The following is a 461,373-nucleotide window of genomic DNA, read 5'->3' on the forward strand; positions in this document are numbered from 1 at the left end:
TGCCGCTGATGGGCGTGATGGTGCTGACGGCCTGAAACGACCTGCAGAAGGCTCGTCGGCGTTGCGGTGATCTTGTCCTGAGTTCGGGCAACGAGCAGGATGAAAGTGGGACTGGGCCGGCTGGAGGGGAACCATGGCTGATCACTGGGTGAGGCTCGAACTCGATGTCGCCGCCTTTGATGCGCAGCAATTAGAGAAGTATGTGACGAGGTGTCGGGTCGAGGGTATTCGCCTCACCACTCTTGCCGAGTTGGGGGACACGCCGGAACATCGTCGCGCGTTGTACGAGCTGAACAAGGAGTGCTCTGCCGACATCCCGGAACGGGGGGAGTTCTACTGCTTCGACGAGTATGCGGAGCGGCGCTTTGCAGTCGCTTCCTACGATCCTCGCGGGGTTGTGATCGCATTGGATGGCGAGGCCTGGATCGGTATGGCGGCAACGTCGAATCACGGGGACTTCGTATTCAACGAGATGACCGGAGTACGAGCCGGTCACCGAGGCCGTGGCATTTCGATCGCCATGAAGACGTTCGGGATGGGATTCGCCAAGGAGTGTGGAGCGAGCAAGGTCCAGACGTTCCTTCACCCGGCGAACGCGAGCGCCATAGCCATGAACCGGAGGATGGGATTCGTTGATGCGACCTTATGAGGCGAGTCCCATTCAGCTCACCCAAGGCAGCAGGACATGGGGGCGAGATGAAGCATCACTTCGTTGGTATCGGAGAGTTGACGGAGACCCCCCGAGTGTTGGATTCGTGACATGGCATCCGGTTACGCACTCCTCACTCCCACACTCGACATCACCCCCGTACGCCACATTCGCTCGCATGCCAGACACCATCACCGCGCGAGGCTGGCGCCCCTCGCGCACCATGAGAACCGTCGATGAGATATTCGAACCGCCGGTGCAGGCCGGCCTCGAGCAGCAGGTTCCGATCCGCTGCCCGCACTAAGTACGGGCATGCCACCGCGCCGCTCGCGCCCAGTACGTCGTTGCCGGGGCCGTCGGCGGCGCGACTGAGCTCGTCGACCAAACCGTTGAATTGGCACACCCGCCCAGGGCAGGCGGCGGCTCATCCGCGCAGTCGGGATCGGCGCTCCGCTCCCAGCCGGGCGTAGTGGTCGATCGCGTCGGGGGCGTCCACCGCGCCGGGGTTGACTACCTCCTCCACCGGCGCGCCCTGGAGCAGGCGTTTCACGGGGACCTCCAGCTTCTTGCCGGTGCGGGTGTGCGGGATCGCGGGGACTTCGAGGATTTCGTCGGGGACGTGGCGAGGTGAGGCGCCCTCGCGGACGGCCGTGCGGATCCGGTCCCGGAGGGCGTCGTCGAGGGTGGCTCCGGGCGCGGGGACGACGAACAGGGGCATCCAGTAGCCGCCGTCCGGCTCCTCCGCTCCGATGACCAACGCCTCGGCGACCTCCGGGAGTTGTTCGACGATGTCGTGGATGTCGGCGCTGCCGAAGCGGACTCCGTTGCGGTTGAGGGTGGAGTCGGAGCGGCCGTGGACGATCACGGATCCGTGGGCGGTGAGGGTGATCCAGTCGCCGTGCCGCCACACTCCCGGATACGCGGCGAAGTAGGCGTCGTGGAACCGGCTGCCGTCCGGGTCGTTCCAGAAGGAGAGCGGCATGGACGGCATCGGCCGGGTGACGACCAGTTCACCGACCTCGTCGACGACAGGGCTCCCTTCGGTGTCGTACGCGGCGAGGGCCACACCCAGGTGGGGCGCGGAGAGTTCCCCGGCCCACACGGGTGTCGTCGGTGCGCCGCCCGCGAAACCGGAGACCACGTCGGTCCCTCCGCTGCTGGAGGCGAGTTGGATGTGCGCGCCCACGTGGTCGCGCACCCAGGGGTAGGCGGAGGCGGGCAGGGTGGAACCGGTGCAGCCGATGCTGCGGACGGCCGACAGGTCGTACGTGTTCGGCTTGATGCCGAACTTGGCCATGCCGAGCAGGTATTGGGGGCTCGTGCCGAAGACCGTGACGCCGTGCCGGGCGGCGAGGTCCCACAGGATGTCGGGGCGTGCGTGCGGTGCGGGACTGCCGTCGTACGTGCAGGTCGTGGCCCCGGTCAGGAGGGTGGAGGCGACGAGGTTCCACATCATCCAGTGGGTCGTCGTGTACCAGAGGAGGCGCTGGCCAGGGCCGAGGTCGCTCTGGAGGCCGAGGGTCTTGAGGTGCTCCAGGAGGACGCCGCCGTGGCCGTGGACGATGCCCTTGGGCAGGCCGGTGGTACCGGAGGAGAACACGATCCACAGCGGATGGTCGAACGGTACGTCGGTGCAGGTGAGTTGCTCGGTGCGGCCGGTCGCATCCGGCCAGGGAAGCACGGGGCCGGGTTGCTGGTCGGCGTCCCAGGGAAGCCCGATGTGGTTCACGAGGACGGTGGCTTTCAACGTCGGCAGCGCTCGGGCCAGCTCGGCGGTGGCCGCGCGGCGGTCGTGCGCGGTGCCGTTGAAGTGGTAGCCGTCAGCGGCGATCAGGACGGTGGGCTCGAGCTGGGAGAAGCGGTCGGCGGCGGCCTTCGGGGCGTAGTCCTGGCCGCAGACCGACCAGACGGCGCCGAGGCTCGCGGTGGCGAGGAAGGCGACGATGGCGTGCGGGGTGTTGGGGAGGTAGCCGACGACCCGGTCGCCTTCCTGGACCCCGATGTCACGCAGCGCGGCGGCCAACGAGGCTACTTGGAACCGGAGTTGTCCGCCCGTCACCTCATGGCTCGCACCCGTCTCGTCGAGGGCGACGATCGCCGGCGTGTCCGGCCGCAGGTGGCGCAGGGCGTGGTGGGCGTAGTTGAGGGTGGCGCCGGGGAACCAGCGGGCGCCGGGCATCTTCTCCTCGGCCAGCACCCGCTCGTAGGGCGTGGCCGCGTCGATGGCGAAGTAGTCCCAGACCGCGCCCCAGAACCCTTCGAGGTCCGTGACCGACCAGCGGTGCAGGGCCGCGTAGTCGGCGGGGTCGATGCCGTTGCGGCGGGCGAAGTCGGCGATGCGGCTGTCCTCGGCGCTGTGCGGGTCGGGGAGCCAGAACGGGGCGGTGGTGGTCATCGGGCGCTGCTCCTCAGTACGGGGTCGGCGGGGCGGGCGGTGCACAGCAGGGGTGCCCAGGCCGTCCGGCCGGGGAAGTCTGTCCCGCCTGCGGGGACGGCGTCGAGGACGACACGGTCGGGGCGCAGCAGGACCGCGTCCGCGTGGCCGCGCCGGAGCCAGGCGGCGACGGTGCCGCCGTCGCCGATGGTCCGCGCGTCGACGAGCGGGGCGCCGATGCCTTCGGCGAGGGCCCGCAGGGTCGGGGTGGGGGGTGCGGCCGTCACGACGGCGAAGGAGTCGCCGAGGGTGGCGTCGAGCCGGGCGCGGGTGCCGTCGGTGTTCGTCCAGGGCTGGGGGCACGGGGTGCCGCCGAGCCGGCTGCGGTGCACGAGCGGACCGGCGGGCAGGGCGCGGGTGAAGTTGCGGCCTGCCAGGGTCGTTGCTCCGGGGATGCGGAACAGGGCGGAGACGGCTGTCCGGCGCAGTGCGGCGGCGCGGTCCTGGCCTCCGGTCATGGCCCAGCCGGTGGCGACCGCGAGGCGGATGACATGGCGTGCGTGCGGTTTGCGCTCCCGCTCGTATGTACCCAACAACCGTTCGTCGGCGCCTTGTTGGAGGACGCGGGCGAGTTTCCAGGTCAGGTTGTGGGCGTCGCGCAACCCTGTGCACAGCCCCTGCCCGACGAAGGGCGGGGTCAGGTGAGCCGCGTCGCCGAGCAAAAAGATCCGCCCGCGGGACCAGCGGTCGGCGACGGCGGCGCGGAACGTGTACTGCGCCTGCCGGATCACCTCGAAGTCCACCGCGTTCGCGAGGTCCACCCATGGGGCGACCAGCGCGAGCAGCCGCGCGCGATCCAGGTGCCTGCCTTGGCCGACTTGGCCGACTTGACCGTCCGGGCCGTCCGGGGCGTCCGGGGCGTCCGGCAGCCGGAACTCCCATCGGTAGCGGTCCTCGCCGACCCTCATGAAGGTGGCGGGCCACTGCGGGTCGCAGACCTGGTCGACGCCCTCCCAGCAGCGGACAGCCGCCTTGGTCCGTACGTCGATGACGGTCCAGCGCTCCTCGAAGTCCAGGTCCTCCCATCTCGCGCCGATGGCGTCGCGCGTCAGGCCGCCCGCGCCGTCGCATCCGAGAACGGCGTCGGCGTGCAGGACATGGTCACCCTCGTCATCGCGGTAGGTCACCCGGACCGAGGCGTCACCGTCCTGCTCTACGGCGGTCACCTCCGCGCCCCCGATCAGTTCGGACTCGGGACGCTCGGCCAGTGCGGCGCGCAACACCCGCTCCAGTTCCGGCTGGTCGAACATGCTCGTCTCCGGGAAACCGTGATGGCCTTCCGGAGAGCGCCGGAACTCGGCGATACGCCGATGCCGGGCGTCGAGGAGGCGCAGCCCCCGGCCCGGACGGGCGAGGCCAGCGAAGGCGTCGGCGACTCCTGCGGCCTGGAGGATGCGGCGTACCTCGTCGTCCATGGCCACGGCACGAGGCAGCGGGTAGACGTCCCGGTGCCGCTCCAGAATGACGCTGCGCACGCCGCGCCGGGCGAGCAGCAGCGCGGCGGTGACGCCCACCGGACCGGCACCGACGATCACGACCGGGATGTGGGCCGGCGCGGCCTGTTCCGCTGTCATGCGACTTCCCTCCCCTGTCATCAGTGGGCGTACGCGACCGGGGTGCGCTGTTCACCGAGGTCGATGCGCCCGTCGGGCGTGGCGATCGTGGCGGTGACGAGGTCGCCCTCGTGCAGGTAGTGCGGGTTCTTGGCCTGCCCCTTGAAGAACGCCTGCCACTTCACGGCGGGCGGGAGCAGCGCCGCGATCTTCTTGACGGCCTTCGGCGGCGCCTTGAGGGCCGTGCCGCCGGGCGTACCGGTCAGCAGCAGGTCACCGGGGGCGAGCTCCTGGAAGCGGGCCAGGAGGGTCAGCGCCTGCGCGGGGTGGACGATCACGTCGGCGAGGGTGCGGTCCTGGCGCAGCTCGCCGTTGACGGAGAGCCGCAGCCGCAGGTCAAGGAAGTGGGCGAAGTCCTCCGGCTCCAGGAGCACGAGGTGGGGGCCTGTGGGCGTGAAGGTGGGGTAGGACTTGCTCTCGTAGAACTGGGTCCGGGTCAGCTGGATGTCGCGGGCGCTGACGTCATTGGTGAGCACGAGTCCGGCCACGTACGTCGGCAGGTCCCGTTCCTCGACGACGGTGCCGACGGGCAGCGGCGCGCCCATGACCAGGCCGAGTTCGACCTCGTAGTCGAGGAGTTTCACGTGGGCGGGACGGACGATGGTGTCCCGCGGACCGCTGACGGAGCCGGACGCCTTGCGGAAGAAGGCGGGCGGGAACTCTCCGGTGAACCCCGAATCGCGTGCGTGGCTGCGGTAGTTGACCATCTGGGCGACCACCCGGCAGGGCGTGGTGACCGGGGAGACCGGGTCCAGTTCCGCGACCGGTGTACCGGCATCCTCGGAGGCGGCGGCCTCGTGCACGGCGGCGCGGTCGGCGAGGAGGTCGGCGGTGGTGTCCGCCTTGGTCTCGATGCGGACGGCACCTGCGTCGCGGACCACCCACCAGCCGTCGGCGGTGCGCAGGATGTTCGTACTCATGTCAGTGCCTCTGTCGATAAGGGGGACGGGGTCAGGAGTTGGTGGCCTTGAGCAGGCCGAGCAGGCGGGCGGGGGCGAGTTCGTTGTCACCGCGCAAGGCGCGCACGACCTCCCGGACCCGGGACGGGGACGGGCTCGCGCCGAGGAAGTCGCGGGTGGCGGGCGGGCCCCACTGGGCGAGGCCACTCGTCGACATCGGCGCCCAGCCGGGTTCGAGGTCGCGGGCGAACAGGTCGCCGTCGGCGAAGTGCTCCAGCATGAAACGGTCGGGGTCGCGCCAGTAGTCGAAGATCTGGCTGCCCTGAATGTGTCGCCCGATGCCCCAACTGCGCTGGTATCCGCGCTCGTTGAGGTATACGCCGCCGGCCGCGAGCGCGTCGAGGTCGGTGACCTGGTAGGCGGAGTGGACGTAGCCGCACGCCGGGCCGAGGTGCATCGCCAGGGTGTGGTGGTCGACCGGGACCGTGCCCTGGTCGCAGCGGATGAAGGCCATGGTGGGGCCGCGCTCGCGCTGCCCGTCGAGGAACAGGAAGTCGGACACGATCATGCCGAGCGTGTCCAGGTACCAGTCCAGGGCCCGCGCGAACACATTGGTCTCCAGGACGACATGTCCCAGGCGCTGGATGCGGGACGGCTCGCGGGGCGGGCGCTGCGGGGCGTTCACACGCGGGCGGTCGGTGCCGAAGTTGAGGAGCTGCGGCTGCTGGCCGGGCAGTTCGGCCAGTTCCTCGCCGCAGTGCACGACACGGACCCGGAACCCGGACGGGTCGAGCAGGTCGACCGTCCTGCCGCCGCCGGGGACATCCGCCTCGCGCACCGCCGCACCGGTCACCCGCGCGAGCCGGTCGACGTCGGCCGACTCGGCGGCACGGAAGGCGGGGCCGATGAAGCGCGAGGCGCGACCACGCCGGATCACCATGCACGGCGATCCCGCGAACGTGCCGCGCAGCCACAGCTCGCGCTCGGTGCGGGCGGCGACACCGAAGCCGAAGTCGCGGGCGAAGACCTCGGCGGGGTCGAGATCCGGCTTCTCGAACTCCAGCCAGGCCAGGTCCGCCACCTTGATCACGGGGTTCCGGGACCGGCCCGGATGCTCGCCCCGCAGGGCTCCCGCCGCACTGTGAAGGTCCTGATGGGCGGTCGCGACGTCGGGGGCCAAGGCCCCTTGGACGCGGGTTTCGGACATGGTGTCCTCCAACGCAACGTCGTTGTTTTGATGAAATCATCAGCTCTGATCGGATGCCCGTCAAGACACTGGACCTCTCGGATCGCACCTATCTGATGAATCCATCAGATCTGTGGCGCGGCTTTGACCGGGCTAGAATTGCTCCCATGCCCACGTCAACCCCGCCCCGCAACCGCTTCGAACGGCGACGCGCCGAGACGCGCGGCGCCCTCGTCCGCGCGGCCCGGCAGATCCTCGCCGAGTCCGGGGACACCAGCCCCAGCATCCAGGCGATCGCGGAGCGCGCCGACGTCGGCTTCGGCTCGTTCTACAACCACTTCGCGTCGAAGACGGAGCTGTTCGACGCGGCGGTGGTGGACGCCCTGGAGGAGTTCGGCCGGTCCTTCGACGAATCTCTGGCCGCGATCGACGATCCCGCCGAGCTCGTCGCGGCGGGCTTCCGGCTCAGCGCCCGCATGGCCGACTCGCACCCCGAGCTGATGCAGGTCCTGCGCCGCCGCGGCCTCGAGCATCTGCACTCCGACCGGGGACTCACCCCACGAGCCCTGCGCGACCTGGAGGTCGGCATGGCGTCCGGCCGCTTCACGGTCGTCGACCCGACGATCGCCCTGTCCGCACTGGGCGGGAGCCTGCTCGCCCTGGTCGAACTGCGCTTCACCCGGCCCGAGTTGGACGGCGACGAAGCGGCGTCCAACCTCGCCGGGATGGTCCTGCGCATGCTGGGCGTTCCCGCGTCCGACGCCCACGACGTCGCCCGGCGCCCCCTGCCGACCCTGCCGTGACCTGGCTGTCCGGCTGAACTGCCGCTCCCGGGGCGCGCCACGGGTTGTTCGTGCAGCGCAAGGTCGGGGGCGACGCCCTGGACCTGGTCGCGACGTGGGTCGCGTCAGCGCGCGGGGCGGCCCACGGCGGCCAACTCGCGGTGCGGGTAGGGCCCGTCCGGCAAGGCGCCGTTCAACCAGTCGGTGAGCCACTCGGCCAGCGACTGCCCGAGCGGGGCCGGGGCATGTTCCGCGCAACACAGGTTAGGGTCCCAGTCCCCCATTTGGCCGTCGGCCGTCCTGAAGTCGACCAGCGCCCACATCGCGCATCGCCGGTCCATCAACGGGACGATCCCTGGGGGAGCGGCCTCTCGGGATCACCGAAATCCCTGTACGCCTCCGTCACGTCCGCGCAATCGCTGAACCAGTCGCCGGTATCTGTCAGCGACACGACATCCCACGGCCCGAAGCCCCCCGTTGGCGACTTCGAGATAGAGCCGCCGCAGCAGCGCGGGCATCGGGTGGCCCACCATCCGCTCCACCGCCCGGACATCCTCCTCGGCGGCAGGCTCCGGCAGTTCCCGGTCAGCCACCGCCTCACGCACAGCCAGGATGAGATCGTCATCAGTCACGTGCAGATCTTCGCCGACACCGGGCCGCACCCGACAGAGCCGCTCACTCACGTGATCGCCGGCGCCGTGCCTGTACTGCGTTCCCCCCGCCCCCAGAACCGCACGGACCATGCCATGACGGATCGTCACCAACAAATCCGGTGAATCCACTTCGCGCAATGACCCTGCCGCCATCGCCGACGGCAAAGGCGCACGGAATCACGCCCTCACTACAGGAGAGTTACGCCCAAATCACTTCTGGTGCAGGGGCGTTGGCCTCTTGACGAGGCACTTCCGCCGCAGTCTAATGCTGTGATCTACGGGGAGGTCACGCGTGGGGGAGTTCCAGTTCGCCGCCCCGACGCGGCAGGGCCCCCTTCTGAGCGCGGCTGCGCTGTGAGCTTCTTTCGCGCGGGCGATGACGTCCGCGCTCCTTCGAGGGCGCCGACCGTCCTGCGGCTTCGATGCCGGAAGGACAGACCCGCCAGCCGGCCCGTTCGTCGCGTGGGCCGGTGGCCCGGCTGTCTTCCCAGGCCCGTCCAGGGCCATCGCGCTCAGGAGCCGATTCCCGATTCCAAGTCCACGGAACGGCACATCACCTTTCCTTGACCGGCGCGTGCACATCACTGGGCCGGGACGCAACAGGCCACTCCGGTCCGTCAGATGTCGACCCATCAGAAAGGAACCATAGATGAGCATGAGGTCAACGAATCGGCGGCAGTTCCTTCAGCGACTGGGAGGCACCCTTGCTGTCGGAGCAGGAGTCGCGTTCACTCCCGCTGGGTTCGCCTCGGCATCGCCCAAGACCCCTGGCTATACGGGCGGCGGGGCGGCGTACTCGCAAGGCTGCGCGCAGTGTTCGTACCCGGGAGACCCCGGCTTTGTCGCCACGAGACCGGAGGAACTGGATGCCGCCAAAGCCAGTTGGGAAACGCCGGAATATGGATACTACACCGGCCATATCCCCGCCACTTCTGGCACAGAGATCAATTCTCCATGGCAGCTTGTCGCGGTGAACGCGTCCACCGCCTACGCCCTCGGGTACTGCGGGCGCGGCGTCGCGCTGGGCATGATGGATTCCGGCTACAGAGTCACCCACGAAGCGTTCCAGACCGAGCGGATCGTTCCGGTGCGAGCGGAGGGCGTCTACGGCACGTCCGGCTTCGGATATCGGAACACGGCTACCCCGGCGAACCCGTTCACCGCGGGCGAGCCGTTCATCGTGGACGGCGATCAGGCGAGAACAAGTGACTACGGGCACGGCACCGGCATGCTCGGGGTGACCTCCGGCATACGTGACGGTAAGGGCCAGCACGGCATCGCCTCCGGGGCGACGATGTACGCCGCCAAGACCGGCGGTTCCGACACCCAGTCCCACGGCCCTTTCCACGATTACGTGTACTGGTACACGGCCAATAAGGCCCTGGTGGACGCGGGCGCCCAGGTCATCAACAGCAGTTGGGGCTCCTACGTCCAGACTCTCAACAGAACCCGCTTTGACGGCTTGGGCAACGACCTCGGACCCGACGGGAACCTCGCCAAGGCCTACCAACTTCCCGGCAAGGACAGCGCCAGCGCCACGGCGATGGCGACGATCGTCCCCAACGAGGACCTGAAGGACCTGGAGTACCAGTACTTCTTCTTCAAGAAGAGCTACTCGGAAGACGGCATTCAATACAATCCGGACCACCCCGGACGTTCCTTCATGGAAGCCATCTGGGACGCCATCAAGGACAGCGGCACCGTCAACGTGAGGTCGGCCGGCAACAACGACTGGAGCAACCCGTATTATCGCCCGGCATATCCCTTCTTCAACCCCCAGGCGGAGCAGCAGTGGGTAGCCGTCGGCGGAGTGCAGCCGCCCACTGAGGCCAATCCCGAATACACAAAGCAGTACGGGTACAACGAGGCGGGGCTCGCCAAATGGTGGACCGTGTCGGCCCCTTCGAACAACGTCCGGACCGCGAACAGCGGCGGTGACACCATCTATTCGAACTCGAGCGGCACGTCACCGGCGACGCCCGTTGCGACTTCGGTGATGGGGGTCCTGCTCTCCCGCTATCCGAACATGAACGCCAAGCAAGTGCGTGAGCTGATGCTGACCACGACGAACAATAAAATGTCCGACGGCGTGAAATTCCTCGGGACCGGACAAAACTCCCCCTCGGGCAAATCCATCGCCTGGACCGCGCCCGACGGCCTCCCGGACGAACGCTGGGGCTGGGGGATACCCGATCTGGCCAAGGGCATGTACGGCCCCGGCCAGTTCCTGAGCCCCATGACCTACAACATGGACAAGGCACCCCTGGACGTCTGGTCGAACGACATAAGCCAGATCGCGATAAAGGAAAGAGAAAAGGAAGATCTGGCGTGGCTGGCGCGCTACAAGAAGGAAGGCATCGCCTACGCCGGTGAATTCAGCCCCAACGTGCTGAACCCGGATGGCACGCTCGACGAGCAGGCCTTCATGCTTCAGGGCATTCTGGCTGATCCTCAAGTCCAAGCCATCACTGACGGCCACCCCGAGTTGTACGACAAGATATCCCAAAAGGACGCCGTCAAGTGGCGCAAGGAATGGATGGACAAGCGCGCGGCCCACATTCAGAAAAAGATCGACAAGAACCTCTACACGGCCTCTCTGACCAAGCAGGGCTCCGGGACGCTGATCACGACGGGCGACAACACCTACGAGGGCGGCACAACGATTGAAGGCGGCAAGCTTTCGATCACCGGCTCACACGCAAGCTCGATCGACGTCAAGGGCGGCAAGCTCGGCGGCACCGGCTTCGTGGCAGGCAGCGTCGACGTCGACTGCGGGGCGCTCCAGCCCGGTCTGTCGGCCGGCGAAGCGGCGTCCGCGCTGCGCATCACCCTCACCGAGATCGCTCCCGGCAACGTCCTGAACGTCGGTGGCGACGTGACCATCCGCAGAGCGGGCCGCCTCGCCATCACGATCTCCGGCAACCACGACTGCACGAGCGTGCGGGCTGCGGGTGACCTGGTCCTTGAAGGCAGACTCACCCTGGACGTTCGCGCAGCCCTCGCTCGGGGCGCGGAACTGAAGATAATGAGCGGCGACTCGATCAAGGGCAACTTCCTCTCCCTGCCGGAAAAGCAGACCCTGAAGGCCGGCGGTCACACGTTCAGGGTGTCCTACCGGCACGGCGATGTGACGCTGACCGTCGTGCGATAGCAGAAGCGCTATCCCGGCCCGGGGCGAGGGCTCCCGGACATGCTCCCGAACGCGCGTCAGGGGTCAGCCGAAGGCAGCCCCCTGACGCGCGAAAACAACGTCGGGGTGGCGCCTGAGTGGAAGTCCAAGAAACTACGTGCCCGATGTGACCCGGCCGTCCAGAACTTTCGCGCGGTCTGCCGTCAGGGGGCGGAGCGGGACATGGTCGCGTCGACGGCCCGCATCGCGGCACCCTTCGGGTGGTAGGCCGGGGCGGCGAAGCTCAGCGGTGTCGCGGGGAAGGTGAACCCGCTCACCCACGGGTCGGCGGAGCAGATGTCGTGGCCGCGGGTCACCCGTGAGGCGCGGACGAGGTCGGCGTCGGCGCGGTGGGCGGCCTCGGCCGTGACGGCCGCGAGGCGCCGTGCCACCTGCCGGGCGCGCCTCAACTGGTCCGCGTCCAGCGGCAGTCGGTCCCGGCACCAGCCCGTGGCCGGCAGCACGGTCGCGTAATCGACAAAGCCGAGCCTCGCCGGGGCGCGCGACGGTGCACCTGCTGGGCGATGCGGTCCAACTGGCCGGGCAGGCGATCAAGGCGGTCGTCCACCTCGGTCCGCGGCGTCGCGGAGCACACCATCGGCCGCCAGTACAGCGGCACCCGGTCGCGGGCGTTGCCGCAGGACCAGGCGACCAGGTTGCCGAGGTAGGAGACATCGTTGCCGCCGATGGTGACCGTGACCAGGCGCGTGGTCGATCGCACGGCGTCCACCTGGGCCGGCTGGAAGAACTGACCGCCGTCGAGGACGTCGTGCGTGGTGGCGCCGGAGCACGTCACATCGGTCAGACTCATCTCCCTTGAGTGGGCTACGGGTTGGGCATAGTTGGCGTCGGATCGGGCGCACAGGGCGGGGCTGTTAGCGGCGCGCTGCCCCACGCCAGGGCCCGCGGCGAACGAGCTGCCCAGCGCCACGTACTCCCCCGTCCCGCCCGGCGGCCGCGTGCCCTGCCGGTACAGCACGGCCACACCGGCCCCGGCGGCCACGAGGACGAGGACCACGCAGACGCTCAGCGCGGTCAGGCATCGGCCGACCATGCGCCGGGCGCGGGACTGGGCCGCCCGCCGGTCGCGGCGGCGCCGCCACCACGAGGGGGCGCGCTCCTCGGCAGCCGGTTCGGACGTACTCACAGGGGCGCTCCTCGATGTCTCAAGTCCTTGGATCGGGACGGTCCGGACGGTCGGGCCGTCAGACCGTCAGATGCAGTCCGTCCGAGCCCAGCGTGATGTCGCCGTGGAAGTGGTCGTCCATCCTGGCGACGAACAACCGCCGCGCGATGCCAGGCCCCGGTGATGGCCCGTAGACGGCGTCGAACGCTTCGGCCACGCCCGCCGAGATCGTGCGGCACATGCCCGCGCCCTCGATGCCCGACGTGCTCACTGACGGTGCCGGGTCAGTCGTCGGGGATACCGGCCCCGCTCAGCGCGGGAACCGTCGCCTCCGGGTGGAGGAGTGAGCGCGCGCCGGCCCGGAACTGGTCGAGCTTGTCGGTGATGGTCTGGCCGACCGGGGTGTGGCCCCAGATGCTGATGCCCTGGTGGGTGGTGGGCTGCCAGGTCGTCTCGTCGATCGTGATCGGGTTCCAGCCGACCTCCCACTCGAAGCCCCGCCGGTCGGGTCCGCTATGAGCCGGCGGATCGGTTCTGGTTCGCAGCCCTGTCGGGGCTGATACCCCGGCGGCGCTGGCGCGAGGTCTTCCCTGTCACCCCAGGCACCCTGCTCGCCTGGCATCGCAGATTCATCTCCGCGAAGTGGGATTTCACCGCACGCCGACGCACCGGACGCCCACCCAGCCGAGAGGCGATCAAGACGCTCGTTCTGCGGCTGGCCCGGGAGAATCCGAGGTGGGGCATCGAGGAATCCAGGGGGAGTTGGCTGGACTCGGGCACCGGATCGCCGCATCGACGGTGTGGGAGATCCTGAACGCAGCAGGTGTCGACCCAGCGCCTCGCCGTTCCGGCCCGACCTGGCGCGAGTTCCTCACCACCCAGGCCGAGGGTCTCATCGCGGCAGACTTTTTCCACATCGACACCGCGCTCGGCAGGAGGCTGTACGCGCTGGCGTTCCTCGAACACGGCACCCGGCGCCTGCACATCACCGGAGTCACCGCCCACCCCACCCGAGATTGGGCCGTGCAACAGGCCAGGAATCTCTCCGCCGATTTGGGCATCCGTTTCGAGTCCCTGCGCTTCCTGCTACGCGACCGCGACGACAAGTACTCCCCCGCCTTCGACGCCGTCTTCCAGTCCGAGGATGTGCAGATCCTCAAGAGCGCCCCGCAGACGCCGCGGATGAACGCCCACTGCGAACGGGTCATCGGCAGCCTCCGACGCGAAGTCCTCGACCACATCCTGGTCCTGAACGAATCCCACGCCCAGCGTGTACTTGCCGCCTACCAGCGGCACTGCAACGAGCACAGACCCCACCAAGCACGAGACCAGCTACCTCCCGACGCTCACGACCGCCCCGCTGCCGTGCACGAACTCGACGCCCGCCGAATCCTGCGCACGCCCATACTCAGGGGAAACATCAACGAATATCGCTACGCAGCCTGACGTGCAGCGATGACTTTTCGAGCGGCACAGGCCTACTTCCGCAGCGGCAAGGGCACCGGCTCGCTCCAGAACGCGGTCCCGTTCGTCTACGACGACCAGGGCCTGGCCCAGTGGCAGGAATCCGGCCGCGACCAGGGCCACAGCATCATGGGCATCGGCCTGATGGGCGCGATCTGCGAGATGGCCTGGAACCAGGGCGTCGACCTCTACGCCGCGGACGGCAACCGGTTCATGAAGGCCGCCCAGTACGTGGCCAAGTACAACCTCGGCGAAGACGTCCCCTACACCACGTACGACAACTGCGACAACGTGAATCAGACCGTCATAGCCTCCGGGGGCCGCGGCCAGCTCGGCTTCGGCACCCTGCTGTACGCGAAGTAGGCCCACTGCCGGTCACGCCTGGGGGGCGTCTCCGAAGTCCGGTACTGCCAGCCGCTCGCCGTCCTTGAGGGCGGACTGGTGCGCGATGATGCCGGGCAGCGTGTAGCGTGCGGCGACCCAGGCGTTGACCGGGGGCAGGGTCTTGGTGGCGACGGCCCGCACGAAGTCGTCACTGAGGAAGTGGTGGCTGCCTTCGTGGCCGTTGGAGACGTGGGCGAACTCCTCAGGCAGCCGGGACCGGTCGTGCACCGGGGCCGAACCCGAGGTGAAGGCGTCCCTGAGGGCCGGAGCGACATGCTGGAGCGAGGGATCGTCGGGCGGCAGGGTGGGCTTGGGCTGGAGGTGGTCGGTGATGTCGGTGACACCGCTCTTGTCCTGCCACAGGCTGACGTTGGCCAGCTGCTCGAGACTCCCCTCCGTACCGAAGAACCGGAACCGCGACTCGCGGATGTACGAGGGGTAGCCGACCCGCCGGAACTCGTTCGTCCGGAAGCATCCCCCGCCCGCGACCTCGAACAGCGCGGTGGCGTTGGAGAAGTCGTTGCCGAACTGGCTGACCGACTTGTCGAACACTCCGTCCCCGCGATCGTCGACGACCCCGATGGCGGACACGCTGGTCGCATACGTCTACCAGGCGCCGAGCACTCCGCCGATCGCGTGGGTGGGGTAGAGCAGCGGCGGGTAGCTGGCAGTGGCCTTCCAGTTCTCGCCGCCGCTGTACTGGTAGGCGTCGTAGAAGCCGAGGTCCATGTCGTGCACGTAGTCGCCCTCTGCGTAGAACAGCCGTCCGAAACTGTCGGCGGCGATCTGGTTGCGGGCGTGCACGGTGGCCGGGTTGTAGTGGCTGGTCTCGCCCATCATGTAGATCAGCCCGGTCTCCTGGACCGCCGTGATGATGGCTTCGATCTCCTCCTCGGCCACCGCCATCGGCACCGCCGAATACACATGCTTGCCGGCCCGCAGTGCCTGGACGGCCAGCGGCCCGTGGGTCCAGCGCTGGGTGAAGATCGCTACCGCGTCGACGTCCGAGTCGAGCAGGGCCTCGAAGGATGGCAGGGTCCCGGCAAGGTCGTACTCGGCTGCCAGCCGGGCGGCCCGGTCCGGGATCAGGTCGGTGACCCAGATGTCGCCCTACCTCACCAGGCACCGCCTCGCGGAGGCCCGCCGACTGCTGATCACCACCGATCTCCCGATCAATGACATCGCATCCGCAGTCGGCTTCGGTTCGGTCAGCCGGTTCTACGCCGTGTTCACCTCTCTCTGTGGCGCACCCCCGGCAAAGTTCCGACGCGAGCATCCGTAGTCCGTCGAACCAGCCGATAACAAGGCTTGACGCCTGCTCAGGAAGCTCGTGGAGCAGTACGAAGAGCCCGCGATCCCGGGAGGGGCCATGACTGAGCGCCGACCTTGCCGGCCCGCCCCGGAGCCGGGATTCACGCCGGGTCGCCGTAGATGACTCCGCGTCCGTTGGTCCCGAAGTAGACGCGACCGTAGACCCGGGGGTCTCCGGTCATGGTGTTGCCGGTCCAGGCGTACTGGTGGCGGTCGTCGTTGATGCGGACCCAGGTCCGGCCCGCGTCGTCGGACCGGAAGATGCCGCGCACGCCGCGGATCTTGGAGCTGGTGTACACGGCGGGGTACGTGGCGCCGGACGCGGCCTTGCCGAATCCGACGACGTCGCCCTCGTCCACCGCCGTGAACCTGGTGAAGGACGTTCCGGAGTCGGTCGACCGCCACAGCCCGTACGGCGTGGGGGTGGTGGCCTTGGTAGTGCCGCCGGCCAGCCAGATGTCGCCCTCGTGGCCCGGTACCGGCTTGAACCGGACGTTTCCCGCAGTGGGCAGACCGGTCGCCGCCGTGGCCTTGAAGCTCTTGCCGCCGTCCGTGCTGAGGTAGAAGACACCGGCGTTGTAGGCGTAGAACTTCGCCGGGTTCACCCGGTCGGAACGTACGGAGGCCGCGGCGGGCAGCCCTTCCGAGGCCGTCCAGGTCGCTCCGTGGTCGTCGGACCAGCTGACCGGCGCACCGGCCGGTGACCAGACGATCCGCCTGCCGTCGGCGCTGATGGCGACGGCCTGGTCGTCGACTCCGGGCCCGGTGACACCGGACGGCTCACTGCCCGACGGCTTCCATGTGTCGCCGCTGTCGGTGGAGATGGCGAAGTGCTGGGTCCAGCCGCTGGTGGGGTTGCCGACCCGCACGATGGTGTGGGGCGCCAGCTCCGCGTAGTCCAGGGCAGGGGTTGCGCCGAAGGTCGGGCTGTCGTACATCTTCGGCGCCTTGTGGAGATCCGTGTGCCGGAAGCCGCCGACGTCGCCCACGCCGGAGAAGAGGTGTGCGCGCCCGGCGGGAGGGCTGATCACGCAACCGACCGAGGTCTCCTCCAGGCCCTGGGCCCGCACGGAGATGTGCACCGTGCCGTCGCTGTCCCAGTCGGTCAGGTTGTCGGCCCCGTAGATCGTCGCGCCGGTTCCGTGCATGAAGTGGCCGGAGTCGAAGGGGTCGATCTGGACGGACTCCATCATCCAGCCCAGCTTCGGTGCGATCTCCGGCAGCGACGGCGAGGCGTTCCAGGTCAGCCAGGGGGAGTCGGAGATGTCGATGTCGTAGCGCAGGGTGCGCTCGGAATTCGTGCCCAGGTCCCACGCGCGGGTCCAGCTCGCACCGCCGTCCGTGGAGCGGAAGAGGAGGCAGTCCGGGTACCACTTGACCTGGGTGGACACCATCAGGGTGTCCGGGTTCTGCCGGTCGATGGTCAGGCCGCTGTAACCGTACTGGTTGTCGTCGCTGGTGGACGGGACCGGGCTGATCCGGGTCCAGGTGTCGGTGGCGGTGTCCAGCTTCCACACGTCGCCCTTGGAGCCGTCGTAGGGGCCGGCGGTGTCGCTGGTCGCCAGGTACAGGTAGCCGCCGACGTGGTCGAAGACCGCGTGGTGCGGGATGAATCCGGTGGGCTGCCCGGGCACGCGCTGCCAGGTGGCTCCCGCGTCGGTGGACCGGTACAGGATGTTGTCCTTGTCGGCGACGGTGACGTAGAGGGTCCGGGTGGCCCTGCCCGCTCTGCCGGTGCGCTTGTCGAAGACGACTTGCAGCACGCCCAGGTTGTCGCCGTTGTAGCCGTCGGGGTCGGTGGGGTCGGGGACGAAGTCGCCCGCGTTGGGGAAGCTGGTCACCTTCGCGAAGGTCTTGCCGTGGTCGGTGCTGTGCCACAGCCCGTGGCCCCCGCGCGCTCCCAGGTAGAGGATGCTGTTGCGGTTGGGGTCGATCACCAGCCGCTCGCCGATGCCCCGGCCGGGCATGTTGCCGCCCAGCCGGAACGGCAGGGGGGTGGTCTTCCAGGTGCGGCCGCGGTCGGTCGAGCGCAGGATCGCCGCCATGTCCGGGTCCCAGTCGGGGAGGGTGTAGGTGCCCGCCGCCAGGTAGACGCGGTCGGGGTCGACCTCGTCGGTGGCGATGCTGATGATGCCGGTGTGTCCGTACTCGTCCCAGCCGATCCAGTCGGTGAGCGGGATCCACCGCCGGGACGCCGTGTCGAGGCGGTAGGCGCCGCCGATGTCGGTCCGGGCGTACACCAGTCCGGGTTCACGCTGGTTGAAGATGATGCCGGTGACGAAGCCGCCGCCGACTATCTCGGCGTTGCGGAAGCGGTACGGCGCTCCGCCCCTTTCGGAAGCAGCTGCGGGTGCGCCGGCGGACGCGGCGGAGGGGGAGAACAACGGGAGCGCGGCCGCTGTCGCGCCGGCGGCCAGAAGTCCGCGTCTCGAGAGGTGCGAGGTCCTGGGCATGGAGAGTCCTGCCTGTCTGGTGGGTGTCCTGGGGGTCTGAACTGGTTGGCGTTCGAACGAGGAGTGGGCGTCCGGGGCGACGTCAGGAGAGCCGCGCCGCCATGTCGGTCCCTTCCCGTACGAAGATCGGGATGCGTTCCAGGGGGGCTTCGGCATCGAGCGTCGTTCCGCCCTTCAGCACGGCTCCGGTGGCAGGGTCCAGCCAGTCGGCTCCGGATGGCAGATACACCCGGCGGGTCCGGGCGCCCGCCTCGTACACGGGCGCCACCAGCACATCGGGGCCCAGCAGGAACTGGTCGTCCACGTCCCAGGCGCGGTTGTCGTCGGGGAAGTCGAAGAACAGCGGGCGCATCGGCGGGGCGCCCGTGCGGTGGGCCTCCTCGGAGAGCTGTGTCAGATACGGGCGCAGGCGCTCGCGCAGGAGCAGGTGATCGCGGAGGATGCCGTACGCCTCATCCCCGTACGACCAGACCTCGTTCGGTCCGCCAGTCATGTCGGTGGAGAAGGCGGGGTGGTTCGGGGCGCGGTCGCCGTGCAGTCGCATGACGGGGCTGAAGGTTCCGTACTGGAACCAGCGGATGAGCAGTTCGCGGTAGGCGGGATCGTCGGAGTCGCCGCCGGCGAAGCCGCCGATGTCGGTGTTCCACCAGGGGATGCCGCTCATCGCGACGTTCAGGCCGGCCCGGATCTGGCGGGCGAGGGAGTCGAAGGTGGTGGGGATGTCGCCGGACCACAGCAGGGCACCGTAGCGCTGGCTGCCCGCCCACGCGGAGCGGATCAGCGACAGCGGGCGGTCGTCGCCCGCCGCGCGCAGGCCGTCGGCGACCGTGCGGGCGTGCTGCAGCGGGTAGAGGTTGGCGACCGCGGAGGCGGGCCCGGCCGCGTACTCGGCGCGCTCGGCGAACGCCGGGGGCAGGTCGGGTTCGCAGGCGTCCAGCCAGAAGCAACCGACACCCATGGCACGGTAGTTGTCGTTCAGTCGCTGCCACAGTGCCGCGCGGGCGCCGGAGTGCGTGGCGTCGTAGTACGCCATCGGGCGGATCAGCGAGTCGCCGCCGTGGCGGGATGGCCAGGGGAAGGTGAGCAGGCCGCCGTCCGCGTCCCTGACGAGGTGTCCGGCCGCGCGCAGTTCGTCGTAGGTGTCGCTGCCGGGTTCGACGGTCGGCCACACCGAGACCGCAAGGCGCACCCCGAGGTCCCCCAACTCCTGGACCATGGCGGCCGGTTCGGGCCACTCGCTCTCCTCGAACCGCCAGTCGCCCATGCGCTGCCAGTGGAAGAAGTCGCAGACGATGACGGACAGCGGCAGGCCGCGCTCCTTGTATTGCCGTGCCACGGAAAGGAGTTCGTCCTGCGTCCGGTAACGCAGCTTCGACTGCCAGAAGCCGGACGCCCATTCCGGCAGGAGGGGCGGCCGACCGGTCGCCTGTGTGTAGGCGTCGAGGATCTGGGCCGGGGTGTCGCCCGCGGTGATCCAGTAGTCGATGCGCCCGCCGGCGTCGGCGGTCCACCTGGTGCCGTCCGCGCCCAGTTCGACCCGGCCGGTGGCGGGGTTGTTCCACAGCAGTCCGTAGCCGCGTGAGGAGTGCAGGAAGGGGACGGCTGCCACGGTGTTGCTCTGGACGAGGTCGATCACGCAGCCCTTCTGGTCGAGGCGTCCGTGCAGATGCTGCCCAAGACCGTGCAACCGTTCGCCGTCGTAGGCGTCGAAGGACTGCTGCGTACGGCCGCCCGCCCCGTGGACGCGGGGGCCGCTGTGATGGGAGCGCGGGTCACGCTCGGCGAGGAGTACGCGGCCCGAGGCGGCGTGACGGAAGGTCAGCCGGCCGTCCGCAGAAGCCTCCACGGCCAGCCGGCCGTTGACCAGTCGGGCGCAGCCTTCCTCCGACGCGGACGGGGAGACGGGGGTGGTGGGCGCCGGGTCCTCCAGAGCTCCGGGGGCGGTGGGGTCGAGGTTCCCGGCCGAGGCCCGTACTCGGATGGCGTCCGGGCCCCAGGGCTCGATGCGGAGCATCTCCCCCTCGGTGTGGCGTTCCAGACCTCCCGCGCGAATGCTGTAGGACAAGGTGTCTCCCATGTTCGTCTCGGATGCGGCTAGCGGGTCCGGCTACAAGGGGGTGCCCGAGTGACCGCAGGCACCGCACAGGGTTGTCTCGCGCTGATGGGCGACGCGAACGCTCAGCTGCCTGCCTGGGCAGAGTGGAAGCGGAACGCGGAAAGCCGGAAGGGTCCGTGCAGGACCAGAGTCAGGTCGTGTGGGCCTGGTTCGACGCCGGACAGCTCGACTGCGACGGTGGTCCACGTGTACCGGTCGCCGGTGACCGGTACCGTGATCACACCCAGGCTCCGCTCGCCCGCCCGCACCTCCACGCTCGCTTCGCCCCCGGCTACGCCCTGGCGGGCGACCTCGGCCTCGAATCGGACCGCGCCGGTCAGGTCGGCCGAGCGGAACAGCAGAGTCGTGGGGCGGGACGGATCGGCGGGGGCGACCGCGTCGCCCGCGGCCCGCGTGGCGTCGACAAGGACGGCGTGCGTGTGGTCGTCGAAGTCGCGGGCGTACGTGCGGTGGCCGACGACCGGCCGGGGGATGGGCGGTGGGCCGGTCACATGGAGCCGCGCGCTGCCGACGACGTTCCCGGCGGAGCGCGCCGCCAGTACCTCGTAGTCGCCGGGGTCGACGGTGAAGCTTCCGGTCGCCACGTCCCAGTGGGCGAGCTGTTCGGCCGGGATCCGGAAGTCGAGCCGCCTGGTCTCGCCCGGTTCGAGCCGGACCTTGCGGAAGTCGGCGAGGCGCAGCCGGGGCGCCTGGTAGCGAGCGTTACGGGGACGGACGTAGAGCTGGACGACTTCGCTGCCGGGCCGGGAGCCGGAGTTGGCCAGCGTCAGCGTGACGTCCACCTGGCCGTCCTGGGCCATGGTGTCCGTGGAGAGCCGCAGGTCGCGATAGGTGAATTCGGCGTACGACAGACCGTGCCCGAACGAGTACAGCGGCGCAGAGTGGTGGTACTGGTAGGTCCAGCCGGCCTTGATGACGTCGTAGTCGAGCGGGTCCGGCAGTTCGTCGTCGCCGCGGTACCAGGTCTGCGGCAGCCGTCCGGCGGGGTCGGCCTCGCCGAGCAGTACATCGGCCAGCGCGTGGCCGGTCTCCTGGCCGCCGTGCGAGGTCCACAGAACCGCCGGCAGATGTGTGTCGGCCCAGTCGACGGCGTAGGGGTAGCTGCTCATGACGATGAGCGCGGTCTCGGGGCGGACTGCGGCGACCGCGCGCAGCAGCGCCTCCTGGGCCCCGGGCAGAGCGATTCCCGAACGGTCCTCGGTCTCGCGGCCGTTGATCATCGGGTGGTTGCCGAGGACGACGATCGCCGCGTCGGCCGACTCGGCGGCGGCTCGCGCCTCGGCCGTGCCGTCGTGCAGGAGTTCCCGCTGCCAGCGCTCGGCCGCCGCGAGGCTCTGGGCGGTGACGCGCACGCTGCCGTCGCCGGCATCGAGGGCGGCATAACGGCCGGTGAGCACATGCCGGAGCACGAAGGTGTCGTCCTCGTCGTCCGGGGCGGGCTCCAGGCGGAACGTCTCGTCGACGAACCAGCTCTTGAGCAACGTCCGTTCGGCGGCGAGTGAGCCGTCGTCGGAAGGAGAGAGATAGCGGCCGGTCCCGGCCTCACACAGGGTGAGAACGCCGTCGCCCCACTCCTGAACGTCGAAGGCGGTCTTGCCCAGGGGCTCGCCGGTGGTACGGGAGCGCAGTGCGATACGGTCGGTGCCCGGCACGCACACCACCTCACCTCCCAGGGGCGTGAGCGCCGAGCGCATACCGGTCGCGATGCCGATCTCGTACGGCAGGGTGCCGCTGTACCAGTCCTCGTACAACGCGTCCGCGTGCGGGCCGATGACCGCGATCCGCCGGGCACGGGCCGGGTCGAGCGGCAGCAGGCCGTCGTTCTTGAGCAGCACGATCGACTCTGCCGCCGCGCGGCGGGCGAGGGAGCGGTGCTCGGGGCAGTCGACCACCTCGGGCCCGAGGCTTGAGTACGGGTCCAGGTCCGGGTCGAACTCGCCAAGGCGGAAGCGGAGTTGCAACTGGCGGCGGACGGCGCGGTTCACGTCCCCTTCGTCGATCAGGCCGTGCTCCAGAGCCTCGCGCAGTCGGCCGACCACGGTCGCGCTGTCCTCGCGGAGGTCGGTGAAGCTGTCGATGCCCGCCTTCAGGGCAGCGGCGTGGCCCTCGGCGTGGCTGTCGAAGTAGTGCACCGGTGCGACGAGGTTGGTCGGTGCGCCCTCGTCGCTGACCACGAACAGCTCATGACCCGTGGGCCGGGCCCAGGATCGCAGTTCCCGCTCGATCAGCGGACTGACGTGGCAGGGACGGCCGTTGACGAGGTTGTACGCGGCCATGGCACCGGTGGCCGCGCCGGAGGCGATGACCGGGCGGAAGGCGGCCAGGTCGCACTCGTGCAGCACGCGCGGGCGCAGGCCGGAGGAGGTGACGCTGCGGCCCTTCTCGTTGTTGTTGGCGAGGAAGTGCTTGAGTACGGGAGCGGTCCGCAGGTAGGTGGGGTGATCGCCGGCCAGCCCCCGGCAGTACGCGGTGGCGACGCGCGCGGTGTGCAGCGGGTCCTCCGAGTAGCCCTCCTCGTTGCGGCCCCATCTCGGATCGCGCAGCAGGTTCACCACGGGCGACCAGACCTGCAGCCCGTTGGGGCCGGGTCCGGTCGGGACAGGCCTGTGCTGGTGCAACGCTCGCAATTCGGCTGACACGGCCTCTCCGACTGCGCGCACCAGCGCCTCGTCCCAGGTGGCGCCCAGTCCCACGGCCTGGGGGAACACGGTCGCCTGCCCGAGGCCGACGACACCGTGCAGCGCCTCTGTTCCGGTGCGGAACGCGGCGATGCCCAGGCGGGGGACGGCGGGGACGTACTGGTGCAGCATGGCGAGCCGCTCGTCGAGCGTAAGCCGTTCCAACAGGTCTTCGACACGCTCGTGCAATGCGAGTGCAGGGTCGCGAAAGGGTGGTGCGGTCGCGGGTGAGCAGACAGGAGCCACGTGGAAAATCCCTCGGCAGGCGGGAGGTGAGTAACGGCGGAGGGGCGTTGTCGAAGCGCATCAACGCTGACATTGGCGCTCGATGGATGTCAATGAACCCGACAGTGGAACTTTTCCTTGGGCGTCCACCCCAACTCGCCCCTTGTTCCATGGAATTGACTCGATTAGCGTCCTAGACAAAGTGAAGCGCTTCGATGCCCGGACTTCCGCCACTTGGCATCCCCGCGGAACAACATGGAAAGGGACACCGAGAACATCATGGACAAAGAACAGCGGTCGTTTCGCTGGGGTCACCGAGCCCTGCAACTCGAGTTCACCCTCGGCGGCGACGACAGCGTTCGCCTGGCCCGCCTCGGACTTCCCGGCGACGTGAGCGGCGATCCCGGCGCGTCCCTGCCGCTCGTGGAAGTGACGGCCGCAGGTCATGGCCGAGGCTGGTCGGGCAGCCGCCTGATCGGGACCCGTCTCGGTGCACGGCTGCGCCATCGCGAGCACCACGAGGGCCGGGACGGTGACTGGCACACCCTGACCGTGGTACTTCACGACCCGGAGACCGGTCTCACCGCAGAGGTGACCTACCGGTCGCCGGATGGCGTCCCCGTACTCCGCAGCGACGTACTCCTGCGCAACGAGGGGTCCGTCACGCTGCATCTGGAATCGGTCAGTTCGCTCGTCGCGGGCTGTCTCACCTCGCGGGACGCGGCGGCGATCGACGCGTCCGACGTGCTGTGGGCGGACAACGACTGGCTCTCCGAGTGCCGCTGGCAGCGTCAGCCGCTGCGCCACACCACGCCCCCCGTCAGCGGGCGGGTGCCGTACGGGCACGGTAAGGCAGGCTTCGACCTGAACGGCCACGGCGTCTGGTCCAGCTGCGGGCACCTGCCGATGGGCGGCTTGACAGACCGTCACACCGGCCGTACGGGGGTGTGGCAGATCGAGCACAACGGTGGCGGCTGGCGCTGGGAGTGTCAGGAGCACGACGGGGCGGCGTACGTGGCGCTGTTCGGCCCGACCGACACCCACCACGGCTGGCGGCATCCCCTGGAACCGGGCGCCGCCTTTCGCACCGTCCCCGCGGCCCTGTCGTTCAGCGCCGACGGTGGCCCCGACGACGCGTTCGCCGCGCTGACCCGCTACCGGCGCGCCCAGCGCCGCCTGCACGCCGACCACTTGAGTCTGCCCGTCATCTTCAACGACTACATGAACTGCCTGATGGGCGACCCCACCACCGAGAAGCTGCTGCCGCTGATCGACGCGGCGGCCGACGCGGGCGCCGAGTACTTCGTCATCGACGCCGGCTGGTACGACGACAGCGACGGCTGGTGGACCAGCGTCGGTGCCTGGGAGCCGTCCGTCTCCCGGTTCCCGGGCGGGCGCGGCATCCACGAAGTCCTCGACCGCATCCGCGCCCGCGGTATGACGCCCGGGCTGTGGCTGGAGCCGGAAGTCATCGGTGTGGACAGCCCCGTGGCCAAGTCCCTGCCGGAAGAGGCATTCTTCCGCCGTGACGGCGTCCGGATCACCGAATCCGGCCGGCACCATCTGGACCTGCGCCACCCGGCCGCCCGCGCCCACCTCGACCAGGTCGTGGACCGCCTGGCCGGCGCGTGGGGTGTCGGCTACCTCAAGCTCGACCACAACATCGACCCCGGCTCCGGCACCAGCGCCCACCCCGGCGAGAGCCCGGGCGCCGGCCTGCTCGGCCACAACCGGGCCCACCTCGACTGGCTCGACGGCATCCTGGACCGCCACCCGCATCTGGTGGTGGAGAACTGCGCCTCCGGCGGCATGCGCTGGGACCACGCGTTGCTGTCCCGGCTGCAACTGCAGTCCACCAGCGACCAGCAGAACCTCTCCCACTACGCGCCCATCGCGGCCTCCGCGCCCACCGCCGTCACCCCCGAGCAGGGCGCCGTGTGGGCGTACCCGCAGCCCGAGGACTCCCTCGACGAGGTCGCCTTCACCATGACGAGCGCTCTCCTGGGCCGAATCCACCTCTCCGGCGGCCTGCCGGACCTGGGGCCCGAGTCCCGCGCGCTGGTCCACGAGGCGATCGCCGTGTACCGGACCATCCGCGCCGATCTGCCGCGGGCGGTACCGTCCTGGCCGCTCGGGCTTCCCGTCTGGGACGCCCCGTGGACCGCCCTCGCGCTCCACACCCCCGATACCACCTACCTCACCGTCTGGCGCCGCCCGGGCGGACAGGACACGGTGACCGTCCGCCTGCCGCAGAGGCCGGGCGAGACCCGCGCCGACGTGCTGTACCCCGCCGCACGCGGAGCGAACGCCGTCTGGCACCCTGCCACCGGCGAGCTCACGGTGACCCTGCCCGCCGCACCCTCGGCGGTACTGCTCCGCATCGCGCATGCGACGCCGGACGTCCCCTGAGCGCCACTGCGCCTGCCTGCCGAACTGCCCAGGGGTGGCTCCCTGGGCGCATCCGATGTGGTGTTCACCGGCCGTCGTCAGCAGCACCCGGCCTGCCGGGCGCGCGCCCTGATCGACCCGTCCGAGGGACGAGGCGGCTTCACCGGCCGGGTCCTGGGCATGTACGCCGCCAGGGGCGCGGTCCACTTCGACTGGTTCGACCATGAGCCCCTCGACGGCCCGGCGCGCGTTCCGCGTGATGTGACGCCCTGTCAACCGTGACACCCCCCTGAGAGCGCGGTGCGCGGCGGGCCGTTTCGCGAGCCTGTTTCTCGGGTGTCAGCCCTTGATGGCTCCGGTGAGCATTCCCTTCTTGAAGTGTTTTGCCTCCCCGCCCGCCCTGATGACGCTGTCCCAGGAGATCACCGTGGCTACCGGGCGATTCGCCGCCCGGCATCTGGGCTCCCTGACCACATATCTGCCCTTCGAGCTGGTGGACGCCGTCCTGCACGAGCACCGGGCAGTCCAGCGGCGGCTGCGGGATCTACGCCGCCGAGTGGGCTGCGCACCCATGCGGGCCTTGTTCAAGGCGGTGGCCGGAGCGTTGGCCCGGCCACACGCGCCCGGAGTAGGTTTCGGTACCTACCGTACGGTCCCCTTCGAGGGCTGCGGCTCGATCAAGGTGCCCGACAGTGAGCGCAACCAACGGTGGCTGGGCGCTGTTCGCACGGCGGTTACCTCCAGATCGAGCTGATGACGCTGGTCGGGACCGGCACCCGGGCCGTGATCGGCGCGGTCTTCGGCCCCACCGCCGAGGGCGAGACCGCCTACGCCCCCCGACTGCTGCACCACCTCGACTCCCCCATGCTGGTCCTGTGGGACCGCCGCTTCGACGGCAACGGCTTCATGGCCTCCTTGCACGCCACCGGCCCCCTTACGGCCCTGGGCCGTCCAGCCCCGCAAGGGCGGCCGCACGCACGTCACGCGGGCTCGCGCCGAGTTCACGGTGGCAGGCCTTGTTGAATGCCTGGAGATCGGCGATACCCACGGACGCGGCGATGGCGGTGATGGACAGGGTGGAGGACAACAGGAGGTGGCGGGCGCGCTGCAGGCGGCGATGCCGGATGTACGAAACGACTGTGAGGCCGGTTTCGGCACGGAACACGCGCGTCAGGTGCGTGTGGGAGATTCCGACGGCCCGAGAGACGTCCGGCACGGACAACGGCCCGGCCAGGTGTTCCTCGACGTAGGCCTGGGCGGCTGCCACGAAGGGGTGGCGGCGCCCGGCTCCATCACCCTGCGGCAACTCGGCGATGCGCCACAGAGCGGTCCAGACCTCGGCCGAGGCTCGCGAGGGCGAAGTCGGCATGGCCGTCACGGCATGTCGGAGCAGATCGGACAGGCGCGTGCCCTCGGCCACGGCGTCCTGCATCACCGGAACCACCCGCGCGGTTCCGCCGTCGTGCAGCCGCAGATGGACGTAGAAATGCTCCGACCTGCCCTGGTAGTGAAAGTGCACCTCCGTGTTCGGCGGCACCAGGCTGACGTGGCCGGGGCGTATGGAATGGACCGACTCCCCGACGGACAGAGCACCCTCGTAGTTGTAGAGGTGCAGCTGCCACAGGTCCGGCAGCCGGAAGACGTCGTGGGCGATGGAGACGCCATGCACCCCGATGCCTGCATCGACCACGGTCGGCGCCTCGTCGAGCCGTAGCGTTACGTGTCTCACGAGGATGAAAAATTACCAGCACTGGACGATTTCAACCCACGACCGATCCGGACACGACACGTACCTTCGTCGTCATGTCAACCAGCAAACAACTTCTGACATCGGTTCAGGTGGCGCGCTTCGTCGCGCAGGGATTCCTGCGCCTAGACGGGGTGGTCCCGCAGGAGATCAATGAACGGGCCATCGCGGCCTTGACCGAGAACCTGCCGGAAGTGTCCTACGGCACGCCACTGGACCGGGCGTTCGCACAAGACACCTTCGTCCACGAGCTGCTCACCCTGCCAGTCATCGCAGGCTCCGTCGAGAGCCTGGTCGGCCCCGAACCGACCGTCGACCACCATGCGGTGCACGTGCGCGAGCCGCACCAGGGACATGCGCAGCCGCTCCACGGAGACGCGATCATCGATGTGCGGCCGGATGCGTTCGACATCCAGCTCATGTACTACCCGCACGAGGTGACGGCCGAAATGGGCGGCACCCTCAGCGTGCCCGGAAGCCATCTGCGCAGGATCAACGAGACGGACATCGGCCGCGTCCAGAACCTCAGAGGGCAGACCCGTCTGACCTGCCCGGCAGGCACGGTCGTTCTCGTGCACCACGGCATCTGGCACAGTGGCCGCCGCAACGACACCGCGGGTAGCCGCTACATGTACAAGATCCGCCTCAACCCGACCGTGCCGCAGGTGCGTCTGTGGGACGTCTCCGACCTGCACGACCCTGCTGTGGCCGCGGAACTCAATACATATCTCCCCTGGTACGAGCAGGCCACGGCCCGACTGGAGATCTACAACCGGGTCCTCCTGTGGCGGGCCCTGACCGGCGACGACTCGTTCGATGTCGACTACTGGGTCACCCGCGTGAGCAATCGACCGGCCTTGAGGAGTCCCGCATGAGACAGCAGGTGCTGGTCCTCTATCTCGCGACGTCGACGCTGGACTCCGATGTCGTGGGCTGGTCCCGATACGACGGGACCGGCCGGACCTGTCCGACGACCGGCGACAGCGACGAGCCTCCCTATCCCACAGGGCTTGCCGCGCTGCTCGACGGGTGGCGCCTGTTCCAGGCCTCCCAACTGCTGCCGCCTCAGGCCGGGCACGAGTACGAGATCTCCTTCCTCAAACACGAGTTCTTCTTCGAGAAGGTGGAGGACAGCCCTCACTCCTGACCCGGTGCTGGGACTGGCCGTCGGGTCCGTCCGCACCGCGGCCGGGGAAGACAGGCAGGCGCGCATCCAGCGATGCGCGCTTCGCCGACGGCCTCCGAGGTGACGTCTGGTGCGGCTCTTCACGCGTACCTCCGGGTGCCTGATGTGGAGGGGAGAGGCCCCGCACGCCCTTGCGGGGGCGCGCGGGAGGGGATGTTCTTGTACGCCTGCTCGCTGCTGGTGCCGCCGTCGGCCTGCCAGATGTCCACCACCTGCCCGTTCTTGACCAACGGGGTGAACCGCTCCTACAGCCCGTACACCGACTCCCCTACGCCCAGGGAGAGTTGCCGGAGCATGAAGTGCCGGCCGGCGGCGTCGGTGACGAAGCCGGTGCCGCGCTCGCCCACAGAGGTCAGCACCTGCCCGCCGGCGGTGAACTCCAGATGCCACGGCTTGGAGGTGTCCACCCGCAGCGACAGCTCACCGGCACTGAGCTCGACCACCTCGCCGTACCGGTGTGGTGGGTGGCGCGTACCCCGATCACACCCTCAGCCGGCGACCAACATTCGACGGTCAGCAGAAGGCTGTTGAGCGTGGCGCCGCGGCTGAGTACGTGCTTCACCGGTGCGTAGAGGGTCATGCGGTGCTCGTCGGCCCGGACGTCCGCGACCTCGGTGGCGTAGCGCGCGGTGACGCCCGGGTGCATCAGCCAGTAGCCGTCGGTGAACTTCATTCGATGGATTCCTCCGTCCGCGCACGGTGCGCGGCGATCAGGCCCTGGTACCAGTGGTAGCTGTCCTTGGGCGTTCGGGTCAGGGTGTCGTAGTCGACGTGGACGAGGCCGAAGCGCTGGCCGTACCCGCGCGCCCACTCAAAGTTGTCCAGCAGCGACCAGACGTAGTAGCCGCGCACGTCGACCCCGGCGGCGACCGCTTCGGCGACGGCGGCGAGATGGTCCGTGAGGTAGTCGATCCGCGCGGTGTCGTGGACCCGGCCGTCGGGGGCGACGGTGTCGGCCTCGGCGGAGCCGTTCTCGGTGATCCAGACCGGTGGAAGCCGCGGGTAGCGGGCGTTCAGTCCGCAGAGCAGCTCGGTGAACGCCTCCGGGACGACGGGCCAGCCCACGTTGGTGTGCCGGGTGTTGTACGGGTCCAGCTCGGTGACGCCGATGTCCACGGCGGAGCGTGCTTCGGGGTCGGTCACGCGGTGAGGGGCGTTGGCGACCGTCACGGGGCGGTAGAAGTTGACGCCGAGGAAGTCCGGCGGGGCGCCGATCAGCTCCAGGTCGCCGGGCAACCGCCAGGAGTCCAGGCCCTTGGCGTTGACCGGCCCGGTGCCCTGCGGCAGCAGGCGGGACCAGGCGATCGAAAAGCGGTAGCTGTCGACGCCGAGGGCGCGCAGCAGGGCGGTGTCCTCACGGTAGCGGTGGTAGTGGTCGCAGGCGGTGTCGCCGGTGGCACCGCCGAGGGTGCGGCCGGGGGCGTGGCTGAAGGTGTCCCAGATGGACGGGCCGCGGCCGTCCTGGTCGTGGGCGCCCTCGATCTGGTAGGCGGCGGTCGCGGCTCCGAAGCGGAACCCGGCGGGCAGTTCGGGGGAACGGGCACACGGTGGGCCCGGATGCGAAGGACACGACGGTCACAGCTCCGGCGCCAGGCCGCGCCGGTGCAGCCAGGCCAGTTGGGTGGGCGGGTTGGAGCCGCAGCCGCCGCCGTGGTCGGCGAACGGCCACACCGTCATGGTGCGGTCCTGGCCCGCGTAGTGGTTGAAGGCGGCGTAGACCGTGGATGGCGGGCAGACCGGGTCCATCAGGCCGACGCTGAACAGCGCCGGAGCGGTGGCCCGTTGGGCGAAGTGGACGCCGTCGAAGTAGTCGAGGGTGGCCAAGGTCGGCTCCACCCGGTGGCGGCTGTGCCACCGCAGGTACTTGACGATCTCCGGGTACGGGCCCTCGCCGCTGATCTGCACGGCGCGGCGGAAGTGACACAGGAACGGGACGTCCGGCATCACCGCCGATACGCGGTCCCCGGTGAGGCCGGCGACGGCGAGTGCCAGGCCGCCGCCCTGGCTGCCGCCGGCCAGCACGATCCGGCGGGTGTCGAGTCCGGGCAACTGCGCGACCGCGTCCACGGCCCGCACGCAGTCGGTCATCAGCCGCCGGTAGTAGTAGTTGCCGGGTGAATCGATGCCGCGGGTCATGAAGCCCTCGGACCACTGGGTGCCTTCGCCCTCGCCCCGGTCCGGGGTGTCGTGGCCCTGGCCGCGGCTGTCGACCACGAGCTGGGCGTAGCCGGCCGAGGGCCAGAACAGGTGGTCGGTGGGCAGCCCGCGTCCGCCGGAGTAGCCGATGTAGGTGACGACGACCGGCAGCGGTCCGGCCGCGTCGCGCGGGCGCAGCAGCCAGGCGGCCACCGGCTCGCCCCGCCAGCCGGGGAAGCGCACGTCGTCGACTTCGACGGTGCGCAGGAGGTGCGCGGAGGTGACCCGCTCGGACTTGGCCGCCCCGTCGTACGAGCGGGCTTCGGCGAGGGTCCGCTGCCAGAAGAAGTCGAAGTCTTTCGGGGCGGGCGACTCGGGCCGGTAGCTGTCGAGTTCGTCGGGGCCGAAGTCTGTGAGCGGCATGTGTTCCTCCGGGTGAGGCGATGACAGGGTGGTGGTGCGGTGCCGCGCCGGTCGGGCCGCCGGTCGCGCGGGTGCGGGGCTCAGTCGGACGTGACGAAGCGGAAGGCGGCCAGCCGGAAGCCGCCGTGCAGCGTCATCCTGAGGTCGTGGACGCCGTCGAGCGGGGCGGCGAGCTCGGCCGCGATGGTCGTCCAGGTGGGGCGGTCGCCGGTGCCGGGCACTCCGATCTGGGCCAGCAGCTGGTCACCGGCCTGCAGTTCCAGCCGTGCCGCGCCGGCCTCCGCGTCCTCGAGGGCGGTCTCGGCCTCCACCCGGACGGCGCCGGTGAGGTCGACTCCGCGGAAGAGCAGCGTCGCGGGCCGGGCCGGGTCGGTCGCTCTGAACGGGCCCACCCCCAGGGTCTGGTCGACAGTGTTCAGAACGTCGGTCACGGTCTTCATCGAGATCCTCCGGAAACGTAGTCGAACCATTCGAAACGAACCGTGCCGGCCGTCGCGTACATGCCGATCACCCGGCCGGTGAAGCCGCCCGCCACTTCGGTGGACAGGTATCGGCCGTCGAGGGTGGCCAAGTCCGTGGCGGCGCCGCCCGGCTCGGCCACGCCGAACGACACGGTGTCCGGTCCGCCACGCGCGTCCCGCGGCTGCTCCTCCGCGATGCGGACGGTGAGTTCGACCGGACCCGCCGGCACCGGCCGGGACGCCACGACTGTGCGCAGCGGGCCGATGCGAGCCACCACCCGCACCTCGCCGTCAGCGACTTCGATCCCGTAGTGGTGGTGCTCGTCGAGCCGGACCGCCAGGCCGCCTTCGCCCTCCGCCGCGTCGATCAGGGCGCCGGCAGAGCACGACAGGTGCTGCTGGCGGCGGCCGACGAAGACGACGTCGTCAGCGTCCAGCGACTTCCCTCTCGCCCGCAGGGTCAACCAGCCAGGCCGGTCCTGCGTGGTGACGAGTTCCTCGGGCCGGCCCCGCAGCGAGATCCACTGCGGCCGCAGCGTGCTGCCGTCGAAGTCATCGCGGACCGGCTCGGCCACCGGATCTTGGAGCGGCCACGGAATTTCCGACAGATCTGTGACGACCTCGCCGACGACCGGCCAGCCGTTGAGCCACTCGACGGGGGCGAGGAACGTTTCCCGGCCCAGGACGTGCCATCCGGGCGTGCCGCCGCCGGGCCGGGTCCCGAGGAACACCAGCCACCACGAGTCGTCAGGGCCCTGCACCAGATCCGCATGGCCGGTGTTCTGCACCGGATGCTCAACGCCGCGGTGGGTGAGGATCGGGTTGGCCGGGTTCGGCTCGAACGGTCCGCTCGGCGACGGTCCGCGCGCGATCGACACGGCGTGCCCGCGCTCGGTGCCGCCCTCGGCGATCACCAGGTACCAGTACTCGCCGATCCGGTACAGGTGCGGAGCCTCCGGCGCCTTGGCACCGCGCGTTCCCGACCACACCTGCGCAGACTCACCGAGGGCTCCGCCGGTCTCAAGGTCCAGACGCACCTGCCCCACACCGGCCACGGTGCACCAGCAGATGCCCTCCTCATCCCACGCCAGGTCCGGGTCGATGCCGGGCACCCCGGGCAGCATCACCGGCTCGGACCAGGGGCCGGCTGGATCGGTGGCGGTGACCAACAGGTTCCCGCCCTCGCTGACATTCGTGGTGATCAGCCAGAACCGGCCGTCGTGATGCCGAAGCGTCGGGGCGTAGATCCCGCCGGACGACGAGGCCCGCGACAACCGCAGCTGGCTCGGGCGATCCAGCACGTTACCGATCTGCCGCCAGTTCACCAGGTCGCGGCTGTGGAAGATCGGCACCCCGGGGAAGTACTCGAAGCTGGAGCACGCGAGGTAGTAGTCCTCCCCTACCCGGCAGATGCTCGGGTCGGGATGGAACCCCGGAACGATCGGGTTCGAAGCGATGTTGCCCACGATCAAGCCCTTCGTTGAGAAGTGGAAAGCGCTGAAAGTCTCGTCAGTCGTCGGTCACAGGCGTGAGGGTCAGCGTGAACTCGGCCGCGCGCGTGGTCAGCCGGTGCTGTGGAAGCACGCCCGGCCCCACGGCCGCGCTGCCCCTGGACCGCGTGGTCCGTGTGCAGGTGGATCACGGGTTCGGGAATGAGGTCGGGCTGGTGGCGGGCCTCGGCGAGGTGCTGGTCGCTGTACCGGCGGACCGAGAGGTTGAGCACGGGATCGCCCTCGATACGCACACCGGTGCCGGCCGGCGCGGGCCCGCTGCGCACCGAGGTGGCGTCCCGGCCGGTGGCCGAGGGGCTCGTGGTTCTCGGCGTCGACGTGTCCCCGTGACCGCGCCGCGCGACCCGCGCTCGGGCCCCGACACCCTCACGTTCGGCGTCGAGGAGGCGGACGGTTCGTTCGGCGCGCTCGCCTCGCTCGACGGCCGCTGTCTGTCGACGGAGGTGGCCGGCGGGTTCACCGGACGCGTCATCGGGATGTACGCCGCGTCCGGGACCGTCGCCTTCGACTGGTTCCGTCACACACCGGTCGAGGACTGACCCGCCGACTCCGCCGCCGCTACAACTCCTTCACCTCGTACGGGCGTTGTGTGCCGGAAGCCTCGACGGACACGCTCCCGCCGTCGCGCCGCACCCGGTACGTGGCGGCGGCGCTGCCGTCGAGGCCCGGCACCGTCACGCTCACGTCGTCCGCGCCGGGGGCGACGAGCAGGGTGAGGTCGTCGAGCCAGTCGCCGTCGGGGCGCTGGTCGTCCGCGCCGAGCGGCAGCACCGCGCCTTCGCGCACGTACAGGGGGAGGCTGTCGAAGCCGTGGCGCTCGCTGCGCCAGGCCGGGCCCCGCACCTGCTCGCCCGTGAGGAGATGCGTCCAGGTGCCCTCCGGAAGGTAGTACTCGACGTCGCCGTCGGCCGTGAAGACCGGGGCGACGAGGAGGTCGGGGCCGAGCATGTACTGCCGGTCGAGCGTGCGGCAGGTCGGGTCGTCGGGGAAGTCGAGGAGCATCGGGCGCATCACCGGGACGCCGGTGCGGTGGGCCTCGACCGCGGCCCCGTACAGGTACGGCATCAGCCGGTGCTTGAGCAGCGTGAACTGCCGCGCCACGTCGACGGCTTCCTCGCCGAACTCCCACGGCACGCGGTACGAGACGTTGCCGTGCAGGCGGCTGTGCGAGGAGAGCAGGCCGAAGGCGAGCCAGCGCTTGAAGACCGCCGGGTCGGGAGTGCCCTCGAAGCCGCCGATGTCGTGCGACCAGAACCCGAATCCGGACAGGGACAGGGACAGGCCGCCGCGCAGCGACTCGGCCATCGCCGTGAACGAGGCGAAGCAGTCGCCGCCCCAGTGCACGGGGAACTGCTGGCCGCCCGCGGTCGCAGAGCGCGCGAAGACGACGGCTTCGCCGCTGCCGCGCTCCTTCTCCAGGAGTTCGAAGACGGTGCGGTTGTAGAGGTGCGTGTAGTAGTTGTGCATGCGCTCGGGGTCGGAGCCGTCGTGCCAGTCGACGTCGGTGGGCACCCGCTCCCCGAAGTCCGTCTTGAAGCTGTCGACGCCCATGTCGAGCAGGACGCGCAGTTTGCCCGCGTACCACTCGCGGGCGGCCGGGTCGGTGAAGTCGACCAGGGCCATCCCGGGCTGCCACAGGTCCCACTGCCAGATGTCGCCGTTCGGCCGCCGTACCAGGTAGCCTGCCGCGGCGGCCTCGTCGAAGAGGGCCGACTTCTGGGCGATGTACGGGTTGATCCACAAACTGATGCGCAGGCCGCGCGCCTTGAGGCGGCGGAGCATCCCCTCCGGGTCGGGGAAGACGTCCGGGTCCCAGGCGAAGTCCGACCACTGGTACTCGCGCATCCAGAAGCAGTCGAAGTGGAACACGGAGAGCGGGATGGCGCGTTCGGCCATGCCGTCGACGAAGGCGGTGACCGTTGCCTCGTCGTACTCGGTGCAGAAGGACGTCGTCAGCCACAGCCCGAACGACCAGGCCGGCGGGAGCGCCGGGCGGCCGGTGAGGGCGGTGTAGCGGCGCAGCACGTCCTTCGGGGTCGGGCCCGCGACGACGTAGAACTCGACCGACTGGTCCTCGACGCTGAACTGGAGCTGCCCGACGGCCTCCGAGCCGATCTCGTACGACACCTTGCCCGGGTGGTTGACGAAGACGCCGTAGCCGCGCGAGGAGAGGTGGAACGGGACGTTCTTGTAGGCGTGTTCGCTGCTGGTGCCGCCGTCGGCCTGCCAGATGTCCACGGTCTGGCCGTTCTTGACGAACGGGGTGAAGCGTTCGCCGAGACCGTAGATGTGCTCGCCGATGTCGAGGGCGAGCTGGGCGACCATGTGGTGGGAGCCGTCGGGCATGGTGGCGAAGGCGGTGCCCTTGCGGTCAACTGCCGTGAGGCGGCGGCCCGTTGCGGTGTCGTGGAACTCCAGACCCCACTCGCCCTCGGTGTCCAGGCGCACGCTCAGCGGCCCGGCCGTCAGCTCGGTGACCGTGCCCTCGCGGGTGACGCGGGCGCCGCTGCCGCCCTCCGTGGGCTGCAGTTCGAGGTCGGGTCCGCGGCGTCGGCGGCCCGCGTGGTGCGTGAACCGGACACCGATGACGCCCTCGGCGGGCGAGAAGCAGTCGACCGTGATCAGCGGTTCGTTGAGGGTGTCGCCCCGGTCACGGACGTGCCGTACGGCGGCGTACGCGGTGAACCGGTCGTCGGCGGCGCGGATGTCGCGCACATCGGTGGCGTACGAGGCCCGCACACCGTCGCGCATGAGCCAGAAGCCGTTGGTGAACTTCATACGGTGGTCCCCCGGGGGATGAAGGTGAGCCGGTCGAGACGGATCGCCCCGTCGAGGCGTACGCGCAGGTCGCGTACGCCCGTGGCGGCGAAGTCGGCGCTCAGCGTGACGTAGTCGTACGGGCCGTCGGTCGCGGGAAGGGTGAGCGGGCCTGCCTCACCGATCTCCAGGGTGCCCTCACCCGCGACCTGAACGCGTACGCCGCTCACGCCGTCGGCCCCGAAGTCGCAGTCGCGGAAGAAGAGTTCGCCGCGGGCGCCCGGCACGGGCGTGACCGCGTCGCCGTGCGTCTTGCTGCGGTCGACGATCTCGGTGCCGCTCTGCTCGTCGTAGGACGCGGCGTCCAGGCCGCGCCCGAGAACGGGACGCGGCGCGGGCGTGTCGCCTTCGACCGTGAGCCGGGCGGTGAGCCGGATGTCCTCGCTGGAGGCTCCGACGGCGAGTTCGTAGCTGCCCGTGGTGACACTCCACCGGTCGTGGGCGACGTCCCAGTGGCCGAGCTCCTCGACCGGCACGCTCAGCGTGAGCCGTTCGGCGGCGCCCGGCGCGAGCGTGACGCGGCGGTGCGCGAGCAGTTGGCGGCGCGGCCGGGGCACCGCCGCGTCGAGCGCGCTGACGTACAGCTGCGGCACCTCGTCGGCGGCACGGGAGCCGGTGTTGGTCACGGTGAAGGTGATGTCGAGCCGCAGGCCGTCGCGTCGGACGAAGAGCCCTTCGTACCCGAAGGAGCTGTAGGACAGGCCGTGTCCGAACGGGTAGAGCGGGTCGCCCTGGAAGTACAGATACGTCTGCCGCGAGCCGATCACGTCGTAGTCGAGCAGGTCGGGCAGGTCGGCGTCACTGCGGTACCAGGTCTGCGGCAGCCGTCCGGCCGGGCTGACGTCACCGGCGAGGACCCGGGCCAGGGCGCGGCCGGCCGCCTGGCCGCCGTGCGCGGTCCACAGCAGCGCGGGCAGCGCGGCATCGGCGTCGGGGACGGCGTACGGATAGGCGGAGACCAGGCACAGCGCCGTGCGCGGGTTGGCGGCGAGCGCGGCCCGCCACAGCCCGTCCTGGTGGGCGGGGAGCGCGAGGGTCGTGCGGTCCTCCGTCTCGCGGCCGTTGATGTGCGGGTCGTTGCCCGCGACGACGATCACCGCGTCGGCGTCGGCGGCGGCGCGCGCCACGGCGTCCGCGCCACGCTCCACGTACTGGATCCGCCACACCGTGCCGTCGTCGGTGACCTTCACGCCGTCCGCGGCGACGGTGACGTAGCGGCCCGTGCCCCGGTGCTTGAGGAGGTGTCCTGCGCCGTGCGCCTCAAGGCTGAAGATCTCCTGGACGACCCAGCCACCGGGCTCGTCCGCGGACGCCCGCACGTATCCGTCGTCGGCGACGGACAGGTACCGGCCGTCGGGCGCGCGGAAGGTCAGGGCGTCGTCCCCCCAGTCGACGAGGGCGAGTTCGGTGCCCTCGGCGGGGGTGGCGGTGAGCGGCGGGAGGTCGGTGCGTCCCGCGAGGAGGGCCGGGTCGAGGGTGCCCTCGGCGCCGCGCACCTCGGTGTCGGCGGCGGCTTCGGGGACGGTCAGCCATCCCGCGTCGCTGCTCAGCCTGACCCGGTCCACGCCCTCGGTGAAGGTGACCCGGTCCGCTCCGAACCGTTCGCGCAGGCCGTCTAGGGGGGTGGAGCGGTGGATGAGGGTGCCGCTGTACCAGTCGGTCTTGCACTCGTCGGCGAGCAGTCCGACGACGGCGATCCGCGTCCCGCCGTCGGCCGCGAGGGGCAGCAGACCGTCGTTCTTGAGCAGGACGGCGGCCTGTTCGGCACTCTCCTGCGCGAGCGCGCGGTGGGCCTCGGTGTCGAAGTACCGCACGTCCTCGAAGGGGTCGGTGTCCTCGAACTCGCCGAGGCGCGCCCGTACATCGAGCTGTCGGCGCACGGCCGCGTCGATGTCGTCGGTGCTGACAAGGCCCTGCTCCAGGGCGCCCCGCACGCGGCTGATGATGATCGACGAGTCCGTGCCGTGGTCGGTGAAGCTGTCGACGCCCGCGATCAGCGTGGCGGCGGTGGCCTCCTCGTGGGTGTCGAAGTAGTGCTCGGAGTCGACGAGGTTGCTGGGCGCGGTCGCGTCGGAGCAGACCAGGAGTTCCTGGTCCGTCCAGGTCCTCAAGTGCTCGCGCAGATACGGGGATACGTGGTTGGGGCGGCCGTTGACGAGGTTGTAGGCGGGCATGACGCCGGCGACGGCGCCCTCCTCGACGGGACGCTTGAAGGCCTTCATGTCGTACTCGTGGAGCACGCGCGGGCGCACGGAGGACGAGGTGGTGTCCCGGCGGGTCTCGTTGTTGTGGGCCAGCCAGTGCTTGAGGACGGGGGCGGTGCGCCAGTAGGTGGGGTGGGTGCCGCGCAGGCCGCGGGTGTACGCGGTGGCGATGGCGGCGGTGAGGTACGGGTCCTCGGAGTACCCCTCCTCGTTCCTGCCCCACAGTGGGTGGCGCAGCAGATTCACCGTCGGCGCCCACACGTTGAGGCCGACCCTGTCGTCGCGCTCGCGCATGGCACGTGCCTCGGCGGAGACGGCGTCGCCGACCCTGCGCACCAGGTCCTCGTTCCAGGTGGCGCCGAGCCCGACCGCCTGGGGGAAGACCGTGGCCCGCCCCATCCACGCGACTCCGTGCAGCGCCTCCTGCCCGGTGCGGAACGGGGCGAGGCCCAGGCGCTCGACACCCGGCGTCGACTGGTGCAGGAAGGCGATACGTTCTTCGAGCGTGAGTCCGGCAAGGAGGTCGTCGACGCGCTTGTCCACGTGCGGTGCGGCACCGGCGTCGGTCGGGAGTCTTTCGATCACGGGCGAGCCCCTTGGAGAGATGGAGCGGTCGTAACGGCGACCGGCGAGATGATGTTTCGAAGCGCTTCGATGCTCCGTACGGACGATGTCCGGTGTCAAGTGCGGCGCGAATAAAGTCTGTTCAGGAATCTTCTGCACGAGCCTTGTGACGCCGAGAGCGCGCCTTTAACCTCGCTGCAACATCGAAGCGCTTCGACAGTGGCGCGCCGTGAAGTTCCCGAAGGGTTACCGCAATGACGCCTAACTCATCCTCCGCTTCCGCCCCCAGCCGCAGAAGCTTCCTCGCCTCGTCCGCCGTGGCCGCCGCGGCCGTGGCCGGGGGGATGCCGCTGCTCGCTGCGTGCGGCGGATCGGAGAACACGAACCGGGAGGGTGCGACCTCCGGCAAGAACGCGCAGAAGCTGCTGCCGACGTTCACTGCCAGCAAGCTCGCCCAGCCCGACATCCCCGCGAAGAACGGCGCGCCCGCCGGCTACACGCAGAAGGTGGACCTGTCGGCTCTTGAGACCTCGGTGCCGGAGAAGTTGGGAACCGGCACCCCCTTCAAGGTCATGTCCCCGTTCTGGGGTTCCCCGCCCAAGCCGGGCTGTGCCTACTACACCCAGCTCGACAAGATCGCCGGAACCCACATCACCTGGCAGAACCAGGACGGCATGAAGTACGGCGACAAGCTCGGCGCGGTCCTCGCCTCCAGCTCCATACCCGACATGGTCGTCGTGCCGAGCTGGGAGCTGACCGGCAAGATTCCCAGCGCGGTCTCGGCCAAGTTCATGGACCTCGGCCCCTACCTGGCCGGGGACAAGGTGAAGAAGTACCCGAACCTGGCGGCGATCCCCTCCGACGCCTGGCGCATGGGCATTTTCGGCGGCGCGCTGCGGGGCATCCCGATGCCCGGCGCGATCGCCCCCGGCAACGCGCCCTTCTACCGCAAGGACATCTTCGACAAGAAGGGCTGGCAGCCACCCACGTCCCCCGACGAGTTCCTGAGCTGGGCCAAGGAAGCCACCAGCCCCAAGGCGAAGGTGTACGCCTGCAGCGACATGTGGTGGATCGCGCAGAGCATCTTCGGCCTCCAGCCGGCGGGAACGCTCGGCTGGAACATCGGGGACGACGGCAAGCTGACGTTCCGCATCGAGCACCCCGAGTACCTCGAGGCCCTGGAGTGGATGCGCAAGGTGTTCGACGCCGGCGTCGTCCACCCCGACGACAAGGCACGCTCGGGCGACCCGAGCCAGCGGTTCACCGCGGGCCAGATCCTCGTCTACCAGGGCAACCTCGACGACTGGTACCGCAAGACCGCCGAACAGGCCAAGTCCAACCCGGACTTCAAGATCGAGGCCTTCGACATCTTCGGCGCCGACGGCGGCAAGCCGGTGATCTATGCCGGGCAGCCCGCCAGCATCTGGTCGTTCATCCGCAAGGGCGCCTCCAAGAACGTCATCGAGAACGCGCTCGCGGCCGCGAACTTCGCGGCCGCGCCCTACGGCACCAAGGAGCGGATGCTCGTCGACTACGGCATCGAGGGCACCCACTACACCGTCAAGGACGGTGTCCCGGTCAAGAACGACCGTGGCAACTCCGAGGTCCTCAACGCCTGGGCGATGCTGGCGCAGCCCGCCCCGTTCACCGCGCACCCCGATTTCCCCGAGGTCGCCCGCAAGCAGGTCGAGTGGCGGCAGCGGCAGGGCGCCAACCTGAAGAAGACCTCCACGTTCGGCATGAACATCATCGAACCGTCCCGGTTCGCCAACCTGAGCACCCCGTTCGAGCAGCTGGAGCTCGACTACGCACGCGGCCACAAGTCGCTGTCCGACGTGCAGCAGGCCATCTCCACCTGGAAGTCGTCGGGGGGCGACAAGCTGCGCGACTGGTACAAGAAGCTCCTCGACGAGAACGGCAGCGGCAACTGATGTCCATCACGGCCGGGAGCCGGCCCGACGGCATGCGCCCCGCGGCGGCCGTCGAGGAGCCGGCCGCCGCACTCGCCGCGTCGAGGACCACCCCCGGGAAGCGGGCGCGCACCCACGTGCCCTGGCGCAAGCGATGGCACCGCGACAGGACGCTGATCCTGATGACGCTGCCCGCCATCGTCCTGGTCCTCGTCTTCAACTACATACCGCTGCTCGGCAACGTCGTGGCCCTCCAGGACTACGACCCCTACGTCTCCAGCAACGGAGTCACCGCGATCCTGCACAGCCCGTGGGTGGGCATGGAGCAGTTCAGCCGCATGGTGAGCGACGCGTTGTTCTGGGACGCGGTCAAGAACACGCTCGTGCTCTTCGTGCTCCAACTCGTCCTGTTCTTCCCGATTCCCATCGCCCTCGCGATCCTCATCAACAGTGTGATCCGGCCCCGGGTGCGGGCCGTGGCGCAGGCGATCATGTATCTGCCCCACTTCTTCTCGTGGGTGCTCGTCGTCACCGTCTTCCAGCAGATCTTCGGCGGGGCGGGCATCATCGCCCAGACGCTCCAGGACCACGGCTGGGGCAGCTTCGACCTGATGACCAACAGCAGCCTCTTCAAGTTCCTGGTGACCGCGCAGGCCGTGTGGAAGGACGCCGGCTGGGGGATCATCGTGTTCCTCGCCGCCCTGGCCGCCGTCCCCACGGATCTGTACGAGGCCGCCGCCATGGACGGCGCGGGCCGCTGGCGCCGCATGTGGCACGTGACCCTCCCGGCGCTGCGCCCGGTGATCGCGCTGCTCCTCGTGCTGCGGGTCGGCGACGCGCTGTCCGTCGGGTTCGAGCAGTTCCTTCTCCAGCGTGACGCGGTGGGGACGGGCGCCAGTGAGGTCCTCGACACGTACGTGTGGAGCATGGGTCTGCAGAACGGGGACTTCAGCTACGCGGCCGCGGTCGGCCTCGCCAAGGGCGCCATCGGCGTCTGTCTCGTGCTCGCGGCGAACAAGTTCGCGCATCTGCTCGGCGAGCAGGGGGTGTACCAGAAGTGAGTCTGAACACGCAGTTGATCCGTAGCCTCCAGGCGCCGCCGCGGCCCGTGTGGGAGGAGCCCCCGACCAGGACCGGTCTCACCCTGAAGGGCGGCTTCCTCGCCCTGTGCTGTCTCGGCGTGCTCGGCCCGCTGTGGATCGTGATCGTCACCAGCCTCTCCCCGAAGCCGGTGATCGACCGGGTCGGCGGTCTGGTGGTGATCCCGCAGGGCATCACCTTCGTCAACTACAAGGAGCTGCTCAGCGGCGGTCAGGTCAGCCGGGCCATCATGGTCTCGGTCGGCGTGACCCTGTTCGGCACGCTGTTCTCGATGGCCGTGTCGGTGCTCGCGGCCTACGGCCTCTCCCGGCGCGGCAGCCTCGGCCACCGGTTCTTCCTGATGACGATGATGGCGACGATGTTCTTCGGCGCCGGCCTCATCCCGACGTATCTGCTGGTGCAGTCGCTCGGGCTCACCGACACCTATCTGGCGCTGATCCTGCCGAGTGCGGTGAGCGTCTTCAACATCCTGGTGCTGCGGGCCTTCTTCATGGGCATCTCGCCCGAACTCACCGAGTCGGCCCGCATCGACGGGGCCGGGGACCTGCGGATCCTGCTGACGATCATCATGCCGCTCTCCCGCGCGGTGCTCGCCGTCATCTCCCTCTTCTACGCGGTCGGGTACTGGAGCGCCTGGTTCAACGCCTCCATCTACCTCAGCGACCAGCGGATGCTGCCTCTGCAGAACGTCCTCATCCAGCTCGTGATGCGGCACACCGAGGCGCCGACCGGGCTCCAGGAAGCGGTCCGCACGGGTGAACTCTCCCCCCTCGGGATCCAGATGGCCGTCATGATCCTCGCCCTGATCCCCGTCGCCGTGGCCTCGCCCTTCGTCCAGCGCCACTTCAAGAAGGGCATGCTCACCGGTGCCGTCAAGGGCTGACGGCACCCCCACTCGCGCCGCGCCCGGTGCCGCTCCCCCGGACCGGGCGCGCGCAGCACTCCACGACCCTCTCAGCTCACGGAGCCAGACATCATGATCGCCCCTGACGGCCGCCTCCTCTACGGCGGCGACTACAACCCCGAGCAATGGCCCGAGGAGGTGTGGCTCGACGACGTGCGCCTGATGAAGGAGGCCGGGGTCACGTCCGTGACACTCGGTGTGTTCTCCTGGGCGAAGCTCGAACCCCGGCCCGGTGACCGGGAGTTCGGCTGGCTGGACCGGCTGATGGACCTGATGGACGCGCACGGCATCGGGGTGGTGCTCGCGACGCCGACCGCGTCGCCGCCACCGTGGCTCGGGCGGCTGCACCCGGAGACGCTGCCGCGCGACGAGAACGGGCAGATCGTGTGGTGGGGCTCGCGGCAGCAGTTCTCGCACTCCTCCAGCACGTACCGCCGCTACGCCGCCGCGATCACCGAGGACCTGGCGAAGCGGTACGGACATCATCCGGCGCTGCGCATGTGGCACATCAACAACGAGTACTGCACGTTCGACTACGGCGACGAGGCGGCACGCGCCTTCCGTACGTGGCTGCGCGCGCGGTACGGCACGCTCGCTGCCCTCAACGAGTCCTGGGGCACCGCCTTTTGGAGCCAGCACGTCGAGACGTGGGAGGACGTGATCCCGCCGCGCCGCGCCCAGTACATGCGCAACCCGACGCAGGTGCTCGACTTCCGCCGCTTCACCTCGGACGCGCTCCTGGAGTGCTACGTCGCCGAGCGCGACCTGGTGCGCCGCCACTCCCGCGCCGGCATCCCGGTGACGACCAACTTCATGCCGTTCTGGGTCGGCCAGGACGGCTGGACGTGGGCCGAGCAGGAGGACGTCGTCTCGGTCGACATGTACCCGGATCCGCGGGACCCGCTGGGCGGGCAGCACAACGCGATGATCGCCGACATGACCCGCGGTCAGGCGCACGGCCCCTGGATGGTGATGGAGCAGGCCGCGGGGCCGGTGAACTGGCGCGGCGTGAACCATCCGAAGCCGGCCGGGCTCAACCGCCTGTGGTCGCTGCAGTCCGTGGCGCGCGGGGCGGACGCCGTCTGCTACTTCCAGTGGCGGCAGTCCCGGCAGGGCGCGGAGAAGTTCCACTCCGGGATGCTCGCCCACGCGGGCGAAGAGGGGCGGGGGTTCGCCGAGGTCAAGCGCATCGGTGCCGAACTCGCACTCCTGGGAAAGGAAGTGACGGGGACTCAGGTACCGGCGGATGTCGCCGTGCTGCACGACTGGAACTCCTGGTGGGCCGGATCCCAGGAGGGGCGGCCCTCGTCGCGCGTCGCGTACGAGGACGTCGTACGGGCCTGGCACCGCGCCCTGTGGGAGGCACACCTCACCGTCGACTTCGCGCATCCCGCGCATGATCTCAGCGGCTACAAGGTGGTCGTCGTACCGCAGTTGTACCTGCTCGACGACGCGGCGATCGACAGCCTCGGGGCGTATGTGCGCGGCGGCGGGACGCTGGTGTCCGGGTTCTTCACGGGCGTCGCCGACACCGACGACCGGGTGCGGGCCGGGGGCATGGACGCGCGGCTGCGCGAGCTGTTCGGCATCCGCACCGTGCACGAGTGGTGGCCGCTGGAAGCCGAAGAGCGCGTCGACTGCGGGGAGTTCGGCGGGACGCTGTGGTCGGAGGAGCTGACGGCCGCCGACGGCACCGACGTGGTGGCCGCCTACCGGGGCGGCGAACTCGACGGGCTGCCCGCCGTGCTGCGCCGCGGCCGCGCCTGGTACGTGTCCACGCTCCCCGATCCCCCGGCCCTGCGCTCGCTGCTCGCGGGCGCGGCCGCCGAAGCGGGCGTACGGCCTGCACTGTCCGGCCTCCCCGCAGGGGTGGAGGCCGTACGCCGTGGCGATCTGCTGTTCCTGCTGCACCACGGGCGCGGCGAGGTGAAGGTCGACCTGCCGGACGACGGCCCCTACCGGGACGTGCTGACGGACGAGGACCACTCCGGGTCCGTGCGGCTCGGCCGGTACGGCGTGGCCGTGCTCACCCGACAGACGCGAGGCCGCGGTGCTGCCTGAGCATCCGCACGGCACCTGGGAGACGACCCCGGCCGCCCGCTGGGAGGACGCCTTCCTGAGCGGGAACGGCCGGCACGGCGCTCTTGTGTTCGGCGACCCGTACGACGACCGGGTGGCCGTCACCCATCACTGTCTGGTCCGCCCCGAAGGAGGCCCGCAGCCGCGGCCGCCCGCGCTCGCCGCCCTGCTCCCCGCGCTCCAGGACCGCTTGCTCGCGGGCGAGACGGACGCGGCCGAGTCGTTCACGGACGGGCGGCCGCTGCGCTGGGTGCAGGCGTTCCAACCGGCGTTCCAGGTGCGGTTCGTGCGCGAGGGCGCGGTGTGGCGGGGCTACCGGCGCGCCGTCGACTTCGCGACGGGGGTGGCCGAGGCGTGGTGCGGCGGGTGGCGCGGGCGGGTGTTCGTGTCGCGGGCGGACGACGTCGTGGTGCAGTACGTCACCGGTCCGGGCCTGGCAGGCGAGGTGTTCCTCGACCCGCGGCTGACCGGGGTGCCGGACGGGCTCGGTGTCGGCCGGGGGGTCGTACTCACGCCGTACGGGGCCCAGTTGACGCTGCGCTGCCACTACCCGGACAGCGATCTCGCGTACACGGGGACGACCCTGGCCGTCGTGCGGGGCGGGCGCACCTCGGTCGGCGCCCAGGGGCTGCGGGTCGAGGGCGCGGACGGGCTGCTCCTGCTCACCCGGGTGCACCGGCACCGCGGGGAGCTCGACACGGCCGCCGAGGCCGCCGCGCTCGCGGAGCTCACCGGCGGGGACGACCCGGCCGAGGAGACGTACGCGCGGCTCCTCGACCGGCACGAGGCCCTGCACCGCCCCGCGTACGAGCGGGTCACGCTCACCCTCGACGCGCCGCGTGGTGAACGCGGCCTGCCCGGCGCGGAGTTGCTGGCGCGGACCGAGAGCCCCGCCCTGCTCGAGCGGCTCTTCGCGGCGGGCCGCTACCATCTGCTGAGCGCGTCGGGCGCGCTGCCGCCGCGGCTCACGGGGCTGTGGACCGGCGAGTGGGACACGGCCTGGTCCGCCGCGTTCACCACGGACGCCAACCTCAACCTCCAGACGGCGTCGGCTCCGGCCTGCGCACCGCCAGAGGTCACCGACGCCCTCGGGGCGTTGATCCAGGGCCAGTTGAGCCACTGGCGGGACAACGCGCGGAGCATCTTCGGGACGCGGGGCGTCGTCGCGCCCGCGCACACCGACGGCGAGTCAGGACATGCGTACCACTTCCAGCGGCAGTGGCCGATGCACCTGTGGACCGCGGGCGCCGACTGGCTGCTCACGCCGCTCGTGGAGCAGGCCGAGACGGCCGGGGAGCGGCCCGCGTGGCTGGCCGCCGCGCTCGCCGAAGTCGCCCTGTTCTACGAGGACTTCCTCACCCGGACCGGTCCCGACGGGCGTGTGGTGATCGTGCCGTCGTACTCGCCGGAGAACCGGCCGGCGAACGCGAGTTGGGGCACCCTCAACGCGACGATGGACATCGCAGCGGCCCGGCACGCGCTGCGTACCGCCGCCGCCTGGCACCCCGGCCCGGATGCGGAGCGCTGGACGGCGCTCGCCGAGCGGCTGCCCGACTACCGGATCAACGCGGACGGGGCCCTCGCCGAGTGGGCGTGGCCGGGCCTCGACGACGCCTACGACCACCGGCACCTCAGCCACCTCTACCCGGTGTGGCCGCACCACGACATCACCCCTTATGACACACCGGAGTTGGCGAAGGCCGCGCACCGGGCGCTGGAACTGCGCGGCGCCGAGAACCACTCCGCGCACGGCCATCTGCACCACGCCCTGGTCGCGGCGCGGCTGCGCGACGCGCCCCGGGTGGCCGAGGCGCTGCGGCACGTCCTGACCGGTGACTACTTCCACCGCTCCCTGATGAGCACGCACTACCCCGCCCGGGACGTCTACAACGCCGACGCGGCGCACACGCTGCCCGCCGTGCTCACCGAGGCGCTGCTCCAGTCGACGCCCGAGCGCCTCGTACTGCTGCCCGCGCTGCCCGTCGGCTGGCGGCGCGGCGAGGTGCGCGGGCTGCGCACCCGGTTCGGCGCACGCGTCGACCTCACCTGGTCCGGGGCCACCTGCGCGGCCCTGGTCCGGCCCGGCCGCGACGCGCACATCGAGCTCAGGACTCCGGACGGCGACGACGGGCGACTGCGCCTGGCCGCCGGCGTCGAGCACGAACCCACGCTGAGGACACGGTAGTTCGTGGACGGGCGCGGCTCAGACTCCGGCGGGAGCCTGGGCTGCGCTCTCCCGCAGGGTCAACTCCGGCGCGAGCAGGACGACTTCCTCGTCCGACCCGCGTCCCTCGATCCGCGCGATGACCTGTTCGACGGCCCGCCGGCCCATCTCCTGTGCGGGCACCGCGACCGACGTGAGCGGCACCGATGCGTGCGCCGCGACCTGGTCGGGGCAGACCGCGACGACCGAGACGTCCTCGGGGACCGCGCGCCCGGACTGGCGCAGGAGGGCGAGCAGCGGGTCGGTCGCCGCCTCGTTCTGGACGACGAAGGCGGTGGTGCCGGGGCGCTCGTCGAAGATCCGCGACAACGTTGCCGCGACGGAGGCGTACGAGCCTTCGCAGGGGCGGTGCAGCAGGCGAAGGCCCAGTTCGGTGCTGCGCTCGCGCAGGCCCGTCAGGGTGCGCTCGGCGAATCCGGTGTGCCGCTCGTACACGGCGGCGGCCTCGCCGATCACGGCGATCTCACGGTGCCCGAGGTCGGCGAGGTGCTGGGCGCACAGGGCGCCGGCGGCGGCGAAGTCGAGGTCCACGCAGGTGAGTCCGGCGGTGACGGCGGGCAGCCCGATCAGCACGGCGGGCCGGCCCGCGGAGCGCAGCAGCGGCAGCCGCTCGTCGTCCAGCTCGACGTCCATCACGATCATGGCGTCGGCGAGCGCGCTGCCCTCGATGCGGCGCACGGCCTGGGCGCCCTCCTCGCCGGTGAGGAGCAGGATGTCGTAGCCGTGGGTGCGGGCGGCGGTGGCGACGGCCATCGCGATCTCCATCATCACCGGCATATACATGTCGGTACGGAGCGGCACCATCAGCGCGATGATGTTCGACTTGCTGCTGGCCAGGGCACGCGCGCCCGCGTTCGGGTGGTAGCCGAGCTGGCGGACGCTGTACTCGACGCGCTCACGGGTGGCCGCGGAGATGGACCGCTTGCCGCTGAGGACATAACTCACGGTGCTGGCGGAGACTCCCGCGTGCCGGGCGACCTCTGCGAGCGTGACCATGTCGTTCTCCTGAGCCGGGACGTGGGGGCGCCGAAGCGATTCGACACCAACGGGTTACCTGTGAACGTTCGACATCCCGACCCTATGGGGGTCGGCAGTGGCCTGTCCAGGAGTCTATCGAAGCGCTTCGACAAGGGGAGGCGGTGCGTCGCCCCCAGAGGTTACCGAGAGAAAGCCGCCCGCGTACCGGGTCCTCGTCATCCGACCCGCGGGGGCCCGCGCGTCGCCCCGTCGGGCATTTCGTTGCACGGGCCACATACTCAGGTTACTCGTGTCATTCTGGATGCTGTACGGCGGCCACCACACCCACCCGCCTGACCGCCCCGGAGGAACACACCGCATGACCGACGCCACCACCACCGCCCCCGTGCGCACCACGAAGGACTCGTCCGCGGGCTCACCGAGGGGCCGCTCAGCGTCTTTCGCGGCATTCTGTACGCCGGGCCCCCGTGGGGCCGCTGCACTTGGCGGCGCCCGCGCCGGCGCTGCCGTGGGACGGGGTGCGGGACGCTTTCGCGTTCGGGCCGCCGCCTCCGCAGTCGCTGACCATGGGGATCCCGCTCTCCCCGGCGCCCGAGAGCGAGGAGTGGCTGACGGTCAACGTGTGGTCGCCGCAGCCCGGCGCGGCCCGGCTGCCGGCCCTCGTCTACCTCTACGGGGGCGCCTATCTCATCGGGTCCGCGGACGGGCCGCCGTACGACGGCGCGGCGCTCGCCGAGCGCGGTGTGGTGGTCGTGACGTGCAACTACCGTGTCGGCGCTGAGGGGTTCGCGGTGTTCGAGGGCGCGCCCGCCAACCGCGGGCTGCTCGACCAGGCGGCGGCGCTGCGCTGGGTGCGGGAGAACGTCGGGGCATGCGGTGGGGACCCGGACCGCGTGACGGTGTTCGGCGAGTCGGCGGGCGCGGGGTCGGTGGCGGCGCTGCTCGCGATGCCGTCGGCGGCGGGCCTGGTGCGCGGGGCGATCGCGCAGAGCGTCCCCGGCACGTTCCTCACCGCAGCTGCGAGGGCTCCTATCTGTGCACCGGCAAGGAGGGCTACGACGGGCCGACCGGCCTCGGCACGCCCAACGGCATCGGCGCGTTCTCGGCCGGCCCGCACGCCACAGTGAGCGGCAAGGTAGTGGACGCCGGCGACGGCACACCGCTCGCGGGCGCGCAAGTGACGGCGGGCGACTTCCGCGCCACCACCGACGCGCAAGGACGCTACGCACTGTCGGTGCCGCCGGACACGTACGCGGTGAAGATCACCAAGTTCGGCTACGCCGCCAAGACGCTGGCCGAGGCCACCTTCACCGACGGACAGTCCGTCACCGACGACGCCGCACTGACCGCGAAAGCGCGGGTGGCCGTCAGCGGCACGGTGAAGGACGACTCCGGACACGACTGGCCGCTGTACGCGAGCGTCTCCGTCAAGGGCGAGCCGACCTCCGCGGTCCACACCGACCCGGTCACCGGCCGCTACACCATCCAGCTCCCCGAGAACGACACCTACACCCTGCAGGTCGACGCGTCCTACCCCGGCTACCGGCGGGTCACCGAGGACGTCACCGTCGCCGGGTCAGGCCTGACGCGGAACGTCGGCGTGAAGGTCGACGAGGCCGGCTGCAGCGCCGCCGGATACGGCTACACATACCACGGCGCCAAGCAGGACTTCGAGGGCTCGGACGGCACCACACCGCCCGAGGGCTGGACCGTCGTCGACGACGCCGGCGAGGGGCAGGCCTGGAGGTTCGACAGCACGCGGTTCGGCAACCACACCGGCGGCACGGGCAAGTTCGCCATGATCGACAGCGACGTCTACGGCCCCGCCGGCCGGCAGGACACGTCCCTGGTCAGCCCGGTCTGGGACTTCAGCGACCGCACCCACCCGATCCTGGAGTTCGGCAACGACTACCACTCGTACACGAACGGAAGCGCCGACGTCGACCTGAGCACCGACGGCGGCACCACTTGGCAGACCCTGTCGCACTGGACCAGCACCTCGCACACCGGACCCGTCACCGAGACGCTCGACCTGTCGGCTGCGGCCGGCAAGTCGCAGGTACAGGTGAGGTTCCGTTACACCGCCAGGTTCGCGTACTGGTGGGCCGTCGACGACGTCTTCGCCGGTGACCGCACCTGCGACCCCAAGGCGTCCGGGCTCGTCGTCGGCCAGGTGACCGACCGCAACACCGAGTCCGGTGTCGCCGGCGCCTCGGTGACCAGTGACGACAAGCCCGCCGATGGCACGGTCAGCGTCACCACGCCCGACGACACAGCACTCGGCGACGGCTTCTACTGGTTCGTCTCGTCCCTGACCGGCACACACCCGCTCACCGCACACGGAGCGGGTTATGCGCCGAAGAAGTCCCAGACCGCCATCGGCGCGGACGCGGCGACCGCCGCCGACTTCGCGCTGGCCGCGGGCCGTCTGCAGATCACCGCCTCTTCCATCGACAAGACCGTGGCCTGGAAGGGATCGAAGACGGCCACCGCCACCGTGAAGAACACCGGCACCGCCGACGCCACGGTGAAACTCACCGAACGCACCGGCCGGTTCGACATGCAGAAGACGGGTTCCGGCGCACCGACCCAGATCATCAAGGGCAGTTACTCCCCCGGGTTCATCCGTCCGGGCAGCGCGCAGTCCAAGGCGAACGCGCAGGCCCAGCCGTACGCCGCGCCGTGGACCACGATCACCGACTACAAGCTCCCCATCATGGACAACGCCGTCGCCACCGGCGACGACGGCACGGTGTACTCGGTGGGTGGCACCAGCGGCAACGCCATCGCCTCCAACACCTACGTCTACGATCCGGCCACCACCGCATGGAGCCTGACCACCGACAGCGGGCAGCGACGCGACGCGGCCCAAACCGCTTTTCTGAACGGCATGTTGTACGTGACTGGAGGATGGTCGGAGGGGGGTGACACCCTGAGCCGCACCCAGGCCTACGACCCGCAGACCGACAGCTGGTCGAACATGGCGGACGTCCCCAAGGGGTACGCGGGCGCGGCATCGGCCACCTTGGACGGCATGTGGTACGTCGTCGGCGGCTGCGGCACCAACAGCTGCGGCGCCAGGGACGTCCACGCTTACAACCCCGACACCGACGACTGGAAGACTCTCGCGCCGTACCCGGAGCCGACGTCATGGCTCGGCTGCGGTGGCATCAACGGCCAGCTCTACTGCGCCGGCGGCACCACCGACAACGGCAGCTCCCGGCGCGCCTATGTCTACGACCCCACCACCGACGCCTGGTCGCCGATTGCGGACCTGCCGCTCGACCTGTGGGGCGGCGGCTACACCGCGGTCGGTGGGCAGCTCCTGATGTCCGGCGGCACCACCGGCCAGAACACGACCGTCACCAACCAGGGCGTCGCGTACGACCCGCGCACCGACGCCTGGTCCGATGTCGCCAACTCCAACAACGCTCTGTACCGCGGCGGCAGTTCCTGCGGCTTCTACAAGGTGGGCGGCTCGGCGGGCGGGTTCAGCCCGACCCATCTGGTCGAGCAGCTGCCGGGCCTCGGCACCTGCAACGACGCCACCGAGGTGGACTGGCTCTCCCTGGACACCAAGGAACTCACCCTCGCGCCCGGGGAGTCGAAGACCGCCACGGTGACCGTGGACGCCGGGGCCGCCAGTGTGTCCCAACCGGGCGTCTACAGGGCCACGCTGGCAATCGCCGAGAACACGCCGTACGCGTACCAGCCCATCGGCGTCACCATGACCGTCAACCCGCCCGCGACCTGGGGCAAGATCACCGGAACGGTCAAGGGCGCCGACTGCTCGGCGGACCCGGCCGCGCTGAAGGGAGCGACCGTACGGATCAAGAGCGCGTCGGGGAGCTACACGCTCAAGACCGACAGGGACGGCATGTACGCCCTGTGGCTCGACGCCCGCAACAGCCCGCTCGAGGTGATCGCGGTCAAGGACGGCTGGACGCCCGACTCGCGCAACGTCAGGATCAAGCGAGGGGACACCACCACGGCGGACTTCACGCTCCAGCTCGACCACAGCTGCAGCTGACGCACCGCTGAGCGGGCTTCCCGGCGTCATCCGCGCCGGGAAGACCGCTCCTCGTCACAGCCAGCCGCGCTGGGCCACCCGCACCCCGGCCTGGAACCGTCCGGTCGAGCCGAGACGGTCCTGCAGCTCCCTGACGCGCCGGCGCAGCGTCCGGTCGGACACGCCCAGATGGCGGGCGATCACCTCGTCGGTCAGGCCCGAGCCGAGCAGCTCCACCAGCTCCTGCTCGGCGGCGGTCAGGCCCTCCTCGCGGGCCAGGCGCCGGTCGGGCAGCTGCCCGCGCGCCCGCAACGGCGAGGCCTGCCGCCACACCACCTCGAACAGCTCCTGCAGCGCGTCCGTGAGCGTGGAACCGTGCACCACCACCGAGCGGTGCCGCTGACGGGTCTCGCTCCCGGTCAGCGGGATCAGCGCCATCCTGCCGTCGACCAGCAGCAGTTTCAGTGGCGCCGACGCCACCACCCTGACCTGCTCACCGGCGGCCACCGCGGCCATCGCCCGGGTGAACCTCCCCGCGTCGGCGAGCACCCGGGCGTCGTACAGCACCCGGGACCGGATGCCCCGGGCGCGCAGCCCGTCGTCGACGGCGCGCCCGCGCTCGTGCGGGGACACATACGGCGGGGCGTCGATGACGCAGACCTCCGCCTCCGCGTCGGCGAGCAGCGCACCGATCTGCGCGGACGTCTCTTCGGCGCCCTCCACGACCTCCAGGATCCGGTCGGGCCTGGCCCGCAGCCGCCCGTGCTCGTACGTGTCGGCGAGCTGCTCGGTGAGCGCGCCGGCCGCTTCCGCCAGCCGGTCCACCTCCTCCTGGTGGCGGCGGACCACGGCGCGCACCGCGAGCTGCGGATCGACCGGTTCGAGGCGTGAGCGCTGCCGCGCCGTGCGGTGCAGCAGGCCGAGCTCCAGCAGCCGGTCGGCGGCACGCCGCACCCGTGACACCGGAGCGCCGAGCCCGACCGCCCATCCCGCCACGCCCCCGTGCGGGTGCCGCAGCGCCTCCAGATAGACCTCCCGGTCGAAGGGGCGCACCCCGAGTGCCTCCCATCGCGCGTTCACCGACCCCTCGTGGTCCTCGGCGTACACCATCGCGAACCCCCCGACCGGTCCCGAAGGACCTGCCCCTCACAAGTGCGTGGCCCCGGCACCTCCAGACGGAGGTGCCGGGGCCGAGACAGCGGATCGGACTACTTCACGCCGAAGGCGTTGGTGATGGTCTGGGTGACCGTGTCACCGGCGGTGTTGGCCGCCTCCAGACGCATCGAGACCTTGCCGTCCTTGACCGCGTCCGCCTTGGGCAGCTGCACGGTGACGGACCAGGTGCCGTCCGCGCGCCGACTGACCGACGCGTCCTTCCAGGAGGTGCCGCCGTCGTACGAGAACGACACCTTCGCCGACTTCGGGTTGGTGCCCGTGGCCAGGGTGAGGGTCATCGAGTGGTCCCCGCGGACCTTTCCGTAGCCGTCAGTCGGGATGTCGTAGCGCGGTGCCGGAAGGTTCGGGGCCGCCTGCCGCTGCGCGGTGCGGAACGACCAAGATGTGGAGACGTGCGTGGAGTAGCCCCAGCCTGGCTGGTTCTCCCGCTTGGCGTCGACGTCGAGGCGGTAGTCCGCGGGATCGGCCTCGACCGGCAGGCCCAGGCGCTCGAAGTCCGGGGCAGAGCCGACCAGTTCACCGTTGCGGTACCAGGAAGTGCTGACGACGTCGGCGCCGCTCTCGAGGAACTTTCCGTGGATGCCGCTGCTGTCGCCCCACGTGCGGGCGTTGATGCGCAACCTGGTGGCGTCGTACCAGGAGACCACGCCGTTGCCGACGTAGGGGGCGATCCCGGGCTTCAGCCAGTCCTCATGCCGGGTGCTGCCCGGCGTGAAGACGCCGCCCGGAGTGGTGAAGGCGGGGGCCAGTGACGGCAGGGAGCCCGTGTCGCGGGGGTACAGCGAGCGGCTCCAGGAAACATTCGGGTCGGGCGTGTAGTACTCGGTGCGCTTGTGCGGCAGCATGACCGGTTCGACGTGGGCCAGACCGTCCAGGACAGCGCCCCAGGTGGCCGTCCGATAGACCCCGACGAGTGTGCTGGCGCCGTTCGGGGAGTGGTAGTCGGCATCGACACGGGCCAGCTTGGCGTCGTCGGCCTTCACCGAGACCGGGTCGGTGCCGGTGTCCGTGCCTCCGGTGACCAGGTCGTACATGTACGGGCTGTCCGGGTCGTAGTCGATGTCCACCTCGGTACGGGGCTTGCGCAGCCGGTCGGCCGTGGTCTTGGTGATCGTGTACGCGGGGAGCACTGACAGGAAGTTGGGGTCGGCGAAGAGTTCCCCGTTCGGTCCGGCGAGCAGCGCGGCTGCGGCGCCGGCGGCCTTCAGATCCGTCGTCTGCCGCGAGTAGCTGGTGCCGGGGACATGGTCGACGAGGGCAATGGCACCGTCGAGGTCCTTGCCCGCCAGTTCCGCTGCGGTGGCCTTGCCGACGGGGACGACGCGGTAGTGGTGCTCACCACGGGCCGCGGTCGTACCCGCGCGTCCGACGGGCACGGCGTCGATGACGGCGCCGTTGACCACGCGGGCGTCGACGTCCTCGTGGTAGGAGACGGCGCGGTGGCTCCACTGGAACGCGCCGCCGTTCGCCTTCATCGCTCCGACGTAGAAGTCCTCGTGACACTTGTCGGGTATCAGCTGGCGGGTGTCGATGTAGCGGAAGCCGGGCGGGGTGTCCGCCTGCCGCTGCCAGCCGAACTCGCGGTAGCGCACCTCGGCCGGCTTCTCGCCGCGCAACTCGGACTTGCGGGCCTTGGAGCCGTCGAGCGGGAAGGTCATTGTGTCACCGGTCACCGCTACACCCGTACTACCGAGGAAGTAGCGCTCGATGATGGTCCCGGCCGAGTTGGTACGGGTCAGCCGGCCTACGATCGTGTATTTGCCCGACGGAACCGAGATCTCGGAGGTCTGGCCGGGGGTGACGCTGATGGTGGTGGGGAGGTTCGGCGCTCCCTTGTCCTCGCCCCAGAGGACGATCTGCCCGCCGATGGCATGGCTGCTGCCGTCGTGTGCGGTGAGCGGTAGCGAGATCTTGGTCCGCGGAAGGTCCTTGCTGACGGAGGCCGGAGTGCGGACGGTGCTCCCGCCGTCGGCGGTGGCGGTGACCAAGCCGCCGTAGGTGCCGGTCTCGACCTTAGCCGGGTCGACGACCAGGGTCGCGGCGGCGCTGCCGCCTGCTGGGACGGTAATCGAGGTGTCGGTGAAGGTGAACGCACCCTCCGGCGCCGGGGTCCCGGAGCGGCTGAAGTCGGCCTTCAGGTTCACGGTGACCGGGTTGTCCGCGGTGTTGGTGTACGTGATCTCGTGGGTGGCCTTCTCCGTTCCGGAGGGGGGCACGAAGTGGAAGTTGAGATTCGCGGGCTCGGCGAGCACCTTCGCCTCGGCGGCCCGGCTGACGCGGATCTCGCCGCTGCCGTCGGTGAACCCGTCCTCCTGGCCGGGTTCCGCGCTCCCGACGAGGGCGGCCTTGATCTGCTGGCCGGTCCAGTCGGGGTGGGCCTGGGCGACGATGGCGGCGGCGCCGGCGACGTGCGGGGTCGCCATGGAGGTGCCGCTGGCCTTGGTGTACAGGTCGTCCACGGGTGTGCCCATGGCGGTACCCGCAGCGCGCGCCGAGATGATGTCGACGCCCGGCGCTGTGACATCCGGCTTGACGGCGCCATTGTTGATGAGCGGGCCGCGGCTGGAGAAGCGCGCGATCTTGCCGGCGGAGTCGACGGCGCCGATGGTCAGGGCGTCGGCCGCGGCGCCGGGAGCGGCGACGGTGCTCGTACCCTTGTCGCCCGTATTGCCCGCGGCGATTACGAAGAGCGTGCCGGTCTCTTCCGACAGCTGGTTGACTGTTTGGCTGAGCACGTCGGTGCCGTCGGAGGCGAATTGGCCGCCGAGGGACATGCTGACGATCTTCGCACCGGAGTGCGCGGCCCAGTCCATGCCGGCCAGGACCTGGGAGTCAACGCCCGTTCCGTCGGCGCCGAGGACCTTTCCGATGTGCAGCTCGGCGCCGGGGGCGACGCCCTTGTGCGCACCGTCGCTCGCGCCGCCGCTGCCGGCGATGGTCGCGGCCACGTGCGTGCCGTGGCCATTGTGGTCCACCCCGTCGGCCTCGGAGGTGAAATTCTTGGTTTCCTTGATCCGTCCGGCGAGGTCGGGGTGGGTGGAGTCCACGCCCGTGTCCAGTACGGCGACGGGTACGTCCTTGCCGTCAAGTCCCTTGCCCCAGGCGTCGGGAGCCTCGATCTGCGAGAGGTTCCAGTCGACGTCGGCGACCTTGGCCGGAGCGTCCAGCCAGAGCTTTGTCATGCCGTCGGCCAGCGTGGCGCCGGTGCCCTGGACGTCTTCCCAGACGTCGTCAGCCTTGGACTTCTGCGTGCTGAAGGTGGTGGTGTGCAGGCCGCTGAGCGTGCGTACCTTCTGCACACCCTTGGGGGCGATCAGACTCTTGGTCTTCTTGTTGTAGGTGGCGATCAGCGGGATGTGATCCGTCTTGCTGTCGTCGTAGCCGTACTTGAGCAGCTTGGTGACGTCGAACAGGTCCGGGTCGAGGCGGCCCGCCGCGATCAGCGGCACCGCGCTCTCCGGGGTGACATGGAGGTCGCCGTCCGTGGTCCGGGTGACGTCCAACGTCGGTTCGGGCTGCCCGGGCTGTGGCAGCTCGACAGCGTTCAACTCGCCCTTGGTGTTGGTGGTGACCTGCAGTTTGTCGCCAGTGACCAGCGTCAGCGTGCGGGCCGTTGCGGGGGCCTTGGCGCCCTTCACGATGGGTAGGGGCTTCGGGCCGTCCTCGGCGCCGGCGTTCGGGGCGAGGGTGAGGCCTGCGCCCACCACGCCCACGACCACCAGGCACGCCAGTTGGCGCCGGGAGCGGCCGACGGGGGTCGCCCGTCTGCCCGCTCTGTCGGTTTGAGACACGAGCTCTCCTTACAGATAGTGCTGTTGCTTGGGCCCGGTCACCCGGCGGGCCGGTGGGCCACCCATGACATCTGCAGCGACCGTGCCCAGGGGTTGAGTGATATGTCACGAGTCGGAAGATGTGCCGGCGTCGCTGTGAACTTAGCGAAACGCCAAATCGTCCTGCCGTGCAACTCCCTTTCGTTGGCGGCTTGTTGCCATGGCGCAGAGCCGCCGTCGAGGCGCATTGAAACCTGTGTCGGAATCGGCCCAGACTTGCCCCCGCTTCGCCGAGTGCCCGGAAATCCCCGGTCGTCTCGGCGAGTGATGGTTCCGGACGGTCACGAGCCGTCACCAACTCATGGGAGAACTCAGCGATGTTGCGACGTATCACCCAGCGCGCTGCAGTGGTCGGCGCCACCCTGGCCGCCGTGGCTGCGCTCACCGGCGGCACCGCGAGCGCGGCCGACACCTGGTACTACGCGGACAGCTGCCCGGGCGTCATCATCCCCGGAAGTCCCGGCTCGGTCTGCCTTACGCTCGCCGACAACCCGGACCAGGTGATTGTGATCCAGGAGGGCGAGTCGGCCACCTTCGATCCGGCCATCAGTATCACCGGTGCGGCCAACAGCACCGTCGGCACGAGCTACTGCTTCAGCGGCGACGGCTCCATCGGCCCGTCGCAGGTGGACGACTTCTGGCCGCCCGTCACGGTGACCGGCGCATACCCGTGCTGACATCGGGCGCGTGGCCCGTACAGCCGTGACACCCGGCGGGCGCCGTACCTCGAAGTGGCGGCGCCCGCAGGCGTGCCGGGGCCGACCGACCCGATGGGCCGGTCGGCCACCCTGAACAGCCGCGTCACCGCAACTGCGTCACCCACCTCAAGGGCTGGGCTGGGTCACCCCACCCCGAAGGAATCGATGACGGTCTGAAGCGGCTGCCGTCGATGACGTCGCCCAAGGTGCTGTTGTGTACGGTGCCCGAACTGCGCCTCCGTACCGCTCCCGCGCCTGGGGTGCTCGGGTCGTCGCCGGACCCCGACCGGCGCAGTTCAGACGGCAGTGGCGAGCGCGCCGGGAACGTACCCATCGACAAGGAGCACGAAGTCCGTGACAGCACACCGCCCCGCAGCCGTTCCCGGCGCAAGGGGCTCCACCCTCACCAGTGGCAGACGCGGCAGAGGGCTTGTCGCCCTGGCCCTGGCCACGGGTCTCGCACTCGCCGGCACACCGGCGCTCGCCCAGACGGCACCCGACGGCGGCGTACACACCTACGAAGCCAAGGCCAAGGGCAAGCTCGCGCGCGTGCTCGACCGGGCCAAATCCGATCAGCGCACCACGTTCTGGGTGAAGTTGGACTCACGCGCCGACGACACGGCAGCCCGCAAGGCGAAGGGCAAGACGGCCAAGGGCCGATCGGTCTACGACAGCCGCCGCGCGCATGCCAAGAAGTCCCAGGCGGGCCTCGTCGACCTGCTCAAGGACAACGGCGCGCACTACAGGTCCTTCTGGATCAGCAACGCCGTCAAGGTCACCGCCGACAAGTCCCTCGCCGACAAGATCGCGGCGCGGGACGACGTGGCCGCGCTGTACGCCGACGATCCGATCCCGCTGCCGAAGACCATGACGGGCAAAGCCGTCCGCAGCACCGATCCCACCGAGTGGAACGTCGACCAGATCCGCGCACCCAAGGTCTGGGACGAACTCGGCGTGCGCGGCGGCGGAATCGTCGTCGGCTCCATCGACACCGGCGTCCAGTACACCCACCCCGCGCTCGCCGCCTCCTACCGCGGCACGAAGGCGGACGGGTCGTACGACCACGCGTACAACTTCTACGACCCGTACGGCGTGTGCCCCGGTGACGCGCCCTGCGACGACCAGGGGCACGGCACCCACACGATGGGCACCATGGTCGGTGACGGCGGCACCGGCAACCGTATCGGGGTCGCCCCCGGCGCCAGGTGGATCGCCGCCAAGGGGTGCCTGGCCGACGGATGCGACGTGGCGGCGCTGCTCATGGCGGGCCAGTGGATGATCGCCCCGACCGACCCCCAGGGCAACAACCCGCGTCCGGACCTCGCCCCCGACATCATCAACAACTCCTGGGGCGGCCCCACCATCGACCCGTTCTACGAGGACATGGTGAACGCCTGGCGCGACGCGGGCATCTTCCCGTCGTTCTCGAACGGCAACACCGGGCCCGGCTGCAACACCACCGGATCGCCCAGCGGTTACGTCTCCTCGTACGCCACCGGCGCCTACGACAACACAGGCGCCATCGCCTGGTTCTCCTCGCGTGGCACCGGCCGCGCCGACGGCGTCAAGCCCAACATCTCCGCACCCGGTGTCAACGTCCGTTCGTCCATGAACGACGGCGGCTACGCCGTCGAGTCCGGCACTTCCATGGCCGCCCCGCACACCTCGGCCACGGTCGCCCTGATGTGGAGCGCGTCGCCCGCGCTGCGCGGCAACGTCGCCGAGACCGAGCGCATCCTGAACGAGACGGCCGTCGACACCGACGACACGTCGTGCGGGGGCAGCCCCGGCAACAACAACGTGTACGGCGAGGGCAAGTTGGACGCCTACGCCGCCGTGTCGGCTGCGCCGCGCGGAGCGGTCGGCGAGCTCACCGGAAAGGTCACGTCCGCGGGCGCACCGCTCGCGGACGCCACCGTCGCCCTGGACGGGCCGCTCAAGATGACGGTGACCACGGGCGATGACGGCACGTACCGGCTGCCCAGGGTCGCGGCTGGGGAGTACAAGGCCACCGTCTCCAAGTACGGATACGGCACCGCCGAGGACACCCTGACGATCGCCGGTGACGCGACGCTCACCCGTGACTTCGCCCTGGACGAGGCGCCGAGCGCAACGATCACCGGCACCGTGCGCAGCGCCGGCGGCGCCGAGGCCGGAGCCACGGTGGCCGCGCAGGACACCCCGCGCTCGGTCACGACGGGCGAGGACGGCACCTTCCGCCTGACCCTGCCCAAGGGTCAGTACGCGCTCACCGTCACCCCCGCGCAGCGCTGCGCCGCCGCCGGCAGTGTCACCGTGCACCTCACCGGCGACACGACCAGGGACGTGGAACTGACCGGCCTCACCGACGGCGCCGGCACCACCTGCACCGCCACGCACGACAGCGACTTCCCGCGCGGCGAGAAGAAGCTGAGCTTCGCGAACCAGTACCAGGACAAGGCGAGCATCGACCTGCCGTTCCCGGTGGCGCTGTACGGAAAGACGTACCGCAAGGCCGACGTCACCAACGAGGGGTACATCGACTTCGACGGCGGCCAGGTCTTCGGCGGCAACACGAACCTGCCCAGCATCTGGGTGAGCGGCGCCGTGATGCCCTTCTGGACGGACCTCCAGCCGGGAACGAGCGCGGACGCGGGCGTGTACTGGACGGTGCGCGGAAGCGCCCCGCACCGCTCGCTGCTCGTCGAGTGGCGTGACGTGACCATCGGCTATGGCAGCGACACCATCACGTTCTCCGCCGAGATCGGCGAGGACGGCTCGATTGTCTACCGATACGCGAGCGTCCCGGACTCCCCTGCCGAGAAGGGATCCGTCGCGACGATCGGCCTGGCGAACGCCGACGGCACCGACGCCTTCGAGTACGCCTACCGCAAGCAGACCGTCGACAAGGACCTGAAGATCACCTTCCGGGCGGCCCGCAGCGCGGCCGTCGCGGGCCTGGCCACCGACGCCAACGACGGCGATCCCGTGTCCGGCGCGGACGTGTCGCTGCTGAGGGACGGCCAGGTCGTCGCCACCGACACCACCAAGGCGGACGGCGGCTACCTGTTCCAGGTCCCGGCGGACGACGAGCAGTCCTACACCGTCTCCCTCAAGGCCTCGCACTACGAGGACGGCGAGCTCGCCGCCACGGCGAAGCCCGGCGCGATCACGTACGGCAAGACCGCCCTGCGCACCGGCGAGGTCACGGCGTCGACCGACAGGATCACCCTGGCGATCCCGAAGGACGAGAGCCGCGAGCGCACCTACCGGCTCACCAACTCCGGCTCTGCGACGGCCTACTCGGTCAAGGAGAAGGACGGCGCCGACTGGCTGCGTGTGACCGACGGCGACGGCACCCTCACATCCGGGGCCACCCGGGACGTGAAGGTCACCTACCGCAGCAAGGGAGCCGCACCCGGCACCGTGCTGCGCGGCACGCTCCAGATCGTCTCGGACAGCGGGCGCACCCCGGTCCTGGAGATCCCGGTCACCGTGGCCGTGCCGCTGTACCAGGCCGCCCTGGACTCGGGCGGCAAGACCGGCGGCCGTGACAGCCGCGGCGACGCGTTCAGCGCCGACCAGGCCTACCGGAGCGGTGGGTTCGGCTACGTCGACGGCTCCGCGCTCAGCACGACGAAGGACGTCGCGGGCACCGGCGACGGTGCACTGCTGCGCACCGCGCGCCAGGGCGTCCTGGAGTACCGCTTCGACGACGTGCCCGACGGCGTCTACCGTGTCGACCTCGACTTCGCCGAGATCGGCGGCAAGACCGCGGGCAAGCGCGTCTTCTCGGTGCTCGCCGAGGGCGGCCAGAAGGTGTCGTACCTCGATCTCGCCCTGGAGGACGGCCAGTTCACCGCGGACCGGCGCTCCTTCGACGTGAAGGTCACCGACGGGACGCTCAACCTGCGGTTCGTCGCCACCACGGGCAAGAGCCTCGTCAACGCCGTGCGGGTCACCGAGCGCCCGGACCTGTCCGGCTGACCTCGGCGGCCCCGGAAGCGTGTGGCCCGCCCGCGACAGGGGAGCGGGCGGGCCACACGCGATCCGACTCAGGCCGGCGGCCCGTCCCCGGTCTCCTCGGGGACGGGCCGCCGCGCGCTGCCCTCGGCGGCCGCGGGTCCGTCGATGGCCGTGCACATCCGCTCGAGCAGGGCGATGAACCGCTCGTCGAGATCGCGTACGCCGATCCCGAACTCCTTGGCGAGTCGTGACCGCCCCAGGATGTAGCCGTAGTTCACGGACTTCAGGAAGGTGTGCAGCGCGACGGGGTCCACGTCATCGGCGACGTAGCCGTGGTCGATGTCGGCCCGCAGTCGCTCCTGCGTGGTGTCCCGGAAGGGCATGACCTTCAGCTTCGGGTCGCCGTCGAGCATCAGGAGCAGCACGAGCCTGATCGACGACACATGGCGCACACAGCCGCGCACCGCGCGCACCACGCGGTCGGCGAAACGCGAGGGTGCCTCCTGCACGAGCAGCTGGGCGCGCCGCTCGACGGCGGTTCGGGCGAGCGCCGCGCGCAGCAGGTCCCGCCGGGAGCCGTAGTAGTGGTACACCAGTCCGCGGTTGACCCCGGCGCGGTCGGCCACCTCGCGCAGGTTCAGTCCCGCGAGGACCCCGTCCCGCTCGATGAGTTCCAGGGCGGCGCGCTCGAGCATCTGCCCGGTGATCTCGCTGTCCATGGCGGCCTTCGTGGGAGGCTTCGTCGCGGCCTGCGCGGCCTCGCCCCCGTCAGCCCTGCCGTCCTTGCTGTGTGCCAAGTCCGCCTCCCGCGACCACCCTCACCCCACTGACCAGGGGATCACCGTACGCGACGCGGGCCGGACCGCGCTCTCAGGCCCGCAGACCGGGATGGACGCCACCCTCCAGGCGGAGGTGGGGCGCATCCTCGGGCTCCTGGTGCGGAGTGCCGGGACATCGCTGGGAAGCAAGGATCACGCGGGGCGCTGCTGGTTCTCGATGTACGGGCGCACGACGGTCGGGGGTGCTCCGCCGCGGCTCCCGGCGAAGTGCGAGCCGGACCAGAAACGGCCGCGCCGCACGTGCGCGTGGTACTCCTGGGGTGGTAGCCGGGCGGAGACGCCCTTGAGGGAGTTGACCAGCTGGGAGAGCTGGACCTTGGGCGGGTGGTGCACCAGCAGGTGCACATGGTCGTCCTCGCCGTTGAACTACTTCAGTAACGGGGGGAGGGACCCCATCGAGGACGCTCCGCCGCCCTGCGATCGCACGCACCAGGCGGCGCTCGCTGATCCGCGCTCTCTTGCCCCCAGGCCGTAAGGGGCCCTCGGCCGTGGCGAGTTACTGCCCTGGCGGAAGCTCGCCGCCGTAGCTCCTGGTCAACCGGGGTGCGGGTGCAGGACATTCGTCAGCTGACGATTCGCCCGGCCTGCGCCACCCTGCCCGCGGGCCCGCACGGAGCCCGCGGGCGCGAGGTGCGCCGGCCCTGTGGAAAGGGTCGACGCGGGAGGCGGCAGCGCCGAGGAACTCGCCGCGGCCGATGTGCGCGGCAAGGCGGCGCTGGTGCGCTGGCAGGTCGGTTCCGAGCCGACCGCCCAGGTCGCCGCGGCGCGTGAAGCAGGAGCCGCTGTCGTGCTGTTGTGGGACAAAGACGGCCACGGCTGCATGTGCAGCGGCGCCACCACCCCGCAGCCCGGCATCACGGGCCTGTGGCTGAGCACCCCGGACGGCGCTGTCCTCGCGGCACGGACCGCGGACGGCCCAGCGACGGTCACCCTCGAGGGCCACCCCGCCCCGGCCTACGCCTACGACCTGGTGCGCGAGCTGAAGGGACACGTCCCCGGATCGGTGACCGTGGCTCCATCGGAGCGTGAACTGGCCCGAGTGGAACAGAAGTTCAAGGTGCAGAGCGCCGGTGAGATCCCCCGTGACGCGCGTGCCGTGTTCGTGGACGGCTGGCCGGGCACGGGCACGCTCGGCCAGGGTGTCACCGTGCCGGGCACCCGCACGGACTGGGTCACCCCCGGTGTGGGCTGGCTGCACACCGTCAGCACACCCGGGCGCCTGGACTTCAGTGACCCGGAGCCCAAGCAGTACCCGGCCGGGGAGGAGAGCTCCGAGACGTGGGGCGGCCACCCGTACCACTCGGCGCTGCCCGATAACGGCGGTTACTACGCGGTGCGCACCGAGGACACCTTCGAGCTGTCCTTCGGCGTCTGGCAGGACAGCAACGGCCACATCGCGCCGCCGTTCTGGTTCGACACCGCGAGCTACCGCTTCCTGCGCGACGGAGAGCCGGTCAAGTCCGGTAACGGCACCGGCCTGCGCTTCCCGGTGACCAAGGACCCGGCCACGTACACCTACGAGATCACCGTCAACGGCTACCGCAACCGCCCGCTGTCCACCCGCTCCACGACGGCGTGGACGTTCCGCTCCCAGCGCCCCACGGACGGTCCCGTGCCGGTGCAGCTGCTCCAGATCACCTACGACCTGGCCCTCGACGGGCGCAACAGCGCGGCGGCCGGGGAGACGGTCGGCGCGCACATCCGGTTCACACCGGGCCCTGACCGTGAGATCGTCGCGGACTCCGTCACCGTCGAGGCCTCGTACGACGACGGGCAGACGTGGACGCGGCAGCACGTCGGCAAGGGCGAGGGCGGCACGTGGGACGTGGGACGTGACGATCGCGCCCCCGCCGGCCGACGGCGGCAACGGCTTCGTCGCTCTGCGGACCGCCGCGCAGGACACGGAGGGCGGCGCCGTCAGCCAGACGGTGACCCGCGCCTACGCCCTGCACTGACCGGTCGAGGCCGTCCCCTGAACCACGATGGCCCGCCCCTCCCGCACATGCGACGGCCCGCCCTCATCAGGAGGGCGGGCCGTCGGCGCGTCAGCGGGGCGGGGTCAGGACCCGGACGTCCGGACCTTCAACGTCGCCGTGAGCTTCGGCGCGGTGAAGGGGGTGTCGGTGGTGAGGTACACCGTCGCCCCGTACGTGCCCGCGACCGGCGCCGCGGAACCGGTGGAGAAGCGGGCCTTCACCTTGACCTGCTCACCCGGCTCCAGCGTGAGCGTCTCACGGTCCAGCGTGAGCCACCCGGCCGTGGTGTCGGAGCGGTCGTACCCCGGCAGCAGCAGGGTGGCGGCCAGCGGCCGGGTCGCCGACATGCTGCCGCCCACCGTGTACAGGCCGGTCGTCGCTCCGTAACGGTACGACGCCTGGGGCGAGTTGGGCAGCGCGGTCCAGTGGTCGGACTCCGGGTCGTAGGCCCAGCCCTGGTTGGTGACGGCGCCGCGCATGACACCGTTCTGGACCAGCAGCCTGCCGCCGCCCGTCGCATAGGCCGAACCCCACACCGCGCCCGGCAGGTCGGCCACCGGCGTCCACGTGTCGGCCTTCGCGTCGTAGCGGTAGGCGTGCGCGGTGGCGCCGCCGGGCCCGGTGCCGCCCGCGCAGTACACGGATCCGGACAGCGTCCCGCAGGACTCCCAGGCGATCGGCTCCGGGTAGTCGGCCGCCTTGTGCCACTCGCCGGAGGACGGCTCGTAGGTCCAGGTGTCCTTCTTGCCGCACCCCGTCTCGTCACAGCCGCCGATGACGTACAGCTTGCCGCCGAGCACCGCACTGCCGGAACCGCCGTACGGAGCGGGCGATGCGGCCGCGGTCGTCCAGGTGTCGGTGTCCGGGTCGTACACCTCGGTCTTCGGGTCGCCCTTGCTGCTGCCGATGCCCCAGCCGCCGGTGACGTACAGCTTGCCGTCGACGAAGCCGTGCGCCGCCGACTCGCGTGCGTCCTGAGGGAACTCGCGTTCCTGCCAGGTGTCCTTGGCCGGGTCGTACGCGTAGAACGCGTTGGTGTCGAGCGTGACCGGGCCGGTGTAGCCGAGGCCCGCGTACAGGATGCCCTCGTGCGAGTCGACGATGTTGCCCGACACCTTGGTCGGGTAGTCGGCGACAGGCGTCCAGCCGCCCGCGGCGGTACCCGCGTCCTCCTCCGTGGCCCGCTGCGCGTCCTCGCGCTCCTCCTTGGACATCTTCAGGGCCTCGGCCGCCTGCGGGCCGGTGGTGACATCGGCATCGACGTGCCGGGGCGCGGTCTCGTCCGGGGTGACGGCGGGCGGTGTGTAGCCGTCGGAGTCCACGCCCAGGCGCACCGTCGCGGGCGCGGTGCCGGTGTTCTTCACCGTCATGTACGAGGTGTCGCTGTCACCCGGATCCAGCGTGGCGTCGAGCTTCTTGCCGTCCACCTCGATCCGCCCGGACCTCAGGGAGATGTCCTTGCGGGTCACACCGCCGGACGCGAGGTCGAGGGCGGCGTCGGTGTCGGTGTGGCGGTATGCGGTCGCGGTGAGGTGCTGGTCACCGGTCTCCTTCGAGAACAGCCAGTAGAACGCGCCGTCCGCGGCCGGATCGGGCAGCGCCGCCGAGGTGCCGGAGGCGTCGGCGACGCCCTTGACGCCCACCGTGGCGCCGGGCAGTGCCTCGTGCGTGGTGGCGTCGGTGACCTCGCCGACCACCAGAGCGCCCTTGCGCTCGTCGCAGGTGGTGGAGCCGAGCTGCACGTCGTCGATCTCCCACCACTGCGACCATGCGCCGGTGTAGTGGAACCGGGCCCGCACGTCCGACTCGCCCTTCGCCTGCGGCAGGTCGACGGTGATGTGCTGACCGCTGACGGTGCCCGAAGCCTTCTCCCACACGGTCGTCCAGGTCTGCCCGCCGTCCACGCTCACGTCGGCGGCCGCCTTCGAACTGGGCAGACCGACGTAGTAGGTGTCGAAGGACAGCTGCGGTGCCTCGATGCCCGTCATGTCGACGGCCGGCGAGGTGAGATAGGTGTCCTGCGTCTTGCCGGGGCCCAGCTTGGAGCTGTCGACGATCGCGAACTTGCCGCTGTCGCCGGTGACGTTGAGCCGCGTGCTGGTGAAGTCCCAGCCACCGCCGGTGGCGTTGGCGGTGGTGACCGACCAGCCGTCGGGCGTCGCGCCGGACTCGAAACCCTCGCGCATCCCGTGGTCGGTCGGCCCGTACCCGGGCGCGAAGCACTTGGCGGCGTCGACCTTCAGGTCCAGATCGGTGTCCACGTCACGGCTGCCGACAGTGACCTTCTGCTCGGCCGCCTGGTAGCCGGGGTAGACCGGGTCGGCGCGCAGCGTGTAGTCGGCGCCCTCGGGCAGGTCGATGCGGAACCGGCCCGTCCCGGCGTCGGAGTACACCGGGCCGCCGGGCACCCCGTCGACGGTGATCTTCGCATAGAGCGGCCAGTCGTGGCCGGAGCCGTCCTTGACGGTGCCCTCGACGGTCTGCCGCGGCACCGCCTTCAGACGGGCGTCGCGCGTCACCGTCGCGTCCTCGGCCACCTTCACGGACTCGGGATTCGAGGTGGGGAAGCCGTAGGCGGCGACCGACACGTCGTACGTCCCCGGCGGCACGACCAGGCTGTAGCCGCCCTTCACGTCGGTGGTCGCCTTGTAGTCACCTGCGCGGACCTCGGCGGAGACGACGGGACGGCCGCGGCCGTCGACGACCGTGCCGGCGATCTCCCCGTGCGGTCCGGCGCGGAAGGCGTCCGGGCCCTTGGGCGTGCCGAGACCGGTCGGTCCGTCGTATCCCTCGGCCCCCCGGCACAGATATGCCGGGGAGGATCCGCAGCTGCCGTTGGCGCCCTCGGTCACGTCGTTGAGGGCGCCGGACTTCGCGTACGGGTAGGAGTTGGGGTGGGTGCCCGCGAGCGGCTTGCCCGCGTTCGCGTACACACCGGTGATGATCGGCGCGGAGGCGCTGGTGCCGCCGAACACGCTCCAGCCGTCCGCCTTGAACGAGTCGTAGACGGCCACTCCGGTCGCCGGGTCGGCGACCGCGGCGACATCGGCCACCGTGCGCTTGGCGCAGTTGGTGTCCTTCTGGAAGGCGGGCTTGGGCGAGAACAGTGAGCAGCCCGAGCCGCTGCCGGCCCACACCTTCTCGCTCCAGCCGCGCGCACTGTCGTCCTTGACCAGCGAGGTGCCGCCGACGGCGGTCACGTACGGCGAGGACGCCGGGTAGGACACCCCGAATCCGCTGTCTCCCGACGAGGCGACGACGGTGACGCCGGGGTGGTCGAAGTAGGCGTCCATGGTGGACTGCGCCGGATCCTCACCACTGCCCGCAGTCGAAGAGTAGCCGCTGCCGTAGGAGTTGGAGACGAACTGCGCGCCCTGCGCGACCGCCTGGTTCACCGCCGCGCCCAGGTCGTCGAAGCCCGGCGTCGCCGCCTCGACGAGGACGATGTGCGCCTTGGGCGCCACGGCCGAGACCATCTGCAGGTCGAGGGAGATCTCCGCGGCCCAGCCGGCCCGTGCCACCGGATAGCCCTGGCCGCCGCTCTGGTCGACCTTGGTGAAGCAGCCGCCCGCCGTCGTGCACTCCGGCAGGCCGAACTGCCTGCGATAGACGGCCATGTCGGCCTCGGCGTTCGGGTTGTCCTGCGCGGCGACCACGGCGATCGTGGCACCCTTGCCGCCGTCGTCGGGCAGCCCGTACGCACTGCGCAGCTCGGCGGGGGACAGGCCGTCGGGATCCGCCGACCGCAGCAGTCCCTTCGCGGACTTCACGTCGGTGCGGCGCATCGCGAAGCAGGCGAACTGGCCCGGCTGCGGGGCTTCGCAGGCACGCTCGACGGAGGTGTCCGCGGCGTGGGCGGGCGTCGCGAAGGCCACGGGGCAGAGGAGGGCGGCACTCGCCCCCAAGGTGGCGGCAGCGGCCGCCAGGCGGCTGCGGGCGCTCACGCCGTCATGGCGCAGCGCACGTCGTATGTGCATGGTTGGTGACTCCTGGGGGTGAGAGGGTGGCGGCCCTCGCCCGGCGGCCTGCGCCGAGGCACGCGGCGTCGGCGGGGAAGCTGAACGGCGGGCCACCGGTGGCTCACCCTCGCAGAGACGTCGCCCGTATGGAGATGATGTGTCCGACGGATGGCCGCCATGGCTGAACCCCGCCACCGGACAGATAGTCAGTAACCACTAAACAAGGGGGCAAAAGTAATGTTGCATGCGATAGGACTGGACAATTCCCAGGAGCGCGCCTATCGGGCCCTGCTCACGCGCGGAGCGAGTGACGGCCCGGCGCTGGCCGACCGGCTCTCGATGTCCGAACGCACCCTCGCCCGCGCCCTGCACCGGCTCGAACAGCTCGGCCTGATCAAGGCATCCGGAGAGCAGTGCAGCGAGTGGGCGGCGCTGCCGCCGCGTGTCGCGATCGGCGCGCTGCTCGCCCGGCACCGTCTCGACCTGGAGAAGGTGGAGCTGGAGGCGGGCCGACTTGGGGAGGAGTTCCAGGCCTTCGCGGTCGAGCCCACCCTGCAGGAGGCGGTCGAACTGGTCGTCGGAGTGGAGGCGGTGGCCGAGCGGTTCCGGCATCTGCAGCTCGGCGCCCGCAGCGAGGTGTACGCCCTGGTCACCGACGAGCCCATGGCCGTCTCGGCCGAGGACAACCGCGCCGAGGAGGAGTCGACCGCGCGCGGCGTGCGCTACCGCGTGGTGGTGGAGCGGCAGGCGCTGACGCGGCCCGGCACACTTGCCCAGCTGCGCCTGGCACTGGACCGGGGCGAGGAGGTCCGGGCCGTGGGCCGACTGCCCACGAAGCTCCTGATCGCCGACGGTGCGGTGGCCATGACCCCCTTCGACCCCCGTGAGCGGCTGCCCGCGGCGTTCGTCGTGCACACCGGAGGCCTGCTCGACGCGCTCACCAGCCTGTTCGCAGCGGTGTGGCAGCAGGCCCTGCCACTGTGTCTCGACGACGACGGCGCGGCGGTCACGGCCGGGCGACCCGAACCTGACGGCGTCGACCGGGCGATCCTCTCCCTGCTGCTCGCCGGACACAGCGACACCGGCGTCGCCAAGCTGCTCGACATCGGACTGCGCACCCTGCAGCGGAGGGTGAGCCGCATGATGGATCTGACCGGTGCCACCACCCGGTTGCAACTGGGCTGGCACGTCTCGGAGCGGGGCTGGGTGACACGCGAAGCCGGCACGGAAACGATTGCACATCATTAGCGTAACGCTAAGGCGACGGCTGTCCGTTATTAGCAAATCGCTAAGAATGGTGGCGGGTTCGGGTCATGGCGAACAGCCGCCACCCGGCGCGCCCCAAAGTGGCGAGGCCTATGCCAGGGTGTCGCCACATCCACTGGCTCACTCACGGCAGACGCCGCTCGTCCGCGATCTGTCATGACGTCACGCAGGAGAGACATGCACCCGAAATCGCGTACAGCGCTGCGCGCCACCGCCATCGCCGTCGTGCTGGCCGCCACCGCGGTCGCACCGGCATCGGCGGGCGGCGCGGGCGTCGCCGAGCGGCCTGTCGTCGGGAGCGGGGCCGGGGCCGGCCGTGGCGCCCAGCACATCGTCACCCTGATCACCGGCGACCGGGTGCTCGTCACCGACGCCGGCAGCGGCCCGGCCGCCGTCGCGCCGCTGCCCGACGCCGACGGCACCATCCCGCTCGTGGAGGTGCGCAGTGTCGGCGACGACGTGTACGCCTACCCGGCCCTCGCCGCGCGGGCCCTGGCCGACGGCACCGTCGACGAGGAACTGTTCAACGTCACGGGCCTGGTCAAGCAGGGCTACGACGACGCCCACGCCGGGCGGTTGCCGCTCATCGCCACCTACGACTCCTCCGTGGACGTGGCCCGCTCGCTGCCGCCGCTGCCGCGCGGCGCCGAGCGCGGCACCGCACTGACCGCGATCGACTCAGTCGCGCTCAAGGCCGACAAGGGCCATGCGGCCGCGTTCTTCACCGACGCAACGGACCAGCGCTCGCGCGCCGGCGGCACGTTGAAGAAGCTCTGGCTGGACAGAAAGGTCGAGACGACCCTCGACCGGTCGACGCGCCAGGTGCACGCCGACGCGGCCTGGGCCGCCGGGTACAGCGGCGAGGGCACCAAGGTCGCCGTCCTCGACACCGGCGCCGACCAGGACCACCCCGACCTCAAGGGCCGCGTGTCCGCCGCGAAGGACTTCACCGACTCGCCCTCCGGCACCGGCGACGTGGACGGACACGGCACGCACACCGCGTCCACCGTCGGCGGCTCGGGCGCGGCGAGCGACGGCGCCAAGAAGGGCGTCGCACCCAAGACCGACCTGCTCATCGGCAAGGTGCTCGGCGACAGCGGCGAAGGCAGCGAGTCCGGGGTGATCGCCGGCATGCAGTGGGCCGTCGACCAGCAGGCCGACGCGGTCTCCATGAGCCTCGGCACGCCCGACCCCAGCGACTGCTCCGACCCGATGTCGCTGGCCGCCGACCAGCTGGCCAAGAACACCAAGACGATCTTCGTGGTCGCGGCGGGCAACCTCGGGCCGCTGCCCAACTCCGTGTCGTCGCCCGGCTGCGCCCCCGGCGTCCTGACCGTCGGGGCCGTCGACCGCGAGGACGCCACCGCGTCCTTCTCCAGCCGCGGCCCGGTCCAGGGCACCCACACGCTCAAGCCGGAGATCGCCGCGCCCGGCGTCGACATCTCGGCGGCGAAGGCGGGCACCGACGGCTATGTGAGCATGTCCGGCACGTCGATGGCGACCCCGCACGTCGCGGGGGCCGCCGCCATCGTCCGCCAGAAGCATCCGAGTTGGACCGCCCAGCAGGTCAAGGCCGCGCTCGTGGGGGCCGCCGACGCGGGTGTGCCCGGCGATGTCAAGGAGGTCGGCGGCGGCCGCCTCGACGTCGAGGCCGCACTGAACGGGCCTGTCCTGTCGGCGCCGGCCGTGCAGGCGGGCGCGTACGACTGGCCGCACACGGCGGAGCACCGGCACACCGTCGACGTCCCCTACACCAACACCTCGGACCAGGACGTGACCCTGCACCTGGCCGTCGACAAGCTCACCGGCCACAACGGCAAGTCCCTTCCCGCTGCGTTCGCCACGCTCGACGACACGACGGTCACGGTGAAGGCCGGCGAGAGTGTGACCGTGCCGCTGACCATCGACCCCGGTGTCCAGCTGGACTACGGCAGCTACGGCGACATCACCGGCCGGATCAGCGCCACCGGCGAGGGCGGGGTCCACGTCTCCACGCCGTTCGCCCTCTACCTGCAGCCCAAGTCGGTCAAGCTCACCGTCAAGGTCGTCGACCGCCAGGGCAAACCCGCGTCCGGCTCCTCGTCGCTCGACGTCATCGGCACCGACTCCGACACCGGTGAGCGCCGCTACAACGCGGGCAAGGACGCCCAGACATACACCCTGACCGCAGGCAAGTACCTGCTCTCCAGTTTTGTCACCACCCCGACGTCGGACGGTCAACTCACCGACTCCGTCAGCTACTTGGCGCGACCGGAGATCACGCTCACCGAGGACACCACGGTCGTCCTGGACGCCCGCGACGCCCACCGCCTCAGCGTGCGCACCGACCGGCCCACCGAGTCGGCCGGCACCACGCTCGCGTTCTCCCGCACCTGGGACGGCCTGCAGCACGCCGGCTCGATGACCGCGGGCGTCGCGGCGAGCGGCGTCTACGCCGACGTCGAGGGCCGCGCCACCGACGGCACCTTCGAGTTCGGCGACTACTGGCGCCGCTCCGCCCCCGTCGCGCAGCGCTTCGACGTGGTGCGGCCCGGCCCGGACCTGGAACTGCACCCGCGGTCGCTCACGGCGTTCAGCTTCGGCAACCTCGACGGATCGGGCACCGGGCGCGTCGTCGACGCGGGCACCGGCACCGCCGACGAGCTGGCCGCGGCCGACGTCAAGGACGCCTTCGTGCTGATCCGGGCCACCGACACCGCCACCGACATCACCGCGCAGGCCAAGGCCGCGCGCACCGCAGGCGCAAAGGCCGTCCTCGCCTACCGCGCCGCGGATGGCACCTGGCTGCCGGGCAACGGGGCGGGACTGCCCGCCTACGTCCTCACCGCGCCCGAGGCGGACCGCCTGAAGGCCGCACTCGACGGGCAGGCGGGGAAAGTGAACTGGACCATCACGCCGAAGGTCCCGTACACCTACACCCTCGCCTTCCCCACGTCCGAGCCGATCACCGATGACCGGCGCCACACCGTCTCCGACGACGACCTGTCCCGCACCGACACCACATATCAGGCGATGGGCGTCGCCACGGACTACAGCGACGCGGAGGTCGTGACGCGCCCCAGCGGGCAGGCACTCACCATCGGCGCGGTCGGCGTGATCCCGTCGCCCGCCCGACGCGCCGAGTACACCACCACTGGCGGTGGCACCGCCATCGAGCACCGCGTGGCGAGCTCCCGGCTGTGGGGCGAGACCATGCTGAGCACACCGCGCGTCCCCGTGCGCGCGGAGCGCCGCGAGGAGACGTGGTACGGCGACGTCGTCGGCACGGCGCCGGGGCGTGAGGCCGACGGCTCCCCCGTCCTGACCGGCGAGCGTCAGGGCGACACCATCGGCTACGCGACCGGCGGGTTCTGGGCCGACGGCGACCACTGGGGCGTCGCGGGCAGCAGCGACGTCGGCAACCTCACGCTGCTGCGGGACGGCGAGGAGATCGGCAGAAGCGGGCTTCCGTACGGCTCCTGGACCGTGCCGGCGGAGAAGGGCACGTACGAGCTGCGCCAGTCGCTGACCAAGTTCGGCCCGGGCACGGCCGTGTGGCTGCGCAGCACGCAGGTCGACACGGCCTGGGCGTTCACGTCGCAGCGCGACGACGGCGTCATCTCCCAGAGCCTGCCCCTCCTGTACCCCCATGTCTCGCTCGGCTCCGCCCAGGACGGCCTCAAGACAGTGCCCGCCAGGAGCGGACTGCGTCTGGGAGTCAGCGCGAGCGGCCACGCCGGATACCGGGCCGGGGCACTCACAGCGGTCGATGTCGCGTACTCGTACGACGGCGGCGAGACCTGGACCGAGGCCAGAACCCGCAAGCAGAAGGGAAGTTGGTCCGCCCTCGTCGACCACACCGGCAAGGCGGGCCGCCAGGTCACGCTACGGGTGCGGCTCACCGACGCCAACGGGGCACGGGTGACCCAGACGATCGCCCGCGCCTACGACGTCCGCTGACCCGCACCCTCCGATCCGGCCCGCCGGGTTGCCCTCTGTGGGGTGGGACATCCGGCGGGCCTCCGACATACTCGCCCCCGTCGGCGAGGACCGGGTCGTGGTCCTCGCCGACGTGTGACGGTCAACCCTTGCCGTGCGAGTGACCACCCTGCTCCGAGCAACCCTGCTGCTCGAACCCCGCCTTGGTGGTGTACGCGCCCTTGGGCAGGTACGGGCCCATGACGTTCGCCTCGTCGTCCCCGGTGCGGGTGAACTGCGGGGCCTGCTTGAAGTCCTTGGCGGGCATCATGTTGCGCAGGAGCAGCAGAGCGTCGTCGAGATGTCCGGCGCCGTCACCCTTCTCGGGCCAGGCGATCCAGTTGACGCCGCACTCGGACCGGGCGTTGCGCGGCCGGTCGCCGGGACGGGAGACGATCACGGTGAAGTCGCCGTCCCGATCGGGCTTCAACTGCTGGTCATACACGCAGGACTGGGCACCGTCGACCTTGGTGGACCAGGTCTCGTACGAGCACAGCGACCAGTAGCGCAGCTGGGCGGACGCCATCCGCTTGTCACCATCGTAGGTGCGCGGCGTCGTCGGGACCTTGCCCTTCAGGACGAGGACGGGGCCGAGTCCGCGGTTGATCCAGGCAGCGACGTAGGCGTTGTCGAGGTTCGAGTACTGGCCGACGCCGCGTGGCGGCGCAGGCGTGCACTTGCCGTGGTAGACGCAGTCGATGCTCCACTGCTGGGTGTACGAGGCGTGCCAGGCGACCGGGCTCGTGGCCGGGAAGGTGACCGGCTTGCCCGGCTGCTCGCGCCGGGCCAGGTATTCGTTGAGGGGGGACACTCGGGGGCCCATCGCGTTCGTGGGGTGCACGGTGTCGCACAGCGCCTGCCCGGTGAGCTGCTTGCCGTCGGCGAGCGTGAGGACGGGCTCGGGCAGTCCGACTCCGCCGGTCATGTCGCGGCCGCGGTCGGGTACGTAGACGCGGTAGATGAGTGCCTGGGCGTTGCTGCCGGGCTGGGCCGCGTACAGCGTGTTCGGCTGCTGCTGCGCCGGGTCCTTCGGTGGGGCCTTGGGCTCGACGTCGACGGTCCACGACCGCTTGGGGAAGGTCCGCTTGGCCCCCGGAAGGTACGGGTTGCGGGAGCCCTTGTCCGGCTGGATCTGCTGGTCGTTGAGGGCGGTCAAGGGGACGGCGGACGTCGCCTCGTACGAGTTCAGGGACTGATATCGGGCGTGCGCGTAGGCGCCCTTGAGGGTGAGTCGCGAGCCCTCGGGAATCGTGTACTGGGTCGACCAGTACAGGGCTTTCGCGTCCAGGTAGGCGTAGTTGAACTTGTCCTGGTCCGGCGTGAAAGGGCCCGTCCAGAAGCATGAGCTCGCGGCGGAGGCGTGGCGGGCCGCGGCGGGCGGCTCGTCGGCGGAGGCACCGAGCGAGGTGGCGAGGCCGGCGACGAGCACGGCGGCGGAGGCGACCGCCAGGTGACGGGCACCTCGGCGCTGGGGTGCGATGGGCATGGCGCTCTCGATTCTGCGCGGGATGGGCGGGGCGGCGTCCCCGGACCCGAGTGCGTGGGTACCGGTCCGGGCCGATCGGCCGTGGCGCGAATGTAAGTAACTGTTTAGCGTTTCGTCAATGAGTGCGACACGCACGCGTCGCGGCACCACCTGACACTCGATCACTCCCCGAGTCATTGACAGAACGCTAAACATCTGAAGAGTCACACCGTCCCCCATATCGGCCTGATCACGCTCGCGACCAAGCTGCCCCCACCGCAGGGTCCGCGCGTGCGGCGCTCACGGCCGAGCGCCGCCCGCGCGTACCGTCGGCATGGTCAGCCTCGTTCACCACGCATGTCACCCGGCAACGAACAGTTCCCGAGCACCACCCTCACCGCGCCCCGCACCCTGGCCCTGACGGCCTCCCGGCTGTGGCACGCCGCCCTCTTCACCGCCGTCGCCGTAGCACTGGTCACCCAGATCGTGCTGGTGTGCACGGGCGGCGCCGACGCCAACTCCGGCCGGGCCGGGACAGACGCGGACACCGCGACTCGTTTGGTGCAGCTCTTCAGCTACTTCACCGTGCAGAGCAACATCTTGGTGCTCGCCTCGTGCCTGTCCCTGGTCCTGGCCCCACAGCGGGACGGGCGGCTCTGGCGCGTCCTGCGCTTCGACACGCTCCTGGGCATCGGGATCACCGGCCTCGTCTTCGTCGTGGTCCTGGCCCCGCAGATCCATCTCACCGGCGTCGCCCTCTGGGTCACGATCGGCTTCCACTACGTCTCGCCACCGGCCACGATCGCCGGCTGGCTCCTGTTCGGACCGCGGGAGCGCATCGATGCGACCACTGTCATGCGAGCCTTCGCATGGCCCGTGGCGTGGATCGGCTACACGCTGTGGCGCGGCGCTATCACCGACTGGTATCCGTATCCGTTCCTCGACGTCGCCGAGCGCGGATACGGCACCGCCCTGCGCAACATCCTTCTGGTCCTGATCATCGCGGCTCTGGCCGCGTGCCTGCTGGTCTGGGTCGACCGGGCGCTGACCCGCCTGGCGGACCGCCCCCGCTGACCGCGGCGGGCTTCCCGGCCCGGTCCCTGGCCACGGAGTCACTCGTTGGCAAAGCGGTCGGGCCGATGCTGGCCGACTGGTACCGGCGTGCCCAGCAGGTGCGCCCCACCTCAGACACGGGCATGCCCGAAGAATCTACTCAAGCACTTCGCGAGGGCACCACCATGAACCACAACAGGCATACTCTCGGCCGCATTTACCGACGATGCGGCTGCCGCGGCGAAGGCGGCAAGCAGCTCGGCCCACGCTGCCCCCGGCTGACCGCCGACCCGCACTACGGGAGCTGGGCTCTGGCCATCGACGTACCCCACACCATCGACGGACGCCGGCGCACCCTGCGCCGAAGCGGCTTCACAACTCACAGCGAAGCCGAGATCGCGCTGACACGCATGCGCGAGAACCTGGCCGCCGGACTGCGCCCCGACCCCACCGAAACCCTCGCCGCCTACCTGCTCAACTGGCTGCAAACAGTCGCGCCCCGGCTGCGCCCGGCCACCCTGGCCCGTTACCGCGCCTACACCCTCAACGACCTCATCCCCGCCCTCGGCCCCATCCCGCTCGACAGCCTCACCCGCACCAACATCACTGCATTCACCGAGGCCCAACAGGCCGCCGGACGCGGCACGGTCACCCTGCACCGCTGCCTTCGCACACTGTCCAGCGCTCTCTCCCACGCCGTCCGCACCGGTCGCCTCCCCCACAACCCTGCACTTCCGGCAATCATCCCGGCCCCGACGGCCGCACCAGTGGATCCCTGGAGCGCCACGGAGACCGCCGCGTTCCTCGCCCACGCCCGACGCACCACCCCCTACCTCTACGACCTGTGCACCGTGCTGGTCACCACCGGACTGCGCCGCGGCGAAGCCCTCGGCCTCTCCTTCGAGGACATCGACTTCACCGCACGGCGCCTGTTCGTTCGCCACTCCCTGACCACCATCGACAACAACCACCTCGTGCTGGGGGCACCCAAGACAGTTGCCAGCGCCAACTGGATCGCGCTCTCCTCCCGCGCCCTGGCCGCCCTGCGCCGACGACAGCGAGCCACAGGGCGCACCACCGGCCTGGTCTTCGCCCAGCCCGACGGCACCCCACCCCGCCCGCAACAGGTCCTCAACGACTTCCGCGCCGCCGCCCGCAACGCCGGCCTGCGCCCCATCGCCCTCAAAGACCTACGCCACGGCACCGCCACCATCATGATCACCGCAGGCATCCCGCTGGTCCTGGTCTCGAAACTGCTCCGGCACACCCAGCTCGCCACGACCGCCGACCTCTACGCCCACCTCACCGGCCCCGCCGCGGCCCGCGCCGCCCGCACCCTTGACACCGCCCTCACCCGAGCCATCCGCAACCTGCGCTGGCGCCGGCTCCTGGACAAGCTGCGACCATCACGCGACCACCACCCCAGCAGGGGCGTCGTCTTGACCGGCCGAAACACCGACCGCGGTATGAGGTCAGCACTCACCCTGCGACCATCACCACACCCGTAACGCGAAAGGCCATCTCCTCGAATACGAGGAGATGGCCTTTGAACTGCGAAAACAATCCGACATCTCTGTCGGGACGACAGGATTTGAACCTGCGACCCCTTGACCCCCAGCGGTGCGGTCGCTCCCTGCACGAGCCCTCGAAGACTGAAGCACACCGTTGAACAACTGCCAGCAGCAGCGCTACGCGATTTGGGGAACTACACCCCTGAAGTGGGTAGTTCATTCCCCCTTGAGAGACGTTCATGTCCACTACCGCCTGTACGCGCACGTCGCACGCCCACCGTGCCTCCCATCGTCGAGACGGAGCTGCTCAATCCGCTGACATCCTCGACGCCCGCTGTGAGTCACTACGGCACGTACACCGCCCGAAAAGATTGTCGGCATCAGTACGACGCCCCCGTGCCGAGAAGGCGCGCCCTCAACTCTCGTACACGCCCCCCGAAGTTTTGGGCTCGTATGAGTTGGCCAGGGCGGCATGTGGATGGTGAGAAAGAGTTGATCGTGCCACGACGCGACGACCTCTGCGAGCCGACGCCCTACCAGGCTCTCAGTACTCATGCCGACCTGCCCGCCCTGCGGGAATCTTGAACGGAACTTTGCTGTCGCTTGACGCCGATCTCAGCTGCGAACCCTGCAAGCCGTTTAGGGTCTTTGGGCTGGTGAGTCGACGGAGGGGACGAGGCGCAGAACCATGGGTGACCAGGGCAGTGGCGGCGACGGCGAGATACTCGACATCAAGATCGCCGACTTGAAGGCAACGGCCCCGCATTTCCACACGCACAGCACTGACCTCGCGAAGGCACTGACGAAGCTCAAGACGGGCCTGGCGGCAGCTGGTTCACCGTGGGGGGACGACAAGCAGGGCAAGCAGTTCCACGGGCACTACGGCCCGAGCGTAAAGAAGATGAAGCACGCCGCCGAGATCCTGGCCCTCGGCCTGGCCAGCATCCACGACGCCATGAAGGACATGTCGGACGGCCACATCGACAACGAAGAGCTCGTCCGCTCGATGTTCAGCAAGATCAAGGCCACGCCGCACGACCGCCACGGAACCGACCAGTGAGCGTGGCCGACAAGGCGAAGAAGATCGTCCAGGACATGACCGGCATGTGGTGGCCGGATGCCGACGAGGACGGTCTACGACACGCCGCCAAGGTGTGGCGGGACTTCGCCGACGACCTCGAAGACGTCACGGCCGCCGCGAACAAGTCGGCCCGCGGCATCATCGAGCACAACAAGGGCGAGGCGATATCCGCCTTCGACGACCCATACTGGCGCCGCTACTACTACCAGAAGCACGGCTGGCTCCAGGACATGATCGACGGCGCCCGCGACATGGCGAAGTCGCTCGATCAGTACGCCGATGCCGTCCACCACGCCGTCAAGCGTCTCGAACACGAGCTGGAGATCGTCGGCGCAACCATCGCCGCCGGAACCCTGCTGGCCGTCTTCACCGCCGGCATCTCCGAAGCCGCCGCGGCCGCGGCCACCGCGACAATCGTCGACCTGGCCGCCACCCTCGGCGTGGCCGTCTCAACTGAGATCGCCACCATCGCGGGCACCACCCTGGCCACCGCGGCCATGGCGGGCATCGAATCGATCACCGTCGACCTGGCCGTCACCCAGCCCGCCGCAATGGCCACCGGAGAGAGCAAGGGCCTCAACCTCGACGAGGCCCATCAGGCCCTGCTCTACGGCGCCCTCACCGGCGGAGCTCTCGGCGGCGCGGGCGCCACGTACCGCGCCGCGCAGAACGCGGGCGGAATGACCGAACTGCTCGGCGGCATACGCGTGCCTGGCTTCGAACCGGACCTCGCGCTGCCTGGGGGCGGATCGACGAGCCTGGAGGACCTCGGCCTTCTTATCAAAGGGGACGGCGAGCCCAACGCCTGGCCTCGCAGCAAGCGCAAGGGCGCGTACAGGCCGAAGTACGGAGCGGATCTGGCAGGCGACGAAGGCAAAGGGACAGCCACGAGCCACGCCCACACGCTGGAGCGACATGTCGAGGTCAGCACGCAGGACCTCCGGGCCCGCCTTCGCGGGGATGCGAACCTGGACGATGCCTCACGCTATGTCGACCATGCCTCTGCCCAGAAGCACACCCACGCCGTTGTTCTCAAGCACCAGAAGGAAATCGAGGAGTGGCTGAACAACGGGAAGCCCGCAGGCAAGAAGGACTTCACCGTCGACCTCGGCGAACCCACGGGGCTGAGCTTGTCGCGTAGCAACTTCAAAAACGGCCTGCCCCCAGAATGGGTCACCGGCGCAACCGTGGTTCTGAAGAAGGATCCGACCGCTGCGCTGGGCTACCGAGTCCTGACCTCCTACCCCACCACCCCATGAACACCACACCGGACAGGCAGCCCATGACGCCGACGCCCAACGACCGTTTCCGCGAACTGCGCGACCTGCTGCGCGCATACGAATCGACCGGGCACACCTTCGACGACACCCTGGAGACACCCGGCACCGCGCTGAGTTCCTATTTGCGTACTGCAGCGTTCGCACCCGAGCGAGCGGAAGCCGCGGCGCGAGAGATCGACGACCTCCTCGCCACCGGTCTGTTCAGCGACGAGATCGCCGACGACGTTGACCTCCTGCCTCACATCGAGCCCTCCAAGGGCGTCGGCGTTGAGGAGTGTCTGCGTGCCGTACGGCACCATCTGAGCATCTTCCTGGCGAAGCGCCCCGCGCCCAAGGCCGGCTTCCGCCCGCAGACTTCGTGGGAATGGCGGCACCGCTTTCCAGCTCTCTCACACCTGTTGACGTCCTACTTCCATCAGGACTTCTCGCTTGAGTACCAGTCCCGGGGGGAGGCGATCGACGACTACCTCTCAATCGAGGCACGGGAAGACCATGAGGCCGTTGATCAGGAAGTTGTCGGATTCCTCGCTGTCAACACGAGCGACGACGACCTGCAGGAAGCCACTCGCGTTCTCGGCCTGCGGATCACTCCGCCCGATGATGTGACGTTGCGTCAATGGCTCCTCGACATTCAAGGCATCCTCCGTCACCACGGGCGCCAGTAGCCCAAGAAGCCGCGCGAGCGTGTGGGGTTCCAGAACCCGGCCTGGCCCGGTGACCAGCCGCGGATGGGTAGAGCGACACGCGCCGGGAAGGATCTCGGACTGTGTCGCTACGTCTGCACTAGCTGGTCTTCACCCGACTGCTCGGCTGGCTGGCGCTTCTCTGCCGCTCCTCAGCGTCCAAGGACATCGAGCTGCTGGTGCTGCGGCACGAGGTCGCGGTGCTGCGCCGCACGAACCCCAAACCACGCTTCGACTGGGCCGACCGCGCCTACCTCGCCGTGCTGATCCGACAGCTACCCCGGCAACTGCGACGACACCATCTCATCACGCCCGACATCTGCGGTGGCACCGCCGGCTGGTGACGAAAAAGTGGACGTTGTGCGTGCCGGAAATTACATCCGCGCAGGCCAGCCAACGTAGTCAGGACGTGACCGTCTGCCGTCCGGCATGATCACTGCTCATGCTCGTCCGCCTCGCCTACCTCGCCATAACCCAGGCCTTCGCTGCACTTCGATTACTGCCGATGACCGACCACGAGCAGGACGCCGAAATCCTGGCCCTCCGCCACCAACTCGGCCTCCTGCAGCGACAACTCGACGGCAAGCGTCTCCGTCTCCACGCCACGGACCGCGCATTCCTCGCCGCGCTTCTCACTCCGCTCCCCCGCGCGACACTGCGCCGGCTCCGGCTCCTGGTCAGCCCGGACACCGTCCTACGCTGGCACCGCGACCTGCTCAAACACCGCCACGCCCGCGCAAGTACCAGGCGACGCCCCGGCCGCCCCCGTACTCACAACTCGATTCGCCGCCTGGTAATCCGCCTCGCCGCCGAGAACCCCGCCTGGGGATACCGCCGCATCCACGGCGAACTCGCTCTCCTCGGCATCCCGGTCGCACCTTCCACCGTCTGGGAGATCCTCAAAACTGAAGGCATCGACCCAGCCCCGCAGCGCACCATCGTCACCTGGGCCAGCTTCCTGCGCTCCCAAGCTGAGGCCATCCTCGCGATGGACTTCATCGAGACCGTCACCCTCACCGGATATCGCCAGTACGTCCTCGTCGCCATCCACCACGCCGGCAGAAGGGTCCGCGTCCTGGGCAACACCGCCCACCCCACGCACGCCTGGGTGACCCAGGCCATACGAAACCTGGTCATGGACCTGGAGGACGTCGGACAACTCCCCGCGATCAAATACCTCGTCCGCGACCGAGACGCCAAGTACCCACAGGTGATCGACGACATCCTCGATCAGGCCGGCATCACCACCACCCTCACCGGCATCCGAATCCCCCGCATGAACTCGATCATGGAGCGCTGGGTACGAACGCTGCGCCGCGAACTCCTCGACCGCACCCTGATATGGAACGAACGCCACCTGCGCCACGCACTGAATGAATACGAGGAGCACTACAACAAGCACCGCACGCACCGAACACTCCAGGCCGCCGCCCCACTCCACGCCCCGCCCGAACCCCTCGATCCGGAACAAATCGACCGCCTAAGCATTCGCCGACACGACCGCCTCAGCGGCGTAATCCACGAGTACCGGCACGCCTGCTGACGTGCACGGACGTATTTTTCGGCACGCACAGCCTTGCGATGCACCGCGTCTGACGCCGCACGCTGATCCACCAGGGATTACGGGACAGCCCTTACCTATCGCTTCACGTCGAGACGCACGAGCGCGCTAATCTCCACGAGTTGGTCCGGCAGTGCCAGGTCGGAAATGCCCATGACCGTGCTGGCGGGCCTGTGCTCCCCGAAGTACTCGGCGTGGAGGCGTGCTGTCGTGTCGAAGTTCTCCCGCAGGTTCCTTACCAGCACCGTGGTCTCCGCTATCTGGCTACGCTCGGCCCCGAACTGCCTCAGCACCAGGTCCAGATTCTCCAGCGTGGTTCGGACCTGCAGTTCGAAGTCGCCTGCACCCACGAAGTTGCCGTGCCGGTCATGGGACAGCTGCCCTGACACGTAAACCGTGTCACCGACCTGGGTGGCTTGACTGTACCCGTACAACGACTCCCACGGCATACCAAAACCGAATGCCTTCGCCTGGGAACTCATGACTCACTTCCTTGAAACTGTGGGCGGGACCCGTCAGTTGCAGACAGGACCTTGCACTCAGAAGTTACAGGTTCGTAAAAGCGATGCTTGTCTGGCAGCGCAGTCGAAGTTTTCTCTGAGCGCACAAAATTGGTTGCAGTGAGCTCTGTCAAAGCGGCGGGCGTGAATGTGCGACTGAAGTCCTGGAACGTCTCCCGCAGAGCCCGCTGCAGTCCCAACCGCATGACCGTCATCGCCGCAGCAGTCCTCACCCTGGAGCGTCAACGCTGAAAGAGCTCAGTGGCTCGACCGTCGCCCACAACGCATCGTCCACGATCCACGGTTTGTTGCTCACGCCCTCACGAACAGCCGAATCGTCACACCGGACACGCCCAGCGCTAAACCAAAAGATCGCGTTACGAGCTCTATGGGCTGCCGCCACTGGTCACTTTTCCGTCGGTGCACCGTCGGTGTTCCCGCAGTGTGCTCCGGGTCGACCCTGGTGTTGCCATTCACGGGGCGTCGTACCGTAGGCCGCGCGAAAGAGCCGGCTGAAATGACTGGGACTCACAAAACCCCAGCGCTGGGCGATTGCCGCCACCCCCACCTCCCTGGCCATGGGCCGGAGGAGTTCCCGGCGGCACCGTTCAAGTCGCTGCGTCCGGATCCAGCCGCCCACGGTCGTGCCTTCGAGCTGAAACAGCTTGTGCAGGTAGCGGACCGACATGTAGTGCGCTTCGGCAATCCTGGACGGTGACAGGTCTGGATCACCGAGGTTGCGCATGACGTGGTCCTTCACGCGCTCAAGAGAGGCGGCGGCGACATGCGGGCCCTCGGAAGTAGAGCGTCCGCGGCGCTCGTCGATGAGAAGCACCATCAGATCGAGCGCGGTGGCGGCGACCCGGCGGCCGACACCATCGTCGAACCCCTCAGCTTCGCGTGCCATGCGCGCAAGAAAGGTCGCGACGAGTGCGGCGCTGCCCTCCGCGCTGGTGAAGGCGGTGGCAGTCAATGCCTGCAGATCCTCGTCCCGCACGTCAAGTTCTTCGCGAGGGAAATGGAAGGAGGTGAAAGCGAATTCTCCTTCGAGTTTAATCCTGAACAGGCGGGACGAGTCACTGATGGAGAATTCACCCGGCCTTATCACGGATTCCCGCCCGTCCTGCTCCTTTGTCGCGGTGCCCTGCTGCTGGAGGCTGACGATCAGTGACTTACGGTCGTCCCGGGAGATGTGGCGCTTGTTGCGCTTCACTACCTGTGGTCCCGCCTGAACACGGGAGATGTGCAGGGTGCCGAGCCGGCTGCTGACGATCGTTCCGGGCGACGGCTCCTTCTCCAGCAGATCCACATCCATCGGCATAAAGGTGCCGGAAACCACTTCATGCCAGCGCTCCGCCCGGTCAGCAGCTGACAGCGGCTCGGTGCAGACAACATTGGGCACGGACTTGCTCCTTGGACGTCGTGGGCGCTCGATTGAAGATCCCCGCGGACTTCTGCACTCCGCGGTTCTTGATCAGTCTGAGGAAACGACGACGTCGGCACATCGCATGAATCGTCCATTGCCACGACGCCCACGTGGGATATGAAGCAACTACTCTCCGCTGTCACGATGCTTCACCAGCCGGGTCAGCTCGGCGCGCGAGGTGACGTCCAGCTTGGTGAAGGCCCGGCGCAGGTGCGAGCTCACCGTGTGCGGTGAGAGGGAGAGGTGCTCGGCCACCTGCTGGTTGGTCAGCCCTCGGGCCACGAGCCGTACCACCCGTAGCTCCGCGGCCGTCAGCTCGGGCCATGCATCGGAGAGTCCGGACGTCGAGGGCCGGCGGCGGACGCCGGCGGCCCGCAGGCGCCGACGGACGCGTGCGACGTCCCGTTCGGCACCCGCTCGCGCGTATAGCGCGAGGGCCCTCTCGACGTACGGCACCGCCTCGGACTTACGGGTGGCCGCGAGCTTGCGTCCGGCGTCCTCCAGCGCCGACGCCCGGGCCAGTACCCGAGGACAGTCCTCGTACAGCCGGACGGCGCGTACGAGGGAGGCGAGGTCGTTGTCGAGGAGCCCCCGGGCGTGCGCGGCGGTGGCGGCGAGGAACGTGAGCTCGGGGTTGAGGACGGCTCGCTTCTCGGCCAGGGCAACCGCCTGCGCAGCCCGTTCCTGCCTGCCTGCGCGCAGCGCCAGACGGACGAGCACCGGGGCGTCGGCGGGGTCGATCAAGCCGGCGTAGGCGGGCCGGTCCGCGGCGGGTGACGTCATCACCTCGTCGAGTTCGGCCATGGCACGGTCGGGCCGGCCTTCGAAGTCGGCCATCAGCACCAGCATCCAGGTGCCGAAGTGCCGGACGACGGGTGCGCCGTCGCTCCGCATGCGCCTCGCCTCCGCCGCGTACGCTCGTGCGGTCTGCCGGTCACCGGTGTGGAGGGCGACGCGCAGCATCACGTACCGGAGTGTGACGTCCGCCAGGTTGCCCGGGCCGGGATCGTCGGTCCCCGCGGACGCGGCTTCGGCGTCGGCCCGGGCATCCGTCAGCCGTCCGGTTTCCAGATGGATGCGGGAGCGGGTCATGAGCCACATGCGGGTGGCGGCCGTCCGGCCCTGCTCCCTGGTGATCCGGATGCCCTCCTCCGCGACGGCGAGCGCCTCCGCGGTGCGTCCGGTGGTGTTCGACAGGAGAGCGTGCCACAAGGCCTCCGGAACCCACAGCGAGGTGCTGACGCCCAGGGCGTCGGCCAGCGCGGCGGACCGCTCGGCCTGCCGGAACGCCTCGGTCAGGTCCATGCGGTGGAAACTGACCGCCGAGCGGACCGTCGTCAGCGTGGCCTCGGCGGTGCGGTCCCCCGCTGCCGCCGCGGTCTCCCACGCCTCTGCGGCGACCTGCTCGGCCGCCGCGTGCTCGCCCGACATCGACAGGCCGACGGCGAGCATGGCGAGCAGTCGTCCCCTCGCGGTCACGGATATCCCGGGCAGTTCCGCCCCGGCGCGGGCCTGCCGGACGGCCTCAGAGAAGTCGAACGGTACTGCGAGGCGTGCCATGGCGAGGCGTATGAGTGCCTCGTCCTCAGGTCCGAGACCGCCGGCCGCCAGGGCGACGGCTCCCAGCTCACGTGCCTGGGCGGCCCGGCCCGTCTGCCAGAGCAGCGGGATCGTCTCGGCGATGATCCGCGGACGCTCAGGCGCGTCCGCAGTGGTGAGCTTCAGGGCCTTGAGGCTGCGCTCCGCGGCGGGTCCGGGAGCGGTGGCCGCGAGTTCCGCCGCTTCGGTGCGCAGCCGGTCGGCCTCCGTGGCGTCTCCCGGCCCCGCTGTTCCCTCCGACGGCCCGGGACGGTCGACGGGGGAGGCGACACTTCCCGGCGGCAGTCCAACGGTCTGCCGGCGAAGGGCCTGGCGCAGGGGCAGGGGCAGGCCGGCTTCGACCGCCTCGCGGATCAGGTCCTGACGGAAGGCGAGGCGATCGCCGCTCTCGGCGAGCAGATCGGCGTCGAGGGATTCCTGGACCGCCGTGATGAGTGCCGCGGAGGACCTGCCGAGCAGTTCGGCGAGTTGTGCGACGGTGACCGGGCCGCCCATGGCAGCCACCGTCCGCACCAACTCCCGGGCCTCGTCCGACAGCTGGTCGAGGCGGCGCACGACGGAGGGAAGTACCCGTGGGGCCGGGGGTCCGGCGGACAGCCTGGCCATGCCGTTCGCGATCGTCACCGTCGCGTCCTCCCGCAGCGAGCCGATCAGCTCGACCAGCAGCTGCGGCACCCCTTCGGCGCGACGGGCGACGCGGAGGACGTCCGGGTCGGGAGGGGCGCCCAGGACGTCCTCGGTGATCTGCGCGGTCGCCCGGTCCCCCAGCGCTCCAAGGGTCAGCTCGTGTGCACCTGCCTGCCGGATCCTGTCCAGGGTGGTGCGCACTCCCGACGGCACGCTGCCGCTGCGCACGGCGACCAGCCAGAGGATGGCGTGCGACGAGAGTCCGGCCGCGAGGGTGTGGAAGGTGAGGAGGGTCAGATCGTCGCACCACTGAAGGTCGTCGAGGACGACGAGCAGGGGTCCCTTTCGAACCGTCTCCCGCAGGCGGTCCCCCAGCTCCTGGAGCAGCCAGAACCGCTGGCCGGGTGTCGTGGCGAGGTCCCGGACACGGACGGCGCCCGACAGCGGCCCCTTGTCGGCGAGCACACCGTCGAGGAGCGGGCCGAGCGGCACGAACTGTTCGTCCGGGTCCGCCGCTCCCTCGAACACCCTCGTCCCGCGCCGCCTCGCGGCTGCCGTGGCCTCCGCGAGGATCCTGGACCTGCCGATGCCGGCGGGGCCTTCGACGCGGATGATCCCGCCTTCGCCTCGGTCGAGCGCGTCGAGCCGGGCCTTGATGAACGCCAGTTCGGCGTCCCTGCCGCGGAGGGGCGTCCGTACACCGTCGAATTCCTCGGGCACGGTCCTTGTCGTCATACTGTTCACGCTCATACGGCGGAACAGTATGAACCATATGAACCACCCCGCCGTCGCCCGGCCCACGGGCCCGTCTCAGTCGAAGCGCAAGTCGGCGAGTTGCCGTTCGAGGACGGTGACGTCGTCCTCGGGCTCTTCGCTGACCGGGCGCGCCGCCATGAGTGAGGCGAGCTCGACGCCCGCGCGACGGACGCGACCGGGCAGGCCGTCGGTGTACTCGTCTCCGCCCGAGCCCCAGTCCTCGGAGGCCGCGAACACGGCAGTGGGGACGACGACGGCGCGGAGATAGGCGAAGAGCGGGCGCACGGCGTGCTCAAGGACCAGGGAGTGACGGGCGGTACCGCCCGTCGCCGCGATCAGGACCGGCTTCCCGGAGAGGGCGTCCGGATCGATCACGTCGAAGAAGGACTTGAAGAGACCGCTGTAGGAGGCCGCGAACACCGGAGTCACGACGATCAGGCCGTCGGCCGCCGTCACCGCGTCGATCGCGGCGCTCAGTCGCGGCGGCGGAAAGCCGGTCACGAGGTGGTTGGCGATGTCGCCGGCCAGTTCGCGCAGCTCCACGACCTCGGTCGACGGCGCCTGCCCCCGGACGGCGAGTTCGTCGCGGGCCGATTCGGCCAGCCGGTCCGCGAGCAGGCGGGTGGAGGAGGGGGTACTCAGCCCCGCGGAGACGACGATCAGCTTCATGCGGCGGACACTTCCCGGACGGCTCGGAGGGACGCGTGCGTGGGGGCCTCCGGCACGTCGGCCGGACGTCCCTTGGCGAATTCCCTCCGCAGCACGGGCATGACCTCTTCGCCAAGGATGTCGAGCTGTTCGAGCACGGTCTTCAGGGGCAGGCCCGCGTGGTCCATCAGGAACAGCTGGCGCTGGTAGTCGCCGACGGTCTCCCGGAACGACAGGGTCCGGTCGATGACCTGCTGAGGAGAGCCCACTGTCAGCGGGGTCTGCTCGGTGAAGTCCTCGAGCGACGGGCCGTGGCCGTACACCGGAGCGTTGTCGAAGTACGGGCGGAACTCCCGTACGGCGTCCTGGGAGTTCTTGCGCATGAAGACCTGTCCGCCCAGGCCGACGATCGCGTCCTCCGGACGGCCGTGACCGTGGTGCGCGAACCGGCGTCGGTACAGCTGAACCATGCGCCTTGTGTGGTCCGTCGGCCAGAAGATGTTGTTGTGGAAGAAACCGTCGCCGTAGAAGGCAGCCTGCTCCGCGACCTCGGGGGACCTGATGGAGCCGTGCCAGACGAAGGGCGGGACGCCGTCCAGGGGCCGCGGTGTCGAGGTGAAGGCCTGGAGCGGCGTACGGAACGTGCCCTCCCAGTCCACGACGTCCTCGCGCCACAGCCGGCGCAGCAGCGCGTAGTTCTCCTTGGCGAGGTTGATGCCCTGGCGGATGTCCTGTCCGAACCACGGGTACACCGGACCGGTGTTGCCGCGGCCCATCATCAGGTCGACCCGGCCGTCGGCCAGGTGCTGGAGCATCGCGTAGTCCTCGGCGATCTTCACCGGGTCGTTGGTGGTGATCAGCGTCGTGGACGTGGACAGGATCAGTTTCTCGGTGCGGGCGGCGATGTAGCCGAGCATGGTGGTCGGTGACGATGGTACGAACGGCGGATTGTGGTGCTCGCCGGTCGCGAAGACGTCCAGGCCGACCTCCTCGGCCTTGAGCGCGATGGCGACCATCGCCTTGATGCGCTCGCGTTCGGTCGGAGTGCGACCGTCGGTGGGGTCGGGGGTCACGTCCCCGACGGTGAAGATGCCGAACTGCATGGTGTCTGCTCTCCTGAGCTCGTCCGGTTCCCGCGCCGGGGAACCGGGGGCCGGATGACGCCGGGGGCTCCGGCGTCACCCGGCGGGTCAACGGTGCGGCGTCACTTCGCCAGGAAGGCGAGGAGGGCGGTGTTGACCTCCTCGGCGTGGGTCCACAGCAGACCGTGCGGGGCGCCCTCGATCTCGACGTAATCGGCCGACGGAAGCGCCTTGTGGAAGGGGCGCGCGGTGCCCTCGGCCGGCAGGATGCGGTCGGCGGTGCCGTGCAGGATCAGGGCCGGCACGTCGACGGCGGGGATGTCGGTGCGGAAGTCGGTGTACCAGGTCGCCGGAGCGGCGGACGCGGCGAAGGAGCCGCCGCGGGCCGCGGTGTTCCAGCTGTGGCGGACGGCCTCCTCGCTGATGCGGGTGCCCAGGTTCTCGTCGAGGTTGTAGAAGTCGTTGAAGAAGGCCGTGTAGTAGGCGTACCGGTCGGCCTTGACGGCGGCGACGACGCCGTCGAAGAACTCCTTCGGGGCGACGCCGTCCGGGTTGTCGTCGCTCTTGAGCAGGCAGGGCTCCAGGGAGGCCAGGAAGGCGACCTTGGCGACGCGGCCGGAGCCGTACGTGGACACGTAACGGGCGACCTCGCCGGTGCCCATGGAGAAGCCGACCAGGACGACGTCGTTCAGGTCGAGAGCCTCCATCACGGTGTTCAGGTCGGCCGCGAAGGTGTCGTAGTCGTAGCCGGTGGTCGGCTGCGAGGACTGCCCGAAACCGCGGCGGTCGTACGTGATCACGCGGTAGCCGGCGTCGAGCAGCGCGGCGCTCTGGCGCTCCCAGGAGTGGCCGTCGAGCGGGAAGCCGTGGATGAGGACGACGGGCTGCCCGGCGCCATGGTCCTCGAAGTACAGCTCGATGGGGTTGGTGTTCTCCTGGCCCACGGTGATGTACGGCATGGGGTTGCTTCCTCGATTCGGGATGGCTGGTCCGCGCGTCGGAGCGGCGCGGTATGCCCGTCACGCTAGGACCGGTCCCGCACCTGCTGTTGCCGTCCCGCGCACCACACCTTGCACGGGGGCGCAGAGATCGCTCAGTCGCCGGTGGCTGTTCCGGCGTCGTCCTCCGCGAGGGTGATCCGGGCCAGGTGGACCCTCGAGCGCACCGCGAGCTTGCGAAAGATCGACGCCAGATGGGTGTTGACCGTGTGCGGGGAGACGACGAGGGCCTCCGCGGCCGACCGGTTGGTGTGGCCTGCGGCGATCAGCCGGGCCACCTTGCGTTCCGAGGCCGTGAGCGCGTCCCAGCCCTGGTCGGGGCGCGGCCGGGGGCCTCTCGTGCGCCGGCCGGCGCGTCTTGTGGCTTGCTCCAGGTCGTCCCGGACCCGGTCGGCCTCGGCGTCGGCCCCCGCCTGGGCGTAGATGTCGTGGGCCCTGGTCAGGGCGGGTGTCGCGGCGGGGTCGCCTGCCGTGCCGAGAGCGCGCCCGAGGTCGGCGGATGCTGCGGCGAGGGGCAGTGGCCGGGGGCCGGTGAGGAGGATGCGGACCGACCGCTCCAGGAGTCCGTGATCGGCGTTCACCAGGCCGGCCGCGTGGGCGGCCGTCCCCTGGGCGGTCGGCACCGAGGGGTTGCGCGTGGCGTGCTCTGCCGCCTGGGCCGCGAGGTCCTCGGCCAGATCCCGGTCCCCGCCGCGCAGGGCGATCCCCACGGCCTGGACGACATGGGGGCGCAGGAGCCGCCACCGGAGGAAGGGGTGGTCCCGCTGCGCGGACCGGACCAGTTCGGCCGCTGCCGCGTGGTCGCCGTCGGCGTCGGCGACGACGGCCTCGAAGTACCGGTGCGTGGCGTGGTTGCCGGTGTTCGGCCGGTCGGCCACGGTCGCCCGCACGACGTCCAGGTGTTCCCGCGCGGCTTCGCGGTCGCCGCGCAGCATCGCGAGGAGGCCGCGGTTGACGCGGATGTTGACCAGGTTGCCGGGCACGTGGAGGTCCGCTTCGAGCCGCTCGGCGGTGACGAGGTCGGCGTCCGCGTCGTCGAGCCGGCCGAGCCCCATGTTCAGGGTTCCCTGGGCCCAGATCAGCATCGCGGGGCGCAGGGGAGGGGCGCCCGCCGTCCGGAGCAGTCGCCGTACGGTGTCGAAGTCGTCCATGTGGATTCGGGCGACGGCCTCCTCCGGCAGGAAGGCCGTGTCGAACACGCTCAGCACCGTGTGGTGTTCGACGGCGGCGGCGCAGTCGCCCGCGTTGAGGGCGATCTCGCCGAGGCCCCACAGCGCGAGGACGCGGGCTTCCCGGTCACCGGCCCGCTCCGCCTCGGCGAGCGCCCGTTCGCCGGTCTCGCGAGCGGCCCCGAGGTCGCTCCCGCGGGACCGGGCCAGGGCCAGCCGGGCGGTCAGCCGGGCGCGGATCGCCGGGTCGGTGACGGCTGCCAGCGCCGCCGTCAGGCGGCGGGTCAGCTCGTGGACGTCGTCGAAGTGCCACAGCGTGTCACCGAGTACGGACTGCAGACGGGCGAAGACGTCCAGGGGAGGCTGCCGGGCGAGCAGCGCGTCGCCGGCGTCCCGTGCCTGCGTGTAGCGGCCCGCGCGGGTCAGCGCGACGATGGCCCGTTCTCCCACGTCGTACGCCATAGGCGCACGGGGCGGTACGAGTTCCAGGGCGCGTACGGCCAGGTCGGCGGCGAGGTCGGGCATCACGGCGATCACGTCCGTGGCGGCCGTGCCGAGCAGTCCGATCGCCTCCATGTCGCCGGGTTCGGCGCTCTTCAGCAGATGCGGGACCGCGTCGACGGAGCTCCGGCCCGCCGCGACGAGCCGGCTCGCGGCCTCCCGGTGCAGCGCCCGGCGTACGGAGGGGGCGAGGTCGGCGTACACCGCCTGGCGGAGCAGGTCGTGGCGGAACAGGAGGCGTTCGCCGTCGTCGTGGAGGAGGGCTGCGTCGATCGCCTCGTTCACTTCGGCTCTGAGTCCGGAGGCGGGCCGGCCGCACAAGGCGGCGGCGTCCGCGAGCGAGAACGCGCGGCCGAGGACCGAGCCGATCCGCAGGAAGTGGAGGGTGTCCGGCCGGAGGTCGGCCAGCCGGTTGCGTACGCCGAGGACCAGCCGCTCGGGCGGTTCCGTCCCGTCCGCGCCCGATGCCGCGATGCCCGCGAGCATCTCGGTCGCGAGGAAGGGGTTGCCGCCGGCCCCGTCGAGGAGCTCCGCGACCTGCTTCAGCGCGTCCCCTCCGAGGGTGTCGCGTGCCAGCTCGGTCAGGGCCGTGTCGGGCAGCGGCCGCAGTGGGAGGGTCGTCGTCCGCGGCTCCTGCCCGTACAGTTCCGGGTCCTCCCTGCCCGTGAGCAGCCAGAGGACCGGGGAGCTGAGCAGCCGTGCGGGCATGACGCTCAGGGCGAACCGGCTCAGCGGGTCGGCCCATTGGACGTCGTCGACCGCGATCAGTACGGGCGTGCCCGCCGAGCGCTCCTCGATCAGCTGGGCCAGCCGTTCGACGAGCCAGATGCGCTGGTCGTGGTGGTCGGCGAGGTCCGCGAAGTCCGTGCTGGACAGCAGCGGCGGGTCACCGTGCAAGAGTCCCGAGGCCAGTGAGGCGAGCGGTGCCAGCTCGTGCAGTTCCTCGGCTCGTCCATGGCTGACGACGAATCCGTGGGTCCGTGCGATCGAGATGGTCTCCTGCAGCAGTACGGTCTTCCCGATGCCGGGCTCGCCCAGGAGCAGCACGATCGCTCCGCCCTCGCCGTCGCGTACCGCCTCGACCAAGGCGCGCAGCCGCTCCAGCTCGGCTTCGCGGCCCCGCAGCCCGGGCCGGCTCAGCCCTGTCGCCACGTCTTGCTCCTCGGGCCGGTCGGGGCTCATCCCTTGACCGATCCGGCGAGCAGTCCCCGTGCGAAGTGCCGCCGGAGGGAGAAGAAGACGAGCAGCGGGACGAAGGCGGCCACGAAGGCTCCCGCGGTGAGCCGCTGCCACTCGTTGCCGTACGTCCCGGCCAGGCTCGCCAGTCTGACCGTCATCGGCGCGGTCTCGGCCGTTCCGCCCGACAGCGTCAGTGCCACGAGGAGGTCGTTCCACACCCAGATGAACTGGATGATGGCGAAGGAGACCAGGGCCGGGCGGGCCAGGGGCAGCACGATCCGGAGCAGCAGCGTCCCGTGCGACGCGCCGTCGACGCGGGCGGCCTCGATCAGGTCCCGGGGCAGCCCTGCCAGGAAGTTGTGCAGGAGGAACACCGCGAACGGCAGCGCGAAGACCGTGTGGGCGAACCAGACCTGGCCGAACCGCGCGGGACCGGTGACGTTCCACGCGGGCAGGAACAGCCAGCCCTGGGAGAACAGCTTCAGGAGGGGGACGAGCGCCATCTGGAGCGGCACGACCTGGAGCGCGAAGATGCCGACGACGAGCGCGTCCCGCCCCCTGAACTCGATCCACGCCAGGGCGTACGCCGCGAAGAAGGCCAGGACGAGCGGGAACAGCACCGAGGGAACGGTGATGACAACGGAGTTGACGAAGTACTCAGCGAGCCGCCCCGAACCGTTCCCGCCGCCGGACAGGACCTCGCCGTAGTTGTCAAGCGTGAGGTGTGGCGTACCGAACACGGTCCACCAGCCCGTCGTCTTGATCTCGTCCTCGGGGCGGAACGAGGAGAGCAGCAGACCGAGGGTCGGTGTCGTCCAGAGGGCCGCGAGCACCGCGGCGATCATCGTGAAGGCGCGGGAGGCCAGACGCTCCCGGTCGCCGCTCACCCCGCCCTCCGCTGTATCCGCACCTGGTGGGCGACGAAGGGGATGACGAGGAGGAAGAGGAGCACGGCGAGCGCCGCGCCGCGGCCCGTCTCGCCGTAGCGGAAGGCCTGGTCGTACATCTCGTGGGCGATGACGCCCGTGTCGAACTGTCCGCCGGTCATGGTCTTGACGATGTCGAAGGCCTTGAAGGTGCCGATCGCCTGGGCGAGGACCACGACGAGCAGCGTGGGCCTGATCGACGGCATGGTGATCCGCCGGAAGATCTGCCGCGGGGACGCACCGTCGAGTCGGGCCGCCTCGGTCAGCTCGTCGGGTACGGCCCTGATCGCGCCGGCCAGCAGGACGGCCGCGAAGCCCGCCTGTGTCCACACCATCGCCATGATGAGGAACAGGACGTTCCAGGGAGAGTCCACGAGCCATTGCCTCGGTTCGCCGCCGAACGCGACGACGAGTTGGTTCAGCAGCCCGATCTGCCCGGCTTCCGCGGGACGGTAGGCGTAGACGAACTTCCAGACGACACCCGCGCCAACGAATGACATCGCCATCGGCGTCAGGATGAGGGACAGCGCGAACGCTCTGAACCGCGACCGTACGACGGCCGCCGCGTAGAGCAGACCGACCGAGGTCGCCAGCAACGGCACGAGCACCACCCACGCCAGGGTGTTGCGCAGCGCCACCAGCGCCCGGGGGTCGGTGAACATCCACACGTAGTTGTCGAACCCGGCCCCCGCGTCTCCCCCGCCGTCGGTGAACGACAGGACCAGGGTACGCAGACCGGGCAGGAGAAGACCGACTGTGAGCAGCAGCAGCGCCGGGGCCAGCAGGATCAGGGCCGCGGCCCTCCTCCGTACCGGCCCCCGGTGCAGCGCGAGCAGGACCAGGGCGACCACCGCCGCGAAGGCGGCGATGCCCTGGAGCAGGTACATCAGCTTGGGCTGCTGGGCGACGGCGTCGAACGACATCAGTTTCTCGGCCAGGACCGTTCGATGGAGTCGGCGACCTGCCGGGTGCTCGCGCCGCCGATCCAGTCGACGGCTCCCTTCCAGAACGTCCCGGCGCCGACCGACGCCGGCATCAGGTCCGAACCGTCGAACCTGAACTGTGTCCGGGGATCCTGGAGCAGCTGGATCGAGAGCTTGTCGACCGGGGTCGCGGCGTTCGCCGGGTCCACGCCCCTGTTCGCCGAGACGAACGGGCCCTTCTTCATCCGCGCGTTCGCGAAGTCCGCGGAGGCCAGGTACTCCTGGAACGCCCGCACCTCGGGACGGTCGGCGAACGCCGCGGTGAACACTCCACCGCCCAGCACGGGGCGGCTCGCCGGATCGGCCCCCGGGAGGAGGAAGGTGTAGACGTCCTTGTCCGGTCCGATCTCGGTGCCCTTCGGCCACATGTCGGCGTAGAACGAGGCCTGGCGGTGCATCGCGCAGTCGCCGGAGAGAATCGGTGTGCCGGCCTCCTGGAAGGAGATCGACGCCATCGACCGGGCCGGACCGAAACCGCCGTTGGCGTACCGGTCGTTCTTGAGGACGGACCCCACGGTGTCCATGGCCTTGATCACACGCGGGTCGTTGAACGGGATCTTGTGGGCGACCCACTGGTCGTAGACATCCGTGCCCTGCTGACGCAGCAGGACGTCCTCGATCCAGTCCGTCACAGGCCAGCCGGTCGCCTCGGCGGACTCGACGCCCGCGCACCACGGCTTGACGCCCGACGCCGCGACCTTCTCCGTCACGGCCATCAGCTCGGACCACGTGCGGGGAACGCTCAGTCCCCTGTCGCGGAAGAACTTAGGCGAGTACCAGACGAACGACTTCACGTTCGCGACCAGCGGCGTGCCGTAGAGGGTGCCGTTCACGGTCGCGTAGCTGTTCCAGTCAGCCGACCAGCCCTGCTTCGCGAGGGCCACGACCCCGGCGCTCGCGGGCTTGAGTTTCCCTGCCCGAGCGAAGCGTTCCAGGAGCCCGGGCTGAGGGAAGAACGCCACATCCGGCGCAGTCCCACCGTCGACCCGGAGCTGGATCTGGGCCTCGAACTCCCCGTCCCCCTCGTACTGGACGTCGATTCCCGTGCAGTCCGCGAAGTCCGCCCAGGTCTCTTCGAACAGGTCGGCCTCCCGGTCCCGGTTCTCCGCGTAGACGGTGACCTTGGTGCCAGGGTGTTCGCCGTACTGGGCGTACCGTCCGCAGTCCGCGGTGGTGTGCGCCCGCGAACCGCTGCCCTGCGGGGTGCCGCAGGCGGTGGCGGTGGCGGTGACGGCGAGGGTGATGACCGCGAGAGCGAGCCTCGCGCCGAACCTCATGGGTGTATCTCCTCCGATCGCCCGCCGAAAGGTTCTCGTGGGCGATCAGAAGCTACCAGCGCTCGAACAACATCGACTAATCGTTCGATCTTGGGCGATCGGGTCAGTGGGCGGTGGCCCGGACCGCGTCCTGGATCAGCTCCGCCACGGCCTTGGGCTGGGCAAGCATGACCAGGTGGGAGGAGTCGACCTCGATGGTCGTCATGCTGGCGCGCTCGTACCCGTAGCGCTCCACATCGGGGTTGATCGTGCGGTCGGAGGAGGTGACCAGGCCCCACGAGGGCTTGGTCTTCCACGCCGCGACAGGCGCCGCCTCCGAGAAGGCACGTGCGGCCAGGGGGCGCTGGGAGACGGCGAGCACCGCGGCGAGGTCGGGGTCGACGTCCGCCGCGAAGAGGGTGGGGAACTTCTCGATCTCCACCGAGACGTCGGTGCCGGTCTCGGTGGAGCCCGCCACCGGGAACGGGGTGTAGACGAGCGCGTCGGCGAGGCCGGAGTCGGGGAAGCGGCCCTGCAGTTCGCCCAGGCTCTCGCCCTCCTCCAGCGCGTATCCCGCGAGGTACACCAGTGCGCGGACGTTGTCCTCCGTGCCGGCGAGGGTGATGACCGCGCCGCCGTACGAGTGCCCCACCAGGATCACGAGGCCCTCGACGGCACGGACCACCGAGGCGATGTACGCGGCGTCGTCGACAAGGCTGCGGTTGGGCACCGCCGGAGCCACCACGTCCATGCCGACGGCAGTCAGTTCGGGGATGACACGGGCGAAGCTGGAGGCGTCGGCGAAGGCGCCGTGGACCAGAACGACGGTGGGGCGGGCGTGCCGGGGCATGGGGGAACTCCTCGGTGAGTGGATGAGGATGAAGGTGGTGGGTGGTTCACAGGCCGAAGCGGGCGCGGCGCGCCTCCGGCATCAGGTCGGTGTACTCGGGGTGCTTGCCGATCCAGCCCCGAATGAAGGGGCAGTACGGCAGGACGCGCAGCCCACGGGCCCGGACGTCGTCGAGGGCGCCGCGGGCGAGCAGCCCGCCCAGGCCCCGGCCGCCGAAGCGGGGATCGATCTCGGTGTGGGTGAAGGCGATCTCGCCCTCCGAGAGGTGGTACTCGGCGAAGCCCGCGGTCTCGGTGCCGTCGTCGCCGGCGAGGATCTCGTACCGGGACTTCTCGGGCCGGTCCGTCACCTGCGGTTCCATGGGTGCTCCTGTCCGGTCGTGGTGTGACGAGGTGGATGGGTGTGGTCAGAGCGTGCGGCGCACGCCCGCCTGGCGTTCCAGGTTGCGGAGCTGGACCCCGAGGTCGCCCTCGACAGCGGCGTGGGCCGGGCCACCGCGGCCGATGGGAAGCACCTCCTCGCTGTGCATGTCCTCCAGCATCAGGGCGAACGCCGTGTACATCGCGACCAGCGCCACCACGAGGCCGAGCGCGCCCGACGTGCGCGTCAGCCATTCGGCCCCGGTGATGCCCGCGAGGCCGGTGGCCGCCCAGCGGGGCAGGGAGACCGCGATCACGAGCCACAGCGCCCGCTTGGGCCGGGTCACGGCGGACATCAGCGCCCCGAAGCACAGGAGCGCCAGGTTGAAGACGCCGAGGACCTTCAGGCCGTCGGCCGCGCCGCTGATCATGATGAGCGAGTACGGCAGCCAGCTGCCGGCGAACACTGCCATCAGGGTCGCCGCGATCACGTCACGGGCGCCGAAGGCCAGGAAACTGACCAGGAGCTGGAGCACGAAGGCCGGCAGCACCGTGAAGGCGACGGCGGTGCGGGCCTCCTCGCCGAAGATCCCGAGCTGGAGGCAGCCCGTCATCACGGACGCGATGGCGATCGTGAAGAAGCCGAGCGGCATGGGTGAGGCGATGGGGCGCAGGTTGATCCGTGTCATCGACCGGAGGTCCGGTTCGAAGCGGCGTCCCGGCAGGGCGGCCGGGTCTTCGCTGCCGTCGGTGGCGGGGGTGGCTGTACTCATCGTGTGGTCTCTTTTTCAGTGTTCGAAGCAGGGGTCGACGAAGGACGGTGTCGTCCCGGGAACGGATCCGCGCGCGACGCGCCACCGGCGGTGCTGCTCGGACTCGGCGACGGCCTCGGCCACGGCCGACGCCTGGAGGGCGCCGCTCTGGTAGCCGCCGAAGCAGGCGACGGGGCTCCACTCGGGGGTCACCGGCGGGATGGCCTCGTCGAGTCCCTCGTACTCGGCGGTCGCGTAGACGATGCGGCCGCCGACGACGGTGAGGACGGACTCGATGTCGGGAATGACGTCCTCGGGCACGGTGAGGAAGTCGTCGGACAGGATCGCGAGGTCGCCGTAGCAGCCCTCTCGCAGGCTTCCCTTGACGTCCTGCTCGCCGGTGAGTTGTGCTCCGCCCCGGGTGTAGAGGCCGAGGGCGGTCTCCCGGTCGATCAGGTTCCCGGCCGGGTAGAGGGCCGTGCCGCCGACGGTCTGGCCGGTCACCAGCCAGTGGAGGGCGACCCAGGGGTTGTACGAGGAGACGCGGGTGGCGTCGGTTCCGGCGGCGACGGTCAGGCCTCGGTCGAGCATGGCCCGGACCGGCGGGGTGTGGGCGGCGGTCTCGGCGCCGTAGCGGTCGAGGAACGCGGCGCCCTGGAAGGACATCCGGTTCTGTACGGAGACGGCGCCGCCCAGGGCTGCGATCCGGTCGAGGCTCTGGGTGGAGACGGTCTCCGCGTGGTCGAAGAGCCAGCGGTTGCCGCCGGGGAAGAGCCCCTCGGCCGCGAGCTTCTCGAAGACGGCCAGGTCGCGGCGGATCGTCTCGTCGTAGGTCGCATGGAGCCGGAAGCCCCAGCCGTTCTCGAGTAGGAGCCGTACGGCGCTCTCGAATTCAGTCTCGTAGCCCGCGGCGAGCTCGGGCCGGGGTTCGGAGAAGTTCTCGAAGTCGGCGGCGGCCCAAGTCAGGTTCTCTCCCGCGCCGTTCAGCCGGAGCCACTCGTCCCCGTCCCCGGGCTTCACCATCTCGGTCCAGCGCTTCAGATCGGCGAGCTCCTGCCCGGCCGTCTGCGGGAACAGGTGGTAGGCGATCCGAAGGGTCAGCTCCCCCGACCTGGCCAGGTCGACGACCGTGGCGTAGTTGTCGGGGAAGTTCTGGAACCCTCCGGCGGCGTCGACCGCCGAGGTGAGTCCGAAGCGGTTGAGCTCGCGCAGGAAGTGCCGGGTCGACGTCCGCTTGTCGGCCTCGTCGAGGGCCGGCGCCTTGGCCAGGGTCGAGTACAGGATGAGGGCACCCGGAGCGGCGAGGAGAACCCCGTTGGGTTCGCCGTCCCGGCCGCGGACGATCTGCCCGCCGCGCGGGGCGGGGGTCTCCCGAGTGAATCCGACGGCCTTGACGGCGGCACGGTTCATCAGCGCCGACTGGTAGAGGTGCAGGACGAACACCGGGGTGTCGGGGGCAGCGGCGTTCAGTTCCGCGACGGTCGGCATCCTGCGCTCGACGAACTGTTCGGCGGTCCAGCCGCCCACGACGCGGATCCACTGCCCCTTGGGGGTGCGGCCGGCCTGCTCGCGCAGCATCGCGAGGGCGTGTCGGAGGCTGCGTACGCCGTCCCAGCGCAGCTCCAGGACGTAGTTCAGGCCGCCTCGGATGACGTGCAGGTGCGAGTCGTTGAGACCGGGGATCACCCGGCGGCCGAGAGCGTCGACAACCTTCGTTCCCGGCCCGACGAGGTGGGCGAGGTCGTGGTCGTCGCCGAGGGCCGCGACCCGGCCGTCGCGGATCGCGACGGCGCGGGCCTCGGGGCGGTCGGAGTCACCCGTAAACACCTTGGCGTTGCGGACGAGGAGATCGGCGTGCTCGTGCTCCCGGCGCGGGGCGGGAACGAGGCCCGCCACCGGCATGCTCGTCGACGGCCCGGTCATGCGAGGGCCTTGCGGAGAGTGTCGGTGGCAAGACCGATGGCGAATTCCGCAGCCTGCGTCTCGCGCAGCGCGTTCAGCATCACGAAGTCGTGGATGACCCCCTGTACACGCAGGGCGGTGACAGGGACGCCGGCGGCGCGGAGCTTCGCCGCATACGCCTCGCCCTCGTCGCGCAGGACGTCGGCCTCGGCGGTGATGACCAACGCGGGCGGCAGGCCGGTGAGCTGCTCGGTGGTGGCGCGCAGCGGCGAGGCGGTGATCTGCGCGCGCTCGGCCTCCTCCGTCGTGTATTGGTCCCAGAACCACTTCATGGCGTCGCGGCGCAGGAAGTAGCCCTCGGCGAACTGCTGGTACGACTCGGTGTCGAAGCTCGCGTCCGTGACCGGGTAGAAGAGGACCTGCTGGACGAGGGCCACGTCGCCGCGCTGCTTGGCCATGAGGGTGAGGGCGGCGCTCATGTTGCCGCCGACCGAGTCGCCAGCGACGGCGATCCGGGTGCCGTCGAGGTCCTTGTGGTGGCCCTCGCGGGCGACCCACTGGGCGACGCTGTAGTTCTGCTCGATCGCGACGGGGTAGCGCGCCTCGGGCGAGAGGTCGTACTCGGGGAACACCACGGCCGCCCGGGTGCCGACGGCGAGTTCGCGGACGAGCCGGTCGTGGGTGTGGGCGTTGCCGAAGACCCAGCCCGCACCATGGATGTAGAGGATGACGGGCAGCGGGCCGGTAGCGCCGCGGGGGCGGACGATCCGGGCGCGCACGTCGCCGGTCGGGCCGCCGTGGACGGTGATCCACTCCTCGTCGACCTCGGGCAGGGGAACACCCTCGCCGCTCTGGACGCCGTCCACGGCCTTACGGCCTTCGGCAACAGGGATCTGGTAGAGGTACGGCGGCTGGTCGGTGGCGTCGGCAAAGGCCTGGGTGGCGGGTTCAAGGACCGGACGGTTCTTCATGAGGGGTTCTCCTTCTGGGGATGTGCGGGAGGGGGCGGGTCGGGGGCTCAGCGGGTCGCCCGCGCGGCGGCGAGGATCACGTGGGTGACCACGGCCGGACGGGAGACGGCCACGGCGTGCGACGCGTCCACTTCGGTGATGTGCGAGCCGGCGCGCTGGGCCATCCACCATTGGGCGGCCGGCGGGATGTTCTTGTCGGCGGTGCCGATCAGCGCCCAGGACGGGATCGTCTTCCAGGCCGCCTCGCCGGACTTCTCCTCCAGCGCGGTGGTGGCGACCGGGCGCTGGGTCGCGGCCATGACAGCGGCGTCGGCGGTGGGGACGTCGGCGGCGAACTGCTGGTGGAACTTGGCTCGTTCGATGACGAGCTCGGTGCCGGTGCCACCGCCGGGCAGCGGGTACGGCCGCGGGTTCACGGTGTCGCCGAGAGTGGAGCCGGGGAACTTGGCGGCGAGCTCGGCCGCGCTCTCGCCCTTGTCCGGGGTGAACGCGGCGATGTAAACGAGGGCCTTCACACGGCTGTCGCCCATCGCGGCGCCACTGATGACGGCGCCGCCGTAGGAGTGGCCGACCAGGACGACGGGTCCGTCGACGGCGGCCAGCACGCTGCGCAGGTAGGCGGTGTCCGCGGCGAGACCGCGCAGCGGGTTGGCGGGGGCCAGGACGGGGTAGCCGACGTGCTGCAGCCGCCTGATCGTGCCGCTCCAACTGGAGGCGTCCGCGAACGCTCCGTGGACCAGGACGATCGTGGGCTTGGGATCGTGCCGGTCGGTGCCGGCGGCGACCGGGTCGCTCGCAGGTCGGGCGGGTGCGGCACCCAGCAAGGAGGCCATCGCGGCCGGCAGGGCAAGGGCGAGGGTGAGGGTGCGCCTCGTGGGATGCATGGGGGTTTCCTTGTCGGATGGTGAAGTGTTCGGGTGTACTCGGCCGGGCCGGAGGGGGTGCGTCGGTCGGGCGGGCGGGTACGCCGATTGGGGCGGGCGGGTGCGCCGGTCGGCGGGGCCTCACCTCAGAGGCCGTACGCCTCCAGTAGCCGGAGCCAGACCTCGCTCACCGTCGGGAAGGCGGGCACGGCGTGCCAGAGGCGCTCCAGGGGGACCTCGCCCACGATGGCCACCGTGGCCGTGTGGATGAGTTCGGTCGCCATGGGGCCGGTGAGCGTGCAGCCGACGACGACTCCTCGGGTCTCGTCGACGACGAGCTTGGCGAGGCCGCGGTAGTCGTCCGCGTGGAGCGCGGCGCCGGCGACGTCGTCGATGCGGTACTCCACCGTGCGCACCGCGAGACCCGCTTCGCGTGCCGCGCGTTCCGTGAGGCCGACGCTCGCGACCTCGGGACGGGTGAAGACGGCCTGCGGGACGGCGAAATGGTCGGCTTCCGCGCTCCACGGCTGCCGGCCGCCGGTGACGGTCGGGCGCCCCGCGGCTCGCTCGGCGATCGCCGCCGCGCCGGCGCGCGCCTGGTACTTGGCCATGTGAGTCAGCGGCGCACGGTGGTTCACGTCGCCGACGGCATAGAGCCATTCGCCCTCGACCGCGGTGACCCGGCACGTGTCGTCGACCGGGAGCCAGTCGCTTGTCGGCAGGCCGACGGAGTCCAGGCCGAGGTCCGCGGTCCGCGGGCGCCTGCCGACGGCGGCCAGGACCTCGTCGCAGACGAGGGCGGTGCCGTCGTCGGTGTCCACGGTCACCGTGCGGGTGCCCTCGTCACGGGCGACCCGGACGGCCGACACCCCGAAGCGGATCGTGACGCCCAGATCACTCAGCCCCCGGGTGACCTCTTCGCCCGCGCAGGGCTCCCAGCCGGTCAGCAAGGCCTGGTCGCGGACCAGCAGAGTGACGGAGGAGCCGAGCGAGCGCCACGCGGTGGCCGTCTCGCAGGCCACCACTCCCCCGCCGATGACGACGAGCCGCTCGGGCACCGCGTCGGCCGTGGTGGCCTGCCTGTTGGTCCACACACCGATCCGGTCGAGCCCTTCGACCGGCGGAAGGGCGGGTTCCGTGCCGGTGCAGATCACGACCGCACGCCGGGCCCGCAGCGTACTGACCGTGCCGTCGGCCCCAGTCACCTCCACCCGGCGCTCACCGGCAAGCCGCCCGTGCCCCCGTACGAGCGCGATGCCCGCACCGTCGAGCCACTCGGCCTGGCCGGTGTCGTCGCCGCGCCCGGTGAAGCGGTCACGGCGGGCCAGGGCGTGCGCCGGGTCGAGGGGCGCGGTGACCGCCTGCCGAGCCCCGTCGACGGCGCGGGCCGCGGCCAAGGCGGCGCCGGGTCGCAGCAGGGCCTTGCTCGGAACGCACGCGCGGTAGGAGCACTCGCCGCCGACCGCCTCGGCCTCAACGACGACGGCGGTGAGCCCGGACCGGACGGCGCGGTCGGCGACGACCTCGCCGCCCGGCCCGCCGCCGACCACGACGACGTCGTACGTGTCCATCAGCCGTGCACCAGGGGGGTGTCGACGAGGTGCTCGGCCAGGAACCACACCTGCGCCTCGCCGGTACGGATCACCTCGGAGACGAGCAGGTCGGCGCCGCCCTCGTCGCCCTCGTGGGAGAGCCGGGCGGCGGCATCGCGGGCGTCGATCAGGATCCGCTCGTGCGCGTCGAGGAGCCGCGACAGCATGACGGGCACCGGCTCGACACCGTCCGGCGGCCGGGGGATCGACGTCAGCTCCGCGACGTGGCGCGGGTCCCCGACGGCGACGCCGCCAAGGCTCTGGACCCGCTCGGCCAGCGCGTCCACGATGGCGAGCTGGGCGTCCGCGTGCTTGTCCAGCATCAAGTGGAGCGAGTAGAAGGTCGCCCCGCGCATGAGCCAGTGGTGCTTCTTGTAGAGGGAGTAGAGGATCTGCGTGTCGGCGAGGACGCGGTTCAGCCGCTGACAGGCATACAGGCGGGTGTCGTGGCCCAGGCCGATCGGCAGCTGCTTGAGCGTGCCGAACGTCTGGGTCTCGGCGCCCTTCTGGTGCAGCAGCGGCTGGCCGCCGCCGTGCGGGGTCGTGAGGATGTCCATCGGGTGCTCCTGTACAGGGAGAAGTGGGTGAGTGGGTGGGCCCGGCCGCCCGGTCGGGGGTACACGGGCGGCCGGACCCGGTCTGCGTTGCTCGCGCTCAGCGCTCGGCGATCGCCGGGGCGGCGGGGGTCCGGTGCAGGACGAGCCGGGTGAGGAGTCCGCTACCGAGCCCGGCCACGAGCACGAGAGCGGCCCACCACAGCGGGTAAGACATAAGCCCAAGGACCGCATCAAGGGACCAGGCGCCGGGGCCGGTGGCGGCGAGGGCGGCGGCGGTGCCGATGAGGACGAGCGGGTACTCGTATCCGTCGTTCTGCACCCAGAGCCCGTGGCGCCACTTCACGGTGAGCGCGACCGTCATGACCCCGATGGTGCCCGTCGCGGCGAGCGGGGTCAGGAGGCCGGCGGCGAGCAGCAGGCCCGATCCGATCTGACCACCGCCCGCCGCCAGGGCGGTGAGGGCACCGCCGCGGAAGCCGTCGCCACGGAACTCCTCGGTACCGCCCTCAAGTCCCTTGCCGCCCAGGTGCCGGCTGACCTTCTGCACACCGTGGCCGGCGACGAGCAGTCCCACCAGCAGACGCAGGATCAGAATGCCGGTGTCCACAGGGGTCAGCCGGCCGCGTGCGCGCCGATGACCGACTGCGCGTACACGACACCCAGGCCGTACGCGCCCGCGTGGGCCTTGACGATCTCCATGACGGCGCCGTACGTCTCCTGGCGCGCCCAGTCGCGCTGGAGCTCCAGGAGGACCTGGACCCAGGTCACCGGGACGGCGCCGGCGGCGATCATCCGCTGCAGCGCGTGCTCGTGGGCGGCCGGGCTGACGCCACCGGAGGCGTCGGTCACGACGTACACCTCGTACCCCTGCTCCAGCGCCGAGAGCGCGGGCAGGACCAGGCAGACCTCGGTCCACAGACCCGACAGGATGATCTTCTTGCGCTCGGTCGCCTTGACCGCCGCGACGAGCGCCTCGTCCTCCCAGGCGTTCATGGTGGTGCGGTCGATGATCTCGTTCTTAGGGAACACCTCGGCGAGCTGCGGCAGCAGGGGCCCGGAGAACGACTCGGCGGCAACCGTGGTCAGGACGGCCGGAACATCGAACGCCTTGGCCGCCTTGGCGAGACCGACGGTGCTGTTGATGATCGCGGCACGGTCGCCGCTGCCAGTGCCGAAGAACATCTGCGGCTGGTGGTCCACGAAGAGCATGACCGAGTTGTCGGGCGTGAGCAGATCCTTACTCGGGGCGGCCTGCACCTTGTTGATGTCGAACATGAGGGGTCCTCTCGAAGCAATCGGTAGCGCGCCCACCGCCTCCGCGGCTCGGCACACCTTGAAGCTACGACCGATCCGACCGACCGATTTTGCTCCCTGTGCCCAGGAGTTGGCACGACAGCGCACTACCGGTCGAGTGCTGTGTCAGGAGGACCCGTCCCGCCCGCCGGGCAGGCCTTCGCTGGTGACGAAGTAGAAGACCGGGAGGAGGACGAACACCGCGATCGCCAGCAACGGTGCGACGAACAACCCGAGAAGCCCGGCGACGGTGTAGGCGAAGGCTCCGGTCCACGAGCGAAGCCGTCCGTGCCGTACGTACGTGTCCTCCACGTCAGGGGCCAGCAGCTCGGGTCGCCGGGCGATCTGTTGGTAGAAGGCCACCCAGCTCAGGCACATCGCTGCGGCGAGGCCGGCGTAGAGAGCCACGGCCACCCGCGCATCGGAGTCCATGAGGTCGTTCTGCAGTGCGTCCGCGACCACCGCCGTGGGGAAGGAGAGTGCCGCCGTGGTGAGCAGGAGAAACAGGTTGGCGGCATGCAGTCCGCGGTCCATGGCCCTGATGCGGACGAAAGCCTGGTGGTGGTTGAGCCAGATCACCGCAACATAGCCGAAGGAAGCCAGGTAGCCGAGGTAGGCAGGCCACTGAGTCAGCAAAGCCCGGCCAAGGCCGCCCGGATTGTGCGGCGGATCAGCGAGATTGAGGACCAGAAGCGTGACGGCAATGGCGAACACCCCGTCACTGAAAGCCTCAGCCCGTGTGGTCTCGGAACGAGAGAACTTGCGAGGATAGGTACGGGACAAGCTGGCTCCTGACGTACTTGACTCATGTCGGATTGGGGCGATTTCCGTCGCGGCGCATCCTCGAAGGCCCGGTGCGTCCGAGAGTTCTTGGGCCGACGCCGGTGTGCTCCGTCGGTCTGACCGTGGGCCCGCTGGCGGGTCCGACCCTTCTCTGACCTCTGAGTTGCACCAGCCGCCTGCAGCGGTGACGGGTCAAAAGTACCGGTGCCGCCTTCTTCCTCAGGTCCGCCGAGAAGAGCGCTGTGCGCTACCGGACAAGAAGAGGGCGCGGGTGGAATAGTCGGCCCCTCCGTTCGCAGGACGACGCGACGGGGCGACGCAAACTCCCCACCTGGAAATCTGCCGCATCGGTGCTGCTCACCGATGCGGCGAGGGTAGTTTTTCTGGGAGGCTGTGTGCTGCTGCTCGACCTCCACACTGTGGCACCTCGTGAGCGAGTGGAGGCATTCCATCACGCGTTGACGGATTCGTTGGTGCCCAACGACGTTGCCCACGAGGAGCCGGAGACCGTGTAGGGCTCGTAAAGTCATCGCTGCAGGTGGGAGGCTACGTGCCAGGCCCTCCGCAGTGGCTGGGATGCTGCGCGTGTGATCATCTCGATGCTGTACCGGGCCACCCGGGCGCTGCTGTCCATACCCGCGGTCCTGCTGCGCCGGGACACAGCCAAGGACGCCGAACTGCTGGTGCTGCAGCACGAAAACTCGGTGTTGCGACGACAACTCAACGGTCCGGTCCGCTACGAGCCTGCGGACCGGTTCTGGCTGGCCGCGCTGTCGTCGCTGATACCGCGCCGCTGCTGGAGCAGCGTCTTCGCGGTCACGCCGGGGACGCTACTGGCCTGGCACCGCAGGCTGATCGCCAAGAGGTGGGACTACTCCGACCGACGCCGACGCACCGGGCGTCCACCCACGGCGGCCGCGCTCAAGAAGCTGGTGCTGCGCCTGGCGCAGGAGAATCCGCGGTGGGGCCACCGGCGGATCCAGGGCGAACTGGCCCGACTGGGGCACCCGATCGCGCCGTCCACGGTCTGGGAGATCCTGCACAAGGCCGGCATCGACCCCGCCCCGCGCCGCACCGGCCCGAGCTGGCGCGGGTTCCTCACCGCGCAGGCCGAGGGGATCATCGCGGCGGACTTCTTCCACGTCGACACGATCACCGGCAGCCGGCTGTACGCGCTGGCGTTCCTCGAACACGGCTCCCGCAGACTCCACATCACCGGCGTCACCGCCCACCCCACCGCACAGTGGGCGACCCAGCAGGCTCGCAATCTCGCCGATGACCTGGGCAGCCGCGTCGAGTCGCTGCGCTTCGTGCTCCGCGACCGCGACAGCAAGTACACCAGCTCCTTCGACGCCGTCTTCGAAGCCGAAGGCATGGACGTGCTGCTCAGCGCACCCCAGGCACCGCGCATGAACGCCCACTGCGAGCGCGTGATCGGCACGATCCGCCGCGAGGCACTCGACCACGTTCTGCTCCTGAACGAGGCCCACGCCCGGCAGGTCCTCGCCGAGTACCAGGACCACTACAACAGACATCGGCCGCACCGATCCCGCGATCAACGACCGCCCGAGGCCCAGGAACAGCCAGCAGTCCTGGATGGTTTCGAGCCCCGCAAGCTCTTGCGCACCCGGATCCTCAGCGGAGCAATCAACGAGTACCGACATGCCGCTTGAACTGCAGCGATGACTTTTCGAGCCCCACAGTCTCAAAACGGACACGAATGTGAACACATGGGCAAGAAATCGAATATGTGGACAGCGGCCCGAGTGGGAGCAATCCGTTAAGGGGACTGGGAGCGAGCGCGCTCCCTCCCATCGCTCCCAGGGAGCGGGCCCGGAAACAGAAAAAGGGCCGTTATGAAAACGGCCCTTCACCTGCGACGTTCGATACGTTCGAACTGTCGGGACGACAGGATTTGAACCTGCGACCCCTTGACCCCCAGTCAAGTGCGCTACCAAGCTGCGCCACGTCCCGGTGCTCGTCTGACCTGGGCTTTCCCCCTGGCCGAACGCGCACGGAAACCATACCGCACTCGGAGCGGTGGTCGCGCACTCCTTTCTTCCGCGGCCACTGCGCGACAGGTCGCTCTTGACCTCAAGTTGACTTGAGGTTGCATGCTCCTGTCATGACAACGACAGCGGCACGTACAACGGCGGGCTCCTACGGCTACACAGACCTTCCGGCCCTCATGGGGCGCATGACCGGCGACGAGAAGCACGGCCCCGCGGCGACCTCCACCCTCGATGTCCTCTGGGTGCTCTACGACCGGGTGCTGCGGGTGACACCCGAGGGCATGCGGGATCCGGAACGTGACCGGTTCCTGCTGTCGAAGGGCCACGGCCCCATGGCGTACTACGCGGTGCTCGCGGCGAAGGGCTTCGTGCCTCAGGAGTGGCTGCCCGGCTTCGGGTCATACGACTCCCCGCTCGGGCACCACCCGGACCGGGTACTCGTCCCTGGCGTGGAGATCGCGAGCGGGTCCCTGGGGCACGGGCTGCCGATCGCCGTCGGGACCGCGCTCGGGCTCCGCGCGCAGGGCCTTACGGGACCGGCCGTCTGGACGCTGATCGGGGACGCCGAGCTGGACGAGGGCAGCAATCACGAGGCCATCGCCTTCGCCGGGCCGGCCGCCCTCGACCGGCTGCACACCGTCGTCGTCGACAATTCTTCGGCCAGCCACGCCCGGCCCGGTGGTATCGCCGCCCGTTTCGAGGCGGCCGGCTGGTCCGCCGCGACCGTCGACGGGCGCGATCACGAGGAACTGTACGAGGCCTTCACCGCGCCGCACCCGGGAAGGCCTCGCGTGGTCGTCGCCCGCGTGGAGCCCAAGAGCGCCTGAGCCGCGCGCCACCCCCTCTCTCTCCTGTTCTCTTTTCTCTTCCCCGGAAGGACACCCGCGCCATGGACACCATGCGTGATCGATTCGCCCCTGTCGTCTCCCGGCTGCTCGACGAGGACCCCCGGGTCGCCGTCGTCCTCGCGGAGATCGGCCGGGACCGCTTCGTGGAGGCGGAGCGCAGGCACCCGGACCGGGTGATCAACGTGGGCATCAGGGAGCAGCTGCTCATCGGAACGGGTGCGGGGCTCGCGCTGACCGGACTGCGGCCCGTCATGCACACCTTCGCGAGCTTCCTGGTGGAGCGCCCCTTCGAGCAGGTGAAGCTCGACCTCGGGCATCAGGACGTGGGCGGGGTCCTGGTGAGCGCCGCCGCCTCCTTCGACTGGCCGTCCGGCGGCTTCACCCACATGGCGCCGGGCGACGTGGCGCTGCTCGACACCCTCGACGGCTGGACCGTGAATGTGCCGGGCCACCCGGACGAGGCCGAGACTCTGCTGCGGCACGCGGTCGGCGCCGGTGACGACCGGGTGTACGTCCGCCTCTCGGTGCAGTCGAACAGGGAGGCACTCGCCGTCGACGGGGAGCGATTCCTGACCGTCCGCGAAGGCCGGGGCGGTGTCGTGGTCGCGGTCGGGCCGATGCTCGACGCGGTCCTCGCCGCGACGGAGGGCCTCGACCTGACCGTGCTCTACGCGACGACAGTGCGGCCCTTCGACGCCGGGGCGCTGCGGCGTGCCGCGGGCGCGGCCGACGTCGCCGATGTGGTGATCGTCGAGCCGTATCTGGCGGGTACGTCGACGGCGGCCGCCAACGACGCGCTCGCCGACCTGCCGCACCGGGTGCTGGGGCTCGGTGTGGGCCGCCGTGAGCTGCGCCGGTACGGACAGATCGAGGAGCATGTGGCCGCGCACGGCCTCGACCCCGCGTCGCTGCGGGAGCGGATCAGCGGCTTCCTCGGCGGGCGGGCTCGCGGCTAGCGGGCGCCTTGCGCGGGCTTCCGCCGGGCACGGTGCTGTCGACCCGTATCAGGCCTCTGATCGCGGGGACGGAGAGCAGGGCCGCCGCCACGAGGACGGTCGTCACGCCACCGGCGAGCAGTACGGGGCGGGTGCCGAAGACTCCGGCGGCGGGTCCCGCGAGGGCCTGGCCGACCGGTGTCATCGCGAGGGAGCCCGCGACGTCGTAGGCGTGGATGCGGTTGAGGACGTCGCGCGGGACCTGGGTCTGGATGCTGGTCGCCCACATGACGCCCCAGAACGACATCCCCGCGCCCGCGACGACCGCGCCCGCCGCCATCCACTCCACGCCGAGCCCGGCGCCCACCGTCGCCGGGAACAGGCTGAACCCGAACAGGGCGACGGCCCCGGCGCGCAGCATCCGGCGGGGGCGCAGCCGCAGGGCGAACACGCCGCCGATGACGGTGCCGAGGCCGAGCGCCGAGTTGACCAGGCCATAGACGCGCGGGCCGTGATCCTGGACGACCTGGGTGGCGATGAGCGGGACGGCCGGGCCCCAGGCGGCGATCATCAGCACGCACCAGATGGCTATGACGCCCCAGAGCCAGGTGCGCGATCTGAACTCCCGCCAGCCCTCGACGAGATCGGCCCGGAACCCGCTGCCGCGAATCGCCTCGGTGCCGGGCCGGGCCGCGGGCAGCCGGAGCAGCAGCAGGCACAGTGCACTGAGCCCGTACGTGCCCGCGTGGGCCGCGAAGACGACGCCCGGCGAGGCGAACGCGACGAGCAGGCCGGCGACGGCCGGGCCGGCGAGCTGCGCCACGGACTCGGCAACGCGTATCGCGCCGTTCGCCGCCTGTACGTCGGCGGCGAGGCGCGGGACGGTGCTGGCGACGCCGGGCTGGAAGAGGGCGGACGCCGCGCCGTTCACCGCGCCGATCACACAGATCTCCCAGAGCACCACATGCCCGGAGAAGAACATGACCGCGGCGAGGGACTGGGCGACGAGGCGCGTGACGTCGGCGCCGATCATCAGCAGTCGCGTGCTGAACCGGTCCGCGAAGACACCGCCGAAGATGACGAGCCCCGCGAAGCACGCCACGGAGGCGGCCATCGCGAGGCCGACGGCGCCCGCGCCGTACCCGTGCTGGAGCAAGCCTGCGGCGAGCGCGACCGGGAGCATGGTGTCCCCCAGCTTGGCCACGGCACGCGCCGAGAAGAACAGTCCGAAGTCCCGCGACCAGATCCCGCCGCGCGGCCGCCTTGATTCACCGCGACCAGGAATCGACCCCCCGGCCGAATCCCCCCGCCGCCTCGGCTGACCAGGACCAGGATTCCACCCCCCAGTCGATTCCCCGGCCGGCTCCCGCTCCTCCCCCGACTCCCGTGGCCCTTCCTTCGACAACCCGCCCATGCCTGCCCGCACCCTCCCCGGGGGCGCGGCTGCCCCAGCGGCCCCGCGTCCCCCACCCCTGCCGGATCATGCCACGCAGCACTGACATCGTCCCGGAAATATCAGTCCGTCGGCTCCGGAGGGCCCAACTCCGGGTGGGCTTCCAGGAGTCGGCCGGGGGCCGCCTGGCGCCAGGAGTCGGTGAGGATGTCGCGCAGCTCGTCGCTGTCGTCGAGCGCGGCGAGCCTCACCCGCACCCACGCGAAGCCTGCCTCGTGGTCCGCGATCCAGAATTTCTTGGGCTCCGCGAGGACAAGTTCGTCGCGCTCCATCTTGGGGCAGCGCACAGCGATGGAGGTCTCCTCCTCGGGCATCGTGGCGAACATCTTCCCCGCGACCCGGAAGGTCGGCATGCTCCAGGCGATCTTCTCCGTCACCTCAGGCAGGGCGAGTGCGATGGAACGTACGTCGTCGGCGTCTTGCATGGAAGAAACCGTAGCCAAGGCCACTGACAGCCGCCGGTCGGAGCGCATACGCGGGGCAGTCGGCCCACTGGTTGGGGCGTGACGGGCGCCGGGCCCCGTCTCTGCGAACAACGCACATCCAACCCACCGATTCAGGCGCCACCGGCACCGGGCCCCGGCGAACGATGACCGGCCGACCACCCGCTCAAGCCCCCGGCACCGGGCCCCCGTCCCCGCGAACGAGCCCCCACCCGCTTCACCGGCTCGACGGCGGCAGCCACCCGCTCCACCGTTTCAACGGCGACCGTGACCCGGGCTCCCGCGAGGTTAACCGCCCCCGGTCCCCGGCGATCACTGCGCCCCGTCCGCATCCCCAGGCCGTTCCGAATCCCCCGCCTCGTTCCGAATCCCCGGCCCGTTCCGACCCATTGACCCCTCTCCGCCCGGAACCTACGCTGAACGACGCCATCGGGAAAGCGCTTTCTAAGCTTCGGCTTCCAGGCGCTCCGGCATTCCCGCAGCACTCACCGCACGCCCGAGTCGGCCCACCGGCCAACAGCCCAGGGAGCGCCATGAGTTCTACGAGTTCCGCCACACCCGCACCGTCCGGGAGACACGGTCCTCCCGCGCCCAGCACCTCCGCCGCCCGAATCCCGCACGGTCCGCGGCGCCCGCGCAGGTGCTCGCCCTGGACCGTGCTCCTCGCGCTGATCGCCCTCGTCGTCGGCCTCGGTCTGGCGGCCCCGCCGCGCGCCGAGGCCGCCGCCTCGTATCGCGTACTCGTCTTCTCCAAGGTCACGAACTACGCGCACGACTCGATCCCGGCGGGCATCGACGCGATCAAGAAGCTCGGCAGTGAGAACGGCTTCGACGTCGAGGCGACCGACGACGCCGCCGCGTTCACCGACGAGAACCTCGCCCGCTTCAAGGCGATCGTCTTCAACAACACCAACTCGACGCCGGAGAAGGGCGACCTGCTCGACGCCGCCCAGCGCGCGGCCCTCCAGAAGTACGTCCGCGGGGGCGGCGGCTGGGTCGGGCTGCACGCCGCGTCCGCCAGCGAGCGGGACTGGGGCTGGTACGAGGGGCTCGTCGGGGCCATCTTCGACCAGCATCCCGCCGTACAGACGGGCCGGATCAAGGTCCTCGACCACGCGCACCCGTCCACGAAGGGGCTTCCGGAGCTCTGGGAGCGCACGGAGGAGTGGTACAACTGGCGCACCAATCCCACCGGGAAGGTGCACACGCTCGCGCAGATCAAGGTGCGTGACGGGGTCACCGGCCTCGACGAGGGCGTCGACCACCCGTGGTCGTGGTGCCAGAACTACGACGGCGGCCGCTCCTGGTTCACCGCGGGCGGACACGACAAGTCGGCTTTCCAGGAAGCCGGTTTCCTCCAGCACGTCCTCGGCGGCATCCAGTGGGCAGCCGGTGACAAGCCGGGTGACTGCTCGGCGACCAGGACCGGCAGCTTCCAGCGGACCCCGCTCGCGACGGCCGATCTCGCCGACCCCTTCGAGCTGGCCGTCGCCCCGGACCGGCGCGTGTTCTTCATCCAGCGGACCGGCAAGCTGAAGATCATCGACCAGGAGTCGCTGAAGGTCACCACGGCGCTGGACCTCGCCTACACGCCCGAGATGACGAGTCAGTCGGACGGTCTGCTGGGGCTCGCGCTCGATCCGAAGTTCCGGGACAACCACTGGCTCTATCTGCTGAACTCCGACAAGACCGAGAAACGGATCAATCTCTCGCGGTTCACGGAGTCGGGCGGCAAGGTCGACCCCGCGTCGGAGAAGCGCCTGCTCACCCTGCCGACCTGGCGGGGCGAGGGGCGCGCCAACTCCCATATGGCGGGCTCCATCGCCTTCGACAACAAGGGTGACCTCTACATCGCGACGGGCGACAACACCGACCCCTTCGCCTCGGACGGGTTCAACCCGATCGACGAGCGCGAGGGCCGACGCGCCTGGGACGCGCAGGGCACCGCGGGCAACACGAACGACCTGCGCGGCAAGGTGCTGCGGATCACTCCGAAGGCCGACGGTACGTACGGCGTCCCCGAGGGGAACCTGTTCGCGCCCGGCACCGACAAGACGCGCCCGGAGATCTACGCGATGGGCCTGCGCAACCCGTTCCGGATCACGACCGATCCGGTCAGCGGCGCGCTGCTGGTGGGTGACTACGGTCCCGACGCGCGCAACGCGGTGGCCGGCCGCGGTCCCGAAGGCACTGTCGAGTTCAACCGCATCACCAAGGCGGGGAACTACGGCTGGCCGTACTGCATCGGCGACAACACCCCGTTCAACGACTACGACTTCGAGTCGAAGAAGTCCGGGGCGAAGTTCGACTGCGGTCACCTCGTGAACGACTCTCCGAACAACACCGGCCTGCGTGACCTGCCGCCCGCGCACGCGGCGTCGGTCTGGTACGCGTACTCCGCGTCGGAGCAGTTCCCGGAGCTCGGTACCGGCGGCGGTGGCCCGATGAGCGGTCCCGTGTACGCATACGACCCGGCCAATCCGAACAAGACCAAGTTCCCTGAGTACTTCGACGGGAAGTGGTTCAACTTCGAGCTCACGCGGCAGTGGTTCAAGACCTTCTCGATCCAGGAGAAGGACCAGACGTTCACGGATCCGCGGTTCGCGCCTGCCAAGGCCGGCGATCTGCAGTCCATCAACTCCGTGTTCGGCGACATGAAGTGGAACCAGCCCTTCGACGCGGACTTCGGTCCCGACGGGGCGCTGTACGTCATCGACTTCGGGCTGGGCAGCGGTACGGGCCGGGGCGGCAGCAACGAGGGCTCCGGCATCTACCGGATCGACTATGTCGCCGACAGCCGGCTACCGGACGCACGGGTCGCGGCGGCGCCGGACAGCGGCTCGGCTCCGCTCGCCGTCACGTTCTCCAGCGAGGGCTCGGGCCTGCCGGACGGCAAACCGGTCACGTACGCCTGGGACTTCGACGGGGACGGCACCACCGACTCGACCGACGCGAACCCGAAGCACACGTACACGAAGAACGGCGTGTTCACGGCGCGGCTGACGGTGACCGGCCCGACGGGGCTCACCGGACTCGCCGTTCAGGACATCACCGTGGGGAACACGCGGCCAGAGGTGACGATCCAACAGCCGCCGGACGGCGGGACGTTCAGCTTCGGCGACACGATCCCGTTCAAGATCAAGGTGACGGACCGGGAGGACGGGCGTGCGATCGACTGTTCGCGCGTCGTCGTCCAGTCGCAGCTCGGCCACGACTCCCACCTGCATCCGCTGGACAACTACACGGGGTGCGCCGGGGAGATCGTGACGGACGCGGGGGACAGCCACGGTCCCGGCCAGAATCTCTACTACGGCATCAGCGCCCAGTACGAGGACAAGGGCGGGTCGGGCGGTGTGCCCGCGCTGACGGGGTCGGCGTCCCTCTCGCTGCGTACGTCGTTCCGTGAGGCCGAGCACTACACGAAGACGGGCGGCGCGCACGACGGCGTCGTGGTCGCGAGCCGCGCGGACGCGTCGGGCGGCAAGCGGCTCACCGAGATCGAGAACGGGGACTGGATCTCCTTCGACCCCGTGCATCTGAAGGGCGTCGACTCGGTGACCTTGGGCGCCGCGTCGGGCGGCATCGGCGGCGACGTCGAGTTCCGCGCGGGCTCCCCGACAGGCGAGCTGCTCGGCAAGGTGTCCGTACCGAACACGGGAGGCTGGGGCAACGTGGTCTCCCCCACCACCCAACTCGCCGATTACGACGGCACGTTCCCGCTGTACGCCGTCTTCACCAACCCGCAGTGGAGCGCCGACAAGCCCGACCTGTTCGCCGTCGACTGGCTGCACTTCAACGGGCCCGGGGTGGAGAAGCACGCCGGTGCCAAGGTGACGGTGACCGCGACACCGCAGAGCGGAGCCCCGCCGCTCACCGTCGCGCTCAAGGGCACGGTGAAGCTCCCGGAGGGCCGTACCGCGGCCTCGTACCACTGGGACTTCGGGGACAACGTCAAGCCGGACGGTACGGAGGGTGCCGACGCCCAGCACGCGTACGCGCGCGCGGGTGCGTACACGGCGCATCTGACCGTCACCGACGACAAGGGCGACACGACCACCGGCTCGGTCCGGATCACGGTGAAGTGAGAGGTGAGGAGTGGCATGAGAAGCAGTAGAAGGGCCTTTCTCGGTACGACGTTGGGGCTCGCGGCGGCGGTCGGTACGGCGCTGCCCGCGTCGGCCGGGCAGCGGCGGCGCATCCCGCGCGGCGGCATCGGCATGCACCTCTACACGATGCGTGACGTCCTCGCGAAGGACTTCGCCGGCACCGTGGAACAGCTCGCGGAGATCGGGTACGCGACAGTCGGTGTGAGCGGGCGGCACGGGTACGGGGCGGCGGACATCCGGCGGATGCTCGACACCGCCGGCCTGCGCGCGGTCCTGGAGCATGTCGCGTATACGACGCTGACCGGCAGCGGCCTGCCGCGGGCGCTGGAGGATCTGCACACCCTGGGCGCCAAGTGGCCGGTGGTGCCCAGTCTGCCCGGTTCGATGCACAGCCCGGCCGGATACCGGGAAGCGGCAAGGGAGTTCAACCGGATCGGGGCCGCGTCACGCGAGGCGGGTCTCGGCCCGGTCCTGTTCCACAACCACGACGGCGACCACGACGTGGTGGGCGGGGAGAACCTGTACGACATCCTCGTCCGAGAGACCGATCCGCATCTGGTCGCCTTCGAGCTGGACGTGTACTGGGCGACGAAGGGCGGCGCCCATCCCGCCGCGTACTTCGTGCGGTACCCACACCGCTTCCCCGCCCTGCACGTGAAGGACATGGCGCCCGACGGGAGCTTCGCCGACGTGGGGTCGGGGACGCTGGACTTCGCCGCCATGTTCCAGGACGCGGACACGGGTGGTGTCCGGCAGTGGCTGGTGGAGCACGACATCCCGAAGGACCCGTTCGCGACGGCCCGTAACAGCTACGAGTATCTGGCGGCGCTGCGGTACTGACGCGGTACGTGGGTGGGACCCCGTACCCCGAGCGTCGTCTCGGGGTACGGGGTCCCTGTCATGGGCGCGGGCGGTCAGTCGTGCGCCGAGACCGCCCCCAGGAGCTCGCGGATCCGGCCCGTCGCCGTGCGGAACTCGGGGGTCGCGAGCGTCCGTGCGTAGTCCCGCTCGGCCGGCAGGCCGACGTCGATGATCTCGGTGACGGTGCCGGGGCGCGGGCTCATGACGACGACGCGGTCCGCGAGGTAGACGGCCTCCGGGATGGAGTGGGTCACCAGGAGCACGGTCGTACGCGTCTGGCGCCAGATGCGGTTCATCTCGACGTTCATCTGCTCGCGCGTGAGCGCGTCGAGCGCGCCGAACGGCTCGTCCATGAGGAGGACGGGCGGCTCGTGCAGCAGGGCCCGGCACAGGGCGACCCGCTGCTGCATCCCGCCCGACAGCTCGTGCGGATACGCGTCCTCGAAGCCGGTGAGCCCCGTCATCCGGATCAGTTCGTCGGCACGCGCGCGTGCCAGTTCGGTGGGCATGCCGCGCATCTCCGCCTGGAGGAGGATGTTGCGGCGCGCCGAGCGCCACTCCAGGAGGGCCGCGCGCTGGAACACGTACCCGATGTCCTTGCGCGGGCCGCGCACCAGCTCGTCGTGCAGACGGACTTCGCCCGACGACGGTGTGAGGAGGCCCGCGACGAGCTTGAGGAGTGTGGACTTGCCGCAGCCGGACGGTCCGACGATGGCGACGAACTCGCCGGCCGCGACGTCGAGCGAGACGCCGGTGAGGGCGGTGACGTCCTTCTTCTTCGTACGGAAGCGGACGTCGACGTCCGCGGCGCGCACGGCGGCCCCGACGTGTCCGCTCACTCCGTCGGCCTTCTTCAGTGTGGCGTCCTTCGGCATGGTGCAGCTCTCCTTGTGGGCTGTACGGGACGGGTGTTCAGCCCTTGATCCCGTTGGCCGAATCCCAGTAGTCCGCCACCGGCTTCGGGCTCTTGACCATGCCCGCCTGGGCGAAGACGTCGATGGTCTGCTGCCAGTCGGCCTCGGTGTTGGCGCCGGGTGCCTTGCCCTGCGTCGCGTCCGTGTGCAGGAGGGTCAGGGTCGTCTTGAACTGCTCGGACAGCACGGTCTCCGGCGGGAGTTGCTCGGATGCGCCCTTCATCGATGCGACGGCGGGCTCGGGGCTCTTCTCCGCGGCGGCCCAGGACTCGCTGACGGCCTCGACCATGCGCTTGGCCAGGTCACCCTTGCCCTGAAGGGTCTTGGGGCCGGCGATGAGCCCGTTCGAGTAGAAGTTCAGGCCGTGCTCGGAGAAGCGGAGGTACGAGACGTCCTTCTTGGCCTTGTCCTGCATGGTGGGGCCCTGGTCGCTCGCGTAGCCGAGGAGGGCGTCGGTCTTGCCCGAGATGACGGCGGCGATCTTGCCGGCGGGGTCGGTGTTCTGGACCTTGACGTCCGACTCGGCCAGGCCGTTCTTCTTGAGGAAGATGGGGAACGTCTTGGAGAGCGCGTCGCCCGCCGTCCCCGCGATGGTCTTGCCCTTGAGGTCCGCCGGGGACTTGATGTTCTGGCTCGCGAAGGACTGTACGGAGGCGGGCGTCGTCTGGAGGAACACGCCGAGGCTCTTCACGTTGACACCCTGGTCGACGCCCGCGAGCACGGCGGGGGTGTCGGCCCAGCCGAAGTCGGTCTGGCCCGCGCCGGTGGCCTGCACGGTCTTCTGCGAGCCCTGGCCCGCGCGGATCTCCAGGTCGATGCCGTGCTTCTCGAAGATCTTCTGCTTCTTGCCGTAGTAGAAGGGCGCGTGCTCGCCGTACGGGTACCAGTTGAGCGTCAGCGTGACCTTGTCGAGCTTCTTGCCGGAGTCGTTGGTCGACGTGGCGTCGGAGTCGCCGCCGCAGGCCGTCACCGTGAGGGCGACGAGTGTCAGGGGGACGAGTCCGGTCAGGAGTCTGCGCGCGTGCATGGAGCGGCCCTTCTCGCGACGGTCGGTGAGTGGTCCGGGGAGGTTCCCGGGGTGCCGGTGTTCAGTACGCCGTGGTCGCCGCGACGTCGCGGCGGCTCGCGTGCCACGGCAGGAGCAGCTTCTCGGCGATCTCGACGAGGACGAACAGCACGACACCGATCAAGGACATGACGAGCAGTCCCGCGAAGAGCATCGGGGTGTCGAGGTTGCCGTTGGCCTGGAGGATGACGTAGCCCAACCCCTCGTTGGCGCCCACGAATTCACCGACGACGGCGCCGGTGACGGCGAGCGTGACGGCCACCTTGAGGCCGGAGAACAGGTGCGGCAGGGAGGCCGGGAAGCGGATCTTGCGGAAGGTCTGCCAGGGGCTCGCGCCCATCGTCGCGGAGAGCTGGAGCATCTCCGGGTCGACGGCCTTGAGTCCGGTCACCATCGAGATGACGACCGGGAAGAACGCGATGAGTACGGCGATGAGGATCTTCGGCGCGATGCCGAAGCCGAGCCAGACCACGAACAGCGGCGCGATCGCGATCTTCGGGACGACCTGGGCGAAGAGCAGGATCGGATAGAGCGTCTTCTCGACGGTCGACGAGTAGACCATGATCACGGCGGAGAAGATGCCGACGCCCACGGCTATGACGAAGCCGAGCAGCGTCTCGTACGTGGTCACCCAGGTGTGCTGCCAGAGGTAGTCCGGCTTGTCGAGGATGACGTCGAGGGTCCGGCCGGGCGACGGCACCAGATACGGCTCGACCAGCTCCGCCGCGGCGATCACCCACCAGGCGACGAAGCAGACGACGAGCAGCGCGACCGGGCGCCAGCTCCGCTCGGCCACGTCCGCGGCACGCCGGCCGAGACCGGGCGCCTGCCGGTCGGCAACTCCCGCTGTTTCGGCGGGAGTTGCAGGCAGTGTGCTCTGACTCACGATGAACTCCTACGGAATCGGGAGGCAGTTGAGGGGAGCCGGGACAACGAGGTAACAGAACAACAGGTGGGACGGTAACGAAGAGGAGAAATCGCTTTCAGAAAGCGCTTTCTGGTACGATGTCAGCCACGCTAATGACTCGTGGAGCACAGGGTCAATAGGCCGTTCCGAAGTTTCCTGCGACCGGTGCCGCGACCGGAATCCGAGGGGGCAGAGTGAGCGAACCGCACGGGCACCCGCGAGAACAGCACGTGACTCTCGACGCGGTGGCCCGCACGGCGGGGGTCTCCCCCGCGACGGCGTCCCGCGCCCTGAACGGAACCACCCGCGTCCGCGACGACCTGTTACGCCGGGTCCGCGCCGCGGCCGACGAACTCGGCTACATCCCGAACGCCCACGCGCAGGCCCTCGCCAGCGCCTCCAACAACACGGTCGGCGTCATCTGCCACGACGTGGGCGACCCGTACTTCGCCGCGATCGCCAGCGGCATCATGGCGCGGGCCGCCGAGCGCGGGCTCCTTGTGATGCTGTCCAGCACGTTCCGCGCGCCCGAGCGCGAGATCGCGTACATCTCCATGCTGCGGGCGCAGCGGGCCCGCGCGATTCTGCTCATCGGCTCCGGCTTCCAGGATCCCGCGTGGGAGCGTTCGCTGGAGTCCGAGATCGCTCCCTATCTGCGCGGCGGGGGCCGGGTCGCGGTCGTGAGCCGGCACCGCAGTCTGCGCGTCGACACCGTGCTGCCGGAGAACCGGGCGGGGGCGACGGCGCTCGCCCGCGCGCTGCTCGGCCTCGGGCACCGGGAGTTCGGGGTGCTGGCCGGGCCCGTGCGGCTGACGACCGTCGCGGACCGGCTGGCCGGATTCCGGCAGGGTCTCGCCGAGGCGGGGGTACGCCTTGCGGACGAGTGCGTGGTCGAGGGCGCCTTCACGCGCGACGGCGGATACGCGGCGGCGAGCGAACTGCTGCGCCGGGGCCCGCGGCCCACGTGCGTCTTCGCCGTCACGGATGTGATGGCCGTGGGGGCGCTCGCCGCGTTCCGCGAACACGGTCTGCGTGTCCCCGGGGACATCTCGCTTGCAGGCTTCGACGACATCCCACTGGTCCGCGAACTGACCCCGCCCCTCACGACGGTGGCCCTCCCCCTGACGGGCATGGGCCGCGCCGCCCTCGACCTCGCGCTGCGCGAACCGAGGGGGCCGCGCTCGCGGGTGGAGCGGATCGTGGGTGAGGTGCGGATACGGGCGAGCACGGGGTCCCGGGACGACCCGAAGGCCGCCGGCCCGGCTATTCGGCCGCTTCCCCCAGCGCTTCCAGGACCGGCCTGATCAGGGGGTGCTCCTCCGCTCCGCAGCGGACCGCCGCGAAGACCCTGCGGGTCGGCGCCACCCCGTCGACCGGGCGGACGACCGCGTCGGACAGGTCCATGCCGCGCAGTGCCGAGCGCGGGACCAGGGCGACGCCCGCGCCCGCCGAGGCGAGGGCGACGACGGCGCGGAAGTCGTCCGAGGAGTGTTCGACGCGCGGCTGGAAACCGGCGTGCTCACAGGCCAGGACCACCACGTCGTGGCACGGGTTGCCGGGGAACGGGCCGATCCAGGTGTCCTTGGCCAGCTCGGCGAGCGGCACCCGGTCGGACGCCGCGAGCCGGTGCGCGGCGGGAAGCACGGCGTCGAACGGCTCCGCGTACAGCGGTACGCGCGTGAGGCGGGCGTCGTCCGCGCCCGGTGCGCCCCGGTACTCGACGGCGACCGCCACGTCGACCTGCCGGTCGAGCACCATCGGCAGGCTCGCGTCGCCCTCGGCGTCCTGGACGCGGATCCGGATGCCGGGCGCCGTCCGGGCGAGGCGGGCCAGGGCCGGGCCGACGACCAGGCCGATCCCGGTGGCGAACGCGGCGACGGTGACCGTGCCGGCCGACCCCGAGCTGTACGCGGCGAGCTCGGCCTCCGCCCGCTCCAGCTGGGCGAGGACCGCGTTCGTGTGCGTGAGCAGGATCTCGCCCGCCGGGGTGAGCCGGACGCCTCTCGCGCCCCGCTCGACGAGCCGGTGGCCGGTCTCCTGCTCCAGGGCGGTCAGCTGCTGGGAGACCGCCGACGGGGTCAGATAGAGCGCGGCGGCAGCCGCCGTCACGGTGCGGTGGTCGGCCACCGCACGGAGGATGTGCAGCCGCCGCGCTTCGATCATGCGACCGATTCTCCCAAATGTGCCGCCGATGTCCGAACCAGGGGCCGGTGGCCCCAGGTCAGCTCGCGGCCCCGGCGGACTCCGCGTCGAGCTCCGCGCGCGCCGCTACGAAGGCGTCCACGGCCCGGTTCACGTCCTCGGTGGAGTGCGCCGCGGAGAGCTGGACGCGGATCCGGGCCTTGCCCTGCGGGACGACGGGGTACGAGAAGCCGATCACGTACACGCCACGCTCCAGGAGCAGCTCCGCCATGCGGCCCGCGACGGACGCGTCGCCGATCATGACGGGCGCGATGGCGTGGTCGCCGGGCAGGATGTCGAAGCCTTCCTGGCCCATGCGGGTGCGGAAGAGCGCGGTGTTCGCGGCGAGCCGCTCACGCAGCTCGCCCGCCGACTCCAGAAGGTCGAGGACCTTGAGGGAGGCGGCCGCGATCACCGGGGCGAGGCTGTTGGAGAAGAGGTACGGGCGCGAGCGCTGGCGCAGCAGCGCGACGATCTCGGCGCGGGCGGCGACGTAGCCGCCGGAGGCGCCGCCGAGCGCCTTGCCGAGGGTGCCGGTGATGATGTCGACGCGGTCCATGACGCCGTGCAGTTCGGGGGTGCCGCGGCCGCCGGGGCCGACGAAGCCGACGGCGTGCGAGTCGTCGACCATGACCATGGCGTCGTAGCGCTCGGCGAGGTCGCAGATCTCGTCGAGGGGGGCGACGTAGCCGTCCATCGAGAAGACGCCGTCGGTGACGATCAGCTTGCGGCGGGCGTCACCCGCGGCCTTGAGCTGGGTCTCCAGGTCAGCCATGTCGCGGTTGGCGTAGCGGAAGCGCTTCGCCTTCGACAGGCGGATGCCGTCGATGATCGAGGCGTGGTTCAGGGCGTCGGAGATGACGGCGTCCTCCTCGCCGAGGAGCGTCTCGAACACACCGCCGTTGGCGTCGAAGCAGGAGGAGTAGAGGATCGTGTCCTCCTGGCCGAGGAACGCGGACAGGCGCGCCTCGAGCTCCTTGTGGACCTCCTGGGTGCCGCAGATGAAGCGGACGGAGGCCATGCCGTAGCCCCAGCGGTCGAGCGCCTCGTGGCCGGCGGCGATGACCTCGGGGTGGTCGGCGAGGCCGAGGTAGTTGTTCGCGCAGAAGTTGAGGACCTCGCCGGGACGGCCGCCCGCGGTGACGGCGACCGTCGCGGACTGCGGGGTGCCGATGACGCGCTCGGGCTTGTGCAGGCCCGCGGCGGCGATCTCGTCGAGGGTGGCCTGCAGATCGTCGCGTACGGAGTCGAACATGGTGACTTCCTTTAAAGAAGAGGTCGGTCAGGAGGTCGGGGCTTGGCGGGCTGTGCTCAGACGGTCCAGTCGAGGATGACCTTGCCGCCGCGGCCGCTGGCCGCGTCGTCGAAGGCCGCCTCGAAGTCGCGGTGGCTGTAGCGGCCGGTGATCACGGGGGCGAGGTCGAGGCCGCCCTCCAGGAGGACCGACATCGCGTACCAGGTCTCGAACATCTCGCGGCCGTAGATGCCCTTGATCGTGATCATCGAGGTGACGATCCTGGACCAGTCGACGGCGAACTCTTCTGCGGGCAGGCCGAGCATGGCGATCTTGCCGCCGTGGGTCATGTTGGCGAGCATGTCGCGCATGGCGACGGGGTTGCCCGACATCTCCAGGCCGACGTCGAAGCCCTCGCGCAGGCCGAGGGAGCGCTGGCCCTCGGCGATGCTCGACTCGGCGACGTTCAGGGCGAGGCTGACGCCGATCTTGCGGGCCAGGTCGAGCCGCTCCTCGCTGACGTCGGTGACGACGACGTTGCGGGCGCCGGCGTGCCGGGCGACGGCGGCGGCCATCAGGCCGATGGGCCCGGCGCCGGTGATCAGGACGTCCTCGCCGACCAGCGGGAAGGACAGGGCGGTGTGCACGGCGTTGCCGAACGGGTCGAAGATCGCGGCCACGTCGAGGTCGACCGGCACGCGGTGGACCCACACGTTGGAGGCGGGCAGGGCGACGTACTCGGCGAACGCGCCGTCGCGTCCGACGCCGAGGCCGACCGTGGAGCGGCACAGGTGGCGCCGCCCGGCGAGGCAGTTGCGGCACTTGCCGCAGACGAGGTGGCCCTCGCCGCTGACGCGGTCGCCGACGGAGATGTCGGCGACGTCACGGCCGGTCTCGACGACCTCGCCGACGAACTCGTGGCCGACGATCAGCGGCGCGCTGATCGCCTGCTGCGCCCAGCCGTCCCAGTTGCGGATGTGGAGGTCGGTGCCGCAGATCCCGGTTCTGAGGACCTTGATCAGCACATCTCCGTGGCCGATGCCCGGCTCGGGCACGTCCGTCAGCCACAGTCCCGGCTCGGACTTCTCCTTGACCAGCGCCTTCAACGCACGGCTCCCGTCGTCGCACCCCGCGTCCCGGCATGCCGGGACCGGCCGCCGTGCGAGGGGAAGAGTGAAATGACAGCACGGGCGGGCGCCTTGGTGCGGCTGCGGCGCGCCCTGCTGCCGACGGGAGCAAATCTGCCGTACGGCGGCGCTCTTGGTCCATCGAGGATTTCTTAAGCGCCGCCGCAGGTTTCCTTCAGGCCTCCGCTCGTGGGGGCTACGGGTGGACCAGTACGTGGGCGAGTGCCACGCGTCCCGTTCCCGTGAGCTTGATCCGTACGTAGCGGGCCTCGGTGCCCTTGCCGGTGTCCAGGACGGTGGGCCGCAGGGCCTTGCCCGGGACGTGGAGGGTGGTGGCGTCGGCGAAGTCCGCGGTGCGGGCCAGCTGGACGTCGAAGCCGGTCGTGGTCATCGACGTGTTGTTCCAGACCTCGACCTGCGCGACGTCCTGTACGGAGCCGAGGTCGACCTGCCACCAGGCGCCCGGCTCGGACAGGGTGCGGGTGTCGGTGGAGGTGTCGCCGTCGGTCGCGGCGGCCGCGGTGGCGGTCCCGTCCGTGGAGGACTGCGAGGCGGTGCCGGTGCGGGCGAGGTCGGGGCGCAGCTGTTCGACGCGGCCGTGGCCCTGCGCGCCCGCCGCGGCGGCGACCTTCAGCGCGTCGGCGGGGAGCCGGTCGAGCTTGGTGTGGTTGTCGGTCATGGCGGAGCCGGTGCCGGCGAGTGCGGGTGCGTCGGTGTCGGTCCAGTTGCCGGTGGCGTGGTTGTCGATGCCGTAGTCGGCCCAGTTGGAGACCCACTTGTAGCCGAGGCGGGTGAGGACGTTGCCCTCGACGCGGATGTGGCTGGACTGTTCGTCGAGGTAGATGCCGTTGCCGTCGCGCTCGGTGTTGCCGAAGGCGCTGCGGTTGATGTAGTTGCCGGAGATGACGGTGCCGGGCTGGGCGCCCTGCGTGTAGACGGCGCCGCCGTCGTGCTGGTCGTGCTCGACGCGCATGACGTTCGTGATCCGGTTGTTCGTGATCCGGTTGTCGCGCAGGACGGACTTCCGCGCCTCGGGCTGGTTCCAGCCCCAGCCGACGGAGATGCCCGAGTAGGGCAGGTCGTCGAGGGTGTTGTGGTCGATGACGGTGGCGGCCTCGTAGCCGGCCCAGATGCCGACGGCGTCGGTGAACTCCACTCCGGTGCGACGGATGGTGTTGTACGCCACCGTGTTTCGCGCACCCACGAGTTCAGGCGCCGGCATGGGTTCCGTGTCCCCTATGTAGGCGGCTCCGGAGGACAGGTCGGTGAAGCGGGACCGGATGAGCTTCGAGTCCTGCGTACCGGCTTCGAACACCACTCCGGCGCCGCCGAGCCGGCTGAACTCCACCTGGTTCACGGTCACATTCCTGCCGCCGCGCACGGTGAGGGCGGCGGAGGGCTTGGTGTAGTAGCGGCCCGCGTGGTCGACGGGTCCGGTGGCGCCGGTGAGCACGAGTCCCGCCTGCATACCGGCGTAGCCCTCGTCGGTGGAGGGCTGGTGCCAGGCCGCGTACTGGAGCGCGAGGCCTTCGACGCGTACGTCGTGGGTGCCGTCGAGGACGAGGAGCCGCTCGGCGGCCGGGGTGACGGCCTTGGCGCGGCGCATGTCCTCGCCCTTGCGCGGCAGGTAGGTGAGGGTGCGGGCGTCCGAGTTCCAGACGAACTCGCCCGGCTGGTCCAGGAGTTCGGGGGCGTTCTCGAAGTAGGCGACCTTCGCGTAGCGCGACGAGTCGACCGTGGTGGAGTCCCAGGCCGGGCCCGTGCGGTCGGTGCCGGATGCGGAGTTGGTCCAGCAGGGCTGGGCGAACGTCATGACGTCGCCGGTGACCGAGTCGATGCGGCAGTGATAGTTGCGCCAGCGGACGCTGATGACGGCCTCGGCGTCGGTGGGGCGGGCCCAGGCAGCGATGCCGGTGGCCTTCGCGCCGGTCATGCCGGTCTTGGTGGCGTCGCACACGGAGGCGGCGCACGAGGCGCCGCGTGCGCGCACGGCCCGTACCCCGTCGACGAAGAGCTGGCGGGGCGTGACGCCGTCGGGGACGTGCGTGGTCCAGGTCCCGTCGGTGTTGCTGTCCCAGCCCTTCAGGGTCCTGCCGCCGGAGAGGACGGGGTGTGCGCCTCGCGCGGCGGTCCAGGTGACGGTGTGCCCGTCGCGCCCGGAGTCGGCCGCGCCGAGCTCCAGAGGTCTGCTCAACGCGTAGGTACCGTCGGCGAGTTCGACGCGTACGTCGCGTCCCTCGACGGTGCGGGCGATGTCGCGGGCGCCGTCCAGGGAACAGGGGCGTCCTTGCGTACAGGCGGTGCCGGAGCCGTCGGGGGCGGCGTGCAGGACGCGGGCGGACGGCTCGGCGTGCGCGGCGGGGGCGGTGGACAGCAGGGCGGCGGTCGCGGCGAACGCGACCGCGATGCGGGTGCCGTTCATGGTCGGCGTCAGCTCCAGTCGGGGTGGCCGGGCATGGGCGGGTTGTCCTTGCTGAACAGCCAGTCCTCCAGGAAGGGCCGCAGCGACGGGTCGTGCGTGACCCGTACCGCGTTGTCGATGAAGTCCTGGGAGTCGGCGTTGGCGTGCCGGTGCTTCGTGAGCCAGGACTTCATGATCGCGTCGTACTCGTCCTGGCCCACCTGCTGGTTGAGGGCGTACAGCACGACGGCGGCCCCGTCGTAGATGTTGAACCCGCCCAGCGCGGTGGGCAGTCCGGGCGGCCCGTCGGTCTTGCGTACGGCGTCGAGCTTCCCGTACGCCGTCTTCATCTTGTCCTCCATGGAGGCGGTGCCCTGCTGGTCGGCCCAGAGAGCCGCGTAGTACACGGCGGGCCCCTCGTTCAGCCAGGCGCTCTGCCAGGTGGTGGGCGTGACGGAGTCGCCGAACCACTGGTGCGTCATCTCGTGGACCATGACGTTCGTGTACGTCGTCGACGTGGACGCGTTCTTGAACCAGCCCGGCCCGAACAGTGACAGGGTTTGGTTTTCCAACGCGTCGCTGTAGCCGTCGCGGACGATCTGCATGCCATAGGTGTCGAACGGGAAGCGCACGCCGAGGGTCTTCTCCAGCCACGCGATCTGACCGCCGGTCTGTTCGACGATCGGCCGGTACGTGGCGATCTGGTCGTCGGGGACGTAGTGGCGCAGCTTCACACCGTGCGGGCCCTCACCGGTCAGGAGGGTCTGCTTCTCCACGGAGATGCCGAGGAGTTCGGACGCCATGGGGGTGTTGAGGCGGAAGTCGGAGGTGGTCTTCCCCTCCCCCGCCGGGCGGGTGCCGGTCGCGGTGCCGTTGGCGCCGGGCGTCCAGCCGTCGGGGGCCGTGAGGTGAAACGTCCAGGTCGCCTTGTCCCTCGTGGTGTCGTTGACGGGGGTGAAGGTGTCGGCGCGGGACGACTGCGCGGCGGAGACGAATCCGCCGTCGCTCATGTAACGCCAGCCGGGGGCTCCGATCGGCTTGGTCTTGCCGTTGCCGTGGTAGGTGACGGCGACCTCGAAGGGCGTGTTGTCGTGCAGGCCGCCGGCCGGGGTGACCGTCAGTTCCTGGCCGCTCTTGCCGGGCGAGACGGCGAAGGCCGCGTCCTCGCCGTTCACCGACACCTTCTCGATGGCGAGCGAGTCGATGTCGAGGTTGAAGGAGGACAGGTCCTGGGTGGCCTTCGCGCTGATCTTCATGGTGCCGGTGAAGTCGTACGTCACGGGCGTGAAGTCGAAGGACAGGTCGTAGTGGCGTACGTCGTAGCCGCCGTTGCCGAGCGTCGGGAAGAGCGGGTCACCGACGCCGTCCGCGCCGGGCTTCGGGTCGAACGGGTCGGCCTGCGCGGGCGCGGCCAGGGCGACGACCGTCAGGGCGGCGGCGGTGGCGATGGCGGCGCGTACGGTACGGGTCACTTGCCGGTTCCCTTCTGGGCGGCTTCCTCGAATTCGGAACGGCACTGCTCCCCGCCCTTGGCGAGGTAGTCCTTGACCAGGGCGTCGTAGTCCTTCATGGACTTGCGGCCGGAGATGATGTCCTTGAGCCCGTCCCCCTTGAGGGTGCCGAGGCTGCCGTAGCCCTTCGAGTCCCAGGTCGGGGACGTGTAGTCCAGGAATTCGGACTTCACAAGCTTCGGAACGAGCTGGGTGTACGCCTCGTGCGCGTGCGTCACCGCGTCCTTCGACGTCGGCGAGAAGAGGGCCGGGATGCCGGAGGCGAGCTTGCCCCAGGGGACGCCGATGTCCTGGCTTCCGGCAGGAGTGAGCACCGGAATGCCCTTGGCGTCGCGCTTGAAGTCGGTGCCCTCCACCCCGAAGTTGATCAGGGTGTACTCCTCGGTACCGAAGGGCGCCGCGATGAAGTCGAGGAGTCGCAGGATCTGCTCGACGCGCGCCTTAGGGGCCTTCTTCACGAAGGACTCGCTGAGGGTCGCGTTGTCGGTCCAGGTGACCGCCTTCGACCCGACCGGCACGAAGGGCCGCACGTCGTAGCTCTTGTCGATGGCGGCCATCGCGTCGACGTAACCGCTGGAGGGCTGAAGGTAGGCGGGCATGCCGTCGTAGACGTACGCGCCCTTGCCGTTCTTGAAGAGGTCCGTGTACTGGGCCTTCTGCGCGCCGGTCATGGCGAGGGTGCCGGGGTAGTAGCAGCCCGCCTTGTAGAGCTTGGCCGCCATCTCCACGGCGGAGCGGTACTCATCGGTCTCGAGGTCGGCGGTGAACTTGCCGGTCTTCTCGTCCATGGACCAGAAGTAGGGCGCGCCTGCCGACATGGCGAGCATGCTGGTGGCGCCCGCGATGATCGCGTACTGCTTCTTCTTCGGCTGCGTCAGCTCCTTGCAGACCTCGAAGAAGCGGTCCAGGTCCGTGATCTGGTCGAGGCTGTCGACCCCGACCGTCTTGAACAGGTCGTGCCGGTAGAAGCCGGCGCCCGAGGTGCCGTAACGGGTGACCGGGACGCCGTAGAGCTTGTCTCCGTAGAGGGCCTGCTGCCACGCGCTCGCCGGGATCGCCGCGAGGTTCGGGTACGCCTTGACCTTGTCGCCGGAGAGGAACGGCGTGAGGTCGGCGCACTCGGCGGCGAGGAAGGCCGCCTTGTGGTCGACGCCGCCGGACTCCGGGTACATGAAGACATCGGCGAGTTCGCCGCCCGCGACCATCGTCGAGAACTTCGCCGGGTAGTCGTCGGCGGCCACGGCGGTGATGTCGACCGTGCCGCCGAGCCGCTTCTCGATCGCCTGCCAGGCGGCGTTCCTGCCGCGGGCCGGGGCGGGCGGCGCGTAGGTCTCGGTGAACGCCTTGACGGTCTTGGCGCCCTTGAGGGGAGCGCCCTGGACGGAGCGTGCCGGGTTCTTCGGGTAGCTGTAGAAGGCGTTGGGCACACCGGCGGCCGTGCCGGGGAGGTCGGCCGTGACGGTGTTGGCCGTGACGGTGGACGGCAGCACCTTGCGGCTCTTCGCGGCGGACTTCTCGGCGGCGCCGCCGTCACCGCAAGCGGTCAGCAGCGGGGCCGCGGCGAGTCCGAGGCCCAGGCCGAGGGATGTCCTCAGCAGGGTTCTGCGATTGATGGGGGTGGAGCGCGGCACGGTGAACTCCTCGGTGACGGAGGGGACATGGGCGCGGGGGGTGTGAATGCGGACTGTGCGGCGTCAGCCCTTGATGGCGCCGGTGAGGACGCCCTTGGTGAAGTAGCGCTGGAGGAAGGGGTAGACGCACAGGATCGGCACGACGGCGATCACCAGGACGGCCATCTGCACGGCCTGCTGGGGCGCGAGGGCCTCACCGGCCGAGGCGCCTTCGAGGGACTGGCCCTGGAGGACGAAGGTGCGCAGGACCATGGAAAGCGGCCACTTGTCGTTGTCGCTCAGGTAGAGCATCGCGTTGAAGAAGGCGTTCCAGTACGTCACCGCGTAGAACAGGCTGATCACGGCGATGACGGCCTTCGACAGCGGCAGCACGATGCGCACCAGGGTGCGCAGGTCGCCCGCGCCGTCCACCTTCGCGGCGTCGTACAGCTCCTCGGGCAGGTTCATGAAGAAGGAGCGCAGGACGACCAGGTTGAACGCGCTGACCATGGTGGGCAGCACGAGTGAGGCCAGGGTGTTGTACAGGCCGAGTTCCTTGATCGTGAGGAACTTGGGGATGATGCCCGGGTCGAAGAGCATCGTGAAGAGGGCCGTCATGAGGATGAAGCGGGATCCGGTGACCTCGCGGCGCGAGAGGCCGTACGCCATCCCGATGGTGACGAGGACGCTGGTCGCGGTGCCCACGAGGGTCACGCCGACGGAGATGAGCAGCGCGTGCGTGACGACCCCGCCGCTGAAGACCGTGCGGTACGCCTCCGGCGTCGGGTGGTCGGGCCACAGGACCAGGCCGGGGCTGCGGATGATGTCGGACTGCGAGGCGAAGCTCGTGCCGATCACGCCGAGCAGCGGGTAGGCGACGGCCGCGACCACCAGGACCAGCGCAAGCCCTTTGAGGAACAGGCCGGTTCGGGTGGGCTTCTCCATCCAGGGCGGGCGGCCGTCGGTCACCCTGATGCCGGTTTCGGCCGGGGCGGCCGGCTTGCGTGTGCGGCGGCCGGCGGCCGCCGTCTGCGTCTCAGCGGTCAGCACCGCGGTACACCCCTTCGTGGCCGAGCCGGTGGGCGAACTTGTTGGCGCCGAGTACGAGGACGGTGCCGATGACCGCCTTGACCAGTCCCACGGCCGCCGACGTGCCCCAGTCGTTGTTCTTGATCCCGTGGAAGTACACGTAGGTGTCGAGGACTTCACCGGCGGCGGGGCCGACCGCGTCGCGCTGGAGCAGGATCTGCTCGAAGCCGACGGAGAGGATCTGCCCCAGGTTGAGGATCAGGAGCAGGATGATCACCGGGGAGATGCCGGGCAGCGTGACGTGCCACAGGCGCCGGGCCCGCCCCGCCCCGTCGATCGCCGAGGCCTCGTACAGGCCCCGGTCGATGTTGAGCAGCGCGGCGAGCATGATGATCGTGCCCCAGCCCGCGTCCTTCCAGGCCACCTGGAGGGTGAGCAGCCAGGGGAAGGCGGCCGGATCGGTCGTCATGTCGTAACGCGGCAGGCCGAGTTGGGCGAGCAGGTCGGGCAGGACGCCGGCACCGCCGAGGATCTGCTGGAAGATCGAGACGATGATGACCCAGCCGATGAAGTGCGGCAGATAGACGACGCTCTGCACGAACCGGCGGACCTTGTCGCTGACGATGCTGTTGAGCAGCAGCGCGAGGGCGATGGGGACCGGGAAGAAGAACACCAGCTGGACGAGCGCGATCTTCAGCGTGTTGCCGGTCGCCGACCAGAACGCCGGGTCGGCGAAGGCGGACGTGAAGTTCGAGACGCCCGACCAGGCACTGTGCATGTAGCCCAGGTAGGGCTGGTAGTCCTGGAACGCCACCACGTAGCCGAGGAGCGGCACGTAGTGGAACACGAAGAAATAGAGCAGGCCCGGCAAGGTCAGCAGCAGCATGACCTTGTCCCGCTTGAGCCGCTGCCCCAGCGAGAGGCGATGAACGGCCTGCGGCGGGGAGGGCGTTGTATCAGCCATGGGGCGGCAAGTTAGTAATCGGTTACCCCTCGCGTCAATAGGTCCGGGTAACACCTGGGGCAATCGCGTTTTTCAGCTGCCGATCCCTGACGGGCATTTGGCGCTATCTCATGGAATGGCGGGTGTGGGTCAGGGTCGGCATGCTTGACGCTCCCCCCTCGTGATCCCTAGCGTGCGGTGACTTCATAGAACACGTTTACTGTCCGGAGGCAGGGTGCGTACCACTGACGAGTCGCCGGCCCAGGCCGACTCCGCCGGCTCCACACGGCCCCCACGCAGACCCCGTACCGTCCTGGCCATGGACGCGAGGCTGCTCGACGACGTCTTTCCGCCCGCTGTACGGCTCCGGCTCGAGGAGTCCGCGGACATCCGGCCACCGCAGGTGGTGGGCGAGTTCGCGAGTCCCGAGGCCGTGGCCGCCCTCGCCGAGTGCGAGGTCCTGCTGACCGGCTGGGGCTGCCCGCCCATCGACACGGACGTGCTCGACCGGGCGCCTCGGCTGCGCGCGGTGATCCACTCGGCGGGCACGGTCAAGACGTTCCTGACCCCCGAGGCGTACGGGCGCGGCATCGCGGTGTCGTCCGCAGCGGCCGCCAATGCCGTACCCGTCGCGGAGTTCACCCTCGCGGCGGTCATCATGGGCGCCAAGCGGGCCTTCCCGCTGGCCCACCTCTTCCGCTCCCGCCGCTCCCACCGCACGGCGGCCGACCTCGACCGCCACCACTGGCTCGGCACCCACGGCATCACCGTCGGCGTGGTCGGCGCGTCACGCACCGGCCGCAGGGTCATCCAGCTGCTGCGCTCCATCGACGCCGACATACTGCTCCACGACCCGTACGTGAGCGCCGCCGAGGCGGAGCTGCTCGGCGTCACCCGCACCGACCTCGACACCCTCGTCGCCACCAGCGACGTCGTGACCCTGCACGCGCCGTCCACCCCCCTGACGCACCACCTGCTCGACGAGCGGCGCATCGCGCTGATGCGCCCCGGCGCCCTGCTGATCAACACCGCGCGCGGCCCTCTCGTCGACACCGAGGCCCTGACCGCACACCTGGTCAGCGGCCGGATCGACGCCGTGCTCGACGTCACGGACCCCGAACCGCTGCCCGCCGACCACCCCCTGTGGGACCTGCCCAACGTCTTCATCACCCCGCACCTGGCGGGGGCGCAGGGCAATGAGGTGGGACGGCTCGGCGCCCTCGCGGTCGACGAACTCGCCCGCTACGCGCGCGGGGTGCCGCTCAACCATCCGGTGCTCCTGGAGGAACTGGAGCGGATCGCGTGAGCGCGGGGTCCGCCGACGCCATAGGCTCTGAGCACGGCAGGGTCCCGCGACCCGGCGCGCAGACCGACGACCAGGATGACCAGGGGGAGGACCCGATGCCCCGGCAGGGCCCGACGGCGAACGGACGGCGCGCGACCGTCGTGGACGTGGCACGTCTCGCGGGCGTGTCGACCGCGACCGTGTCCCGCGTGATGAACCGCAACTACCCGGTCGCGGCCGCCACCCGCGAGCGCGTCGAGGAGGCCATGCGCGAGCTGGGTTATGTGGTCAACGCCCATGCCCGCGCCCTGGCCGGTGTCTCGGGACGCACGGTCGGGATCATCATCAGCGACGTGGTCGACCCCTTCTACGCGTACATCGCGCGCGGAGTGGAACGCGAGGCGACGGCCGGCGGCCGGCTCTGCCTGGTCTGCAGCACCCAGGGCGACCCGCAGCGCGAGCTGGCCTTCATCGAGCTGATGCACGAGCGCCGCGCCGACGCGGTGATCCTCGTCGGCGGCAGCGTCGCCGACCGGGGCTACCGCACGGAACTCGCCCGCCGCGCCCGCGAACTGGACGCCGGCGGGTCGAAGCTCGTGCTGTGCGGCCGGCCCTCGCTCGGCAAGGACGCACCCACGGTCGGGGTGGAGTACGACAACGAGGGCGGCGCCTTCGCGATCACCGACCACCTCCTGAGCGAGGGCCACGAGCGGATCCTGTACCTGGGCGGGCCGCCGGGGCTCTCCACCACCAAGGAACGGATCGCCGGGCACCGTCGAGCCCTGGAGCAGCGCGGGCGTCCGCGCGACCCGGCGCTCGTGCAGCCCGGGGCGTTCAGCCGCCAGTTCGGCCACCACCGGATGGCGGAACTACTGCGCGACGGACCGGAGTTCACAGCCGTCTTCGCGGCCAACGACATCGTGGCGGCGGGCGCGGCCCAGGCCCTGGAGGAGGCCGGGATGCGGGTGCCGCACGACGTCTCCCTGGTCGGCTACGACGACGTGCCCGTGGCCCAGGAGCTGCGGCCACGCCTCACCACCGTGCACATCCCGCTCGAGGAGATGGGCCGGCAAGCTGTCCGCGTCGCCCTCTCCGGCGGGGACGAGGACGACTGGCGCGCCCCGACGACAGGCACGCTGCGTCTGGGTACGCACCTGGTCGTACGGGGCTCTGTAGCGCCGCCGCGCCGCAGCAGGACGGGAAAGTCGTAGTAACAGGCAGAAACATGACCAGACCTCTTGCGGCGGCATAGCAAACGCTTACATGCTGGCGCGCAGCCCGCTCAACACTCCGATGTTGTTGATCCCCATGGGAGTCTCTGGATGCGCCCTGCCCGTATGCCCCTCGCCGCCTCGGCCGACGCCGTCGCCCCCGCCACTGCCACCGCCGCCCCCGCCTCGGCCTTCTCCCGTCGTGCGGTGCTCGCGACGCTGGCCGGCGCGGGAGCCACCGCCCTGCTCGGGACCGGCACCGGCACCGCGCACGCCGAGAGTGGCGTTACCGTCGAGCTCACCGCCCGTCCCTCCGCCGAGGCCGAGCGCCTCAGACTCGGACAGGCCCTGCGCGCCACCGAGTTCCAGCCGACGGGACAGTACATCCCGGCCGGGACCGCGCTGCGCTTCGACGTCCTGCCCTACGACGACGTGGTGCCCACACTCTGGATCGGGCAGTGGGACTACTACGGCACGGTGAAGGAGCCTCGCAGCTATCCGCTGAAGCCCGGCGCCAACAGTGTCACCGACCCGCACGGCGGCCCCGTCTACTTCTCCCTCGAAGGCTCAGGCGAGCGCGCCTCCGTGAAGTTCAAGTCGGGGGCCACCGCGATGCCCGTCTTCGAACTCGGCCGTACCTCCGAGGCCGACTACCAGCGGCAGTTGGACACCCTCACCGCCGTACCGGTGGTCGAGCTGCACGCGCCGCGCACCATCATGACGCTGACGCGCGACGGCGCTCTCCTGTACCGCGACCAGGACCACGCGGCCCTGCTCCGGCTCGTCGAGCAGATCATCGACGCCGAGTCCGACATCAGCGGGCTCGACGGCTCGAAGCCGGTGCACCGGCCCAAGGCGGGCGGGTACCACTTCACCGAGGTGTCAGTCGTCCCGTCCGGGGTCGGCGCCTTCGCCACGCACGGCTACAACGGCTTCCCGCGCGCGTATCTCGACCGCGCGACCACCGTCGACCTGCTGCGCACCCGTGGCTGGGGGCTGTACCACGAACTCGGCCACCTGCACCAGCAGATGGCGTACAAGCCGACGGGTCTGACCGAGGTCACGGTGAACATCTACTCTCTCGCCGTGCAGCGGGCGCTTGGCCAGCCGTCCAATCTCCTGACCGTCGACCCGAAGACCGGCCTCAACCCCTTCCAGTCCGCGCGCGCCAAGTTCGGCACGGACGGGCTGACTTACGAGAAGTCCTTCGGCAGCTACGAGAAGCTCGTGCCGCTGCGTCAGCTGGAGCTGGCCTTCGGTGACGACTTCTGGCCGCGCATGCACCGGCTCGTGCGCGAGGAGAACCCGCAGTCCGACTACACGGAGACCGCCAAGAGGTACCGCGCCCTGGCCACTTACGCCAGCCGTGTCTCGGGCCGCGACCTCACGGACTTCTTCAGCCGCGACTGGGCCTTCCCCATCGACGCCACGGGTCTGGCCGAGATCGCCGCGCTCCAGCTGCCGAAGCCGACCGTCGAACCAGCCACGCTGACCGACTGACTTGACTGACCTGGCTGACCCGGAGGGGACCCACCGATCATGGAACTCACTCGCAGACAGACCCTGGCCCTCGCGGGCGCGACCGCCGCGACGGCGCTCCCTCTGACGGCGGGCGTCGCGGCGGCGGCGGACGCCCCTGCCGCCGACGCCTTCGACGTACTGCTGGCGCGCGCCGAGGAGCAGCTCATCGGCGGCGCGTTCGACACCGCTGACCCGGACTTCGCCGCCGCCGTCAAAGCCCTCGACACACAGGCGTCCGCCTGGTGGAAGGACCTCGACCGGAGCGCGGGCAGGACGGCGCTGTGGGCCGACCTCTCCCCCGCGTCGGCCCCCGGGAACTTCGGGCAGAGCTATACCCGGCTGCGCACGCTTGCCACTGCCTGGGCCACCCCCGGCACCTCGCTGACCGGCAGCGCCGACGTCGCCGACACCCTCGTCGCGGCGCTGAGCTTCCTGGGCGCCACCGGCTATGACCCGGCCCGCGGCGAGTCCGGAAACTGGTGGTTCTGGGAGATCGGCGCGCCCCGGGCCCTGATGGACACCTGCGTACTCCTGCGGTCGAAGCTGCCGGCCGCGGACCTGGCCAAGTACATCGCGACCGTCGCGAAGTTCTGCCCGAACCCCGACCGCCGCACCAACTCCCCCTCCCTGTCCGAGACCGGCGCGAACCGCGCCGACAAGGCCGTCATCGTGGCCCTGCGCGGGCTGCTCGCCCGGGACGCGGCCACGGTCGCGCTGGCCCGCGACGGCCTCTCGGACGTCCGGGACAACGGGCGCCGCAGCCTCTTCACCTACGTCACCTCGGGCGACGGCTTCTACGAGGACGGGTCGTTCGTCCAGCACGACAGCGTCGCCTACACGGGGACGTACGGCAGTGTGCTGCTCGGCAGCGCGGGGCAGCTGATCGCGCTGCTCGCCGGGTCGGACTGGGCCGTGAACGACCCGAAGGTGTCGGTGCTGTACGAGGCGGTGGAGCGCTCTTTCTCGCCCGTCGTGTTCGACGGGCTGATGATGGACGCGCTGCGCGGGCGGGCGATCTCGCGCGAGCGGGCCCGCGACTACAACGACGGTGCCGTGACGCTCACTTACATCCTCCAGCTCGCCGCGGGCGCCCCGGCCCCGTACGCCGAGCGCTGGCGCGGGCTCGCCAAGGGGTGGATCAGCCGCAACAAGGCCGATCCGTACACGGGCCTCGTCGGCATCCCCGCCCTGGCCCGCGCGAAGGCTGTCCTCGACGACAACGCGATCCCGGCGACGGAGCGTCTCACCGGGCACTTCTCGTTCGCCGACATGGACCGCGTGGTGCATCGGCGCCCAGGATGGGCGCTCGCCCTGTCGCTCTCCTCGAAGCGCATCGCGGCGTACGAGGCGGGCAACGGCGAGAACCTGCACGGCTGGTACACCGGCGACGGCATGACGTACCTGTACGACGGTGACGACCTCGGCCAGTTCGGCGACGCGTTCTGGCCGACCGTCGACCCGTACCGGCTGCCGGGCACGACGGTGGACACGCGCGCGCGTGCGGACCTCGGCACGGGCGCCGGCACCGGCACGTACCGCCCGAAGAACGCCGTGGCGGGCGGCGCCGTCCTCCATGACCAGTACGGCGCGGCTGCGATGGAACTCATCGCCGACGGCAGCACGTTGAAGGCGCGGAAGGCGTGGTTCTGCCTGGACAACGCGGTCGTCGCGCTCGGCTCGGGCATCACCGCGAGCGACGGCCGCACGGTCGAGACCGTCGTCGAGAACCGCAATCTCCGCACCGGCGGGGCGCAGCGCCTCCTGGTGGACGGGCTGCGGCAGCCCGGCGAGCAGGGCTGGTCCGCCTCGCTGTCCGGCGCCGGCTGGGCGCACCTGGAGGGCACCGGCGGCTACGTCTTTCCCGACCATCCGGGAAGCGCGCCCGGTGGCGCCCCGCTGCGCGCGCTGCGCGAGGAACGCACCGGCACGTGGGGCGCCCTCAACTCCGGCGCGGACACCGGCGGCGACGCCGACCCGGTCACCCGCCGCTACGTCACCCTGTGGTTCGACCATGGCTCCTCCCCCGCCGACTCCTCGTACGCCTATGTGCTCCTGCCGGGTGCGAGCGCCGCGGCGACCGGGGCGTGGGCCAAGTCCCGGCCCGTGCGGATCGTGGCCAACGACTCCACGGTGCAGGCCGTCGAGGCGCGCCGCCCCGGGCTCCTGGCCGCGCACTTCTGGGGTCCCGGCAGCGCCGCCGGACTCACGTCGTCCGGTCCGGCCACCGTCCTGGTGCGGCGGCACGGCGACGGCATCGCGGTCGCCGTGGCCGACCCCGGCCGCACCGGGACGACGCTTTCGGTCGAACTCCCCTTCCCCGTACGCAAGATGACGCGCGCCGACGACACGATCACGCTCACACCGGGCCGCCGCCCCGTTCTCACGGTCGATGTCGCGGGTTCACGCGGACACAGCCATACGGCCGAGCTGGCATGAGTACCTGTCCGACGGTTCCGACCGTCGACGTGCGCCCCAGGCGCGCACAGGGTCACCCCGGCCCGCCACTTCCGATCAAGGAGCGACACGCCCCCATGCCCGCACCGCACCTCTCGCTGCCGCCCACCGACCGTGTCCTGTCCCCGCTCACGGGCTGGACCCGCGCGCACTGGGAGGCACTCGCCGACCGGCAGTTGGAGGCGCTCGTCCCGTACGCGACCCCTGGGTTCGCGCAGTACCGGCTGCCGGGTCGGGCCAGCTGGTCGGGGGTCGTGTCGGACGGGCTGGAGGGATTCGCGCGGTCATTCCTGCTGGCCTCCTTCCGCATAGCGGGCGCGGGCGGGGACGTGGATCCCCGACTCGTGGAACGCTACGCGGAGGGTCTGACAACCGGCACGGACCGCGGACGCGGCACGGGCCTCGACGGCGAGGCGTGGCCGGAACTGACCGACTGCTCACAGCAGATGGTGGAGGCGGCGTCCATCGCGATCGGGCTGCACGAGACCCGCCCCTGGATCTGGGACAAGCTGGACTCCCGGGTGCGGGAGCGGATCGTGGACTGGTTCTCCGGCTTCGTCGGCGGCCGCACGTGGGACAACAACTGGCGTCTGTTCCAGGTGGTCTCGGAGCAGTTCCTGGCCTCGGTCGGGGCCCCGTACAGCCAGGACGACATAGACGGCGGCCTGGACCGTATCGAGGACTGGTACGTCGGCGACGGGTGGTACACCGACGGGGACGGCCGCAACTTCGACTACTACATCGGCTGGGCCATGCATCTGTACCCGCTGCTGTGGGCGCGGATGGCGGGCCCGGACGGCGACGGGGGCCGCGCGAAGGTCTACCGGGAACGCCTGTCGCAGTTCCTCACCACCTACCCGCACTTCTTCGGCGGGGACGGCGCGCCCGTGCACCAGGGCCGCTCACTGACGTACCGTTTCGCCGCCACCGCGCCCGTGTGGATGGGCGCGCTCGCGGACTGCACCCCGCTGGAGCCGGGGCTCACGCGGCGCCTCGCGTCGGGCACGGCGCGGCACTTCGTGGAGCGCGGCGTCCCCGACGAGCGGGGCCTGCTGCCGCTCGGCTGGTACGGGACGTTCCTGCCGACGACGCAAGCGTACTCGGGCCCCGCTTCGCCGTACTGGGCGAGCAAGGGGTTCCTCGGACTGCTGCTGCCCGCCGACCATCCGGTGTGGACCGAGCGCGAGGCGCAGCTGCCCGTCGAGAAGGCCGAGCGAACCATCCAGTACACCGCGCTGCCCGCGCCCGGCTGGCTCCTGCACGGCACCCCCCACGACGGGATCGTGCGGCTGATCAACCACGGCAGCGATCACAACCCGCTCGCCGGTCCCGCCACGGACGATCCGCACTACGCGAAGCTCGCCTACTCCACGGCGACTGCGCCCGAGGCGGCCCCGCACGCCTGGCAGCGGACCGTCGACAACCACGTGGCGCTCCTCGCGCCGGACGGCACCCCGTCGCGCCGCCGCCGGATCCACCCGATCTCCTGCGAGGGGCGCGTCGCCTCGTCCCGCCATGACGCCCGACTGCCCGGATCCGACGAGGAGTTCCCGATCGAGTCGACGACCGTGCTGCACGGACCGTGGGAGATCCGCGTGCACCGGGTGCAGGCTCCCGCGGGCGTGACGGTGCGCGAGGGCGGCTACGCGGTCGCCGACGAGACCAGCGTCCACGCCGAGCGGGGCCCGGGCTGGGCGCTGACGCGCACGGAGTCCGGGGTGACGAGCGCGGTGGTGGCGCTGCACGGCTGGGACGAGGAGTCCGGCATCGCACGGGAGGTCGAGGCCAACGCCTGCGGCCCGCACTCGGCGACACCCTACCTCCGCTCGGCCGGCCACCCCGGAGGATCCAGCGTGCACGTCACGCTCACTGTCCTGACGCGCGACGTCGTGCACCCGCAGGCCCTGCGCGAGTCGATCTCATGCGTGGCGGACCCCGGGGACGGCGGACAGGTGCGGATCACGTTCCCCGACGGCGGGACGGTCACCGTCTGACGCCGTCAGGTGTGGGCCCCGTACGTCGTCTGGGCGGGGGCGTGGGCCAAGAGGTGCCTGACGAGGGTGAGGAGGGTCTGGATGCCCGAGCTGGAGATCCGCGCGTCGCACCGTACGACGGGCACCTGCGGGTCGAGGTCGATGGCGGCCCGCACCTCGTCGGGGTCGTAACGGTAGGCGCCGTCGAACTCGTTGACGGCCACGATGAACCCCATGCCGCGCTCCTCGAAGAAGTCGACGGCGGCGAAGCAGTCCTCGAGACGGCGGGTGTCCGCGAGGATCACCGCGCCGAGCGCCCCCTCGGAGAGCTCGTCCCACATGAACCAGAAGCGTTCCTGCCCGGGCGTGCCGAACAGATAGAGCACGTGTTCCGGGTCCAGGGTGATCCGCCCGAAGTCCATCGCGACCGTCGTCTCGACCTTGTTCTCGATGCCTTCGAGGTCGTCGGTCTCGGCGCTGACCGTGGTGAGCAGCTCCTCCGTGCTCAGCGGGGCGATCTCGCTGACCGCGCCGACGAAGGTCGTCTTGCCGACACCGAAGCCACCCGCGACCAGGATCTTCAGCGCGGTGGGGAAGGCGTCAGAGCTGTCGTCGTAGTCCATCGAGCACTGCCTCCAGTAGGGACCGGTCAGTGGGGTTGTCGTGGAACGTGGGGGGCTTGGTGGTGATCGCCCCGCCGTCGACGAGGTCGGACAGCAGGACCTTCGTGACGGCGGCGGGGAGTTTCAGATGGGCCGCGATCTCCGCGACCGATGTGGGATGGGCACACAGTTTGAGCGCCTCACTGTGTTCGGGCCCCAGGTAGCCGAGAGGGGTGGCCCCGGTCGCCATCACCAGCGACAGGAGATCCAGCGAAGTGGTCGGCTGCGTCCGCCCGTTGCTCACCGTGTACGGGCGGACGAGACGGCCGGCCGCGTCGTCGAGCCACGGCCCGTCCTGCGGGGCCGTCATGCTCAGTTCCTCATCGCCGTGGGTTCGGCCGCGTGCTGGCGGGGTGCGGTCATCAGGTACGGGCGCACGCTCTTGACCAGCATGGCCATCTCGTAGCCGAGTACCGCGGCGTCGGCCTCGCGCCCGGCGAGGACCGCGAGGCACGTGCCGGAGCCCGCCGTGGAGACGAACAGCAGGGTGGAGTCCAGCTCGACGACGACCTGCCGGACCTCACCCCCGTCCCCGAAACGGACGCCTGCGCTGCGGCCGAGGGAGTAGAGCCCCGACGCCAGGGCCGCCATGTGGTCGGCGCTGTCGGCGTCGAGGCCGTGGACGGACTTGACCAGCCCGTCGGACGAGAGGAGGACGGCGCTGCGGGTGTGCGGCACACGCTGGACGAGGCCGCTCATCAGCCAGTCGAGATCGGACACATGACCCGTCGGCACATCGCTCGCCATGGGGGATCGACTCCTTGGTGGACTGCTGGGGGTGCGTTGACTGTGGGAAGTGCGGGACTGGTGGCGGCATGTGGCGGGTGCACAGCAGGCCGGCGCTCAGGGGGCGGGCGCTCAGGCGGCGGGCGAACGTCATCCGGCGGTGTCGCTCCCGTCGTGCCGTGCGTCCGGTTCGCGGGCGGCGAGGGACCCGGTGGCGGGCCCGCCGGCCGGTTCGGGACCGGCCTGAGACAGGCCGCGCACGCCGAGAGTCAGGTCCCGCGCCTCGGCCGCCTCCGCGAGCCCGATGCCGCGCTGGAACGCCGCCATCAGACCCGGGTCGTGCAGTACGGGCGCCTCGTCCTCGGGACGCTCCTGCCGCTGCGCCGGGCCACCCCTCAGCTGCGGCGCGAGGTGTTCCTGGACGCGCCGCCTGGGGAGTTGGGGCCGCCCCATGGTGCCGCGCACGGCGCCGTTGACCGGGGTCGGCGGGACGGGCGTGTGCTCCCCGGCGGCCTGCCGGTCCTCGGCGCGGATGCCGGGCAGCGCGTCGGCGGGTGTGCGTCGCTCGTCCCTGGCGGTACGCAGCGGGAGGGGCGGCGCGATCCCGTTCGCGCCGGGACGCCCTCTGTCGGAGGCGCCGCCCTGAGGCTGCCGCGGGACGACGGCCACGCCTGCGTGCGGGGTCTCGCGGGGCGGAGGGGGTTGATGCGGTGCCTCGTATGGCTGGGGGTCGGGCTGAGGAGGACGGCGGAGCTGGCTCTGTGGCTGGGGCTGGGGCTGCGGTTGCGGGCGGTGGGGTTGCGGTTGCGGTTGGGGTTGGGGTTGGGGTTGGGGTTGAGGCTGGGGCTGGGGCTGAGGTTGAGGCTGGGGCGGCTGTTCGAGCTGGTGCTGCCGTCCCTGCTGGCTCTGGTGTTGCGAGAGTCGCCGTTCATGCGCCTGGTGCCGCTGGTGCATGGTCTGCGCGCTGTCGTCCGTCGCGTCCGAGGCGCTCCGTGGCTGCGGCACGGGCTCGTTCTCGTCGCCCCCGAGCAGGCTCTGCGGCACGACGAGGACCGCCTGCACACCACCGTAGATATTGCTCTGGAGCCGGACCGTGATGCCGTGTCGGCGGGCGAGCTGCGAGACGACGAAGAGGCCGATACGCCCGTCCTGGAGGAGGCTCGCGACGTTGACCTGGTCCGGGTCGGCGAGCAGCGTGTTCATCTTGTTCTGCTCGGTGACGGGCATGCCGAGGCCGCGGTCCTCGACCTCGATGGCGAGACCGGACGTGACGGTGTTGGCGCGCAGCAGGACTTGGGTGTGCGGGGCCGAGAACACGGTGGCGTTCTCGACGAGTTCGGCGAGCAGGTGGATGCAGTCGGCGACGGCGTGCCCGCGCAGGGTGCCGTCGACCGGCGGGACGAGCTTGACCCGTGAGTACTGCTCGACCTCCGCTACGGCCGACCGCATCACCTCGGTCATGGAGACCGGGCGGCTCCACTGGCGGCGGGACACGGCGCCGCCGAGCACGGCCAGGTTCTCGGCGTGCCTGCGGATCCGGGTGGCGAGGTGGTCGACGTGGAACAGGCCCTTGAGCAGGTCGGGGTCCTCGACGTCGTTCTCGAGTTCGTCGAGGATCGAGATCTCGCGGTGCACGAGTGACTGCAGACGCCGGGCCAGATTGACGAAGACCTCGACCTTCTGTTCGCTGCCCGCGTGGCTGGAGAGCTGGGAGGCCTGGACGACGGCGGTGACGGCCACGTCCTGGGCCCGCGTGATGTCCGCGGCCAGCGCGTCGAACTCGTCGCCGTCCGGGGCGACCACGGGGGGCTGCCTGCGGGGCGGCGGCCCTTCCCCCTTACGCAACTGCTCTACGAGACCGCGCAGTTCACCCTGCCCGCGCGCGGTCGCACGGCGCAGGACGCCGACCCGTTCGCGTACGGTCCTGGCGGCGCGATCGGCGGCCACCGCGGCGATCACGATGCCGGCCAGGGTGACGAGGCACGCTCCGGCGAGGACGCCCCAGAGGGCGAGCGCGGGCCGGGCGCCCGTGGAGCGGATGGTGAAGAGAACGGCCGCGCTGGCGCTCAGGGCGACGGCGAGCGGGGGCAGTACGGCAAGGCGCAGAAGCTGGGGCCGTATGTGGGTCTCGGGCTGCGGGGGGACGGACCGGCCGCCAGGCCTGCCGTGCCGACCGCCCTCTCGGCGGTCTGCGCGGGGGGCCGGCGGGCGAAGGTGAGACATTCGGCGTCCTCGTACGTGGGGGCTCCTGCGGGTGGGCGCGAGGCGGGCAGGCGGCATCGCGCTCCCGGCCGGGAGCGGGTGGGAATGCCGCCGCTGCGTCGCTCAGCGAGCACACACGGTAGTCGGGTACGGCTCACATGCGGTGGGCAGTTGCCAAAGTCCGGCGGCCGAGATCCCGCTCTGGTATGAGGCTTCGTACGACAGACCGATAACAGGGCCGGACGCCCGAAGGGTCATGGGTACACGTGTTCCCTCAACCGAAAATGCGTCCTGTTCCGGCGCGTGCGGCACGCCGGACGTCCGGGAAGTCGGGCCACGGCAGCCCGCCCAGATCCGGCCTCTTACGCGCGGAGGTCCGGGCTCTCACAGGATGCTTGCCTGAGAGCCCGGACCTCATCGACGTGCTCAGACCGCCGGTACGGCCTCCTGCTCGCCGGAGTCGGCCCCGGTACCTGCTGCGGTCCCGGCCGCCGCGCCGGTGCCCGGCCGGTCCGCCAGCTCCGACTCGGGCCATCCTTCCGCCGGCTGCGTGGCGACGCCGCGCCACCACGGCTGGACGGGGAGCGACTCGGCCGTGGGTTCGAAGGGCTCGCCCGGGCACGGGAGCGCGACCTTGGCCCCGGCCCGCCGTCCCGCCGCGAGCGTGCCCTCGCCGGGCTCGGACCACGGGTGCGGCGCCAGGTTGAACGTGCCCCAGTGGATCGGCAGCATGGGCCCGCCGCCGGACCCTCCCTGAAGGTCGAGGTGGGCGCGCATGCCCTCCTCGGGACGCATGTGGATGTCGGGCCAGAAGTCGCTGTACGCGCCGATCTGGATCATCGTCGCGTCGAACGGCCCGTGCTCCTCGCCGATGTCCTTGAAGCCGGGGAAATAGCCGGTGTCACCGCTGTGGTAAACGCGGTGCTCGGGACCGGCGACGACCCAGGACGCCCACAGGGTGTGCTGCTCGTTGCGCAGGCCGCGGCCGCAGAAGTGGCGCGCGGGCGTGGCCGTCAGGGTCAGCCCCGCCACCTTCGTCGACTCGTTCCAGTCGAGCTCCCTCAGGCGGTCCGCGGGGACGCCCCAGTGCTCCAGGTGCGCGCCGACGCCGAGCGGCACCGCGAACACCGCGTCCGTGTCGGCCAGCGCCCGGATCGTGGGCAGGTCGAGGTGGTCGTAGTGGTCATGGGAGATCACCACGACGTCCACCGGGCCGAGCGCGGCGAGCGGCAGCGGTACGGGGTGCAGTCGCTTGGGGCCCGCGAAGTTGAACGGCGAGCAGCGCTCGCCCCAGACGGGGTCGAACAGCACGCGGCTGCCGTCGATCTCTGCGAGGACGCTGGAGTGCCCCATCCAGGTGAGCCGCAGGCCGCTCGCCGGGGGCTTCGCGAGGTCGGCGAGCGTCGTGGAGTGCACGGGGACGGTGCCCGCGGGCGCCCGGCGGACGCGCCCCTCCTTGGCGAAGAAGACCTTCGCGAACTCGATCATGGAACCCGCGGGCCGGGTGCGTGCGCCCACCGGGTTCTGGAAGCTGCCGTCCGCGAAGTTCGGCGACCTCCGGATCCGCTCGAGTCGCTCTCCCGCCGGGTCCGCGCCGAAAGCGGCGGGCCGCAGCGGGCGGAGCCCGGAGCTCAGGGAACGTGACACAGCGCCTCCCGGTGGGTCGATCAGGGATTCCATTATGGGCGGCCCCGCCGACAGTGCCCGATCCGGGACCCGGACGCACAAGGAATTCCAAGGCACGCCCCGGTTGCGTGGCGCCGACGTCACTCGGCGTCACGGCCGGCAACCGGCTCGCGTCCCGCTCGGACCTCGCCGCGCGCCGAGCGGGCGGAAGCCTCTTCACAGAGCGCCAGAAAACTGATCCATCATTCAGTAGCCGTTGCGTTGACACCGGTCTTCACGTCCTCGGATACTGACTGACGATTCAGTAATCGGGTCAGTGATCCACGCCGGTCGTGACCCCCTCGTCGGTATCCGTCAGTTTCTGGAGGCACCGTGTCAGAGCTCCCCATCGAGCTGGTCCCCCTCACCCCGGAGCAGCGGGACATCGTGGACCTCACGAGGACGTTCGCGCGCGAGGAGATCCGCCCGCGCGGGCGCGCCGTGGACGAGGCGGACGTGGAGACGCCCTGGGATCTGTGGCGCGCGGCCGCGAAGGTCGGCATCACCGGATTCATGCTGCCCGAGGAGTACGGGGGCGGCGGGTTCACCGACGTGTTCACGCAGGTCCTCGTCCAGGAAGAGCTGTGCGTCGGTGACCTGGGCATCGGCAACCTCCTGTGCTCGAACGGCTTCTTCGCCGACCCGGTCATGGAGCTGGGCACCGAGGCGCAGAAGCGCGCGTGGCTGACGCCACTGGCCGGTGCCGACACCCCGATGACCTCGCTGGCGACGACCGAGCCGGGCTCCGGGTCCGACGCCGCGTCGATCGTGACGACCGCGACGCGCACGGCGGGCGGCTACCTCCTGAACGGCCAGAAGGCGTGGATCTCGAACGCGGGCGAGGCCGAGCAGTACGTCGTCTTCGCCAAGACCGACCCGTCGCAGCGCTCGCGCGGTGTCACGGCGTTCCTGCTGCGCAAGGGCGCCGAGGGGCTCACCTTCGGTGAGCCGATGCGCAAGATGGGCCAGCGGGCGATCGTGTGCCGCGAGGTGTTCTTCTCCGACGTGTTCGTGCCCGACGCCGACCGTCTCGGCGACGAGGGGCAGGGCTTCGCCGGTCTTATGCGGACGTTCGACATCTCGCGCGCCGTTCTGGGCGCGGCGGCCACGGGTGTGGCGCGGGCCGCGTACGAGTACGCCCGTGACTATGCGCGCACGCGCGTGCAGTTCGGCAAGCCGATCATCGAGCACCAGGCCGTGGCGTTCCGCCTCGCGGACATGCGGACGCGGATCGAGCAGTCGCGTCTGATGACGTGGCGTGCCGCGCGGCGCCTGGACGCCGGACTCGACGCGACCGCCGAGGCCGCCATGGCCAAGCTGACCGCTTCGGAGACGGCGGCGTACTGCACCTGGGCGGCCGTGCAGACGCTCGGCGGCTGGGGCTACTCACGGGAGTTCCCGGTCGAGCAGTGGATGCGGGACGCCAAGCTCGAGGAGATCGAGGAAGGCACCTCCGACATCATGCGCCTGGTCATTTCGAGGTCGCTGTGACGGAGGAGACGGGGACTGAGGCGACGGGGACCGAGGTGGCGGTGGCTGAGGCGACGGTGACTGAGCAGATGCGGACGTCGACCGGCGGCGAGGCGCTCGTCAGGGCACTCGCCGCCCATGGGGTCTCCACCGCGTTCGGCATTCCCGGGACCCACAACCTGGAGATCTACCGGCACTTGGCGGCGTACGGCATCACGCATGTCGCGCCGCGTCACGAGCAGGGCGCCGGGTACGCAGCCGACGCCTACGCGCGCGTGACGGGTGACGCCGGGGTGGCGATCACGACGACGGGGCCCGCTCTCCTGAACATCGCGGCCGCGGTCGGGCAGGCGTACTCGGACAGCGTGCCGCTTCTCGTGGTGTCGCCGGGCATGCCGCTTCGCCATCCGCGCCAGTCGACGGGCCTGTTGCACGAGATGCGCAGCCAGACGGAGGCGATGCGGAACGTGGCGGCGTTCAGCCATCGGGTGTCCTCGGTGGAGGAGATCGGGGCGGCGGTGGCGCGCGCGTTCAGCCTGTTCCGTACGGAGAGGCCGCGGCCCGCGCACATCGAGGTGCCGCTCGACCTCCTGGAGGCGACGGAGCCCGCCGGGCCGGTACGGCGCGCTCCCTTGCTGACACCCCGTGCGGCCGACAGTGCGTCGCTCGACGCGGCGTCCGCGCTGCTCGCCGGCGCGGTGCGGCCCGGCCTGGTCCTCGGCGGTGGCGCACGGGGTGCGGCCGAGCAATGCCGGGCGCTGGCCGAGCGGTTGGGCGCTCGGGTGGCGACCACGGCCAACGGCAAGGGCATCGTCGACGAACGCCATCCGCTCGCCCTCGGCGTGTCCCTGCACAGCGCCTCCGTTCAGAAGTGGCTGGCCGACTGCGACGTCGTGCTCGCCGTCGGGACGGAGCTCGCCGAGTCGGACCTGTGGTCGGCGCCGCCGGCGCTCGGCGGCCGGCTGATCCGCGTGGACGTCGATCCGGCGCAGATGTACGCGGGTGTGCCCGCGGACGTGGCTCTGGTGGGCGACGCGCAGGCCACGGTGCAGGCCCTCAAGGAGCGGCTCGCCAAGGTGCCGGGACCGGCGTCCACGGACGCGGCCTCGCGGACCACGGCCGCCGTGCTCGCCTCCCGCAATGACGAGACACGCGCGCGTGACACCCGTTGGGTGCCGTATCTCGAAGCGATCCGGAGCGTCCTCGCTCCCGATGCCGTGGTGACCTCCGACAGCGCGCAGTGCTGCTACTACGGCGCGCTCCCGCACCTCCCCGTCGGCCCTGAGGGGCGCTATCTGCACCCCACCGGGTTCGGCACGCTCGGCTACGCGCTGCCCGCCGCGATCGGCGCGAAGACCGCCTGCCCCGACCGGCAGGTGGTCGCGATCAGCGGGGACGGCGGGCTCCAGTTCTCCGTGCAGGAACTGGCCACGGCCGCGCAGCTCCAACTGCCTCTGCCCGTCGTCGTGTTCGACAACGGCGGCTACGGCGAGATCCGCGACGAGATGGCCGCGCGCGGCGACGCACCGGCCGCGGTCGATCACGCGCGCGTGGACCTGGCCGGCCTCGCGCGGGCCTTCGGGGGCAGGGGTGCTTCCGCGCACTCCCCCGGCGAACTCGCCGCGCTCCTGACCCGGGCCCTGGCCACCCCCGGACCCACCCTGATCACCGTCCCCGAGGAGACCGCATGACCGCGCCCGCCACCCCCCTGATGTCGCTCACCTGGACCGACCACGTCACCGGCAGGCACGGCTACCTCGTCGTCGACCGGCTGGTGCGCGGCGTGTCCAGCGGCGGGCTCCGGATGCGTCAGGGCTGCACCCTCGACGAGGTCGCGGGCCTCGCGCGCGGGATGACGATGAAGGAGGCCCTGCACTACAACCCGCAGGGCCGCTACATCCCCCTGGGCGGCGCCAAGGGCGGCATCGACTGCGACCCGCAGGACCCGGAGGCGTACGGCGTCCTCGTGCGCTATCTGCGCGCCATGCGGCCCTGCATCGAGTCCTTCTGGACCACGGGCGAGGACCTGGGCCTCACCCAGGATCTCGTCGACAGGGCGGCCGAGGAGGCCGGGCTCGTCTCGTCCATCCAGGCCGTCTACCCGCTGCTCGACGACGAGGCGGCCGCACGCCGGCGCCTCGCCGACGCCTTCGCGGTCGACGTCGACGGCATCGGCCTCGACGAGCTCGTCGGCGGCTGCGGGGTCGCCGAGTCGGTGCTCGCGGCCCTGGACCGCGCGGGCGTCCCCTACGAGGGCACCCGGGTGTCCGTGCAGGGCCTGGGCACCATGGGCGGGGCGACCGCCCGGTTCCTGGCGCGGGCGGGTCTGCGGGTGGTGGCCGTCGCGGACGTGAAGGGCACCGTCGCCAACCCCGAAGGCCTGGACGTGGAGGCGCTCCTCGCCGCCCGTGACGCCTACGGGACGGTGGACCGCTCCGCGCTGCGCGAGGGCGACCGCGAACTGCCGGGCGACGCCTGGCTGTCGGCCGACGCCGAGGTCCTCGTGCCCGCCGCCGTGTCGTACGCGGTGGACGCGGCGAACCAGGAACTGATCTCGGCGCGCTGGATCGTCGAGGCCGCCAACATGCCCGTACTGCCCGAGGCGGAGCAGCTGCTCGCGCGGCGCGGCATCACCGTCCTGCCCGACGTCGTCGTCAACTCCGGTACGAACGCCTGGTGGTGGTGGACCCTGTTCGGGGACATCGAGGCCAACGCGGACGAGGCGTTCGCGTACACACGGCGCTCCATGCGCGCGCTGATCGACCAGATGCTGGCGCGTGCCGAGACGGACGGGACGACGCCGCGTGCCGCCGCGCACGCGATCGTCGCGGACCGGCTGCCGGTGATCGCGGAGCGGTTCGGGTGGTACAGGTGACTCCTCCCCCGCCGGACGCCGGTGTGCACGCGCGCGTGGACCTCGACGCGCTCTTCGATCCCCGGTCGGTCGCCGTCGTCGGGGCGTCCGACAACCCGGAGAAGTGGGGCTACTGGCTGGCGTCGGGGGCCCTGTCGGGCCGCGACCGCCGGTCCGTCCACCTCGTCAACCACCGTGGCGGCACCCTGGACGGTGAACCGTTCCTGCCGGACCTCACGTCACTGCCCGGACCGCCCGAGCACGTCGTCGTCGCCGTGCCGCCCCGCCACGTGCGGCCGGTGGTCACGGACGGGCTCGCGGCGGGCGCCCGGTGTTTCACCGTGATCACGTCGGGCGGCGCCACCGCCGAGGAGGAGCGGGCGCTCGCCGAGCTCGTCACGGCCCGGGGAGCGCGACTGCTCGGCCCGAACTGCATGGGCGTGGTGGACACGACGAGCGAACTGCGGCTCAGCTGGGGCGAGTTCCCCTCGGGCGGACTCGGTCTCGTGTCGCAGAGCGGCAACCTCGCCCTGGAGATCGGCCGACTCCTCGCGCGTGCCGGGCAGGGCTTCTCCCGGTTCGTCTCGCTGGGCAACCAGCGGGACATCGACGCGGCGGACGCCCTGGAGTCGCTGATCGCGCACGGCCCCACGAGAGCGATCGCCGCGTACATCGAGGACTTCCGCGACGGCCGGCGTCTCGCGCGGGTCCTGGCGGCCGCGCACGCCGCCGGGAAGCCCGTCCTGCTCCTGACCGTGGGGCGCAGCGCCGCGTCCGGGCGCGCCGCCGCGTCCCACACCGGCGCCCTGGTGAGCGCCCGCGCCACGGTGGAGGCGGTGTGCCGCGACGCCGGCGCCCTGCTGCTCGACACGGCTGGCGAACTGGTGGACACGGCGGTGTTCTTGCTGGCACAGGGCGTACGCCACCGGAGTGCGGGTCACGTGGCGGCCGGTGCGCCGCCCCAGCTGCGCAGCGTCGCCGTGGTCGGGGACAGCGGCGGCCAAGGCGCACTCGCCGCCGACGCGTTCGCCGCCCGAGGTCTCGACGTGCCGGCCCTCGCGGAGGGCACACGCGATGCGGTGTCCGAGCAGCTGCCGAGTGGAGCCGGGTGCGGCAACCCGGTCGACCTGGCGGGCGCAGGTGAGGCCGATCTCGGCAACTACGCGCGCGTGGCGGGCACCCTGCTGCACTCGGGGGACACCGACGCCGTCGTCCTCACGGGCTACTTCGGCGACTACGCGACCGCCAACCCGGCCCAGGCGGACCGCGAGTGCGAGGTCGCACACGCCCTCGCGGACGCCGCCGTCGCGTCCGGGCGCGCCCTCGTGGTGCACACGATGGCCCGTGACACCCCCGCCCTGACGGTTCTGCGGCAGCGCGGTGTGCCCGTCTACGAGCGCATCGAGCAGGCCGCGACCGCCGTCGCGGCGGCGGCCCGCCTGACGGATCCTCCGTTCGCCGGCGAGGAGCCGCCGGCCCCGGCGGCGTACAGGCTGGCGGACGGCGGTTACGAGAGCGTGCGGGAGCTGCTCGCCTCTTATCAACTCGCCTTTCCTGCGGCTGAGTTCGTGACCGACGCGGACGGAGCCGTGGAGGCGGCGGAGCACCGGACGGGGTATCCGCTCGTCCTCAAGGCGATGGGACTCGCGCACAAGACCGAGGCGGGCGGGGTCGCCCTGTCGATCGCCGACGCCGACGCCTTGCGGGCCGCGTTCGCCCGTATGAAGGCGACGACAGGCGCGGACCGCTACGCCGTGGAGGCGATGGCCTCACCGCCGTACGGACACGAACTGATCGTCGGTGTGCGGCGCGACCCCTCGTTCGGGCCCGTCGTCATGGTCGGCACCGGAGGGGTCACCGCCGAACTGCTCGCCGACACGGCGCTGGCCCTCGCGCCTCTGACGCCGGCACGCGCGCGTGCCCTGCTCCTGAGGCTGCGGCACGCGCCGTTGCTGACGGGCTGGCGCGGCGCGCCCGGAGCGCATCTGGACGCGGCTGCCGCCGCCGTGTGCGCGGTCGCGCGGGCCGCCGTCGACCATCCGGAGCTGGCCGAACTGGAGGTCAATCCGCTGCTCGTGCACCCGGGCGGCGCGATCGCCCTGGACGCGCACGGGGTGCTCGACCAGGCCGGCACCTCACCGGCGCCCGTCCATGGCGTCGGCGAGGAGGGCGGCGGTCTCCTGGTCGAGCGGTAGGAACGCCTCCAGTTTCAGCTCGGCGAGCGTGACGTCGACCGCCGTCCCGAAGTGGGTGAGCGTGCTCAGGAGGCGCAGCTCGCCGCGCTCTGTACGCAGCCGCAGCGGGACGGCGAAGCCGAGGTAGTCCGGGCCGGCCTGTCGAGGCCGGTCCGGCACCATGTCCTCCAGTTCGGCGACCAGCTCCGTGAGAGCTCGGCTGGAATTCCGGACGGACTCGTCGTGCAGTCCGTCGATGACGTGCCAGGCCCACTCCTCCAGGTTCGCGATCCGCGGCGCGAGGCCGCGCGGATGCAGGAGCACGCGCGCGCTGTTCACGGGCGACGCGAACAGCTCGGGATCGACCCCTTCGGTGAGCGCGTCGAAGGCCTCGTTGCACGAGACGAGATCCCCGCGCCGGTCGATGATGACCGCCGGATACGGCAGATGCGCCTCCATGATGCGCTCCAGGGCCGTACGGACCGCGGACAGCTGCGGGCCCCCGAAGCGCGACTCCTGGTACGCGGGTGCGTAACCCGCCGCAAGGAGAGGGGCGTTGCGCTCCCGCAGCGGCACCTTCAGCGCCTCCGCCAGGCGTACGACCATGGCGCGACCCGGCACCGAACGGCCGCTCTCGACGAAACTGACGTGCCGCTGCGTGGTCCCCGCCCGCGTGGCCAGCTCCAGCTGGCTGACGCGCCGCCGCACACGCCACTCGCGCAGCGCGTCACCGAGCCCGCCCCGCGCCGCCCCCTCCGAGGGCCCTGCCCCCGCCTCAGCCGTTCCCACCCGCGTCGTCACGGGACCGTGTCTACCCGACGGTGGCGCCAACGGGCCATTCCCTGCGGGGAATTGTCGCGCCGCACCCGGCCGCGCACAGTTCGTCGGGATCCGACACGCCGGAGGGCCCTCCCCGCCACGGGGAAGGCCCTCCCTTGCGCGCGAGCGCGCTACTCGCCCACGCGCCGGCGCGTCCTCGCCCCCATCGCGTAGAAGACGAGCCCGATGCCGACGAAGAGCAGCAGGGGCAGCACCTGACTCAGTGTGTACTGGGCGCGCTCACCGGCGAACGACTCAGGCAGCGAGTCCGCCGCACTGCCCGCCGAGCCGAACCAGCCGACCCCGAAGCCCGGCCAGATCAGCACGATCACGGTGAACGCCACGAACCCGGTGGCGAGGACGCTCACGACCCACGCGCCCACGCGTCCGCCCGGGACGGCGTACGGGCGTGGCGTGTCCGGGTACTTGCGGCGCAGCACGGCGAGGCTGGGGAACGTGATGACGTACGAGATGAAGGTGGTGCAGATCGTCAGGCCGAGGCCGGCCGCGAAGTACTTCTCGCCGTTACCGCCCGTGAGGTTGAGGGCGACCACGAAGAGGATCGAGCCGAGCACCGCGGAGAGCAGGTTCACCCGCACCGGCGTCCCGTGCTTCTCGGAGATGCGGCCGAGCCACGCCGGACCCGCGCCGTCCGCGCAGGCGACGGCCTGCGCGCGGTGGGCGCCCATGGCCCAGGTGACGCCCGAGGTGAGCAGCCCGATGATCAGGCCCGCCGCAGCGACCCCGCCGAACACGGAGCCGAGACCCGTGAGCGTGACCGTGCCGTCGGCCGCGATCGAACCGCCGTAGACCGTGAACACGGCCTTGCAGGCGTCGATGAAACCGCCGAGGCTGCCGATCTCCTGGCTGGGCAGCACAAAGAGGATGCCGAGGATCGGGCCGCCGTAGAGCAGGACGGCCGCGAAGCCGGAGCGCAGGATCGACAGGGGGATGTCGCGCCGCGGGTTCGTCATCTCCTCGGCCGCGGAGCTGGGCAGTTCGAATCCGACGTAGTTGAAGATCAGGACCGGGACCAGCGCCACGAAACCGGCGTACGTCGGGACGAACTCCCCCGCGGGCAGCGCGTGCACCCCGTGCTGGACGGCGAACACCACCACGGAGACCAGGAAGAACCCGAGGAGCACGATCCGGGCGACGGCGCCCGCGATGGGCACCCACTTGCCGATCCGCACGGACTGTACGACGGCCAGGGCGCCGCCCCAGATGAAGACGAGGCCGGCCGCGTACTTCCACAATCCCGGCAACGGGGTGAAGAACTCCTCCCACGTGGTGAGCGCGATGATGCACAGACTGCCGCCCACCCAGACGGGGTTGGAGATCCAGTACAGGAGCTGGTTCACACCGGCGACGAGCCGCCCGAACGCCAGCCGCGTCCACACGTAGGGGCCGCCCTGCACGGGAAAGGCCGAGCCGAGTTCGGCCACGAGCAGCCCGTAGGGGAGGAAGAACACGAGGGCGAGGATCGCCATCCAGGTCAGGCCCTGAGGCCCCTGCGCGGCCACGGAGCCGATCGTGTCGAGGCCGACCAGGGTGCAGATCAGGAAGAACAGCACGTCCAGCCTGCGCAGGTCCTTCTTGAGCCTGGAGCGCTGTTCACCCCACCCCTCCGACAGGTCAGGCAGGTCAGGCAGGTCGGGCGCGCCCGTGGCGGACGGCTCGGTCGGTGGTATCGGCGGCGCTTGGGTCACGGGGAAACTCCTGCTGCACGGCTGGGCACGGGCGTGACAGTTGTTCTTGAGACGGCCTATTGACTGAACGGCCAGTCAGTAAGCGAGACTGTGACGGGCACCACTGGGCACTGTCAAGAGTCGTGCACGAGGCGTTCGCACCGGGTTCGCCGCCCGGCACCCGACGCCGGTGGCCGTGTGTAGGGTTACCGCGTGGCAAGAGTGCGGTTGAGCGTGGCCGAGCGGCGCGAAGAGTTGCTGCGGGCCGCCATCGAGCAGATCGAGGCGCGGGGCGTGGCAGCCGTGCGCATCGCCGACGTCGCCGCAGCGCTCGGGGTGAGCAACGCGCTGGTTCTGTACCACTTCTCGACGAAGGAAAAGCTCGTCGCGGCCGCGTTCGCGCACGCCGCGGAGGGTGACCTGGCGCATCTGCGCAAGCTGCTCGGCAAGCGCACGACGGCGCTGCGCCGGCTGCGCTCGGCCGTGCGCTGGTATGCGCCGACCGGGCAGGCCAAGGGGTGGCGGCTGTGGATCGAGGGCTGGTCCGCGGCGCTGCGCGAGCCCGCGCTGCGGGAGGTCACCCGCGACCTGGACAGGCAGTGGAAGGCGGCGCTCACCGAGGTCGTCACGCAGGGCGTGGCGGCGGGCGAGTTCCGCTGCCCGGATCCGGCGGGCGCCGCGCTGCGCCTGACGGCGCTCCTCGACGGGCTCGCGGTGCAGATGACCGCGTACACGGGGACGGTCTCGCGGGCCCGCATGCAGGAGTGGGTCGACGACGCGCTGGCCCGGGAACTGGGACTTGAGCGGGCGGACCTGACGGCGACGGCTACGGCTACGACGTCGGGCTGACGGCGGCGCGACGTCGGGCTCCCCAGGGAGCCCGGGGTGGCCCCCGGAGAAATGGCGTGGGGGAGCCGCCCTCAAGGGCAAGCTCCCCCATGACGCGCGCCGTTCCCGTCAGAGCGGCAGCAAGTCCGGCCGCTTCGCCGCCACATGATCCCCGGACGACTCGCCCCGCAGCCGTCGGCCGATCCACGGCACCAGGAACTCCCGCGCCCAGTGGATGTCGTCGCGCCGGACCTCCAGCGTGCCGCGCGGCGGCTGCGCCGGCCACGGCTGGTCCGGGTCCGCCGGCACCTCGACGCCGAGCGCCTGCCCCGCCCGCAGCGCGACCCGCGTATGACCCTCGGGCGAGAGGTGCAGCCGGTCGTCGTCCCAGGCACGGCGGTCCTGGACGGTCTTGAGGGACCACAGGTCGAGCACCGGGCAGCCGTAGCGGTCGGCGACCGCGCGCACATGCCCGTTGTACGTCGCTATCTTGCCGCGCAGATGCTTGAGGACCGGGACGTCCCGGGTGTCGAAGCCGGTGGTCACCATGACCGTGCCGACGGCGGAGGTCAGCCGGGCCACGGCCTTCTCGAAGCGCTCCGCGACGTCGTCGGGGTCGGTGCCGGGACGGATGATGTCGTTGCCGCCGGCGGCGAAGGTCACCAGGTCCGGGGCGAGTTCGACGGCTCGCGGGAGCTGGTCCTCCACGATCTGGTCGAGGAGCTTGCCGCGCACGGCGAGGTTCGCGTACCGGAAGGAGTGCTCGGGGGTCCGGTCGTCCAGGAGGACGGCGAGACGGTCGGCCCAGCCCACGAAGGCCCCGTCGGGACCGGGGTCCCCGACGCCTTCGGTGAAGCTGTCCCCCACCGCCGCGTAGGACCGAATCGTGCCGCCGCTGAGTGATCTCGATTCGTTTGCCACGACCACACATCTTTCACCCTGCGATGTGACCTACGCGACCGTAGGAAGGGGTTGACGGGTGGTGATATAGCCCACCCGGTCAGTTTCGCGATTTCAGGAATACGACGGGACGCGGCGGAGGATACGACGAAGGGGCGGGCCCGGAACCGGACCCGCCCCTTCACGTCACACCGTCAGGGACAGAGCGACGTCACGCCATCGAGGTCAGAGAGAGACCCCGTGCGCACGGAGGTACGCGACCGGGTCCATGTCCGAGCCGTAGCTCGGGGTGCTGCGGATCTCGAAGTGCAGGTGCGGACCCGTGACATTGCCGGTCGCGCCGGAGAGGCCTATCTGCTGGCCCTCGGTCACGGTCTGCCCGGACGAGACGGAGAGGGACGACATGTGGGCGTACTGCGAGTACTTGCCGTCGGCGTGCTGGATGACGACCTCATTGCCGTACGCGCCGTCGAGGCCGGCCGACACGACCGTGCCCGCGGCGATGGCCTTGAGCGGGGTGCCCGTCGGGATCACGAAGTCGACACCGGTGTGGTAACCGCTGGACCACATGGCGCCCGCGGTCTTGTACGCCGTGCCGATGGAGGCGCCCTGGACGGGCAGCACGTAGCCGGAACCCGTGGTGGTCGCCGCCGCGGCCTTGGGCGCGGCGGCCTGGGTGGCGGGGGCCGCGGCCTTCTGGCCGATCGTCAGCTTCAGGCCCGGGCGGATCACGGACGGGTCGCCACCGATGACCGAGCGGTTGCCGGAGTAGAGCTTCTTCCAGCCGCCGCTGACGTTCTGCTCGTCGGCGATCTTCGAAAGGGTGTCCCCGGCCTTCACGACGTAGGTCTTGGCCGCGGCGGGAGCGGCGACGGCCTGCGCGACCGAGTGGGCGGCCGCGGGGGTCGCGGGGTGGGCGTCGGCGGCACCCATCAGCGGCAGCGCGAGCGCGACGCCGCCCGTTGCGGCGACGGCGATCGAGCGCGCGAAGCGCTGGGACTTGGGACGGCGGTGCTTACCCTTCGCGGGCATGGGGGGTTCCTCTCCGTCGCCTGCGAGGTGAGCTGTCGGGTTCGGGCTGGAGCTGCCCGGCCGCACCCCTTTCGGGCACGGCTTCACCCCGAGCCGTGGCCGGTGTGCCGGACACGGCGGTCTACCTGGGTCCCCCGCTCCTGCCGAGCACGGATCGATGTGCGGATTCCGGGCGGCGGCAGGATGAGGCGGTCCGTCCGGATTGCGCTGAACGTAAGCGAGCGGGGAGCGCGGGGACAAGGCGCGAATCCCCCCGGGCATTCCGGTTCTTGATCCTTAAATGGCCCTTTCCGGAAAAAGCCGTCACGCTCCGTCTATTTACGATCTTTGCGACTGCGATACCTACTGGAAACTCATTCGGCCCGGCCGCCACGTACGGTCACGGCTATGACCCTGCTCACGCATTGGTCACCATATAGGCGCATTGCGGGGCCAGTTATTTCGTAGAACGCAATTAGTTAGGTATCGCCTCATTTCGGGCATCTGGCATGCAATCACCTGCCGCCTCTCACATGGTTGCCCCTGGCAGCCGTGTCGTATCGTCAAAGGCGCCCGCAGGCGAGCAGCGCCGCGGCCGACCGGGAGGAGCCCCCGTGACGCAGCAGGTCCCGTCCACCGAGCCCGAGTTGGCCGGAGTGCGCAACTTCCGCGACGTGGGTGGTCTCCCGACCGTGGACGGCCGTCGAGTCAAGCAGGGCGTGCTGTTCCGCAGCGGTCACCTCGCGCACGCCACGGACGAGGACGCCGCGTTCCTCTCCTCGCTCGGGCTGCACACGATCTTCGACTTCCGCAACGCCGCCGACCAGCGCCTCGAAGGCCCTGACGTCACGCTGCCCGGCGTGCGGAACGTGAACCTGCCGCTGACCGACCCCGCGGACGGCGCCGAGTTCTGGCAGATGGTGCGCGACGGCAATCTCGACGAGCTGCGCGCCGCCCTCTCCGAGGGCCAGGCCGCGGACCGCATGATCACGTCGTACCGGGCGATCATCGCGGAGCGCACCGCCGAGCACAGCCAGGTGCTGCACTCCCTCGCCGAGGACAGCGTGCCCGCGCTCATGCACTGCGCGGCCGGCAAGGACCGCGCGGGCCTCTCGATAGCGGTCACCCTCCTGGCCGTGGGTGTGGAGCGCGACGCCATCGAGGCGGACTACCTGGAGTCGAACGCGGTGCACCGCCGCTACAAGGTGCACCGCGGCAGCGCCTCGAAGGACGCGATGTCCCCCGAGGTCATGGAGCTGCTGAGCCCTCTGTTCGACGCCCGCGCCACCTACCTGGCCGCCGCCTTCGAGACGGTCGCGCAGACGTGGGGTTCCACCGACCGCTACCTGGAGGAGGGCCTCAAGCTGTCCCCCGCCCAGCGCGAGCGGCTGCGCGAGCGCCTTCTCGACTGAGACCGGGACCGACAGACCGGGTGAGGGGCGTCACCCGCGTGACGCCCCCAGCGTGAACAGCAGATAGATGAAGCCCGCGACGAGGTGCCCGGCGAAGATGTAGACCAGCAGGCGCACCCAGATGCCGCGCGGGAGCTTGTCCTCGATGTCACGCCGGGCGGGCTGCGGCTCGGGCTCGGTCATGTCGTTCGGCTGTGCACTCATTGAGGGCCTCCCTGGGGCCGTTCGCCGCCGCCCGCCACCGGGCCGAGGCACAGCGCGGCGGACGGGCTCTGCAGCAGGGTGTGTACGAAGAGGAGCTCGGCGCCGTCGCGGTCGGCGGCGGCGATCCGGTGCGGGGTGAGCGAGTCGAAGTGCGCGCTGTCCCCCGGCGCGAGCGCGTACGCGGCGTCCCCGAGCCGCAGCCGCAGCCGCCCTTCGAGGACGTACAGCCACTCCTCACCGGGGTGGACGCGCACGATGTCGCCCTGGGCGCCGAACGGCACGTGGACGCGCAGCGCCTGCATGCCGCGTCCGGAGGCGCCCGCCTGCCGGTAGATCCAGCCGCCCGCCTCGGTGGCCTCCATGTCCCCGGAGCGCACGACCGCGTCCCGGTCGGCGGGCGTCTCGCCCAGGAGTTCGGAGACCGTCGTACCGTAGGTGCGGGCGAGGGCGAGCAGCATCGGGAGCGAGGGCTGACGGCGGCCCGTCTCCAGGCGGGAGAGGTGCGCGGGCGAGAGCCCGGCGGCACGGGCCGCGGCCTCCAGGGTCAGGGCGGCGCGGCGCCGTAGTTCGCGCAGCTGCGGGGCGACGGCGGGCAGCTCCGTGGGTTCCGGAGCCGGCTCCGGAGGGGCAGGGCTCATACCGTCGATTGAGCCAGAGCCGTGCCTCTGGGGCAAATTTATTGCCCCAGAGGCAAACACAGCCCTCTTCCAGAGGCACCCCTTCGAATCCGAGAGGTGCCCCTACGAAGCGGTCAGCGGTTGGCCACCGCCTGCTTCACCAGCGTCTTGCCGAAGTCCCACATCAGCCCGCCGCCCGAGTGCGCGTCGTCCATGACGGCCGTGAACGCCTCGACGAAGCGGTCCACCTCGTGCTCCCCGATGATCAGCGGCGGGATCAGCTTGATGACCTCCAGATGGTCGCCGGACACCTGCGTGAGGATCCGGTGCTTCTGGAGCAGCGGCACGACGACCATCTGCGCGAAGAGGCCCTTGCGCGCGGCCTGGAGCATCGTCCAGCGGCTGCGCAGCTTCAGCGACTTCGGCCGCCCGAACTCGATGCCGATCATCAGGCCGCGGCCGCGTACGTCGCTCAGCAGCTCGTAGCGGTCGACCAGGGCGGCGAGCCGGGACTTCAGCAGCTCACCGGTCGCCCGGGCGTTCGCGACGACCTCCTCGTTCTCCATCACGGAGAGCACGGCAAGGCCCGCGGCCATGGCCTGCGCGTTCGAGCCGAAGCTGGCCGAGTGCACCAGGACCCGGTCCATGGACGAGTAGACCTTCTTGAAGATCCAGTCCTTGCCGAGCGTCGCGCCGACGGGCACATAGCCGCCGGAGAGCGCCTTCGCCACGCATACGAGGTCGGGTTCGACGCCCTCGTCGTGCTGGTACGCGTAGAAGTCGCCCGTCCTGCCGAGGCCGCTCTGCACCTCGTCCGCGATGAGCAGGGCCTTGTGCTGGTGGAGCAGCTCCTGAGCGGCGCGCAGATAGCCGGGGGGCGCCTCGTGGACGCCCTTGCCCTGGATGGGCTCGACGATCAGCCCGGCGACGTCGCCCTTCGCGAGCTCCGCGCGCAGGGCGTCGAGGTCGCCGAGCGGCACGGCGGTGTCCGGCAGGAGCGGCGCGAAGCCGTCCCGGAATCCGGACTCGCCGTTCACGGACAGAGACCCGGTGGTCAGCCCGTGGAAGGCGTGACCGCAGTACAGGACCCTTGGCCTGCCCGTCGCGTACCGGGCGAACTTCAGCGCCGTCTCGACGGCCTCCGTGCCGCTGTTGCCGAAGAAGACCCGGTCCAGGTGCGGGCTGTGCGCGAGGAGCCGCTCGGCGAGCAGGCCCGGCAGCGGCTGGCAGTCGAAGCGGGTGAGGTCGGCGAGCGAGGCGTCGAGGACGTCGTGCAGCGCCTTGCGGACGACGGGGTGGTGACGGCCGAGGCCCATCACGCCGAACCCGGCGAGCATGTCCAGGTAGTCGTTGCCGTCCTCGTCCCAGAAGTAGGCGCCTTCCGCCCGCTCGTAGACCTTGTCGAAGCCGATGGTGTGCAGCATGCGCGGGAGCTGGTGGTTGAGGTACTTGGCGTGCAGCTCGTAGCGCTCGGCGCCGCGGTCGGCCAGGAGTCGTGCGAGATCGAACTCCTTGCTCATACGTCGTCGCTCTCCTTGCCGGCCACGAGGGCCGCCGTCTCGGCCCTGCGGGCCATGCTGGTGCCGATCCGCCCGGCGATCTCGACGGGCGTGAGCCCGATGTCCGCGAGCACTTCACCGCGCTTGGCGTGCGCGAGGAACTGGTCGGGGATCCCGAACCGCCGTACGGGTACGTCGACTTCGGCCTCGCCGAGCGCGAGCGCCACGGCGGAGCCGACGCCGGCCGCCTTGCTGTTGTCCTCGACGACGGCGACGAGCCGGTGCCGTGCGGCGAGCGGCGCGAGGTCCGGGTCGACGGGTTTGACCCAGCGCGGGTCCACGACCGTGCAGTTGATGCCGCGCGCTGCCAGGAGTTCCGCGACCTGGAGGCACACCGGCGCCATCACGCCGACGGAGACGAGGAGTACGTCGGGGTCGTCGGCCCGGTGCAGTACGTCGAGGCCGCCGATCCGGTCGACCGCCGGGATCTCGGGGCCGACGGACTCCTTCGGGAAGCGGATCAGTGTCGGGGCGTCGTCCACGGTGACCGCTTCGCGGAGCTGGGCCCGCAGTTGCTCGGCGTCGCGGGGTGCGGCGATGCGCAGGCCCGGTACGACCTGGAGGACGGACATGTCCCACATGCCGTTGTGCGAGGCGCCGTCGACGCCGGTCACGCCCGCCCGGTCGAGGACGAAGGTCACGCCGCAGTTGTGCAGCGCCACATCCATGAGGAGCTGGTCGAAGGCGCGGTTGAGGAAGGTGGCGTAGACGGCGACGACCGGGTGGAGGCCACCCGTCGCGAGTCCGGCCGCCGAGACCGCCGCGTGCTGCTCGGCGATCCCCACGTCCCACACCCGGCCGGGGAACTCCTCGGCGAACTTGGTGAGTCCGACCGGGTGCAGCATCGCCGCGGTGATCGCCACGACGTCGTCGCGCTCCCGTCCGATGCGGGCGATCTCGTCGCCGAACACCGAGGTCCAGGAAGGGCCGTTGGACGGCGCGAGCGGCTCGCAGGTGAGCGGGTCCATCACGCCGACGGTGTGGAACCGGTCGGCCTCGTCCGCGAGGGCGGGCTCGTAGCCGCGGCCCTTCTCGGTGAGGCAGTGCACGAGCACGGGCCCGTGGAACCGTTTCGCACGCCGCAGCGCGGACTCGACCGCGCCGAGGTCGTGCCCGTCGATGGGCCCCACGTACTTGAGCCCCAGGTCCTCGAACATGCCCTGGGGCGCGAAGGCGTCCTTGAACCCCTTCTTGGCGCCGTGCAGGGACTCGTACACGGTGTGTCCGATGACCGGGGTGCGCAGGAGGACGTCCTTGCCCCAGGCCAGGACCTTCTCGTAGCTGTCGGTGGTGCGCAGGGCCGCCAGGTGGTTGGCGAGTCCGCCGATGGTCGGGGCGTAGGACCGTTCGTTGTCGTTGACGACGATGATCAGCGGGCGGTCCTTGGCGGCCGCGATGTTGTTGAGCGCCTCCCAGGCCATGCCGCCGGTGAGCGCCCCGTCTCCTATGACGGCGACGACGTGGCCCCGCTCGCCCAGGACCTGGTTGGCCTTGGCGAGGCCGTCCGCCCAGCCGAGCGCGGTGGACGCGTGGCTGTTCTCGATGACGTCGTGCTCGGACTCCTCGCGCGAGGGGTAGCCGGACAGGCCCCCCTTCCCGCGCAGTTTCGAGAAGTCCTGACGCCCCGTCAGCATCTTGTGTACGTAGCTCTGGTGGCCGGTGTCCCACAGGATCCGGTCGACCGGCGACTCGAAGACCCGGTGCAGGGCCATCGAGAGCTCCACCACCCCGAGGTTGGGTCCCAGGTGACCGCCGGTCCTCGCGACCGCGTGGATCAGGAACTCCCTGATCTCCGCGGCCAGTTCGCCGAGCTGTTCCTCGCTCAGCGCCTTCAGATCGCGCGGCCCCCGGATGCTTTCCAGAATTGTCACGCTCGGGCCCCCTCTCCGGTTGTCCTCAGCTCACGGTGACGTCGGGAGCGCCCGAGGCCGCCCCGGCGTCCGTCATCTGCTCGGCGATCTTCATCGCCTCTTCGATGAGGGTCTCGACGATCTTCGACTCTGGGACGGTCTTGATGACCTCGCCCTTCACGAAGATCTGGCCCTTGCCGTTGCCCGACGCGACGCCGAGATCCGCCTCGCGCGCCTCGCCGGGACCGTTCACCACACACCCCATGACGGCGACCCGAAGGGGCACCTCCATCCCGTCGAGGCCCGCGGAGACCTCGTCGGCCAGCTTGTAGACGTCGACCTGCGCCCGCCCGCACGACGGGCACGACACGATCTCCAGGCGCCGCTCGCGCAGCCCCAGCGACTCCAGGATCTGGATGCCGACCTTGATCTCCTCGACCGGCGGCGCGGACAGCGAGACGCGGATCGTGTCGCCGATCCCCTCACTCAGCAGCGCGCCGAAGGCGACGGCGGACTTGATGGTGCCCTGGAACGCCGGGCCCGCCTCGGTCACGCCGAGATGCAGCGGATAGTCACTGGCAGCGGCGAGCTGCCGGTAGGCGTTCACCATCACCACAGGGTCGTTGTGCTTGACCGAGATCTTGATGTCGCTGAACCCGTGCTCCTCGAAGAGGGACGCCTCCCACAGCGCCGACTCGACGAGCGCCTCGGGCGTCGCCTTTCCGTACTTCTTCAGCAGCCGGGCGTCCAGGGAACCGGCGTTGACCCCGATACGGATGGGGGTGCCGTGGTCCTTGGCCGCCTGCGCGATCTCCTTGACCTTGTCGTCGAACTGCTTGATGTTGCCCGGGTTCACCCGGACCGCCGCGCAGCCCGCCTCGATGGCGGCGAAGACGTACTTCGGCTGGAAGTGGATGTCCGCGATGACCGGGATCTGCGACTTCCTCGCGATCGTCGCGAGCGCGTCCGCGTCGTCCTGCGTGGGGCACGCCACCCGCACGATCTGGCAGCCGGACGCCGTCAGTTCGGCGATCTGCTGCAGCGTGGCCCCGATGTCCGAGGTCCGTGTCGTTGTCATCGACTGCACGGACACCGGCGCTCCGCCCCCCACTGCCACCGGTCCGACGTGGATCTGCCGACTCGTTCTGCGGTCGGCGATCGGTCGGACCGGCAGCGAAGGGAGCCCAAGTGAGACGGGCTCTCCGGAGTTCATGGGGTATCAGCCCCGATTCCCTGAGACGGTCTCGCGGGCGGCGCGGATGGACTCCTTGAGCGAGCCCATCGTGGCGAGGACGGCCGTCGGCTCGTAACCGCAGTGCGCCATGCAGTTGTTGCAGCGCTCGTCCTTGCCGCGCCCGTAGGCGTCCCAGTCGGTCTTCTCGATGAGGTCCTTGTACGTGGTGACGTACCCGTCCGCCATCAGGTAGCAGGGCTTCTGCCAGCCGAAGAGCGAGTAGTTCGGGATCGCCCACGCCGTGCACGGGAAGTCGACCTTGCCCTCGAGGAAGTCGAGGAACAGCGGCGAGTGGTTGAGACGCCAGCGGCGCCTGTTGCCGCCCGCGAAGGCCTTCTTGAAGAGCTCGCGGGTCTGCTCCACGCCCAGGAAGTGCTCCTGGTCGGGCGCCTTCTCGTAGGCGTAGGCGGGCGAGAGCATCATCTCGTCCACCTCGAGGTCGTCGTTGAGGTAGTTCAGGACCTCGATGATGTTCTGCGGGGTGTCCGTGTTGAAGAAGGTGGAGTTCGTGGTGACACGGAAGCCCCGCTTCTTGGCCTCCTTGATCGCCTCCACCGCCTCGTCGAAGACGCCTTCCTTGGCGACGGACTCGTCGTGACGCTCGCGCATCCCGTCGATGTGCACCGTGAAGGCGAAGTACGGCGAGGGCGTGAACTTGTCCATCTTCTTGCGCATGAGCAACGCGTTCGTGCAGAGGAAGACGTACTTCTTCTTCGCCACCAGCTGCCGGACGATCTCGTCGACGTGCGGATGCATGAGCGGCTCGCCGCCGGCGATGGACACCATCGGCGCGCCGGACTCCAGGACGGCGCCCACGGCCTGCGCCACGGGCATCCTCTGCTTCAGCACTCCGGCGGGATGCTGGATCTTTCCGCAGCCCTCGCACTTGAGATTGCAGGCGTACAGCGGCTCCAGTTCGACAATGAGCGGGAACTTGTCGCGCTTGCGAACCTTCTGTTCAAAGAGGTACGTCGCGACCTTGATGGACTGGCGAAGCGGCATGGCCATCTGGCTCACCTCCGGGGGAGCAGCAAAGAACGGTGCCATTCGAAAAATGCGGGAAGCACGGCACGGAGAACGCGGAAAGCTGATATTCCACCGCGCACCGTGCCGATACGGACGAGTTCATGTTCTGGAGCGTCCACGACCACCCGTACGGCCGCAACCGGACGCGGGCCCAGCGCGGCCGCCGTGCGCAGCGTGGCCGCGGACTCCATGTCCACGGCGATCGCGCCCGTGGCGAGCAGGTCGCCGCGCTCGTGTCCGCGCACGACATGGTCGGAGCCGGTGAGCGGACCGGTGTGCACGGTCCGTCCCGGTACCGCCCTGACCAGCTCCTTGACGAGGAGTTCCGTTCCGGTGCACGGCGTGGAGCCGTCCGTGTCGCGGGTCTCCTCGGCGACGACCAGGTCGCCCGGGTGCATGCCGGGGGCGAGACCGGCACAGAAGCCGGTCGCGACGACGGCCGCCTCGTGCAGGGCGGGAGCCTCGAGGGCCTCGGCCACGGACCGCTCGGCCGCCTTGGGCCCCATGCCCGTGCGCAGCACGGTGACGTGGGCCGGTGCTCCGGTGCGGGCGCCGGTGCGCAGGGCGAGGTACTCGATGCCGAGCGCGCAGGCGACCAGCAGCGGGGCGGCGTCCGGCGGGCGCGGGGCCGCCGGTGATCCGGTCATCAGCTCCCCTTGCCCGTCAAGGCCGCCTGATCGGCGAACGGCTCCCCGTGGACGTACCGGCCCAGTGCCGTGAGCGGGAAGACGTGGCGGTAGAGGTGATAGTTGATCGAGAAGTCCCACGGGAAGCCGGTGCCGGTGAAGTACGGCTCGTCCCAGGTGCCGTCCTCCAGCTGGGTCTCGGTCAGCCAGGCGACTCCTCGCTCGACGGCCTTGGAGTCCCGCTCCCCCGCCGACAGGAGTGCCATCAGCGCCCAGCCGGTCTGTGAGGCGGTCGAGGCGCCGTGGCCCTTCCAGTCCTCGTAGCGGTAGGAGCGCAGGTCCTCGCCCCAGCCGCCGTCGTCGTTCTGGACGGATGCGAGCCAGGCGACGGCGCGGCGGACGGCGGGGTGCGAGGCGGGCAGCCCGGCGGCGGTCAGGGCGGGCAGCACCGACCCTGTTCCGTATACGTAGTTGACGCCCCAGCGGCCGAACCAGGCGCCGTTCGGCTCCTGTTCGGCGAGCAGCCACTCGATGCCGCGCCGGGTGCGCGGGTCGTGCGACATGCCCTCGACGGCGAGCATCTCCACCACGTGTCCGGTGACGTCCGCGGACGGGGGGTCGATGACCTCGCCGAAGTCGCAGAACGGCAGCCGGTTCGGGAACGGGCTGGTGTTGTCGACGTCGAAGGCGGCCCAGGCGCCGTTCTTCGACTGCATGCCGAGGTTCCAGCGCACGCCCCGCTCGATGGCCTTCTCCATGCGCGGCCTGTCCGGGTGCCGGACGCGGCGCAGCGCGAGGACGACCTCGGCGGTGTCGTCGATGTCGGGGTAGTTGTCGTTGTGGAACTCGAACGCCCAGCCGCCGGACGCGAGTTGGGGCCTGCGGACGGACCAGTCGCCGGGCCGGTCGATCTGCTCCTGGAGCATCCAGTCGGCGGCCTTGACGAGCCGGGGGTGGTCGGCGGGCAGGCCGGCGTCGGCGAGGGCGATGACAGCGAGGCAGGTGTCCCATACGGGCGACTGGCAGGCCTCGATCATCCGGGCCCCGTCCTCGCGCCACACGGCGAACCGGTCGAGGGACTCCAGCCCCGCCTTCATCACCGGGTGTTCGAGGTCGTAGCCGAGCAGGTGGAGGGCGATGACGGAGTACACCGCCGGGGGCTGGATGCCGCCCCAGCAGCCGTCGTTCTCCTGGCGCTCGATGATCCAGCGGGCGGCCGAGTTCATGGCCGTCTTGCGCAGCCTGCGCGGCGCGACCTTGCGGTACAGGTGCATCGCCTTGTCGAGCCGCTCGAAGACGCCGTCCCAACTCGCCACGGGGGAAAGGGGCTTGGCCGGGTTGGGGTTGTGCGCGTCGGTGTGGAGTTCGTCGAGCGGGAAGGGCGCGGGCCGCACCGGGCGCTTCGCGGAGACGACCGTGAGCGGCACGATGGTCTGGCGGGCCCAGCAGCCGAAGTCGTAGATGTTGAGCGGCATCCACTTCGGGAAGTAGATGAGTTCCGGGGGCAGTTCGGGCAGGTCGTCCCACTTCCACCAGCCGAACAGGGCCAGCCAGATGCGGGTGAAGACGCGGCTCGCGGCGATCCCGCCCCGCTCCCGGATCCAGGCGGAGGCCTTCGCCATGTGCGGCTCGTCGGGGGCGTCCCCGGCCAGGCGCAGGGCTACGTACGCCTCGATGGTGGTGGAGAGTTCGCCCGGGCCGCCGTGGAACGTGGCCCAGGTGCCGTCGTCGCGCTGTTCACCGCGGATGAAGAGCCCGGCGGCGCGGGTGGTCGCCTCGTCCCCGATCCCGAGGAACTGGCGCAGCAGCAGGTCCTCGGCGTCCATCGTGACGTTCGTGTCGAGGTCCCCCTTCCACCAGCCCTGTGCGTCCTGCCGGGCGAGCAGGAAGTCCGTGGCGCGCTGGACGGAACGGGTGGCGGCGTCGTGCGTCCCGGCCGCCCCCGGGCTCGTGTCGGTCAATCGGGCAGTGGTGGCCGAGGTCGCGCCGGGAGCTGCCGCTCCGCTGCTTCCGTCGGTCGTCGCTGTCATGGCTTCCCCTTCGTGCAGTGCTCGATCTCTGCTGGGTCCGCCGTCGGCCGATGCCCTGGATGGGCACCGGCCGGCGACTGCGAGTCATATACGGCCGATAGTGATCATCTCTTTCGTACGACGACGAAGTCCGCGAGCGCGACGAACTGCGCCCGCACGTGGTCCTGCATCTGGACGGAGTCCAGGGCCTCGATGGCGACGGCGTACTGCCGACGCGCCTCCTCGGCGGTCCAGTCGCGGCCGCCGGCCTCCTCGATGAGGGCGGCGCGGGCCGCGAACTCCTCCTCGGAGAAGGTGTCGAAGTCGGTGCTCTTCGCGTCGGCGGCGAGGAGTTCACCGAGCCGCTCGGACGCGGGGCCGCCCGCGGCGAGCGCGGCGACGACGGGCAGTGACTTCTTGCGCTGTCGCAGATCGCTCCAGGTCTGCTTGCCGGTGGCCTCCGGGTCGCCCCAGATGCCGAGCAGGTCGTCGACGGCCTGGAAGGCGAGACCGAGGTGGTAGCCGTACTTCTCCAGCTGGTCCGCGGTCCGGTCGTCGGCGCCGCCGAGCACGGCGCCGATGGAGGAGGCGCAGGCCAGCAGGGCGCCGGTCTTGTTGCCCTCCATCTCCAGGCACTCCTCGACGGTGACCCGCTCGCGGTGCTCGTAGCTGATGTCCTGCGCCTGTCCGTCGATGAGGGCGCGCGAGGCGGAGGTCAGGCGGCGCGTGGCGCGGCCGGCCTCGACGGTGCCGAGTTCGAGGAGCACCTCGTTGGCGAGGGCGAAGAGGGCGTCGCCGACGAGGATGGCCTGCGCCGGGCCGTGCACCTTCCAGACGGTGTCCCGGTGGCGGCGCTGTTCGTCGCCGTCCATCAGGTCGTCGTGCAGGAGCGAGAAGTTGTGCACCAGCTCGACGGCGACCGCGCCGGGCACGCCCACCTCGGGTGCCGCGCCCGGGACCTGGGCGGACAGCACGGCGAGCGCGGGGCGCACGGCCTTGCCGCCGTCGCCGTCGGCCGGGTTGCCCTGCGCGTCGATCCAGCCGAAGTGATAGGCGGCGACGGTGTTCATCGGGTGTGCGAGGCGGTCCACGGCGGCCCGCAGCACCGGGGTGGCCAGGGTCCGGCCGCGCTCGAGCAGCGCGGTCACGTCCACCGCGTCGGCAGCCGGTTCGGCCGAGGGCACAGCGGGCACAGGGTCTCCTTTTGTTGCGTCGCCGGGGGCCGGCTGGTCCGCCCCCTGGAGATCGAGCTTCATGCCGCCTCCCGGAACAGATGACCGCGTGGGCGGTCGAGTGCGGCGAGAGCGGCATCGGCGGCGCTGACACCGCTGCGTACCGCGCTTTCCATGGTCGCGGGCCACCCGGTGGCGGTCCACGCGCCGGCCAGGTACAGGCCGGGGGCGTTGGTGCGGGCCGTGGGCCGCAGCGCGCCGACGCCGGGGGCCGGCGCGAAGGTCGCCGTGCGCTCCCGGGTGACGAAGAAGTCGAGTACCTTGGCGCCCCGCGCGGCGGGCAGCAGCCGCTCGAACTCGGGCAGGTAGCGCTCGCGGAGCACGGCGACGGGCTCGTCGATGTCGTCCTGCGCGGCGGACTGCGACACCGCGAGGTACTGCCCCTCGGTGAGTCCGGAGGCCTCCGTGCGGTCGAAGACCCACTGCACGGGCGAGCCGAGCGCGGTGAAGAAGGGCCGCTTGAGGACCTTGCGGTCGTAGACGACGTGCAGGTTGAGGATCGGCGCGGTCCCGATGGCGAGCAGCCGCCCGGCGTCGTCGAGCGCGCCGTCGGGCAGCAGGTCGTACGTCTCGCGCTGGGGCACGGCGAGGACGACGGTGTCCGCCGCGATCCGCTCCCCGGGAACCTCCACGCTCCAACGCCCGTTCTCGGTACGGGAGATGGAGGTGACGCGTGTGCGGAGTTCGGTGCGTACGCCCGCGGAGTCGAGCGCCTTGCGGGCGAGGGTGTCGTGGAGTTCACCGAGGGGGACGCGCGCCCAGCCGATGTCGGCCGCGCCCGGTTCGGACAGCAGCCCCGTCTTGAACACCATGGCGGCGAGCCCGAGCGAGGACTCGCCGGCGACGGCGTTCAGGGTGGCGACGCCCACCAGGTCCCAGAGGGCCTCGACGGCGCGCCGCGACTGGCCGTGCTCGGCCAGCCAGCTGCCGAAGTCCCGTTCGTCCAGGGCCGGATCGCCCAGGTCGAGCCCCTTGAGGGCCAGCGCGGCACGCCCTACGTTGGCGCGCTCGGCGAGCGAGAGATGCGGATACGTGGCGAGGCTCGCGGCCAGATGCAGCGGCACGGGCAGCGCGGTGCGGCGCAGTCTGCCGAGCCGGTTCCTGTCGGCGTCGAGTACGGGTACGTCGAGACGTTCCTGCAGGGGCGACAGGGCCGTGCCGTCGATGCGGTCGAGGAACCAGCGGTAGGCGGTGCAGCAGCGCAGGTACACGTGCTGGCCGTTGTCGACGGTGAGGTCACCGCGCTTGAAGGAGAACGCGAGGCCGCCCAGTCTCGGGCGTCCTTCGAGCAGGGTGACATCGAGGCCCGCGTCGGCGAGCGCGAGCGCGGCCGTGGTCCCGGCGAGACCTCCGCCGACCACGACCGCGGTCTGCCGTCCGGCGCCGCCGGCGGTGTTCGCGCCCGGCCCGTCGGGCCGCATGTTCCCGTCGCTCATGCGCCCTCCCCTTCGGCCGTTCCGTCAGTGTGCGCGCGATGGTTGAAAGACGCACGGCAGGCCGCTGAAGTCATGGACGCAGCGTCGGCGTGGAGGGTTGCCCGCCCTTTCCCGTCGGTGCGGACCGCTCTGTCGGACGTACTCATCAGACACGCCTCCTGAGGGACTGTCGGGAGACGCTGCGGGCGTCGAGTCCGGACAGGCCGCGCACGGCGACGTAGGCCTTCTCGCGCCCGGGCAGCGAGACGCGGCCGCGCAGGACGGCCTCGGGCTCGCGCTCGATGCGGTCGAGCAGGCGCCGGTAGATGCCGGCCATGGCGGCGACGCAGGCGCCGCTGCGCCGGTCGAGCAGCGGAAGCAGCCGGTATCCCTCGGCGAACAGGGCGCGGGCGCGGCGCACCTCGAAGTGCACGAGACCCGCGAAGTCCGAGCCCGCCGGCGGTGTCGGGGCGTCGAACCCGGCCGAGCAGCCGAACTTGGCGAGGTCGTCGGCCGGCAGGTAGGTGCGGCCGTCCGCCGCGTCCTCCCGCACGTCGCGCAGGATGTTCGTGAGCTGGAGCGCGAGCCCGAGCGTGTCCGCGTACTCGGAGGCGCGCTCGGCGCCGCGCGCGCCCGGCTCGGTGCCGAAGATGCCGAGCGAGACCCGGCCGATGGCGCCGGCGACGCAGCGGCAGTAGACCTTGAGGTCGTCCCAGGTCTCGTACGTCTCGCCGCGCAGGTCCATCAGGACACCGTCGATGAGTTCGTCGAGGCCGCCGAGCGGGATCGGGAACCGGTGCGCGGCATGCGCGAGGGCAACGCCCACCGGGTCGGTGTCGTCCTCCGCCACATCGCCGTCACGGACCCGGGCGAGCAGTGCCCGGGTCTCGTCGAGCCGGTCGGCCTTGACGTCCGGCGGCAGCCCTCCGTCGCCGATGTCGTCGACGCGGCGCGAGAACGCGTACACCGCCGACATGGCCCGCCGCTTGGCCGTCGGCAGCAGCCTGATGCCGTAGGCGAAGTTGCGCGCCTGCTGTCCGGTCACGGTCTCGCAGTAGCTGTATGCGGCGAGTACCGCTGCCGACACGTGCTGGTCTGACTCCACGGTCCGGCTCACCCCTCTCCTCGCAGAGTCGCTCCCACCTCACGCAGCAACCGGAGCTTGGTGGGCTTGGGCGGTCCAGGAAGTACGTCGTACGAAACGGCGGCGATCGCGGTGACCGCCGCCTTCCCCCCTGCCACGAACCCGGCAAGCAGCAGCTTCAGCCTGCCGTGGACGCTACCCACGAGGGGGGTGCCTTCATTCAGGAGACCGAGGGCGCGTTCGGCCTCGAACGCGACCAGGGCGCGCACCGATGCGCCCGCCGTGGGTTCGGCGAGATCGGACTCCTGGACGTGGAACTGTTTCATGTCCTCGGCGGGCAGATAGATCCGCCCCTGCCGTAGGTCCTCGCCGACGTCCTGAAGGTGTTCGACGATCTGCAGGCCTGTGCACACGGAATCCGAGAGGCGGATCCGCTCGGGAGTCGCGGTGCCGGTGATCGCGAGGACGAGGCGGCCGACCGGGTTGGCGGAGAGCTCGCAGTAAGCCAGCAGGTCGTCGTACGTCTCGTAGCGCGTGACCAGCTGGTCCTGGCGATTGGCCTGGATGAGACCGAGGAAGGGTTCGGGGGTGAGGCCGCGGCGGTGCACGGTGGGCTGCAGGGCGCGCAGGAGGGGGTGACGGGGGGTGGACTCGAACACCCGGTGAAGGTCGGCCTCGAAGGAGTCGAGCAAAGCCAGTCGGTCGTCATCGGCCCGTTCGGGTGACACGCCCAGGAGGCGGGCGTCGGCGCCGCCGGGAGCGAGGTCGCCGTCACCGATGTCGTCGACGAGGCGGGCGAAGCCGTAGACGGCCATGAGGTCGTCGCGCCAGTCCCGGGGCAGGAAAAAGGGGGCCACCGGAAAATTCTCGTCGGCGGCCTTGTCGAGTGTCGCCCCGGCCGGGGACCCGGCGGGCGCTCCCGATGATCCCGTCACCACGCGCTGCCCGGTACTAGGACGGCGAAAGCATCGTGGAGCTGGAGAGTTTCCATAGCCATTGCCGTCACATCTCCCGTTCTACACTGCTGACCCAAAACATCCTATTTCGGACACGCCGCCCCGCCTTACGCGCGGCAGACCGGCCCCCCGAGTCAGGGTGTCGCGCATTATCGCCCCTTTGCCGCGAATCGGCACCGGTACAGCTTACGTTGTACAACCGGCGCCGCCCCGACGGGGTTTCCCGCAGATCACAACAACACACCGATTGGCTCCAAGATTCCCTGCACGTAAGGAAGTTGACCTTCACTTGACCTCGGCGGGAATTAATTGCCCCCTACACGCGTCTCAAGGCCCCGCCAAGATATCCCGGCGGGGCCTTGAGACGCGGAAACGGGTGCGGAGGGTTGCCCGGGGGCGCCCGGACTACTTACCCGTGAACTTCTCGTACTCCTTGAGTACCTCAGCTGTCGGTCCGTCCATACGCAGTTCCCCGCGCTCGAGCCAGAGCACGCGGTCGCAGGTGTCGCGGATCGACTTGTTGTTGTGACTGACGAGGAAGACCGTGCCGGCCTCCTTGCGCAGCTCCCGGATGCGAGCCTCGGAGCGCTTCTGGAACTTGCGGTCACCCGTGGCCAGGGCCTCGTCGATCATGAGGACGTCGTGGTCCTTCGCGGCCGCGATGGAGAAGCGCAGCCGCGCCGCCATACCGGAGGAGTAGGTGCGCATCGGGAGCGTGATGAAGTCGCCCTTCTCGTTGATGCCCGAGAAGTCGACGATCTCCTGGTAGCGCTCCCGGATCTGCTCGCGGGACATGCCCATCGCGAGCCCGCCGAGTATGACGTTCCGCTCGCCCGTCAGGTCGTTCATGAGCGCCGCGTTCACACCGAGGAGCGAGGGCTGGCCGTCGGTGAAGACCTTGCCCTTCTCCGCCGGCAGGAGCCCGGCGATGGCGCGCAGCAGGGTCGACTTGCCGGACCCGTTCGAGCCGATCAGGCCGATGGCCTCGCCGCGGTACGCGGTGAAGGTGACGCCCTTGACGGCGTGCACCTTGCGGACGCCGCGCTCCTCGCCGCGCTTGACGATGCGGCTCAACGCGGAGGTCGCGCTGCCCTTGCCCGTCTTGGCGCCGTTGACGCGGTACACGATGTGCAGGCCGTCCGCGATGACGGTCGGGATGTGTCCCTTGCCCGCGTTCCTGCCCAGGATGTCTTCGTCAGCCACGGCCGTACCGCTCCTCGGACTTCCAGAAGTAGACGAAGCCGCCGGCGGCGACCAGTACCGACCAGCCGACCGCGACCGCCCACACGTGCGGCGGCAGGTTACCGGAGCCATATCCGTCGATGAGCGCGAAGCGCATCAGGTCCATGTAGATGGCGGCCGGGTTCCACTGCAGGATGTCGGCGACCCACGCGGGCTTGTCGGCCAGCATGATCGGGATGGAGAACATCACGCCGGACGCGTACATCCACGTACGCATCACGAACGGCATGAGCTGTGCCAGGTCCGGGGTCTTCGAGCCCAGCCTCGCCATGATCAGCGCGAGTCCGGTGTTGAAGAGGAACTGGAGCGCGAGCACCGGGATGATCAGCAGCCAGGACAGACCCGGGTAGCTGCCGAAGCCGACCGCGACGATGAACAGGACGATCATCGAGAACAGCAGCTGCTGGAGCTGCTGGAGCGCGAACGAAATCGGCAGCGAGGCCCGTGGGAAGTGCAGGGCGCGCACCAGGCCCAGATTGCCCGAGATCGCCCGGACGCCCGCCATCACCGAGCTCTGCGTGAAGGTGAAGACGAAGACGCCCGTGACCAGGAACGGGATGTACACGTCCATCGACATGCCCCGGCTGGCGTGCAGGATGAGGCCGAAGATGAGGTAGTACACGGCCGCGTTCAGGAGCGGCGTCGCCACCTGCCAGAGCTGGCCGAGCTTGGCCTGGCTGTACTGGGCGGTGAGCTTCGCCTGTGAGAAGGCGAGGATGAAGTGACGCCGGCCCCACAGCTGGCTGACGTACTCGAACAGGCCGGGCCTGGCGCCACTGACGGTCAGACCGTACTTGGCGGCCAGGTCGGCCGGGGAGAGCCCCTCATCGGGCGACGGACGCGCGGTCACCGCGACACCGCCGTCATGCGTTGTCTCACTCACTAGTGGAAACTTTCGTCTTCAAAGTGCGCAGCCGGTCGGGCATAGGCAGGAGCCAGGGACCGGGGTACGGGCCGAATGCTCTCAGACACGAGCTTGTCAGATGATGGGAGGTCGGCCCAGTCGGGTCAGACGCCACACCGTACGCCACTTCATGGGACGCCTGGGGCCGCACGGGCTCGTCCAGCCTTCCTTGAACCCGCCGAACCAGGCCTTCAGCGCAGGTCCGGAGGGCCGGCGGGCAAGCGTGAGGAGCAGCCAGACGCCGAGGTAGACGGGGACGATGAGCGCGGGCAGATTGCGGCGCGCGAGCCAGACCCGGTTCCTGGCGACCATGCGGTGGTAGACCGCGTGCCGGGACGGGGCCGTCGTCGGGTGGTGCAGCACCATGTCCGCGCGGTAGTCGATCATCCAGCCCGCGTCGAGGGCACGCCAGGCGAGGTCGGTCTCCTCGTGGGCGTAGAAGAACTCGTCGGGCAGGCCGCCGACCTCCGCGATCACGCGGGTGCGCACCGCGTTGGCGCCGCCGAGGAACGTGGTGACGCGCGAGGAGCGCATCGGGTCGGCGGCGCGCAGGCGCGGGACGTGACGGCGCTGGGTGACGCCGGTCTCCGGGTCGGCGATCCGGAAGCTGACGATGCCCAGCTTCGGGTCGGACTCGAAGGCCTCGCGGCACAGCTGAGCGGTGTCCGTCTTCGGCAGGAGGCCGTCGTCGTCGAGGAAGAGCAGCACGTCCACGTCGGAGCCCGAGGGCCCGAAGGCCTCGATGCCGACGTTGCGGCCGCCCGGGATGCCGAGGTTCTCGGGCAGTTCGACGGTGCGCACACCGGCGGGGACGTCCGGGACCGGGGAGCCGTTGCCGACCACGACCACGTCGACCCGGTCGCCGTCCTGCTTGGCGACGGAGTCGAGGAGGGCGCGCAGCTCCTCGGGGCGGTTGCCCATGGTGATGATCACCGCGCCGACCTTCATCGCCGTACTCATTTCAGCCTGCTCGACGCCAGGATGGACACCAGGTGCAGCACAGTCTGGAGCAGCGCGATGCCGGCCAGGACCGCGACACCCAGGCGCGTGAAGAACAGGTCGCCCCGGATCTGGTCGACGATCGCGAGGACCAGGATCAGCAGCGACGCCTCGATGCCGAGGATGAGGCGGTGGAACTTCAGCGCGGACGCCGCCTTGCGGGCGAGCGCCATGCCGGAGGCCTTGATCTCGGAGGCGGACTCCTTGACCTGCTCCCGGCCGTTCTGTGCGCGGGCCACGCCGACCAGGTCCGTCTCGGCCTTGATCAGGATGGCGCCGAGCGCGGCGAGCGTGCCGAGGAAGGCCCACAGCCAGTCGATCCGGCCGCTGCCCCACAGGTCGGCGGCGCGCAGTCCGAAGCCGACGAGGACCGCGGCGTCGGTCAGGTACGCGCCGACGCGGTCCATCCAGACGCCGGCGAGCGAGTACTGCTTGCGCCACCGGGCGATCTCGCCGTCGACGCAGTCGAGCAGCAGGTACAGCTGGACCGCGACGACGCCGAGAACGGCGCCCCAGATACCCGGGACCAGCAGCGCGGGCGCCGCGAGGACGCCGCACACGGTCATCAGGTAGGTCAGCTGATTGGGGCTGACCTTGGTGTTCACGAGGTGGCGGTCGATGCGCAGCGAGATCTCGCGCATGTAGAGCCGGCCGCCCCAGTGCTCGCCGCTCCGCCGGTCCTTCACCCCCGCGGGGTGAACGACCGGGCGGAGCTCAGCTACCGATGGCTTTTGCATAGTCGGCGTAGGCGTCCCTGATCTGGTCGGTGGACAGATTGAGGTGCTCGAGGATCGTGTACCGGCCCGGACGGGTCTGCGGCGCGAACTCCACGACCTGGACGAACTCGTCCATGGTGAAGCCGATCTCCTCGGGGGTCACGGGCAGGCCGTGCCTGCGCAGGACCTCGACCATGTACAGCGACTCCTCGCGCGCTCCACGGAGGAACATCGCGAAGGCCGCGCCCAGGCCGCACTGCTCGCCGTGGCTCGCGGCGCGCTTGGGGAAGAGGAGGTCGAAGGCGTGGTTGATCTCGTGGCAGGCGCCGGAGGCCGGACGGGAGTCGCCCGACACCGACATCGCGATACCGGTGAGGACCAGCCCCTCGGCCAGGACCTGGAGGAACGAGTCGTCCCCCACGCCGCCGGGGTGGCGCAGCACGGCCTCGCCGGCCTGGCGGGCCATGGCGGCGGCCAGGCCGTCGATGTCCTCGCCGCGCTCGCGGGCGGCCAGCTCCCAGTCCGCGATCGCGGAGATGTTGGACAGGGCGTCGCCGATGCCGGAGCGCACGAAGCGGACCGGGGCCTCACGGATGATGTCGAGGTCGATGACGACGGCGATCGGGTTCGGCACACCGTACGAGCCGCGGCCCGCGTCGTTGTCGAGCGTCGCGACCGGCGAGCACAGACCGTCGTGCGACAGGTTCGTCGCGACGGCGACCAGCGGCAGGCCGACGCGCGCCGCGGCGAACTTGGCGCAGTCGATGATCTTGCCGCCGCCGAGGCCCACGACCGCGTCGTAGCGGCCCTTCTTGATCGCGTCGGCGAGCTTGATCGCGTCGTCGAGCGTGCCGCCGCCGACCTCGAACCACTCCGCACGGGGCAGCTGCGGCTCGAGGCGCTTGCGCAGGACCGCGCCCGAGCCACCGCTGATCGCGATGGCCAGGCGTCCGGTGGACGAAGAGATCCGCTGGTCGGCGAGCACGGTCGCCAGGTCGTCGATCGCCCCCGCCCGGATGTCGACGACGACCGGCGAGGGGATGAGCCTCGTCAGTACTGGCACGCGATAACACGTCCCTTGGCGAGGTCGTCGTGGTTGTCGATCTCGACCCACTTGACGTCGCCGATCGGGGCTACGTCGATCCTGAAGCCGCGGTTCACGAGCTCCTGGTAGCCGTGCTCGTAGAACTGCTGCGGGTCCGTCTCGAAGACGGTCTTGAGCGCGTCCGCGAGCTCGTCGGCCGCCTCGCCCTCGATGAGGGTGACGCCGATGTACTCACCGGTCGCCTCGGCCGGGTCCATCAGCTTGGTGATCTTCGTCATGCCGCCTTCGGGGCCGACGACGACCTTCATCTCCTCGTCGGCGAGAGACTTCACCGTGTCGAGGGCCAGGATGATCTTCTTGCCGTCGCCGCGGGCGGCGAGCAGCGTCTTCTCGACGGAGACCGGGTGCACGGTGTCGCCGTTGGCGAGGATCACGGAGTGCTTGATCGCGTCACGGCCGCACCACAGGGAGTAGGCGTTGTTCCACTCCTCGGCCTTGTCGTTGTCGATCAGGGTGATCTTGACGCCGTACTTCTGCTCGAGCGCCTCGCGACGCTCGTAGACGGCCTCCTTGCGGTACCCGACGATGATCGCGACCTCGGTCAGACCGATCTCGGCGAAGTTGCCGAGGGTCAGGTCCAGGACCGTGAGGCTCTCCTCGTCACCCTCGGGGCCGACCGGCACCAGGGCCTTGGGCAGGGTGTCGGTGTAGGGACGCAGACGCCGTCCGGCGCCGGCAGCCAGCACGAGGCCGATCATGCGGGTTCTCCTTCATCGTGTACGGCGGGTGCGCCGCGCCTGTGGGCGGTCACCCAGTAGCGGATGCTCTCGACGAGCACCACCAGTGCCACGGCCACGGCGCATACCGTGAGCGCGACAGTGAAATCTGTGTTGGTGAGCAGCGCGGCGATCACCGTGGCCACCAGCGTCCTGCCCTCGTGCCCGCCGATCGCCCGGACCAGCCAGCGCGGGGGCGCGCCGGTGCCACCGCGGATGCGGTACACCGTGTCGTAGTGATGGTAGGCGACCGCGGCCACCAGCCCGAAAGCCGCCGGCAACGCTCCGTTTACGTCCGCTTTCGCTGCGATCAGCAGGATCGTGCCGTATTCGGCGGCCCGGAAGACGGGCGGGACGAGCCAGTCGAGGGGGCCCTTGAGGGGGCACGAGACGGCCGCGGCGGAGGTCAGCGCGTAGACGGCGGCGCCGAGGACGGGCCACCAGCTGCCGTAGTCCGACAGCGCTGTGGCGAGTACGAGGACCAAGGCGCCGAGCGCGGCGATCGCCGGGGCCGTGTGACGAGGCACACCGCGCACCGCGCGCTGGAGGAGTTCGCTCAGCGGGCCGCTGTCGGAGAGCTCCGCGAGGGCCTGCGCGGCCCGGTCCGTGCGGGTGGCCCGGCGGGTCAGCGAGCGCAGGACGCGGCCGGCCGTGGTGTACGCCGCCGCGAGGGCGCAGCCGATCAGCAGGACGATGAACGTCACGCGCGGCGTCGTCAGCGCGGTGAGTACCGCGATCAGGGCCCAGCGTTCGCCGATCGGCAGCACTATCATCCGGCGCACCCAGACCGTCCACCCGACGCTGTCGAGCTTGTCCGAGAGGGCCGCGGTGGGACTGGTGTTCGCCGTCGCGTCGTGGTTCGCCTCGTTGAAGGAGAAGTCCACGACATGGCGGCAGGTCTGCAGGACCATCGCGCCGAGCGCGAGCGCCCACACGTCGTCACCTCCCCCACTGCCGCTCGCGGCCGATGCACCGAGCGCGAGGCCCGCGTAGTAGGCGTACTCCTTGGCCCGGTCGAAGGTCGCGTCGAGCCAGGCGCCGAGCGTCGAGTACTGCAGGGAGTAGCGGGCGAGCTGCCCGTCCGTGCAGTCCAGGACGAAAGAGAAGAGGAGCAGCAGGCCCGCGGCGACGAAGCCGGGGCGGGTGCCGGTGGCCGCGCAGCCCGCCGCGATCAGCGCGGTGAACAGCGAGGCGGTCGTCACCTGGTTCGGGGTGAGACCGCGCCGGGCGCACCAGCGGGCGATGTAGCGGGAGTACGGGCTGATGCAGTAGGTCGTGAAGAAGCCGTCGCGCGCCTTGACCGCCGTACGCAGCCGGATCGCCTCGTCGTCGACGGCGGCGACCGCCTGGCGGGCCTCGTTGCGGGCCTGCGGGTCGGCGGGCACGGCGGCGACGAGCTCACCGAGCTCGGGCCGGTGCACGTCGGTGCCGTACGCCGCTGCCAGGCGCTCGGCGACGCGGTCGGCGAGCACACCGGCCAGGGTGCCGGCCCGCGTGCCGGAGTCCGCCGCGAACGGACCTTCGGCGGTGTCGCGCAGGGCGCCGGTCAGCGCCTCGCGGGCCGCGGGCTGCACGGAGACGGCTCCGGGGACGGCCGAGGCGGCGAAGCGGGGGTCGGTGAGGCCGAGGCGCAGGGCGTGGGTGTGGCCCACGAAGCCCGCGTCGACGAGCGCGACCCGCTGTCCTGCCGGGACCGCGGCGAGCGCCGTCCCTGCCTGTGCGGCGTCCGGGGCGAGCCGCACGTCGAAGCCGAGTGCCCGCAGCTCGCCCTCGAGCGACGACCCGGGTACCGGCTGGCCGGTGACGATGGCGGTCGACAGACGAACTCACTCCTTGGATTGCCTGCACGCCGGCGCAGCGGGCACAGGCGTGATGGGGGCGCCCCGGGCCGAGTGCGGCCGGGCGGCACGTCGGCAGAGGCTATCGGATGATGAGAAGCGGACGTTCACCGCCCGTTCATGGCCCGATAAGAGCGGTCTGCGTGTGCGCGACCGCCCCGTCATCATTGTCGATCAAGGCCCCGCCCCACAAACCGCCGCTCGTGCGAGGGCCCGGTGGGCACATGGGGACACGGCCTAGGGTGGTCGACCATGACATGGCTGATCACAGGTGGAGCGGGTTATATCGGGGCACATGTGGCGCGGGCTATGGCCGCCGCCGGCGAGGACGTGGTCGTCCTCGACGACGTCTCGACCGGGGTGACCGAACGGCTGCCGTCGGACATCGAGCTGGTCAGGGGCTCTGCCCTGGACCCCGAGCTGGTGAAGCGGGTGTGCGCCGAGCACTCCGTGACGGGTGTGGTGCATCTCGCGGCCCGCAAACAGGTCGGCGAGTCCGTGGAGCGGCCCGAGCTCTACTACCGCGACAACGTGGGCGGCCTGGCGGTGCTCCTGGACGCGGTCGCCGAAGCCGGCGTGCGGCGCTTCGTCTTCTCCTCGTCCGCCGCCGTGTACGGCAACCCGGATGTGGACCTCATCACGGAGTCCACCCCCTGCGCGCCGATGAGCCCCTACGGCGAGACGAAGCTGGCGGGCGAGTGGCTGGTGCGGGCGGCCGGCCGGGCGCACGGCATGGCCACCGTGTGCCTGCGCTACTTCAACGTGGCGGGCGCCGCCGCCCCCGAGCTCGCGGACACCGGCGTCTTCAACGTGATCCCGATGATCTTCGACCGGCTGAGCCGCGGCGAGGCCCCCCGGATCTTCGGTGACGACTACGACACACCGGACGGCACCTGTGTACGTGACTATCTGCACGTGGCCGATCTCGCCGAGGCCCATCTCGCGGCCGCGCGCCGGCTGGCCGAGCCCGGCGCGACGGGCGACCTGACGGTGAACATCGGCTCCGGCGAGGGCGTCTCCGTGCGCGAACTGGTCGACCTGATCTCCGAGGTCAGCGGCGACCCGCGGGCGGCAGTGGTCGAGCCGCGCCGCGCGGGCGACTCCCCGCGTGCGGTGGCCTCCGCGGAACTCGCGGCGAAGGAACTCGGCTGGGCGACGAGCCGTGGGGTGCGCGAGATGGTCGAGTCGGCGTGGGCGGGCTGGCGGCTGCGGCATCCGGAGAGCACCTCCAACTGACCCGGGCGGCATCCTGACCTGCGGCCATTTCCGCAGGTCAGGACACATGACAACGGTGTTCAGTGCAGTGTTTGCAGATACCCCCTACCCGTAGTTCACTGTGATCGCGGGGGCGGCCGGCCAGGCGCGCCGAGGAGCGGACGGAGGGCGGTTTCCATGGGGGCCGGACACGATCACGGGCACAGCCACGCGCCCACGGGCACGGCCTCGGCCGCGCATCTGGGCCGCCTGCGCATCGCGCTCGGCATCACGCTGACCGTGATGGTGGTCGAGATCGTCGGCGGACTCCTCGCCGACTCGCTCGCCCTGGTCGCGGACGCCGCCCATATGGCGACCGACGCGCTCGGCCTCGGCATGGCGCTGCTCGCCATCCACTTCGCCAACCGCCCCGCGAGTGAACAGCGCACGTTCGGCTTCGCCCGCGCCGAGATCCTGGCCGCGCTCGCCAACTGCCTGCTGCTGCTCGGCGTCGGCGGCTATGTGCTGGTCGAGGCGATCCAGCGGTTCCTTGAGCCCGCCGAGACCGAGGGCGGGCTGACGATCGTCTTCGGTGCGATCGGTCTCGTCGCGAACATGATCTCGCTGTCGATCCTGGTGCGCGGCCAGAAGGACAGCCTCAATGTGCGCGGCGCCTTCCTCGAGGTGGCCGCCGACGCACTGGGCTCGGTCGCCGTGATCATCTCGGCGACGGTCATCCTGGCCACCGGCTGGCAGGCCGCCGACCCGATCGCGTCGATCGCGATCGGCCTCATGATCGTCCCGCGGACCGTGAAACTGCTGCGGGAGACGCTGAACGTGCTGCTCGAAGCGGCACCGAAGGGCGTCGACATGGCGGAGGTGCGGGCCCACATCACGGAGCTCCCCGGCGTCCTGGACATCCACGACCTGCACGCCTGGACGATCACCTCGGGCATGCCCGTTCTGTCCGCACACGTGGTCGTGAGCTCGGAGGCCCTCAACGCCATCGGGCACGAGAAGATGCTGCACGAGCTCCAGGGCTGCCTCGGCGTCCACTTCGACGTCGAGCACTGCACGTTCCAGCTGGAGCCGGTCGGGCACGCGGAGCACGAGGCGAAGCTCTGCCACTGACTGCCCGCATTCTCAAGGCGGGCGTACACACTGCGTGCTACGTTGGCCATGGATCTTCAGGAGGTGGGTTGATGACTGTCGTCGCGGTGAGCGCTGCCCCGCGCAGCGACAGGTGCATCCCCATCATCCGGGCCCACGCCTGACCCTTCCCGCTGCCCCAGCTGGAGTGTGCGTCGGCGGGCCCTCTCACCCAAGGGTTCAACCGTTGACCGACAACGTCGTACGTGACGCCTTCTTCGCCCTGCACCACGGACTTCCCCGGCAGGGCCCCGGCTCCGACTCCACCACCCTGCGGCTCCTCTCCTTCGTGGGGCCGCTGCCCGAGCGCCCGCGCGTGCTCGACCTCGGCTGCGGCCCCGGCCGCTCCGCGCTGCTCCTGGCCGCCGAGACCGGCGGCGAGGTCACCGCGGTCGACCTCCACGAGCCGTTCCTCGACGAGCTGCGCGCCGCCGCGAAGGCGCGGGGCCTCGCCGGCCGAATCCACCCCGTCAATGCCGACATGGGCGAACTCCCCTATCAGGATGCTTCGTTCGATCTGATCTGGGCCGAGAGCTCGGCGTACTCCATCGGCTTCGACAACGCGCTGCGGCGGTGGAAACGGCTGCTCGCCCCGGGCGGCTCGCTCGTGCTCACCGAGTGCGAGTGGACCGTCGCCGACCCGTCCACCGAGGCGCGGGCCTTCTGGGAGCCGCACTACGCGCTGCGGACGACCGAGGAGAACGTCCGGGCCTGCACCGGCGCCGGGTACTCCGTGCTCGGCGTCCACCGGCAGCCCGAGTCCGACTGGGACGAGTACTACGGCCCGCTCGCCGAGCGCGCCGACGCCACGGACCCGCAGGCACCCGGCATGGCCGAGGCCCTCGCGGGCGCGCGCGCCGAGCTGGCGATGCGGCGCGACCACGGCGGGGACTACGGCTACACCGGCTACGCGCTGCGTCCCGCGGCGTCGTGGCCCACGCGGCCGGAGTCGGCCGCCGACATCGCGGCCGTCCACGCCGTGCACGCCGCCGCCTTCCCGACGGAGGCGGAGGCCGACCTGGTGGACGCCCTGCGTGCGGACGACGGCGCGTGGCTGACGGGCCTGTCGTACGTCGCCGAGGCGCCGGACGGCACCGTGGCGGCGCACGCGCTGATCACCCGCTGCCTGGTCGGCGGGGCCCCGGCGGCGGCACTGGCACCCGTCGCGGTCCTGCCGCCGTACCAGCGCACGGGCGCCGGTTCGGCCGTCGTCAACGCCGTGCTCGACGCGGCACGCGCGCGTGGGGAGCGGCTCGTCCTCGTGCTCGGGCAGCCGGAGTACTACCCGAGGTTCGCCGGGGGTCCGGGGGTGTCCCCCGGATGGCACTGCGCGTCCGCCTCCGGGTACGGCATCCGGCCCGGGTTCGAGGTGCCTGACGAGGCGATGATGGCGCTCGTCCTGGGCGCGGCGGACGATTCCTGGCAGGTGCCGCAGGGCACGATCACCTACCCGGCCGCTTTCGGCGTCTGACCCTGTGCATGTCCCGCCCGGTCCCCGGGCGGGACATGCTGGCGCTGCCAAGTGCCGGGACTGTCTGTCCCGTACGGCAGACTTGGGGTTCGAGGACCGAAGCGAAGGATGGGTATGCCGACCACACCTGCCACCGCGGCGAACAGTTCGTCGAACGGCACCGGAGAAGCGATCTTGCTGGAACTCGTGGACGAGGACGGCAGGACGATCGGCACGGCGGAGAAGCTCTCCGCGCATCAGGCGCCCGGACAGCTGCACAGAGCGTTCTCCGTGTTCCTCTTCGACGAACAGGGCCGGCTGCTGCTCCAGCAGCGCGCGCTCGGCAAGTACCACTCCCCCGGCGTGTGGTCGAACACGTGCTGCGGGCACCCGTATCCGGGCGAGGCGCCGTTCGCCGCGGCCGCCCGCAGGACGTTCGAGGAGCTGGGGGTCTCGCCCTCGCTGCTCGCGGAGGCGGGGACGGTGCGCTACAACCACCCGGACCCGGACTCGGGCCTGGTGGAGCAGGAGTTCAACCACCTGTTCGTGGGGATGGTCCAGGCGCCGCTGCGGCCGGATCCCTCCGAGGTGGGCGAGACCGCGTACGTGACGGCGGAGGAGTTGGCCGTGCGGCACGCCCAGGGGCCGTTCTCGGCATGGTTCATGACGGTGCTGGACGCTGCGCGGCCGGCGATCCGGGAGCTGACGGGGCCGTCAGCCGGCTGGTGAGTCCGCCGCTCAGGCGCCGGCGGGCTTGAGGGGCAGGGCGGCCCAGATCACCTTGCCCCCGCTCGCCGTGTGCTCGACGTCGCACACCCCGCCCGCCTCGCGGGTGACCTCGCGTACGAGGAGGAGGCCGCGCCCGCCCGTCTGCCCGTCGGTGGCCTCCAGGGCGGTAGGGCGGTAGGGGTGCTCGTCCTCCACGGAGACGCGCACCCACTCGGCGCCGACGGCGACCTCCACCGCGAGGACGGGTGAGAGCAGGGCCGCGTGCCGCACGGCGTTCGTGACCAGCTCGGAGACGATGAGCAGCAGTCCCTGGACGAGGTCGTCGGAGGCGGGTACGCCCTGACGGACCAGCAGGTCACGGACGGCGTGCCGGGCCTGCGGCACGGACGCGTCGACGGCCTGCGCCGTGAAGCGCCAGACACCCTCGTACGGCAGCGGACTTCCCGGTTGCCGGTCGGGGGGCGCTCCCCCAGTGTCTTGAGGACTCGGGCGGGACCCCCACCCCTGGTCGCTCATCGTCCGGTCGCCGCCCTTGCGCTCGATTGTCACCACACATCGAGTGTTGGGAGTCCACTGGTCCGTACCGGATGACTGACCAGAAGTCAGCGAGTATCGACGTAATTTGACCGTTGGCGTATGACAGCGTCAGGTGTACGACTGATCCTGCCGTTCTAGTTCTCTCTTCCCTGGCTATTCAGGTTGTACGTGTTTGGACTCGTCATCGGCCGCCATGAGGCCCCTTCATGGTGGGACCGTGTGTCTGTGTGGTGGGACCGTGCCATGACGCCTCCTCGCCGGTCACCCCTTCTTGATCGTACGTTCGAGGCATGCGGATAGCATCCGGCGCATGTCGCACACACCGCCGCAGCTCACGCACTCGGTCACCGACGGCATCGCCACCGTCGTCATCGACCACGCCGCCAAACGGAACGCCATGACCGACGGCATGTGGCGCTCGGTGCCGCCGCTGCTCGCTTCCCTCGACGCCGATCCCGCGGTGCGGGTGCTGGTGCTGACCGGGGCCGGCGGGACGTTCTGCGCGGGCGCCGACATCTCCACGCTCGGCGGCTCGGGGTCGCGGGCGCAGGAGCTCGCGGTCGCGGCCGAGGAGGCGCTCGCGGCCTTCGCCAAGCCGACGCTCGCCGCCGTGCGCGGGTACTGCGTGGGAGGCGGCTGCCAGCTGGCGGCGGCCTGTGACCTGCGGTTCGCGGCCGAGGACGCGCTGTTCGGGGTCACGCCGTCGAAGCTGGGGATCGTGTACCCGGCGGGCTCGACGCGCCGCCTCGCCTCTCTGGTGGGCCCCGCGACGGCCAAGTACCTGCTGTTCTCCGGCGAGTTGATCGGTACGGAGCGCGCCCTGCGGACCGGGCTCGTGGACGAGGTGCTCTCCGGGGACGAACTGGACAAGCGGGTCGGCGAGTTCGCTCGGATTCTCGGTGAGCGCTCGCAGCTGACGCAGGCCGCGGCGAAGGAGTTCGCCGACGGCCGCGTGGAGCGGTCCGCGCACTGGGCCGGGCAGGCGCGCGGGAGCGGCGACACCGCGGAGGGCGTCGCCGCGTTCCTGGAGCGCAGGAAGCCACGCTTCACATGGACCACGTCGGGATGAAACGGGGCATCTCAACTGTGTCAGGACGAAACGGCCGTCCTGGCCTCGGTATGGGAGAGGCGGCTCTCCGCACTACGCCCGGAGAAAGCGGCTCTCCGCGCGGAACTTCTCCACGAGGTGCGCGGGGGCCTTCCCGGGCGAACCCGCGTCGTAGGGCGGCTGCGGGTCGTACTCGGTGAGCAGCTGTACGGCCTGCGCGTGCTCGTCGCCCGCGATCGTGCCCACGAGCGTCAGGCCCATGTCGATGCCGGAGGAGACCCCGGCGGCGGTGACGTACTTGCCGTCGACGACGACCCTTTCGCCCGTGGGCTCGGCGCCGAACTCCTTCAGGGCGTCGAGCGCCAGCCAGTGCGACGTCGCGCGCCGGCCGTCGAGCAGGCCGGCGGCGGCGAGGAGCAGCGACCCGGTGCACACGGAGGTCGTCCAGGTGCTGGTGGCGTCGGCGGCGCGCAGCCAGTCGAGCAGGACTTCGTTCTCCATCTGCGCGCTCTGGCCCGGCCCGCCGGGGACGATGACGATGTCCGGGTCGGCCAGCTCCGACAGCGTCTTGTCGGCAGTGAGGGCGAGCCGTCCCGTGTCCGACCGCACGGGCCCGGTCCGCTCGGCGACGAAGGTGAGTTCCGCGTCGGGGAGCCTGCCGAGCGTCTCGTAGGGGCCGACGGCGTCGAGCGCGGTGAAGCGGTCGAAAAGGATGATGGCGATCTTCATCGGGTGCCTTTCGGTCAAAAACGGGTGGACTCGGACGGGCGCCGGCCCGTGGTGCGGGTTCCGGGTGCGCAGAAGCGGCGGCGGTACTCGGCCGGGGACGCGCCGAGCGCTTTGGTGAAGGCGCGGCGCATCGCCTCGGGGGTGCCGTAGCCGCAGGTGCGGGAGATCTCCTCGACGCCGTCGGAGGTGTCCTCCAGGAGGCGGCGCGCCTGTTCGAGGCGGACCAGGTCGACGTACCGGCCCGGGGTCATGCCGGTCTCGGCCTGGAAGGCGCGGGTGAAGTGGCGCGGCGAGAGGCGGGCGCGGGAGGCGAGCGACTCGACGCAGAGGTCGTCGTCGGGGTGCTCGGTGATCCAGTGCTGGACCTCGCGCAGCGGCTCGCGCCGCGCGGTCTGGGCACAGAGCTGGGCACTGAACTGGGCCTGGTTTCCCGGGCGTCGCAGGAACACGACGAGGTGGCGGGCGACCGTCAGCGCGGTGTCGCGGCCGTGGTCCTCCTCGACGAGCGCGAGGGCGAGGTCGATGCCCGCGGTGACGCCGGCCGAGGTCGCCACGTTCCCGTCGCGAACGTAGATGGGGTCGGGGTCGACCTCGACGGCCGGGTGGTCGCGGGCGAGACGGTCGCAGTACGCCCAGTGCGTGGTCACCCGGCGGCCGTCGAGCAGGCCCGCCTCGGCGAGCAGGATGGCGCCCGTGCAGACGGAGACGAGGCGCCGCGCGCGCGGGCCGTGCTCCCGCAGCCAGGCCGTCAGTCGCGGATCCGGGTGGCGCGTGCCCCGGCCGCCGGGGACCAGGAGCGTGTGCGGGGCGGGCGCGTCGGCGAGTGCGTGGTCGGGGACGAGCCTGAGCCCGCTGGAGGTGCGGACGGGCCCGCCGTCGAGGGAGGCCGTGCGGATGCGGTACGTGTCCCCGGGGCGCGGGCCCCGGCAGAGGGCGGCTCCGGCGAAGACCTCTGCCGGGCCGGTCACGTCCAGGCTCTGGACGTCGTCGAACAACAGGATGAGCACGGTGCGGGCGGCCATACGGCCAGTCTTCGGGCACGGCGGGACGGCCGCAATGACGAGTACCCCACCTTTCCTGCCATCGCGCGCCTGACGTGGTGGGAGCGGTCCGGCGAACGTTTCGGCGAATGGTGCGCGCCTCGCACGTTCCGCCCGTACCAACCAGTCGGTAACGTACTCGCATGACGACCTCCCCGGACGCCCGCGCCGCCCGCCGCTGCCACAACATGCTCAACCCGTTCCACTCGACGCACTACTTCTCGCCCGACCTGGGCCAGGAGCTGGGCGCCATCGGGATCACCCATCGGAGCGCGGCGTACTTCGCGGCCCGCGCGGCGGCGATGGGGGCCGTCAGTGCCGGAACCGTGACCGCGACGTTCTACAACTTCAAGCACGAGCTCGTCGCCGAACACGTGCCCGCGGTGTGGGAAACGGCCTCCCCGGAGACGGTCCTCGCGGCACGCGCGCGTGCCGTCGACTCGACGCTGCGCAGGCTCCTGGGCGACGAGATCGTGGCCTCCCCGGAGATGGCCGAGGCCGCCGCTCTCGCACTGCGGGCCACGGAGGCCTGCACCCGCCACGCCCGGCCGCTGTACGCCGCCCACGCCGACCTGCCGGTGCCCGAGGAGCCGCACCTCGCGTACTGGCACGCCGCCACGCTGCTGCGCGAGCACCGCGGCGACGGGCATCTGGCCGCGCTGCTCGCCGCCGGCCTCGACCCCGTCGAGGCGCTGGTGAGCCATGTCGCGACCGGCAAGGGCATGGCACCGAAGTGGCTGCTCGCCACGCGCGGCTGGACCCGCGAGGAGTTCGACGCGGCCGCCGACCGGCTGCGGGAGCGCAAGGTGCTCGACGCGCAGGGCGAGTTGACCGAACTCGGGGCGGCTCTGCGCCACGACCTGGAGGCGCAGACCGACCGGCTCGACCGGGAGCCGTACGCGCACCTGGGCGAGGCGGGCGTGGCCCGGCTCACGGAGCTGGCGGGCGGTTTCATGGGCACCGCCCTCGGCGCGGGCGCGTTCCCGGCCGACCTGATCGGCAAGGCCGCCTGAAAGGCCACCAGGCGCCGGCAGACCGGTGGGCTGCCCCCCGTTGTCGGAGCCACCTGCCACAATTGCCGCGCACCCTCAGTTGAGAAGGCGGTACGGCATCGTGGCAACACCCAGCGCAGGTCCCATCACGGGGTCCATCGAAGGCAGGATTGCCGAGGAGCTCGGCGTACGGGAGCGGCAGGTGAAGGCCGCCGTCGAGCTGCTCGACGGCGGTTCGACGGTCCCGTTCATCGCGCGCTACCGCAAGGAAGCGACCGAGATGCTCGACGACGCGCAGCTGCGCACGCTCGAGGAGCGGCTGCGCTATCTGCGGGAGCTGGAGGAGCGGCGTGCGGCGGTCCTCGACTCGGTCAGGGAACAGGGCAAGCTGACCGACGAGTTGGCGGCGCAGATCGCCACCGCCGAGACCAAGGCGCGCCTCGAGGACATCTATCTGCCGTTCAAGCCGAAGCGCCGCACCAAGGCGCAGATCGCGCGCGAGGCGGGTCTCGAGCCGCTGGCGGACGGGCTGCTCGGGGACCCCACGGTGGAACCGGCCGCCGCGGCTGCCGCGTTCGTCGACGCCGGCAAGGGCGTCGCGGACGCGCAGGCCGCGCTCGACGGCGCCCGCGCCATCCTCACCGAGCGCTTCTCCGAGGACGCCGACCTGATCGGCGAGCTGCGTGAGCGCATGTGGGGCCGGGGTCAGCTGGCCGCCAAGGTCCGCGAGGGCAAGGAGGAGGCGGGCGCCAAGTTCGCCGACTACTTCGACTTCTCGGAGCCGTTCACCGCGCTGCCCTCCCACCGGATCCTCGCGATGCTCCGCGGCGAGAAGGAGGACATCCTCGACCTGGCCCTGGAGCCGGAGGAGCCGGGTGACGTCGCCGGTGGCCCGTCCTCGTACGAGCCGATCATCGCGGACCGGTTCGGGATCCGGAACCAGGGGCGGCCCGGGGACAAGTGGCTGTCCGACACGGTGCGCTGGGCCTGGCGGACCCGCATCCTGGTGCACCTCGGCCTCGATCTGCGGCTGCGGCTGCGCACGGCCGCGGAGGACGAGGCCGTGCAGGTCTTCGCGGCGAACCTGCGGGACCTGCTGCTCGCCGCCCCGGCGGGCACGCGCGCGACGCTGGGCCTCGACCCCGGCTTCCGTACGGGCGTGAAGGTCGCGGTCGTCGACGCGACGGGCAAGGTCGTGGCGACGGACGTCATCCACCCGCACGTGCCGGCGAACCGGTGGGACGAGGCGCTGGCCAAACTGGCCCGCCTCGCCAAGGAGCACACGGTCGACCTGATCGCGATCGGGAACGGCACGGCGTCGCGCGAGACCGACAAGCTCGCCGGTGAACTCATCACCAGGCACCCGGAGTTGAACCTCACCAAGGTGATGGTGTCGGAGGCCGGCGCGTCGGTGTACTCGGCGTCGGCCTTCGCCTCGCAGGAGCTGCCGGACATGGACGTGTCGCTGCGCGGCGCCGTGTCGATCGCCCGCCGCCTCCAGGACCCGCTGGCCGAGCTGGTGAAGATCGACCCGAAGTCGATCGGTGTCGGCCAGTACCAGCACGACCTGTCCGAGGTGAAGCTGTCGCGCTCCCTGGACGCGGTCGTCGAGGACTGTGTGAACGGCGTGGGCGTGGACGTGAACACGGCGTCCGCTCCCCTCCTCGCCCGCGTGTCCGGCATCGGCTCGGGCCTCGCGGAGAACATCGTGGCGCACCGCGACGCGAACGGTCCGTTCACGTCGCGCAAGGGCCTCAAGGACGTGGCCAGGCTGGGCCCGAAGGCGTACGAGCAGTGCGCGGGCTTCCTGCGGATCCGCGGCGGCGACGACCCGCTCGACGCGTCGTCCGTGCACCCGGAGGCGTACCCCGTGGTCCGGCGCATGGTGAAGACGACGGGCGGCGAGGTCGCGTCCCTGATCGGGAACGCGGCGGCGCTGCGCGGACTGCGGCCGGCCGAGTTCGTGGACGACAAGTTCGGTCTGCCGACGGTCTCGGACATCCTGAAGGAGCTGGAGAAGCCGGGGCGCGACCCGCGTCCCGCCTTCAAGACGGCGACCTTCAAGGACGGTGTCGAGAAGATCTCCGACCTGGCCTCCGGGATGGTGCTCGAGGGCGTCGTGACGAATGTGGCGGCGTTCGGCGCGTTCGTGGACGTCGGTGTGCACCAGGACGGGCTCGTGCATGTGTCCGCGATGTCGAAGACGTTCGTGAAGGACCCGCGGGACGTCGTGAAGCCGGGTGACATCGTCAAGGTGAAGGTCCTCGACGTGGACATCCCGCGCAAGCGGATCTCGCTGACGCTGCGTCTCGACGACGAGGCGGCGACCGGCGAGCCGGGCGCCGGCGGCGGGGCGGGTGCCGGTGCCGGCGGCGGCCGCCGGGAGCGCGGCGGACGCCCGCCGCAGCAGCGAGGGCAGCAGCGCCAGGGACAGGCCGGGCAGGCACAGGGCGGCCAGGGTCAGGGCGGCCAGGGCCAGGGCGGCCAGGGCCGACGCCAGGGCCAGGGCCAGCGGCAGCAGTCCCAGGGGCAGCGGCGCGGTGGCGCGTCCGCGCCGGCGCCCGCGAACAGTGAGATGGCCGAGGCGCTGCGCCGCGCGGGCCTGCTCGACCCGAAGGGGCGCTGACACGCCCGGGGCCGGTCACCCCGCAGGTGACCGGCCCCGGGCAGCACCGCCGAACGCGGGCGGCTCATGTCAGCCCCGCGCACCCCGGCGGCCCGGGCACTGTGCAGGCCTACGCAGCACACGCCGCAGACCGTCAGACCGACAGCTCCGTCACCTTGCCGTCGGCGACCTCGAGACGCCGCTGCGTCCTGACGGCGTCCAGCATCCGGCGGTCATGGGTGACGAGCAGGAGCGTGCCCTCGTACGAGTCGAGCGCCGACTCCAGCTGCTCGATGGCGGGCAGGTCGAGGTGGTTGGTCGGCTCGTCCAGGACGAGCAGGTTGACACCCCGGCCCTGGAGCAGCGCCAGCGCGGCGCGGGTGCGCTCGCCCGGCGACAGCGTGGCCGCCGACCGCAGGACGTGATCGGCCTTCAGGCCGAACTTCGCGAGCAGGGTGCGCACGTCGGCCGGCTCGGTGTCCGGCACGGCCGCGCAGAACGCGTCGAGCAGCGACTCCGAGCCGTGGAACAGGGCCCGCGCCTGGTCGACCTCGCCGACGACGACACCTGAGCCGAGCGTCGCGTGCCCCGCGTCCAGCGGCACCCGGCCGAGGAGCGCGCCGAGCAGCGTCGACTTCCCCGCGCCGTTCGCCCCCGTGATCGCGATGCGGTCGGCCCAGTCGATCTGGAGCGAGACCGGACCGAGCGTGAAGTCGCCGCGCCGCACCTCCGCGTCGCGCAGCGTGGCGACGACGGCGCCGGATCGCGGCGCCGCCGCGATCTCCATGCGCAGCTCCCACTCCTTGCGCGGCTCGTCCACGACGTCGAGGCGTTCGATCATGCGCTGCGTCTGCCGGGCCTTGGCCGCCTGCTTCTCGCTGGCCTCGCTGCGGAACTTGCGGCCGATCTTGTCGTTGTCCGTGGCCTTGCGGCGGGCGTTCTTGACGCCCTTGTCCATCCAGCCGCGCTGCATCTGGGCGCGGCCTTCGAGCGCGGCCTTCTTGTCGGCGTACTCGTCGAACTCGTCGCGCGCGTGCCGGCGGGCGACCTCGCGCTCCTCCAGGTAGGCCTCGTATCCGCCGCCGTAGAGGTTGATCTCCTGCTGGGCGAGGTCGAGCTCCAGGACCTTGGTGACGGTGCGGGTCAGGAACTCCCGGTCGTGGCTGACGACGACCGTGCCCGCGCGCAGCCCGCGCACGAAGGACTCCAGGCGCTCCAGGCCGTCCAGGTCGAGGTCGTTGGTCGGCTCGTCGAGCAGGAACACGTCGTAGCGCGACAGCAGCAGCGAGGCGAGGCCCGCGCGCGCGGCCTGGCCGCCGGAGAGCGAGATCATCTCCTGGTCGAGCCCGACGCCGAGGCCGAGGGAGCCGGTGATCTCCTCGGCGCGCTCGTCGAGGTCGGCGCCGCCGAGGTCGAGCCAGCGCTCCAGGCTCACGGAGTACGCGTCGTCGGCCCCCGGGGCCCCGTCGACGAGGGCCTGGGTGGCCTCGTCCATGGCGCGCTGCGCGGCGTCGACGCCGGTGCGCCGGGCGAGGAACTCGCGCACGGTCTCGCCGGGGCGGCGCTCCGGCTCCTGGGGCAGGTGCCCCACGGTCGCGCCGGGCGGCGAGAGCCGCAGCTCGCCCTGCTCGGGGGTGTCGAGGCCGGCGAGGAGCTTGAGGAGCGTGGACTTCCCGGCGCCGTTGGCGCCGACGAGCCCGATCACGTCCCCGGGTGCGACCACGAGGTCGAGCCCGGAGAACAGGGACCGGTCGCCGTGCCCGGCGGCGAGGTTCTTGGCTACGAGAGTGGCAGTCATCAGACCGCCGATTTTAGCGATCGGACGGACCGCCCACGCCCGCCGCTCCCCGGCTGCGGAAGACCCCCCTCACCGGGCCATCGGCGCCACCAGCACGCTGCCCATGCTGCGGGCCACGACGAACGACTCGCCCCGGGTCGCCTTCGGGTCGAGGGCGATGCGGTGGCGGCCCGGTTCGAGTACGGCGTCGAAGACGTCCTGGGCGTGGCTGCGGTACAGCCGGTCGAGGCGGTACGCGGTGAGGCGGACCCGGCAGGCGGAGGTGACCTCCAGGCCCGCCTCCCCGTCGGCGGCGACGAGACGGGTGAGGCGGCGCTGCGGGACCGCGCGGCGGTCCAGGGCGCTCTCGATCTGGGCGACGAGGAGCGGGACGATCGGGGCGAGCCCGTCCACGTAGGCGGCCTCGGCGCCCGCCCGCTCGAACTGTTCGCGCACCGCGGCCCGGTCGGACGCGCTGACGGCGCGGCCGAAGGCGACCGCGCCGTAGGTGCGCAGTTCGTCGGGCGGCACACCGGCCGCGTCCTGGGTGATGTCGGCGCCGATGCCGATGGTGCGCAGCGCGGCGGCGAGCTTGGCGAGGACGGCGACGCGGGCCCCGATGAGCAGGACGCGGCGGGCCGGGGCGGGCTCCGCGCCGCTGTCGAGCAGCGGCCGCAGTGCCTCGCGGTACGCGGCGCCGTGGAAGCGGAAGGGGCCTATGCCGCGGTAGCCGTTGAGCTCCAGGTCGGCTCGTTCCTCGGTCTGCCAGGCGAAGTCCCGCCAGATGACGTCGGGCCCGTCCGCCTCGATGACCGCGGTGACGGCCCCGCATTCGAGGCCCTCGCACTCGGGGCACCCGTAGATGACGTAACGGCCGCCGGGGAGCGGAGCGTCCGCTTCGAGGAGCAGGCTGCGGACGTGGGCCGTGAAGATCGCCGGCGGGATGTCGGAGGCGAGCGGGGAGACGGCGTCGAGGTCGGAGAGCTGGAACAGCAGCGGCGAGCCGTTCACGATGAAGTCCAGGAACTCCCGGTGGACTTGGTAGTCCCCGTTCGTGAGAACTCCACCGGCGCGCATGGCCGGTGCCAGGCCGAAGGTCGCGTACTCGGCAGACATGCCCTGAGTATTCCCACCCATGACCTGATGTGAGCACGGCATGACCGATTCCGCTACGGTCCGCTCGTGGACAGTGACGCGAGCAGCGATGCGATCGTGGTCGGCGGCGGGGTCATCGGCCTGACGACGGCTCTTGAACTCGTAAGGATGGGGCGGCGCGTGCGGGTCTGGACGCGGGATCCCACCGCTCTGACGACGTCGGCGGTCGCGGGCGCGCTGTGGTGGCCGTACAGGATCGACCCGGTGGAACGGGTGAGTGACTGGTCGCTGCGGTCCCTGCGCGTGTACGAGGAACTGGCGGCGCGGCCCGGTCCTGCGGGCGTGCGCATGACGGAGGGCGTGCAGGCCGACACCCTCCTTGAGGGCCTGGGACCGTGGGCGGACGGGGTGGCGGGGCTTCGTCCGGCGACCCCGGCGGAGTACGGGGGCGGCACGGGCCTGTGGGCGCGGCTTCCGCTGGTGGACATGCCGGTGCACCTGGAGTGGCTGAAGGAGCGCTTCCTGGCGGCGGGCGGGTGCGTGGAGACGCGGGAGGTCACGGACCTCGCGGAGGCGGGCGCGGTGGCGCCGGTCGTCGTGAACTGCACGGGCATCGGCGCCCGGGCGCTCGTACCGGACGATGCGGTACGTCCCCTGCGCGGCCAGCTCGTCCTCGTGGAGAACCCGGGTGTGGACACGTGGTTCGCCGGCGGCGGCGACTCCCCCGACACCTCGACGTACTTCTTTCCGCAGCCCGGCAGGCTGATCCTGGGCGGGACGGCGCAGGACGGCGACTGGTCGCTCGAACCCGACCCCGCCGTGGCGGAGGCGATCGTGGCGCGGTGTGCGCAGGTGCGGCCCGAGATCGCGGGGGCACGGGTCATCGGGCACCGGGTGGGGCTGCGGCCGACGCGGCCCGAGGTGCGGGTCGAGCGGGAACGGGCGCCGTGGGGCGGGGTGTTGGTGCACAACTACGGGCACGGCGGGGCCGGGGTGACGGTCGCGTGGGGCTGCGCCCAGGAGGCGGCAGGGCTCGCCGTCTCCTGAGCGGGTCGACCGCGCGACGACAGGTCAGCCGACCGGATCGCCCTCACGCTCCGTGCCCTGGCCCGGCCCGATCCGGATCTCGAAGTCTCCGTCGTAGTGCTCGTGGCCGGCGATGACCGCCGCCTCGACGGCCTCGTCGCCCCTGTCGCTGCGCACGATCAGCGGGTCGTGGCGCAGGTCCCGCATGAGGGCCACGCACATCCCGATCATGACGAGGGTGAACGGCGCGGCGACGAGGATCGTCAGGTTCTGCAGTCCCGTCAGCGCGTTGCCCGAGCCGTTGCCGATGAGGAGCATCACGGCGGCGACGGCTCCGGTGACGACGCCCCAGAAGATGACCACGAAGCGGCCGGGTTCCAGGGCACCGTTCTGCGAGAGCGTGCCCATCACGATGGAGGCCGCGTCGGCGCCGGACACGAAGAAGATCCCGACGAGGATCATCACGAGCAGGCTGGTCACGGTGGCGATGGGGAACTCGTCGAGCACCCCGAAGAGTTGGGCCTCGGGAGTGGACGCCGCACGGAGGGCTCCATGCTCCTTCAGGTCCATCGCCGTGCCGCCGAAGACCGCGAACCAGACGAGGCTGACGGTGCTGGGGACGAGGATGACGCCGCCGACGAACTGGCGGATCGTGCGGCCCTTGCTGATACGGGCGATGAACATGCCGACGAACGGCGTCCAGGAGATCCACCACGCCCAGTAGAAGACCGTCCAGCTGCCCAGCCAGGCCGCGACGCCCTTGCCGCTGGACGCCTCGGTCCTGCCGATGAGCTGCGGCAGGTCACCGAGGTACGCGCCCAGCGAGGTGGGCAGCAGGTCGAGGACCAGGATCGTCGGCCCGGCGATGAACACGAACACGACCAGGATCAGCGCGAGGACCATGTTGATGTTGGACAGCCACTGGATGCCCTTCTCGACCCCGGACACCGCCGAGGCGACAAAGGCCACGGTGAGGACCGCGATGATGGTGACGAGGAGGCCTGTGCTCGCCTTGTCCATCCAGTTGAGCACCTCGAATCCGCTGCCGATCTGCAGGGCGCCGAGGCCGAGGGACGCGGCGGAGCCGAAGAGGGTGGCGAAGATCGCGATGATGTCGATGACGCGGCCCCAGGCGCCGTGCGCGTGCCGCTCGCCGATCAGCGGTACGAAGACGGAGCTGATGGTCTGCCGGCGGCGGCGCCTGAACGTGCTGTAGGCGATGGCCAGTCCGACGACGGCGTAGATCGCCCACGGGTGCAGCGTCCAGTGGAACAGGGTCGTGGCCATGGAGGTCTCCATGGCCTGGGCCGAGTCGACGGGCTGGGTGCCCGGCGGGTGCGTGGTGTAGTGGGCGAGTGGCTCGCTGACTCCGTAGAACATCAGGCCGATGCCCATGCCGGCGCTGAACATCATGGCGACCCAGGAGACGGTCCTGAACTCGGGAGTCTCGCCCTCGTCGCCCAGCGTGATCTTCCCGTACCGGCTGATCGCCAGCCAGAGCGCGAAGACGACGAAGCCGGACGCGGCCAGCATGAACGCCCAACCGCCGTTGTGGATCAGCCCGTTGAGGAGGCGCGTCGAGACGTCCTCAAGGGAGCCGGTGGCGACGGAGCCCCAGATGACGAACGCCACGGTGAGTGCGGCTGTCACGCCGAACACCACCCGGTCGGTCGCCGGACTCCGTCGCCCCGTCGCCTCCGCGGCAGGTTTGATTTCGGGATTATTCACCCCTCAGGACCTACCACAAACGACGCGAACGCCCCGGTTTCAGCACGTGGTGTCGGGCTCCCCCTCGATGAGGTGGTACGGAGCACGCGCGTCGAGGAGCAGCGTCACGAGCGCCCGTTCGGACTGGCGCAGCGGCACGAACACCCCTTCCCCTGTCCGGTCCTTGCGCACGGTGATCCCGTGCAGCGCCAACTTGTCCTTGACGGACGCGTACTGCGACGGGTCGAGGCGGTAGCCGCACGGCGGGTTCTGGATGATCTCCGCGGGCTCCGCCGGGTCGTTGTCCGCGCCGCCGACGTAGACGGGTCCGCGGTCGCGGTATCCGGCCACGCGGGCGGCGCCGGTGGCCGCCTCTATCCGGCCGCGATGCCGGTCGGTGAAGGTGAACAGGCCGCCGAGCGCGGAGAGTTGGCTCTTCACCCGGCGCCGGTTGTTGAGTGCCGGGTCGGCCTTCTCCGCGTCCGTCTGGGGGTCGACGCGGCTCTCGATGAGCAGCCCGACCGCGTGCTTCACGCCGGAGACGTTGCGCAGGATGCGCTCCTGCCCGTCCCCCGCGGTCTGCTTGACGGGCTCGCCGGTCACCGGGTCGGTCCAGATGCCGTACGTGCCGGTCGAGTATCCGCCCGCGTTGGCCGCAGGACGGACGTACGCCGTGGAGAGGGTCTCCGCCTCGTCGTGGACCTGGGTGTCGGTGTTGAGGTTGCGCGGCCAGAGGTCGAAGAGGTCCTTGTCGTAGTACTTGGGTGTGGCCCCGTACTCGTGGAGGTCGTAGATCACGTCGGGCTTGCGGTCGCGGATGACGGCGGCCATGGCCCGCGCCTCGGCGGTCTCCAGGGCGATGTGGTCGCGGTTGATGTCGATGCCGTCGGAGTTGCCGCGGGTGTTCGCGGCGCGCCCGTCGGGGTTGGCGGTGGGGACGACGAGCAGGGTGGTGCGGGACAGGAAGGCCTGCGTCTTCTGGTCCTTGGCGTAGGCGAGGTCGCGGATCGTGGTGAGACACGCCTCGCGGCCGGACGGTTCGTTGCCGTGCTGGCTGCAGATGAGCAGCACGGTGTTCGCGGTCCGGTGCTCGCCGATCTGGACGAGCTGGACGGGCCTGCCCTGCTTGGTGGTACCGGCCTTCTCGACGGATACGCGGTCGCTCGCCTTGTCGACCGCCGCGAGGAAGTCCTGCTCCTCGGGCTGACTGGTCCAGCGGGCGCCGTCGCTCTGCTCAAAACCGGTCCGCGGCGGCGCGGAGGTGGCCTGGGCCGGGGCCGTGAGCAGGGGCGCGGCGAGGGCGGCCGCCGTCGCGGCCAGGGCGAGGGTACGGATACGGGGTGCCATCGAGTGCGGTGTCATCGAGTGCTGCCTCCCGGGACGGGGCGGAACGGGCGGGGGTCGGACAGACGCTCGGGTGCCGATGTGCGCGGCGCGGCGGTGTGGGTGCCGGCCGTGGCGGACGCGAACGCGTGGGCTCCGCCGACGAGCGGGACGCGCGCGGACGTCCTGGACAGGTCGAGAGTGAGCGTGGGCTTGGTGGACGGCGGGTCGATGAGGTCCTTGTCGGTGCCCGCGACGATCAGCGCGAGGCGGTGGCCCGCTGGGACGACGTGGTCGCTGGGGGCCAGGTCGAGGGTGATCGTGTAGGGCTTGCCCGGGGTGAGCGGCTTGCCCGTGCGCTCCGAGGCGTAGGTGCCGAGGTCGGCCCAGCCGCGGCTGAAGACGGTCCGGTCGACGTCGGCGGTCTTGGCCTCGGTCCGCAGGAAGCAGGAGCTGTCGCCGGCCGTGCTCGCGCCCCAGCAGGTGCGGTCGGTGAGCGTGGTGATGCCCTCGCCGCCGTCGGCGTAGTCGCGGATGGTGGCCGGGCCGAGGTCGACGAGTACGGCCGAGAGGTGGGCGGTCGTGGTCGACGGGGTGGCGGTGACGGTGACCTTCGACGAGCCGGACAGGCGCAGGTCCTTGCCGAGCGGCTCGGTGATGAACCCGGCCTTGTCGGGCGTCGACTTGTCGATCTGCGCGGCCCAGTCGGTCTCGCTCAGCTTCGGGTCGTCGGTGAACACCTCGGTGCCCGAGCCGTGCTCGAGGCCGAGCGTGCCCACGCCGGCCGCGCTGCCCTTGCCAGGGCTCAGGCGCACGGAACCGGTGGTGCGGGGCGGCCAGACGCGGTCGGTGGTCCAGTGGTCGGGGGTGCGCTCGATGTCGGCCATCGGCTCGCGGTCCACGCCGTTGTCGTAGCCGAGGAGTTCATGGTCGAACCAGCGGTGGAGGGTGTCGACCCAGGCGCTGCGGCGGGAGTCGAAGGGGTCGACGTGGCCGGTCTGCGCGAGCCAGATCTTGCGGTCGACGCCCGCCTTCGCGAGGGCGTCCCACCACTGGCCGAAGTGCTTGGCGCGGACGTTGAGGTCCTGCATGCCGTGCACGACGAAGACGCTGGCCTTGACCTTGCCGGCGTCGGGCACATAGTTCCGCTCGTCCCACAGGCCGGTCCAGTCACCGGTTCTGGGCGCTTCATCGACAAGTCGCTTCTGCACGGCGGCGCAGCGCGCGCGGGCCTCGGGGCTCTCGACGTAGTCGGACAGCCACTCGGGTCCACTGTCGTACAGGGGCGCGCCCTGCTGGAAGTAGTAGTCGTACCAGGAGGAGATGCCGCCGATCGGGACGATCGTCTTCAGGCCCTCGACTCCGGTCGCGGCGACGCCGTTGGCGATGGTGGCGTCGTAGCTCTTGCCGATCATGCCGGTTCTGCCGTTGGTCCAGCCGGCCTTGGCGCGTTCGGTGCCGGTGCGGCTGGTGTAGCCCTTGCCGCGGCCGTTCAGCCAGTCGACGACGGCCTTGCCGGACTGGATGTCGGAGCGGCCGCCGACGTCGACGCAGCCGTCGGAGCGGTTGGTTCCGGCGAGGTCGACGGCGACGAAGGCGTAGCCGCGCGGCACGAAGTAGTTGTCGTAGAACAGCGGGAACTGGACGACGTTCCCGTGCTCGTCGTACGTCTTCTTCTGGCTCTCGTTGCCGCGGCCGCAGCAGGAGTAGTACGGGCTCGCGTCCATGATCACGGGGATTTTGCGGCCCTGCTGTGCGGGTTCGCGCGGCCGGACGACGTCGACGGCGACCCGGTCGGTCTTCCCGTCACCGTCGCCGTCGAGCCGGGTGTCGACCCAGACGGACTCGCGGATGGCCTTGTCGTACGAGTAGACGGGCTTCGACTCGCGGGGCGCGGCGCTCTGGGCGGCCCCGGGAGAGACGAGGACGGCAAGGAGTGCGGCGGTGGCCGCTGTCGCGAGCGTCCTCCACAGGGGGCGCGTGCGTCTCTCAGGTATCGGCATGGGGCGGAAGCTACCCCGGTGAACTCCCTTGCAAAAGAGGGCAGCCCCTGGCAGCGAAAGGCGCGATGAAAGGTCCATGGGACGGATTGGCGCATGTCGGCCGAATGGCGATCGTGTGACACGTGGGGCCATGGACATGACCGGGGCGGGAGGGGCTGAATAGGGTCGGCAACAACGTTCACGGCCCTACGACTTGGAGCTTTCGTGTACCGCAGACTCATCGCCCCGGGCGCACTGGCGGCCGCTCTCATGCTGGCGATCCCGGCATCGGCGGCGGACTTCGAACCTGGGGCTCCGGGCATCGGCGACCCCTATTACCCGGACTACGGGAACGGCGGCTACGACGTCTCCCACTACGACCTGCGCCTCAAGTACCAGCCGAAGACGGACCTCCTGGAGGGCACGGCGACGCTCCTCGCCGCGTCCACGCAGGATCTCTCACGCTTCAACCTCGACTTCGGCCTCAAGGTCAGCGAGGTCCTCGTCAACGGCAAGAAGGCCAAGTTCGCCACGTCGGGCGTGGAGGAGCTCGAGGTCACTCCGCCGGCGGGACTGCCCAAGGGATCGTCGTTCAGCGTCGTCGTCCGCTACGCCGGCAAGCCGTCCGACGTGAAGCTGTACGGCTTCACGTCCCCGCAGCGCACGCCGGACGGCGCCGTCTTCGCCAACGAGCCGGAGTCCGCGGCCTGGTGGTTCCCCTCGAACGACCACCCGCTCGACAAGGCCACGTACGACGTGTCGGTGGCCGTGCCCGACGGGACGCAGGCCGTCTCCAACGGCGTGCTCCAGTCGCAGTCGTCGAAGCTCGGCTGGACGCGCTTCAACTGGCGCTCCAACAAGCCGCAGGCGACGTATCTGGCCACGCTCGCGGTCGGCAGGTTCGACATCACGACGGACAAGACGGCTGACGGCCTGCCGGTCGTGAACGCGTACAGCAAGGACCTGGGCGACAACTACGGCGCGGCGCGTGCGAGCGTCGAGCGGACCACCGAGGTCGCCGAGTGGCTGGAGACGAAGTTCGGGAAGTACCCGTTCGACGCGCTCGGCGGGTACGTCCCGAACGTGCCGTCGCACTTCGCGCTCGAGACGCAGACGCGGCCCTTCTACTCCCCCGCGCAGTTCGCGAACGGCTCCAACGTGTCGGTGATCGTGCACGAGCTGGCGCACCAGTGGTACGGAGACAGCGTCTCCGTCGACGGCTGGAAGGACATCTGGATCAACGAGGGCTTCGCCCGCTACAGCCAGTGGCTGTGGTCGGAGAAGGAGGGCGAGGGCACGGCGCAGGAACTGGCGGACTACGTGTACGCGCAGCACCCGGCCGACGACGCGTTCTGGCAGGTCAAGCCCGGTGATCCGGGCGCGGAGAACCAGTTCGACATCGCCGTGTACGACCGGGGGGCGCTGGCCGTCCAGGCGCTGCGCAACGAGGTCGGCGAGAAGAAGTTCGCCGCGATCCTCAAGGGGTGGCCGCAGGAGCACGCTTACGGGAACGCGAAGGTCGGCGACTTCGTGAAGTTCGCCGAGAAGGTCTCGGGCAAGCCGCTCGCGGCGCTCTTCGACACGTGGCTCTACCAGCCGTCGAAGCCCGGCACGGCCGCGGCGCAGCGGGACCGGGTCGCGCGGGCCGGGGTGGCGCCGGCGAAGCCGAAGTCGTGGAAGCAGATCGCGGCGACGAACTCGGTGCACGACCACTGACGCACGGAGTGCCTGTCAGCGGGCGCGGGCCGTTTCGGCGGCTCGCGCCCGTCGCGCCATCGGCAGATAGCGCAGGCGCTCCGGCAGGAGCGGCACCACCCGCCGGACGACCGCGCCGAACCGTCGCAGTCTGCGCTCCTGGACCAAGGTCCACGGCAGGCCGATGGCCTCCCGCGCGTCGGGCGGCATCAGTCCGATCGTGAGGAAGCGGCGGAAGCGGGCGAGCGGGGGCAGCAGCAGCGGCCACAGCGCGCGCAGCGCGAGCCTGACCGGCAGCGGCCCGCGGTCGGGCGGCGGGACCAGTGCGTCGACGGCTACGAGTTCGCGTACGACGGTCGTCAGCTCGATCTCGTCGGCCAGGACCTTGCGGTAGTAGGGCCAGAACGCGTCGACGGTCTGCGGCATGTCGCGGTCGTGCAGGCCGAGGATCCGGCCGACCTGGAGCCACTCCGCGTAGAGCCGGCGTTCCTGCGCCTCGGTGAAGGGGCGGCGGCCGAGGTAGCGCTGGGCCTGCCGGTACACGGGGAAGCCGGTGGCGTGGACCCAGGCGTAGTACGCGGGAGTGAGCGCGTGGTAGCTGCGGCCCCGGGTGTCGGTGCCGCGGATGGTCCGGTGGAGCCGTCGCAGGCGGCGCCCCTCCTGTACGGCGTCCTCACCGCCGTAGACCCACAGCATCACCGAGCGCAGGGAACGCTCGCCGCGGCCCCAGGGGTCCGTGCGGAACACGGAGTGCTCGTCGACGCCCGCGCCGACGGCCGGGTGGGCGACCTGAAGGGTGAGTGCCGCGGGGAGGGCGAGCAGGGAGCGCACCTCACCGGCGATGTCCCACAGGATGCCGCCGGGCTCAGGGGGCTCGGGATCGAGGTCGTGCTGCTTCATACGGCTCCCCAGCGGTTCCCGGGTGATACGTGATCCAGTATGCGGCCCCGGGGTTCCTGTGGTGCGGCTCAGGGGTGTGCCATACCGCCGCCCTGCGACTCACTGCCCAAGCGGGAAGCCAGGTCGGACGCCAGCTCCGAGACACAGGTGCGCAGGTCCGTCTCGGCGGCGGCGACCGGGCCGCGCGGCACGCCGGCGAGGTCCGCCCGGGGCCGGACGGGAGCGCGCCGGCAGGGCTGAGGCAGTTGCTCGCTGCCCGGGGCGGCCGGCTCCTGATCCCCGGCCCACCGCCGCGCCCGGCCGAGGACCCCCGCCGCGAACAGGGCGACGGATGTGCCGAGTTGACCCACCTTGAGGTGGAATTCCAGGGGCAGGGATACGAGGGCCATGCCATGGACCTACCCGACCACCCGCCACTCGCAACGTGCGGCTCCGTCCCCGTGGCCGTACACCGTCACCGCGATGCTCAACGACCAGGTGGCGCCACCCCGGAGATACGTGATCTCCGACGTGACGCCACCGTAGGTGCTGCCACTGACAGTGGGGGGCAGGCGTTATTCGCCGCTGGTCAGTTTGGTCAGTTCCTCGGTCGACTCACGCTGGATGCGGCGGCGGGCGGCGAACCAGCCGGCGACGAGCATGACCGCGATGACCGGGATCAGCATCAGGGTCTTGCGGCCCGTCTCCGGGTCGTTCCACATGAGGCCGAGCACGAGCAGCAGGAAGACGATCGTGACGATCTCGGTGACCGGCGACCAGGGCAGGCGGAACGACGGCCGCTTGATCAGGCCCTGCTTGGCCCGCCGGACGAACGCCAGGTGGGCGACCATGATCATGACCCAGGTGCCGATGATGCCGATCGAGGAGACCTCGATGACGATCTCGAAGGCGTCGTGCGGGAGGAGGTAGTTGAGGCCGACGCCCAGGACGCCGACACCCGCGGTGAGCAGGATGCCGCCGTACGGCACCTGGCTGCGGTTCATGCGGGCGGTGAACTTGGGCGCGGAGCCCGACATCGCCATCGAGCGCAGGATGCGGCCGGTGGAGTAGAGGCCCGAGTTGAGGCTGGACATGGCCGCGGTGAGCACGACCAGGTTCATGATGTCACCGATGCCGCCGACGCCCAGCTTGCTGAACAGGGTGACGAACGGGCTCTCGTTCGACGAGTACACCGAGGACGGCAGCAGCAGCGCGAGCAGCACCACCGAGCCGCAGTAGAACAGGCCGACGCGCCACATGATCGAGTTCACCGCGCGCGGGACGACCTTCTGCGGCTCGGCGGTCTCGCCCGCCGCGACACCCACCAGCTCCAGGGCGGCGTACGCGAAGACGACACCCTGCATGACGAGGATCACCGACATCGTGCCGCTCGGCATGAATCCGCCGTGGTCCGTGATCATGCTCAGGCCCGGGGTCTGGCCGTCGATCGGGTGCTGCGTGGCGATGAGGAAGACGCCCACGAACAGGAAGGCGACGAGCGTGGCCACCTTGATGATCGCGAACCAGAACTCCATCTCGCCGAAGTACTTCACCGAGATCAGGTTCACGCCGAGCACGACCGCGAGGGCGATCAGCGCGAGGACCCACTGCGGAATGGTCGTGAAGGCACTCCAGTACTGGGTGTAGAGGGCGATCGCGGTGATGTCCGCGATGCCCGTCATCGACCAGTTGAGGAAGTACATCCAGCCGGCGACGTAGGCGCCCTTCTCACCGAGGAACTCGCGCGCGTACGACACGAAGGAACCCGAGGACGGCCGGTACACGACCATCTCGCCGAGGGCGCGCACGACCAGGTACGCGAAGACTCCGCAGACGAGGTACGCGACGGCGAGTGCGGGGCCCGCCGAATGGAGGCGGCCGCCCGCTCCGAGGAACAGTCCGGTACCGATCGCGCCACCGATCGCGATCATGTTGACGTGGCGGGCCTTGAGGTCCTTGCTGTAGCCGGCGTCACCCGCGTCGGCGGGCGCCTGGGACGCATCTGTGCGGGATGCGTCCAGAGCCGTGTTGGCGGCTTCCTTGCTCACGTGGGGGGATCCCTCTGTGGTGCCCGGATCGCTCCGGGGTCCGGATGTGCTGCGGCCCGCGACATTCCTGACATGGCGCGGACCGACTGTGCACCTTCCCCCACCAGGCAGGGAGCACGCGGTGGCGGAGATCACATAGCGGCACTTCTCACATGATGATCAGCCTCTGTACAGCGGGTTCCGCGAGGCGTATAAGCGCTCGCTCACGCCCCAACAGCCCCTTCACACCCGCCCTTTCCACCCCGTGGCGCTTTCACAACTTTGGTGTCTCAGCAATACTGTTGGACCTGCCCGGCGTGCGGAACCGGAGCACGCAGGACGCGGGACCCGAGAAGCGAGGCGCAGCATGACGACGGACACCGGGGAGCCGACGCTCACGGTCGACGAACTGGCCGCGCGTGCGGGCGTCACCGTCCGTACGATCCGCTTCTACAGCACGAAGGGCCTGCTCCCGCCGCCCGTGATCGGGCCGCGCCGCGTCGGGCACTACGGCCGTGACCACCTCTCCCGGCTCGCGCTCATCGAGGAGCTCCAGCACCAGGGCATGACGCTCTCCGCGATCGAGCGGTATCTGGAGCAGCTGCCGACGGACCTGAGCGCGGACGACCTGGCGATCCATCGCGCGCTGGTGGCGAGCTGGGCCCCGGACTCGGCGGAGGACGTCACGCGGGCGGAGCTGGAGCGCCGGGCCGGGCGGGCCCTGTCCGGGGAGGATCTGGACCGGCTGGCCGCGATGGGCGTCGTCGCGTACCTGGAGGACACCGACAGCCTCCGCGTGGACCCCGGTCTGCTGCGGCTCGGGGTGGAGCTGCTCGGGGTGCCGATCGCGCACGAGACGATCCTCGCGGCGCGCACCGTCCTCATGGAGCACACGAGGGACGCCGCCCAGGAGCTGACGCGGCTGTTCCGCGACGAGGTGTGGGGGCCCTACCGGGAGCGCGAGCCGAACCCCGAGGATCCCGCGCACGTGGCGGCGATGAAGTCCCTGTCGGCCCATATGCAGCCGATGGTGGTGCAGGCCCTGGTGACCGCGTTCCAGCGGTCGCTGAAGGAGCAGCTGCGGGAGGCGTTCCGCGCCGAGGGCTGACCCCCGGCGCGGAACCCCGTGACCGTCAGGCGTCGGTGAAGGTCTCGCCCTTCTCGGCCTTCTCGACGAGCAGCGCGGTCGGCTGGAAGCGCTCGCCGTAACGCTCGGCGAGCTCGCGCGCGCGGGCCACGAAGCCGGGCAGGCCGGCATCCTCCCCGGCGTAGCCGTCGTAGCCGTTGATGTACTGGAGCACGCCGCCGGTCCAGCCGGGGAAGCCGATACCGAAAATGGAGCCGATGTTGGCGTCCGCGACCGAGGTCAGGACGCCCTCCTCCAGGAGGCGCACGGTGTCGAGCGCCTCGGAGAAGAGCATGCGCTCCTGCATGTCCTTGAACGGGATCTCGTACCCGGGCTTGGTGAAGTGCTCGCGCAGGCCCGGCCACAGACCGGCACGCTTGCCGTCCACGTACTCGTAGAAGCCCGCGCCGCCGCTGCGTCCGGGACGGTCGAACTCCTCGACCATGCGGTCGATGACGACGTCCGACGGGTGGCCCGCCCAGGTGCCGCCCGCTTCCTCGACGGCCCGCTTGGTCTCGTTACGGATCTTGCGGGGCAGCGTCAGCGTCAGCTCGTCCATCAGGGACAGGACCTTGGCCGGGTAGCCCGCCTGGGCGGCGGCCTGCTCGACGGAGGCGGGCTCGATGCCCTCGGCGACCATCGCGACGCCCTCGTTGATGAAGTGACCGATGACGCGCGAGGTGAAGAAGCCGCGCGAGTCGTTCACGACGATCGGCGTCTTGTTGATCTGGCGGACCAGGTCGAAGGCGCGGGCGAGCGCCTCGTCACCGCTGCGCTCGCCCTTGATGATCTCGACGAGCGGCATCTTGTCGACCGGCGAGAAGAAGTGCAGTCCGATGAAGTCCTCGGGGCGCTCGACGCCCTCGGCGAGGAGGGTGATCGGCAGCGTCGAGGTGTTGGAGCACAGCAGCGCGTCGGGCTCGATGACGTGCTGGATCTCCTTGAACACCTTGTGCTTGAGCGCCGGGTCCTCGAAGACGGCCTCGATCACGGCGTCGCAGCCCGCGAGGTCCTGCGGCTCGGCGGTGGGTGTGATCCTGGCGAGGAGCGCGTCCGCCTTCTCCTGGGTGGTGCGGCCGCGGGAGACGGCCTTCGCGCAGAGCTTCTCGGAGTAGCCCTTGCCCCGGGCGGCGGCGTCGGCGGTCACGTCCTTGAGGACGACCTCGATGCCGGCGCGGGCGCACGAGTAGGCGATGCCCGCGCCCATCATGCCGGCGCCGAGGACGGCGACCTTGCGGACGGGGCGCTTCTCGATGCCCTTCGGCCGGTTCGCGCCGGAGTTGACGGCCTGGAGGTCGAAGAAGAACGCCTGGATCATGTTCTTCGCGGTCTGGCCGGTCACCAGCTCGGTGAAGTAGCGCGCCTCGATGGTCAGGGCCGTCTCGAAGTCGACCTGGGAGCCCTCGACGGCCGCGGCGAGGATGTTGCGCGGGGCCGGGTAGGGGGCGCCGTTCGTCTGCTTCTTGAGGTTGGCCGGGAAGGCGGGCAGGTTCGCCGCGAACTTCGGGTTGGCCGGGGTGCCGCCCGGGATGCGGTAGCCGGGCTTGTCCCAGGGCTGCTGCGACTCGGGGTTGGCGTCGATGAAGGCGCGCGCCTGGGCGAGCATCTCCTCGGGGGTGGCCGCCACTTCGTGGACGAGGCCGTTCTCCAGGGCGCGCTTCGGGGTGTACTGGGTGCCCTGGAGGAGCACCTTCAGCAGAGCGTCGGCGATGCCCATGAGGCGGACGGTGCGGGTGACGCCGCCGCCCGCGGGGAGCAGGCCGAGCGTGACCTCCGGGAGGCCGATCTTGGAGCCCGGGGCGTCGAGGGCGATGCGGTGGTGGGAGGCGAGAGCGATCTCGTAACCGCCGCCCAGGGCCGCGCCGTTGATCGCCGCGACGACCGGCTTGCCGAGCGTCTCGATGCGGCGCAGGGAGTTCTTGATGCCGGTGCCGGTCTCGAACGCCTGCTGGGCGTTCTCGGGGCCGACCTTCATCATGTCCTTCAGGTCACCGCCCGCGAAGAACGTCTTCTTGGCGGAGGTGTAGATGATGCCGCGGATTCGCTCGCGCTCGGCTTCGGCTCGGTCGGCGATCGCGGCGATGGAGTCCTTGAACGCCTGGTTCATCGTGTTCGCGGACTGGTTGGGGTCGTCGAGAACGAGCGTGACGATGCCGGTCTCGTCCTCTTCCCAGCGGATTGTTGTGCTCTCGGTCATGTGTGTCTCCGTGAAGTCTTGTGCGGGGAGGGCGGTGAGGCGGGGGTGGGCTGGGGTTGCGTCTCTGGGTGGGAAATGCCGCCCGGAGGGCGTGCATTTCAGGGGCGCGGGGCTGTATCGCTTTGCGGCGCCGCCGCGTGGGCGCGACCAGCCACAGACGACCCGCACCCGGCAACGACGAGGCAGCCCGACGGCGCTTAGCCGGAAACCCGTTCCACGATCGTGGCGATGCCCATCCCCCCGCCGACGCACAACGTCGCGAGCCCGTACCGGAGGTCCCGCCGCTCCAGTTCGTCGATCAGCGTGCCCAGGATCATCGCGCCGGTCGCCCCCAGCGGGTGCCCCAGAGCGATCGCGCCGCCATTGACGTTCACCTTGTCCAAGGACAGCCCCATGTCCCGCACGAAGCGGAGCACCACCGCCGCGAACGCCTCGTTGATCTCGACGAGGTCGATGTCGTCGATGGTCAGGCCCGCCTTGGCGAGGGCCTTTCGGGTGGCCGGCGCGGGTCCGGTGAGCATGATGGTGGGCTCGGAGCCGGAGACCGCCGCGGAGACGATCCGCGCGCGCGGAGTCAGGCCGTGGCGCTCGCCGACCTCCTTGGTGCCGATGGCGACGAGGGACGCGCCGTCGACGATGCCGGAGGAGTTGCCCGCGTGGTGGACGTGGTCGATCTTCTCGACCCAGTGGTACTTCTGCAGCGCGACGGCGTCGAAGCCGCCGAGGTCACCGATGTCCGCGAACGACGGCTTCAGCTTGGCGAGCGAGTCGGCGGTCGTGCCGGGGCGCAGGAACTCGTCGTGGTCGAGGACCGTCAGGCCGCTGCGGTCCGTGACGGGCACGACGGAGCGGGCGAAGCGGCCGTCCTTCACGGCGGAGGCCGCGCGCTCCTGCGAGAGCGCCGCGTACTCGTCGACGTCGCGCCGGGAGAAGCCCTCGATGGTGGCGATCAGGTCGGCGCCGATGCCCTGCGGGACGAAGCCCGTCTCGTAGTTGGTCATCGGGTCGGCGAACCAGGCGCCGCCGTCCGAGGCCATCGGGACCCTCGACATCGACTCGACGCCGCCGGCGAGGACCAGGTCCTCCCAGCCCGAACGGACCTTCATCGCCGCCAGGTTGACCGCTTCGAGACCCGAGGCACAGAAGCGGTTCTCCTGCACACCGGCCACCGTGTCGGGGAGCCCGGCCGCGATGGCCGCGATCCGCGCGATGTCGGAGCCCTGGTCGCCGACCGGGCCGACGACGCCGAGCACGATGTCGTCGATGGCGGCGGGGTCGAGGTCCGGGAAGCGCCGCCGGACCTCGTGGATCAGTCCGACGACGAGGTCGATCGGCTTGGTGCCGTGCAGGGCGCCGTTCGCCTTGCCGCGTCCGCGCGGGGTGCGGATCGCGTCGTACACGTACGCTTCGGTGCTCACTCGCTTGCCTTTCGATGAGGGTGGGCCGGGCAATGAGGTGGGCCGGGCCGGGAGGGCGGTGGGGAATCAGCCGAGCAGGGAGCGCCCGATGATCTCCTTCATGATCTCGGTCGTGCCGCCGTAGATCGTCTGGATGCGTCCGTCGGTGAAGGCCTTGGCGACGCGGTACTCCGTCATGTAGCCGTAGCCGCCGTGGAGCTGCAGGCAGCGGTCCGCGACGCGCTTCTGGAGCTCGGTGGCCCACCATTTGGCCATCGAGGCATGGACCGCGTCGAGTTCGCCGTTGGAGTGGTCGACGATGCAGCGGTCCAGGAAGGTCCGGGTGACGGCGCACTCGGTGGCCATCTCGGCTATCTCGAACCGGATGTGCTGGAGCTTGGCGAGCGGGCGGCCGAAGGCCTCGCGCTCCTTGACGTACGTCGTGGTGATCTCCAGGAGGTACTCGGCGGCGGCGATCCCGGCGACGGCGATGCCCATGCGCTCCTGCGCGAGGTTCGTCATCAGGTGGACGAAGGCGCCGTTGAGCTCGCCGAGGAGATTCTCCTTCGGGACGCGGACGTCGTTGAAGAAGAGCTCGGCCGTGTCCTGCGCCTTCTGGCCGATCTTGTCGAGGTTGCGGCCGCGCTCGAAGCCCTCCGTGCCGCGCTCGACGACCAGGAGGGACAGGCCGTGGGCGCCGCCGTCGGGCGTCGTCTTCGCGACGACGATCACGAGGTCGGCGAGGATCCCGTTCGAGATGAACGTCTTGGAGCCGTTCAGCACCCAGTGGTCGCCGCGGTCCTCGGCCGTGGTGCGGATGCCCTGGAGGTCGGATCCGGCGCCCGGCTCGGTCATCGCGATGGCCGTGATCAGGGAGCCGTCGCAGAAGCCGGGCAGCCAGCGGCGCTTCTGCTCGTCCGTGGCGAGCGACGTCAGATACGGCCCGATGATGTCGTTGTGGAGCCCGATCGCGAGGCCGGCGGCTCCCGCGCGGGTGAACTCCTCGGCGAGTACGGCGCTGTAGCGGAAGTCGGCGTTCCCGCCGCCCCCGAACTCCTCGGGCACGGCGAGCCCGAGCAGGCCCTGCCGGCCGGCCGCGAGCCAGGCCTCGCGCGAGACGATGCCGTCCTTCTCCCACTGCTCGTAGTGCGGGGTGACCTCCTTGGCGAGGAAGGTGCGCACGGTCTCGCGGAACGCGTCGTGCTCCTCGGTGAAGATCTGCCGTTCCATTGCCATCGTGGTGCCCTCCCCTACAGCCAGTTCCTGACGGTCTCGACCAGCCGGGCGGGCTCGGGCCCGACCGGGATGACGTTCAGCATGGTGACGCCGGCGGCGCGGAAGGCCTCGACACGCTCGCGCACGTAGCTCTCGGGCCCGCACAGGCTCATGAGCTCGCAGAACTCGTCCGGGACGGCGGCCTCGGCCTCCTTCTTCTTCCCCGAGAGATAGAGCTCCTGGATGAGCTTGGCCTCCTTCTCGTAGCCGTAGGCCACGGCGAGGTCGTTGTAGAAGTTCTTGCCGACCGCTCCCATGCCGCCCACGTAGAGGGCGATGTTGGGGCGGGCGAGGTCGCGAGCGGCTGCCGCGTCCTCGCCGATGGCGAGCAGTCCGCCGGCCACGACCTGGAGCGGCCCGAGCTCGGGCGCGCGCTTGGCGGCGCCCTCGGCGAGCGGGGTGCCCCACACCTGGTGGGCCTTCTCGGGAATGAAGAGCGTGGGAAGCCAGCCGTCGGCGGTCTCGGCGGTCATCCGCACGTTCGCCGGGCCCAACGAGGCGACGTACAACGGCACTTCGGGGCGTACCGGCTTGGAGAGGATCTTCAGGGGCTTGCCGAGCCTGCCGCCCTTCTCCGGGGGCAGCGGCATGTCCGTGATGCCGTGGTGGTCGATGACCTCGCGGCGCAGGATGCGGCGGGTCAGCTCGATGGTCTCGCGGGTGCGGCCGAGCGGCTTGTCGTACGCCTTGCCGTGCCAGCCCTCGACGACCTGCGGGCCCGACGCGCCCAGGCCGATGATGGCGCGGCCTCCGGAGACGGCGTCGAGTCCGGCGGCGGTCTGGGCGATGAGGGCGGGGGTGCGCGAGTAGACGTTGAGGATCGCGGCGCCGATCTTCATGCGCTCGGTACGGGCGGCGAGATAGCCCATGATCGTGGGCGAGTCGAAGCCGTAGGCCTCCGCGACCCAGACGGCGTCGAGGCCCGCCGACTCGAGCGCGGCGGCGTCGTCGGCCGCCTGCCGGGGGTCGGCTGCGTAGGCGAGGGGTGCGGACAGCTCCATCAGTTCTCTTCCTTCGTCAGGCTCGGTACGTCCCAGTCACGGGCCACCCCGGCGGTGTCGGCGCCCGGCTGCGCGGGGCCGCTGCGGACGGAGGTGGGGGTCGCGGAGAAGCGGGGTGCGGGGGCGGGCTGGGTGATGCCGCCGTGGTCGGTGAAGGTGCCCCGCGCCGCCAGGTGGGGGTGGCCGGGCGCCTCGCGCAGGGACAGGACCGGCGCCACGCACGCGTCGGACTCCTCGAAGACGGCGGTCCACTCCTCGCGGGTACGGGTCTTGAAGCGGGCGGCGACGGCGTCGCGCAGCTCGCCCCAGCGGGCGAGGTCCTTGCGGGCGGGGGCCGTGTCCCCGATGCCGAGGAGTGCGATGAACTCGTCGTAGAACTGCTGCTCAAGGGCGCCGACCGCCATGTACTGGCCGTCGGAGGTCTCGTACGTCCCGTAGAACGGGCAGCCGCCGTCGAGGAGGTTGCTGCCGCGCCGGTCCTGCCAGCCGCCGGCCGCGAGCATGCCGTGGATCATCGCGGCGAGGTGCGAGGCGCCGTCGACGATCGCGGCGTCCACGACCTGGCCCGCGCCGGTGTCGCGCGCGTGGTGGAGGGCGGCGAGGATGCCGACAACGAGGTAGAGCGAGCCGCCCGCGAAGTCCCCGACGAGGTTCGCGGGGACGGTCGGCGGCTCGTCCGGCTTGCCGATCATCCCGAGGGTGCCGGTGAGGGCGATGTACGCGATGTCGTGCCCGGCGCGCTCGGCGAGGGGGCCGTCCTGGCCCCAGCCGGTCATGCGTCCGTAGACGAGGCGCGGGTTGCGGGCGTGACAGGCGTCGGGGCCGACGCCGAGGCGCTCGGCGACGCCCGGACGGTAGCCCTCGATGAGGACGTCCGCCCTGGTGACGAGGTCGAGGACACGCGAGGCGCCGTCGTCCGCCTTGAGGTCGATGATCACGGAGCGTTTGTTGCGGTTGGTGATGTCGTACTCGGGGTCGATCGCGAGCCCGGCGCCTCCGGGGCGGTCCACGCGCACGACATCGGCGCCCAGGTCGGCGAGGAGCATCGCGGCGAACGGGCCCGGGCCGATGCCCGCCAGTTCGACCACGCGCACCCCGGCGAGCGGGCCGCCGTCCGTCATCCCTGCCACTGCCATCGAGCCCCCAGCACTGTGACACAACTGATGTAACACCAGCGATGCTAAGAACGTGTTCCACTCAGCACAACCCCTGACGAGCAAGCGCTTAGTAATTTACGACGCACTGCCGCGGTGTTGCCAGGAGGCACGTATGGATTCGGGGTAACTCGCCTGAAACGGGATGCCGTCACGTCCGGCCGGGGCGGCGCTCATCGCGCGTCCAGCTCGGCGACGAGCTTCTTCGTGGCCACCGTCCGGTAGCTCTCCTCCACCCAGTCGCAGAGCAGCGCCGCGCCCGGTGCGTCCTTCACGTCCAGCGGGATCTGTACCCAGCCCGCCTTGCCGAGGCCGTATCCGGCCAGCTGGGCGCCCGGGGTCGTGAGCGCGTGCGCGTGGGCCTCCTCGTCCTTGAGCTTGACCGTGAGCCCCATCGGACAGCTCCCGTCGTCGACGCCGAGGAACACGAACACCTTCTTGTTCACCTTCGCGACCGTCTCGCCCCACGGGAAGTCCTCTGTGGCACCCGGCATCCCGAGCGCGAACTCCCGTACGCGCGCCCATGTCTTGAGCGCCCGCTGCGACGGGTTCTTCGGCCCGGCCACGACGACCTCCCGCTCCAGGCGGGGCCCCTGCACCTCCGCTCACCCCTCACGCTAGCCTCGGCCACCGACAACGGCGCGGGGCGCAGGGCTGAGGGGTGTCATGACCAGGCAGGACAGCGGGCACGGCAAGGACCGGGACATGCGGGACAGGCCCGGCAGAGCCGACGGGGCGGGCCGCGAGTACGACATCGTGCTCTTCGGGGCGACCGGGTTCGCCGGCGCGCTCACCGCCGAGTATCTGGCGGCGCACGCGCCCGAGGGGCTGCGGTGGGCCGTCGCGGGGCGTGACACGGGGAAGCTGGAGCGGTTGCGCGAGCGCCTCACCGCGATCGACCCCGCCTGCGCCGTGCTGCCCCTGGTCCGCGCGGACGTCGCCGACCCGGCGTCCCTGCGCGCCCTCGCGGCACGCACGCGCGTGGTGGCCACGACCGTCGGCCCGTACGTCACGTACGGCCAGGACCTGGTGGCGGCGTGCGCCGAGGAGGGCACCGACTACACGGACCTGTGCGGCGAGCCCGAGTTCGTCGACGTCACATACGTCCGGCACGACGCCCGCGCGCGGGAGACCGGGGCGCGCCTCGTCCACGCGTGCGGCTTCGACTCGATCCCGCACGACCTGGGCGTGCTCTTCACGGTGGGTCAGCTCCCCGAGGGCGTGCCGCTGCGCATCGACGGGTTCGTGCGGTCGAACGCGACGTTCTCGGGCGGCACGTTCGCGTCCGCGCTGACGCAGTTCTCGCGGGGCCGGCAGATGCTGGCCGCGCAGCAGGACCGGCGGCGGCACCAGCCACGCCTCGTCGGCCGCAGGGCGTACGCGCCGACGGGCGCGCCCCGCTACGCCAAGGAGGTCGACGCGTGGGCGCTGCCGCTCCCGACGATCGACCCGCAGATCGTGCAGCGGTCCGCGCGGGCCCTGGAGCGCTACGGTCCCGACTTCCGCTACCGGCACTACGCGGCGGTGCGGCACCTGCCCGTCGCGTTCGGCGGCGTCGCGGCCACGGGCGCGCTGTTCGCCGCCGCCCAACTGCCGCCCGCGCGCAGGTGGTTGTCCGATCGGCTCAAGCCGGGTGACGGCCCGGACGAGGCGCGGCGCGCGGCCAGCTGGTTCTCGGTGCGCTTCGTCGGCGAGGGCGGCGGCCGCCGCGTGTACACGGAGGTCTCGGGCGGGGACCCCGGCTACGACGAGACGGCGAAGATGCTCGGCGAGTCGGCCATGTGCCTGGCCCTGGACGACCTGCCCGAAACCTCGGGCCAGGTCACCACGGCCGTCGCGATGGGCGAGGCCCTGACGGCCCGCCTGCGGGACGCGGGGATCACGTTCCGGGTGGCGGCCACGCGGTAGGGGAGGGTGCGCGCTGGGGACGCGGCACGTCGCTACGCGCGCGTGGCGCCCTCCTGGGCCTCCGCCAGTGCTCGCCTGCACAGGGCGTCCGCTCTGCGGGTCGTCTCGGGCTGGCGGTAGTCCGGCGTGAGGCTCAGGGTGTGGGCGCACGCGGTGTCGAGGCTCGTGCGGTGGCCGACCGAGACGTAGACGGGCTTGACGCCGTCGCGGGTGCGCAGTGCCCGGCCGACCTCCTCGTCACCGTCCAGCAGGGGCGCCGTGCTGCCGCGCGGCGCCGCCGGCTCCTCGTGCGTGAAGGTGAACGGGTTCTTCGCGACGCCGATCGTGGGCAGCCCCGTCAGGACGCCGAGGTGGCTGGCGAGGCCGAAGCGGCGCGGGTGGGCGAGGCCGTACCCGTCGCAGACGACGAGGCCGGGGCCGGACTCGAGGCCCTCCAGGGCGGCGATGACGGTCGGGATCTCGCGGAAGGCCAGCAGGCCCGGCACGTACGGGAAGGAGATCCGGCCGACGGCCGTGGACTCCTCGACGACGTCGAGGGTCGCCGCGTCGAGCACGACGGCCGCCGCCGCGACGAGGTCGCGCTCGTCGTCGTACGCCACGTCGACACCGGTCACGAGTCCGGTGCCGGGCGGGGGCCCCGGCTCGTCGAGGACGACGCGGGCGCGCAGTTCGTCCTGGACCGCGCGGGCGGCGCGCTCGTCGGCGGGCCAGTCGGCGAGGATCTGTTGGTGGCTCATGATGGCGACCACCATAGGGCCGGGGCGCCGGCGCGCCACGGGTAGCCTGGCGATCATGTTTGTACTCGAACTGACCTACACGGCCCCGGTCGAGCGCGTCGACCCGCTGCTCGAAGCGCACGTCGCCTGGCTCGACGAGCAGTACGAAGCCGGCGTCTTCATCGCTTCCGGCCGCAAGAACCCCCGCGACGGCGGGATCATCCTCGCCGTCGGGGACGACCGCACGCGGATCGAGAAGATCACGGCGGCCGATCCCTTCGTCACCGGCGACGTGTGCACGTACCGCGTCACGGAGTTCATCGCGACGAAGACGGCACCCGAGATGGAGCGATTCCGGCAGCAGTTGGCCGGCTAGCGGGCCCACCGCAGGTCACCGTTCGAGCCGGGCGACGCGTCCCTTCTCGCCCGAGGCCCAGCACGCGCCGTCGTGCGTGCAGTCCGCCGTGTCGTACGAGCCCGTGCCGACGGTGCGCCAGGTGCGGCCCGCGTCGAGGGTGAGGTCGGTCCCTGTCGGGCCGACCGCGAGGGCGCTCGTCCGGCTGTGCGGGAGCCAGGTGACGCCCGAGCGGTAGGCGGGGACGGCCGCGGCCGACGGCGTCCAGGTGCGGCCGCCGTCGCGCGTCGTGGCCGAGGCCCGGGGCGACGCCTGGTCCGCGCGGTAGTCGCCGCCGACCGCGAGGCCGTGCGTACGGTCACGGAACGCGAGCCCGAAGACGCCGCGCGCGGGGTCGCCCCCCGGGATCGGGGCGTCGGTCGCCCGCCAGGTCAGGCCACGGTCCGACGAGTGCAGGACCCGTGCGCGTGCGGCCCCGCCCGTGGCCAGCCACACATCGCGCGGACCGGAGCTGACCAGGCACTGGCCGCTCGCCGCGAACCCGGCCTCGCCCTCCTGCGCCGCGGGCATTCCGTCGCTGGGCAGGACGTTCCAGGTGCGTCCTGCGTCGCGCGTGGACAGGATCCGGTACTTGCCGTCGACGGGGTCGCTCATCGCGAGGCCGTGGCGGGCGTCGAAGAACGTCAGGCAGTCGTAGAACGCCTTCGGGTCGGGGTTGCGGAACGACTCGGTCCAGGTGGCCCCGCCGTCGTCCGTGCGGAACACCCGCGAGGCGTCTCCCTCGCCGATCGCGAGGACGACCGCGCGCCTGCTGTCGGAGGCCTCGATGTCGCGGAACTCCAGCTCGCCCGCGCCGGGCGGCGACACGTTCCGCCAGTGGGCGCCCCCGTCCGCGGTGCGAAGGACCGTGCCCTTGGTCCCGGCCACCCAGGCGGCGTCGCGGTTCACGGCGGCAAGTCCCCGGAACCGCGCGTCGGTGCCGGATTCCTTCAGCGCCCAGTGCGGGTTCGCCCGCGCCTGCCCTCCGTCGGCCCGCGCACCGGCGGCCTGCGCCGGACCCGCCGGAGCGAACGCGAGGGCGAGTGCCGCCCCGGCCAGCCCCATGGACACCATGCGTCGCGACTTCCCCATGCCCCTCATGGCGGGCGAAGCTAGCCCACTCCCCCGGCCCCGTCCAGACGGCCCGCGCCGCAGGGAGCGGAGACCGGTGACAGAGGTCACTCACCTTTCCTCTGCCGTTCGGTGCACGGATTCCCTCGTTCCGCCGTCTCTTCAAGTGGCGGGGAGTCCCACCCGTCGTCCGACTTGCCGACCGACCCGCCGTCCGAGCCGTTGCCCGAACCGCCGTCCGTTCAGCCGTCACAAGGGAGCAGGCGTTGTCCACCGTCATCGAGCAAGCCGTAGAGGCCCGTCTCGTCGCCGCCGCGCCGCGGATGTCGACCATTCCCGCGACGTTGCGCTACGACATGCGGGACCCCTTCGCCGTGCGCATGTCGTTCCCCGCGCCAGCCACGCTCGAGGGCGTCGACGTGAGCTGGACGTTCGCCCGCGAGCTGCTCTCGGCCGGGGTGCGGGAGCAGGCCGGTGCGGGCGACGTCCGGGTCCGGCCGTACGGCTACGACCGCACGGTCCTGGAGTTCCACGCCCACGAGGGCACCGCGATCGTGCACATCCGGACCGGCGAGCTGCGCCGCTTCCTCAGCAGTACGGCGGCGATGGTGCCGGTGGGCGACGAGCATCTGCACGTGGACCTGGACGGCGATCTGGCGGAGCTGATGCGGGACGCGTACTGACCAGAGCTCCCTCCACCGGGCTCAACTCCCGTCACCGAGCAGGGCGTTGAGCTCTCCGTACTCGAGCCCGCCGGTCAGACTCTCGTACGTTCCCTGGTTGAGCAGCTCCCGGGCCGCCCTGCGGACGAGGGCGTGCGCGGCCTGCGCGATGCCCGCGCCGACGCTGATCCGGGCGACCCCGAGCGCGGCGAACTCGGCCACGGACGGCGCCCCGGGCCCGGCCATCACGTTGAGCGGCCCCTCGACACCGGCGACGAGCGCCTTCACGGTCACCGGGTCGACGGCCCCGGGCACGAAGATCCCGTCAGCACCCGCCGCGAGGTAGGCCGCGGCCCGCTCCAGCGTCGCCGCGAGCCACTCCTGCGGCTCCCCCGGACCCATCAGATACGTGTCGATACGCGCGTTCACGAACAGCGCCACGCCCTCCGCGTCCGCCGCGGCACGGGCCACCGCGATCCGCTCCGCCTGCGCCTCGACGGGCCGCAGCGGCGCGCTCCCGCCGTGCCAGGCGTCCTCGATGTTGACGCCGACCGCTCCGGCGTCGAGCACGGCGCGCACGGTGAGGGCGACGTCCTGGGCCGCGTCGGCGTATCCGCTCTCGATGTCCGCCGTCACCGGCACGTCCACGGCGGCGGCGATCCGCGCGACGGCGTCGAGCGCCTCGTCCCTGCCGAGCCGGTCCCCGTCCGCCGCGCCGAGGTCCCAGGACAGTCCGGCGCTGGTGGTGGCGACGGCGACGGCTCCGGCGTCCGCGACGATGCGGGCACTCGCGACGTCCCAGGCGTTGGGCAGGACGAGCGGGCGGCCGGCGACATGCCACGAACGGAAGGCCAGGGCCTGGTCATTGAGGTGCGTACGGTTCGTCATGCCGTACAGCCAAGCATCCGGCCCCCGCGTGCAGCTGGCAGGAATCCGACACGTACGTGTGACCCACGCTCAACCCCGCGCACCCGCTGTTCAGCCCCCGCCGCCCCCGCCCGCCGAGGCCCGCGACGCCTCCGCCGCCTTGACGGCCTCCGCGAGCGCGGCACGGATGTCGCGCAGGCTCTGCCGCAGTTCGGGGGAGATGCCGCCGGCGCGAGCGGTGAGGTGGTCGAGGCGGTCCTTGTGTGTGCGCCTGGCCTTGCCGGGGATCAGCCGGCTCAGCTTGCCCGTGGCGGCGAGCACCGCGAGTACCGCGTCGTCCTCGTCCACCCGGCCGACCGGCTCGGCCCCCTCCAGCGCGCCGAGCACCTCGGCCCGCAGCACCTCGACGTAGCCGGCGCGCTCCAGGCCGTAGCGGGTCACGGGGAAGATCCCGAGGACGCGCTTGCGCTCGGCCGACAGATAGCCCTCGGAGGCGAGTTGGCGGCGCAGGGTGTCAAGGGTGGCGCGGGCGCGGTAGCCGATCCAGGCGCGCCAGGTGCGCGGCCTCGACTCCTCGGCCAGCTCCATCAGTTCGTCGAGAACGGGGTCGCCGGTACGAGCGTCGAACACCGGGGTGACGACGCCGTCCACGTCGCTGATGATGCGACGCCGGGCCAGTTCGACGAGGGCTGCGGCGCGGACGGCGAGCTCGATGTCGGGGGCGCCGGAGACCCTGCCTTTCTCCGTGTCGAAACCCAGCAGCAGGAGCCGGGCGGGCAGCGAGAGCGAGCCGTGGGGCACGGGGGTCTCCTCCTGCGGGGTAGGGGCGAGGGCGTGAGGGCTCACGATATTTCGTTGACGGCCCACAGCCACCTTCGTACGGTGGACAGCGTTCCCGTTGATCCTGTTGTCGTCGATCGGAGTAGGACGTTGCTCTTCTGAGGTTCTCGGACACCGCGTCACGCGGCCGCACCCCACCGGTGCGCCACGTGTCCTGCGTGTGCGACCTCGGATGACCGAGCCGTCCTCCCGCCTGAATCCGGCACAGGACTGTCCTTCGCACCCTGTGCGCTCTCGCTGCTTCCGGCTGTGGTCGTCCGCGGTGTCCCCATGCGCTGCCCACCGTTCCCACCGAGCGACCGCGAGGCCGTATGTCTACCTCACCCACCTCCATCACCTGCACCTCCCTCACCTACGCCTGGCCCGACGGCACCCGGGTCTTCGACGGTCTCCAGGCCGCGTTCGGACCCGGCAGGACCGGGCTCATCGGCCTCAACGGCGCGGGAAAATCAACGCTGTTGAAGCTGATCTCCGGAGAACTCACCCCGGCGGACGGCGCCGTGAAGGTGGCGGGCGAGATCGGCTGTCTGCCGCAGAACGTCACCCTCGAAACCTCGCTGCGCGTCGACGAGGCCCTCGGCATCGCCGGTGCCCGCGCCGCGCTGCACGCCATCGAGGCGGGCGACGTGCGCGACGAGCACTTCGCCGCGGTCGGCGACGACTGGGACGTCGAGGAGCGCGCCCTCGCGACCCTCGACGGGCTCGGTCTCGGCCGCATCGGTCTCGACCGCACCGTCGGCGAACTCTCGGGAGGCGAGTCCGTACTGATCCGCCTCGCCGCGCTGCTCCTGCGCCGCCCCGACGTCCTGCTGCTCGACGAGCCGACGAACAACCTCGATCTGGCCGCCCGCAGACACCTGTACGCGGCCGTCGAGGCGTGGCCGGGCGTCATGGTCGTGGTCAGCCACGACCGTGAACTCCTCGAACGGGTCGACCAGATCGCCGATCTGCGTGCGGGTGGCCTCGTTCGCTTCGGCGGGAATCTCTCGGCGTACGAGGAGGCGCTCGCGACCGAGCAGGAGGCGGCGGAGCGGATGCTGCGGGTCGCCGACGCCGACCTGAAGAAGCAGAGGCGCGAACTGGCGGACGCCCAGGTCAAGTTGGCCCGGCGCAAGCGCTACGGACAGAAGATGTGGGACACCAAGCGCGAGCCGAAGGCGATCATGGCCCAGCGCAAGCGGCAGGCCCAGGTCTCGGCGGGCAAGCACCGCCAACTGCACGAGGGCCGGCTCGCCGAGGCGAAGGAGCGGCTCGACGAGGCGGTGGAGGCCGTGCGCGACGACGACGAGATCCGCGTCGATCTGCCGCACACGGCGGTGCCGCCCGGCCGTTCCGTGTTCACTCTGTGCGGGCTGAGGATGGCCTACGGGGCGCGTGTGGAGGGCGAGTTCGAGGTGCGCGGACCTGAGCGGATCGCGCTCGTGGGGCGCAACGGTTCGGGCAAGACCACGCTCCTGCGCACGATCGCCGGGGATCTCGAACCCGTCGCGGGCGAGGTGGTCGCGCATGTTCCGCTGCGGTTCCTGCCGCAGCGGCTCGACGTGCTCGACGAGGACCTGACCGTCGCCGAGAACGTGGCGCGGCTCGCTCCCGGAGTGACGAACAACCGCGTCAGGGCACGGCTCGCCCACTTCCTGTTCAAGGGGGCACGGGCCGATCAGCCGGCGGCGACCCTCTCGGGCGGCGAGCGGTTCAGGGCGACCCTCGCGGCGCTGATGCTCGCCGAGCCGGCACCCCAGCTGCTGATGCTCGACGAACCGACGAACAACCTCGACCTGGCGAGCGTCCGGCAGCTGACCACGGCGCTGGAGTCCTACGAGGGCGCGCTGCTCGTGGCCAGCCACGACCTGCCGTTCCTGAAGTCCATCGGGGTCACGCGGACTCTGCTCATGGAGGGAGGCCGGCTGCGGGACGTCACGAAGGGGGAGGCCGGATACGGCGGGTAGCTGCCGCGTCGGGCGGGCGGGCCGAAACGGGGCGCGGGGATTCCGTCACCGGCGCCGGGCTGTGCATGATGTGCGCGCCGGACCATGAACCCGCCCACGAGCCGTCCAGTCCCGAGGAGAGCCGCCCGTGCCCAGCCAGAAGGCCTTGATCCGCCGCCCCGGACCCCGCCTCGCGGACGGGCTCGTCACACACGTCGAGCGCACGCCCGTCGATCCGGAGCTGGCGCTCACGCAGTGGGAGGCCTACGTCGCGGCGCTCGGGGAGCACGGCTGGGAGACGGTCGAGGTCGGAGCCGCCGACGAGTGCCCCGACGCGGTCTTCGTCGAGGACGCGGTCGTCATGTACCGCAACGTCGCGCTGATCGCCCGGCCCGGCGCCGCGTCCCGGCGTGCGGAGACGGCCGGCGTCGAGGAGGCCGTGGCCCGGCTCGGCTGCTCCGTGAACCGGGTGCGGGAACCCGGCACCCTCGACGGCGGCGACGTCCTCAAGGTCGGCGACACGATCTACGTGGGCCGTGGCGGGCGCACGAACGCGGACGGCGTGCGGCAGCTGCGGGCCGTGTTCGAGCCGCTCGGGGCGCAGGTCGTCGCCGTACCGGTCAGCAAGGTGCTGCATCTGAAGTCGGCGGTGACGGCCCTGCCCGACGGCACGGTCGTCGGGCACGAGCCGATGGTGGACGTGCCGTCCCTCTTCCCGCGCTTCCTGCCCGTCCCGGAAGAGGCCGGCGCCCATGTGGTGCTCCTCGGCGGCGGGAAGCTCCTGATGGCGGCGAGCGCGCCGAGGACGGCGGAGCTGTACGCGGATCTCGGCCTGGAGCCGGTTCTGGTGGACATCGGCGAGTTCGAAAAGCTCGAGGGCTGTGTGACGTGCCTCTCAGTCAGGCTCCGGGAGCTGCACTCCTGAGGCGCAATGAAGCCATAGAGGCCCCTGCGACCGGAGGGGCCGGTTCCAGGGGGCCCTTTACAGAGGGTTTAACCTACGGCAACGTAACCTACGACACCGTAGGTACAACCGCTCGTGCCTGCGATTCGACTCCTCGCACTACTCCCGTCCCCCCTGGAGCCCTCGTGACCATCACCTCTCCCCACCTCGGCAGCTCGTCCTCCACCTGGACGGACGCCCAGCTGCTGTACGCGTTGGAGGAAGTGGTCGAGAAGGAACTGAACCGGCACCTCAAGGTGGCCAAGGACTGGATGCCGCACGAGTACGTGCCGTGGGCCGACGCCCGTAACTTCCCCGGCTTCTTCGAGGACGGCGAGGCCTGGGCGAAGGACCAGTCCAAGGTCACCGAGATCGGCCGGATCGCGCTCGTCGTCAACCTGCTGACCGAGGACAACCTCCCCAGCTACCACCACGAGATCGCCTCCCTCTTCGGCCGCGACGGCGCCTGGGGCACCTGGGTGCACCGCTGGACCGCCGAGGAGGGCCGCCACGGCATCGTGATGCGCGACTACCTGCTGGCCTCGCGCGCCGTCGACCCGGACCAGCTCGAGCAGTTCCGCATGGCGCACATGGCCGAGGGCTTCGAGTCGGACAACCGGCACTCGATGCTGCACTCGGTCGCGTACGTCGCCTTCCAGGAGCTCGCGACCCGCGTCTCGCACCGCAACACCGGCCACCAGTCGGGCGACCCGGTCTGCGACCGCATGCTGGCACGCATCGCCACCGACGAGAACCTGCACATGGTCTTCTACCGGAACCTGCTCGGCGCGGCCTTCGAGCTCGCCCCCGACCTCACGATGCAGGCCGTGCGCGACGTCGTCGTCAACTTCCGGATGCCCGGACACGGCATGCCCGGCTTCGAGCGCGCCGCCGCCCAGATGGCCATCGGCGAGATCTACAACATGCGCATCCACCACGACGACGTGATCCAGCCCGTGCTGCGCTTCCTGAAGGTCCTGGACATCGACGGGCTCGGCCCGGAGGGTCTCAAGGCCCAGGAGGAGCTCGGTCTGTACATGGGCGGCCTGGACAGCGAGGCCTCCAAGTTCGACGAGAAGCTCGCCGCCCGCAAGGCCCGCATGGCGGCCCGCGCCGCGGGCTGAGCCCCGCGCGGCAGGCCCCGCACACCGAGCGCCGCGGCTGGTTCAGCCGCGGCGCAGCTGGTGGCGCTCCTTCTCGGAGAGACCTCCCCAGACGCCGAAGCGCTCGTCGTTGGCGAGCGCGTACTCCAGGCAGGCGGAGCGCATCTCGCACCGGCCGCAGATGCTCTTCGCCTCGCGTACCGAGCTGCCGGGCTCGGGAAAGAAGAAGTCGGCGCCCGTCTGGGCACACAGCGCCGCGTCCTGCCAGGAGGGGACGGACACTGCCGCGCCCTGCGGGTTCATGGCCTGCCGCGCGGAGGCGGGGGCCCCGGGAGCGCTCGTGACGGGGCGCAGCGTGTGGTTCGAGTACATGCCACTGATCGTGCCGCGTGGCGAAAAACAGACGATCAACGACTGATCAACGCGGCGCGCCGGGCGGATTCGGCCTGAGCCCGCCCGGCCCCCGCGGGCCATGCCCGGACCCGGCTCAGGTCTGGTTCGGGTCTCCCTTGATCACCGCGAAGCGGGCGCCCTGCCGGTCGGTGAGCTTGGCGATGCGGCCGACGCCCGGCAGGTTCGTGGGCGCGAGGCGCACCTTACCGCCGAGCTCCTGCGCCCGGGCGGCGATCGCGTCGACGTCCGGCACATGGAAGTACGGCGACCAGTGCGCCCCGATGTCGGACTCCGCCGGGTCGTCGCCCAGCGTGACCATCCCGCCGAACATGTCGTCCTCGCCCGTCCCCGCCGGATTCACCGTCACATAGATGCCTCCGGGGAACGGCACGTCGAACGTGCCCCAGCCGAGCACCGAGCCGTAGAAGTCCTTCGCCACCGCGACATCCGGGGTGTACAGCTCGATCCAGTTGAGCGAGCCGTCCTCCGTGGCGAGACCCAGGCCCTTGTTCCGACCGGGCTGCCACAGGCCGAACGTCGCCCCGGCGGGATCGGCGATGATCGCCATGCGGCCCAGGTCCGTCACGTCCATGGGCCGGAAGGGCGCGGATCCGCCGGCCTGCTCGGCGGCCTTCACCGTCGCATCCGCGTCCTGCGTCTGGAAATAGACGGTCCAGGACGGCGGCGCCTGGTCGGGCGTGACGGTCATGCCGCCGGCGACGGTCTTGCCGTCCAGCTGGAACAGGCCGTAACCGCCGACCTCGGGGCCGCCCGACTGGAACTGCCAGTCGAAGAGCCCGCTGTAGAAGGAAACGGCGGCGTCGAGATCCGGGGTTCCGAGATCCAGCCAGTTCGGCGAGCCGTCGACGAAACGGGTGGTGAGCATGGTGCCCTCCTCGTTGAGGGTGCCCCCCTTGCAGGGGTCCCGTTGTCTGCCTCACCGAGTCTGGCACCGCGCACTGACAATGGCCGTTCCACGCGCCGTCACCACGCACCGTCGCCGCTCCGGACCGGCGCCGAGCCGCCGATGAGCCGCCGATGAGCCGCCCACCAGCCTCGACCGTGCCGCCACACAGCCGGCGCCCGGCATCACCAGGCCATCGCCAAGAGTTGAACGGTCCACAGAAATGGGAGCGCTCCCCGTCACAAGTCTTGACCCGTCGCGCCGCACTCGCAACAGTGGGGCTCCCCCACATCTCAGGAGTCCTCCGTGATATCGCGCAGACTGTTCCTGACCGGCGCCGCCACGGCCGCCACCGCACTCACCTACCCGGTCTGGGGCAGCGCCCTCAGCCCGGACGCCAAGGCAGCACCCGCCACCTGCGAACTCGCCCTGCAGAACAAGTCGTTGCCCGGCACCGTGCGTGCCTACGTCACGGGCCACGAGCAGGGCACCGACCGCTGGGTGCTGCTCAAGCCCGACGGCGGGGTCTATCACCCCGACTCGCCGTCAGCCCCGCAGACTCCGCTGCCCGTCGACTGCGCCATCCCGCTGGGCGCGGCGGGTTCGGCGCCGAAGATCCTGACGCTCCCTCAGATGTACGGCGCCCGCGTCTACTTCGTACGCGACACCACGCTCGACTTCTTCCTCAACCCGGGTCCCGCACTCGTCGAGCCGGCCTTCGCGACCTCAACCGACGCGAACTACGGGAAGACCTGGTCGTTCTGTGAATTCACCTTCAACTCGGACCAGTTGTACGCGAACATCAGCTACGTCGACCTGGTGACGGCCCTTCCCATCGGCCTGACCCTGGAGGGCGACGCCACGCACACCGTCGCGCCCCTCCCGGACGGCGCGGTGGACAGGATCGCCGCGGATCTCGCGGCCCAGACCGCCAAGGACGGGCAGCCCTGGGACAAGCTCGTCATCCGCGGAGGCGACGGCAAGGTCCTGCGCGTCATCTCGCCGCAGAACCTGATGGCCCCGTACTTCGACCGCCCCGACGAGATGCCGTTCCGGGACGTCTGGGACAGCTATGCCGACCAGGTCTGGGAGAAGTACCGCACGACGGACCTGAAGATCGACCTCCAGGGCGGCCGGGGCGTGTTCACCGGTCGCGTCAGCGGCGACACCCTCACCTTCAACGGGGGGCACAGCTTCCCCAAGCCCGCCTCGAAGGACATCTTCACCTGCAACCACGGCCCGTTCGCCAACAACCCCGGCGACCCCGACGACAAGAAGGGCCTCCTCGCCCGTCTCGCCGCCGGGTTCAACCGCAGCATCATGCTGACCCACCCGGAGCAGCCGAACGGCACCACGACGGCCGACTACTACCAGGGTGACGTCACCAACCACTGGTCACGGGTCGTGCACGCCAACTCGCCCATCGGGTACGCCTTCCCGTACGACGACGTGCGCCCCGACGGGCAGCCGGACGTGTCCGGCGCGGCGCACGACGGCAACCCGCGGCGCTTCACGGTCAGCGTCGGATCGTAGGTCCCGGACGGCTCACGCCCCGGCGTCCTCGCGGATGAGCTCTGCCGCCTTCTCCGCGAGGGCGACGGTCGGGGCGTGGGTGTGACCGCGGGTGATGCGCGGCATCACCGAGGCGTCGACGACGCGCAGGGCCTCCACTCCCCTGACCCGCAGGCGCGGGTCGGTCACCGAGCCCTCGTCGGCGCCCATGCGGCAGGTGCCGACCGGGTGGTAGAGAGTCTCGGCACCCGAGCGGATCACCTGCGCCAGCTCCTCGTCGCCGACGGCCCCCGGGTAGGGAGCGAGGGGCCCGTCGGTGTACGGGGCGAGCGGCTCGGCCGCGAGGAGTTCCTCGGCGCGGCGCACTCCGGCCATCAGCGTGCGCAGGTCCTCGTCACGGGCGAGATAGCCGGGGTCGATCAGCGGCCGCGCCGAGGGGTCCGCCCCGCCCGGGGTGATGCGGCCCTCGCTCGCGGGCTGGAGCAGGACGACGCCGATCGTGATGCCGTGCTCGACGGGCGGGGTGAGCCCATGGTTGACGAACGGCACGGGAGCATAGATCAACTCGATGTCGGGGGAGGCCAGTTCGGGGCGGGTCCTGATGAAGGCGACCGCCTCGCCGACGTTCGACGTGAGCGGTCCGCGCCCGGCGAGGAGGAAGCGGCCCACATTGGTGAGGGAGTCCGCGCCGGTGAGGGTGACGGGCCGGGGGCAGCGCATCGTGACGGCGAAGGAGAGATGGTCCTGGAGGTGACGGCCCACGTCGGGGGACGCGACGCGGACGTCGATCCCCGCCTCGGCGAGCTGCCCGGGGTCACCGACGCCCGCCTGCTGGAGCAGCTGCGGTGAACCGATGGCGCCCGCACTGAGGATCACCTCGCGGCGGGCGCGCAGGATGCCGGGGACCCCCTCGGCGACGACGCCGGCCACGCGGGTCCCGTCGAAGTCGAGGCGCGTGACCCGGGCGTCGGTGTGGATGTGCAGGTTGGGCCGGCGCGCGGCCGGTTTCAGATAGCCGTCGGCCGCGCTCCACCGTCGGCCGCGGCGCTGGTTGAGCGGGGTGAGCGCGAAGCCGCCGTGGTCCTCGTGGTTCAGCTCCGTCAGCTCACGCAGACCGGCGGCGCGGCAGGCGTCGAGGAACGCCGACGTCGTCACGTTCGGGTCACGCGGCGGGGAGATCCAGAGCGGGCCCAGGGTGCCGTGCGGCGAGTCGGCCCGCCGGGTGCCCGCCCAGCGTTCGGCGCGCTGGAAGTAGCGCGCGAACTGCTCGTACGACCACCCCTCGCCGGCCGCCTCGCCCCACGCGTCGTAGTCGTCCCGGTGGCCGCGCACCCACATCATGGCGTTCATCGAGGAGGAGCCGCCGAGCGTGTGGCCGCGCGGCCAGTACAGCTCGCGGCCGTCGAGCGCGGACTGCTTCGACGTCGAGTAGTCCCAGTCGTACGGCGTCCGGAACAGCTTCGGGAACGCCGCCGGGATACGGATCTCGGGTTTGCGGTCGCGCGGGCCCGACTCGACGAGCGCGACGCGCACGGCCGGATCCTCCGACAGCCGCGCGGCCAGCACACAGCCGGCCGACCCGGCCCCGACGATGACGTAGTCGTACTCACTGTCCTTGCTCAACTCGGCTCCAGGTGTGGGTGGTTGGGGCTACGCAGTGATCCCCGCCGTCCCTGGAGGTGTACACCCGCGATGTACTCCTCGGTAGGCCCTTCGCACTACCCCCTCACCACCCCCAACGCCGGCAGGACCGTCTCGGCCACCCGGTACGCCTCCTCCAGGAGCGGGTTACCCGACAGGATGAACGTGTCGACGCCCAGGTCCTGGTACTCCTTGAGGCGTTCGACGACTTGGGCCGCCGATCCGACGACCGCCGTGCCGGGTCCCGGACGGAACAGGCTCATGCCGGGCCAGAGGTTCGGATGGGTCTCCAGCTCGCGCGCCCTGGCCGGGACACGGCCGCCGTGCTGGCGGAACTGCCGCTGCCAGCCGACCCCGTCCTCGCCCGCGCGCTCGCCGAGCTGCCGCCGGTACGTGGCCTCGGAGGTCACGTCGAGGAGCCGGTCGGCGGCGGCCCATGCCCCGTCCTCCGTGTCGCGGACGATGAGGTGGAGACGCAGGCCGATGCGCAGGGTGCGGCCGTGGGCGGCGGCGCGCTCGCGGACGCGGTCGAGCTTCTCCTTGAGCAGGTGGGGAGGTTCGCCCCAGGTGAGGTAGACGTCGACGTGTTCGGCGGCCATCTCGATGCCCGGCGCGGACGAGCCGCCGAACCACAGCGGGACGTGCGGGTCCTGGACGGGCTTCAGGTCACGGAAGGAGGCGCCGGCGTCCTTGAGGTCGTAGAAGCGGCCCTTGTGGTCGAAGATCTCGCCGGCGGTGAGGCGCTTCACGATCGACCAGTACTCGGCGCTCAGTTCGTAGCGCTCGTCGTGCTCGACGTGGAGGCCGTACTCCTGGAGGGACTTCGTGGAGCCGTTGACGACGTTGAAGCGCAGACGGCCGCCGAAGAGCGTGTCGAAGCTCAGTGCCATCTTCGCGAGGAGCGTCGGCGAGATCAGGCCGGGGTGGACCGCGAGGAGCGGTTTGAACGCGGTGCTTGTCGAGGCCGCGAGCGCGCTGCCCAGGGGCCAGACGTCGTACAGGTCCGTGGCCAGCAACGCGCCGGAGAAGCCGAGGCGTTCGACGGTTCCTGCGAGCCCGCTGAGGTAGCCGAGGTCGACCTGCCTGCGGCCTTCCGGCTCCCAGGGGTAGGCGCCCTCGCGCGGGATGATGTACCAGAGGACTTCGGGTGCGGCGGCCATGGCGTTCAGGCCGCCTTTCGCGCCACGGCGTGGGCGACCGTGACGGGGCGCTCGATGAAGCCGGTGCGGTGGAAGATGTCCGCGCCCTGCTGCTGCTCGGCGAGGAACTCGTCCGTGACCGCCTCGATGCGCCACGGCAGCGCGCGCAGTGCGGTCTCCCAGTCGTCGGCGGTGCCGCCCTGGTGCTCGGCGGCGATCTCGGCGGCCTCGCGCGGGTTCTCCTTCGCCCAGTCGTCGGCGCGCTGAAGTGCGCGGGTCAGGGCGTCGATCACCTCGGGGCGCTGCTCGGCCAGGTCGCGGCGGGTGAAGAAGACGGAACGGTCGGAGATGACCTCGCCGGTGCGGACGACGACACGGACACCTCCGGTGCGCAGGGCGGCGGCGAGCTGGGCGCCTTGCGCGACCCAGGCGGTGATCTCGCCTGAGCGCAGCAGCTCCCCGCTGTTCTCGCCGCCGCGGACCGGGGTGATGTCGGAGGCGTACGAGAGTCCCGCGTCGTCCAGGGCCTTGGCTATGAGGTGGGTCTGCCACGAGCCGATGGCGAGGTGGACGGTGCCGCCCTTGAGGTCGGCGACCGTGCGGACCGGGCTGTCCTCCCGGACGAGGAGCGCGCCGTGGTCGGGGCGAGGCGCCGAGACGGCCGTGTAGACGATGTCGTGGCCGGCGGCCTGGGCCGTGACGGGCGGGGTCGACCCGGTGCCGCCGAAGTCGATGACGCCCTGGGTCAGCAGTTCGCCGGTGCGGACGCCGTTGACGTAGGAGTGGAAGACGGCGCTCTCGCCGACGGCGGCCAGCTCCTGCTGCGCGAAGTCCAGGCGCGAGAGGTAGTAGAGCGACGGATTGCTGTTGTGGACACCGATGATGACGGTCATTCAGATCACTCCGGATTCTGCGGGGGTGCGGCTGTGGACGCCGAGATCGGCGAGGAGGCGCCTGCGGAGGGCGGCGAAGGCGGGGTCCCCGGGTTCGCGGGGGTGGTCGACGCCGACGGGTTCGTCGGTGACGAGGCGCCCGTCGCGCAGGACGCAGACGCGGTCCGCGAGGCGTACGGCCTCGTCGACGTCGTGGGTGACGAGGAGGACGGCCGGCCGGTGCGCGCGGCAGAGCTCGCCGACCAGGTCCTGCATCCTGAGGCGGGTCAGGGCGTCGAGTGCGGCGAACGGCTCGTCCAGGAGGAGGAGTTCGGGTTCGCGCACGAGGGCCCGGGCGAGCGCGACGCGCTGGGCCTCGCCGCCGGAGAGCGTGGCGGGCCAGGCGTCCGCGTGGCTTTCGAGGCCGACCTCCGACAGGGCCTTGAGTCCGCGCGCGGACTGCCCGCGCGGCAGCGCGACCGTCACGTTGGCGAGGACCTTCTTGGACGGTACGAGGCGTGGTTCCTGGAAGACGATCGTGCGGGCCTCCGGGACGAGGACTTCTCCCCCGTCGGCCCCGTCGAGCGCGCCGAGGATGCGCAGGAGTGTCGTCTTGCCGCTGCCGCTGGCACCGAGCAGGGCGACGAACTCGCCCCGGCCGATGGTGAGATCGAGCCCGTCGAGGACGGCGCGGTCACCGAAGGCGCGGCGCAGGCCGGTGATGCTGACCGCTGTGCTCATCGGGCGGCCCCCTGTACGGCGCGGCGCCACGGCATGAGTCCGCGTTCGAGGAGCCGTACGACCCCGTCGGCGATCAGGCCGAGCAGGCCGTAGACGAGGATGCAGACGGCCAGGATGTCGGTGCGCGCGTAGCTCTGCGCCTGGGACATGAGGTAGCCGATGCCGGCCGTGGCGTTGATCTCCTCGGCGGCGATGAGCGCGATGACGCTGAGGGTCATCGACAGGCGCAGGCCCGCGAGCAGCGACGGCAGGGCGCCGGGCAGGACGACCTCCCTGACGATGCCGAGCCTGCTCATGCCGAAGCTGCGCATGGCCTCGACGAGCTTGCGGTCGGTGTTGCGGACGCCGCTGGACGTGGAGACGTACATGGGGAAGGTGGTGGCGACGGCGATGAGGAGGATCTTCGCGGTCTCGTTGATGCCGAACCAGACCATGAACAGCGGCACGAGGGACAGGAACGGGATGGTGCGCAGGGTCTGCAGGGAGGAGTCGAGGAGCTCGTCCCCCAGCCGCGTGAAGCCGGTCGTGATGCCGAGGGTGAGGCCGGTGACGAGCCCGAGGGCGAGGCCGAGTCCGGAGCGGGTGAGGGAGGTCGTGAGCGCGTCGGGCAGCTGGCCGTTGCCCCACAACTCGCCGACCGCATCGACGACTTGGGGTGGTGAGGCTAGGACGTCGGGAGTCAGCAGGCCCGTCGCGGACGCCACCCACCACAAAACGAGGAGGACGACAGGCCCGAGGGCCCTGACGGTGACGGAGTAGGCGCGGGGACGGGGCCGGCCGGACGGCGGGCGCGGGGTGACGAGACCGTGCGGCGCCGCCTGTTCCGTGCCCCGCGCCCGCCGGTCGGTGAGCGTCACGACAGCTTCTCCACATCGATGAGGTGCGCCGCGACATCGACCTTCGTCTTGGTCACCTTCTGATCGGCGTAGAACCGGGCGACCTCCTCGAAGCGCTTGATGTCGGCGTCGGTGATCGGCTCGACGGTGCCGCCCTCGGCGGTGAACCCGGTCTGGATGCGCCGGGACTCACCGGTGACGGCCTGCGGGCCGGCGTCGGTGTTCACGTTCAGATAGGCGGCCGGATCCTTCTTCTCCTTGACGCTGCCCTCGTGGAGGTAGGCGTAGAGCGCCTTCACGACCTCGGGGTGCTCGTCGGCGAAGCCCGTACGGACGGCGTTCAGGCTGTAGTTGTCGGAGCCGATCTCCTTGCCGTCGGCGATGAACTCCGCCTTCCCGCTGCCGAGTTCGGCCACCGCGTACGTCGACCAGACCGCCCAGGCGTCGACCTTGCCGGTGTTGAAGACAGCGGCGGTCTGGTCGGGGCGGAGGTAGACGCGCTCGACCTTGCCGGCCGGGATGTGGTGGTCGGCCAGGGCCTTGAGGAGCAGGTACTCGCCGGTGCCGCCCTGGTTGACGGCGACCCTCTTGCCGACGAGGTCCTCGATGTTCTCGATCCCGGAGCCCTTCTTGGCGAGGATGCCCTCGCCGACCGGGTCGGGGGCCGTCGCGGTGAAGAACTTGAAGCCGGGGGTCTGGGCGAGCGAGGTGATGCCTGAGGTGATCGAGCCGGTCGCGATGTCGAGCTGGTTCGCGTTCATCGCCTGGGCCGCGGGAGCGAACGGGCCGGCGCTGCCCGTCCATTCGACCTTGGCGTGCACCGTGGCGAGCGCCTTGGCGAGAGAGCCGTCCTTCTTGCCGAGGGCGAGGACTCCGGAGTTCCCGGGGTCGGGGATGCGGACGGTGACCTCGGCCGCGGCACCGGAACCGGAGTCCGCCTCGGACGTACCGCAGCCGGCGACGGCCGTGAGCGCGGCGAGTGCGGCAAGTGCGGTCAGGGTCTTCGGGATACGCATGACGGGATCCTTAGAGGGCGGGCCGGTGGGAGGCGGCCGGGGTGGGGCGGAGGAGGCGGGCACGGTGCAGCGGAGCGGGGTCGGCCCAGTCCCGCACGTCGACGGGCTCGGGCAGGAAGCCGTGGGCGTGCAGGGCCGCCGACTGCTGGGCGAGCAGGGCGAGGCGGTCCTCGGAGAGGTCGGGGTGCAGGGTGCGGTGGGTGTCGGAGCGATAGGCGCCGGCAACGCCCTCGGCGCCCGCGCCGGTCTCGGCACCGAGGATGCGGGCCACGTCGTCGGGCCGGTCCGCGGCCCAGTCGGCGGCGCGCAGGAGCACGGCGAGGAAGCGGTCGACGAGGTCCGGGTGGTCGTCGAGGAGACGGCGGTGGACGGTGATGGGCCGCGGTGTGCCGTTGTTCACGCGGTGCGTGCGGTCGGGCAACTCGTCCAGTTCCAGGGCGATTTCGGCTCCGATGCGGCGGGCCGCCTCGACGGAGAGCGCGCCCTTGACGTAGACGGCGTCGACGTCGCCACGCTGGAGGGCGGCGAGCTCCGCGGCCCACTGTCCGGTGTGCCCCTCGGCGGGTACGTCCACGAGGGTGGCGTCGTCGAGGCCGAGCCCCGCCGAGGCGAGCGCGCCCTCGAAGCCGCGCAGGGCCATCGCCCGCCAGAAGTCGATGGCGATGCGGTGGCGGGGCGCGGCGAGGCGCAGGCCCCGCAGCGCGGCGGCGCCCCTGATGCCCGAGCCGGGCGCGACCAGGATCGTCTGGCGCTCCTCGATCCAGGTGAGGCCGACGAGCCGCGTCTCCTCGCCGCGCGAACGGGCCCACAGGGCCGGGACGTTGCCGCCCTCGCGGAAGAGGCCGGGCAGCGCGTGCGTGTAGTGCGTGCGGCGGTCGACATCCCGGTCGGCGTCCTGAAGGGACCGTACGGCGATGCCGTCCGGCGCGAACTCGGCGGTGAGCCATTGCTGGTCGGCGGCGATACCGGTCGCGGTGGGCACGGGACAGCGGGTGAACCAGAGGGTGTCCGGGACGGCGGTCGTGGCGGTCGTCGTCCGGGCGTGGGCATGCGTCATGGCGGGTTCCCGGGGTGGAGAGGCATGGGGGCGGCGGGGAGTGCGAGCGCGGGCCGCGGCAGCATGCGGGTGCCGCGCGGGGAGGCAGGCTCGCGGTCCTGCCGGTGAGGGTCTGTGGTGTCAGCGACAGGCGGCGCTGGAGACGCGCGCCAGGTCGATGTGCCGGCGCAGCGTGAACAGGGACGCGACCAGGGGCGGGGCGAGCGCGGCGGCGCGGCGAAGGCGACCGGTCATGGCGCTGCTCCCCTCTGCGTTCGTGCGGTCCGCGCTCGTGGCGCGGTGGTGACGGGTGCACAGTGGCACGCCGCCGGCCGGACCGGCAAGCTGCTTCCCATCATGTGGGAACGAGCGTGAACGCAGTGTTTCAGATGGTCATTTGGGTTCGTCCCAGCCGCCATTCAGGCCCGTCGATGCTGCCGTAATGTGGGAATCCAGAGCCCGATCACCTGCCCGTACGACCCGTAGGGAGCCCCCACCGTGACCGCCCCCACCGCGCCCCGCACCCCCGGCGGCGCGCAGGCAGTGCAGCGCGCTCTCGACGTCCTGCACTGCTTCCACGACAACGGGCCCGACCTCAGCGCATCCGACCTGGCGCGCCGCCTCACCCTGCCCGTCTCCACCGCGCACCGTCTCGCCCGCACCCTCCTGGGCGCGGGCTTCCTCGAGCAGGACTTCCGCACGTCGCGCTACCGGCTCGGCCCGGCCGTGACGGAGCTCGGGCGGCTTTCCTACCACCAGCGCGGGCTGCACCTCGCCGCTCCGGAACTGGCCGATCTGGCCGAGCGCACCGGCGCGACCGCGGATCTGGCGTTGCGCAGCGGTCCGCACGCCGTGATCGTGGCGGGCGGCTCGGTCACGCCGAAGGTCGGCCTGCGCCGGCCGCTGCACTCCACGGCGCTGGGCAAGGTGCTGCTCGCCTGGGGGCGGCCCGGGGAGTCGGACCTCGCCTCGCTGCCACCGCTGCGCGCCTTCACGGACCGCACGATCGTCGAACCGGCGGCGCTGACGGATGAGTTGGAGCGCGTGCGGCGGGACGCGTACGCGCTCAACGACGGCGAGTCGGCGCACGGCGTGCGCACCCTGGCCGTGCCGGTTCTCGACCGTGCGGGGCACGCCCGGTTCGCCCTCGCGGTCCGGGCGACGCCCGAGCTGATCACGGACGGGCGCACCGAGTGGTTCCTCGACCGGGCACGGACCTGCGCCCGCGCCCTGGAGGTGCTGCTGCTGCCGCCCGGGGAGCGCCGCCAGGACCCGTAGGCACGGCGCGCTGTGCCTACCTAGTGGTGCGGCTCGTAGCCCGGGATCGTGCCGTCCTCCTTCTTGACCAGGAAGAGCCCCACCATCCCCATGTCGGAGTGACTCTGGACATGGCAGTGGTACATCCAGGCGCCCGCCCCGACCCCCTCTCCCGCGATGATCTGGAAGCCGAACGAGTCCGCGGGGCCGACGATCTTGTTGTCGACGACCTGGCTCGGGTCGTCCGGGCCGGTCAGCATGCCCGTGCGGTTGTCCGCCCAGCGATGACCGTGCATGTGGAAGGTGTGGTAGTACTCGCCGTGCGTGATCATGACGATCTCGACGCGATCGCCCACCGTGGCTTCGAAGTCGGGGCCTTCGTGCGCCGGCTTGTTGTTGATGGTCATGTCGTTGAAGACGATCGTGAACGTGGTGTCCGGCAGGACGTCGCCCTTGCGCCGGACGACGACCGGCCCGTACAGGCCCTTGCGGATGCCGCCGGTGCCGTGTTCCGTGCCGACGACGTGGTCGTGGTAGTGCCAGTACCCCGCGCTGCCCGCGCGCCACGTGCCGTCCTTGCGCCGGCCGGGGACGTGCGTGCGCCAGGTGTAGGTGCGCTTGCCGCCGGGTTCGACGTCGCTCTTGTTGAGTTTGGTGCCGTCGCTGGAGACCTCGTAGTCGAGGCCGTGGACGTGCAGGCTGGCCGCCACGTCCATCGTGTTCTCGAACTCGATGTGCAGGGTGTCGCCCTCGTTGAGCTCGATCAGAGGACCGGGTACGGACGCCTTGCCCTTCTCGAACCCGTAGCCCATCTGCCCGTCCGCGAGCTTCTCGGCGTACATCTTGATGTGCTTGACCTCACCGCCGGCCGGGGCCGTGCGCACCGGGCCGTCCGCGGGGGCTGCATCCGTCGCCGCGATGAGTGACAACGATGTCGCCGTCGTCGCGGCGGCGGCCCCGCCCATCAGCACCCGCCGGTTGAAGCTGCGTCTGTCCATGCCGAACTCCCCACTTTCGTACGGGACTTATGCGGACGTGCCACCAGGGCCTCGCGTGACGACCAGAGAGACGGTAACCGGGTGATCTTCGTTTATCCACACTCAGGACAAAGTTCGCGCCACTGCGGCCATACCTATTGGCGAGCCGCGAAAAGAGGTCTAGCTTCATCCGCGCCGTACCTGTGACCGACGAGGGGTGGGTGAACTCATGCGGTCCACGCCGCATCAAAAACCCTTGGACGTAAGAGGGTTGGACAGAGACAGACGCAGACGACGCCGCGCCGTCGCCGCGGTCCTGGCGTCCGGGGCGGTCGCCGCCGGACTCCTCACCGGGCCCGCCGCCAGCGCGCGCCCGGGGCCCGAACCATCCGTGACAACGATGTCCTTGCCGTCGCCTCCCGGCGGGGCGAACGTGCGCGTCCTGGTGTACTACGGCTCCGCCGCGGGCGGCGACGAGTCACCGGTGGTGAACGCGGGAATCGCGGCCATCGAGAAGATCGGCCAGAGCGGCCCCGCCGCCCAGCGCTTCAAGATCACGGCGACGGACGACGCGTCCGTGTTCACCGACGCCACCAAGCTGGGCCGTTTCAACGCGGTCGTCTTCCTGACCGGCGGCGGCGATGTGCTCGACCCGGACCAGGAGGCGGGGCTCGAGTCGTTCATGGAGGCCGGCGGCGGGTTCGTCGGCATCCACGACGCGGCCCGCGCCGAGCCGTACTCGGACTGGTTCACCGGCCTGATCGGCGCGCGTCCGGCCGACTCCAGCCCGGCGAACGTCCAGCGGGCCACTGTCGAGGTCGGTGACCGCCAGCATCCGGCCACCAAGGACCTTCCCGTGCAGTGGAAGCGGCCCGACCAGTGGCTGAACTGGGTGAAGAACCCGTCCGGCTCGGTGCACACCGTGGCCCGGGTCCGCGAGTCGACGTACCAGCCGGGCGCGAGCGCCAACGGCGCGGACCACCCGGTGTCCTGGTGCCGCGACTACGACGGCGGTCGCTCCTTCTACACGGGCATGGGCGGCACGGTCTCCAGCTACGACGAGGTGGACTTCCAGTCGCATCTGCGCGGCGCCCTGCTGTGGACGAGCCGCATCGTGCGCGCCGACTGCAAGGCCGCGATCGACTCCAACTACAAGGCGGAGCGCCTCACCCAGCCCAACCAGGCGGGCCAGAACGACCAGATCGGCGAGCCGCACGGCCTGGTCACCGCGCCCGACGGGCGCGTCCTCTACATCGGCCGCGGCGGCGCCGACTCCTCGCAGCCGGTGATCACCGACTGGAACAACCCCGACGTCGGCAAGGGCAAGGGCGAGATCCACGTCTACGACCCGAAGACCAAGAAGGTCACCCAGGCCGGGGCACTGACCGTCTTCGGCAACAAGGGCGGCGGCGACGAACTCGTCAAGGTCGAGGAGGGTCTGCTCGGCATCGAGCTCGACCCGAAGTTCGAGCAGAACGGCTGGGTGTACCTGCACTACACGCCGCACTCGCAGATCGACCGCGACAAGCAGATGGCCGAGCGCCGGGTCTCGCGCTTCACGCTCGACCTGGCGACGAACAAGCTGGACATGGGCAGCGAGAAGGTGCTGCTCAAGTGGCCGGTGCAGATCCACAGTTGCTGCCACGCGGGCGGCGGGATGGCCTGGGACTCCAAGGGCAATCTGTACATCGCGACCGGTGACAACAACTCCAGCCGGTTCAGCGACGGTTACTCGGGCAACAACCCCGAGCCCAACTACAAGGGCGTCTCGTTCGCCGACGCGCGCCGCACCGCCGGCAACACCAACAACCTCAACGGCAAGATCCTGCGCATCCACCCGGAGGCCGACGGCACGTACACCCTGCCGGAGGGGAACCTCTTCACCGGCAAGGAGACGGCCGAGGGCGGCGGGAAGACGCGCGGCGAGATCTATGTGATGGGCGTCCGCAACCCCGCGCGCATCTCCGTCGACAAGAAGACCGACACGCTGTACGCGGGCTGGGTCGGCCCGGACGCCGGTGAACCGTCGACGACCTGGGGTCCGGCGAAGTACGACACGTTCGCCGTCATCACCAAGGCGTCCAACCGCGGCTGGCCGTACTGCATGGGCAACAAGCAGCCCTACCGTGACCGCAATCTGCCGGACCCGACGAAGCCGCTCGGCTGGTACGACTGCGACCACCCGAAGAACGAGTCGCCGAACAACGACGGCCTGGTCAACATCCCGCCGGTCACCGGCAACAACATCTGGTACTCGCCGCAGGGCGGGGCGCCCGACTACCCGCGCGACGCAGGCGGCATCCCCTCGTACAAGAAGGAGGAGGCCAAGTACCTCCTGCCGTGGCTGAAGGGTGGCGGCCAGGCCGCGATGGACGGTCCGGTGTACCGCTACGACGCCTCCATCCCGAACGCCGACAAATGGCCGAGCTACTGGGACGGCAAGTGGTTCGTCGGTGACTTCTACGACGCCACGCAGCCGCGGCACGCGGTGATCACCGACCCGAAGACGGCCGGCGACGGCGGGCTCCCGGTGCACGCCGACAACCTGAAGAAGATCGTGCCGGTCGGCAACGACGGCATCAAAAACCTCATGGACTGGAAGTTCGGCCCCGACGGCGCGCTCTACGTCCTCGACTACGGCCGCGGCTTCTTCACCTCGGACGCCAAGTCGGCCCTGTGGAAGGTGACGTACACGGGCGGCGAGGCGACTCCGGCGGCCGACGACCTGGCCAGGAAAGGTTGATCCATGCACGGCAGACGAAGACTGCGGACGGCGCTGTTCGCCGCCCTGCTCATGATGCTCGGGCTCGGCTCCCCAGTCGCGTTCGGGCAGGAGGCGCCCGTGGCCGCGCAGCAGGTCCTCACCTGGACCGGCAGCGACGACATCACCAAGTACGCCTCGGCGCCGACGACGGCGGTCGCGGGCCCGACGACGATCGTCTTCGAGAACAGCGCGGCGACCGGCAACACGATGGGCATGCCGCACACGCTGACGTTCGACGTGTCGGACCCCGAGTACAACAACGACGTGCCGCTGAACATCCTGGCCAACCCGAACGACGACCAGGGCGGCCGGCACACGGCGGAGGTCACCCTGACCCCCGGCCGCTACCTCTACCACTGCACGATCCCCGGCCACGGGGCCATGCAGGGCATCCTCGTCGTGACCGAGGGCGGCGGCGCGGACACGACCGCTCCGGAGACCTCGGCGAAGGTCGACGGGCAGAAGAACGCCCAGGGCGAGTACGTCGGTTCGGCGTCGGTCAGCGTGAGCGCGACGGACGCGGGCTCGGGCGTCGACAAGGTCGAGTACGCGGTGGGCGCGGACGGCGCGTGGCAGCCGTACACGACCGCGGTGGTCGTCGACCAGGTCGGCACGCACAAGATCCGCTACCGGGCGTCCGACAAGGCGGGGAACGTGGCGGCCGAGAAGTCCGTGGACTTCACGGTGGTCGCCCCGCCGACCGACGACAAGACGCCACCGGAGACCTCGGCGACGGTGAGCGGCGAGAAGAACGCCCAGGGCGAGTACGTGTCGATGGCGACGGTCACGGTGACGGCATCCGACACCGGTTCCGGCGTCAACACCATTGAATACGCGGTGGGTTCGGACGGCGCGTGGCAGCCGTACACCTCGCCGGTGATGGTGCACGAGGCGGGCGCGCACACCGTGCGCTACCGGGCCGCGGACAAGGCGGGGAACCAGGCCGCCGAGAAGTCGGTCACCTTCACGGTGGTCGCGCCGCCGGCGGAGGACAAGACGCCGCCCGAGGTGTCGGCGAAGGTCGACGGCGACAAGGACTCCAACGGCGCGTACATCAAGAGCGCCAAGGTGACGGTCACCGCGACGGACGCCGGATCGGGCGTCGACAAGGTCGAGTACTCGCTCGACGCGGGCCCCTACCTCGCCTACACCGCGCCGGTCCTTGTGGACCGGACGGGCGCGCACACGGTCGCGTACCGGGCGAGCGACAAGGCCGGCAACACGTCGGCGGCGAAGACGGTGTCGTTCACGGTCGTGGAGGGTGGTGGCGTCCCGGCGCCCGACTGCCCCGAATTCGACGAGCGATTGACGGTAAGCGTGGGCACGGTCGACACGGGCATCCCGAACCGGGTGACCAACAACCGGTGCCGGATCAACGAGCTGATCGAGGACGAGCGGGAGTGGACCTCGCAGGCCCTCTTCCTCAAGCACGTCAAGACCGTCACCGACAAGCTCCTCACGGAAGGCGTGATCGACCAGCGCGAGTACAACAAGATCAACCGCGCCGCCAAGCAGTCGGGGATCGGCAAGCCCGGCCAGACCGAGGGCTACCGCAAGATCTTCGACGGCACGCAGGACTCGCTCGCCAAGTGGGAGCAGGTCGGCGGCGGCAAGTTCGGCCTGAACGAGGACGGCTCGATCACCTCCAGCACCACGGTGGCGGGCATGGGCATGCTGTGGTTCCCGCAGCGCAAGTACGGCGACTTCTCGCTGAAGCTCCAGTGGCGGGACGACGCGCCGGGCACGGGCAACGCCAACGGCGGTGTCTTCGTGCGCTTCCCATGGGTCCACGACAACCCGGAGGAGTCGAGGCCGGAGTGGGTCGCCATCAAGTACGGGCACGAGGTGCAGGTGCTCGACAAGCCTGACGGCGACATGTACAAGACCGGTTCGATCTACGGCTTCGACCGCGTGGGTCTCGCGGGTGCGGGCGTCACCCAGAAGGGCACGTGGAACGACTACGAGATCCGTGTGGTCGGCCAGCACTTCTCCGTCCTGCGCAACGGCGTCCTGATCAACGAGTTCGACAACACCGGCGGGCAGGTCTTCGAGCCGCCGCGCTCGGACGACCCGGGCACGGACGGCCGGCGGTTCTCCTCCGGCTATGTCGGGCTCCAGGTCCACAGCACGACGGACGTCATCTCGTACCGCGACATCCGGATCAAGGAGCTGTAACCAGCAGTAGCCGTAACACGCCTCACCTGTAAGGGAGTCGAGCCGGGTCAGTCCTCGTGTCTGGCCCGGCTCGGCTGTACCCGCTTGGGCTCGCCCGGCATCTTCGGGTACTCGGGCGGGTACGGCATGTCGCCCAGGCCGCGGTCCCGTTCGTCCCGGTCGGCGAGTTCGAGGAGCGCGTCGAGCCGGAAGGCGTGCTCGTCCATGTCCTCGTGGACGTCGCCGACTTCGGCGTAGCGGGCCGGCATCGACCCGATGTCGAAGTCGGCCGGGCGCGCGTCGTCGACCTCGTCCCAGCGCAGCGGCGCGGAGACGGGGGCGTTCGGCCGTGGCCGTACCGAGTAGGCGGAGGCGATGGTGCGGTCGCGTGCGGTCTGGTTGAAGTCGACGAAGATGCGCTCGCCGCGCTCCTCCTTCCACCAGGCCGTGGTGGCGCGGTCGGGCATACGGCGCTCCAGCTCGCGGCCGCACGCGATGGCCGCGCGGCGCACCTCGACGAACGTCCAGTGCGGGGCGATCGGCACGAAGACGTGCATGCCGCGGCCGCCGGACGTCTTGGGCCAGCCGCGCAGACCGCCGAAGTCATGGAGGACGGAGCGCAGCTCGTGGGCGGCGCGCACGGCGTCGGTGTAGTCGGTGCCCGGCTGCGGGTCGAGGTCGATGCGCAGCTCGTCGGGGTGGTCGGGGTGCGCGCGCCGGACGGGCCAGGGGTGAAAGGTGAGGGTGCCGTACTGGGCCGCCCAGATCACGGCGGCGATCTCGGTGGGGCACATCTCGTCCGCGTGGCGCCCGCTGGGGAAGGTGATGGTGCCGGTGGGGATCCAGTCGGGCAGGTTCTTGGCGGCGCGCTTCTGGTAGAAGGACTCGCCGTCCAGGCCCTCGGGATAGCGCTGGAGGGTGGTGGGGCGGTCGCGCAGGGCGCGCAGGATGCCGGGGCCGACGGAGAGGAAGTAGCGGGCGAGGTCGAGCTTGGTGTAGCCGGGCTCGGGGAACATGACCCGGTCCGGGCTGGACAGGCGTACCGTCCGCTCCCCCGCCTCCAGCTCCACGGCCGCACCGTTCGACTTGCCCATGCGGGCCACGCTAGGCGCATCGGCCTCCGTGCGCATACCGGGCGGGTGACGGCGTATCGCGTCAGAATCGGCTCATGGTCATGGATCTGCCGGTGATGCCGCCCGTGAAGCCGATGCTCGCCAAGTCCGTCGCGAAGATCCCTGCGGGAATGCAGTACGAGGCGAAATGGGACGGTTTCCGGGCGATCGTCTTCCGGGACGGCGCCGACCTGGAGATCGGCAGCCGCACGGGCAAGCCCCTGACCCGCTACTTCCCTGAGCTGGTCGCCGCCCTCCTCGACCGGCTGCCGGAGCGCTGCGTCCTGGACGGCGAGATCGTGATCGCCCGGGACGGCCGGCTCGACTTCGACGCGCTCACCGAACGCATCCACCCGGCCGCGTCCCGGGTGAAGACGCTGGCGGAGCGGACCCCGGCGTCGTTCGTGGCGTTCGACGTACTGGCCCTCGGCGACGAGTCGCTGATGGACACGCCCATGGCGGACCGCAGGGCCCGCCTGGCCGAGGCGCTGTCCGGCGCGACGCCGCCCGTCCACCTGGCCCCCTCGACGACCGACGCCGAGCTGGCGCAGACGTGGTTCGAGCAGTACGAGGGCGCGGGCCTCGACGGGGTGATCGCCAAGCCGTTCGACCTGCGCTACCGCGAGAACGAACGCCTGATGTTCAAGATCAAGCATGAGCGGACCGCGGACTGTGTCGTGGCCGGCTACCGCTTCCACAAGAGCGGCCCGGTCGTCGGCTCCCTGCTGCTCGGCCTGTACGACGACGAGGGCGTTCTCCAGCACGTGGGCGTGTGCGCGGCGTTCACGATGAAGCGGCGCACGGAGCTGATCGCGGAGCTGGAGCCGCTGCGCCTGGAGTCGGCGCAGGACCATCCGTGGGCCGCGTGGACCGAGGAGTCGGCGCACGAGAAGGCCCGCCTGCCCGGGGCGACGAGCCGCTGGACCGGCAAGAAGGACCTGTCGTGGGTGCCCCTCGAACCGCGGCTCGTCGCCGAGGTGGCGTACGAGCACATGGAGAACGGCGCGCGTTTTCGCCACACGGCCCGCTTCCGCCGCTGGCGCCCGGACCGGACGCCCGAGAGCTGCACGTACGCGCAGCTGGACGAGCCGGTGCGGTACGACTTGGCGGATGTCCTGCGCTAGGGAGTGTCCGGCGGATCATGGCCGGACACTCCCTGGCCGGTATGAGCGTCGGCTCACGTGAGCTCCGCCAAGTATGTCGAACACGTTCCACCGGAACTGATCGGTCCGCTGCCGGGCGGGTATCACCCACACGTGCGAATACGACGGGTTCGGGTGACGCGCGTGCGGCGGGCCGCGGTCGTCGCGGCGGTCCTGGCCGCCACGGCCGCCGGGTGCACGGTCGGCGACGGACATCCGCCGGACGGCCACTCCGCGAGCCCCACCGGCGGGGGAAGCCGTGGCGCCGTTCTCGCCGTGAAGATCGACAACGTGGGCCCCGCCCGCCCGCAGACCGGCATCGGCCGGGCCGACATCATCTACGCGGAGCAGGTCGAGAGCGGTCTGAGCCGGCTGATGGCCGTGTACGCGACCCGGCTGCCGCCCGTGGTCGGCCCGGTGCGCAGCGCCCGCGAGACCGATCTCGAACTGCTGCGGCAGTTCGACCGCCCCACGCTGGCGTTCTCCGGCGCTCAGTCGAAACTGCTGCCGCTGATCGCCGAGGCCCCGCTCGACGCGCTCCCGCCCGGCAAGGCCCCGGCGGCCGCCTACTTCCGCGGCAGCGACAGGCCCGCGCCGCACAACCTCTACCTCCGCCCCGGCAAGCTGGGCGTGACGCCGCAGGCGGGCGCGCTGGCGGCGGCCGGGGTCACGTTCGGGGCGCGCCCGGCGGGCGGGCAGGCGAAGAACGCCCTCACCGTGCGCTTCCCGGCGGCGCGCTTCACCTTCAACTGGTCGGCCCAGAGCGGTAGTTGGCAGGTATCGATGGACGGCACCCGGGCCCGCACCACGGACGGCGGGACGTTGAACGCGTCGACCGTCGTCGTCCAGTACGTCGATGTCCGCAGCTCGCGGTTCCACGACCGGTCGGGGAACACGTCACCGTTCTCCGACACCGTGGGTTCGGGCAAGGCGACGGTACTGCGGGACGGGCGGGCGTACGACGTCCGGTGGGAGCGGCGCTCGGCGGGCGACGGCACACAGTTCACGACGGCGGGCAGCGGCAAGCGCATGACGTTCGCGCCCGGGCAGGTGTGGGTCCTCTTCGCCGAGCGGTGAGAGCCCCGGCTCGCACCGGGACACCGTCGTCAGGCCTTCGCGAGCGGCTCCGTCGGATGGCGAAGCCCCTCCGCCGCGTCCGAGACGCGCTGGATCAGGTCGAAGAAGACGGCCTGCTCGTCGGCGGACAGCGGCGCGAGGAAGATCTGGTTCATCCGGGCCGTGCGCACGGTCAGCTTGCGGTGGACGCGCGTCCCGTCGCCGGTGAGACGCAGCAGGGAGCGGCGGCCGTCCTGCGGGTCGCGCACCTTGTCGATCAGTCCGCGGCGGCTGAGGCGGCTGATGACCTCGGCGATGGTCGAGCGGTCGAGGCCGACGCGCTCGCCCACGGTGCGCTGGTCGAGGCCGGGCTCGGCGACGAGCGCGTTCAGGACGGCGAACTGCGGTGAGGTGATCTCCTCGGAGACCATCGTGTTCCACAGCAGGTAGTGCGCCTGCTGGAGGCGCCGGGCCAGGTGCCCCGGGTGGGTGGTCAGATCCACCGCGGCCATCGCGGACCTCCGGTCTTTTCGGGTGTGTACTGACCAATACTCGACCATGGGGCAGCCCGTGTCGAGTCGACTCCCCTGCCTCCCACCGCCGTCAACCTGGGCTATTGACGGTACGGGCATGCGATGGCACCGTAAGCGCCAGTCACATAAATGCTCAGTGCGCTGAGTATTTCAGGTTCGTGGAGAGGCTGGCTCGGATGGACAAGGTGGTGGGGACGGCCGCGGAAGCGGTCGCCGACGTGGGGGACGGGGCGTCCCTCGCAGTCGGCGGGTTCGGCCTGGTCGGCGTCCCGAACGTGCTCATCGCCGCGCTCCACGAGCGCGGCACCACGGGCCTGAGCGTGGTCTCCAACAACTGCGGGGCGATGGACTCGGGCCTGGCCGTGCTGCTCGCGGCCGGGCGGATCGCCCGGGTCACCGGGTCGTACATCGGCGCCAACAAGGAGTTCGCCCGCCAGTACCTGTCCGGCGAGGTCGAGGTCGAGATGATCCCGCAGGGCACGCTCGCCGAGCGCCTGCGGGCCGGCGGCGCCGGCATCCCCGCGTTCTACACGCCCGCCGGCGTCGGCACCCAGGTCGCCGAGGGCGGACTCCCCTGGCGCTACGACGGCCAGGGCGGCGTCGCGCTGGCGTCCCCGCCCAAGGAGGTCCGCGCCTTCGACGGCACGGACTACGTCCTCGAGCACGGCATCCGCACCGACTTCGCCCTCGTGCGTGCCGCGAAGGGCGACCGCCACGGGAACCTCGTGTTCAACAAGTCCACCCGCAACTTCAACCCCCTCGCCGCGATGGCCGGACGCGTCACCGTCGCCGAGGTGGAGGAACTCGTCGAACCCGGCGACATCGACCCCGACGCCGTGCACGTGCCCGGCATCTTCGTCCAGCGCGTCGTGCCCCTGACACCCGAGCAGGCCACGGACAAGCAGATCGAACGGCGCACGGTCTCCGCGCCTGAGGCACGAGGAACGGTGAGCAGCTGATGGCCTGGACCCGCGAAGAGATGGCCGCGCGCGCCGCCCGCGAGCTGCGCGACGGCCAGTACGTCAACCTCGGCATCGGCCTGCCGACGCTCATCCCGAACCACCTGCCGCCCGGCGTCGAGGTCGTCCTCGAATCCGAGAACGGCATCCTGGGCGTCGGCCCCTACCCGGCCGACGACGAGGTCGACCCCGATCTCATCAACGCCGGCAAGGAGACCGTCACCGTCCTGCCCGGCGCCTCCTACTTCGACTCGGCACTCTCCTTCGGCATGATCCGCGGCGGTCACATCGACGTCGCCGTCCTCGGCGCGATGCAGGTCTCCGCCCGCGGCGACCTCGCCAACTGGGCCGTCCCCGGCAAGATGATCACCGGGATCGGCGGGGCCATGGACCTCGTCCACGGCGCCCGCACCGTGCTGGTCACCATGACCCACACCGCCAAGGACGGCACACCCAAGATCGTCGAGGACTGCACGCTGCCGCTGACCGGCAAGGCCTGCGTCCACCGCGTCATCACCGACCTCTGCGTCCTCGACGTCACCGCCGACGGTCTCGAACTCGTCGAGCTGGCCCCCGGCGTCACCGCCGACGACGTCACCGCGAGGACCGCCGCCAAGGTCCGCATCCCGGAGGAAGCCCGATGAAGGACGTCTACGTCGTCGATGCCGTCCGCACGCCGGTCGGCAGGTACAACGGCTCCCTCGCCTCCGTCCGCCCGGACGACCTCGGCGCGCACGTCATCCGTGAACTTCTCGCGCGTACACCGGAGTTGGACCCGGCGCTGATCGGCGACGTGTACTTCGGCAACGCGAACGGCGCGGGCGAGGAGAACCGCAACGTCGGCCGCATGGCGGGGCTGCTCGCCGGGCTGCCGACCTCCGTGCCCGGCGTCACCGTCAACCGGCTGTGCGCCTCCGGCCTCGAAGCCGTCATCCAGGCCGCGCGGGCCATCGCGCTCGGCGACGTCTCCATCGCCCTGGCCGGCGGCGTCGAGTCGATGACCCGCGCTCCCTACGTGCTCCCCAAGAGCGACCGGCCGTTCCCCGCGGGCAACACGGAGCTGTACTCCACGACCCTGGGCTGGCGCATGGTCAACCCGCGGATGGAGCCGCAGTGGACCGTGCCGCTCGGCGAGTCGGCCGAGCTGATCGCCGACAAGCACGGGATCACGCGTGAGCAGCAGGACGCGTACGCGCTCGCCTCGCACGAGAAGGCGTCCGCCGCGCAGAAGAACGGCCTGTTCGACGCCGAGATCGTGCCGGTGGCCGTGCCGCAGCGCAAGGGCGACCCGCTCGTCGTCGCGCGGGACGAGTGTGTGCGCGAGAGCGCGTCGATCGAGGCCATGGCCAAGCTGAAGCCGTCGTTCCGCACCGGGACCGGGACGGTGACGGCGGGCAACGCGTCGCCGCTCAACGACGGCGCCGCCGCGCTGCTCCTCGTCGACGAGGAGGGACTCAAGGCCACCGGACGCGAGCCGCTCGCCCGGGTGACGGCCTCCGGGGTCGCCGCGATCGACCCGCACTACTTCGGGCTCGGCCCCGTCGAGGCGGTCAACCGCGCGCTCGCCAGGGCAGGCAAGGGGTTCGACGACCTGACCACCCTCGAACTGAACGAGGCGTTCGCCGCTCAGGTCCTCGGCTGTGTCGCCGAGTGGCCCGAGTTCGACCCCGCGGTCCTCAACCCGCGCGGCGGCGCCATCGCGATCGGCCACCCGCTCGGCGCGTCCGGCGCGCGGCTCGCCGGATCCGTCGCGCACCAGCTCAAGGCCGCCGGTTCCGGCACCGGCGTCGCCACCCTCTGCATCGGCGTCGGACAGGGCCTCGCCCTCGTCCTCGAACGCTAAGGACTCAGGAACCCACCATGGCACTCACCCAGTCGGACATCGACGTCGAGGTCGCGGACCTCCAGAGCGCGTACGACAAGGCGCGCGCGGGCGGCGCGCCCGCCCGGCACCACCCGGCGCGCGACTACGCGCCGTACCGCAGCTCGCTCCTGCGCCACCCGAAGCAGCCGCTCGTCGCCGTGAACGGCGGCGACCCGGAGACCGTAGAGCTGTCCGGGCCCGTCTTCGGCGCCACGGACATCACCGACATCGACCAGGACCTGACGCGTCAGCACGCGGGCGAGCCGCTCGGCGAGCGCATCACGGTCTCCGGACGACTGCTCGACAGCGACGGCCGCCCCGTGCGCGGCCAGCTCGTGGAGATCTGGCAGGCCAACGCGTCGGGCCGGTACGCGCATCTGCGTGACCAGCACCCGGCTCCGCTCGACCCCAACTTCACCGGAGTGGGGCGGACGCTGACGGACGATCAGGGACGCTACTCCTTCACCACCGTGAAGCCGGGCGCGTACCCGTGGCGCAACCACACCAACGCGTGGCGCCCCGCGCACATCCATTTCTCCCTGTTCGGGGACGCGTTCACGCAGCGGCTCGTGACGCAGATGTACTTCCCGAACGACCCGCTGTTCCGCTACGACCCGATCCTGCGGTCGGTGACGGACGACGCGGCGCGCGACCGCCTGGTCGCGGCGTACAACCACGACCTGTCCCAGCCCGAGTTCTCCCTCGGCTACGAGTGGGACATCGTCCTCGACGGTCCCTCCGCCACCTGGATCGAGGAAGGCCGATGACCTCCGTGCCCGAGAAGCTCCTGCCCACGCCGTCGCACACCGTCGGCCCGTTCTACGGCTACGCCCTGCCGTTCCCCGAGGGCGAGCAGGTCGCGCCGAAGGGGCACCCCGACACGATCGCCCTGCACGGCCGCGTCCTCGACGGCGAGGGCGCCCCGGTGCCGGACGCCATCCTGGAGTTCTGGCAGGCCGGACCCGACGGCTCGCTCGACGGGGCGCCCGGCTCGCTGCGCCGCGACCCCACGACCGGCGGTCATCTCGGCCGCAACGGCACCGACTTCACCGGATTCGGCCGGGTCGCCACGGACGCCGACGGGCACTACGCGCTCTTCACACTGCCGCCGGGCAACGCGGGAGTGCCGTACATCAGCGTGTGCGTGTTCGCGCGCGGTCTGCTGCACCACCTGTTCACCCGCGCCTACCTCTCCGACGGCGCGGACCCGCTGCTCGACGCCCTGCCCGCGGAGCGGCGCGCGACGCTGCTCGCGCAGCCGCAGGAAGACGCGCACCGCACGTACCGTTTCGACATCCGCCTTCAGGGCGAAGGCGAAACGGTCTTCCTGGAGTTCCAGTGACACACGTCGATCCCGGCGCCGAGCCCGACGCCGGACTGCTCGCCCCCGGCCGCGCGGGTTCCCCCGCGGAGTCGGCCACCTCGGACGCGGCGGTCCTGCGCGCCCTGCTCGACGCGGAGGCGGGGCTGACCCGGGCGCAGGCCGCCCTGGGCCTTTCGCCCGTGGCCGCGGCGGACGCGGTGACGCGCGCCGCCGCGGACGAGGATCGCTTCGACGCCCGTGACCTCGCGCTGCGCGCCCGCTCCGGGGGCAACCCGGTGATCCCGCTGGTCGCCGACCTGACGGCCGCGGTGGCCGGGGAGCACGCCCCGTACGTCCACCGGGGCGCCACCAGCCAGGACATCCTGGACACGGCGCTCATGCTGCTCGCGGCCCGGACGCTGGACGGGCTGCTCGGCGACCTGGCGCGCACGGAGAGCGCGCTCGGCCGGCTCGCCGCCGCGCACCGGGACACCGTCATGCCGGGCCGTACGCTCACGCAGCACGCCGTGCCGACGACGTTCGGCCTGAAGGCGGCGGGCTGGCGCTCGCTCGTCCTCGACGCACGCGACCGACTGGCCACCGTGCGCGCTTCGCTTCCTGTCCAACTGGGCGGCGCAGCTGGCACGTTGGCCGCCTTCGGTGTGTTCGGTTCCACGAACGCCGGTGAGCTGACCGAGGCGTACGCGGCCGAACTCGGCCTGTCCGCACCCGTGTTGCCCTGGCACACCCTGCGCACCCCGGTCGCCGACCTCGCGGGCGCGCTCGCCTTCACGGCCGGGGCCCTCGCCAAGCCGGCGGCGGACGTGCTCACGCTGTCCCGTACGGAGATCGGCGAGCTGTCGGAGGGGGCGGGCGGCGGTTCCTCCGCGATGCCGCACAAGGCGAACCCGGTCAGGGCGACGCTAGTCGCGGCGGCCGCCCGCCGCGCACCCGCGCTCGCCGCGACGCTGTACGCGTCGATGGCTGCCGAGGACGAGCGCCCCGCCGGTGCCTGGCACGCGGAGTGGGAGCCGCTGCGCGACCTCCTGCGGCTCGTGGGCGGAGCGGCGCGCGACGCGGCCGAGCTCGCCGAGGGGCTTCAGGTCCACGCGGACGTGATGCGTGAACACCTCTTCGCCACCCATGGGCTGATCGTCTCGGAGCGCCTGGCCGCCGAGCTGGCACCCCTGCTCGGTCGCGCCCGCGCGAAGTCCCTGCTGACCGAGGCGGCGCGGCGCACCCGCGCCGAGGACAGGCCCCTGGCCGAGATCCTGGCCGACGAGCCCGACCTCAAGGGCACCGACGTGGCCGACCTCACCGACCCCGCCCGTTACACCGGCTCCGCCGGAGCCCTCACCGACCGTGCCCTGGAGCGACGTTGAGCACTGCATCCCCCGACCGCGGCACCCTTCTTCACCACCGCGCCGAAGGCCCCGCCACCGCTCCCCCGCTCCTCCTGGGCCCCTCGCTCGGCACCTCCACCGCCCTGTGGGACGCGGTCGCGCCCGAACTGTCCGTCACCCACCGTGTGGTGCGCTGGGACCTGCCGGGACACGGAAAGTCCCCGGCAGGCCTGATCGGCCCTGGTGCGACCGTCGCCGATCTGGCCGGGCTCGTCCTGGACCTCGCCGACTCCCTCGGCATCGAGCGCTTCGCCTACGCGGGGGTGTCGCTCGGCGGCGCGGTGGGCCTGCACCTCGCGGTCCACCACCCGGAGCGGGTGACGAGCCTCGCGGTGATCTGTTCGTCCGCGCACTTCGGCGGCTCGAAGCCCTGGGAGGAACGGGCCGCGCTCGTACGCAGCGAGGGGCTCGGCCCGGTCGCCGAGACCGCCGACCGGCGCTGGTTCACGCCCGGATTCACCGTGCCCGCCCTCGTCGAGGACCACCGCACCGCCGAGTCGGAGGCGTACGCGGCCTGTTGTGACGCGCTCGCCGCGTTCGACATCCGCGAGGAGCTCGCCTCGATCACGGCTCCCACGCTGCTGATCGCGGGCCGCGAGGACCCGGCGACGCCGCCCGCGCATCTGCGGGAGATCGCCGACGCCGTGCCCGGCTCGTCGCTCGTCGAGATCGCGGGTGCCTCGCACCTCGCCCCCGCCCAGTGCCCCGAACCCGTGATCACGGCGCTGCGCGCCCAGCTCGGCGGGGGTGCCGGACGTGGCATGGAGGTGCGCAGGCAGGTGCTCGGCGACGCGCACGTCGACCGCGCGCAGGCCGGGCAGAGCCCGTTCACGGCCCGCTTCCAGGACTTCATCTCGCGCTACGCGTGGGGCGAGATCTGGACCGACCCGACGCTGACGCGCCGCGAACGCTCCGTGATCACGATGACGGCGCTGGTGGCCCACGGCCACTACGACGAGCTGGCGATGCATGTGCGCGCCGCGCTGCGCAACGGCCTGACGCCCGACGAGATCGGCGCCGTGCTGCTGCAGTCCGCGGTGTACTGCGGTGTCCCCGCGGCGAATTCGGCGTTCGCGGTGGCTCAGCGGGTCCTCTCCGAGGAGAGCGGCGAGGGTCCGGCGGCAGGCTGAGCCCTCGCGCACGCCGCCGGTCAGCGCAGGCCGCGTCCCGTGTCCAGGACCTCGCGGGCGCGGGCGGCCAGGCCGTCGGCGCCGCACGACTTGGCCAGGGTGAGGCCTCGGGTGAGTTCCGCGACCGAGCGGGCGGCGATGCCGTACTCGACGCGGGCCACCGCGTGTTCGTATGCGCAGGGCGACGCTTCGAGGTACGTGACCGACTTCGCGTAGAGCGTCAGGGAGCGCTGGCCGGTCTCCAGGGCGGCTTCGCAGCGCAAGGCCTCCCCGATCGCCGTGTCCGTGCCGAAGCGCTCGGCCTGGAGCCGGGCGTCGGCGGCCAGTTCCCTGGCGCGCTTCGGGTCCTCGGTGGCGAGCGCGCGGGCCAGGTCGCAGGCCCACGGCGCCATGATCGTGTTGTGTCCGCCGCGGGCGGTGGCCGCCTTGGCCGCCGCCTCCAGCTCGTCGACGCCCTCCTCGGTGCGGCCCGCGGCGATCAGCAGGCGTCCGCGGACGGAGTGCGCGTCGGGCAGGACGATCGTGGAGGGGTAGGGCGGGCCGAAGGAGTAGCGCTCCGCGATCTCCATCGCCTCGCCGATCCGGCCGCGGGCCACGAGCGTGTCGATGAGCATGCACGCGGCGTCCCAGTGCATGGGCAGGCCGCGGCCGACGCGGTCGGCCAGGCGCAGGCTCTCGCGCAGGACGGCCTCGGCGTCGGTGAGGCGGCCGCGCCTGCGGTGGACGTAACCGACGAAGGCGTGCGCGAGCGCCAGATGGCCGCCACTCCAGCCCGCGGTCTCGTAGGCGCGTACGGCCTCGGCGAACAGGCTCTCCGCGCGGTCGAGCCGGTCGGCGAAGAGATAGGCGCTGCCGAGCATGGCGAGGAGTTCGAAGCCCCACTCGGGGTCGGTCCAGCCGAGGCCCGGCGCGAGGCGTTCGTTGACGAGGGAGCGGTCGCAGAGTTCGACCACCTCCTCCGCGTTCTCGCCGCGCGTCATCGCGTCGAAGGCGCGCAGGACGAGCAGGACCCGCTCGGGGTTGTCCCGGCCGGTGAGGGAGCCCGCGAGCGCGGCGAGATTGCGGGAGCGGCCCGGGGAGTCCTCCTCGCCCGCGTGGATGCCCTCCCACATGTAGCGCATGGCCTGGAGGCGGAGGCGGGCCGGACCCGGGTCGAGCCGCGCGGCCTCGGCGTCGATCTCGCGCAGCGCCTCTTCCAGCTGGTTGTTGTGGACGAGGGCCTGGGACAGCCGGCACACCGCGTCCACGCGCGCGTCCCCGTCGAGGCCCGGGTCGGTGTCGAGAGCCTGGCGCAGGTAGCCGATGGTGACGGCGGGCGAGGTGAGGAGGGTGGCGCAGCCCAGCTCGTAGAGCAGTTCGGACCGTACGTCGGGCAGTGGCGGTTCCTGGAGGGCGCGCTCCAGACAGCGGCGGGCGGCCTCCGGGGCGCCGACCGCGAGGTGTTCGCCGGCCGCCGCACGCAGCTGCTCGACGAGTTCGGGGTCGTCGTCCGGGTGGACCTGGAGCAGATGCCGGGAGGCGGCCGCGGCGCCGTGGCCCGAGGCGGTGACGGCCCAGGCGGCCTGCCCGTGCATGGCGGTGCGGGTGGCCGGCGGGATGGAGCGGTACACGGCGCTGGCGATCAGCGGGTGCACGAACTCCAGCCCCATGCCGCCGCTTTCGTACGTCGCGTCGGTGAGGATGCGGGCGCCCCGCAGCCGCTCGGCGCAGCGGCCGGCCTCGCCCGGGGTCATCCCCGCGAGCCGCGCCGCGAGCTCGGGGGCGATCCGGGTGCCGAGGATGGCGGCGGCCCAGGCGAAGCGCGTCGCGTCGGTGCCGAGCCCTTCGAGGCGGTCGACGAGGCCGCGGCCGCGCGCCGACTTGTTCAGGGCGCGCAGTTCGCCGGCCGAGCCCTCCGCGGGTTCGAGTCCGCTGTCCTGGACCTTGGCCAGGAGCTCGACCGTCTCGTACGGGTTGCCGCCGGTGACGGCCCACACCTCGCGGCAGAAGGGGGCGTCGGCGTGCGCGCCGAGAGTGGCGCGGGTGAGTCCGGCGGTGGCGTCGGGGGTGAGGGCGTACAGGGTGGTGCGGGGCCGGGCGGCGGCGCCGACGGCTTCGAGGTGTCCGGTGGAGGCGGCGGTCGCCTCGCCGTCGCGGTGGGCGACGACCACGAGGACCGGGAGGTCGTCGAGGCGTTCGGCGAACGCGGCGAGCCAGTGGAGGGTCTCCTCGTCGGCCCATTGCGCGTCGTCGACGAGCAGGACGAGCGGCCAGTGCAGCCGGGCGAGCCGGGACACGGCCGCGACGAGTCCGTCGCGCACACCCTGCGGGTCGGCCTGGCGGCCGCCCGGTTCGGCTATGCCTAGGGCGGGGCCGGCGATCTCGTACCAGTCGCCGAAGTACTCGCGGGCCTCCTCCTGCGAGAGCGCGAGGAGGGCGGGCTGCAGCAACTGGCGTACGACGTTGAAGGGGACGGAGGTGACGGTCTCACCGCCGCGGGCCGACCAGACCGTGGCCCGTCCCGCCGCGACGCGGCGCACCTCTTCGAGGAGGGCGGTCTTGCCGATGCCCGCTTCGCCCCTGAACACGACGAGGCTGCCCGACGACGCCGCGTCCCCGCAGAGTTCGGCGAGCGCCCGCTCGACGTGCGCGATCTCCTTGTCCCGCTCCCACAGGGCGGCCGAGGCGGCTCCTTCAGGCCGACTCTGCGTCATCCCGCACCCTCCCGAAGTCGCTCAATCGACGTACAGATGTCGAGAGTAGCCGGAGCCGGGGGGTTGTGGGTGGGGGTCTGCGCAGGTCTTCGCCGTAAGTGGGAAGGTGCCCTTCCGGAACCGGACCCGCCCCCTCTCATGCCTCTTTCACGCACGCCTCATACTGTGGCGCCCATGACCCAGGTGACTCCCCCCGGCTGGTACCCCGATCCCGGCCAGAAGCCCGAAGGCCCCCGCACCGAACGCTGGTGGGACGGCAGTGCGTGGACGGAGCAGACGCGTGCCGCCGAGGCAGGCGCCGCGCCCGCCCCGCCCGCGTACGCGCCGGCGGCTCCCGGCGCGCATCCGCAGGCGTACGGCTATCCGCAGACCACCCCGCCGCAGGGGCAGTTCGGCCACCCCGGATACCCGGGCTACCCCGCGTACCCGGAGCCGAAGCCGAGGCGCGGCCTCAAGATAGCCATCGCCGCCGGTGTCGCCGTAGTGGTGCTCGGCGGCATCGTCGGCGGGGTGTACGCGCTGACGTCCGGGGACGGCGACGGCAAGAGCGACCGGGCCGGCTCCTCGTCAAGTCCCCCTGCTTCTCCGGGACTTCCTCAGGGGCCGGGGGACGGGTCGGGTGGCAGCGGAGGCAGTGACGGGCCCGGTGGCTCCGGTGGCGAAAGCGGCGCTCCGCAGGCGCCGGGTTCCGGCGACGGCTTCGCCGCCGACCTGGTCAACGGGGTGTCGATACCCGTGCTCGACGGCTGGACCGGCGGCACGACGAAGGGCGGCAACGCGGGGGTGACGACCGGCCCGTACGCCTGCCCCGGCGACACGAAGCAGCAGTGTGTGCGCGGCGGCGCGTTCTCGGCGTCGGCCGAGGCGCTGAAGCTCAAGGCGACCGGCGCCAAGGCCGCGGCCAAGGAGGACATCTCCAAGAACGCGCAGGAGTCGTACGGCGGCGCGATCTACGGGAAGATCACCTCGCACAAGGAACTGGCCTCCGAGGCCGTCACCGTGGCGGGCCGGCAGGGCTATCTGGTGCGCTGGCAGGTCGTCACGGCCAAGGGCGACGACGGCTACGTCGAGTCGCTGGTCTTCCCCGCGCCGGCCAACCCCAAGTCGCTGGTCGTCGTCCGCTTCGGCATCGACGTGAACGACAAGGCGCCGGACGTGACCTCGATGGACAAGATCACCAAGGGCATCAAGAAGTCCGCGATCGCCGAGGGCGGTGGCAACGGGCAGGACGTGTAGGGCCCGCACCGCGCGTGTAGGACCCCGTAACAACCCGCCGGGCGCCACAGGGGGAAAGCCCAGGGGCCGGGCGGGTCCCCCCTCCGCTCAAGGAGGGACCCGCCCGGCCCGGGGGTGCGCGCCGCGCCCGTCCCCACGGTGCGGCGCGGGCAGACCGCCGTCCGGTCATCCCGACAGACGGCGGCCTCCCGTTCAGGTGGCTTCGCTCAGGCCGAGTGCGGGCAGCACCACGGCGTCGACGAAGCGGGTGAGGTAGTCCGCGTCCGCGTACCGGCCCTCCAGGACCGGGCGGATGCGCTGCACCCCGAGCAGCTGGGCGGCCAGGAACTCGACGGCCGGATGGTCCGCGGCGATCTCGCCGCGTGCCACGGCCCTGTCGACCATCGCCCCGAGCGCGGCCAGCTCAGGCTCGACCAGGGCCTCGCGCAGCGCCCCCTGGAGTTCCTCGTCGCTGAGGACCGCGTGACCGAGGGCCTGGACGAGCTGGGTGTCGCGTCCGGCCTGCTGCGCCGCCGCGCGAGCGGCCGAGCGCAGGTCCCCGGCGAACGTACCCGTGTCGACACTGGCGAACTTCACGCAGCGTCCCGCCCGCAGTGCGGCGGCCACGAGCTGCGGCTTCGTCTTCCACTGCCGGTAGAGCGTGGACTTGCTGCAGCACGCCTGGGCCGCGACGCCCTCCATGGTGAGCGCCTCGTAGCCGTTCTCGCGGAGCTGGTCGAGGACCGCGTCGTAGAACTCCCGCTCGCGCTCCGGAGTGATCTTGGAGCGGCGCGAAGTGGTCACTGATGTGCCTGCCTGCTCCTGGGACTCCATGGCTCTTCTCCTCGAGGTCTTCGCTATCGATACGCCAGTGTACCGGTACGCCAGCGTTTCGGTACACTGGCGTATCGATGAGCGCGGTTCACGCCGTGCTCACCTCCGCATCACCGCACCACCCAGTCGTCATGAAAAGGGGCCGGGGGATGAATTCCCTTACCGAGCCTGCCGAACCGGAGCCGGACACAGCCGGCCGCGAGACGGACGCCGTCGGCCACCAGCCGGATGTCGTCGCCCGCCCGCCCCTGGTCCGGGAGCTCCTGCTGGTCGTCGGACTGTTCCTCGTCTACAAGTTCGGCAGGCAACTGGCCAATGGCCACACCGGCGAGGCGTTCCACAACGCGCACCGCGTGTGGGACCTCGAACGCGCCGTCCGTCTGCCGGGCGAGGGCGCCGTGCAGCATGCCCTGCTGCACAGCGACGGCCTCGTCCACATCGCGAACACGTACTACGCGACGGTGCACTTCCCGGCGACGGCCGCCTTCCTGATCTGGCTGTATCTGCGCAGGCCCCGGCACTACATATGGACGCGCCGGGTACTGGCCGCCCTCACCGCGGCGGCCCTTGTGCTGCATCTCACCTTCCCGCTGGCCCCGCCGCGGATGCTGGCCGCCGCGCACCTCGTGGACACCGGGCAGGTGTACGGGCCGACCGTCTACGGCGCGACGCCGCAGACCGACTCGATGGCGAACCAGTTCGCCGCGATGCCGTCCCTGCACTTCGGCTGGGCCCTGATGGTCGCCGTCGGCCTGATCGCCGCGACCCGCTCCCGACTGCGCTGGCTGTGGCTGCTGCACCCGGCGCTCACCCTGTTCGTCGTCGTCGGCACGGCGAACCACTACTGGCTGGACGCGATCGTGGCGACGGCTCTCCTGGGCATCGCGCTCGCGGTGATCCGGCTGCCCGGCACCGGCCAGGCCGCGAAGCCCGGTCGTTCCACCGGCCGGCGCCTGGTGCCCGCCCCGCGCGCCGCGGCCTCGTTCTCGGCGACCGCGCCGACCATGGGCGCGGCGATCCCCGCCCCCTGGACCCCGGGGCATCAGCGCGGCGGCTCCCTCTCCGCGTCCGAAGTGCTCGCGCGCATCCCGGTGTCGGTGACGGCGGGCTCCGCGTCCGCCGTCGACGCGCCGGTCGCGTCGGTCACCTCGGGAGCGGCACGTGAGGGGCGCACGGTCCTCACGGCGTCAGGAGCACACCGGTGAACGCCACCCTCCTCGCCGTCGCACTCTCCCTCGTCTCGGCCGTCGCCTACGCCGCTGCCGCCGTCGCCCAGGAACGCCTCGCGTCACGCACCGAGGGGTCCGACTCGGGCGTCCTCGGCCTGCTCGGCACCGGCGCCTGGTGGGGGTCGGTCCTGCTCAACGCGTCCGCCGCGCTCCTGCATGTGGCGGCCCTCAAGTACGGCCCCCTCACCCTCGTTCAGCCCCTCGGCGCGCTGACGCTCGTCGCGGCCGTGCCGCTCGGGGCGCGGCTGGCCGGGCGGCGCGTCCTGTCCGTCGAATGGCGCGGCACCGCGCTCACGCTCGCCGGGCTCGGCGCGCTCCTGCTCACGGCCTCGGGCCCGGCCCCCGACGACACGCTCAGCCTCGGTGAGGCGCTCGCCGTCGCCGGCGCGACGGCCGCCCTGATCGGTCTCCTGTCGCGGCGCGGCGCGAAGCCGGGGCTGCGGCACGCGACGGCCTCCGGTCTCGCCTCGGGCATCGCCTCGGCGCTCGCCCAGACCGTGACCGTCGCGGTCACCGACCGGACGGGGCCGCTGCTCAGCGTCAAGGTGTTCGTCGTGGCGCTGCTGATCGCGGCGTTCGCGGCGGGCGGCCTGCTCCTGTCCCAGGTCGCCTACCGCGGTGGCCTCGGCGCCCCGCTCGCGATGGTCACCCTCTCCAACCCGGTGGCCGCGGCGATCATCGGCGTCACGCTGCTCGGCGAGCGGCTCCAGGGCGGGATCACGGGGATTCTGCTCACCGCGGCGGGGGCGACGCTCGCGGCCCGCGGCGTCCTGCTCCTCACGCGCACGTCACCGGAGACACCGGAGATCCAGGAGACTCCGCAGGCTCGGCCGCAGCCGTCGCTCACGGCGGCGGAACCGCTGCCCGAGCTGCCGCCCCGCGCGACGGAGCCGGGTCCGGTCGCGAGCCTGCCCGGGCTGCCGGGCCTGCAGAGCCTTCCGCCGATGCCCGTACTGCCGGGCACGGTGGTCATCCTGCCGTCGATCCCGCCCCAGCCGGAACCGGGCGCACTCCAGGCGTCCTGAGGGCGACCCCTTCACGGCCTCCCCATGACGCGATCCGCTTTACGGGTCCCGCGTCACGCCTTGCGAGGCGCGGGACGCGTCCTCATCCCGTCGAGCGTGATGCCGAAGACCCGGTCGCGCTGCTCGGTGTCCACGTAGGCCGCGCCGGTGACGCCGGAGATCAGGCGGAGCAGGTCGTCGAAGGACATGTCCTCGCGGACCTCCCCGGCGGCCTGCGCGCGCAGCAGCAGCGGTTCGCCGGCGTCGATCATGGCGCGGCGGCAGGAGAGGAAGATGTCCGACTCACCGCTGAGGGCGTCCCTGATGGCGCGCTTGGTGACGGTGTAGTCCACGAACCGGCGCAGCCACGTGACGAGCCCGTCCCACGGCGGGGCGTCCGCGAGTTCGTCGGCGAGCCGGCACAGGGCGTCGACCTCTTCCGCGTAGACCGTCTCGAAAAGGTGCCTGCGCGTGGGGAAGTTGCGGTACAGCGTGCCGATGCCGACGCCGGCCTTGCGGGCGATGTCCTCGAGCGACGCCTCCGCGCCCTTCTCGGCGAACGCGTCGCGGGCCGCGGCGAGGAGCGCGTCGAAGTTGCGGCGCGCGTCCGCGCGGCGCGGGCGCTGGGCCGCGACGATCCCGCCGACGAGTTCCCTGTCCGTCATGCGTGCCACTCCCGGGGTGAGGCAGCGCGGGCTGCCGAGGTTGTACCGGAGGCAACCCTCCGCTATCGTTGTCCAAGTCGAGGGGTGCCTCCACTTTAGCAGTCGGCGCACCCCGCGCCCCGCGGCACAGTGCTGCGGTCAGACCGGCCGAAACGGCCGGATCCCACCATCCTCCCAGCTCGCGCCCGCCGGCGGACCGCGGCCCTTGCCGCAGGTCACGCCGGTGTGCCCGGCCACCTTCCGTTCAGAGAGACACCGCCTTGAACCGGAATCGCACGACGTCCCCTCGCACGGCCCGGAATCCCATGTCCCGGGATCCCGAGGCGCCGAGCCCGGCGCCCAGAAGCTCCAACCGCCTCACCTTCGCGGTCCTCGCGACGGGTGCCGGCGTGTTCTCGATGATGCAGTCGCTGGTCGCCCCGGCCCTGCCCACCGTCCAGCACGCGCTGCACACCAGCCAGGCCACCTCGACCTGGGTCATGACCGCCTATCTGCTGTCCGCCTCGGTCTTCACGCCCATACTCGGCCGGGTCGGCGACCTCGTCGGCAAGAAGCGCACCATGGTCGCCGCGCTCGTCGCGCTGACCGTGGGCTGTGTGCTCGCGGCCCTCGCCCCGAGCATCACCGTGCTCATCGTCGCCCGCGTCGTCCAGGGCATCGGCGGCGCGCTCTTCCCTCTGTCGTTCGGCATCATCCGCGACGAGTTCCCCGGCCACCGGGTCAGCCCCAGCATCAGCAACCTGTCCGCCGTCATCGCGGCGGGCGGCGGTGTGGGCATGGTCGCGGCCGGGCCGATCGTGGGCGCGCTCGACTACCGCTGGCTGTTCTGGCTGCCCGCGGCCGTCGTCGCGGTGACGGCGCTGATCGCGTACCGCTACGTTCCCGAGTCGCCGACCCGCGGCACGGGACGCGTGAACTGGCTCGGCTCCGTGCTGCTCTCCGGCTGGCTCGTCGCCCTGCTGCTGCCCATCAGCCAGGCCACGTCCTGGGGCTGGGCATCGATCAAGGTCGTCGGTCTGCTGGCCGCCGCCGTGGTCCTCTTCGCCGCATGGGTCCTCGCCGAGGCGCGCTCCGCGAGCCCGCTGATCGACCTGCGCGTCATGCGGCTGCCCGCCGTGTGGACGACGAACACGGCCGCGCTGCTCTTCGGCGCGGGGATGTACGCGGTGTGGTCGTTCCTGCCCGGGTTCGCCCAGACGCCGTCGTCCGCCGGGTACGGCTTCGGGGCGAGCGTGACGGGCGCGGGGCTGTTGATGCTCCCCATGCTCGTGGCGATGTTCCTCGCCGGGGTGCTCAGCGGCCGGCTCGAACCCGCCGTAGGGGCGAAGGCGCTGCTCACCACCGGCGCCGCGCTGGGTGCGGTCTCCTGCGCGATGCTCGCCGCCTGGCACTCCGAGCAGTGGCAAGTCGCCCTTGCGGCAGGCGTGTTCGGGCTCGGCATCGGGCTCGCGTTCGCCTCCATGGCGAACCTGATCGTGCAGAGCGTCCCGGCGGCGCAGACCGGCGCGGCCACCGGCATGAACGCCAACATCCGCACCATCGGCGGCTCGATCGGCGCCGCCGTGATGAGCAGCCTGGTCACGGGGCATCTCCAGGCGTCGGGACTCCCCTACGCCTCCGGGTACACCCACGGCTTCACGCTGCTCGCGGCGCTGTGCCTCGCCGCCGCGCTCGCGGCGCTGCTGGTCCCGGCCGCGCGCCGGGCGGGCGGACCGCGGGTCCCGGCCGCGCACGGGACGACGGCCGGGGCGGACGAGCAGGCGGGCCTGGAGCAGCCCGCGTCGCGGTGAACCGGCACCCGCCGGGCGCCGGCCCGGTCAGCCGAAGCCGCGCGCGTCCTGCTTGAGGGCGGTGTCCACCGTGAGGGCGGTCGCCACGACGAGGCTCAGGAGCGGCTCGGGCAGCTGGTAGTGGATCTGGAGGACGTAGTTGTCCGCAGTCGTGAACATCGTCTTGGCGAGTCCCTCCCACGTCTTCGTGATGCGGGCGACCTCGTTGTCGGCGTGGTCGACGATCGAGAAGTTCCAGGCCCGCCAGTTCTCGGCCTTGATGGCGCCGATCTGCTGACCGTTCACGTTGATCCCGAAGTTGATCTTGCCGATCATGTTCTGCTGGACGATCTCACCGACCGGCGAGCCGTCCGGGCGCTCCACGACGACACGCGACTTCATGAACTTCGCGGGCCGCGTCATGACGAGCTGCGGCTGCCCGTACGCGTCGCGGATCTCCAGCTTGTGGGTCATGAACTGGTCGAGGCTGGAGACGAAGCGCGCGACCTTCTTGAGGGTGCTCTGGCCGACCTGGACGACGGAGCCGATCTGCGCGCCGTTCTGATCCATGACGGTGTACTCGTTCGTCAGCTCGATCAGCTTGGCCTTCTGGTTCACCACCAGGACCGGCTCGGTGAAGAGGCTGCCGCCGCCCTGCGCGGTGGGCGCGACACCGGCCTGGTGCTGCACCTGGCGCTGCACCTTGGCGGGGTCGACGTACTGCTGTTGTTGCTGCTGCGGGACCTGCTGCCCGTACGGGCCGGCCGCGTTCTGCTGCTGCGCGAACTGGCCCTGGACCGGCTGCTGCACGTGCTGCTGTTGAGGCTGCCGCTGCGCCTGCTGCGGGACCTGCTGGCCCGCGGGCTGCTGCACCGGGCTGGTGTGCTCGGTCCACTGCGCGCCGTCCCACCACCGCAGGGTCTGGGGCGCGCCCTGGGGGTCGGGGTACCAGCCTGCCGGGGTGTTCGAATGCGTCGTCACCCGGGCACACTATCGCGCCATGCTGTGATGGCATCCAGGCCGGACAGATGTGACGTACGCCGCCGCCCGAACCGGCACGGAACGGGCGGCGGCGCGATTTTCGAGCGCTTCGAGGTCTTCGAGGTCGAAGCCGCTATGGGGTCACACCGTGAGGATCCCGGGATCGCTCACGCCGGCCTGTCCGTTCTCGACATGGCCGGCGAGGCGGCGCAGGTACGTGCTGTCGCTGTCGGCGGTCACCTTCAGGTCGTACCAGCGCTGGGTCGCGCGCAGGTCGACGGTCTGCGTGACGGTGGCACCGGCCCGCACCGTGTACGTCTGCGGCTGTCCGCCGTAGGCGTTGGTCACGGTGAGGTGGACGTCGGCGCCGGTGGGGTTCGTCAGCGTGAGCGTGAGGTTGCCCGTGCTCGCGTCGTGGCGGGCGGTGAGCCCGGGCTCGGCGACCGTGTTGGTGCCCTTGAAGGCGCGCAGGAACCCGTTCGGGCCGTGCACCGTGAGGTCGTACTTCCCGGCGGAGTAGGCCGAGTTCCAGGCGTCCGAGATCGACTTGCCGGCCTCGGTGGAGTACGTCCAGGGGCCGTCGGTCCGGTTCTGCGACCTCACCTGGAACGCCGCGCCCGCGGAGGGCCCGCCGCTGAACGTGAGCTGGAACTTGCCGGTCGACGGCGTGGAGACCCCGTCGACGTAGGGCGCGTACGGCAGCGGGCGCGCGGGCCGGGAGCCCGACTCCTGCTTGGGCAGCACGGGGCTGGCCGGCGGCTTCGGCACGTAGCTGCTGTGCCGGTCGTGGTCCGGCGGCAGGTACCCGGCGGTGCTGGGCAGTTGCGCCGGAGTCGTGTTCGTGAGGGAGAAGTCGAATGCGGTGGAGAGGTCGCCGCAGATCGCGCGGCGCCACGGCGAGATGTTGGTCTCCTTGACGCCGAAGCGCTTCTCCATGAACCGCAGGATCGAGGTGTGGTCGAGCGTCTCGGAGCAGACGTAGCCGCCCGTGGACCACGGCGAGACGACGATCATGGGGACGCGCTGCCCGAGGCCGTAGGGGCCCGCCGAGTAGCTCGCGTTGCCCTTGAAGTAGTCGAGGGTGGTGTCGGCGGTGGACAGGCCCTGGTTCGCGGAGGCCGGGGCGTACGGCGGCACCACGTGGTCGAAGTAGCCGTCGTTCTCGTCGTACGTGATGAACAGCGCCGTCCTGCTCCACACGTCCGGGTTGGACGTGAGCGCGTCGAGGACCTGCGAGATGTACCAAGCACCGTAGTTCGCAGGCCAGTTGGGGTGTTCGGAGAACGCCTCGGGCGCCGCGATCCAGGAGATCTTGGGGAGCTTCCCGGCCTTGACGTCGGCCTTCAGGACGTCGAAGTAGCCGTCGCCCGCCTTGGCGTTCGTGCCGGTGCGGGCCTTGTCGTAGAGGGGGTCGCCCGGCTTGGCGTTGCGGTAGTTGTTGAAGTAGAGGAGCGAGTTGTCGCCGTAGTTGCCGCGGTAGGCGTCGTCGATCCAGCCCCAGCTGCCCGCGGCGTCGAGGCCGTCGCCGATGTCCTGGTAGACCTTCCAGGAGACCCCGGCCTTCTCCAGGCGCTCGGCGTACGTGGTCCAGCCGTAGCCGGCCTCCTGGTTGCCGAGGACGGGTCCGCCGCCGGTGCCGTCGTTGCCGACGTGGCCCGACAGCATGTAGTAGCGGTTGGGGTCGGTGGCCCCCATGAACGAGCAGTGGTAGTCGTCGCACACCGTGAATTTGTCGGCGAGCGCGTAGTGGAACGGGATGTCCTGGCGCGTCAGATACGCCATCGTGCCCGTGCCCTTGGCGGCGATCCAGTTGTCGTACTTGCCGTTGTTGAACGCGCTGTGGCCGCCGGCCCAGTCGTGGTCGAGGCCCGCGATGAACTGCATGCCCAGGTCCGCCGCGTCGGGGTGGTAGGGCAGGATCTCCTTGGCACCGCTCGCCTGGTTCCACACGGGCTTGCCGCTGGGGAGCGTCACCGGCCGCGGGTCGCCGAAGCCGCGGACGCCCTTCATTGTGCCGAAGTAGTGGTCGAAGGACCGGTTCTCCTGCATCAGGACGACGATGTGCTCGATGTCCTGGACGGTTCCCTTGACGCGGGCGGCCGGAATGGCGGCGGCGCGGTCGATGCTGTTCGACAGGGCGGTGAAGCCCGCGGTCGCGCCCGCTATCTGCAGGAAACGCCGCCGGTTGAGTTCAGGCATGGGTGTGGGGCCTCTTGGGTGTGTGGGGACAGAAGCGAGCAGAGTGTTCCAAGAGGACCGGTCAGAGGGGAAGGGGTGATGACTCTTGCATGAAAATTCGCTGTATGCGTCAGAAACAATCATGGAGCCGGGATCGGTGGGGAAGCTCAACCGGCCTTCCCCACCGACGGCTTCAGCCCCGGCCGCCCACCGCGAGCCGCAGCGTCACGATCTGGAACGGCCGCAGCGCCACCCGCACCGCGTCACCGCCGTCCGCCGGCATCCGCACCTGTTCCGGCTGCTGCGCGAGCGGCCGCTCCAGGAGATCGGTGACCTGGACGCCGCCGAGCGGGAAGCCCGTGCGCAGGGTGCCCGCCGCCCGGCCGCCGAGGGACTCGTAGAGCCGTACGACGACATCGCCCGAGCCGTCGTCGGCGAGCTTCACCGCCTCCACCGTCAGGCCGACCCCGTCCACCGACACCACCGGCTCCGGCGCACCGCCCGAACCGGCCACCCGTAGCGGCAGGTTGAGGGCGTACCCCTCGGCGACCGCGTCGGCGATGCTCGCGCCGGGCAGCAGGGAGTAGGTGAAGCGGTGCGCGCCCTGGTCGGCCTCCGGGTCGGGGACTCGCGGGGCCCGCACCAGTGAGAGGCGGACGGTGGTGGTCGTGCCGCCGTCGTCGCGGGTCGTGCGCGAGACGTCATGGCCGTACGTGGAGTCGTTGAGGACCGCGACGCCGTAGCCGGGTTCGCCGATGTGGACCCAGCGGTGGCCGTACACCTCGAAGCGGGCCGCCTCCCAGCTGGTGTTGGTGTGCGTGGGGCGCTTGACGTGGCCGAACTGGATCTCGGCGCTGGAGTGGTCGGCGCGGACGTCGACCGGGAACGCGGCCTTGAGGATCTTCTCGGTCTCGTGCCAGTCGATCTCGGTCTCGACGTCGACGCGCTTGCTGCCCGCGCGCAGGGTGACGGTCTGCGTGATGCGGGAGCCCTTGCCGAAGGCGCGCTCCACACGGACGGCGGCACGCAGCGGCCCGTCCTCCGTCACCGTCACGGACTCGGCGTCGAGGAGGTCGCGGTAGTGGTTCTTGTAGTGCTTGTCGATGTCCCAGGCGTCCCAGTAGTTGGGCAGGTCGCTGTGGAGGCGGAGCAGGTTGCCGGGGCCGGCGAGGACCTCGCGTTCCGCGGTCAGGTCGTACACGGAGGCCAGCGTCCCGTCGGGGCCGATGACGACGCGCACGAGCCCGTTGTCGAGCGTGCGGCCGTCCGTGACGGTGACGGGGTGGTCGGGGGCGGCGGGGGCCACAGGCGCCGACCCGCCTGCGGGCACATGGGTGCGGGCCAGGTCCCCGGCCGGGGTGCGGATCACTTCGGTACGGGCGTACGGGCTGGTGTTGAACACGTGCGGCCCACCCTCGCCACCCCCCAGCGCACCGACCGCCTCCGCCGTGATCGCTTCGAGTTCGGCCGCCACGCGCGCGTACTCCGCCTCGGCCTCGCGGTGCACCCAGGCGATGGACGACCCGGGCAGGATGTCGTGGAACTGGTGCAGGAGCACCGTCTTCCACAGCCGGTCGAGCTTCTCGTACGGGTACGCGTACCCCGGCGCGCGCAGAGCCGCGGCCGTGGCCCACAACTCGGCCTCGCGCAGGAGGTGTTCGCTGCGGCGGTTGCCCTGCTTGGTACGGGCCTGCGAGGTGTAGGTGGCGCGGTGCAGCTCCAGATAGAGCTCGCCCGACCACACCTGGTCCTCGGGGATCTCCTTGCTCGCCTCGGCGAAGAAGGCGTCCGGGTGCTCGACCCTGACCTTCGCGGAGCCCTCCAGGTCGGCCAGGCGGCGGGCGCGCTCCAGCATCTCGCGGGTGGGTCCGCCGCCACCGTCGCCGTGCCCGAAGGGCGCGAGGGAGCGGGTGCCCCGCCCCTTGTCCTGGTAGTTGCGGACGGCGTGCGCCATCTCCCTGCCGGAGAACTCGACGTTGTAGGTGTCGACCGGCGGGAAGTGGGTGAAGATCCGCGTGCCGTCGATGCCTTCCCACCAGAAGGAGTGGTGGGGCAGCTTGTTGGTCTGGTTCCAGGACAGCTTCTGCGTGAGGAACCACTCGTTCCCGGCGAGCGTGGCGAGCTGCGGGTAGGCGGCGTTGTAACCGAACGAGTCGGGCAGCCACACGCCCTTCGTCTCGACGCCGAAGTGCTCGATGAAGAAGCGCTTGCCGTGGACGAGCTGGCGGGCGATGGCCTCGCCGCCGGGCAGGTTGCCGTCGGACTCGACCCACATCCCGCCGACGGGCGCCCACTGGCCCTTGGCGACGGCCTCCTTGATGCGGTCCCACACGTGCGGGTAGTTGTCCTTGACCCACTCGTACTGCTGGGCCTGCGAGCAGGCGAAGACGAACTCGTCGTACTCGTCCGCGAGCGCCGTCACGTTCGAGAAGGTGCGGGACGTCTTGCGCTTGGTCTCGCGGACCGGCCACAGCCAGGCCGAGTCGATGTGCGCGTGGCCGACGGAGGAGAGGGTGTGCGCGCCCGCGTGCGCCGGCTTCGCGAGGGCGGGGGCGAGGACGGCGCGGGCGGCGGCGGCCGTGCCGGAGACGTCGTCGAGGTCGAGGGTGTCGAGCGCCGCTTCGAGCGTGTGCGCGATCTCGTGGCGGCGCGGCTCGTGTTCGCTCAGCTCCAGCATCAGCTCGCGCAGGACCTGGAGGTCCAGCGAGAGGTGGAAGACGTCCTCTTCGAGGATCGCGAGGTCGGCGCTCCTGAAGGTGTAGAGGGGCTGGTCGCCCGCCGTGCGCGGGTCGCCGAGCGGGGTGGGGCGGGCGAAGCGGTCGGCGAGGATGTCCGGGTTGGAGGCGGCCTCGATGAGGTAGTCGACCTCTTCGCCGCCCTGCGCGGGGCGGGCCACGGGCACGTACTGGTTCTGCGGGTTGACGGCCTTGAGGGGGCGGCCGTCGGGGAGGTGGACGAGGGCCTCCGCCTGGTTGCCGGGCCAGTCGTTGACGAAGCCCAGGTCGAAGACGGCCTCGACGCGGCGGCCCGCCCACTCGGCGGGGACCGTTCCCTGCGCCGAGAACCAGGTGGTGCCCCAGGGCGGCCCCCACGGGGTGCCGACACCGAACGGCTTGTACGCGGCCGACTTCGCCTCGGCGAAGGGGACGGGCTCGCCGGGCGCGTGCCAGGCCTGGAGGGCGAGCGGGACCCGGGCGCCGTGGACGGCCGGCTTGACGCGCTGGTCGTGGACGCGGGCGACGCGCTGCTCGATGCGGCGGAGTTCGTCGTGCATACGGGCTCCTCTACTCGGGGGTGTCCGGCGGATCACGGATGGGGTCGCGACGCCTGACACGGCACCTCGCCGCGACCTACCCGGCCCTGATCCGCCGGACACGCCCTAGCGGGTCAGGTAGGCGAGGCCGGGGTGGGCCGCCGTGTATCCCTCCAGGAGGCGGCGGGCCACGGTCACGGAGTCGACGAGGGGGTGCAGGGCGAAGGCCTTGACGGCGGCGGCGCGCGAGCCGCTCCCGGCCGCTTCGAGCACCTCGCGCTCGACGGCCTTGACCGAGGAGACGAGGCCCGTGGCGTGGCCGGGCAGCGGCGCCACGCTGACGGGGTGCGCGCCGTTGGCGTCGACCAGGCAGGGGATCTCGACCACGGCGTCGTCGTCGAGGGACGGCAGGGCGCCGCGTCCGCGCACGTTGAGGATCAGCGTCGCGCGCTCGTCGCGGGCGATGGCGCGCATCAGGGCGAGCGCCACCTTCTCGTAGCCGCCCGACTCCTCCAGGTCGGCCGCGTCCCGCTCGCCCGCGCCGGACGCCTCGCGGTTGTGCGCCATGTACGTGGCCTCGCGCTCGGCGCGGGTGCGGTCCCAACTGGCGTACGACGGGTCGGCGTAGAAGGCGGCCTGCTGGTCGAGCAGGAACGCGCCGCGGGTGCGGTCGGCCTCCTGGTAGGCGCGGACGGTCTCGCGATTGAAGTAGTAGTAGTGCAGGTACTCGTTGGGGATCGCGCCGAGGGAGCGGAGCCAGTCCGTGCCGAAGAGGCGGCCTTCCTCGAAGGAGCCGAGCAGCTTCTCGTCGGCGAGCAGGCGCGGGAGCTCGTCGCGGCCGTTCACCTCGAGTCCGCGCAGCCAGCCGAGGTGGTTGAGGCCGACGTAGTCGATCCAGGCCTCGCCCGGGTCGGCGCCGAGGACGCGCGCCACGCGGCGGCCGAGTCCGACGGGCGAGTCGCAGATGCCGATGACGCGGTCGCCGAGGTGCCGTGACATGGCCTCGGTGACCAGGCCCGCCGGGTTGGTGAAGTTGATGACCCAGGCGTCGGGCGCGAGTTGCCTGACGCGGCGCGCGATGTCGACGGCGACGGGCACGGTCCGCAGGCCGTACGCGATGCCGCCGGCGCCGACGGTCTCCTGGCCGAGCACTCCCTCGGCGAGGGCGACCCGCTCGTCCGCGGCGCGGCCCGCGAGGCCGCCGACGCGGATCGCGGAGAACACGAAGTCGGCGCCGCGCAGCGCCTCGTCGAGGTCGGTGGTGGCGTGCACGGCGGGCGCGTCGGGGACGCCGGTGGCTTGTTCCGCCAGTACGCCGGTGACGGCCCGCAGCCGGTCCGGGTCGGTGTCGTGCAGCGTGACCTCGGTGACGCGGCCCGGCGCGTGGTCGCCGAGCAGCGCTCCGTACACCAAGGGCACCCGAAATCCGCCACCGCCGAGAATCGTCAGCCTCATGCGCCGATCGTAGGGCAGCCTGGTCCGCGACCCGATCTTCGACCGGCGGAGGCCGCGATGAAACCCCCCACGCAACGACGGACGAGACGCCAACTCCTCACTCTGGCCGCGACCCTGGGCGCCCTCGCGCTCGGCGCGGGCACGGCGGTGGCCGCGCCCACCTGGACCGAGACCGGTACCGCGCGGGTGAGTTCACTCACCGGCGGCCAGGGCCTGGCGAGCCACGCCGACGGCTCGCTGGTGTACCGGGGCCTCGCTTCCGTACCGCTCGATCTGCGCACGGCGGGCTGGTCGCACATAGGCGACCCGGACGTGGCGCAGGGCTACACGTTCGACGCGTACCAGGGCGGCGACGGCGCGACGAAGAAGATGTTCGCGGTGACAGCCCCCGACGGACAGCGCACGACGTACGAACACGCCCTGGATCAGGGTGAGTTGCTCAACAACTCGTTCGCGTCCGTGTCGCCCGGCGGGCAGTGGCTGGTGGCCGGCGAGTGGGGCACCATGAACCGGCTCCAGGTCTTCCCGGCACCCGTGCTCAACCCGTCGGCGCCCGCGCCCGGCGCGAATCTCCCGCAGGCCGGGCAGATCACTCTCGACAAGCCGGTCGACAACATCCAGGGCTGCGACTTCACCGACGCCACACATCTGGTGTGTTCGTCCGACGGCTCGACGAAGGAGGTCCTGGAGGTCGCCCTGGACCGCCCGCTGGACGGCTCGCCGGTCACCGGGCACGTCACGGCCGCGTTCGCGATCCCGCAACGCAGCATCTGCTCGGGCACGTTCGAGGCCGAGGGCGTCGACTACGACACGGCAAGCGGCACGCTGCGGGTGGAGATGGTGCCGCCCTCGCCGTGTCTGGTGACGACGACGGTGATCTCGTACCGCAAGGGCTGACCGTGACCTCGGGCCGCAAGACCTGAGGTGTGGGACGGCGGGGTTCGGGGGATGGTCGCGATCATGACAGATCGCCCGTCCCCCTCCCCTTCGGTCCCGTCCGGCCCCTCCGACCCTTCGGATCCGGCGGCCGGGCCCCTGAACACCGCTCCCCCGCGCCGCCCGCTGCGCCAGCTCCTCGCCGCCTCCGTCGGCAACGCCGTCGAGTGGTACGACTGGTACGCCTACACCTTCCTGGCCACGTACATCGCGGGCCAGGTGTTCCCCAAGGGCTCGGGCAACTCTCTCGTACCGCTGCTCTCCACGTTCGCGGTGTTCGCCGTCGGGTTCTTCATGCGGCCGGTCGGCGGGCTCCTCATGGGAGCGGTCGCCGACCGGCACGGCCGCCGGGCCGCGCTGACCGTGACCATCCTGCTGATGGGCGGCAGCAGCCTGCTCGTCGGACTCACCCCGACCTACGCGGCCGCGGGCGTCCTCGCGCCCGTGGTGCTCGTCCTCGCGCGGCTGCTCCAAGGCCTCTCCGTCGGGGGCGAGTTCGCGGCCTCGACCACCTTCCTCGTGGAGTCGGCGGGCCCGGGGCGGCGCGGACTGTTCTCGTCCTTCCAGTACGTGTCGACGTCCGCCGGACAGCTCGCGGCGTCCGGTGTCGCGGCGGCGCTGGTGGGCACGCTCGGCGACGGGCAGATGGACGGCTGGGGCTGGCGCGTGCCGTTCGTCCTCGGAGCGCTCCTCAGCCTGGTCGGCTTCTGGATCCGGCGCGGCGCGTACGAGACGCGCAGTGCCGAGCGGCGCGCGGCCGAGCGGCCCGGACTCTTCGACGCGCTGCGCCATCACCCGCGCGAGTCGCTCCTGATCTGCGGCATCACCGCGGGCGGCACGCTCGCCTACTACACGTGGACGTCCTATCTGCCCACGTACGCGGAGCTGAACGCGGGCATCGACAAGGCGGACGCCCTCGTCGCGGGGACCGTCGCACTGGCCTTCTTCGCCCTGCTCCAGCCGGTCGGCGGAATGCTCTCGGACCGGTTCGGGCGCAAGCCGCTGCTCCTCTTCTTCGGCCTGGGCTTCGCGCTGCTCAGCGTGCCGCTGCTGCGCTCGCTCGGCAGCTCGTTCGCCTCGCTGCTCCTGGTGCAGTGCGCGGGGATGGTGCTGCTCACCGGCTTCACGTCGATCTCGGCCGCCGTCAACGCCGAGGTGTTCCCCGCGCGGGTGCGCGCGGCGGGCATCGGGTTCCCGTACTCGCTCACCGTCGCCGTCTTCGGCGGGACGGCTCCCTATGTCGGCACGCTGTTCAAGGAGACGGGGCACGCCGGGCTCTTCCCCTGGTACGTGGCCGTGCTCTGCCTCGTGTCGTCCGTGGTGTACCTGCGGCTGCCGGAGAGCGCGCACAAGGAGCTCGACCGCTGAGGCGCGTTGCACAGAGTGCAACCGTAGTTGCGTCTCTTGCCAGTTGAAGGGGCACGCACCAGGGTAGGAGCCACGTCACTCTGACCCCGGAGGTACCAGGAATGAGCAGCAGCACCGGCCGCCGCCGCTTCCTCGGCGGGATCGCGGCCGTCGCGGCCGGCGGTGCCGTCACGGCGGCGGCGGGTCCCGTGCAGGCGCGCCCGCCGCGCGCGGGACGGCCCCTGTACCTCGGTACGTACACCTCCCAGGACGGCGGTGGCAGCGGCATCGGGCTCGCCACGTACGACGCGGGCACGGGCCGCATCACCGGGACCGGCACGATCGACGGAGTGGCCGACCCCTCGTATCTGGCGGTGCATCCGCGCGGCCACACCCTGTACGCCGTCGACGAGGCGCAGGACGGCGGTGTGACGGCGGTCCGGCTCGGGGACCGGCGTGTGCTCGGCCGGCAGAGCACGGGCGGCGCGGGCCCCTGCCATCTGTCGGTGCACCCGGGCGGCCGGTGGCTGCTGAGCGCCAACTACCTTTCGGGCAGCGTCGCCGTGCACCCCGTCGCCGACTCCGGCGCACTCGGTGAACGCACCGCTCTCGTCACCCACTCGACTCCCGCGCCCGGCCCCGGCCAGGAGGGCCCGCACGCGCACCAGATCATCACGTCCCCGGACGGGCGGCACGTGCTCGCCGTCGACCTGGGCAACGACACCGTCTACACGTACCGCCTCGACACGACGGCCGGGACGCTCACGCAGGTGTCGTACGCGTCCCTGCGCCCGGGCGCGGGCCCCCGCCACCTCACGTTCCACCCGGGCGGCCGCTTCGCGTACCTCGCCAACGAGGTGGACAACACCGTGGTCGTCTGCGCGTACGACCCGGGGACGGGACGCCTCACGCCCGGCGAACCCCGGTCCACCGGCACCGGTCCAGGCACCAGCTACCCGGCGCAGATCCTGGTCACGGCCGAGGGCGGCTTCGCCTACCTCGCCAACCGCGGGCACAACAGCCTGACCCGGTACGCGATCGAGGCGGACGGCGCGCGGCTGCGCCTGCTCGACACGGTGCCCGTCGGCGGCGACTTCCCGCGCCAGATCGCCTTCTCGCCGGACGAGCGGCTCCTGTTCGCCGCGAACCAGAAGTCGGGATCCGTGACCGTCTTCCACGTCGACCACTGCGGCGGCGGGCTCACCCAGGCGGCGGGTCCCGCGTTCGCCGCACCGATCGCCGTCTGCGCGCTGCCGCTGTAGCACGCGGGGTCCCGAAGCCGCGGGGCGGGCGGATTCCGGGGCCCGCGGACCGGCCGCCGTCAGGTCACCGCATGATCCCGGTGAGCGCGTCCCCTTCCTTCGCGCACTCCCACGCGCCGTCGCAACACGCCTGCCAGGACCGGGCGTCGGGCCCGAGCAGCACGACCCGCTGACCGGCGGACGGAGGCGTCAGCAGCGACAGGCGCAGTCCCGCGGTCTCGACGACCAGGCCGGTGGCGGTCCGGCCCGCCCCCGCCGCCGGGCCGTCCGGCAGCCGCGTGGCCTCGGGCAGGGCCTCGGCGACCTCGGCCGCCGGGTAGCCGAAGAGGTCTATGTCCTCCCAGGCGACCGGCGTCGCGGGGGCGGGGACCGTGGTGGTGACGTCGATCCGTGACAGCCGGTCCGCAGCGCCGGGGCCGCCGCCCCTGAAGCCGAGCGTGACGCCGTCGAACTCCGCCTCGAAGGCCCAGTCCGGTTCGTGGAGGAGCCCGCTGAGCCAGGCGTCGTGCGCGTGCCGCAGCTCCGGGTACTGCTCGCGCGTCAGTGTCATGCACTGCCGCCTGCGCGTGATCGCGCCCCCGGTGAGCCGGGAGAGCACCTCGTCGGGCGTCATCCCGAACCGCACCGCCCCCGCACCGCCGGGCAGCGTCACGCCTGTGTCCTGCGACAACTCGAGCATCGCCCCATTGTTCACGCCGAGGCCCGGGAGACAACCCCCCTGCACTCCCGCGCACCCCTCCAGCAAACCTGCACACCGAATGCGCAGTCCGGTCACGGTGTGCTGTGAATGCGCACAACCCTCAAATGTGGGCCCGGCCAAAAATGCGGGAGTGTCCATTTTGCAGAAATTCATGGAGCCCGCTCGGAAATTCGGACCTGTGGATCCTGTGAAGGGTCTGCTCCCACGACGTGAACACTCCTGCACGCGGCGGTAATTACGTGCCCACACAGCCTCTGACCGGGGACCTTCCGATTGGATGTGCGAGGCGTCCGCGTGCTTTGATCCTCCGCACTGCGGGAGTTACGCAAGTGATTCACGCATTCTGGTAATTACCAATGAGAAGGGCAGCTCACCATGAACTCCACCCCCCAGGTTCAGACCCTTGAGATCTCCGACGCCGACCTCGACAACGTGTCGGGCGGCCTCGTGGGCGGCCTCGCCGCCAACCTGACCGGCACGGCCGACTCGATCGCCCCGGTCTCCGGCACCGTCGCCGGCCTGACGGGCACCGTCGAGGGCCTGACCGGCGTCAACACCGCCGCCGTCACCGGTCTCGCCTCCGGCCTGACCGCTGGTCTCTGAGCCACGGCTCTGCCAGGGCCCCGGAACCTCCCCCCGGTTCCGGGGCCCTTGGGCACTCCCGGCACCTCGCCGGACAGGAAGACAGGTAAGGGAAGTACGTCGTGCAGTTCCGTCAACAGGCCCTGTCCAAACTGCAGTCGCCCGAGGAACTCGACCTTCCCGTGCGGCTCGCCAGGCCCCAGGGCGTACTCGCGCTGGCCGTGACCCTCGTCGTGATGGCGGCCGCGTCCGTGTGGGCGGTGACCGGGTCGCTCTCCTCGACGCTGCGGGTCCCCGGCGTCCTCACCCACGCGCAGGGCAGTTACGTCCTCCAGAGCCCCGTCACCGGCCAGGTCACGGGCGTGCTCGCCAAGGAGGGGCAGCGCCTCGCCGCGAACTCCCCGCTCCTCAAGGTCAGTACACCGCAGGGCGACCGCTATGTGCGGACCGTCGACGCGGGCCGCGTCACCACGCTCGTCGCCCGGATCGGCGCGGTCGTCACCACCGGCTCCGACGTGGCGACCGTCGAGAAGACCGGCGCCAAGGACCCCCTCCTCGCGATGCTGTACGTCCCCGCGGACCGCGCGGGCACCGTGCCCGTCGGAGCGGACGTCGACCTCACCGTCCAGTCGGCGCCGTCCCAGCAGTACGGCATGCTGCGCGGCCGGGTGCAGGCGGTCGGGCGCGGCGCGCAGAGCAGTCAGCGGGTCGAGGCGTTCCTCGGTGACAAGGAACTGGCCACGCAGTTCACGAAGGGCGGCCCTGCGGTCGCGGTCCTCGTGAAGCTCGTCGCGTCGCCCTCCACCAAGTCGGGTTACGCGTGGTCGTCCAAGGGCGGACCCCCGTACGCGCTCGACTCGATGACCCCCGCCTCCGGCGCCGTGCACCTCGCCGAGCAGCGCCCGATCGATTGGCTGCTCCCGTGAGCCCCTCCCCCGCAGTCCAGCAGCAGCTGCCCCCGGCCGGACACGGCCGCCGCCGCGCGCGCCCCGCGCCGAAGCCGCCGCGGCGCCGCCACCGCACCGTCCGCACGCCCACCGTCCTCCAGATGGAGGCCGTCGAGTGCGGCGCCGCGTCCCTCGCGATGGTCCTGGCGCACCACGGCCGCCACGTCCCGCTGGAGGAACTGCGCATCGCGTGCGGCGTCTCGCGCGACGGCTCGCGGGCCAGCAACCTCCTGAAGGCGGCCCGCAGTTACGGGATGACCGCGCGCGGCATGCAGATGGAGCCGGCCGCGCTCGCGGAGGTCGAGGCGCCCGCCATCCTGTTCTGGGAGTTCAACCACTACGTCGTCTACGACGGCATGGGCCGGCGCTTCGGGCGGCGCGGCGTGCACATCAACGACCCGGACAAGGGCCGCAGGTTCGTGCCCTCCGAGGACTTCGACACCAGTTTCACGGGCGTCGTCCTCGTCCTCGAACCCGGCGACGACTTCCGCCCGGGCGGGCGCAGGCCCGGCGTCCTGCGGGCGCTGCCCGCGCGCCTTCGCGGTACGACGGGCACGATGCTCGCGGCGCTGCTCGCCAGCCTCCTGCTCGTCGCCGTCGGCGCGGCGCTGCCCGCGCTGAGCCGCACGTACATCGACATGTTCCTGATCGGTGAGCAGACCTCGCTCCTCGGCGCGCTGTTCACGTCGATGGGCGCGATGGTGGCGCTCACGGCCGTGCTCACCTGGCTCCAGCAGGCCAACCTGCTGCGCGGGCGCGTCATCGCGTCGACGCTGAGCAGCGCCCGGTTCTTCGGCCATCTGCTGCGGCTGCCGGTGACGTTCTTCGCGCAGCGCAGTCCGGCCGATCTGGTGCAGCGCCTCCAGTCGAACGACGCGGTCTCCGAAACGCTCGCGCGTGACCTGACCGCGGCCGGCGTCGACGGCGTCGTGGTCCTCCTGTACGCGGCGCTGCTGTGGACGTACGACCCGCAGCTCACGCTCGTCGGGGTGGGCATCGCGCTCGGGAACGTCGTCGCGATGCGGATCGTGATCCGGCTGCGGGCCACCCGCACGCAGAAGCTGCGCGCGGACACGGCGCGGCTCACCAACACCTCGTACACCGGTCTGCAGCTCATCGAGACGATGAAGGCGACGGGCGGCGAGAACGGGTACTTCCGGCGCTGGGCGGGGCAGCACGCGACCACGCTGGAGGAGCAGCAGCGGCTCGGGGTGCCGAGCGCGTGGCTCGGCATGGTGGCGCCGACCCTGGCGACGCTCAACAGCGCCCTGATCCTGTGGATCGGCGGCCTGCGCGCGGTCGAGGGGCATCTGTCGGTGGGTCTGCTCGTGGCGTTCCAGGCGCTCGTCACTCGGTTCACCGCGCCGATCACCCGCCTCAACGGTGTCGCGGGACGCATCCAGGACTTCGCCGCCGACGTGGCGCGCCTCAAGGACGTGGAGAGCTTCCCGGCGGACGCCCTGTACACGCGGCCCGACGCGGCGGCGAGCACGCGCCGCCTCAAGGGACACGTCACCCTCGACGACATCACGTTCGGCTACAGCCCGCTGGACAAGCCGCTCCTGACGGGCTTCTCGCTGGCGGTCGGACCCGGTCAGCAGGTGGCGCTCGTCGGCGGCTCGGGCAGCGGCAAGTCGACGGTGTCGCGGCTGATCTCCGGGCTCTACAGCCCGTGGGAGGGCACGATCCGCATCGACGGGCAGCGTCTGGAGGACATTCCGCGGGGCGCCCTGTCGGCGTCGGTGTCCTTCGTCGACCAGGACGTGTTCCTCTTCGAGGGCACGGTCCGTGACAACGTCGCCCTGTGGGACCCGTCGATCCCGGACGAGGCCGTCGTCGACGCCCTCAAGGACGCGGCGCTCTACGACGTCATCGCACGCAGGCCCGGCGGCATCCAGGGCCGGGTCGAGCAGGACGGGCGGAACTTCTCCGGCGGTCAGCGCCAGCGCCTGGAGATCGCGCGGGCCCTGGTGCGCCGGCCGAGCATCCTCGTGCTCGACGAGGTGACCAGCGCCCTCGACGCCGAGACGGAACAGCTCATCATCGACAATCTGCGGCGCCGCGGCTGCGCCTGCGTGGTGATCGCGCACCGCCTCAGCACGGTGCGCGACAGCGACGAGATCGTCGTCCTCGACCACGGCCAGATCGTCGAGCGCGGCCGGCACGAGGCGCTCGTCGCCGCCGGCGGGCCGTACGCCGAGCTGGTCAAGGAGCACTGACGTGACGTACGCAGATCAGGAGTACGCGGCCGGCGACCAGGTGACCGCCGCGTTCGGCTCCCTGGGCATGCCGGTGGACTGCGCCGGCATGCGCAGCCTGAACCTCGAAGGGCCGCAGGTCCTGTGGCTGGTCGTCCAGGGCGCGCTCGACCTGTTCGCGGTCGACGCGGCCGCCCAGGGCCACTGGCACTTCCTGGGCCGGCTCGAAGCGGGGACCCTGCTGCTCGGCCCGGTCGAGGGACCCCAGCACACGCTGGTGGGCCGCCCGTTGCAGGGCTGCCTGCTGCGCCGTATCGGCCTGCGCGAACTCCAGCGCCCGGACTACGGCGACGCCTCGTGGTCGTACGACCAGCAGTACCTCAGCCAGTACGACACCCAGGACGCGGCCCTCAGCCTCCTCGAGCACGCCTTCGCACTGGGGGTGGGCCGCAGCCAGCGCGTCCTGTTCGAGGCACCCCTCGACGGCCGGACGGCCGGCGACGACTCCGTGGGCGACGACGACATCCTGTGGCTGCCGATCCTGCCGGGCAGCGTGCAGTACGGCGCGTCGTACAGCGCGGACACCGTGGGCGAGCTGCTCGTCGACGGCTCGATGTGGCAGCGCATGGTCAACCAGCAGTTCCGGCTCCTGTCCGCGCTCGACCGGTGGATCGAACGCCTGGAGAGCGCGCACGAGACCCGGACGGCGGCGGGCATCAAGGCGGGCGAGACCGTCCGCGAGGAGGCCGACCGGACACTCCTCGCGTCCATCGGCCGCCAGGGCAAGGGCAGTTCACGTCGCGGTTCCTCCCCCGGGAACGGCGACGACGCGACGTACGCGGCGTGCGAGCTGGTCGCGGGCGCGGCCGGGATCAAGCTCACCGCGCCCGAGCGCAGCGGCGCCGTCAGCGACCGTGTCGATCCGGTCGAGCAGGTCGCCGTCGCCTCACGGATCCGCACCCGCGCGGTCCGCCTCGACGGGCGCTGGTGGCGGGAGAACGCGGGCCCCCTGGTGGGGCACCGGGCGTCCGGCACCCCGGTCGCGCTGCTGTGGCGGCGCGGTGGGTACGAGGCCGTGCATCCGTCGAGCGGGCGGCGGACCCGGATCGACGAGGACAACGCGCAGGAGTTCGAGCAGCGGGCGGTCATGCTGTACCGGCCGCTGCCCGACCGGGCGCTGAGCCCGCTGCGGCTGCTGCGGTTCAGCGCGCGCGGCACGCGGGCCGACGTGCGCAACCTGCTGCTCGCCGGGCTCGTGACGGTCGCGATCGGGGCCCTGGTGCCGGTCGCCACCGGGCGGGTGCTCGGCGTGTACGTGCCGAACGCCGAGACGGACCTCATCGTGCAGGTCTCCCTCGCGGTCATGGTGACGAGCATCGTGTCGGCCGCGTTCATGCTGCTGCAGAATCTGACGATCCTGCGTATGGAGGGCCGGATAGAGAGCGCGCTCCAACCCGCCGTGTGGGACCGCCTGCTGAGGCTCCCGACGCGGTTCTTCGCGTCGCGTTCCACGGGTGAGCTGGCGAGCGCCGCCATGGGCATCAGCTCGATCCGCCGCCTCATGTCCGGCGTGGGCCCGGTGGTGGTGCAGTCCGGCACGATCGGCGCGATGAACCTCGTCCTGCTGCTCCTCTACAGCGTGCCCCTGGCGCTGACCGCGCTCGCCATGCTCGCGGTGATCGCGGGCGTGTTCCTCACCCTCGGGCTGTGGGAACTGCGCTGGCAGCGCCGCCTCGTCGTGCTCGGCAACAAGCTCAACAACCAGGCGTTCCAGACGCTGCGCGGCCTTCCGAAGCTGCGGGTCGCGGGCGCGGAGAGCTTCGCGTACGCCTCGTGGGCCGGGGAGTTCGCGCGCAGCCGCGAGCTCCAGCGGCGCGCGGGCCGCATCAAGAACCTGACGACGGTCCTCAACGCGGTCTATCTGCCGCTGTGTTCGCTCGCCATGTTCATGCTGCTCGCGGGCCCCGCGCGGGGCACCCTCTCCGCGGGCGACTTCCTCACGTTCAGCACCGCGGTGACGATGCTGCTGTCCTCGGTCACGCAGCTCACGGGCGCCCTGATCTCGGCGGCGGCCGTCCTGCCGATGTTCGAGCAGATCAAGCCCGTCCTCGACGAGGCACCCGAGGTGCGGGTCGCCAGCACCCAGCCGGGCGAGCTGACCGGCGAGATCGAGGCGCGCGGTGTGTCCTTCCGCTACACGGACGACGGGCCGCTCGTCCTCGACGACGTGAACCTGTCCATCAGGCCGGGCGAGTTCGTCGCGGTCGTCGGTCCGAGCGGCTGCGGCAAGTCCACGCTCCTGCGCCTCCTCATCGGCTTCGACAAGCCGGTCTCGGGCGGTGTCCTGTACGACGGCCAGGACCTCGGCGCGCTCGACCAGGCCGCTGTGCGCCGGCAGTGCGGCGTCGTCCTGCAGAACGCCCAGCCGCTGACCGGTTCGATCCTGGACTGCATCTGCGGCGCCGAGGTGTTCACGCAGGAGGAGGCGTGGGAGGCGGCGGCGATGGCGGGGCTCGCCGAGGACATCAAGCGGATGCCGATGGGCCTGCACACGATGATCGCCGGTGGCGGCGCCATCTCGGGCGGCCAGCGCCAGCGCCTGATGATCGCGCAGGCGCTGATCCGCAGGCCGCGCATCCTGTTCTTCGACGAGGCCACGAGCGCGCTGGACAACGAGACCCAGCGCACCGTCATCGACAGCACCCGCGCCCTGAACGCCACGCGCGTCGTCATCGCGCACCGCCTGTCCACGGTGATGGACGCGGACCGGGTGATCGTCATGGCGGACGGCCGCGTCGTCCAGCAGGGACCGCCGGCCCAGCTGCTCGCCGACACGAACGGACGGCTGCACGAGCTGGTGCGGCGTCAGATGGCATAGCCCGGGCCACAACCGAGCCGCCGCCCGCGCAAGGGAACACAGCCGGCCCGCGCGAGGACATTGACAGAACCCCTCAACCCTGTGAACCTTCGTGCTCGAAGTTGCTCGAAACGACAACAGTTCAAGCACTGGTAAACATCGACCGGCCGGGCTCCATGAGTCACTCGGGTTGAGCGGAGATGCACCTTGCACGGATTGCGAAGACTGCGGCAACGGCGGCCGAGACGGCAACGACCGTCTCGCGGGGGCACGTTGGCGGTGATCGGCACCGCGGCGCTCCTCGGCGCGACCCTCCTCGGGACCCCCGCCCAGCAGGCCAAGGCGGCGACTCCGGGCAGCGGGGTGCTCGACGACGCCCACAAGAGCGTGACGTGGCAGAGCCCGGTGTACGCCGCGGGGACCGTGGGCGATCCCGGCAAGTGCCCGGCCGCGGCGGACGACCCCGACAACAAGGTGTGCGACCGCTTCGACCTCAAGGTGTCGGTCCCTGACGGCTACTGGGACGACAACCCCGAGGGCGGCGTCCCCGTCTCGATCGAGTGGGCGAAGCAGCCCACCGACGACTTCGACATGTACGTCTTCGACGACGCGGGCAAGCAGGTGGCCGCCAGCGCGGGCACGGCCGACCCCGAGGCCACGATCATCCCCAAGGCCGACGGCACGTACCACGTCGTGGTCGTCCCCTACGACGTGCACGACAACTCCTTCGTCGGCAAGGCGTATCTGCCCGAGACCACCGACGCGGGCGACCTGACCTCCTTCACGGGCAAGGACGGCAGCTACACCATCGGAGCCGGCGCCCTTAAGGCGAAGGCAGACTTCCTGACAGATGGTCAACTGCGGCTTCAGGCAGACCCTTCCGGCACGTTCAGCGACCCGGCGGGATCGCAGATCGTGCGCAAGCAGCCCGCGCTCGACCAGCACACTTCGTCGTTCGACGCGGGCGCGTACTACGGCATCCGCTCCGCCGGCGCCGTCCTGCGCGTCTACAAGAAGCCCCTGCGCTTCGGCCTCTACAAGGCCGACAACAGGACGCGGATCTGGCAGGAGGACAAGCCCCTGCGCTGGTCCACCGGCGGCATGCGGCAGAGCCTGGAGCGCGGCAAGGATGAGCAGTTCTTCGGTGGCGGCGAACAGAACGGCTCGTTCTCACACCGCGACAAGACGGTCTACGTCGCGAACAACACCAACTGGAACGAGGGCGGTTACAACAACTCGCAGCCGTTCTACCTCTCTACGGCGGGCTACGGCGTCTACCGCAACACCTTCGCCCCCGGCGTCTACGACTTCGGCCCCTCGGTCCACACGGGCCAGCAGGAGCGCCGCCTCGACGCCTACTACTTCCTCGGTGACGCGAAGAAGGTGATCGGCGGCTACACGTCGCTGGTCGGCAAGCCGTTCATGCCGCCGGTGTACGGCCTCGAACCCGGCGACGCCGACTGCTACCTCCACAACGCCAACCAGGGCGAGCGCCACACCCTCGACTCCCTCAAGGTCGCCGACGGGTACGTCGAGAACCAGATGCCGCTCGGCTGGATGCTGGTCAACGACGGCTACGGCTGCGGCTACGAGAACCTCGCCGAGACCGCGAAGGGCCTCCAGGAGCGGGGCACCGAGATGGGGCTGTGGACCCAGGACGGCATCGACAAGCTCGCCGACCAGGTGAAGGCCGGGCAGCGCGTCGCGAAGCTCGACGTCGCCTGGGTCGGCAACGGCTACGGCATGTCGCTGGACGCCTGCGACAAGGCGAAGGCCGGCATCGAGGACAACAGCGACGCGCGCGGATTCGTCTGGATGCCCGTCTCGTGGGCGGGCGCGCAGCGCTGCGGCGTGCTGTGGAGCGGTGACCAGAAGCTGTCGTGGGACTTCGTGCGCTGGCAGATCCCGACGTACGCGGGCGCCACGATGTCGGGGATCGCGTACAACACCGGTGACGTGGGCAGCATTTACCGCCACGACGCCAAGATGTACGCGCGTGACCTCCAGGCCAAGACGTTCCTGCCCGCCATCATGACGATGGACGGCTGGGCCAGGGACATCACCACCGGCGAGAAGATCAACCAACAGCCGTGGGTGGACGGCGAGCCCTACAGGTCCATCAACCGCAAGTACCTCCAGCTGCGCGAACGCCTGCTGCCGTACCTGTACACGCTGTCCGCCGAGGCGGCGAAGACCGGTGTCGGCGGGGTGCGCCCGCTCTACCTGGAGTACCCGGACGACCCCGCGACGCTCGGCGCGAACGCCAAGTACGAGTACCTGGCGGGCGACGACTTCCTGGTCGCCCCGGTCTACAAGGACTCGGACACCCGCGACGGCATCTACCTGCCCAAGGGCACGTGGACGGACTACTGGTCGGGCAAGACCTACAAGGGTCCGACCACGGTCGACGGCTACCACGCGCCCATCGACACGCTCCCCCTCTTCGTCAAGTCCGGTGCGGTCGTGCCGATGTGGCCGAAGGGGACGACGTCGTACAAGTCCCGTGACGTCCACGAGCTGGACTGGGACGTGTACCCGCAGGGCCGCTCCTCCTACACGCTGTACGAGGACGACGGGGTGACCCGCGACTTCGCCGAGGGCGCGTCGGCGACGCAGCGCGTCACGGTCGACCAGGGCGAGCACGCGACCGAGGTCAACGTCGGTGCGAGCAAGGGCAGTTACAAGAACAAGCCCGACGCCCGCGCGTACCGGTTCACCGTCCACGGCGAGGGCGCGCCGCGCCAGGTGTCGGCCCAGGGGCACACGCTGCCCCGCGTCGGCTCTGCGGACGCGCTCGCGGCGGCCGGGTCGGGCTGGTACTACGACGCGGACACGGGGGTGACGACGGTGAAGACCGCGCGCCAGTCCCTGGACCGCGGCTTCACGGTGACGCTGCGGCGCTGATCCGCAGGCAGGAGCAGGGCGGGGCGGGTCCGGTGGTACGGGCCCGCCCTCTCTCCGTTGCCGCGGACTGCCGTAACCCGGGCGCAGGCCTCCGGACGCGGCCCCGACCCCGCGCCGCACCAGGCGGTTTGCTGGTGCGACGCGGGCTGCTCGTACGATGTCCGCGAGTACGTTCGGGGTAGCGCACGGAGGAGGGGTGAGGGTGTCGGCTCCAGCCGATTCGCGAGGTCGTGTCCGCGTCGCGCCCGCCCAGTTCCTTCCGCCGGCACCCCGTACACCACGCCGACCAGCACGTCTTCGGCCCGATGATAGGTTCAAACGCGTGATATCGACGGGGTCACTGAGCCGTACGGCGCTGAGCGGAGTCGCCTCGGCGGGTGAGCGCAGACGCGTCGAACCCGTGGTGCCGTCCCGCGCGCCGCTCGGCGTCTTCGGTGTGTACGGGCGTCTGCTCGGCACCTTCGCGCAGGGGCTCGGGGAATGACGCAGAGCGACTGGCAGGACAACGTACTGCGGGACCTGCTCCGGCAGACCCAGGCACAACTGGGCGGGGAGGGCGGCGGGATGACCACGTCGGATTTGTCCAGTTCCGAGGTAGTGGGGCGAGGCGCCGGGGGCGAGGGAGAGGCGGAGCCCTCAGTGACGCCTGCGCCCGCCCCCGGGCGCGCACCGCTTCCGCGCCGGCGCCCCAATACGTCTCCGTCACCGGACGCGGGGCCCGGCCCCTCGCCCTCACCGCCGCTCGACCCGGACGACGACGCTGCGGGTGAGCCGATTTCCCCCACGGATACCCCGGCGCCGCGCCGGACGGCGTCGCTGGCGGCACGCCTCGCCGCGGGCCGAGCGGACCGGCCGACTCCGCCGACCGACGCGGACGCGGTACCGGTTCCGGCGGCATCGACCGACGCCCCCGCCGACGCACCGCCGACCCCCAAGCCCCCGGCGCCAGAGCCCGGACCCGGCAGCACAGGCACGTCACCCCTACAGAACGTGTCCATCGAGATCGACAAGAAGGCCGCCCCAACACCCGCGCCTCCGCCCGACATCACGGACGCCGTGCCCGTCCTGGTGGCAGCCACCCCCTCCCCGGCCCCGGACTCCCCGCCCCCCGTCCCCCCAGCCGGCATCAGGGACGCCGCACCCACGCCCGACGCGCCCGCCCCGCCCCCGAACCCCCCGGCCTCCCACCTCCCCTCCGCCCCGCCTCCCTCAGGACTCCCCGCCCCCTACACCCCCGCACCCGCACCCGCACCCGCACCCGCACCCGCACCCGCACCCGCACCCGCACCGACCCTCCAGCCGCACGCCTCCGCTCCCCACCCCCCGGTCGCCCCCAACCCCCCATCGCGAAACCCCCGGCTCCCCGCCTTCACCCCCGAATCCGTCCCCACCGTCGACCCGCGGCTGGCCGGTGCGCTCGGGCGGGCTCAGCACGGGGACACCGTGGCCAGGCGCACGGGGCATTCGCTGCGCAGGCTCGCCTCGTCCGCCGCGCCGGGAGTGTCCGAAGAGACGCGTCTGGCGCGGGAGGTGCAGCAGCCGGTGGCCAACGGCCGGGTGGTCGCCGTGACATCCATCCGCGGCGGCGTGGGCAAGACCACTGTGTCCGCCCTCCTCGCCCGCACCCTCAACCACTACCGGCACGACCCGGTGCTCGCGCTGGAGGCGGACGCCGCACTCGGCACGCTGCCCGTGCGACTGGGCGCCGAGTCGGTGCGCTGGTCGTGCCCCGACCTGGCGCAGATCCTCAAACCGTCGATGCGGCTCACCGACGTCACCGGCTACCTCGTGCCGGTCACCGACGGCGGCTGGCTGCTGCCGGCGAGCCAGGGCCGCGTCGGCGCCCCGCTGGACATACGTACGTACCGGACGGTGTCGCTCGCGCTGCGGCGCTACTTCGCGGTGACGGTCGTGGACTGCGAGACGCTGCCGGGCGAGGTGGCGCGTACGGCGATGGACACGGCGCACGCGCGCGTGGTGGTCGCCCCGATGACGGTGGAGGGTGTGGGCGGCACGCGCGTGGTGCTCGACTGGCTGGCGCAGCTCCCGAAGGCGGCCCTGGCCAGCACCGTCGTCGCGCTCACGTCGAGCGCGCCCGACATGACGCTCGACCTGAAGGCGGCGACCGCGCATCTGCGCGAGACGGGGGTCTCGGTGGTGCACCTGCCGTACGACCGTCATCTGGCGGCGGGAGGCCCGATCCGCACGGCGCTCCTGTCGGAGGCGACACGCCGCGCGGCCACGGGTCTGGCGGCCGAGGCGGTACAGAGGGCGGCGAGGTAGCGGTAGCGCACCGCCCGGCCCCGCTCATCCCCGGGACACGAGCCGGCCTAGGTGATCAGGGCGATGAACAGGGCGACCGGAGGGACGACGAGGCCTGCGGCCATCAGCCAGCCCGTCCTCTCCGTCGTCTTTTCGCCGACCTTGATACACAGCGGTGCCACCAGGGCGAGATAGAAGAACAGCGGCACGACGATGATGCCAAGGCCCATGATGTGTCCCTTCGATCGGGCGTCCGGTGCTGCTCGGCACGCCGGGCGGCCCGTCAGATGAACCGGCCGCCCGCCACCTCCAGGACGCAGCCCGTCGTGTACGACGACAGGTCGGAGGCGAGGAACACAACCGTGCCGGCGACCTCCTCGGGTTCACCGGCGCGGCGCATCGGTACTTCGGCGAGCTTGGCGTTCCAGATGTCCTCGCGCAAGGACTCCGTCATCTCGGTGCGGATCAGGCCGGGCTGGACGGCGTTGACCCGCACGCCCCGGTGGGCGAGTTCCTTCGCGGCGGCCTTGGTGAGGCCGACGAGACCGGCCTTGGCCGCGCTGTAGTTGGTCTGTCCGACCATGCCGACCTTGCCGGAGATCGACGAGATGTTGACGATCGAGCCGCTCCCCTGCTCTCTCATGACCTCGGCGGCCGCTCGGATGCCCAGCCAGGCCCCCTTGAGGTGGACGTCGACGACCGCGTCGAAGTCGGCCTCGGACATCTTGCGCAGGGTGGCATCCCGTGTGATGCCCGCGTTGTTGACCATCACGTCGAGGGAACCGAACCGCTCGGCACAGCCGCGTACCGCGGCCTTCACCGCGTCGGCGTCGGTGACGTCGCAGGTAACGGCGGCCACCTGGGTGCCGGTGGAGTCGAGGGCGCGGGCGCTCACCTCGGCCGCGGGGCCGTCGATGTCGGCGATGACGACGCGTGCGCCGTTCTTGTGGAAGGCCGTGGCGACGGCGAGGCCGATCCCCTTGGCCGCCCCGGTGACCAGGGCGCTCCTGCCGTGCAGCATGGGTCGAATCTCCTTGTCGGACGTGTCAGTCGAGGGTTTCGGCGGTGCCGAGCAGCGCGGTGACCTGGCTGGAGAGCACGCCTCCGTTGCCGTGGGCGAGGGCGACGCGGGCCCCGTCGACCTGGCGTTCGTCGCAGTCGCCTCGCAGTTGGCGTACGGCCTCGATGACGGTGAAGATGCCGTACATGCCCGGGTGGCCGTACGAGAGGCCGCCGCCGTTGGTGTTGACGGGGAGCCGGCCGCCGGGCGCGATGCCGCCGTCGGCGACGAAGGGACCGCCCTCTCCCTTGGTGCAGAACCCGAGGTCCTCCAGGAACAGGACGGGGTTGATGGTGAACGCGTCGTACAGCTCGACGACGTCGACGTCGCCCGGGGTGAGCCCCGCCATGTCGAAGGCGCGGCGTCCGGACTCGGTCGCCGCCGTCACGGTGAGGTCCGGCATGCGCGAGATGTTGCGGTGCCAGGTGGCCTCGCCCCCGCCGAGCAGATAGGCGGGCGTGGCGGCCAGGTCACAGGCCCGCTCGGCCGAGGTGACGACGAGGGCGCCGCCGCCGTCGGTGACGAGGCAGCAGTCGCGTACGGTCAGCGGGTCGCTGATCATGCGGGAGCCGAGGACGTCCTCGCGGGTGAGCGGCTTGCGTTCGAAGGCGGCCGGGTTGAGCTGCGCCCACGCCCGCGCCGCGACCGCCACATCGGCCAGCTGTTCCCGCGTCGTCCCGTACTCGTACATGTGCCGCGAGGTCGCGAGCGCGTACATGCTCAGCGGGTAGCGGGGGCCGTACGGCTCCTCGTACGGGTCCGGCCTGGTCGGGGAGACGAGGCGGCCGCCGTCGGAGCGCTGCGTGCTGCCGTACACGATCAGCGCGGTGGTGCACAGGCCCTGCTCGATCGCGGCGGCCGCGTGCAGGAGGTGGGAGACGAAGGAACTGCCGCCGATGTTGGTGCCGTCGAGGTGGCGGGGGCGGATGCCGAGGTACTCGGCGGTGTCCATGGCGGCCATCGGCAGGTACGACGAGGCGGTGAACAGTCCGTCGACCTCGGACTTGGCGATGCCCGCGTCGGCGAGAGCGCGGGCGGTGGCCTGGCCGACGAGGTCGAGGTGGGTGAGGCCGGGGGCGACCTCGCCGAGGTCGGACTCGGCCACGCCGACGACGGCGGCCCTGCCGCGCAGCGACTGTGTCATCGAGTGTCCTCCTTCGGCTCGAAGACGGCGGTGTCGCCGTCCGCTGTCGTACGGAACCGGACGCGGTCGCCGATCGCGACGTCCTGCGGAGCGGGCCCCTCGACTCGCGACATCATGCGGAAGCCGTCGTCGAGGTCGACGAGCACGACGTTGTGCGCGCCGTCGCGGCCGCGCACCACGGTGGTCGCGTACACGGTGCCGTCACCGGTGCTGCGTTCCCAGCTCAGCTTCTGCGTACCGCAGTCGGGGCAGAGGGTGCGGGGCGGGAAGACAGCGGACGCGCAGTGCGCGCAGCGCTGGTAGCGCAGTTCGCCGCGGCTGAGGCCGGCGCGATGGGCGAGGGCCGGGGACCGGTGTTCCGGTGACTCCAGGGGTTCCGGTGAGTTCATCGTGCGTCCTGTTCCGAAGGGGTACTCAGCAGGGCGAGGCAGTCCACGGCGACGGCGCCGTCGCCGGCCGCGCCGCACAGCAGCGGGTTCACGTCGAGTTCGAGGAGGTCGTCGGCGAGGTCGGTGGCGAGCCAGGACAGGCGGACGAGCGCGTCCGCCACGGCGTCGACGTCGCGCGCGGGCGCGCCGCGCACCCCGTCGAGGACCCGCGCCGCGCGCAGCGAGCGCAGCATGCGCACCGCCCCCGCGTGGTCGACGGGGGCCACGGCGACCTGGCTGTCGTCGAGTACGTCGACGAGGACACCGCCGAACCCGGCGACCACGACGGGCCCGAACGCGGCGTCACGCTGGATGCCGAGGATCAGCTCGGTGCGGTCGCCGCCCGCCATGCGCTGCACGAGGAGCCGCGCGTCGCCGACGTCCGCGCGGGCCGCAGCGGCGAGGATGTCCCGCGCGGCGTCACGCACGCCGTCCGGTGTGGTCAGGCCGAGCCGTACGCCGCCCATGTCGCTCTTGTGGGAGACGTCGGCCGACAGCAGCTTGACGGCCAGGGGCCCTTCGAGGTCCGCCGCCGCCCGTACGGCTTCCTCGGGGTCGCGCGCGGTGCGGGCTTGCGCGCAGCGCAGTCCGTAGGCGGCGATGAGCCGGGCGGACTCGTACTCGTCGAGCCTGGTGCGCCCCTGGGCGCGGGCCTCGTCGACGATCGCGCGGGCGGCCTGCGGGTCGGTGCCCGTGGGGCGTGCGCCCGTCGGAAGGGGCGGGCGGAGGCTGAAGTCGGCGAGGTGCCCGAGGGCCGCGGCGGCCCGGCCCGGGTCGCTGTAGCAGGGCACGCCCAGCTCGCGGAGCCGCTGCCGCGCCCTGCCGTTGCCGCCGGTCCAGACGACGACGAGCGGCTGGTCGGTGGAGCCGTGCGCCTTCGCGATGGCGTCGGTCAGCTCGTCGATGTCGCCGTCGGCGTTGCCGAGCAGCACGCCGATCATGTCGGTTCCGGGGTGTTCGAGGGCGACGTCGAGGGCGCGGCGCAGCATGTCGGGTTCGCTGACAAGGGCGGCGGTCAGGTCGACGGGGTTGCGGGGCGAGCCGAACGGGGGGATGACGCCTGCCATGCGTCGCTGCCACTGTTCGTCCCAGGTGTCGACGGCGATGCCGTGCGTGGCGGCCTCGTCGGCCATGAGGACTCCGGCGCCGCCCGACAGGGAGAGGGTGGTGAGGCGGCGGCCCCTGGTGCGGCGGCCGGTGGCGAAGATCTGGGCGGCGTCCAGCATGGGTTCGACGCCGCTCACGCGGGTGAGGCCGAACTGGCGTGCCGCGCCGTCGAAGACGCGGTCCTCGCCCGCCAGTGACGCAGTGTGCGACTGGGCGGCGCGGGCACCGGCGGCGGAGCGGCCCACCTTGACGGCGATGACGGGCTTGTCGGCCGCGTGCGCGGCGCGGGCCGCGTCGAGGAGCCCGGGGCCGTCGCTGACGCCTTCGAGGTAGGCGAGGAGGACCTTCGACTCGTCGGTCGCGGCGAACGCGCCGAGGAGTTCGGACACCGAGATGTCGACCTCGTTGCCGGTGTTGACGTAGTGGGCGAGGCCGATGCCGTACTGGCGGGCCTCGCTGAAGATGAACGAGCCGAAGGCGCCGCTCTGGCTGACGAACGCAACGGGGCCGGGGCGCAGTTCGATGTTCTCGTCGAGCGCCGACGTGAAGGTGGGCACCGCCCGGTCGTGGACGCTGATGAGGCCGAGGCAGTTGGGCCCGAGGACCCGGACGCCGCTCTCCTCCGCGGCGGCCTTCAACTCCCCTTGGAGCAGGGCACCTTGTTCGCCGGTCTCGGCGTAGCCGGCGGCCGCGACGATCGCCGCCTTGATGCCGCGCCGGCCGCACGCCCGGATGCCGTCGGCCGCGTGGGCGGCGTCGAGCATGACCATCGCGAGGTCGATGTCGCCGTCGATCGCGTCGAGGGTCGGGTGGGCGGGCAGGCCCTGGACGGTGGCGCGGCGGGAGTTCACGGGCAGGATGCGGCCCGCGTATCCGAAGCGCTTGAGGTAGTCGATGGGGCGTCCCGACAGCTTTCGTGCGTTGTCGGAGGCGCCGAGTACGGCGATCGAGCGGGGGTGGAGCAGGGTGTCGACGAGGTCCGTGCGGGACGGTCGCGCGCTCATGCCCTGGCCTCCCGCAGCAGCCCCTTGCCGATGATGAGTTTCTGGATCTCGCTGGTGCCCTCGTAGATGCGGAAGAGGCGCGCGTCACGGTAGAGGCGCTCGACGGTCGAGTCGCTCATGTAGCCGCTGCCGCCGTGCACCTGGACGGCGCGGTCGACGACCCGGCACACCATCTCGCTGCAGAACAGCTTGGCGCTGGAGGGCCCCATGCGGGTGTCGGTGCCCGCGTCGAACGCCTCGGCGGCGGCAAGCACCAGGGAGCGGCCCGCGAGGAGTTCGGCGTGCGACTCGGCGAGGAGCTCCTGGACGAGCTGGAAGCGGCCGATGGACTCGCCGCCCTGCTCGGCGGTGGCGGCGTAGCGCACGGCCTCGTCGAGTGCGCGGGCCGCGAGGCCGACGCACAGGGCCGCGATGTGCAGGCGGCCGCGCGTGAGGGAGGCCATCGCGGCGCGGAATCCGGTGCCGGGCTCGCCGCCCAGTACGGCGTCGGCGGGGACCCGCGCGTCGTCGAAGGAGACGGGTGCGGTGTGGGCGCCGCGCTGGCCCATCTTGCGGTCCGGCGGCCCGACCCGTACGCCCGGAGCCGTGCTCTCCACGAGGAAGGCGGAGATCCCGCGGTGGGCCTCGGCGTCGGGGTCGGTCCGCGCGAAGACGACGAACAGGTCGGCGTGGTCGGCGTTGGTGATGAACCGCTTGGCGCCGGACAGGACCCAGCTGTCGCCCTCGCGGACGGCCCGGGTGCGTACGCCGCTGGGGTCCGATCCCGCGCCGTCCTCGGTGAGGGCGAACGAGGCGACGGCGGAACCGGCAGCGAGCGCGGGCAGCCAGCGCTTCTGCTGCTCGGGCGTGCCGAAGTTCACCAGAGCTTTGCCCGCGATGCCGTTGTTGGTGCCGAGCATGGAGCGGAACGCCGGTGTGGTCCAGCCGAGTTCGATGGCCAGGCGCACGTCCTGGCGCATGTCGAGACCGAGCCCGCCGTACTCCTCGGGCAGCGCCCAGCCGAACAGGCCCATGTCGGCGGCGCCGCGCCGCAGCCGCTCGGGTATGGCGTCGCTCTGCTCGATCTCCTCCTCCAGCGGCACGACTTCACCGCGGACGAAGTCCTTCACGGTGCGCAGGATGTCCTCGAAGACATCGGAGTCCATGCTGTCTCCCTTGTGTCGGGGTGTGCGTTTCACTACTTGACTGATCGTCAGAGCGCGGCCGGCTGTTGCGTCGCGTCCGTCGCCGTGGTGTCCCGCTCCTCGGCGGCCGCGGTACGCGCGAGAAGGGCGCGGGCGCCGTAGAGCGAGAGCAGCACCATCAGGACGGCGAAGGCCACGACGGGGACGATCGACCCCGTGGCGGTGAGCAGTGCCTGCCCGATGAGGGGCGTGCCGCCGCCGAAGAGCATCCCGGCCGCGGAGTACGACACCGAGATGCCGGTGTAACGGACTCGGGCGGGGAACGCCTGGGCGAGCATGCCGGCGAGGAGGGCGTAGAACATGACGTGCGGCAGCGTCGCGATGACCATGCCGAGCAGGGTGAGGCCGAAGCTGCGGGTCGAGATCAGCCAGAACAGCACGGGCATGGCCGGGATCTCGAGGATCAGCAGGACGGTGACGACCTTGCGGGGGTTCCAGCGGCTGCCGAGGACGGCGCCGAAGGGCTGGGCGACGAACTGCGCGACCGTGGCAAGCAGGATGATCGTGAGCATGCTGTCGCGGGACATGCCGAGGTCGTTGGTGGCCCAGGACAGGGCGAAGGTGTTCTTGAGGTACGAGGCGACGTACGCGATGACGGAGGCGGCGAGCCCGAGCGCGACCGTCATCTTGTGGGTGCGCAGGAGCTCGACGAGGGGCAGCCGTGCGACCTGTTCCGTCTGCTTGAGCCGCAGCAGTTCGGGGGATTCCTGGATGCGCATGCGCACGATCAGACCGACGATCACGAGCAGCGCGGAGGCGAGGAAGGGCAGGCGCCAGCCCCATGTCACGAAGGTGGCGTCGGGGAGCTGCGAGACGGCGGTGAAGGCGAGGACGGCGAGGATCTGGCCGGTGGGCGAGCCCTGCTGGGCGAAGGCGCCGAAGAGGAACCCGCGGCGCCGCTCGGTGTGTTCGGTCGCGATGAGGACGGCTCCGCCCCATTCGCCGCCCACGGCGACGCCCTGCACGACGCGCAGCAGGACGAGCAGGACCGGGGCCAGGACGCCGACGGTGTCGTACGTGGGCAGCAGGCCCATGCCCGCGGTGGCGACGCCCATGAGGAGAAGGGTCGCGATGAGCGTGTTCTTACGGCCGATGCGGTCGCCCAGGTGCCCGAAGACAATGCTGCCGAGGGGGCGGGCGACGAAGCCGATCCAGAACGTCGCGAAGGAAGCGAGGACGCCGACGGCGGGTGACGCCTCGGGGAAGAAGAGTTTCCCGAGAACAATCGCCGAAGCGGTCCCGAATATGTAGAAGTCGTACCACTCGATGGTAGTTCCGATGAATGCGGCAATTCCCGCTCGCCGCCCCATCTTCTCGTCTGCGACGAGTTTGCGTATCACCCTTGCCACACTCCTTCGGGAGGCAATTCGGATTCATCGAAAGCCCGTCTCACGTGGGTAGTTGGGCTACTGACGCGCTTATTGAATTCCGGCTCAGTGTGGCCGTTCCCGCGTCTGGTGACATTTACCGTACCACTGGGTGTGTGATGCAACTAACACATTGTTGGCCATCGATTTATTCGCCGGGGCGACATAATCTCGACACGCCGGAACGAAACGGCTTCCGGCGGAGGTGGAGGGTGGAAGGGCATGGAACTGCGCCGTCTGCAGGCTTTCGTCGCGGTCGCCGAGGAGCTCAGCTTCAGCCGGGCCGCGGCCCGGCTGCACATGTCGCAGCCGCCGCTCTCGCAGCAGATCAAGCGTCTTGAGCAGGACGTCGGCGTCGAGCTGCTGCACCGCACCACCCGCAGCGTCGAACTCACGGCCGCCGGGGCGGCGTTTCTCACCGGGGTACGGTCCGCGCTCGACTCCCTGGAGGCGGCGAAGCTCGCGGCGCACCGCGCGGCGGAGGGCGTCACCGGGGTGGTGCGGCTGGCGTTCAGCGGCCCCACGTCGTACCGCGAACTCCTCGCCATTGCCCGCGAGTTCAGGCGTCGGCATCCCACTGTCAGGCTCGACATCGTCGGCCCCTACTACGGTGGCGAGCTGGCCGAGCGCCTGCACCTGCGGGAGGCGGACGCGGGTCTGGTGCGGCTCCCGCTGCCGGACACCCGGCTGCGCGTGCGGGAGCTGCTGCGGCACCCGCTGGTCGCGGCCGTTCCCTCCGAACACCCGCTCGCCGCACGGGAGTCGCTGACCCTCGCCGATCTGCGGGACATGCCCTTCGTCAGCTATCCCGCCGGCCGGGGCTCGATCGTGCGGGACCTGGTGCTGTCGGCGTTCCTGGCGCAGGGCACGACCCCGCGCATCGTCCAGGAAGCGCCCGACACGCACACCCTTCTCTCCCTGGTGGGGGCGAGCGTCGGCATCGGGCTCACTCCGGACTCCGCCGGGCATCTGGCGGTGCCGGGGGTGACACTGGTCCCGGTCCTCGACGCGCCGGCTCTCCCGCTCGGCCTCGCCTGGCGGGCGGACGACACCGATCCGGCGTTGGCGGCGCTCGTCGACCTGGTCGACGGGTTCGCCGACGGGCTCCGGGAACTGCCGGCGACGTGACATCGCCGGGCGTCCCCTGATCCTCCGCCCTACACCGTCTCGCCCGCAGGGCCGGTGGTGAGCTCCGCCCCGAGCAGCCGCCGCGCCCGCTCCCGCACCGGCCTGTCGACCATCACGCCGTCCACGGCCGACACCGCGTCGCCCGCGGCGAGCACCTTCCTGGCCCAGGCCAGCTCCTCGTCCGAGGGCGCGAACCCCTCGGCCACCGCCGGGATTTGCCTCGGATGGATGCACAGTTTGCCTCCGAAGCCGAGCCGTCGGGCGTGGTGGACGTCCTGCGCGAGGGCGTCGGCGTCGTCGAGCGCGGTGGTGACGCCGTCCAACGGGGGCGCGACACCGGCGGCGGCGCTCGCCATGACCAGCCGGGACCGCGCGTACGCCAGCGCCAGGGTGTCGTCGTGGCGCACGCCCAGCTCGGTGGCGAGGTCGACGCTGCCGAAGGCCGCGCGGACGACGCCGGGCGCGCGGCACACGTCGAGGGCGCGCTCGATTCCGGCCGCCGTCTCGACGAGCGGGATCACGGCGCAGATCTCCGCGATCCGTGCGATCACGTCGGGGTCCTCGGCCTTGGGCAGCATCACCGGACAGCCGAACGCGGTGACAAGGTCCAGGTCGGCGTCCCACCAGGGAGTGCCCGGCGCGTTGATCCGCACCACCGCGTCCCCGCCCCGTGCGAGCCAGTAGGCGGCGTGCCGACGGGCCGCGCCCTTGCCGTCGGGCGCGACGGCGTCCTCCAGGTCGATGATCACGGCGTCGGCCCCGGCCGCTGCGGCTTTCTCGAACCGGTCCGGACGGTGCCCCGGGACGAAGAACAGGGTGCGGGCGGCGGCGAGGCGGGTGCGGGCCCGGCCGGGGCGTGCGCGGCCGGCGAGTTCGGGACGCGCAGGTTCGGCGCCCGCAGGTTCGGCGCCCGCAGCGTCGGCACTCAAGGGCTCGGCGCTCACTTGAAAGTCACCTCCGCCGTCGCATGCCGCTCGTCGCGGCGCGTGGCGATCCGCAGCCCGGCCGATCCTCCGTCGTCCGCCACGTCGCCGAGCGCACACACCTGCTCGCCCGCGAACACGGGCTTGCGGAGCCGGTAGGAGAGCGTACGGATCTCACGCTCCGGGGCCTCGCGGCGGGCGAGTTCCAGCATCAGCTGGACGAGGAGCGGCCCGTGGACGACGAGCCCCGGGTAGCCCTCGACGTCGCGTACGTACGGCTCGTCGTAGTGAATCCGGTGGGCGTTCGCGGTCAGCGCGCTGTAGCGGAACAGCAGGGTCGGCGAGGGGCGCAGGATCAACTGCCAGCCGGCGTCGGACGGCCCGGCCTCACCGAGGTCGAGGCCGAAGCCCTCGCTCCGCCGCTCGTCCTCTCCGACGCGGTAGACGAGGTCCTGCTCCTCGGTGACCCTGATCTTCCCTTCCTGCACGAATTCGTGACGGACCGTCACGAAGGCCATCTCGCCGGTGCGGCCACGCTTGATCTCGACCTTGGCGAGGGAACTCGTACGCTGGGCGGGCACGCCCACGCGCAGCGGCGCGGTGAACTCGGCGCGGCCGCCGGCGAACATGCGCCTGCGGTCCGGCAGGGGCGGCAGGAAGTGGCCGTGCGCGGGGTGACCGTCGGCCCCCAGCTCCCGCTGTGCGGGCCATTCGAGGAAGTGCAGCCAGTGCCACAGCGGCGGCAGCGGCTCCCTCTCGCCAGCCACGGCCGCCTCCTGGTCGAGGACCTGACTCAGCGCGGCCACGGGCGCGGCGGCGACGGGATCGTCGAGGCTCACGGGCGCCGGGGACCAGGCGTCCAGATGACGCGCGAGCGCGAACTCGCCCTGGGGTGCGTCTGATGGGGGCATCGCGCTCATCGGGTTCCTCCATGGATGCTCCGCCCTTCAGGGCGGAGAGGAAACGGACTCCTTCGGGGCAGTGCAGGGGGCTGTGATGCGCCGCCGGGGCGGATCGCAGCGCTGTGACCCGCAGATTTGGCTTTAAACCACAGCCGCATTAGCTTCTGAGAGTGACCGCGACGTGCGTGAAGCGGGCGTTCAAGTACCGCTTCTGTCCGACCGATGCGCAGGCGGCCGAGCTGTCGCGCACGTTCGGCTGCGTGCGCAAGGTCTACAACCTCGCGCTGGTCGCCCGCACCGAAGCGTGGACGCGGCAGGAGCGGGTCAACTACAACGCCACCTCGGCGATGCTGACCGCGTGGAAGAGGACCGAGGAACTGGCGTTCCTCAACGACGTGTCGTCGGTGCCGTTGCAGCAGACGTTGCGGCACTTGCAGACGGCGTTCACCGACTTCTTCGCCAAGCGGGCCAAGTATCCACGCTTCAAGTCGCGCAAGAAGTCCCGCAAGTCCGCCGAGTACACCACCAGCGGGTTCCGCTTCCGTGACGGCCGCCTGACACTGGCGAAGATGAGTGAACCGCTCGACATCGTGTGGTCGCGCCCGCTCCCCCCGGGAGCGAAGCCGTCCACGGTGACCGTTTCGCAGGACGCGGCGGGACGCTGGTTCGTCTCCCTGCTGTGCGAGGACCCCTCCGTGTCGCCGCTGCCGGCATCCGATCAGGCAGTCGGCATCGACGTGGGCCTCGACCATCTCCTGACCTTGTCCACCGGCGAGAAGATCGCCAACCCCCGGCACGAACGCAAGGACCGCGCCCGCCTGGCCAAGGTCCAGCAAAGCCTTTCCCGAAAGGCCAAGGGTGACGGCGCCAACCGGGTCAAGGCCAGGCGAAAGGTCTCCAGGATCCACGCCCGCATCGCCGACCGGCGCCGCGACCACCTGCACAAACTGACCACTCGGCTCGTGCGTGAAAACCAAACGCTCGTGATCGAGGACCTGACCGTACGCAACATGGTCAAGAACCGGAGCCTTGCCCGCGCCATCAGCGACGCCGGGTGGTCGGACTTCCGGAGCCTGCTGGAGTACAAGGCCGCCTGGTACGGGCGGGAAGTGATCGCTGTCGACCGCTTCTTCCCCTCCTCCAAGCTGTGCTCCCACTGCGGCACCCTCGCAAAGAAGATGCCGCTGCACGTTCGAACCTGGACCTGTGACACCTGCGGAACGACCCACGACCGGGACACGAACGCAGCGAACAACCTGCTGGCCGCCGGACTGGCGGTGACAGCCTGTGGAGCTGGTGTAAGACCTCAACGGAGAACTCCGAGCGGGCAGTCGGCGAAGAAGCAGGAAACCCCACGGCGCGAGCCGTAGGAACCCCCCTCGTTCACGAGGGGGAGGAAGTCAATCTCCGATGCGTTGCGTTTCGTTCGTCGTCGTACGCGAGCGTGTTCAGGTCGCGAAACATGGCACCGACGGTGAGCGACACCCTCCGGTGCAGGGCGCCATTCCGGACGCCGCTCAGCACGGCGAGCTGGGAATGCGCGTCTCCCATGCGGAACCTCCGGGGAGCCGGCAGCAGGGCCGGGGGATCGATGGCATTGATGCGGCCACCTCAATGGCAGGTTGCGCCGTACAAACTTCGACCCAGCGTCCGCGTCGAACGGCGCCCAGTCAACCCCTGGGGAAGAAGCCCCAGGCAAAAGCCCTGAATCGCCCTTCCGTGGTGCCATTGACGCCCTCAGCATTTGGCCGTACAAAGTAACCACGTAGTGCAGGACAGGTACGAAGGGAAGCCATGCCGGCCATCGCGGAATCGCTCGCCGAGTGGGCGTACGGATACGAACCCGACGCCGAGGACCTGGCGCTCGCCCGCCGCTCCCTCCTGGACACGGTCGCGGTCACGCTCGCCGCGCGCGACCACCCGGTGAGCGCCCTGGCCGCCGAGCTGCCGGACGCGGCGCGCTGGGCCGCGGTCGGGCACGTCCTGGACTTCGACGACCTGCACATCGAGTCCACGACGCACATCAGCGTGGTGATCGTCCCCGCGGTCCTCGCGGCGGGCGGCGACGCGCGCGCCTACCTGGCCGGGGCCGGCGTGATGGCCCGGCTCGGCACGCTGCTCGGCTGGTCCCACTACGCAGCGGGCTGGCACGCCACGTGTACGGCGGGCGCCCCCGCGGCCGCCGTCGCGGCGGGCGTCGCCCGGGGCCTCAGGCCCGAGCGGCTGGCGACGGCCATGGCGCTCGCGGTGCCCGGCGCGAGCGGGGTCCAGGCAGCGTTCGGCACGCACAGCAAGTCGCTCCAGGTCGGCTTCGCGGCGGAAGCGGGGGTGCGGGCGGCGCGCCTCGCCCGGGCAGGCGCCACGGCCGACCCGCGGGCGGTCGACGCGTGGCTGAAGCTGGTGGGCGCTCAGGGGGCGGACGGCACCGAGGGAGGGGCGCCCTGGACCGGCGGCCCCGCCGTTCCCGGTGGCCTCGCCATCAAGATGTTCCCTTGCTGCTACGCGATGCAGCGCCCGATCGCCGCGCTGCGCGACCTGCGCGCCGGGTGCGGCCCCGACGACGTCACGGCCGTGCGCGTCACCACTCCGGGTGCCACGATCCACCCCCTCATCCACGACCGTCCGAAGACAGGTCTCGAAGGCAAGTTCAGCCTCCCGTACGCGGTGGCGACGGCCCTGCTCGACGGGTTCCCCGGCTTCGGCGCCTTCACGGACGAGGCCGTGGGCCGGCCCGAGGCCCGGCGCCTGATGGCCACGGTCGGGACGGAGCGTACGGAGGGCGGTGCCGGGCTCCTCGACGGCGACGTCGACCTCGCGGTGACGCTCACCGACGGCCGGGTCCTGCGGTCCGCCCTCGCCCATCCCCCGGGTTCTCCCCAACGCCCGCCCACAGATGGGGAGCTGGCGGAGAAGTTCGCCGCGTGCGGCAGCGACGTACCGGCTCTCCTCAAGGACACGACCTGGGAGTCGGCCCGCGCCCTGCTCCTGACCGAACTTCCCGGGAAGGCCCTCGCATGACCGATCCGCTCCCCCTCGAAGGCATCACGGTCGTCAGCCTGGAACAGGCCGTCGCCGCGCCCTTCGCCACCCGCCAGCTCGCCGACCTCGGCGCCCGCGTCATCAAGGTCGAGCGCCCCGGCGGAGGCGACTTCGCCCGCCGCTACGACACCACCGTGCACGGACAGGCCAGCTACTTCGTGTGGCTCAACCGCTCCAAGGAGTCCCTCACCCTGGACCTCAAGTCGCAGGAGGGCCGGGACATCCTGGAGGAACTCCTCGCGGACGCCGACGTGTTCGTCCAGAATCTCGCCCCGGGCGCCGCCGACCGGATGGACCTCGGCCCCGCCGCGCTCCAGGCCCGACACCCCCGCCTGATCCCCTGCACCATCAGCGGGTACGGCACCAGCGGATCCTGGTCGCAGCGCAAGGCGTACGACCTGCTCGTGCAGTGCCAGACGGGACTGCTCTCCATCACGGGCTCGCCCGACGAGCCCGCCCGCGTGGGCATCTCCGTCGCCGACATCTCGGCGGGCATGTACGCGTACAGCGGCGTACTCACCGCCCTCTACACGCGGGCCACCACCGGACGCGCGCCCGCCGTCGAGGTCTCCCTCTTCGAGGCGCTCGCCGAGTGGATGAGCCAGCCCGCCTACTACACGCGCTACGGCGGTACGCAGCCGCCGCGCATCGGCGCCCAGCACGCCACGATCGCGCCCTACGGCCCGTTCACCGCCTCCGACGGGAAGGAGGTGCTGCTCTCCATCCAGAACGAGCGCGAGTGGCAGGCACTGTGCTCCACGGTCCTCGGCCGTCCCGAACTCACCGACGACCCCCGCATGGCCACCGGAGCCGACCGCGTCGCCCACCGCGACGAGGTCAACGCGGCCGTCTCCGCGCGCTTCGCCGAGCTCGGCAGCGAGGACGCCATGGCGCTCCTCGACAAGGCCGGTATCGCCAACGCTGGTGTGAACTCCATCGCCGAGTTCCTCGCCCACCCGGCCCTCGCCGAGCGAGACCGGTGGCGCGACATCGCGGTGCCGGGCGCGCAGGGACCCGTACAGGCACTGCTTCCCCCGGCGGACCTCTCCGGCGTCACCCCCCGGATGGACCCCGTCCCCGCCGCGGGAGAGCACACCGAACAGATCCTCGGCGGCCTCGGCCGCAGCGCCGCCGACATCGAGCGGCTGCGCGCGCAGGGTGTCATCGACACCCCGCACGACCACGATCAAGGAGCGTCCGCGAAGTGAGCACCCTCGACACCCTCTCCTCCGACGAACAGCTGATCGTCGAGACCGTGCGGAACTTCGTGGACCGCGAAGTCAAGCCGGTCGTAAGGGAGTTGGAGCACACCAACACCTACCCTGAGGCGCTCATCGAGCAGATGAAGGACCTCGGCATCTTCGGCCTCGCGATCCCCGAGGAGTACGGCGGCACGCCCGTCTCCACGCCCTGCTACGTACTGATCACGGAGGAGCTGGCGCGCGGCTGGATGAGCCTCGCGGGCGCCATGGGCGGCCACACCGTCGTCTCCAAGCTGCTGCTGCACTTCGGCACCGACGAGCAGAAGAACCGCTACCTGCCGAAGATGGCGACCGGCGAGATCCGCTCGACGATGGCCCTCACCGAGCCGGGCGGCGGCTCCGACCTCCAGGCGATGCGCACGGTCGCGCGGCGCGACGGGGACGCGTACGTCGTCAACGGCGGCAAGACCTGGATCACCAACTCCCGCCGCTCGCAGCTGATCGCGCTGCTGTGCAAGACGGACCCGGCGGCCGAGCCGAAGCACCGCGGCATCTCCATCCTGCTCGCCGAGCACGGCCCGGGGCTCACCGTCTCGCGCGACCTGCCGAAGCTCGGCTACAAGGGCGTCGAGAGCTGCGAGCTGACCTTCGAGGACTACCGCGTCCCGGCCGGCGCGCTGCTCGGCGGCGTCGAGGGCAAGGGCTTCGGGCAGATGATGAAGGGCCTGGAGACGGGTCGCCTCCAGGTCGCCTCGCGCGCGCTCGGGGTCGGCAGGGCCGCGTTCGAGGACGCGCTGCGCTACGCGCAGGAGCGCGAGACGTTCGGCGAGCCCATCTACAAGCACCAGTCGATCGGCAACTACCTTGCCGACATGGCGACTTCGCTCACCGCGGCACGCCAGCTCACCCTGTACGCCGCCCGCGAGGCGGACGCGGGCCGCCGCGTCGACATGGAGGCGGGCATGGCCAAACTCTTCGCGTCGGAGACGGCCATGGAGATCGCCCTGAACGCGGTCCGCATCCACGGCGGCTACGGCTACTCGACCGAGTTCGACGTCGAGCGCTACTTCCGCGACGCGCCCCTGATGATCGTCGGCGAGGGCACCAACGAGATCCAGCGGGGCGTCATCGTGCGCCAGCTGGTCTCCCGGGGCGGCCTGGACGTCTGACCTGCGCACCGTCTTGTACGGCCATTAGACTCACGGCACAGGCAGGGCGGTGAACGGCAGACATGACGCGTACGACACGCACAGAGCGGACGAGGGGGACACGGATGGCGGCCCCCGGGCGTGACAGCGCCTATGTACGCCTCGCGCGCGAGCTGCGCGAGGCGATCCTGCGGCACGACTACCCCGAGGGGGTGCGGCTGCCCACCGAGGCGGAGCTCGCCGCCTCGCACGGGATCAGCCGGCAGACCGTGCGGCGCGCCTTCCAGGACCTGGTCACCGAGGGCCTGGTGCACCGGGTCCCGGGGCGCGGCACGTTCGCGGCGCCCCGCGAGGAGCAGTATCTGCGGCAGTTCGGCTCGGTCGAGGACCTCATGGCGCTGTCCCTCGACACGACGATGCGCCTCGTGTCGCCGCTGCGCCGCCGGGTCGACGTCGACGCGGCGGGCAGGCTGCGCGTGGCCTCCGACCGCGTGGACCACCTCTCGTTCCTGCGGCTGCACGAGGACACCCCGTTCTGCCTGACGACGGTGCATCTGCCGCCGGACGTGGGCGCGCTCGTCGCGGACCGCCCGGAGCTGACGGAGGCGGGCACGGACAGCCGCGTCACCGTCATCGGCCTCCTCGACGGCCGGCTGCCCGAGCCGATCGCGGAGGCGGAGCAGTCCGTCACGGTCGCCCTCGCCTCGGCCGAGGTGGCGGCGCACCTGGACTGCCCGCCGCAGCATCCGCTGCTCCGCATCGACCGCCTCTACCTGTCGGCGTCGGGCCGCCCGGTCGAGCTGGCCGTGAGCCACTTCCTTCCGGAGCACTACTCGTACCGGGTGCGGCTGCGCCGCCATCCGCGCTGAGCTCCCGCCGGGGTCCAGGCGTTTCTCAGAGCGACGACGCCACCGTCAGCCCCTCCAGCACCGCTTCCTCCACGGTCCGCGGTGACACGCAGTCCCCCGCCATCAAGACCTCGCCCACCCGTCCTCGCGCCAGACCCGCGAGCTCGCCCACGGGGTCGTGCCCCTGGGCGAGGACGAGGGCCGCGACCCCTTCGATGATCACCGGCTCCTCGGTGAGGGTGTGCTGGAAGTACGCCGTATCGGCGTCGGCGCCGTACGGGCGCACCGTCGGCACGGTCTCGACCCCGGCCCGCGCGGCCTCCGCGAGCATGGACGCGCGTACGTACTGCTGAAGATGCTCACCGGCACCGAAGCCGGTCGTACACAGCGTCACTTTCCGTCCCTGGCCCGCGAGTTGGACGGCCACGCCGATACCGATCCAGTCGCCGCGCCAGTCCGCGACGACGATCCGGCCCTTGGGTACGTCGGCGGTGCCGCGGACGACGTCCCAGGCGTCCAGGACGACGGGGTCGTCGAGGAGTTCGAGCGCGGGCCGGCGCGGGACCGCTCCGGTCGCGACGATGAGCGCGTCCGCCTGTTCACGGTCGAGGAGTTCGGCGTCGACGCGGGACCCGGTGACGATCCTCGCCCCGGCCCGCCGCGCCTCGCCCTCCAGGTTCGTGATCGCGCCACCGAACTCCGCGCGGCCCGGCAGGAGTTGGGCGAGCAGCACCTGTCCGCCGACGCGCCGTCCCGCCTCGTGCAGGGTGACGTCGTGCCCACGGGACGCGGCCACGGCGGCGGCCTTCAGCCCGGCGGGACCGCCACCGGCGATGAGGACCTTCCGGCGCCTGGTGGGCAGGGGCAGCCCCGCGAAGCGGCGCTCCCTGCCGGTCTCGGGGTGCTGGATGCAGGAGATCGGACAGCCGCGCTGGAAGTGGCCGATGCAGGCCTGGTTGCAGCCGATGCAGGCCCGGATCTCCTCCGTCCGGCCGTCGCTCGCCTTGCCCGGCATGTCGGGGTCGCAGATCAGGGCGCGGGTCATGGCGCAGGCGTCGGCCTGGCCCTCCTTGATGATCTGCTCGGCCTCCTGGGGCTGGTTGACGCGCCCGGCGACCATGACCGGCACGGCGACCGCAGCCCGCACGCGCGCCGCGAGCGGGGCGGTGTATCCGGCGGGCTGGGTCATCGGCGGCGCGATGTGCACGGCGCCGGAGATCGTCGCCGACGACCCGGCGCAGACGCTCACGTAGTCGACGAGACCCTCGCGGTCCAGCCGCCCGGCAGTCTCGACGGCGAGCTCGGCGGTGAGGCCGTCATGGCTCAACTCGTCGCCGGAGATGCGCAGTCCGGCCACGAACCCGGGCCCGGTGTGCGCCCGTACCGACGCGAGGGCCTCGCGCAGGAACCGCAGCCGGCCGTCCGCGTCACCCCCGTACCCGTCCGTGCGCATGTTGACCTGCGGGTTGAGGAACTGGGCCGGGAGGTAGCCGTGGCTGGCGACGACCTCCACGCCGTCGAGCCCGGCGGCGCGCAGCCGGCGCGCGGCCTCTCCGTACCCGTCGACGACGTCACGTATCTCGCTCTCGGTCATGGCGCGCGGCATCACGTGGAAGCGCTCGCTGGGCGTCGCCGACGCCGACCAGGCGACCGGTGCGGAGCCGTCACGCGACTCGAGGATCTCGCGCCCGGGGTGGAAGAGCTGCCCGAAGACTTTGGCGCCGTGCCGGTGCGCGGCCTCGGCGAGCCGCCGGTACCCCTCGACACACGAGTCGTCCGTGGCCATCAGCACATGCGTCGTGTACCGCGCCGTTTCGTGAACTCCCGCCACCTGCACGACGATGAGCCCGACGCCGCCCTCTGCCCGCGCCTCGTGGTAGGCGACCAGTTCGTCGGTGACCTGCCCGCCCTCGACGAGGACCGTGTCATGGCCGGAGGACAGGACGCGGTTCTTCAGGGTCACGCCGCCGATGGCGAGCGGGCTGAACAGGTGCGGGAATGCGGTCGACGTCATGGCGCGGGTGCCTCCTGTGAACTATGGCTCATATCAGGTGAGTTGAGAGGAAGAGGAACAGCTCAGTCACGTACGCCGAGGACCGAGCCGGCGGTGGCGAGGATGACGGCGGCGTAGCCCTCCGCCCCCATGCCGCTGCCCGACGCCACGGCCATGTCGCAGCCGTCGACGGCGGCCAGCACGGACCGCACGGCGACGTCGGTGGGCACCAGGGGCGCGAACTTCCCTGCCTCGACGCCGGATTCGACGATGCCGAGGACGAGCTCGCGCCAGTCCTCGTGGGCGCGGCGCACCCCGTCACGCAGCTCGGGCCTGCGGGCGGCGCTCGCGCAGAACTCGGTCCAGGTCGCGCACCGGCGCTGGAGGTCGGGGTCGTCGGCCAGTTCGCGGACGAGGAGTTCGAAGCGGCGCCACGGGTCGGGCTCGGCGGACGCGCCCTTGCGCCAGCGGGCGATGAGTTCGCCGATCGACCACTCGAAGGCCTCGCGGAACAGCAGGTCGCGGGTGTCGAAGTAGTGCTGGAGCAGCCCGATGGACACGCCGGCGCCGCGCGCCACGTCCCTCATACGCGCCGCGTCGAAGCCGCGTTCGGCCATCACCAGGGCGGCCGATCGCAGGATCCGCTCGCGCTGCGCCTCGCCCGCGTCGCCACCGTTCCGCTTCTCCCCCATGCCCGCCCCTCGCTCCGTGTCGGTCACTCCGGAGCCGGTCGCCCCGACCCCCTGGAATTGGCCACTGCCGAACCTCTGTCCCGGCCAACAATAACGAATTATTGTGACCGCCGACACACCCCGGCGGCACCCACTTCTCGCCGCTCGGAACCTTCTCCCGTCAGTCCCCCGACCGAGACAGGTGGCCCCCTTGAGCCAACAGCTGCGCAAGTCCCTGACCTGGCGCGACGGCCTCGCCATCGCCATGGTGATCCCCAACGGCCTGCTCCTGACGGTGGGTTACACCGTGGGCGCGATCGGAGGCTGGACGGCGATCACCATCTGGTGCGTCGGGGCGCTCGTCGCGTTCGCGCAGAACATGCTGTTCGCCGAGACCGCCGCGATGTTCCCCGGCATGTCCGGCGGCATCAGCAGGTACGCCACCGAGGGCTGGAAGCGCTACTTCGCCCCGCTGGGCGCCGTGGCGTCGTACGGCTACTGGATCGGCTGGTCGTTCAGCATCGCGGTCAACGGCGCGGCGATCGGCCACCTCATCACCGCCCAGTGGTTCCCGCACGCACCGTCGCTCCCGTTCCCCGGCCACCGCATCGGTCTTCCGGAAGCGCTCGCGGTCCTTGCGATCGCCGGCGGCTGGGCCTGCAACTACTTCGGCGCGCGGCTGGCGGCGAGCGTCTCCAAGGCCGTCGCGGCCCTGGTGATGTGCGGCCTCGCGGTGATCGTCATAGCCCCGTTCCTGCGCCCGGGCAGCTGGGACGCGTCACGTCTGACCTGGTACCACGGCGGCAGTTGGATGACGCTGATCGTGTGGTTCTACGTCACGGCCTGGACGACGTACGGCACGGAGATCTGCGCGTCGTTCGCCCCCGAGTACCGCGACACGGCGCGCGACACGGCGAAGGCGCTGCGGCTGACGTCCCTCATCTCGCTCGGCGTCTTCTTCGTCGTCCCGCTCGCCACGGTCGGCAGTGTCGGCGAGGAGACGCTGCGCTCGGACCCGGTCGGCGCGTTCGCCACCGCGTTCACCCAGGCGCTCGGCGGCTTCTCCGACGTCGGCGTCCTCATCCTGATCATCTCGATGTTCTTCGGCATGGTGTCGTGCACGGCCGACGGGGGCCGGGCGCTGTACGGCCTGGCGCGCGAGGGCATGACCGTACGGCAGCTCGACAAGGTGAACCGCTGGGGTGTGCCGGGCCGCGCCCTCACCCTGGACGCGCTCGTCAACGCGGCGATCGTGGTCCTGCTCGGCGAGCCGCTGAGCATCCTCATCGCCAGCAACTTCGGCTATCTGGTGGCCATGACGCTCGCCGTCGCCGGCTTCCTGCTCCTGCGCAAGGACCGCCCCGACTGGCCCCGCCCGATCCGCCGCGCCCGCGCCTGGATCCCGATGGCCTGTGTCCTCGTGGTGTTCAACGTCGTGATCGTCTCGGTGGGTGTCACCCACCCGTCCCTCGCGGGCTACGGCGGCGCCACGGAGTCCTTCCTCGCGGTCGGCATCCTGCTGATCTCGGTGGTGCTGTACGCGTACCGAAGGGTGGTCCAGGACGGGCAGCGCATCGCCTGGCGCATCGAACCGCCCCTGATGCCGCAGGACGAAGCGGCCCCTCAGCCCCCGAACTCGGCGACCGCCCGCCCCACGATCCGCTCCAACCGGTCGTGATGGGCACCCCGCCAGTACACGCGCTCACACGCGCCGCACTGGGCGAACACGTCGTACGTCCCGCGCGTCCCGCCCTCAAGGAGGTCGGCGACGTCTTCCTTACGGGCTTCCTTCAGCAGGCCGTTGCAGGCGGTGCACCGCGTCCAGGGGCGCAGCTCGGGCGTGAACCGGCCGAGCACGTCGCGTAGTTGCTCGTCGGGCCGGTCGCTGTAGACGTACGCGCCGGCCCACAGCTCACGCCGCCGCAGCAGTCCCCGGTCCCGGCTGAGCATGACGCGCCGCTCGGCGGCGGAGCGGGCCGCGAGCGCGGCGTCGCCGATGTCCGTGGACTCGTAAGCGGAGTCGACCCCGAGCAGCCTCAACCGCCGTGCCAGCGTGCCGAGATGGACGTCCAGCAGGAACCGCAGCGGCGCGCCCTCGACGCGCTGCGGCCGGACCACGGCCCGCACGTCGACCCGCTCCCCCGCCACCGGAATGTGCCCGACGGCCACCTCGCGCCCGTCCACGACCAGCGCCCCGACCTCGGTGAGCGGCACGCCGAGCGACTCGATCACGTGCCCCAGCGTGGACACACCGTCGGTGACGAGCGGGACGGCCGCGCCCCCGCGCCGCGCATGAGGAACGAAAAGCCCCAGCTCATCCGCAACAACGACGAAGATCTCCGGTCCGTTCATCGGGCCAGGATGCCATGCGGGCGGGGGCGGGGAGCTGAGGTTTTCGGGTGAGCGGAGGACGACTGGGGCCGTGTCAGCAGCCACGCCCCCGCGGCTCGAACTTCACGCGCGCGTGCTCGGCCTTGCCGTGCACCTCGCTGTACGTCGCGGGGCTGACGCGGAACCAGCGGTCGTCCTTCCGGGGCTTCCCGTTCACGTCGTCGAGCCGTACGCACCACCGCTCGGGCCGCACGACGCGGGTGTACCTCTCACTGCCCTTGCGGACCTTGTGGCACTGGTTGTAGCGCTCGGTGGTGTACCAGGTGCGGGTCCTCTTGCGCTTGCCACTGCCGCTGCGCGAGGTGTGCTTGACCTTCCGTGTCGCCGGGTCGCACTCCTTGACCATGTGCGCGCGGGTGCCCTTGACGGTCTTGCGCGGGAGATGCCGGACGGCGTCGTAGAGACCGCGCACCTGATCGGAGTGCTGCCGCGAGTACTCACCGCCCTGCCCCTTCCCCCCGGCGTGCCCGTCCCCCTTGCCCGCACCGCCCCCACACGCGCTCAGAACGGCCACGAGCACCAATGTCAGGCCGGAGAGTACCGGGCGCTGCTTCACGGACATGTCTCCTCTTCACGGGCCGGCACACCAGAGGTGTACACGTCATACATCGCGCCGCAGCGTATCCGATCAGGCGTCCGGGACCGGCAGGCGGGCGACGAACACCGCCCAGGCCGCCGGGGAGACAGCGACTCGCGGCCCCTCGTTGTCCTTGGAGTCCCGCACATGGACGTCGGCACCGTCGCTCGCCCCACGCCCATACGCGACCTCCACGCAGCTGTCGCCCTGAGAACCGCTGTAGCTGCTCTTGAACCAGTTCAGCCTGCCGCTGTCGCCACTCATAGCGCTCCTCGCATCCGCGTCAACAGGTCCGCCGAGTCCGCGGGGGACAGGGCCTGTGAGCGCATCTTGGCATAGCGCATCTGCATCAAGCTGACGTCTTTCGGGCCAGAGATCAGCTGCCCCGTCTGCTGCCCTTCCGCGTACCCCAACCACCGATTGTCCGGCGTCTCCAGCAGCTGCATCGGTCCATCAGCTCCCGCGTGGTGTGGCTGCCGCAAAGGCATGATCTGCACCTCGACGTTCCACAACTCCCCACAGGCGATGAGGTGTTCAAGTAGTTCACGTGTGACGTCCTCCCCGCCCGTGTCCCGGAGCAGCACCGCCTCCTCGACGATGAAACTGAACGCGACGGGCGGTGTGCGGGTGAGCAGCTTCTGCCGCTCCAGGCGGGCGGCGATCCGCTCGCCGACCTGCTCGGGCGTGGGCGGCGGCGGAACGCTCAGCATGACCGATCGGGCGTAGGCCTCGGTCTGTAACAGCCCCGGCACCACGCGGCACTCGTACGTGCACAGCCCGACGGATGTCGCCTCCAACTGCGCCCACAGCCGGAACCAGGCTGCCAGGCCGGGCTGCCGCGCGACATGCCGTGCCGCCGCCTTCAGCACGCCGAACGCGTCGAGCGCCTCCTCGGCGCGTTCCACGAAGTCGGTCGGCGGCAGGCGGCGCCCCTGCTCGATCGAGCCCACGAAGTGGGGCGAGTATCTGACCATCGGGGCCAGTTGCTCCTGGGTGAGCGCGGCACGCTCACGGAAGACCTTCAGGATCGCGCCGAAGGCCTTCAGACTGTCGGACGGTTCGGGTTCGGTGCTGTTGTTCGCCATGGGCGACCCCCTTGTCGCGCGTCTCACGCCTGCCGCACCCGACTCGGGCACGCAACGCGACCATGCTCACGGTCGGTTACGCGTACTGTCCAGAGCGTGAGCTCGTACGCTGCGCTCCGTACGAGCTGCTTATGTAGCGTGACCTGCGCGAACTCGCCACCGTGGACGCATGACAACTCCCCCGGCGCCCCCGGCACCGACTACCGTACGTGTGTTCTCGCAGCGCCTCAGCTCCACCAGACGCGGCGCCCGCCTGGCTCGGCTGCTCTCGGTCGAGCAGCTCTGCACGTGGGGCATCGCCTACGACAGCGAGCTGTCGGCGTCCGCCGCGCTGGTCGTCGCGGAACTCGCCACGAACGCCATCACCCATGGACGCGTTCCGGGCCGGGACTTCGAGCTGCGGCTGACGCTGGAAGGTGACGTACTGACGGTCGCGATCTCGGACGCCCGAGGCGAGCGACTACCGCGCCCCGCAGAGACGCCACACGACGAGGCGATCACGGGACGTGGCCTGCGCCTGGTCGAGGCGCTGGCCACACGCTGGGGCACGGCACCTCGCGTACAGGCAGGCAAGACGGTGTGGGCGGAGCTGGTGCGGCCCGCATGCGCTGCCGAGTCAGCAGGCAGAACATAGGGGAAGAGGCCGCGACACGAGCGCTACCCACAAGCCGACGGACCTGCGCGCCATGCGACTTCAGACACGTGGCCGTCTGAACCTGCGCGGCGCCCGCATACCCGGCCAGCTCAACCTCGCGTATGCGGATCCGGCCCACCCCGAGGGGATGGCTCTGCGAGCCAGCAACGCGACGATCGGCGAGCTGTGGTTGCGCAGCGCCCACCCCGTCCGGGGAGCGGTCAACCTCCGCGGCGCCCGACTCGATGCTTGACCTACGGCACCCTCACCCCGCACGAAAAGCGCCTTCTCCCCCACGGGCTGGCACCAGGCCCTTTCCTCCATCTTGATCACCACCGGCCGGATCCTCGCCACGACGGTCGCCGCGGGCATCACCCGCATGGTAAGCCGCCAGTAGCCGGCAGGACTCGAACCTTCAGCCATGCGGGCTGTCCGGCCGTCCGACAGAGCCTCGACAGCACTCTCGCGACGCGTTGAATTCGCCACAATTTGCCCACTTCAGAGCGAATAGCTGCATAAATGGTCCTTCAGGGCTCGTTACACCTCTCCGGTAACCAGCTCCAGGGATTCAACGACCAGTGGCAAGGGAGAAGCGTTTGATCACGGCACGTAAGCGACGCACCGCTCTGGTGGCTCCGGCCGGCGTACTCGGCGGCGTACTCGCACTCACGGCCCTCGGCGGCACCAGCAACGCTGCCACCAGCGGAAACGACCATGGGAACCACTCGCAAGCGCGGGCGGGGGGAGATCACACCGGCGCCCAGGACGCTTCCGACGCCCGAATAAAGATCACCCCTGGGCAAGGTGTCCACAACGTCGGGATCAACGACCCCGTCAAGGTCACCGTCAGTCACGGCAAGCTCACCAAGGTGGTGATGACCGCCGTCGCGAGCGGTACCGAGGTTCAGGGCACCCTGTCCCCGGACGGCACGTCCTGGCAACCGGACGCACCTCTGGTGCGGGCCACCAAGTATCAGGTCGCCGCGGAGGCCGACGACGCCAAGGGGCGCTCCGCCACCGAGAACGCCACGATCACCACGGCCTCCCCTGCCAACGACTTCATCGGGCACCTCTCCCCCGAGAGCGGCTCGACCGTCGGCGTGGGCATGCCGGTGACGGTCAGCTTCGACAAGGCGATCAGCGACAAGGCCGCCATGGCGTCGAAGATCCAGGTGAGCTCAAGCAGCGGCCAGCACGTCGTCGGCCACTGGCTCAACAACAGCCGCCTCGACTTCCGCCCACAGAACTACTGGCAGGCCGGCTCCACCGTCACCGTCAAGCTCACCTCCCACGGCGTCCAGGAGACGGTCACGTTCAAGGTCGGCCGGAGCCAGATCAGCACGGTCGACGCCAAGACGAAGCAGATGACCGTCGTACGGGACGGCAAGACGATCAGGACCATCCCGATCTCGTCCGGCAGCGCCGAGCACCCGACGTACAACGGCCAGATGGTCATCTCCGAGAAGTACCGGAAGATCCACATGAACGGTACGAGCGTCGGCTTCACGGAGAAGGACGGCAAGCCCTCGTACGACATCAAGGCCGTCCCGCACGCCATGCGCCTGACCGACTCGGGCACGTTCATCCACGGCAACTACTGGGGTGCCGACTCGGTCTTCGGCAAGGTCAACACCAGCCACGGCTGTGTGGGCCTGAAGGACTCCAGGGACGGCGGTGACGGTACGCAGCCCGCCGCGTGGTTCTTCGACCACTCGATGACCGGTGACGTCGTGATCATCAAGAACTCGGCGGACAAGACCAAGCTGGCACCGGACAACGGCCTCAGCGACTGGAACATGTCGTGGAGCGAGTGGGTCGCGGGGAGCGCGACCAGCTGACACCACGTCACTCTGCACGCATCTGAACCTGAATCCCTCCCGCCGGGCGGCGGCCGACACCACGTCGGCCGCCGCCTGCGGCGTCAGGGCTCTCGAACAGCCCTCGCCCCAGGGAGTCCTTGCACATCGTCAATGCTCCGCTTGCCCGCCTGCCGTCTCACGGGGGGGTCCGTAGGTCTCCAGCAATGGCGGCAGCCCAGGCCGCCGCACCCACGCCGATCCCTTGAACGCCACCGGAGCGAAGTCACCCAACCCGCACTGGGCCGACACACTCAGCACAGTGCGGGAGAGCGAGAATCTGGCCCCGCTGCCGGACGCGTTCATCATCGAGCGGGGGGACGCCGGCCTCATGACCTCGCCGAGTTCCCTAGCACGGCGTCGACCAGCATCCAGTCGATGGAGCGCTCGACGAGTCACAGGCGGTCCGCGCATGGGTCTCGCTCCTTGACGAGCTCGGCGCGAGCGGCTGTGGTTCCCACCCTTCCGGCAGGACGGCCAGCCACACCCGAGCCCGAGCTGCCTCCCGCAGCACCACAGTCCTGGAAAGCAAAAAACCCCTGATGATCAGGGGTCTCAGCTGGTGTCCGAGGGGGGACTTGAACCCCCACGCCCGATAAAGGGCACTAGCACCTCAAGCTAGCGCGTCTGCCATTCCGCCACCCGGACTAGGTGTTTGCCGCCCGGCCGGGGTGTTCCCCCGCGGCGACATGGATAACAATACCAAAGCCTCGGAGCGCCTTTCACCTGCGTTTCCGTCCCTTCGGCGGCACCTGCGGGAGGTCGGGAGCGGGGCCGCCTACAGTCTCACCATGAGTAGTCAGTCCGTCACCGGGACGACCTATCGACGGGTGCGACGGCCGCGGGCCTTGTCGCCGCTGCGGGAGCATCTTCGGGACACCTTCTGGTTCGCGCCGACCGGGGCCATGGTCGGGATCGTCGTCGTGTGGTTCCTGGCCAGTGAGCTGGACACCGCCATCGTCGACGCCCTCCGCAAGGCCGGCGAGTACGACGGCATCTCCCAGCTCCAGAGCATCGCCGACGACGCCCAGACCGTCGTGAGCACCATCAGCGCCGCGATGATGACCTTCATCGGTGTCGTCTTCAGCATCTCGCTCGTGGCGCTCCAGATGGCGAGCGGGCAGCTCAGCCCCCGCGTGGTGCGGATCTTCATCCGGAGCCGGATCACGAAGGTCACGTTCGCCGTCTTCCTCGCGACGTTCCTGCTGTCGCTGCTGGTGCTGACCTCGTACGAGAGCGAGCCGGACCCGAAGCTCGTCACGTCCGTGCCCGTCGTGCAGTCCGTGCTCACCCTCTTCATGGTCGGGCTCAGCCTGCTGCTATTCGTGATGTACGTGAACACGACGCTGCGGATGATGCGCGTGGGCTACGTGATCGACCGGGTGACGGCGGAGGCATTCAAGGTCGTGGCCCGGATGCCGGTGGACGTCAGGGGTGCCGGCGCTGTGGACGAGCTGGGGCCCGAGACCGGGCGCGTCGTTCACCAGGGGCGGGCCGGTGTGCTGCGTGACGTCAATATCGCCCGGCTCGTCCGCGCCGCCCGGCACCGGCCCGGCGTCACCCTGCGGCTCCTCTCCCGCACCGGCGACTTCGTGGTGCCCGGCACGCCCGTCCTGGCCGTGCACGGCGGGCCCCCGCCGGCCCTGCGGGCGCTGCGTTACACCGTCCACGTCGGCGTCGAGCGCGCCTTCCACCAGGATCTCGGGTTCGGGCTGCGGCAGCTCGCCGACATCGCGCTGCGCGCTCTCTCCCCCGCCGTGAACGATCCGACGACCGCCGTGCAGGCCCTCGACCGGATCGTTCAGTTCCTCGCCGCCGTGGCGAACCGGCCGCTCGACTCGTTGCGGTACCCGGACCGGCGCGGCACGGTGCGGCTGGTGCAGCCGCTTCCCGGGTGGCAGGAGCTTGTCGATCTCGGGTTCTCGGAGATCCGGGGGTGTGCGGCCGGCAGTCCTCAGGTGTCGCGGCGCATGCTGGCCGGGCTCGACGATCTGCTGCTGCTCGCGCCCGAGGAGCGACGCGAGCCTCTGCTGCGGCACCGGGAGCTGCTGACCGCGGCCGTGGAGCGGGCCGTGCCCGAGTCCGCCGACCGCGCTTTCGCGCTCCGGCCCGACCGGGCGGGAATCGGATAGGCATCGGGCAGGGACCGGGGCAATGGCACCGCGCCGGCAGCGCAGCCCACCCCCGTCGCCCGGCCCCACCCGATGCCACTCACCCCGGCCCCGGCCCCGGCCCCGGCCCCGGCCCCCGAAGGGCTACGGCATCAAGTGGTAGTCCGGGAAGTTGCCCGGCAGTCGTTCCCCCTCCGGGCCCCTCGTCACCGCTCGCACCAGCAGTTCGCCGCCCACGAACGCTCCGCGCCACGATGCTCCGAAGCCGCCGAACAGTTCGTCCCTGTCGCCGCGCGAGCGCGGCTTGCCGCGGCCTGTTTTGAAGGCGCGGATCTGTGGGGCGAGGCGGTCGTACGTCGCGTCGTCGTCCGTGGAGAGGGTGGCGACCAGCGCGCCGTTGGAGGCGTTCATCGCGGCGAGCAGTTCCGCCTCGGTGTCGACCAGGACGATCGTGTCGACGGGGCCGAACGGTTCGGCGTGGTGGAGAGGGGAGGAGGGGGGTGGGCTCAGGAGCGTGACCGGGTGGACGTACGCGCTCGTGTCCTGGCCGGGGAGGAAGCGGGCGGGGTCCGGGGCGCCGCGGTGCAGGGGCACGGCGCCTCGGTCGATGGCCTCGGCGACCTGGTCGGTGAGCTCCTTCGCCTTCGCCGCGTTGACCAGCGGGCCGAAGTCGAGCTGGGGGTAGGGGTCTTGAGGGTTCGCCACTGCCAGGGGGTGGCCGATGCGCAGGGTGCGCACGGCCGGGAGGTACGCGGCGAGGAAGTCGTCGAAGAGGCTGCGCTGGACGACGAAGCGCGGGTATGCGGTGCAGCGCTGTTTGCCGTAGTCGAAGAGTTTGGGGATCACCGCGGAGAGCTTGTCCCAGTCGGAGTAGTTCCAGATGCCCCAGGTGTTGAGGCCCTCCTGTTCGAGGATGTGGCGCTTGCCGAGGTCGGCGACGGCCGTGGCGACGGCCGCGCCGGTGTCGCGGCCTCCGACGAACGAGACGCAGCCGATCTCCGGTGCGCGCACCAGCGCTTCGGAGAGTTCGCCTCCGCTGCCGCTGACGAGGGTGACGGGGATGCCCTCGCGTGCGGCGAGCGCGCAGGCCAGGGTGAGGCAGGCGACGCCGCCGTCGGTGGGGGCCTTGGCGATGACCGCGTTGCCGGCGAGTGCCTGGATCAGGACGGCGTGCACGAGGACGCTCATCGGGTAGTTCCAGCTGGCGATGTTCGAGACGGGGCCGTCGAGCGGGGCGCGGCCCTCGACCATGGGCTCGATGCCGTCGACGTACCAGCGCACCCCGTCGATGGCGCGGTCGACGTCGGCCTGGGCGAGGCGCCAGGGCTTGCCGATCTCCCAGACGAGCAGGAGTGCGAGAAGTTCGCGGTGCTGGGTGAGGGCGTCGAGGGTGGCGCCGACACGGGCGCGGCGCTCGTCGAGCGGGATGTGCCGCCAGGCGCGGTGCTGGTCGAGGGAGGCGCGCACCGCCTGGTGGGCGGTGGCGGCGTCGAGGCGGGGCGGCCCGGCGATGGGACTGCCGTCGACGGGCGTACTGGCGGGCAGCGCGCGGCCGTCGGCCTGCCAGGTGCCGTTCCACAGATTGAGTACGCGGTCGTCGCGGAACGCCTCGGGGGCGACGGCGAGGCAGCGCTGCCAGGCGTCGTTCCAGGAGGTGCCGGCCTTGAGGGTGGTCGCCACGGGGGCGGCGGGGGTGTGGGGCGCGGGGTTGCTGGGGTTGCTTGCCATTTCGGGTTCTCCGCTCACGGTGCACAGTCGGGGCGGGGGGTGCATGGCTGGTGCGGGAGGAGTGGGGAGGTTGCCCGGTGGGCTCGCTCCCCACTCTCCGCTGTACGCGTCAGTCCGCCAAGCGGTCGAGTACCAGGCGGGCCGTCTCCGTCGGGGTGGAGCCGACACGGACCCCGGCCGCCTCCAGGGCCTCCTTCTTGGCCTGCGCCGTTCCGGAGGAGCCGGAGACGATCGCGCCGGCGTGCCCCATGGTCTTGCCCTCGGGGGCGGTGAACCCGGCGATGTAGGCGACGACGGGCTTGGTGACGTGGTCGCGTACGTAGGCCGCGGCGCGCTCCTCCGCGTCGCCGCCGATCTCCCCGATGAGGACGATCAGGTCGGTGTCCGGGTCGTCCTGGAACGCGGCGAGACAGTCGATGTGTGTCGTGCCGATGACGGGGTCGCCGCCGATGCCGACGCAGGTGGAGAAGCCGATGTCGCGCAGTTCGTACATGAGCTGGTAGGTGAGGGTGCCGGACTTGGAGACGAGGCCGACGCGGCCCGCCTTGGTGATGTCGGCGGGGATGATGCCGGCGTTGGACTGGCCGGGGGTGATCAGGCCGGGGCAGTTGGGGCCGATGATGCGGGTGCCCTTCGCGGCGGCGTACGCGTGGAAGGTCACGGCGTCGTGGACGGGGATGCCCTCCGTGATGACGACGGCGAGGGGGATGCCCGCGTCGGCGGCCTCCGTGACGGCCGCCTTGGCGAAGACGGGCGGCACGAAGACGACGGTGACGTCGGCGCCGGTGGCCGCGATGCCCTCGGCGACCGAGCCGAACACGGGGACGCTGGGGGCACCTCCCAGGTCCTTGAGACTCTGGGGGACGTCGAAGTCGACGCTGCGGCCCGCCTTGCGCGGATTGACGCCGCCCACGACGTTCGTGCCGGCGGCGAGCATGCGCCGGGTGTGCTTCATGCCCTCGGCGCCGGTCATGCCCTGGACGAGGACCTTGCTCTCCTTGGTCAGGTAGATCGCCATGTCCCGCTCTCCTTGGTGAGATGGATCGCCATGTCCCGGCTCCTTAGCCCGCGTTGGCGAGTTCGGCGGCCCGGCGCGCGGCGCCGTCCATGGTGGTGGCCTGTTCGACGAGGGGGTGGGCGCGGCCGTCGAGGATGGCGCGGCCCGCTGCGGCGCTGTTCCCGTCGAGTCGGACGACGAGCGGTTTGGTCAGCCGTACGGACTCGAGCGCCTGGACGATGCCGTCGGCGACGGCGTCGCAGGCGGTGATGCCGCCGAAGACGTTCACGAAGACGGACTTCACTGCCGGGTCGGACAGGATGACGGAGAGGCCGTCGGCCATGATCTGCGCGGAGGCGCCGCCGCCGATGTCGAGGAAGTTGGCGGGGCGGGCGCCGCAGCCCGCGACCACGTCGAGCGTCGACATGACGAGCCCGGCGCCGTTGCCGATGATGCCGACCTCGCCGTCCAGCCTCACGTAGTTGAGGCCCTTGGCCGCGGCGGCAGCTTCGAGGGCGTCGTCGTGCGCGGACTCCTGGGTGCCCCAACGTTCCTGGCGGAAACGGGCGTTGTCGTCGAGCGTGACCTTCCCGTCGAGGGCGAGGATCTGGCCGCCGCTGGTACGCACGAGGGGGTTCACCTCGACGAGTACGGCGTCCTCGCGGGTGAGGACGTCCCAGAGGCGGACCAGTACGTCGACGGTCCGGTCGGGGAGCCCGGCGGCCTGGGCGATCTCGGCGGCCTTCGCCGTGGTGACGCCCTCCGCCGGGTCGACCTGGATGCGGGCGACGGCCTCGGGCCTGGTCGCCGCGACCTCCTCGATGTCCATGCCGCCCTCGGCGGAGGCGATGGCGAGGAAGCGCCCGGCGGCCCGGTCGAGGACGTAGGAGACGTAGAACTCGCTCTCTATGTCGACGGGTTGGGCCAGCATCACCTTGCTGACGGTGTGGCCCTTGATGTCCATGCCGAGGATCTGGCGTGCCGTCAGTTCGGCGGCGGGCGGATCGGCGGCGAGTTTGACGCCGCCCGCCTTGCCGCGGCCCCCGGTCTTCACCTGTGCCTTGACGACGACGCGGCCGCCCAGCCTGCGCGCGATCTCGCGGGCCTCCTTGGGAGAGTCCGTGACCTCGGCCTTCGGCACCAAGATGCCGTGTTCTTCGAAGAGTTCCCTTGCCTGGTGCTCGTACAGGTCCATCTCGGCTCCTGCCGTAAAAGTGCCGCACGCCCCCTGGACACCACCCACCGGATGCGGGATAACAAGCTTCATACAGTATTCGTCGACTGTATGCAATGTACCGAGACAGCGCACGACTCCCCTACGAAGGGACAGGACTTCCTCATGCCCGACGACAGCCAGGAACTCATCTCCGGTGGTCATCTGGTCGCCAAGGCGCTCAAGGCAGAAGGTGTGGAGGTCATCTACACCCTGTGCGGCGGCCACATCATCGACATCTACGACGGCTGCGTCGACGAAGGCATTGAAGTCGTCGACGTCCGTCACGAGCAGGTCGCCGCCCACGCGGCGGACGGGTACGCGCGCATCACCGGCAAGCCCGGCTGCGCCGTCGTCACCGCGGGCCCGGGCACCACCGACGCCGTCACCGGCGTCGCGAACGCGTTCCGCGCGGAGTCACCCATGCTCCTCATCGGCGGCCAGGGCGCGCACACCCAGCACAAGATGGGCTCGCTCCAGGACCTGCCGCACGTCGACATGATGACGCCCATCACCAAGTTCGCCGCGACGGTGCCGGACACCGCGCGCGCCGCCGACATGGTGTCGATGGCGTTCCGCGAGTGCTACCACGGCGCCCCCGGCCCCTCGTTCCTGGAGATCCCGCGCGATGTCCTCGACGCCAAGGTGCCGGTGGACAAGGCCCGCGTGCCCCAGGCCGGCCAGTACCGGGCCTCGACCCGCTCGGCCGGTGACCCCGAGGCGATCGAGAAGCTCGCCGACCTCCTCGTGCACGCCGAGAAGCCGGCGATCCTGCTCGGCAGCCAGGTGTGGACGACCCGCGCGACCGAGGACGCCATCGAGCTCGTCCGCGCCCTCAATGTGCCCGCGTACATGAACGGCGCGGGCCGCGGCACCCTGCCGCCCGGCGACCCGCACCACTTCCAGCTCTCGCGCCGCTACGCCTTCTCGAACGCCGACCTCATCATCATCGTCGGCACGCCCTTCGACTTCCGCATGGGCTACGGCAAGCGCCTCTCCCCCGACGCGACGGTCGTGCAGATCGACCTCGACTACCGCACGGTCGGCAAGAACCGCGACATCGACCTCGGCATCGTCGGCGACGCGGGCCTCGTCCTGAAGTCGGTCACCGAGGCCGCCTCCGGCCGGCTGAACGGCGGGGGCGCCAAGCGCAAGGAGTGGCTCGACGAGCTGCGGGCCGCCGAGCAGACCGCCATCGACAAGCGCCTGCCGAGCCTTCGCTCCGACGCCTCTCCCATCCACCCGTACCGCCTGGTCAGCGAGATCAACGACTTCCTCACCGAGGACTCGATCTACATCGGGGACGGCGGCGACATCGTCACCTTCTCCGGGCAGGTCGTGCAGCCCAAGTCGCCCGGCCACTGGATGGACCCGGGGCCGCTGGGCACCCTCGGCGTCGGCATCCCCTTCGTCCTCGCCGCCAAGCAGGCGCGCCCCGACAAGGAGGTCGTCGCACTCTTCGGCGACGGCGCGTTCTCGCTGACGGGCTGGGACTTCGAGACCCTCGTCCGCTACAACCTGCCCTTCGTCGGGATCGTCGGCAACAACTCGTCGATGAACCAGATCCGTTACGGCCAGAAGGCCAAGTACGGCGACGAGCGCGAACGCGTCGGCAACACCCTCGGCGACGTCCACTACGACAAGTTCGCCCAGATGCTGGGGGGTTACGGCGAAGAGGTCCGCGACCCCGCCGACATCGCGCCCGCGCTCCGAAGGGCCCGCGAGTCCGGCAAGCCCTCGCTGATCAACGTGTGGGTCGACCCGGACGCGTACGCCCCCGGAACCATGAACCAGACCATGTACAAGTGAGGAGCCCTGCCATGACCACCAAGGCTCTTGAGGGCGTCCGTGTCCTCGACATGACCCATGTGCAGTCCGGGCCCTCCGCGACCCAGCTCCTCGCCTGGCTCGGCGCGGACGTGGTGAAGCTGGAGGCGCCGACCGGGGACATCACGCGCAAGCAGCTGCGTGACCTGCCGGACGTCGACTCGCTCTACTTCACGATGCTCAACTGCAACAAGCGGAGCATCACCCTCAACACGAAGACCGAACGCGGCAAGGAGCTCCTCACCGAGCTGATCCGGCGCTCCGACGTCATGGTCGAGAACTTCGGCCCGGGCGCCGTCGACCGGATGGGCTTCACCTGGGAGCGCATCCAGGAGATCAACCCCCGCATCGTCTACGCCTCCATCAAGGGCTTCGGCGACGGCCCGTACACCAACTTCAAGGCGTACGAGGTCGTGGCGCAGGCCATGGGCGGCTCGATGGCGACGACCGGGTTCGAGGACGGTCCGCCGCTGGCCACCGGCGCGCAGATCGGCGACTCCGGCACCGGCATCCACGCCGTCGCCGGCATCCTCGCGGCGCTGTTCCAGCGCGAGAACACCGGGCGCGGCCAGCGCGTGAACGTCGCCATGCAGCACGCGGTGCTCAATCTGTGCCGGGTGAAGCTGCGCGACCAACAGCGCCTCACACACGGCCCGTTGGCCGAGTATCCGAACGAGGACTTCGGGGACGAGGTGCCGCGCTCGGGCAACGCGTCCGGCGGCGGGCAGCCCGGCTGGGCGGTCAAGTGCGCGCCGGGCGGCCCGAACGACTACGTGTACGTCATCGTGCAGCCCGTCGGCTGGCAGCCGCTCAGCGAGCTGATCGGGCGGCCCGAGCTGGCCGGCGACCCCGAGTGGGCGACGCCCGAGGCGCGCCTGCCCAAGCTCAACAAGATGTTCCAGCTCATCGAGGAGTGGTCCTCGACCCTGCCCAAGTGGGAGGTGCTCGAGCGGCTCAACGCGCACAACATCCCGTGCGGGCCGATCCTCTCCACCAAGGAGATCATCGAGGACGCCTCGCTCGTCGCGAACGAGATGGTCGTCGAGGTGGCCCACCCGGAGCGCGGCACGTTCACCACGGTCGGCTCCCCCCTCAAGCTCTCCGACTCCCCTGTGGAAGTGGTCAGTTCACCCCTGCTCGGCGAGCACAACGCCGAGGTGTTCGTCGGGGAACTGGGGCTCGGGGACGAGGAACTGCGCCTGCTCAAGTCGAACGGAGTGATCTGATTGATGGCCGAGGACCGTGAGCTCACGGTACGGGCGCTGCTCGCATCCGTGCGCGCGGAGGGCCGCAGCGCTCTCACCGCCCCCGAGGGCAAGGTGATCGCCGACGCGTACGGGATCTCCGTGCCCGGCGAGGAGCTGGCGACGGACGTGGACGAGGCGGTCGCGTACGCGGCACGCTTCGGCGGACCCGTCGTGATGAAGATCGTCTCCCCCGACATCCTGCACAAGACGGACGCGGGCGGCGTGATCGTGGGAGTGGAGGGCGCGGCCGACGTGCGGGCCGCCTTCTGCAAGATCGTGGAGAACGCGCGGGCCTACGCGCCGGACGCCCGGATCGAGGGCGTGCAGGTGCAGGAGCTGCTGCCGACCGGGCCCTCCTCGCAGGAGGTCATCGTCGGGGCCGTCACCGATCCGACGTTCGGGAAGGTCGTCGCGTTCGGGCTCGGCGGTGTGCTGGTCGAGGTGCTCAAGGACGTGACGTTCCGGCTCGCGCCGGTCGGCGCGGACGAGGCCGTGTCCATGCTGGACTCGATCCGGGCGGCCGAGGTGCTGCGCGGGGTGCGCGGCGCGCAGCCGGTGGACCGGTGGGCGCTCGCCGAGCAGATCCGGCGGGTGTCCCAACTGGTCACCGACTTCCCGGAGATCGCCGAGGTCGACCTCAACCCGGTGATCGCGACGCCGGAAGGCGCGGTCGCCGCCGACATCCGGGTGATCCTCGCCGACGGGGCGCCGAAGCAGCGGCGCACGTACGCGCGCGAGGAGATCCTCCGGTCGATGCGCCGGCTGATGCAGCCGCGCTCGGTCGCGGTGATCGGCGCGTCCAACGAGCAGGGCAAGATCGGAAATTCGGTCATGCGCAACCTGATCGACGGGGGTTTCTCCGGGGAGATCCATCCGGTGAACCCCAAGGCCGATGACATCCTGGGCCGCAAGGCGTACAAGAGTGTCACGGACGTCCCGGGTGAGGTGGATGTGGCGGTCTTCGCGATCCCCGCCAAGTTCGTGGCCTCGGCCCTCGAAGAGGTGGGACGCAAGGGGATCCCGAACGCGGTGCTGATCCCCTCCGGGTTCGCCGAGACCGGTGAACAGGCCCTCCAGGACGAGATCGTGGCGATCGGCGAGCGGTACGGGGTACGGCTGCTCGGGCCGAACATCTACGGCTACTACTCGACGTGGCAGGACCTGTGCGCCACGTTCTGCACCCCGTACGACGTGAAGGGCGGCGTGGCGCTGACCTCTCAGTCCGGGGGCATCGGCATGGCGATCCTCGGCTTCGCGCGCACGACGAAGACGGGTGTCTCCGCGATCGTCGGGCTCGGCAACAAGTCGGACCTGGACGAGGACGACCTGCTCACCTGGTTCGGCGAGGACCCCAACACCCAGTGCATCGCCATGCACTTGGAGGACCTGAAAGACGGCCGGGCCTTCGTGGAGGCCGCGCGGGCGACGGTGCCGAAGAAGCCCGTCGTCGTCCTCAAGGCGGGGCGCACCAGCGCGGGCGCGAAGGCGGCCGGTTCGCACACGGGAGCCCTCGCGGGCGACGACGCGGTGTACGACGACATCCTCCGGCAGGCGGGCGTCATCAGGGCGCCGGGGCTGAACGAGATGCTCGAGTACGCGCGGGCGCTGCCCGTGCTTCCGACGCCGAAGGGCGACAACGTCGTCATCATCACCGGCGCGGGCGGCTCGGGTGTGCTGCTCTCGGACGCCATCGTCGACAACGGCCTGTCCCTGATGGAGATCCCGGAGGATCTGGACGCCGCGTTCAAGGCCTTCATCCCGCCCTTCGGCGCCGCGGGCAACCCGATCGACATCACGGGCGGTGAGCCGCCGTCGACGTACGAGGCGACCATCAGGCTCGGCCTGGAGGACCCGCGGATCCACTCGCTCGTCCTCGGCTACTGGCACACGATCGTCACCCCGCCGATGGTCTTCGCGGAGCTGACGGCACGGGTGGTCGAGGAGTTCCGCGCCCGGGGCATCGAGAAGCCCGTGGTGGCGTCGCTCGCGGGCGACGTCGAGGTCGAGGAGGCCTGCCAGTACCTCTACGAGCGCGGGGTCGTGGCGTACCCGTACACGACCGAGAAGCCGGTGGCCGCACTCGGTGCGAAGTACCGGTGGGCTCGTGCGGCGGGGCTGTTGGGGGGCGGTTCATGAGGTGACCGGACTGGGGGCCGGCCGGCGGTGCGCGCGGGCCGGCCCCGGGACCCATGCGCACGAGAAGGAATTTGGACAGGGGGCGCTGGCCAGATCTTTCGACGCAAGGGGTGCGACCGTCATGAAAACCACCGACGATCTATCGAGTCCCGTCCCCTACAGGGAGGTGACGGACCACAACGGCCGCCTGTACCGCATCGGTGAGACCGATCGGGACATCATGGGGCGACCACGCTGGACCATGGTGCTCTTCCCATGGATGGGCATGCTCGGCATCAGCTCGTCCGAGTACGCCTTCACGTCCGCCGAGGACACTCTGCACGAGGCCCATCTGTGGAACAGCGGGCACATCTTCTGGCTGATGGGCGTCTGGGTGTTCTTCCAGGCCGCGGTCGCCTTCCCCGCTGGGCAGCTGCGCGAGAGCGGCAGGCTGCCCGCGCGTTACGCGATGTTCCTCGGCGCCCTCGGCACGATCCTCGGCTATCTCTCGCTCGCGTACGCGCCGCACGTGATCGTCGCGTACATCGGGTTCGGCATGTTCAGCGGCATCGGCGCCGGCCTCGTCTACGCGACCTGCGTGAACATGGTCGGCAAGTGGTATCCGGAGCGCAAGGGCGGCAAGACCGGCATGGTCAACGGCGGCTTCGCCTATGGCTCGGTGCCCTTCGTGTTCCTGTTCACCTCGTACATGAACCTCGGCAACTACGAGGGCGTCCTGGTGATGGTCGGCCTCATCTGCTGCGCCGTCGTCGCGTTCGCGGGCTGGTTCTTCAAGGATCCGCCGAAGGGCTGGTGGCCCCCGCACGTGGACCCGCTGAAGGTGTCGGACGACCCGAAGATCCGCCGGGCGCTCGCGAAGAACCCGCCGGCCGTCAAGCAGTACACCCCCAAGGAGGCCGCCCGTACACCCGTCCTGTGGATGATGTGGTTCTGTCTGCTCTGCACCGCGGGGATCAACATCTTCGGCATCGCCTTCCAGGTGCCGTTCGGCAAGGACATGGGATTCGCCGGCGGCATCGTGGCCACGGCGATGTCACTCAAGGCGATCGTCAACGGAACCGGCCGCGGCGTGATCGGCTGGATCTCCGACCGCTTCGGCCGCCGCAACACACTCATCATCGTCTGCCTCGTCCTCGGGTCCGCCCAGTTCGGCGTTCTCGTCTCCGGGTCGATGGGCAGCATGCCGTTCTTCCTGTTCTGCTCGATGGTCTCCGGGTTCGGCGGCGGCGCGATCTTCCCGCTGTTCGCGGCCATGACGGCGGACTACTTCGGTGAGAACAACAACGCCTCCAACTACGGAATGGTCTACAGCTCGAAGCTGATCTCGGGCCTCGTGGGCTCCGGAATGGGCGCCGTCGTGGTCGGGGCGTGGGACTACGAAGGCGCCTTCGTCATCGCGGGCTCCATCGGGCTCGCCTCCGCGGTCCTCGCACTGTTCCTCAAGGCGCCGGGCAGGCCGAAACCCCAGCGCCGCATCGTTCCCAACCCGCAACCGCTCGGTGAGGAGATGGCTTGATATGACGGCGGAGCCCATCGCCGCAGGCAACTCAGCGACGACCACTGGCAGCACGTACCGAGAGATCACCGACGAGAACGGCCGCGTCTATCGCCTGGGCGAGACGGACCGCGACATCCTCGGCCATTCCCGTAAGTTCATGGTGTATCTGCCATGGGTCGCGATGATGGCCATCAGCGTTTCCGAGTACGCGTACGGTTCGGCGGAGGACACCCTGTCCAGCGCACATGGCTGGACGCAGTCGAACACCTTCTGGATCCTGAGCGTCTGGGTGTTCTTCCAGGCGGGCATCGCCTTCCCTGCGGGATGGATGCGGGAGAAGGGCATCCTGTCCGCGAAGCGGGCCATGATGACCGGCTCGTTCCTGTGCATGCTCGGCTTTCTCGCACTGTCCCATCTGAGCAATGTGTGGCTGGCGATCCTCGGCTTCGGCGTCATCGGCGGCCTGGGCTCCGGCCTCGTCTACTCGACCTGCATCAACATGGTCGGCAAATGGTTCCCGGAGCGAAAAGGCGGCAGGACCGGCTTCGTCAACGGCGGATTCGCCTACGGGTCCCTGCCGTTCATCTTCATCTTCAACTACGCCTTCGACACGTCCAACTACCACCGGGTGCTCGACATGATCGGCGCCTACGTCCTGGTCGTGGTGCTGGTCTGCGCGTTCTACTTCAGGGACCCGCCGAAGAACTGGTGGCCGCACGACATCGACCCTCTCGCCACCTCCGGCACGGGCAAGGGCGCGAGGTCCCTTGCCAAGAACCCGCCCGCGGTGCGCCAGTACACGCCCAAGGAGGCCATCAGGACCGGCATGCTGCCGATCATGTGGTTCAGCCTCGTGCTGACGGCCGGTGTGTCGATCTTCGGCATCTCGTTCCAGGTGGACTTCGCCAAGGAGGTCGGCTTCGGGCCGCTGGTCGCGGCGTCGTCGATGGGCGTCATGGCCGTCATCAACGGAGTCGGCCGTGCCGTCGTGGGCTGGATGTCCGACGTCTGGGGCCGAAAGCTCAGCCTCGTGCTCGTGATCGTCGTGCTCGGGCTCGCCCAGTTCGGCGTGATCTGGGCGGGCGACATCAAGAGTGAGTGGCTGTTCCTGGTGTTCGCCTTCCTGTCGGGCTTCGGCGGCGGCGCGTTCTACCCGATGTTCGCGGCGCTGACCCCGGACTACTTCGGGGAGAACTACAACGCCACCAACTACGGGCTCGTCTACAGCGGCAAGCTCATCAGTGGCCTGTTCGGCGGCGGCCTCGGCTCGATGGTGGTCGCCGCGTGGGGCTACAACGGTGCGTACGCGCTGGCCGGCGGGATATCGATGGTGGCGGCGGCCTTCGCGCTGCTGCTGCGGCAGCCGGGCCGGGAGAAGGCGGCCACTACCCCGAAGCAAGCCATCGGCGCATAAAGGAAGTTCACCTGCTGAGTGGGGCCCGGCCAGAAGGCCGGGCCCCACTCAGTTCTGCCGCGTCGGCGTCAGTGGTGCTACTTGCGCAGCGCCGCCAGGTTGTCGTAGCCGACCCTCGCGTACTTCAGGGACTGGCCGAGGTCGGTGGAGCTGGGCGCGTTGTCCTGCTCGACCATCGGGTTGTGGTAGTTCTTCGCGCCGACGCGGGAGAAGAAGGTGCGGTAGTCGATGACTCCCTCGCCGAACGGCACCATGTCGTAGCCCATGCCGTTGGTCGTGTTGACCGTGCCGTCCTTGGCGTGGAACAGCGGGTAGCGCTTGTTGTTGCGGCTCACGAGCGCCGCCGGGTCGAAGACGTTCTCCCGCTGGGAGCCGTCGTGGGCGGTGTAGGTGTGGAACTTGTACTGGGCCACGTGTGCCCAGAAGATGTCCATCTCCAGCCAGACCGTCTTCGGGTCGGTCACCTCGAGGAAGTACTCCAGCTTGCGGATGCCGGAGCTGCGGGTCGGCCGGCCCTGCGCGTCGAGGGGACCGCCGTCGAGCAGGAAGCCGTACGCCGCGTCGTGGTTGTGCGTGTACAGCTTGAGGCCCGCGCTGTGGGCGATGCCGCCGAGGGCGTTCCACTTGTCGGCGGCGGTGTCCCAGTCGGCCCGGTAGGCGCTGCCGGTGGGGTCGCCGCCGGTGCCCATGTGGTCCATGCCGAGGATGTTGGCTATCTCCAGGTGCTTCTTGAACGTGTCGAGGTCGGGCTGGCTGAGCGGCCACGAACCCGGGATGAAGCCGTGGTTGCCCTGGGCGCGCAGGCCGTACTCGTCGAGCCAGGAGCGCAGCAGTTTGGCGCCCTCGACGGATTCGAGGCTGGCGCCGCCGGGCGCGTTGGCGTGCTGGCCGTAACCGGCGAACTCGACCTGCTTGTAGCCGTAGCGGGCCAGCTCCTTGAACACCTCGCGGAAGCCGGAGGGCAGGTCGGTGGCGAGCGGGTCTCTGCCGGTGGCGTCGCGCACCGTGTAGAGAATGATGCCGCGCCTGTCCGCCGGGACGAGCGCCTGGCCGGCGCCCGTGGCGGCCGCGGGCGCGGTCTGGGCGAGGGCGGGCGACGCTCCGAAGACGGGTGCCGCGACGGCGGCGGCCCCCGCGGCAGTGCAGGTGCTCAGAAAACGGCGGCGGCTGACGCCGAGGGTGCGGCGCAGGGCGTCGCCGGTTCCGGATTCATCGTTGAACGCGGTCACGGTGTCTCTCTTTCTCAGAGGTGGCCTCATGCGAGACCGGCCAGGTCGAGCAACAGCGATTTCACGTCGGTGGCCGCGACACGGCCGGTGACGGCGCGGGGGGTGGAACAGAGGATGAGCGGACCGTCGGGACTGTCGTCGCTCAAGGGGAGGCGGCCGTGGCTGCCGCGGATGGGTGAGGGATCGAGGGGCACGACCGCCATGCGGTAGCGCATGCCGAGCTTCTTGCGGGCCAGGGCGCCGGCGGCCTTCACCTTGACGTAGGGGTCCTGGGGGTCCATGAACAGCTCGACGGGGTCGTAGCCGGGCTTGCGGTGGATCTCGACGAGCTGCGCGAAGTCGGGCGCGCGGTCGTCGTCGAGCCAGTAGTAGTACGTGAACCAGGCGTCGGGTTCGGCGACGGCGACGAGTTCGCCGGAGCGGGGGTGGTCGAGGTGGTGGGCCTTCTTCCCCTCGTCGTCGAGGAGCTGCTCGATGCCGGGCACGTCCTTCAGCGCCTCGCGGACCATGTCGAGGTCCTCGGGGCGGCGCACGTAGATGTGGGCGATCTGGTGGTCGGCGACCGCGAACGCCCGGGACGTCATCGGGTCGAGGTACTCCATGCCGTCCTGCGTGTGCACTTCGAGGAGTCCGGCGCGGCGCAGGGCGCGGTTGATGTCGACGGGCCGCTCGACGCGGGTGATGCCGTACTCGGACAGGGCGACGACCGTGCGGCCCTCGGCCTTCGCGTCGTCGAGCAGCGGCGCGAGGGTGGCGTCGAGTTCGGCGGCGGCCCGGTGCGAGCGCGGGTCGTCGGGGCCGAAGCGCTGGAGGTCGTAGTCGAGGTGGGGGACGTAGGCCAGTGCCAGGTCGGGATGGCGGGTGGCCATGATGTGACGGGTCGCGTCGACGATCCACCGGCTGGAGACGAGGTCGGCGCCCGGGCCCCAGAAGTGGAAGAGGGGGAACGTGCCGAGTTTCTCGGTGAGTTCGTCGTGCAGGGCCGGCGGCCTGGTGTAGCAGTCGGGTTCCTTGCGGCCGTCGGCGTAGTACACGGGCCGGGGCGTGACGGTGATGTCGGTGTCGGCGCCCATGGCGTACCACCAGCAGATGTTGGCGACCGTGTACCCGGGGTGGCTGCGGCGGGCCGCGTCCCAGAGCTTGTCGCCGGCCACGAGTCCGTTGTGCTGGCGCCACAGGAGCACGTCGCCCAGCTCGCGGAAGTACCAGCCGTTGGCGACGATGCCGTGCTCGGACGGCATGGTGCCGGTGAGGAACGTCGACTGGGCGGCGCAGGTGACGGCGGGCAGGACCGTGCCGAGGTGGGCCTGCGACCCCGTCCGGCCGAGGGCCTTGAGGTGGGGCATGTGGTCGAGGAGGCGCGGGGTGAGACCCACGACGTCCAGGACGAGCAGCGGGTTCGGGCTCGCGTCCGGTCGCTCGACTGTGGTGTCGGCAGGGGCAGTTGTCATGGGAGTTCCTTCAGGCCGAGGTCCGTCAGCAGGTCGCGGGCCAGGGTGAGCTCGGCGGCGATGCCGTCGGCGAGCTGGGTGCGGGCGCGGGGGCGCAGCTCGGGCGGGAGGGCCTGCCAGGTGTACGTCTCGACCTCCAGGTGACGGGTGAGCGGATGCGCGCCGCCGACCAGGCGGGTGAGCGTCTCCTTGAGCACCGGGAGGGTGGAGGTGAGGGGGGCCGCGGGCGCCGCGTGCAGCGGTACGTGGAAGTGGGCGCGCCAGGGCGCGGTGTCGGGGAGCGCGCCGCCGGCGAGTGCCTCGCCCAGGTCGTCTGTGCCGCGCAGCCCTTCGGGGGTGAGGGTGCGGGTCTGGTGCAGGAAGCGGGGTTCGTCGAACGCGGCGAGCGCCTCGCGGACCTCGGCCCGTTCGGGGTGCTCGGCGTGCAGGGCCGCGGAGAGCTGGGACTTGACGACGGGGATGCCGGCGGCGGCGAGGGCGTCGAGTGCCGTGGCCGGGTCCTCGAAGGAGGTGGCGAGATGGCAGGTGTCGACGCAGACGCCGATGCGGTCGCGGGCCACGGCGGTGAGCGGGGCGATGGCGTCGCCGGTCGTCTCGACGGTGCAGCCCGGCTCGGGTTCGAGGCCGACGCGGATGGAACGGCCGGTCAGCTCCTCCAGGGCGTCGAGCCGCTCGGCGAGCGTGGTGAGCGATGCGTACGCGATGTCCCTGCGCGCCGGGTCGTAGCCGGTGCGCCAGGCGAGGGGCAGCGTGGAGACGGTGCCCTCGGTGATGTCGGAGGGAAGCAGCGCGGCGAGGAGACGGGCCAGGTCGGCGGTGTGCGCGAGGCGCTCCGGGTCGGCCCAGTCGGGCTTGTACACGCGGTACTTGACCTCTTCTGCGCCGAACCCTTCGTACGGGAAGCCGTTGAGGGTGACGACCTCGAGGCCGCGGCGGTCGAGTTCGGTGCGCAGGCCGCGCAGGGCGACGGGGTCGGTGGTGAGGGCGCGCGCGGCGTCCTTGGCGAGCCACAGGCCGATGCCGAGCCGGTCGCGGCCGAGGCGCTTGCGGACGGGTTCGCAGTGGTCGCGCAGCTGGGCCAGCACGCCGTCCAGGGTCTCGGCGGGGTGGACATTGGTGCAGTACGCGAGGTGGACGGTGGACCCGTCGGGGTGGCGGAAGCGCATCGCTCACGCCCCGCCGCGCAGGATGGAGTTGCCCTCGTGGGTGGCGCCGGTCCCGGCGACGTCGAGGTCGAGCCGGCCGCTGAGGCCGTAGAACGCGACGGGGTTGCGCCACAGGACGCGGTCGGCGTCGTCCTCGGTGAAGCCGGCCTTCAGCATCGCGTCGGCGACCTTGCGGGTCTTGAGGGGGTCGCTCTTGCCCCAGTCCGCGGCCGAGTTGACGAGAACCTGCTCGGGTCCGTACTCGGTGAGGATCGCGACCATCCGCTCCTCGTCCATCTTGGTGTCGGGATAGACGGAGAACCCGAGCCAGCAGCCCGCGTCCTTGGCCTCCTTCACCGTGGTCTCGTTCAGGTGGTCGATCAGGACCCGGTCGAGCGGCAGGTCCGACTCGCGTACGACGTCCAGGGTGCGGCGCAGTCCGGCGAGCTTGTCGCGGTGCGGGGTGTGCACGAGCGCGGGGAGTTCGTGGTCCGCGGCGAGCTGGAGCTGCGCGGCGAGCGCGGTGTCCTCGGCGGGGGTCATGGAGTCGTAGCCGATCTCGCCCACGGCGACGACGTTGTCCTTGACGAGGTAGCGGGGCAGCGCGTCGAGGACGGGCGTGCAGCGCGGGTCGTTCGCCTCCTTGGGGTTGAGGGCGAGCGTGCAGTGGTGGGCGATCCCGTACTGCGCGGCACGGAACGGCTCCCAGCCGAGGAGCGCGTCGAAGTAGTCGAAGAACGAGGCGGGCGAGGTGCGGGGCTGGCCGAGCCAGAAGGACGGCTCGACGATCGCCCGTACGCCCGCGGCGTACATGGCCTCGTAGTCGTCGGTGGTGCGCGACGTCATGTGGATGTGGGGGTCGAAGATGCGCATCAGGACTCCTCGGCCTTGGGGGGAGGGGGCACGACCAGGGGGGTCAGGGCCAGTACGCGGTGCAGGTCGTCGGGGACGGGGCGGCCCGCGGCGGTGCGTTCGCGCGCGTAGTCGCCGAGCATGCGGGCGAGTTCGGCGTCTCCGCGCGCCCGTTCGGCGAGCCCGGCGACGGCGGACACCGGCACGCCGGTGAAGAGGCACTTCAGGACGGCGTGCCGCCAGTGGTGCGCGGTGAGGTGCTCGGCGGCGTAGGGGCCGACGGCGGCGGCGACGAGCCGGGTGTCGTTCGTGCGCAGCGCGTCCTCGACGAGGGACAGCGCTTCGGGCCCTGGTACGAGGTGGGGCAGGGCCGCGAGGACGGCGCGGCGTTCGGCGGCGGCGCCCTGTTCGTAGAGGCGGGTGAGGGTGGCGGTGTCGGCGCGGGCCGCGTGCAGGAGGACGATGCGGGCGTTGTCGGCGTGCTCGGCGCCACAGCGGCGTCCCGCTTCGGCGAACCTCAACTCCCAAGCGGCTGGCGTCTGTTGGTTACCCGGGTCTTCGGCGGCAGCCACCGCCGTGGCCTGGTCGAGCCAGGTGCGGGCGGCTTCGCCGAGGGAGGCGTCGATGCGGGCGCGGAGGGCCGCGATGCCGGGAGGTGTGCCGGTCATGGGGTGCCTCCTTCGGTGGCGGATCGCAGGAACCGCAGGGATTCCTCGGCGAGTCGGGGCCCCGCGTGGGAGTGGCGGGGCAGTTCCACGACCGTCAGTCCCTGGTAGCCGGTGGCTTCGAGGGCTTCGAGCACCGGCGGGAAGTCGATCTCGCCTTCGCCGAACGGAAGGTGTTCGTGGACACCGCGCCGCATGTCCTCGATCTGTACGTGCTTCAGCCAGGGGGCGGCCTCACGCACGCAGTCGGCGGGCGGCAGCGGCTCCAGGCACTGGCAGTGGCCGATGTCCAGGGTCAGGCCGAGCGCTTGCGGGCCGCCGAACTCCTCGCGGAGGTAGTGGAAGTCGGCGAGTGAGCCCAGGAGGTGGCCGGGCTCGGGCTCGATGGCGAGCGGGACGCCGGCGTCGTCGGCCGCGTCGAGGACGGGGGCGAGCGCGTCGGCGAACCGCTTCCAGGCGGTGCCGTCGTCCGTGCCGTCCGGGGTGATGCCGCTGAAGCAGTGCACGGCGTGGGCGTCGAGGTCGGCGGCCACCTGCACGGCCCTGATGAGGAGCCGGGTGCGGGCGGCCCTGGCGTCCGGGTCGGGGTCGAGGAGCGAGGGGCCGTGCTTGCGGCGCGGGTCGAGGACGTAGCGGGCGCCGGTCTCGACGGTGACGGTCAGGCCGTGCCGGTCGAGGGCGCGGGCCACCTGCCGGGTGCGGGTGGGGAGGTCCGGGACCAGGGGGTCCAGGTGCATGTGGTCGAGGGTGAGGCCGACGCCGTCGTATCCCAGGTCGGCGAGGACGGCGAGGGCGTCCTCCAGGCGCAGGTCGGTGAGGCCGTTCGTGCCGTATCCCCAGCGGAGGGTCATGTGACGCTCACCTTCGGTGCGATGCGCCGCGCGAGCGGCGCGAGGGCGGCGGTGATCAGGGCGGTCCTGGGGGCGCCGGCCCTGGCCGTGAGGGCGGCCTGGAGGGGGATCATGGCGCGGATGCCGCCGCCCACCGCCCGCTGGGTCAGGGGCGGCGAGGGGTTGAGGACGGCGTGGAAGTAGGGGCGGGCCGCGGTGGCCGCGTAGGCGGCGGCCAGCGCGGCGGTGGTGGTCCCCGACAGGCCGGGGGCGGCTGCTACCCGCCGGCCTGCCGGGAGTCGTGGGGCGCGCCCGGTGATCCGGGTCAGCGCGAGGGTCGCGGCGAGCGCGCCCAGGGGGGCTTTGACGTCGCCGCCCCGGGTTTCGTTGCGGGACACCGCGGTGACGGCGAGCGTGTGGGCGGCCAGCGTCGTGGCCGCGGGCAGGGCCGCGCGACGCAGGCCGCCCGAGGTCGCCGCCGCTCCCAGCAGCACGTCGAGCCCTCTCGCCGCCGCCATCGCCACCGGTCCCGCCGGTGTCTTCTTCAGGCCCAGGTCGTACGCCCACACCGTCGCCGCGAGCGTGCCCGCGGCCAGGGCGGCGGGACGGCCCGCCCGGGCCGCGAGGGCCAGGCCCGCGGCGGTGAGGCCGCCCGCTGCCGCGAGGGCCGCTGCGGGGCGGATTCGCCCTGACGGCAGCGGGCGGTGCGGGCGGTCCACGGCGTCCTCGGCGCGGTCCGCCCAGTCGTTGAGGGCCATGCCGGCCTCGTAGAGGCACAGGGACGACCCGATGGCGAGGAAGGTGCCCCGGCCGGGGCGCAGGCCCACCGCGGACGCGCCCGCGAGCGCGTCGCCGGGGACGGTGAACAGGGCGGGCAGGCGCAGGAGTTCGGCCCAGGCCCGCAGGTGCCGTGCGCGGCCGGTCACCGCAGGCGCCCGGCGAAGCCGACCAGTGTCGCGTACTGCTCGGCGAGCGCCGGGGACGCGTCGCCGTCGGGGTCCTTGAAGTAGAAGCCGAGCTCCGGCAGGGCCCCCTCGACGCCCTTCTCGTGGGCGCGCAGGAGGAGGCGGGCCAGGTCGAGGACGAGGGGGGCGGCGAGCGCGGAGTCGCAGCCCTGCCAGATCGTCTGGAGGATCATGCGGGAGCCGAGGAACCCGTCGAAGGCGATGTGGTCCCAGGCGGTCTTCCAGTCGCCGAGCGCGGGCACGTCGTCGATGTGGACCTCGCCCTCGGGCGCGGCCCCGAGCGCGTCGGCGAGGACGCGTTCCTTGCCCGCGTTCTTCGCCGCCGCGGCGCCGGGGTCGGCGAGCGCGGCACCGTCGCCGCCGCCGAGGAGGTTGGTGCCGGACCAGGCCCGCACGGACAGGGAGCGCTGGAGGAACATCGGCGCGAGCACGGACCGCAGGAGGGTCTGGCCGGTCTTGCCGTCACGGCCCGCGTGAGGCAGGCCGCTGGTGGCGGCGAGTTCGGAGAGCGCGGGGTGGTGCAGGCCGGTGGAGGGGGTGAAGTTGACGTACGGGCAGCCCGCGCGCAGGGCGGCCGCCGCGTAGAGGGAGCTGGCGGGCAGCCGGCTGCTGTCGGGGGCGGCTTCCGTGGACGCCACGTTCACGACGACGGCGCCGGCGAGTCCGCCGCGGTCGGCGAAGTCCCTGATGTCGGCGGCGAAGGAGGCGATGAGCTCGTCGTCGGAGCGGGAGTCCCCGGGCTGGGGGCCTCCCGGGCGTATCTCCCGGTCGGCGGCGGCCAGTTCGGCGCCGACCGCGGCCGGCAGGCCGTGCGGCAGGACGCCTCCGGCGGCGAGGTGTTCGGCGCGTTTGGGCAGCGGACAGTCGACGGTGTCGTGTCCGCCGAAGACGAGGGAGGACAGCGCGGGGAGCCCGGCGCCGGCGAAGGGTTCGGTCTCGGTGACCATGCCGGTCGGGGGGTGCAGGCCCGCGCCGACGGCGGCGCAGCCCGCGACCGCGGTGGTGGCGACGGAGCCACGGGCCCCGATGAGCCATACACCGTAACGAGGAGAGCGGGCGGTGGGGGAAGTGGGTTCGGCGGACATGGGCAGCCTCCTTGTCGTACGCGAACCTGGAGCCGGAGTTGCGGTGGTGGTGCGGGACGGCGGGCGGGGGTCCGGCGTCCCCCGCCCGCCGCCGTCTAGTGGCCGGACCCGGCGCCCGGCTTCGCGGGCAGGTCCTTGACCCGGATGTCACGGAAGGACACCTGGTCGTCGTTGCCGTGGTTCTGGATCCCGACGTACCCGTCGCGCAGGCTCCGGGCGGGGTCGGTGTTGGTGAAGTCGTTGACCTTCACGCCGTTGAGCCAGATCCGCAGGCGCTCGCCCTCGACCCGGATCTCGTACGTGTTCCACTCCCCCGGCGGGTTCAGCGCACGGTCGCGCTTCTTCACGTCGGCGGACTGGAAGCTGTAGACGGACCCGGTGGTGCGGTCGGGTGCGTCGGTCGCGTCGATCTGGACCTCGTAGCCGTTGTTCACGGCCGACCAGGGGTCGTCGGACTCCGGGAAGCCCACGAAGACACCGGAGTTGTCGTCCCCGGCCATCTTCCAGTCGAGCTTCAGGGAGTACGAGCCGAGCGGGTGGCCCGCGTACCAGAGCATTCCCATGCCGCCGGACGAGGTGAGCGTGCCGTCGTCCGAGAGCTCGAAGGAGCCGGGTCCGGCCTGCTTCCAGTCCTTGAGCGACCCGGCGGTCCCGTCGAACAGGGACGTGTAGCCGCTCTCGGGCCGGCAGTCGGCCTGCGCGGCGCCACTCGCCCAGCGGATCCCGCCGAGCAGGTGCTGCCGGAAGGCCGGGTCGGCGTACGACTCCTTGGTGTGCCCGGCGCCCGTGTAGAAGGAGCGCCCGCCCTGGTAGTTCTGGCACCAGGAGATGGGGTGGTCGCCCGCCATGGTGCCGCCGGTGTACGACGACTCGTCGAGCGAGGCGAGCACATGGGCGTGCTCGCGCGGGTTGGTGCGGTAGTTGTACCACTCGTCGGTGCGGTTCCAGGTCCGGTCGAGGTGGGCGGTGGCAGGGTTGCCCCGGTCCTCGACCTTGACGGTGGCGGGCTGGATCGCCGGGTGGTTCTGGAAGTAGGCGCCGGCGAGACCGCCGTAGAACGGCCAGTCGTACTCGGTGTCGGCGGCCGCGTGGACGCCGACGTAGCCGCCGCCCTTCTTGATGTAGCTCTCGAAGGCGCTCTGCTGGCCGTCGTCGAGCACGTCACCGGTGGTGGAGAGGAAGACGACGGCGTCGTAGCGGCTCAGGTTGGCGGCCGTGAAGGCGCCGCCGTCCTCGGTGGCGTCGACGGCGAAGCCGTTCGCGGCGCCCAGGTCCCGCACGGCGGCGATCCCGTCCGGGATCGAGTCGTGGCGGAAGCCCGCGGTCTTGGAGAAGACCAGGACCCGGCCCCCCGCCCCCGCGTCCCCCGGTGAGGAGGACGCGGGAGCGGAGACACAGCCGATGAGCAGGGCGGCAGCGGAGGCCGCGAGGGCGATACGGGTGGAGGTGCGCACAGTCCTGCTCCTTCCTCAGCTGGTGGTGAAGGTGAAGTCGTCGACGTCGAACAGGGCGTCGGTGCCCGCGCCCTTGAAGACCAGGAACAGGGTCGTGGTCTTCTCGGACGCCCCGCTGAGGGTGCCGGTGACGTCCTTGTACGTCTCCCAGGACCCGGTGGGTTCGACCTTGGCGCTGCCCAGGAGCTTCCCGGTGGCGGAGCCGCTGCGGATCTCCAGGGTGCCGCCGGTGCCGGCGGACGCGACGCGGGCGGTGAACGACGTGGCGTTGTTCAGGACGTACGGCTTGAAGGAGATCCAGTCGCCGTTGTTGATGTCGCCGACCGTCTTGCCGCCGTGCGCCGGGGTGTGGGCGGTGATGCTGACGCCCTTGGAGTCGCCGTAGTGCTCGGCCTGGCGGTGCTTGGGCTGGGTGACGTTCTGGTCGTGCGTGGTCAGCGCGGGCTGGCCGTTGGCACCCTGGTCGGTGTACTCGGCATCGAAGACCCCGAAGACGTTGGCATCCGCGTCGTGCTCATTGTCCGCGGACGTCTGTATGGTCCCCTCGCAGCCGTTGGCCGACGTGACCGGGTGGCCGTGGCTGTCGTGACCGAGGATGTGCGTGACCTTGACCTTGGAGCAGTCGATCGTCCCGTCCTCGGGGTCGGTGACCTTCACCTTGAAGGGCACCTTGTCGCCGAAGGTGAACAGCTGGCCGTCCGCGGGGAGTTCGAGGGTCACCTTGGGCGCGGTGTTGCCGACGACGAGGTGGACGTCGGCGCTGCCGGTGCGGCCCGTCGCGTCCTTGGCGGTGACGGTCGCGGTGTAGGTGCCGTTCTTCTTGTACGTGTGGCTGGGGGCGGCGCCCGTGCCGGTGGTGCCGTCGCCGAAGTTCCAGGAGTACGTCAGCGCGTCGCTGTCGGCGTCGGTCGCGGTCGAGGTGAAGCGGGCCTTGAGCGGGGCCTGGCCCGAGGTCTTGTCGACCTTGGCGTCGACGACGGGCGAGTGGCCGTCGGTCGCGTTCTCGATGCGGTAGAGGCCGGAGTTCTCGTCGCCGCCGAACCAGGACAGGCCGTAGTCGAGGACGTACAGGGCTCCGTCGGGGCCGAACGCCATGTCCATCACCTGGGTGCCGGTCCACGGGAACGGATTGATCTTGGTGTTGTTGCCGTCCGCGTCCAGCTCGATGCGCTTGATCCAGCGGCGGCCGAACTCACCGGCGAAGAAGTTGCCGTCGTAGGCCTCGGGGAACTTCACGGGCGAGGTGTTCGCCGCGTCGTAGCGGTAGACCGGGCCGCCCATCGGGGACTCGGAGCCGGTGCCGAACTCGGGGACGGAGCCGCCGTCGTAGGGGATCCAGGCCGGCTGGGCGGGCGGCAGGTCGACGAGGCCCGTGTTGTGGGGCGAGGTGTTCTTCGGCGCGGCGCAGTCGAAGGCGGCGCCGGACGTCTTGGTGGCGAAGTCGTAGTCGATGTACGCGTCGTTGTTGCCGGTGCAGTAGGGCCAGCCGAAGTTGCCGGCTTTCGTCACGCGGTCGAACTCGACCTGGCCTGCGGGGCCGCGCTTCGGGTCGGCGGCGCCGGCGTCGGGTCCGTAGTCACCGACGTAGACGATGCCGGTCGGCTTGTCGACGCTGATCCGGAACGGGTTGCGGAAGCCCATCGCGTAGATCTCGGGGCGGGTCTTGTCCGTGCCCGGGGCGAAGAGGTTGCCGTCGGGTATGGAGTACGTGGCGTCGTCGTTGACCTTGATGCGCAGTATCTTGCCGCGCAGGTCGTTGCTGTTACCGGCCGATCGCCGGGCGTCGTAGGCCGGGTTGCGGGTGGGCTGCTCGTCGATCGGCGTGTAGCCGTCGGAGGAGAACGGGTTGGAGTCGTCGCCCGTCGACAGGTAGAGGTTGCCCTCCTTGTCGAAGTCGATGTCGCCGCCCACGTGGCAGCAGATGCCGCGCGAGGTGGGGATCTCCAGGATCTTCTTCTCGCTGGCGTTGTCGAGCGTGCCGTCGGCGTTGAGCACGAAGCGCGAGAGCTGGTTGTGGCCGTCGAAGGGCTTGAAGTCCGCGGCCGTGCCGTCGTTCGGGGCGTCGCCCGCGGGGGTGTCGAGCGGCGGGGCGTAGTAGAGGTAGATGAAGTGGTTGTCGCTGAACTTCGGGTCCACGCCGACGCCTTGTAGGCCCTCTTCGTCGTGGGAGTAGACGTCGAGCTTGCCGGCGACCTTGGTGGTGCCGTTCTCGTCGGTCAGGCGCAGGACACCGTCGCGCGAGGTGTGCAGGACCTTGCGGTCCGGCAGGACGGCGAGCGACATGGGCTCGCCGACCTCTTCGGCGCCCTTGGCGAGGGTGACCTGCTGGAAGTCCTCCGCCTGCGCCTCCGCCGGTTCAGCGGCACGGGCGGTGAGGGTAAGTGATGCGCCGGCCAGAAGCGTGCCGGTGAGGAGGGCGAGCGCCTTGTGGATTCTCGGGCGTTTTCTGTGCACGGGTTCCTCCGGGAAGGGGGTGGGTCGTGCGGTGGATGGGGTGCGCCGTCACCCCGGGAAAGCGGTTGCCATGTGTATGCGGCAACGAAGCTAGCCGCGTTTGTCAGGCTCGGATAGCCCTTGTGCGTAAGGTTGTTGGGACTTTCTCCTGCACCGGGACAAAGGGGTGTCTGGGCAGGGTTCGGTAACTGCGCGACCGTGGGAGCTGGTCGCGCAGTCACCCGCGCCCCTTCGGGGGACGCTAGTTACTGAACGCCGCGTCGAAGGACGCCGACGGCGGTTCGAAGTCGAATGACTTGAGGTGCCTCAGCGCCTCCGGGGCGCCCTGGAGCCGGTCCATGCCGGCGTCCTCCCACTCGACCGAGACGGGCCCCTCGTAGTCGATGGAACGCAGCATCCGGAAGACGTCCTCCCAGGGCACGTCGCCGTGGCCCGCGGACACGAAGTCCCAGCCGCGGCGCGGGTCGCCCCAGGGCAGGTGCGAGCCGAGGCGGCCGTTGCGGCCGTCCAGGCGGCGCCTGGCCTCCTTGCAGTCGACGTGGTAGATCCGGTCACGGAAGTCCCACAGGAAGCCGACCGGGTCGAGGTCCTGCCACACGAAATGGCTGGGGTCGAAGTTCAGGCCGAAGGCGGCCCGGTGGTCGACCGCGTCGAGGGCGCGCTGTGTGGTCCAGTAGTCGTACGCGATCTCCGACGGGTGGACCTCGTGCGCGAACAGGACGCCGTTCTCGTCGAAGACGTCGAGAATGGGGTTCCAGCGGTCGGCGAAGTCCTGGTAGCCGCGCTCGATCATCGACTCGGGCGCGGGCGGGAACATGGCGACCAGGTGCCAGATGGACGAGCCGGTGAAGCCGATGACGGTGTCGACGCCGAAGGCCGCCGCGGCCCGCGCGGTGTCCTCCATCTCGGCCGCGGCCCGCCGCCGCACGCCCTCGGCCTCGCCGTCGCCCCAGATGCGGGCCGGCAGGATCGCCCGGTGGCGCTCGTCGATGATCGCGTCGCACACCGCCTGCCCCACCAGGTGGTTGGAGATCGCCCAGCATTTGAGGCCGTACTTGTCGAGCAGGGCGCGGCGCGAGTCGAGGTAGCCGGGGTCCGCGAGGGCCTTGTCGACCTCGAAGTGATCGCCCCAACAGGCGAGTTCGAGGCCGTCGTAGCCGAAGTCGCGGGCCAGCCTGCACACCTCTTCGAGCGGCAGGTCGGCCCACTGTCCGGTGAACAGGGTGAACTGGCGTGGCATGAGCCGTGCCTCCTCAGACCGGGATGGGGGTGTAGACGGAGTTCTTGAGCGCGCTCTCCTCCACGGCGGCGAGCACGCGCTGCACGCGCAGGCCCTCGGCGAAGGACGGTTCGGGCTGTCGGCCGGACGCGACGGCGTGGACCAGATCGCGGGCCTGGTGCACGAAGGTGTGCTCGTAGCCGAGGCCGTGGCCCGGCGGCCACCAGGCCTCCAGGTAGGGGTGGCCGGGCTCGGTGACGAGGATGCGGCGGAAGCCCGCGCTGTCCCCGGGTTCGGTGTGGTCGTGGAACGAGAGCTCGTTGAGGCGCTCCAGGTCGAAGGCCAACGAGCCCTTCTCGCCGTTGAGTTCGATGCGCAGGGCGTTCTTGCGGCCGGTGGCGAACCGGGTCGCCTCGAAGGAGCCGAGCGCCCCGGAGGCGAAGCGGGCCGTGAAGAGCGCCGCGTCGTCGACCGTCACCGGGCCGCGCCCGGTCCCGGCGTCGCCCGCCGCGAGCCCGGCCGACGCCCCTACGGTGTCCTTGAGGACCGGCCGTTCCCGTACGAACGTCTCGGTGAGCGCGGAGACGCCGACGAGGGGCTCCCCCGCCAGGTACTGCGCGAGGTCGACGGCGTGCGCGCCCAGGTCGCCCAGGGCGCCCGAGCCCGCGTACTCCTTCTTCAGCCGCCACGTGAGCGGGAAGTCGGGGTCGACGAGCCAGTCCTGGAGGTAGGAGACGCGGACGTGGCGCAGGGCGCCGATGCGGCCCTCCTCGACCATGCGACGGGCGAGCGCGGTGGCGGGGACGCGCCGGTAGTTGAATCCGGCCATCGCCAACTGGCCGCGCGCACGGGCCCGTTCGGCCGCCTCGACCATCGCCTCGGCCTCGTCGACCGTGTTGGCGAGCGGCTTCTCGCACAGGACGTGCTTGCCCGCCTCCAGGGCGGCGACGGCGATCTCCGCATGGCTGTCGCCCGGGGTGCAGATGTCGACGACGTCGACGTCCTCGCGGGCGATCAGCGCCCGCCAGTCCGTCTCGGCCGCGGCCCAGCCGAGCCGGTCGGCCGCGGCGCGGACGGCCTGTCCGTCCCGGCCGCAGACGGCCGCGAGGACCGGCCGCAGCGGCAGGTCGAAGACCCGGCCCACGGTGCGCCAGCCCTGGGAGTGGGCGGCGCCCATGAAGGCGTAGCCGACCATGCCGACACCCAGGGGGCGCGGCCTTGCCCCGGGCTCCTGAGTCGTGCCCATGCAGTAGTCCTCCTCGTCGACGCCGGTCCCGCGAGTTGCGCTGTGGGGGCGTCCATCACTTGAAGCCGGTCGGCATGTACTGGGCGACGTTGTCCTTGTCGACGACCGCCGAGAAGAGCGTGACGTGGGCCGGGACCTCGAACTCGGCCATGCCGCTGATGCCCTTGCCCTGGCCGAGGGCGCGCGCGAGGTCGATCGCGGAGGCGGCCATGGTCGGCGGGTAGAGGACGGTCGCCTTGAGGACGCTGTTGCCTGCCTCGATGGCCTGCATGGCGGAGAGCGCTCCGGCGCCGCCGACCATGAGGAAGTCGTCGCGTCCGGCCTGCTTGATCGCGCGCAGGGCGCCGACACCCTGGTCGTCGTCGTGGTTCCACAGGGCGTCGAAGTTCTTCTGCGCCTGGAGGAGCTGCGACATCTTCGACTGGCCCGACTCGACGGTGAACTCGGCGGCCTGGCGGGCGACCTTCTTGATGTTCGGGTAGTTCTTGAGGGCGTCGTCGAAGCCCTGGCTGCGCTGCTTGGTGAGTTCCAGGTTGTCGAGGCCGGCGAGCTCGACGACCTTGGCGTTCTTCTTGTCCTTGAGCTGCTCGCCGATGTAGTTGCCGGCGCTCAGGCCCATGCCGTAGTTGTCGCCGCCGATCCAGCAGCGGTAGGCCTGCGGGGTGTTGAAGATCCGGTCGAGGTTGACGACGGGGATCCCGGCGCGCATCGCCTTCAGGCCGACCTGGGTGAGGGCCTTGCCGTCGGCCGGCAGGATCACCAGGACGTCGACCTTCTTGTTGATGAGCGTCTCGACCTGCCCGATCTGCGCGGCGGTGTCGTTCGAGCCCTCGGTCGCCTCCAGGGTGACGTCGGAGTACTTCTTGGCGCGCTCCGTGGCGTTGTCGTTGATCGCGTTCAGCCAGCCGTGGTCGGCCTGCGGTCCCGCGAACCCGATGGTGACGTGCTTGCCCGGCTTGTCGTCCGCGGCGGGCTTGTCGTTGGCCGCGGGCTTCGCGTCCTTGGGCTCGTTGCTCGTGCAGGCGGTGAGCAGTCCGCCCGTGGTGACGGCGGCTGCCGCCCCGAAGAGCAGTCCTCTGCGGCTCGTGGTCTCTGGCATGTCGGTGGGCCCTTCCCGAGTCAAGAAGTGGTGGTGGAGGTGCGTCGCTGGACCAGGACCGCGGCGACGATGATCGCCCCCTTGGCGATCTGCTGGACGTCGGTCTGCAGATTGTTGAGCGCGAAGATGTTGGTGATCGTGGTGAAGATCAGTACGCCGAGCACGGAGCCGGTGATGGTGCCCCGGCCGCCGGTCAGGAGGGTGCCGCCGATGATCGCGGCGGCGATGGCGTCGAGTTCGTAGAGGTTGCCGTTCGTGTTCTGTCCCGAACCGGCCAGGACGATCAGGAGGAAGGCCGCGATGCCGCAGCACAGGCCCGACAGGAGGTAGAGGTAGAGGCGCTGGCGGCGTACGTCGATGCCGGCGAGCCGCGCGGCCTCGGCGTTGCCGCCGACGGCTACGGAGCGGCGCCCGAACGTCGTGCGGTTCAGGACCAGCCAGCCGACGACCGTGACGGCCGCGAAGACGAGGACGAGCGGCGGGATGCCGAGGATGTAGGCGTCGCGCTCACCGAGCTTGAGGACGCTGTCCACGGACACGGTCTGGGTCTTGCCGTCGGTGATCTGGAGGGCGAGGCCCCGGCCCGAGGCGAGCATCGCGAGGGTGGCGATGAAGGGGACCATGCCGCCGTACGCGATGAGCAGCCCGTTGACCAGGCCGCAGCCCACGCCCACGACGACGGCGGTGAACAGGATTCCGGCGAAGCCGTAGTCCTGGGTGGCGACGGTGGTGGCCCACACGCTCGCGAGGGCGACGATCGCGCCGACCGACAGGTCGATGCCGCCGGAGATGATCACGAAGGTCATGCCGACGGTGACGACACCGATGACGGACGCCTGCGTGAGGATCAGCTGCACGTTGTTCGTGTCGAGGAACGAGTCGGGCTGGGTGATGCCGCCGATCAGGACGAGGACCGCGAGCACCCCCACCAGGGACAGGGTCCGCACGTCCGGGCGGAACCCTCTCGGGCGGGGGCCGGCGGGCGCGGTCTTCGGGGTGGCGGGCCGGGCGGGTGATGCGGGCTGGGTCATGGTGCCGGGCTCCCTTCGGGTGCGGATTGTTTGTGGCTGAGCGCGCAGTTCCCCGCGCCCCCTGATCGGGCGGGTGGCTGGTGCGTGCGGCGGCTTTCCGGGTGCAGGCCGGTGGGGGCTTGTCCCGCAGTTCCCCGCGCCCCTTTCAGGGGCGCTCCTGTGCTCCGGCGAGGACCAGGTCCAGGACCCTGTGTTCGTCCAGGTCCGCCGCCGGCGACTCATGGACCACGGCTCCCTCTCGCAGCACCAGGACCCGGTCCGCGAGGCCGAGGACCTCGGGGACCTCGCTGGAGACCATGAGGACGGCGAGGCCGTCGTCGGCGAGGCGGCGGATGACGGCGTAGAGCTCGGCGCGGGCGCCGACGTCCACGCCGCGGGTCGGCTCGTCGAGGAGGAGGACGCGGCAGCCGCGCAGGAGCCAGCGGGCCAGGACGGCCTTCTGCTGGTTGCCCCCGGAGAGGGTGCGCACCGGCGCGGACGGGTTGTCGGGGCGCAGGGACAGCTCGCGGGTCGCGGCCCGCGCGGCGTCGACTTCCTTGCCCCTGTCCAGCCAGCCCCCGTACGAGAAGCGGGACATGGAGGAGACGGAGACGTTGTTGGTGACGGACTCCAGCATGAGAAGTGCCTGTGCCTTGCGCTCCTCGGGGGCGAGGCCGAGACCGGCGCGGACGGCGGCGCGGACGCTGCCGGGCCGCAACACCCGTCCGTCGACGGTGACTTGTCCGGTACTGGCCTTGCGTGCGCCGTAGATCGTCTCCAGGATCTCGGAGCGTCCCGAGCCGACGAGGCCCGCGAGGCCGACGATCTCGCCGGGCCGCAGCTCGAGGTCGAGTGGCGCGAACTCCCCTTGCCGGGAAAGACCCCTGACGGTCAGGACGGGTTCGGCGCGAGGCGGTCCCGAGGGGCGCTCGGGGAAGACGTACTCGACGTTCCGGCCCGTCATGAGGGCCACCACGTCGCGGGTCGGCGTCTCCTTGGCGGGGAGTCCGCCCGCGACCGCCCGGCCGTCCTTGAGGACGGTGACGCGGTCGCCGATCCGGCGGATCTCCTCCAGGCGGTGCGAGATGTAGACGACGGCGACGCCGTCCGCGGTGAGGGAGTCGACGATGCGGAAGAGGTTGTCGACCTCGTCCGGGTCGAGGGCCGCCGAGGGTTCGTCCATGACGATGAGGCGGACGTCGTGGGAGAGCGCACGGGCCATGGAGACGATCTGCTGCTGGGCCGCCGAGAGGTCGCCGACGAGCGTGCCGGGGCCGATCTCGTCGTGCCCGAGTCGCTTGAGCAGTGCGGCAGTCGTGGTGCGGGCGTCGCGTCCGCGGACCACGAATCCGGCGGCGGTCGGCTCGTGTCCGAGGTAGACGTTCTCGGCGACGGACAGCCCCTCCACCAGGTCGAGTTCCTGGTAGATGGTGGCGATGCCGAGGCGCATCGCGGCGACGGGCGACTTGAGCACCGTGCGCTCGCCGCGCCAGGTGATGGTGCCGTCGTCGGGCTGGTGGGCGCCGGCGAGGACCTTGATGAGGGTGGACTTCCCCGCGCCGTTCTGGCCGAGGAGGCAGTGCACCTCACCGGCCAGGACCTCCAGGTCCACGCCGTCGAGGGCGCGGACGCCGGGGAACGACTTGGTGATGCCGGACATGGTGAGCAGGGGTGGTTCCGGTGCCATGAGTGATCCCCTCGGCGGATGCGGGCCGGTGCCAGGGCAGGGCGGAGCTGAGCGCCGTACTGGTGTGGTGATCGTGTGCGGTGTTGCGCCGGGCGGTGTTACGCCGGTGAGAACAGGTGGTCGCTGATCAGGCGGGCCGCGCCGATGACTCCGGCGGTGGGGCCGAGCTCGCCCAGGACGATGGGGAGGTTGCCGGTCGCCAGGGGCAGGGACTGGCGGTAGACCTGGGTGCGCAGGGCTGCGAGAAGCGTGTGGCCGAGGCCGGTCACGCCACCCCCGATCACCACGAGGCCCGGATTGAAGAAGCTGACGAGTGAGGCGATGACCTGCCCGGTGCGGTTGCCGCCCTCGCGGATGAGATCGAGCGAGGTGGCGTCACCGGCGGCGGCCGCGACGGCCACGTCGGCGGCGCTGAGCTTCCCGGCCGCCTCCAGTAGGGCGGCGAGTTCGTCGGAACGGCCCTCGCGGGCGGCCTCCTCGGCGTCGCGGGCGAGTGCCGCGCCGCTGAAGTAGGCCTCCAGGCAGCCCTTGTTGCCGCAGGCGCACTGGCGTCCGTCGGGCTCGACCTGGATGTGGCCGATGTCGCCGGCGCTGCCCGTCGTACCGCGGTAGACCTCTCCGCCGACGACGATGCCGCAGCCGATGCCCGTGCCGATCTTGACGCAGAGGAAGTCGCGCGCGGAGCGGGCGACGCCCGCGTGCTGCTCCCCCATCGCCATCAGGTTCACGTCGTTGTCGACCATGACCGGGCAGCCGAGTTCCTGGCTGAGGGCCTCGCGGACGGGGAAGCCGTCCCAGCCCGGCATGATCGGCGGCGCGACCGGCACGCCCTCGGGGAACCGGACGGGTCCGGGGACGCCGATCCCGGCTCCGTCGAACCCCTCGGCCAGCCCGGAGGCCCTCAACTTGGCCGCCATCGCGAGCACGTGCTCGAAGACGGCGACCGGACCCTCGCGGACGTCCAGGGGCTGGTTGATGTGCCCGAGGACTTCCAGTTCGGCGTTGGTGACGGCGACGTCGACCGAGGTCGCGCCGATGTCGACGCCGAGGAAACGCAGTTCGGGGGCGAGCCGGATGTTGTGGGAGCGGCGCCCGCCGCGCGAGGCGGCGAGTCCGTCGGCCACGACGAGGCCCGTCTCCAGGAGCCGGTCCACCTCGACGGCCAGCTTCGACCGCGAGAGGTCGATCTGATCGACCAGCTGGGCCCGGGAGTTGGGTCCGTCGTCGCGCAGCAGACGCAGCAGGCGCGCCTGGTGCGCGTTCGCGGGCCGAGCCGTCATGCGTCTCACGTGTCCCTCCCCGCCTCACCGGGCCGCCTGTCGTCCCGTCTTCGGGCTTTCGAGGGGAACGTAGCAGTGCTTGCCGGGAGTGGGAAGAAGTTGCGCAGCAATTACCCATGACTTTCTCCAGTGACAGGACAAAGAGGCGGGAGGGCAGTCCGCGTACCCTGTCGCTCGCACAACTGATGGACGTCACAAGGGGGTTGGAATGACGGAGAGCACGCGCGGCCGGCAGGAGAGGACGCAGGAGCGACGACCCGCCCCCGAACTGCGGGTCAGCACGCTGGAGCTCTTCTTCGACCTGGTCTTCGTCTTCACCCTGACGCAGATCACCGTGCTGCTCGCGCGCGACCTGTCGTTCGCCACGGCGGGCCGGGTCGCCCTCGTCTTCGTCGTGCTGTTCTGGATGTACGGCGCCTACGCCTACCTCACCAACCAGGTACCGCCCGACCGTCCCTCACGCCGGCTGCTGCTCATCGTCGGGATGGGCGCGTTCCTGGTGTGCGCGCTCGCCATCCCGCGCGCCTTCACCGACGGCGGCGTGGTCTTCGGCCTCGGGTTCCTGCTCGTCGTCGTGGTGCACAGCGCGCTGTACACGCGCAGCCACGGCCGTGACGTGATCTGGTACGCGGTGCCGAACGCGCTGGCCGCGCTCGCCGTGACGACGGCCGGCTTCTTCCACGGGCTCGCCGCCGACGCGTGGTGGGTGCTCGCGATCCTCCTGCAGATCGTGACGCCGTTCCTGGCGCAGGCCGGTCCCCGCAGCCACGGCGGGCGCACCACGGACGACCTCAGGGGTCAGCTCGGCGGCCTGGAGCCGGGGCACTTCGTGGAGCGCCACGGCCTGCTCCTGATCATCGCGTTCGGCGAGTCCGTCATCGCGATCGGCATCGGCATAGGAGACCAGCCGCTGACGGTTGGCCTGTTCGGAGGCGCGTTCCTGGCGCTGGCGGTCGCGGTCGCGCTGTGGTGGACGTACTTCGTACGGGACGAGGGGGCGGCCGAGGAGACGTTCCGGGCCACGGAACCCGCGCGCCGCTTCCGCCTCGCGATGAACGCGTACTACTACGCCTTCCTGCCGATGCTGCTCGGGGTCGCGTTCCTCGCGGCGGGCGTGAAGAAGTCGCTGGGGCATCTCGGTGAACATCTGCACACCGGGCCCGCGCTCGCGCTCGCGGGAGGTGTCGCGCTGTTCCTGGCCGGCGATGTCGTGTTCCGGACCGCCATGCGGCTCTCCCCGCTCGCCTTCCGGGCAGCGGCCGTGCCGGTGGTGCTCGGCTCGGCGCTGCTCGGGATACGGGTGGCCGCCGTGGCGGAACTCATCGCGCTGGTCGTGATCCTGGTGGCGATGCTGGCCGCGGAGGCGCGGGGCCTGTCAGGGAGTTCTGCCGGCTGACGTCCGGCTGTGGCCGGCCGCGCAAAGCCCGCGCCCCCTTCAGGGACGGGACGCGGCCCCTACGACTGGTCGCGCCGGTGGTACGTCTCGCGGGTGTGCTCGGTGTGGGCCCGCATGACCGCCGTCGCCCGCGCCTCGTCCCGCCGCGCGATCGCCGCGATCAGCTCGCGGTGCTCGATCCAGGACTGCTTGCCGCGCTGGCGGGCGACCGGCTGGTAGTACCAGCGCACGCGGCGGTCCACCTGTCCGGCGAGCTCGCCGAGCACGACGTTCCCGGCGAGTTCCATGACCTTGGCGTGGAAGGCCGCGTTCGTCGCCACGACGAGTTCGACGTCCCCGTCGGCGACGGCCTGCTCGCCTCTGGCGCAGAGCTCTTCGAGTGCGGTGATCCCGGCCTTGCCGGCGTTCGCTGCGGCAAGGCGGGCCGCCTCGGCCTCCAGGAGCGTACGGACCGTGAGGAGCTGGTCCGCCTCGTCCTCGGTCGGTTCGTGCACGAAGGCGCCCTGCGCCGGACGGAGATCGACCCAGCCCTCCGTGTTCAGCCGCTGGAGCGCCTCGCGCACGGGCTGCCTCGACACCCCGAGGTGCCCGGCGAGTTCGCTCTCGACCAGATGCTGGCCCGGCTGAAGTGCACGCGTCGTGATCAGTTCGAGCAGCGCCTCGTAGACCCGCTCGCGCAGCGGTCCGGGGCGCTCGAGCTTGGGCACCGCCCCCTGCGGCAGTCCTGTGGACAACATCGCGGTCCCCCTCCTGGGCAACGGAAAAGCCAGTATGAATTGGCTTTCGTCTACAGTCTACCGAGCACAATGGCCAGTAGGGGCGGGAGTCGGTCTCGTCACACCCGTGAACGCCGCGAAATCACGCCTGCTCAGGGGCAGCGGACGACCTGGCCCGCGTAGGACAGGTTCCCGCCGAATCCGAAGAGCAGCACCGGCTGGCCGCTGCGGATCTCACCGCGCTCGACGAGCTTGGAGAAGGCGAGCGGGACGCTCGCGGCGGACGTGTTGCCCGAGTCGACGACATCGCGCGCGACGACGGCGTTCACCGCGCCGATCTTCTCGGCGAGCGGCTCGATGATCCTCAGGTTCGCCTGGTGCAGGACCACGGCGGCCAGATCCGCCGGCGTGTACCCGGCGCGCTCGCACGCCGCGCGGGCCAGCGGCGGCAGCTGCTGCGTCGCCCAGCGGTAGACGCTCTGGCCCTCCTGCGCGAAGCGCGCCGGCTCGCCCTCGATGCGCACGGCGTTGCCCATCTCGGGCACGGAACCCCACAGGACGGGCCCGATGCCCGGCTCGTCGCCGGGCGGGCAGGCCTCGACCACGACGGCGCCCGCGCCGTCGCCGACGAGGACGCAGGTCGTGCGGTCCGTCCAGTCGGTGACGGCGGACATCTTGTCGGCACCGATCACCAGGGCGCGCGTCGCGGCGCCCGCCCGCACGGCGTGGTCGGCGGTGGCGAGCGCGTGCGTGAAGCCCGCGCACACCACGTTGACGTCGAGCGCGGCGGGCGAGGGCACTCCGAGGCGGTGGGCGACGCGCGCGGCCATGTTCGGCGAGCGGTCGACGGCGGTGGACGTGGCGACGACGACGAGGTCGATGTCGGCCGCCGTCAGCCCCGCCGACGCGAGCGCCTTCGCCGCGGCGTGCGCGGCCAGGTCGTCGACCGGCTCGTCGGGGCCCGCGATGTGACGGGTGCGGATGCCCACGCGGCTGCGGATCCACGCGTCGTCGGTGTCCACCATGGCCGCCAGGTCGTCGTTGGCGAGGACCCTGGCGGGCTGGTAGTGGCCAATGGCGGCGATGCGCGAACCGGTCATGGGTGGGCCCCTCGGTGTGCGGGATGCGGATCCACCAGTCTGGTGAGCGACTCACCGGTACGAGGGCACGTAAAGCGACAGGATTGGGGCGCCCTGGTTGGAGGGTGCCCCACATCACCCTGCGGCGCCCGGGGTCCGGCCCGTTCTACCCCGTGAAGAGCTGCCTCGCCTTCTGTACGAGTTCGTACAGGCCGTACGCGAGCGGCACCCCGACCCACAGCCAGGCGAACAGGGTGAGCGCGCGACGGCTAGGCGGACTGCCGGCGCTCTGCGGCTGCGTCATCGGTGGCCTCCCTCGGGGCGGGGATGTGGTGGCGGGCGTGGACGGGGCGGATCAGCTCGTTCGCGACGAAGCCCACGACGAGCAGGCCGATCATGATCGTGAAAGACAGGCCGTAGAGGTCCTGGCCGTGCTTTCCGGCCTCTTCCTGGCTGTCGGCGACCCAGTTGACGATCAGCGGGCCGAGCACTCCGGCGGTGGACCAGGCCGTGAGCAGCCGGCCGTGGATCGCGCCGACCTGGTAGGTGCCGAAGAGGTCCTTGAGGTACGCGGGGACGGTGGCGAAGCCGCCGCCGTAGAAGGAGAGGATCACCAGCGCGCAGCCGATGAACAGGGGCTTGGAGGAGTCGCCGAAGCGGGCGATCAGCAGGTACATGACGGCGCCCACGCCCAGGTAGAGGCGGTAGACGTTCTTGCGGCCGACCAGGTCGGAGGCGGAGGACCAGCCGATGCGGCCCGCCATGTTCGCCGCCGACAGGAGTGCGACGAAACCGGCCGCGGCGGAGACGCTGACGGGGGTGCCGCTGTCCTTGAAGAAGTCCGTGATCATCGGGGCGGCCTTCTCCAGGATGCCGATGCCCGCCGTCACGTTCATGCAGAGCACGAGCCACAGGCACCAGAACTGGGGGGTGCGCACGGCGCTGCGGGCCGAGACCTGCGCCCCTTCGAGCGGTGCGGGCACCCCTGGCCTGGGCGCCGCCTCGGTACGGGGCACCCGCACGAGCAGCACCCCGAGCGACATGAACACGGCGTACGCGAGTCCGTGCACGAGGAAGGCGAGGGCGATGCCCTGGGAGTCGGCGCCGAAGGACTCCAGCATCTGCGCGGACCACGGGGAGGCGATCAGCGCGCCGCCGCCGAAGCCCATGATCGCGATGCCGGTGGCCATGCCGGGCCGGTCGGGGAACCACTTGATCAGGGTCGACACGGGCGAGATGTAGCCGATGCCGAGGCCGATACCGCCGACGAAGCCGTAGCCGAAGACGATCAGCCAGAACTGTCCTGTGGCGGCGCCGAGGGCGGAGAGCAGGAAGCCGGAGGAGAAGCAGACGAGGGCTACGGTCATCGCCCAGCGCGGGCCGTTGCGCTCGACGAGCGTGCCGCCGAAGGCCGCGGAGAGGCCGAGCATCACGATGCCGAGCTGGAAGGGGAGGGCGCTCTCGGTGCCGCTGAGGTGCATGGCGGACTCGAGCGGGGGCTTGAAGACGCTCCAGGCGTAGGCCTGGCCGATGGAGAGATGGACGGACAGAGCGGCGGGCGGAACGAGCCAGCGGCTCCAGCCGGTTGGCGCGACGGGGGGCCTCATGATCCCGAACGTTAGGGAGCCGTACGGGAGTTGGGAAGAGCGCACACCGGAATCCGTACACGGTATGCGATGCGCCACCCCTTGTCGGCCCATCTTCCATACTGTAGACAATATCCATCGACAGTCCGACGGTCCTCCGCACTCTCCTCCCGTGAGAGCAGGAGCCCTCGACCGAACGGAGCTCGCCATCGTGAAAGTCGCAGTCCTCGGCGCCGGTGCGATCGGCGCCTACGTCGGAGCCGCGCTGCATCGCGCCGGCGCCGACGTGCATCTCGTCGCCCGTGGACCGCACCTCGCGGCCATGAGGCAGCACGGCGTCCAAGTGCTCAGCCCCCGCGGTGACTTCACCGCCCGGGCCCACGCGACCGACGACCCCTCGGGGATCGGCCCGGTCGACTATGTCTTCCTCGGCCTCAAGGCGAACTCGTACGCGGCGTGCGGGCCGCTCATCGAGCCGCTGCTGCACAGCTCGACGGCCGTGATCGCGGCCCAGAACGGCATCCCCTGGTGGTACTTCCACCGGCACGGCGGCCCGCACGACGGGCAGCGCATCGAAAGTGTGGACCCCGGCGGCGCGGTCAGTGCGGTGCTCGCGCCCGAGCGGGCCATCGGCTGTGTCGTCTACGCGGCGACGGAGCTCGAAGGCCCCGGCGTCGTACGCCACCTCGAAGGGACCAGGTTCTCCATCGGGGAGCCCGACCGCTCGGTGTCGGACCGCTGCCTCGCGTTCAGTCAGGCGATGCAGGCCGGCGGCCTCAAGTGCCCGGTCGAGCCCGAGCTGCGCGGCGACATCTGGATCAAGCTGCTCGGCAACATCTCGTTCAACCCGATCAGCGCGCTGTCCCGCGCGACCATGCGGCAGATGTGCCTGCACGGCGGCACACGCCGGGTCATCGAGATCATGATGACCGAGACGCTCGCCGTCGCCGGGGCGCTGGGCTGCCGTCCGGACATCTCCGTCGAGCGGCGCCTTGCCGGAGCCGAGCGCGTCGGCGACCACCGCACCTCGACACTCCAGGACCTGGAGCGCGGCAAACCGCTCGAACTCGACGTGCTGCTCGCGGCCGTCGTGGAACTGGCGGAGATCACCGGCGTCCCGGTCCCGACACTCCGCACCGTCCACGCCATCTCGGATCTGCTCGCCGACCGCATGAGGAGCGCGGCATGAAGAAGCGGGACCGCACCCCGAAGACGTACACCCGCCTCACCCACCCCCTCGTCCGGGACTCCCGGGACGAGCCGTTCCGCCGCGCCACCTGGGACGAGGCGCTCACCAGGGCCGCGGAAGGGTTCCGGCGCACCAGGGAAGCGCACGGCCCGGACGCGTTCGCGATGCTGTCCTGCGCCCGCGCCACGAACGAGATGAACTACGTGGCGCAGAAGTTCACGCGCGTCGTGATGGGCACCAACAATGTCGACTCGTGCAACCGCACGTGCCACGCCCCGAGCGTCGCGGGCCTGTCCGCGGCGTTCGGCTCGGGCGGCGGCACCTCCTCGTACGAGGAGGTCGAGCACACCGACCTCATCGTGATGTGGGGCTCCAACGCCCGCTTCGCGCACCCGATCTTCTTCCAGCACGTCCTGAAGGGGATCAGGAACGGGGCACGGATGTACGCGGTCGATCCGCGCCGCACCTCGACCGCCGAGTGGGCGGAGAGCTGGCTCGGTCTGAACGTCGGCACGGACATCCCGCTCGCACACGCCGTGGGCCGCGAGATCATCCACGCGGGCCTGCACAACAAGGCGTTCATCGAGCGGGCCACGACCGGCTTCGACGAGTACGCAGAGCTGATCGAGCCGTGGACCCTCTCTCTCGCCGAGAAGGTCACGGGCGTCCCCGCCGACGCCGTCCGCGACCTCGCGCACGCCTACGCCACCGCCGAGCGCGCCCAGCTGTGCTGGACCCTCGGCATCACGGAGCACCACAACGGCACGGACAACGTACGGGCGTTGATCAATCTGTCGCTGCTCACCGGGCACGTCGGCCGCTACGGCTCCGGCGTCCAGCCCCTGCGCGGGCAGAACAACGTCCAGGGCGGCGGCGACATGGGCGCCATCCCCAACCGCCTGCCCGGCTTCCAGGACATCCTCGACAGCGCGCACCGCGTCAAGTTCGAGCGCGCGTGGGGCGCGGCCATCCAGCCGCGGTACGGGATGACGCTCACCGACATGTTCGAGGCGATGGAGCACGGCGAACTGCACGCCGTGTACTGCATCGGCGAGAACCCCGCCCAGTCCGAGGCCGACAGCGAGCAGGCGATACGCCGTCTCGCGGCCCTCGACCACCTGGTGGTCCAGGACATCTTCCTGACGAAGACGGCGGAGATGGCCGACGTGATCCTGCCGGCGACCGCCGCCTGGGCGGAGACCGAGGGCACAACGACCAACAGCGAGAGGCGAGTTCAGCGCGTACGCGCCGCGCTCACCCCGCCCGGCGAGGCCCGCGAGGACATCGACATCATCTGCGAGGTCGCCGCGCGCCTGGGCCACGACTGGAAGTTCGCCGACTCCGAAGCCGTCTGGAACGAGCTGCGCGACCTGTCGCCGGACCACTTCGGCATGACGTACGACCGCCTGGAGGAGCACCAGGGCCTCCAGTGGCCGTGCCCGGACCTGGAGGTCCTGCCGTCGAGCTTCCTGCACGGGAGGCTGTGGGAGCAGGATCCGGCGCTGCGCGGCCGTGCGGCGCCCTTCGGGCTCGTCGCGCACGACCCGCCGGTGGACCTGACGGACGAGTCGTTCCCGATCCGCCTGACGACGGGCCGGCGTCTCGACTCGTACAACACCGGTGTGCAGAGCGGGAGTTTCGCCTCTCCGCTGCGGCGCGGCGAGTACGTCGAGCTGTGCCCGGAGGACGCGGAGCGGTACGGCGTCGTGGTGGGCGAGGAGGTGCGGGTGTCGTCGCGGCGCGGCGTGGTGGTGGCGCCCGTGTGGGTCGACCCGGCGCTGCGGCCCGGGCTCGCGTTCATGACCATGCACTTTCCCGACGAGGTGGACACCAACCAGCTGACGATCGAGGCGAACTGCCCGATCGCGGGGACGGCGGAGTTCAAGGCGTCGGCGATCCGTATCGAGAAACTGCCCGTCGCGGCCGTGAGGAGCTGAGGCAGGACATGGATCTGCACTTCGGTGACAGCAAGCCCACCGGCGAGGAACGCGAGGCGGTCGACGCGCTGCTCGGGCCGCCCGGCTCCGCGTGGGAAGCCCCTCTCGGTGACTCGACGGTCCGTTCGGACACGGATCTGCGCTGGGCGCGCGGGGGCCGTGCGGCGCGGGAGCGGCGGGACCTGCTGTTGCCGGGGCTGCACGCGGTCAACGACCGGGTCGGCTGGATCAGCGACGGCGCCCTCGACTATCTGTGCCGGCGCCTGACGGTGCCGCCTGCGGAGGCGTACGGGGTGGCGACGTTCTACTCGATGTTCTCCGTGAAGCCGCGCCCGGCGACCGTACTGCACGTGTGCACGGACGTGGCGTGCGCGGCGGCCGGCTCCGCCGAGCTCTGCGCGGGGGTGGAGGGTCGGCTGGGGCTGGGGAGCGGGGTCTCGGTCGAACGGAGTCCTTGTCTGGGGTTGTGCGAGCGGGCGCCGGCGGCGCTGGTGGTGCGGGCGGGTTCGCCGTCGGCCGAGGGCGGCGCACCGGATGCCGGGAAGCCGCACGCGACCGCTGTCGTGGCCCCGGCCACCCCCGAGGCCGCCGTCCTCGCCGCCTCCGCCCCCGAGGCCGCCGAGCCCGAACCGCCCGCCTCGCTCGCAGTCCCGCAGGCCGGGCAGCCCGGGCTCACCCTGCTGCGCCGCATCGGTGTCGTGGACCCCGCCTCGCTCGACGACTACCGGTCCCACGGCGGATACACCGCCCTGCGCCGGGCGTTCACGCTCGGGCCCGCGGGGGTGATCCGTGAGGTGACCGACGCGGGGCTCGTCGGGCGCGGCGGGGCGGCCTTCCCCACCGGCGTGAAGTGGAAGGCCACCGCCTCACAGCCCGACCATCCGCACTACCTGGTGTGCAACGCCGACGAATCCGAGCCCGGCACCTTCAAGGACCGGGTCCTGATGGAAGGGGACCCGTACTCCCTCATCGAGGCCATGACGATCGCCGGATACGCGGTCGGCGCCCACAAGGGACACCTGTATCTGCGCGGTGAATACCCGCGCGCGCTGGGGCTGTTGACCAACGCGATCGAGCAGGCGCGCGCCCGCGGGCTCCTCGGGGACGACGTGCTCGGTCAGGGCTACGCCTTCGACATCGAGATCCGGCGGGGCGCGGGCGCGTACATCTGCGGCGAGGAGACCGCGCTCTTCAACTCCATCGAGGGCTACCGCGGCGAGCCGCGCTCCAAGCCGCCCTTCCCCGTGGAGAAGGGTCTGTTCGGGAAGCCGACGGCCGAGAACAACGTCGAGACGCTCGTGAACGTGCTGCCGGTCCTGACGATGGGCGCCGAGGCGTACGCGGCGATCGGCACGGAGAAGTCGACCGGGCCGAAGCTGTTCTGCGTGTCGGGGAGCGTCGAGCGGCCGGGGATCTACGAGCTGCCGTTCGGCGCGACGCTCGGCGAACTGCTCGGCCTCGCGGGGAAGCCGGACAACCTGCGGGCCGTGCTGCTCGGCGGCGCCGCGGGCGGCTTCGTGCGCGCCGACGAGATGGACATCCCGCTCACCTTCGAGGGGACGCGCGCGGCCGGTACGACGCTCGGCTCGGGCGTCGTGCTCGCCATCGACGACACCGTTCCGCTACCGCGCATCCTGCTGCGGATCGCCGAGTTCTTCCGCGACGAGTCGTGCGGACAGTGCGTGCCGTGCCGGGTGGGCACGGTGCGGCAGGAGGAGGCGCTGCACCGGATCGCCGAGCGGACGGGTGCGGCGGCAGCGGGTGACATCGCGCTGCTCAGGGAGGTGGGGCGGGCCATGCGGGACGCCTCGATCTGCGGTCTGGGGCAGACCGCGTGGAACGCCGTGGAATCCGCCATCGACCGCCTGGGGGCGTACGAATGACCGCCATACCGCTGGGAGTGCCGCGCCGCCTCGTCGAGTTCACGCTGGACGGGCAGGAGGCGCGGGTGCCGGAGGGGTCGACGATCCTGGACGCCTGCCGGGCCGCGGGCAAGGACATCCCGACGCTGTGCGAGGGCGACACCCTCACCCCGAAGAACGCGTGCCGGGTGTGCGTCGTCGAGGTGGAGGGCGCCCGCACCCTCGCCCCGGCGTGCTCGCGCAAGGCCGAGGCGGGGATGGAGGTCCGCACCGAGACGGAGCGGGCCCGGCACAGCCGCAAGGTCGTCCTCGAACTGCTCGCCTCGTCCGTGAACCTGTCGACGACACCGCGCGCCGCCGAGTGGATCAAGGAGTACGAGGCGAAGCCCGACCGGTTCGGCCCGGACGCGGCACGCGTGGACGAGGAGCCGCGCGTCGACAACGACCTGTACGTCCGGGACTACGACAAGTGCATCCTCTGCTACAAGTGCGTCGACGCGTGCGGTGACCAGTGGCAGAACACGTTCGCCATCTCGGTCGTCGGGCGCGGCTTCGACGCCAGGATCGCCGTGGAGCACGACGCGCCGCTGACGGACTCGGCGTGCGTGTACTGCGGCAACTGCATCGAGGTGTGCCCGACGGGCGCGCTGTCCTTCAAGTCGGAGTTCGACATGCGGGCGGCGGGCACCTGGAACGAGGCGGAGCAGACGGAGACGACGACCGTGTGCGCGTACTGCGGAGTGGGCTGCAACCTCACTCTCCATGTGCAGGACAATGAGATCGTCAAGGTCACCTCGCCGCACGACAACCCGGTGACCCACGGCAACCTCTGCATCAAGGGCCGCTTCGGCTATCAGCACGTACAGAACCGGGACTGATCGACACATGGGACGAGTCACGGAACGACGCAAGGTGCTCCGCATCCGGGACGAGCAGGTCTCCAGCAGGCCGGACACCCTCGTCGCCGAGGAGCCGCTCGAGATCCGGCTGGGCGGCAAGCCCCTCGCCATCACGATGCGTACCCCGGGCGACGACTTCGCGCTCGCGGCGGGATTCCTGGTCAGCGAGGGCGTCCTCGGCGCGACGGAAGAACTCCAGAGCATCGTGTACTGCGCGGGGGCCACCCAGGACGGGACCAACACCTACAACGTCGTGGACGTGCGCACCGCTCCCGGTGTGGTGCTGCCCGACATCACGCTCGAACGCAATGTGTACACGACGTCGTCGTGCGGCCTGTGCGGTAAGGCGAGCCTGGACGCGGTCCGTACGACGACCCGGTTCGCCATCGACGACACTCCCCCGGTCCGGATCGAGCCCTCGCTCCTGGCGAGCCTCCCCGACCGGCTGCGCGAGGCCCAGCGGGTCTTCGACCGGACCGGGGGTCTGCACGCCGCCGCGCTGTTCTCGGAGGCCGGGGAACTGCTCGACATCCGCGAGGACGTGGGCCGGCACAACGCGGTGGACAAGCTCGTCGGCCGCGCCCTCCAGAACGGCACGCTCCCGCTGTCCCGCGCGATCCTGCTCGTCTCGGGCCGCGCCTCCTTCGAGCTCGCGCAGAAGGCGGTGATGGCGGGCATCCCGGTCCTCGCGGCCGTGTCCGCGCCGTCGTCGCTCGCGGTCGACCTGGCCGCCGAGAGCGGCCTCACCCTGGTCGGCTTCCTGCGCGGGCCCAACATGAACGTGTACGCGGGAGAACACCGCATCGCCCTGCGGGCCGCGGCCGCCCAGGGCTGACCGGTTTTCCCCGCGTCACGGCGACGGGGCCCGGATCCGGCGGGGAGCGCCCCCTGCGCCGGCCGGGCCCCACGCGCCGACGCCCCGGTCCTTCTTCCCGATGCCCCGTTCCCTCTCCTTCTTATGAGCCGTGCTCGCCTTATGAGCCGTGCTCGCCGGATATCCGCTCCAGCATGTCCATGAACGCGACGCGCTCCTTGGCCGAAAGCGGCGCCAGGAGCGCGTCGTTGGCGTCCTGGGCGGCCGCGGCGCACCGCCGTAGCGTCGCACTGCCTTTGTCGGTGGCCGTGACCGCGTTCTTGCGGCGGTCCTTCGGGTCGGGGGTACGGACGACGAGGCCCGCGTCCTGGAGGTCGTTCAGGACACCGACCATGTCCTTGGGGTCGAGCGAGACGCTGCGCACCAGGTCGGCCTGGGCCACGGGCTGCAGGTCCGTCACCGCGCACAGCACCACGTGGTGCCACATCTTCAGGCCCTCGCGGGCGAGCGCGTCGGCGACGAGGCCCCGCCCGCGCTCCGCGGCGCGGCCGAGGCGCCAGCTGGGGAGGGTGCGGATGGCGCCCAGGGCGGGCTGGTTCTCGGACATGCGGGCAGTTTAGCCAATAACCGTTGGACTTCCCAATGAATCTGGGTATCGTCCTGGAAGACGCGCCCGTCCCCGAGCCGGGACCCGGTGAACTCCTCGTCCGCACCGAGGCGATCGGCTCACGCTGCCCGTCGTCCGCAGGTCCGTGAGCAGCGCGAAGCCATCGCGCTCGGCGGCGAGATCGCCGGCGAGGTGGCGGCCGTGGGCCCCGGCGTGACGGCGTACGCCCCTGGCGACCGCGTCACGGGCCTCGTCTTCGGGCACGCGGAGTTCGCCCTGGAGGACGCGGCGCGGGCCCACGAGGCGGTCGAGGCGCGCGCCGATCTGGGCAAGGTCGTCCTGATCCCCTGATGCACGGTGCTTGTGGCGTGCCGAGCGTCCCAAGTAGCGTCTGTGGCCAGGACATTGGACGTGGGATGTCTGGATGTCCAGACGCATGAGCCGTGACATCAGCCTTGACACGAGCCGTTGAAGGGTGGCAGCACCATGCCGTCAAGTCTCCGTGTACGTCTGAGATCCCTGGGCACATCCGTCGTCGCGCTGCTCGCAGTCGCCGCCGGAGCCGCACTGCCCGCGCAGGCCGCCGAACCGGCTGACGCGGCACAGGCCACCGCTGCCCGAGCGGCCTCGACGCAACCGCCGTTCGAGCAGCAGGTCCTCTTCAAGGCTTCCCAGGATCCCGGGTATGCCTGCTACCGCATTCCGGCCGTGGTGAAGACGAAGCAGGGGACGCTGCTCGCCTTCGCCGAGGGGCGTACGAACGACTGTTCCGACGCGGGCGACATAGACATCGTCGTCAAGCGGTCCGAGGACGGCGGCCGCACCTGGAGCCCGCTCCAGGTCGTCAACGAGGGCGCCGGTGACACACACGGCAACCCCGCCCCGGTGGTCGACCTCAGGACGGGCCGCATCGTGCTCGCGGAGACGTACAACACCGGCCGCACGGACGGGAAGAACTGCGCTGTCCCGTGCGACCGCACCCCGCACCTCCAGTACAGCGACGACGACGGCCGCACCTGGTCGGCGCCGCGCGACCTGAGCGACGAGATCCTGCCGAAGGACTGGAACTCCTGGTACGCGACCGGACCCGTGCACGGCATCCAGCTCACCCAGGGGCGCCACCGCGGCCGGCTCGTCTTCACCGTCAACGCCGAGACCTGGAACGGCGAGCGAAGCGAGATGGGGGTCCCCCCGGCCGGAGGCTGGGGGAGCGTCACCGCGAACCACGCCGCGCTCATGGTCAGCGACGACGGCGGCAGGCACTGGCGGGTCGGCGCGAAGGACTCGTGGCCGATCGCGGACGACGGCACCTTCCGGCAGAAGCCGTCCGAGATGACCCTCGCCGAACTGCCCGGCGGCACCCTGTACGTGTCGGGGCGCGAGCAGGACGGCACCGACCTCGGTCACCGCACGCACACATGGAGCCGGGACGGCGGCGACTCGTTCACGCGGCGCTTCACGACGCTCCCCGACCTCTACACCCCCCAGGTGCAGGGTTCGGTCCTGCGCACCGGCAACCGGCTGCTCCTTGCCTGCCCCGGCGACCCCGACCGGCGCCGGACCATGACCGTCCGTTCCTCGTACGACGGCGGGCGCACCTGGGACAGCTTCGACCGCTCGACCGTGGTGACGACCGACTGGTCCGGCTACTCGGACCTCGTGCAGGCGACCGGCGACCATGTGGGCCTCATGTATGAGGGCGGCGCGGTCGACGCGCGCGACGAGATCCGTTTCGCGCGCTTCACGGAGGAGTGGCTGACGCCGCGCCGCGGCGCCGACCCGACGACGGAGGACCGGGCCGCCAACGCGCGGGACGCGGCCGTGCTCGGCGGCGCCTCCGCGACGGCAGGCCGCTTCGGCGGGGCGCTCTCCTTCGACGGGACGGACGACGCCGTACGGCTCCCGTACAGCGACCGGCTGCCGCTCGGTACCAAGGACTTCACCGCGTCGCTGTGGTTCCGCTACTCCGCCGCGACCGGTGAGCAGCCGCTGCTGTGGATGGGCGGCATCGGCACCACGCAGCCGCAGGTGTGGCTGCGCGCCGAGCCGGCGAGCAACCGCATCACTGGCCTGATCACCACGCGGGACGGCGCCGCGGCCCCGCGGTCCGCGTCGGTGCGCACCACGGGCGCCTACAACGACGGCCAGTGGCACCGCGCCGTACTGCGGCGCGGCGGAGGACAGCTGACGCTCACCGTCGACGGGACGTCGGTCAGCACGCCCGACGTGCCGGGCTCCGTCAGCCGTAACTCGCCGTTCGGCGTGCACGTGGGTGAACGGATGGACAGCCGGGCGCACTTCACCGGCACGATCGACGAAGTCCGGGTCCAGGACCGGGCGTTGAGCGACGACGAGCTCAACACTCCGGTCACCGCTGTGACCCCGGACACCGTCCTGTGGCTGCCCATGGACCGGGTGCGCGGGGGCCACTAACGTCCCAGCGTGCCCGCGGACACGGAGGCGGTGCGCCGCAGAAGCCTGGGAGCGGGTCTCGGCCTGCTGCTCGCCCTGGTGTGCGCCGCCGCCCTGCTGACCGCCCTCCCGGACGACGACCGGGAGGGCGGTCGCCCGTGCGCGGCGCGCGGCGTCGCCTCGTGGTCCGCCGACACCGGCCTCACGGGCGCGTTCGCCCGCTACGGCGACGACGGGTCGCGGGGCGACGACTGGACGGGCGGCGACGGCACACACTCGGTGAGGCTGCCGGACGGGCGGGTCCTGTGGCTGTTCTCCGACACCTATCTCGGGCAGGTGCACGCGCCGCCCAACCCGGCGGGCCAGCCCCATGCCTGGCGCGACATGTCGGCGCCGTTCGTGCGCAACTCGGCCGTGGTGATGGGCCGTTCGGGCAGCCTGGAGCGCACGCTCCCCGCGCCCCTGTTCCCCGACCCGGCGCCGCAGCAGTGGCGCTGGCCGGTCGCGGCCCGCGTCGAGCCCCGCTCCCCCGGCTCCGCCGAGCGGGTCGTCCGCGTCCTGCTGTGGACCCGTACGACGGGGACGGGCCCCTGGATCTACGGCGTGCCCGCCGCCACCGAGGTCGCCACGCTGACCCTGCCCGGCCTGCGCGTGGAGAGCGTCGCGACGGTCCTCGACCAGCGGGGCGTGCCGGACCCGGCGCGGCGCGTCCTGTTCGGCACGACGGCCGTCGACCGGGGCGCATGGACGTACGTGTTCGGCGGTGACGACGGGCAGGGGGCCACGCGCCGCGCGTATGTCGCGCGCGTGCCGCGCGGCCGGCTCGCCGAGCCGGGGGCGTGGCGCTACTGGGACGGCTCGCGCTGGACGCGCGCTGCCCGGCCGCGGGCGGTCCTCGGCGACGGTGCACGCCGCGGGGTCGGCAGCGCGTTCACCGTCGTGCGCGACGGCGGTACGTACGTCCTGTTCACGATGGCCGCCGGGACCGCGGGCCTGACCCGCGTCACCTCTTACTGGGCGTGCGCGCCGACCGGGCCCTGGCACGGTCCCGCGAAGGGCTTCGAGGCGCCGCTGCCGCCGGACGGGGCGTTCCGGCAGGACACGGCCGCGTACAACCCGCAGGCGCACCCCGCGCTCGGCGGCGGTGACGGGCGCCTGCTGCTCAGCTACGACGTCAACTGGCTGGACGCGGCGCCCGCCACCGCGCAGGCACAGGTCAGCCGGAACGTGTCGCTGTACCGGCCTCGGTTCGTGGCGCTGCGGCTCGCTCGCCCGCGCTGACCTGCTCCAGGGGGTCGCGCGCCCGGCGCTTGGCGATCACCGCGCACACCATGAGCTGCATCTGGTGGAACAGCATCAGCGGCAGCACGGCGAGGGACGCGTGCGCCCCGAACAGGACGCTCGCCATGGGCAGTCCGGCCGCCAGGGACTTCTTCGACCCGGCGAACTGGATCGCGATGCTGTCCGCGCGCCCGAAGCCGAGCGCCTTGCCGCCGTACCAGGTGACCGCCAGCATCACGGCGAGCAGCACCGCCTCGACGGCGAGGAGCCCGCCCAGGCGCACGGCGCTGACCTGGTGCCAGATGCCCTGCACCATGCCCTCGCTGAACGCCGTGTAGACGACGAGGAGGATCGAGCCGCGGTCGACGTAGCCCAGGACCTGCTTGTGCCGGGCGATGAACGAGCCGACCCAGCGGCGCAGGAACTGCCCGGCGAGGAACGGCACGAGCAGCTGGAGCACGATCTTGACGAGGGAGTCCGCGGAGAACCCGCCGCCGCTGTTGCCGAGCAGCCCCGCCGCGAGCAGCGGCGTGACGACGATGCCGGCGAGCGAGGAGAAGGAGCCCGCGCAGATCGCCGCGGGCACGTTGCCGCGCGCCATGGAGGTGAAGGCGATCGACGACTGGATCGTCGAGGGGACGAGGGTGAGGAAGAGCAGTCCGCCGTAGAGGGACGGCGTGAGGATCACGGGGACGAGGCCGCGGGCCGCGATGCCGAGGAGCGGGAAGACGACGAACGTGGCCGCGAGGACGGTCACATGGAGCCGCCAGTGCCTCAGCCCGTCGAGCGCCTCGCGGGTCGACAGGCGCGCCCCGTAGAGGAAGAAGAGGAACGCGACGGCGGTGGTCGAGGCGCCGGACGCGACATCGGCCGCGCCGCCGCGCGCGGGCAGGAGCGCCGCGAGGCCCACCGTCCCTATGAGCGCCAGGATGTAGGGGTCGACCGGCATCCAGGACGGCCAAGTCAGGCGTTTCACGGGTTCCATGTTCCTTGCTGTCGGTTCAGGTCGTGCCCTCTCCATCGTCCTCCCGATCACCGCGATCGGGAATCCTGCATACCGCACTGACTGTCATCACGTTCCACGATGAGCACGGGTAGGGTCGGGGACATGTACGACCCCTCGCAGCTGCGTACGTTCCTCGCGGTGGCCCAGACGCTGAGCTTCACGCAGGCCGCACGCCGCCTCGGCCTGCGCCAGTCCACGGTCAGCCAGCATGTGCGGCGCCTGGAGGACGCGACCGGGCGGACCCTGTTCACGCGGGACACGCACACGGTGGAGCTCACGGAGGACGGCGAGGCGATGCTCGGCTTCGCGCGCCGGATCCTGGAGGTGCACGAGCAGGCGTCGGCGTTCTTCACGGGCACGCGGCTGCGCGGGCGGCTGCGCTTCGGGGCGTCGGAGGACTTCGTCCTGACCCGGCTCACCGAGATCCTGGAGGCGTTCCGGCACGACCACCCCGAGGTGGACCTGGAGCTGACGGTCGAGCTGTCCGGGACGCTGCACGAGCAGCTCGACGCGGGCAAGCTCGACCTGGTCCTCGCCAAGCGGCGGCCACAGGACCCGCGCGGCGAGTCCGTGTGGCACGACCGGCTGGTGTGGATCGGCGCGGAGCGGCTGCGCCTGGACCCGGAGCGTCCGGTGCCGCTCATCGTGTACCCGCCGCCCGGCATCTCGCGCGCCCTGGCCCTCGAAGCCCTGGAGCGGCACGGGCGCGCCTGGCGCGTGGCCTGCACCAGCGGCAGCCTCAACGGCCTGATCGCGGCGGCCAGGGCGGGCCTCGGCGTGATGGCGCACTCGCGCGGCCTGATCCCGCCCGGCCTGGTCCGCGTACCGGAGCGGGCGGGGCTGCCGGAGCTGGGCGAGGTGGACTTCGTGCTGCTGCACGGCCCGCGGCACGGCAGCGCGTCGCAGGGAGACGCGGCACAGGCGCTGGCCCAGGCGATCCTCGACGGGGGCGACCGCCTGCACCGCAGCCGGTAGCAGGGGCCTTACCTGATGGGCGGCTGGTACGTGAGCTGCTTGACCTTCCGCATGAACGGCGACGTCTCCACGTGCTGGACGCCTTCGAGCCGGCCGAGCTTGCCGCTGATGTAGGAGTACAGGCCGGCGGTGTCCCGGGTCACGACGGTGACGACCAGGTTCGAGGGGCCCGCGGTCGCGGCGGCGAAGGCGATCTCCTCGTGCTCGGCGAGTGCGCGGCCGACGGTTTCGAGGGAGGCGGGGGCCGCCGTGATCCACAGGACGGCGCCGTCGGTGAAGCCGAGGCGCGTGGTGTCGTACTCGATGTCGATGTAGAGGGACCCCGAGGCGATGAGCTGGTCGAGGCGCCGCTTCACGGCCGACTCCGAACGGCCCGTGGCGCGCTGGAGTTCGGGGTATCCGGCGCGGCCGTCGCGTTTGAGCACGGCGGTCAGGGGCACGTCGTCGGGGGTGACGCGGACCGGGTCCCCGGTCGGCTGCGGCAGCGGGCCGAGCGCCGCGACCTGGTCCCCGGTGAGCGGTCCGTTCTTGACGAGCCAGCCGGTCGGGCCGCCGAAGAAGCGGTGCAGCACCTGCAGGGCGCGGATCTCGACGATGTGCGGGGTGCGCGGCAGCTTGCCGAGCAGCAGGTCGTCGTGGTCGCCCTGGGTGCGCAGGACGGTCATGCAGACGACTTCCGTGCCGCCCGAGGTGAGGCCGATCCACGCGGTGTCGGGCCGGCGGGCCAGCGCGGTCGCGATGGCCTCGGCTCCTTCGGGGGCGCAGCGCAGGCGCAGCATCCAGTAGTCGTGGCCGAGCCGCAGGCTGTCCTGGAGTCCGACGACCCGCAGCCCGCCCTCGGCGACGAGCTTGCGGTAGCGGCGGGCGACGGTCTGGTCGGAGACACCGAGGACGGCCGCGATCCGGCTGAAGGGGGCGCGGCCGTCGACCTCGAGGGCCTGGAGCAGTTTCAGGTCCAGCTCGTCGAAGGGAGGGGATTCCATCGGCCTGCTCGCTCCTGATGTCGGATTCCTTCGATCCCTGGCCGCTGATCACCGGGATCCGCCGTGCGCGGCCCATCGTACGAGCCTGACATCGGTAAGGCATCGGGCGAGGAGCTGTTGAGGATGCGTACATGGGGACCGCTGACCGCGGTCTGTCTGGGAACGTTCATGCTGCTGCTGGACGTGACGATCGTCGTCGTGGCGCTGCCCGACATGGCGCGCAGCCTGCGCGCGTCGCTGAGCGATCTGCAGTGGGTGATGGACGGCTACGCGCTGGCGCTCGCCGCGCTGCTGCTGGGCATGGGGGCGGCTGCCGACATACTCGGGCGGCGCCGGGTGCATGTGGCGGGCGTGGCGCTGTTCGCGGTGGCGTCACTGGGCTGCGGTCTCGCGAGCGGGCCGGGGATGCTCGTGGCGGCGCGGATGGTGCAGGGGGTGGGCGCCGCCGCGATGTTCGCGACGACGCTTCCGCTGCTCGGCTCCGTCTACCAGGGCAAGCGGCGCTCGGCGGCGCTCGGGGTGTGGGGCGCGGTGAGCGGCGGCGCGGCCGCGATCGGTCCCGTGCTCGGCGGCGTGATGACGGAGGGTCCCGGCTGGCGGTGGATCTTCTGGATCAATCTGCCGGTGAGCGTGGTGTCGGTGTGGCTGACGCTGCGGGTGGTGCCCGAGTCGCGGGGGCCGCGCGGGCGGCGGGTCGACTGGGCGGGCACGGCGGCGTTCGCGTGCTTCGCGGGGGCGGCGACGTACGGGGTCGTGCGGGCCGGATCGCAGGGCTGGGCGGCGGCCGGGACCACCGCGGCGTTCGTGGTGGCGGCGCTCGCGCTGGTCGCGTTCGTCGTGGTCGAGCGGCGCAGCGCGCATCCGCTGCTGGACCTGGCCCTGCTGCGCAAGCCGGCGTTCGTCGGGGTGATGGCGGGGGCGCTCGCGTTCAACGGCGCCGCGTTCGGCGTCGTCCCCTACACCTCGATCTGGCTGCAGACCCTGCTCGGCATGAGCCCCGTCCACGGCGGCCTGGTCTTCCTGACGATGTCGGGAGCCTCGGTCGTGGTGGCGGTCGTCGGCGGGCGGCTGCTCCACGGGGTGCCGGCCCGGTTCACCATCGGCGGCGGCCTCGTCCTGATCGCGGCCGGGCTGTTCTGCCAGGCCGTCCTCGGCCCGGACTCGACGTGGACGGCGCTCGTGCCCGGCCTCGTCCTGGTCGGCGTCGGGACCGGGTTCGTCTCGCCGGGGATCGCGGGCGCCGCGCTCGCCGCGGTGGAGCCGGAGCGCGCGGGCATGGCGGGCGGCGCGGTGAACACGTTCCGGCAGCTCGGCTACGCGCTCGCGGTGGCCGTCCTCGGCACCGTACTGACGTCGACGATGCAGCACTCCCTGTCGCACGGCGCCGCGCACACGCTCGCGGGCGGCGGGGCGCGGGCCCTGGACGGGGTGGTCCCGGAGCACGCGCTGCGGGTGGCCTTCGCGTCGGGGCTGAACTCGGCGTCGCTGGTCGCGGGCTGTGCGGCGCTCGTCGCGGGGGTGCTGGTCCTTGCGCTGGTGAGGGCGCCGCGGGCGTCCCACCGGCCGCCGGGGGCGACCGCCGCCGTGGCCGCCGGGGACGTTCGTGGACCGTCCGTGGAGAAATCGGAAGCGACCAGTCCGCCCAAAAACCCCGCAGCGGACCCCCGGTAACCACCCCGTACAGATTCCGTGGAGATTACGCCACCGAAACTTACTGAACCGTAAGAATTCTGTCCCGCGCTTCCCCTTGTGGCCGTATTTCACCGGCTGACCAGTGCATATTCCGCGCGCTCCGGTTCATTTGGACCCCTCCCGCCGGGGCGCGCGGTGGGGTACCGTCACCGGCGCTGTGCGGAGCGCCACAAGGAGCAACATTGCGCGAGTTCACCAATCCTCCTCTGGCGTCGGCGCCGCCGGTGGGCGGTCTGGCCGACGCTGTGTTCGACCATGCCCTCGAGGATCCGCTGCACGTCGCGCTCGGCCGCAAGGACGACGCGGGCCGCTGGTGCGACGTGACCGCCGCCGAATTCCGTGACGAAGTGCTCGGGCTGGCCAAGGGGCTGCTCGCGCAGGGCGTCCGCTTCGGCGACCGCGTCGCGATCATGTCGAGGACCCGCTACGAGTGGACCCTCTTCGACTTCGCGCTGTGGACGATCGGCGCCCAGGTCGTGCCCATCTATCCGACGGCCTCCGCCGAGCAGGTCTTCTGGACCCTGCACGACGCGCAGGTGTCGGCCGCGATGGTGGAGCACGAGGACCACGCGATGACGATCGCCACCGTCATCGACCGTCTGCCCACGCTCAGCCGGATGTGGCAGCTGGACTCCGATCCCGTGCCCCGGCTCATCGAGTCCGGCGCCCACATCGACGACGAGGTGGTGCACCGTCACCGGCGCGCCGTCACCCCCGACTCCGTCGCCACCATCATCTACACCTCGGGCACCACGGGACGCCCCAAGGGCTGCGTCATCAGTCACGCGAACTTCATGTTCGAAGGAGACACGATGATCACCCGCTGGGAGCCGGTGTTCCACTCCAAGCGCGGCGACGAGGCCGCGACCCTGCTGTTCCTGCCGCTCGCGCACGTCTTCGGGCGCATGGTGCAGATCGCCGCGATCCGCGGCGGCGTGAAGCTCGCCCACCAGCCGCAGCTCAACGCGGCAGCGCTGCTGCCCGACCTGCAGTCGTTCCGCCCGACGTTCATCCTCGCCGTGCCGTACATCTTCGAGAAGGTCTTCAACGCGGCCCGCCGCAAGGCCGAGAAGGACGGCAAGTCGGGTCCGTTCGACAAGGCCGTCGAGTGCGCCGTCAAGTACGCGGACGCACAGGAGGCCAAGGCGTTCGGCACCGGTCCCGGACCTTCCGCGTCGCTGCGCATGCAGCACTCGATCTTCGACAAGCTCGTCTACTCCAAGGTCCGCGAGGCGATGGGCGGCCGGGTGCGGCACGCGATGTCGGGCGGCTCGGGGATGGACCGCCGCCTGGGCCTGTTCTTCGCGGGCGCCGGCGTCACGATCTACGAGGGGTACGGGCTCACCGAGTCCACGGCCGCGGCGACCGCGAACCCGCCGGAGCAGACGCGCTACGGCACGGTCGGCCAGGCCATCCCCGGCACGACGGTCCACATCGCCGACGACGGCGAGGTCTGGCTGTACGGCGGAAATGTGTTCCAGGGCTACCTCAACGACCCGAAGGCCACCGACGCCACCCTGCACGACGGCTGGCTGGCCACCGGCGACCTCGGCGCGCTCGACGAGGACGGCTACCTGACGATCACCGGCCGCAAGAAGGAGATCCTCGTGACCTCCGGCGGCAAGAGCGTCTCGCCGCAGCAGCTGGAGGAGCGGGTACGTGACCATCCGCTGGTCGCCCAGTGCATCGTCGTCGGCAACGACCGGCCGTACATCGCCGCCCTCGTCACCCTGGAGGCCGAGGCCGTCGAGCACTGGCTCAACATGCGGGGCAAGCCCCCGCTGAAGCCCGCCCAGCTGGTCCACGACCCGGATCTGGAGACCGAGGTGCGCAGGGCCGTCGTGGCGGCCAACACCCTGGTCTCGCAGGCCGAGTCGATCCGTACGTTCCGGATACTGGCCTACCAGTTCACCGAGGAGCACGGGCTGCTCACGCCGTCCCTGAAGCTCAAGCGGAAGGCGATCGAGACGGCGTACGCGGAGGAGGTCGAGGCGCTGTACCGGGGCTGATCGCGCGCCGGTACGTTCCCGACGGTAACCCCGCCGCAAGGCCCTGACCCGGCCGCGAAGCGTTTCTGACGGTTCATCAATTACCGACGCGTCAGTTATTGACGGTTCATCAGGTCGCACACAGAATCACCCTCACCCGACGGAGGGGGCCCATCGTGTCGCGAACTGTCCGCGCCATCACCGCCACTGTGGCGGCACTGCTGCTCACCACCGCCTGCAACTCCGCAGCAACCGGCAACTCCCCCGACAGCAAGGGGAGTTCGGCGCGCGGAGTGACGGATGACGCCATCAAGGTCGGCGGCATCGTCTCCATGACGACCGCCAGCGGCTACAGCAAGAAGGACACCGACCTCGGCGCGAGGGCCCGCTTCGCCCGCGCCAACGCTCAGGGCGGGATCAACGGCAGGAAGATCGACTACCTCGGCGCGGAGGACGACGGCCAGGACCCGGCCAAGAACCTCGCCGCGGCCCGCAAACTCGTCCAGCAGGACAAGGTGTTCGCGATCTCCCCGATGAGCTCGGTCACCTTCTCCGGCGCCGACTTCCTCCAGAAGCAGAAGGTCCCCACCTTCGGCTGGGGCACGATCCCGTCCTTCTGCGGACCCACCTACATCTACGGCTTCGGCGGCTGCATGGTCCCCATGCCCGGCGGCACCATCTCGCAGACCTGGCCCGAGGGCCTCAAGCAGGTCACGCACGGCGCCAAGGGCAAGACCGTCGCCATCCTCGCCAACGACAACGACGCGGGCACCTTCGCCATCCGCACCTACCGGCAGAGCTTCGCGTCCGCCGGATACAAGGTCACCTACGCCAAGTCGTCCGTGCCCGCGACCTCGGTCCCGAGCGACTGGTCGGCGTACACCAAGGAGATCCTGCGCAGCGACGGCGGCAAGGCGCCCGACATCGTCGTCTCCGTCATGCAGACCCCGTACAACATCGGCCTGTTCACCGCCGTCAAGCGCTCCGGGTACCGCGGCGTCCTCACCGACCCGACCGACTACGACCCGGGGCTGCTCGCCAAGAGCGCGACGAAGGAGGCGCTCGACGGGGTGCACATCCTGCTGACCTTCGAGCCGTTCGAGACGCGGACGGCGGCGATGAAGCAGTTCAAGGCCGACATCAAGAAGGCGTCGGGCGGAAAGGACGTGCCGCTCAACATGCACATGATGACCGGCTACATGTCCGCCGACCTCTTCCTCTCCATCGCGCAGAAGGCCGGCCGGGACCTCACCGTCGCCTCCTTCCAGAAGGCCGCGGACGGGTTCTCCGACACCGGCACCATGGTCGGCGACCGCGCCCTGCCCAAGGGGCAGAAGGAGTCGTTCGGCTGCGGCGCCCTCGTCCAGCTCAAGAACGGGGCGTACCGCGTCTCGTCCCCCTTCAAGTGCTACGAGCCCATCCCGTTCAAGTAGGGGGCACCCCGCATGTCCGACCTGCTGGCCTTCGTGCTGAGCGGGCTCGTGTCGGGTGCGCTGTACGCGCTCCTCGCCACCGGCCTCGTCCTGTCCTACTCGGCCTCCGGCCTCTTCAACTTCGCCCACGGCGCCACCGCCTACCTGTGCGCGCTCACCTTCTACGAGCTCCACTCCGGCCTCGGCTGGCCCGCCGTGCCGACCGCGATCCTCCTCGTCTGCGTCGCATCTCCCCTGCTGGGCTGGGGACTTGACCGACTGATGTTCCGCAAGCTGGCGCGCGTCGGCGAGACCGCGCAGATCGTGGCGACCATCGGCCTGCTCGTGGCGCTGCCCGCGCTCGGCCTGTGGGTGGTGGAACTGCTCGACGACGCCGGGGTGTCCGTGAAGCCCGCCGAGAACCAGTTCGGGCTGCCGGGCGTCGGCCCCAGCCCCGCGAAGAACTGGCAGCTGATGGACGGCGTCGGCATCGACTCCGACCAGCTGATCACGTGGGTGGCGACCGCCGCCGTCGCGCTCGGCCTGTGGATCCTGATGCGCCACACCACCCTCGGCCTGCGCCTGCGGGCCGCCGTCGACAACCGCTCGCTCGTCGAACTGCGCGGCATGAGCGCCGACCGGCTCTCCACCGTGGCGTGGATGCTGTCGTCCGGCCTCGCGGGCCTCGCCGGCGTCCTCGCCACACCACTGCTCGGCCTGTCCGCCCACGACTTCACGCTGTTCCTGTTCGTGTCGGCGACCGCGGCGGTCCTCGGGCGCTTCGCGTCCGTGCCCCTCGCGTTCGCGGGCGGACTCGGCCTCGGCGTCCTGCAGAACCTCGTCGCCGGCTACTCGTCCTTCGCCGAACGCATCACGGGGTTCCGTACCGCGGTCCCGTTCCTCATCCTCTTCGCCGGACTGCTGCTGCTCACCCGGCGACAGCGCACGGCGGGGACGGCCGCCGCCGACGCGCCGCCCGTCGACTACCTCGCGGGCCGCGCCTGGACACGGAAGTGGGGGCCGTGGGCGGTCGCCGCCGTGCTGCTCGCGGCCTCCTTCTACACGGTGACAACCCCGTTCTGGAGCGGCATCCTCGCCCAGGGCCTGGCCCTCTCCCTGGTCTTCGTCTCCTTCACCGTCGTGACCGGGCTCGGCGCGATGGTGTCCCTCGCGCAGGCCACGTTCGTCACCGGCGCGGCGCTCGTGGCGGGACTCCTGATGAGCCACGGCTGGCCGTTCATCGCGGCGGCGCTGGTCGGCACCTGCGTCGCGGCCCTCCTCGGGGCGCTCGTGGCGCTGCCCGCACTGCGCCTCGGCGGCCGCACCCTCGCCCTCGCCACGCTCGCCCTCGCCTTCCTCGCCGACCAAGTCCTCTTCCAGATGGGCTGGTTGAGGAACGGCGACACCGGCTGGGAGATCCCGCGCCCCGTCTTCGGACCCGTCGACCTGAGCGACGACCGGGCCATGGGCGTCGCGATGGTCGTCCTGTGCGCGGCCGCCGTGGCCGCCCTCGGCGCACTGCGCAACTCCCCCTCGGGCCGCGCCATGCTCGCCGTGCGCTCGGCGCCCGCCGCCGCGATGGCCTCCGGCGTCTCCGTCATCCGCACCAAACTCCTCCTCTTCACCCTCTCGGCCGGCCTCGCGGGCTTCGGGGGCGTGATGTACGCGTCGTACAACACCCGTATCACCGCTACCGACTTCACCGCGATGACAGGCCTGATCTGGCTCGCGGTCGTCGTCGCGGCCGGGGTACGACGCCCGCAGTTCGCGGTCGTCGCGGGCCTCGTCTACGCGATCGTGCCGCACCTCGTCGCCGACCACGTCACGGACTCCGTCCATCTGCCGGTCGTCCTGTTCGGCCTGGCGGGCCTCGCACTCGCCAACGACCCGGACGGGTACTGCGCGGCGATCTCCGTACGACGCCACAGGCGCCGGAGTACGAAGCCGGGGACGGCGGACACCGAACCGTCCGAAGCGACGGCACAGGCGCCCGCTCCCCCTCGAGGCGGCGGCGCCCCGCCGGTCCTCGAACTGCGCGGCCTGCACGCCGGATACGACGGCGCGCCCGTCCTGCGCGGCGTCGGCATCGCCGTCCACCCCGGCGAGATCGTGGCCCTCCTCGGGCCCAACGGCGCCGGGAAATCCACGACCTGCCGTACGGCGGCCGGGCTTCTCACACCCCTGCGGGGACAGGTGTACGTCGCCGGGCGGGACGTCACGCGCGAGGGCCCGGTCCGCCGGGCGCGGGCCGGCGTACTCCTCGCCCCCGAAGGGCGCGGCATCTTCCCCGCCCTCACCATCGAGGAGAACCTCACCCTGCGCCTCCCCGGCAAGCACGCGCGCGAGGCCGTGTACGAGCGCTTCTCCGGACTCGCCGCCCGCCGCAACGTCACCGCGGGCGCGCTCTCCGGCGGCGAACAGCAACTGCTCGCCCTCGCCCCGCTCCTCCAGGAACCGCCCCGCGTCCTCATCGCCGACGAACCGTCCCTCGGACTCGCGCCGCGCATCGTCGAGGACGTGTTCCGGCTGCTCACCGAACTCCGCGACGCGGGAACGGGGTTGCTCCTCGTCGAGGAGAAGGCCACCGAGATCCTCGGTGTCGCGGACACCGTCGCGTATCTCGACCGGGGCCGCGTCTCGTGGTGCGGCCCGCGCTCCGAGGTGCGGGCCGACCGGCTCACCGAGGCCTACCTGGGTCTCGCCGCGAGCGGACCGGGCACGTCCCGGACCACCGAAGGGGAAGGGGCGGCACGGCCATGAGCGGGACCACAGGGAACCCCGTACTCGAAGCGGCCGGGGTCGGCGTCCGGTTCGGCGGGATCCGCGCGCTCGACGGGGTCGGCCTGACGCTGCGCCCCGGCGAGGTGTGCGGGCTCATCGGCCCGAACGGCGCCGGCAAGACCACGTTCTTCGACGTCGTCTCCGGGATCCGGCGCCCCGACGAGGGCCGCGTCCTGCTGGACGGCGAGGACATCACGCGCCGCTCACCCGTGTGGCGGGCCCGCCACGGGATACGCCGCACGTTCCAGCGCCAGCAGCTCTTCGGCCAGCTCACGGTCGCGGACAACCTGCTGGTGGCGCAGGAGTGGCGGGGCGGCGGGGGCGGGCTCGCCGCCGACCTGCTGGCGGCGCCGACCAGACGGCCGTACGAGCGCCGGCGCCGCGAGCAGGCGGCGTCGATGCTGCGCGCATGCGGCCTCGACGCACTGGCCGGGGAGTACGCGGGGACGCTCCCCGTGGGCCAGGCACGCATGGTGGAACTGGCCAGGGCGGGGGTGGAGGGGGCGCGGGTGGTGCTGCTCGACGAGCCCGCCTCCGGAATGACAGATGATGAAATCTGTCAGCTGAAATCTGTCATCCGTCATCTGTCAGACCAACAGGGCTGCGCCGTGCTCCTCGTCGAGCACAACGTCGCCTTCGTCATGGACCTCTGCTCCCGCATGGTCGTCCTCGACCTCGGAACCGTGCTGGCCGAGGGCACCCCGGCGGCGGTTCGCGCCGACCCGGCCGTGCGGGACGCCTATCTGGGTCCGGCCGGGTGAGCGGGGTCCGGGGCGGCCCTGTGAACACACCGTGCACGGGAATGCGCCCCGGGCCGTGATCGTTGACGATGGGAGTACCAACCGACAACGCGAAGGATCGAGAGCTCGTGAGCAAGGTCCCCCCGATCATCCTCAACAACGGCATCGAGATGCCGCAGCTCGGTTTCGGCGTGTGGCAGGTGCCGGACGCCGAGGCCGAGAAGGCCGTCGCGACGGCCCTGGAGGCCGGGTACCGCAGCATCGACACCGCCGCGATCTACGGCAACGAGGAGGGCACCGGCAAGGCCATCGCCGCCTCCGGCATCGCCCGCGAGAAGCTCTTCGTCACCACGAAGCTGTGGAACGCCGACCAGGGTTACGACGCGACGCTGCGCGCCTACGACGCCTCCCTCGACAAGCTGGGCCTCGACTACCTCGATCTGTATCTGATCCACTGGCCGCTGCCCTCGAAGGACAGCTACGTCGACACGTACAAGGCCTTCGAGAAGATCTACGCGGACGGCCGCGCCAAGGCCATCGGTGTCTCCAACTTCCTTCCGGAGCACCTGGAGCGCCTCCTCGGCGAGACGTCGATCATCCCGGCGGTCAACCAGATCGAGCTGCACCCGCACCTCCAGCAGCGCGCCGCGCGTGAGTTCCACGCGGAGCAGGGCATCACCACCGAGGCCTGGTCGCCGCTGGGTCAGGGCAAGGGCCTGCTGGAGGTCCCCGCGATCGTCGCGATCGCCCAGAAGCACGGGCGCACGCCGGCTCAGATCGTGCTGCGCTGGCACGTCCAGCTCGGCAATGTCGTGATCCCCAAGTCCGTGACGCCGTCGCGGATCGTGGAGAACATCGACGTGTTCGACTTCGAGCTGGACATCGAGGACATCGCCGCGATCAGCGCGCTGAACGAGGACCGCCGTCTGGGTCCCGACCCGGCGACGTTCGACATGGCCTGATCGCTTCACGCGTACGGCTTCCTGTGCCCCGTCTCCGTCCGGAGGCGGGGCACACGTGTGTGAGGCCGTGGTTCAGGCGTAGAGGACGGCCAGCGCCTCGACCGTGGCCCGGATGCGGTGGCGCAGCTCGGCCGGCTCCAGGACCTCGATGCCGGAGCCGAGGCGCAGGAACTCGTCGTGGGCGTGGTCGACGGACTCGATGGGGACGACCGCCCTGGTCCAGCCGTCGGGTTCCGGGCGGGCGGTGGCGTGCGCCGCTTCGCGCAGGGCGGGGCCCGGCAGGCGGTCGGCGGCGCCCGGGGCCAGGCGTACGACGGCGTCGCCGCTGTGGAGGCGGCCGTGGAAGTCGTCCTGGTAGGCGCGCCAGTACGCGGCCAGGTCGAAGTCCGCCGGCGGCTCGAACTGCTCGTCGTCTACGTGTAGTTGGAGGATCTGGTCGACGCGGTAGGTGCGGGGGGCTCCCGTTCCGGCGGCGGCGATCACGTACCAGCGGCCCGCCTTGAGGACGAGTCCGTACGGTTCGAGGCGGCGTTCGACGTCGGTGGGTGCGCGCCAGCGCCGGTAACGGACGTGCAGGACGCGGCTGTTCCAGACGGCGGTGGCGACGGCCGGGAGGTGGGGGACGTCGTCCTCGTCGGCGTACCAGCCGGGGGCGTCGAGGTGGAAGCGGGCGCTGATGCGTTCGGAGTGGGCGCGCAGTTCGGCGGGGAGCGCGGCGCGGACCTTGAGCTGGGCGGCGGCGAGTACGGGGCCGAGGCCCAGTTCGGCGGCGGGTCCGGGTGCTCCGGCGAGGAAGAGGGCTTCGGCCTCGTCGGTGGTGAGGCCGGTGAGGCGGGTGCGGTAGCCGTCGATGAGCCGGTATCCGCCGGCGTGTCCGGCGTCGCCGTAGAGCGGTACACCGGCTGCGTGCAGGGAGTCGATGTCCCGGTACACCGTGCGTACGGAGACTTCGAGGGCGGCGGCGAGCTGGGCGGCGGTCATCCGGCCGCGGGTCTGGAGCAGCAGCAGGATGGACACCAGTCGGCTGGACTTCACTGACACAGGATGTCAGTGAAGTGGCCGTAGCTTCCAGCCATGGCTTTCGAGGAGAAACTGTTGTGGGCGCTGCCGCCCGTCGAGGTGGCGGGCCGGCGCGTGAAGCGCTATCACGTGAGCGCGGATCCGGCGGGGATCGCGCCGGAGGTGGAGAAGGCGGCGTACGCGATGCTGCCGGAGCTGCTTCCGGAGCCGGACGGGACGCCTTCGGCGACGTTCGTCGTCGTGCACCGCGGCGGTGACGACGGGGCGTACATCAACGCGTACAGCTGGGTGTGGGACAACGTCCTGCACTTCCGGGGTGCGGCGGCGGGGCAGCCGGTGATCGGCTGTCCTGACAGGGATCCGACGCGGTTCGTGCCCCTCGATCTGCCGTGGATCGGCTGTGTGTGGGAGCTGCCGCCGGTGCTGCACGAACGCGACGCGTGGGTGCGGCACATGCTGGTCCCTGACGCCCCGGACCTCGACGGATACCTGGCCGATTCACTCACCGATGGCACCACGGGAGACCGCTGATGAGCACGGCGCACGATTTCGACTTCTTCTTCGGTGACTGGGACGTCGCGCACCGCAGGCGCTCGGACTTCCTCGACGCGGACAGCGGCTGGGAGGAGTTCGCGGCGACGAACCGCTGCTGGAGCCTGTTCGACGGGGCGGCGAACATCGACGAGATGGACTGCCCCACGGAAGGCTTCAAGGGGCTCACGCTGCGGCTCTTCGACCGCGCGGCCGGTACGTGGTCGCTGAACTGGTCGTCCAGTCGTACGGGCGTCCTGTTCCCGCCGGTGATCGGCCGTTTCGACGGTGCCGGGCGGGGCGTGTTCGAGGGGGATGACACGCATGACGGCAAGGACGTCCGCGTGCGGTTCGTCTGGTCGGAGATCTCGGCGACGACGGCGCACTGGGAGCAGTTCTTCTCGGTGGACGGCGGGGACACTTGGCTGTCGAACTGGACGATGGCGTTCACCCGTCGCGCCTGATCCGTCATCGGCGGACGCGGCGCACTGATCTCGCGTCAGGCGTGCCGTGTGAAGGCGTGCACGGTGAACTCCGGGTCCGGGCGGGGTAGTTCGGGGTCGGGGAGCGCGGCGAGACGGTCGGCGAGCGCGGTGCCCCCGGCCGCGTAGACCCGGCCGCGCCGCACGTCGTCGGCGAGGCGGCTCGGGGTGCGGCCCTGGCCGTGTCCGGGGAAGCGGGCCTCGCCGCTAGGCCGCAGTCCGTGGCCGGCGGCGTGGACGGCGACGCGTGCGGCCGCGTCGGAGGCGAGGCGGCCGCGGTAGGGGGCGACGAGGGTGTCGATGTCGCTGCCGACGTCGTGGGCGGCGGCCTTGTCGACGGTGGTCACCAGGACGCCGCCGGGCCGCAGGACGCGGGCGGCCTCGGCTATGACGGGGCGCGCGTCGGGCAGCAGGTGCAGCAGCCAGATCGCGGTCACGACGTCCACGGAGGCGCTGCGGAACGGGAGTCGGCGGCTGTCGCCGCGGACGACGGCGCCGTCGAGGCGGGGCGCCGCGGCGCGCAGCATGCCCGGGGCGAGGTCGATGCCGACGGCGCGCAGGCCCGGCCGGGTGAGCCGCATGGTGACGAGCCCGGTGCCGCAGGCCAGGTCGAGGAGGGTGCGGGCGGTGGGCGGCACGAGGCGGAGCACGGCCTCGGCGGCGGACCGGGCACGGGGTATGCCGCCGCGGGTCTCGTCGTAGACCGCGGCTTCCTTGTCGTAGTCCAGCACCGGCGGTCAGCTCGCGCCGTGGGTGGGGGCGATCTCCTGGACGCGCTGGGCGAGGACGAAGTCCCGGTCGGTGATGGCTCCGCCCACGCTGTGGGTGTTCACGGACAGGTCGACCGAGTTGTAGCCGAGGGTCAGGTCGGCGTGGTGGTCGAGCTCGTCCTGGATCCCCGCGATGTGCACGACGAGGGCCGTGGCCGCGAAATGGTTGCGCAGGCGGTAGCTGCGGGTGAGTTTGTCGTCGGCGACGCTCCATCCGGGCAGCTCGGCGAGACGGTCCTCGATCTCCTTCTGGGACAGCGGCTCCAAGGGCATGACCAGGTCCTTTCCCTGTGATGTGCGAGGAGTTCCAGCGTCCCACAGGGGTGGTGCCGCGCGCCCCTCGGCTACGGTCGTGGCATGTCGACTGCCACGCGTGCTCGCCAGTCCGGAATCGGTCCTCTGCTGCGCGAGTGGCGGGAACGGCGGCGGGTGAGCCAGCTGGAGCTCGCCCTGCGCGCCGATTCGTCCGCCCGGCATCTCAGCTTCGTGGAGACGGGCAGGTCGCGGCCGAGCGAGGAGCTGGTCCTGCGGCTCGCGGAGCATCTGGACGTGCCGGTGCGGGAGCGCAACGCACTGCTGCTCGCTGCGGGTTACGCGCCACGATTCGCGGAGACCCCGCTCGACGACCCGTCGATGGGGGCGCTGCGGGAGGGCCTGGACCGGCTCCTGCACGGCTACGAGCCTTATCCGGCGCTGGTCGTCGACGCGACGTACACGGTGGTCGCCGCCAATCGGGGCATCGCGATGCTGATGGAGGGGATTCCCGAGTCGCTGCTGGCCCCGCCGCTCAACGCGATGCGGCTCACCCTGCACCCGGAGGGCCTCGCGCCGCGGATCCGGAACCTGCGCGAGTGGCGGGGGCATCTCCTGGCGCAGATGGAGCGGCAGATCGCGCTGGACCGCTCGGAGGCGCTGCGCGCGGTGTACGACGAGGTCAAGGCGTACCCGGTGGCTGACAGGGACGCCGTTGCCGACGACGGGGAGGGCGGCGAGGCGGTGCCGTACTTCGCGCTGCCGATGGTGATCGAGCACGACGGGCAGGTCCTGTCGTTCGTGTCGTCGATCTCGACGTTCAACACCCCGATGGACGTGACGGTGGCCGAGCTGGCGATCGAGACGTTCCTGCCCGCCGACCCGGCGACGGCGAAGTATCTGCGGTCGCTCGCGCCGTAGTCGGGGACCTCGTGGCGGCCTCAACGCGGTAGTGGGCAGGCTACTCATCGCACTGGTACCGTTCACGCGGCTCGCGCACATGTTCAGTGCGCGCAGTGCCGCGGCTGGGAGCGCACCGGCTCCCGAATCCGCTCGCCGCCCGGCACGTGGGGAGACGTGACGTGAGTGAACGGCGGCCCGCGCCTACCGTGGGCCAGGTGGTCCTGGGCAGACGCCTGCGGGAACTGCGGGAGTCGGCCGGGCTCAACCGCGACGAGGCCGCCCGCGCGCTGCGCGTCACCGGCGCGACGATCCGCCGCATGGAGACCGCGGAGGTCGCCCTCAAGATCCCTTACGTACAGATGCTCCTGGAGCTGTACGGGGTGCCGGAGCCGGAGGCCGAGGCGTTCGTCGGGCTCGCCGAGGAGGCGAATCTGCCGGGCTGGTGGCAGCGGTTCCACGACATCCTGCCCGACTGGTTCAGCCTGTACGTGAGCCTGGAGAGCGCGGCCGAACTCATCAGGTCGTACGAGCCGCACTTCGTGCCGGGGCTGCTGCAGACGGAGGAGTACGCGCGGGCAGTCCTGGACGCGGGCACCGTCGGCCGCACGCAGCCCGGTGACCTGGAACGCCATGTGACGCTCCGGATGGCCCGCCAGGCGCTGCTGACCCGTGAGGACGCGCCGCATCTGTGGGTCGTGATGGACGAGACGGTGCTGCGCCGGCCGCCGGGCGGTCCGAAGGTGCTGCGCAACCAGCTCGACCGGCTCATAGAGGCGGCCGAGCTGCCTCAAGTGACGCTCCAGATAGCCGAGTTCGCGGCGGGCCCGCACCCGGGGACGTTCGGCCCGTTCACGCTGTTCCGGTTCCCGGTGCGTGAGCTGCCGGACATGGTCTTCAGCGAGTACGTCACGGGTGCGCTCTATCTGGACGGCCGGGAAGAGGTGGGCACTCATCTGGAGGTGCTCGACCACATCGCGGCGCAGGCGGCGTCCGCGGAGCACACGGTGGAGCTGCTGCGGAAGAAGCGCGACGCGCTCTGACATACGAGGCGCTGTGACATACGACGCGAGGTGACAGCAGTGCCGCGGGCCCGTCGCTGCGGGACCGCGGCACGTGGAGGCTGGGCGTGCGCCGTCAGGCGAGCTTCGCCGTGAGGGTGATCGTGGTGCCGGTGAGTGCCTGGCTCACCGGGCAGTTCTTCTTGGCGTCCTCTGCGGCCGCGGCGAATCCGGCCTCGTCGAGCCCTGGCACCGTGCCCTCGACCGTGAGGTGAATGCCGGTGATGCCCTCGCCCGGCTGGAACGTGACGTCCGCGGAGGTGACGAGCTTGGCGGGCGGGTTGCCGCCGGTCGTCAGGCCGTTGGACAGGGCCATCGAGAAGCAGCTGGAGTGCGCGGCGGCGATCAGCTCCTCCGGGCTGGTCTTGCCGTTGGCCTGCTCGGCGCGGGAGGGCCAGGACACGGCCTGCTCGCCGATGCCGGACGAGTCGAAGGTGACGACGCCGCTCCCCTTGAGCAGATCGCCTTCCCACACGGTGTGCGCGGAGCGCGTGGTAGCCACGGTGATTCCCTTCAGTCGGGTGCCGGTTGGGGCGTTGGGCACCATCCGACCATACCCGGACCGCTTATGGCGGGAATGCGCACAGGGCACGGAATCAGTCGGTGGTGTCCCCGGCGGTGCGCTTCTTGCGGGCCGCCATCCACGCGTAGACGAGGACTCCGGCGAAGAGGAACAGGACGCCCTGGTAGACGGCCGCGTATCCGGCGCCGCCGACCAGCCACAGCGAGAAGCCGAACGCGGCGAGGGCGAGCACGAGGTCGCGGGCCAGGCGCGGGCCGCTGACGCGGTGGCCCTGTCCGGACAGCAGGAAGTAGATCTGGGCGGCGGTGGCGAGGAGGTAGGGGACGGTCGCGGTGAACGTGGTGACGAGGACGAGCGTCTCGAAGACCCCGGCCGAGCCCGCCGTGTAGTTGTAGACGGTCAGGAGCGAGGCGAGGGTGACGGCGACGAGGACGCCGGCGGTCGGGGTGCCGCGCTTCTTCTTGGTGAACACGGCGGGGAACAGGCCGTCCTTGGCGGCGGCGTACGGGGTCTGGGCGCTCAGGAGCGTCCAGCCGTTCAGGGCGCCGAGCATGGAGACGAGCGCGGCGATCGCTACGGCGGTGCCGCCCCAGGTGCCGCCGAACATGGCGTTGACGGCGTCGGAGAAGGGCGCGCTGGAGTCGACGAGCCGGTCGTGGGCGACGGTCCCGAAGACGGCGAGGGTGCACAGCAGGTAGAGGAGGGCGGCGAGGCCGGTGCCGAGGACGGTGGCGCGGCCCACGTTGCGCTCGGGGTCGCGGACCTCGCCGGCGCTGACCGAGGCGGACTCGACGCCGAGGTAGCTGAAGAGCAGGATCGCGGCGGACGCGGAGACGGCGCCGAGCGAGGAGTCGCCGCTCGCCCGGAACGGCCCGAGGTTGTCGGCGTGGAAGAAGAACAGGCCGCCGACGGCGACGAGGAGCAGCGGCGCGAACTTCAGGACGGTCGACACGAGCTGCACCGCGCCGACGTAGCGGGTGCCCGCGAGGTTGGCGAGGGCGGGCAGCCACTGGACGGTGAGCGCGGCGACGATGGTCCAGAACGTGGAGCCGTGGATGGGCAGGAGCACGTCGAGGTAGCCGACGGCGGCCACGGCGAGCGCCGCGTTCGACACCCAGGTGGTGATCCAGTACGACCAGGAGGCCAGGAACCCGGCGAAGTCGCCGAACGCTTCGCGCGCGTAGACGTAGGGTCCGCCGGTCTGCGGATGGCGGCGGGCGAGGCGGCCGAAGACGAGCGCGAGCGCGATGGCTCCGACGGTCAGGACGCCGAACGCGACGAGGCTGATGGTGCCGAAGGGGGCGACGGAGGCCGGGAGCAGGAAGATGCCGCCGCCGATGATGTTGCCCATCACGAGGGCGGTGGCGATGGGGAGCCCGAAGCGGCGGGCGTGCTTGCTGGGGAGCTCTTCGTGCTGCGGGGCCGGAGCCGGCTTCGTCACGGTTCCGGTGTGGGGCATGGGGTGGTGCGCCTCTCTCGTGCGGGCGCCGACCGGGATCGCCGGGCGACGTCCCATGGTCGACCCCCGGCACACATCGGTCAAAATCAGGCTGATTTGTCCTGCGGAGTGACCGTTGCGACCGTAAATGATGCGTCGGAGGCGGGCTCGTGCCGGGATTTGTCCAGCGGGACCTGAGGGCCGCAGCCCTCGCGCAGCCAGCGGCGGAGCACGTGATGGACCTGCTGGGCGCCCACCAGTTCGACGCCCTCGGCGACCGGCGGCGAGAAGACCTTCGGAGCGAGCAGGAACGCGTGTCCCTGGGCGCCGCCGAGGCCTCCGTGGGAGCCGATCTGCTCCTCGAAGGCGAGCACTTCGCCCTCGGCCGGGTCGTACCAGGAGTTCACCATGATGTCGGCGGTGTGCGGGAAGGAGTCGGTGCGGCGGACGGCGTCGGCGGCGTGCGCGCCGAAGTCGGCCAGGGGCCCGGGGCGGTCGTCGAGGTCGGCCAGAGGGATCTCGGCGCCGCGCGCGCCGAGGACGACGGCGCCGTGCTCCTCGCTGCGTACCAGCAGGAAGCCGATGCCGGGGTGGTTGGCGAGGGTCGTCAGGAGCGCCGGGTGGCGGGCGTCGATCTCCTCCTTGCTCATGCGGTGCGGCACGTCGGGGAAGGAGACCAGGCCGAGGTTGCCGGAGGCGAGGACGATCGGCTCGGAGCGGCGCGACGCGGGGCGGTCCTCCTCGCCGCCCTCCTCGACGGGCCGGCGCAGCGCGGCCCTGACGGCGGAGCGGGCCTCGGCGCCGGTTGGGGTCTCCCCTGGACGAGCGAAGCCGAGAGCTTGGGGAAGGGTGCGCCGGGCCCGGCGCGGCACGGGCAGGCCGCAGCCCGCCCGGACGAGGTCCTGGAGGCCGAGCCCGTAGCGGGCGCGGAACGTCTCACCGGGGCTCTGCCCGTGGTCGGACAGGACGACGATCCGGTAGCGGCGCGGGGCGTGCTCGGCGACCTTCGCGATCAGCGCGAGGGAGCGGTCGAGGCGTGCGAGGACCTTTTCGGCGTCGCGGCTGGCGGGCCCGGAGTGGTGGGCGACCTCGTCGTACGCGACGAGGTCCGCGTAGACCGCGCTGCGGCCCGCGAGCATGTCGCCGATGACCGCGGCGACGACGACGTCCCGCTCCACGACGGTCGCGAAGGCGCGGATGAACGGGTAGAGCCCGCCGCGGCCGACGCGGGGGCGCTGCCGGGTCAGGCGGGCCCGGGTGGACTGGCCGATCTCGCGGCCGGCCTCGGCGACGAAGGACAGGGCGGTGCGCACGGCGTTCGCCGGGTCGCTGAAGTACGCGAAGTACCCGGAGCGCGAGCGGTTCTCCTTGCCGCGGCGGGCCGCGACGGACAGCACGAGGGCGACCTGTTCGGCGCCTCCGCTGAAGAGGTTGCCGCGGCTGGCGCCGTCCAGGGTGAGCAGGCCGCCGTCGCCGGTGTGCTCGATGGCGCGGCGCTGGAGTTCGGCGGCGCTGGTGGGCCGGTTGGAGACCTGAACCTCGCGGGTGTCCTTCTCGTACCAGCGGAACGCGGGCACGTCGTAGTTGCTGCCGTGCAGGATGCCGAGCTGGCTGGCGCCCGTCTGGCTGGACCAGTCGGTGCGCCAGGGTGTGAGGCGGTGGGTGCCGGCGCCGAGCCAGGCGCCGACGGTCGGCATCACGTCCCGGTCCACGGCGTCGCGCAGGACGTCGTGGCCGACGCCGTCGAGCTGGAGGAAGACGGTGCCGGGGGTGGACGGTCCCGCTCCGGCGCTCCCTCTGCGGCGACGCCGGTCGGCGAGGCGGTACAGGCGGCGGCGGTAGGCGTCGTCGTCGCGTACGGCGAGGGCTCCCCCGGTGGCGGACGCCACCGCGGACATCACGGCGGCGACCACGACGGCGGTCTCGGGGTTCGCCTCGCCCCGGCCGTCGGGGACGATGGCCAGGGCGAAGAGCAGCAGTCCGCCGTTGAGGAAGAAGACGACGAGGCCGAGGACCAGCGCGGGCACCAGGAGCAGGGCGCGCACGAGGAGCGGCCACACCAGCACGGACAGGACGGCGAAGGCCCCCGCGCCGAGCGCGGCGGTGACGCCGATCCGGGTGGCGCTGTCGCCGTTGTCCGACTGGAGCTTGAAGTCCGGCAGGATCCCGGCGAGCACGAGCATCGTGACGGTGCTGACCGCCCACACCGCGATCGACCGCCAGCACATGCTGACGAACCGCCGCCAACGCCCCTCGCCCACGCCTCGCTCACCCTCTCGCCGTCACGTCGTCGACCCCGCGCCAAGCGTGTCATATGAGCGCGATACGTCCGGGTTCTCCCCTGACTGCGAACACAGGTGCCCGGCGCGGGGCGGCGCGGGACGCCCGTGGTGCCGGCTCAGCAGCCGTCGTATCCGGCCGTCGGCATCGACATCCGGCGGTGGACGCGCTTCTTCATCTCCGCGTCGTACGACGGCTCGGCGAGGCCCGCGGTCTCCAGGCGGACGCCGCGGCGCTCGCACTCGGCCGTGAACTCGTCGACCGAGCGCAGCGCGGCCCGCAGGACCCGCTCGCTCGGGGCGACGAACAGGTCGACGAGGCCCGCGTCGACGTCCGCCCACAGCACGCCGTGGTCGGAGCGCAGTGAGTGGACGAGGAGTTCTCTGGTCACGACGTAGCCCCGGTCGGCGGCCCAGCGGGCGCACATGGCGTGCTGGCTGCGTGAATCCACGAGGAAGGGGTCGGCGTCCAGCTCCTCCAGCGGCGTCAGGCTGGCGATCGCCGTGACGCGGACCGCGCCGGCCGCGGTCTCTCCCGCCGTTTCACCCATGGTGTCCCCCTCACCTCCGGATTTCCCGACGACCCTACTCCTGCCCGTAGGCTCGGGGGAGTCGCACGGAGGAGGTCCTGGAGGTGCCGGTGGAGATCACCTGGTGGGGCCACGCCACCTGCACGGTCGAGGACTCGGGACTCCGTGTGCTGACCGACCCGCTCTTCACGCGCCGCCTCGCCCATCTGCGCCGGCGCCGCGGGGCGCCCCCGCCGCCCGAGGCCGCCGTCGCCGACGTCGTCCTCGTCTCCCATCTGCACGCCGACCATCTGCACGTCCCGTCCCTGGCCCGGCTCGCGCCCGGCACCCGGGTCCTGCTCCCGCGAGGGGCCCGGCGCGCGGTGCCCGGCCTGCGCAGGCTCACGCATCTGCGGCTCACGGAGGTCGAGCCGGGCACCCGCGTGGAGGTGGGCGCCCTCGTCATACGCGCCGTGCCCGCCTCGCACGACGGGCGGCGCATCCCGGTGGGACCGCACCGCTCCCCCGCGCTCGGGTTCGTGGTGAGCGGCGAGGCCCGTACCTACTTCGCGGGCGACACCGGGCTCTTCGACTCCATGGCGGACGCGGTGGGCGAGGTGGATGTGGCGCTCCTGCCGGTCGGGGGGTGGGGGCCCTGGCTCGGGCCGCACCACCTGGACGCGGGCCGCGCCGCCGAGGCGCTCGCCCGGATCGCGCCGCGCAGCGCCGTGCCGGTGCACTACGGGACGTACTGGCCGATCGGCATGGACGCGGTGCGGCCGCATGAATTCCACACGCCGGGCGAGGAGTTCGTGCGGCGCTCCGCCCAGCTGGCGCCCGAGGTGACGGTGCATCTGCTCGGTCACGGTGAGAGTGTGCGGCCGGAGGTCGCCAGGTGAGTCCGGTCAGTGGCGCCGGCCACGAGCTGCTCGCCGCCGCGGTGACGCACGCGCCGCCGGAGTCCACCCAACAGGCCGTCGGATACCCGTCGTTGTTCCTGCTGATCGTGATCGGGGCGCTGGTGCCGGTCATCCCCACGGGGGCGCTCGTCAGCTCGGCGGCCGTGGTCGCCTTTCATCAGACGGCGCCGTTCTCACTGCTCCTGGTGTTCGCTGTCTCCGCGTTCGCGGCGTTCCTCGGCGATGTGGCGCTGTACTGGCTGGGGCAGCGCGGGATGGGTTCCAAATTGGGGTCTCCCCTGCTCGAGCGCAGTCGAGAGCTTGGGGAAGGCTCCAAGTGGCTGGCCGCCATTCGCGAACGGGCGCCCGAGGAACGGCTCGCGCAGGCGCAGGACAAACTCGCCGACCACGGGGTGATGGTGCTCGTCCTGTCCCGGCTCGTGCCCGCCGGGCGCATCCCCGTGATGCTGGCGTGCCTGATGGCGAGGATGCCGCTGCGGCAGTTCGCCCGCGGGGACGTCCCGGCGTGCCTGGCCTGGGCCGTGACGTATCAGCTCATCGGCATCCTCGGCGGCTCCCTGTTCGGTGAGCCGTGGGAGGGCGTCGTGGCGGCGGTCGCCCTGACGCTGGTGATCAGCGCGGCGCCCGCCGTGTGGCGGCGGGCGCGCGGGGGCCGCTCAGACGGTCAGCACGCGTGAGGCGCCGACCGGCAGGTCCCACAGGTCCTTGCGCGCGAGTCCCGCTTTCTGCCAGGCGGCCCGTACGCGCGTGAGGGGTTCGAGGACCGGCTCGGCCGAGAGCAGGAACGTGGCCCAGTGCATGGGCGCCATACGGCGCGCGCCCACGTCCTGCGCGGCCTGCACCGCATCCTCCGGGTCGCAGTGGACGTCCTTCAGCCACCAGCGCGGCTCGTAGGCGCCGATGGGCAGGAGCGCCAGGTCGATGCCGGGGTAGCGGCTGCCGATCTCCGAGAACCAGTGGCCGTATCCGGTGTCCCCCGCGAAGTAGACCCGCTGTCCCTCCAGGTCGGTGAGGACCCAGCCGCCCCACAGGGTGCGGCAGGTGTCGACGAGGCTGCGCTTGGACCAGTGGTGCGCCGGGACGAAGTCGAAGCGCACGCCGTCCAGTTCCGCCGCCTCCCACCAGTCGAGCTCCGTGACGCGGGTGAAGCGGCGGCGGGTGAACCAGCGGCCGAGTCCGGCGGGGACGAACACGGGTGTGTCCCTCGGGAGCCTTTTGAGGGTGGGGGCGTCCAGGTGGTCGTAGTGGTTGTGGCTGATGACGACGGCATCGACGGGCGGCAGGGCGCTCCAGGCGACGCCGGCCGGGGTGACGCGGGCCGGGGTGCCGAGGATCTTGCGGGACCAGACCGGGTCGGTGAGCACGGTGAGGCCGCCTATGCGCAGCACCCAACTGGCGTGCCCCGCCCAGCTGACGGCGACGGTACGGGCGTCCACGGCCGGCAGCGGTCCGGGCTCGAACGGCAGGGCCGCGATTTCCTTCAGCGCGTCGGGCGGCGGACGCAGCGCGCCCTCCCTGGCGAACCGGGCGAAGGCGCGCAGTCCGGGCAGCGGCGCCGTCAGGCGGTCGGCGAACGACTTGGGCCACATACGTCCCCCGCCGAGCGGCTTCGGCTCGGCGAGGGGTACGAAGGACGCGGGGGCATCAGCTCGCTGTGCCGTCGACTCGGACTGCTGCGTCATCGAGGACTCTCCCATCCCTTGACGTCGGCCCTGAGATCGTCGAGAGCCGACTCCAACATGCTCAACGCGCGCTGTACGTGCGGCAATTCCAGAGGTTCCGGCGTGGTGAGAGACGTCATGCGCTCCTTGGGGGTTGAGCCGAGGAAGGGGCCGGTGGACAGGCGTACCCGCAGCGCGGCGAGGTCGTCGCCGAAGCGGTGGCCGCCGGGGGTGGGCATGCCGAGCCGCTCGGAGAGCCGGTCCTCCAGATCCTGGGCGTCGCCGACGCCGCGGGCGGCGAGCGCGGGGCGCAGCCGGTCCAGGTCCGCGTACAGCTGGCGGCCGGCTTCGGGCGGCCGGGCGAGTCCGCCGGAGAGGAGCACCGCGCGGTGCACGGCGGCGGCCACGCGCGCGTGGAGCGCGGTCGTGGCGCGCAGGCGCGCGGTGATCCCGGCGGGCTCGCCGAGCGCGTACGTCGCCCCCGCCGCGGCGGGGGCCGAGAGGACCGCGCCGAGCGCGGTGAGGATGTCCAGGACGCGGGCGCGCAGCGCGGCTCCGCGCGCGGTGGCGGGGAGGCGGGCGACGGCCGCGGGCAGGCCGGGCGGCAGGTAGGCGCCGGTGAGGTCGGTGACGACGGTGACGTGGTCGGGCAGCATCTCGGCGGGGCCGATCATGACGGTGGCCCGGGCCGGGTCGTGGTGCAGGGTGTCGCGCCAGGTCTCGTCGCTGACGATGTGCAGGCCCTCCTCCGCGGCGGCCTCGACCGCCTCGTGCAGGATCTCGGGCGGCGGCACGGTCCCGGTCGGGTCGTCGGCGACGGACAGGACGAGGAGCCGCGGGTCGCCGCCCTCGGCGCGGACGCGGCGCGCGGTTTCGAGGAGGGCGTACGGATCGGGGACGCCGCCGCACTCGGCGGGCGTCGCCACGTGGAAGACGGACCGGCCCTGGAGCCGTGCCTGGGGCTCCCACCAGGCCGGGCAGGGCCGGGTCAGCAGCACGTCGCCGCCGATCGCGGCGGTCAGCGCGAGGAGCAGGGGTACGCCGCCGGGCGCGGCCGCGGTGCCGCCCGGTTCGGTGGGCAGTCCGCGGCGCTGCCAGTAGCCACAGGCGGCGTCGAGGAGGGCGGGGGAGCCGCCGGGCGGTTCCGGGGCCGCCGGGTCCGCGGCGGCGGCCGCGGCGGCCAGCTCGGGCAGGACGGGAAGGCCGTCGTCCGGCAGCGGCGGCCCGTACCGGACGGGCCCGCGCCCCTCCAGGATCCCGTGGTCGTTCCCCCGCATGTGCCACCTCCACGCGCTGCCAGTCCGCACTGCCGGGACCTCATGGGCACCTCCTACCCTCCCCAGCCTCTCCCGAGCCGCACACTCGCGCGCGGCCTGCACGGGAGGGACGGTGGCCGCGTCCCGGGAGCGTGAGCACGTGGGAATGCCGCGAGGGGCGGGTCGCGCGGAGCTGGGCCGAGCGGGTGACGGGGCGCCGGCGGGGGCGGCGACGGTCACCCGCGCGCGTCCGTCACCCCCGCGCCCGCTCCACCCTGCGCTCGTCCCAGACGGGTTCGTCGGACTCGCGCAGCCGGCCGTCGCTGCCGAAGACGAGGTAGCGGTCGAAGGAGCGCGCGAACCAGCGGTCGTGCGTGACGGCGAGGACCGTGCCGTCGAACGCCTCAAGGCCCTCCTGGAGCGCCTCGGCGGACTCCAGGTCGAGGTTGTCCGTCGGCTCGTCGAGCAGGAGCGCCGTCACTCCGGCCAGTTCGAGCAGCAGGATCTGGAAGCGGGCCTGCTGGCCGCCCGAGAGCCGCTCGAACTTCTGCTCGGCCTGGGCCGTCAGCTCGTAGCGCCGCAGCCGTCCCATCGCCGCGCCGCGGTCCTTGGCGTGGTCGAGCCAGAGGATGTCGAGCAGGGTGCGGCCCTGGAGCTCGGGGTGGGCGTGGGTCTGGGCGAAGTGGCCGGGCACGACGCGCGCGCCGAGCTTCCACTCCCCCGTGTGCGCGACCGTGTCGTCGGGGTTCCCGGCGAGCAGGCGCAGGAAGTGCGACTTGCCCGAGCCGTTCGAGCCGAGGACCGCGACCCGCTCGCCGTAGAAGACCTCCAGGTCGAACGGCTGCATGAGACCGGTCAGCTCGAGGCCCTTGCAGGTGATGGCCCGCACCCCGGTCCGGCCGCCGTGCAGGCGCATGGTGATGTCCTGCTCGCGCGGCGGCTCGGGCGGGGGACCCGCCTCCTCGAACTTGCGCAGGCGGGTCTGCGCCGCCGCGTAGCGGGACGCCATCTCGTGGCTGACCGCGGCCGCCTGCCGCAGGTTGAGGACGAGCTTCTTCAGCTGGGCGTGCTTCTCGTCCCAGCGCCTGCGCAGCTCCTCGAAGCGCGCGAACCGCTCGCGCCGCGCCTCGTGGTACGTCGCGAAGCCGGCGCCGTGCACCCAGGCGTCGGCGCCGGCGGGGCCCGGCTCGACGCTGACGATCTTCTCGGCGGAGCGGGCGAGCAGCTCCCGGTCGTGGGAGACGAACAGGACCGTCTTACGGGTCTCGCGCAGCTTCTCCTCCAGCCAGCGCTTGCCGGGTACGTCGAGATAGTTGTCCGGCTCGTCGAGGAGGAGGACCTCGTCGGTGCCGCGCAGGAGCGCTTCGAGGACGAGTCGTTTCTGCTCGCCGCCGGACAGGGTGCGGACCTCGCGGAACTGGGCCGAGTCGTACGGGATGCCGAGGGCGGCCGTGGTGCACATGTCCCAGACCGTCTCCGCTTCGTAGCCGCGGGCCTCGGCCCAGTCGGACAGGGCCTGCGCGTACTCGAGCTGCGCGGCTTCGTCGTCGACGGTCATGATCAGGTGCTCGGCCTTGTCGACGGCCTTCGCCGCCTCCCTGATCCGCGGGGTCGCCACCGATACGAGCAGGTCACGCACGGTCGTCTCGTCGCGCACCGAGCCGACGAACTGCGACATGACGCCGAGCCCGCCGCCGACGGTGACGGTGCCGCCGTGCGGCTTCAGCTCGCCGGAGATCAGCTTGAGGAGCGTCGTCTTTCCCGCGCCGTTCGGCCCGACGAGGGCGACCACGGACCCCTCCCCGACCCGGAAGGAGACATCACCGAGCAGCGCCCGCCCGTCCGGCAAGTAGTACTCGAGGTGCGCGGCTTCCAGATGTCCCATGGTCCGCATTGTGGGCGCCCGGCCGGGTGAGGAGCAAAACGATTTCGGCACGCCCCCGGGGTGCGGGGGCCCGCGGCGGGTACACGTGCGCAATGTGCGCTGATCTCGACCATCTGACGACCTGGTGGACCGCGCCCCCTCCGGGCCCCGGCCTGCGTGGCCGGCTCGCCGCCCTTGACCTGCGCGTTTTCGAGTATGCGGCGCGCCGGCACTGGCCCGGCGGCGACCGTGTCCTGCCCCGGCTGAGCCGCAGCGCGAACCATGGGGTGCTGTGGTTCGCGGTGGCGGGGGCACTGGCGGCGGGCGGTTCGCCGAAGGCCCGCCGCGCCGCCGTGCGCGGGGTCGCCTCGCTCGCCGTGGCCTCCGTGACGATCAACACGCTCGGGAAGCGTTCCGTGCGCAGGCCGCGGCCCGTGCTCGACCCGGTGCCGCTGGTGCGGCGCCTGAAGCGGCAGCCCGTCACGACGTCGTTCCCGTCCGGGCACGCGGCGTCGGCGGCCGCCTTCGCCGCGGGCGTCGCGCTGGAGTCCCGCCCGCTGGGCGCGCTGGTGGCGCCCCTCGCGCTCTCCGTCGCCGCGTCCCGTGTCTATACGGGCGCGCACTTCCCGGGCGATGTCCTCGCGGGCGCCGCGCTCGGGGCGGGCGCGGCCTACGCGGTACGGGGCCTCGTGCCGACCCGCGACCAGATGCCGTCGCCGGGCCGGCCGCTGGTGGACGACGTGCCGAAGCTGCCCGGCGGTGAGGGCCTGGTGATGGTGGTCAACACCGGTGCGGGCAGTCCGGACCAGGCGCGGACGCTGCGCGGCCTGCTGCCGCGCGCCGAGATCGTCGAGGCCGGGGGGTCCGATCTGCCCGCCGCGCTGGAGAAGGCGGCGGCCCGGGCACGGGCGCTCGGGGTGTGCGGCGGGGACGGCACGGTGAACACCGCGGCGGGCGTCGCCCTGCGCCACGGTCTGCCGCTCGCCGTCCTTCCCGGCGGCACGCTCAACCACTTCGCGTACGACCTGGGGATCGAGGACCCGGGCGATCTGTCGCGGGCCGTCGAGGCGGGCGACGCCGTGGCGGTCGACGTCGGCCGCTTCCGGTCGTCGGCCACCTCCGGGATCTTCCTCAACACCTTCAGCCTGGGCGTGTACCCGGAGCTGGTGAAGGAGCGCGAGCGCTGGTCGCGGCGGATCGGCGGACGGCTCGCCGACGTGGTGGCCGCCACGCACGTGCTGCGCCGCGACCACCCGCTGCAGGCCGAACTGGACGGTACGCGGCGGCCGTTGTGGATGGTGTTCGCCGGGAACTGCACGTACCGCCGGATGGGGCTCACGGCGGGCCGGCGCGCGGATCTCGCGGACGGCCTGCTCGACGTGCGCGTGGTGCACGGCGGCCGGCTGCCGGGCGTACGTCTCCTGGCTGCGGCGTTGGCGGGGCCGCTGTCCCGCTCCCCGTTCCACGCCGCGGTCCGGCGCACGCAGCTGCGCATGGACCGCATCCACCCCGGCACACCGCTGGCCTTCGACGGTGAAGTCGGGTCGTGCGGACGGGAGTTGACCATCGACAAGCAGCACGAGGCACTGCGGGTCTACCGGCCGCTGACCATACTGTGACAGCACGAGTCGCGTCCATATCATGAGATGGACATCTCAATATTCGGCATGGCGGCGTACGGTGATCTCACTGGGTTCACCGCTCACCGATCTTGCGAAGGGGTCCGGCATGGCGAAGGAGACCGCCGTCTACACGCACGGCCACCACGAGTCCGTACTGCGCTCCCACACCTGGCGCACCGCCGCCAACTCGGCGGCGTATCTGCTCGGTTCGCTGAAGCCGCACATGAAGATCCTGGACATCGGGTGCGGCCCGGGGACCATCACCGCCGACCTGGCGGCGCTGGTCCCCGAGGGGCACGTCACCGGCGTGGACCAGGCCGCGGGGATCCTCGACCAGGCCAGGGCGACGGCGGCCGAACGCGGCCTGACCAACGTCGACTTCGCGACGGCGGACGTCCACGCGCTGGACTACCCGGACGACACGTTCAACGTCGTGCACGCCCACCAGGTGCTCCAGCACGTCGGCGACCCGGTGCAGGCGCTGCGCGAGATGCGCCGCGTCACCAAGCCCACCGGTTTCATCGCCGTCCGCGATTCGGACTACGCGGCCATGACCTGGTATCCGAACGCGCCCGCCATGGACGACTGGCTGGACCTGTACCGGCGGGTCGCCCGCGCCAACGGCGGCGAACCGGACGCGGGCCGGCGTCTCAAGTCCTGGGCGCTGGAGGCCGGTTTCGCCCCGGCCGACATCAACGCGTCCTCCTCCACCTGGTGTTACTCCGCGCCCGACGAGGTCGAGTGGTGGAGCGGCCTGTGGGCGGACCGCACCGTGGCCTCCGGGTACGCCGACCGCGCCACGGAGAGCGGCCACGCGACAGCCGCCCGGCTGGAGGAGATCTCCGAGGCCTGGCGGACATGGGGGAAGCAGCCTGACGCCTGGTTCTCGGTGCTGCACGGCGAGCTCCTGTGCCGCAAGACGGATCACGGGGGCCAGCAGAGCTGAGCGGGGCGCCCGCGTCACCGTCCTCCCGGTGACGCGGGCGCGCCGCCTCATGACCGACCCCCGCCGTTCCCCGGAAGTGATCACGCGTCCGCGCGTGGCCAACTACGCTCACCGCTATGGAGATCCTGGGAACCACGCTGCGTATCTGCGTCGAGGACCTGGAGTCCTCGGTCGCGTTCTACGAACGGCTCGCGGGCAGCCGGGCCCTGCGCTTCGAGCGCGGCGGGGTCTCCGTCGCGGCGGTCGGCTGCTTCCTCCTGATGAGCGGGCCGAAGGAGGAGATCGACGTCCTGCGCAAGGTCTCGGCGACGATCGCCGTCCCGGACGTCGACGAGGCCCACGCCGTCCTCAGCGCGTCCGGAGCGCACGTCCTCGCGGGGCCGGTCCCGACGCCCGCGGGCCGCAACCTCATCGCGATGCACCCGGACGGCTCGGTCTTCGAGTATGCCGACCGGCAGGGCCAGGCCTGACGCGCGGTCGCGGGCCCGTCCCCGTATCCTCGCCCGGGCAGGTGGGAGCGAGGACGGTGGACATGGCGGGCAGCGACGACCACGGCGAGACCCGGGAGGCCGGGGAATCCGTGAAGAGCGGCGGCGCCCGCCCGCCGCTCGGCTCGCGCGCACGGGACGCGATCCGGCAGCGCGTCGTCGACCGGCGCTACCCGCAGGGCTCCCGGCTCGTCGAGCGCGAGATCGCCGAAGAGCTGCAGATGTCGCGCGTCCCCGTACGGGAGGCGCTGCGCTCGCTCGTCACCGAGGGCCTGCTCGAACTTCTGCCGCACAGCGGGGTACGCGTACGGCGGTTGGCGCGGGCCGACGTGGAGCATCTCTACGAGGTGTGGGAGCCGCTGGCCGTACAGGCCTCCCGGCTCGCGGCCCGGCGCGTCGCACGGGCCGCGCCGCAGGAGCCGGAGGGGCTGGACGCGCTGCGCGGGACGCTGGACGCGGCGGAGCGCGCGGCCGCGGCGGACGAGGGGGCGCGTGAGGTGGCCGCGCACACCGCTTTCCACGAGGGCATCGTGACCCTGTCCGGGAATCCGCTGCTGGCGCGCACCATGGAGCAGCTCGGCTGGCAGCTCCAGCTGCTGTTCGGCCTGCGCGAGGAACCCGCCCACATGCGGGCGCAGCATGCGGTGATCTTCCGGCACATCGTCGCGGGCGACGAGGAGACCGCCGCGGCGAGCACGCTGCTGCACGTGCGCGACAGCCGGTCGGTGGCGTTGCGCTCGCTCTTCGGCGACGAGGGCGATGACGGCCGGGGTGACGGCCGCGGTGACAGCCATGGAGACGACGCCACTTTGTATACCAGCCTCTACTAGTTCCTGCTCCGGTTGACCAGAATCCGGGAAGAACGTGCAGGTCCAGTCCCGAGCGGAATGGGCCCCTCCTTGCCCGCTCCCCCATCTTGGTATACAAAATGTCGGGCCACCCGATCCCTCCCGCCATCCGCCGAGGAGCCCCGCATGTGCGTCGAGAACTGCCCCCCGCCGTCGAACCGGCTGACCCGCCGAGGCGTACTCGCGGGTGCCGCCGCACTGGCGGGCACGACGGCCGCCCTCGCCGCCGCGCCCGGCGCGTCCGCTGCCGCCCCGATGACCCGCACGTCCGCCGCCCGCTCCGGGAGCGCCCCCCGCGGCGGTGACCTCGTCATCGACGGCGGCACGCTCCTCGACCCCGCGACGGGCGAGGTCACCGAGGACGCGGTGGTCGTCATCCGGGACGGCGTCGTCCGCGCGGCCGGCAAGCGCAAGAACGTAGACGTGCCCGCCGGCGTCACCGTCCTCGACGCGCAGGGCCGGTGGGTCCTGCCGGGTCTCGTCGACTCGCACATCCACCTGAACACCGCCGCCGAGGCCGCCAGGACCCTCGCGCTCGGCGCCACCACCGCGCGCAGCGGTTCGACGAACTTCTACCAGGACATCGCCGTCCGCGAGCTCTCCCGGCAGGCCCCCGGCCTGGCCCCCAGGCTGCGCGCGTCCGGCGTCTTCGTCACGCCCGACCTCGGTGACACGATCCTCGCGGACCCCGACCTCACCCCGCTCGCCCGCCTCAAGGGCGGCGTCACCTCGACCGAGGCGCTGCGCCGCGTCGTCGAGGTCAACCTGGCTCGTGGTGCCGACACCATCAAGACGCGCGTGAACCCGCGTGCCGGCCTGGCCGAGCAGGACCCTCTGGAGCAGGTCTACAGCCGCGAGCAGCTCTCCACGATCGTGGCCACCGCCCGCCGCGCCGGCAAGGACGTGCTGTGCCACAGCTACAGCGAGAAGGGCTGCCACGACGCCGTCATGGCCGGCGTCAGGTCCGTCGAGCACGGCGCGTTCATCAGTGAGCGGACCCTGCACGAGATGCGCCGCCGTGGTACGTACTTCACGCCCACGATGGTCGCGATCGGCGGCATGATCGGCGACCCCGACCCGGTTCTCGACGAGCGCGGCCGCACCTACCTGCCGAAGCTCAAGGCCGCCGCGAAGCTCGCCCACGAGCTGGGCGTGGGCCTGGTGTCCGGCACGGACTCGTCGGGCGGCTCGGTCGAGCCGATCGGCGCCGAGATCGAGATGATGCACTCGGCCGGTCTGTCCGCGCTCGACGCGATCCGCACCGCCACCACCAACGCGGCCCGTCTTCTCGGCTTCGAGGGCAGGGTGGGCCGCCTCGCGCGCGGTTACGCGGGCGACGCGATCCTGCTGTCCGGCAACCCGCTCGCCGACCTGTCGGTGCTGAAGAAGCCGGTGCGCGTCGTGCGTACGGGAGTCGCCGTATGACGGCCACCGTCTTCCGGAACGTACGCCCGCTCGGTGCGGCGGAGGCCGTGGACCTCACCGTCGTCGACGGGGTGATCGTCGACGCTCCCGCGCCCGAGGGTGCCGAGGCCGTCGACTGCGGCGGCCGGATCGCGCTGCCGACCCTGGTGGACGCGCACATCCACCCGGACAAGACCGCGTGGGGCGAGCCCTGGGTCTCGCGCAAGCCCGCGTCGGGGATCGCCGAATTCGCCGCTGCGGACGCCGAGTTGTACCGCTCGCAGACCACGCCCCTCAAGGACCGCGCCCAGCGCCTGATGGCGCACGCGGTCACCCGGGGCACCCGGGCGATGCGGGCCCATGTCGATGTCGCGCCCGCTTTCGGCCTCGCCGGTGTCGAGGGTGTCGGCGCCGCGCGTGAGGCGCTGCGGGACGCGGTCGACGTGCAGATCGTCGCGTTCCCGCAGCACGGCGTCCTGCGGGCGCCCGGCACCGCGCAGCTCCTGGAGGAGGCGGCCTGCACCGGTGGCATCGACATCGTGGGCGGCATCGACCCGATCGGCTTCGACGAGGCGCTCGACGCCCAGCTCGACCTGGTCTTCGGGATCGCCGACCGGCACGGGGTGGGCGTCGACATCCACCTCCACGACCGGTCCGTCCCCGGCGTGACCGCGGTGCACGCGATCATCGACCGGACCAGGGCGCTGTCCCTCCAGGGCAAGGTCAGCATCAGTCACGCGTTCTGCGTGCCCGGCCTCGAAGGCATCGAACTCGACCGCATGGGCGCCGAGTTGGCGGACGCGGGGATCTCCCTGACGACCGTGGCGCCGTCGCGGCCGCTGGTCCTGCCCACGCGCCGGCTGCGCGAGCTCGGGGTGCGGGTCGGGCTCGGTTCGGACGGGGTGCGCGACTCGTGGAGTCCGTTCGGCAACGCCGACATGCTGCACCGGGCGCACCTGCTCGCGCGGGCCCAAGGGGCGCGTCTGGACGAGGAGTTGGCCGACGCCTTCCGTGTCGCCGCCGATGACGGCGCCCGTGTCGTCGGCCTCCCCCACCTGGATCTGTCTCCCGGCTCACCGGCCGACTTCTTCCTGGTGCGCGGCGAGTGCCTGCCCCAGGTCGTGGTGGACCTGCCCGCGCGTGACCTGGTGGTCAGGGCGGGCCGGGTCGTGGCCAGGGACGGCGAGCTGCTGCTCCCCTGACCGCGCGCCGGGTCAGGACTCCCTGGGCCGCATGCTGAAGTCGTACTGGGCGGGCAGCCGTTCGCCCGGTGCGGCGAGGCGTGCCCACAGTTCGGCGATGACCTCCGAGCCCTCACGCAGGTCGGCGACCTCGAAGCCCTCGTCGAACACGGCCCGTGCCGCCTCCTTGTCCCCCTCGGCGATCAGGAGCCGGGCCTCGACGAGCCGGAAGCGGCCGCGGGCGCGGATCGTGGCGTGCAGCCGGTCCCAGACGGTGCGGGCCGCTCCGGGGCGACGGGCCGCGAGCAGCGCGTCGATGGCCTCGCGGCCGAGCGCCGCGGTGGCCGCTGTCCAGGCCTCGCCGTCGTCGCGCCGCTCCTGGCACAGGTCGTCGAAGGCTTCGGCGTAGCGGTCGGCGGCGCGTTCGTGATGGCCGGCCTCCTGGTCGGCGACGGCCAGGCAGCGCAGCAACGGCCAGAGGGACGGGGCGAGTTCGAGGCCGCGCTCCCAGCTGCGTACGGCCTGGGCCAGGTCGCCCGCGTGCCATTGGGCGACCCCTAGGTGGTACTCGGTGAGCGGCTGCGCGGGCGCCGTCTCCAGCATGTCCCGCCAGTGCGGCGCGACGAGGGTGGGCCCGGGCGGTCCGACGCGGCGCGGCTCGGGGATGGAGCCGGTGCGCAGGAGGTCGAGCCAGGGTGCCTGCTCCGGGCCGAGTGCCGACTCGGCGAAGGGGGTGCCCGGCAGCTTGAAGTCGCCGCGCAGCACTTCGAGGGCGCCCCACCCGGAGCCCTCCGCGAGCGACTCCCCCGGTTCGGTGTCGGCGTGCGGTCGCCAGGCCGCGTAGGCGGCGTCGACGTCGGCCCTCGACAGCACGGCTTCGAGGCGCTCCTCGACCTCGCCGCGCGCGGCCGCCCAGTCCTCGGCGGAGTGCACGGCGTCGGGCGCCGCGGACAGCGGTCCGTACGACTCCAGCCACGCGAACTCGCCCTCGGCGTCCAGGCGTACGTGCTCCAGCTGGGTGCGGGCGAGGCCCGCCTGTATCTCGGCGTAGCCGCCCGTGCCCGGCTCGGTCAGCCACTCCTGCCAGCGCCGCCCGCCCGCGCCGTGGCCCCACAGGAACAGCTTGCGGCCGCGCAGCAGGTCCGTCGAGGTCTGTACGAGCCCGTGCCCGTCGTCGTCGAGCGCGGCGATCCAGCGGCGCTGCCCGTCGGGGACCTCGTAGAAGTAGTCGGCCGGGAATTCGCCGCTGAGGGGGTAGCTGCGGTCCACGCCGTCGGACTCCGGGACGGAGACGCGGCGCAGGCTGCGCTCGTAGCCGAAGTGCCAGGCCTCGTCGGCGGGGGCGAGGACGCGGTGTTCCTCGGGGACGGCGATGTTCGACCACCAGTAGACGGGCGCGGGCCTCTCGTGGGGATTACGTATCCGCACCCCCACGTGGAGGAAGTCGGATCCGGCGGGCAGCCACAGGTCCACCTGGAACGGCAGGTCGCGCAGGCGCTCCCACTCCCACAGGCGCAGCATGTCGCCGCCGTCGGGCGCGGTGACGCGGGCGGCGTGCAGGGGTGCGCAGGACAGGGTGGTGTGCCCGGTCGCGCCGATGTTCCACTCGATGCCGCCGGAGAACCAGGCGCCGTTGAGCGCGAAGTCGGCGGGCTGGAACACCGGGTTGCGGTACAGGAGTTCGCGCCCGGTGGGCTTGTGGAACATCGAGTGGATACGGCCGCCGAGGCCCGGCAGGACCGTGACGCGCAGCCGGTCGTTCTCGATCACGAGCGTGTCGAGGGTGAGGGGGGCGCGCTCGCGCCCGTAGCCGTTCTTGAGCCGCTCCGGCAGGACGCTGCGCAGCTTCTCGTAGCCGATCTGGCGGGCCATGTCGCGCGGCATGCCCTGCTTGGAGCGCTCGTCGAGTTCGTGGAGTTCGTCGAGGGGCCGCAGCGGCGGCAGCGGGTCGGGGGCGCCCACCGCCACGCCGGGCAGGGTCAGTACGTCGCGTCGAAGGGTCGTCCGCTCGGCCTGCGAGTCCGTCAAGTCCGCCTCCCGGTTCACGGGGCCCGCCGTCCGCACGCGGAGTGCCCCGACGACCATGGAACAGGCTCGTCCCCGAGCTGACCAGGGGTTCCCCGGGTCAGAATTCAGCAAAGACGCATTTACGGAAGAAGGTCAGCCGCGAGCACCGGGCATCTCGGCCGTGAGCGCCCAGCGCTCGTGGTCGCGCCAGGCGCCGTCCACGAAGATGAAGTCGGGCGAGTAGCCCTCCCGGCGGAACCCGGCGCGGCGGGCGAGCGCGATGGACGCCTTGTTGCCCGGCTGCATGTTGATCTCCAAGCGGTGCAGTCCGAGGGGACCGAAGGCGTACCGGACGACAAGACCGAGGCCCTCGCTCATGATGCCGCGGCCCGCCGCGTGCGCGAACACGCCGTAGCCGAGGGCACCGCTGCGGAAGCCGCCGCGGACGATGTTGTTGATGTTGATGAAGCCGGCGATGCCGCCACCGCCCTCGTCGTCCGTCCGCTCGCACACCAGGAATCCGCAGCGGGCCGGATCGTCGATGAGTGCGCCCGCGTAGGCGGCGTAGGTGTCGGCGGCGGTGGGCGGGAAGAGCCAGGGGTGGTGCAGGTCCGCGCTCTCGCGCGCCCGCGCGGTGAACTCTTCTCCGTCCGCGAGCGTGAAGGGGCGTATGCCCACGTGGGGGCCTTCGTCGAGGTAGCGGCGGCTGGTGGCAGACATCCGGCCAGCCTACGCCGCGGCCGAGAGGCGCCGGCGGGTCCGTGTCACTTGCGCCTGCTGATGACGCAGCCGCCGCAGATCGCCCCGATGACGGCGATCCGGCCCGGTGTGAAGGTGCCGGTGACGCCGCTCCTGTCGGAGCTCGCCGTGTCCTTGGGACTCATCCGTGGACCCTTCCGTCGGAGCGACGCGTGCCTTCCCCGCCCAGCATGGGCAGCCGGGCGGGGTTCGCGCACGGCGGGGTGTCCCTCCGGGGCGGGGCGCGCGGCCGTACGGGTGACGGCCCCGGCCCCGGGTCGCCCTACTGCCCGACGACCGGCAGCTCCAGGACGCCGGTGTCCTCGGGCGCGCTGGTGACGGTGACGGGCTTGATGCCCTTGTTGCCGCCGTACGCGTCGTCGCTCGCCGCGATGACGAACTGAAGGCGGTGCCCCGTCTCGTAGCGGTGGACGATGCCGGGCAGCGACACCGTGAAGGAGCGGGTCACGTCCGGCACACGGACCGGTGCGACCAGTCGGTGGACGAGTGTCTTGCCGCCGTCCGGCGCGATGTCGTACAGCTTCGCGAAGAGGACGAGTTTGTCGGCGGCGTCGTCCGAGTTCTGGACGCGCTCGGTCTTCGGTGAGACGACCTTGAGGGTGGCCTTCGGGGCGCCCACGACGTCGGTCGTGCTGGTCAGCGGCTCGCTGGTCCAGCCGAGGTAGGTGCCCGCGGTGTCGCGCGGGGCGGGGTCGGGCAGGCCGATCAGGCCGGCGAGGGAGGACTCGGAGTGGCTGGTGGGGATCAGCCAGTTCGCGTACGCGCGGCTGCCGCGCGCGACCTTCGACCGGTTGTCGACGAGCTTGCCGTCACCGGAGAGGTACATCTTCCGGCTGAGCGCCGGGACGCTCCGGGCGGTGGCGTAGGTGTGGTCCGGGTCCGTGATCCAGTCGCGGTAGTAGGCGAACGCGGGGCCGGTGTCGACGTCCTTCTTGTGCTGGAGGTAGCGGTCGAACCAGGCGAGGATCCGCTTGCCGACGTACGAGGTCTCCAGGTTGCCCTGCGCGAGGTTGAGTTCGCCGCTCGCCGGATCCGTGAGGCCGCCGCTGTGGCCCCAGGACTGCCAGATCATCTTGGTGGTCGTGCCCTGTGCCTTGAGGGTCCCGTACGTGGCCTGCGCCTCGTTCAGGTTGAAGAGGCTGTCGGACTGGCCCTGCACGAGCAGCGTCGGCGCCTTGACCTGCTTCAGGTACGAGACCGGGGAGACGCTGCGCGCGTAGTCGAGCATCGGTCCCGCCTTGTCGGACGGGTAGCGGCCGGAGTTCAGGGTGCTGATCGTCTCGCAGGCGTCGGTGACGAAGTGCAGGCAGGTCAGCTTGTTGATACGGGAGGGGTCGAGGGACGGTTCGAGGAGGGGCTGGCCCTCGCCGATCAGGTAGAAGCCGTTGGTCCACTGCCACTTGAAGGAGCCGGGGACGGAGCGGTCGGCGGCGTTGTTCGGGTCGAGGGAGTACGCCAGGTCGTTCCAGGTGATCATCGGGACGAGCGCGTCCACGCGGTGGTCGACCGCCGCGGTGGCCAGCTGGATCGCGCCGCCGTACGAGCCGCCGATCATGCCGACGCGGGGGTCGCCCTTGCCGTCCTTGGTGACGTAGTCGGCCTTCGTGCCGTCCTCGGCCGCGTGGGTCCCGGCGAGGAAGTCGACCAGCCCGGAGGCCGCGGCGCCGTCGATGCGGGGGTCGTCGAGCGAGACGAGGCACCCCGACTTGCCGAAGCCGAGTCCGGAGTAGACGAGTCCGACGTAGCCGCGCGCGGCGAAGGCCTTGCCGATGGCGTCGGTCGAGCCGTCGGACTTGCTGCCTCCGAAGCCGTTGGTGGCGAGGACGGCGGGTGCGGTGTGGGTGGCGTCGACGCCGGCGGGCCGGTAGAGGTCGGCATCGACGACGCAGCTGCGGCCGCCGGCCTGGACGGTGAACTTCAGTGCGGTGACGGTGTATTCGCCCGTCTGCTGCGTCTGTGGCGTCGCGTTCGCGGGCGCTGCAAGGGCGAGGGGCGCGGCGACCATGGCGCCGAGGGCGAGAGCCGGCGCCAGTGGTGATCGCGGTCGGGATCGGGGCACGGCACGGGACACGGCTACCTCCACGCTGAGGAAGACCCACCGGCTACCGACCGGTAAGTCTGAGCGTGGTCATGTTGTGACACGTGTCATACGCGGGTCAATCACCGGGACGCGTGTTTCTTGACGGAGATTCAGTAACCGAACGATTCAGGCCAGCGCGGGCACATCCAGGCTCAACGTCCCGGCGTCCGCGTCGAGTTCACCCGCAATGCCGAAGGGGATCGTCAGCGCCCCCTCGCAGTGCCCGAAGCCGAACTCCTCGACGACCGGTACGCCGAGACCGCCGAGCCGGTCGGCGAGCAGCGCGCGCAACCCCTCGTACGCCTCGCACTCCGCCCAGGACCCGAGCAGGATCCCCGAGACCCCGTCCAGCCAGCCGGCGCGCAGGAGCTGGGTGAGGTAGCGGTCGATGCGGTACGTCTCCTCGCCGGTGTCCTCCAGGCACAGCAGCCCGCCCGCGGCCGACGGCCGGGCGTGCGGGTTGCCCAGGTCGGCGGCGAGCAGACAGAGGCAGCCGCCGAGCGTGACGCCGCGCGCGGTACCGCCCACGAGCGGCCGTCCGCCGTCGACCGACGTGATGGTCTGTACGGTCTCCGGCGCGAAGAGCGTGTCCTTCAAGTGGTCCTGCGCGCGGGCACTCTTGAGGAAGTCGGCCGCCGCGGCCATCGGTCCGTGCAGGGTCGCGAGACCGAGCCGGGCGGCGAACGCCTCGTGCAAAGCCGTGATGTCGCTGTACCCGACGAACACCTTGGGCCCGGCCGCCCGCATCGCGTCCCAGTCGAGCAGGTCGGCCATGCGCTGCGCGCCGTATCCGCCCCGCGCGCACAGGACGGCGTCGACGGACGGGTCGCACCAGGCCCGCTGGAGGCCGGCGGCACGCTCGGCGTCACTGCCCGCGAGATAGTCGAACTGCCCATGGACGGAGCGGACTTGGGGTTCGACGACGGGCTCGAGGTCCCAGCCGCGCAGGATGTCGAGGCCTGCCGCCAGCCGGTCCTCGGGCACGGGTCCGCTGGGCGCGACGACGGCGACGCGCGCTCCGGGGGCGAGGCGTGCGGGTCGGGTCAGCGGTGTCGGTGACGTCACTTGGACAGCTCCAGCGTGGGGATCCCGGTCGGATGGAGGCCGAACACCTGGGCGTACAGGGAGAGTTCGGACTCGAGTACGCGGATCATGGTGTCCGCGCGCCGGAACCCGTGGCTCTCGCCCTCGAAGGCGATGTACGCGTGCGGGACGCGGCGCCCCTCCAGGCGGGCGAGGAAGCGCTCGCACTGCGCGGGCGGGCAGATCACGTCGTCGAGGCCCTGGAGCAGCAGGAACGGCACGGTGAGCCGCTCAGCGTGCTCGGCCGGCGAGCGCTCCACGTAGCGCGCGGGCACTTCGGCGAGCGGTCCGACGAGCGACTCCAGGTACTGGGACTCGAAGTCGTGGGTCTCGCCGGAGCCCCAGGCCGTGAGGTCGAGGATGGGGTAGAGGATCGTGCCGCAGGCGTAGACGTCGGTGCCGGTCAGGGACGCGGCCGTGGTCCAGCCTCCGGCGCTGCCGCCGCGGATCGCGAGCCGGTCGCGGTCGGCGGTGCCCTCGGCGGCGAGCGCGAGCGCCACGGCGGCGCAGTCCTCGACGTCGACGACGCCCCACTGTTCGCGCAGGCGGTTGCGGTACTCACGGCCGTAGCCGGTGGAGCCGCCGTAGTTGACCTCGGCGACGCCGATGCCGCGCGAGGTGAAGTAGGCGATCTCCAGGTCGAGCACGAGGGGCGAGTGCCCGGTGGGGCCGCCGTGGGCCCACACGACATAGGGCGGGAGTTCGTCGTCGGGCGCGGCGTGGGTGGGGCTGTGCGGCGGATAGATGTGGGCGTGGATGTCCCTGCCCTCGGGTCCCGCGAAGGTGCGGATCTGCGGCTCCGGGCAGTACGCGGGGTCGACGGCGTCGGTGTGCGCGGCGCCGACGACGCGCGCCCGGCCCGTACACGTGTCGAGCTCCACGACCTCGTGGCCGGTGCGGGGGCTGGCGGCGATGCCGACGACGCGGGTGCCGTGCACGGCGAGGGCGGGGCTCCACTCGGTCCAGGGTCCGGCCGTGTCCACGACCTCGCCGGTCGCCGGGTCGAGCACGCCGAGCGCGGTGGCGCCGACGCCGTGGACGACGGCGATCAGGCCGCTCTCCAGCGGGGCGAACCAGCGGTGGCCGATCTTCCAGAGCGGCCCGCCGAACTCCTCCTCGCGCGGGCACAGGGCCCGCGGTTCGCCGTCCGGGCCGACGCGGTAGAGGTTCCACCAGCCGCTGCGGTCGCTGGAGTAGACGAGGGCGCCGTCCGGAGCCCACTCCACCTGTGCGACGGACTCCTCGGGCCCGCCGAACGCCGTCCTCGCCCCGCTGAACGTGCCGTCCTCGGCCACGTCCGCGACGACCAGCTCCGTGCCGTCCCACGGCATGCGCGGATGATCCCAGGCGAGCCAGGCGGCGCGGCGGCCGTCGGGCGAGAGGCGGGGTCCGGTGACGAACCGGTGGCGGGCGTCGGACAGTTCGCGCACGGCGGTGCGGTCCCCGGCCGCGCTCCCGTCGAGCGGCACCGCGGCGGCGACGCGGCGCACGTCGGTCGGGCCGTCCCCGGTGAACTCCTCCAGGACGCACCACACTTCGCCCCGGTCGAGGTGGATCTGCGGATCGGCCCAGCGCAGCCCGTCCCCCACCGCGGAGACGGGGGTGAGCGGGCGGGGTACGGCACCGGGGGCGTCGGGCTCGTAGGCGTAGAGCCGCTGGTCGGCGAAGTCGACAAACACGACAAGCGGCCCGTTCGGCCCCTCGGGGCGCCCGGCGCCGGCCCACGGCTGGCCGCCGTACTCGATGACGCGGCTGCGCACGTTCCACGGCGCGGGCAGCACGGTGCGCTCCGAGCCGTCGGCGCGCCGCCTGACCAGGGCCCGCCGGCCGCCCTCGCCGGGGCGGGGCTCGGTCCACCACGCCTCGTCGCCGACGAAGCCGACGTACTCCGGCTTCCCGTCGTGCGCGGCGGCGAGCGCGGCCGTGATCGGCGACGGCCACGATCCGTAATTCTGGATCAGCACCAACTTGTCCACGCCCCCCATGACTTCAGAGGCCCCTATGTTCTCCACCTGCGACGCCATTTCCTAGACCGTCTCCCCAACCGATGCCGAAACCCGCCCGACGGCGCCTACGCGGACCGCAGGAAGCGGTCGAGCACGCGGACGCCGAAGTGCAGCGCCTCTACCGGGACCCGCTCGTCCACGCCGTGGAAGAGCGCCTGGTAGTCGAAGCCCTCGGGGAGCTTCAGCGGCGCGAAGCCATAGCCCGTGATGCCGAGCCGCGAGAACTGCTTGGCGTCGGTGCCGCCCGACATGCAGTACGGCACGACGTGCCCCTCGGGCGCGAACTCCTCGACGGCCGCGCGCATCCCCGCGAACGCCGGCGAGTCGACCGGCGCCTGGAGCGCGACCTCGCGGTGCTCGAACTCCCAGTCCACATCGGGTCCGGTGAGCCGGTCGAGGGTCTCGCGGAACTCGTCCTCGCCGCCCGGCAGATACCGGCCGTCGATGTGCGCGCTCGCCTCACCGGGGATCACGTTGATCTTGTATCCGGCGGACAGCATCGTCGGGTTGGCGCTGTTGCGGACGGTCGGCGCGACGAGCGCCGCGGCCGGGCCGAGCTTGGCGAGAAGTTCGTCGGCCGAGAAGTGCGGGGAGTCCACGCCGGCGTCGATGCCGTACAGGGCGGCGAGTTCGGTGAGCGCGGCGGCCACGGTCGGGGTGAGCCGCACCGGCCACTCGTGCGCGCCGATCCGCGCGACGGCGGCGGCGAGCCTGGTGACGGCGTTGGCGTGGTTCACCTTCGAGCCGTGGCCCGCCTTGCCGTGCGCGGTGAGCCGGAGCCAGCCGGTGCCGCGCTCGCCCGCCGCGATCGGGTAGATCTGCTTGCCGGAGCCGTCGTGGAAGGTGAAGGCGCCCGATTCGCTGATGCCCTCGGTGCAGCCCTCGAAGAGGCCTGCGTGCCGGTCCGCGAGGAAGCCGGAGCCGTCCTCGGCGCTCGCCTCCTCGTCGGCGGTGAAGGCGACGACGATGTCCCGGCGCGGGCGCAGCCCGGCACGGGCCCACTGCCGGACGACCGCGAGGATCATCGCGTCCATGTTCTTCATGTCGACCGCGCCCCGGCCCCACACGACCCCGTCGCGGATCTCTCCGGAGAACGGGTGCACGCTCCAGTCGGCGGCCTCCGCGGGGACGACGTCGAGGTGGCCGTGGACGAGCATCGCGTCGGCGGACGGGTCCGTGCCGGCGATGCGCGCGACGACGTTCGTGCGCCCCTTCGTGCGTTCGAGGAGGGTGGGCTCAAGGCCGGCTTCGGCGAGCTTCGCGGCCGCGTACTCGGCGGCCGGGCGCTCCTGGCAGTCGCCGCCGCCGCGGTTGGTGGTGTCGATGCGGATCAGCTCGGACGTGAAGGTCACGACCTCGTCGAGCGTCTGCTCGTCCACCTGAAATGCCTGGTCAGCCATACTGTTCCTCCACCGCGGCCGAGACGATCGTGGTGACCGCCTTGAAGGTGCGGATGCCGTCGTACATGGTGTCGTGCGTGTAGGAGATCCTGCGCTCGCCGGTGCGCCGGACTCCGGGCACCACCGTCGCGGCCATCGACAGATGCTCGGCGTCGAATTCGAGCTCGATGGTGAACGGGCCTGCCTCGACGGGCTCGTGGCGCACGGCGAGCGCCGCCGCCTCCTTCGCCGCGGCCCTGATGTCGGCGGCGGTCCGCTTCGGCGTACGACAGACGGCCGCATACCGGGACACATAGTCCTTGACCGCGACCTTGCGGGCCTCGGGCGCGTAACCGAGCGCGTCGTCGCAGGCGAGGTCGTCGCCGGTGACGAGGACGACGGGTACGCCGTACTCGGCGACGACGTGCGCGTTCAGCAGGCCCTCGCTCGCCCGTGCGCCGTTGATCCAGACGCCGGTGATGGAGTTGGCGAGGTACGTGTGGGCGAGCACACCCTCCGTGCCGGCGCCCGTGTGGTAGCCGATGAACGCGATGCCGTCGACGTCGCCGTGCTGGACGCCCTCGACCATGGAGAGCGTCTTGTGGCGGCCCGTGATCATCTCCGCGCGCTCGTCGAGCTGCTCCAGGAGCAGATTGCGCATCGACCAGTGAGCCTCGTTGATGAGCACCTCGTCGGCGCCGCCGTCGAAGAAGCCGAGCACGGCGGCGTTGACGTCCGAGGTGAACATGGGCCGGCAGCGTTCCCACTGCGGGGTGCCGGGCAGCACGTCGCCCGGCCAGGTCACGCCGGTGGCGCCCTCCATGTCGGCGCTGATGAGGATCTTCATGGCGCATCACGGTACGCGCCGGGGAACGCGCAGGCCAGAGCCACCCGGAGAGCCAGAGGTCCAGTCCACCGAAAGGCGGCGGGCACCCCGTCGGTCGGCGGATGCGCCGGCGTCAGGAAGCGGCCGGGTCCCGGCGCTCCTCGACCTCGTCCGTCTTCATCGCCCGCGTCTCGCTCTTGAGGATCCGGAGAGACTTGCCGAGCGCACGCGCCGTGTCGGGCAGTTTCTTCGAACCGAACAGAACGATGACCACGATCGCCACAATGAGCAGGTGCCAGGGCTCAAGACCGTTGCGGAACATTTTCGCCCCACCCTTCGTCTCTTCGGATGAGGTGGGCACCACGGACGGCACCCACCAAGAAGCTTGCTACATTGCGCAACTGTACAACCCCGGATCCGAGTGAGGGCGCACCCCATGGCAGGCACCCGTGAGCAGTTGGCACCCGCGCGCCGAGGCGGCGGTGCCAAGTCCCCCGCGCGTGCGGCGCGATCGAGGCGCAGCCGCGTGCGCTTCACGCTCGCGATAGCCCTGTCCCTGCTCGTCCTCCTGACGGGCGGCGTGGGCTGGGTGTATCTGAAACTCGGCGGCGACATCAACACGTTCAGCTCGGACGGCATCTCCGGCGACCGCCCCGACGCCGACGCGTCGAAGGGGGAGAACGTCCTCGTCATCGGCTCCGACGCGCGCACCGGAGGCAACGAGGCGCTCGGCGGGGGCGACAAGGGCGACATCGGCCGCTCGGACACGGCGTTCCTGCTGCATGTCTACGCCGACCATCGCAACGCCGTGGCGGTGTCCGTCCCCCGCGACACCCTCGTCACGATCCCGCCCTGCAAACTGCCCGACGGCAGCTGGACCGGCACGCGGCCCGACACGATGTTCAACGCCGCGTACTCGACCGGCGAGACCGCCGGCGGGAACCCCGCCTGCACGCAGAACACGGTGGAGAAGCTGACGGGCCTCCGCGTCGACCACACCGTCGTCGTGGACTTCAAGGGCTTCGCCGCCCTGACCGACGTCGTCGGCGGCGTGAAGGTGTGCCTACCGCAGCCCATCTACCAGCGTGACCTGAACCCCCATCGCACCACCCCCGGCAAGCTCGTGTTCCCGCGCGGCGAGCAGAGCGTCTCCGGGCAGAAGGCCCTCGACTACGTCCGCCTGCGGCACGGCATCGGTGACGGCTCCGACATCGGCCGCATCAAGCGGCAGCAGGCCTTCGTCGGGAGCCTGATCAAGGAGATCAAGAGCAACGGCCTGACGCCCACGAAGCTCCTGCCGCTCGCGAACGCGGCCACGCGGTCGATGACCGTCGACCCCGGCCTCGGCTCCGCCGACAAGCTCCTCTCCTTCGCGATGTCCCTCAAGAACGTCGACCTGCACAACACCAAGTTCGTCACGATCCCCTGGCGCTACGAGGGAAGCCGCGTCGCGGTCGTCGAGCCGGACGCCGACGCGCTGTGGGCGTCGCTCAGGGAGGACCGGACACTCGACGGGAAGGACGCCAGCGGCAAGAAGGGCGCCCGGTCGAGCGCCTCCTCCGTGCCCTCCGCCGCGCCGAATCCGGGGGACGGCATCCGCGTCACGGTCTACAACGGAACGACCGTCATGGGACTGGCCGCCCAAGCCGCGCGCGCCCTTGAGGGCGACGGGTTCACCGTCACGGGCACGGCGACCGCGAACACTCAAAGCCAGGCGACCACGCTCATCCAGTACGGCCCCGGCGAGAAGGCGCGAGCGGGCACGCTCGCCCAGCGGTTCCCGGGCTCGCGCCTCGAAGAGACCTCGACCGCGGGCATCAAGGCGATTCTCGGGCAGGACTACGCGGACCATCCGTCGACCGCCGCGACGGCGTCGCCGGAACCCACCGGCATACCGTCCGACGTCTCCGACGACGCCCGCTCCGCCGACGACAGCCTGTGCTCGAACCTGTCCTACGGATGACGCGCCACGGCTGAGCACTACGGCTGAACCAGTGCAACCGACCGGGACCGTTCAGCGTCTTCACCTCTGTCTGTACAGTTGCGCAAATTCGCAACGCACAGCCGAAGCACAGCCACAAGCACAAGCACAAGCACAAGGCACCACACATCACCGAGGGGAACGACGCACACGTGGGCATCATCAGCTGGATCATCCTCGGCCTCGTCGCCGGAGTCATCGCCAAGGTCCTGCTCCCCGGCCGCGACCCGGGCGGCCTCATAGGCACCACCCTCATCGGCGTCGCGGGCGCGTTCGTCGGCGGCTGGATCTCGTCGCGGTTCCTGGACCGCCCGATCGAGAACCAGTTCTTCGACGGGACCACCTGGATCGCGGCCATCGGCGGCTCGCTCGTGCTGCTCATCGGCTATCGCCTGCTCTTCGGCAACTCACGCGACTGACAGGCCGGTCGATCCCCCATGGGCCCCGGCCGGCCGGCGTCACCGTCCGGACCGGTGCGCCTCACGAGCGTCCCTCCCCGTTCGGCGCACGGCGTCGGTGAGGTGCTGCTCCACGACGAGGGCGGCGCGCTCGTCGGCCAGGTCCGCTTCCGGCTGTGCGCGCCGTGCCGCACGGGCCGGCTCCTCGGCATCTGGATCCTGGAGTCACGCCGACAGGAGGGGCTCGGCCGGCGGGCGGTGCGGGTCATGCTGGCCCAGGGCCACGGCTACCGCTGGAACACCACCCTCCAGACCCGCCCCGGGCGCGGCTTCTTCCTCGCTGTGACCGCCCACGAAGGCGTCCCGCTCCGGCGCGGCCGGCCGCTCTGCCCGCATCTCCTCGGCCCCTTCGGCCACGCCCTCGGGCGCCTGGGCCTGCGGCGGCTAGTGTGCCCGCCCCACGACGAGCCAGCGTGACGGGAGTTCGATGCGGTTGCCGTCCGGTGTGTACTCCGTGGTGGTGAGCGGGAGTTCGCCGCTCGCGAGTACGTCGAGGCCCGCGGTGCGTACGTAGTCGGGGACCGCCGCGTCGGACACCTCGCCGGGTGCGATGCCGTGCGCGAAGACCGGTGCCAGCTTCGCGGGCGGGCCCGTGGGGCTCTGCGCGAGAGACATCAGGACGGGCCGGGCGGCCTCGGCGAGCTCCACGAGGAAGGCCCGGCCGCGCTCGCCGACGAGCGCCGCGATCCCGTCGACCAGGGCCTGGCGGTCGTCGGTCTCGCACTGGTGGAGCACGCCCCGCATGTACACGTTCGCGTCGCCGAGCTCGGAGTGCAGCTGGTGGGCCTCGGTCTGCTCCGTGGCGTCGAGCTGCCGGAAGTCGGCCCGGCCCGCGGGGTCGGCGAGCCGGGCGTGGCCGAGGGCGGCGTCGGAGAGGTCGGCGCCGATGACGCGCGGGTAGCGGTCGGCGAGGAAGCGCGTCTGGGTGCCGTTCCCGCAGCCGAGGTCCACGACGGGAAGACCCTGGGTCGCGTGCGGCTCGAACAGGGCGAGATGAACCTTCGCGGTGAGGGCGGGCTCGGCGTCCCAGAAGACTCCGCCGGGTTCGCCGGGAGCATCGCGCCAGAAGCTCTCCCAGGCGTCCTTGTACCGACTCGTCACGCTCATCTGCAACTCCCGGGGTGCGGTGGCACGGCACGATCGGTCTACCGCGCCCCGGGCCCGCCCACAAGCACCCGGCGCACACCTTCACGCCGCATTCGATACGTGTACGCCCGGCGCCCCCTCGCCAACTACGCGCGTGGCAACGCCAGTTCGAACCACACGGTCTTGCCGGAGCCCGTACGACTCGTGCCCCACTCCCTGGCCAGGGCGCTCACGACACGCAGACCGCGCCCGAACTCGTCGCCCGGGCCCGCGTTGAGCAGCGTCGGCAGCCTCTGGTCGTCGTCCTCGACCTCGCACACGAGAGTCCCCGAGCGCACCAGGCGTACCTCGACGCTGCGGGTGCGGGCGTGCCGTACGGCGTTGGTGACGAGCTCCCCGGCCATCATTTCCGCGGGGGCGGTGAGCGCGCCGAGTCCCCAGGCCGTGAGCCGGGCGCGGACGAGGGCGCGTGTGCGGGGCACTTCGGCGGGGTCGGGGGTGACGCTCCAGTGGGCGACGTCCTCGGGCGCGATGCCGTTGAGCCGGGCCATCAGGAGGGCGACGTCGTCCTTGCGGCCGCCGCGAGTGTTCAGGGATCTGATGATGGTGTCGCAGGCGGCGTCCATGGAGGCCGCGGGATGGGCGGCGGACTCGCAGAGCGTGGCGAGGCCGACGCCGATGTCCTCGCCGCGCACCTCTACGAGGCCGTCGGTGCACATGACGAGCCGGTCGCCGGGCGCCATCGGGACGCGGACCGATTCGAAGGGGACGCCGCCGACGCCGATGGGCGCGCCGGTGGGCAGTTCGAGCAGCTCGCTGCGGCCGTCCTCGGCGCGGACGAGGACCGGCGGGATGTGCCCGGCGTTGGCGAGCTCCAGCTCGTTCGCGATGGGGTCGTAGACCGCGTACAGGCAGGTCGCGAGGTAGTGCTCGCCGAGGCGCTGGGCGAGGTCGTCGAGGTTGCGCAGGAGCTGGGCCGGCGGCAGGTCGAGGGCGGCCATGGTCTGCACGGCGGTGCGCAACTGGCCCATCATCGCCGCCGAGTTGAGCCCGTGACCCATGACATCGCCGACGACGAGCGCGGTGCGCGATCCCGGCAGCTTGATCGAGTCGAACCAGTCACCGCCGACGCGGCCGAGCAGGGTGCCGGGCAGATAACGGGTGGCGATGTCACAGCCCGGCATGTGCGGCTCGATGTGCGGCAGCATGCTGTCCTGGAGGGTCTCGGCGACGCTCTCCTGGTACGTGTACATGCGGGCGTTGTCGAGGACGAGGCCCGCGCGGGCGGCGAGTTCGGCGCCGGTGACGCGGTCCATGTCGTTGAAGACCGGGCGTTCCCGGTGGCGCAGCAGGATCATGAATCCGAGGACGACGTTGCGCGCCTTCAGGGGCACCACCAGCATCGAGCGGTCGGTGATGAGAGGCCTGATGTCGCGCTTCTCGAACTGCGACGCGATCGCGTTGCCCATCTCCTCGCTGATGCGCGGGACGAGGACGGGCTGACCCGAGGTCATGCACTGGAAGAACGGCGTGTGCGCGGGGAACGGCATCGACTCGCCGACGGGCACGACGTCGTCCCAGCGGCCCGGCTCGTCGGTGTGCTCCAGGGCGACGCGGTGCCACAGGGTGGTCGCGTCGGGCGGGCCTTCGGGGAACCCCTCGCCCGCGACGACCTGTTCGCGCAGATAGGTGCCCGCGACGTCCGTGAAGCGCGGGACGACGGCCCGGCTGACCTCGATGATCGTGCGGGACAGGTCGAGGGACGAACCGATGCGCCCGCTCACCTCGTTGAGGAACTCCAGGTGTTCGCGGACGGCGGCGTACTCGAGGTCGTCCGGGTCGTCGTCGGGTGCGTGGCGCGGCGCGGGCAGTCCGGCGGCGGCCGCGCGGGCGGCCTCCTCCCTGCGGGCCTTGCGCTCGGCGCGCCGGGGCACGCCCCAGTCGGCGGTGACGGGTACGCGGTCGTGGAGGCTGAACTCCAGTACGGGATAGCCCAGTTCGAGCACCTGGGAAACGATGCGGGCGCTCTCGCCGACGCTCATGCTGGGCAGGATGGCGGGGAGTCCGCGGGCCAGCTCGTCGGCTCCCGGAAAGTCGGTGTGCAGGGCGAAGCCGGGCGCGATGCGCTCCAGGGGTTGCCCGTCGGGCACGTCGTCGGCGTGCAGCCGGCCGGCGTCGGCGGCGAGCACGAGCAGCTTCTCGGGACCCGGGCCGACGAGCGGGTAGGCCCACCACAGGACGTCGATGCGCTCCCGGCTCGGAGCTTCGAGGCGGGCGCGGCCCGCGGCGGGGTACGCGGCCCGCCCCTCGATCGAGGACTCCAGGCCCGGGCCGAGCTCGTCGTACGCGCCCTCTTCCCCGTACGCCTCGGAGTCGGGGCCGTCGGGCAGCGCGCCGGAGACGGGCAGCAGGTCGGTGGCGGGGCGGCCGACGGCGTCCTCGCGCGCGGAGCCGAAGAGGCGGCGCGCGCCGGTGCTCCAGTGCGAGACGAGTCCGTCGCCGTCGACCACGACGACCGCCAGCGGTACGCGGCCCGGCACGGGGCTCTGCGGGGCCGTCCCGGTGCCACTGTGCATGGCCTGCGCTCCCTTCCCCGCGCGGCGACCGAGCGTCATTGGTTCGGCCCTTTCCCGTTCCACGGTACGCGGTACGGGGGTGCAGGGGGCTGCATCGGCCGAATTGAACGGGCACGGAGTGCCGGGGCCGGGCGCGGCGCCCGGCCCCAACGCTCAGTCCTCGTGGCCCAGTTGCAGGTCTCGTTCCGTGCGGCCGCCGCCCGCCATGTGCAGCACCGTGGCGACCGGCGGGTAACCGGCGGCGATCACGGTGTACTCGCCCGACGACAGGTCGACGAAGCGGAACGTGCCGTCGGCGCCCGTCGTGAGGGTGTCGACGACGTTGCCCGCCGCGTCGAGGAGGGTCACCCGCGCGTCCTCGACGGGGCGTCCGCCGCCGGCCCTGACCGTGCCGCGCAGCACGGCGCCGCCCGCGAGTTCGACGTCCTGGCGGGTCTCGCGCGCGGCCATCACGGTGACGGGGAGCGCGGCGGGGCGGAACGCGGGCGCGCTCCCGGCGAGCGTGTACTCGCCGGCCACCAGCTCCGTGATGACGTAGCCGCCCTCGCGCCCGCTGCGGGTCGTGGAGACGACCTCTCCGTGGACGTTGGTCAGGGTCACGGTGGCGTCGCGCACGGGCGCGCCGTCTGCGGTCAGCACGCTCCCGGCGAGGCGCCCGGCGCCGCCGAGGACGACGTCGAGGTCGACGGGCCGCTCCCCCACGGTGACGGTCACGGCCTGGGGCTGGTGTCCGCCCGCCGCCGCGATCAGGACGTAACTTCCGGCGCCGGGCGTCGACAGGGCGTACCGGCCGTCGTCGCCGCTCGCGCCGCGTCCGATCTGCTGGCCGCCGACGTCGATGAGGGTGAGCGCGGCGCGTGGCACCGCGGTCCCGTCGGGGTGCTGGACGATGCCACAGACCGGCACGCCGGCGCCGTACGGGGTCCGGGCCTGGGTCGGGACTGAGGCGTTCTCGCCGCTCGGGGCGCTGTGGGGGGCGGCACTGGACAACAGGGGTGTCTCCTTGAGGAAGAAGGCGATCACGAGGCCGAGGACGAGCACCGGGACGAGGTAGAGGAAGATCCGGGGCATCGCGTCGGCGTACGCCTGGATGTAGCCGTCGCGCAGCGCGCGCGGCAGGGCGTGGACGAGCTGAGGGGTGATGGACTCCGGGTCGGGCAGGCCCGCCCCCTTGGGCAGCCGGTGCGCGAGGGCGTCGGAGAGCCGGTCGGCGAAGAGCGTGCCGAAGATCGCGGCGCCGACGCTTCCGCCGATCTGCCGGAAGTAGTTGTTGGCGCTGGTCGCGGTGCCGATGTCGGCGGGGCGTACGGCGTTCTGCACGGCGAGGATCAGGACCGGCATGATCAGGCCGATGCCCGCGCCGAGTACGGCCATGTAGAGGCTGTAGTGCAGTCGCGGGGTGTCGACTTCGAGGCGGGACAGGAGCCACATGCCCGCCGTCGACAGGGCCCCGCCGAGGATCGGGTAGATCTTGTAGTGCCCGGTGCGGCTGATGAGCTGGCCGGAGGCGATCGAGGCGATGACGATGCCGCCCATCATCGGCAGCATCAGCAGCCCCGACTCGGTGGCGCTCGCGCCGTCGACCATCTGGAGGAAGGTCGGCAGGTAACTGGCCGCTCCGAAGAGGGCGATGCCGATGACCATGCCGACCAGGCTGGTGATGTTGAAGACGGGGTCGCGGAACAGCCGCAGCGGGATGACGGGTTCGGCGGCGAAGTGCTCGGCGACGACGAAGAGCACGGCCGTCACGGCCGCTCCGGCGGCGAGCCCCAGGATGACCCGCGAACCCCAGGCGTACTCGGTGCCGCCCCAACTGGTCAGCAGGACGAGGCAGGTCGAGGCCGCCGCGAGGAGCAGGGCCCCGAGGACGTCGAGCCTGGCCCTGACCTTGGGCCGGGGCAGTTTGAGTACGACGGTGACGACGGCGAGCGTGACCAGGCCGAAGGGCACGTTGATGTAGAAGCACCAGCGCCAGGTGAGGTGGTCGGTGAAGTAGCCGCCGAGCAGCGGGCCCGCGACGGACGCGAGGCCGAACGCGGCGCCGATGAGGCCCATGTAGCGGCCGCGTTCGCGGGGCGGCACGATGTCCGCGATGATCGCCTGCACGCCGATCATGAGTCCGCCGGCGCCGATGCCCTGGACGGCGCGGAACGCGATGAGTTCGTCCATGTTGCGCGACCAGCCGGCCAGCGCGGAGCCGACGACGAAGACGGCGATGGCGAACTGGAAGACGCCCTTGCGGCCGAAGAGGTCGCCGAGCTTGCCGTAGATCGGCAGGCCGATGGTGGCGGTCAGGAGATAGGCGGTGATCGCCCAGGACATCTTGTCGAGGCCGTGCAGCTCGCCGACGACCTTCGGCAGCGCGGTGGCGACGATCATCTGGTCGAGCGCGGCGAGCAGCAGCGCCAGCATGAGTCCGAAGAAGACCATCCGGACCCGGCTCGGGCTGAGGCCGTGGTCGGGGAACTGCGGCTGCTCCACGGCCGGTTGGGGCTCGGTGTGCGGGGTCGGTTCCGTCGCCGGCACCGGCCCCGGCTCACTCGTCACCAGCGTCGTCGTGCCCACCTGTCGCTCCCCTCGTCGCGCCTGCGCCGCATATTTCTCGCATTACGCGACAACTGCGGGCAAGCGCGACGAGGGGCGGCTCCGGCGGGTTCCGGGCGCGAATGCGCCGGTGGGAGCCCTACGGCGTACAACCGCGCGCGAACGGAAAACCACTCGAAACGGTGAGCACTACATCGGGGTACTGCATCGGGGCACTACCTCGGTGTCACTTCTCCACCTCGGCGGCGAGCTTCGCGAGGACGGCGTCGTAGATGCGGCCGAGGCCCTTGGGGGCGAAGGTCTTCTCGAAGAAGCCGCCGATGCCGCCCGCACCGTTCCAGACGGTGCTGACGACGACGCGCGAGGCGCCCTCGCCGGAGGGGGTCACGCGCCAGGTGGTGACCATCGAGGAGTTGCGGTCCTTCTCGACGAGCTCGCCGTCGGTGGGCTCGCTGACCTCGAGGAGGCAGTCGCGAACCCGCTTGCTGGTGGCCTGGAGCTTCCAGTGGACGAGCGTGCCCTCGCCGTCACCGCCCTCGCGGACCTCGTACTCGCTGAAGTGCTCGGGCAGCAGCTTCGCGCGCGTGCCGCTGTAGTCGGCGAGCGCGTCGAATACGTCGTCCGGCTTGGCGGCGATGACCCGCTCCGTGATGGCCTCGACCTGCGCCATGGCACTTCCTCCAGCAGTCGGTGTTCTCGGTGTTCGAGAGAGAGCCCAAGCCAACCACCCTCCTGGGTGGCCACCAAAATCGGGGTCGCACGATCAAGGGAACATGTGTTCTATTCTGTGCCCAGTGCTAGCTAGGAGGCGTCATGCGCTGGGAGAACCTCACGGAGAATCCGGCCGAAATCCCGACAGGGAGGGTCACGGACGCCGCGCTCTTCGGCGCGGACAGCGTGACCACCCGCACGTTCAACACGCCTGAATTCGCGGGCGTCACCTTCCACGAGATCCGGGCCAGGTCGATCGTGAACCGCGTGCCCGGCGCCTCCCGCATGCCGTTCGAGTGGACGGTCAACCCGTACCGGGGCTGCACACACGCGTGTGTCTACTGCTTCGCCCGCAAGACGCACAGCTATCTGGACCTCGACACGGGCCTCGGCTTCGACAGCCAGATCGTCGTGAAGGTGAACGCGCCGGATCTGCTGCGCCGCCATCTGGCCTCGCGCCGCTGGCGCGGCGAGCACATCGCGATGGGCACGAACGTGGACTGCTACCAGCGCGCGGAGGGGCGCTACCGGCTGATGCCGGGAATCATCGAGGCGCTCAGGGACTACGCGAACCCGTTCTCGATCCTCACGAAGGGCACGCTGATCCTGCGCGACCTCGACCTGCTGCGGCAGGCCGCCGAGGTCACCGACGTCGGCGTCTCGGTGTCCGTCGGATTCGTCGACCGCGAGCTGTGGCGCACCGTCGAGCCGGGCACGCCCGCGCCGGAGCGCCGCCTCGACGTCGTCCGCGCCCTCGGCGAGGCCGGCATCGGCTGCGGCGTCCTGATGGCCCCCGTGATCCCGTTCCTGGGCGACCACCCCGGGCAGCTGCGGGAGACCGTACGGGCCGTCGCGGCGGCCGGGGCGACCTCCGTGACACCGCTCGTGCTGCATCTGCGGCCCGGGGCACGCGAATGGTTCATGTCCTGGCTCGGGCAGCACCACCCACACCTGGTGCGGCGCTACGAGCGGCTGTACGCGGAGGGTGCCTACGCGCCGAAGTGGTACCAGCGCCGGATCACCCGTCAGGTGCACGAACTGGCCGAGGAGTTCGGCATCGGCCCCTCGCGCGCGGAGGCCCCGCGACGGCTGCGCGCACGCCAGGAGCCGGAGCCCGCCCCCGCGGCCACCCAGCTCACGCTTCTCTGACCGCGCTCCTCCCGGTCACGTACACGCCAATCGGGTCAACTCGGCGCAGAACAGGAGGTTCCCGGCATGGATTCGGGGACCATGCCGCGGGGGCCGCGCGCTCGCGGCCCCGAACCCTCCGTCCTGGGAGGCCCGATGAAGAAACGCGTAGCCGCTGTGTGCGGCGCCGCCACCCTGGTGGCCGGCATGCTCGCCGCGGCTCCGGCCGCCGCCGCCCCGACCCTGTCCGTCCAGCGCGCAGCCCTCACCTGGAAGGACTGCGGCACCAAGAAATACCCGACGCTCCAGTGCTCCTCGGTGCGGGTGCCGCTCGATCACGACCGCCCCGGCGGCGAGCAGATCACGCTCGCCCTGTCCCGGGTCCGGCACACCGCGAAGACGTCGCAGGGCCCGCTCCTGGTGAACCCCGGTGGCCCCGGCGGCAGCGGCCTGACACTGGCGGGCTTCGTGGCACACGAGCTGCCGAAGAGCGTCGCCGCCCAGTACGACGTCGTGGGCTTCGACCCGCGCGGCGTCGGCAAGAGCAAACCGGCCCTGAACTGCCGGCCCAAGCACTTCGCCACCGTGCGCCCGTCCAGCGTGCCGTCCACTCCGGCGATCGAGCGCGCCAACCTCGACCGCGCGCAGGCGTTCGCGAAGGCGTGCACCACCAAGTACGCGGACGTGCTCCCGTACTTGGACACGGTGAGCGCCGCCAGGGACATGGACGCGATCCGCGCGGCGCTCGGCGCGCAGAAGCTCAACTACTTCGCCTACTCGTACGGCACCTACCTGGGCGCCGTCTACGCCAAGCTCTACCCGCAGCGCGTGCGCCGCCTGGTGCTCGACTCGATCGTCGACCCGGGCGGTGTCTGGTACGACGACAACATCGGGCAGGACCACGCGTTCAACGCCCGCCACCAGGCGTTCCTCGCCTGGGTCGCGCGGCACGACGCGACGTACAGGCTCGGCAAGGACCCGGCGAAGGTCGAGGCCGAGTGGTACGCCATGCGCGAAGCCGTGCAGAAGAAGCCGGCGGGCAAGAAGGTCGGGGCCGCCGAACTGGAGGACACCTTCCTGCCGGGCGGCTACTACAACGGCTACTGGCCTTATCTGGCCCAGGCGTTCGCGGCGTACGTGAAGGACAAGGACCCGGCGCCGCTCGTCAAGATGTACAAGGAGCTCGGCGCGGTCGACGCCTCGGGCGACAACGGCTACAGCGTCTACACGGCCGTGCAGTGCCGCGACGCCAGGTGGCCCCGCGACTGGAACCAGTGGCGTGACGACAACTGGCAGGCGTACGAGAAGGCGCGCTTCTCGACCTGGAACAACGCCTGGTACAACGCGCCGTGCGCGTTCTGGCCGACGAGTCCGCTGGCCCCGACGGACGTGTCCAACGACGCGCTGCCGCCGGCGCTGCTCTTCCAGGCCACCGAGGACGGCGCCACGCCCTACGAGGGCGGGGTCGCCGTCCACCGCGAGCTGCGCGGCTCCAGCCTGGTGGTCGAGAAGGGCGGTGAGAACCACGGCGTCAGCCTGAGCGGGAACGCCTGCCTGGACCGGTACCTGGCCGACTATCTGCGGACCGGAAAGGTGCCGCGCGGCAGCGGCGAGGCCGACGCGACGTGCAAGAAGCTGCCGGAGCCGAAACCGCTCGCGAAGAAGAGCGTCACCGGTCCGCCCCCGTCACGCGGCCTTCGTCTGCACGGGCTGATGGGTTTCCGCGGCTGAGCAGTCCCCTCTGGGGGAAACACCCTGGCCGGGGCGGTGTCCGCCGGTCACGATGGGCGCATGAGCACCCCTCGAACCCATGACACCGCCCCCGCCGCGGTCCCGGCGGCGGACATCCGCGTCCGGGACATGGCCGACGCCGACTGCGAGGCGGTGGCGGGGATCCGGATCCGCGGCTGGCGGACGGCGTACGCGGGCCTGATGCCGGCGTCCTATCTGGCCGCGCTGAGCATCGAGGACGACGCGGCGCGGCGCCGCGAGCGTCTCGCGCAGGCCGGTTCGTCGGTGGTGAACGTGGTCGCGGAGCGCGCCGGCGACATCGTCGGCTGGGCCTGCCACGGCCCGTCCCGCGACGACGATCTCCCGCCCGGGGAGGCCGAGTTGTACGCGATCTACGTGCACGACGGGCAGCTGTCCACCGGGGTGGGCCGCACCCTCCTGGACACCTGCCTGGACCGCTGCGCCGACGCCGGTTACGAGCGGATACGACTGTGGGTGCTCAAGGGCAACGCCCGCGCCCGCAGGTTCTACGAGCGCGCCGGGTTCACCCCGGACGGCGCCGAGGAGCCGTTCGAGGTGGACGGGGAACCCGTACCGGAAGTGCGCTATGTGCGCGCCGTCCGCGGCTGATGCTCGGGCTTCAGCTCTCACGCTGCGCGGGCAGTCGCGCGAGCGCGCGCACCGCGGCCTCCGCGAGCGCCGGATGGGCGAGGGCCGCGGTCAGGGCCGGTCGGGCGCGGGCGTCCCCGAGGCCGCCGAGCCCCTCCACGCACGCGAGCGCGACCGCGCGGTACGGATCGCGGGGGCCGAGGCGCCGCTCCAGGGTGGTGATCAGCGCGGGCGCGGACTCGGGCGCGCGCAGCACGGCCAGGAGCCGCACCGGGTGCAGCGCGTACGCGACCCGCAGTTCGTTCGTGGCGAGCGCCGCGGCCGCGCGCGCGGTGCGCGGGTCGCCGAGGGCGGCGAGGGCGTGCGCGGCGGTGGCGCAGCGTGCCGGGTCGCGGTGGTTGAGGAGCAGGACGAGCGCCTCGAAGGCGCGGCGGTCCCCGGCCACTCCGAGGCGGTAGGCGGCCAGCTCCCGCGCCCACAGCGGCTGCCCGGGCTCGGTCAGCGCGGCCGCGAGCTCGTCGACGTCGCCGGTCGCCGCGAGGCGGTCGAGAAGGGGGGAGGCGCCCGACTCGGCCCGTAAGCGCTCCGTCACCGATCGCAACTCTTCGTCCATGCGGTCCAGCGTAGAGCGGCCTCGCGCCCCGGCGACGTAGATCACAGAGACTGAAGAACGCCGAGGGCTGGCGCGCTCGTTACTCGCCGGTTAATCTCAATTGAGCGGGACACACTCCCCGCACCCCACTCCTGGCGGCCTGGTGACGCAGCCGCCGAGAGTGTCAGTCGGTTCGGTGCCTCAGGTACCGCAGTACGGCGCGGCTCCGGGACAGAGCCCCGCCGGATCTCCATCTCGCCGATTCACCGGACGCCTGCGTGCGTCGCGTCCGGGCTCGAATCCCCGCACTCCGTACGCCCGTAGGCGTATCCGCTTGTGCCCCTCAGTCGTCACTCCTCCCTCCTGGAGTCCTCAATGGACGCTCCTCTGTCCCCCGCTTCCCCGGCCACCCTCCCGACCGTCGCGGTCGTCGGTCTCGGCACGATGGGCACCGGCATCGCCGAGGTGCTCGCCCGCGCAGGCCGTGAGGTCATCGGCATCGACGTCAGCGAGGCCGCGGCCGCGCAGGCCGTCGCCGCGCTCGAGGCCTCGACGGCGCGTGCGGTGCGCCGCGAGCGCCTCACCGAGGACGAGCGGCGCGACGTCCTCGCCCGCTTCCGCACCTTCACGGACCTCCAGGCCGCGGCCGACGCCGACCTCGTCATCGAGGTGGCCCCCGAGTCGTACGAGATCAAGCAGCAGATCTTCCGGGACCTCGACGCCGTCGTGGGGCCGGAGACGATCCTCGCGACCGGCACGAACGCCCTGTCCGTGACGCGGCTCGCCGCCGACTCGGCCCGCCCGGAGCGGGTCCTCGGGCTGCACTTCTTCAACCCGGCGCCCGCGATGAAGCTCGTCGAGGTGGTCTCGTCGGTGCTCACCGCGCCCACGGCCGTCGCGGCGGTCACGGATCTCGCCGTCGAACTCGGCAAGGAGCCCGTCGCGGTGGGCGACCGGCCCGGCTTCGTCGCCGACGGCCTGCTGTTCGGCTACCTCAACCAGGCCGCCGCCATGTACGAGGCGAAGTACGCCTCGCGCGAGGACATCGACGCCGCGATGAAGCTGGGCTGCGGCCTGCCCATGGGCCCCCTCGCGCTGCTCGACCTCATCGGCATCGACACCGCGCGCAGGGTCCTCGACGCCATGTACGCCGAGTCCCACGACCGCCTGCACGCGCCGGCGCCGGTCCTCAAGCAGCTCAGCGAGGCGGGTCTGACCGGCCGCAAGTCGGGGCGCGGCTTCTACACGTACGCGGAGCCGGGCAGCTCCGAGGTCGTGCGGGACGCGCTCACCCCGCTCGCGGGCGAGGTCATGGACGGCGCGCGCACCATCCGCTCGGTCGGCGTCGCGGGCTCCGGGACCATGGCGTCCGGTATCGCGGAGGTCTTCGCGAAGGCGGGCTACGACGTGGTGCTCGCCGCCCGCAGCGAGGAGAAGGCCGAGAAGGCCAAGTCCCGTATCGGCAAGTCTCTTTCGCGCTCTGTCGACAAGGGCCGCATGACCGCGGAGGCGGCGGCGCAGACCCTGGACCGGATCACTCCGGCGGGTTCGTACGACGCCTTCTCGGACGTCGACCTGGCGCTCGAAGCCGTCGCCGAGGACCTGGAGATCAAGCAGGAGCTGTTCGGGACCCTCGACAAGGTGTGCAAGCCGGGGGCGGTCCTCGCCACGACGACCTCGTCGCTGCCCGTCGTGGCCTGCGCCCGCGCGACCTCTCGCCCGCAGGACGTCATCGGCATGCACTTCTTCAACCCGGCGCCCGCGATGAAGCTCGTCGAGGTCGTGCGGACCGTGCTGACCCGTGACGACGTGCACGCCACCGTCCGTGAGGTGTGCACGAAGATCCGCAAGCACCCGGTGGACTGCGGTGACCGCGCGGGCTTCATCGTGAACGCGCTGCTGTTCCCGTACCTGAACAACGCGATCAAGATGGTGCAGGAGCACTACGCGACGCTCGACGACATCGACGCCGCGATGAGGCTCGGCGGCGGCTACCCGATGGGGCCCTTCGAGCTCCTGGACGTGGTCGGCCTCGATGTCTCGCTGGCCATCGAGAAGGTCCTGCACCGCGAGTTCCGCGACCCGGGCCTGGCGCCCGCGCCGCTGCTCGAGCACCTGGTGGCCGCGGGCTGCCTCGGCCGCAAGACCGGCCGCGGCTTCCGCGAATATGCCCGGCGCTGACCGGCCCACGGGCAGCGGCACCGGACGGCCCACCGACTGGGGCGGCCTGCTCCGGCCGCCCGGTCCGACTCCCCCCGCCCGTGCCCCGGGCGGGGGGAACCCCGCTCGGGCGCACGCCACCGCGCGTATGCAGTACGTTCATGGCATGTCCAAGGCCGCCAAGTCCTCCCGAACGACGCCCACGCCCGACGCTCCCGAGAGCGCCGCGGGCTCCCGTGCCGCGGCCCAGCGGCTCAAAATGCGCCGGGAGCTGGCGGCCGCGGCGATGGAACTCTTCGCGACCAAGGGCTACGAGGCCACGACGGTCGACGAGATCGCGGCCGCGGCGGGTGTGGCACGGCGGACCTTCTTCCGCCACTTCCGCTCCAAGGAAGAGGCGATCTTCCCGGATCACGACGACACCCTGATCCGGGCGGAGGCGGTCCTCAACGCGGCGCCCGCGCACGAGCATCCGCTCGACACGGTGTGCCGCGGCATCAAGGAAGTCATGAAGATGTACGCGGCGTCGCCCGCCGTGTCCGTGGAGCGCTACCGCCTCACGCGCGAGGTACCCACCCTGCGCGAGCGCGAGATCGCCTCGGTGGCCCGCTACGAGCGGCTTTTCACCCGCTATCTCCTGGGCCACTTCGACGAGACGGCCCACCAGCACGGCAATGACGACCCGCTGCTGGCCGAGGTCGCCGCGTCCGCCGTCGTCACCGCCCACAACCACGTGCTGCGGCGCTGGCTGCGGGCCGGCGGCCAGGGCGACGTGGAGAACCAGCTCGACCACGCCTTCGCGATCGTCCGCAAGACGTTCGGTACGGGCATCGGGGCGGGCCGGGACACCGCCACGGCTCCGGCGGCCTCCGTGTCCACGGGTGGCGACGTGCTGGTCACCGTGGCGCGTACGGACGCGCCGCTGGACGAGATCATGGGAACGATCGAGAAGGCGCTGCGCGAGCGCGGCTAGCGGCCGGCAGCTCCGCCGGCACTGCATGAACGGTGCCGACCCCAGGGGCTGTTGACGCCTCATCAAGAAGACCGGCGCGCACGGCGCTCTCCGGCGCGGCCTCCCGCCCGGAGAGCGCCGCCGCCCCCGGATGGCCGTCCGGCGCGATCTGTGCGCCCGGCTTCCGGCAGACGGCGGCACCCTCCCCCACCGAGCAGGGCCGAGGCCCCCGGCCGGCCGCACGTGCGCGATCCGCACGCCGCCCTCGCCCGCTCCGCCTCGCCCGCCTCGCGGGCCCTCTGGAGGCACCCGCGGACCCCTTCCGGGGCCTCTGAGATGCAGGCCAGAGCCGCCGTTGACCTCCGGCGCCATCGAGCCGCACCACCCCTGACCTGCACTGATCGATCATCGCTCAAAAACTTGTGGCACCCAGTGTCTTGCCGACTGGCACGCGGTGCCATACGTTGAAGATGTCCGGGCGGCCGGCGTGCAGAGAACTTCCGTACGCCGGCTGTCCCCGCAAGTCACCCCAAACCGTGGCGAGCGCGCCCGGACGCCTGCGTCACAGGCAAACTTCTCGCGCCGACCAAGCGCTGCCGTAGCAACACCCCCGCCGAACCGACGGCACCTCTCCACCCACACAGCAGCACTCCACCCCGACGTAACCCTCAACGTCCCCCTGGGACGCATCGCCGGAGGCAACATCGTGAAGGAAATCCTGGACGCGATTCAGTCGCCGGAGTCGACCTCCGCCGACTTCGCCGCTCTGCCGCTCCCCGAGTCGTACCGCGCCATCACCGTGCACAAGGACGAGACGGAGATGTTCGCCGGCCTCGACACCCGGGACAAGGACCCCCGCAAGTCGATCCACCTGGACGACGTGCCGGTCCCCGAACTCGGCCCGGGCGAGGCGCTCGTGGCCGTCATGGCCAGCTCCGTGAACTACAACTCGGTCTGGACCTCGATCTTCGAGCCGGTGTCCACCTTCAGCTTCCTGGAGCGCTACGGACGCCTGTCGGAGCTCACCAAGCGCCACGACCTGCCGTACCACATCATCGGTTCCGACCTCGCGGGCGTCGTGCTGCGCACCGGTCCCGGCGTCAACGCCTGGAACCCCGGCGACGAGGTCGTCGCGCACTGCCTCTCCGTCGAGCTGGAGTCCTCGGACGGCCACAACGACACGATGCTCGACCCCGAGCAGCGCATCTGGGGCTTCGAGACGAACTTCGGCGGCCTCGCCGAGATCGCGCTCGTCAAGTCCAACCAGCTGATGCCGAAGCCGGACCACCTGAGCTGGGAAGAGGCCGCGGCCCCCGGCCTGGTGAACTCCACCGCGTACCGCCAGCTCGTCTCGCGCAACGGCGCCGGCATGAAGCAGGGCGACAACGTCCTGATCTGGGGTGCCAGCGGCGGACTCGGCTCGTACGCCACGCAGTTCGCGCTGGCCGGCGGCGCCAACCCGATCTGTGTCGTCTCCAGCCCGGAGAAGGCCGCCATCTGCGAGGCCATGGGCGCCGAAGCGGTCATCGACCGCAACGCCGAGGGCTACAAGTTCTGGAAGGACGAGCACACCCAGGACCCCAAGGAGTGGAAGCGCTTCGGCAAGCGCATCCGTGAGCTCACCGGCGGCGAGGACGTCGACATCGTCTTCGAGCACCCGGGCCGCGAGACCTTCGGCGCCTCGGTCTACGTGACCCGCAAGGGCGGCACGATCGTCACCTGCGCCTCGACGTCCGGCTACAACCACGAGTACGACAACCGCTACCTGTGGATGTCCCTCAAGAAGATCGTGGGCTCGCACTTCGCCAACTACCGCGAGGCGTGGGAGGCCAACCGCCTGGTCGCCAAGGGCAAGATCCACCCGACGCTCTCGAAGGTGTACTCCCTCGAGGACACCGGCCAGGCCGCCTACGACGTGCACCGCAACCTCCACCAGGGCAAGGTCGGCGTCCTCGCGCTGGCCCCGAAGGAGGGCCTGGGCGTCCGCGACCAGGAGCTGCGCGCCCAGCACATCGACGCCATCAACCGCTTCCGCAACATCTGAACCCCCAAGGAGTAGCGGAACATGACTGAGCGCCAGAAGGACCGGCCGTGGCTGATGCGCACGTACGCCGGCCACTCCACGGCCGAGGCGTCCAACGAGCTGTACCGGCGCAATCTCGCCAAGGGCCAGACCGGTCTGTCGGTCGCGTTCGACCTGCCGACGCAGACCGGCTACGACCCGGACCACATCCTCGCCCGCGGCGAGGTCGGCCGGGTCGGGGTGCCGGTCTCGCACCTCGGTGACATGCGCCGGCTGTTCCAGGACATCCCCCTGGAGCAGATGAACACCTCGATGACTATCAACGCCACCGCCATGTGGCTCCTGGCGCTCTACCAGGTCGTCGCCGAGGAGCAGGGCGCGGACATCACCCGGCTCCAGGGCACGACGCAGAACGACATCGTCAAGGAGTACCTGTCGCGGGGCACACATGTGTTCCCGCCGGGTCCCTCCCTGCGGCTGACGACGGACATGATCGCGTACACGGTCCGGCACATGCCGAAGTGGAACCCGATCAACATCTGCAGCTACCACCTCCAGGAGGCGGGGGCCACACCGGTCCAGGAGATCGCGTACGCGATGTCCACCGCCATCGCCGTCCTCGATGCCGTACGCGACTCAGGGCAGGTCCCCGCCGAGAAGTTCGGGGACGTCGTGGCCCGCATCTCCTTCTTCGTGAACGCGGGTGTCCGCTTCATCGAGGAGATGTGCAAGATGCGGGCGTTCGGGCGGATCTGGGACCAGATCACGCGCGAGCGATACGGCATCGAGGACGCGAAGCAGCGCCGCTTCCGCTACGGCGTCCAGGTCAACTCCCTGGGCCTGACCGAGGCACAGCCGGAGAACAACGTCCAGCGCATCGTCCTGGAGATGCTGGCCGTGACGCTGTCCAAGGACGCCCGTGCCCGCGCCGTCCAGCTCCCTGCCTGGAACGAGGCGCTCGGCCTGCCCCGCCCCTGGGACCAGCAGTGGTCCCTGCGTATCCAGCAGGTCCTCGCGCACGAGAGCGACCTGCTGGAGTACGAGGACATCTTCGCGGGATCGCACGTCATCGAGAAGAAGGTCGACGAGCTCGTCGCCGACTCGTTCGCCGAGATCGAGCGGATCCAGGAGATGGGCGGCGCGATGGCCGCCGTCGAGTCCGGCTACCTCAAGTCGCAGCTCGTCTCCTCGCACGCCGAGCGACGGGCGCGGATCGAGGGCGGCGAGGAGAAGATCGTCGGTGTGAACATCCACGAGTCGACCGAGCCGAACCCGCTCACCGCCGACCTGGACGCCGCGATCATGACGGTGGATCACCAGGTCGAGTCGCGGGTCGCGCGGGCCATCGACGAGTGGCGCACCACGCGCCAGGAGTCGAGCGACCGGCAGGGCATGGGCGACCCGTTCCACTACCCGACCACCCAGCAGGCCGTGGAGCGCCTGAAGGAGGCCGCGGCCGGCACGGAGAATCTCATGGAGGCCACCCTCGAATGCGCCCGCGCCGGGGTCACGACCGGCGAGTGGTCCGAGGCGCTGCGCGAGGTGTTCGGCGAGTTCCGGGCGCCCACCGGCGTCTCGTCCGCGCCGGTCGCCGTCACCGCCGAGGAGGGCACGCCGCTCGCCCTCGTCCGCGAGAAGGTCCGCCGCACCGGCGACGAGCTCGGCGGCAAGCTGCGCCTCCTGGTCGGCAAGCCGGGCCTCGACGGGCACTCGAACGGCGCCGAGCAGATCGCCGTACGCGCCCGTGACGCGGGCTTCGAGGTGGTCTACCAGGGCATCAGGCTCACGCCCGAACAGATCGTGTCCGCCGCGCTCGCCGAGGACGTGCACTGTGTCGGCCTGTCGATCCTCTCCGGGTCGCACGCCGCGCTGGTGCCCGACGTCCTCGACCGGCTGCGCGAGGCGGGCGCCCCCGAGATCCCCGTGATCGTCGGCGGCATCATTCCCAACGGCGACGCCGAGGACCTGAAGCGCGCGGGCGTGGCCGCCGTCTTCACCCCCAAGGACTTCGGTATCACGGAGATCATCGGACGTATCGTCGACGAGATCCGGCAAGCGAACCAGCTCGACCCTCTGGAGGTCCCCGCATGACCGCGCCCATCAACCGTCTGCGTCCCCGCCGCTCGTGTCTCGCGGTGCCGGGCTCGAACCCCCGCTTCCTGGAGAAGGCCCAGGGGCTGCCCGCGGACCAGGTGTTCCTGGACCTGGAGGACGCCTGCGCGCCGCTCGCCAAGCCGGAGGCGCGGCACACCATCGTCAAGTTCCTCAACGAGGGCGACTGGACGGGCAAGACGCGTGTGGTGCGCGTGAACGACTGGACGACCGAATGGACGTACCGCGACGTCGTCACGGTCGTCGAGGGCGCGGGCCAGAACCTCGACTGCATCATGCTGCCGAAGGTCCAGGACGCCCAGCAGATCGTCGCGCTCGACCTGCTGCTCACGCAGATCGAGAAGACGATGGGCTTCGAGACCGGCAAGATCGGCATCGAGGCGCAGATCGAGAACGCGCAGGGCCTCAACAACGTCAACGCGATCGCGACGGCCTCCCAGCGCGTCGAGACGATCATCTTCGGCCCGGCCGACTTCATGGCCTCCATCAACATGAAGTCCCTGGTCGTCGGCGAGCAGCCGCCCGGCTACGACGCCGACGCCTACCACTACATCCTGATGAAGATCCTGATGGCCGCCCGCGCCAACAACCTCCAGGCGATCGACGGCCCCTACCTGCAGATCCGCAACCAGGAGGGCTACAAGGCGGTCGCGAAGCGCGCCGCGGCCCTCGGTTTCGACGGCAAGTGGGTGCTGCACCCGGACCAGGTCGCCGCGGCGAACGAGATCTTCTCGCCCTCGCAGGAGGACTACGACCACGCCGAGCTGATCCTGGACGCGTACGACTTCTACACGTCCGAGGCCGGCGGCAAGAAGGGCTCGGCGATGCTGGGCGACGAGATGATCGACGAGGCCAGCCGCAAGATGGCCCTGGTCATCTCCGGCAAGGGACGCGCCGCGGGCATGCAGCGCACCTCCAAGTTCGAAGCCCCGGAGGCCTGAGCACCATGCAGTTCGGACGCACCTACGAAGAGTTCGAGGTCGGCGCGGTCTACAAGCACTGGCCCGGGAAGACCGTCACCGAGTACGACGACCACCTCTTCTGTCTCCTGACGATGAACCACCACCCGCTCCACATGGACACGAACTATGCGGAGAACACGACGGACTTCGGCAGGAACGTCGTCGTCGGGAACTACATCTACTCGCTGCTGCTCGGCATGTCCGTCCCGGACGTGTCGGGCAAGGCGATCGCGAACCTCGAGATCGAGTCGCTGCGCCATGTCGCGCCGACCTTCCACGGCGACACGATCTACGGCGAGACGACGGTCCTCGACAAGACGCCCTCCAAGTCGAAGAACGACCGCGGGATCGTCTACGTGGAGACCAAGGGCTACAAGCAGGACGGCACGCTGGTCTGCTTGTTCCGCCGCAAGGTGATGGTTCCCACCGAGACGTACATCAAGGAGCGCGGCGGCGAGCAGCCCGGCCGTCCCGAACTGACCGCACCTGCGGAAAAGAATACGGAGAAGTAGCCATGGCGCGACTCGCCCAGACCGCCGGTCTCACCGACGTCCAGCAGGAGATCCTCTCCACCGTCCGCGACTTCGTGGACAAGGAGATCATCCCGGTCGCCACCGAGCTGGAGCACCGCGACGAGTACCCGCAGCAGATCGTCGACGGTCTCAAGGAATTGGGTCTGTTCGGCCTGATGATCCCCGAGGAGTACGGGGGTCTGGGCGAGTCCCTTCTCACGTACGCGCTGTGCGTCGAGGAGATCGCCCGCGGCTGGATGTCGGTCTCCGGCATCATCAACACCCACTTCATCGTGGCGTACATGCTCAAGCAGCACGGCACGCAGGAGCAGAAGGACTACTTCCTGCCCCGCATGGCGCTGGGCGAGACGCGCGGCGCGTTCTCGATGTCGGAGCCGGCGCTCGGCTCGGACGTGTCGGCGATCTCGTCGAAGGCGGTGAAGGACGGGGACGAGTACGTCCTGAACGGCCAGAAGATGTGGCTGACGAACGGCGGCTCGTCGACTCTGGTGGCCGTTCTGGTCAAGAGTGACGAAGGACACTCGCCTGAAGAGGCAGCCGCGAAGCCCCACAAGTCGATGACGACCTTCCTCGTCGAGAAGGAGTCCGGCTTCGGAGAGGTCCGCCCCGGCCTCACCATTCCGGGGAAGATCGACAAGATGGGTTACAAGGGCGTCGACACGACCGAACTCATCATGGACGGACTGCGCATTCCGGCCAATCGGGTACTCGGCGGCGAGACCGGCCGAGGGTTTTACCAAATGATGGACGGAGTGGAAGTCGGCCGCGTGAATGTCGCGGCACGTGGCTGCGGCGTCGCGCAGCGTGCGTTTGAACTGGGGGTTTCCTACGCCCAGCAACGCCACACGTTCGGCAAGCCCATCGCCCAGCACCAGGCCATCCAGTTCAAGCTCGCGGAGATGGCTACCAAGGTCGAGGCCGCCCATGCGATGATGGTCAATGCAGCACGCAAAAAGGATTCCGGGGAACGAAACGACCTCGAAGCAGGGATGGCGAAGTACCTCGCCTCCGAATACTGCAAGGAAGTGGTCGAGGACGCCTTCCGGATCCACGGCGGCTACGGCTTCTCCAAGGAGTACGAGATCGAGCGCCTCTACCGCGAGGCGCCGATGCTCCTGATCGGTGAAGGTACCGCCGAGATCCAGAAAATGATCATTGGCCGCCGCCTGCTCGAGGAGTATCGATTCCAGGGCTGAATGTCCGCTACAGGGTGTTTTGTTCGAGAAGAAGATCACACCCTGTCAGCACTCTTCAGCCGCCGACTCAGCTTCCTGGCTTGCCCAGTTGCGGCCCGCAACCGATAGCATCCCGGAAAAGCCGCCGTCCCCCCGTACAGAGCGCGGCATCATCCGCTACGAAGGTCATCCATGCCCCACAGCCAAACCTCTGCACCACGCGACGGCGTCCTGGCTGGACGCATTGCGCGCGGAGCATCGCCGTGGCTCCTGCCGACCGTCGCCACAGCCGCCCTGAGCCTGGCCCGTTCCCGTCGCTCCAAGAAGGCCGCCGCAGTAGCCGTACCCGCCACCGCTCTGGCGGCCGGCATGCTGTGGTTCTTCCGCGACCCCGAGCGTGAGATCGCCCCCGGCCGGGTCATCTCCCCGGCCGACGGCGTGGTGCAGAGCATCATGCCGTGGAAGGACGGGCGGACCCGGGTCGCGATCTTCATGAGCCCGCTGAACGTCCACGTCAACCGCGCGCCCCTGGCCGGCACGGTGACGTCCGTGGAGCACATCCCCGGCGGGTTCGTCCCGGCGTTCAACAAGGAGAGCGAGAACAACGAGCGCGTTGTCTGGCACTTCGACACCGAGCTCGGCGACATCGAGATGGTGCAGATCGCCGGTGCGGTCGCCCGCCGGATCGTCCCGTACGTCCCGCAGGGCACCAAGCTCGAGCAGGGCGAGCGCATCGGTCTGATCCGCTTCGGGTCGCGCGTCGACATCTACCTCCCCGAGGGTGTCGAGGTCGCGCTCGAGGTCGGCCAGAAGACCGTGGCTGGGGTGACTCGCGTTGACCGTGACTGATCCAGAGACGCAGGCCGGGTGGGTGCCCGAGGCCGAGGAGGCGGACGAAGCGGAGGAAATGCCGCTTTCACTGCGCCTGTCGATAGCGGACACCCTCACGCTCGGTAACGCCACGTGCGGCTTCATGGCGGTGTACTTCACCACCACCGGCATCCTGATCCCGCACCTCCAGGGCAGCCAGGAGTCGGGCATGGCCCGGCACAGCGCGGCCACGGCCGTGATCCTGATGCTGGCCGCGGCCATCTTCGACCTGTTCGACGGCCTGGTGGCGCGCAAGCTCCGCTCCTCGCCGATGGGCGCCGAGCTGGACAACCTCTCGGACCTCATCAGCTTCGGCCTCGCGCCCGCGTACTTCGTCCTCGTGTACGGCATGGTCGCGGACGACGCGCATCAGCGGGTGGCGGCGGTGGGCGCCATCGTGGTGCTCCTGGCCGTCGTGCTCAGACTCGCGAGATTCTCGTGCGTGACGGTGAAGGACGGCACCTTCCAGGGCATGCCGAGCCCCTTCGGGGCGCTCACGGTCGTGTCGATCGTGCTCCTCGAGCTGCCGTTCGTGGCGACGGTCCTCGCGATCATCGGTACGGCCTGGCTGATGGTGAGCCGGGTCGAGTACCCGAAGCCGCGCGGTCCGCTGGCGGTCGCGATGCTGTCGTGGATCGTGGCGGCGATGGGGCTCCTGGCGGCCTGGGCGTTCGACGCCCCCGGCGGCCAGCTGCTGCTCCAGACCGGCTGCGCGCTCCAGCTGGTCCTCGGCGCCGTGATCCCGCTGTTCGCGACGGCCCGGAGGGTGAACAACTTCCGGGACAACCGCCGCGAGGCACGCGCCGCGCAGCTGCCGTAACCCGTACCCGTACGTCCGAAGGGCCCCGAACCGCTTGGTTCGGGGCCCTTCGTCTTGTCTCCCGGAGCGGGGGGCAGGCCGGTGCCGGGGAGGCCCCCGCCCCGATGACGACGGCCCGGAGCCGGGCTCGGGCGCGGCCCGCGCGACGTTCCCGAAGCCCAGGGCGAGTGGCTCGGTGAGCGCGGCGACCCGCGGTACCACGTGGTCGGGCACGGGGCTCGTCGAGCGGGCCTGTGACCTGGCCCCGGTCCGGGAGAGCCACGAGCGGTTCGTGGCGCGCTTCGGTGACCTCCGCTCGCAGGACGTTCGAGCGGGATCCGCGGGCTACCGGGCGCTGATAGATCCAGAACCCGGGCTTCCGGTTCATCTGGCGGATGCGGACGGACTGCGAGGTCGGTGTGGTCGGGCTCGGCAGCGGCGAGGGGCTGGACGAGCTGACGGCGCTCCTGGACATGCGATGCCCGGGGCCCGGCGGGGTCAGCCCCGTGGTGGCCGGGCTCGCGGAGCTGGGGCACGCGCGGCGCCTGGCCGAACTCCGGCCCCGGGGAACAACGGAACAGCGGTTGGCGCCAAGTGGTCGGCTCTGGAAGTCCTTCGGGGGTTGGCTCCGGAGCCGGTGTCGTGTCCGGCGGCTACTCAGCTGAGCTCAGGGCCGCCGCCGGAACGGAGCGAGCGTGGCGCGCACGAGATCGGCGGCACCCCAGTCGGGGTCGAACTGGGCGATCACGGCCAGGTGCTGGCGTAGCTGGAGGATCGGCATGCGTTCGCGCCAGTCGCGGTCGAGCCCTGTCAGCTCGGCGTACAGCTTGAAGAACATGTGCGCCTCGGGCGGCGGCGCCGTCGTCCACAGGTGGGCCAGATCGACCTCGGCCCACGTGTACGACACGGCCGGGTCGATCAGCGCGGGCCGCCCGTCGGGGGTGGCCATGACGTTCTGCGTCCACAGGTCGCCGTGCGTCAGGCACGCGGGCCTGACTGGCAGCAGCTCGGGCAGCCGGTCGCACAGTCGCTCCAGCGCCGCCCGGTCCGCGGCGCCGAGCGCCTCCTGGACGCGACGCTCGCCGAGCCAGCGCAGCAGACGGTGCTGGGCGAAGAACTCGAACCCGTCATCATCCCAGGTGTTGACCTGCCGACGACGCCCCAGCCAGTTGTCCCGGTGCCATCCGAATCGGGGGTACCGCGTGGTCGTGTGCAGGTCAGCGAGCGCATGCGCGAGCTGCTCCCAGAAGGCCTCGGTGCCCGGCCGGGGCTGCAGCACGGACAACACGAGCAAGTCGCGGTCCGTGAGGATGATCTCGGGCGTGGCGACGCCGCCCGCCTCACGCAGCACGGTGAGCCCTTCGGCTTCCGCGGCGAAGGCGTCGTCCGACGGCGGCTCGCCGAACGCCTTGACGAACACCGACGTGCCATCACCCCGGCGCGCGAGCCCCGCGGTCGCGGCGAGGCCTCCAGTGGCTGGCTCGGCCGCGACGACGTCGGTCAGGCCGGCCGCATGCAGTCGTTCGAGCAGGAAGGACATCGCGTCTGTCACGGGTGTGCTCCTGTCGTCGTAGTCGAAATCAACGATGGTAGATCCGGGCTCAGATGCCGGGAGCGGTGAGGTAGAGGGCGAAGCTCCGGGTGCCGGCGGAGCCGCCGTAGCGCAGACGCATGAGGGGGTGCAGCCGAGCGCATGCTGGGACCGGCACTGACTCCTACCGCCTCGCCCCCACCAAGGCGCAAGTTGATCGAGTCGAGGCCAGCTGAAGAGTGCCCCCCATCACCTCGCACCGTGGCCTGTCGGTCTCAGCGTTCGTCGCCTTCGCGGCCTTCGGCTCGTTCTGGGGAGTGTGGAGCGCTTCCGTCCCCCTGGTGCAGGACCAAGCTCAGATCAGTGACGGCCAGCTCGGCTTCGCCCTGCTGTTTGTGGGAGCCGGCGCTCTGCACGCCATGCTGCTGGCGGGCAGAGCCCTCTATCGCTGGGGGTTGAGGGTCGCCGCAGGCGCCATCGAGCTGCTGGGCGTCGGCGGCGTCGCCTTGGCGCTGACGGCGGTGAGCCTTCCGATGATCCCCGGGGCCGAACTCGCCCTGCGCACCTGCCCGCCGGACGCGACCGGGATCGTCCGGCTCGACCGGCGCATGCCGACGGCCCTGGTCGTCAGCCAGCCCGAGCTCGCCGGCCGCCTGGTCACGGACGTGTTCGGCGAGGTTCTCGCGCTGGAGCCGGGCGACCGGGCCGTCCTGCTGGAGACGCTCGACGCGTGGCTGTCCTGCGAGGGCTCGGCGGGCCGCCTCTACTGTCACCGCACCACGGTCTTCAACCGCCTGCGCCGCCTCGAACAGCTGACGTCCAGGTCACTGTCGCGCCCCCGCGACCTGATGGAGATGACCGTGGCCCTCGACGCCTACCGTCTCTCGCCGGGGTGAGGATCACCCCTCACCCCGGCGCGCGTCAGGTCACACCAGGAAGTCGCGGGCGACCCGCTCCGCGACGGTCTCCAGGATCGGGCCCGCCTCGGCGATGGCGCGGGCCACGTCCGGCTCCACGTCCGTGAGGGCGTAGGCGCGGCGGATGCCCGCGCGGCCCAGTGCCTCCGGAGGAAGGGCGAGGCGGCCGCAGACCGCCACGACCTCGACGCCCGCCGCGCGGGCCGCCGCGGCGACGCCCGCCGGGGCCTTGCCGTGGAGCGTCTGCTCGTCGAGGGAACCCTCGCCCGTGATGACGAGGGTGGCGCGGGCGAGCGCGGGCGCGAAGCCGAGGACGTCGAGCATGACCTCGATCCCGGCCCGGAAGCCCGCTCCGAGGCCGACGAGGGCGCCGTAGCCGATGCCGCCGGCGGCTCCGGCGCCGGGCGACTCGGCGTATTCGAGTGCCTTGGGGCCGATGGACTCGGCCAGGACCCGCGCGAAGTGGGCCAGCGCCGCGTCCAGGGCGGCGACGTCGTCCGGCGTCGCGCCCTTCTGCGGGCCGTACACCGCGGGCGCGCCCTTCGGGCCGGTCAGCGGGTTGTCCACGTCGCTGGCGAGGACGATCTCCACGTCGGCCAGGCGCGGGTCGAGCCCCGAGAGGTCGGCCGTGGCCAGGTCGGCGAGGGGCCCGCCGCCCGGGCCGACGGGCTTGCCGTCCGCGTCCAGGAAGCGCGCGCCGAGCGCGGCCAGCATTCCGGCGCCGCCGTCGGTCGTGGCGCTGCCGCCCACGCCGAAGACGATGGAGCGGGCGCCCGCGTCGAGCGCCGCGGCGAGCAGTTCGCCGGACCCGTACGTGGTCGAGGTCAGCGGCGCGAAGACGCCTTCGGGCAGCAGCTGGAGCCCGGACGCCTCGGCCATCTCGACGACGGCCGTGCCGTCCCGCAGGGCATACGCCGCCGTGACCTCGTCACCGAGCGGCCCCGTGACCCGTACCTCGCGGCGCTCGAAACCGGCCGCGACGGCCGCGGCCACCGTGCCGTCCCCGCCGTCCGCGACGGGCACGGACTCGACCGTCACCCCGGGCGCGATCCGCCGCAGGCCGGCCGTGACCCGCTCCGCGACCTGCACGGCCGTGAGTGAGCCCTTGAACTTGTCCGCGGCGATGAGCACGTGCTCCGCCGTCACTCCAGCGTCCGCCACCTTGCATTCCCCTTGCTTTCGCGCCTTGCTCGCGCAAGGCAGTCGCGCCGCTGAGACCTTAACCGGAGGTGGGGGCCGCTGCCCATGGCTGTCCGGTCCGCGAAACGGCGCACCCGGACGATATGCCCCGCTATACCCGCTCAAACCCGGGCGTCATGAGCGGGGAAATGATCGATCAGCCGGGCGCGGTGCGGCCGGTCCGGCACACGGCGCGGAACGCCTCGCCCCACCGCGGCCCCTGATCGGGTACACCAAAGACATGACCCCAGTGGGCAGCGACCTCCAGGACCGGGTGCTCGGCGGCTGGCTCGGCCGGATCGCGGGCAACATGCTCGGCAAACCGGTGGAACAGGGCGAGCACTGGACCCGGGCGCGCATCGACGGCTATCTGCGGCGGGCCGCCGCCCTGCCGCTCACCGACTATCTGCCGGAACCCGCCGCCGAGTCCGACGGCCTCGCGCTGCGCCCCGAGTGGCGGCGGTGCGTGCGCGGGCGGATCCACGGCAGCTGCCGGGACGACGACGTGGACTACGCGATCCTCGGCCTGCACCTCCTGGAGACGCACGGCTTCGCCTTCTCCACGGAACAGGTGGGTGATCTGTGGCTGATGAGGCTGCCGTATCTGCAGACGTTCACCGCGGAGCGGGCGGCGTACCGCAATCTCGCGAACGGGCTGAAGCCGCCGCTCACGGCGACGTTCGACAATCCGTACCAGGAATGGATCGGCGCGCTGATCCGTGCCGACATCTTCGGCTGGACATGTCCGGGCGACCCGCGCCGCGCGGCCTCCCTCGCCCGCCGCGACGCGGCCTTGTCCCATACGGGCAACGGCGTGTACGGCGCGATGTGGGCGGCGGCGCTCGTCGCGGCGGCCTTCACGGCGCCGGGCCCGCGCGCCGCGCTCGACACCGCACTCACCGTGATCCCGACGAGCAGCCGGCTGGCCCGTACGGTGCGCCGCACGGCGACGCTCCACGAGTCGCGGCTGAGCTGGGAGGAGACGCTCGCGACGCTGGAGGAGGAGACGGCCGGGCTCGGCTGGATCCACACGGTCCCGAACGCGGCCGTCATCACAGCCGGGCTCCTGTACGGCGACGGGGACTTCACCCGCACCCTCGCGCTCACGGTGCGCGGCGGCCTGGACACCGACTCGAACGGTGCGACCGCCGGGTCCGTGGCCGGTGTGCTGTGCGGCGCCGCGGCGATCCCGGCGCAGTGGAAGGGCCCGCTGGAGGACCGGGTGCGCAGCGCGGTGTTCGGGTTCGACGGCGCGCGGATCAGCGAACTCGCGGCGCGTACGGTCGAGTTGGCCGACGCGTAGTCCGGCGGACCCGGGCCCCGGCACACGGTCGTGCCAGGCGCCGCGACCGCGGCCGTGATCCGCCGGACACCCCCTAGGCTTCCCTCATGACTGCCTCCGCCGAGTTCGCCGCGTACATCGCGGGCCTCCCCCGCGTCCTGTGCGGCGCCGCCGCACTCTTCCGTGACTCCGAGGGGCGGGTGCTGCTCGTCGAGCCGAACTACCGTGACGGGTGGGCGCTGCCGGGCGGCACCGTCGAGTCCGACACCGGGGAGACCCCGCGCCAGGGCGCCCGGCGCGAGACCGCCGAGGAGATCGGACTAGACGTGGAGCTCGGCCGGCTGCTCGCGGTCGACTGGGTGCCGGGCACGCCGGCGCGGCCGCCGCTCGTGGCCTATCTGTACGACGGCGGGGTCCTGGACGAGGACCGCTTCAAGGCGATCACGCTCCAGGAGGAGGAACTGCTCTCCTGGCGCCTCGTGGACCGGCCCGACCTGCCGGAGTACCTGCCGGGCTCGCTCGGCCGCCGCGTCCTGGCGGCGCTCGACGTCCTCACGCGGGGCGAGGGAGCGGCCGAGCTGGAGGACGGCAACCGCGTGAGCTGACCCGGCCTGGTGCGGTGCGCACCGATATCGCCTCGCGGTTCGCCCGGAGGGGCGCCTACCCTCGGCGGCATGAGCACGCAGCCTCTCGTCGCGATTCTCAGTGGTGCAGGCATCTCCACGGACTCCGGGATCCCGGACTACCGCGGGCCGAACGGTCTGTGGCGGCGCGACCCGGAGGCGGAGAAGCTCGTCACGTACGAGTACTACATGGGGGATCCGGAGATCCGGCGCCGGTCGTGGCAGATGCGGCGGAAGAACCGGACCCTTGCCGCCGAGCCGAACGGCGCGCACCGGGCCGTCGCCGATCTGGAGCGGGCCGGTGTGCCCGTGCGGGTGATCACGCAGAACGTGGACGGGCTGCACCAGCTCGCGGGGATGCCCGCCCGCAAGGTCCTCGAACTGCACGGCTCCGTACGGAGTTTCGTGTGTACCGGCTGTCATGCGCGTGGGCCCATGGAGGACGCCCTCGCCCGGGTCGAGGCCGGGGAGGACGATCCGCCGTGCCTGAAGTGCGGGGGGATCCTCAAGTCGGCGACCGTGATGTTCGGGGAGCGGCTCGATCCGGTGGTGCTGGGTGAGGCCGTCGCGATCACCAAGGCGTGTCAGGTGTTCGTCGCCGTGGGGAGCAGTCTTCAGGTGCAGCCCGCCGCCGGGCTCGCCGGTGTTGCCGCGGAGCACGGGGCGCGGCTCGTCATCGTCAACGCCGAGGCGACGCCGTACGACGCATTGGCCGACGAAGTCATCCGCGAACCCATCGGCACGGCGCTGCCGGAGCTGCTGCGCCGACTCGGCATGGCGCACCCCTAGGGCCAGGCCCTAAGGGCGGATCCCGTCGCACGCGATGGACAGATGCCGCGGCCCGCGCAGCACGGCGTTCTGCCGGTAGGGCGGCGGGTCCTCCAGCAGACGTGGGTTCTCCAGCCTCCGGGCCAGTTCCGACAGGGCGAACTGGGCCTCCAGCCGGGCGAGTGGTGCGCCGAAGCAGCTGTGGATGCCGCTGCCCAGGCCGAGGTGCTGGATGTCCCCGCGGTCGGGGTCGAAGCGGTCAGGGTCCTCGAAGCGCTGGGGGTCGCGGTTGCCGGACGCCAGGACCAGCCACAGCGAGGCGCCCTTGGGAATGGTGACGCCGCGGACCTCGATGTCGGCGAGGGTGGTGCGCTGCGGCACGAGTTGCACCGGCGGCTCGAAGCGCAGCAGCTCCTCGACGATGGGCACGGCCAGCCGTGGATCCGCACGCAGCCGCTCCAGGACATCGGGATGGCGCAGCAGGGTCAGCATTCCGTTGGTGACGAGATTGACGGTGGTCTCGTGCCCCGCGATCAGCAGCAGCGCTGCCGTGCTGAGCAGTTCCATGGTGGTCATCGCCCCGTCCTCGCCCTGGGCGGTCGCCAGCTCGGAGAGCATGTCCTCTCCGGGATTCCTGCGACGCTCCTCGACCAGGCCGGCCAGGTACATGCCCAACTGCATACGGGCGTCCTGCGTGACCTTGCCCCGCTCGGCCGGATCCGCGTCCGGGTCGGGGTCCAGGCCGGCGGCGATGGTGTCCGCCCAGGTGTGGAAGCGTGCCTCGTCCTCGCGCGGCACCCCCAGCAGCCGGCAGATCACGGTCACCGGGAAGGGGTACGAGAACTGGTCCACCAAGTCGATCCGGCCCGGGTCGCCGATGTCGTCGATGAGGCCGGAGACGATGCCGTGCAGCTCATCGCGCATGCCGTCGACCCGGCGGGGGGAGTGCGGCGGGCCGAAGGGCCGGTTCGTCATGCGTCGCAGCCGGTCGTGTTCCGGCGGGTCGAGCCGGAGGAAGCTCGGCGGCAGGGCGCTTTCCCCCTCGGCCGGCTGGGCCAGCGGGTCGCGGGTGGTCGAGGCCAGGTTGCGGGCGTCGGAACTGATCCGGGGATCGTGCAGGAGACTGCGGATCTCGTAGTAGGTGCTGACGACGTACGGCCCGTCGTCTTCGTGGTAGACCGGCGTCTTCCGCAGCTCTTCGTAGATCGGGTACGGATCGGCGCGGTTGGCGTAGTCCAGAACCTGGTGCAGCAGCGATGGCGTCATGGCGAGTCCTCGTGGCCGTGCGGGTCAGTGCGCGGGGGTGAACGTCATCCGGCGGTCGGCCGGCGAGTATCCGCTGAGAGTCACGGTGGGGCCGTGGGTGGGGACCGACGGGTCGGGGAAGTCCGCGTCGATCGGCCGCTGTCCGTCCGAGCGCCGGTCGACCGTGTCGAACGGCGGCGGGAACGGCGCGGTGGTCTCGATCAACTCCTGGTAGAACGGCAGCCACCGGGCATGGTCGAAGGCGACCGCGCCGATGACGCGCCCCTGGTATCCGTAGACACCGACGAACCGCTGATCCTGGAGCGAGCCCTGCGCGATGAGGATCTCCGTCCCCAGCGACGGCACCCCGACGGACTTGATGTTGACTCCGAACTGCGCGGACCAGAAGGCAGGCACCTCCATGTGGGGAAGGCGGTCGGTGCTCTCGCTGAGCATGTTGTGCGCCGCGATCCGGGCCTGTGAGACGGCGTTGCCCCAGTGCTCCAGGGACAGGAACTGGTAGCCGAACAGGGGGTGCGGGGAGCGGGCGACGTCGCCCGCCGCATAGATGTCGTCGGTGACGATTCCGCGGATGTCGAAGGCGCGGCAGCCGGCGTCGCAGGCGATGCCGCGGGGGCCGGCCCCGAGTCCGGACCCGGCGAGCCATTCGGTGTTGCGGACGGCCCCGAGCGAGACGATCACCACGTCGGCCTCCACGGTGGAGCCGTCGGACAGATGCGCGGCGCGTACCCGTCCCGAGGTGTCGCCCTCCAGGGCGGTCACCATGACCCCGCAGCGCAGGTCGACACCGTGCTTGCGGTGGAGCTCGGCGGCCACCGCGCCGACCACCCCGCCGAGGGCGCCGACCAGGGGCGCCGAGCCACGCTCGGCGACGGTGACGGGGAGGCCGCGTTCACGGCAGGCGGAGGCGATCTCCGAGCCGGTGAACCCGGCCCCGATGACGAGGACCCGCTTGGGTCCCGCCTCGAGCCGCCGCGCGAGCGCGGCGCTGTCGTCGCGGGTCCGCAGGACGAAGACGCCGTCGAGTTCCGCCTCGGCCTCGTGCGGCCAGGGTCGCGCCCGGACCCCGGTGGCGATCAGCAGCCGGTCGTACGGCACCTCGTCGCCGTCGGCCAGCCGCACCCGCTCTGCGGCCATGTCCAGGCCGGTGGCCGGGACACCCAGCCGCCAGCTCACGTCGGCCGACCGGAGCCTGGGCAGTGCGGTGCGGTCCGCGGCCGCCCTGCCCAGCAGCACCTGCTTGGACAGCGGGGGCCGGTCGTACGGCTCGTGGGGTTCGTCACCGATCAGGGTCAGGGAGCCCGCGAAGCCCTCGCTTCGCAGGGTTTCGGCAGCGCGCAGGCCGGCCAGCGAGGCTCCTACGACGACGATGCGGCCCTCGCGTTTGAGCCGTGCCAGGGATCCGTCACCGAGCACCGGACACCGCCTCGGCCGGTACGTCCACCGCGTCGACGAGGACGGCCTGGACCGGGCAGGCCGCGGCGGCCTGGGCCAGCTTCGCACGGTGCGCCTCGTCGGCCTCCGGGGCGTACAGCAGTGCCTCCTCGCCGTGCATGGCGAAGACCTCGGGCGCGAGGAACGCGCATTGCGCATACCCCTGACAGCGGTTCAGGTCGACGGCAATCCTCACCACGGGATCGGTCCTCTCCACGGCCCGGTCAGTCCCCTGCGACCACCCTCGGTGTCCGGACGGGCTGCGGCGACGAGAAGGCGGCCGTTCGAGTGAGCGGTGTGGTCGGCTCAGGTCGATGGGGCCGGCTGCGCCCCGGCGGGACGCCGGCCCCGCAGGATGTTCAGGCTGAGGAGCAACGCCCAGGCCGGGAAGACCAGTTCGGACCAGGGCACGTTCGCTCCCACCACGAGCAGCGTCAGGCCCGCCAGGTAGCCGAGGGCGACGAGCGGGCGGGGGAGGGCGCCGCGTCGGCGGCCGATGGTCGAGGTCGTGATGATGAACACGGCCGCCATCCGCATGGCGTACGTGGTCAGCAGGGCGTAGGCGAAGTGCCGGCCGAAAGGAGGGTGCTGCTGACTCTCGCCGAGCACGGTTCCGGCCGCCGCGGCAGCGCTGAACAGGGTGGCGACGAAGACCAGGCCGCTGCCCAGGAACACGGTGGACACGAACCGGTCCTCGCCCTCGCCGGCGTGCTCGCGCAGGGCGCCCATGAACCACAGGAAGGCGATCCCGGCGAACGGGAGCAGCTCCAGCGCCGTCCGCACGGCGCTGCGCTGTCCGGCATCGACGGTGACGTCGTCCCCGGCGTTGCCGCCGGGCAGAGCGATGCGCATCAGGACTATCGCCGCGGCCATCAGGATCGCGAACACCACCCCGGCCACCCCCGCGGCCCAGGGTGTCGCGAGGCGCTCGTGCTGTCGCTCCATGGTCTCCCGCTTTCTGCCCGGTCCTCCTTCGTACAGACACCAGGGATCCAGGGAATCGCGCCACCGGAGTCACTCGGGAGGGAGACCGCGGTGCGCCATACAGGCCATGACTCCTGGTCGGAGGGCTGGAGGACACCCTGGGTCGGGGCGAGGGCCGGTGGCGGCGTAAGGGGTGCCACGCGTGCCAGACGCCGCTGGGCAGGCGGGAATTTGAAGACAGGCCCCTAGAACAGCGCCGCGCCCCGTTCGAAGTCCAGGAGGCGCTGCTTGCGTTCCAGGCCGCCGCCGTAGCCGGTCAGGCCGCCGCTCGCGCCGATGACGCGGTGGCAGGGGACGATGACGCCGACGGGGTTCTTGCCGTTGGCGAGGCCCACGGCGCGGGACGCGTTCGCGTTGCCGAGGGCCTCGGCGAGCTCCCCGTAGGTGCGGGTCTCCCCGTACGGGATGCGCTGGAGCTGCTCCCAGACGCTGCGCTGGAACGGGGTGCCTTCGAGGCGCAGCGGCAGGTCGAACTCCTTCAACTCGCCCTGGAAATAGGCCTCCAGCTGGTCGATGACCGCTCCGAAGGGCCGGCCGTCGCGCTCCCCGAAGGTCTCCTCGGCGGGGCGGTGGCGCTGGTCGGTCATGTAGAGGCCGCTGAGCGTGCCGTCGGTGGCGACGAGCGTGAGCGGCCCGTAGGGGCTGTCGATGACGTGGTGCTGCTTGGCGGTCATGGCCGTACGTCCCTTACACGGGGAGGAAGTTGATCGGGTGGTCGTCGGTGGCCCACAGGTACTGGACGGCGTACGCGCGCCAGGGGCGCCAGGACGCGGCGCGCGCGGTCAGCGCGGCGGGGGTGTGGGGCAGCCCCAGCTCCTGCGCGGCGCGCCGCATTCCGAGGTCGGTGGGCAGGAAGGCGTCCGGGTCGCCGAGGGCGCGCATCGCGATGACCTCGACCGTCCAGGGCCCGAAGCCGGGCAGCGCCATGAGCCGGTCGCGGGCCTCGTCCCAGTCGCTCTCGGGGCCGAGGACGAGGGTGCCCTCCGCGAGTTCGCGCACCAGTGTGGTCAGGGTGGTGCGGCGGCTGCGGGGCAGGGCGAGCGCCTCGGGGTCGAGGGCCGCGAGGGACGCTGGTGACGGGAAGAGGCGGGTGAGGCCGCCCTCGGGGTCGTCGACGGGCTCGCCGTGCGCGGTGACGAGGCGCGCGGCGTGGGTGCGGGCGGCGGCCGTGGACACCTGCTGGCCGAGTACGGCGCGGACCGCGAACTCGGGCTCGTCGACGGTGCGCGGCACCCGGCGGCCGGGCGCCTTGTCGACGAGCGGTGCGAGCAGCGGGTCCGCGCGCAGCTGCTCGTCCACGGCTACGGGGTCGGCGTCCAGGTCGAGCATGCGGCGGCAGCGGCTGATCGCGACGGTCAGATCGCGCTGGTCGGTGAGGACGAGGCGGCAGCCGATGTGGTCGGGGGCGGGTGTGAGGGTGACGATGCCGTGCCCGTAGGGGAGGCGCAGCGTGCGCCGGTACGCGCCGTCGCGCCACTCCTCTACGCCCGGTACGGCGGTCGCGGCGAGGTGGCCGAAGAGGTTGTCGGGGTTGAGCGGGGCGCGGAACGGGAGGCGCAGCGTGATCGCGCCGGGCGCCGCCGCCCCGTTCCTGGGCGCGCGGGTGCGCAGCTCGCTCGGGGAGAGGGCGAAGACCTCGCGGACCGTGTCGTTGAAGGTGCGGATCGAGGAGAAGCCGGCGGCGAACGCGACGTCGGCCATCGGCAGCTCGGTCGTCTCGACGAGGATGCGTGCGGTCTGCGCGCGCTGGGCACGGGCCAGGGCGAGGGGGCCCGCGCCCAGCTCGGCGAGGAGCTGGCGCTCGACCTGGCGGGTGCTGTAGCCGAGGCGTCCGGCGAGGCCGGGCACGCCCTCGCGGTCGACGACGCCGTCGCCGATGAGACGCATGGCCCGGGCCACCAGGTCGGCGCGCTGGTTCCACTCCGGGGAGCCGGGGCTCGTGTCGGGGCGGCAGCGCTTGCAGGCCCGGAATCCGGCCTGCTGGCAGGCGGCGGCGCTGGGCAGGAAGGTCATGTTCTCGGGCTTGGGAGGCACGACCGGGCAGCTGGGCCTGCAGTAGATCCGGGTCGTCAGAACGGCGGTGAAGAACCAGCCGTCGAAGCGGGCGTCCTTGGACTGGACGGCCCGGACGCATCGGTCGGTGTCGGTGTGCATGAAGCAAGCATGGCCGATGGCCCGGGCTGCGGCTGGCGAGAATCCGACATCAACCTCGCGCGACCACGGCCCGGCACACGCACCCGCCCTTACAGGCCGGTCCCCGGATCGCAGCACCCTTCGCGCCGCATGTGCCGGCCCACCTTCAGCCACACGTCCCCGGACACGGACCGCGCACTCCCCCCTGCCGCGCCCTGGGCCTCACCGAAGGACTCCACCAGCTCCCGCTGCTCGAACAGCAACCCGCCGCGCAGCACGGCGGTCGTGCGGATCAGGGAGTCGAAGTCGCTGAACGGGTCCCCGTCCACCACGGTGAGATCGGCGAGCTTTCCCTCCTCGATGGTTCCGAGATCGTCCTCGGCGCCGAAGACACGCGCGGGCAGCACGGTCGCTGTCCTCAGGGTCTGCGCCACGGAGAGACCACTCCGGTGCAGGGCCCGCAGCGCCAGATGCAGATGCAGGCCCACGGGCACGAGCGGCTGGTCCGTGCCGAGGGCGACGAGCCCGCCGCCCGCGAGCACCCGCCGGTACACAGCCGTCTCGGTGTCAAGGGTGGCCAGCTGCGCGGCCGTGGGCGGATGATCGGCCCGGTCGCGTACGAGCGCGGTGTCCCACGGCGGCATGAGCACGGTCACCCGTGGATCGTCCGCGAGGCCGGGGTCGGCGCCCAGCAGCGGCTGCGCGGTGAACGGCGTGGCGACGAGGTGGAAACCGGCAGCGTTTGATGCTGACGCACCACGCGTATAGATCTCCTCCACGTCTTCGTAGACCCGCCCCGCCGCGGACGTGGCATGCCCGAACTCCAGGCGCTGTGTGGCCTGCAGATGAGTCGTCAGATCCTGGCCGAGCTGGACGCCGGGCGTGCACAGATGGCTTCCGCTGCGCACCCCGAGCCGTTCGTGGGCGAAGTCGGCGGCCTCCTTCATCACCCAGCCGGGAGCCCGTACGTACGTCTTCACGAAGTCCCAGTCGAGCCCTGCCGCGCGCTCCAGCGAACGGCGCAGCCCCTCGGGGGTGCGGTGGGCGCGGCCCATGCTGTACGCGACGCGCGCCCCGTCGAGCAGTTCGCCGGTCGACAGGAGGCGCGGCCCGGCCAGGGCGCCCGCGGCGACGGCCTCCCGGATCCGGGCCTGCTCGTAGGCGAACCCGCCCAGGGAGACCGCGGTGGTGATGCCGTACGCGAGCTGCAGCGCGGTCTGGCGGCCGCCGTACATCGACTGCCAGGGGTGGGTGTGGGCGTCCCACAGGCCGGGGATCACCGTCCGGGCCGACGCATCCACGCTCCTGAAAGCCGCGCGGCCCGCGCGATGCGGTTCCACGGCGGCTATGCGGCCGTCGCGCGCGACGACGTCGACGTCCTCGCGCACCGCCGTGCCCGTCCCGTCCCAGAACCGCCCCGCGCGCACCACCGTGTCCGCGGGTCGTGGCCGCCGGTAGTCCATCGGGATCCGCACGGTACGGACCGTTCCGGAGCCCACGTCGAGCAGGCGCGGCGTGCCCGCGGAGAGGTACAGCAGGGTGCGCGAGTCACCGGACCAGGAGGGGTGGTCGGCGGGTTCGGTGCTGAGGCGGCGGGGCGCGCCGTCCGGGGTGCCGTCGGCGCGTACCGGCAGGAGCCACAGGGCGGACTCGGCGATCACGGCCATCGAGCGGCCGTCCGGCGACCAGACCGGGCCCGAGTCGTAGCGGTCGGAGAGTGAGGTGTGCGGCGCGAAGGCGTGCAGCGTGGCGGCTCCGGTGTCCGCGTCGACGACCCGGATCAGGTTGTAGCCCTCGCGGAAGCGCTGGTTGAGCCGGTTGCGGTCGCACAGCGCGACGTACCGCCCGTCCGGAGACCAGCTCGGGCGGCCCGGCAGTCCCCCGCCGCCGAGTGCGGTGGCGAGGATCCGCTCGGACCCTTCGGGCAGGTCGCGTACGACGAGGTTGCCGGTCATGTCCAGGCAGGCGAGGCGCCGGCCGTCCGGCGAGAGCGCGGGGAAGACCCGGCCGCCGGTGGCCAGGACCTTTTCGTCGCCGGACGCGAGAGCGTGGCGGCGCACGGCGAACAGGCCGTCGCGGTCGTCGGCGTAGAGCAGCGCCTCGCCGTCGGCGGTCCACGTCGGCGCGAGCACATAGCGGGTGGCCGGCGCCTGAACGACCTTGCGAGGCGGGCGGCCGCCCGAAGTGTCGCCGATCCACAGGGCGTTGAGAGCGGCGAAGGCGATCCGCCGGCCGTCGGGCGAGAGGGCGGGCAGGTGCAGGGCGCGCACCGGCCGGGTGACGCCGCCCTCGAAGTCGTACGCCTTGACGCGGTAGCGGGGCCGCCGCACCGGCAGTGTGGCGCTGAACGGGATCTGTTCCGCGCTGCCCGGCGCGTCGGCGCGGACGAGCCAGAACTGTCCGCCGACGGTGAGCAGCAGTCGCTCCCGGTCCACCCAGCGGGGCGGCACCGGCTCGACGTCCCCCTCGACGGCGACCGGCGTGCCGTCGACGACGAGGGTGCAGGAGGCGGCGGGCGCCGGGGTCGTGCGGAGATGGGCCAGACGCCCCGCGGGCGAGACGGCCGGAGTCATCACCTGGGCGCCCGAGGTGTCGGTGTGCTCGGCGGTCACCGGTCCCGAGCCGTCGGCCCCCACGGACGCGACGGTCGACGCCTGGAGCGTGCCGGACGCGGTGACCGTGGCGCGCACGAACAGCACCCGCTGCCCGTCGGCGGACCACGCCGGGTCGAAGTCCTCCCAGGCGCCGCCCTGCAACGGACCTTGCTGGTCCCGTACGCCGGTGAGGCGGGTGAGCGCGCCGGTGCGGACGTCGACGACCCAGATGCGGTACGGGCTGCCGGTCACGGAGTCGCCGCCGCGTTCGGAGGCGAACGCGATCCGGGTGCCGTCCGGGGACCACGCGGGCCCTCGGTCGTCCCACGGCCCGTCCGTGAGGCGACGCAGCTCGCTGCCGTCGGGCGCCAGGGTCCACAGGTGGAAGCCGCCGTCGCGGTAGGCGCAGACCACGAGGCTGCTGCCGTCGGGCGAGAACTGCGGGCGGGTGGGTTCGAGGCCCGGCGCGGTCAGCGCGGTGGCGGTGCCGCCCGCGCGCGGGAGGGACCACAGCACGTTCTGTACTTCGGCGACGAGGCGGTCACCGGTGGGAGAGAGCGTGGCGGCGCCATTGGTGGCGGCGGTGAAGGAGAAGGCGACCACGGGTGCGGCGGCGGCAGCGGTCGGCGTCTGGGCAACCGCGCCGACGGCCGCGGCGGCCCCGGCGGTGGCGGTGGCCTGCAGGAATCTGCGGCGCGAGAGCCGGGAGAAGTACGCGGACGAGACGGATGTGGTGCTTGTCGTGTCGGGGGCGTCAGGGGTGTCAGCGGTGTCCAATGGAGCTCCCAGTCACGTGAGTTGATGGGGGTGCAGGACAGAACACAGAGAAAACGTACGGGCGGAGCCCGGAAACGGACCCCGCCCCATCGCATCTCGGTCAGCGCTTCTTGTACGTCGCCGTGACCTCGACCTCGACGAGCCAGCCCTTGACGGCGAGCGAGGCGACCTCCATGGTCGCCCTGGCCGGGCGGGCCTTGTTGGCCAGCAGCGGCGCCTTCGGCGGCGACGTGCCCATCGGCACGGGCACGACCTCCTGGGACTTGAGGTCGACATTGGCGAAGAACTGCCGGTAGGCACGGTTCCAGCCCGCGTAGTCGGCGGTGTCGGCGCCGGGCGGCTTCGCCAGATAGCACTTCATCGTGATGACCTCGGACGGAGTGACGCCCGCGGCTTCGAGGTTGGCCTTGATGTTCCGCAGTACGACGAGGGCCTGCGCCTCGGTCACGGTGACGCCGGTGGCGCCCTCGGTGAGGGCGGGGTCGGTGTAGCGCTCGGGGGTGCCGTCGGGTGCGGCGGGGTTGAGCGCGGCGGGGCCGAGCCCGCTGCTCTGGTAGACGGCCACCTCCGCGCCGGTCGCCACGCCGGAGGCGATGGCCGGGTTGGACTGCCCCTCGGGCAGCATGACGCGCACGTCCTTCGGCCCGGGCCACCAGCCCGTGGCGTCGGCGAGGGCGGTCCCTCCGGCGAGGAGCGAGCCCGTCAGGGCCGCGCCGACGACCACCTTCGTGCGCCGCTTCATGTTGGCGTTCCTGCTGGTGCGGATGTCCGTGCTCATGCGGCCATCACCCTTTCGTGGATGTCGGTCACGACCTTGCGCGCCGAGGTGAACGCGCCGTGCTGCCAGGCGATGACATGGCTGAGCCAGTCGCCGGTGAAGTGGACATGCCCGGCCGGCTTGTTGAGGAGGGAGTACTCCGGCCCGGTCTGCGACGGCCAGCTCACCCAGCCGCCCTCGATGTGGGGCGTGCGGTGCCAGGCCACGCTGAAGGAGTGGTCGAGCTCGGTGCGGTACTTGTCACCGTGGATCTTCGAGCCCCTGCTCAGCGCCCTCTCCAGGCGCTGCGCGTGCGGCAGTTGACTGTAGGCGAGGGCGTTGTCGCCGAAGTTGTAGTAGCCGATGAGGGTGCCCTGGCGGCCCTGGTACCCGTACGACGGGTACCAGATGGTCGACAGGTCCATGTCCGTGGGGGTGATGCCGCCGTAGATGTGCTCGTCCGTCTCCCACCAGCGGCGGCGGTACTCGAGGCCGATCTTGCCCACCGGGGTCGCGACGGGGTACTTGAGCGCGGCCGTGACGTCCGCGCCCAGGTTGTGCTTGATCCGGGCCATGACCATGGGCGGGAGTGCCGCCACCACGAAGTCGGCGCGCTCGGTGCGGGTGTGTCCCCGGCCGTCCGCGTAGGTGACCTCGGCGCCGTCCGGCAGGTCGGTGACCTCCAGTGCCTTCGCCCCGTACGTGATCCGGTCCTTGCCGATGGCCTTCGCCAGGGCGTACGGGATGGCGTCCATGCCGCCGACCGGCTGGAACATCAGCATGGCCTGGTCGTAGCCGAACTCGAAGGAGAAGCGCTGCCCGACTCCGCTCGCGATCACGTCCGACAGGGACGGCACCGGGCCGAGCACGGTACCCGCGTCGAACGCGGCGCCCGGTTCGGCCGCGTAGCCGCGCCGGTCGCTGCCCGCGTACGCGTACCCGTCGGCCTTCCCCTTGATGGCGCCGAAGTTCTGCAGGAACGCGATGAGCCGCTCCTTGTCGGCGCCGGTGAGCCGGGAGTCCAGGGCACCCTGGTCGGTGGCCTTGGCGAGGAGTTCGGACACATAGCCGTAGACGTCGGCCTTGGCGGTGCGCCAGCGGATCGGTTGCCCGGCGAGGGCCGCGCTCTTGTCGTGGTAGATGTACGCGTTGGCGTTCTGGTTGGTGAACACCTCGAGGGGGACGCCGAGTTCGTGGCAGTACTCGAGGGTGACGTGGGTCTGCGGGAGGCGGGCGGGGCCCGCGTTCATGTACTGGCCCCTGGAGAAGGCGGCTGTCTGGGCGCGCCCGTCCAGGTCGGTCAGCGAGGTGCCGCCGCGGACCGTCCAGTTGCGCCCACCGGGACGGTCCTTGGCCTCCAGGACGCGACAGTCGTAGCCGGCCTTGCCCAGCTCGTACGCGGTCGCGAGGCCGGCTATGCCGCCGCCGAGCACGAGGACCTTCTTGCCGCTCCGGCCGGTGAGCGTGAAGTCGCTCCTGCTGGGCGCCCGGTACTCCTCGGCGCGCACATCGGGAACCGGCGCGAGGCCGAGCGCGCCCATCGCCGAGTACAGCACGCCCGCGCCGCCCGCGACCCCGACGGATCTCAGGAAGTCACGGCGGGATGCCGCTTCAGTCATCGTTTCCTCCTCACCCACAGCCCGCGGACCGGGGGTGGCCGGGGGCTCGTTATGCGGTCAACCCGGTCACGTGGGGGGTGAGTTGGTACTCCTGTGACCGGAGGTGACGCAGAGCCTCCGTCAGGGGAGTTACGACGCTATGCCGATGACGTATCAGCGAAATGAGCATGCGCACACAGGGTGCGGGGTCAGCCGCCCAGCGCCTGTGCGAACGCCGCGTACGCCCGGTCGTCGAACAGGACGAAGCGGATCTCCTCCAGTGGTGGACCCGCGGACTCCCGTGCGGTGGTGACCGCGATGCGCGCCCCGTCGTCCATCGGCCAGCCGTAGATTCCGGTCGAGATCGCCGGGAAGGCCACGGTGCGCGCGCCGAGCTCGGCGGCCACCCGCAGCGACTCGCGGTAGCAGGACGCGAGCAGCTCCGAGCGGTCCTCAGAGGACGACCAGACCGGGCCCACGGTGTGGATCACGTGGTCCGCGTGCAGCCGGCCGGCGGTCGTGGCCACGGCCTGGCCGGTCGGCAGGCCCTTTCCGTAGTGCGAGGCGCGGAGTCTGCGGCACTCGGCGAGGATCTCCGGGCCGCCGCGCCGGTGGATCGCGCCGTCGACCCCGCCGCCGCCGAGCAGCGAGGAGTTGGCCGCGTTCACGATCGCTTCGGCGGTCTCGGCGGTGATGTCGCCCTTGACCAGGGTGATTCGGGTCATGACGCGCGGATCCTCCTCCACACGGCCTTGGCCGCGTTGTGCCCGGACATGCCGTGGACGCCCGGCCCCGGCGGGCTCGCGGACGAGCAGATGAAGACGGCGGGGTGCGGCGTCGTGTACGGCGACAGGGACAGCTTGGGCCGCAGCAGCATCTGGAGCCCGCTCACCGCGCCACAGGCGATGTCACCGCCCACATAGTTCGCGTTGCGGGCGGCCAGCTCGGGCGGTCCCGCCGTGGCCCGCGCCAGGATCCGGTCGCGGAACCCGGGGGCGAAGCGCTCCAGCTGCCGCTCGACCGCGTCGGTGAGATCGCCGTCCCAGCCGCTCGGGACATGCCCGTACGCCCAGAAGACGTGCCGGCCGGCCGGGGCCCTTGAGGGGTCCATGACGCTGGGCTGGACGGTGATGAGGAAGGGCTTGTCCGGGACGCGGCCCTCGCGGGACGCGGCGCGCAGGGCCGCCGCGATGTCGCGGCTGCCGGGCCCGACCTGGACGGTGCCCGCGCTCCTGGCCTCCTTCGCGGTCCACGGCACGGGTCCGTCGAGCGCGTAGTCGAGCTTGAAGACGCTCGCGCCGTACCGGAAGCGCTCGTAGTAGCTGCCGAGCCCGGCGATGCGGGCGAGGGCCGTGGGCGAGGTGTCGAAGATGTAGGCGCGGGCGGGCGGCAGGTCGTCGAGGCGCTTGACCTCGTAGCTCGTGTGGACGGCTCCGCCCAGGTCCGCGAGGTACGCGGTCAGCGCGTCGGAGATCGACTGCGAGCCGCCGCGCGCGACGGGCCAGCCGCGCGCGTGACCGGCGAGCGCGAAGACGAGGCCGACGGCTCCCGTGGCCAGGCCGCCGAGCGGCGCGATGGCATGGGCGACGAGGCCGGAGAACAGGGCGCGCGCCCGGTCGTCGCGGAAGCGGCGCATCAGCCACGTCGACGGCGGGAGCCCCGTGAGCCCGAAGCGGGCCAGGGTGACCGGGTCGCGCGGCAGGGAGGTGAGCGGCAGCGCCATGAAGTCCCGTACGAGCGCGTCCCACTTGGGCAGGAAGGGCTCGACGAGCCGGCGGTAGGTGCCCGCGTCGTGCGGTCCGAACGAGGCGGCCGTCTCGGCGACGGAGCGTGACAGCACGGCCGCGGTGCCGTCCGGGAAGGGGTGCGCCATGGGGAGCTCGGCGTGCAGCCACTCCAGGCCGTACCGGTCGAGCGGCATGTCTTTGAACGCGGGCGAGTTGATCCCCAGAGGGTGAGCGGCCGAGCACGGGTCGTGGCGGAATCCGGGGAGAGTGAGCTCCTCCGTGCGTGCGCCCCCGCCCACGGTGTCCCTGGCCTCGAAGACGGCCACGGAGAGGCCTCGGCGGGCCAGCTCCACGGCAGCCGTCAGTCCGTTCGGTCCCGCACCCACGATGACGGCATCGAGCATCGACGGCACCTTCGGACTCCTTTGTCAGCCGAGGCCACTGACCAACAGGATATGCCGGAAGGCTGACAGAGCCGGGGCGCGGGGCGTTCCCGGACGGGCTGCGCAAGGGTGCGCCGAGGGTCGGCGCAGGTCATGGGCGTGGGCGCCCGCCAGGGGCGTGCGGCCGCTCGGTCACTCGCCGCCGAGCAGGTCCACCACGCGCCGGGCCGTGGCCGCGTCCCTGGCCGCCGTGAACGGCAGTGCGTTCCCCCCGGTGATGCGGAAGGGCTCGCCCTCCTTCGTCAGGTGCGTGCCGCCCGCCTCCTCGACGAGCAGCAGCCCCGCCGCGTGGTCCCACGCGGCCTCCCACGAGAACGCGGTGGCGTCCAACTCGCCCCGGGCGACGGCCAGATACTCGAGTCCGGCCGAGCCGCACGGGCGCGGGCGCACCCCGTCGGCCCACAGGCCGAGGAGGTCGCGCTTCTGGGCGTCCGTCGTGTAGTCGGGGTGCGAGGTCGCCACGTCGACGGGCTCGTCCGCACCGGGTGAACCGGCGTGCAGCGCCTCGCCGTTGAGCCAGGCGCCCTTGCCGCGGACCGCTACGGCGAACTCGCCGAGCGCGGGCGCGAACGTCCAGGAGGCGAGGACCGTGCCGTGCTGGGCCAGCGCGACGAGCATGCAGAACCCGGGGTCGCCGTGGACGAACTGGCGGGTGCCGTCGACCGGGTCGACGATCCACACCGGGGCGTCCTCGCCTATCGCGTCGTAGACCGCGTAGTCGGCGTGGACCGCCTCCTCGCCGACGACGACGGAGCCGGGCAGCAGGGCGCTCAGCTCGCGGGTCAGATACTCCTCGGCCAGCCGGTCGGCCGTGGTCACGAGGTCGTGCGGGCCGCTCTTCTGGGCGACGTCACCCTCGGCGAGCTGCCGGAAGCGGGGCATCACCTCTGCGGCGGCAGCGGCGCGCACGGCCTGCTCCACCTCGGTGACCCCGTGTACGAGAAAGTCGTCGATGCTTTCCGTCATTGCCTGTGCTTCGATCATGCCTCCATGAGAGCACGCTCCAGTGACAACCCGTACCCGCCCGGTGTACGAGGGGTGGAATCCCGTTGAATTCCGCGGAACCCCACCCCTGATACACCTCGGATCGATCCGTGCACCGCCTGATCCGTCAGCGGCCGACGGCGTACCCCTGCATCCCGCGCGGGTTCGCCGCGGCCGACAGGACCCCGGTCTCCGGGTCGCGGGCGACCGCGCACAGGCGGCCCTCCGACCAGGGCTCGCCGATCGTCACGTCGTGGCCGCGGCGGCGCAGCTCCTCGATGACGTCCTCGCCGACGCGGGACTCGACGGTGACGCTGCCGGGCCGCATGCCGCGCGGGTAGAAGGAGCCGGGGAAGGAGTCGTTGTGCCAGTTCGGGGCGTCGACGGCGCCCTGGAGGTCGAGCCCGCCGCGCACGGCCGCGCGCAGGGCGACGGCGAGGAAGAAGTGGACCTGCCACTGGTCCTGCTGGTCGCCCCCGGGCGTGCCGAACGCCATGACCGGCACACCGTCCTTGAGGGCGAGCGAGGGCGTCAGCGTCGTACGGGGACGGCGTCCCGGCGTGAGCGAGTTCGGCAGGTCCTCCTCCAGCCAGGCCATCTGCAGACGCGTGCCGAGCGGGAAGCCGAGCTCGGGCACGACGGGGTTCGACTGGAGCCAGCCTCCGGAGGGCGTCGCGGCGACCATGTTGCCCCAGCGGTCGACGATGTCGAGGTGGCAGGTGTCGCCGCGGGTCGCGCCGTCCGCGGCGACCTCCTGGTCACCGCTCTTGGCGACGGTGGGCTCACCGGCTCCGGCGCCGGCTATGCCCATGGCGTCGAACCCGTCCTCCCCCGCCGCCACGGCGTGCGCGTGCGCGGAGATCCGGGGCTCGGTGCCGCGCGGGCTGCCCGGCCGCAGCTCGTGGGACGCCTTGTCGCCGATGAGGGCGCGGCGCGCGGCGTTGTACTCGTCGGACAGGAGCTCGGCGACGGGCACGTCCTCGGGACCGGCGTCCCCGTACCAGGCCTCGCGGTCGGCCATGGCGAGCTTGCAGCCCTCGATGAGCAGGTGGACGTACTCGGCGGAGCCGTAGGCGGGCAGCTCGTCGGGGAGCAGGGCGAGCTGCTGGAGGAAGGCGGGGCCCTGGCTCCAGCCGCCGGCCTTGCACAGGGTCCAGCCGTTCCAGTCGTACGTGGCGGGCGCCTCGTAGGTCGCGGACCAGCCGGCCAGGTCGGCGGCGGTGAGCGTGCCGGTGTGGTGGGTGCCGGTGGTGTCCATGGTGGGCCGGGCGGCCTGCCGGACGAGGGCCTCGGCGATGAAGCCCTCGCGCCAGATCGCGCGGGCGGCCTCGATCTGGGCGACACGCTTGTCGGCGGCGTCGCCCGCGATCTCCTCGGCCTCCTCGATGACGCGCCGCCACGTCGCGGCCAGCTGCGGGTTACGGAAGAGCTCGCCGGGCTTCGGGGAGGCGCCGTCCTTGAGGTAGACCTCGGCCGAGGAGTGCCACTCGTTCTCGAAGAGGGCGCGCACGGTCTCGACGGTCTCGCCGACGCGCTCCACGGGCGCGTGCCCGTCCTCGGCGTACCCGATGGCGTAACTCAGCACCTCGGCCAGGGACTTGGTGCCGTGGTCCTTCAGGAGGACCATCCAGGCGTCGAAGGCGCCGGGCACGGCGGCGGCCAGGGGGCCGGTGCCGGGGACGAGGTCGAGGCCGAGGGAGCGGTAGTGGGCGACGGTGGCCCCGGCGGGCGCGACGCCCTGCCCGCACAGGACGCTGACGTCCCCGCCGGCGGGGGCGAGGATGATCGGGACCTCGCCGGCGGGGCCGTTCAGGTGGGGTTCGACGACGTGCAGGACGAAGCCCGCGGCGACGGCGGCGTCGTAGGCGTTGCCGCCGCTCTCCAGGACGGCCATGGCCGACTGGGAGGCGAGCCAGTGGGTGGACGAGACCATGCCGAAGGTGCCTTGCAGGGTCGGCCGGGTGGTGAACAAGGGTGGTGCTCCTCGGACGTCAGGCGGATGCGGGGCGGCTGTGAGGGATCGTACGAAGTGACGCGTCGGCGTCCGCGGTGCGGGGTGCCGCGGCGTCGGGGGCGGTTCCGTCGTCGGCGACGAGGTGGCAGGACACCTCGCGGCCGCCGTCCGTGCCTTCGAGGGTTCGCAGTGCCGGGATCTCGGTGCGGCAGCGGTCGACGGCGAGCGGGCAGCGCGTGTGGAAGCGGCAGCCGGGCGGCGGCGCGAGCGGGCTGGGCAGTTCGCCGCTGAGGACGATGCGTTCGCGGGTGCGCTGGGCGACCGGGTCGGGCACGGGCGCAGCGGACAGGAGGGCCTGGGTGTAGGGGTGCTTGGGGTCGGCGAACAGCTCGGCGGTGGGGGCCTGTTCGACGATCTGGCCCAGGTACATGACCGCGATCCGGTCGGCGAGGTACTCGACGGCGGCGAGGTCGTGGGTGATGAACAGGCAGCCGAAGCCGCGGTCGCGCTGGAGGTCGGCGAGCAGATTGAGGACGGACGCCTGGACGGACACGTCGAGCGCGGAGGTCGGCTCGTCGGCGACGAGGAGCGCGGGGTCGACCGACAGGGCGCGGGCGATGGAGATGCGCTGGCGCTGGCCGCCGGACAGCTCGTGCGGGTGCCGGTCGGCGTGCTCGGGGCGCAGGCCGACCTGGGCGAGGAGTTCCGCCACGCGCGCGCGTGCCGCCTCGCCCTTCGCGATGCCGTGCAGCCGCAGCGGCTCGGCGACGATCTGCCCGACGGTCATGCGCGGGTCGAGCGATGACGAGGGGTCCTGGAAGACGAGGTGGAAGTCCTTGCGCAGGGGGCGCAGGGCGCGCCGGGACATGGTCGTCACGTCGGTGCCGTTGATGCGTACGGTGCCGCCGGTGGGCTCGTCGAGGCGTACGGCGCAGCGGCCGACGGTGGACTTGCCGCTGCCCGACTCGCCTACGAGGCCGACGACTTCCCCGCGTCCGACGGTCAGGGAGACGCCGTCGGCGGCGCGTACGGTGCCCCCGGACGCGGTGAAGTGCCGCTCCAGGGCGTCGAGTTGCAGGACCGGGGTGCTCACTGTGCGGCCTCCTGGAGGGTGTGCGGGTGCCAGCAGGCGGTCAGGTGCGGGGCGTCGGCTGCGGTGTCCGGCGTGACGGCTTCGAAGCCGGGCCGTGCCGTCGTGCACCGCTCGTCGGCGCGGGCGCAGCGCGGGGCGAAGGTGCAGGCGTCGGGCTGGGAGTCGAGGCTCGGCACGAGGCCGGGGATCTCGGGCAGGCGCCGCTTGCCGTCACCCCCCGCGGCGGCCGAGGCACCGGGCCGCAGGACCGCCGAGAGGAGTCCGCGGGTGTACGGGTGGCCGGGCGCCGCGAACAGCTCGTCCACGGGGGCCTGTTCGACGGGCCGGCCCGCGTACATGACGAGGACACGGTCGGCGGTGTCGGCGACGACACCGAGGTCGTGGGTGATGAGTACGATCGCCGTGCCGAGGCGCTCGCGCAGCGACTGGAGGACCTCCAGGATGCCCGCCTGAACGGTCACGTCGAGGGCGGTGGTGGGTTCGTCGGCGATGAGGACGGCCGGGTCGCAGGCGACCGCGATGGCGATCATCACGCGCTGGCGCATGCCGCCGGAGAGCTGGTGCGGGTACTCGTCCACGCGCTGGGCCGGGGCGGGGATACCGACGAGGTCCAGGAGTTCGACGGCACGCGCGCGTGCCTCCTTCTTGCTCAGCCCCTGGTGCCGGCGGAGCACCTCACCGATCTGCCGGCCGATGGTGAGCACCGGGTTCAGCGAGGTCATCGGCTCCTGGAAGATCATCGCGATGTCCTTGCCGCGGATCGTCCCGTACGCCTTGTCGTCGCCGCCCGCGAGTTCGCGGTCGCCGAGCCTGATCGACCCGGTGATGTGCGCGGTCGGCGGGAGCAGGCCCATGACGGCCATGGAGGTGACGGACTTGCCGCAGCCCGACTCGCCCACCACGGCGAGGACTTCACCGGCCGCAAGGTCGAACGAGACGTGGTCGACGGCGTGGACGGTGCGGGAGTCCGAACGGAAGGACACCGAGAGGTCGCGGACACTCAGCACGGGGTCAGGGCTCATCGGGTCGCTCCACGGGGGTCGAGGACGTCGCGCAGGCCGTCGCCGAGCAGGTTGAACGCCAGGGTCGCGGCGACGACGGCGAGGCCGGGGAAGACCGCCATCCAGGGCGCGGGCGCGAGGAAGGACTGGGCGGACGACAGCATCACGCCGAGGGACGGCTCGGGCGGCTGGACGCCGAGGCCGAGGAAGCTGAGCAGCGCCTCGCCGATGATCGCGGCGGGGATGCCGACGGTGGCCTGGACGACGAGCGCCGAGGTCGCGTTGGGGAGGATGTGGCGGAACAGGACAGTGCCGTCCCCTCCCCCGTTGGCGACGGCGGCGACGACGTAGTCGACGTGCTTGAGCCGCAGGGTCTCCGCGCGGGTGATGCGGATGACGGCCGGGATCTGCGAGATGCCGATCGCGATGGTCGCGTTGGTGAGGGACGGGCCGAGGACGGCGGCGAGACCGACGGCCAGGACCAGGAACGGGAACGCGAGCATCGTGTCGGTGACGCGCGAGACGACGCTGTCGGCGAGCTTGCCGTAGTAGCCGGCGAGCAGTCCGAGAGGGACGCCGACCACGAACGCGAGGATCACCGCGAGGACGCCGACCTGCATGGACGCGCGGGCGCCGAAGACCACGCGGGAGAGCTGGTCGCGGCCGAGGTCGTCGGTGCCGAGCCAGTGCGACCAGTCCGGCGCGGCGAGCACGTTGCCGAAGTCGGGCTGCGCCGGGTCGAACGGGGCGATCAGCGGCGCGAACAGCGCGGCCAGGACGAAGACGCCGGCGATGACGCCGCCGGTCATCGCGAGCCGGTTCTTGCGCAGGGCGCGCAGTTTGGCGCTGCCCGCGGCACGCGAACGTACGGCTGTCAGGGAAAGGGCCGTGGTCACTTGGCGCCTCCGAGCCGGATGCGCGGGTCGATGGCCGAGTAGGCGACGTCGACCAGCAGGTTGATGAGGATGTAGGCGGCGGAGGTGCACAGCACCACGCCCTGGAGGGTCGCGTAGTCGCGGGTGAAGACGGCGTCGATGGTGAGCTTGCCGAAGCCGGGCAGGACGAAGATCTGCTCGGTGACGACGGCGCCCGAGATGAGGTGGCCGAGCTGGAGTCCGAGCACGGTCACCACGGTGACCAGGGAGTTCCTCAGCGCGTGGCCGCCGATGACCTCGCGGCGCGACAGGCCCTTGGCGCGGGCGGTGCGCACGTAGTCGGCGGACAGGGAGTCGAGCATCGCGGCCCTGGTCTGGCGCATGACGACGGCGGCGAGCCCGGAGCCGAGGACGATCGCGGGCAGCACCATGCGGCGCAGGTTGTCGAGCGGGTCGGTGCCGAAGGGGACGAAGCCGGAGGCGGCGAAGACCGGGACGGCGATGGCGAAGACGAGGACCAGGACCATGCCGAGCCAGAAGGTGGGGACCGAGAGGCCGAGCAGGGCGAGGCCGTTGGCGATCCACTCGGCGGGCCTGCCGCGGCGGACGGCGGCGACGATGCCCGCGCCGATGCCGAGAACGACCGCCAGCAGGAGGGAGAGCGCGGCGAGTTCGAGGGTGACGGGCAGGGCCTGGCCGATGGCGTCGGAGACCGGCAGGCCGGTGCGTGACGAGGTGCCGAGGTCGCCGGTGAGGGCGTGCCCGATGAACCGGCCGTACTGGACGACGATGTTGTCGTCGAGCCCGTACTCGGCGCGGATCGCGGCGAGCGCCGCGGGGCTGCGCTCCTCGCCCGCGAGCGCGAGGGCCGGGTCGCCGGGCAGGGCGCGGATGCCCGCGAAGACGACGATCGAGACGAGGAAGAGGGTGATGACGGACTGGCGTACGCGGGTCAGCACGTACGCGGCCATGGGATGCCCCGCGAAGAGGGCGAACCGTGCCTTCGGCAGGGCCACGTCACTGGTCGTCACTTGGCGTACCCCGCATCCTTCACGCGGACGAGGCCGTCGCCGTAGACGCGGATGCCCGCGACGTCCTTCCCCGCGACGACGTAGTTCTTCTGGCGGTAGAGGTAGACGAGCGCGTGGGCGTCGTTCGCGCGGCGGGTCAGCTCGCCGTATATCTTGGCGCGTTCGGCGGGGTCGGCCTCGGCGCGGCCGCGCTCGATGAGGGCGTCGGTCTCGTCGTCCGAGAAGCCGTAGGCGTTCATGGCACCCTTCGTCTGCAGGAAGCTGGCGATGTTGCCGTCGGGGTCGAGGCGCCCGGACCAGCCGCTGGTGAACGCGTCGTAGTGACCGGAGTCGGTCTCTTCGAGCATCGTCGCGTACTCGGTGGGGCGCAGGGAGACAGCGAAGCCGGCCTCCTTGGCCATGGCCTGGACGACCTGGCCGAGACGGCTGTTCTCGGGCGTGGTGGAGGTCTTGAGTTCGATCTTGATCGGGGTCTTCACGCCCGCGGCCCTGAGCAGCCGCTTCGCCTTGGCGACATCACGCTTGGGGCAAGCGGAGGCCGCGACGCCGGGTGCGATGGCGGATTCGGGCGAGACAGGCCCGCAGGCGGGCTCGTACATGCCCTGGAAGACGACCTTGTTGATCAGGTCGCGGTCGATGGACAGCTCGAAGGCCTCGCGCACGCGCACGTCGCGGGCGAGCGGGGTGTCGAGCTTGCCGGGCTTCTGGCCGAGCCCCTTCACGTTGCCGACGTTGAGCCCGATGCCCTGATAGCCGAGCGAGGGCGAGTTGAACAGCTGGAGCCCCGGCTCGGTGAGCGCGCTCTTCACGTCGACCGGGGCCATCTGGTCGCCGACCTGGACGTCTCCGGAGCGCAGGTTGGCGAGGCGGACGCTGCCGTCGGGGATCGGCTTGTAGATCACCTTGTCGAGGTGGACGTCGCGCGCGTCGTAGTAGTTCGGGTCCTTGGCGAGCACGATGCGGTCGCCGCCGACGCGCTCGACGAACTTGAACGGGCCGACGCAGGAGGGGTGGTTGGTGAAGTTCTTGCCGTACTTCTTGAGCGCGGCCGGGGACATCACCATGCCGGAGCGGTCGGCGAGCACGGCGGTGAGCGGGACGTAGGCCTGCTTGAGGGTGAGCTTCACGGAGTACGCGCCGGTGGCCTCGGCCCCCTTGAGCGGGGTGAGTTCGGTGGCGCGGGCCGATCCCGGCAGGTCGCGGTGGCGCACCAGCGAGGTGACGACGGCGGCCGCGTCGAGGGAGGTGCCGTCGCTGAACTTCAGGCCCTTGCGGACGGAGAACGTGACGGTGCGGCCGTCCGCCGAGGTCTTCGGCAGGGCGGTGGCGAGCTGCGGGACGACCTTGCCCGCCGCGTCGACGTCGTAGAGCTTCTCGCACATCCCGGCGAAGACCGTGCGGCCTACGAGGGTCTGGGCGAGCGAGGGGTCGAGTTTGTCCGGGTCCGCGTTGAGGGCGACGGTGAGCGTGCCGCCGTCCCGTACGGGACGGTCGTCGGTCATGCGCTCCCCGCCGACCTCGGTGGCCGAGGACTGGAGGGAGCCGCAGCCCGCCGTTGTGGACAACACCAGGGCAACTGCCGTGACGGCAACCGCTGTTCGGCGCACGAGGAGATACCTCCGCCAGGGGACGAGTGTGCGGGACATCCTGTGGATGATCCGTGTGTGATCAAGGAATACCGCAGAACGTATTTCGCATACAGTCCACAGGCAAGAGGGTTGTCCGCATGGCGGAACACATTTGATGAAGATTGAATAACCGGCTCCGACAAAGAAGGTCACAAGGCCCCAAGCTGCCGGAACGGGCACGTCCGACCGGATCGGGCACAGGATGTCGGGTCCGCGACCATGGGTCCTCCCTAGCGTGAGCGAGGTCAACAGGAAGGAGCCCGGGGTGCTTGACCGGCTCAACGAGGCCATGGACCACATCGAGCGCCACCTCGACCGGCGCATCGACATCGCCGATCTGGCCCGGATCGCGGCAACGTCGGAGTACCACTTCCGGCGGATGTTCTCCGCGCTCGCGGGACTGCCGCTCTCCGAGTACATCCGGCGCAGGCGGCTGACGGTCGCGGGCGCTCAGGTGCTCGCCGGGGAGCCGACGCTCCTCGAGATCGCCGTGCGCTACGGCTACGGCTCGGGCGAGGCGTTCGCGCGGGCCTTCAGGGGCCTGCACGGCGTGGGCCCCGGCGAGGCCAGGCGGACCGGTGCGGCCCTGCGGTCCCAGCCCCGGATGTCCTTCCGTCTCATCGTCGAAGGGAGCAGCACCATGCGATACCGGGTGATGGAGAAGCCCGAGTTCCACGTCGTCGGCAGGAAGGCACGGGTCCCCCTCGTCCACGAGGGCATGAATCCGGCGATCGCCGACTTCATCCGGGGCATCGACAAGGAGACCGTGCGCCGGATCCACGCACTGTCGGACCAGGAGCCCGAGGGGATCGTCTCGGTGAGCGACGACCTCGACCCGAGCCGCGCGGAGGGTACCGAACTCGACTACTACCACGCGGTGGTGACCTCCGGACCAGGCCCCGACGACCTGGACACCCTCACCGTCCCGTCGGGCACGTGGGCCGTCTTCGACAGCTCGGGGCCGTTCCCGCAGACGCTCCAGTACCTGTGGCGGGACGTGTTCACCCAGTGGTTCCCGTCCAACCCGTACCGGAGCCGTCCGGGCCCCGAGATCCTCAGCACACGCCTGTCACCCGACGCGGCACAGGCGGACGCGCAGCTGTGGATCCCCGTCGAGCGGGAGTAGCACGCCTCGTAGCGACGCGCGTCACTGCCTGCGCGCCGTGACCAGGCCCGACTCGTGGGCGAACACGACGAGTTGGGCACGGTCGCGGGCGCCGAGCTTCGTCATCGCGCGGCTGACGTGGGTCATGGCCGTGAACGGGCTGACGACCATGCGCGCGGCCTTCTCCTCGTTCGTCAGGCCGCGCGCCGCGAGCACGGTCACCTCGCGCTCGCGCCGGGTGAGGCACTCCAGGCCCGGCGGCGTGGCGCCGTCGGGCGGCCGGCACGACGGTGGGCCCGGCATACGCCGCGCTGTGCGACGCCGCCTCCACGGGCGCGGGACTGCTCGACGACGTCGACCCGGCCCGGGTCGAGGAGGCCCTCACCGCTTGGGACAGCTCGCATCCGCCGCTCGCCCGGGACGAACTGCCCGACCGCGACCGGCGGCCCGGGGCCGCGCCTCGCAGTGCCGGCCGCCGTCGCCCCGTACAGGATCACGGACGAAGACGTGGCGGCCTGGCGGAAGCCGCCCTTCACCGATCACTGCCCGGTCCGTCTGATCGCGTACGGCGCCTTCGCCGCGATCGACCGCATCGAGTCCGCTCCGCCCCTGCCCGCCCTCATGGAGAGGCCCTGACCGCGTACGCGGAGGCCTCTTTGGGGTGAAGGCCCGGTGATGCGGACGCACTGAACTGCGCATGGTGCGCATGAGGGGCAAGGGGGCGGTGTTGTCCCGGGGCAACTCGTGTGACACTGGCGTCCCCTCCCCCTCGCACAAGGGGCGTACGCCGTGCGTTCTCTCCCTCTCCCCCTCGCGCTGACCGTGCGGGTCCTGCCGGTCGCGGTACTGGCGTGCGCCGGCTGGGCCTGGACCTCGGGCCCGATGGCGGATTCGCCCGCGCAGCCCGCCGCTGCCCCGCAGCCCTCGGCGAAGCGTGCCCCGCAGTCGGGGGCGTCAGCGACCAGCCGCGCCTACGACAAGCCGCCCGAGCCGTGCTCCGCCGTGACGGCGAGCACGGTCGCGGACCTGGTCCCGAAGGCCGCCCCGGCGGGCAAGGAACTCGCCGCCGCCGACCGTTCGCTGCGCCGCGGCTGCTCGTGGAGCGCGCTGAAGGACTACGACTACCGCTGGCTCGACGTCTCCTTCGAGATCAAGGAGTCGGCCGCCGCGGCGAACACAGCCTTCGCCGCGCGCGGCACGGGCGACTCGGCGCCCGGCCTCGGTGACGAGGCCCGGATCACCATCGCCCTCACCTCGCACGACAAGCAGAACACCCGGGAGGCCGTGGTGACGGTCAGGGCCGGCAACGCCCTGGTGACCGTCACGTACAACGGCAGCGACTTCGAGTCCCACGGCGCGCCCCCGGCGGAGGGCATCTACAAGGGCGCCCTGAAGGCGGCCGGGGACGCGGTGGCGAAGCTGACCGGCAAAGCAAGCCCGACCGGTTAGATCCGGACCCCACGCGCCTTGGCCAGGGCCACGTAAAGGATCAGCGAGGACGCGAGCCCGACCGCCCAGCCGTAGTCCGCGAGCGGCTTGAGGAACGGGATGAGGCCGTCCACGGGGAACGGTCCCTGCTTGGCGCCCTGCGCGTCGACCGTCGAGTACGAGCCGCCGACGGCGAGGACGCCGCCCACGGCGAAGGCGATCACCGCGTTCCAGTTCCAGCCGCCCGCGTACCAGTAGCGGCCGTTCGGCAGATACAGGTCGGCGAGGTGGAGTACCGTGCGGCGGATGATCCAGTAGTCGGCGATCAGGATGCCGGCGACGGTGCCGAGCAGTCCGCCGACGACGCCGAGCCAGGTGAAGATGTACAGCTCGGGCGTGGAGGTCAGCTTCCACGGCATGACGAGGACGCCGATGACACCGGTGATCAGCGCGCCGGTGCGGAAGTTGATGAGCTTGGGCGCGAGGTTCGCCAGGTCGTACGCGGGTGACACGACGTTCGCGGCGATGTTCACGGAGATGGTCGCGACGAAGACCGTGATGAGCGCGAACAGCAGCCCGAAGACGTTGTCGGTCTTGCCGGCCAGCGCGACCGGGTCCCAGATCGCGGCGCCGTAGACCTTCTCGGACCCGGACGTCACCAGGACGGACATCAGGGCGAAGAGGGTCATGGTCGTGGGCAGGCCGAGGGTCTGCCCCCAGACCTGGGCGCGCTGTCCTTTGCCGAAGCGCGTGAAGTCCGGGATGTTCAGGCTGAGCGTGCTCCAGAAGCCGATCATGCCCATCAGGCCGGGGAAGAAGATCTTCCAGAAGTCGGATCCCCAGCCGACCTTGGACGGCTCGTCGAGGAGCGGACCGAAGCCGCCCGCCTTGTTCGCGATCCACACGAGCAGGACGACGGCGCCGACGAGGACGAACGGCGCCGCCCAGTTCTCGAAGCGGCGCAGGGTGTCCATGCCCCGGTAGATGATGGCGAGTTCGAGGACCCAGAAGAGGACGAAACAGAGCCACAGGGTCCACGGGTAGCCGCCGACCTTCGACACGTCGGCCCAGCCGCCGAAGACCTTCCCGAGCAGGACGAACACGCCCTGCCCGCCGATCCACGTCTGGATGCCGAACCAGCAGCAGGCCACCGCCGCCCGGATCAGCGCGGGCAGGTTGGCGCCGCGCAGGCCGAACGAGGCGCGGGCGAGGACGGGGAAGGGTATGCCGTACTTGGGTCCCGCGTGCCCGGTGAGCAGCATCGGCAGGAGCACGATGACGTTGGCGAGCGCGATGGTGAGGACGGCCTGCTTCCAGTCCATGCCGAGCGCG

Annotated in this window: 366 protein-coding genes, 2 tRNA genes, 13 pseudogenes and 1 riboswitch (2 of these 382 running past the window's edge); of the genes and pseudogenes, 159 read left to right on the forward strand and 222 right to left on the reverse strand. The window is 71.2% G+C overall.

What is annotated here, in order from left to right; translation table 11 throughout:
* Together ACWIGU_RS00775 and ACWIGU_RS00780 are read left to right on the forward strand one after the other, a co-directional pair.
* Positions 1 to 35: the 3' portion of a hypothetical protein gene (locus tag ACWIGU_RS00775; RefSeq protein WP_454396033.1), read on the forward strand. The gene continues 571 nt to the left of window position 1, outside the view; 35 of the gene's 606 nt are visible here — the last part of the coding sequence; its start codon lies off the left edge, out of view; it ends in the stop codon at positions 33 to 35.
* A gap of 98 nt (positions 36 to 133) precedes the next feature.
* Entirely contained in the window at positions 134 to 649 is a 516-nt protein-coding gene (locus tag ACWIGU_RS00780) for a GNAT family N-acetyltransferase (protein WP_454396035.1), read from the forward strand.
* A 424-nt stretch (positions 650 to 1,073) separates the two neighbouring features.
* Here ACWIGU_RS00780 and ACWIGU_RS00785 read toward each other — a convergent pair whose 3' ends face one another.
* Genes ACWIGU_RS00785 through ACWIGU_RS00800 form a run of 4 tightly spaced genes read right to left on the reverse strand, consistent with a single transcriptional unit; the run spans position 1,074 to position 6,802 of the window.
* Complete coding sequence (locus tag ACWIGU_RS00785) at positions 1,074 to 3,044, reverse strand: acetoacetate--CoA ligase (RefSeq protein ID WP_454396037.1); 1,971 nt, start codon at positions 3,042 to 3,044, stop codon at positions 1,074 to 1,076.
* Positions 3,041 to 4,657, reverse strand: coding sequence for a bifunctional 3-(3-hydroxy-phenyl)propionate/3-hydroxycinnamic acid hydroxylase MhpA (mhpA, locus tag ACWIGU_RS00790; protein WP_454396039.1), 1,617 nt, complete (start codon positions 4,655 to 4,657; stop codon positions 3,041 to 3,043). Before mhpA ends, ACWIGU_RS00785 begins: the two co-directional genes overlap by 4 nt.
* Before the next feature lie 20 nt (positions 4,658 to 4,677).
* Complete coding sequence (locus ACWIGU_RS00795; RefSeq protein ID WP_454396041.1) at positions 4,678 to 5,616, reverse strand: fumarylacetoacetate hydrolase family protein; 939 nt, start codon at positions 5,614 to 5,616, stop codon at positions 4,678 to 4,680.
* A gap of 31 nt (positions 5,617 to 5,647) precedes the next feature.
* The gene (locus ACWIGU_RS00800) at positions 5,648 to 6,802 is read right to left on the reverse strand and encodes a VOC family protein (protein WP_454396043.1); all 1,155 of its coding nucleotides are present in this window, start codon (positions 6,800 to 6,802) and stop codon (positions 5,648 to 5,650) included.
* 146 nt (positions 6,803 to 6,948) lie between these two features.
* On the opposite strand from ACWIGU_RS00800, the gene ACWIGU_RS00805 reads away from it, so the two are divergent.
* The gene (locus tag ACWIGU_RS00805; protein WP_454396045.1) at positions 6,949 to 7,584 is read left to right on the forward strand and encodes a TetR/AcrR family transcriptional regulator; all 636 of its coding nucleotides are present in this window, start codon (positions 6,949 to 6,951) and stop codon (positions 7,582 to 7,584) included.
* A gap of 104 nt (positions 7,585 to 7,688) precedes the next feature.
* Here ACWIGU_RS00805 and ACWIGU_RS00810 read toward each other — a convergent pair whose 3' ends face one another.
* Positions 7,689 to 7,904 (reverse strand): hypothetical protein, encoded by a 216-nt coding sequence (locus ACWIGU_RS00810; protein ID WP_454396047.1) that lies wholly within the window; start codon positions 7,902 to 7,904, stop codon positions 7,689 to 7,691.
* 36 nt (positions 7,905 to 7,940) lie between these two features.
* Positions 7,941 to 8,354 carry a hypothetical protein gene (locus tag ACWIGU_RS00815; RefSeq protein ID WP_454396049.1) on the reverse strand — a complete coding sequence of 138 codons (414 nt, stop codon included), beginning with the start codon at positions 8,352 to 8,354 and terminating at the stop codon, positions 7,941 to 7,943.
* A gap of 832 nt (positions 8,355 to 9,186) precedes the next feature.
* On the opposite strand from ACWIGU_RS00815, the gene ACWIGU_RS00820 reads away from it, so the two are divergent.
* Positions 9,187 to 11,367 (forward strand): S8 family serine peptidase, encoded by a 2,181-nt coding sequence (locus ACWIGU_RS00820; protein ID WP_454396051.1) that lies wholly within the window; start codon positions 9,187 to 9,189, stop codon positions 11,365 to 11,367.
* A gap of 182 nt (positions 11,368 to 11,549) precedes the next feature.
* Here the strand turns inward: ACWIGU_RS00820 and ACWIGU_RS00825 are convergent, their stop codons facing one another.
* From ACWIGU_RS00825 to ACWIGU_RS00840, 4 genes and pseudogenes are all read right to left on the reverse strand, one after another.
* Positions 11,550 to 11,777, reverse strand: coding sequence for a hypothetical protein (locus tag ACWIGU_RS00825; RefSeq protein WP_454396053.1), 228 nt, complete (start codon positions 11,775 to 11,777; stop codon positions 11,550 to 11,552).
* Positions 11,778 to 11,791: 14 nt separating this feature from the next.
* On the reverse strand, positions 11,792 to 12,532 hold the full coding sequence (locus tag ACWIGU_RS00830) for an SGNH/GDSL hydrolase family protein (protein WP_454396055.1): 741 nt from the start codon (positions 12,530 to 12,532) through the stop codon (positions 11,792 to 11,794).
* Positions 12,533 to 12,590: 58 nt separating this feature from the next.
* Positions 12,591 to 12,782 (reverse strand): hypothetical protein, encoded by a 192-nt coding sequence (locus tag ACWIGU_RS00835; protein ID WP_454396057.1) that lies wholly within the window; start codon positions 12,780 to 12,782, stop codon positions 12,591 to 12,593.
* Between the two features lie 13 nt (positions 12,783 to 12,795).
* A pseudogene (locus ACWIGU_RS00840) lies at positions 12,796 to 13,008 on the reverse strand (VOC family protein); the annotation flags it as partial.
* On the opposite strand from ACWIGU_RS00840, the pseudogene ACWIGU_RS00845 reads away from it, so the two are divergent.
* Both ACWIGU_RS00845 and ACWIGU_RS00850 read left to right on the forward strand, forming a co-directional pair.
* Positions 13,002 to 13,957: pseudogene (locus ACWIGU_RS00845) on the forward strand (integrase core domain-containing protein); the annotation flags it as partial. The pseudogenes ACWIGU_RS00840 and ACWIGU_RS00845 sit on opposite strands and share 7 nt — an antisense overlap.
* A 24-nt stretch (positions 13,958 to 13,981) precedes the next feature.
* Positions 13,982 to 14,308, forward strand: a pseudogene (locus ACWIGU_RS00850) (alginate lyase family protein); the annotation flags it as partial.
* Between the two features lie 42 nt (positions 14,309 to 14,350).
* Here the strand turns inward: ACWIGU_RS00850 and ACWIGU_RS00855 are convergent.
* Positions 14,351 to 15,466 (reverse strand): annotated as a pseudogene (locus ACWIGU_RS00855) (Gfo/Idh/MocA family protein); the annotation flags it as partial.
* Here ACWIGU_RS00855 and ACWIGU_RS00860 point away from each other — a divergent pair.
* Positions 15,462 to 15,641 carry a helix-turn-helix transcriptional regulator gene (locus ACWIGU_RS00860; RefSeq protein WP_454397208.1) on the forward strand — a complete coding sequence of 60 codons (180 nt, stop codon included), beginning with the start codon at positions 15,462 to 15,464 and terminating at the stop codon, positions 15,639 to 15,641. The pseudogene ACWIGU_RS00855 and the gene ACWIGU_RS00860 sit on opposite strands and share 5 nt — an antisense overlap.
* A gap of 130 nt (positions 15,642 to 15,771) precedes the next feature.
* Here the strand turns inward: ACWIGU_RS00860 and ACWIGU_RS00865 are convergent, their stop codons facing one another.
* The 3 genes from ACWIGU_RS00865 to ACWIGU_RS00875 form a co-directional block, all read right to left on the reverse strand.
* Complete coding sequence (locus ACWIGU_RS00865; RefSeq protein WP_454396059.1) at positions 15,772 to 18,123, reverse strand: xyloglucanase; 2,352 nt, start codon at positions 18,121 to 18,123, stop codon at positions 15,772 to 15,774.
* Between the two features lie 82 nt (positions 18,124 to 18,205).
* Positions 18,206 to 20,200, reverse strand: coding sequence for a glycoside hydrolase family 31 protein (locus tag ACWIGU_RS00870; protein WP_454396061.1), 1,995 nt, complete (start codon positions 20,198 to 20,200; stop codon positions 18,206 to 18,208).
* A 101-nt stretch (positions 20,201 to 20,301) separates the two neighbouring features.
* Positions 20,302 to 23,082: a glycoside hydrolase family 3 C-terminal domain-containing protein gene (locus ACWIGU_RS00875; protein WP_454396063.1), complete on the reverse strand. Its 2,781-nt coding sequence runs from the start codon at positions 23,080 to 23,082 to the stop codon at positions 20,302 to 20,304.
* Between the two features lie 339 nt (positions 23,083 to 23,421).
* Between ACWIGU_RS00875 and ACWIGU_RS00880 the strand changes: the two genes are divergently transcribed.
* The 3 genes and pseudogenes from ACWIGU_RS00880 (at position 23,422) to ACWIGU_RS00890 (ending at position 26,284) form a co-directional block, all read left to right on the forward strand.
* Positions 23,422 to 25,551, forward strand: coding sequence for an alpha-galactosidase (locus ACWIGU_RS00880; RefSeq protein WP_454397210.1), 2,130 nt, complete (start codon positions 23,422 to 23,424; stop codon positions 25,549 to 25,551).
* Between the two features lie 30 nt (positions 25,552 to 25,581).
* Positions 25,582 to 25,812, forward strand: a pseudogene (locus ACWIGU_RS00885) (hypothetical protein); the annotation flags it as partial.
* Between the two features lie 145 nt (positions 25,813 to 25,957).
* Positions 25,958 to 26,284, forward strand: coding sequence for a hypothetical protein (locus ACWIGU_RS00890; protein ID WP_454396065.1), 327 nt, complete (start codon positions 25,958 to 25,960; stop codon positions 26,282 to 26,284).
* Positions 26,285 to 26,464: 180 nt separating this feature from the next.
* Here the strand turns inward: ACWIGU_RS00890 and ACWIGU_RS00895 are convergent, their stop codons facing one another.
* A complete protein-coding gene (locus ACWIGU_RS00895; RefSeq protein WP_454396067.1) occupies positions 26,465 to 27,259 on the reverse strand; it encodes a helix-turn-helix domain-containing protein in 795 nt (264 codons plus the stop codon).
* Positions 27,260 to 27,333: 74 nt separating this feature from the next.
* Between ACWIGU_RS00895 and ACWIGU_RS00900 the strand changes: the two genes are divergently transcribed.
* Both ACWIGU_RS00900 and ACWIGU_RS00905 read left to right on the forward strand, forming a co-directional pair.
* Positions 27,334 to 28,152, forward strand: a complete 819-nt coding sequence (locus ACWIGU_RS00900) for a phytanoyl-CoA dioxygenase family protein (protein WP_454396069.1) — start codon at positions 27,334 to 27,336, stop codon at positions 28,150 to 28,152.
* Complete coding sequence (locus ACWIGU_RS00905; protein WP_454396071.1) at positions 28,149 to 28,424, forward strand: hypothetical protein; 276 nt, start codon at positions 28,149 to 28,151, stop codon at positions 28,422 to 28,424. The genes ACWIGU_RS00900 and ACWIGU_RS00905 overlap by 4 nt, the downstream gene beginning before the upstream one ends.
* Positions 28,425 to 28,612: 188 nt before the next feature.
* Here the strand turns inward: ACWIGU_RS00905 and ACWIGU_RS00910 are convergent.
* The 5 genes and pseudogenes from ACWIGU_RS00910 to ACWIGU_RS00930 all read right to left on the reverse strand — a co-directional run.
* Positions 28,613 to 29,136, reverse strand: a pseudogene (locus ACWIGU_RS00910) (alpha-xylosidase); the annotation flags it as partial.
* A complete protein-coding gene (locus tag ACWIGU_RS00915; RefSeq protein ID WP_454397212.1) occupies positions 29,133 to 29,990 on the reverse strand; it encodes a family 1 glycosylhydrolase in 858 nt (285 codons plus the stop codon). The gene ACWIGU_RS00915 and the pseudogene ACWIGU_RS00910, both read right to left, overlap by 4 nt.
* A 48-nt stretch (positions 29,991 to 30,038) precedes the next feature.
* Entirely contained in the window at positions 30,039 to 31,022 is a 984-nt protein-coding gene (locus ACWIGU_RS00920; RefSeq protein WP_454396073.1) for an acetylxylan esterase, read from the reverse strand.
* An 80-nt stretch (positions 31,023 to 31,102) separates the two neighbouring features.
* Positions 31,103 to 31,462: a carbohydrate-binding protein gene (locus ACWIGU_RS00925; RefSeq protein ID WP_454396075.1), complete on the reverse strand. Its 360-nt coding sequence runs from the start codon at positions 31,460 to 31,462 to the stop codon at positions 31,103 to 31,105.
* The gene (locus tag ACWIGU_RS00930) at positions 31,459 to 32,949 is read right to left on the reverse strand and encodes a glycoside hydrolase family 43 protein (RefSeq protein ID WP_454396077.1); all 1,491 of its coding nucleotides are present in this window, start codon (positions 32,947 to 32,949) and stop codon (positions 31,459 to 31,461) included. Before ACWIGU_RS00930 ends, ACWIGU_RS00925 begins: the two co-directional genes overlap by 4 nt.
* A 282-nt stretch (positions 32,950 to 33,231) precedes the next feature.
* Here ACWIGU_RS00930 and ACWIGU_RS00935 point away from each other — a divergent pair.
* A pseudogene (locus ACWIGU_RS00935) lies at positions 33,232 to 33,533 on the forward strand (beta-xylosidase family glycoside hydrolase); the annotation flags it as partial.
* A 19-nt stretch (positions 33,534 to 33,552) separates the two neighbouring features.
* Here the strand turns inward: ACWIGU_RS00935 and yicI are convergent.
* Entirely contained in the window at positions 33,553 to 35,772 is a 2,220-nt protein-coding gene (gene yicI / locus ACWIGU_RS00940) for an alpha-xylosidase (protein ID WP_454396079.1), read from the reverse strand.
* A complete protein-coding gene (locus ACWIGU_RS00945) occupies positions 35,769 to 38,600 on the reverse strand; it encodes a glycoside hydrolase family 3 C-terminal domain-containing protein (protein ID WP_454396081.1) in 2,832 nt (943 codons plus the stop codon). The genes yicI and ACWIGU_RS00945 overlap by 4 nt, the downstream gene beginning before the upstream one ends.
* A 233-nt stretch (positions 38,601 to 38,833) precedes the next feature.
* Between ACWIGU_RS00945 and ACWIGU_RS00950 the strand changes: the two genes are divergently transcribed.
* The 5 genes from ACWIGU_RS00950 (at position 38,834) to ACWIGU_RS00970 (ending at position 46,758) form a co-directional block, all read left to right on the forward strand.
* Complete coding sequence (locus tag ACWIGU_RS00950; RefSeq protein ID WP_454396083.1) at positions 38,834 to 40,510, forward strand: Tat pathway signal sequence domain protein; 1,677 nt, start codon at positions 38,834 to 38,836, stop codon at positions 40,508 to 40,510.
* Entirely contained in the window at positions 40,510 to 41,550 is a 1,041-nt protein-coding gene (locus tag ACWIGU_RS00955; RefSeq protein ID WP_454396085.1) for an ABC transporter permease, read from the forward strand. The genes ACWIGU_RS00950 and ACWIGU_RS00955 overlap by 1 nt, the downstream gene beginning before the upstream one ends.
* Positions 41,547 to 42,473, forward strand: coding sequence for a carbohydrate ABC transporter permease (locus ACWIGU_RS00960; protein WP_454396087.1), 927 nt, complete (start codon positions 41,547 to 41,549; stop codon positions 42,471 to 42,473). Before ACWIGU_RS00955 ends, ACWIGU_RS00960 begins: the two co-directional genes overlap by 4 nt.
* Positions 42,474 to 42,566: 93 nt before the next feature.
* On the forward strand, positions 42,567 to 44,555 hold the full coding sequence (locus ACWIGU_RS00965) for a beta-galactosidase (protein WP_454396089.1): 1,989 nt from the start codon (positions 42,567 to 42,569) through the stop codon (positions 44,553 to 44,555).
* Positions 44,545 to 46,758, forward strand: a complete 2,214-nt coding sequence (locus ACWIGU_RS00970) for a glycosyl hydrolase family 95 catalytic domain-containing protein (RefSeq protein ID WP_454396091.1) — start codon at positions 44,545 to 44,547, stop codon at positions 46,756 to 46,758. Before ACWIGU_RS00965 ends, ACWIGU_RS00970 begins: the two co-directional genes overlap by 11 nt.
* A gap of 18 nt (positions 46,759 to 46,776) precedes the next feature.
* Here ACWIGU_RS00970 and ACWIGU_RS00975 read toward each other — a convergent pair whose 3' ends face one another.
* Positions 46,777 to 47,793 carry a LacI family DNA-binding transcriptional regulator gene (locus tag ACWIGU_RS00975; RefSeq protein ID WP_454396093.1) on the reverse strand — a complete coding sequence of 339 codons (1,017 nt, stop codon included), beginning with the start codon at positions 47,791 to 47,793 and terminating at the stop codon, positions 46,777 to 46,779.
* Between the two features lie 449 nt (positions 47,794 to 48,242).
* Here ACWIGU_RS00975 and ACWIGU_RS00980 point away from each other — a divergent pair, with 449 nt between their 5' ends.
* Positions 48,243 to 48,902 (forward strand): carboxylesterase family protein, encoded by a 660-nt coding sequence (locus ACWIGU_RS00980; RefSeq protein ID WP_454396095.1) that lies wholly within the window; start codon positions 48,243 to 48,245, stop codon positions 48,900 to 48,902.
* Positions 48,899 to 51,805, forward strand: coding sequence for a carboxypeptidase regulatory-like domain-containing protein (locus tag ACWIGU_RS00985; protein WP_454396097.1), 2,907 nt, complete (start codon positions 48,899 to 48,901; stop codon positions 51,803 to 51,805). Before ACWIGU_RS00980 ends, ACWIGU_RS00985 begins: the two co-directional genes overlap by 4 nt.
* A 54-nt stretch (positions 51,806 to 51,859) precedes the next feature.
* On the opposite strand, the gene ACWIGU_RS00990 is transcribed toward ACWIGU_RS00985, so the two are convergent.
* Together ACWIGU_RS00990 and ACWIGU_RS00995 are read right to left on the reverse strand one after the other, a co-directional pair.
* The gene (locus ACWIGU_RS00990) at positions 51,860 to 52,894 is read right to left on the reverse strand and encodes a helix-turn-helix transcriptional regulator (RefSeq protein WP_454396099.1); all 1,035 of its coding nucleotides are present in this window, start codon (positions 52,892 to 52,894) and stop codon (positions 51,860 to 51,862) included.
* A gap of 98 nt (positions 52,895 to 52,992) precedes the next feature.
* Positions 52,993 to 56,751, reverse strand: coding sequence for a S8 family serine peptidase (locus ACWIGU_RS00995; RefSeq protein WP_454396101.1), 3,759 nt, complete (start codon positions 56,749 to 56,751; stop codon positions 52,993 to 52,995).
* A 356-nt stretch (positions 56,752 to 57,107) separates the two neighbouring features.
* On the opposite strand from ACWIGU_RS00995, the gene ACWIGU_RS01000 reads away from it, so the two are divergent.
* Positions 57,108 to 57,467 carry a hypothetical protein gene (locus ACWIGU_RS01000; RefSeq protein ID WP_454396103.1) on the forward strand — a complete coding sequence of 120 codons (360 nt, stop codon included), beginning with the start codon at positions 57,108 to 57,110 and terminating at the stop codon, positions 57,465 to 57,467.
* 375 nt (positions 57,468 to 57,842) lie between these two features.
* Positions 57,843 to 61,454: a S8 family serine peptidase gene (locus ACWIGU_RS01005; RefSeq protein WP_454396105.1), complete on the forward strand. Its 3,612-nt coding sequence runs from the start codon at positions 57,843 to 57,845 to the stop codon at positions 61,452 to 61,454.
* A gap of 68 nt (positions 61,455 to 61,522) precedes the next feature.
* Here the strand turns inward: ACWIGU_RS01005 and ACWIGU_RS01010 are convergent, their stop codons facing one another.
* Positions 61,523 to 62,230, reverse strand: coding sequence for a TetR/AcrR family transcriptional regulator (locus ACWIGU_RS01010; protein WP_454396107.1), 708 nt, complete (start codon positions 62,228 to 62,230; stop codon positions 61,523 to 61,525).
* 174 nt (positions 62,231 to 62,404) lie between these two features.
* Positions 62,405 to 62,638: pseudogene (gene tnpA / locus ACWIGU_RS01015) on the reverse strand (IS200/IS605 family transposase); the annotation flags it as partial.
* A gap of 1,466 nt (positions 62,639 to 64,104) precedes the next feature.
* Between tnpA and ACWIGU_RS01020 the strand changes: the two are divergent.
* Positions 64,105 to 64,227, forward strand: a complete 123-nt coding sequence (locus ACWIGU_RS01020; protein WP_454396109.1) for a hypothetical protein — start codon at positions 64,105 to 64,107, stop codon at positions 64,225 to 64,227.
* 104 nt (positions 64,228 to 64,331) lie between these two features.
* On the opposite strand, the gene ACWIGU_RS01025 is transcribed toward ACWIGU_RS01020, so the two are convergent.
* On the reverse strand, positions 64,332 to 68,225 hold the full coding sequence (locus ACWIGU_RS01025) for a carboxypeptidase regulatory-like domain-containing protein (protein WP_454396111.1): 3,894 nt from the start codon (positions 68,223 to 68,225) through the stop codon (positions 64,332 to 64,334).
* Positions 68,226 to 68,444: 219 nt separating this feature from the next.
* On the opposite strand from ACWIGU_RS01025, the gene ACWIGU_RS01030 reads away from it, so the two are divergent.
* Positions 68,445 to 69,455, forward strand: coding sequence for a helix-turn-helix transcriptional regulator (locus ACWIGU_RS01030; RefSeq protein WP_454396113.1), 1,011 nt, complete (start codon positions 68,445 to 68,447; stop codon positions 69,453 to 69,455).
* Between the two features lie 195 nt (positions 69,456 to 69,650).
* Positions 69,651 to 73,412 (forward strand): S8 family serine peptidase, encoded by a 3,762-nt coding sequence (locus tag ACWIGU_RS01035; RefSeq protein ID WP_454396115.1) that lies wholly within the window; start codon positions 69,651 to 69,653, stop codon positions 73,410 to 73,412.
* A gap of 121 nt (positions 73,413 to 73,533) precedes the next feature.
* Here the strand turns inward: ACWIGU_RS01035 and ACWIGU_RS01040 are convergent, their stop codons facing one another.
* Entirely contained in the window at positions 73,534 to 74,916 is a 1,383-nt protein-coding gene (locus ACWIGU_RS01040; protein ID WP_454396117.1) for a hypothetical protein, read from the reverse strand.
* 336 nt (positions 74,917 to 75,252) lie between these two features.
* Here ACWIGU_RS01040 and ACWIGU_RS01045 point away from each other — a divergent pair, with 336 nt between their 5' ends.
* The 7 genes from ACWIGU_RS01045 to ACWIGU_RS01075 all read left to right on the forward strand — a co-directional run bounded on the left by ACWIGU_RS01045 (position 75,253) and on the right by ACWIGU_RS01075 (position 82,046).
* Positions 75,253 to 75,969 carry a Pr6Pr family membrane protein gene (locus ACWIGU_RS01045; protein ID WP_454396119.1) on the forward strand — a complete coding sequence of 239 codons (717 nt, stop codon included), beginning with the start codon at positions 75,253 to 75,255 and terminating at the stop codon, positions 75,967 to 75,969.
* 164 nt (positions 75,970 to 76,133) lie between these two features.
* Positions 76,134 to 77,456: a tyrosine-type recombinase/integrase gene (locus ACWIGU_RS01050; RefSeq protein ID WP_454396120.1), complete on the forward strand. Its 1,323-nt coding sequence runs from the start codon at positions 76,134 to 76,136 to the stop codon at positions 77,454 to 77,456.
* Positions 77,457 to 78,147: 691 nt separating this feature from the next.
* Positions 78,148 to 78,519 carry a hypothetical protein gene (locus tag ACWIGU_RS01055; protein WP_454396122.1) on the forward strand — a complete coding sequence of 124 codons (372 nt, stop codon included), beginning with the start codon at positions 78,148 to 78,150 and terminating at the stop codon, positions 78,517 to 78,519.
* Entirely contained in the window at positions 78,516 to 79,799 is a 1,284-nt protein-coding gene (locus ACWIGU_RS01060) for an RNase A-like domain-containing protein (RefSeq protein WP_454396124.1), read from the forward strand. The genes ACWIGU_RS01055 and ACWIGU_RS01060 overlap by 4 nt, the downstream gene beginning before the upstream one ends.
* On the forward strand, positions 79,796 to 80,485 hold the full coding sequence (locus ACWIGU_RS01065) for a contact-dependent growth inhibition system immunity protein (RefSeq protein ID WP_454396126.1): 690 nt from the start codon (positions 79,796 to 79,798) through the stop codon (positions 80,483 to 80,485). Before ACWIGU_RS01060 ends, ACWIGU_RS01065 begins: the two co-directional genes overlap by 4 nt.
* A 197-nt stretch (positions 80,486 to 80,682) precedes the next feature.
* Positions 80,683 to 80,847 carry a hypothetical protein gene (locus ACWIGU_RS01070; protein ID WP_454396128.1) on the forward strand — a complete coding sequence of 55 codons (165 nt, stop codon included), beginning with the start codon at positions 80,683 to 80,685 and terminating at the stop codon, positions 80,845 to 80,847.
* Between the two features lie 98 nt (positions 80,848 to 80,945).
* Complete coding sequence (locus ACWIGU_RS01075) at positions 80,946 to 82,046, forward strand: integrase core domain-containing protein (protein WP_454396130.1); 1,101 nt, start codon at positions 80,946 to 80,948, stop codon at positions 82,044 to 82,046.
* Positions 82,047 to 82,141: 95 nt separating this feature from the next.
* Here the strand turns inward: ACWIGU_RS01075 and ACWIGU_RS01080 are convergent, their stop codons facing one another.
* Positions 82,142 to 82,546: a RidA family protein gene (locus ACWIGU_RS01080; RefSeq protein ID WP_454396132.1), complete on the reverse strand. Its 405-nt coding sequence runs from the start codon at positions 82,544 to 82,546 to the stop codon at positions 82,142 to 82,144.
* A gap of 168 nt (positions 82,547 to 82,714) precedes the next feature.
* Between ACWIGU_RS01080 and ACWIGU_RS01085 the strand changes: the two are divergent.
* Positions 82,715 to 82,816, forward strand: a pseudogene (locus ACWIGU_RS01085) (IS5/IS1182 family transposase); the annotation flags it as partial.
* Between the two features lie 154 nt (positions 82,817 to 82,970).
* Here the strand turns inward: ACWIGU_RS01085 and ACWIGU_RS01090 are convergent.
* From ACWIGU_RS01090 to ACWIGU_RS01185, 20 genes are all read right to left on the reverse strand, one after another.
* Positions 82,971 to 83,966 (reverse strand): AraC-like ligand-binding domain-containing protein, encoded by a 996-nt coding sequence (locus ACWIGU_RS01090; RefSeq protein WP_454396134.1) that lies wholly within the window; start codon positions 83,964 to 83,966, stop codon positions 82,971 to 82,973.
* A gap of 150 nt (positions 83,967 to 84,116) precedes the next feature.
* Entirely contained in the window at positions 84,117 to 86,966 is a 2,850-nt protein-coding gene (locus ACWIGU_RS01095) for a helix-turn-helix transcriptional regulator (RefSeq protein ID WP_382507449.1), read from the reverse strand.
* A gap of 60 nt (positions 86,967 to 87,026) precedes the next feature.
* Positions 87,027 to 87,641 (reverse strand): FMN reductase, encoded by a 615-nt coding sequence (locus tag ACWIGU_RS01100; protein WP_454396136.1) that lies wholly within the window; start codon positions 87,639 to 87,641, stop codon positions 87,027 to 87,029.
* Positions 87,638 to 88,723 (reverse strand): LLM class flavin-dependent oxidoreductase, encoded by a 1,086-nt coding sequence (locus tag ACWIGU_RS01105; protein ID WP_454396138.1) that lies wholly within the window; start codon positions 88,721 to 88,723, stop codon positions 87,638 to 87,640. Before ACWIGU_RS01105 ends, ACWIGU_RS01100 begins: the two co-directional genes overlap by 4 nt.
* Positions 88,724 to 88,824: 101 nt before the next feature.
* Positions 88,825 to 89,661: an alpha/beta fold hydrolase gene (locus ACWIGU_RS01110; RefSeq protein WP_376596547.1), complete on the reverse strand. Its 837-nt coding sequence runs from the start codon at positions 89,659 to 89,661 to the stop codon at positions 88,825 to 88,827.
* A 134-nt stretch (positions 89,662 to 89,795) separates the two neighbouring features.
* Complete coding sequence (locus ACWIGU_RS01115) at positions 89,796 to 92,552, reverse strand: ATP-binding protein (protein WP_454396141.1); 2,757 nt, start codon at positions 92,550 to 92,552, stop codon at positions 89,796 to 89,798.
* Complete coding sequence (locus ACWIGU_RS01120; RefSeq protein WP_382473128.1) at positions 92,549 to 93,436, reverse strand: carbohydrate ABC transporter permease; 888 nt, start codon at positions 93,434 to 93,436, stop codon at positions 92,549 to 92,551. The genes ACWIGU_RS01115 and ACWIGU_RS01120 overlap by 4 nt, the downstream gene beginning before the upstream one ends.
* Positions 93,433 to 94,398 carry a carbohydrate ABC transporter permease gene (locus ACWIGU_RS01125; protein ID WP_376596554.1) on the reverse strand — a complete coding sequence of 322 codons (966 nt, stop codon included), beginning with the start codon at positions 94,396 to 94,398 and terminating at the stop codon, positions 93,433 to 93,435. The genes ACWIGU_RS01120 and ACWIGU_RS01125 overlap by 4 nt, the downstream gene beginning before the upstream one ends.
* Positions 94,398 to 95,735, reverse strand: a complete 1,338-nt coding sequence (locus ACWIGU_RS01130) for an ABC transporter substrate-binding protein (RefSeq protein WP_382622521.1) — start codon at positions 95,733 to 95,735, stop codon at positions 94,398 to 94,400. Before ACWIGU_RS01130 ends, ACWIGU_RS01125 begins: the two co-directional genes overlap by 1 nt.
* 103 nt (positions 95,736 to 95,838) lie before the next feature.
* Positions 95,839 to 96,564: an alpha/beta fold hydrolase gene (locus tag ACWIGU_RS01135; protein ID WP_454396144.1), complete on the reverse strand. Its 726-nt coding sequence runs from the start codon at positions 96,562 to 96,564 to the stop codon at positions 95,839 to 95,841.
* Between the two features lie 46 nt (positions 96,565 to 96,610).
* On the reverse strand, positions 96,611 to 96,925 hold the full coding sequence (locus ACWIGU_RS01140; protein WP_454396146.1) for a GNAT family N-acetyltransferase: 315 nt from the start codon (positions 96,923 to 96,925) through the stop codon (positions 96,611 to 96,613).
* A gap of 45 nt (positions 96,926 to 96,970) precedes the next feature.
* A complete protein-coding gene (locus ACWIGU_RS01145) occupies positions 96,971 to 97,696 on the reverse strand; it encodes a GPR1/FUN34/YaaH family transporter (RefSeq protein ID WP_382473136.1) in 726 nt (241 codons plus the stop codon).
* A gap of 15 nt (positions 97,697 to 97,711) precedes the next feature.
* Positions 97,712 to 99,598: an amidohydrolase gene (locus tag ACWIGU_RS01150; RefSeq protein ID WP_454396148.1), complete on the reverse strand. Its 1,887-nt coding sequence runs from the start codon at positions 99,596 to 99,598 to the stop codon at positions 97,712 to 97,714.
* Entirely contained in the window at positions 99,595 to 100,548 is a 954-nt protein-coding gene (locus ACWIGU_RS01155) for an alpha/beta hydrolase (RefSeq protein ID WP_454396151.1), read from the reverse strand. The genes ACWIGU_RS01150 and ACWIGU_RS01155 overlap by 4 nt, the downstream gene beginning before the upstream one ends.
* A 47-nt stretch (positions 100,549 to 100,595) precedes the next feature.
* Complete coding sequence (locus ACWIGU_RS01160; RefSeq protein ID WP_376596568.1) at positions 100,596 to 101,432, reverse strand: alpha/beta fold hydrolase; 837 nt, start codon at positions 101,430 to 101,432, stop codon at positions 100,596 to 100,598.
* A 125-nt stretch (positions 101,433 to 101,557) separates the two neighbouring features.
* Positions 101,558 to 102,982, reverse strand: a complete 1,425-nt coding sequence (locus ACWIGU_RS01165) for a dihydrolipoyl dehydrogenase family protein (RefSeq protein WP_382473141.1) — start codon at positions 102,980 to 102,982, stop codon at positions 101,558 to 101,560.
* Positions 102,982 to 103,560, reverse strand: coding sequence for a Dps family protein (locus ACWIGU_RS01170; protein ID WP_376596572.1), 579 nt, complete (start codon positions 103,558 to 103,560; stop codon positions 102,982 to 102,984). The genes ACWIGU_RS01165 and ACWIGU_RS01170 overlap by 1 nt, the downstream gene beginning before the upstream one ends.
* Positions 103,561 to 103,657: 97 nt before the next feature.
* Positions 103,658 to 104,167: a DoxX family membrane protein gene (locus ACWIGU_RS01175; RefSeq protein ID WP_454396154.1), complete on the reverse strand. Its 510-nt coding sequence runs from the start codon at positions 104,165 to 104,167 to the stop codon at positions 103,658 to 103,660.
* 5 nt (positions 104,168 to 104,172) lie between these two features.
* Positions 104,173 to 104,835 (reverse strand): hydrolase, encoded by a 663-nt coding sequence (locus ACWIGU_RS01180; RefSeq protein ID WP_454396156.1) that lies wholly within the window; start codon positions 104,833 to 104,835, stop codon positions 104,173 to 104,175.
* Between the two features lie 144 nt (positions 104,836 to 104,979).
* Positions 104,980 to 105,636 (reverse strand): TMEM175 family protein, encoded by a 657-nt coding sequence (locus tag ACWIGU_RS01185; RefSeq protein WP_454396157.1) that lies wholly within the window; start codon positions 105,634 to 105,636, stop codon positions 104,980 to 104,982.
* 587 nt (positions 105,637 to 106,223) lie between these two features.
* Here ACWIGU_RS01185 and ACWIGU_RS01190 point away from each other — a divergent pair.
* Positions 106,224 to 107,309, forward strand: coding sequence for an integrase core domain-containing protein (locus ACWIGU_RS01190; protein WP_454396159.1), 1,086 nt, complete (start codon positions 106,224 to 106,226; stop codon positions 107,307 to 107,309).
* Positions 107,310 to 107,536: 227 nt separating this feature from the next.
* On the opposite strand, the gene ACWIGU_RS01195 is transcribed toward ACWIGU_RS01190, so the two are convergent.
* Positions 107,537 to 107,610, reverse strand: a tRNA-Pro gene (locus ACWIGU_RS01195).
* A gap of 151 nt (positions 107,611 to 107,761) precedes the next feature.
* Here ACWIGU_RS01195 and ACWIGU_RS01200 point away from each other — a divergent pair.
* Positions 107,762 to 108,475: a transketolase gene (locus ACWIGU_RS01200; RefSeq protein ID WP_454396161.1), complete on the forward strand. Its 714-nt coding sequence runs from the start codon at positions 107,762 to 107,764 to the stop codon at positions 108,473 to 108,475.
* A gap of 62 nt (positions 108,476 to 108,537) precedes the next feature.
* Entirely contained in the window at positions 108,538 to 109,452 is a 915-nt protein-coding gene (locus tag ACWIGU_RS01205; protein ID WP_454396163.1) for a transketolase, read from the forward strand.
* On the opposite strand, the gene ACWIGU_RS01210 is transcribed toward ACWIGU_RS01205, so the two are convergent.
* Both ACWIGU_RS01210 and ACWIGU_RS01215 read right to left on the reverse strand, forming a co-directional pair.
* Positions 109,418 to 110,845, reverse strand: coding sequence for an MFS transporter (locus ACWIGU_RS01210; RefSeq protein ID WP_454396164.1), 1,428 nt, complete (start codon positions 110,843 to 110,845; stop codon positions 109,418 to 109,420). The two genes, ACWIGU_RS01205 and ACWIGU_RS01210, sit on opposite strands and share 35 nt — an antisense overlap.
* Positions 110,846 to 110,946: 101 nt before the next feature.
* Positions 110,947 to 111,309, reverse strand: a complete 363-nt coding sequence (locus tag ACWIGU_RS01215) for an MmcQ/YjbR family DNA-binding protein (protein WP_454396166.1) — start codon at positions 111,307 to 111,309, stop codon at positions 110,947 to 110,949.
* Positions 111,310 to 111,860: 551 nt separating this feature from the next.
* Here ACWIGU_RS01215 and ACWIGU_RS01220 point away from each other — a divergent pair.
* Both ACWIGU_RS01220 and ACWIGU_RS01225 read left to right on the forward strand, forming a co-directional pair.
* On the forward strand, positions 111,861 to 115,412 hold the full coding sequence (locus ACWIGU_RS01220; RefSeq protein ID WP_454396168.1) for a ThuA domain-containing protein: 3,552 nt from the start codon (positions 111,861 to 111,863) through the stop codon (positions 115,410 to 115,412).
* Between the two features lie 15 nt (positions 115,413 to 115,427).
* A complete protein-coding gene (locus ACWIGU_RS01225) occupies positions 115,428 to 116,273 on the forward strand; it encodes a sugar phosphate isomerase/epimerase family protein (protein WP_454396170.1) in 846 nt (281 codons plus the stop codon).
* A 74-nt stretch (positions 116,274 to 116,347) separates the two neighbouring features.
* Here the strand turns inward: ACWIGU_RS01225 and ACWIGU_RS01230 are convergent, their stop codons facing one another.
* The 3 genes from ACWIGU_RS01230 to ACWIGU_RS01240 form a co-directional block, all read right to left on the reverse strand.
* Positions 116,348 to 117,169, reverse strand: coding sequence for an ABC transporter ATP-binding protein (locus ACWIGU_RS01230; RefSeq protein ID WP_454396172.1), 822 nt, complete (start codon positions 117,167 to 117,169; stop codon positions 116,348 to 116,350).
* Between the two features lie 37 nt (positions 117,170 to 117,206).
* Positions 117,207 to 118,235, reverse strand: a complete 1,029-nt coding sequence (locus ACWIGU_RS01235) for an ABC transporter substrate-binding protein (protein ID WP_454396174.1) — start codon at positions 118,233 to 118,235, stop codon at positions 117,207 to 117,209.
* A 61-nt stretch (positions 118,236 to 118,296) separates the two neighbouring features.
* Entirely contained in the window at positions 118,297 to 119,160 is an 864-nt protein-coding gene (locus ACWIGU_RS01240) for an ABC transporter permease (RefSeq protein ID WP_454396176.1), read from the reverse strand.
* Between the two features lie 251 nt (positions 119,161 to 119,411).
* On the opposite strand from ACWIGU_RS01240, the gene ACWIGU_RS01245 reads away from it, so the two are divergent.
* Complete coding sequence (locus ACWIGU_RS01245) at positions 119,412 to 120,485, forward strand: LacI family DNA-binding transcriptional regulator (RefSeq protein WP_454397214.1); 1,074 nt, start codon at positions 119,412 to 119,414, stop codon at positions 120,483 to 120,485.
* Here the strand turns inward: ACWIGU_RS01245 and ACWIGU_RS01250 are convergent.
* The 8 genes from ACWIGU_RS01250 to ACWIGU_RS01285 all read right to left on the reverse strand — a co-directional run bounded on the left by ACWIGU_RS01250 (position 120,445) and on the right by ACWIGU_RS01285 (position 131,238).
* Positions 120,445 to 121,344, reverse strand: a complete 900-nt coding sequence (locus tag ACWIGU_RS01250; protein ID WP_454396178.1) for a LysR family transcriptional regulator — start codon at positions 121,342 to 121,344, stop codon at positions 120,445 to 120,447. The genes ACWIGU_RS01245 and ACWIGU_RS01250 overlap by 41 nt on opposite strands.
* Before the next feature lie 58 nt (positions 121,345 to 121,402).
* Positions 121,403 to 122,617, reverse strand: coding sequence for a glycine C-acetyltransferase (locus ACWIGU_RS01255; protein WP_454396180.1), 1,215 nt, complete (start codon positions 122,615 to 122,617; stop codon positions 121,403 to 121,405).
* 56 nt (positions 122,618 to 122,673) lie between these two features.
* Positions 122,674 to 123,702, reverse strand: coding sequence for an L-threonine 3-dehydrogenase (gene tdh / locus ACWIGU_RS01260; RefSeq protein WP_454396182.1), 1,029 nt, complete (start codon positions 123,700 to 123,702; stop codon positions 122,674 to 122,676).
* 217 nt (positions 123,703 to 123,919) lie between these two features.
* Entirely contained in the window at positions 123,920 to 126,145 is a 2,226-nt protein-coding gene (locus ACWIGU_RS01265; protein WP_454396184.1) for a right-handed parallel beta-helix repeat-containing protein, read from the reverse strand.
* Positions 126,146 to 126,153: 8 nt separating this feature from the next.
* The gene (locus ACWIGU_RS01270) at positions 126,154 to 127,596 is read right to left on the reverse strand and encodes a M1 family metallopeptidase (RefSeq protein WP_454396186.1); all 1,443 of its coding nucleotides are present in this window, start codon (positions 127,594 to 127,596) and stop codon (positions 126,154 to 126,156) included.
* Positions 127,593 to 129,266 carry an extracellular solute-binding protein gene (locus tag ACWIGU_RS01275; protein ID WP_454396188.1) on the reverse strand — a complete coding sequence of 558 codons (1,674 nt, stop codon included), beginning with the start codon at positions 129,264 to 129,266 and terminating at the stop codon, positions 127,593 to 127,595. Before ACWIGU_RS01275 ends, ACWIGU_RS01270 begins: the two co-directional genes overlap by 4 nt.
* A gap of 63 nt (positions 129,267 to 129,329) precedes the next feature.
* Positions 129,330 to 130,190, reverse strand: coding sequence for a carbohydrate ABC transporter permease (locus ACWIGU_RS01280; protein ID WP_454397216.1), 861 nt, complete (start codon positions 130,188 to 130,190; stop codon positions 129,330 to 129,332).
* A 91-nt stretch (positions 130,191 to 130,281) separates the two neighbouring features.
* Entirely contained in the window at positions 130,282 to 131,238 is a 957-nt protein-coding gene (locus ACWIGU_RS01285) for an ABC transporter permease (protein WP_454396190.1), read from the reverse strand.
* Positions 131,239 to 131,536: 298 nt separating this feature from the next.
* On the opposite strand from ACWIGU_RS01285, the gene ACWIGU_RS01290 reads away from it, so the two are divergent.
* From ACWIGU_RS01290 to ACWIGU_RS01310, 5 genes are all read left to right on the forward strand, one after another.
* Entirely contained in the window at positions 131,537 to 132,523 is a 987-nt protein-coding gene (locus ACWIGU_RS01290) for a hydroxyacid dehydrogenase (RefSeq protein WP_454396192.1), read from the forward strand.
* A 95-nt stretch (positions 132,524 to 132,618) separates the two neighbouring features.
* Entirely contained in the window at positions 132,619 to 133,713 is a 1,095-nt protein-coding gene (locus ACWIGU_RS01295; protein WP_454397218.1) for a LacI family DNA-binding transcriptional regulator, read from the forward strand.
* Positions 133,714 to 133,824: 111 nt separating this feature from the next.
* Complete coding sequence (locus tag ACWIGU_RS01300; RefSeq protein WP_454396194.1) at positions 133,825 to 135,213, forward strand: M60 family metallopeptidase; 1,389 nt, start codon at positions 133,825 to 133,827, stop codon at positions 135,211 to 135,213.
* A gap of 39 nt (positions 135,214 to 135,252) precedes the next feature.
* On the forward strand, positions 135,253 to 137,670 hold the full coding sequence (locus ACWIGU_RS01305; protein ID WP_454396196.1) for a polysaccharide lyase 8 family protein: 2,418 nt from the start codon (positions 135,253 to 135,255) through the stop codon (positions 137,668 to 137,670).
* 95 nt (positions 137,671 to 137,765) lie between these two features.
* Entirely contained in the window at positions 137,766 to 139,682 is a 1,917-nt protein-coding gene (locus tag ACWIGU_RS01310) for a DUF2264 domain-containing protein (protein WP_454396197.1), read from the forward strand.
* A gap of 5 nt (positions 139,683 to 139,687) precedes the next feature.
* On the opposite strand, the gene ACWIGU_RS01315 is transcribed toward ACWIGU_RS01310, so the two are convergent.
* The 5 genes from ACWIGU_RS01315 to ACWIGU_RS01335 form a co-directional block, all read right to left on the reverse strand.
* Positions 139,688 to 140,284: a GTP-binding protein gene (locus tag ACWIGU_RS01315; RefSeq protein WP_100591715.1), complete on the reverse strand. Its 597-nt coding sequence runs from the start codon at positions 140,282 to 140,284 to the stop codon at positions 139,688 to 139,690.
* Positions 140,262 to 140,633: a DUF742 domain-containing protein gene (locus ACWIGU_RS01320; protein ID WP_454396200.1), complete on the reverse strand. Its 372-nt coding sequence runs from the start codon at positions 140,631 to 140,633 to the stop codon at positions 140,262 to 140,264. Before ACWIGU_RS01320 ends, ACWIGU_RS01315 begins: the two co-directional genes overlap by 23 nt.
* A gap of 2 nt (positions 140,634 to 140,635) precedes the next feature.
* Positions 140,636 to 141,070, reverse strand: a complete 435-nt coding sequence (locus ACWIGU_RS01325; RefSeq protein ID WP_100591713.1) for a roadblock/LC7 domain-containing protein — start codon at positions 141,068 to 141,070, stop codon at positions 140,636 to 140,638.
* 129 nt (positions 141,071 to 141,199) lie between these two features.
* Positions 141,200 to 143,272 (reverse strand): ATP-binding protein, encoded by a 2,073-nt coding sequence (locus ACWIGU_RS01330; protein WP_454396202.1) that lies wholly within the window; start codon positions 143,270 to 143,272, stop codon positions 141,200 to 141,202.
* A 405-nt stretch (positions 143,273 to 143,677) separates the two neighbouring features.
* Complete coding sequence (locus ACWIGU_RS01335) at positions 143,678 to 144,931, reverse strand: MBL fold metallo-hydrolase (RefSeq protein ID WP_454396204.1); 1,254 nt, start codon at positions 144,929 to 144,931, stop codon at positions 143,678 to 143,680.
* 318 nt (positions 144,932 to 145,249) lie between these two features.
* Here ACWIGU_RS01335 and ACWIGU_RS01340 point away from each other — a divergent pair, with 318 nt between their 5' ends.
* From ACWIGU_RS01340 to ACWIGU_RS01355, 4 genes are read left to right on the forward strand one after another with little or no spacing between them, the layout of a single operon-like run.
* Complete coding sequence (locus tag ACWIGU_RS01340; RefSeq protein WP_454396206.1) at positions 145,250 to 146,407, forward strand: acyl-CoA dehydrogenase family protein; 1,158 nt, start codon at positions 145,250 to 145,252, stop codon at positions 146,405 to 146,407.
* A 56-nt stretch (positions 146,408 to 146,463) separates the two neighbouring features.
* Positions 146,464 to 148,077 (forward strand): 5-guanidino-2-oxopentanoate decarboxylase, encoded by a 1,614-nt coding sequence (locus tag ACWIGU_RS01345; protein WP_454396208.1) that lies wholly within the window; start codon positions 146,464 to 146,466, stop codon positions 148,075 to 148,077.
* Entirely contained in the window at positions 148,074 to 149,261 is a 1,188-nt protein-coding gene (locus ACWIGU_RS01350) for a Glu/Leu/Phe/Val dehydrogenase dimerization domain-containing protein (RefSeq protein WP_454396210.1), read from the forward strand. The genes ACWIGU_RS01345 and ACWIGU_RS01350 overlap by 4 nt, the downstream gene beginning before the upstream one ends.
* Positions 149,258 to 151,435, forward strand: coding sequence for an acetate--CoA ligase family protein (locus ACWIGU_RS01355; RefSeq protein WP_454396212.1), 2,178 nt, complete (start codon positions 149,258 to 149,260; stop codon positions 151,433 to 151,435). Before ACWIGU_RS01350 ends, ACWIGU_RS01355 begins: the two co-directional genes overlap by 4 nt.
* On the opposite strand, the gene ACWIGU_RS01360 is transcribed toward ACWIGU_RS01355, so the two are convergent.
* Both ACWIGU_RS01360 and ACWIGU_RS01365 read right to left on the reverse strand, forming a co-directional pair.
* Entirely contained in the window at positions 151,376 to 152,215 is an 840-nt protein-coding gene (locus tag ACWIGU_RS01360) for a helix-turn-helix domain-containing protein (protein WP_454396214.1), read from the reverse strand. The two genes, ACWIGU_RS01355 and ACWIGU_RS01360, sit on opposite strands and share 60 nt — an antisense overlap.
* A gap of 149 nt (positions 152,216 to 152,364) precedes the next feature.
* A complete protein-coding gene (locus ACWIGU_RS01365) occupies positions 152,365 to 153,942 on the reverse strand; it encodes an APC family permease (RefSeq protein ID WP_454396216.1) in 1,578 nt (525 codons plus the stop codon).
* Positions 153,943 to 154,134: 192 nt separating this feature from the next.
* On the opposite strand from ACWIGU_RS01365, the gene ACWIGU_RS01370 reads away from it, so the two are divergent.
* Positions 154,135 to 154,770, forward strand: a complete 636-nt coding sequence (locus tag ACWIGU_RS01370) for a TetR/AcrR family transcriptional regulator (RefSeq protein WP_454396218.1) — start codon at positions 154,135 to 154,137, stop codon at positions 154,768 to 154,770.
* Positions 154,771 to 154,878: 108 nt separating this feature from the next.
* On the opposite strand, the gene ACWIGU_RS01375 is transcribed toward ACWIGU_RS01370, so the two are convergent.
* Positions 154,879 to 155,670, reverse strand: a complete 792-nt coding sequence (locus tag ACWIGU_RS01375) for an SGNH/GDSL hydrolase family protein (RefSeq protein WP_227298375.1) — start codon at positions 155,668 to 155,670, stop codon at positions 154,879 to 154,881.
* Positions 155,671 to 155,874: 204 nt separating this feature from the next.
* Positions 155,875 to 156,681, reverse strand: a complete 807-nt coding sequence (locus tag ACWIGU_RS01380) for a M23 family metallopeptidase (protein WP_454396221.1) — start codon at positions 156,679 to 156,681, stop codon at positions 155,875 to 155,877.
* 4 nt (positions 156,682 to 156,685) lie between these two features.
* Positions 156,686 to 156,866, reverse strand: a riboswitch (cyclic di-AMP (ydaO/yuaA leader).
* Between the two features lie 408 nt (positions 156,867 to 157,274).
* On the opposite strand from ACWIGU_RS01380, the gene ACWIGU_RS01385 reads away from it, so the two are divergent.
* Complete coding sequence (locus ACWIGU_RS01385; RefSeq protein ID WP_454396223.1) at positions 157,275 to 158,072, forward strand: tyrosine-protein phosphatase; 798 nt, start codon at positions 157,275 to 157,277, stop codon at positions 158,070 to 158,072.
* A 30-nt stretch (positions 158,073 to 158,102) separates the two neighbouring features.
* Here ACWIGU_RS01385 and ACWIGU_RS01390 read toward each other — a convergent pair whose 3' ends face one another.
* The 20 genes from ACWIGU_RS01390 to ACWIGU_RS01485 form a co-directional block, all read right to left on the reverse strand.
* Positions 158,103 to 158,276 carry a DUF6126 family protein gene (locus tag ACWIGU_RS01390; RefSeq protein ID WP_454396225.1) on the reverse strand — a complete coding sequence of 58 codons (174 nt, stop codon included), beginning with the start codon at positions 158,274 to 158,276 and terminating at the stop codon, positions 158,103 to 158,105.
* On the reverse strand, positions 158,273 to 158,914 hold the full coding sequence (locus tag ACWIGU_RS01395; RefSeq protein WP_454396227.1) for a helix-turn-helix domain-containing protein: 642 nt from the start codon (positions 158,912 to 158,914) through the stop codon (positions 158,273 to 158,275). Before ACWIGU_RS01395 ends, ACWIGU_RS01390 begins: the two co-directional genes overlap by 4 nt.
* 113 nt (positions 158,915 to 159,027) lie before the next feature.
* Positions 159,028 to 160,413 carry an aspartate aminotransferase family protein gene (locus tag ACWIGU_RS01400; RefSeq protein WP_454396229.1) on the reverse strand — a complete coding sequence of 462 codons (1,386 nt, stop codon included), beginning with the start codon at positions 160,411 to 160,413 and terminating at the stop codon, positions 159,028 to 159,030.
* A complete protein-coding gene (gene dxs / locus ACWIGU_RS01405) occupies positions 160,410 to 162,323 on the reverse strand; it encodes a 1-deoxy-D-xylulose-5-phosphate synthase (RefSeq protein WP_454396231.1) in 1,914 nt (637 codons plus the stop codon). The genes ACWIGU_RS01400 and dxs overlap by 4 nt, the downstream gene beginning before the upstream one ends.
* Positions 162,324 to 162,348: 25 nt before the next feature.
* Positions 162,349 to 163,515: a flavodoxin-dependent (E)-4-hydroxy-3-methylbut-2-enyl-diphosphate synthase gene (gene ispG / locus ACWIGU_RS01410; RefSeq protein ID WP_454396232.1), complete on the reverse strand. Its 1,167-nt coding sequence runs from the start codon at positions 163,513 to 163,515 to the stop codon at positions 162,349 to 162,351.
* Between the two features lie 6 nt (positions 163,516 to 163,521).
* A complete protein-coding gene (hpnH, locus tag ACWIGU_RS01415; protein ID WP_454396234.1) occupies positions 163,522 to 164,544 on the reverse strand; it encodes an adenosyl-hopene transferase HpnH in 1,023 nt (340 codons plus the stop codon).
* A 5-nt stretch (positions 164,545 to 164,549) separates the two neighbouring features.
* Positions 164,550 to 165,209, reverse strand: coding sequence for a phosphorylase family protein (locus tag ACWIGU_RS01420; RefSeq protein ID WP_454396235.1), 660 nt, complete (start codon positions 165,207 to 165,209; stop codon positions 164,550 to 164,552).
* Positions 165,209 to 167,218 carry a squalene--hopene cyclase gene (gene shc / locus ACWIGU_RS01425; RefSeq protein WP_454396237.1) on the reverse strand — a complete coding sequence of 670 codons (2,010 nt, stop codon included), beginning with the start codon at positions 167,216 to 167,218 and terminating at the stop codon, positions 165,209 to 165,211. Before shc ends, ACWIGU_RS01420 begins: the two co-directional genes overlap by 1 nt.
* A gap of 104 nt (positions 167,219 to 167,322) precedes the next feature.
* Positions 167,323 to 168,453: a polyprenyl synthetase family protein gene (locus ACWIGU_RS01430; RefSeq protein WP_454396239.1), complete on the reverse strand. Its 1,131-nt coding sequence runs from the start codon at positions 168,451 to 168,453 to the stop codon at positions 167,323 to 167,325.
* Positions 168,450 to 169,865, reverse strand: a complete 1,416-nt coding sequence (hpnE, locus tag ACWIGU_RS01435; protein ID WP_454396241.1) for a hydroxysqualene dehydroxylase HpnE — start codon at positions 169,863 to 169,865, stop codon at positions 168,450 to 168,452. Before hpnE ends, ACWIGU_RS01430 begins: the two co-directional genes overlap by 4 nt.
* Entirely contained in the window at positions 169,862 to 170,011 is a 150-nt protein-coding gene (locus tag ACWIGU_RS01440; protein WP_454396243.1) for a DUF6380 family protein, read from the reverse strand. Before ACWIGU_RS01440 ends, hpnE begins: the two co-directional genes overlap by 4 nt.
* Positions 170,011 to 170,961 (reverse strand): presqualene diphosphate synthase HpnD, encoded by a 951-nt coding sequence (gene hpnD, locus ACWIGU_RS01445; protein ID WP_100591694.1) that lies wholly within the window; start codon positions 170,959 to 170,961, stop codon positions 170,011 to 170,013. The genes ACWIGU_RS01440 and hpnD overlap by 1 nt, the downstream gene beginning before the upstream one ends.
* The gene (gene hpnC / locus ACWIGU_RS01450; protein ID WP_454397220.1) at positions 170,958 to 171,863 is read right to left on the reverse strand and encodes a squalene synthase HpnC; all 906 of its coding nucleotides are present in this window, start codon (positions 171,861 to 171,863) and stop codon (positions 170,958 to 170,960) included. The genes hpnD and hpnC overlap by 4 nt, the downstream gene beginning before the upstream one ends.
* 426 nt (positions 171,864 to 172,289) lie before the next feature.
* The gene (locus tag ACWIGU_RS01455) at positions 172,290 to 173,087 is read right to left on the reverse strand and encodes an ABC transporter ATP-binding protein (RefSeq protein WP_356271473.1); all 798 of its coding nucleotides are present in this window, start codon (positions 173,085 to 173,087) and stop codon (positions 172,290 to 172,292) included.
* On the reverse strand, positions 173,080 to 174,009 hold the full coding sequence (locus ACWIGU_RS01460; RefSeq protein WP_454396245.1) for an ABC transporter permease: 930 nt from the start codon (positions 174,007 to 174,009) through the stop codon (positions 173,080 to 173,082). Before ACWIGU_RS01460 ends, ACWIGU_RS01455 begins: the two co-directional genes overlap by 8 nt.
* Before the next feature lie 96 nt (positions 174,010 to 174,105).
* A complete protein-coding gene (locus tag ACWIGU_RS01465; RefSeq protein WP_100591692.1) occupies positions 174,106 to 174,990 on the reverse strand; it encodes a glycosyltransferase family 2 protein in 885 nt (294 codons plus the stop codon).
* Positions 174,987 to 175,766: a CDP-alcohol phosphatidyltransferase family protein gene (locus tag ACWIGU_RS01470; protein WP_383080310.1), complete on the reverse strand. Its 780-nt coding sequence runs from the start codon at positions 175,764 to 175,766 to the stop codon at positions 174,987 to 174,989. The genes ACWIGU_RS01465 and ACWIGU_RS01470 overlap by 4 nt, the downstream gene beginning before the upstream one ends.
* A complete protein-coding gene (locus ACWIGU_RS01475; RefSeq protein WP_454396248.1) occupies positions 175,744 to 176,808 on the reverse strand; it encodes an iron-containing alcohol dehydrogenase family protein in 1,065 nt (354 codons plus the stop codon). The genes ACWIGU_RS01470 and ACWIGU_RS01475 overlap by 23 nt, the downstream gene beginning before the upstream one ends.
* Positions 176,796 to 177,548, reverse strand: a complete 753-nt coding sequence (locus ACWIGU_RS01480) for a phosphocholine cytidylyltransferase family protein (RefSeq protein ID WP_266557680.1) — start codon at positions 177,546 to 177,548, stop codon at positions 176,796 to 176,798. Before ACWIGU_RS01480 ends, ACWIGU_RS01475 begins: the two co-directional genes overlap by 13 nt.
* Positions 177,545 to 179,386: a DUF5941 domain-containing protein gene (locus ACWIGU_RS01485; protein ID WP_454397222.1), complete on the reverse strand. Its 1,842-nt coding sequence runs from the start codon at positions 179,384 to 179,386 to the stop codon at positions 177,545 to 177,547. Before ACWIGU_RS01485 ends, ACWIGU_RS01480 begins: the two co-directional genes overlap by 4 nt.
* 270 nt (positions 179,387 to 179,656) lie before the next feature.
* Between ACWIGU_RS01485 and galE the strand changes: the two genes are divergently transcribed.
* The 4 genes from galE (at position 179,657) to idi (ending at position 183,926) form a co-directional block, all read left to right on the forward strand.
* A complete protein-coding gene (galE, locus tag ACWIGU_RS01490; protein WP_454396250.1) occupies positions 179,657 to 180,640 on the forward strand; it encodes a UDP-glucose 4-epimerase GalE in 984 nt (327 codons plus the stop codon).
* A 156-nt stretch (positions 180,641 to 180,796) separates the two neighbouring features.
* Positions 180,797 to 181,729 carry a cation diffusion facilitator family transporter gene (locus tag ACWIGU_RS01495; RefSeq protein ID WP_454396252.1) on the forward strand — a complete coding sequence of 311 codons (933 nt, stop codon included), beginning with the start codon at positions 180,797 to 180,799 and terminating at the stop codon, positions 181,727 to 181,729.
* Between the two features lie 205 nt (positions 181,730 to 181,934).
* Positions 181,935 to 183,218, forward strand: a complete 1,284-nt coding sequence (locus ACWIGU_RS01500; protein WP_454396254.1) for a bifunctional class I SAM-dependent methyltransferase/N-acetyltransferase — start codon at positions 181,935 to 181,937, stop codon at positions 183,216 to 183,218.
* A gap of 114 nt (positions 183,219 to 183,332) precedes the next feature.
* On the forward strand, positions 183,333 to 183,926 hold the full coding sequence (idi, locus tag ACWIGU_RS01505) for an isopentenyl-diphosphate Delta-isomerase (protein WP_116507592.1): 594 nt from the start codon (positions 183,333 to 183,335) through the stop codon (positions 183,924 to 183,926).
* A 9-nt stretch (positions 183,927 to 183,935) separates the two neighbouring features.
* On the opposite strand, the gene ACWIGU_RS01510 is transcribed toward idi, so the two are convergent.
* Positions 183,936 to 184,442, reverse strand: coding sequence for an ATP-binding protein (locus ACWIGU_RS01510; protein ID WP_454397224.1), 507 nt, complete (start codon positions 184,440 to 184,442; stop codon positions 183,936 to 183,938).
* Between the two features lie 331 nt (positions 184,443 to 184,773).
* Here ACWIGU_RS01510 and ACWIGU_RS01515 point away from each other — a divergent pair, with 331 nt between their 5' ends.
* On the forward strand, positions 184,774 to 185,532 hold the full coding sequence (locus tag ACWIGU_RS01515) for an enoyl-CoA hydratase/isomerase family protein (protein WP_454396256.1): 759 nt from the start codon (positions 184,774 to 184,776) through the stop codon (positions 185,530 to 185,532).
* 72 nt (positions 185,533 to 185,604) lie between these two features.
* Here ACWIGU_RS01515 and ACWIGU_RS01520 read toward each other — a convergent pair whose 3' ends face one another.
* Complete coding sequence (locus ACWIGU_RS01520; protein ID WP_454396258.1) at positions 185,605 to 186,240, reverse strand: DJ-1/PfpI family protein; 636 nt, start codon at positions 186,238 to 186,240, stop codon at positions 185,605 to 185,607.
* Positions 186,241 to 186,254: 14 nt separating this feature from the next.
* On the reverse strand, positions 186,255 to 187,262 hold the full coding sequence (locus ACWIGU_RS01525; RefSeq protein WP_454396260.1) for a GlxA family transcriptional regulator: 1,008 nt from the start codon (positions 187,260 to 187,262) through the stop codon (positions 186,255 to 186,257).
* Between the two features lie 161 nt (positions 187,263 to 187,423).
* Between ACWIGU_RS01525 and ACWIGU_RS01530 the strand changes: the two genes are divergently transcribed.
* Both ACWIGU_RS01530 and ACWIGU_RS01535 read left to right on the forward strand, forming a co-directional pair.
* The gene (locus ACWIGU_RS01530) at positions 187,424 to 188,293 is read left to right on the forward strand and encodes an SCO6745 family protein (RefSeq protein WP_454396262.1); all 870 of its coding nucleotides are present in this window, start codon (positions 187,424 to 187,426) and stop codon (positions 188,291 to 188,293) included.
* Positions 188,294 to 188,393: 100 nt separating this feature from the next.
* On the forward strand, positions 188,394 to 190,898 hold the full coding sequence (locus ACWIGU_RS01535; protein WP_454396264.1) for a Tex family protein: 2,505 nt from the start codon (positions 188,394 to 188,396) through the stop codon (positions 190,896 to 190,898).
* A gap of 133 nt (positions 190,899 to 191,031) precedes the next feature.
* On the opposite strand, the gene ACWIGU_RS01540 is transcribed toward ACWIGU_RS01535, so the two are convergent.
* Positions 191,032 to 192,675 carry an ABC-F family ATP-binding cassette domain-containing protein gene (locus ACWIGU_RS01540; protein WP_454396265.1) on the reverse strand — a complete coding sequence of 548 codons (1,644 nt, stop codon included), beginning with the start codon at positions 192,673 to 192,675 and terminating at the stop codon, positions 191,032 to 191,034.
* 69 nt (positions 192,676 to 192,744) lie between these two features.
* Positions 192,745 to 193,770: an oxidoreductase gene (locus tag ACWIGU_RS01545; protein ID WP_454396267.1), complete on the reverse strand. Its 1,026-nt coding sequence runs from the start codon at positions 193,768 to 193,770 to the stop codon at positions 192,745 to 192,747.
* A gap of 66 nt (positions 193,771 to 193,836) precedes the next feature.
* On the opposite strand from ACWIGU_RS01545, the gene ACWIGU_RS01550 reads away from it, so the two are divergent.
* Positions 193,837 to 194,796, forward strand: a complete 960-nt coding sequence (locus tag ACWIGU_RS01550; protein ID WP_454396269.1) for an FAD-dependent oxidoreductase — start codon at positions 193,837 to 193,839, stop codon at positions 194,794 to 194,796.
* A 24-nt stretch (positions 194,797 to 194,820) separates the two neighbouring features.
* Here the strand turns inward: ACWIGU_RS01550 and ACWIGU_RS01555 are convergent, their stop codons facing one another.
* The 3 genes from ACWIGU_RS01555 to ACWIGU_RS01565 form a co-directional block, all read right to left on the reverse strand.
* Positions 194,821 to 196,434 (reverse strand): BCCT family transporter, encoded by a 1,614-nt coding sequence (locus ACWIGU_RS01555; RefSeq protein ID WP_454396271.1) that lies wholly within the window; start codon positions 196,432 to 196,434, stop codon positions 194,821 to 194,823.
* 108 nt (positions 196,435 to 196,542) lie between these two features.
* Complete coding sequence (locus ACWIGU_RS01560) at positions 196,543 to 197,829, reverse strand: M14 family metallopeptidase (protein ID WP_454396273.1); 1,287 nt, start codon at positions 197,827 to 197,829, stop codon at positions 196,543 to 196,545.
* A gap of 11 nt (positions 197,830 to 197,840) precedes the next feature.
* Complete coding sequence (locus tag ACWIGU_RS01565) at positions 197,841 to 199,808, reverse strand: Xaa-Pro dipeptidyl-peptidase (protein WP_454396275.1); 1,968 nt, start codon at positions 199,806 to 199,808, stop codon at positions 197,841 to 197,843.
* Positions 199,809 to 200,012: 204 nt separating this feature from the next.
* Here ACWIGU_RS01565 and ACWIGU_RS01570 point away from each other — a divergent pair, with 204 nt between their 5' ends.
* Positions 200,013 to 201,503, forward strand: coding sequence for a M1 family metallopeptidase (locus ACWIGU_RS01570; RefSeq protein WP_454396277.1), 1,491 nt, complete (start codon positions 200,013 to 200,015; stop codon positions 201,501 to 201,503).
* 15 nt (positions 201,504 to 201,518) lie between these two features.
* On the opposite strand, the gene ACWIGU_RS01575 is transcribed toward ACWIGU_RS01570, so the two are convergent.
* The 3 genes from ACWIGU_RS01575 to ACWIGU_RS01585 form a co-directional block, all read right to left on the reverse strand.
* Positions 201,519 to 202,382 carry an oxygenase MpaB family protein gene (locus ACWIGU_RS01575; RefSeq protein WP_454396279.1) on the reverse strand — a complete coding sequence of 288 codons (864 nt, stop codon included), beginning with the start codon at positions 202,380 to 202,382 and terminating at the stop codon, positions 201,519 to 201,521.
* A 68-nt stretch (positions 202,383 to 202,450) separates the two neighbouring features.
* Positions 202,451 to 202,771: a hypothetical protein gene (locus tag ACWIGU_RS01580; protein WP_454396281.1), complete on the reverse strand. Its 321-nt coding sequence runs from the start codon at positions 202,769 to 202,771 to the stop codon at positions 202,451 to 202,453.
* Between the two features lie 165 nt (positions 202,772 to 202,936).
* Complete coding sequence (locus ACWIGU_RS01585; RefSeq protein ID WP_454396283.1) at positions 202,937 to 204,409, reverse strand: amino acid permease; 1,473 nt, start codon at positions 204,407 to 204,409, stop codon at positions 202,937 to 202,939.
* A gap of 346 nt (positions 204,410 to 204,755) precedes the next feature.
* On the opposite strand from ACWIGU_RS01585, the gene ACWIGU_RS01590 reads away from it, so the two are divergent.
* Positions 204,756 to 205,496: a MerR family transcriptional regulator gene (locus ACWIGU_RS01590; protein ID WP_454396285.1), complete on the forward strand. Its 741-nt coding sequence runs from the start codon at positions 204,756 to 204,758 to the stop codon at positions 205,494 to 205,496.
* A gap of 25 nt (positions 205,497 to 205,521) precedes the next feature.
* On the opposite strand, the gene ACWIGU_RS01595 is transcribed toward ACWIGU_RS01590, so the two are convergent.
* The 6 genes from ACWIGU_RS01595 to ACWIGU_RS01620 all read right to left on the reverse strand — a co-directional run bounded on the left by ACWIGU_RS01595 (position 205,522) and on the right by ACWIGU_RS01620 (position 213,032).
* Entirely contained in the window at positions 205,522 to 207,711 is a 2,190-nt protein-coding gene (locus tag ACWIGU_RS01595; protein WP_454396287.1) for a 3-hydroxyacyl-CoA dehydrogenase NAD-binding domain-containing protein, read from the reverse strand.
* Between the two features lie 197 nt (positions 207,712 to 207,908).
* Positions 207,909 to 209,129, reverse strand: a complete 1,221-nt coding sequence (locus ACWIGU_RS01600) for an acetyl-CoA C-acetyltransferase (RefSeq protein ID WP_454396289.1) — start codon at positions 209,127 to 209,129, stop codon at positions 207,909 to 207,911.
* 66 nt (positions 209,130 to 209,195) lie between these two features.
* Positions 209,196 to 210,338: an acyl-CoA dehydrogenase family protein gene (locus ACWIGU_RS01605; protein ID WP_454397226.1), complete on the reverse strand. Its 1,143-nt coding sequence runs from the start codon at positions 210,336 to 210,338 to the stop codon at positions 209,196 to 209,198.
* A gap of 20 nt (positions 210,339 to 210,358) precedes the next feature.
* Positions 210,359 to 211,384, reverse strand: coding sequence for an LLM class F420-dependent oxidoreductase (locus ACWIGU_RS01610; RefSeq protein ID WP_454396291.1), 1,026 nt, complete (start codon positions 211,382 to 211,384; stop codon positions 210,359 to 210,361).
* Positions 211,384 to 212,520, reverse strand: a complete 1,137-nt coding sequence (locus ACWIGU_RS01615; RefSeq protein WP_454396293.1) for a CaiB/BaiF CoA transferase family protein — start codon at positions 212,518 to 212,520, stop codon at positions 211,384 to 211,386. Before ACWIGU_RS01615 ends, ACWIGU_RS01610 begins: the two co-directional genes overlap by 1 nt.
* A 191-nt stretch (positions 212,521 to 212,711) precedes the next feature.
* Positions 212,712 to 213,032, reverse strand: a complete 321-nt coding sequence (locus tag ACWIGU_RS01620) for an MmcQ/YjbR family DNA-binding protein (protein ID WP_454397228.1) — start codon at positions 213,030 to 213,032, stop codon at positions 212,712 to 212,714.
* Between the two features lie 211 nt (positions 213,033 to 213,243).
* Here ACWIGU_RS01620 and ACWIGU_RS01625 point away from each other — a divergent pair, with 211 nt between their 5' ends.
* Positions 213,244 to 214,446: a saccharopine dehydrogenase family protein gene (locus ACWIGU_RS01625; protein WP_454397230.1), complete on the forward strand. Its 1,203-nt coding sequence runs from the start codon at positions 213,244 to 213,246 to the stop codon at positions 214,444 to 214,446.
* A 32-nt stretch (positions 214,447 to 214,478) separates the two neighbouring features.
* Here ACWIGU_RS01625 and ACWIGU_RS01630 read toward each other — a convergent pair whose 3' ends face one another.
* Positions 214,479 to 215,183, reverse strand: a complete 705-nt coding sequence (locus ACWIGU_RS01630; RefSeq protein ID WP_454396295.1) for an endonuclease V — start codon at positions 215,181 to 215,183, stop codon at positions 214,479 to 214,481.
* A gap of 55 nt (positions 215,184 to 215,238) precedes the next feature.
* Between ACWIGU_RS01630 and ACWIGU_RS01635 the strand changes: the two genes are divergently transcribed.
* A complete protein-coding gene (locus ACWIGU_RS01635) occupies positions 215,239 to 215,538 on the forward strand; it encodes a YciI family protein (protein ID WP_356271531.1) in 300 nt (99 codons plus the stop codon).
* Between the two features lie 15 nt (positions 215,539 to 215,553).
* On the opposite strand, the gene ACWIGU_RS01640 is transcribed toward ACWIGU_RS01635, so the two are convergent.
* Complete coding sequence (locus ACWIGU_RS01640; RefSeq protein ID WP_454396297.1) at positions 215,554 to 216,657, reverse strand: WD40/YVTN/BNR-like repeat-containing protein; 1,104 nt, start codon at positions 216,655 to 216,657, stop codon at positions 215,554 to 215,556.
* A 236-nt stretch (positions 216,658 to 216,893) separates the two neighbouring features.
* Between ACWIGU_RS01640 and ACWIGU_RS01645 the strand changes: the two genes are divergently transcribed.
* The gene (locus ACWIGU_RS01645; protein WP_454396299.1) at positions 216,894 to 217,310 is read left to right on the forward strand and encodes an SsgA family sporulation/cell division regulator; all 417 of its coding nucleotides are present in this window, start codon (positions 216,894 to 216,896) and stop codon (positions 217,308 to 217,310) included.
* Between the two features lie 21 nt (positions 217,311 to 217,331).
* On the opposite strand, the gene ACWIGU_RS01650 is transcribed toward ACWIGU_RS01645, so the two are convergent.
* A complete protein-coding gene (locus ACWIGU_RS01650; protein ID WP_454396301.1) occupies positions 217,332 to 218,177 on the reverse strand; it encodes an isocitrate lyase/PEP mutase family protein in 846 nt (281 codons plus the stop codon).
* A 90-nt stretch (positions 218,178 to 218,267) separates the two neighbouring features.
* Positions 218,268 to 219,002, reverse strand: coding sequence for a GOLPH3/VPS74 family protein (locus ACWIGU_RS01655; RefSeq protein ID WP_454396303.1), 735 nt, complete (start codon positions 219,000 to 219,002; stop codon positions 218,268 to 218,270).
* Between the two features lie 305 nt (positions 219,003 to 219,307).
* On the opposite strand from ACWIGU_RS01655, the gene ACWIGU_RS01660 reads away from it, so the two are divergent.
* From ACWIGU_RS01660 to ACWIGU_RS01670, 3 genes are all read left to right on the forward strand, one after another.
* Positions 219,308 to 220,942, forward strand: a complete 1,635-nt coding sequence (locus ACWIGU_RS01660; protein WP_454396305.1) for an ABC-F family ATP-binding cassette domain-containing protein — start codon at positions 219,308 to 219,310, stop codon at positions 220,940 to 220,942.
* A 127-nt stretch (positions 220,943 to 221,069) separates the two neighbouring features.
* The gene (gene ddaH / locus ACWIGU_RS01665; RefSeq protein WP_454396307.1) at positions 221,070 to 221,846 is read left to right on the forward strand and encodes a dimethylargininase; all 777 of its coding nucleotides are present in this window, start codon (positions 221,070 to 221,072) and stop codon (positions 221,844 to 221,846) included.
* A gap of 164 nt (positions 221,847 to 222,010) precedes the next feature.
* On the forward strand, positions 222,011 to 222,988 hold the full coding sequence (locus tag ACWIGU_RS01670) for an acyl-ACP desaturase (RefSeq protein WP_362901818.1): 978 nt from the start codon (positions 222,011 to 222,013) through the stop codon (positions 222,986 to 222,988).
* 42 nt (positions 222,989 to 223,030) lie between these two features.
* Here the strand turns inward: ACWIGU_RS01670 and ACWIGU_RS01675 are convergent, their stop codons facing one another.
* Entirely contained in the window at positions 223,031 to 223,270 is a 240-nt protein-coding gene (locus ACWIGU_RS01675; RefSeq protein ID WP_454397232.1) for a WhiB family transcriptional regulator, read from the reverse strand.
* A gap of 184 nt (positions 223,271 to 223,454) precedes the next feature.
* Positions 223,455 to 224,246, reverse strand: a complete 792-nt coding sequence (locus tag ACWIGU_RS01680; RefSeq protein WP_454396309.1) for a VOC family protein — start codon at positions 224,244 to 224,246, stop codon at positions 223,455 to 223,457.
* A gap of 324 nt (positions 224,247 to 224,570) precedes the next feature.
* Between ACWIGU_RS01680 and ACWIGU_RS01685 the strand changes: the two genes are divergently transcribed.
* On the forward strand, positions 224,571 to 225,797 hold the full coding sequence (locus tag ACWIGU_RS01685) for a glycoside hydrolase family 64 protein (RefSeq protein WP_454396311.1): 1,227 nt from the start codon (positions 224,571 to 224,573) through the stop codon (positions 225,795 to 225,797).
* Positions 225,798 to 225,809: 12 nt separating this feature from the next.
* Here the strand turns inward: ACWIGU_RS01685 and ACWIGU_RS01690 are convergent, their stop codons facing one another.
* The 8 genes from ACWIGU_RS01690 to ACWIGU_RS01725 all read right to left on the reverse strand — a co-directional run bounded on the left by ACWIGU_RS01690 (position 225,810) and on the right by ACWIGU_RS01725 (position 233,312).
* Entirely contained in the window at positions 225,810 to 227,399 is a 1,590-nt protein-coding gene (locus ACWIGU_RS01690; protein ID WP_454396313.1) for a GMC family oxidoreductase, read from the reverse strand.
* A 95-nt stretch (positions 227,400 to 227,494) separates the two neighbouring features.
* On the reverse strand, positions 227,495 to 228,577 hold the full coding sequence (locus tag ACWIGU_RS01695; RefSeq protein ID WP_454396315.1) for an LLM class flavin-dependent oxidoreductase: 1,083 nt from the start codon (positions 228,575 to 228,577) through the stop codon (positions 227,495 to 227,497).
* Positions 228,578 to 228,582: 5 nt separating this feature from the next.
* Positions 228,583 to 229,449 carry an ABC transporter substrate-binding protein gene (locus ACWIGU_RS01700; protein ID WP_454396317.1) on the reverse strand — a complete coding sequence of 289 codons (867 nt, stop codon included), beginning with the start codon at positions 229,447 to 229,449 and terminating at the stop codon, positions 228,583 to 228,585.
* Positions 229,450 to 230,169: an ABC transporter ATP-binding protein gene (locus ACWIGU_RS01705; RefSeq protein WP_454396319.1), complete on the reverse strand. Its 720-nt coding sequence runs from the start codon at positions 230,167 to 230,169 to the stop codon at positions 229,450 to 229,452.
* Positions 230,166 to 231,026, reverse strand: a complete 861-nt coding sequence (locus tag ACWIGU_RS01710) for an ABC transporter permease (RefSeq protein WP_454396321.1) — start codon at positions 231,024 to 231,026, stop codon at positions 230,166 to 230,168. The genes ACWIGU_RS01705 and ACWIGU_RS01710 overlap by 4 nt, the downstream gene beginning before the upstream one ends.
* Positions 231,023 to 232,021 carry an NrtA/SsuA/CpmA family ABC transporter substrate-binding protein gene (locus ACWIGU_RS01715; protein WP_454396323.1) on the reverse strand — a complete coding sequence of 333 codons (999 nt, stop codon included), beginning with the start codon at positions 232,019 to 232,021 and terminating at the stop codon, positions 231,023 to 231,025. The genes ACWIGU_RS01710 and ACWIGU_RS01715 overlap by 4 nt, the downstream gene beginning before the upstream one ends.
* A 10-nt stretch (positions 232,022 to 232,031) precedes the next feature.
* The gene (locus tag ACWIGU_RS01720; RefSeq protein ID WP_454396325.1) at positions 232,032 to 233,078 is read right to left on the reverse strand and encodes an ABC transporter substrate-binding protein; all 1,047 of its coding nucleotides are present in this window, start codon (positions 233,076 to 233,078) and stop codon (positions 232,032 to 232,034) included.
* A gap of 120 nt (positions 233,079 to 233,198) precedes the next feature.
* Positions 233,199 to 233,312, reverse strand: coding sequence for a putative leader peptide (locus ACWIGU_RS01725; RefSeq protein WP_454396327.1), 114 nt, complete (start codon positions 233,310 to 233,312; stop codon positions 233,199 to 233,201).
* Positions 233,313 to 233,555: 243 nt separating this feature from the next.
* Between ACWIGU_RS01725 and ACWIGU_RS01730 the strand changes: the two genes are divergently transcribed.
* Positions 233,556 to 234,335 carry an IclR family transcriptional regulator gene (locus tag ACWIGU_RS01730; RefSeq protein ID WP_454396329.1) on the forward strand — a complete coding sequence of 260 codons (780 nt, stop codon included), beginning with the start codon at positions 233,556 to 233,558 and terminating at the stop codon, positions 234,333 to 234,335.
* A gap of 20 nt (positions 234,336 to 234,355) precedes the next feature.
* On the opposite strand, the gene ACWIGU_RS01735 is transcribed toward ACWIGU_RS01730, so the two are convergent.
* Positions 234,356 to 235,312 (reverse strand): multicopper oxidase domain-containing protein, encoded by a 957-nt coding sequence (locus tag ACWIGU_RS01735; protein WP_454396331.1) that lies wholly within the window; start codon positions 235,310 to 235,312, stop codon positions 234,356 to 234,358.
* 295 nt (positions 235,313 to 235,607) lie between these two features.
* On the opposite strand from ACWIGU_RS01735, the gene ACWIGU_RS01740 reads away from it, so the two are divergent.
* Positions 235,608 to 238,034, forward strand: coding sequence for a ThuA domain-containing protein (locus tag ACWIGU_RS01740; protein WP_454397234.1), 2,427 nt, complete (start codon positions 235,608 to 235,610; stop codon positions 238,032 to 238,034).
* A gap of 3 nt (positions 238,035 to 238,037) precedes the next feature.
* Positions 238,038 to 240,230, forward strand: coding sequence for an OmpL47-type beta-barrel domain-containing protein (locus tag ACWIGU_RS01745; protein ID WP_454396333.1), 2,193 nt, complete (start codon positions 238,038 to 238,040; stop codon positions 240,228 to 240,230).
* Positions 240,231 to 240,277: 47 nt separating this feature from the next.
* Here ACWIGU_RS01745 and ligD read toward each other — a convergent pair whose 3' ends face one another.
* Positions 240,278 to 241,303 carry a non-homologous end-joining DNA ligase gene (gene ligD, locus ACWIGU_RS01750; protein WP_454396335.1) on the reverse strand — a complete coding sequence of 342 codons (1,026 nt, stop codon included), beginning with the start codon at positions 241,301 to 241,303 and terminating at the stop codon, positions 240,278 to 240,280.
* 80 nt (positions 241,304 to 241,383) lie between these two features.
* On the opposite strand from ligD, the gene ACWIGU_RS01755 reads away from it, so the two are divergent.
* Positions 241,384 to 242,445: an ATP-dependent DNA ligase gene (locus tag ACWIGU_RS01755; RefSeq protein WP_454397236.1), complete on the forward strand. Its 1,062-nt coding sequence runs from the start codon at positions 241,384 to 241,386 to the stop codon at positions 242,443 to 242,445.
* Between the two features lie 153 nt (positions 242,446 to 242,598).
* Entirely contained in the window at positions 242,599 to 243,540 is a 942-nt protein-coding gene (locus tag ACWIGU_RS01760; RefSeq protein WP_454396337.1) for a DUF3048 domain-containing protein, read from the forward strand.
* Between the two features lie 29 nt (positions 243,541 to 243,569).
* Here ACWIGU_RS01760 and ACWIGU_RS01765 read toward each other — a convergent pair whose 3' ends face one another.
* The gene (locus ACWIGU_RS01765) at positions 243,570 to 244,031 is read right to left on the reverse strand and encodes a MarR family winged helix-turn-helix transcriptional regulator (RefSeq protein WP_454396339.1); all 462 of its coding nucleotides are present in this window, start codon (positions 244,029 to 244,031) and stop codon (positions 243,570 to 243,572) included.
* A gap of 197 nt (positions 244,032 to 244,228) precedes the next feature.
* Between ACWIGU_RS01765 and ACWIGU_RS01770 the strand changes: the two genes are divergently transcribed.
* From ACWIGU_RS01770 to pcaDC, 7 genes are read left to right on the forward strand one after another with little or no spacing between them, the layout of a single operon-like run.
* Positions 244,229 to 245,011, forward strand: coding sequence for a CoA transferase subunit A (locus tag ACWIGU_RS01770; RefSeq protein WP_454396341.1), 783 nt, complete (start codon positions 244,229 to 244,231; stop codon positions 245,009 to 245,011).
* The gene (locus tag ACWIGU_RS01775) at positions 245,011 to 245,655 is read left to right on the forward strand and encodes a CoA transferase subunit B (RefSeq protein ID WP_454396343.1); all 645 of its coding nucleotides are present in this window, start codon (positions 245,011 to 245,013) and stop codon (positions 245,653 to 245,655) included. The genes ACWIGU_RS01770 and ACWIGU_RS01775 overlap by 1 nt, the downstream gene beginning before the upstream one ends.
* Complete coding sequence (locus tag ACWIGU_RS01780; protein WP_454396345.1) at positions 245,652 to 246,854, forward strand: thiolase family protein; 1,203 nt, start codon at positions 245,652 to 245,654, stop codon at positions 246,852 to 246,854. Before ACWIGU_RS01775 ends, ACWIGU_RS01780 begins: the two co-directional genes overlap by 4 nt.
* 17 nt (positions 246,855 to 246,871) lie before the next feature.
* Positions 246,872 to 247,642, forward strand: a complete 771-nt coding sequence (gene pcaH / locus ACWIGU_RS01785) for a protocatechuate 3,4-dioxygenase subunit beta (RefSeq protein ID WP_454396347.1) — start codon at positions 246,872 to 246,874, stop codon at positions 247,640 to 247,642.
* The gene (pcaG, locus tag ACWIGU_RS01790; RefSeq protein WP_356271580.1) at positions 247,639 to 248,217 is read left to right on the forward strand and encodes a protocatechuate 3,4-dioxygenase subunit alpha; all 579 of its coding nucleotides are present in this window, start codon (positions 247,639 to 247,641) and stop codon (positions 248,215 to 248,217) included. The genes pcaH and pcaG overlap by 4 nt, the downstream gene beginning before the upstream one ends.
* Entirely contained in the window at positions 248,214 to 249,560 is a 1,347-nt protein-coding gene (gene pcaB, locus ACWIGU_RS01795) for a 3-carboxy-cis,cis-muconate cycloisomerase (protein ID WP_454396350.1), read from the forward strand. The genes pcaG and pcaB overlap by 4 nt, the downstream gene beginning before the upstream one ends.
* Positions 249,557 to 250,711: a bifunctional 3-oxoadipate enol-lactonase/4-carboxymuconolactone decarboxylase PcaDC gene (gene pcaDC / locus ACWIGU_RS01800; RefSeq protein WP_454396352.1), complete on the forward strand. Its 1,155-nt coding sequence runs from the start codon at positions 249,557 to 249,559 to the stop codon at positions 250,709 to 250,711. Before pcaB ends, pcaDC begins: the two co-directional genes overlap by 4 nt.
* A 20-nt stretch (positions 250,712 to 250,731) precedes the next feature.
* Here the strand turns inward: pcaDC and ACWIGU_RS01805 are convergent, their stop codons facing one another.
* Positions 250,732 to 253,404: an ATP-binding protein gene (locus ACWIGU_RS01805; protein ID WP_454396354.1), complete on the reverse strand. Its 2,673-nt coding sequence runs from the start codon at positions 253,402 to 253,404 to the stop codon at positions 250,732 to 250,734.
* Positions 253,405 to 253,578: 174 nt separating this feature from the next.
* Here ACWIGU_RS01805 and ACWIGU_RS01810 point away from each other — a divergent pair, with 174 nt between their 5' ends.
* Positions 253,579 to 254,640: a DUF2510 domain-containing protein gene (locus tag ACWIGU_RS01810; protein WP_454396356.1), complete on the forward strand. Its 1,062-nt coding sequence runs from the start codon at positions 253,579 to 253,581 to the stop codon at positions 254,638 to 254,640.
* A 192-nt stretch (positions 254,641 to 254,832) separates the two neighbouring features.
* Here ACWIGU_RS01810 and ACWIGU_RS01815 read toward each other — a convergent pair whose 3' ends face one another.
* Positions 254,833 to 255,453, reverse strand: a complete 621-nt coding sequence (locus tag ACWIGU_RS01815; RefSeq protein ID WP_100591641.1) for a TetR/AcrR family transcriptional regulator — start codon at positions 255,451 to 255,453, stop codon at positions 254,833 to 254,835.
* A 149-nt stretch (positions 255,454 to 255,602) separates the two neighbouring features.
* Here ACWIGU_RS01815 and ACWIGU_RS01820 point away from each other — a divergent pair, with 149 nt between their 5' ends.
* Both ACWIGU_RS01820 and ACWIGU_RS01825 read left to right on the forward strand, forming a co-directional pair.
* Positions 255,603 to 256,658 carry a phosphatase PAP2 family protein gene (locus ACWIGU_RS01820; protein WP_454396358.1) on the forward strand — a complete coding sequence of 352 codons (1,056 nt, stop codon included), beginning with the start codon at positions 255,603 to 255,605 and terminating at the stop codon, positions 256,656 to 256,658.
* Positions 256,655 to 257,707: a hypothetical protein gene (locus tag ACWIGU_RS01825; protein WP_454396360.1), complete on the forward strand. Its 1,053-nt coding sequence runs from the start codon at positions 256,655 to 256,657 to the stop codon at positions 257,705 to 257,707. Before ACWIGU_RS01820 ends, ACWIGU_RS01825 begins: the two co-directional genes overlap by 4 nt.
* 53 nt (positions 257,708 to 257,760) lie before the next feature.
* On the opposite strand, the gene ACWIGU_RS01830 is transcribed toward ACWIGU_RS01825, so the two are convergent.
* Entirely contained in the window at positions 257,761 to 258,351 is a 591-nt protein-coding gene (locus ACWIGU_RS01830; protein ID WP_454396362.1) for a TetR/AcrR family transcriptional regulator, read from the reverse strand.
* Positions 258,352 to 258,656: 305 nt separating this feature from the next.
* Here ACWIGU_RS01830 and ACWIGU_RS01835 point away from each other — a divergent pair, with 305 nt between their 5' ends.
* A complete protein-coding gene (locus tag ACWIGU_RS01835; protein WP_454396364.1) occupies positions 258,657 to 260,141 on the forward strand; it encodes an MFS transporter in 1,485 nt (494 codons plus the stop codon).
* Between the two features lie 27 nt (positions 260,142 to 260,168).
* Here the strand turns inward: ACWIGU_RS01835 and ACWIGU_RS01840 are convergent, their stop codons facing one another.
* The 4 genes from ACWIGU_RS01840 to ACWIGU_RS01855 form a co-directional block, all read right to left on the reverse strand.
* A complete protein-coding gene (locus ACWIGU_RS01840) occupies positions 260,169 to 261,101 on the reverse strand; it encodes a phospholipid scramblase-related protein (RefSeq protein ID WP_454396366.1) in 933 nt (310 codons plus the stop codon).
* 141 nt (positions 261,102 to 261,242) lie between these two features.
* On the reverse strand, positions 261,243 to 263,300 hold the full coding sequence (locus ACWIGU_RS01845; RefSeq protein ID WP_454396368.1) for a phosphocholine-specific phospholipase C: 2,058 nt from the start codon (positions 263,298 to 263,300) through the stop codon (positions 261,243 to 261,245).
* A 172-nt stretch (positions 263,301 to 263,472) separates the two neighbouring features.
* Positions 263,473 to 266,553: an alpha-mannosidase gene (locus tag ACWIGU_RS01850; RefSeq protein ID WP_454396370.1), complete on the reverse strand. Its 3,081-nt coding sequence runs from the start codon at positions 266,551 to 266,553 to the stop codon at positions 263,473 to 263,475.
* A gap of 105 nt (positions 266,554 to 266,658) precedes the next feature.
* On the reverse strand, positions 266,659 to 267,987 hold the full coding sequence (locus tag ACWIGU_RS01855) for a 6-phospho-beta-glucosidase (RefSeq protein ID WP_454396372.1): 1,329 nt from the start codon (positions 267,985 to 267,987) through the stop codon (positions 266,659 to 266,661).
* Positions 267,988 to 268,044: 57 nt separating this feature from the next.
* On the opposite strand from ACWIGU_RS01855, the gene ACWIGU_RS01860 reads away from it, so the two are divergent.
* The 3 genes from ACWIGU_RS01860 (at position 268,045) to ACWIGU_RS01870 (ending at position 271,532) form a co-directional block, all read left to right on the forward strand.
* Positions 268,045 to 268,884 carry a hypothetical protein gene (locus tag ACWIGU_RS01860; protein WP_454396374.1) on the forward strand — a complete coding sequence of 280 codons (840 nt, stop codon included), beginning with the start codon at positions 268,045 to 268,047 and terminating at the stop codon, positions 268,882 to 268,884.
* Between the two features lie 63 nt (positions 268,885 to 268,947).
* Positions 268,948 to 270,291, forward strand: coding sequence for an MFS transporter (locus tag ACWIGU_RS01865; protein ID WP_454396376.1), 1,344 nt, complete (start codon positions 268,948 to 268,950; stop codon positions 270,289 to 270,291).
* Positions 270,292 to 270,392: 101 nt separating this feature from the next.
* Entirely contained in the window at positions 270,393 to 271,532 is a 1,140-nt protein-coding gene (locus ACWIGU_RS01870) for a lactonase family protein (protein WP_454396378.1), read from the forward strand.
* A gap of 64 nt (positions 271,533 to 271,596) precedes the next feature.
* Here the strand turns inward: ACWIGU_RS01870 and ACWIGU_RS01875 are convergent, their stop codons facing one another.
* Positions 271,597 to 272,211, reverse strand: a complete 615-nt coding sequence (locus ACWIGU_RS01875) for a hypothetical protein (RefSeq protein ID WP_454396380.1) — start codon at positions 272,209 to 272,211, stop codon at positions 271,597 to 271,599.
* 396 nt (positions 272,212 to 272,607) lie between these two features.
* Here ACWIGU_RS01875 and ACWIGU_RS01880 point away from each other — a divergent pair, with 396 nt between their 5' ends.
* From ACWIGU_RS01880 to ACWIGU_RS01910, 7 genes are all read left to right on the forward strand, one after another.
* A complete protein-coding gene (locus tag ACWIGU_RS01880) occupies positions 272,608 to 272,835 on the forward strand; it encodes a type A2 lantipeptide (RefSeq protein WP_454396382.1) in 228 nt (75 codons plus the stop codon).
* A 101-nt stretch (positions 272,836 to 272,936) separates the two neighbouring features.
* Positions 272,937 to 273,740 (forward strand): HlyD family efflux transporter periplasmic adaptor subunit, encoded by an 804-nt coding sequence (locus ACWIGU_RS01885; protein WP_326773294.1) that lies wholly within the window; start codon positions 272,937 to 272,939, stop codon positions 273,738 to 273,740.
* On the forward strand, positions 273,725 to 275,980 hold the full coding sequence (locus ACWIGU_RS01890; RefSeq protein WP_454396384.1) for an NHLP family bacteriocin export ABC transporter peptidase/permease/ATPase subunit: 2,256 nt from the start codon (positions 273,725 to 273,727) through the stop codon (positions 275,978 to 275,980). The genes ACWIGU_RS01885 and ACWIGU_RS01890 overlap by 16 nt, the downstream gene beginning before the upstream one ends.
* A 67-nt stretch (positions 275,981 to 276,047) precedes the next feature.
* On the forward strand, positions 276,048 to 278,837 hold the full coding sequence (locus tag ACWIGU_RS01895; protein ID WP_454397237.1) for an NHLP bacteriocin export ABC transporter permease/ATPase subunit: 2,790 nt from the start codon (positions 276,048 to 276,050) through the stop codon (positions 278,835 to 278,837).
* A gap of 258 nt (positions 278,838 to 279,095) precedes the next feature.
* Positions 279,096 to 281,720 carry a TIM-barrel domain-containing protein gene (locus ACWIGU_RS01900; protein ID WP_454396386.1) on the forward strand — a complete coding sequence of 875 codons (2,625 nt, stop codon included), beginning with the start codon at positions 279,096 to 279,098 and terminating at the stop codon, positions 281,718 to 281,720.
* Between the two features lie 322 nt (positions 281,721 to 282,042).
* Positions 282,043 to 282,204: a hypothetical protein gene (locus ACWIGU_RS01905; RefSeq protein WP_454396388.1), complete on the forward strand. Its 162-nt coding sequence runs from the start codon at positions 282,043 to 282,045 to the stop codon at positions 282,202 to 282,204.
* Positions 282,205 to 282,710: 506 nt separating this feature from the next.
* A complete protein-coding gene (locus ACWIGU_RS01910) occupies positions 282,711 to 284,003 on the forward strand; it encodes a type VII secretion protein (RefSeq protein WP_454396390.1) in 1,293 nt (430 codons plus the stop codon).
* Positions 284,004 to 284,050: 47 nt separating this feature from the next.
* Here the strand turns inward: ACWIGU_RS01910 and ACWIGU_RS01915 are convergent, their stop codons facing one another.
* The 7 genes from ACWIGU_RS01915 to ACWIGU_RS01945 are packed head-to-tail and all read right to left on the reverse strand — an operon-like array spanning position 284,051 to position 291,249.
* Positions 284,051 to 284,212: a hypothetical protein gene (locus ACWIGU_RS01915; protein ID WP_329568826.1), complete on the reverse strand. Its 162-nt coding sequence runs from the start codon at positions 284,210 to 284,212 to the stop codon at positions 284,051 to 284,053.
* Positions 284,213 to 284,265: 53 nt separating this feature from the next.
* The gene (gene fabG / locus ACWIGU_RS01920) at positions 284,266 to 285,003 is read right to left on the reverse strand and encodes a 3-oxoacyl-ACP reductase FabG (RefSeq protein WP_454396392.1); all 738 of its coding nucleotides are present in this window, start codon (positions 285,001 to 285,003) and stop codon (positions 284,266 to 284,268) included.
* Between the two features lie 25 nt (positions 285,004 to 285,028).
* Positions 285,029 to 286,186: a thiolase gene (locus tag ACWIGU_RS01925; protein ID WP_454396394.1), complete on the reverse strand. Its 1,158-nt coding sequence runs from the start codon at positions 286,184 to 286,186 to the stop codon at positions 285,029 to 285,031.
* Complete coding sequence (locus ACWIGU_RS01930) at positions 286,183 to 286,575, reverse strand: Zn-ribbon domain-containing OB-fold protein (protein WP_454396395.1); 393 nt, start codon at positions 286,573 to 286,575, stop codon at positions 286,183 to 286,185. The genes ACWIGU_RS01925 and ACWIGU_RS01930 overlap by 4 nt, the downstream gene beginning before the upstream one ends.
* Complete coding sequence (locus ACWIGU_RS01935; protein WP_454396397.1) at positions 286,572 to 288,725, reverse strand: acetate--CoA ligase family protein; 2,154 nt, start codon at positions 288,723 to 288,725, stop codon at positions 286,572 to 286,574. The genes ACWIGU_RS01930 and ACWIGU_RS01935 overlap by 4 nt, the downstream gene beginning before the upstream one ends.
* Positions 288,722 to 289,870 (reverse strand): acyl-CoA dehydrogenase family protein, encoded by a 1,149-nt coding sequence (locus tag ACWIGU_RS01940; RefSeq protein WP_454396399.1) that lies wholly within the window; start codon positions 289,868 to 289,870, stop codon positions 288,722 to 288,724. Before ACWIGU_RS01940 ends, ACWIGU_RS01935 begins: the two co-directional genes overlap by 4 nt.
* A 47-nt stretch (positions 289,871 to 289,917) precedes the next feature.
* Positions 289,918 to 291,249 (reverse strand): MFS transporter, encoded by a 1,332-nt coding sequence (locus ACWIGU_RS01945; protein WP_454396400.1) that lies wholly within the window; start codon positions 291,247 to 291,249, stop codon positions 289,918 to 289,920.
* Positions 291,250 to 291,498: 249 nt separating this feature from the next.
* Here ACWIGU_RS01945 and ACWIGU_RS01950 point away from each other — a divergent pair, with 249 nt between their 5' ends.
* Complete coding sequence (locus ACWIGU_RS01950; RefSeq protein WP_454396402.1) at positions 291,499 to 292,404, forward strand: LysR family transcriptional regulator; 906 nt, start codon at positions 291,499 to 291,501, stop codon at positions 292,402 to 292,404.
* A gap of 29 nt (positions 292,405 to 292,433) precedes the next feature.
* On the opposite strand, the gene ACWIGU_RS01955 is transcribed toward ACWIGU_RS01950, so the two are convergent.
* Entirely contained in the window at positions 292,434 to 293,348 is a 915-nt protein-coding gene (locus tag ACWIGU_RS01955; RefSeq protein ID WP_454396404.1) for an HpcH/HpaI aldolase/citrate lyase family protein, read from the reverse strand.
* Positions 293,345 to 294,247, reverse strand: a complete 903-nt coding sequence (locus ACWIGU_RS01960; RefSeq protein ID WP_454396406.1) for an FAS1-like dehydratase domain-containing protein — start codon at positions 294,245 to 294,247, stop codon at positions 293,345 to 293,347. The genes ACWIGU_RS01955 and ACWIGU_RS01960 overlap by 4 nt, the downstream gene beginning before the upstream one ends.
* 146 nt (positions 294,248 to 294,393) lie before the next feature.
* On the opposite strand from ACWIGU_RS01960, the gene ACWIGU_RS01965 reads away from it, so the two are divergent.
* The 5 genes from ACWIGU_RS01965 (at position 294,394) to ACWIGU_RS01985 (ending at position 300,487) form a co-directional block, all read left to right on the forward strand.
* Positions 294,394 to 295,599 (forward strand): RNA-guided endonuclease InsQ/TnpB family protein, encoded by a 1,206-nt coding sequence (locus ACWIGU_RS01965; protein WP_454397239.1) that lies wholly within the window; start codon positions 294,394 to 294,396, stop codon positions 295,597 to 295,599.
* A gap of 424 nt (positions 295,600 to 296,023) precedes the next feature.
* On the forward strand, positions 296,024 to 297,247 hold the full coding sequence (locus ACWIGU_RS01970) for an MmgE/PrpD family protein (protein WP_454396407.1): 1,224 nt from the start codon (positions 296,024 to 296,026) through the stop codon (positions 297,245 to 297,247).
* Complete coding sequence (locus ACWIGU_RS01975; RefSeq protein WP_454396409.1) at positions 297,244 to 298,476, forward strand: CaiB/BaiF CoA transferase family protein; 1,233 nt, start codon at positions 297,244 to 297,246, stop codon at positions 298,474 to 298,476. The genes ACWIGU_RS01970 and ACWIGU_RS01975 overlap by 4 nt, the downstream gene beginning before the upstream one ends.
* Positions 298,473 to 299,639 (forward strand): acyl-CoA dehydrogenase family protein, encoded by a 1,167-nt coding sequence (locus tag ACWIGU_RS01980; RefSeq protein WP_454396411.1) that lies wholly within the window; start codon positions 298,473 to 298,475, stop codon positions 299,637 to 299,639. The genes ACWIGU_RS01975 and ACWIGU_RS01980 overlap by 4 nt, the downstream gene beginning before the upstream one ends.
* Positions 299,640 to 299,743: 104 nt before the next feature.
* Positions 299,744 to 300,487, forward strand: a complete 744-nt coding sequence (locus ACWIGU_RS01985; RefSeq protein ID WP_454396413.1) for a GntR family transcriptional regulator — start codon at positions 299,744 to 299,746, stop codon at positions 300,485 to 300,487.
* A gap of 25 nt (positions 300,488 to 300,512) precedes the next feature.
* On the opposite strand, the gene ACWIGU_RS01990 is transcribed toward ACWIGU_RS01985, so the two are convergent.
* Together ACWIGU_RS01990 and ACWIGU_RS01995 are read right to left on the reverse strand one after the other, a co-directional pair.
* Entirely contained in the window at positions 300,513 to 302,480 is a 1,968-nt protein-coding gene (locus ACWIGU_RS01990) for an oxidoreductase (protein WP_454396415.1), read from the reverse strand.
* 62 nt (positions 302,481 to 302,542) lie between these two features.
* Positions 302,543 to 303,151 carry a TetR/AcrR family transcriptional regulator gene (locus ACWIGU_RS01995; protein ID WP_454396417.1) on the reverse strand — a complete coding sequence of 203 codons (609 nt, stop codon included), beginning with the start codon at positions 303,149 to 303,151 and terminating at the stop codon, positions 302,543 to 302,545.
* Between the two features lie 190 nt (positions 303,152 to 303,341).
* Here ACWIGU_RS01995 and ACWIGU_RS02000 point away from each other — a divergent pair, with 190 nt between their 5' ends.
* On the forward strand, positions 303,342 to 304,808 hold the full coding sequence (locus tag ACWIGU_RS02000; protein WP_454396419.1) for an APC family permease: 1,467 nt from the start codon (positions 303,342 to 303,344) through the stop codon (positions 304,806 to 304,808).
* Here the strand turns inward: ACWIGU_RS02000 and ACWIGU_RS02005 are convergent.
* The 4 genes from ACWIGU_RS02005 to ACWIGU_RS02020 all read right to left on the reverse strand — a co-directional run bounded on the left by ACWIGU_RS02005 (position 304,754) and on the right by ACWIGU_RS02020 (position 307,183).
* Positions 304,754 to 305,482 (reverse strand): Mut7-C RNAse domain-containing protein, encoded by a 729-nt coding sequence (locus tag ACWIGU_RS02005; protein ID WP_454396421.1) that lies wholly within the window; start codon positions 305,480 to 305,482, stop codon positions 304,754 to 304,756. The genes ACWIGU_RS02000 and ACWIGU_RS02005 overlap by 55 nt on opposite strands.
* Positions 305,483 to 305,555: 73 nt before the next feature.
* Positions 305,556 to 306,083, reverse strand: coding sequence for a hypothetical protein (locus ACWIGU_RS02010; RefSeq protein WP_454396423.1), 528 nt, complete (start codon positions 306,081 to 306,083; stop codon positions 305,556 to 305,558).
* A gap of 66 nt (positions 306,084 to 306,149) precedes the next feature.
* Positions 306,150 to 306,362, reverse strand: coding sequence for a DUF397 domain-containing protein (locus tag ACWIGU_RS02015; RefSeq protein WP_454396425.1), 213 nt, complete (start codon positions 306,360 to 306,362; stop codon positions 306,150 to 306,152).
* A complete protein-coding gene (locus ACWIGU_RS02020; RefSeq protein WP_454396427.1) occupies positions 306,359 to 307,183 on the reverse strand; it encodes a helix-turn-helix domain-containing protein in 825 nt (274 codons plus the stop codon). Before ACWIGU_RS02020 ends, ACWIGU_RS02015 begins: the two co-directional genes overlap by 4 nt.
* A gap of 169 nt (positions 307,184 to 307,352) precedes the next feature.
* Between ACWIGU_RS02020 and ACWIGU_RS02025 the strand changes: the two genes are divergently transcribed.
* The 3 genes from ACWIGU_RS02025 (at position 307,353) to ACWIGU_RS02035 (ending at position 309,655) form a co-directional block, all read left to right on the forward strand.
* Positions 307,353 to 307,817 carry an ATP-binding protein gene (locus ACWIGU_RS02025; protein WP_454396428.1) on the forward strand — a complete coding sequence of 155 codons (465 nt, stop codon included), beginning with the start codon at positions 307,353 to 307,355 and terminating at the stop codon, positions 307,815 to 307,817.
* Between the two features lie 52 nt (positions 307,818 to 307,869).
* Positions 307,870 to 308,070, forward strand: a complete 201-nt coding sequence (locus ACWIGU_RS02030) for a hypothetical protein (protein ID WP_454396430.1) — start codon at positions 307,870 to 307,872, stop codon at positions 308,068 to 308,070.
* A 343-nt stretch (positions 308,071 to 308,413) separates the two neighbouring features.
* A complete protein-coding gene (locus tag ACWIGU_RS02035) occupies positions 308,414 to 309,655 on the forward strand; it encodes an Ig-like domain-containing protein (protein WP_454396431.1) in 1,242 nt (413 codons plus the stop codon).
* 578 nt (positions 309,656 to 310,233) lie between these two features.
* On the opposite strand, the gene ACWIGU_RS02040 is transcribed toward ACWIGU_RS02035, so the two are convergent.
* Positions 310,234 to 310,321, reverse strand: a tRNA-Leu gene (locus ACWIGU_RS02040).
* Between the two features lie 143 nt (positions 310,322 to 310,464).
* Here ACWIGU_RS02040 and ACWIGU_RS02045 point away from each other — a divergent pair.
* Positions 310,465 to 311,805, forward strand: a complete 1,341-nt coding sequence (locus tag ACWIGU_RS02045) for a DUF2254 domain-containing protein (RefSeq protein WP_454396433.1) — start codon at positions 310,465 to 310,467, stop codon at positions 311,803 to 311,805.
* Between the two features lie 123 nt (positions 311,806 to 311,928).
* Here the strand turns inward: ACWIGU_RS02045 and ACWIGU_RS02050 are convergent, their stop codons facing one another.
* The 3 genes from ACWIGU_RS02050 to sucC form a co-directional block, all read right to left on the reverse strand.
* Complete coding sequence (locus ACWIGU_RS02050; RefSeq protein WP_454396435.1) at positions 311,929 to 313,512, reverse strand: aldehyde dehydrogenase family protein; 1,584 nt, start codon at positions 313,510 to 313,512, stop codon at positions 311,929 to 311,931.
* A 109-nt stretch (positions 313,513 to 313,621) separates the two neighbouring features.
* Positions 313,622 to 314,530, reverse strand: a complete 909-nt coding sequence (gene sucD / locus ACWIGU_RS02055; protein WP_454396437.1) for a succinate--CoA ligase subunit alpha — start codon at positions 314,528 to 314,530, stop codon at positions 313,622 to 313,624.
* 43 nt (positions 314,531 to 314,573) lie between these two features.
* Positions 314,574 to 315,704, reverse strand: a complete 1,131-nt coding sequence (gene sucC, locus ACWIGU_RS02060; protein WP_454396439.1) for an ADP-forming succinate--CoA ligase subunit beta — start codon at positions 315,702 to 315,704, stop codon at positions 314,574 to 314,576.
* 144 nt (positions 315,705 to 315,848) lie between these two features.
* On the opposite strand from sucC, the gene ACWIGU_RS02065 reads away from it, so the two are divergent.
* The 5 genes from ACWIGU_RS02065 to ACWIGU_RS02085 all read left to right on the forward strand — a co-directional run bounded on the left by ACWIGU_RS02065 (position 315,849) and on the right by ACWIGU_RS02085 (position 323,844).
* Positions 315,849 to 317,531 carry a thiamine pyrophosphate-binding protein gene (locus tag ACWIGU_RS02065; protein WP_454396441.1) on the forward strand — a complete coding sequence of 561 codons (1,683 nt, stop codon included), beginning with the start codon at positions 315,849 to 315,851 and terminating at the stop codon, positions 317,529 to 317,531.
* Positions 317,532 to 317,542: 11 nt separating this feature from the next.
* Positions 317,543 to 318,775: a formyl-CoA transferase gene (frc, locus tag ACWIGU_RS02070; protein WP_454396443.1), complete on the forward strand. Its 1,233-nt coding sequence runs from the start codon at positions 317,543 to 317,545 to the stop codon at positions 318,773 to 318,775.
* A gap of 3 nt (positions 318,776 to 318,778) precedes the next feature.
* The gene (locus ACWIGU_RS02075; protein WP_454396445.1) at positions 318,779 to 320,932 is read left to right on the forward strand and encodes an acetate--CoA ligase family protein; all 2,154 of its coding nucleotides are present in this window, start codon (positions 318,779 to 318,781) and stop codon (positions 320,930 to 320,932) included.
* Positions 320,933 to 321,053: 121 nt separating this feature from the next.
* The gene (locus tag ACWIGU_RS02080) at positions 321,054 to 322,448 is read left to right on the forward strand and encodes an OFA family MFS transporter (RefSeq protein WP_454396447.1); all 1,395 of its coding nucleotides are present in this window, start codon (positions 321,054 to 321,056) and stop codon (positions 322,446 to 322,448) included.
* A gap of 1 nt (position 322,449) precedes the next feature.
* Positions 322,450 to 323,844 carry an OFA family MFS transporter gene (locus ACWIGU_RS02085; protein WP_454396449.1) on the forward strand — a complete coding sequence of 465 codons (1,395 nt, stop codon included), beginning with the start codon at positions 322,450 to 322,452 and terminating at the stop codon, positions 323,842 to 323,844.
* Positions 323,845 to 323,921: 77 nt separating this feature from the next.
* On the opposite strand, the gene ACWIGU_RS02090 is transcribed toward ACWIGU_RS02085, so the two are convergent.
* The 16 genes from ACWIGU_RS02090 to ACWIGU_RS02165 all read right to left on the reverse strand — a co-directional run bounded on the left by ACWIGU_RS02090 (position 323,922) and on the right by ACWIGU_RS02165 (position 343,515).
* Entirely contained in the window at positions 323,922 to 325,073 is a 1,152-nt protein-coding gene (locus ACWIGU_RS02090; protein ID WP_454396451.1) for a sugar phosphate isomerase/epimerase family protein, read from the reverse strand.
* A 26-nt stretch (positions 325,074 to 325,099) separates the two neighbouring features.
* A complete protein-coding gene (locus tag ACWIGU_RS02095; RefSeq protein WP_454396453.1) occupies positions 325,100 to 326,524 on the reverse strand; it encodes an alkaline phosphatase family protein in 1,425 nt (474 codons plus the stop codon).
* Positions 326,521 to 327,690 carry a metabolite traffic protein EboE gene (eboE, locus tag ACWIGU_RS02100; RefSeq protein WP_454396454.1) on the reverse strand — a complete coding sequence of 390 codons (1,170 nt, stop codon included), beginning with the start codon at positions 327,688 to 327,690 and terminating at the stop codon, positions 326,521 to 326,523. The genes ACWIGU_RS02095 and eboE overlap by 4 nt, the downstream gene beginning before the upstream one ends.
* A gap of 3 nt (positions 327,691 to 327,693) precedes the next feature.
* The gene (locus ACWIGU_RS02105) at positions 327,694 to 328,542 is read right to left on the reverse strand and encodes a TatD family hydrolase (RefSeq protein WP_454396456.1); all 849 of its coding nucleotides are present in this window, start codon (positions 328,540 to 328,542) and stop codon (positions 327,694 to 327,696) included.
* Positions 328,542 to 329,189, reverse strand: a complete 648-nt coding sequence (locus ACWIGU_RS02110; RefSeq protein WP_454396458.1) for an EboA domain-containing protein — start codon at positions 329,187 to 329,189, stop codon at positions 328,542 to 328,544. Before ACWIGU_RS02110 ends, ACWIGU_RS02105 begins: the two co-directional genes overlap by 1 nt.
* Positions 329,186 to 330,037, reverse strand: a complete 852-nt coding sequence (locus ACWIGU_RS02115; RefSeq protein WP_454396460.1) for a sugar phosphate isomerase/epimerase family protein — start codon at positions 330,035 to 330,037, stop codon at positions 329,186 to 329,188. Before ACWIGU_RS02115 ends, ACWIGU_RS02110 begins: the two co-directional genes overlap by 4 nt.
* Complete coding sequence (locus ACWIGU_RS02120; protein ID WP_454396462.1) at positions 330,034 to 330,942, reverse strand: SCO3242 family prenyltransferase; 909 nt, start codon at positions 330,940 to 330,942, stop codon at positions 330,034 to 330,036. Before ACWIGU_RS02120 ends, ACWIGU_RS02115 begins: the two co-directional genes overlap by 4 nt.
* A complete protein-coding gene (locus ACWIGU_RS02125) occupies positions 330,939 to 332,066 on the reverse strand; it encodes an inositol-3-phosphate synthase (protein ID WP_454396463.1) in 1,128 nt (375 codons plus the stop codon). The genes ACWIGU_RS02120 and ACWIGU_RS02125 overlap by 4 nt, the downstream gene beginning before the upstream one ends.
* A gap of 95 nt (positions 332,067 to 332,161) precedes the next feature.
* Entirely contained in the window at positions 332,162 to 333,520 is a 1,359-nt protein-coding gene (locus tag ACWIGU_RS02130) for a ThuA domain-containing protein (RefSeq protein ID WP_454396465.1), read from the reverse strand.
* Between the two features lie 15 nt (positions 333,521 to 333,535).
* Positions 333,536 to 335,974, reverse strand: a complete 2,439-nt coding sequence (locus tag ACWIGU_RS02135; RefSeq protein ID WP_454396467.1) for a PQQ-dependent sugar dehydrogenase — start codon at positions 335,972 to 335,974, stop codon at positions 333,536 to 333,538.
* Between the two features lie 241 nt (positions 335,975 to 336,215).
* Positions 336,216 to 337,214 (reverse strand): sugar phosphate isomerase/epimerase family protein, encoded by a 999-nt coding sequence (locus ACWIGU_RS02140; protein WP_454396469.1) that lies wholly within the window; start codon positions 337,212 to 337,214, stop codon positions 336,216 to 336,218.
* A 13-nt stretch (positions 337,215 to 337,227) separates the two neighbouring features.
* On the reverse strand, positions 337,228 to 338,439 hold the full coding sequence (locus ACWIGU_RS02145; RefSeq protein ID WP_454396471.1) for a Gfo/Idh/MocA family protein: 1,212 nt from the start codon (positions 338,437 to 338,439) through the stop codon (positions 337,228 to 337,230).
* 55 nt (positions 338,440 to 338,494) lie between these two features.
* The gene (locus ACWIGU_RS02150) at positions 338,495 to 339,538 is read right to left on the reverse strand and encodes a substrate-binding domain-containing protein (RefSeq protein ID WP_454396473.1); all 1,044 of its coding nucleotides are present in this window, start codon (positions 339,536 to 339,538) and stop codon (positions 338,495 to 338,497) included.
* A 20-nt stretch (positions 339,539 to 339,558) separates the two neighbouring features.
* Entirely contained in the window at positions 339,559 to 340,569 is a 1,011-nt protein-coding gene (locus ACWIGU_RS02155) for an ABC transporter permease (RefSeq protein WP_454396475.1), read from the reverse strand.
* Positions 340,570 to 340,714: 145 nt separating this feature from the next.
* Positions 340,715 to 342,235, reverse strand: a complete 1,521-nt coding sequence (locus ACWIGU_RS02160) for a sugar ABC transporter ATP-binding protein (protein ID WP_454396477.1) — start codon at positions 342,233 to 342,235, stop codon at positions 340,715 to 340,717.
* Positions 342,236 to 342,333: 98 nt separating this feature from the next.
* Positions 342,334 to 343,515 (reverse strand): ROK family protein, encoded by a 1,182-nt coding sequence (locus ACWIGU_RS02165; RefSeq protein ID WP_454396479.1) that lies wholly within the window; start codon positions 343,513 to 343,515, stop codon positions 342,334 to 342,336.
* Between the two features lie 208 nt (positions 343,516 to 343,723).
* Between ACWIGU_RS02165 and ACWIGU_RS02170 the strand changes: the two genes are divergently transcribed.
* The gene (locus ACWIGU_RS02170; protein WP_454396481.1) at positions 343,724 to 344,911 is read left to right on the forward strand and encodes a low temperature requirement protein A; all 1,188 of its coding nucleotides are present in this window, start codon (positions 343,724 to 343,726) and stop codon (positions 344,909 to 344,911) included.
* A 59-nt stretch (positions 344,912 to 344,970) separates the two neighbouring features.
* Here ACWIGU_RS02170 and ACWIGU_RS02175 read toward each other — a convergent pair whose 3' ends face one another.
* The 4 genes from ACWIGU_RS02175 to ACWIGU_RS02190 all read right to left on the reverse strand — a co-directional run bounded on the left by ACWIGU_RS02175 (position 344,971) and on the right by ACWIGU_RS02190 (position 348,313).
* Complete coding sequence (locus tag ACWIGU_RS02175; RefSeq protein WP_454396483.1) at positions 344,971 to 345,648, reverse strand: GntR family transcriptional regulator; 678 nt, start codon at positions 345,646 to 345,648, stop codon at positions 344,971 to 344,973.
* A gap of 131 nt (positions 345,649 to 345,779) precedes the next feature.
* Positions 345,780 to 346,727, reverse strand: coding sequence for a beta-ketoacyl-ACP synthase III (locus tag ACWIGU_RS02180; RefSeq protein ID WP_454396484.1), 948 nt, complete (start codon positions 346,725 to 346,727; stop codon positions 345,780 to 345,782).
* Positions 346,728 to 346,872: 145 nt separating this feature from the next.
* Positions 346,873 to 347,010 (reverse strand): MFS transporter small subunit, encoded by a 138-nt coding sequence (locus tag ACWIGU_RS02185; protein WP_199841638.1) that lies wholly within the window; start codon positions 347,008 to 347,010, stop codon positions 346,873 to 346,875.
* A complete protein-coding gene (locus ACWIGU_RS02190) occupies positions 346,976 to 348,313 on the reverse strand; it encodes an OFA family MFS transporter (RefSeq protein WP_454396486.1) in 1,338 nt (445 codons plus the stop codon). The genes ACWIGU_RS02185 and ACWIGU_RS02190 overlap by 35 nt, the downstream gene beginning before the upstream one ends.
* Before the next feature lie 190 nt (positions 348,314 to 348,503).
* Here ACWIGU_RS02190 and ACWIGU_RS02195 point away from each other — a divergent pair, with 190 nt between their 5' ends.
* From ACWIGU_RS02195 to fdhD, 5 genes are read left to right on the forward strand one after another with little or no spacing between them, the layout of a single operon-like run.
* Positions 348,504 to 349,481, forward strand: coding sequence for a 2-dehydropantoate 2-reductase (locus ACWIGU_RS02195; RefSeq protein WP_454396488.1), 978 nt, complete (start codon positions 348,504 to 348,506; stop codon positions 349,479 to 349,481).
* Complete coding sequence (locus ACWIGU_RS02200; protein ID WP_454396489.1) at positions 349,478 to 351,418, forward strand: molybdopterin oxidoreductase family protein; 1,941 nt, start codon at positions 349,478 to 349,480, stop codon at positions 351,416 to 351,418. Before ACWIGU_RS02195 ends, ACWIGU_RS02200 begins: the two co-directional genes overlap by 4 nt.
* 8 nt (positions 351,419 to 351,426) lie before the next feature.
* Positions 351,427 to 353,301 (forward strand): NAD(P)H-dependent oxidoreductase subunit E, encoded by a 1,875-nt coding sequence (locus ACWIGU_RS02205; RefSeq protein ID WP_454396491.1) that lies wholly within the window; start codon positions 351,427 to 351,429, stop codon positions 353,299 to 353,301.
* On the forward strand, positions 353,298 to 354,158 hold the full coding sequence (locus ACWIGU_RS02210; protein WP_454396493.1) for a 2Fe-2S iron-sulfur cluster-binding protein: 861 nt from the start codon (positions 353,298 to 353,300) through the stop codon (positions 354,156 to 354,158). Before ACWIGU_RS02205 ends, ACWIGU_RS02210 begins: the two co-directional genes overlap by 4 nt.
* 7 nt (positions 354,159 to 354,165) lie before the next feature.
* Positions 354,166 to 355,014 carry a formate dehydrogenase accessory sulfurtransferase FdhD gene (gene fdhD, locus ACWIGU_RS02215; protein WP_454396495.1) on the forward strand — a complete coding sequence of 283 codons (849 nt, stop codon included), beginning with the start codon at positions 354,166 to 354,168 and terminating at the stop codon, positions 355,012 to 355,014.
* A 139-nt stretch (positions 355,015 to 355,153) separates the two neighbouring features.
* Here the strand turns inward: fdhD and ACWIGU_RS02220 are convergent, their stop codons facing one another.
* Positions 355,154 to 355,600, reverse strand: a complete 447-nt coding sequence (locus tag ACWIGU_RS02220; protein WP_454396497.1) for a MarR family winged helix-turn-helix transcriptional regulator — start codon at positions 355,598 to 355,600, stop codon at positions 355,154 to 355,156.
* A 35-nt stretch (positions 355,601 to 355,635) separates the two neighbouring features.
* On the opposite strand from ACWIGU_RS02220, the pseudogene ACWIGU_RS02225 reads away from it, so the two are divergent.
* The 3 genes and pseudogenes from ACWIGU_RS02225 to ACWIGU_RS02235 all read left to right on the forward strand — a co-directional run.
* Positions 355,636 to 355,897 (forward strand): annotated as a pseudogene (locus ACWIGU_RS02225) (alcohol dehydrogenase catalytic domain-containing protein); the annotation flags it as partial.
* A 189-nt stretch (positions 355,898 to 356,086) separates the two neighbouring features.
* Positions 356,087 to 358,033 carry an exo-alpha-sialidase gene (locus tag ACWIGU_RS02230; protein WP_454396499.1) on the forward strand — a complete coding sequence of 649 codons (1,947 nt, stop codon included), beginning with the start codon at positions 356,087 to 356,089 and terminating at the stop codon, positions 358,031 to 358,033.
* A gap of 9 nt (positions 358,034 to 358,042) precedes the next feature.
* Positions 358,043 to 359,293, forward strand: coding sequence for a hypothetical protein (locus ACWIGU_RS02235; RefSeq protein WP_454396501.1), 1,251 nt, complete (start codon positions 358,043 to 358,045; stop codon positions 359,291 to 359,293).
* Here the strand turns inward: ACWIGU_RS02235 and ACWIGU_RS02240 are convergent.
* On the reverse strand, positions 359,229 to 360,242 hold the full coding sequence (locus ACWIGU_RS02240; protein ID WP_454397241.1) for a bile acid:sodium symporter family protein: 1,014 nt from the start codon (positions 360,240 to 360,242) through the stop codon (positions 359,229 to 359,231). The two genes, ACWIGU_RS02235 and ACWIGU_RS02240, sit on opposite strands and share 65 nt — an antisense overlap.
* A gap of 159 nt (positions 360,243 to 360,401) precedes the next feature.
* Here ACWIGU_RS02240 and ACWIGU_RS02245 point away from each other — a divergent pair, with 159 nt between their 5' ends.
* Positions 360,402 to 361,274: a LysR substrate-binding domain-containing protein gene (locus ACWIGU_RS02245; RefSeq protein ID WP_454396503.1), complete on the forward strand. Its 873-nt coding sequence runs from the start codon at positions 360,402 to 360,404 to the stop codon at positions 361,272 to 361,274.
* 8 nt (positions 361,275 to 361,282) lie between these two features.
* Here ACWIGU_RS02245 and ACWIGU_RS02250 read toward each other — a convergent pair whose 3' ends face one another.
* Complete coding sequence (locus ACWIGU_RS02250) at positions 361,283 to 362,257, reverse strand: Lrp/AsnC family transcriptional regulator (RefSeq protein WP_454396505.1); 975 nt, start codon at positions 362,255 to 362,257, stop codon at positions 361,283 to 361,285.
* A 123-nt stretch (positions 362,258 to 362,380) separates the two neighbouring features.
* Between ACWIGU_RS02250 and ACWIGU_RS02255 the strand changes: the two genes are divergently transcribed.
* The 6 genes from ACWIGU_RS02255 to ACWIGU_RS02280 all read left to right on the forward strand — a co-directional run bounded on the left by ACWIGU_RS02255 (position 362,381) and on the right by ACWIGU_RS02280 (position 371,832).
* Positions 362,381 to 363,928, forward strand: a complete 1,548-nt coding sequence (locus tag ACWIGU_RS02255) for an MFS transporter (protein WP_454396507.1) — start codon at positions 362,381 to 362,383, stop codon at positions 363,926 to 363,928.
* A 203-nt stretch (positions 363,929 to 364,131) separates the two neighbouring features.
* The gene (locus ACWIGU_RS02260) at positions 364,132 to 365,958 is read left to right on the forward strand and encodes an AMP-dependent synthetase/ligase (RefSeq protein WP_454396509.1); all 1,827 of its coding nucleotides are present in this window, start codon (positions 364,132 to 364,134) and stop codon (positions 365,956 to 365,958) included.
* 155 nt (positions 365,959 to 366,113) lie between these two features.
* Positions 366,114 to 367,370 (forward strand): ABC transporter substrate-binding protein, encoded by a 1,257-nt coding sequence (locus ACWIGU_RS02265; RefSeq protein ID WP_454396511.1) that lies wholly within the window; start codon positions 366,114 to 366,116, stop codon positions 367,368 to 367,370.
* Positions 367,371 to 367,382: 12 nt separating this feature from the next.
* Positions 367,383 to 370,109: an ABC transporter permease subunit gene (locus ACWIGU_RS02270; protein ID WP_454396513.1), complete on the forward strand. Its 2,727-nt coding sequence runs from the start codon at positions 367,383 to 367,385 to the stop codon at positions 370,107 to 370,109.
* Positions 370,106 to 370,891, forward strand: coding sequence for an ABC transporter ATP-binding protein (locus ACWIGU_RS02275; RefSeq protein ID WP_454396515.1), 786 nt, complete (start codon positions 370,106 to 370,108; stop codon positions 370,889 to 370,891). The genes ACWIGU_RS02270 and ACWIGU_RS02275 overlap by 4 nt, the downstream gene beginning before the upstream one ends.
* A 68-nt stretch (positions 370,892 to 370,959) precedes the next feature.
* A complete protein-coding gene (locus ACWIGU_RS02280; RefSeq protein WP_454396517.1) occupies positions 370,960 to 371,832 on the forward strand; it encodes an aldo/keto reductase in 873 nt (290 codons plus the stop codon).
* A gap of 72 nt (positions 371,833 to 371,904) precedes the next feature.
* On the opposite strand, the gene ACWIGU_RS02285 is transcribed toward ACWIGU_RS02280, so the two are convergent.
* Complete coding sequence (locus ACWIGU_RS02285) at positions 371,905 to 372,867, reverse strand: helix-turn-helix transcriptional regulator (protein WP_454396519.1); 963 nt, start codon at positions 372,865 to 372,867, stop codon at positions 371,905 to 371,907.
* A gap of 39 nt (positions 372,868 to 372,906) precedes the next feature.
* Between ACWIGU_RS02285 and ACWIGU_RS02290 the strand changes: the two genes are divergently transcribed.
* Both ACWIGU_RS02290 and ACWIGU_RS02295 read left to right on the forward strand, forming a co-directional pair.
* Entirely contained in the window at positions 372,907 to 373,383 is a 477-nt protein-coding gene (locus ACWIGU_RS02290) for a hypothetical protein (protein ID WP_454396521.1), read from the forward strand.
* On the forward strand, positions 373,383 to 373,847 hold the full coding sequence (locus ACWIGU_RS02295; RefSeq protein WP_454396523.1) for a hypothetical protein: 465 nt from the start codon (positions 373,383 to 373,385) through the stop codon (positions 373,845 to 373,847). Before ACWIGU_RS02290 ends, ACWIGU_RS02295 begins: the two co-directional genes overlap by 1 nt.
* A gap of 35 nt (positions 373,848 to 373,882) precedes the next feature.
* Here ACWIGU_RS02295 and ACWIGU_RS02300 read toward each other — a convergent pair whose 3' ends face one another.
* On the reverse strand, positions 373,883 to 374,596 hold the full coding sequence (locus ACWIGU_RS02300) for a class I SAM-dependent methyltransferase (protein WP_454396525.1): 714 nt from the start codon (positions 374,594 to 374,596) through the stop codon (positions 373,883 to 373,885).
* Between the two features lie 6 nt (positions 374,597 to 374,602).
* Complete coding sequence (locus ACWIGU_RS02305; protein ID WP_454396527.1) at positions 374,603 to 374,908, reverse strand: 4a-hydroxytetrahydrobiopterin dehydratase; 306 nt, start codon at positions 374,906 to 374,908, stop codon at positions 374,603 to 374,605.
* Between the two features lie 84 nt (positions 374,909 to 374,992).
* Between ACWIGU_RS02305 and ACWIGU_RS02310 the strand changes: the two genes are divergently transcribed.
* Both ACWIGU_RS02310 and ACWIGU_RS02315 read left to right on the forward strand, forming a co-directional pair.
* Positions 374,993 to 375,808 (forward strand): helix-turn-helix domain-containing protein, encoded by an 816-nt coding sequence (locus tag ACWIGU_RS02310; RefSeq protein ID WP_454396529.1) that lies wholly within the window; start codon positions 374,993 to 374,995, stop codon positions 375,806 to 375,808.
* Between the two features lie 161 nt (positions 375,809 to 375,969).
* Entirely contained in the window at positions 375,970 to 376,830 is an 861-nt protein-coding gene (locus ACWIGU_RS02315; protein ID WP_454396531.1) for a helix-turn-helix domain-containing protein, read from the forward strand.
* A 94-nt stretch (positions 376,831 to 376,924) separates the two neighbouring features.
* Here ACWIGU_RS02315 and ACWIGU_RS02320 read toward each other — a convergent pair whose 3' ends face one another.
* The 4 genes from ACWIGU_RS02320 to ACWIGU_RS02335 form a co-directional block, all read right to left on the reverse strand.
* Positions 376,925 to 377,350 carry an OsmC family peroxiredoxin gene (locus ACWIGU_RS02320; protein WP_454396533.1) on the reverse strand — a complete coding sequence of 142 codons (426 nt, stop codon included), beginning with the start codon at positions 377,348 to 377,350 and terminating at the stop codon, positions 376,925 to 376,927.
* A 94-nt stretch (positions 377,351 to 377,444) separates the two neighbouring features.
* The gene (locus tag ACWIGU_RS02325) at positions 377,445 to 378,830 is read right to left on the reverse strand and encodes an amino acid permease (protein WP_454396535.1); all 1,386 of its coding nucleotides are present in this window, start codon (positions 378,828 to 378,830) and stop codon (positions 377,445 to 377,447) included.
* An 86-nt stretch (positions 378,831 to 378,916) separates the two neighbouring features.
* A complete protein-coding gene (locus ACWIGU_RS02330) occupies positions 378,917 to 381,037 on the reverse strand; it encodes an alkaline phosphatase family protein (protein ID WP_454397243.1) in 2,121 nt (706 codons plus the stop codon).
* 170 nt (positions 381,038 to 381,207) lie between these two features.
* On the reverse strand, positions 381,208 to 381,639 hold the full coding sequence (locus ACWIGU_RS02335) for a hypothetical protein (RefSeq protein ID WP_356271779.1): 432 nt from the start codon (positions 381,637 to 381,639) through the stop codon (positions 381,208 to 381,210).
* An 83-nt stretch (positions 381,640 to 381,722) separates the two neighbouring features.
* On the opposite strand from ACWIGU_RS02335, the gene ACWIGU_RS02340 reads away from it, so the two are divergent.
* Both ACWIGU_RS02340 and ACWIGU_RS02345 read left to right on the forward strand, forming a co-directional pair.
* The gene (locus ACWIGU_RS02340) at positions 381,723 to 382,496 is read left to right on the forward strand and encodes an MBL fold metallo-hydrolase (protein ID WP_454396537.1); all 774 of its coding nucleotides are present in this window, start codon (positions 381,723 to 381,725) and stop codon (positions 382,494 to 382,496) included.
* On the forward strand, positions 382,493 to 383,194 hold the full coding sequence (locus tag ACWIGU_RS02345; RefSeq protein ID WP_454396539.1) for a DedA family protein: 702 nt from the start codon (positions 382,493 to 382,495) through the stop codon (positions 383,192 to 383,194). Before ACWIGU_RS02340 ends, ACWIGU_RS02345 begins: the two co-directional genes overlap by 4 nt.
* Here the strand turns inward: ACWIGU_RS02345 and ACWIGU_RS02350 are convergent.
* From ACWIGU_RS02350 to ACWIGU_RS02360, 3 genes are all read right to left on the reverse strand, one after another.
* Entirely contained in the window at positions 383,174 to 384,199 is a 1,026-nt protein-coding gene (locus tag ACWIGU_RS02350; RefSeq protein ID WP_454396541.1) for an MBL fold metallo-hydrolase, read from the reverse strand. The two genes, ACWIGU_RS02345 and ACWIGU_RS02350, sit on opposite strands and share 21 nt — an antisense overlap.
* Positions 384,196 to 385,455 (reverse strand): aminotransferase class I/II-fold pyridoxal phosphate-dependent enzyme, encoded by a 1,260-nt coding sequence (locus ACWIGU_RS02355; protein WP_454396543.1) that lies wholly within the window; start codon positions 385,453 to 385,455, stop codon positions 384,196 to 384,198. The genes ACWIGU_RS02350 and ACWIGU_RS02355 overlap by 4 nt, the downstream gene beginning before the upstream one ends.
* Before the next feature lie 232 nt (positions 385,456 to 385,687).
* Positions 385,688 to 387,319, reverse strand: a complete 1,632-nt coding sequence (locus tag ACWIGU_RS02360; RefSeq protein ID WP_454396545.1) for an ATP-binding cassette domain-containing protein — start codon at positions 387,317 to 387,319, stop codon at positions 385,688 to 385,690.
* A 92-nt stretch (positions 387,320 to 387,411) separates the two neighbouring features.
* On the opposite strand from ACWIGU_RS02360, the gene ACWIGU_RS02365 reads away from it, so the two are divergent.
* From ACWIGU_RS02365 to ACWIGU_RS02390, 6 genes are all read left to right on the forward strand, one after another.
* Complete coding sequence (locus tag ACWIGU_RS02365) at positions 387,412 to 388,917, forward strand: phosphatase PAP2 family protein (RefSeq protein WP_454396547.1); 1,506 nt, start codon at positions 387,412 to 387,414, stop codon at positions 388,915 to 388,917.
* Positions 388,918 to 389,026: 109 nt separating this feature from the next.
* Positions 389,027 to 389,866 carry a class I SAM-dependent methyltransferase gene (locus ACWIGU_RS02370; RefSeq protein WP_454396549.1) on the forward strand — a complete coding sequence of 280 codons (840 nt, stop codon included), beginning with the start codon at positions 389,027 to 389,029 and terminating at the stop codon, positions 389,864 to 389,866.
* 116 nt (positions 389,867 to 389,982) lie between these two features.
* Positions 389,983 to 390,336, forward strand: a complete 354-nt coding sequence (locus ACWIGU_RS02375; RefSeq protein WP_356271794.1) for a VOC family protein — start codon at positions 389,983 to 389,985, stop codon at positions 390,334 to 390,336.
* A gap of 62 nt (positions 390,337 to 390,398) precedes the next feature.
* Positions 390,399 to 391,184: a GntR family transcriptional regulator gene (locus ACWIGU_RS02380; RefSeq protein ID WP_454396551.1), complete on the forward strand. Its 786-nt coding sequence runs from the start codon at positions 390,399 to 390,401 to the stop codon at positions 391,182 to 391,184.
* Between the two features lie 144 nt (positions 391,185 to 391,328).
* Positions 391,329 to 392,627, forward strand: a complete 1,299-nt coding sequence (locus tag ACWIGU_RS02385; RefSeq protein ID WP_454396553.1) for an amidohydrolase family protein — start codon at positions 391,329 to 391,331, stop codon at positions 392,625 to 392,627.
* A complete protein-coding gene (locus ACWIGU_RS02390) occupies positions 392,624 to 393,808 on the forward strand; it encodes an amidohydrolase (RefSeq protein ID WP_454396555.1) in 1,185 nt (394 codons plus the stop codon). The genes ACWIGU_RS02385 and ACWIGU_RS02390 overlap by 4 nt, the downstream gene beginning before the upstream one ends.
* Before the next feature lie 12 nt (positions 393,809 to 393,820).
* On the opposite strand, the gene ACWIGU_RS02395 is transcribed toward ACWIGU_RS02390, so the two are convergent.
* The 8 genes from ACWIGU_RS02395 to tatA all read right to left on the reverse strand — a co-directional run bounded on the left by ACWIGU_RS02395 (position 393,821) and on the right by tatA (position 404,249).
* Complete coding sequence (locus ACWIGU_RS02395) at positions 393,821 to 395,815, reverse strand: DUF5107 domain-containing protein (RefSeq protein WP_454396557.1); 1,995 nt, start codon at positions 395,813 to 395,815, stop codon at positions 393,821 to 393,823.
* Between the two features lie 132 nt (positions 395,816 to 395,947).
* Positions 395,948 to 396,514, reverse strand: coding sequence for a GNAT family N-acetyltransferase (locus ACWIGU_RS02400; RefSeq protein ID WP_454396559.1), 567 nt, complete (start codon positions 396,512 to 396,514; stop codon positions 395,948 to 395,950).
* 301 nt (positions 396,515 to 396,815) lie between these two features.
* The gene (locus tag ACWIGU_RS02405) at positions 396,816 to 398,558 is read right to left on the reverse strand and encodes a CocE/NonD family hydrolase (protein WP_454396561.1); all 1,743 of its coding nucleotides are present in this window, start codon (positions 398,556 to 398,558) and stop codon (positions 396,816 to 396,818) included.
* 201 nt (positions 398,559 to 398,759) lie between these two features.
* Positions 398,760 to 399,698 (reverse strand): S66 peptidase family protein, encoded by a 939-nt coding sequence (locus ACWIGU_RS02410; RefSeq protein WP_454396563.1) that lies wholly within the window; start codon positions 399,696 to 399,698, stop codon positions 398,760 to 398,762.
* Positions 399,695 to 401,701 carry a dipeptidyl-peptidase 5 gene (locus tag ACWIGU_RS02415; RefSeq protein ID WP_454397245.1) on the reverse strand — a complete coding sequence of 669 codons (2,007 nt, stop codon included), beginning with the start codon at positions 401,699 to 401,701 and terminating at the stop codon, positions 399,695 to 399,697. The genes ACWIGU_RS02410 and ACWIGU_RS02415 overlap by 4 nt, the downstream gene beginning before the upstream one ends.
* A gap of 86 nt (positions 401,702 to 401,787) precedes the next feature.
* Positions 401,788 to 403,122, reverse strand: a complete 1,335-nt coding sequence (locus tag ACWIGU_RS02420; RefSeq protein ID WP_454396565.1) for a M20/M25/M40 family metallo-hydrolase — start codon at positions 403,120 to 403,122, stop codon at positions 401,788 to 401,790.
* Positions 403,115 to 403,948, reverse strand: coding sequence for a M55 family metallopeptidase (locus ACWIGU_RS02425; protein WP_454396566.1), 834 nt, complete (start codon positions 403,946 to 403,948; stop codon positions 403,115 to 403,117). The genes ACWIGU_RS02420 and ACWIGU_RS02425 overlap by 8 nt, the downstream gene beginning before the upstream one ends.
* A gap of 112 nt (positions 403,949 to 404,060) precedes the next feature.
* Positions 404,061 to 404,249: a Sec-independent protein translocase subunit TatA gene (gene tatA, locus ACWIGU_RS02430; protein ID WP_329568998.1), complete on the reverse strand. Its 189-nt coding sequence runs from the start codon at positions 404,247 to 404,249 to the stop codon at positions 404,061 to 404,063.
* 114 nt (positions 404,250 to 404,363) lie between these two features.
* On the opposite strand from tatA, the gene ACWIGU_RS02435 reads away from it, so the two are divergent.
* The 3 genes from ACWIGU_RS02435 (at position 404,364) to ACWIGU_RS02445 (ending at position 406,783) form a co-directional block, all read left to right on the forward strand.
* Positions 404,364 to 405,890, forward strand: a complete 1,527-nt coding sequence (locus ACWIGU_RS02435) for an LCP family protein (RefSeq protein ID WP_454396569.1) — start codon at positions 404,364 to 404,366, stop codon at positions 405,888 to 405,890.
* Positions 405,891 to 406,060: 170 nt separating this feature from the next.
* Positions 406,061 to 406,327: a GlsB/YeaQ/YmgE family stress response membrane protein gene (locus ACWIGU_RS02440; protein ID WP_266675336.1), complete on the forward strand. Its 267-nt coding sequence runs from the start codon at positions 406,061 to 406,063 to the stop codon at positions 406,325 to 406,327.
* 54 nt (positions 406,328 to 406,381) lie between these two features.
* Positions 406,382 to 406,783, forward strand: coding sequence for a hypothetical protein (locus tag ACWIGU_RS02445; protein ID WP_454396571.1), 402 nt, complete (start codon positions 406,382 to 406,384; stop codon positions 406,781 to 406,783).
* Here the strand turns inward: ACWIGU_RS02445 and ACWIGU_RS02450 are convergent.
* The 4 genes from ACWIGU_RS02450 to ACWIGU_RS02465 form a co-directional block, all read right to left on the reverse strand.
* The gene (locus ACWIGU_RS02450) at positions 406,751 to 407,473 is read right to left on the reverse strand and encodes a class I SAM-dependent methyltransferase (RefSeq protein WP_454396573.1); all 723 of its coding nucleotides are present in this window, start codon (positions 407,471 to 407,473) and stop codon (positions 406,751 to 406,753) included. The genes ACWIGU_RS02445 and ACWIGU_RS02450 overlap by 33 nt on opposite strands.
* Before the next feature lie 125 nt (positions 407,474 to 407,598).
* Positions 407,599 to 410,028 (reverse strand): ATP-binding SpoIIE family protein phosphatase, encoded by a 2,430-nt coding sequence (locus ACWIGU_RS02455; protein ID WP_454396575.1) that lies wholly within the window; start codon positions 410,026 to 410,028, stop codon positions 407,599 to 407,601.
* Between the two features lie 153 nt (positions 410,029 to 410,181).
* The gene (locus ACWIGU_RS02460; RefSeq protein ID WP_454396576.1) at positions 410,182 to 412,593 is read right to left on the reverse strand and encodes an MFS transporter; all 2,412 of its coding nucleotides are present in this window, start codon (positions 412,591 to 412,593) and stop codon (positions 410,182 to 410,184) included.
* A 205-nt stretch (positions 412,594 to 412,798) separates the two neighbouring features.
* Entirely contained in the window at positions 412,799 to 413,242 is a 444-nt protein-coding gene (locus ACWIGU_RS02465; protein ID WP_326773396.1) for an SRPBCC family protein, read from the reverse strand.
* Positions 413,243 to 413,385: 143 nt separating this feature from the next.
* On the opposite strand from ACWIGU_RS02465, the gene ACWIGU_RS02470 reads away from it, so the two are divergent.
* The 3 genes from ACWIGU_RS02470 to ACWIGU_RS02480 all read left to right on the forward strand — a co-directional run bounded on the left by ACWIGU_RS02470 (position 413,386) and on the right by ACWIGU_RS02480 (position 416,772).
* Entirely contained in the window at positions 413,386 to 414,432 is a 1,047-nt protein-coding gene (locus ACWIGU_RS02470) for an Rv2578c family radical SAM protein (RefSeq protein ID WP_454396579.1), read from the forward strand.
* Positions 414,433 to 414,567: 135 nt separating this feature from the next.
* On the forward strand, positions 414,568 to 416,142 hold the full coding sequence (locus ACWIGU_RS02475) for an alpha/beta hydrolase (RefSeq protein ID WP_454396581.1): 1,575 nt from the start codon (positions 414,568 to 414,570) through the stop codon (positions 416,140 to 416,142).
* Between the two features lie 60 nt (positions 416,143 to 416,202).
* Positions 416,203 to 416,772: an N-acetyltransferase family protein gene (locus tag ACWIGU_RS02480; protein WP_454396583.1), complete on the forward strand. Its 570-nt coding sequence runs from the start codon at positions 416,203 to 416,205 to the stop codon at positions 416,770 to 416,772.
* A gap of 10 nt (positions 416,773 to 416,782) precedes the next feature.
* On the opposite strand, the gene ACWIGU_RS02485 is transcribed toward ACWIGU_RS02480, so the two are convergent.
* Complete coding sequence (locus ACWIGU_RS02485; protein WP_454396585.1) at positions 416,783 to 417,364, reverse strand: adenylosuccinate lyase; 582 nt, start codon at positions 417,362 to 417,364, stop codon at positions 416,783 to 416,785.
* A 354-nt stretch (positions 417,365 to 417,718) separates the two neighbouring features.
* Here ACWIGU_RS02485 and ACWIGU_RS02490 point away from each other — a divergent pair, with 354 nt between their 5' ends.
* From ACWIGU_RS02490 to pssA, 9 genes are all read left to right on the forward strand, one after another.
* Positions 417,719 to 419,524 carry a 3-hydroxyacyl-CoA dehydrogenase family protein gene (locus ACWIGU_RS02490; RefSeq protein WP_454396587.1) on the forward strand — a complete coding sequence of 602 codons (1,806 nt, stop codon included), beginning with the start codon at positions 417,719 to 417,721 and terminating at the stop codon, positions 419,522 to 419,524.
* A 127-nt stretch (positions 419,525 to 419,651) separates the two neighbouring features.
* Positions 419,652 to 420,476, forward strand: a complete 825-nt coding sequence (locus ACWIGU_RS02495; RefSeq protein ID WP_454396589.1) for a TetR family transcriptional regulator — start codon at positions 419,652 to 419,654, stop codon at positions 420,474 to 420,476.
* 685 nt (positions 420,477 to 421,161) lie between these two features.
* Positions 421,162 to 422,499: a crotonyl-CoA carboxylase/reductase gene (gene ccrA, locus ACWIGU_RS02500; protein ID WP_266935346.1), complete on the forward strand. Its 1,338-nt coding sequence runs from the start codon at positions 421,162 to 421,164 to the stop codon at positions 422,497 to 422,499.
* 21 nt (positions 422,500 to 422,520) lie between these two features.
* Complete coding sequence (locus ACWIGU_RS02505; protein WP_454396591.1) at positions 422,521 to 424,569, forward strand: protein meaA; 2,049 nt, start codon at positions 422,521 to 422,523, stop codon at positions 424,567 to 424,569.
* Positions 424,566 to 425,531 carry an HpcH/HpaI aldolase/citrate lyase family protein gene (locus ACWIGU_RS02510; protein ID WP_326773402.1) on the forward strand — a complete coding sequence of 322 codons (966 nt, stop codon included), beginning with the start codon at positions 424,566 to 424,568 and terminating at the stop codon, positions 425,529 to 425,531. Before ACWIGU_RS02505 ends, ACWIGU_RS02510 begins: the two co-directional genes overlap by 4 nt.
* A 5-nt stretch (positions 425,532 to 425,536) precedes the next feature.
* Positions 425,537 to 426,064 (forward strand): MaoC family dehydratase, encoded by a 528-nt coding sequence (locus tag ACWIGU_RS02515; RefSeq protein WP_454396594.1) that lies wholly within the window; start codon positions 425,537 to 425,539, stop codon positions 426,062 to 426,064.
* A 2-nt stretch (positions 426,065 to 426,066) separates the two neighbouring features.
* A complete protein-coding gene (locus tag ACWIGU_RS02520; RefSeq protein WP_454396596.1) occupies positions 426,067 to 427,281 on the forward strand; it encodes an acyl-CoA dehydrogenase family protein in 1,215 nt (404 codons plus the stop codon).
* 171 nt (positions 427,282 to 427,452) lie between these two features.
* A complete protein-coding gene (locus ACWIGU_RS02525) occupies positions 427,453 to 428,109 on the forward strand; it encodes a phosphatidylserine decarboxylase (protein ID WP_454396598.1) in 657 nt (218 codons plus the stop codon).
* A gap of 22 nt (positions 428,110 to 428,131) precedes the next feature.
* A complete protein-coding gene (gene pssA, locus ACWIGU_RS02530) occupies positions 428,132 to 428,950 on the forward strand; it encodes a CDP-diacylglycerol--serine O-phosphatidyltransferase (protein ID WP_454397247.1) in 819 nt (272 codons plus the stop codon).
* Between the two features lie 646 nt (positions 428,951 to 429,596).
* Here pssA and ACWIGU_RS02535 read toward each other — a convergent pair.
* Positions 429,597 to 430,481: a fructosamine kinase family protein gene (locus ACWIGU_RS02535; protein WP_454396599.1), complete on the reverse strand. Its 885-nt coding sequence runs from the start codon at positions 430,479 to 430,481 to the stop codon at positions 429,597 to 429,599.
* A gap of 524 nt (positions 430,482 to 431,005) precedes the next feature.
* Here ACWIGU_RS02535 and ACWIGU_RS02540 point away from each other — a divergent pair.
* Positions 431,006 to 431,356, forward strand: a pseudogene (locus ACWIGU_RS02540) (helix-turn-helix domain-containing protein); the annotation flags it as partial.
* Positions 431,357 to 431,386: 30 nt separating this feature from the next.
* On the opposite strand, the gene ACWIGU_RS02545 reads toward ACWIGU_RS02540, so the two are convergent.
* The gene (locus tag ACWIGU_RS02545; RefSeq protein WP_454396601.1) at positions 431,387 to 432,538 is read right to left on the reverse strand and encodes a glycerate kinase; all 1,152 of its coding nucleotides are present in this window, start codon (positions 432,536 to 432,538) and stop codon (positions 431,387 to 431,389) included.
* 259 nt (positions 432,539 to 432,797) lie between these two features.
* On the opposite strand from ACWIGU_RS02545, the gene ACWIGU_RS02550 reads away from it, so the two are divergent.
* The 3 genes from ACWIGU_RS02550 to ACWIGU_RS02560 all read left to right on the forward strand — a co-directional run bounded on the left by ACWIGU_RS02550 (position 432,798) and on the right by ACWIGU_RS02560 (position 435,250).
* On the forward strand, positions 432,798 to 433,859 hold the full coding sequence (locus ACWIGU_RS02550) for an ADP-ribosylglycohydrolase family protein (protein ID WP_454396603.1): 1,062 nt from the start codon (positions 432,798 to 432,800) through the stop codon (positions 433,857 to 433,859).
* A gap of 86 nt (positions 433,860 to 433,945) precedes the next feature.
* On the forward strand, positions 433,946 to 434,443 hold the full coding sequence (locus ACWIGU_RS02555; protein WP_454396605.1) for an NUDIX domain-containing protein: 498 nt from the start codon (positions 433,946 to 433,948) through the stop codon (positions 434,441 to 434,443).
* A gap of 69 nt (positions 434,444 to 434,512) precedes the next feature.
* Entirely contained in the window at positions 434,513 to 435,250 is a 738-nt protein-coding gene (locus ACWIGU_RS02560) for an SIR2 family NAD-dependent protein deacylase (protein ID WP_454396607.1), read from the forward strand.
* 9 nt (positions 435,251 to 435,259) lie between these two features.
* Here ACWIGU_RS02560 and ACWIGU_RS02565 read toward each other — a convergent pair whose 3' ends face one another.
* The 18 genes from ACWIGU_RS02565 to ACWIGU_RS02650 form a co-directional block, all read right to left on the reverse strand.
* A complete protein-coding gene (locus ACWIGU_RS02565) occupies positions 435,260 to 436,495 on the reverse strand; it encodes a cytochrome P450 (RefSeq protein ID WP_454396609.1) in 1,236 nt (411 codons plus the stop codon).
* 24 nt (positions 436,496 to 436,519) lie between these two features.
* Positions 436,520 to 437,911, reverse strand: a complete 1,392-nt coding sequence (locus ACWIGU_RS02570; protein ID WP_454396610.1) for an NAD(P)/FAD-dependent oxidoreductase — start codon at positions 437,909 to 437,911, stop codon at positions 436,520 to 436,522.
* The gene (locus tag ACWIGU_RS02575; RefSeq protein WP_454397249.1) at positions 437,901 to 438,125 is read right to left on the reverse strand and encodes a ferredoxin; all 225 of its coding nucleotides are present in this window, start codon (positions 438,123 to 438,125) and stop codon (positions 437,901 to 437,903) included. Before ACWIGU_RS02575 ends, ACWIGU_RS02570 begins: the two co-directional genes overlap by 11 nt.
* Positions 438,126 to 438,235: 110 nt before the next feature.
* Positions 438,236 to 438,874, reverse strand: a complete 639-nt coding sequence (locus tag ACWIGU_RS02580) for a hypothetical protein (protein ID WP_454396612.1) — start codon at positions 438,872 to 438,874, stop codon at positions 438,236 to 438,238.
* A 224-nt stretch (positions 438,875 to 439,098) separates the two neighbouring features.
* Entirely contained in the window at positions 439,099 to 439,587 is a 489-nt protein-coding gene (locus ACWIGU_RS02585) for a methylated-DNA--[protein]-cysteine S-methyltransferase (protein WP_454396614.1), read from the reverse strand.
* Positions 439,588 to 439,600: 13 nt separating this feature from the next.
* Positions 439,601 to 441,067, reverse strand: coding sequence for an AlkA N-terminal domain-containing protein (locus tag ACWIGU_RS02590; RefSeq protein WP_454396616.1), 1,467 nt, complete (start codon positions 441,065 to 441,067; stop codon positions 439,601 to 439,603).
* Between the two features lie 89 nt (positions 441,068 to 441,156).
* A complete protein-coding gene (locus ACWIGU_RS02595; protein ID WP_454396618.1) occupies positions 441,157 to 444,417 on the reverse strand; it encodes an amidohydrolase family protein in 3,261 nt (1,086 codons plus the stop codon).
* Positions 444,418 to 444,517: 100 nt separating this feature from the next.
* A complete protein-coding gene (locus tag ACWIGU_RS02600; protein ID WP_454396620.1) occupies positions 444,518 to 445,195 on the reverse strand; it encodes a Rid family hydrolase in 678 nt (225 codons plus the stop codon).
* Positions 445,192 to 446,793 (reverse strand): flavin monoamine oxidase family protein, encoded by a 1,602-nt coding sequence (locus ACWIGU_RS02605; protein ID WP_454396622.1) that lies wholly within the window; start codon positions 446,791 to 446,793, stop codon positions 445,192 to 445,194. The genes ACWIGU_RS02600 and ACWIGU_RS02605 overlap by 4 nt, the downstream gene beginning before the upstream one ends.
* A gap of 188 nt (positions 446,794 to 446,981) precedes the next feature.
* Positions 446,982 to 447,497, reverse strand: coding sequence for an O-acetyl-ADP-ribose deacetylase (locus ACWIGU_RS02610; RefSeq protein WP_454396624.1), 516 nt, complete (start codon positions 447,495 to 447,497; stop codon positions 446,982 to 446,984).
* A complete protein-coding gene (locus ACWIGU_RS02615) occupies positions 447,494 to 448,903 on the reverse strand; it encodes a phytoene desaturase family protein (RefSeq protein ID WP_454396626.1) in 1,410 nt (469 codons plus the stop codon). Before ACWIGU_RS02615 ends, ACWIGU_RS02610 begins: the two co-directional genes overlap by 4 nt.
* Before the next feature lie 171 nt (positions 448,904 to 449,074).
* Positions 449,075 to 449,926, reverse strand: a complete 852-nt coding sequence (locus tag ACWIGU_RS02620) for an inositol monophosphatase family protein (RefSeq protein WP_454396628.1) — start codon at positions 449,924 to 449,926, stop codon at positions 449,075 to 449,077.
* A gap of 127 nt (positions 449,927 to 450,053) precedes the next feature.
* Entirely contained in the window at positions 450,054 to 451,898 is a 1,845-nt protein-coding gene (locus ACWIGU_RS02625; protein WP_454396630.1) for a gamma-glutamyltransferase family protein, read from the reverse strand.
* Positions 451,899 to 451,917: 19 nt separating this feature from the next.
* Positions 451,918 to 452,973, reverse strand: coding sequence for an ABC transporter ATP-binding protein (locus tag ACWIGU_RS02630; RefSeq protein WP_454396631.1), 1,056 nt, complete (start codon positions 452,971 to 452,973; stop codon positions 451,918 to 451,920).
* Positions 452,970 to 453,995, reverse strand: a complete 1,026-nt coding sequence (locus ACWIGU_RS02635; protein ID WP_454396633.1) for an ABC transporter ATP-binding protein — start codon at positions 453,993 to 453,995, stop codon at positions 452,970 to 452,972. The genes ACWIGU_RS02630 and ACWIGU_RS02635 overlap by 4 nt, the downstream gene beginning before the upstream one ends.
* The gene (locus ACWIGU_RS02640; RefSeq protein WP_454397251.1) at positions 453,992 to 454,852 is read right to left on the reverse strand and encodes an ABC transporter permease; all 861 of its coding nucleotides are present in this window, start codon (positions 454,850 to 454,852) and stop codon (positions 453,992 to 453,994) included. The genes ACWIGU_RS02635 and ACWIGU_RS02640 overlap by 4 nt, the downstream gene beginning before the upstream one ends.
* 14 nt (positions 454,853 to 454,866) lie before the next feature.
* Entirely contained in the window at positions 454,867 to 455,820 is a 954-nt protein-coding gene (locus tag ACWIGU_RS02645; RefSeq protein ID WP_454397253.1) for an ABC transporter permease, read from the reverse strand.
* Positions 455,821 to 455,876: 56 nt separating this feature from the next.
* Positions 455,877 to 457,526, reverse strand: a complete 1,650-nt coding sequence (locus tag ACWIGU_RS02650) for an ABC transporter substrate-binding protein (protein ID WP_454396635.1) — start codon at positions 457,524 to 457,526, stop codon at positions 455,877 to 455,879.
* Between the two features lie 247 nt (positions 457,527 to 457,773).
* Here ACWIGU_RS02650 and ACWIGU_RS02655 point away from each other — a divergent pair, with 247 nt between their 5' ends.
* On the forward strand, positions 457,774 to 458,634 hold the full coding sequence (locus tag ACWIGU_RS02655) for a GyrI-like domain-containing protein (RefSeq protein ID WP_454396637.1): 861 nt from the start codon (positions 457,774 to 457,776) through the stop codon (positions 458,632 to 458,634).
* Positions 458,635 to 458,655: 21 nt separating this feature from the next.
* Here ACWIGU_RS02655 and ACWIGU_RS02660 read toward each other — a convergent pair.
* Positions 458,656 to 458,901 (reverse strand): annotated as a pseudogene (locus ACWIGU_RS02660) (response regulator transcription factor); the annotation flags it as partial.
* Here ACWIGU_RS02660 and ACWIGU_RS02665 point away from each other — a divergent pair.
* Both ACWIGU_RS02665 and ACWIGU_RS02670 read left to right on the forward strand, forming a co-directional pair.
* A pseudogene (locus ACWIGU_RS02665) lies at positions 458,862 to 459,249 on the forward strand (carboxymuconolactone decarboxylase family protein); the annotation flags it as partial. The pseudogenes ACWIGU_RS02660 and ACWIGU_RS02665 overlap by 40 nt on opposite strands.
* A gap of 153 nt (positions 459,250 to 459,402) precedes the next feature.
* Positions 459,403 to 460,062, forward strand: coding sequence for a hypothetical protein (locus tag ACWIGU_RS02670; protein ID WP_454396639.1), 660 nt, complete (start codon positions 459,403 to 459,405; stop codon positions 460,060 to 460,062).
* Here ACWIGU_RS02670 and ACWIGU_RS02675 read toward each other — a convergent pair.
* A protein-coding gene (locus tag ACWIGU_RS02675) for an NCS1 family nucleobase:cation symporter-1 (protein WP_454396641.1) crosses the window boundary here: on the reverse strand, positions 460,059 to 461,373 show its 3' portion. The gene runs 206 nt beyond the window's last position; only the last 1,315 of its 1,521 coding nucleotides appear in the window; its start codon lies beyond the right edge, outside the window — the gene reads right to left on this strand; the stop codon is at positions 460,059 to 460,061. The two genes, ACWIGU_RS02670 and ACWIGU_RS02675, sit on opposite strands and share 4 nt — an antisense overlap.

The sequence above is a fragment of the Streptomyces sp. NPDC055400 genome (assembly GCF_053644375.1).

Coding starts and splice junctions, on each gene's coding strand:
- ACWIGU_RS00780 (WP_454396035.1), top strand. CDS start 134: ATGGCTGATCACTGGGTGAGGCTCGAACTCGATGTCGCCGCCTTTGAT.
- ACWIGU_RS00785 (WP_454396037.1), bottom strand. CDS start 3,044: ATGACCACCACCGCCCCGTTCTGGCTCCCCGACCCGCACAGCGCCGAG.
- mhpA (WP_454396039.1), bottom strand. CDS start 4,657: ATGACAGCGGAACAGGCCGCGCCGGCCCACATCCCGGTCGTGATCGTC.
- ACWIGU_RS00795 (WP_454396041.1), bottom strand. CDS start 5,616: ATGAGTACGAACATCCTGCGCACCGCCGACGGCTGGTGGGTGGTCCGC.
- ACWIGU_RS00800 (WP_454396043.1), bottom strand. CDS start 6,802: ATGTCCGAAACCCGCGTCCAAGGGGCCTTGGCCCCCGACGTCGCGACC.
- ACWIGU_RS00805 (WP_454396045.1), top strand. CDS start 6,949: ATGCCCACGTCAACCCCGCCCCGCAACCGCTTCGAACGGCGACGCGCC.
- ACWIGU_RS00810 (WP_454396047.1), bottom strand. CDS start 7,904: ATGGACCGGCGATGCGCGATGTGGGCGCTGGTCGACTTCAGGACGGCC.
- ACWIGU_RS00860 (WP_454397208.1), top strand. CDS start 15,462: ATGTCGCCCTACCTCACCAGGCACCGCCTCGCGGAGGCCCGCCGACTG.
- ACWIGU_RS00865 (WP_454396059.1), bottom strand. CDS start 18,123: ATGCCCAGGACCTCGCACCTCTCGAGACGCGGACTTCTGGCCGCCGGC.
- ACWIGU_RS00870 (WP_454396061.1), bottom strand. CDS start 20,200: ATGGGAGACACCTTGTCCTACAGCATTCGCGCGGGAGGTCTGGAACGC.
- ACWIGU_RS00880 (WP_454397210.1), top strand. CDS start 23,422: ATGGACAAAGAACAGCGGTCGTTTCGCTGGGGTCACCGAGCCCTGCAA.
- ACWIGU_RS00900 (WP_454396069.1), top strand. CDS start 27,334: ATGTCAACCAGCAAACAACTTCTGACATCGGTTCAGGTGGCGCGCTTC.
- ACWIGU_RS00905 (WP_454396071.1), top strand. CDS start 28,149: ATGAGACAGCAGGTGCTGGTCCTCTATCTCGCGACGTCGACGCTGGAC.
- ACWIGU_RS00920 (WP_454396073.1), bottom strand. CDS start 31,022: ATGCCGCTCACAGACTTCGGCCCCGACGAACTCGACAGCTACCGGCCC.
- ACWIGU_RS00925 (WP_454396075.1), bottom strand. CDS start 31,462: ATGAAGACCGTGACCGACGTTCTGAACACTGTCGACCAGACCCTGGGG.
- yicI (WP_454396079.1), bottom strand. CDS start 35,772: ATGAAGTTCACCAACGGCTTCTGGCTCATGCGCGACGGTGTGCGGGCC.
- ACWIGU_RS00950 (WP_454396083.1), top strand. CDS start 38,834: ATGACGCCTAACTCATCCTCCGCTTCCGCCCCCAGCCGCAGAAGCTTC.
- ACWIGU_RS00955 (WP_454396085.1), top strand. CDS start 40,510: ATGTCCATCACGGCCGGGAGCCGGCCCGACGGCATGCGCCCCGCGGCG.
- ACWIGU_RS00965 (WP_454396089.1), top strand. CDS start 42,567: ATGATCGCCCCTGACGGCCGCCTCCTCTACGGCGGCGACTACAACCCC.
- ACWIGU_RS00975 (WP_454396093.1), bottom strand. CDS start 47,793: ATGGTCACGCTCGCAGAGGTCGCCCGGCACGCGGGAGTCTCCGCCAGC.
- ACWIGU_RS00990 (WP_454396099.1), bottom strand. CDS start 52,894: ATGGTGTACGCCGAGGACCACGAGGGGTCGGTGAACGCGCGATGGGAG.
- ACWIGU_RS01000 (WP_454396103.1), top strand. CDS start 57,108: ATGTTGCGACGTATCACCCAGCGCGCTGCAGTGGTCGGCGCCACCCTG.
- ACWIGU_RS01025 (WP_454396111.1), bottom strand. CDS start 68,225: ATGCACATACGACGTGCGCTGCGCCATGACGGCGTGAGCGCCCGCAGC.
- ACWIGU_RS01030 (WP_454396113.1), top strand. CDS start 68,445: ATGTTGCATGCGATAGGACTGGACAATTCCCAGGAGCGCGCCTATCGG.
- ACWIGU_RS01035 (WP_454396115.1), top strand. CDS start 69,651: ATGCACCCGAAATCGCGTACAGCGCTGCGCGCCACCGCCATCGCCGTC.
- ACWIGU_RS01040 (WP_454396117.1), bottom strand. CDS start 74,916: ATGCCCATCGCACCCCAGCGCCGAGGTGCCCGTCACCTGGCGGTCGCC.
- ACWIGU_RS01045 (WP_454396119.1), top strand. CDS start 75,253: ATGTCACCCGGCAACGAACAGTTCCCGAGCACCACCCTCACCGCGCCC.
- ACWIGU_RS01050 (WP_454396120.1), top strand. CDS start 76,134: ATGAACCACAACAGGCATACTCTCGGCCGCATTTACCGACGATGCGGC.
- ACWIGU_RS01055 (WP_454396122.1), top strand. CDS start 78,148: ATGGGTGACCAGGGCAGTGGCGGCGACGGCGAGATACTCGACATCAAG.
- ACWIGU_RS01065 (WP_454396126.1), top strand. CDS start 79,796: ATGAACACCACACCGGACAGGCAGCCCATGACGCCGACGCCCAACGAC.
- ACWIGU_RS01075 (WP_454396130.1), top strand. CDS start 80,946: ATGCTCGTCCGCCTCGCCTACCTCGCCATAACCCAGGCCTTCGCTGCA.
- ACWIGU_RS01080 (WP_454396132.1), bottom strand. CDS start 82,546: ATGAGTTCCCAGGCGAAGGCATTCGGTTTTGGTATGCCGTGGGAGTCG.
- ACWIGU_RS01095 (WP_382507449.1), bottom strand. CDS start 86,966: ATGAGCGTGAACAGTATGACGACAAGGACCGTGCCCGAGGAATTCGAC.
- ACWIGU_RS01100 (WP_454396136.1), bottom strand. CDS start 87,641: ATGAAGCTGATCGTCGTCTCCGCGGGGCTGAGTACCCCCTCCTCCACC.
- ACWIGU_RS01105 (WP_454396138.1), bottom strand. CDS start 88,723: ATGCAGTTCGGCATCTTCACCGTCGGGGACGTGACCCCCGACCCCACC.
- ACWIGU_RS01110 (WP_376596547.1), bottom strand. CDS start 89,661: ATGCCGTACATCACCGTGGGCCAGGAGAACACCAACCCCATCGAGCTG.
- ACWIGU_RS01115 (WP_454396141.1), bottom strand. CDS start 92,552: ATGAGCCCCGACCGGCCCGAGGAGCAAGACGTGGCGACAGGGCTGAGC.
- ACWIGU_RS01125 (WP_376596554.1), bottom strand. CDS start 94,398: ATGTCGTTCGACGCCGTCGCCCAGCAGCCCAAGCTGATGTACCTGCTC.
- ACWIGU_RS01130 (WP_382622521.1), bottom strand. CDS start 95,735: ATGAGGTTCGGCGCGAGGCTCGCTCTCGCGGTCATCACCCTCGCCGTC.
- ACWIGU_RS01135 (WP_454396144.1), bottom strand. CDS start 96,564: ATGCCCCGGCACGCCCGCCCCACCGTCGTTCTGGTCCACGGCGCCTTC.
- ACWIGU_RS01140 (WP_454396146.1), bottom strand. CDS start 96,925: ATGGAACCGCAGGTGACGGACCGGCCCGAGAAGTCCCGGTACGAGATC.
- ACWIGU_RS01145 (WP_382473136.1), bottom strand. CDS start 97,696: ATGAGTACAGCCACCCCCGCCACCGACGGCAGCGAAGACCCGGCCGCC.
- ACWIGU_RS01150 (WP_454396148.1), bottom strand. CDS start 99,598: ATGACCGGGCCGTCGACGAGCATGCCGGTGGCGGGCCTCGTTCCCGCC.
- ACWIGU_RS01155 (WP_454396151.1), bottom strand. CDS start 100,548: ATGAAGAACCGTCCGGTCCTTGAACCCGCCACCCAGGCCTTTGCCGAC.
- ACWIGU_RS01160 (WP_376596568.1), bottom strand. CDS start 101,432: ATGCATCCCACGAGGCGCACCCTCACCCTCGCCCTTGCCCTGCCGGCC.
- ACWIGU_RS01165 (WP_382473141.1), bottom strand. CDS start 102,982: ATGGACACGTACGACGTCGTCGTGGTCGGCGGCGGGCCGGGCGGCGAG.
- ACWIGU_RS01170 (WP_376596572.1), bottom strand. CDS start 103,560: ATGGACATCCTCACGACCCCGCACGGCGGCGGCCAGCCGCTGCTGCAC.
- ACWIGU_RS01180 (WP_454396156.1), bottom strand. CDS start 104,835: ATGTTCGACATCAACAAGGTGCAGGCCGCCCCGAGTAAGGATCTGCTC.
- ACWIGU_RS01200 (WP_454396161.1), top strand. CDS start 107,762: ATGACAACGACAGCGGCACGTACAACGGCGGGCTCCTACGGCTACACA.
- ACWIGU_RS01205 (WP_454396163.1), top strand. CDS start 108,538: ATGGACACCATGCGTGATCGATTCGCCCCTGTCGTCTCCCGGCTGCTC.
- ACWIGU_RS01210 (WP_454396164.1), bottom strand. CDS start 110,845: ATGGGCGGGTTGTCGAAGGAAGGGCCACGGGAGTCGGGGGAGGAGCGG.
- ACWIGU_RS01215 (WP_454396166.1), bottom strand. CDS start 111,309: ATGCAAGACGCCGACGACGTACGTTCCATCGCACTCGCCCTGCCTGAG.
- ACWIGU_RS01220 (WP_454396168.1), top strand. CDS start 111,861: ATGAGTTCTACGAGTTCCGCCACACCCGCACCGTCCGGGAGACACGGT.
- ACWIGU_RS01225 (WP_454396170.1), top strand. CDS start 115,428: ATGAGAAGCAGTAGAAGGGCCTTTCTCGGTACGACGTTGGGGCTCGCG.
- ACWIGU_RS01230 (WP_454396172.1), bottom strand. CDS start 117,169: ATGCCGAAGGACGCCACACTGAAGAAGGCCGACGGAGTGAGCGGACAC.
- ACWIGU_RS01235 (WP_454396174.1), bottom strand. CDS start 118,235: ATGCACGCGCGCAGACTCCTGACCGGACTCGTCCCCCTGACACTCGTC.
- ACWIGU_RS01250 (WP_454396178.1), bottom strand. CDS start 121,344: ATGATCGAAGCGCGGCGGCTGCACATCCTCCGTGCGGTGGCCGACCAC.
- ACWIGU_RS01255 (WP_454396180.1), bottom strand. CDS start 122,617: ATGTTCGACTCCGTACGCGACGATCTGCAGGCCACCCTCGACGAGATC.
- ACWIGU_RS01265 (WP_454396184.1), bottom strand. CDS start 126,145: ATGAACGGCACCCGCATCGCGGTCGCGTTCGCCGCGACCGCCGCCCTG.
- ACWIGU_RS01280 (WP_454397216.1), bottom strand. CDS start 130,190: ATGGAGAAGCCCACCCGAACCGGCCTGTTCCTCAAAGGGCTTGCGCTG.
- ACWIGU_RS01285 (WP_454396190.1), bottom strand. CDS start 131,238: ATGGCTGATACAACGCCCTCCCCGCCGCAGGCCGTTCATCGCCTCTCG.
- ACWIGU_RS01290 (WP_454396192.1), top strand. CDS start 131,537: ATGGACGCGAGGCTGCTCGACGACGTCTTTCCGCCCGCTGTACGGCTC.
- ACWIGU_RS01295 (WP_454397218.1), top strand. CDS start 132,619: ATGCCCCGGCAGGGCCCGACGGCGAACGGACGGCGCGCGACCGTCGTG.
- ACWIGU_RS01300 (WP_454396194.1), top strand. CDS start 133,825: ATGCGCCCTGCCCGTATGCCCCTCGCCGCCTCGGCCGACGCCGTCGCC.
- ACWIGU_RS01305 (WP_454396196.1), top strand. CDS start 135,253: ATGGAACTCACTCGCAGACAGACCCTGGCCCTCGCGGGCGCGACCGCC.
- ACWIGU_RS01310 (WP_454396197.1), top strand. CDS start 137,766: ATGCCCGCACCGCACCTCTCGCTGCCGCCCACCGACCGTGTCCTGTCC.
- ACWIGU_RS01315 (WP_100591715.1), bottom strand. CDS start 140,284: ATGGACTACGACGACAGCTCTGACGCCTTCCCCACCGCGCTGAAGATC.
- ACWIGU_RS01320 (WP_454396200.1), bottom strand. CDS start 140,633: ATGACGGCCCCGCAGGACGGGCCGTGGCTCGACGACGCGGCCGGCCGT.
- ACWIGU_RS01325 (WP_100591713.1), bottom strand. CDS start 141,070: ATGGCGAGCGATGTGCCGACGGGTCATGTGTCCGATCTCGACTGGCTG.
- ACWIGU_RS01330 (WP_454396202.1), bottom strand. CDS start 143,272: ATGTCTCACCTTCGCCCGCCGGCCCCCCGCGCAGACCGCCGAGAGGGC.
- ACWIGU_RS01335 (WP_454396204.1), bottom strand. CDS start 144,931: ATGGAATCCCTGATCGACCCACCGGGAGGCGCTGTGTCACGTTCCCTG.
- ACWIGU_RS01350 (WP_454396210.1), top strand. CDS start 148,074: ATGACCGCGCCCGCCACCCCCCTGATGTCGCTCACCTGGACCGACCAC.
- ACWIGU_RS01380 (WP_454396221.1), bottom strand. CDS start 156,681: ATGCCCGCGAAGGGTAAGCACCGCCGTCCCAAGTCCCAGCGCTTCGCG.
- ACWIGU_RS01390 (WP_454396225.1), bottom strand. CDS start 158,276: ATGAGTGCACAGCCGAACGACATGACCGAGCCCGAGCCGCAGCCCGCC.
- ACWIGU_RS01395 (WP_454396227.1), bottom strand. CDS start 158,914: ATGAGCCCTGCCCCTCCGGAGCCGGCTCCGGAACCCACGGAGCTGCCC.
- ACWIGU_RS01400 (WP_454396229.1), bottom strand. CDS start 160,413: ATGAGCAAGGAGTTCGATCTCGCACGACTCCTGGCCGACCGCGGCGCC.
- ispG (WP_454396232.1), bottom strand. CDS start 163,515: ATGAACTCCGGAGAGCCCGTCTCACTTGGGCTCCCTTCGCTGCCGGTC.
- hpnH (WP_454396234.1), bottom strand. CDS start 164,544: ATGGCCATGCCGCTTCGCCAGTCCATCAAGGTCGCGACGTACCTCTTT.
- ACWIGU_RS01420 (WP_454396235.1), bottom strand. CDS start 165,209: ATGACCGGATCACCGGCGGCCCCGCGCCCGCCGGACGCCGCCCCGCTG.
- shc (WP_454396237.1), bottom strand. CDS start 167,218: ATGACAGCGACGACCGACGGAAGCAGCGGAGCGGCAGCTCCCGGCGCG.
- ACWIGU_RS01430 (WP_454396239.1), bottom strand. CDS start 168,453: ATGAAGCTCGATCTCCAGGGGGCGGACCAGCCGGCCCCCGGCGACGCA.
- hpnE (WP_454396241.1), bottom strand. CDS start 169,865: ATGAGCGACGGGAACATGCGGCCCGACGGGCCGGGCGCGAACACCGCC.
- ACWIGU_RS01440 (WP_454396243.1), bottom strand. CDS start 170,011: ATGAGTACGTCCGACAGAGCGGTCCGCACCGACGGGAAAGGGCGGGCA.
- ACWIGU_RS01465 (WP_100591692.1), bottom strand. CDS start 174,990: ATGAGTACGGCGATGAAGGTCGGCGCGGTGATCATCACCATGGGCAAC.
- ACWIGU_RS01470 (WP_383080310.1), bottom strand. CDS start 175,766: ATGCAAAAGCCATCGGTAGCTGAGCTCCGCCCGGTCGTTCACCCCGCG.
- ACWIGU_RS01480 (WP_266557680.1), bottom strand. CDS start 177,548: ATGATCGGCCTCGTGCTGGCTGCCGGCGCCGGACGGCGTCTGCGTCCC.
- galE (WP_454396250.1), top strand. CDS start 179,657: ATGACATGGCTGATCACAGGTGGAGCGGGTTATATCGGGGCACATGTG.
- ACWIGU_RS01495 (WP_454396252.1), top strand. CDS start 180,797: ATGGGGGCCGGACACGATCACGGGCACAGCCACGCGCCCACGGGCACG.
- idi (WP_116507592.1), top strand. CDS start 183,333: ATGCCGACCACACCTGCCACCGCGGCGAACAGTTCGTCGAACGGCACC.
- ACWIGU_RS01510 (WP_454397224.1), bottom strand. CDS start 184,442: ATGAGCGACCAGGGGTGGGGGTCCCGCCCGAGTCCTCAAGACACTGGG.
- ACWIGU_RS01515 (WP_454396256.1), top strand. CDS start 184,774: ATGTCGCACACACCGCCGCAGCTCACGCACTCGGTCACCGACGGCATC.
- ACWIGU_RS01520 (WP_454396258.1), bottom strand. CDS start 186,240: ATGAAGATCGCCATCATCCTTTTCGACCGCTTCACCGCGCTCGACGCC.
- ACWIGU_RS01525 (WP_454396260.1), bottom strand. CDS start 187,262: ATGGCCGCCCGCACCGTGCTCATCCTGTTGTTCGACGACGTCCAGAGC.
- ACWIGU_RS01530 (WP_454396262.1), top strand. CDS start 187,424: ATGACGACCTCCCCGGACGCCCGCGCCGCCCGCCGCTGCCACAACATG.
- ACWIGU_RS01540 (WP_454396265.1), bottom strand. CDS start 192,675: ATGACTGCCACTCTCGTAGCCAAGAACCTCGCCGCCGGGCACGGCGAC.
- ACWIGU_RS01545 (WP_454396267.1), bottom strand. CDS start 193,770: ATGTCTGCCGAGTACGCGACCTTCGGCCTGGCACCGGCCATGCGCGCC.
- ACWIGU_RS01560 (WP_454396273.1), bottom strand. CDS start 197,829: ATGGCACCCCGTATCCGTACCCTCGCCCTGGCCGCGACGGCGGCCGCC.
- ACWIGU_RS01565 (WP_454396275.1), bottom strand. CDS start 199,808: ATGCCGATACCTGAGAGACGCACGCGCCCCCTGTGGAGGACGCTCGCG.
- ACWIGU_RS01575 (WP_454396279.1), bottom strand. CDS start 202,382: ATGAAGCAGCACGACCTCGATCCCGAGCCCCCTGAGCCCGGCGGCATC.
- ACWIGU_RS01580 (WP_454396281.1), bottom strand. CDS start 202,771: ATGGCCCTCGTATCCCTGCCCCTGGAATTCCACCTCAAGGTGGGTCAA.
- ACWIGU_RS01590 (WP_454396285.1), top strand. CDS start 204,756: ATGACGACGGACACCGGGGAGCCGACGCTCACGGTCGACGAACTGGCC.
- ACWIGU_RS01595 (WP_454396287.1), bottom strand. CDS start 207,711: ATGACCGAGAGCACAACAATCCGCTGGGAAGAGGACGAGACCGGCATC.
- ACWIGU_RS01605 (WP_454397226.1), bottom strand. CDS start 210,338: ATGGAACGGCAGATCTTCACCGAGGAGCACGACGCGTTCCGCGAGACC.
- ACWIGU_RS01610 (WP_454396291.1), bottom strand. CDS start 211,384: ATGGAGCTGTCCGCACCCCTCGCCTACGCAGCCGACCCCCGGCAGGCG.
- ACWIGU_RS01615 (WP_454396293.1), bottom strand. CDS start 212,520: ATGGCAGTGGCAGGGATGACGGACGGCGGCCCGCTCGCCGGGGTGCGC.
- ACWIGU_RS01620 (WP_454397228.1), bottom strand. CDS start 213,032: ATGCCGGGTGCCACAGAGGACTTCCCGTGGGGCGAGACGGTCGCGAAG.
- ACWIGU_RS01625 (WP_454397230.1), top strand. CDS start 213,244: ATGCGGGACAGGCCCGGCAGAGCCGACGGGGCGGGCCGCGAGTACGAC.
- ACWIGU_RS01630 (WP_454396295.1), bottom strand. CDS start 215,183: ATGAGCCACCAACAGATCCTCGCCGACTGGCCCGCCGACGAGCGCGCC.
- ACWIGU_RS01635 (WP_356271531.1), top strand. CDS start 215,239: ATGTTTGTACTCGAACTGACCTACACGGCCCCGGTCGAGCGCGTCGAC.
- ACWIGU_RS01640 (WP_454396297.1), bottom strand. CDS start 216,657: ATGAGGGGCATGGGGAAGTCGCGACGCATGGTGTCCATGGGGCTGGCC.
- ACWIGU_RS01650 (WP_454396301.1), bottom strand. CDS start 218,177: ATGACGAACCGTACGCACCTCAATGACCAGGCCCTGGCCTTCCGTTCG.
- ACWIGU_RS01660 (WP_454396305.1), top strand. CDS start 219,308: ATGTCTACCTCACCCACCTCCATCACCTGCACCTCCCTCACCTACGCC.
- ACWIGU_RS01675 (WP_454397232.1), bottom strand. CDS start 223,270: ATGAACCCGCAGGGCGCGGCAGTGTCCGTCCCCTCCTGGCAGGACGCG.
- ACWIGU_RS01680 (WP_454396309.1), bottom strand. CDS start 224,246: ATGCTCACCACCCGTTTCGTCGACGGCTCGCCGAACTGGCTGGATCTC.
- ACWIGU_RS01695 (WP_454396315.1), bottom strand. CDS start 228,577: ATGGCCGCCGCACCCGAAGTCCTCTGGTACATCATCCCGCGCGAGGGC.
- ACWIGU_RS01700 (WP_454396317.1), bottom strand. CDS start 229,449: ATGACCGTCATCATCGGTGTCCACAACAGCAATCCGTCGCTCTACTAC.
- ACWIGU_RS01705 (WP_454396319.1), bottom strand. CDS start 230,169: ATGAGCACAGCGGTCAGCATCACCGGCCTGCGCCGCGCCTTCGGTGAC.
- ACWIGU_RS01715 (WP_454396323.1), bottom strand. CDS start 232,021: ATGCGTATCCCGAAGACCCTGACCGCACTTGCCGCACTCGCCGCGCTC.
- ACWIGU_RS01720 (WP_454396325.1), bottom strand. CDS start 233,078: ATGACGCATGCCCACGCCCGGACGACGACCGCCACGACCGCCGTCCCG.
- ACWIGU_RS01725 (WP_454396327.1), bottom strand. CDS start 233,312: ATGACCGGTCGCCTTCGCCGCGCCGCCGCGCTCGCCCCGCCCCTGGTC.
- ACWIGU_RS01735 (WP_454396331.1), bottom strand. CDS start 235,312: ATGGACAGACGCAGCTTCAACCGGCGGGTGCTGATGGGCGGGGCCGCC.
- ACWIGU_RS01745 (WP_454396333.1), top strand. CDS start 238,038: ATGCACGGCAGACGAAGACTGCGGACGGCGCTGTTCGCCGCCCTGCTC.
- ligD (WP_454396335.1), bottom strand. CDS start 241,303: ATGGGCAAGTCGAACGGTGCGGCCGTGGAGCTGGAGGCGGGGGAGCGG.
- ACWIGU_RS01755 (WP_454397236.1), top strand. CDS start 241,384: ATGGATCTGCCGGTGATGCCGCCCGTGAAGCCGATGCTCGCCAAGTCC.
- ACWIGU_RS01765 (WP_454396339.1), bottom strand. CDS start 244,031: ATGGCCGCGGTGGATCTGACCACCCACCCGGGGCACCTGGCCCGGCGC.
- ACWIGU_RS01770 (WP_454396341.1), top strand. CDS start 244,229: ATGGACAAGGTGGTGGGGACGGCCGCGGAAGCGGTCGCCGACGTGGGG.
- ACWIGU_RS01775 (WP_454396343.1), top strand. CDS start 245,011: ATGGCCTGGACCCGCGAAGAGATGGCCGCGCGCGCCGCCCGCGAGCTG.
- ACWIGU_RS01780 (WP_454396345.1), top strand. CDS start 245,652: ATGAAGGACGTCTACGTCGTCGATGCCGTCCGCACGCCGGTCGGCAGG.
- pcaH (WP_454396347.1), top strand. CDS start 246,872: ATGGCACTCACCCAGTCGGACATCGACGTCGAGGTCGCGGACCTCCAG.
- pcaG (WP_356271580.1), top strand. CDS start 247,639: ATGACCTCCGTGCCCGAGAAGCTCCTGCCCACGCCGTCGCACACCGTC.
- ACWIGU_RS01805 (WP_454396354.1), bottom strand. CDS start 253,404: ATGACGCAGAGTCGGCCTGAAGGAGCCGCCTCGGCCGCCCTGTGGGAG.
- ACWIGU_RS01810 (WP_454396356.1), top strand. CDS start 253,579: ATGACCCAGGTGACTCCCCCCGGCTGGTACCCCGATCCCGGCCAGAAG.
- ACWIGU_RS01815 (WP_100591641.1), bottom strand. CDS start 255,453: ATGGAGTCCCAGGAGCAGGCAGGCACATCAGTGACCACTTCGCGCCGC.
- ACWIGU_RS01820 (WP_454396358.1), top strand. CDS start 255,603: ATGAATTCCCTTACCGAGCCTGCCGAACCGGAGCCGGACACAGCCGGC.
- ACWIGU_RS01830 (WP_454396362.1), bottom strand. CDS start 258,351: ATGACGGACAGGGAACTCGTCGGCGGGATCGTCGCGGCCCAGCGCCCG.
- ACWIGU_RS01835 (WP_454396364.1), top strand. CDS start 258,657: ATGTCCCGGGATCCCGAGGCGCCGAGCCCGGCGCCCAGAAGCTCCAAC.
- ACWIGU_RS01845 (WP_454396368.1), bottom strand. CDS start 263,300: ATGCCTGAACTCAACCGGCGGCGTTTCCTGCAGATAGCGGGCGCGACC.
- ACWIGU_RS01850 (WP_454396370.1), bottom strand. CDS start 266,553: ATGCACGACGAACTCCGCCGCATCGAGCAGCGCGTCGCCCGCGTCCAC.
- ACWIGU_RS01855 (WP_454396372.1), bottom strand. CDS start 267,987: ATGAGGCTGACGATTCTCGGCGGTGGCGGATTTCGGGTGCCCTTGGTG.
- ACWIGU_RS01860 (WP_454396374.1), top strand. CDS start 268,045: ATGAAACCCCCCACGCAACGACGGACGAGACGCCAACTCCTCACTCTG.
- ACWIGU_RS01865 (WP_454396376.1), top strand. CDS start 268,948: ATGACAGATCGCCCGTCCCCCTCCCCTTCGGTCCCGTCCGGCCCCTCC.
- ACWIGU_RS01870 (WP_454396378.1), top strand. CDS start 270,393: ATGAGCAGCAGCACCGGCCGCCGCCGCTTCCTCGGCGGGATCGCGGCC.
- ACWIGU_RS01875 (WP_454396380.1), bottom strand. CDS start 272,211: ATGCTCGAGTTGTCGCAGGACACAGGCGTGACGCTGCCCGGCGGTGCG.
- ACWIGU_RS01880 (WP_454396382.1), top strand. CDS start 272,608: ATGAACTCCACCCCCCAGGTTCAGACCCTTGAGATCTCCGACGCCGAC.
- ACWIGU_RS01895 (WP_454397237.1), top strand. CDS start 276,048: ATGCCGGTGGACTGCGCCGGCATGCGCAGCCTGAACCTCGAAGGGCCG.
- ACWIGU_RS01915 (WP_329568826.1), bottom strand. CDS start 284,212: ATGGGCCTTGGCATCATCGTCGTGCCGCTGTTCTTCTATCTCGCCCTG.
- fabG (WP_454396392.1), bottom strand. CDS start 285,003: ATGCTGCACGGCAGGAGCGCCCTGGTCACCGGGGCGGCCAAGGGGATC.
- ACWIGU_RS01925 (WP_454396394.1), bottom strand. CDS start 286,186: ATGACACAGTCGCTGCGCGGCAGGGCCGCCGTCGTCGGCGTGGCCGAG.
- ACWIGU_RS01930 (WP_454396395.1), bottom strand. CDS start 286,575: ATGAACTCACCGGAACCCCTGGAGTCACCGGAACACCGGTCCCCGGCC.
- ACWIGU_RS01935 (WP_454396397.1), bottom strand. CDS start 288,725: ATGAGCGCGCGACCGTCCCGCACGGACCTCGTCGACACCCTGCTCCAC.
- ACWIGU_RS01940 (WP_454396399.1), bottom strand. CDS start 289,870: ATGGACTCCGATGTCTTCGAGGACATCCTGCGCACCGTGAAGGACTTC.
- ACWIGU_RS01950 (WP_454396402.1), top strand. CDS start 291,499: ATGGAACTGCGCCGTCTGCAGGCTTTCGTCGCGGTCGCCGAGGAGCTC.
- ACWIGU_RS01960 (WP_454396406.1), bottom strand. CDS start 294,247: ATGAGCGCGATGCCCCCATCAGACGCACCCCAGGGCGAGTTCGCGCTC.
- ACWIGU_RS01970 (WP_454396407.1), top strand. CDS start 296,024: ATGCCGGCCATCGCGGAATCGCTCGCCGAGTGGGCGTACGGATACGAA.
- ACWIGU_RS01975 (WP_454396409.1), top strand. CDS start 297,244: ATGACCGATCCGCTCCCCCTCGAAGGCATCACGGTCGTCAGCCTGGAA.
- ACWIGU_RS01985 (WP_454396413.1), top strand. CDS start 299,744: ATGGCGGCCCCCGGGCGTGACAGCGCCTATGTACGCCTCGCGCGCGAG.
- ACWIGU_RS01990 (WP_454396415.1), bottom strand. CDS start 302,480: ATGACGTCGACCGCATTCCCGCACCTGTTCAGCCCGCTCGCCATCGGC.
- ACWIGU_RS01995 (WP_454396417.1), bottom strand. CDS start 303,151: ATGGGGGAGAAGCGGAACGGTGGCGACGCGGGCGAGGCGCAGCGCGAG.
- ACWIGU_RS02005 (WP_454396421.1), bottom strand. CDS start 305,482: ATGAACGGACCGGAGATCTTCGTCGTTGTTGCGGATGAGCTGGGGCTT.
- ACWIGU_RS02010 (WP_454396423.1), bottom strand. CDS start 306,083: ATGTCCGTGAAGCAGCGCCCGGTACTCTCCGGCCTGACATTGGTGCTC.
- ACWIGU_RS02015 (WP_454396425.1), bottom strand. CDS start 306,362: ATGAGTGGCGACAGCGGCAGGCTGAACTGGTTCAAGAGCAGCTACAGC.
- ACWIGU_RS02020 (WP_454396427.1), bottom strand. CDS start 307,183: ATGGCGAACAACAGCACCGAACCCGAACCGTCCGACAGTCTGAAGGCC.
- ACWIGU_RS02025 (WP_454396428.1), top strand. CDS start 307,353: ATGACAACTCCCCCGGCGCCCCCGGCACCGACTACCGTACGTGTGTTC.
- ACWIGU_RS02030 (WP_454396430.1), top strand. CDS start 307,870: ATGCGACTTCAGACACGTGGCCGTCTGAACCTGCGCGGCGCCCGCATA.
- ACWIGU_RS02045 (WP_454396433.1), top strand. CDS start 310,465: ATGAGTAGTCAGTCCGTCACCGGGACGACCTATCGACGGGTGCGACGG.
- ACWIGU_RS02050 (WP_454396435.1), bottom strand. CDS start 313,512: ATGGCAAGCAACCCCAGCAACCCCGCGCCCCACACCCCCGCCGCCCCC.
- sucD (WP_454396437.1), bottom strand. CDS start 314,530: ATGGCGATCTACCTGACCAAGGAGAGCAAGGTCCTCGTCCAGGGCATG.
- sucC (WP_454396439.1), bottom strand. CDS start 315,704: ATGGACCTGTACGAGCACCAGGCAAGGGAACTCTTCGAAGAACACGGC.
- ACWIGU_RS02065 (WP_454396441.1), top strand. CDS start 315,849: ATGCCCGACGACAGCCAGGAACTCATCTCCGGTGGTCATCTGGTCGCC.
- frc (WP_454396443.1), top strand. CDS start 317,543: ATGACCACCAAGGCTCTTGAGGGCGTCCGTGTCCTCGACATGACCCAT.
- ACWIGU_RS02075 (WP_454396445.1), top strand. CDS start 318,779: ATGGCCGAGGACCGTGAGCTCACGGTACGGGCGCTGCTCGCATCCGTG.
- ACWIGU_RS02080 (WP_454396447.1), top strand. CDS start 321,054: ATGAAAACCACCGACGATCTATCGAGTCCCGTCCCCTACAGGGAGGTG.
- ACWIGU_RS02085 (WP_454396449.1), top strand. CDS start 322,450: ATGACGGCGGAGCCCATCGCCGCAGGCAACTCAGCGACGACCACTGGC.
- ACWIGU_RS02095 (WP_454396453.1), bottom strand. CDS start 326,524: ATGACAACTGCCCCTGCCGACACCACAGTCGAGCGACCGGACGCGAGC.
- eboE (WP_454396454.1), bottom strand. CDS start 327,690: ATGCGCTTCCGCCACCCCGACGGGTCCACCGTCCACCTCGCGTACTGC.
- ACWIGU_RS02105 (WP_454396456.1), bottom strand. CDS start 328,542: ATGCGCATCTTCGACCCCCACATCCACATGACGTCGCGCACCACCGAC.
- ACWIGU_RS02110 (WP_454396458.1), bottom strand. CDS start 329,189: ATGACCGGCACACCTCCCGGCATCGCGGCCCTCCGCGCCCGCATCGAC.
- ACWIGU_RS02115 (WP_454396460.1), bottom strand. CDS start 330,037: ATGACCCTCCGCTGGGGATACGGCACGAACGGCCTCACCGACCTGCGC.
- ACWIGU_RS02125 (WP_454396463.1), bottom strand. CDS start 332,066: ATGTCCGCCGAACCCACTTCCCCCACCGCCCGCTCTCCTCGTTACGGT.
- ACWIGU_RS02140 (WP_454396469.1), bottom strand. CDS start 337,214: ATGCCACGCCAGTTCACCCTGTTCACCGGACAGTGGGCCGACCTGCCG.
- ACWIGU_RS02145 (WP_454396471.1), bottom strand. CDS start 338,439: ATGGGCACGACTCAGGAGCCCGGGGCAAGGCCGCGCCCCCTGGGTGTC.
- ACWIGU_RS02150 (WP_454396473.1), bottom strand. CDS start 339,538: ATGCCAGAGACCACGAGCCGCAGAGGACTGCTCTTCGGGGCGGCAGCC.
- ACWIGU_RS02155 (WP_454396475.1), bottom strand. CDS start 340,569: ATGACCCAGCCCGCATCACCCGCCCGGCCCGCCACCCCGAAGACCGCG.
- ACWIGU_RS02160 (WP_454396477.1), bottom strand. CDS start 342,235: ATGGCACCGGAACCACCCCTGCTCACCATGTCCGGCATCACCAAGTCG.
- ACWIGU_RS02165 (WP_454396479.1), bottom strand. CDS start 343,515: ATGACGGCTCGGCCCGCGAACGCGCACCAGGCGCGCCTGCTGCGTCTG.
- ACWIGU_RS02170 (WP_454396481.1), top strand. CDS start 343,724: ATGACGGAGAGCACGCGCGGCCGGCAGGAGAGGACGCAGGAGCGACGA.
- ACWIGU_RS02175 (WP_454396483.1), bottom strand. CDS start 345,648: ATGTTGTCCACAGGACTGCCGCAGGGGGCGGTGCCCAAGCTCGAGCGC.
- ACWIGU_RS02180 (WP_454396484.1), bottom strand. CDS start 346,727: ATGACCGGTTCGCGCATCGCCGCCATTGGCCACTACCAGCCCGCCAGG.
- ACWIGU_RS02185 (WP_199841638.1), bottom strand. CDS start 347,010: ATGACGCAGCCGCAGAGCGCCGGCAGTCCGCCTAGCCGTCGCGCGCTC.
- ACWIGU_RS02190 (WP_454396486.1), bottom strand. CDS start 348,313: ATGAGGCCCCCCGTCGCGCCAACCGGCTGGAGCCGCTGGCTCGTTCCG.
- ACWIGU_RS02200 (WP_454396489.1), top strand. CDS start 349,478: ATGAAGAAGCGGGACCGCACCCCGAAGACGTACACCCGCCTCACCCAC.
- ACWIGU_RS02205 (WP_454396491.1), top strand. CDS start 351,427: ATGGATCTGCACTTCGGTGACAGCAAGCCCACCGGCGAGGAACGCGAG.
- ACWIGU_RS02210 (WP_454396493.1), top strand. CDS start 353,298: ATGACCGCCATACCGCTGGGAGTGCCGCGCCGCCTCGTCGAGTTCACG.
- fdhD (WP_454396495.1), top strand. CDS start 354,166: ATGGGACGAGTCACGGAACGACGCAAGGTGCTCCGCATCCGGGACGAG.
- ACWIGU_RS02220 (WP_454396497.1), bottom strand. CDS start 355,600: ATGTCCGAGAACCAGCCCGCCCTGGGCGCCATCCGCACCCTCCCCAGC.
- ACWIGU_RS02230 (WP_454396499.1), top strand. CDS start 356,087: ATGCCGTCAAGTCTCCGTGTACGTCTGAGATCCCTGGGCACATCCGTC.
- ACWIGU_RS02240 (WP_454397241.1), bottom strand. CDS start 360,242: ATGCCGGTCGACCCCTACATCCTGGCGCTCATAGGGACGGTGGGCCTC.
- ACWIGU_RS02245 (WP_454396503.1), top strand. CDS start 360,402: ATGTACGACCCCTCGCAGCTGCGTACGTTCCTCGCGGTGGCCCAGACG.
- ACWIGU_RS02250 (WP_454396505.1), bottom strand. CDS start 362,257: ATGGAATCCCCTCCCTTCGACGAGCTGGACCTGAAACTGCTCCAGGCC.
- ACWIGU_RS02255 (WP_454396507.1), top strand. CDS start 362,381: ATGCGTACATGGGGACCGCTGACCGCGGTCTGTCTGGGAACGTTCATG.
- ACWIGU_RS02270 (WP_454396513.1), top strand. CDS start 367,383: ATGTCCGACCTGCTGGCCTTCGTGCTGAGCGGGCTCGTGTCGGGTGCG.
- ACWIGU_RS02275 (WP_454396515.1), top strand. CDS start 370,106: ATGAGCGGGACCACAGGGAACCCCGTACTCGAAGCGGCCGGGGTCGGC.
- ACWIGU_RS02280 (WP_454396517.1), top strand. CDS start 370,960: ATGGGAGTACCAACCGACAACGCGAAGGATCGAGAGCTCGTGAGCAAG.
- ACWIGU_RS02290 (WP_454396521.1), top strand. CDS start 372,907: ATGGCTTTCGAGGAGAAACTGTTGTGGGCGCTGCCGCCCGTCGAGGTG.
- ACWIGU_RS02295 (WP_454396523.1), top strand. CDS start 373,383: ATGAGCACGGCGCACGATTTCGACTTCTTCTTCGGTGACTGGGACGTC.
- ACWIGU_RS02305 (WP_454396527.1), bottom strand. CDS start 374,908: ATGCCCTTGGAGCCGCTGTCCCAGAAGGAGATCGAGGACCGTCTCGCC.
- ACWIGU_RS02310 (WP_454396529.1), top strand. CDS start 374,993: ATGTCGACTGCCACGCGTGCTCGCCAGTCCGGAATCGGTCCTCTGCTG.
- ACWIGU_RS02325 (WP_454396535.1), bottom strand. CDS start 378,830: ATGCCCCACACCGGAACCGTGACGAAGCCGGCTCCGGCCCCGCAGCAC.
- ACWIGU_RS02330 (WP_454397243.1), bottom strand. CDS start 381,037: ATGTGCTGGCGGTCGATCGCGGTGTGGGCGGTCAGCACCGTCACGATG.
- ACWIGU_RS02335 (WP_356271779.1), bottom strand. CDS start 381,639: ATGGGTGAAACGGCGGGAGAGACCGCGGCCGGCGCGGTCCGCGTCACG.
- ACWIGU_RS02350 (WP_454396541.1), bottom strand. CDS start 384,199: ATGACGCAGCAGTCCGAGTCGACGGCACAGCGAGCTGATGCCCCCGCG.
- ACWIGU_RS02355 (WP_454396543.1), bottom strand. CDS start 385,455: ATGCGGGGGAACGACCACGGGATCCTGGAGGGGCGCGGGCCCGTCCGG.
- ACWIGU_RS02360 (WP_454396545.1), bottom strand. CDS start 387,319: ATGGGACATCTGGAAGCCGCGCACCTCGAGTACTACTTGCCGGACGGG.
- ACWIGU_RS02365 (WP_454396547.1), top strand. CDS start 387,412: ATGTGCGCTGATCTCGACCATCTGACGACCTGGTGGACCGCGCCCCCT.
- ACWIGU_RS02370 (WP_454396549.1), top strand. CDS start 389,027: ATGGCGAAGGAGACCGCCGTCTACACGCACGGCCACCACGAGTCCGTA.
- ACWIGU_RS02375 (WP_356271794.1), top strand. CDS start 389,983: ATGGAGATCCTGGGAACCACGCTGCGTATCTGCGTCGAGGACCTGGAG.
- ACWIGU_RS02380 (WP_454396551.1), top strand. CDS start 390,399: ATGGCGGGCAGCGACGACCACGGCGAGACCCGGGAGGCCGGGGAATCC.
- ACWIGU_RS02385 (WP_454396553.1), top strand. CDS start 391,329: ATGTGCGTCGAGAACTGCCCCCCGCCGTCGAACCGGCTGACCCGCCGA.
- ACWIGU_RS02390 (WP_454396555.1), top strand. CDS start 392,624: ATGACGGCCACCGTCTTCCGGAACGTACGCCCGCTCGGTGCGGCGGAG.
- ACWIGU_RS02400 (WP_454396559.1), bottom strand. CDS start 396,514: ATGTCTGCCACCAGCCGCCGCTACCTCGACGAAGGCCCCCACGTGGGC.
- ACWIGU_RS02405 (WP_454396561.1), bottom strand. CDS start 398,558: ATGGTCGCCGCGCCCCTCGCCCTTGCAGCGCCCGCGAACGCGACGCCA.
- ACWIGU_RS02415 (WP_454397245.1), bottom strand. CDS start 401,701: ATGGGGGGCGTGGACAAGTTGGTGCTGATCCAGAATTACGGATCGTGG.
- ACWIGU_RS02420 (WP_454396565.1), bottom strand. CDS start 403,122: ATGGCTGACCAGGCATTTCAGGTGGACGAGCAGACGCTCGACGAGGTC.
- ACWIGU_RS02425 (WP_454396566.1), bottom strand. CDS start 403,948: ATGAAGATCCTCATCAGCGCCGACATGGAGGGCGCCACCGGCGTGACC.
- tatA (WP_329568998.1), bottom strand. CDS start 404,249: ATGTTCCGCAACGGTCTTGAGCCCTGGCACCTGCTCATTGTGGCGATC.
- ACWIGU_RS02435 (WP_454396569.1), top strand. CDS start 404,364: ATGGCAGGCACCCGTGAGCAGTTGGCACCCGCGCGCCGAGGCGGCGGT.
- ACWIGU_RS02450 (WP_454396573.1), bottom strand. CDS start 407,473: ATGAGCGTGACGAGTCGGTACAAGGACGCCTGGGAGAGCTTCTGGCGC.
- ACWIGU_RS02455 (WP_454396575.1), bottom strand. CDS start 410,028: ATGCACAGTGGCACCGGGACGGCCCCGCAGAGCCCCGTGCCGGGCCGC.
- ACWIGU_RS02465 (WP_326773396.1), bottom strand. CDS start 413,242: ATGGCGCAGGTCGAGGCCATCACGGAGCGGGTCATCGCCGCCAAGCCG.
- ACWIGU_RS02470 (WP_454396579.1), top strand. CDS start 413,386: ATGCGCTGGGAGAACCTCACGGAGAATCCGGCCGAAATCCCGACAGGG.
- ACWIGU_RS02475 (WP_454396581.1), top strand. CDS start 414,568: ATGAAGAAACGCGTAGCCGCTGTGTGCGGCGCCGCCACCCTGGTGGCC.
- ACWIGU_RS02480 (WP_454396583.1), top strand. CDS start 416,203: ATGAGCACCCCTCGAACCCATGACACCGCCCCCGCCGCGGTCCCGGCG.
- ACWIGU_RS02485 (WP_454396585.1), bottom strand. CDS start 417,364: ATGGACGAAGAGTTGCGATCGGTGACGGAGCGCTTACGGGCCGAGTCG.
- ACWIGU_RS02490 (WP_454396587.1), top strand. CDS start 417,719: ATGGACGCTCCTCTGTCCCCCGCTTCCCCGGCCACCCTCCCGACCGTC.
- ACWIGU_RS02495 (WP_454396589.1), top strand. CDS start 419,652: ATGCAGTACGTTCATGGCATGTCCAAGGCCGCCAAGTCCTCCCGAACG.
- ACWIGU_RS02505 (WP_454396591.1), top strand. CDS start 422,521: ATGACTGAGCGCCAGAAGGACCGGCCGTGGCTGATGCGCACGTACGCC.
- ACWIGU_RS02510 (WP_326773402.1), top strand. CDS start 424,566: ATGACCGCGCCCATCAACCGTCTGCGTCCCCGCCGCTCGTGTCTCGCG.
- ACWIGU_RS02515 (WP_454396594.1), top strand. CDS start 425,537: ATGCAGTTCGGACGCACCTACGAAGAGTTCGAGGTCGGCGCGGTCTAC.
- ACWIGU_RS02520 (WP_454396596.1), top strand. CDS start 426,067: ATGGCGCGACTCGCCCAGACCGCCGGTCTCACCGACGTCCAGCAGGAG.
- ACWIGU_RS02525 (WP_454396598.1), top strand. CDS start 427,453: ATGCCCCACAGCCAAACCTCTGCACCACGCGACGGCGTCCTGGCTGGA.
- ACWIGU_RS02550 (WP_454396603.1), top strand. CDS start 432,798: ATGACCCCAGTGGGCAGCGACCTCCAGGACCGGGTGCTCGGCGGCTGG.
- ACWIGU_RS02555 (WP_454396605.1), top strand. CDS start 433,946: ATGACTGCCTCCGCCGAGTTCGCCGCGTACATCGCGGGCCTCCCCCGC.
- ACWIGU_RS02560 (WP_454396607.1), top strand. CDS start 434,513: ATGAGCACGCAGCCTCTCGTCGCGATTCTCAGTGGTGCAGGCATCTCC.
- ACWIGU_RS02565 (WP_454396609.1), bottom strand. CDS start 436,495: ATGACGCCATCGCTGCTGCACCAGGTTCTGGACTACGCCAACCGCGCC.
- ACWIGU_RS02580 (WP_454396612.1), bottom strand. CDS start 438,874: ATGGAGCGACAGCACGAGCGCCTCGCGACACCCTGGGCCGCGGGGGTG.
- ACWIGU_RS02585 (WP_454396614.1), bottom strand. CDS start 439,587: ATGACCGCCAAGCAGCACCACGTCATCGACAGCCCCTACGGGCCGCTC.
- ACWIGU_RS02590 (WP_454396616.1), bottom strand. CDS start 441,067: ATGCACACCGACACCGACCGATGCGTCCGGGCCGTCCAGTCCAAGGAC.
- ACWIGU_RS02600 (WP_454396620.1), bottom strand. CDS start 445,195: ATGAGCACGGACATCCGCACCAGCAGGAACGCCAACATGAAGCGGCGC.
- ACWIGU_RS02605 (WP_454396622.1), bottom strand. CDS start 446,793: ATGACTGAAGCGGCATCCCGCCGTGACTTCCTGAGATCCGTCGGGGTC.
- ACWIGU_RS02610 (WP_454396624.1), bottom strand. CDS start 447,497: ATGACCCGAATCACCCTGGTCAAGGGCGACATCACCGCCGAGACCGCC.
- ACWIGU_RS02615 (WP_454396626.1), bottom strand. CDS start 448,903: ATGCTCGATGCCGTCATCGTGGGTGCGGGACCGAACGGACTGACGGCT.
- ACWIGU_RS02620 (WP_454396628.1), bottom strand. CDS start 449,926: ATGATCGAAGCACAGGCAATGACGGAAAGCATCGACGACTTTCTCGTA.
- ACWIGU_RS02635 (WP_454396633.1), bottom strand. CDS start 453,995: ATGAGCCCTGACCCCGTGCTGAGTGTCCGCGACCTCTCGGTGTCCTTC.
- ACWIGU_RS02645 (WP_454397253.1), bottom strand. CDS start 455,820: ATGGCCGCGTACGTGCTGACCCGCGTACGCCAGTCCGTCATCACCCTC.
- ACWIGU_RS02650 (WP_454396635.1), bottom strand. CDS start 457,526: ATGTCCCGCACACTCGTCCCCTGGCGGAGGTATCTCCTCGTGCGCCGA.